Source organism: Bacteroides acidifaciens (genome assembly GCF_903181435.1).
Classification (GTDB): Bacteria; Bacteroidota; Bacteroidia; order Bacteroidales; family Bacteroidaceae; genus Bacteroides.
Genome location: NZ_CAEUHO010000001.1, coordinates 1,153,431 through 1,614,803 on the forward strand (window position 1 = coordinate 1,153,431; position 461,373 = coordinate 1,614,803).

The 461,373-nt window shown below is 41.4% G+C and carries 389 protein-coding genes, 15 tRNA genes, 7 pseudogenes and 1 riboswitch (1 of these 412 cut by a window edge); of the genes and pseudogenes, 258 read left to right on the forward strand and 153 right to left on the reverse strand.

The genetic code is table 11. The features are described from left to right. Positions 1-198 precede the first annotated feature (198 nt). From glmS to CLIN57ABFB40_RS04690, 5 genes are all read left to right on the forward strand, one after another. Positions 199-2,043, forward strand: coding sequence for a glutamine--fructose-6-phosphate transaminase (isomerizing) (gene glmS / locus CLIN57ABFB40_RS04670; protein WP_175629094.1), 1,845 nt, complete (start codon positions 199-201; stop codon positions 2,041-2,043). A gap of 40 nt (positions 2,044-2,083) precedes the next feature. After that, entirely contained in the window at positions 2,084-3,967 is a 1,884-nt protein-coding gene (locus CLIN57ABFB40_RS04675) for an amidophosphoribosyltransferase (RefSeq protein ID WP_175629095.1), read from the forward strand. Positions 3,968-3,994: 27 nt separating this feature from the next. Beyond that, positions 3,995-5,143, forward strand: a complete 1,149-nt coding sequence (carA, locus tag CLIN57ABFB40_RS04680) for a glutamine-hydrolyzing carbamoyl-phosphate synthase small subunit (protein ID WP_175629096.1) — start codon at positions 3,995-3,997, stop codon at positions 5,141-5,143. 9 nt (positions 5,144-5,152) lie between these two features. Next, on the forward strand, positions 5,153-8,380 hold the full coding sequence (gene carB / locus CLIN57ABFB40_RS04685; RefSeq protein ID WP_175629097.1) for a carbamoyl-phosphate synthase (glutamine-hydrolyzing) large subunit: 3,228 nt from the start codon (positions 5,153-5,155) through the stop codon (positions 8,378-8,380). A 481-nt stretch (positions 8,381-8,861) separates the two neighbouring features. Beyond that, positions 8,862-9,908: a mannose-1-phosphate guanylyltransferase gene (locus tag CLIN57ABFB40_RS04690; RefSeq protein ID WP_175629098.1), complete on the forward strand. Its 1,047-nt coding sequence runs from the start codon at positions 8,862-8,864 to the stop codon at positions 9,906-9,908. A gap of 184 nt (positions 9,909-10,092) precedes the next feature. On the opposite strand, the gene CLIN57ABFB40_RS04695 is transcribed toward CLIN57ABFB40_RS04690, so the two are convergent. Together CLIN57ABFB40_RS04695 and CLIN57ABFB40_RS20495 are read right to left on the reverse strand one after the other, a co-directional pair. Continuing rightward, positions 10,093-10,569, reverse strand: coding sequence for a hypothetical protein (locus CLIN57ABFB40_RS04695; RefSeq protein ID WP_175629099.1), 477 nt, complete (start codon positions 10,567-10,569; stop codon positions 10,093-10,095). Between the two features lie 9 nt (positions 10,570-10,578). Continuing rightward, a pseudogene (locus CLIN57ABFB40_RS20495) lies at positions 10,579-10,665 on the reverse strand (vancomycin high temperature exclusion protein); the annotation flags it as partial. Between the two features lie 323 nt (positions 10,666-10,988). Between CLIN57ABFB40_RS20495 and CLIN57ABFB40_RS04700 the strand changes: the two are divergent. Beyond that, positions 10,989-11,693, forward strand: coding sequence for an SGNH/GDSL hydrolase family protein (locus tag CLIN57ABFB40_RS04700; protein WP_175629100.1), 705 nt, complete (start codon positions 10,989-10,991; stop codon positions 11,691-11,693). 409 nt (positions 11,694-12,102) lie between these two features. On the opposite strand, the gene uvrB is transcribed toward CLIN57ABFB40_RS04700, so the two are convergent. Further along, positions 12,103-14,136, reverse strand: coding sequence for an excinuclease ABC subunit UvrB (gene uvrB / locus CLIN57ABFB40_RS04705; protein ID WP_175630336.1), 2,034 nt, complete (start codon positions 14,134-14,136; stop codon positions 12,103-12,105). A gap of 134 nt (positions 14,137-14,270) precedes the next feature. Here uvrB and CLIN57ABFB40_RS04710 point away from each other — a divergent pair, with 134 nt between their 5' ends. From CLIN57ABFB40_RS04710 to CLIN57ABFB40_RS04730, 5 genes are all read left to right on the forward strand, one after another. Next, the gene (locus CLIN57ABFB40_RS04710) at positions 14,271-15,569 is read left to right on the forward strand and encodes a phenylacetate--CoA ligase family protein (protein ID WP_175629101.1); all 1,299 of its coding nucleotides are present in this window, start codon (positions 14,271-14,273) and stop codon (positions 15,567-15,569) included. Positions 15,570-15,601: 32 nt separating this feature from the next. Beyond that, positions 15,602-16,027 carry an amino acid-binding protein gene (locus CLIN57ABFB40_RS04715; protein ID WP_175629102.1) on the forward strand — a complete coding sequence of 142 codons (426 nt, stop codon included), beginning with the start codon at positions 15,602-15,604 and terminating at the stop codon, positions 16,025-16,027. Positions 16,028-16,253: 226 nt separating this feature from the next. After that, entirely contained in the window at positions 16,254-17,057 is an 804-nt protein-coding gene (locus CLIN57ABFB40_RS04720) for an outer membrane protein assembly factor BamD (protein ID WP_175629103.1), read from the forward strand. Positions 17,058-17,071: 14 nt separating this feature from the next. After that, a complete protein-coding gene (locus CLIN57ABFB40_RS04725; protein ID WP_024986871.1) occupies positions 17,072-17,407 on the forward strand; it encodes a DNA-directed RNA polymerase subunit omega in 336 nt (111 codons plus the stop codon). A gap of 107 nt (positions 17,408-17,514) precedes the next feature. Further along, positions 17,515-17,958 (forward strand): DUF4293 domain-containing protein, encoded by a 444-nt coding sequence (locus CLIN57ABFB40_RS04730; RefSeq protein ID WP_175629104.1) that lies wholly within the window; start codon positions 17,515-17,517, stop codon positions 17,956-17,958. Between the two features lie 79 nt (positions 17,959-18,037). Here CLIN57ABFB40_RS04730 and CLIN57ABFB40_RS04735 read toward each other — a convergent pair whose 3' ends face one another. Both CLIN57ABFB40_RS04735 and CLIN57ABFB40_RS04740 read right to left on the reverse strand, forming a co-directional pair. After that, positions 18,038-18,760, reverse strand: a complete 723-nt coding sequence (locus CLIN57ABFB40_RS04735; RefSeq protein ID WP_175629105.1) for a porin family protein — start codon at positions 18,758-18,760, stop codon at positions 18,038-18,040. A gap of 7 nt (positions 18,761-18,767) precedes the next feature. Next, positions 18,768-20,534, reverse strand: a complete 1,767-nt coding sequence (locus CLIN57ABFB40_RS04740; RefSeq protein ID WP_175629106.1) for a LysM peptidoglycan-binding domain-containing protein — start codon at positions 20,532-20,534, stop codon at positions 18,768-18,770. A 157-nt stretch (positions 20,535-20,691) separates the two neighbouring features. On the opposite strand from CLIN57ABFB40_RS04740, the gene uvrA reads away from it, so the two are divergent. The 3 genes from uvrA (at position 20,692) to CLIN57ABFB40_RS04755 (ending at position 25,846) form a co-directional block, all read left to right on the forward strand. Further along, positions 20,692-23,517 (forward strand): excinuclease ABC subunit UvrA, encoded by a 2,826-nt coding sequence (gene uvrA, locus CLIN57ABFB40_RS04745; RefSeq protein WP_175630337.1) that lies wholly within the window; start codon positions 20,692-20,694, stop codon positions 23,515-23,517. Between the two features lie 77 nt (positions 23,518-23,594). Beyond that, positions 23,595-24,074 (forward strand): Cys-tRNA(Pro) deacylase, encoded by a 480-nt coding sequence (gene ybaK / locus CLIN57ABFB40_RS04750; RefSeq protein WP_175629107.1) that lies wholly within the window; start codon positions 23,595-23,597, stop codon positions 24,072-24,074. A 107-nt stretch (positions 24,075-24,181) separates the two neighbouring features. Next, the gene (locus tag CLIN57ABFB40_RS04755) at positions 24,182-25,846 is read left to right on the forward strand and encodes a peptide MFS transporter (RefSeq protein ID WP_175629108.1); all 1,665 of its coding nucleotides are present in this window, start codon (positions 24,182-24,184) and stop codon (positions 25,844-25,846) included. 75 nt (positions 25,847-25,921) lie between these two features. On the opposite strand, the gene CLIN57ABFB40_RS04760 is transcribed toward CLIN57ABFB40_RS04755, so the two are convergent. Then, positions 25,922-26,419 carry a GNAT family N-acetyltransferase gene (locus CLIN57ABFB40_RS04760; RefSeq protein WP_175629109.1) on the reverse strand — a complete coding sequence of 166 codons (498 nt, stop codon included), beginning with the start codon at positions 26,417-26,419 and terminating at the stop codon, positions 25,922-25,924. A gap of 164 nt (positions 26,420-26,583) precedes the next feature. Here CLIN57ABFB40_RS04760 and CLIN57ABFB40_RS04765 point away from each other — a divergent pair, with 164 nt between their 5' ends. The 4 genes from CLIN57ABFB40_RS04765 (at position 26,584) to CLIN57ABFB40_RS04780 (ending at position 29,713) form a co-directional block, all read left to right on the forward strand. Further along, entirely contained in the window at positions 26,584-26,910 is a 327-nt protein-coding gene (locus CLIN57ABFB40_RS04765; protein WP_024987641.1) for a PadR family transcriptional regulator, read from the forward strand. Positions 26,911-26,931: 21 nt separating this feature from the next. Beyond that, positions 26,932-28,032 (forward strand): PspC domain-containing protein, encoded by a 1,101-nt coding sequence (locus CLIN57ABFB40_RS04770; protein ID WP_175629110.1) that lies wholly within the window; start codon positions 26,932-26,934, stop codon positions 28,030-28,032. A gap of 153 nt (positions 28,033-28,185) precedes the next feature. Next, a complete protein-coding gene (locus CLIN57ABFB40_RS04775; RefSeq protein WP_175629111.1) occupies positions 28,186-29,184 on the forward strand; it encodes an MBL fold metallo-hydrolase in 999 nt (332 codons plus the stop codon). 22 nt (positions 29,185-29,206) lie between these two features. Then, a complete protein-coding gene (locus tag CLIN57ABFB40_RS04780) occupies positions 29,207-29,713 on the forward strand; it encodes a flavin reductase family protein (protein WP_175629112.1) in 507 nt (168 codons plus the stop codon). Positions 29,714-29,831: 118 nt separating this feature from the next. Here CLIN57ABFB40_RS04780 and CLIN57ABFB40_RS04785 read toward each other — a convergent pair whose 3' ends face one another. After that, on the reverse strand, positions 29,832-31,934 hold the full coding sequence (locus tag CLIN57ABFB40_RS04785; RefSeq protein WP_175629113.1) for an alpha/beta hydrolase family protein: 2,103 nt from the start codon (positions 31,932-31,934) through the stop codon (positions 29,832-29,834). 110 nt (positions 31,935-32,044) lie between these two features. On the opposite strand from CLIN57ABFB40_RS04785, the gene CLIN57ABFB40_RS04790 reads away from it, so the two are divergent. Further along, complete coding sequence (locus tag CLIN57ABFB40_RS04790) at positions 32,045-32,623, forward strand: hypothetical protein (RefSeq protein WP_175629114.1); 579 nt, start codon at positions 32,045-32,047, stop codon at positions 32,621-32,623. Beyond that, a complete protein-coding gene (locus CLIN57ABFB40_RS04795) occupies positions 32,616-33,767 on the forward strand; it encodes a serine/threonine protein kinase (protein ID WP_175629115.1) in 1,152 nt (383 codons plus the stop codon). Before CLIN57ABFB40_RS04790 ends, CLIN57ABFB40_RS04795 begins: the two co-directional genes overlap by 8 nt. A gap of 170 nt (positions 33,768-33,937) precedes the next feature. Here CLIN57ABFB40_RS04795 and CLIN57ABFB40_RS04800 read toward each other — a convergent pair whose 3' ends face one another. From CLIN57ABFB40_RS04800 to CLIN57ABFB40_RS04845, 10 genes are all read right to left on the reverse strand, one after another. Further along, complete coding sequence (locus tag CLIN57ABFB40_RS04800; protein ID WP_175629116.1) at positions 33,938-35,575, reverse strand: leucine-rich repeat protein; 1,638 nt, start codon at positions 35,573-35,575, stop codon at positions 33,938-33,940. Between the two features lie 53 nt (positions 35,576-35,628). Further along, positions 35,629-36,636, reverse strand: coding sequence for a hypothetical protein (locus CLIN57ABFB40_RS04805; RefSeq protein ID WP_175629117.1), 1,008 nt, complete (start codon positions 36,634-36,636; stop codon positions 35,629-35,631). A 44-nt stretch (positions 36,637-36,680) separates the two neighbouring features. Next, positions 36,681-38,537 carry a WG repeat-containing protein gene (locus tag CLIN57ABFB40_RS04810; protein ID WP_175629118.1) on the reverse strand — a complete coding sequence of 619 codons (1,857 nt, stop codon included), beginning with the start codon at positions 38,535-38,537 and terminating at the stop codon, positions 36,681-36,683. A gap of 200 nt (positions 38,538-38,737) precedes the next feature. Further along, positions 38,738-40,129 (reverse strand): IS4 family transposase, encoded by a 1,392-nt coding sequence (locus tag CLIN57ABFB40_RS04815; RefSeq protein ID WP_262886940.1) that lies wholly within the window; start codon positions 40,127-40,129, stop codon positions 38,738-38,740. Positions 40,130-40,289: 160 nt separating this feature from the next. Next, the gene (locus CLIN57ABFB40_RS04820; protein ID WP_175629119.1) at positions 40,290-41,258 is read right to left on the reverse strand and encodes a fimbrillin family protein; all 969 of its coding nucleotides are present in this window, start codon (positions 41,256-41,258) and stop codon (positions 40,290-40,292) included. A 66-nt stretch (positions 41,259-41,324) separates the two neighbouring features. Continuing rightward, positions 41,325-44,756, reverse strand: a complete 3,432-nt coding sequence (locus CLIN57ABFB40_RS04825) for a fimbrillin family protein (RefSeq protein WP_175629120.1) — start codon at positions 44,754-44,756, stop codon at positions 41,325-41,327. Between the two features lie 29 nt (positions 44,757-44,785). Continuing rightward, the gene (locus CLIN57ABFB40_RS04830) at positions 44,786-45,721 is read right to left on the reverse strand and encodes a fimbrillin family protein (protein WP_175629121.1); all 936 of its coding nucleotides are present in this window, start codon (positions 45,719-45,721) and stop codon (positions 44,786-44,788) included. Positions 45,722-45,944: 223 nt separating this feature from the next. Next, on the reverse strand, positions 45,945-47,276 hold the full coding sequence (gene bexA, locus CLIN57ABFB40_RS04835) for a multidrug efflux MATE transporter BexA (protein ID WP_175630338.1): 1,332 nt from the start codon (positions 47,274-47,276) through the stop codon (positions 45,945-45,947). Between the two features lie 82 nt (positions 47,277-47,358). Next, a complete protein-coding gene (gene yidC / locus CLIN57ABFB40_RS04840) occupies positions 47,359-49,215 on the reverse strand; it encodes a membrane protein insertase YidC (RefSeq protein WP_175629122.1) in 1,857 nt (618 codons plus the stop codon). A gap of 25 nt (positions 49,216-49,240) precedes the next feature. After that, complete coding sequence (locus CLIN57ABFB40_RS04845; RefSeq protein ID WP_175629123.1) at positions 49,241-50,851, reverse strand: CTP synthase; 1,611 nt, start codon at positions 50,849-50,851, stop codon at positions 49,241-49,243. A 189-nt stretch (positions 50,852-51,040) separates the two neighbouring features. On the opposite strand from CLIN57ABFB40_RS04845, the gene CLIN57ABFB40_RS04850 reads away from it, so the two are divergent. From CLIN57ABFB40_RS04850 to CLIN57ABFB40_RS04975, 26 genes are all read left to right on the forward strand, one after another. Next, the gene (locus CLIN57ABFB40_RS04850) at positions 51,041-52,549 is read left to right on the forward strand and encodes a DUF3078 domain-containing protein (protein WP_175629124.1); all 1,509 of its coding nucleotides are present in this window, start codon (positions 51,041-51,043) and stop codon (positions 52,547-52,549) included. Positions 52,550-52,802: 253 nt separating this feature from the next. After that, positions 52,803-53,393 (forward strand): UpxY family transcription antiterminator, encoded by a 591-nt coding sequence (locus CLIN57ABFB40_RS04855; RefSeq protein ID WP_175629125.1) that lies wholly within the window; start codon positions 52,803-52,805, stop codon positions 53,391-53,393. Between the two features lie 267 nt (positions 53,394-53,660). Continuing rightward, positions 53,661-55,589 carry a polysaccharide biosynthesis protein gene (locus CLIN57ABFB40_RS04860; RefSeq protein WP_175629126.1) on the forward strand — a complete coding sequence of 643 codons (1,929 nt, stop codon included), beginning with the start codon at positions 53,661-53,663 and terminating at the stop codon, positions 55,587-55,589. 16 nt (positions 55,590-55,605) lie between these two features. Beyond that, positions 55,606-56,448 carry a polysaccharide biosynthesis/export family protein gene (locus tag CLIN57ABFB40_RS04865; protein ID WP_175629127.1) on the forward strand — a complete coding sequence of 281 codons (843 nt, stop codon included), beginning with the start codon at positions 55,606-55,608 and terminating at the stop codon, positions 56,446-56,448. A 9-nt stretch (positions 56,449-56,457) separates the two neighbouring features. Then, positions 56,458-58,881, forward strand: a complete 2,424-nt coding sequence (locus CLIN57ABFB40_RS04870; RefSeq protein WP_175629128.1) for a GumC family protein — start codon at positions 56,458-56,460, stop codon at positions 58,879-58,881. A 313-nt stretch (positions 58,882-59,194) separates the two neighbouring features. Further along, positions 59,195-60,496 (forward strand): nucleotide sugar dehydrogenase, encoded by a 1,302-nt coding sequence (locus CLIN57ABFB40_RS04875; RefSeq protein WP_175629129.1) that lies wholly within the window; start codon positions 59,195-59,197, stop codon positions 60,494-60,496. An 11-nt stretch (positions 60,497-60,507) separates the two neighbouring features. After that, a complete protein-coding gene (locus tag CLIN57ABFB40_RS04880; RefSeq protein ID WP_175629130.1) occupies positions 60,508-61,548 on the forward strand; it encodes an NAD-dependent epimerase/dehydratase family protein in 1,041 nt (346 codons plus the stop codon). Between the two features lie 54 nt (positions 61,549-61,602). Beyond that, a complete protein-coding gene (locus tag CLIN57ABFB40_RS04885) occupies positions 61,603-63,156 on the forward strand; it encodes a lipopolysaccharide biosynthesis protein (protein ID WP_175629131.1) in 1,554 nt (517 codons plus the stop codon). After that, positions 63,140-64,363 (forward strand): hypothetical protein, encoded by a 1,224-nt coding sequence (locus tag CLIN57ABFB40_RS04890; protein WP_175629132.1) that lies wholly within the window; start codon positions 63,140-63,142, stop codon positions 64,361-64,363. The genes CLIN57ABFB40_RS04885 and CLIN57ABFB40_RS04890 overlap by 17 nt, the downstream gene beginning before the upstream one ends. Then, a complete protein-coding gene (locus tag CLIN57ABFB40_RS04895) occupies positions 64,360-65,400 on the forward strand; it encodes a glycosyltransferase (protein ID WP_175629133.1) in 1,041 nt (346 codons plus the stop codon). Before CLIN57ABFB40_RS04890 ends, CLIN57ABFB40_RS04895 begins: the two co-directional genes overlap by 4 nt. A gap of 93 nt (positions 65,401-65,493) precedes the next feature. Beyond that, positions 65,494-66,474, forward strand: coding sequence for a glycosyltransferase family 2 protein (locus CLIN57ABFB40_RS04900; RefSeq protein WP_175629134.1), 981 nt, complete (start codon positions 65,494-65,496; stop codon positions 66,472-66,474). A gap of 61 nt (positions 66,475-66,535) precedes the next feature. Then, complete coding sequence (locus CLIN57ABFB40_RS04905; RefSeq protein ID WP_175629135.1) at positions 66,536-67,441, forward strand: glycosyltransferase family A protein; 906 nt, start codon at positions 66,536-66,538, stop codon at positions 67,439-67,441. A 728-nt stretch (positions 67,442-68,169) separates the two neighbouring features. Further along, the gene (gene wecB, locus CLIN57ABFB40_RS04910) at positions 68,170-69,321 is read left to right on the forward strand and encodes a non-hydrolyzing UDP-N-acetylglucosamine 2-epimerase (RefSeq protein WP_175629136.1); all 1,152 of its coding nucleotides are present in this window, start codon (positions 68,170-68,172) and stop codon (positions 69,319-69,321) included. Between the two features lie 7 nt (positions 69,322-69,328). After that, complete coding sequence (locus CLIN57ABFB40_RS04915) at positions 69,329-70,042, forward strand: glycosyltransferase family 32 protein (RefSeq protein WP_175629137.1); 714 nt, start codon at positions 69,329-69,331, stop codon at positions 70,040-70,042. Continuing rightward, positions 70,039-71,004, forward strand: a complete 966-nt coding sequence (locus CLIN57ABFB40_RS04920) for an acyltransferase family protein (RefSeq protein WP_175629138.1) — start codon at positions 70,039-70,041, stop codon at positions 71,002-71,004. Before CLIN57ABFB40_RS04915 ends, CLIN57ABFB40_RS04920 begins: the two co-directional genes overlap by 4 nt. A 3-nt stretch (positions 71,005-71,007) precedes the next feature. Further along, complete coding sequence (locus CLIN57ABFB40_RS04925; RefSeq protein WP_175629139.1) at positions 71,008-71,964, forward strand: glycosyltransferase; 957 nt, start codon at positions 71,008-71,010, stop codon at positions 71,962-71,964. 1 nt (position 71,965) lies between these two features. Further along, positions 71,966-72,466, forward strand: coding sequence for an acyltransferase (locus CLIN57ABFB40_RS04930; protein WP_175629140.1), 501 nt, complete (start codon positions 71,966-71,968; stop codon positions 72,464-72,466). Next, positions 72,463-73,698, forward strand: a complete 1,236-nt coding sequence (locus CLIN57ABFB40_RS04935; protein ID WP_175629141.1) for an O-antigen ligase family protein — start codon at positions 72,463-72,465, stop codon at positions 73,696-73,698. Before CLIN57ABFB40_RS04930 ends, CLIN57ABFB40_RS04935 begins: the two co-directional genes overlap by 4 nt. 47 nt (positions 73,699-73,745) lie before the next feature. Beyond that, positions 73,746-74,879, forward strand: coding sequence for a glycosyltransferase (locus CLIN57ABFB40_RS04940; RefSeq protein WP_175629142.1), 1,134 nt, complete (start codon positions 73,746-73,748; stop codon positions 74,877-74,879). A gap of 30 nt (positions 74,880-74,909) precedes the next feature. Then, on the forward strand, positions 74,910-76,010 hold the full coding sequence (locus CLIN57ABFB40_RS04945) for a glycosyltransferase (RefSeq protein WP_175629143.1): 1,101 nt from the start codon (positions 74,910-74,912) through the stop codon (positions 76,008-76,010). 613 nt (positions 76,011-76,623) lie between these two features. Beyond that, the gene (locus CLIN57ABFB40_RS04950; protein ID WP_175629144.1) at positions 76,624-77,184 is read left to right on the forward strand and encodes a colanic acid biosynthesis acetyltransferase WcaF; all 561 of its coding nucleotides are present in this window, start codon (positions 76,624-76,626) and stop codon (positions 77,182-77,184) included. Further along, complete coding sequence (locus CLIN57ABFB40_RS04955; protein ID WP_167965581.1) at positions 77,177-78,091, forward strand: glycosyltransferase family 2 protein; 915 nt, start codon at positions 77,177-77,179, stop codon at positions 78,089-78,091. Before CLIN57ABFB40_RS04950 ends, CLIN57ABFB40_RS04955 begins: the two co-directional genes overlap by 8 nt. 32 nt (positions 78,092-78,123) lie before the next feature. Then, a complete protein-coding gene (locus CLIN57ABFB40_RS04960) occupies positions 78,124-78,891 on the forward strand; it encodes a glycosyltransferase family 2 protein (protein WP_175629145.1) in 768 nt (255 codons plus the stop codon). 1 nt (position 78,892) lies between these two features. Then, entirely contained in the window at positions 78,893-79,831 is a 939-nt protein-coding gene (locus tag CLIN57ABFB40_RS04965; protein ID WP_175629146.1) for an NAD-dependent epimerase/dehydratase family protein, read from the forward strand. 2 nt (positions 79,832-79,833) lie between these two features. Beyond that, positions 79,834-80,823, forward strand: coding sequence for an MraY family glycosyltransferase (locus tag CLIN57ABFB40_RS04970; protein WP_175629147.1), 990 nt, complete (start codon positions 79,834-79,836; stop codon positions 80,821-80,823). After that, positions 80,813-81,208 (forward strand): WbuC family cupin fold metalloprotein, encoded by a 396-nt coding sequence (locus tag CLIN57ABFB40_RS04975; protein ID WP_175630339.1) that lies wholly within the window; start codon positions 80,813-80,815, stop codon positions 81,206-81,208. The genes CLIN57ABFB40_RS04970 and CLIN57ABFB40_RS04975 overlap by 11 nt, the downstream gene beginning before the upstream one ends. 76 nt (positions 81,209-81,284) lie before the next feature. Here CLIN57ABFB40_RS04975 and CLIN57ABFB40_RS04980 read toward each other — a convergent pair whose 3' ends face one another. The 3 genes from CLIN57ABFB40_RS04980 to CLIN57ABFB40_RS04990 form a co-directional block, all read right to left on the reverse strand. Next, complete coding sequence (locus CLIN57ABFB40_RS04980) at positions 81,285-81,698, reverse strand: N-acetylmuramoyl-L-alanine amidase (protein ID WP_175629148.1); 414 nt, start codon at positions 81,696-81,698, stop codon at positions 81,285-81,287. Between the two features lie 4 nt (positions 81,699-81,702). Continuing rightward, entirely contained in the window at positions 81,703-81,810 is a 108-nt protein-coding gene (locus CLIN57ABFB40_RS04985) for a smalltalk protein (protein WP_005680790.1), read from the reverse strand. Positions 81,811-81,952: 142 nt separating this feature from the next. Next, positions 81,953-82,450 (reverse strand): DNA-binding protein, encoded by a 498-nt coding sequence (locus tag CLIN57ABFB40_RS04990; RefSeq protein WP_175629149.1) that lies wholly within the window; start codon positions 82,448-82,450, stop codon positions 81,953-81,955. A 220-nt stretch (positions 82,451-82,670) separates the two neighbouring features. On the opposite strand from CLIN57ABFB40_RS04990, the gene CLIN57ABFB40_RS04995 reads away from it, so the two are divergent. Then, positions 82,671-82,889, forward strand: a complete 219-nt coding sequence (locus CLIN57ABFB40_RS04995; RefSeq protein ID WP_022136899.1) for a DUF4248 domain-containing protein — start codon at positions 82,671-82,673, stop codon at positions 82,887-82,889. 156 nt (positions 82,890-83,045) lie between these two features. Here the strand turns inward: CLIN57ABFB40_RS04995 and CLIN57ABFB40_RS05000 are convergent, their stop codons facing one another. Both CLIN57ABFB40_RS05000 and CLIN57ABFB40_RS05005 read right to left on the reverse strand, forming a co-directional pair. Continuing rightward, on the reverse strand, positions 83,046-84,893 hold the full coding sequence (locus CLIN57ABFB40_RS05000) for a DUF3987 domain-containing protein (RefSeq protein ID WP_175629150.1): 1,848 nt from the start codon (positions 84,891-84,893) through the stop codon (positions 83,046-83,048). Between the two features lie 77 nt (positions 84,894-84,970). Then, positions 84,971-85,597, reverse strand: coding sequence for a BT4734/BF3469 family protein (locus tag CLIN57ABFB40_RS05005; RefSeq protein ID WP_175629151.1), 627 nt, complete (start codon positions 85,595-85,597; stop codon positions 84,971-84,973). 165 nt (positions 85,598-85,762) lie between these two features. Between CLIN57ABFB40_RS05005 and CLIN57ABFB40_RS05010 the strand changes: the two genes are divergently transcribed. The 12 genes from CLIN57ABFB40_RS05010 to CLIN57ABFB40_RS05065 all read left to right on the forward strand — a co-directional run bounded on the left by CLIN57ABFB40_RS05010 (position 85,763) and on the right by CLIN57ABFB40_RS05065 (position 95,892). Then, on the forward strand, positions 85,763-85,915 hold the full coding sequence (locus CLIN57ABFB40_RS05010; RefSeq protein ID WP_175629152.1) for a hypothetical protein: 153 nt from the start codon (positions 85,763-85,765) through the stop codon (positions 85,913-85,915). A 235-nt stretch (positions 85,916-86,150) separates the two neighbouring features. Next, the gene (locus tag CLIN57ABFB40_RS05015) at positions 86,151-87,719 is read left to right on the forward strand and encodes an ATP-binding protein (RefSeq protein ID WP_175629153.1); all 1,569 of its coding nucleotides are present in this window, start codon (positions 86,151-86,153) and stop codon (positions 87,717-87,719) included. Positions 87,720-87,883: 164 nt separating this feature from the next. Continuing rightward, positions 87,884-88,306: a SoxR reducing system RseC family protein gene (locus CLIN57ABFB40_RS05020; protein ID WP_175629154.1), complete on the forward strand. Its 423-nt coding sequence runs from the start codon at positions 87,884-87,886 to the stop codon at positions 88,304-88,306. Between the two features lie 7 nt (positions 88,307-88,313). Further along, positions 88,314-89,252 (forward strand): Fe-S cluster domain-containing protein, encoded by a 939-nt coding sequence (locus tag CLIN57ABFB40_RS05025; protein WP_175629155.1) that lies wholly within the window; start codon positions 88,314-88,316, stop codon positions 89,250-89,252. A 24-nt stretch (positions 89,253-89,276) separates the two neighbouring features. Further along, positions 89,277-90,614, forward strand: a complete 1,338-nt coding sequence (rsxC, locus tag CLIN57ABFB40_RS05030; RefSeq protein WP_175629156.1) for an electron transport complex subunit RsxC — start codon at positions 89,277-89,279, stop codon at positions 90,612-90,614. 5 nt (positions 90,615-90,619) lie between these two features. Beyond that, the gene (locus CLIN57ABFB40_RS05035; protein WP_175629157.1) at positions 90,620-91,612 is read left to right on the forward strand and encodes an RnfABCDGE type electron transport complex subunit D; all 993 of its coding nucleotides are present in this window, start codon (positions 90,620-90,622) and stop codon (positions 91,610-91,612) included. Then, positions 91,609-92,346: an RnfABCDGE type electron transport complex subunit G gene (locus CLIN57ABFB40_RS05040; protein WP_175629158.1), complete on the forward strand. Its 738-nt coding sequence runs from the start codon at positions 91,609-91,611 to the stop codon at positions 92,344-92,346. Before CLIN57ABFB40_RS05035 ends, CLIN57ABFB40_RS05040 begins: the two co-directional genes overlap by 4 nt. Before the next feature lie 14 nt (positions 92,347-92,360). Continuing rightward, complete coding sequence (locus tag CLIN57ABFB40_RS05045) at positions 92,361-92,948, forward strand: RnfABCDGE type electron transport complex subunit E (RefSeq protein ID WP_175629159.1); 588 nt, start codon at positions 92,361-92,363, stop codon at positions 92,946-92,948. Positions 92,949-93,011: 63 nt separating this feature from the next. After that, positions 93,012-93,584, forward strand: a complete 573-nt coding sequence (gene rsxA, locus CLIN57ABFB40_RS05050; protein WP_004303570.1) for an electron transport complex subunit RsxA — start codon at positions 93,012-93,014, stop codon at positions 93,582-93,584. A 228-nt stretch (positions 93,585-93,812) separates the two neighbouring features. Then, complete coding sequence (gene galE, locus CLIN57ABFB40_RS05055; protein WP_024987233.1) at positions 93,813-94,847, forward strand: UDP-glucose 4-epimerase GalE; 1,035 nt, start codon at positions 93,813-93,815, stop codon at positions 94,845-94,847. A 343-nt stretch (positions 94,848-95,190) separates the two neighbouring features. Further along, entirely contained in the window at positions 95,191-95,484 is a 294-nt protein-coding gene (locus tag CLIN57ABFB40_RS05060; RefSeq protein ID WP_175629160.1) for a type II toxin-antitoxin system HigB family toxin, read from the forward strand. Between the two features lie 42 nt (positions 95,485-95,526). After that, positions 95,527-95,892 (forward strand): type II toxin-antitoxin system HigA family antitoxin, encoded by a 366-nt coding sequence (locus CLIN57ABFB40_RS05065; protein WP_175629161.1) that lies wholly within the window; start codon positions 95,527-95,529, stop codon positions 95,890-95,892. A gap of 72 nt (positions 95,893-95,964) precedes the next feature. On the opposite strand, the gene ispE is transcribed toward CLIN57ABFB40_RS05065, so the two are convergent. Beyond that, entirely contained in the window at positions 95,965-96,789 is an 825-nt protein-coding gene (gene ispE / locus CLIN57ABFB40_RS05070) for a 4-(cytidine 5'-diphospho)-2-C-methyl-D-erythritol kinase (protein ID WP_175629162.1), read from the reverse strand. Between the two features lie 226 nt (positions 96,790-97,015). Between ispE and dnaB the strand changes: the two genes are divergently transcribed. The 10 genes from dnaB to nhaA all read left to right on the forward strand — a co-directional run bounded on the left by dnaB (position 97,016) and on the right by nhaA (position 109,240). Then, entirely contained in the window at positions 97,016-98,584 is a 1,569-nt protein-coding gene (gene dnaB, locus CLIN57ABFB40_RS05075; RefSeq protein ID WP_175629163.1) for a replicative DNA helicase, read from the forward strand. Between the two features lie 147 nt (positions 98,585-98,731). Continuing rightward, positions 98,732-101,194, forward strand: coding sequence for a phenylalanine--tRNA ligase subunit beta (pheT, locus tag CLIN57ABFB40_RS05080; RefSeq protein WP_175629164.1), 2,463 nt, complete (start codon positions 98,732-98,734; stop codon positions 101,192-101,194). Positions 101,195-101,234: 40 nt separating this feature from the next. After that, a complete protein-coding gene (locus tag CLIN57ABFB40_RS05085; protein ID WP_022136687.1) occupies positions 101,235-101,972 on the forward strand; it encodes a YebC/PmpR family DNA-binding transcriptional regulator in 738 nt (245 codons plus the stop codon). Between the two features lie 6 nt (positions 101,973-101,978). Beyond that, positions 101,979-102,224 (forward strand): TIGR03905 family TSCPD domain-containing protein, encoded by a 246-nt coding sequence (locus tag CLIN57ABFB40_RS05090; protein WP_022136686.1) that lies wholly within the window; start codon positions 101,979-101,981, stop codon positions 102,222-102,224. Positions 102,225-102,456: 232 nt separating this feature from the next. After that, positions 102,457-103,710 carry an Nramp family divalent metal transporter gene (locus tag CLIN57ABFB40_RS05095; RefSeq protein ID WP_175629165.1) on the forward strand — a complete coding sequence of 418 codons (1,254 nt, stop codon included), beginning with the start codon at positions 102,457-102,459 and terminating at the stop codon, positions 103,708-103,710. 118 nt (positions 103,711-103,828) lie between these two features. Then, entirely contained in the window at positions 103,829-104,287 is a 459-nt protein-coding gene (locus CLIN57ABFB40_RS05100) for a C-GCAxxG-C-C family protein (protein ID WP_175629166.1), read from the forward strand. Between the two features lie 155 nt (positions 104,288-104,442). After that, entirely contained in the window at positions 104,443-104,643 is a 201-nt protein-coding gene (locus CLIN57ABFB40_RS05105) for a winged helix-turn-helix domain-containing protein (RefSeq protein ID WP_175629167.1), read from the forward strand. Between the two features lie 129 nt (positions 104,644-104,772). Next, the gene (gene lepA / locus CLIN57ABFB40_RS05110) at positions 104,773-106,554 is read left to right on the forward strand and encodes a translation elongation factor 4 (protein ID WP_175629168.1); all 1,782 of its coding nucleotides are present in this window, start codon (positions 104,773-104,775) and stop codon (positions 106,552-106,554) included. 142 nt (positions 106,555-106,696) lie between these two features. Continuing rightward, positions 106,697-107,875, forward strand: a complete 1,179-nt coding sequence (locus tag CLIN57ABFB40_RS05115) for a sodium:proton antiporter (protein WP_175629169.1) — start codon at positions 106,697-106,699, stop codon at positions 107,873-107,875. 45 nt (positions 107,876-107,920) lie between these two features. Continuing rightward, entirely contained in the window at positions 107,921-109,240 is a 1,320-nt protein-coding gene (gene nhaA / locus CLIN57ABFB40_RS05120) for a Na+/H+ antiporter NhaA (protein ID WP_175629170.1), read from the forward strand. A 121-nt stretch (positions 109,241-109,361) separates the two neighbouring features. Here the strand turns inward: nhaA and CLIN57ABFB40_RS05125 are convergent, their stop codons facing one another. From CLIN57ABFB40_RS05125 to CLIN57ABFB40_RS05140, 4 genes are all read right to left on the reverse strand, one after another. Next, positions 109,362-110,600 carry a DNA recombination protein RmuC gene (locus CLIN57ABFB40_RS05125; RefSeq protein WP_175629171.1) on the reverse strand — a complete coding sequence of 413 codons (1,239 nt, stop codon included), beginning with the start codon at positions 110,598-110,600 and terminating at the stop codon, positions 109,362-109,364. Further along, the gene (gene map, locus CLIN57ABFB40_RS05130) at positions 110,600-111,454 is read right to left on the reverse strand and encodes a type I methionyl aminopeptidase (protein ID WP_175629172.1); all 855 of its coding nucleotides are present in this window, start codon (positions 111,452-111,454) and stop codon (positions 110,600-110,602) included. The genes CLIN57ABFB40_RS05125 and map overlap by 1 nt, the downstream gene beginning before the upstream one ends. A 206-nt stretch (positions 111,455-111,660) precedes the next feature. Beyond that, positions 111,661-112,287 carry a DUF4858 domain-containing protein gene (locus CLIN57ABFB40_RS05135; protein ID WP_175629173.1) on the reverse strand — a complete coding sequence of 209 codons (627 nt, stop codon included), beginning with the start codon at positions 112,285-112,287 and terminating at the stop codon, positions 111,661-111,663. Between the two features lie 149 nt (positions 112,288-112,436). Further along, positions 112,437-114,071 (reverse strand): B12-binding domain-containing radical SAM protein, encoded by a 1,635-nt coding sequence (locus tag CLIN57ABFB40_RS05140; protein ID WP_175629174.1) that lies wholly within the window; start codon positions 114,069-114,071, stop codon positions 112,437-112,439. A gap of 111 nt (positions 114,072-114,182) precedes the next feature. On the opposite strand from CLIN57ABFB40_RS05140, the gene CLIN57ABFB40_RS05145 reads away from it, so the two are divergent. Further along, positions 114,183-114,590: a hypothetical protein gene (locus CLIN57ABFB40_RS05145; RefSeq protein WP_175629175.1), complete on the forward strand. Its 408-nt coding sequence runs from the start codon at positions 114,183-114,185 to the stop codon at positions 114,588-114,590. 66 nt (positions 114,591-114,656) lie between these two features. On the opposite strand, the gene CLIN57ABFB40_RS05150 is transcribed toward CLIN57ABFB40_RS05145, so the two are convergent. Both CLIN57ABFB40_RS05150 and rlmD read right to left on the reverse strand, forming a co-directional pair. Further along, positions 114,657-115,577, reverse strand: coding sequence for an RluA family pseudouridine synthase (locus tag CLIN57ABFB40_RS05150; RefSeq protein ID WP_175629176.1), 921 nt, complete (start codon positions 115,575-115,577; stop codon positions 114,657-114,659). Between the two features lie 10 nt (positions 115,578-115,587). After that, positions 115,588-116,952 carry a 23S rRNA (uracil(1939)-C(5))-methyltransferase RlmD gene (gene rlmD, locus CLIN57ABFB40_RS05155; protein WP_175630340.1) on the reverse strand — a complete coding sequence of 455 codons (1,365 nt, stop codon included), beginning with the start codon at positions 116,950-116,952 and terminating at the stop codon, positions 115,588-115,590. 253 nt (positions 116,953-117,205) lie between these two features. On the opposite strand from rlmD, the gene ppdK reads away from it, so the two are divergent. The 3 genes from ppdK (at position 117,206) to CLIN57ABFB40_RS05170 (ending at position 121,546) form a co-directional block, all read left to right on the forward strand. Beyond that, a complete protein-coding gene (ppdK, locus tag CLIN57ABFB40_RS05160; protein ID WP_175629177.1) occupies positions 117,206-119,926 on the forward strand; it encodes a pyruvate, phosphate dikinase in 2,721 nt (906 codons plus the stop codon). Positions 119,927-120,145: 219 nt separating this feature from the next. Then, positions 120,146-120,658, forward strand: a complete 513-nt coding sequence (locus CLIN57ABFB40_RS05165) for an outer membrane beta-barrel protein (RefSeq protein WP_175629178.1) — start codon at positions 120,146-120,148, stop codon at positions 120,656-120,658. 189 nt (positions 120,659-120,847) lie between these two features. After that, positions 120,848-121,546 carry a porin family protein gene (locus CLIN57ABFB40_RS05170; protein WP_175629179.1) on the forward strand — a complete coding sequence of 233 codons (699 nt, stop codon included), beginning with the start codon at positions 120,848-120,850 and terminating at the stop codon, positions 121,544-121,546. 95 nt (positions 121,547-121,641) lie between these two features. Here the strand turns inward: CLIN57ABFB40_RS05170 and CLIN57ABFB40_RS05175 are convergent, their stop codons facing one another. The 9 genes from CLIN57ABFB40_RS05175 to CLIN57ABFB40_RS05215 all read right to left on the reverse strand — a co-directional run bounded on the left by CLIN57ABFB40_RS05175 (position 121,642) and on the right by CLIN57ABFB40_RS05215 (position 130,326). Continuing rightward, positions 121,642-122,250, reverse strand: coding sequence for a thiamine phosphate synthase (locus CLIN57ABFB40_RS05175; protein WP_175629180.1), 609 nt, complete (start codon positions 122,248-122,250; stop codon positions 121,642-121,644). A 61-nt stretch (positions 122,251-122,311) separates the two neighbouring features. Next, positions 122,312-123,004 (reverse strand): HesA/MoeB/ThiF family protein, encoded by a 693-nt coding sequence (locus CLIN57ABFB40_RS05180; RefSeq protein WP_175629181.1) that lies wholly within the window; start codon positions 123,002-123,004, stop codon positions 122,312-122,314. 4 nt (positions 123,005-123,008) lie between these two features. Beyond that, on the reverse strand, positions 123,009-124,133 hold the full coding sequence (gene thiH, locus CLIN57ABFB40_RS05185) for a 2-iminoacetate synthase ThiH (protein WP_175629182.1): 1,125 nt from the start codon (positions 124,131-124,133) through the stop codon (positions 123,009-123,011). Positions 124,134-124,208: 75 nt separating this feature from the next. Beyond that, positions 124,209-125,897 carry a phosphomethylpyrimidine synthase ThiC gene (gene thiC, locus CLIN57ABFB40_RS05190; RefSeq protein ID WP_175629183.1) on the reverse strand — a complete coding sequence of 563 codons (1,689 nt, stop codon included), beginning with the start codon at positions 125,895-125,897 and terminating at the stop codon, positions 124,209-124,211. Positions 125,898-125,931: 34 nt separating this feature from the next. Then, the gene (locus CLIN57ABFB40_RS05195) at positions 125,932-126,708 is read right to left on the reverse strand and encodes a thiazole synthase (protein WP_175629184.1); all 777 of its coding nucleotides are present in this window, start codon (positions 126,706-126,708) and stop codon (positions 125,932-125,934) included. A gap of 76 nt (positions 126,709-126,784) precedes the next feature. After that, a complete protein-coding gene (locus tag CLIN57ABFB40_RS05200; protein WP_175629185.1) occupies positions 126,785-127,402 on the reverse strand; it encodes a thiamine phosphate synthase in 618 nt (205 codons plus the stop codon). A 4-nt stretch (positions 127,403-127,406) separates the two neighbouring features. Next, on the reverse strand, positions 127,407-127,607 hold the full coding sequence (gene thiS, locus CLIN57ABFB40_RS05205; protein ID WP_175629186.1) for a sulfur carrier protein ThiS: 201 nt from the start codon (positions 127,605-127,607) through the stop codon (positions 127,407-127,409). Between the two features lie 60 nt (positions 127,608-127,667). Further along, positions 127,668-127,761, reverse strand: a riboswitch (TPP riboswitch). A 132-nt stretch (positions 127,762-127,893) separates the two neighbouring features. Next, entirely contained in the window at positions 127,894-128,511 is a 618-nt protein-coding gene (locus CLIN57ABFB40_RS05210) for a superoxide dismutase (RefSeq protein ID WP_175629187.1), read from the reverse strand. 75 nt (positions 128,512-128,586) lie between these two features. Further along, on the reverse strand, positions 128,587-130,326 hold the full coding sequence (locus tag CLIN57ABFB40_RS05215; protein ID WP_175629188.1) for an RHS repeat protein: 1,740 nt from the start codon (positions 130,324-130,326) through the stop codon (positions 128,587-128,589). A 147-nt stretch (positions 130,327-130,473) separates the two neighbouring features. Between CLIN57ABFB40_RS05215 and CLIN57ABFB40_RS05220 the strand changes: the two genes are divergently transcribed. The 19 genes and pseudogenes from CLIN57ABFB40_RS05220 (at position 130,474) to CLIN57ABFB40_RS05310 (ending at position 157,733) form a co-directional block, all read left to right on the forward strand. Continuing rightward, positions 130,474-132,849: an ATP-dependent helicase gene (locus CLIN57ABFB40_RS05220; RefSeq protein WP_175629189.1), complete on the forward strand. Its 2,376-nt coding sequence runs from the start codon at positions 130,474-130,476 to the stop codon at positions 132,847-132,849. Between the two features lie 27 nt (positions 132,850-132,876). Then, positions 132,877-133,572, forward strand: coding sequence for a glycine zipper family protein (locus CLIN57ABFB40_RS05225; protein ID WP_175629190.1), 696 nt, complete (start codon positions 132,877-132,879; stop codon positions 133,570-133,572). A 210-nt stretch (positions 133,573-133,782) separates the two neighbouring features. Further along, positions 133,783-134,274 (forward strand): annotated as a pseudogene (locus CLIN57ABFB40_RS05230) (PD-(D/E)XK nuclease domain-containing protein); the annotation flags it as partial. Positions 134,275-134,338: 64 nt separating this feature from the next. Beyond that, positions 134,339-135,298 (forward strand): Rpn family recombination-promoting nuclease/putative transposase, encoded by a 960-nt coding sequence (locus CLIN57ABFB40_RS05235; RefSeq protein ID WP_175629191.1) that lies wholly within the window; start codon positions 134,339-134,341, stop codon positions 135,296-135,298. 209 nt (positions 135,299-135,507) lie between these two features. Next, complete coding sequence (locus CLIN57ABFB40_RS05240; RefSeq protein ID WP_254871700.1) at positions 135,508-136,545, forward strand: winged helix-turn-helix domain-containing protein; 1,038 nt, start codon at positions 135,508-135,510, stop codon at positions 136,543-136,545. Positions 136,546-136,681: 136 nt separating this feature from the next. Continuing rightward, a complete protein-coding gene (locus CLIN57ABFB40_RS05245) occupies positions 136,682-136,915 on the forward strand; it encodes an NVEALA domain-containing protein (protein WP_175629192.1) in 234 nt (77 codons plus the stop codon). Further along, positions 136,884-137,966, forward strand: coding sequence for a BF3164 family lipoprotein (locus CLIN57ABFB40_RS05250; protein ID WP_175629193.1), 1,083 nt, complete (start codon positions 136,884-136,886; stop codon positions 137,964-137,966). Before CLIN57ABFB40_RS05245 ends, CLIN57ABFB40_RS05250 begins: the two co-directional genes overlap by 32 nt. Positions 137,967-138,178: 212 nt before the next feature. Further along, on the forward strand, positions 138,179-138,472 hold the full coding sequence (locus CLIN57ABFB40_RS05255) for an NVEALA domain-containing protein (RefSeq protein WP_175629194.1): 294 nt from the start codon (positions 138,179-138,181) through the stop codon (positions 138,470-138,472). 59 nt (positions 138,473-138,531) lie between these two features. Further along, on the forward strand, positions 138,532-139,701 hold the full coding sequence (locus tag CLIN57ABFB40_RS05260; protein WP_175629195.1) for a 6-bladed beta-propeller: 1,170 nt from the start codon (positions 138,532-138,534) through the stop codon (positions 139,699-139,701). After that, a complete protein-coding gene (locus tag CLIN57ABFB40_RS05265) occupies positions 139,701-140,579 on the forward strand; it encodes a DUF1573 domain-containing protein (RefSeq protein WP_175629196.1) in 879 nt (292 codons plus the stop codon). Before CLIN57ABFB40_RS05260 ends, CLIN57ABFB40_RS05265 begins: the two co-directional genes overlap by 1 nt. Positions 140,580-140,587: 8 nt before the next feature. Beyond that, positions 140,588-142,591, forward strand: coding sequence for a transglutaminase domain-containing protein (locus tag CLIN57ABFB40_RS05270; RefSeq protein WP_175629197.1), 2,004 nt, complete (start codon positions 140,588-140,590; stop codon positions 142,589-142,591). Continuing rightward, entirely contained in the window at positions 142,582-144,462 is a 1,881-nt protein-coding gene (locus CLIN57ABFB40_RS05275; RefSeq protein ID WP_175629198.1) for a glutaminase domain-containing protein, read from the forward strand. The genes CLIN57ABFB40_RS05270 and CLIN57ABFB40_RS05275 overlap by 10 nt, the downstream gene beginning before the upstream one ends. Beyond that, entirely contained in the window at positions 144,459-145,334 is an 876-nt protein-coding gene (lepB, locus tag CLIN57ABFB40_RS05280; RefSeq protein WP_175629199.1) for a signal peptidase I, read from the forward strand. Before CLIN57ABFB40_RS05275 ends, lepB begins: the two co-directional genes overlap by 4 nt. A gap of 30 nt (positions 145,335-145,364) precedes the next feature. Further along, positions 145,365-146,984, forward strand: a complete 1,620-nt coding sequence (locus tag CLIN57ABFB40_RS05285) for an O-antigen ligase family protein (RefSeq protein ID WP_410489587.1) — start codon at positions 145,365-145,367, stop codon at positions 146,982-146,984. A gap of 14 nt (positions 146,985-146,998) precedes the next feature. Beyond that, entirely contained in the window at positions 146,999-148,090 is a 1,092-nt protein-coding gene (locus CLIN57ABFB40_RS05290) for an efflux RND transporter periplasmic adaptor subunit (protein WP_175629201.1), read from the forward strand. Between the two features lie 22 nt (positions 148,091-148,112). Further along, positions 148,113-151,202, forward strand: coding sequence for an efflux RND transporter permease subunit (locus CLIN57ABFB40_RS05295; RefSeq protein WP_175629202.1), 3,090 nt, complete (start codon positions 148,113-148,115; stop codon positions 151,200-151,202). 181 nt (positions 151,203-151,383) lie between these two features. After that, positions 151,384-152,907 (forward strand): TolC family protein, encoded by a 1,524-nt coding sequence (locus CLIN57ABFB40_RS05300; RefSeq protein ID WP_254871701.1) that lies wholly within the window; start codon positions 151,384-151,386, stop codon positions 152,905-152,907. Between the two features lie 166 nt (positions 152,908-153,073). Continuing rightward, positions 153,074-156,370 carry an efflux RND transporter permease subunit gene (locus CLIN57ABFB40_RS05305; protein ID WP_410489588.1) on the forward strand — a complete coding sequence of 1,099 codons (3,297 nt, stop codon included), beginning with the start codon at positions 153,074-153,076 and terminating at the stop codon, positions 156,368-156,370. 202 nt (positions 156,371-156,572) lie between these two features. Then, positions 156,573-157,733, forward strand: a complete 1,161-nt coding sequence (locus tag CLIN57ABFB40_RS05310; protein WP_254871703.1) for a WG repeat-containing protein — start codon at positions 156,573-156,575, stop codon at positions 157,731-157,733. A gap of 119 nt (positions 157,734-157,852) precedes the next feature. Here CLIN57ABFB40_RS05310 and CLIN57ABFB40_RS05315 read toward each other — a convergent pair whose 3' ends face one another. Next, on the reverse strand, positions 157,853-158,410 hold the full coding sequence (locus tag CLIN57ABFB40_RS05315; protein ID WP_175629204.1) for an NAD(P)H-dependent oxidoreductase: 558 nt from the start codon (positions 158,408-158,410) through the stop codon (positions 157,853-157,855). Between the two features lie 176 nt (positions 158,411-158,586). Here CLIN57ABFB40_RS05315 and nspC point away from each other — a divergent pair, with 176 nt between their 5' ends. The 12 genes from nspC (at position 158,587) to CLIN57ABFB40_RS05375 (ending at position 168,750) form a co-directional block, all read left to right on the forward strand. Further along, positions 158,587-159,726, forward strand: a complete 1,140-nt coding sequence (gene nspC / locus CLIN57ABFB40_RS05320) for a carboxynorspermidine decarboxylase (RefSeq protein WP_175629205.1) — start codon at positions 158,587-158,589, stop codon at positions 159,724-159,726. A 118-nt stretch (positions 159,727-159,844) separates the two neighbouring features. After that, positions 159,845-159,917: transfer RNA gene (locus tag CLIN57ABFB40_RS05325), tRNA-Gly, on the forward strand. 34 nt (positions 159,918-159,951) lie between these two features. Beyond that, positions 159,952-160,033 (forward strand) — tRNA-Leu (locus CLIN57ABFB40_RS05330). Between the two features lie 23 nt (positions 160,034-160,056). After that, positions 160,057-160,140: transfer RNA gene (locus CLIN57ABFB40_RS05335), tRNA-Leu, on the forward strand. A 20-nt stretch (positions 160,141-160,160) separates the two neighbouring features. Then, a tRNA-Gly gene (locus CLIN57ABFB40_RS05340) sits at positions 160,161-160,233 on the forward strand. Positions 160,234-160,265: 32 nt separating this feature from the next. Continuing rightward, a tRNA-Leu gene (locus tag CLIN57ABFB40_RS05345) sits at positions 160,266-160,350 on the forward strand. 34 nt (positions 160,351-160,384) lie between these two features. Continuing rightward, positions 160,385-160,460: transfer RNA gene (locus CLIN57ABFB40_RS05350), tRNA-Gly, on the forward strand. Between the two features lie 192 nt (positions 160,461-160,652). Further along, positions 160,653-161,819 (forward strand): N-acetylglucosamine-6-phosphate deacetylase, encoded by a 1,167-nt coding sequence (gene nagA, locus CLIN57ABFB40_RS05355; RefSeq protein ID WP_175629206.1) that lies wholly within the window; start codon positions 160,653-160,655, stop codon positions 161,817-161,819. A gap of 20 nt (positions 161,820-161,839) precedes the next feature. Continuing rightward, positions 161,840-163,012 (forward strand): N-acetylglucosamine-6-phosphate deacetylase, encoded by a 1,173-nt coding sequence (gene nagA / locus CLIN57ABFB40_RS05360; protein ID WP_175629207.1) that lies wholly within the window; start codon positions 161,840-161,842, stop codon positions 163,010-163,012. Between the two features lie 215 nt (positions 163,013-163,227). Then, positions 163,228-164,493 (forward strand): TolC family protein, encoded by a 1,266-nt coding sequence (locus CLIN57ABFB40_RS05365; RefSeq protein ID WP_175629208.1) that lies wholly within the window; start codon positions 163,228-163,230, stop codon positions 164,491-164,493. Positions 164,494-164,515: 22 nt separating this feature from the next. After that, positions 164,516-165,610, forward strand: a complete 1,095-nt coding sequence (locus tag CLIN57ABFB40_RS05370) for an efflux RND transporter periplasmic adaptor subunit (RefSeq protein ID WP_175629209.1) — start codon at positions 164,516-164,518, stop codon at positions 165,608-165,610. A gap of 14 nt (positions 165,611-165,624) precedes the next feature. Beyond that, positions 165,625-168,750, forward strand: coding sequence for an efflux RND transporter permease subunit (locus tag CLIN57ABFB40_RS05375; protein WP_175629210.1), 3,126 nt, complete (start codon positions 165,625-165,627; stop codon positions 168,748-168,750). A gap of 95 nt (positions 168,751-168,845) precedes the next feature. Here the strand turns inward: CLIN57ABFB40_RS05375 and CLIN57ABFB40_RS05380 are convergent, their stop codons facing one another. Together CLIN57ABFB40_RS05380 and CLIN57ABFB40_RS05385 are read right to left on the reverse strand one after the other, a co-directional pair. Then, complete coding sequence (locus CLIN57ABFB40_RS05380) at positions 168,846-170,177, reverse strand: sensor histidine kinase (protein ID WP_175629211.1); 1,332 nt, start codon at positions 170,175-170,177, stop codon at positions 168,846-168,848. A gap of 23 nt (positions 170,178-170,200) precedes the next feature. Beyond that, positions 170,201-170,875 (reverse strand): response regulator transcription factor, encoded by a 675-nt coding sequence (locus CLIN57ABFB40_RS05385; RefSeq protein WP_175629212.1) that lies wholly within the window; start codon positions 170,873-170,875, stop codon positions 170,201-170,203. A gap of 117 nt (positions 170,876-170,992) precedes the next feature. Between CLIN57ABFB40_RS05385 and CLIN57ABFB40_RS05390 the strand changes: the two genes are divergently transcribed. Continuing rightward, positions 170,993-173,002 carry a glycoside hydrolase family 97 protein gene (locus CLIN57ABFB40_RS05390; RefSeq protein ID WP_175629213.1) on the forward strand — a complete coding sequence of 670 codons (2,010 nt, stop codon included), beginning with the start codon at positions 170,993-170,995 and terminating at the stop codon, positions 173,000-173,002. 194 nt (positions 173,003-173,196) lie between these two features. Here CLIN57ABFB40_RS05390 and CLIN57ABFB40_RS05395 read toward each other — a convergent pair whose 3' ends face one another. The 6 genes from CLIN57ABFB40_RS05395 to CLIN57ABFB40_RS05420 all read right to left on the reverse strand — a co-directional run bounded on the left by CLIN57ABFB40_RS05395 (position 173,197) and on the right by CLIN57ABFB40_RS05420 (position 181,149). Next, entirely contained in the window at positions 173,197-174,861 is a 1,665-nt protein-coding gene (locus CLIN57ABFB40_RS05395) for a long-chain fatty acid--CoA ligase (RefSeq protein ID WP_175629214.1), read from the reverse strand. Between the two features lie 260 nt (positions 174,862-175,121). Further along, complete coding sequence (locus tag CLIN57ABFB40_RS05400; RefSeq protein ID WP_175629215.1) at positions 175,122-176,582, reverse strand: potassium/proton antiporter; 1,461 nt, start codon at positions 176,580-176,582, stop codon at positions 175,122-175,124. A 205-nt stretch (positions 176,583-176,787) separates the two neighbouring features. After that, positions 176,788-178,101, reverse strand: a complete 1,314-nt coding sequence (locus tag CLIN57ABFB40_RS05405) for a sensor histidine kinase (RefSeq protein ID WP_175629216.1) — start codon at positions 178,099-178,101, stop codon at positions 176,788-176,790. Between the two features lie 13 nt (positions 178,102-178,114). Continuing rightward, positions 178,115-179,458, reverse strand: a complete 1,344-nt coding sequence (locus CLIN57ABFB40_RS05410; RefSeq protein WP_175629217.1) for a sigma-54-dependent transcriptional regulator — start codon at positions 179,456-179,458, stop codon at positions 178,115-178,117. Positions 179,459-179,561: 103 nt separating this feature from the next. Further along, a complete protein-coding gene (locus tag CLIN57ABFB40_RS05415) occupies positions 179,562-180,365 on the reverse strand; it encodes a hypothetical protein (protein WP_175629218.1) in 804 nt (267 codons plus the stop codon). Then, positions 180,346-181,149 (reverse strand): metallophosphoesterase family protein, encoded by an 804-nt coding sequence (locus CLIN57ABFB40_RS05420; RefSeq protein ID WP_175629219.1) that lies wholly within the window; start codon positions 181,147-181,149, stop codon positions 180,346-180,348. The genes CLIN57ABFB40_RS05415 and CLIN57ABFB40_RS05420 overlap by 20 nt, the downstream gene beginning before the upstream one ends. A 448-nt stretch (positions 181,150-181,597) precedes the next feature. On the opposite strand from CLIN57ABFB40_RS05420, the gene CLIN57ABFB40_RS05425 reads away from it, so the two are divergent. Together CLIN57ABFB40_RS05425 and CLIN57ABFB40_RS05430 are read left to right on the forward strand one after the other, a co-directional pair. Then, the gene (locus CLIN57ABFB40_RS05425; RefSeq protein WP_254871704.1) at positions 181,598-182,272 is read left to right on the forward strand and encodes an ABC transporter ATP-binding protein; all 675 of its coding nucleotides are present in this window, start codon (positions 181,598-181,600) and stop codon (positions 182,270-182,272) included. A gap of 14 nt (positions 182,273-182,286) precedes the next feature. Next, positions 182,287-184,605, forward strand: a complete 2,319-nt coding sequence (locus tag CLIN57ABFB40_RS05430; RefSeq protein ID WP_175629221.1) for an ABC transporter permease — start codon at positions 182,287-182,289, stop codon at positions 184,603-184,605. A gap of 38 nt (positions 184,606-184,643) precedes the next feature. Here the strand turns inward: CLIN57ABFB40_RS05430 and CLIN57ABFB40_RS05435 are convergent, their stop codons facing one another. After that, the gene (locus CLIN57ABFB40_RS05435) at positions 184,644-186,005 is read right to left on the reverse strand and encodes an MATE family efflux transporter (RefSeq protein ID WP_175629222.1); all 1,362 of its coding nucleotides are present in this window, start codon (positions 186,003-186,005) and stop codon (positions 184,644-184,646) included. A 169-nt stretch (positions 186,006-186,174) separates the two neighbouring features. Here CLIN57ABFB40_RS05435 and CLIN57ABFB40_RS05440 point away from each other — a divergent pair, with 169 nt between their 5' ends. From CLIN57ABFB40_RS05440 to CLIN57ABFB40_RS05450, 3 genes are all read left to right on the forward strand, one after another. Beyond that, complete coding sequence (locus tag CLIN57ABFB40_RS05440; protein ID WP_175629223.1) at positions 186,175-186,822, forward strand: HAD family hydrolase; 648 nt, start codon at positions 186,175-186,177, stop codon at positions 186,820-186,822. A gap of 198 nt (positions 186,823-187,020) precedes the next feature. Then, the gene (gene panB, locus CLIN57ABFB40_RS05445) at positions 187,021-187,842 is read left to right on the forward strand and encodes a 3-methyl-2-oxobutanoate hydroxymethyltransferase (protein WP_175629224.1); all 822 of its coding nucleotides are present in this window, start codon (positions 187,021-187,023) and stop codon (positions 187,840-187,842) included. Between the two features lie 8 nt (positions 187,843-187,850). Beyond that, positions 187,851-189,008: an MFS transporter gene (locus CLIN57ABFB40_RS05450; RefSeq protein ID WP_175629225.1), complete on the forward strand. Its 1,158-nt coding sequence runs from the start codon at positions 187,851-187,853 to the stop codon at positions 189,006-189,008. 123 nt (positions 189,009-189,131) lie between these two features. Here CLIN57ABFB40_RS05450 and CLIN57ABFB40_RS05455 read toward each other — a convergent pair whose 3' ends face one another. Continuing rightward, positions 189,132-191,348, reverse strand: a complete 2,217-nt coding sequence (locus tag CLIN57ABFB40_RS05455) for a RelA/SpoT family protein (protein WP_175629226.1) — start codon at positions 191,346-191,348, stop codon at positions 189,132-189,134. Positions 191,349-191,454: 106 nt separating this feature from the next. Between CLIN57ABFB40_RS05455 and CLIN57ABFB40_RS05460 the strand changes: the two genes are divergently transcribed. From CLIN57ABFB40_RS05460 to CLIN57ABFB40_RS05525, 14 genes and pseudogenes are all read left to right on the forward strand, one after another. Continuing rightward, complete coding sequence (locus CLIN57ABFB40_RS05460) at positions 191,455-192,972, forward strand: DUF4301 family protein (RefSeq protein ID WP_175629227.1); 1,518 nt, start codon at positions 191,455-191,457, stop codon at positions 192,970-192,972. 117 nt (positions 192,973-193,089) lie between these two features. Continuing rightward, positions 193,090-193,713: a chloramphenicol acetyltransferase gene (locus CLIN57ABFB40_RS05465; protein WP_175629228.1), complete on the forward strand. Its 624-nt coding sequence runs from the start codon at positions 193,090-193,092 to the stop codon at positions 193,711-193,713. Positions 193,714-193,743: 30 nt separating this feature from the next. Beyond that, positions 193,744-195,138: an acyloxyacyl hydrolase gene (locus CLIN57ABFB40_RS05470; RefSeq protein WP_175629229.1), complete on the forward strand. Its 1,395-nt coding sequence runs from the start codon at positions 193,744-193,746 to the stop codon at positions 195,136-195,138. A gap of 61 nt (positions 195,139-195,199) precedes the next feature. Beyond that, on the forward strand, positions 195,200-196,366 hold the full coding sequence (purT, locus tag CLIN57ABFB40_RS05475; RefSeq protein WP_175630343.1) for a formate-dependent phosphoribosylglycinamide formyltransferase: 1,167 nt from the start codon (positions 195,200-195,202) through the stop codon (positions 196,364-196,366). A 562-nt stretch (positions 196,367-196,928) separates the two neighbouring features. Then, positions 196,929-198,446, forward strand: coding sequence for a F0F1 ATP synthase subunit beta (gene atpD / locus CLIN57ABFB40_RS05480; protein WP_175629230.1), 1,518 nt, complete (start codon positions 196,929-196,931; stop codon positions 198,444-198,446). A 12-nt stretch (positions 198,447-198,458) separates the two neighbouring features. Next, complete coding sequence (atpC, locus tag CLIN57ABFB40_RS05485) at positions 198,459-198,704, forward strand: ATP synthase F1 subunit epsilon (RefSeq protein ID WP_175629231.1); 246 nt, start codon at positions 198,459-198,461, stop codon at positions 198,702-198,704. Positions 198,705-198,805: 101 nt separating this feature from the next. Next, a pseudogene (locus CLIN57ABFB40_RS05490) lies at positions 198,806-199,241 on the forward strand (hypothetical protein). Further along, entirely contained in the window at positions 199,225-200,364 is a 1,140-nt protein-coding gene (atpB, locus tag CLIN57ABFB40_RS05495) for a F0F1 ATP synthase subunit A (RefSeq protein WP_175629232.1), read from the forward strand. Before CLIN57ABFB40_RS05490 ends, atpB begins: the two are co-directional and overlap by 17 nt. 54 nt (positions 200,365-200,418) lie before the next feature. Next, positions 200,419-200,676: an ATP synthase F0 subunit C gene (atpE, locus tag CLIN57ABFB40_RS05500; RefSeq protein WP_024988623.1), complete on the forward strand. Its 258-nt coding sequence runs from the start codon at positions 200,419-200,421 to the stop codon at positions 200,674-200,676. A gap of 4 nt (positions 200,677-200,680) precedes the next feature. After that, positions 200,681-201,184: a F0F1 ATP synthase subunit B gene (gene atpF / locus CLIN57ABFB40_RS05505; RefSeq protein WP_136014544.1), complete on the forward strand. Its 504-nt coding sequence runs from the start codon at positions 200,681-200,683 to the stop codon at positions 201,182-201,184. Between the two features lie 5 nt (positions 201,185-201,189). Further along, positions 201,190-201,750: a F0F1 ATP synthase subunit delta gene (locus tag CLIN57ABFB40_RS05510; protein ID WP_175629233.1), complete on the forward strand. Its 561-nt coding sequence runs from the start codon at positions 201,190-201,192 to the stop codon at positions 201,748-201,750. Further along, positions 201,750-203,333: a F0F1 ATP synthase subunit alpha gene (atpA, locus tag CLIN57ABFB40_RS05515; RefSeq protein WP_175629234.1), complete on the forward strand. Its 1,584-nt coding sequence runs from the start codon at positions 201,750-201,752 to the stop codon at positions 203,331-203,333. The genes CLIN57ABFB40_RS05510 and atpA overlap by 1 nt, the downstream gene beginning before the upstream one ends. A gap of 125 nt (positions 203,334-203,458) precedes the next feature. Further along, positions 203,459-204,355: a F0F1 ATP synthase subunit gamma gene (locus tag CLIN57ABFB40_RS05520; protein WP_175629235.1), complete on the forward strand. Its 897-nt coding sequence runs from the start codon at positions 203,459-203,461 to the stop codon at positions 204,353-204,355. Positions 204,356-204,448: 93 nt separating this feature from the next. Then, positions 204,449-206,995 (forward strand): helix-turn-helix domain-containing protein, encoded by a 2,547-nt coding sequence (locus CLIN57ABFB40_RS05525; protein ID WP_175629236.1) that lies wholly within the window; start codon positions 204,449-204,451, stop codon positions 206,993-206,995. Positions 206,996-207,000: 5 nt separating this feature from the next. Here the strand turns inward: CLIN57ABFB40_RS05525 and CLIN57ABFB40_RS05530 are convergent, their stop codons facing one another. The 5 genes from CLIN57ABFB40_RS05530 to CLIN57ABFB40_RS05550 form a co-directional block, all read right to left on the reverse strand. Then, positions 207,001-207,621, reverse strand: coding sequence for a lysine exporter LysO family protein (locus CLIN57ABFB40_RS05530; RefSeq protein ID WP_175629237.1), 621 nt, complete (start codon positions 207,619-207,621; stop codon positions 207,001-207,003). Further along, on the reverse strand, positions 207,618-207,896 hold the full coding sequence (locus CLIN57ABFB40_RS05535; protein WP_175629238.1) for a LysO family transporter: 279 nt from the start codon (positions 207,894-207,896) through the stop codon (positions 207,618-207,620). The genes CLIN57ABFB40_RS05530 and CLIN57ABFB40_RS05535 overlap by 4 nt, the downstream gene beginning before the upstream one ends. A 416-nt stretch (positions 207,897-208,312) precedes the next feature. Next, entirely contained in the window at positions 208,313-209,230 is a 918-nt protein-coding gene (locus CLIN57ABFB40_RS05540; protein ID WP_175629239.1) for an SDR family oxidoreductase, read from the reverse strand. A gap of 352 nt (positions 209,231-209,582) precedes the next feature. Next, complete coding sequence (locus tag CLIN57ABFB40_RS05545) at positions 209,583-210,482, reverse strand: helix-turn-helix domain-containing protein (RefSeq protein ID WP_175629240.1); 900 nt, start codon at positions 210,480-210,482, stop codon at positions 209,583-209,585. Between the two features lie 36 nt (positions 210,483-210,518). Further along, entirely contained in the window at positions 210,519-211,421 is a 903-nt protein-coding gene (locus CLIN57ABFB40_RS05550; protein ID WP_175629241.1) for a helix-turn-helix domain-containing protein, read from the reverse strand. A gap of 167 nt (positions 211,422-211,588) precedes the next feature. Between CLIN57ABFB40_RS05550 and CLIN57ABFB40_RS05555 the strand changes: the two are divergent. Continuing rightward, positions 211,589-212,009, forward strand: a pseudogene (locus tag CLIN57ABFB40_RS05555) (NAD-dependent epimerase/dehydratase family protein); the annotation flags it as partial. A gap of 30 nt (positions 212,010-212,039) precedes the next feature. Here CLIN57ABFB40_RS05555 and CLIN57ABFB40_RS05560 read toward each other — a convergent pair. The 3 genes from CLIN57ABFB40_RS05560 to aspT form a co-directional block, all read right to left on the reverse strand. Beyond that, positions 212,040-212,573, reverse strand: coding sequence for an occludin (locus CLIN57ABFB40_RS05560; RefSeq protein WP_175629242.1), 534 nt, complete (start codon positions 212,571-212,573; stop codon positions 212,040-212,042). 115 nt (positions 212,574-212,688) lie between these two features. After that, positions 212,689-214,332, reverse strand: a complete 1,644-nt coding sequence (aspD, locus tag CLIN57ABFB40_RS05565) for an aspartate 4-decarboxylase (RefSeq protein ID WP_175629243.1) — start codon at positions 214,330-214,332, stop codon at positions 212,689-212,691. A 51-nt stretch (positions 214,333-214,383) separates the two neighbouring features. Then, positions 214,384-216,078: an aspartate-alanine antiporter gene (gene aspT / locus CLIN57ABFB40_RS05570; protein WP_175629244.1), complete on the reverse strand. Its 1,695-nt coding sequence runs from the start codon at positions 216,076-216,078 to the stop codon at positions 214,384-214,386. A gap of 116 nt (positions 216,079-216,194) precedes the next feature. Here aspT and CLIN57ABFB40_RS05575 point away from each other — a divergent pair, with 116 nt between their 5' ends. Next, the gene (locus CLIN57ABFB40_RS05575; protein WP_175629245.1) at positions 216,195-217,862 is read left to right on the forward strand and encodes a formate--tetrahydrofolate ligase; all 1,668 of its coding nucleotides are present in this window, start codon (positions 216,195-216,197) and stop codon (positions 217,860-217,862) included. 335 nt (positions 217,863-218,197) lie between these two features. On the opposite strand, the gene glyA is transcribed toward CLIN57ABFB40_RS05575, so the two are convergent. From glyA to CLIN57ABFB40_RS05615, 8 genes are all read right to left on the reverse strand, one after another. After that, positions 218,198-219,478, reverse strand: coding sequence for a serine hydroxymethyltransferase (glyA, locus tag CLIN57ABFB40_RS05580; protein WP_175629246.1), 1,281 nt, complete (start codon positions 219,476-219,478; stop codon positions 218,198-218,200). Positions 219,479-219,654: 176 nt separating this feature from the next. Beyond that, complete coding sequence (locus CLIN57ABFB40_RS05585; protein WP_410489601.1) at positions 219,655-220,392, reverse strand: porin family protein; 738 nt, start codon at positions 220,390-220,392, stop codon at positions 219,655-219,657. After that, the gene (locus CLIN57ABFB40_RS05590) at positions 220,393-220,959 is read right to left on the reverse strand and encodes a flavin reductase family protein (RefSeq protein WP_175629248.1); all 567 of its coding nucleotides are present in this window, start codon (positions 220,957-220,959) and stop codon (positions 220,393-220,395) included. It lies immediately after the preceding gene. Between the two features lie 29 nt (positions 220,960-220,988). Next, entirely contained in the window at positions 220,989-221,450 is a 462-nt protein-coding gene (pyrI, locus tag CLIN57ABFB40_RS05595) for an aspartate carbamoyltransferase regulatory subunit (protein ID WP_175629249.1), read from the reverse strand. Next, entirely contained in the window at positions 221,447-222,388 is a 942-nt protein-coding gene (pyrB, locus tag CLIN57ABFB40_RS05600; protein WP_044654187.1) for an aspartate carbamoyltransferase, read from the reverse strand. The genes pyrI and pyrB overlap by 4 nt, the downstream gene beginning before the upstream one ends. A 103-nt stretch (positions 222,389-222,491) precedes the next feature. Then, a complete protein-coding gene (locus tag CLIN57ABFB40_RS05605) occupies positions 222,492-223,280 on the reverse strand; it encodes a DUF4373 domain-containing protein (RefSeq protein ID WP_175629250.1) in 789 nt (262 codons plus the stop codon). Positions 223,281-223,303: 23 nt separating this feature from the next. Continuing rightward, on the reverse strand, positions 223,304-223,648 hold the full coding sequence (locus CLIN57ABFB40_RS05610) for an SH3 beta-barrel fold-containing protein (protein ID WP_175629251.1): 345 nt from the start codon (positions 223,646-223,648) through the stop codon (positions 223,304-223,306). A gap of 217 nt (positions 223,649-223,865) precedes the next feature. Beyond that, positions 223,866-224,276 (reverse strand): DUF4119 family protein, encoded by a 411-nt coding sequence (locus tag CLIN57ABFB40_RS05615; protein ID WP_175629252.1) that lies wholly within the window; start codon positions 224,274-224,276, stop codon positions 223,866-223,868. 130 nt (positions 224,277-224,406) lie between these two features. Here CLIN57ABFB40_RS05615 and CLIN57ABFB40_RS05620 point away from each other — a divergent pair, with 130 nt between their 5' ends. The 32 genes from CLIN57ABFB40_RS05620 to CLIN57ABFB40_RS05780 all read left to right on the forward strand — a co-directional run bounded on the left by CLIN57ABFB40_RS05620 (position 224,407) and on the right by CLIN57ABFB40_RS05780 (position 262,212). Next, positions 224,407-225,360: a tyrosine-type DNA invertase cluster 3b gene (locus CLIN57ABFB40_RS05620; protein WP_175629253.1), complete on the forward strand. Its 954-nt coding sequence runs from the start codon at positions 224,407-224,409 to the stop codon at positions 225,358-225,360. A gap of 343 nt (positions 225,361-225,703) precedes the next feature. Beyond that, the gene (locus CLIN57ABFB40_RS05625; RefSeq protein ID WP_175629254.1) at positions 225,704-226,276 is read left to right on the forward strand and encodes a UpxY family transcription antiterminator; all 573 of its coding nucleotides are present in this window, start codon (positions 225,704-225,706) and stop codon (positions 226,274-226,276) included. 52 nt (positions 226,277-226,328) lie between these two features. Continuing rightward, entirely contained in the window at positions 226,329-228,260 is a 1,932-nt protein-coding gene (locus CLIN57ABFB40_RS05630; protein ID WP_175629255.1) for a polysaccharide biosynthesis protein, read from the forward strand. A 13-nt stretch (positions 228,261-228,273) separates the two neighbouring features. Next, entirely contained in the window at positions 228,274-229,116 is an 843-nt protein-coding gene (locus CLIN57ABFB40_RS05635) for a polysaccharide biosynthesis/export family protein (protein WP_175629256.1), read from the forward strand. Between the two features lie 9 nt (positions 229,117-229,125). Further along, complete coding sequence (locus CLIN57ABFB40_RS05640; protein ID WP_175629257.1) at positions 229,126-231,546, forward strand: GumC family protein; 2,421 nt, start codon at positions 229,126-229,128, stop codon at positions 231,544-231,546. Between the two features lie 192 nt (positions 231,547-231,738). Next, a complete protein-coding gene (locus tag CLIN57ABFB40_RS05645) occupies positions 231,739-233,145 on the forward strand; it encodes a lipopolysaccharide biosynthesis protein (RefSeq protein WP_317167705.1) in 1,407 nt (468 codons plus the stop codon). Position 233,146: 1 nt separating this feature from the next. Then, positions 233,147-233,983: an SDR family NAD(P)-dependent oxidoreductase gene (locus CLIN57ABFB40_RS05650; RefSeq protein WP_073345593.1), complete on the forward strand. Its 837-nt coding sequence runs from the start codon at positions 233,147-233,149 to the stop codon at positions 233,981-233,983. Between the two features lie 10 nt (positions 233,984-233,993). Next, positions 233,994-235,751 (forward strand): thiamine pyrophosphate-binding protein, encoded by a 1,758-nt coding sequence (locus CLIN57ABFB40_RS05655; RefSeq protein ID WP_175629259.1) that lies wholly within the window; start codon positions 233,994-233,996, stop codon positions 235,749-235,751. A gap of 2 nt (positions 235,752-235,753) precedes the next feature. Continuing rightward, entirely contained in the window at positions 235,754-236,893 is a 1,140-nt protein-coding gene (locus CLIN57ABFB40_RS05660) for a polysaccharide pyruvyl transferase family protein (RefSeq protein WP_175629260.1), read from the forward strand. Continuing rightward, complete coding sequence (locus CLIN57ABFB40_RS05665) at positions 236,890-237,945, forward strand: acyltransferase family protein (protein ID WP_175629261.1); 1,056 nt, start codon at positions 236,890-236,892, stop codon at positions 237,943-237,945. The genes CLIN57ABFB40_RS05660 and CLIN57ABFB40_RS05665 overlap by 4 nt, the downstream gene beginning before the upstream one ends. Positions 237,946-238,107: 162 nt before the next feature. Beyond that, positions 238,108-238,842 (forward strand): glycosyltransferase family 2 protein, encoded by a 735-nt coding sequence (locus tag CLIN57ABFB40_RS05670; RefSeq protein ID WP_175629262.1) that lies wholly within the window; start codon positions 238,108-238,110, stop codon positions 238,840-238,842. Continuing rightward, entirely contained in the window at positions 238,839-239,402 is a 564-nt protein-coding gene (locus tag CLIN57ABFB40_RS05675; protein WP_175629263.1) for an HAD family hydrolase, read from the forward strand. The genes CLIN57ABFB40_RS05670 and CLIN57ABFB40_RS05675 overlap by 4 nt, the downstream gene beginning before the upstream one ends. Positions 239,403-239,714: 312 nt before the next feature. After that, on the forward strand, positions 239,715-241,349 hold the full coding sequence (locus CLIN57ABFB40_RS20200) for a phosphotransferase (RefSeq protein WP_254871705.1): 1,635 nt from the start codon (positions 239,715-239,717) through the stop codon (positions 241,347-241,349). Positions 241,350-241,436: 87 nt separating this feature from the next. After that, a complete protein-coding gene (locus CLIN57ABFB40_RS05690) occupies positions 241,437-242,405 on the forward strand; it encodes an acyltransferase family protein (RefSeq protein WP_175629264.1) in 969 nt (322 codons plus the stop codon). After that, positions 242,402-243,352 carry a glycosyltransferase family 2 protein gene (locus tag CLIN57ABFB40_RS05695; protein WP_024988599.1) on the forward strand — a complete coding sequence of 317 codons (951 nt, stop codon included), beginning with the start codon at positions 242,402-242,404 and terminating at the stop codon, positions 243,350-243,352. The genes CLIN57ABFB40_RS05690 and CLIN57ABFB40_RS05695 overlap by 4 nt, the downstream gene beginning before the upstream one ends. Continuing rightward, positions 243,349-244,083, forward strand: coding sequence for a glycosyltransferase family 32 protein (locus CLIN57ABFB40_RS05700; RefSeq protein WP_217703298.1), 735 nt, complete (start codon positions 243,349-243,351; stop codon positions 244,081-244,083). Before CLIN57ABFB40_RS05695 ends, CLIN57ABFB40_RS05700 begins: the two co-directional genes overlap by 4 nt. A 3-nt stretch (positions 244,084-244,086) precedes the next feature. Further along, a complete protein-coding gene (locus CLIN57ABFB40_RS05705; RefSeq protein WP_175629265.1) occupies positions 244,087-245,304 on the forward strand; it encodes a glycosyltransferase in 1,218 nt (405 codons plus the stop codon). 2 nt (positions 245,305-245,306) lie between these two features. Further along, positions 245,307-246,395: an EpsG family protein gene (locus tag CLIN57ABFB40_RS05710; protein ID WP_175629266.1), complete on the forward strand. Its 1,089-nt coding sequence runs from the start codon at positions 245,307-245,309 to the stop codon at positions 246,393-246,395. Between the two features lie 5 nt (positions 246,396-246,400). Beyond that, entirely contained in the window at positions 246,401-247,210 is an 810-nt protein-coding gene (locus CLIN57ABFB40_RS05715) for a glycosyltransferase (protein ID WP_175629267.1), read from the forward strand. A 1-nt stretch (position 247,211) separates the two neighbouring features. Further along, positions 247,212-248,186 carry a glycosyltransferase family 2 protein gene (locus tag CLIN57ABFB40_RS05720; protein ID WP_175629268.1) on the forward strand — a complete coding sequence of 325 codons (975 nt, stop codon included), beginning with the start codon at positions 247,212-247,214 and terminating at the stop codon, positions 248,184-248,186. Positions 248,187-249,291: 1,105 nt separating this feature from the next. Next, positions 249,292-250,455 (forward strand): glycosyltransferase family 4 protein, encoded by a 1,164-nt coding sequence (locus CLIN57ABFB40_RS05725; RefSeq protein ID WP_175629269.1) that lies wholly within the window; start codon positions 249,292-249,294, stop codon positions 250,453-250,455. 68 nt (positions 250,456-250,523) lie between these two features. After that, positions 250,524-251,408 (forward strand): NAD-dependent epimerase/dehydratase family protein, encoded by an 885-nt coding sequence (locus CLIN57ABFB40_RS05730; RefSeq protein ID WP_175629270.1) that lies wholly within the window; start codon positions 250,524-250,526, stop codon positions 251,406-251,408. 6 nt (positions 251,409-251,414) lie between these two features. Further along, positions 251,415-252,413, forward strand: coding sequence for an MraY family glycosyltransferase (locus tag CLIN57ABFB40_RS05735; protein ID WP_175629271.1), 999 nt, complete (start codon positions 251,415-251,417; stop codon positions 252,411-252,413). Positions 252,414-252,418: 5 nt separating this feature from the next. Beyond that, on the forward strand, positions 252,419-252,853 hold the full coding sequence (locus tag CLIN57ABFB40_RS05740) for a WbuC family cupin fold metalloprotein (protein WP_175629272.1): 435 nt from the start codon (positions 252,419-252,421) through the stop codon (positions 252,851-252,853). A gap of 80 nt (positions 252,854-252,933) precedes the next feature. Further along, a complete protein-coding gene (locus CLIN57ABFB40_RS05745) occupies positions 252,934-253,599 on the forward strand; it encodes a hypothetical protein (protein ID WP_175629273.1) in 666 nt (221 codons plus the stop codon). Continuing rightward, the gene (locus CLIN57ABFB40_RS05750; protein ID WP_175629274.1) at positions 253,596-256,529 is read left to right on the forward strand and encodes a hypothetical protein; all 2,934 of its coding nucleotides are present in this window, start codon (positions 253,596-253,598) and stop codon (positions 256,527-256,529) included. The genes CLIN57ABFB40_RS05745 and CLIN57ABFB40_RS05750 overlap by 4 nt, the downstream gene beginning before the upstream one ends. Positions 256,530-256,535: 6 nt before the next feature. Continuing rightward, a complete protein-coding gene (locus tag CLIN57ABFB40_RS05755) occupies positions 256,536-258,896 on the forward strand; it encodes a hypothetical protein (protein WP_175629275.1) in 2,361 nt (786 codons plus the stop codon). A 13-nt stretch (positions 258,897-258,909) separates the two neighbouring features. After that, complete coding sequence (locus CLIN57ABFB40_RS05760; RefSeq protein WP_175629276.1) at positions 258,910-259,248, forward strand: hypothetical protein; 339 nt, start codon at positions 258,910-258,912, stop codon at positions 259,246-259,248. Between the two features lie 52 nt (positions 259,249-259,300). Beyond that, on the forward strand, positions 259,301-259,873 hold the full coding sequence (locus tag CLIN57ABFB40_RS05765) for an N-acetylmuramoyl-L-alanine amidase (protein WP_175629277.1): 573 nt from the start codon (positions 259,301-259,303) through the stop codon (positions 259,871-259,873). Positions 259,874-260,177: 304 nt separating this feature from the next. Beyond that, positions 260,178-260,357 (forward strand): hypothetical protein, encoded by a 180-nt coding sequence (locus CLIN57ABFB40_RS05770; RefSeq protein WP_254871706.1) that lies wholly within the window; start codon positions 260,178-260,180, stop codon positions 260,355-260,357. Between the two features lie 185 nt (positions 260,358-260,542). Beyond that, the gene (locus tag CLIN57ABFB40_RS20205; RefSeq protein ID WP_254871707.1) at positions 260,543-260,686 is read left to right on the forward strand and encodes a PIN domain-containing protein; all 144 of its coding nucleotides are present in this window, start codon (positions 260,543-260,545) and stop codon (positions 260,684-260,686) included. 167 nt (positions 260,687-260,853) lie between these two features. Next, entirely contained in the window at positions 260,854-262,212 is a 1,359-nt protein-coding gene (locus tag CLIN57ABFB40_RS05780; protein WP_175629278.1) for a transposase, read from the forward strand. A 319-nt stretch (positions 262,213-262,531) separates the two neighbouring features. On the opposite strand, the gene CLIN57ABFB40_RS05785 is transcribed toward CLIN57ABFB40_RS05780, so the two are convergent. The 4 genes from CLIN57ABFB40_RS05785 to CLIN57ABFB40_RS05800 form a co-directional block, all read right to left on the reverse strand. Beyond that, positions 262,532-263,473, reverse strand: a complete 942-nt coding sequence (locus tag CLIN57ABFB40_RS05785; protein ID WP_175629279.1) for a HipA domain-containing protein — start codon at positions 263,471-263,473, stop codon at positions 262,532-262,534. After that, on the reverse strand, positions 263,466-263,804 hold the full coding sequence (locus CLIN57ABFB40_RS05790; RefSeq protein ID WP_175629280.1) for a HipA N-terminal domain-containing protein: 339 nt from the start codon (positions 263,802-263,804) through the stop codon (positions 263,466-263,468). The genes CLIN57ABFB40_RS05785 and CLIN57ABFB40_RS05790 overlap by 8 nt, the downstream gene beginning before the upstream one ends. After that, positions 263,801-264,007, reverse strand: a complete 207-nt coding sequence (locus tag CLIN57ABFB40_RS05795) for a helix-turn-helix transcriptional regulator (protein WP_175629281.1) — start codon at positions 264,005-264,007, stop codon at positions 263,801-263,803. The genes CLIN57ABFB40_RS05790 and CLIN57ABFB40_RS05795 overlap by 4 nt, the downstream gene beginning before the upstream one ends. Before the next feature lie 429 nt (positions 264,008-264,436). Further along, positions 264,437-264,634 (reverse strand): helix-turn-helix transcriptional regulator, encoded by a 198-nt coding sequence (locus CLIN57ABFB40_RS05800; protein ID WP_175629282.1) that lies wholly within the window; start codon positions 264,632-264,634, stop codon positions 264,437-264,439. A gap of 100 nt (positions 264,635-264,734) precedes the next feature. On the opposite strand from CLIN57ABFB40_RS05800, the gene CLIN57ABFB40_RS05805 reads away from it, so the two are divergent. From CLIN57ABFB40_RS05805 to CLIN57ABFB40_RS05840, 8 genes are all read left to right on the forward strand, one after another. Continuing rightward, positions 264,735-266,300, forward strand: coding sequence for an ATP-binding protein (locus CLIN57ABFB40_RS05805; RefSeq protein WP_175629283.1), 1,566 nt, complete (start codon positions 264,735-264,737; stop codon positions 266,298-266,300). A 161-nt stretch (positions 266,301-266,461) separates the two neighbouring features. After that, the gene (locus tag CLIN57ABFB40_RS05810) at positions 266,462-266,983 is read left to right on the forward strand and encodes an HU family DNA-binding protein (protein WP_175629284.1); all 522 of its coding nucleotides are present in this window, start codon (positions 266,462-266,464) and stop codon (positions 266,981-266,983) included. 67 nt (positions 266,984-267,050) lie between these two features. Beyond that, entirely contained in the window at positions 267,051-267,143 is a 93-nt protein-coding gene (locus CLIN57ABFB40_RS05815; protein WP_159102156.1) for a smalltalk protein, read from the forward strand. A 185-nt stretch (positions 267,144-267,328) separates the two neighbouring features. After that, positions 267,329-269,653 carry a transglycosylase domain-containing protein gene (locus CLIN57ABFB40_RS05820; RefSeq protein WP_175629285.1) on the forward strand — a complete coding sequence of 775 codons (2,325 nt, stop codon included), beginning with the start codon at positions 267,329-267,331 and terminating at the stop codon, positions 269,651-269,653. A 15-nt stretch (positions 269,654-269,668) separates the two neighbouring features. Further along, positions 269,669-270,037 carry a 2-amino-4-hydroxy-6-hydroxymethyldihydropteridine diphosphokinase gene (locus CLIN57ABFB40_RS05825; RefSeq protein ID WP_175629286.1) on the forward strand — a complete coding sequence of 123 codons (369 nt, stop codon included), beginning with the start codon at positions 269,669-269,671 and terminating at the stop codon, positions 270,035-270,037. Positions 270,038-270,045: 8 nt separating this feature from the next. Continuing rightward, positions 270,046-270,798 carry a 3-deoxy-manno-octulosonate cytidylyltransferase gene (gene kdsB, locus CLIN57ABFB40_RS05830; protein WP_175629287.1) on the forward strand — a complete coding sequence of 251 codons (753 nt, stop codon included), beginning with the start codon at positions 270,046-270,048 and terminating at the stop codon, positions 270,796-270,798. Between the two features lie 4 nt (positions 270,799-270,802). After that, a complete protein-coding gene (locus CLIN57ABFB40_RS05835) occupies positions 270,803-272,086 on the forward strand; it encodes a M16 family metallopeptidase (RefSeq protein WP_175629288.1) in 1,284 nt (427 codons plus the stop codon). Positions 272,087-272,171: 85 nt separating this feature from the next. After that, entirely contained in the window at positions 272,172-273,341 is a 1,170-nt protein-coding gene (locus CLIN57ABFB40_RS05840) for a phosphatidylinositol-4-phosphate 5-kinase (RefSeq protein ID WP_175629289.1), read from the forward strand. Between the two features lie 91 nt (positions 273,342-273,432). Here CLIN57ABFB40_RS05840 and CLIN57ABFB40_RS05845 read toward each other — a convergent pair whose 3' ends face one another. Continuing rightward, positions 273,433-274,371 (reverse strand): ribose-phosphate pyrophosphokinase, encoded by a 939-nt coding sequence (locus CLIN57ABFB40_RS05845; protein WP_175629290.1) that lies wholly within the window; start codon positions 274,369-274,371, stop codon positions 273,433-273,435. Between the two features lie 180 nt (positions 274,372-274,551). Between CLIN57ABFB40_RS05845 and CLIN57ABFB40_RS05850 the strand changes: the two genes are divergently transcribed. Genes CLIN57ABFB40_RS05850 through CLIN57ABFB40_RS05860 form a run of 3 tightly spaced genes read left to right on the forward strand, consistent with a single transcriptional unit; the run spans position 274,552 to position 281,125 of the window. After that, positions 274,552-278,871: a DUF5113 domain-containing protein gene (locus CLIN57ABFB40_RS05850; protein WP_175629291.1), complete on the forward strand. Its 4,320-nt coding sequence runs from the start codon at positions 274,552-274,554 to the stop codon at positions 278,869-278,871. A 33-nt stretch (positions 278,872-278,904) separates the two neighbouring features. Further along, positions 278,905-279,633, forward strand: coding sequence for a DUF5932 domain-containing protein (locus CLIN57ABFB40_RS05855; RefSeq protein ID WP_167965221.1), 729 nt, complete (start codon positions 278,905-278,907; stop codon positions 279,631-279,633). 37 nt (positions 279,634-279,670) lie between these two features. Then, complete coding sequence (locus tag CLIN57ABFB40_RS05860) at positions 279,671-281,125, forward strand: AbgT family transporter (RefSeq protein ID WP_175629292.1); 1,455 nt, start codon at positions 279,671-279,673, stop codon at positions 281,123-281,125. A 114-nt stretch (positions 281,126-281,239) separates the two neighbouring features. On the opposite strand, the gene CLIN57ABFB40_RS05865 is transcribed toward CLIN57ABFB40_RS05860, so the two are convergent. Beyond that, positions 281,240-281,313 (reverse strand) — tRNA-Arg (locus CLIN57ABFB40_RS05865). A gap of 286 nt (positions 281,314-281,599) precedes the next feature. Here CLIN57ABFB40_RS05865 and CLIN57ABFB40_RS05870 point away from each other — a divergent pair. The 6 genes from CLIN57ABFB40_RS05870 (at position 281,600) to CLIN57ABFB40_RS05895 (ending at position 287,508) form a co-directional block, all read left to right on the forward strand. Beyond that, positions 281,600-282,334, forward strand: a complete 735-nt coding sequence (locus CLIN57ABFB40_RS05870) for a tetratricopeptide repeat protein (protein WP_175629293.1) — start codon at positions 281,600-281,602, stop codon at positions 282,332-282,334. 124 nt (positions 282,335-282,458) lie between these two features. Next, the gene (locus CLIN57ABFB40_RS05875) at positions 282,459-283,466 is read left to right on the forward strand and encodes an aminodeoxychorismate synthase component I (RefSeq protein WP_175629294.1); all 1,008 of its coding nucleotides are present in this window, start codon (positions 282,459-282,461) and stop codon (positions 283,464-283,466) included. Further along, a complete protein-coding gene (locus tag CLIN57ABFB40_RS05880) occupies positions 283,450-284,046 on the forward strand; it encodes an aminotransferase class IV family protein (RefSeq protein ID WP_175629295.1) in 597 nt (198 codons plus the stop codon). Before CLIN57ABFB40_RS05875 ends, CLIN57ABFB40_RS05880 begins: the two co-directional genes overlap by 17 nt. A gap of 276 nt (positions 284,047-284,322) precedes the next feature. Then, on the forward strand, positions 284,323-284,997 hold the full coding sequence (locus tag CLIN57ABFB40_RS05885; RefSeq protein ID WP_175629296.1) for a DUF2461 domain-containing protein: 675 nt from the start codon (positions 284,323-284,325) through the stop codon (positions 284,995-284,997). 33 nt (positions 284,998-285,030) lie between these two features. Further along, positions 285,031-285,477 carry a YhcH/YjgK/YiaL family protein gene (locus tag CLIN57ABFB40_RS05890; protein ID WP_175629297.1) on the forward strand — a complete coding sequence of 149 codons (447 nt, stop codon included), beginning with the start codon at positions 285,031-285,033 and terminating at the stop codon, positions 285,475-285,477. A gap of 18 nt (positions 285,478-285,495) precedes the next feature. Beyond that, positions 285,496-287,508, forward strand: a complete 2,013-nt coding sequence (locus tag CLIN57ABFB40_RS05895; protein ID WP_175629298.1) for an alpha amylase C-terminal domain-containing protein — start codon at positions 285,496-285,498, stop codon at positions 287,506-287,508. An 83-nt stretch (positions 287,509-287,591) separates the two neighbouring features. Here the strand turns inward: CLIN57ABFB40_RS05895 and CLIN57ABFB40_RS05900 are convergent, their stop codons facing one another. The 7 genes and pseudogenes from CLIN57ABFB40_RS05900 to CLIN57ABFB40_RS05930 all read right to left on the reverse strand — a co-directional run bounded on the left by CLIN57ABFB40_RS05900 (position 287,592) and on the right by CLIN57ABFB40_RS05930 (position 293,468). Continuing rightward, complete coding sequence (locus CLIN57ABFB40_RS05900) at positions 287,592-288,080, reverse strand: PepSY-like domain-containing protein (RefSeq protein WP_175629299.1); 489 nt, start codon at positions 288,078-288,080, stop codon at positions 287,592-287,594. A 141-nt stretch (positions 288,081-288,221) separates the two neighbouring features. Then, a complete protein-coding gene (locus CLIN57ABFB40_RS05905) occupies positions 288,222-289,919 on the reverse strand; it encodes an alpha-amylase family protein (protein WP_175629300.1) in 1,698 nt (565 codons plus the stop codon). 51 nt (positions 289,920-289,970) lie between these two features. Next, entirely contained in the window at positions 289,971-290,777 is an 807-nt protein-coding gene (locus tag CLIN57ABFB40_RS05910) for a patatin-like phospholipase family protein (RefSeq protein ID WP_175629301.1), read from the reverse strand. A gap of 233 nt (positions 290,778-291,010) precedes the next feature. Continuing rightward, a pseudogene (locus CLIN57ABFB40_RS05915) lies at positions 291,011-291,169 on the reverse strand (tat (twin-arginine translocation) pathway signal sequence); the annotation flags it as partial. 5 nt (positions 291,170-291,174) lie between these two features. Beyond that, positions 291,175-291,684: an ECF transporter S component gene (locus CLIN57ABFB40_RS05920; protein ID WP_175629302.1), complete on the reverse strand. Its 510-nt coding sequence runs from the start codon at positions 291,682-291,684 to the stop codon at positions 291,175-291,177. A gap of 278 nt (positions 291,685-291,962) precedes the next feature. Beyond that, positions 291,963-292,850: a polyphosphate kinase 2 family protein gene (locus CLIN57ABFB40_RS05925; protein WP_175629303.1), complete on the reverse strand. Its 888-nt coding sequence runs from the start codon at positions 292,848-292,850 to the stop codon at positions 291,963-291,965. Between the two features lie 84 nt (positions 292,851-292,934). Further along, entirely contained in the window at positions 292,935-293,468 is a 534-nt protein-coding gene (locus tag CLIN57ABFB40_RS05930; protein WP_175629304.1) for a methylated-DNA--[protein]-cysteine S-methyltransferase, read from the reverse strand. Positions 293,469-293,634: 166 nt separating this feature from the next. On the opposite strand from CLIN57ABFB40_RS05930, the gene CLIN57ABFB40_RS05935 reads away from it, so the two are divergent. The 3 genes from CLIN57ABFB40_RS05935 to CLIN57ABFB40_RS05945 all read left to right on the forward strand — a co-directional run bounded on the left by CLIN57ABFB40_RS05935 (position 293,635) and on the right by CLIN57ABFB40_RS05945 (position 296,429). Next, a complete protein-coding gene (locus CLIN57ABFB40_RS05935; protein WP_175629305.1) occupies positions 293,635-295,137 on the forward strand; it encodes a glutamine synthetase family protein in 1,503 nt (500 codons plus the stop codon). A gap of 254 nt (positions 295,138-295,391) precedes the next feature. Beyond that, positions 295,392-295,709 (forward strand): hypothetical protein, encoded by a 318-nt coding sequence (locus tag CLIN57ABFB40_RS05940; protein ID WP_175629306.1) that lies wholly within the window; start codon positions 295,392-295,394, stop codon positions 295,707-295,709. A gap of 474 nt (positions 295,710-296,183) precedes the next feature. Further along, positions 296,184-296,429 carry an RNA recognition motif domain-containing protein gene (locus CLIN57ABFB40_RS05945; protein WP_007755457.1) on the forward strand — a complete coding sequence of 82 codons (246 nt, stop codon included), beginning with the start codon at positions 296,184-296,186 and terminating at the stop codon, positions 296,427-296,429. Positions 296,430-296,492: 63 nt separating this feature from the next. Here CLIN57ABFB40_RS05945 and fabD read toward each other — a convergent pair whose 3' ends face one another. Together fabD and thiD are read right to left on the reverse strand one after the other, a co-directional pair. Beyond that, the gene (gene fabD, locus CLIN57ABFB40_RS05950; protein ID WP_175629307.1) at positions 296,493-297,380 is read right to left on the reverse strand and encodes an ACP S-malonyltransferase; all 888 of its coding nucleotides are present in this window, start codon (positions 297,378-297,380) and stop codon (positions 296,493-296,495) included. A 50-nt stretch (positions 297,381-297,430) separates the two neighbouring features. After that, a complete protein-coding gene (gene thiD / locus CLIN57ABFB40_RS05955; protein WP_175629308.1) occupies positions 297,431-298,267 on the reverse strand; it encodes a bifunctional hydroxymethylpyrimidine kinase/phosphomethylpyrimidine kinase in 837 nt (278 codons plus the stop codon). Between the two features lie 341 nt (positions 298,268-298,608). Here thiD and CLIN57ABFB40_RS05960 point away from each other — a divergent pair, with 341 nt between their 5' ends. From CLIN57ABFB40_RS05960 to CLIN57ABFB40_RS05990, 7 genes are all read left to right on the forward strand, one after another. Continuing rightward, on the forward strand, positions 298,609-299,340 hold the full coding sequence (locus tag CLIN57ABFB40_RS05960; protein ID WP_175629309.1) for an NUDIX hydrolase: 732 nt from the start codon (positions 298,609-298,611) through the stop codon (positions 299,338-299,340). Positions 299,341-299,467: 127 nt separating this feature from the next. Then, positions 299,468-300,991, forward strand: coding sequence for a xylulokinase (locus tag CLIN57ABFB40_RS05965; RefSeq protein WP_175629310.1), 1,524 nt, complete (start codon positions 299,468-299,470; stop codon positions 300,989-300,991). A 43-nt stretch (positions 300,992-301,034) separates the two neighbouring features. Beyond that, a complete protein-coding gene (xylA, locus tag CLIN57ABFB40_RS05970; RefSeq protein WP_175629311.1) occupies positions 301,035-302,351 on the forward strand; it encodes a xylose isomerase in 1,317 nt (438 codons plus the stop codon). A 108-nt stretch (positions 302,352-302,459) separates the two neighbouring features. After that, positions 302,460-303,914, forward strand: a complete 1,455-nt coding sequence (gene xylE, locus CLIN57ABFB40_RS05975) for a D-xylose transporter XylE (protein WP_175629312.1) — start codon at positions 302,460-302,462, stop codon at positions 303,912-303,914. Between the two features lie 211 nt (positions 303,915-304,125). Then, on the forward strand, positions 304,126-305,019 hold the full coding sequence (locus CLIN57ABFB40_RS05980) for an agmatine deiminase family protein (protein WP_175629313.1): 894 nt from the start codon (positions 304,126-304,128) through the stop codon (positions 305,017-305,019). 51 nt (positions 305,020-305,070) lie between these two features. Next, positions 305,071-305,541, forward strand: a complete 471-nt coding sequence (locus tag CLIN57ABFB40_RS05985) for a 5' nucleotidase, NT5C type (protein WP_175629314.1) — start codon at positions 305,071-305,073, stop codon at positions 305,539-305,541. 84 nt (positions 305,542-305,625) lie between these two features. Beyond that, positions 305,626-306,366, forward strand: coding sequence for a hypothetical protein (locus CLIN57ABFB40_RS05990; protein ID WP_175629315.1), 741 nt, complete (start codon positions 305,626-305,628; stop codon positions 306,364-306,366). A 46-nt stretch (positions 306,367-306,412) separates the two neighbouring features. Here the strand turns inward: CLIN57ABFB40_RS05990 and CLIN57ABFB40_RS05995 are convergent, their stop codons facing one another. The 5 genes from CLIN57ABFB40_RS05995 to CLIN57ABFB40_RS06015 form a co-directional block, all read right to left on the reverse strand. Then, the gene (locus CLIN57ABFB40_RS05995; protein ID WP_254871708.1) at positions 306,413-307,243 is read right to left on the reverse strand and encodes a GyrI-like domain-containing protein; all 831 of its coding nucleotides are present in this window, start codon (positions 307,241-307,243) and stop codon (positions 306,413-306,415) included. Between the two features lie 141 nt (positions 307,244-307,384). After that, positions 307,385-307,633 (reverse strand): hypothetical protein, encoded by a 249-nt coding sequence (locus CLIN57ABFB40_RS06000; protein WP_024987510.1) that lies wholly within the window; start codon positions 307,631-307,633, stop codon positions 307,385-307,387. Continuing rightward, positions 307,608-308,099, reverse strand: a complete 492-nt coding sequence (locus tag CLIN57ABFB40_RS06005; protein ID WP_175629317.1) for a DUF3990 domain-containing protein — start codon at positions 308,097-308,099, stop codon at positions 307,608-307,610. The genes CLIN57ABFB40_RS06000 and CLIN57ABFB40_RS06005 overlap by 26 nt, the downstream gene beginning before the upstream one ends. Further along, on the reverse strand, positions 308,096-308,335 hold the full coding sequence (locus CLIN57ABFB40_RS06010; protein ID WP_135037685.1) for a DUF3791 domain-containing protein: 240 nt from the start codon (positions 308,333-308,335) through the stop codon (positions 308,096-308,098). Before CLIN57ABFB40_RS06010 ends, CLIN57ABFB40_RS06005 begins: the two co-directional genes overlap by 4 nt. A 316-nt stretch (positions 308,336-308,651) precedes the next feature. Then, a complete protein-coding gene (locus CLIN57ABFB40_RS06015) occupies positions 308,652-309,701 on the reverse strand; it encodes a DUF2776 domain-containing protein (protein WP_175629318.1) in 1,050 nt (349 codons plus the stop codon). Positions 309,702-309,913: 212 nt separating this feature from the next. Between CLIN57ABFB40_RS06015 and ileS the strand changes: the two genes are divergently transcribed. From ileS to CLIN57ABFB40_RS06040, 5 genes are all read left to right on the forward strand, one after another. Further along, positions 309,914-313,402: an isoleucine--tRNA ligase gene (ileS, locus tag CLIN57ABFB40_RS06020; RefSeq protein ID WP_175629319.1), complete on the forward strand. Its 3,489-nt coding sequence runs from the start codon at positions 309,914-309,916 to the stop codon at positions 313,400-313,402. Positions 313,403-313,437: 35 nt separating this feature from the next. Continuing rightward, entirely contained in the window at positions 313,438-313,818 is a 381-nt protein-coding gene (locus CLIN57ABFB40_RS06025) for a TraR/DksA family transcriptional regulator (protein ID WP_065538645.1), read from the forward strand. Between the two features lie 98 nt (positions 313,819-313,916). After that, positions 313,917-314,570: a lipoprotein signal peptidase gene (locus CLIN57ABFB40_RS06030; protein WP_175629320.1), complete on the forward strand. Its 654-nt coding sequence runs from the start codon at positions 313,917-313,919 to the stop codon at positions 314,568-314,570. Beyond that, positions 314,563-315,639, forward strand: a complete 1,077-nt coding sequence (locus tag CLIN57ABFB40_RS06035) for a DUF4296 domain-containing protein (RefSeq protein ID WP_175629321.1) — start codon at positions 314,563-314,565, stop codon at positions 315,637-315,639. Before CLIN57ABFB40_RS06030 ends, CLIN57ABFB40_RS06035 begins: the two co-directional genes overlap by 8 nt. A 5-nt stretch (positions 315,640-315,644) precedes the next feature. Next, positions 315,645-315,971: a hypothetical protein gene (locus CLIN57ABFB40_RS06040; protein ID WP_175629322.1), complete on the forward strand. Its 327-nt coding sequence runs from the start codon at positions 315,645-315,647 to the stop codon at positions 315,969-315,971. Here the strand turns inward: CLIN57ABFB40_RS06040 and CLIN57ABFB40_RS06045 are convergent. Further along, a complete protein-coding gene (locus CLIN57ABFB40_RS06045; protein WP_175629323.1) occupies positions 315,922-316,689 on the reverse strand; it encodes a TrmH family RNA methyltransferase in 768 nt (255 codons plus the stop codon). The genes CLIN57ABFB40_RS06040 and CLIN57ABFB40_RS06045 overlap by 50 nt on opposite strands. A gap of 143 nt (positions 316,690-316,832) precedes the next feature. Here CLIN57ABFB40_RS06045 and CLIN57ABFB40_RS06050 point away from each other — a divergent pair, with 143 nt between their 5' ends. Further along, positions 316,833-319,142: a BamA/TamA family outer membrane protein gene (locus CLIN57ABFB40_RS06050; protein ID WP_175629324.1), complete on the forward strand. Its 2,310-nt coding sequence runs from the start codon at positions 316,833-316,835 to the stop codon at positions 319,140-319,142. Here the strand turns inward: CLIN57ABFB40_RS06050 and CLIN57ABFB40_RS06055 are convergent. The 3 genes from CLIN57ABFB40_RS06055 to CLIN57ABFB40_RS06065 all read right to left on the reverse strand — a co-directional run bounded on the left by CLIN57ABFB40_RS06055 (position 319,096) and on the right by CLIN57ABFB40_RS06065 (position 320,739). Next, positions 319,096-319,548, reverse strand: coding sequence for a hypothetical protein (locus CLIN57ABFB40_RS06055; RefSeq protein ID WP_175629325.1), 453 nt, complete (start codon positions 319,546-319,548; stop codon positions 319,096-319,098). The genes CLIN57ABFB40_RS06050 and CLIN57ABFB40_RS06055 overlap by 47 nt on opposite strands. Positions 319,549-319,643: 95 nt before the next feature. Further along, positions 319,644-320,195 (reverse strand): DUF3332 domain-containing protein, encoded by a 552-nt coding sequence (locus CLIN57ABFB40_RS06060; RefSeq protein WP_175629326.1) that lies wholly within the window; start codon positions 320,193-320,195, stop codon positions 319,644-319,646. 94 nt (positions 320,196-320,289) lie between these two features. Further along, entirely contained in the window at positions 320,290-320,739 is a 450-nt protein-coding gene (locus CLIN57ABFB40_RS06065) for a DoxX family protein (RefSeq protein WP_175629327.1), read from the reverse strand. Positions 320,740-320,905: 166 nt separating this feature from the next. Here CLIN57ABFB40_RS06065 and CLIN57ABFB40_RS06070 point away from each other — a divergent pair, with 166 nt between their 5' ends. After that, complete coding sequence (locus CLIN57ABFB40_RS06070; protein ID WP_175629328.1) at positions 320,906-321,154, forward strand: DUF6965 family protein; 249 nt, start codon at positions 320,906-320,908, stop codon at positions 321,152-321,154. A 213-nt stretch (positions 321,155-321,367) separates the two neighbouring features. On the opposite strand, the gene CLIN57ABFB40_RS06075 is transcribed toward CLIN57ABFB40_RS06070, so the two are convergent. Beyond that, the gene (locus tag CLIN57ABFB40_RS06075) at positions 321,368-321,790 is read right to left on the reverse strand and encodes a BT0820 family HAD-type phosphatase (protein WP_175629329.1); all 423 of its coding nucleotides are present in this window, start codon (positions 321,788-321,790) and stop codon (positions 321,368-321,370) included. A gap of 100 nt (positions 321,791-321,890) precedes the next feature. Between CLIN57ABFB40_RS06075 and CLIN57ABFB40_RS06080 the strand changes: the two genes are divergently transcribed. The 4 genes from CLIN57ABFB40_RS06080 (at position 321,891) to CLIN57ABFB40_RS06095 (ending at position 324,434) form a co-directional block, all read left to right on the forward strand. Next, the gene (locus tag CLIN57ABFB40_RS06080; protein ID WP_175629330.1) at positions 321,891-323,279 is read left to right on the forward strand and encodes a peptide MFS transporter; all 1,389 of its coding nucleotides are present in this window, start codon (positions 321,891-321,893) and stop codon (positions 323,277-323,279) included. An 83-nt stretch (positions 323,280-323,362) separates the two neighbouring features. Then, positions 323,363-324,166: an MBL fold metallo-hydrolase gene (locus tag CLIN57ABFB40_RS06085; RefSeq protein ID WP_175629331.1), complete on the forward strand. Its 804-nt coding sequence runs from the start codon at positions 323,363-323,365 to the stop codon at positions 324,164-324,166. Positions 324,167-324,255: 89 nt separating this feature from the next. After that, positions 324,256-324,328, forward strand: a tRNA-Lys gene (locus tag CLIN57ABFB40_RS06090). Positions 324,329-324,361: 33 nt separating this feature from the next. Next, positions 324,362-324,434: transfer RNA gene (locus tag CLIN57ABFB40_RS06095), tRNA-Lys, on the forward strand. Between the two features lie 454 nt (positions 324,435-324,888). Here the strand turns inward: CLIN57ABFB40_RS06095 and tnpC are convergent. Together tnpC and tnpB are read right to left on the reverse strand one after the other, a co-directional pair. After that, positions 324,889-326,502, reverse strand: a complete 1,614-nt coding sequence (gene tnpC / locus CLIN57ABFB40_RS06100; RefSeq protein WP_175628387.1) for an IS66 family transposase — start codon at positions 326,500-326,502, stop codon at positions 324,889-324,891. 69 nt (positions 326,503-326,571) lie between these two features. Continuing rightward, positions 326,572-327,081 carry an IS66 family insertion sequence element accessory protein TnpB gene (gene tnpB, locus CLIN57ABFB40_RS06105; protein WP_175628388.1) on the reverse strand — a complete coding sequence of 170 codons (510 nt, stop codon included), beginning with the start codon at positions 327,079-327,081 and terminating at the stop codon, positions 326,572-326,574. 852 nt (positions 327,082-327,933) lie between these two features. Between tnpB and istA the strand changes: the two genes are divergently transcribed. Further along, the gene (gene istA / locus CLIN57ABFB40_RS06110) at positions 327,934-329,499 is read left to right on the forward strand and encodes an IS21 family transposase (protein ID WP_175628403.1); all 1,566 of its coding nucleotides are present in this window, start codon (positions 327,934-327,936) and stop codon (positions 329,497-329,499) included. Continuing rightward, positions 329,489-330,262 (forward strand): IS21-like element helper ATPase IstB, encoded by a 774-nt coding sequence (istB, locus tag CLIN57ABFB40_RS06115; protein WP_065539093.1) that lies wholly within the window; start codon positions 329,489-329,491, stop codon positions 330,260-330,262. Before istA ends, istB begins: the two co-directional genes overlap by 11 nt. 263 nt (positions 330,263-330,525) lie before the next feature. Here istB and CLIN57ABFB40_RS06120 read toward each other — a convergent pair whose 3' ends face one another. From CLIN57ABFB40_RS06120 to uxaC, 4 genes are all read right to left on the reverse strand, one after another. Then, complete coding sequence (locus tag CLIN57ABFB40_RS06120) at positions 330,526-331,683, reverse strand: fimbrillin family protein (RefSeq protein WP_175629332.1); 1,158 nt, start codon at positions 331,681-331,683, stop codon at positions 330,526-330,528. Between the two features lie 63 nt (positions 331,684-331,746). Then, entirely contained in the window at positions 331,747-332,715 is a 969-nt protein-coding gene (locus tag CLIN57ABFB40_RS06125; protein WP_175629333.1) for a DUF5119 domain-containing protein, read from the reverse strand. Continuing rightward, positions 332,712-333,323: a DUF3575 domain-containing protein gene (locus CLIN57ABFB40_RS20210; RefSeq protein WP_254871709.1), complete on the reverse strand. Its 612-nt coding sequence runs from the start codon at positions 333,321-333,323 to the stop codon at positions 332,712-332,714. The genes CLIN57ABFB40_RS06125 and CLIN57ABFB40_RS20210 overlap by 4 nt, the downstream gene beginning before the upstream one ends. Before the next feature lie 1,118 nt (positions 333,324-334,441). Next, a complete protein-coding gene (gene uxaC / locus CLIN57ABFB40_RS06135) occupies positions 334,442-335,848 on the reverse strand; it encodes a glucuronate isomerase (RefSeq protein ID WP_175629335.1) in 1,407 nt (468 codons plus the stop codon). A 198-nt stretch (positions 335,849-336,046) separates the two neighbouring features. Between uxaC and CLIN57ABFB40_RS06140 the strand changes: the two genes are divergently transcribed. From CLIN57ABFB40_RS06140 to CLIN57ABFB40_RS06180, 9 genes are all read left to right on the forward strand, one after another. Continuing rightward, positions 336,047-337,114 (forward strand): substrate-binding domain-containing protein, encoded by a 1,068-nt coding sequence (locus tag CLIN57ABFB40_RS06140; RefSeq protein ID WP_175629336.1) that lies wholly within the window; start codon positions 336,047-336,049, stop codon positions 337,112-337,114. Positions 337,115-337,140: 26 nt separating this feature from the next. Then, positions 337,141-338,580 (forward strand): tagaturonate reductase, encoded by a 1,440-nt coding sequence (locus CLIN57ABFB40_RS06145; RefSeq protein ID WP_175629337.1) that lies wholly within the window; start codon positions 337,141-337,143, stop codon positions 338,578-338,580. Positions 338,581-339,041: 461 nt separating this feature from the next. Further along, positions 339,042-339,536, forward strand: coding sequence for an HU family DNA-binding protein (locus CLIN57ABFB40_RS06150; RefSeq protein WP_175629338.1), 495 nt, complete (start codon positions 339,042-339,044; stop codon positions 339,534-339,536). Positions 339,537-340,165: 629 nt separating this feature from the next. After that, positions 340,166-341,569 (forward strand): hypothetical protein, encoded by a 1,404-nt coding sequence (locus CLIN57ABFB40_RS06155; protein WP_175629339.1) that lies wholly within the window; start codon positions 340,166-340,168, stop codon positions 341,567-341,569. A 48-nt stretch (positions 341,570-341,617) separates the two neighbouring features. Further along, positions 341,618-341,821, forward strand: a complete 204-nt coding sequence (locus tag CLIN57ABFB40_RS06160; protein WP_167830086.1) for a TM2 domain-containing protein — start codon at positions 341,618-341,620, stop codon at positions 341,819-341,821. A gap of 31 nt (positions 341,822-341,852) precedes the next feature. Then, complete coding sequence (locus tag CLIN57ABFB40_RS06165; protein ID WP_175629340.1) at positions 341,853-344,066, forward strand: tetratricopeptide repeat protein; 2,214 nt, start codon at positions 341,853-341,855, stop codon at positions 344,064-344,066. Next, positions 344,063-344,431, forward strand: a complete 369-nt coding sequence (locus CLIN57ABFB40_RS06170; protein WP_217703299.1) for a hypothetical protein — start codon at positions 344,063-344,065, stop codon at positions 344,429-344,431. The genes CLIN57ABFB40_RS06165 and CLIN57ABFB40_RS06170 overlap by 4 nt, the downstream gene beginning before the upstream one ends. 127 nt (positions 344,432-344,558) lie before the next feature. Continuing rightward, entirely contained in the window at positions 344,559-345,173 is a 615-nt protein-coding gene (locus CLIN57ABFB40_RS06175) for a hypothetical protein (RefSeq protein ID WP_175629341.1), read from the forward strand. 174 nt (positions 345,174-345,347) lie between these two features. After that, complete coding sequence (locus tag CLIN57ABFB40_RS06180; RefSeq protein WP_175629342.1) at positions 345,348-346,586, forward strand: hypothetical protein; 1,239 nt, start codon at positions 345,348-345,350, stop codon at positions 346,584-346,586. Positions 346,587-347,036: 450 nt separating this feature from the next. Here the strand turns inward: CLIN57ABFB40_RS06180 and CLIN57ABFB40_RS20550 are convergent, their stop codons facing one another. Genes CLIN57ABFB40_RS20550 through CLIN57ABFB40_RS06195 form a run of 3 tightly spaced genes read right to left on the reverse strand, consistent with a single transcriptional unit; the run spans position 347,037 to position 348,875 of the window. Beyond that, positions 347,037-347,282 carry a DUF3990 domain-containing protein gene (locus CLIN57ABFB40_RS20550; protein ID WP_175629343.1) on the reverse strand — a complete coding sequence of 82 codons (246 nt, stop codon included), beginning with the start codon at positions 347,280-347,282 and terminating at the stop codon, positions 347,037-347,039. Continuing rightward, a complete protein-coding gene (locus tag CLIN57ABFB40_RS06190) occupies positions 347,245-347,772 on the reverse strand; it encodes an FHA domain-containing protein (protein ID WP_175629344.1) in 528 nt (175 codons plus the stop codon). The genes CLIN57ABFB40_RS20550 and CLIN57ABFB40_RS06190 overlap by 38 nt, the downstream gene beginning before the upstream one ends. Before the next feature lie 17 nt (positions 347,773-347,789). Next, the gene (locus tag CLIN57ABFB40_RS06195) at positions 347,790-348,875 is read right to left on the reverse strand and encodes an SPOR domain-containing protein (RefSeq protein ID WP_175629345.1); all 1,086 of its coding nucleotides are present in this window, start codon (positions 348,873-348,875) and stop codon (positions 347,790-347,792) included. 90 nt (positions 348,876-348,965) lie between these two features. On the opposite strand from CLIN57ABFB40_RS06195, the gene rfbC reads away from it, so the two are divergent. Genes rfbC through CLIN57ABFB40_RS06210 form a run of 3 tightly spaced genes read left to right on the forward strand, consistent with a single transcriptional unit; the run spans position 348,966 to position 351,686 of the window. Next, positions 348,966-349,514, forward strand: coding sequence for a dTDP-4-dehydrorhamnose 3,5-epimerase (rfbC, locus tag CLIN57ABFB40_RS06200; protein ID WP_175629346.1), 549 nt, complete (start codon positions 348,966-348,968; stop codon positions 349,512-349,514). A gap of 25 nt (positions 349,515-349,539) precedes the next feature. Further along, on the forward strand, positions 349,540-350,853 hold the full coding sequence (locus CLIN57ABFB40_RS06205) for a UDP-glucose dehydrogenase family protein (RefSeq protein WP_175629347.1): 1,314 nt from the start codon (positions 349,540-349,542) through the stop codon (positions 350,851-350,853). Between the two features lie 35 nt (positions 350,854-350,888). Then, the gene (locus tag CLIN57ABFB40_RS06210) at positions 350,889-351,686 is read left to right on the forward strand and encodes a DUF4738 domain-containing protein (protein ID WP_175629348.1); all 798 of its coding nucleotides are present in this window, start codon (positions 350,889-350,891) and stop codon (positions 351,684-351,686) included. Between the two features lie 11 nt (positions 351,687-351,697). Here the strand turns inward: CLIN57ABFB40_RS06210 and CLIN57ABFB40_RS06215 are convergent, their stop codons facing one another. Continuing rightward, positions 351,698-352,957, reverse strand: a complete 1,260-nt coding sequence (locus CLIN57ABFB40_RS06215) for a DEAD/DEAH box helicase (RefSeq protein WP_175629349.1) — start codon at positions 352,955-352,957, stop codon at positions 351,698-351,700. Positions 352,958-353,002: 45 nt separating this feature from the next. Then, positions 353,003-354,232 (reverse strand): phosphoserine phosphatase SerB, encoded by a 1,230-nt coding sequence (gene serB, locus CLIN57ABFB40_RS06220; protein WP_175629350.1) that lies wholly within the window; start codon positions 354,230-354,232, stop codon positions 353,003-353,005. A gap of 266 nt (positions 354,233-354,498) precedes the next feature. Between serB and CLIN57ABFB40_RS06225 the strand changes: the two genes are divergently transcribed. Beyond that, positions 354,499-355,002 carry a thioredoxin-like domain-containing protein gene (locus CLIN57ABFB40_RS06225; protein WP_175629351.1) on the forward strand — a complete coding sequence of 168 codons (504 nt, stop codon included), beginning with the start codon at positions 354,499-354,501 and terminating at the stop codon, positions 355,000-355,002. Positions 355,003-355,165: 163 nt separating this feature from the next. On the opposite strand, the gene CLIN57ABFB40_RS06230 is transcribed toward CLIN57ABFB40_RS06225, so the two are convergent. Genes CLIN57ABFB40_RS06230 through lon form a run of 3 tightly spaced genes read right to left on the reverse strand, consistent with a single transcriptional unit; the run spans position 355,166 to position 359,862 of the window. Then, entirely contained in the window at positions 355,166-356,263 is a 1,098-nt protein-coding gene (locus CLIN57ABFB40_RS06230) for an LptF/LptG family permease (RefSeq protein WP_175629352.1), read from the reverse strand. 3 nt (positions 356,264-356,266) lie between these two features. Further along, the gene (gene tgt, locus CLIN57ABFB40_RS06235) at positions 356,267-357,397 is read right to left on the reverse strand and encodes a tRNA guanosine(34) transglycosylase Tgt (RefSeq protein WP_175629353.1); all 1,131 of its coding nucleotides are present in this window, start codon (positions 357,395-357,397) and stop codon (positions 356,267-356,269) included. Continuing rightward, entirely contained in the window at positions 357,394-359,862 is a 2,469-nt protein-coding gene (gene lon / locus CLIN57ABFB40_RS06240) for an endopeptidase La (protein WP_175629354.1), read from the reverse strand. Before lon ends, tgt begins: the two co-directional genes overlap by 4 nt. A gap of 216 nt (positions 359,863-360,078) precedes the next feature. Here lon and CLIN57ABFB40_RS06245 point away from each other — a divergent pair, with 216 nt between their 5' ends. After that, a complete protein-coding gene (locus CLIN57ABFB40_RS06245; protein ID WP_175629355.1) occupies positions 360,079-360,789 on the forward strand; it encodes a tRNA1(Val) (adenine(37)-N6)-methyltransferase in 711 nt (236 codons plus the stop codon). 23 nt (positions 360,790-360,812) lie between these two features. On the opposite strand, the gene CLIN57ABFB40_RS06250 is transcribed toward CLIN57ABFB40_RS06245, so the two are convergent. Next, positions 360,813-361,007 (reverse strand): hypothetical protein, encoded by a 195-nt coding sequence (locus CLIN57ABFB40_RS06250; protein WP_175629356.1) that lies wholly within the window; start codon positions 361,005-361,007, stop codon positions 360,813-360,815. 308 nt (positions 361,008-361,315) lie between these two features. Between CLIN57ABFB40_RS06250 and CLIN57ABFB40_RS06255 the strand changes: the two genes are divergently transcribed. Continuing rightward, positions 361,316-361,390 (forward strand) — tRNA-Pro (locus CLIN57ABFB40_RS06255). Between the two features lie 35 nt (positions 361,391-361,425). Continuing rightward, positions 361,426-361,500, forward strand: a tRNA-Pro gene (locus CLIN57ABFB40_RS06260). An 88-nt stretch (positions 361,501-361,588) separates the two neighbouring features. Here CLIN57ABFB40_RS06260 and CLIN57ABFB40_RS06265 read toward each other — a convergent pair. Together CLIN57ABFB40_RS06265 and CLIN57ABFB40_RS06270 are read right to left on the reverse strand one after the other, a co-directional pair. Beyond that, a complete protein-coding gene (locus CLIN57ABFB40_RS06265) occupies positions 361,589-362,878 on the reverse strand; it encodes a sensor histidine kinase (RefSeq protein ID WP_175629357.1) in 1,290 nt (429 codons plus the stop codon). Further along, positions 362,875-364,251 (reverse strand): sigma-54-dependent transcriptional regulator, encoded by a 1,377-nt coding sequence (locus tag CLIN57ABFB40_RS06270; protein ID WP_175629358.1) that lies wholly within the window; start codon positions 364,249-364,251, stop codon positions 362,875-362,877. Before CLIN57ABFB40_RS06270 ends, CLIN57ABFB40_RS06265 begins: the two co-directional genes overlap by 4 nt. 206 nt (positions 364,252-364,457) lie before the next feature. On the opposite strand from CLIN57ABFB40_RS06270, the gene CLIN57ABFB40_RS06275 reads away from it, so the two are divergent. The 6 genes from CLIN57ABFB40_RS06275 to CLIN57ABFB40_RS06300 all read left to right on the forward strand — a co-directional run bounded on the left by CLIN57ABFB40_RS06275 (position 364,458) and on the right by CLIN57ABFB40_RS06300 (position 371,525). Then, complete coding sequence (locus CLIN57ABFB40_RS06275; protein WP_175629359.1) at positions 364,458-365,930, forward strand: TolC family protein; 1,473 nt, start codon at positions 364,458-364,460, stop codon at positions 365,928-365,930. A gap of 51 nt (positions 365,931-365,981) precedes the next feature. Then, complete coding sequence (locus tag CLIN57ABFB40_RS06280) at positions 365,982-367,232, forward strand: efflux RND transporter periplasmic adaptor subunit (protein ID WP_175629360.1); 1,251 nt, start codon at positions 365,982-365,984, stop codon at positions 367,230-367,232. Positions 367,233-367,247: 15 nt separating this feature from the next. Then, positions 367,248-369,644 carry an ABC transporter permease gene (locus CLIN57ABFB40_RS06285; RefSeq protein WP_175629361.1) on the forward strand — a complete coding sequence of 799 codons (2,397 nt, stop codon included), beginning with the start codon at positions 367,248-367,250 and terminating at the stop codon, positions 369,642-369,644. A gap of 27 nt (positions 369,645-369,671) precedes the next feature. Further along, positions 369,672-370,346, forward strand: coding sequence for an ABC transporter ATP-binding protein (locus CLIN57ABFB40_RS06290; RefSeq protein ID WP_175629362.1), 675 nt, complete (start codon positions 369,672-369,674; stop codon positions 370,344-370,346). Positions 370,347-370,518: 172 nt separating this feature from the next. Beyond that, the gene (locus CLIN57ABFB40_RS06295) at positions 370,519-371,040 is read left to right on the forward strand and encodes an ABC transporter permease (protein ID WP_254871710.1); all 522 of its coding nucleotides are present in this window, start codon (positions 370,519-370,521) and stop codon (positions 371,038-371,040) included. Between the two features lie 113 nt (positions 371,041-371,153). Then, on the forward strand, positions 371,154-371,525 hold the full coding sequence (locus CLIN57ABFB40_RS06300) for a hypothetical protein (protein ID WP_175629363.1): 372 nt from the start codon (positions 371,154-371,156) through the stop codon (positions 371,523-371,525). 89 nt (positions 371,526-371,614) lie between these two features. On the opposite strand, the gene spt is transcribed toward CLIN57ABFB40_RS06300, so the two are convergent. Next, on the reverse strand, positions 371,615-372,799 hold the full coding sequence (spt, locus tag CLIN57ABFB40_RS06305; RefSeq protein WP_024987033.1) for a serine palmitoyltransferase: 1,185 nt from the start codon (positions 372,797-372,799) through the stop codon (positions 371,615-371,617). A gap of 219 nt (positions 372,800-373,018) precedes the next feature. Between spt and CLIN57ABFB40_RS06310 the strand changes: the two genes are divergently transcribed. From CLIN57ABFB40_RS06310 to CLIN57ABFB40_RS06320, 3 genes are all read left to right on the forward strand, one after another. Beyond that, positions 373,019-374,044, forward strand: a complete 1,026-nt coding sequence (locus CLIN57ABFB40_RS06310; RefSeq protein WP_175629364.1) for a diacylglycerol/lipid kinase family protein — start codon at positions 373,019-373,021, stop codon at positions 374,042-374,044. A gap of 109 nt (positions 374,045-374,153) precedes the next feature. Further along, entirely contained in the window at positions 374,154-375,917 is a 1,764-nt protein-coding gene (aspS, locus tag CLIN57ABFB40_RS06315; protein WP_175629365.1) for an aspartate--tRNA ligase, read from the forward strand. Further along, on the forward strand, positions 375,914-376,303 hold the full coding sequence (locus CLIN57ABFB40_RS06320) for a GtrA family protein (RefSeq protein WP_175629366.1): 390 nt from the start codon (positions 375,914-375,916) through the stop codon (positions 376,301-376,303). The genes aspS and CLIN57ABFB40_RS06320 overlap by 4 nt, the downstream gene beginning before the upstream one ends. Before the next feature lie 95 nt (positions 376,304-376,398). Here CLIN57ABFB40_RS06320 and CLIN57ABFB40_RS06325 read toward each other — a convergent pair whose 3' ends face one another. From CLIN57ABFB40_RS06325 to CLIN57ABFB40_RS06335, 3 genes are all read right to left on the reverse strand, one after another. Then, positions 376,399-377,283 (reverse strand): carbon-nitrogen hydrolase, encoded by an 885-nt coding sequence (locus CLIN57ABFB40_RS06325; protein ID WP_175629367.1) that lies wholly within the window; start codon positions 377,281-377,283, stop codon positions 376,399-376,401. Between the two features lie 28 nt (positions 377,284-377,311). Then, positions 377,312-378,427: an agmatine deiminase family protein gene (locus tag CLIN57ABFB40_RS06330; RefSeq protein ID WP_175629368.1), complete on the reverse strand. Its 1,116-nt coding sequence runs from the start codon at positions 378,425-378,427 to the stop codon at positions 377,312-377,314. A gap of 88 nt (positions 378,428-378,515) precedes the next feature. Beyond that, on the reverse strand, positions 378,516-379,058 hold the full coding sequence (locus CLIN57ABFB40_RS06335; protein ID WP_175629369.1) for a ferredoxin domain-containing protein: 543 nt from the start codon (positions 379,056-379,058) through the stop codon (positions 378,516-378,518). A gap of 825 nt (positions 379,059-379,883) precedes the next feature. Between CLIN57ABFB40_RS06335 and CLIN57ABFB40_RS06340 the strand changes: the two genes are divergently transcribed. The 10 genes from CLIN57ABFB40_RS06340 (at position 379,884) to CLIN57ABFB40_RS06385 (ending at position 387,585) form a co-directional block, all read left to right on the forward strand. Beyond that, positions 379,884-380,609, forward strand: coding sequence for a hypothetical protein (locus tag CLIN57ABFB40_RS06340; RefSeq protein ID WP_175629370.1), 726 nt, complete (start codon positions 379,884-379,886; stop codon positions 380,607-380,609). Then, positions 380,606-381,208 (forward strand): hypothetical protein, encoded by a 603-nt coding sequence (locus tag CLIN57ABFB40_RS06345; protein ID WP_175629371.1) that lies wholly within the window; start codon positions 380,606-380,608, stop codon positions 381,206-381,208. The genes CLIN57ABFB40_RS06340 and CLIN57ABFB40_RS06345 overlap by 4 nt, the downstream gene beginning before the upstream one ends. 5 nt (positions 381,209-381,213) lie before the next feature. Beyond that, positions 381,214-381,621, forward strand: a complete 408-nt coding sequence (locus CLIN57ABFB40_RS06350) for a hypothetical protein (RefSeq protein ID WP_175629372.1) — start codon at positions 381,214-381,216, stop codon at positions 381,619-381,621. Positions 381,622-381,662: 41 nt separating this feature from the next. Further along, positions 381,663-382,343 (forward strand): hypothetical protein, encoded by a 681-nt coding sequence (locus CLIN57ABFB40_RS06355; protein WP_175629373.1) that lies wholly within the window; start codon positions 381,663-381,665, stop codon positions 382,341-382,343. Between the two features lie 10 nt (positions 382,344-382,353). Further along, entirely contained in the window at positions 382,354-382,680 is a 327-nt protein-coding gene (locus CLIN57ABFB40_RS06360; RefSeq protein WP_175629374.1) for a hypothetical protein, read from the forward strand. After that, positions 382,677-383,135: a hypothetical protein gene (locus CLIN57ABFB40_RS06365; protein WP_175629375.1), complete on the forward strand. Its 459-nt coding sequence runs from the start codon at positions 382,677-382,679 to the stop codon at positions 383,133-383,135. The genes CLIN57ABFB40_RS06360 and CLIN57ABFB40_RS06365 overlap by 4 nt, the downstream gene beginning before the upstream one ends. A 359-nt stretch (positions 383,136-383,494) precedes the next feature. Further along, positions 383,495-385,045 carry an ATP-binding protein gene (locus CLIN57ABFB40_RS06370; RefSeq protein WP_175629376.1) on the forward strand — a complete coding sequence of 517 codons (1,551 nt, stop codon included), beginning with the start codon at positions 383,495-383,497 and terminating at the stop codon, positions 385,043-385,045. Between the two features lie 380 nt (positions 385,046-385,425). Then, the gene (locus tag CLIN57ABFB40_RS06375; protein WP_175629377.1) at positions 385,426-386,670 is read left to right on the forward strand and encodes an AAA family ATPase; all 1,245 of its coding nucleotides are present in this window, start codon (positions 385,426-385,428) and stop codon (positions 386,668-386,670) included. An 8-nt stretch (positions 386,671-386,678) separates the two neighbouring features. Then, positions 386,679-387,221 (forward strand): RloB family protein, encoded by a 543-nt coding sequence (locus CLIN57ABFB40_RS06380; RefSeq protein ID WP_175629378.1) that lies wholly within the window; start codon positions 386,679-386,681, stop codon positions 387,219-387,221. A 130-nt stretch (positions 387,222-387,351) separates the two neighbouring features. Further along, a complete protein-coding gene (locus tag CLIN57ABFB40_RS06385; protein ID WP_254871711.1) occupies positions 387,352-387,585 on the forward strand; it encodes a hypothetical protein in 234 nt (77 codons plus the stop codon). A gap of 141 nt (positions 387,586-387,726) precedes the next feature. Here CLIN57ABFB40_RS06385 and CLIN57ABFB40_RS06390 read toward each other — a convergent pair whose 3' ends face one another. The 5 genes from CLIN57ABFB40_RS06390 to CLIN57ABFB40_RS06410 all read right to left on the reverse strand — a co-directional run bounded on the left by CLIN57ABFB40_RS06390 (position 387,727) and on the right by CLIN57ABFB40_RS06410 (position 394,011). Then, positions 387,727-388,932: an IS256 family transposase gene (locus tag CLIN57ABFB40_RS06390; RefSeq protein ID WP_175628958.1), complete on the reverse strand. Its 1,206-nt coding sequence runs from the start codon at positions 388,930-388,932 to the stop codon at positions 387,727-387,729. 475 nt (positions 388,933-389,407) lie between these two features. Then, positions 389,408-390,313 (reverse strand): DUF6998 domain-containing protein, encoded by a 906-nt coding sequence (locus CLIN57ABFB40_RS06395; protein WP_175629379.1) that lies wholly within the window; start codon positions 390,311-390,313, stop codon positions 389,408-389,410. 34 nt (positions 390,314-390,347) lie between these two features. Beyond that, entirely contained in the window at positions 390,348-392,357 is a 2,010-nt protein-coding gene (locus tag CLIN57ABFB40_RS06400) for a hypothetical protein (protein WP_175629380.1), read from the reverse strand. 343 nt (positions 392,358-392,700) lie between these two features. After that, positions 392,701-393,075, reverse strand: coding sequence for a hypothetical protein (locus CLIN57ABFB40_RS06405; RefSeq protein WP_175629381.1), 375 nt, complete (start codon positions 393,073-393,075; stop codon positions 392,701-392,703). 24 nt (positions 393,076-393,099) lie between these two features. Beyond that, positions 393,100-394,011: a helix-turn-helix transcriptional regulator gene (locus CLIN57ABFB40_RS06410; protein WP_175629382.1), complete on the reverse strand. Its 912-nt coding sequence runs from the start codon at positions 394,009-394,011 to the stop codon at positions 393,100-393,102. A 165-nt stretch (positions 394,012-394,176) separates the two neighbouring features. On the opposite strand from CLIN57ABFB40_RS06410, the gene CLIN57ABFB40_RS06415 reads away from it, so the two are divergent. The 3 genes from CLIN57ABFB40_RS06415 to CLIN57ABFB40_RS06425 are packed head-to-tail and all read left to right on the forward strand — an operon-like array spanning position 394,177 to position 395,903. Then, entirely contained in the window at positions 394,177-394,797 is a 621-nt protein-coding gene (locus CLIN57ABFB40_RS06415) for an ATP-binding cassette domain-containing protein (RefSeq protein ID WP_175629383.1), read from the forward strand. Positions 394,798-394,830: 33 nt separating this feature from the next. Continuing rightward, entirely contained in the window at positions 394,831-395,625 is a 795-nt protein-coding gene (locus tag CLIN57ABFB40_RS06420) for an ABC transporter permease (RefSeq protein ID WP_175629384.1), read from the forward strand. Continuing rightward, positions 395,622-395,903: a hypothetical protein gene (locus tag CLIN57ABFB40_RS06425; protein WP_120469995.1), complete on the forward strand. Its 282-nt coding sequence runs from the start codon at positions 395,622-395,624 to the stop codon at positions 395,901-395,903. Before CLIN57ABFB40_RS06420 ends, CLIN57ABFB40_RS06425 begins: the two co-directional genes overlap by 4 nt. Before the next feature lie 317 nt (positions 395,904-396,220). Here CLIN57ABFB40_RS06425 and CLIN57ABFB40_RS06430 read toward each other — a convergent pair whose 3' ends face one another. After that, positions 396,221-396,634 carry a DUF4891 domain-containing protein gene (locus tag CLIN57ABFB40_RS06430; protein WP_175629385.1) on the reverse strand — a complete coding sequence of 138 codons (414 nt, stop codon included), beginning with the start codon at positions 396,632-396,634 and terminating at the stop codon, positions 396,221-396,223. 108 nt (positions 396,635-396,742) lie between these two features. On the opposite strand from CLIN57ABFB40_RS06430, the gene CLIN57ABFB40_RS06435 reads away from it, so the two are divergent. From CLIN57ABFB40_RS06435 to CLIN57ABFB40_RS06445, 3 genes and pseudogenes are all read left to right on the forward strand, one after another. After that, entirely contained in the window at positions 396,743-397,837 is a 1,095-nt protein-coding gene (locus tag CLIN57ABFB40_RS06435) for a Nif3-like dinuclear metal center hexameric protein (protein ID WP_175629386.1), read from the forward strand. A 5-nt stretch (positions 397,838-397,842) separates the two neighbouring features. Continuing rightward, positions 397,843-398,673: a zinc ribbon domain-containing protein gene (locus CLIN57ABFB40_RS06440; protein WP_175629387.1), complete on the forward strand. Its 831-nt coding sequence runs from the start codon at positions 397,843-397,845 to the stop codon at positions 398,671-398,673. Between the two features lie 140 nt (positions 398,674-398,813). Next, positions 398,814-398,949 (forward strand): annotated as a pseudogene (locus CLIN57ABFB40_RS06445) (efflux transporter periplasmic adaptor subunit); the annotation flags it as partial. A 199-nt stretch (positions 398,950-399,148) separates the two neighbouring features. On the opposite strand, the gene CLIN57ABFB40_RS06450 reads toward CLIN57ABFB40_RS06445, so the two are convergent. Then, positions 399,149-399,598, reverse strand: a complete 450-nt coding sequence (locus CLIN57ABFB40_RS06450; RefSeq protein ID WP_022137465.1) for a type I restriction enzyme HsdR N-terminal domain-containing protein — start codon at positions 399,596-399,598, stop codon at positions 399,149-399,151. A 62-nt stretch (positions 399,599-399,660) separates the two neighbouring features. Between CLIN57ABFB40_RS06450 and CLIN57ABFB40_RS06455 the strand changes: the two genes are divergently transcribed. From CLIN57ABFB40_RS06455 to CLIN57ABFB40_RS06475, 5 genes and pseudogenes are all read left to right on the forward strand, one after another. After that, positions 399,661-400,437, forward strand: a complete 777-nt coding sequence (locus tag CLIN57ABFB40_RS06455; RefSeq protein ID WP_175629388.1) for an AMP nucleosidase — start codon at positions 399,661-399,663, stop codon at positions 400,435-400,437. A 23-nt stretch (positions 400,438-400,460) separates the two neighbouring features. Further along, positions 400,461-401,480 carry a DNA polymerase III subunit delta gene (gene holA / locus CLIN57ABFB40_RS06460; RefSeq protein ID WP_175629389.1) on the forward strand — a complete coding sequence of 340 codons (1,020 nt, stop codon included), beginning with the start codon at positions 400,461-400,463 and terminating at the stop codon, positions 401,478-401,480. A gap of 1,219 nt (positions 401,481-402,699) precedes the next feature. After that, positions 402,700-403,170, forward strand: coding sequence for a helix-turn-helix domain-containing protein (locus tag CLIN57ABFB40_RS06465; RefSeq protein ID WP_175629390.1), 471 nt, complete (start codon positions 402,700-402,702; stop codon positions 403,168-403,170). 77 nt (positions 403,171-403,247) lie between these two features. Next, positions 403,248-404,013 (forward strand): annotated as a pseudogene (locus CLIN57ABFB40_RS06470) (dihydroorotate dehydrogenase electron transfer subunit). After that, positions 404,001-404,912, forward strand: coding sequence for a dihydroorotate dehydrogenase (locus CLIN57ABFB40_RS06475; RefSeq protein ID WP_175629391.1), 912 nt, complete (start codon positions 404,001-404,003; stop codon positions 404,910-404,912). Before CLIN57ABFB40_RS06470 ends, CLIN57ABFB40_RS06475 begins: the two are co-directional and overlap by 13 nt. Positions 404,913-405,129: 217 nt before the next feature. Here CLIN57ABFB40_RS06475 and trmD read toward each other — a convergent pair whose 3' ends face one another. Next, the gene (trmD, locus tag CLIN57ABFB40_RS06480; RefSeq protein ID WP_024988711.1) at positions 405,130-405,807 is read right to left on the reverse strand and encodes a tRNA (guanosine(37)-N1)-methyltransferase TrmD; all 678 of its coding nucleotides are present in this window, start codon (positions 405,805-405,807) and stop codon (positions 405,130-405,132) included. 74 nt (positions 405,808-405,881) lie between these two features. On the opposite strand from trmD, the gene ligA reads away from it, so the two are divergent. The 4 genes from ligA to CLIN57ABFB40_RS06500 all read left to right on the forward strand — a co-directional run bounded on the left by ligA (position 405,882) and on the right by CLIN57ABFB40_RS06500 (position 411,008). Beyond that, on the forward strand, positions 405,882-407,882 hold the full coding sequence (gene ligA, locus CLIN57ABFB40_RS06485; protein WP_175629392.1) for an NAD-dependent DNA ligase LigA: 2,001 nt from the start codon (positions 405,882-405,884) through the stop codon (positions 407,880-407,882). 59 nt (positions 407,883-407,941) lie between these two features. Next, entirely contained in the window at positions 407,942-408,835 is an 894-nt protein-coding gene (gene dapA / locus CLIN57ABFB40_RS06490) for a 4-hydroxy-tetrahydrodipicolinate synthase (protein ID WP_175629393.1), read from the forward strand. 807 nt (positions 408,836-409,642) lie between these two features. Then, the gene (locus CLIN57ABFB40_RS06495) at positions 409,643-409,993 is read left to right on the forward strand and encodes a transposase family protein (protein WP_175628820.1); all 351 of its coding nucleotides are present in this window, start codon (positions 409,643-409,645) and stop codon (positions 409,991-409,993) included. A gap of 10 nt (positions 409,994-410,003) precedes the next feature. After that, positions 410,004-411,008 carry a transposase gene (locus tag CLIN57ABFB40_RS06500; protein WP_175628819.1) on the forward strand — a complete coding sequence of 335 codons (1,005 nt, stop codon included), beginning with the start codon at positions 410,004-410,006 and terminating at the stop codon, positions 411,006-411,008. A gap of 110 nt (positions 411,009-411,118) precedes the next feature. On the opposite strand, the gene CLIN57ABFB40_RS06505 is transcribed toward CLIN57ABFB40_RS06500, so the two are convergent. The 6 genes from CLIN57ABFB40_RS06505 to CLIN57ABFB40_RS06530 form a co-directional block, all read right to left on the reverse strand. Next, positions 411,119-411,192 (reverse strand) — tRNA-Arg (locus CLIN57ABFB40_RS06505). 20 nt (positions 411,193-411,212) lie between these two features. Then, positions 411,213-411,286 (reverse strand) — tRNA-Arg (locus CLIN57ABFB40_RS06510). 20 nt (positions 411,287-411,306) lie between these two features. Then, positions 411,307-411,380 (reverse strand) — tRNA-Arg (locus CLIN57ABFB40_RS06515). 79 nt (positions 411,381-411,459) lie between these two features. Beyond that, the gene (locus CLIN57ABFB40_RS06520; protein ID WP_175629394.1) at positions 411,460-413,760 is read right to left on the reverse strand and encodes a patatin-like phospholipase family protein; all 2,301 of its coding nucleotides are present in this window, start codon (positions 413,758-413,760) and stop codon (positions 411,460-411,462) included. Positions 413,761-413,931: 171 nt separating this feature from the next. Then, a complete protein-coding gene (gene htpG / locus CLIN57ABFB40_RS06525) occupies positions 413,932-415,977 on the reverse strand; it encodes a molecular chaperone HtpG (protein WP_175629395.1) in 2,046 nt (681 codons plus the stop codon). A 134-nt stretch (positions 415,978-416,111) separates the two neighbouring features. Continuing rightward, complete coding sequence (locus CLIN57ABFB40_RS06530) at positions 416,112-418,640, reverse strand: ATP-dependent Clp protease ATP-binding subunit (RefSeq protein WP_175629396.1); 2,529 nt, start codon at positions 418,638-418,640, stop codon at positions 416,112-416,114. Between the two features lie 357 nt (positions 418,641-418,997). On the opposite strand from CLIN57ABFB40_RS06530, the gene gyrA reads away from it, so the two are divergent. After that, complete coding sequence (gene gyrA / locus CLIN57ABFB40_RS06535; protein WP_175629397.1) at positions 418,998-421,577, forward strand: DNA gyrase subunit A; 2,580 nt, start codon at positions 418,998-419,000, stop codon at positions 421,575-421,577. A 32-nt stretch (positions 421,578-421,609) separates the two neighbouring features. Beyond that, a complete protein-coding gene (locus CLIN57ABFB40_RS06540; RefSeq protein ID WP_175629398.1) occupies positions 421,610-422,824 on the forward strand; it encodes a tetratricopeptide repeat protein in 1,215 nt (404 codons plus the stop codon). A 191-nt stretch (positions 422,825-423,015) separates the two neighbouring features. Here CLIN57ABFB40_RS06540 and CLIN57ABFB40_RS06545 read toward each other — a convergent pair whose 3' ends face one another. From CLIN57ABFB40_RS06545 to tsaD, 19 genes are all read right to left on the reverse strand, one after another. Then, positions 423,016-424,137, reverse strand: coding sequence for a universal stress protein (locus tag CLIN57ABFB40_RS06545; protein WP_175629399.1), 1,122 nt, complete (start codon positions 424,135-424,137; stop codon positions 423,016-423,018). A 76-nt stretch (positions 424,138-424,213) separates the two neighbouring features. Beyond that, entirely contained in the window at positions 424,214-424,504 is a 291-nt protein-coding gene (locus tag CLIN57ABFB40_RS06550) for a hypothetical protein (RefSeq protein WP_004295969.1), read from the reverse strand. Positions 424,505-424,632: 128 nt separating this feature from the next. Continuing rightward, entirely contained in the window at positions 424,633-425,460 is an 828-nt protein-coding gene (locus CLIN57ABFB40_RS06555; protein WP_175629400.1) for a tetratricopeptide repeat protein, read from the reverse strand. A gap of 18 nt (positions 425,461-425,478) precedes the next feature. Continuing rightward, positions 425,479-427,311: a BatD family protein gene (locus CLIN57ABFB40_RS06560; RefSeq protein ID WP_175629401.1), complete on the reverse strand. Its 1,833-nt coding sequence runs from the start codon at positions 427,309-427,311 to the stop codon at positions 425,479-425,481. Between the two features lie 31 nt (positions 427,312-427,342). Continuing rightward, entirely contained in the window at positions 427,343-428,065 is a 723-nt protein-coding gene (locus CLIN57ABFB40_RS06565; protein ID WP_175629402.1) for a tetratricopeptide repeat protein, read from the reverse strand. 8 nt (positions 428,066-428,073) lie between these two features. Further along, a complete protein-coding gene (locus CLIN57ABFB40_RS06570; protein WP_175629403.1) occupies positions 428,074-429,102 on the reverse strand; it encodes a VWA domain-containing protein in 1,029 nt (342 codons plus the stop codon). A gap of 46 nt (positions 429,103-429,148) precedes the next feature. Next, positions 429,149-430,132: a vWA domain-containing protein gene (locus tag CLIN57ABFB40_RS06575; RefSeq protein WP_024987710.1), complete on the reverse strand. Its 984-nt coding sequence runs from the start codon at positions 430,130-430,132 to the stop codon at positions 429,149-429,151. A 50-nt stretch (positions 430,133-430,182) separates the two neighbouring features. Then, a complete protein-coding gene (locus CLIN57ABFB40_RS06580; RefSeq protein ID WP_175629404.1) occupies positions 430,183-431,271 on the reverse strand; it encodes a hypothetical protein in 1,089 nt (362 codons plus the stop codon). Beyond that, positions 431,271-432,140: a DUF58 domain-containing protein gene (locus CLIN57ABFB40_RS06585; protein ID WP_024987712.1), complete on the reverse strand. Its 870-nt coding sequence runs from the start codon at positions 432,138-432,140 to the stop codon at positions 431,271-431,273. Before CLIN57ABFB40_RS06585 ends, CLIN57ABFB40_RS06580 begins: the two co-directional genes overlap by 1 nt. A gap of 86 nt (positions 432,141-432,226) precedes the next feature. Continuing rightward, positions 432,227-433,222 carry an AAA family ATPase gene (locus CLIN57ABFB40_RS06590; protein ID WP_175629405.1) on the reverse strand — a complete coding sequence of 332 codons (996 nt, stop codon included), beginning with the start codon at positions 433,220-433,222 and terminating at the stop codon, positions 432,227-432,229. Positions 433,223-433,458: 236 nt separating this feature from the next. Then, the gene (locus tag CLIN57ABFB40_RS06595; RefSeq protein ID WP_175629406.1) at positions 433,459-434,886 is read right to left on the reverse strand and encodes an HU family DNA-binding protein; all 1,428 of its coding nucleotides are present in this window, start codon (positions 434,884-434,886) and stop codon (positions 433,459-433,461) included. A 12-nt stretch (positions 434,887-434,898) separates the two neighbouring features. Beyond that, positions 434,899-435,171: an HU family DNA-binding protein gene (locus CLIN57ABFB40_RS06600; protein ID WP_175629407.1), complete on the reverse strand. Its 273-nt coding sequence runs from the start codon at positions 435,169-435,171 to the stop codon at positions 434,899-434,901. Beyond that, the gene (gene rimO / locus CLIN57ABFB40_RS06605) at positions 435,164-436,474 is read right to left on the reverse strand and encodes a 30S ribosomal protein S12 methylthiotransferase RimO (RefSeq protein ID WP_175629408.1); all 1,311 of its coding nucleotides are present in this window, start codon (positions 436,472-436,474) and stop codon (positions 435,164-435,166) included. Before rimO ends, CLIN57ABFB40_RS06600 begins: the two co-directional genes overlap by 8 nt. Continuing rightward, positions 436,471-437,430, reverse strand: coding sequence for a signal recognition particle-docking protein FtsY (gene ftsY / locus CLIN57ABFB40_RS06610; protein WP_024987717.1), 960 nt, complete (start codon positions 437,428-437,430; stop codon positions 436,471-436,473). Before ftsY ends, rimO begins: the two co-directional genes overlap by 4 nt. A gap of 139 nt (positions 437,431-437,569) precedes the next feature. After that, positions 437,570-437,728, reverse strand: a complete 159-nt coding sequence (locus CLIN57ABFB40_RS06615) for a DUF4295 domain-containing protein (RefSeq protein WP_007758236.1) — start codon at positions 437,726-437,728, stop codon at positions 437,570-437,572. A 16-nt stretch (positions 437,729-437,744) separates the two neighbouring features. After that, on the reverse strand, positions 437,745-437,933 hold the full coding sequence (rpmG, locus tag CLIN57ABFB40_RS06620) for a 50S ribosomal protein L33 (RefSeq protein WP_002560155.1): 189 nt from the start codon (positions 437,931-437,933) through the stop codon (positions 437,745-437,747). A gap of 21 nt (positions 437,934-437,954) precedes the next feature. Next, positions 437,955-438,215 (reverse strand): 50S ribosomal protein L28, encoded by a 261-nt coding sequence (gene rpmB / locus CLIN57ABFB40_RS06625; protein ID WP_004295983.1) that lies wholly within the window; start codon positions 438,213-438,215, stop codon positions 437,955-437,957. Between the two features lie 122 nt (positions 438,216-438,337). Then, complete coding sequence (locus tag CLIN57ABFB40_RS06630) at positions 438,338-439,570, reverse strand: competence/damage-inducible protein A (RefSeq protein ID WP_175629409.1); 1,233 nt, start codon at positions 439,568-439,570, stop codon at positions 438,338-438,340. A gap of 51 nt (positions 439,571-439,621) precedes the next feature. Beyond that, positions 439,622-440,641 carry a tRNA (adenosine(37)-N6)-threonylcarbamoyltransferase complex transferase subunit TsaD gene (gene tsaD / locus CLIN57ABFB40_RS06635; protein ID WP_175629410.1) on the reverse strand — a complete coding sequence of 340 codons (1,020 nt, stop codon included), beginning with the start codon at positions 440,639-440,641 and terminating at the stop codon, positions 439,622-439,624. A 200-nt stretch (positions 440,642-440,841) separates the two neighbouring features. Here tsaD and CLIN57ABFB40_RS06640 point away from each other — a divergent pair, with 200 nt between their 5' ends. Both CLIN57ABFB40_RS06640 and CLIN57ABFB40_RS06645 read left to right on the forward strand, forming a co-directional pair. Beyond that, positions 440,842-445,239 (forward strand): translocation/assembly module TamB domain-containing protein, encoded by a 4,398-nt coding sequence (locus CLIN57ABFB40_RS06640; RefSeq protein WP_175629411.1) that lies wholly within the window; start codon positions 440,842-440,844, stop codon positions 445,237-445,239. Between the two features lie 91 nt (positions 445,240-445,330). Beyond that, the gene (locus CLIN57ABFB40_RS06645; RefSeq protein WP_175629412.1) at positions 445,331-445,789 is read left to right on the forward strand and encodes a hypothetical protein; all 459 of its coding nucleotides are present in this window, start codon (positions 445,331-445,333) and stop codon (positions 445,787-445,789) included. A gap of 53 nt (positions 445,790-445,842) precedes the next feature. On the opposite strand, the gene CLIN57ABFB40_RS06650 is transcribed toward CLIN57ABFB40_RS06645, so the two are convergent. From CLIN57ABFB40_RS06650 to CLIN57ABFB40_RS06665, 4 genes are read right to left on the reverse strand one after another with little or no spacing between them, the layout of a single operon-like run. Further along, positions 445,843-448,224, reverse strand: coding sequence for a CHAT domain-containing protein (locus CLIN57ABFB40_RS06650; protein ID WP_254871712.1), 2,382 nt, complete (start codon positions 448,222-448,224; stop codon positions 445,843-445,845). Then, entirely contained in the window at positions 448,215-448,949 is a 735-nt protein-coding gene (locus tag CLIN57ABFB40_RS06655; protein ID WP_175629413.1) for a hypothetical protein, read from the reverse strand. The genes CLIN57ABFB40_RS06650 and CLIN57ABFB40_RS06655 overlap by 10 nt, the downstream gene beginning before the upstream one ends. A 15-nt stretch (positions 448,950-448,964) precedes the next feature. Further along, a complete protein-coding gene (locus CLIN57ABFB40_RS06660) occupies positions 448,965-449,537 on the reverse strand; it encodes an RNA polymerase sigma factor (RefSeq protein ID WP_254871713.1) in 573 nt (190 codons plus the stop codon). A 2-nt stretch (positions 449,538-449,539) separates the two neighbouring features. Further along, positions 449,540-450,421 (reverse strand): caspase family protein, encoded by an 882-nt coding sequence (locus tag CLIN57ABFB40_RS06665; protein WP_254871714.1) that lies wholly within the window; start codon positions 450,419-450,421, stop codon positions 449,540-449,542. Between the two features lie 284 nt (positions 450,422-450,705). On the opposite strand from CLIN57ABFB40_RS06665, the gene CLIN57ABFB40_RS06670 reads away from it, so the two are divergent. Together CLIN57ABFB40_RS06670 and CLIN57ABFB40_RS06675 are read left to right on the forward strand one after the other, a co-directional pair. Continuing rightward, positions 450,706-451,305: a hypothetical protein gene (locus tag CLIN57ABFB40_RS06670; RefSeq protein WP_175629415.1), complete on the forward strand. Its 600-nt coding sequence runs from the start codon at positions 450,706-450,708 to the stop codon at positions 451,303-451,305. A 167-nt stretch (positions 451,306-451,472) separates the two neighbouring features. Then, positions 451,473-451,991 (forward strand): hypothetical protein, encoded by a 519-nt coding sequence (locus tag CLIN57ABFB40_RS06675; RefSeq protein WP_175629416.1) that lies wholly within the window; start codon positions 451,473-451,475, stop codon positions 451,989-451,991. Positions 451,992-452,067: 76 nt separating this feature from the next. On the opposite strand, the gene CLIN57ABFB40_RS06680 is transcribed toward CLIN57ABFB40_RS06675, so the two are convergent. The 5 genes from CLIN57ABFB40_RS06680 to CLIN57ABFB40_RS06700 all read right to left on the reverse strand — a co-directional run bounded on the left by CLIN57ABFB40_RS06680 (position 452,068) and on the right by CLIN57ABFB40_RS06700 (position 456,709). Continuing rightward, positions 452,068-452,505, reverse strand: coding sequence for a PepSY-like domain-containing protein (locus tag CLIN57ABFB40_RS06680; RefSeq protein ID WP_175629417.1), 438 nt, complete (start codon positions 452,503-452,505; stop codon positions 452,068-452,070). 325 nt (positions 452,506-452,830) lie between these two features. Further along, positions 452,831-454,108, reverse strand: coding sequence for a sensor histidine kinase (locus CLIN57ABFB40_RS06685; RefSeq protein WP_175629418.1), 1,278 nt, complete (start codon positions 454,106-454,108; stop codon positions 452,831-452,833). A gap of 21 nt (positions 454,109-454,129) precedes the next feature. Beyond that, entirely contained in the window at positions 454,130-454,807 is a 678-nt protein-coding gene (locus tag CLIN57ABFB40_RS06690; protein WP_175629419.1) for a response regulator transcription factor, read from the reverse strand. A 178-nt stretch (positions 454,808-454,985) separates the two neighbouring features. Then, positions 454,986-456,479: a proline--tRNA ligase gene (gene proS, locus CLIN57ABFB40_RS06695; protein WP_175629420.1), complete on the reverse strand. Its 1,494-nt coding sequence runs from the start codon at positions 456,477-456,479 to the stop codon at positions 454,986-454,988. 154 nt (positions 456,480-456,633) lie between these two features. Then, positions 456,634-456,709: transfer RNA gene (locus CLIN57ABFB40_RS06700), tRNA-Gly, on the reverse strand. 204 nt (positions 456,710-456,913) lie between these two features. Here CLIN57ABFB40_RS06700 and CLIN57ABFB40_RS06705 point away from each other — a divergent pair. The 4 genes in view from CLIN57ABFB40_RS06705 to CLIN57ABFB40_RS06720 are tightly spaced (at most 25 nt apart) and all read left to right on the forward strand, a layout consistent with a single transcriptional unit that may run on beyond the window. Next, positions 456,914-458,326 (forward strand): TolC family protein, encoded by a 1,413-nt coding sequence (locus CLIN57ABFB40_RS06705; RefSeq protein WP_175629421.1) that lies wholly within the window; start codon positions 456,914-456,916, stop codon positions 458,324-458,326. 6 nt (positions 458,327-458,332) lie between these two features. Next, entirely contained in the window at positions 458,333-459,319 is a 987-nt protein-coding gene (locus CLIN57ABFB40_RS06710) for an HlyD family secretion protein (RefSeq protein WP_175629422.1), read from the forward strand. A 25-nt stretch (positions 459,320-459,344) separates the two neighbouring features. After that, positions 459,345-460,529, forward strand: a complete 1,185-nt coding sequence (locus CLIN57ABFB40_RS06715) for an ABC transporter permease (protein WP_175629423.1) — start codon at positions 459,345-459,347, stop codon at positions 460,527-460,529. Continuing rightward, a protein-coding gene (locus CLIN57ABFB40_RS06720) for an ABC transporter permease (protein WP_175629424.1) crosses the window boundary here: on the forward strand, positions 460,513-461,373 show its 5' portion. It continues 321 nt past the right edge of the window; only the first 861 of its 1,182 coding nucleotides appear in the window; it begins with the start codon at positions 460,513-460,515; the stop codon falls past the right edge of the window. Before CLIN57ABFB40_RS06715 ends, CLIN57ABFB40_RS06720 begins: the two co-directional genes overlap by 17 nt.

Sequence of the window (461,373 nt, forward strand, 5' to 3'; positions counted from 1 at the left end):
CTTTTAATTTGTTATCCTGATATCTGTTATTTGAAACTGATTGTAATCTGTTTCTTTTTGAGCTAAAAAGATTATATTATTTAACTTTTTGATGTGTTTACAACTTTTTTGTGCGTTTCTGTCAAATAAATATCGAAATTGTTATCTTTATGTTATTTGGAATGTGTATATTTGCAGCCGAAATAAAAATATCATAATATGTGTGGAATAGTAGGCTATATTGGTAAAAGAAAAGCCTACCCCATCCTTATAAAAGGGCTGAAGCGATTAGAGTATCGTGGATATGACAGCGCAGGGGTAGCAATCATCAGTGACAACCAACAGTTGAATGTGTACAAGACGAAAGGAAAAGTCTCCGAACTCGAAAATTTCGTCACACAGAAAGATATTTCCGGTACAATCGGAATCGCCCATACTCGTTGGGCTACTCACGGGGAACCTTGTTCCGCTAACGCCCATCCTCATTACTCTTCTTCCGAAAAACTCGCTCTCATTCATAACGGTATCATTGAAAACTACGCCGTACTCAAAGAAAAACTCCAAGCTAAAGGCTACATCTTTAAAAGCAGTACAGATACCGAAGTTCTCGTTCAATTAATAGAATACATGAAAGTTACCAATCAGGTTAGTTTGCTGGCTGCCGTTCAGTTGGCGCTGGGAGAGGTGATTGGCGCTTATGCGATTGCGATTCTTGATAAAGAGCATCCGGATGAGATTATTGCGGCACGCAAAAGCAGCCCGCTGGTAGTGGGTATTGGCGAAGATGAATTCTTTCTGGCTTCGGACGCCACTCCGATTGTAGAATATACAGATAAGGTGGTCTACTTGGAAGACGGAGAGATTGCCGTAATAAACAGGGGTGAAGAGTTGAAGGTAGTCGATTTGAATAATGTCGAAATGACTCCCGAAGTGAAGAAAGTGGAATTGAAGCTCGGACAATTAGAAAAGGGCGGTTATCCGCACTTTATGTTGAAAGAGATTTTTGAACAGCCAGATTGCATCCATGATTGTATGCGCGGACGCATCAATGTAGATGCGGACAACGTAGTGCTTTCGGCAGTGATTGATAATAAGGAAAGGCTGCTGAGTGCCAAACGGTTTATTATCGTGGCTTGCGGAACTTCCTGGCATGCCGGACTTATCGGCAAACAACTGATTGAAAGTTTCTGCCGCATACCGGTAGAAGTGGAATATGCTTCTGAATTCCGTTACCGCGACCCTGTGATTAACGAGCAGGATGTAGTGATTGCCATCTCTCAGAGTGGCGAGACTGCCGATACATTGGCTGCCGTAGAATTGGCAAAGAGCCGTGGGGCATTTATATACGGAATTTGTAATGCCATCGGTTCGTCGATTCCCCGTGCCACTCACACCGGTTCGTATATCCACGTAGGCCCGGAAATCGGAGTTGCTTCTACCAAAGCATTTACGGGACAGGTCACTGTATTAGCGATGTTGGCATTGACACTTGCCAAAGAAAAGGGAACGATTGACGAACAGTATTATCTTTCGGTTGTGAGGGAGTTGAATCAAATTCCTGAGAAAATGAAAGAAGTGTTGAAATTGAATGATAAACTGGCGGAACTATCGAAAACTTTCACCTATGCACACAACTTTATTTATTTGGGACGCGGATATAGTTATCCCGTAGCTCTCGAAGGTGCGCTGAAATTGAAAGAAATTTCGTATATTCATGCCGAAGGTTATCCGGCTGCCGAGATGAAGCACGGCCCGATTGCCTTGATTGACGCAGAAATGCCGGTAGTGGTGATTGCCACCCAAAATGCCCTGTACGAAAAAGTGCTGAGCAACATTCAGGAAATCAAGGCGCGGAAAGGACGGGTGATTGCTTTTGTGACGAAAGGAGATACGGTTATCAGCCAGATTGCCGATTGCAGTATCGAGCTTCCTGAAACAATCGAATGTCTCAATCCGTTAATTACTACGGTACCTCTCCAATTGCTTGCATACCACATAGCAGTCTGCAAGGGAATGGATGTAGACCAGCCCAGGAATCTGGCTAAATCTGTAACTGTGGAGTAAATCTTGTAATATATATAACAGGTAATTTGGATTTGTATAAATGGAACAATTGAAACATGAATGTGGCGTTGCCATGATACGCCTGCTTAAACCGCTGGAGTATTACGAGAAGAAGTACGGAACGTGGATGTACGGCCTGAACAAGCTTTATCTGCTGATGGAAAAGCAGCACAACCGTGGACAGGAAGGTGCGGGACTGGCTTGCGTGAAACTGGAAGCCAATCCGGGTGAAGAATATATGTTCCGCGAACGTGCCCTGGGTTCCGGTGCCATTACCGAAATCTTTGAAAATGTGCAGAACAATTTCAAGGATTTGACTCCCGAACAACTGCATGATGCGGAGTATGCCAAACGTACTTTACCTTTTGTCGGTGAAGCATATATGGGGCATCTCCGTTATTCCACCACAGGGAAATCCGGCATCTCTTACGTACATCCGTTTTTGAGAAGAAACAACTGGCGTGCCAAGAACCTGGCTCTCTGCGGTAACTTCAATATGACGAACGTAGATGAAATATTTGCCCGTATTACGGCTATCGGTCAGCATCCGCGTAAATATGCCGATACATACATCATGTTGGAACAGGTGGGACACCGTCTCGACCGTGAAGTGGAACGTGTCTTTAATCTTGCCGAAGCAGACGGGCTCACAGGTATGGGCATCACCAATTATATAGAAGAGCATATCGACCTGTCTAATGTATTGCGTACTTCCAGCCGTGAGTGGGATGGGGGATATGTTATCTGCGGACTGACCGGAAGCGGTGAATCTTTCGCTATCCGCGACCCGTGGGGGATTCGTCCCGCATTTTGGTATCAGGATGACGAGATAGCCGTATTAGCTTCCGAACGTCCGGTCATCCAGACTGTCCTGAATGTTCCGTTTGAAGAAATTAAAGAGCTGCAACCGGGACAAGCGCTGCTTATCAGCAAGGAAGGCAAAATACGTACTTCGCAAATTATCAAACCTCATGAGAAGCACGCTTGCTCTTTTGAACGTATCTACTTCTCCCGTGGTAGTGACGTAGATATCTATAAGGAAAGAAAACTGCTGGGCGAAAAGTTAGTTCCGAAAATCCTGAAAGCTATCAATAACGACATCGACCATACCGTTTTCTCTTTTATTCCCAATACTGCCGAAGTCGCTTTCTACGGAATGCTGCAAGGATTGGACGATTATCTGAACGAAGAGAAAGTGCAGCAGATTGCCGCATTGGGGCATAACCCGAACATGGAAGAACTGGAAGTAATCCTTTCTCGCCGTATCCGTAGTGAAAAGGTGGCTATCAAGGATATCAAGCTCCGCACTTTCATTGCCGAAGGAAACAGCCGCAATGATTTGGCGGCTCACGTATATGACATTACATACGGAAGTCTCGTGCCCGGTGTCGATAACTTGGTGATAATTGACGACAGTATTGTGCGCGGTACAACGCTGAAACAAAGTATAATCGGTATTCTCGACCGTCTCAGCCCGAAGAAGATTGTCATCGTATCCTCTTCACCGCAAGTACGTTATCCTGATTATTACGGCATAGACATGGCGAAGATGAGCGAATTTATTGCTTTCAGGGCAGCTATCGAGCTTCTGAAAGAACGCGATATGAAAGATGTGATTGCTGCCGCTTACCGTAAATCCAAAGACCAGGTAGGACTGCCGAAAGAGCAGATGGTGAATTACGTAAAAGACATTTATGCTCCTTTCACCGATGAAGAAATCTCCGCCAAGATGGTGGAATTGTTGACACCGAAAGGGACGAGAGCGAAAGTCGAAATCGTCTACCAACCGTTGGAAGGACTTCACGAAGCTTGCCCGAACCATACGGGCGATTGGTACTTCAGCGGCAATTACCCTACACCGGGTGGTGTGAAAATGGTGAACCGGGCATTTATCGATTACATAGAGCAAATGTATCAATTTTAACAACCATACAACGATTCAATAATAAGAATGAGAAATGTGACATTAATCCTTGACGACGGGAGCCGGTTCTCTGGCAAGTCGTTTGGCTACGAGAAGCCGGTGGCGGGTGAAGTAGTTTTCAATACTGCCATGACCGGATATCCCGAGAGCCTTACTGACCCTTCGTATGCCGGACAGTTGATGACTCTTACCTATCCCTTGATAGGCAACTACGGAGTTCCTCCTTTTACAATCGAACCGAACGGGCTCGCCACTTTTATGGAGAGCGAGAAAATCCATGCGGAAGCGATTATCGTAAGTGACTATTCTTATGAATACAGCCACTGGAACGCAGTGGAAAGTCTCGGCGATTGGTTGAAACGTGAAAAAATTCCCGGTATCACAGGTATTGATACTCGTGAATTGACGAAAGTGCTCCGTGAACATGGTGTGATGATGGGAAAGATTGTCTTTGATGATGAGCCGGAGCATATTCCCGAAGCTGCTTATGCAGGCGTTAATTACGTAGACAAAGTAAGTTGCAAGGAAATAATCTCTTATCTTCCCGACGTAACTTCTCACTCTTTTCCTGTAAATACTCCCATTGCGCAACTTAATTCTCAACTATCAACTTTCAATTCTCAATTTAAAAAAGTGGTATTGGTAGATTGTGGAGTAAAGACCAACATCATCCGTTGCCTGCTGAAACGTGATGTCGAAGTGATTCGCGTGCCTTGGGATTATGATTTCAACGGACTCGAATTTGACGGATTATTTATTTCCAATGGCCCGGGCGACCCGGATACTTGCGATGCTGCGGTACAAAATATCCGTAAGGCAATGAAAAATGAGAAACTCCCTATCTTCGGAATCTGCATGGGTAACCAATTACTTTCGAAAGCAGGTGGCGCCAAAATATACAAACTGAAATACGGGCACCGTAGTCACAACCAACCTGTGCGTATGGTAGGCACGGAACGTTGTTTCATCACTTCTCAGAATCACGGTTATGCCGTAGACAATAATACGTTGGGCGCAGATTGGGAACCGCTTTTCATCAATATGAACGACGGTTCCAATGAAGGAATCAAGCATAAGACAAATCCTTGGTTCTCGGCGCAATTCCACCCGGAAGCTGCCAGCGGCCCTACGGATACGGAATTTTTGTTCGACGAATTTGTAAACCTGCTTAAATAACCGACAATCATGAAAGAAAATATAAAGAAAGTATTACTGTTGGGTTCCGGTGCCCTGAAAATCGGTGAGGCCGGTGAGTTTGATTATTCCGGTTCGCAGGCGCTCAAAGCCTTGAAAGAAGAGGGGATTGAAACGGTTCTTATCAACCCGAATATTGCTACGGTACAGACTTCCGAAGGGGTGGCCGACCAAATCTACTTCCTGCCGGTGACCCCGTACTTTGTAGAGAAAGTGATTCAGAAAGAGAAGCCCGAAGGCATTATGCTTGCATTCGGCGGGCAGACGGCCTTGAATTGCGGCGTAGCTTTATATAAGGAAGGAATCCTTGAAAAATATAATGTAAAGGTGCTCGGTACCCCGGTACAGGCTATTATGGATACCGAAGACCGTGAACTTTTCGTGCAGAAACTAAACGAAATTGACGTAAAGACTATCAAGAGTGAAGCCGTAGAAAATGCGGAAGACGCCCGTCGCGCAGCAAAAGAGCTGGGTTATCCGGTGATTGTCCGTGCTGCTTATGCGTTGGGTGGTCTGGGCTCCGGCTTTTGTGATAACGAGGAACAATTGGACGTCCTCGTAGAAAAGGCTTTTTCTTTCTCTCCGCAGGTGTTGGTGGAAAAATCACTCCGTGGCTGGAAAGAAGTGGAATACGAAGTGGTGCGCGACCGCTTTGACAACTGTATCACTGTTTGTAATATGGAAAACTTTGACCCACTAGGCATTCATACCGGTGAGTCTATTGTTATCGCTCCCTCTCAGACACTTACTAACAAAGAATATCATAAACTCCGTGAACTGGCTATCCGCATCATCCGTCATATCGGTATCGTCGGCGAATGTAACGTGCAATATGCTTTTGACCCGGAATCTGAAGACTATCGGGTGATTGAGGTAAATGCCCGTCTTTCTCGCTCATCGGCTTTGGCTTCCAAAGCAACCGGTTATCCGTTGGCTTTCGTTGCCGCCAAGTTAGGATTGGGTTACGGGCTTTTCGACCTGAAAAACTCTGTAACAAAAACGACTTCCGCCTTCTTTGAACCTGCTCTGGATTATGTAGTCTGTAAAATTCCCCGTTGGGACTTAGGTAAGTTCCACGGAGTAGATAAAGAACTGGGTTCTTCCATGAAATCAGTCGGTGAGGTAATGGCTATCGGTCGTACTTTTGAAGAAGCTATCCAAAAAGGGCTTCGCATGATAGGGCAGGGGATGCACGGATTTGTAGAAAACAAGGAACTGGTAATCTCCGATATCGACAAAGCGCTTCGTGAACCGACCGATAAACGTATTTTTGTCATCTCGAAAGCATTCCGTGCCGGATATACTATCGACCAGGTGCACGAACTGACAAAGATTGACAAATGGTTCCTTCAGAAGTTGATGAATATCATGGAAACTTCCGAAGAACTGCATAGCTGGGGAAATAACCACAAACAGATTGCCGACTTGCCGGACGAACTGCTTCGTAAAGCGAAAGTCCAGGGCTTCTCCGACTTTCAGATTGCCCGTGCCATTGGTTACGAAGGCGATATGGAAGACGGTATTCTTTATGTTCGCAATCATCGTAAGCATGTAGGTATTCTTCCGGTTGTGAAACAAATTGATACCTTGGCCGCCGAATATCCCGCGCAGACTAACTATCTGTATCTTACTTATAGCGGCGTAGCAAACGACGTTCATTATCTGGGTGACCATAAATCTATCGTCGTATTGGGTTCCGGTGCCTATCGTATCGGTTCCTCGGTAGAGTTCGACTGGTGTGGTGTGCAGGCCTTGAACACAATCCGCAAGGAAGGATGGTGCAGCGTCATGATTAACTATAACCCCGAAACCGTATCTACGGACTACGATATGTGCGACCGTCTCTACTTCGACGAACTGACTTTCGAGCGTGTAATGGATATTCTGGAGCTCGAAAATCCGCATGGTGTCATCGTATCTACCGGTGGGCAAATCCCGAATAACCTGGCATTGCGTCTGGACGCACAGAATATCAATATCCTCGGTACAAGTGCCAAGAGCATTGACAACGCCGAAGACCGCGAGAAGTTCTCTGCCATGCTCGACCGTATCGGTGTAGACCAGCCGCGTTGGCGCGAGTTGACTTCTATGGACGACATCAATGAGTTTGTTGACGAAGTAGGTTTCCCGGTACTTGTCCGTCCGTCATATGTACTTTCAGGTGCCGCGATGAATGTCTGCTCCAATCAGGAAGAACTTGAACGTTTCCTGAAACTGGCAGCTAATGTATCGAAGAAGCATCCGGTAGTGGTAAGCCAGTTTATCGAGCATGCCAAGGAAGTGGAAATGGATGCCGTAGCCCAGAATGGAGAAATCGTAGCATACGCTATCAGCGAACATATTGAGTTTGCGGGTGTGCACTCCGGTGACGCTACTATTCAATTCCCGCCACAAAAGCTATATGTAGAGACTGTCCGCCGTATCAAACGTATCAGCCGTGAGATTGCCAAGGCTTTGAACATCTCAGGCCCGTTCAATATCCAATATCTGGCAAAAGACAATGATATCAAAGTTATCGAATGTAACTTGCGTGCCAGCCGTTCTTTCCCGTTTGTCAGCAAAGTATTGAAGATAAACTTTATCGAACTGGCAACGAAAGTCATGCTTGGTCTGCCTGTCGAAAAACCGGAAAAGAATCTTTTCGAATTGGATTATGTCGGAATCAAGGCTTCCCAGTTCTCCTTCAACCGTTTGCAGAAAGCCGACCCTGTGTTGGGAGTAGATATGGCTTCTACCGGTGAAGTTGGTTGTATCGGCATGGATACTTCCTGTGCCGTACTGAAAGCAATGCTTGCCGTAGGCTATCGTATCCCCCAAAAGAATATCCTGCTTTCCACGGGAACAATGAAACAGAAAGCCGATATGATGGATGCAGCCCGTATGCTGGTGAATAAGGGATATAAACTCTTTGCGACCGGTGGCACGCACAAAGCGCTTGCTGAAAACGGTATTGAAAGTACCCATGTCTATTGGCCGAGCGAAGAGGGGCATCCGCAAGCATTGGAAATGCTCCATAATAAGGAAATTGATATGGTAGTCAACATTCCTAAGAACCTGACAGCCGGAGAGTTGGACAATGGATATAAGATTCGTCGTGCAGCTATTGACTTGAATATTCCGTTGATTACAAATGCCCGTCTGGCTAGTGCATTCATTAATGCTTTCTGTACGATGAGCATTGATGATATCGCTATCAAGAGTTGGGCAGAATATAAGTAATGTGCTGTCATTCTTTTGATAGTATGACAGCGTTTTGCTGAAATGAAAAAATGAAAAGGTCGTTCTTGTTATTCAGGAGCGGCCTTTTTGTCTACTTACTGATTAATGTGCCAATTTTGGTATTAATTTGTATAGGTTATTAAAAACTTCATATGAAAATCTTAGTAAACAGCCATCTTTATTGGAAATTCGTTCTATTTCTTGTAATATCATACTGATTTTATATCAACTATCTGCGAAGATCGTTGATATATTTTTTTATAGCAAGCAAAGGTGGAAAACGAAATACGAATAAGAGAAAAACATAAAGCGCTGCTTTACGAAGGCTAAAGCATAGCTTTACGACCTCTAAAGCTATGCTTTAAGACTAAGAAAGCACCATGTGTTACAAGTGTTTTAATTAGTTTCTTTTGTTTTCCTTGTAAATTTGGACATTTTGGAGTAACTTGCGCGATTATTTAAAAATTGGAGAATAACAGGTATGGATAATCATGTCGTAATAATGGCTGGTGGCATTGGCAGTCGTTTTTGGCCGATGAGTACACCGGAATGTCCAAAACAATTTATTGATGTAATGGGATGCGGACGGTCGCTGATTCAGTTGACAGCCGATCGTTTTGACGGTGTTTGCCCGAAGGAAAATATGTGGGTGGTTACTTCCGAGAAATATATAGATATTGTTCGGGAGCAGTTGCCCGAGATACCGGAGAGTAATATCTTGGCAGAGCCTTGTGCACGGAATACTGCGCCTTGTATAGCTTATGCTTGTTGGAAGATTAAAAAGAAACATCCGAATGCAAATATCGTAGTGACTCCTTCGGATGCACTGGTTATTGATACGGGGGAATTCCGCCGGGTGGTAGAGAAGGCGCTTCGTTTTACGAATGATAGCAGTGCTATTGTTACCCTAGGTATCAAACCGACCCGTCCGGAAACAGGATATGGATATATTGCTGCCGGAGATCAGATAATGACGGATAAGGAGATTTTTACGGTAGATGCATTCAAAGAAAAACCGGATAAAGAAACTGCTGAGAGGTACTTGGCAGAAGGAAATTACTTCTGGAATGCCGGAATCTTTGTGTGGAATGTACGTACCATAACCTCGGTGATGCGTGTATATGCTCCGGGGATTGCACAGATTTTCGACCGTATCTTCCCAGACTTCTATACGGAGAAAGAAAGCGAAACGATAAAGAAGCTGTTCCCGACTTGCGAAAGCATTTCTATTGACTACGCAGTGATGGAGAAAGCCCAGGAAATCTATGTACTGCCTGCTTCATTCGGTTGGTCGGATTTGGGTACATGGGGCGCTTTGCGCGGACTTTTGCCACAAGATAAATCTGGAAATGCTACGGTAGGAACGGATATTCGCCTGTATGACAGTAAGAACTGTATTGTACACACCAGCGAAGAAAAGCGGGTGGTGGTTCAAGGACTGGACGGATATATCATTGCCGAGAAAGATAATACATTGTTGATTTGCAAATTGGAAGAAGAACAGAGGATTAAGGAGTTCTCGAAATAAGAACTATTCCGGATTCTGATATTCACGTGGTGTTATCCCTGTCATCCGTTTTAGTATAATGGACTGGTTTATCCAGTCCATTACTGTTTGTTAGCTGGCTTGTCGGACGACCATTAGCCTGTTTAATGACAAAATGTATCTTGATTTTGGTTTATATAAGATAGATGTCAATTTGATAATATTCCTACTTTTTCTCAATTAACTTGAATCTTAATCTCAGCGTTTGTCGTTCTTCGTCATAATCATAGCTGATGATTTTGAAATTTCCTACTTCAGAAGTATTGGATACATGCGAACCGATGCAGGCACAGGCATCATAATCTCCAATGCGAATGATGCGAAGTGTTTCGCTGGCATCGGCAGGTAGTTTGCTCAAGTCTACAATGTCTTTAGCCTGCTCATGTGTCATAAACTCAATAGTCACTGGCAGATTCTGACTGATGACTTCGTTCACTTTATTTTCAATAGATTGTATCTGCTCTGTTGTCGGACAAGAGGAAAGAATATAATCACATTTACTTTTTTTTCTTTCTATGTGGGCATTGCGAGAGCGTGGGCAACCGAAAGTTTTTACCATAGTGGCATTTAATAAATGCTCCGCTGTATGCATGGGCGGGTACTCCTGTTTGTTGTGGTCGTTGAGTTGAGGCTGTTGTTCCATAAATTATTCTTATTTTCCAATTATAATTTTTTCTCCTAAGAAATGGGGCTGTTTATCTATTGCTAAGTCAATAAACATTTTTACTCTCGCAAATATAAAGCAATTTGCGTTTCATTTATTTTTTGTTTACAAAAATACCATTCTTTTTTAGGATTCCAAACGTATAGGCATAAAAAAAGGAGCAACGCCTTGCTCCAACCTTTGTTAACCTTAAATCTAATACTATGAAAAACACATTGCAAAGGTACGGACTTTTGCGACAATAGCAAATAATCCAAGAAAAACAACATGTTATATAACATAGATTAAGAAAATTGGGTTTGATGTTAACGCTTATTTGCTGATTGAGTAACAAGATACATGAGAATTCTGTATCTTTGCGTGTGATTAATATTTCACTAATACTTAAAAATATAAAGATGAAAGGAAAAAGGATAGGCGAGTGGGCATTATTGGCTGTTATTTGTTTGAGTTTCTCAATAGGAGAGACTTTTGCTCAGAAAAAAGATTTTGCAAACTTGGCTCGCTATGCAAAAGAAAATGTAGCGTTGCCGACACCGGCAAAAAAAGAGAAAAGGGTTGTGTTTATGGGAAACTCTATTACCGAGGGGTGGGTGCGGACTCATCCGGAGTTTTTTAAGACGAACGGATATATCGGTCGTGGTATTAGTGGGCAGACTTCCTATCAGTTCTTGCTGCGCTTCCGTGAAGATGTGATAAATCTTTCTCCAGCTTTGGTAGTCATTAATGCCGGAACCAATGATGTGGCGGAAAATACGAATCCTTATAATGAAGATTATACTTTTGGCAATATCGTTTCTATGGTCGAACTGGCTAAGGCAAATAAGATAAAGGTGATATTGACTTCCGTACTTCCTGCTGCGGCTTTTAAATGGAGAATGGAAATAAAAGATGCTCCACAGAAGATTCAAGCCTTGAATGCCCGTATAGAGGCTTATGCTAAGGCTAATAAAATTCCGTTCGTAAATTATTATAAGGCAATGGTGGCCGGCGATAGTCAAGCTTTGAATCCTCAATATACAAAAGATGGAGTTCATCCGACAGGTGAAGGATATGATATTATGGAACCATTGATTAAAGCTGCGATAGAGAAAGCGCTTTGAGGAATGTTGGCAGATTTTGATGCGGGCGACGGTCGTAAATAAGTAAACTTTCGTACTAGAAAATAGTGGATAAAAATGGCGTCACTATCCGGTTGGCATAGTGACGGTATGTGGCTATGATAGTGACGGTATCCCACCCGGATAGCGTCACTGTTTTTTGTGGTGTGTTCGAAATAAGAAAGACAGGATAAGTACGGGCATAAAAAAAGGAGCAACGCCTTGCTCCAACCTTTGTTAACCTTAAATCTAATACTATGAAAAACACAATGCAAAGATACGGACTTTCGTGATATTTGCAAATTATCAGTGAATGATTCGTGTTTTTATAACACTAGTTAGATATTTGGCTCCTGTATTATAGATTTGTTAAGATTCTCCATCTTCCGTGGTAGATGGAGAATGAAAAAACTTATCCCCATTTTTCTTTCATTAAATCTTCCAGTTTCAGTAATTCGTCACGATATTGGGCAGCTTCAATGAATTCCAATTTCTTGGCGGCTTCCTGCATAAGTTTGCGGGTACGCTCGATGCTCTTTTCCATTTGCGGTTTGCTCATATACTGTATTACCGGATCGGCTGCGATATTTGGCGTGGCAGGTTCGATATAAGCATGTTTCTCCTTCAATAATTCATTTGCTTCGGAGTTTGCATTGCCGAATAAGGTCAGATTTCTAGCCTTCTTGATTTGTTGTGGAGTAATACCGTTTGCTTCATTATATGCCAACTGTTTTTCACGACGACGGTTAGTCTCGTCAATGGTCAACTTCATGCTATCCGTCATTTTGTCGGCGTACATGATAACTTTTCCATTCACATTACGCGCGGCGCGTCCCGCGGTCTGTGTCAACGAACGGTGGGAGCGAAGGAATCCTTCCTTATCTGCGTCAAGAATAGCTACAAGAGATACTTCGGGAAGGTCCAACCCTTCACGAAGCAGATTCACTCCGATAAGTACATCGTAAATTCCTTGCCGGAGATCATCCATGATTTTAACACGTTCGAGCGTATCGACATCACTATGGATATAATTACATCTTACATTATTATTAAGAAGGTATTCCGTCAATTCTTCCGCCATTCGTTTGGTCAGCGTAGTGACAAGTACACGTTCTTCCTTTTCTATCCGCAATTGAATTTCTTCCATCAAGTCATCAATCTGATTTAGGCTCGGACGAACTTCAATAATCGGATCCAATAAACCGGTAGGACGGATTACCTGTTCCACAACAATACCTTCGGATTGAATTAATTCATAATCAGCCGGTGTTGCACTGACGTAAACCACTTGTTTGGCCATTTCCTGAAACTCTTCAAATTTCAGCGGACGGTTATCCATAGCGGCAGGCAGGCGGAATCCGTATTCCACAAGATTGACTTTACGTGCACGGTCTCCCCCGTACATGGCGCGGACTTGCGGTACGCTTACATGACTTTCATCAATAACGATGAGAAAATCCTCAGGGAAGAAGTCGAGCAGACAGTAGGGGCGGGTGCCGGCAGCACGACCGTCGAAATAACGGGAATAATTTTCAATGCCGGAACAATGGCCGAGTTCCCGAATCATTTCCATATCGTAAGTGACCCGCTCATAGAGTCGTTTTGCTTCATATTCCTTGCCGATGGACTCAAAGAAAGCCACTTGTTTGGTCAAATCATCCTCTATTTCGTGAATGGCGCGGAGAGTGGCTTCCTTGGTGGTCATAAATAAATTGGCCGGATAAATCTTATAAGCATCGAATGGAGCGATGGTGACACCTGTAATGGGATCGACCTCTTCTATGCCATCAATTTCATCTCCCCAGAAGGTGACGCGAAGCAGATTGTCTGTGTAAGCCAGATAAATATCTACCGTATCACCTTTCACGCGGAAATTGCCACGGTTAAGGTCAATATCGTTACGTACATACAGGCTGTCCACCAAACGGCGAAGAAATACGTTGCGGTCCATCATACGGCCCCGTTCTATATCAATCACATTCTTATAGAAATCCGAAGGGTTTCCCATACCATAAATGCAGGAAACGGAAGAAACCACTATCACGTCTTTTCGCCCGGAGAGTAGGGCGGAAGTAGCGGCAAGACGCAGCTTGTCAATTTCGTCATTGATAGCCAAGTCCTTTTCTATATATGTGTCACTGCCTGGCAGATAGGCTTCCGGCTGGTAATAATCGTAGTAAGAAACATAATACTCCACCGCATTATTGGGGAAGAATCCTTTAAATTCGCCATATAGCTGGGCAGCCAGTGTTTTATTATGACTCAAAATCAACGTCGGTTTGTTGATATTGGCAATTACGTTGGCGATGGTAAATGTTTTTCCCGAACCGGTGACTCCCAATAAAGTCTGTGCAGGAACTCCCTGAAGAATTCCTTCTGTCAGTTGTGCGATAGCTTCCGGTTGATCCCCCGTAGGCTTGTAAGCTGATGTTAGTTCAAAATTCATAGTTAATCCTAAAAAGTGGAGCAATATTCGGTAAAATAATCGAGATTACAAATCATTTTTCCAAATAAATCCTTTACTTTGCAACATATTAATATCAAAAAACAGATTCATACAACTAGTAATACCAGAAACACATGATTTGGAATGAGAGCATTGAGTGTATGGACCGCGAAAGTCTTCGCAAGATTCAAAGCATACGACTCAAGAAAATTGTAGATTACGTTTATCACAACACGCCCTTCTATCGGAAGAAGATGCAGGAAATGGGGATTACTCCCGACGATATCAATAGTATTGATGATATTGTAAAACTGCCGTTTACCACGAAACATGATTTAAGAGATAATTATCCGTTCGGACTTTGTGCCGTGCCGATGAGCCAGATTGTACGTATCCATGCATCTTCCGGTACTACCGGAAAGCCGACAGTTGTTGGATATACCCGTAAGGACTTGTCTTCGTGGGCGGAATGTATTTCACGTGCTTTTACTGCGTATGGGGCAAGCCGCTCTGACATATTCCAGGTATCTTATGGATACGGGCTTTTCACAGGTGGGCTGGGTGCGCATGCCGGAGCTGAAAATATTGGAGCTTCCGTTATTCCGATGTCGAGTGGTAACACGGAGAAACAGATTACTTTGATGCATGATTTTGGTTCGACAGTACTTTGTTGCACGCCTTCTTATGCACTTTATCTGGCGGATGCTATCAAAGATTCCGGTTTGCCGCGCGAAGAATTTAAGCTGAAGATGGGGGCTTTCGGTGCGGAACCCTGGACTGAAAATATGCGTCATGAAATTGAGGAAAAGCTTGGCATCAAGGCTTATGATATTTATGGTTTGAGTGAAATAGCCGGACCGGGTGTGGGTTATGAGTGTGAATGCCAGCGTGGTACGCACTTGAATGAAGACCATTACTTCCCCGAAATTATAGATCCGAATACTTTGCAACCGGTGGAATCCGGACAAACAGGCGAATTGGTATTTACCCACCTGACTAAGGAAGGTATGCCGTTGCTTCGTTATCGTACGCGCGACTTGACTGCTTTGCATTACGATAAATGTTCTTGTGGACGTACGTTGGTGCGCATGGATCGCATTCTGGGACGTAGTGACGATATGTTGATTATCCGTGGTGTAAACGTGTTCCCGACGCAAATCGAGTCCGTTATTCTCGAAATGGCGGAATTTGAACCTCACTATCTGTTGATAGTAGGTCGTGAAAACAATACCGATACGATGGAGCTTCAGGTAGAGGTACGCCCTGAATACTATTCGGACGAGATTAACAAAATGCTGGCCTTGAAGAAAAAACTGGCAGGACGTCTGCAAAGCGTAATTGGATTGGGAGTTAACGTGAAACTGGTAGAACCGCGCAGCATTGAGCGTAGCGTAGGCAAAGCGAAACGAGTGATTGATAACAGAAAAATATAATACCTGAACTTACAATATAATACTTTACGATCATGGTAGCAAAACAACTTTCTATCTTTTTGGAAAACAAGTCAGGCCGTTTGACGGAAGTGACTGAAGTGCTGGCGAAAGAGAATGTCAATCTTTCAGCCTTGTGCATCGCAGAAAATGCAGATTTTGGCATTTTGCGTGGAATAGTATCCGACCCGGATAGAGCATATAAAACTTTGAAAGATAATCATTTTGCAGTGAATGTGACTGATGTGGTTGGCATTAGCTGCCCGAACGTACCGGGGGCTTTGGCTAAAGTGCTGGGATTCTTATCGGACGAAGGGGTATTTATCGAATATATGTATTCGTTTGCTAATAACAATATCGCTAATGTGGTGATTCGTCCCAGCAATCTGGATAAATGTATTGAAGTGTTGAAAGAAAAGAAGGTCGATCTGCTGGCTGCGAGCGACCTGTATAAACTGTAAATGTCAAGATTGAAATGTAGACAGTAAATAATGAACAATAAACAATATGCGGTGGATGGGCTGTACTTTCAGTTAATGGTGCAGTTTATTCACCGCGTATTGTTTATGGTTCGACGTCATTTTCTCCCCTTTTGTCGATGTTTAACGCCTTTTATGTATTAAAAAACATAGATTAATTGCTAAATTCCCGGCGAATCAGTAACTTTGCGCATTATTTTTAAATAGGATGAAGAAAAATATCATTATAACTTTGCTTGCGGCAGCTACTCTTACTTCATGTGGAGAGTATAATAAATTGCTGAAAAGCACCGATTACGAATACAAGTACGAAGCCGCCAAAAACTATTTTGCGAAAGGACAGTATAACCGTTCGGCTACTTTGTTGAATGAGTTAATCACTATTCTTAAAGGTACGGACAAGGCGGAAGAGTCTTTGTATATGTTGGGAATGAGCTACTATAATCAGAAAGATTATCAGACAGCTGCCCAAACATTTATTACCTATTTCAATACATATCCCCGTGGTACTTTTACCGAACTGGCGCGTTTCCATGCAGGTAAGGCATTATTCCTGGATACGCCGGAGCCACGCTTGGATCAGTCAAGTACTTATCAGGCTATCCAGCAGTTGCAGATGTTCATGGAATATTTCCCGAACAGCACAAAGAAGCAGGAAGCACAAGATATGATTTTTGCTTTGCAGGATAAGTTGGTGCTGAAAGAACTTTATTCAGCCAGACTATATTATAATTTGGGTAATTATATGGGTAACAACTATGAGTCTTGTGTTATCACTGCTCAGAATGCTCTGAAGGATTATCCTTATACCGATTATCGCGAAGATCTTTCCATTTTGATTTTGCGTGCAAGACACGAAATGGCTATTTATAGTGTGGAAGACAAGAAGATGGACCGTTATCGTGAAACTATTGATGAATATTATGCCTTTAAGAATGAATTTCCTGAAAGCAAATACTTGAAAGAGGCTGAAAAAATATTCAATGAATCACAGAAAGTAATTAAAGACTAAATTTAAATAGATTTATGGACTACAAAAAAACGAATGCTCCTACTACAACGGTAACCCGTGACATGATGGAACTCTGTTCTGATACAGGGAATGTTTATGAAACTGTTGCCATTATTGGTAAGCGCGCTAATCAGATCAGTGTGGAAATCAAAAACGACTTATCCAAAAAGTTGGCTGAGTTTGCTTCTTATACAGATAATATGGAAGAAGTATTTGAAAATAGAGAGCAAATCGAAATTTCTCGCTATTATGAGAAATTGCCGAAACCGGATTTGATTGCTACGCAAGAATACGTCGAAGGGAAAATATATTATAGAAATCCTGCTAAGGAGAAAGAAAAACTTCAGTAATCTATTTTCTGACGAAAGGATTGATAGTCAAGTAGTAAGTGGGATACTAATCCCTGCTCCTTATTGCTTGGCTATTATTGTTTAACTTAACTACTATTAGAAAACTTATGATTCAACGGATTCAAACAGTTTATTTACTGATTGTTGCAGGATTGCTGATTACGGCGATGTGTTTGCCGATGGGCTACTTTATTGATACGATGGGAGAGCACCCCTTTAAAGCTTTAGGAATGGGCGTAAATGGCGCTTTCCAGTCTACATGGGGATTGTTTGGCATTTTAATGCTCAGCACCTTGGTGGCTGCTGCTACTATCTTCTTGTTTAAGAACCGTATGTTGCAGATTCGTATGACAATCTTCAATAGCTTGCTGTTGGTAGGTTATTACATCGCTTTCCTTGCTTTTTATTTTGCATTGAAAAATGACGCGAATATGTTCCGTATTGGTTGGGCACTGTGCTTGCCGCTTGTTTCTATTATCCTGAATATTTTGGCTGTTCGTGCTATCGGACGGGATGAAGTAATGGTAAAGGCTGCAGATAGATTGAGATAATTTGAGCATCCATATCTGATACAAAAAGCACCGCTTTAGTCACTCTAAAGCGGTGCTTTTTGGTCTCTAAAGCGATGCTTTATTTTTTCAAATCAAATAAGTAAGTGAGTTTTATGGTAATTGTCCCATGGGCCGCACGTGCAAAATAATCTTTCTTCGTAGTACTATAAAAATCGGATAGAGCAAAGTAGTAGCGTCCTTCTACAATGAAGTTGCCGGCTTTCTTTGTTCTGAGTTCCACACCACCGCCACCGGCAATTCCGTAATCGAATTTGTTTTGAATCTTGACGCCATATAGTGCTTTTTGGGTATCTGACAGTTTGTCCATGTCTACTCCTTCTATTTTCTCAGATTCACCGATTAAGAAACCGATTTGAGGACCTGCATGGATGAAGAATTGTAATCCTCTGTCTCGTCCGAAGGCAAGATGCGCAAGGAAGGGGATATCGATATAAGTCATTTTACGAGTATAAATTTGACTTGGGTCCTTTACAGGTTCTCCATTTTCTCCTGGTATTTCGAATAACTGATCCCAACCTCGTTGTGAGACATTCAATTCGACTTGTGCGCCGCAAATCATGGCAAAATACTTTTCAGAAATATAACGTGCCGTCAATCCACCGGTAATCCCCATCAAGCTGTTTTGTTTGATGGTGGGGGTGAAAGAAGCACTATTCAGATTAACACCGCCATTGATGCCCACAGATAAATTGCTTCGTGCTTCCCCGATTTGGGCAATAGCAGGAAGGGTAACACCTGTAAGCAGGAGTGTTGCGATCAAAAATGGTTTTATCTTTATCATTTTCGTATTATTCGAAGTCTAGTTTTACCAATTCAAAATTCTTAGTGAAACGTATGAAGAACACCTTCTTATTAATAAATCCGCCCCAGTTGTTCACACGCTGGAATTTAAATCCGGTCTGGATGGGAGTCAGATTCATTTTAGCTAGGTTGTTTTCAAGTTCTGAGCCATAACGTGATAATCCTTTCAGGAAGAAGAAACCGGTGTCAAATCCGAGCATTGCATAGTTGGGAAATTCGCTCACTAAATCTTTGCTGTACCATTTGTGGTAATTGTTGGTAAATTGTATGGCAGCTGGGAACAAAGTATTCGTATAGAACGAGGAATAGAAGTATGTATCCAGTTTAAAGAAACTTTCCAAATGATCCTTGGTATAGGTTTGCCATTCTGGATAACCGAATAGGTGAATATTTTGCTCTGGATTATCTCTGACTAACAAAGTTAGCTGTGGCAAGGCTTTGATTAGAAGAATCTTATTACTTGATGTCGGAATGAAGATGTTTTCTTTATCATGGCGAATTGCTGTCTTCAATACCTCTTTCGTGGCATTTTCTTTGACAGTTTGCATCGAAATCCCTTTGTTCTTCAATTCCTGCTTCAAGCCATTGATAAATTCCGTTTTCTCTTTATCAGCTATTGATGACTCGATAAAGATAACGTGCGCATTAGGGAATTGACGGGTAAAATGTTCGTAAACTTCCGAATATAAATAAGATTGTGGTGTATTAATTTGATAAATGGCAGGATTGTTGAATACCTCTTCGCCTTTCTTAGAGAAAGGAATCACCAGACGGATATCATTTTTTTCTGCAAAATCGGATAAAGGTTTAATTTGGTTTTGATACATCGGGCCAAAGATTACATCCATCTTCTTCATCTCGCTTTTGGCAAGAATCGTATTTAATGTAGAAATCTCTTTACCGCTATCATATACATATAAGTCGAGCGAAGTACCAGTGCGTTTCAGACTGTCTACTGCCATCAGGAAACCTTCGTAATATTCCACCATACGTTTGTCTTCCTGGAAAGGCAGTATTAATGCAGCTTTAATGGTAGACATCTTTTTAGGAGCCTCTTTGCTCTTGTGGAAAAGCTCGCTGTTGCTTGGTGGAATAGCATAAGGGTCTTCTTTTTGGGTAGGCTGCACGGTCGTTGTTGCCGGGTAGGGGATACAAAGGAATTGTCCCTTTTTCATTCCCTTTTTCAATTCGGGATTAGCGGCAATCAGTTCCTGCTCGCTGATTCCGTATTCGCGGCTCACACTGAAAATCGTTTCTTTGCGTTTCACCTTATGCATATCTTTACATCTAGGAACCACAGGACCTTGAATATTGCTTTGTTCGGTCGGAGCCTGAACAGTAGTAGTCTTTTCTTCTTCTTCTTTCTGCGGAATCAGGATAACCTGTCCGATGCGGAAGTTCTCGGCACTCAGACCGGGATTGGCTTCGCAAATATCTTTTGCGGATACATTATACATGGTTGTAAGTTTGTATAAAGTCTCTCCGGCTTGAATCGTATGGAATGTTTCTCCTTTTTGGCTTTCTTTTCCTTTGGGAATCTTAATTGTTTGTCCGGCGTAGATTTTCTCGTCGCAACCGGGGTTCAGACGGACAATATCCGATGTTGTGACATTGTACATCTTGGAAATAGAGTATAAACTTTGTCCTTTTTCGATGGTATGCAAGAAATAGGATTGGTTCTCCTGTGCATAACTGAAGGCGTATGAAACGCTTATAAAAAGCAGAAATAAGAATATTCGGTTTATCGGTTTCATCAAATTATAACTATTGGTTCTTGAAATCAAGGAGCAAAGGTACGAATAATGCCCTATATCTTCATAAGATTTGAGTTAAGAAAATAATATTGTGCTTTTTTAGGAGCATATTTCGGGCGGAAACATTAATTTTGCAGCATTTATGAAGGATATGAATATGCAGGAAACAGAATATATTAACGTGTACGGTGCGCGCGTGCACAATTTGAAGGATATCGATGCCGAAATCCCCCGCAATAGTCTGACGGTCATTACGGGACTGAGTGGTAGTGGCAAGTCTTCTTTGGCTTTCGATACCATTTTTGCTGAAGGACAACGTCGTTATATCGAAACCTTTTCAGCGTATGCCCGTAATTTCCTGGGCAACCTTGAACGTCCGGATGTAGATAAAATAACAGGCTTGAGCCCGGTTATCTCCATTGAACAGAAAACAACGAATAAAAATCCCCGTTCTACCGTAGGGACAACGACTGAGATATACGATTATCTCCGTTTGCTCTATGCCCGTGCGGGAGTAGCTTATTCGTACTTGTCCGGCGAGGAGATGGTGAAATATACCGAGGAACAGATTCTGGACTTAATCCTGAAAGATTATAAAGGAAAGAAAATATATCTGCTTGCTCCTATGGTTCGTGCCCGTAAGGGACATTACAGGGAACTGTTTGAGCAGGTACGCAAAAAAGGATACTTATATGTACGGGTGGATGGTGAAGTGCGTGAAATAACGCATGGTATGAAACTCGACAGATATAAAAATCATGACATCGAAGTCGTTATTGATAAATTAGTGGTAACGGAAAAGGACGACCGGCGCTTGAAACAGAGTGTGGCAACTGCCATGCGACAGGGAGACGGCTTGATGATGATTCTGGATGCCCAATCCGAAAGTATCCGTCATTATAGTAAGCGTCTTATGTGTCCGGTCACCGGACTGTCTTATCGTGAACCGGCTCCGCATAATTTCTCGTTCAACTCTCCGCAAGGAGCGTGTCCGAAATGTAAAGGATTGGGTGTAGTCAATCAGATTGATGTGGATAAGGTAATTCCCGAACGTGACCTTTCTATATATGAAGGCGCCATAGCCCCTTTGGGAAAATATAAGAATGCCATGATTTTCTGGCAGATAGGCGCGTTACTTGAGAAGTATGACGCGACATTGAAAACTCCAGTGAAGGAATTGCCCGACGATGCGATTGACGAGGTACTGTATGGTTCTGATGAACGGATTAAGATAAAGAGTTCGCTAATCGGCACTTCTTCCGACTATTTCGTCACTTATGAGGGAGTTGTGAAGTATATCCAAATGTTGCAGGAGAAAGATGCGTCCGCTACGGCTCAGAAATGGGCGGAACAATTTGCTAAAACTACTGTTTGTCCCGAATGTAAAGGGGCTCGCTTGAATAAGGAAGCATTGCATTTCCGAATCCATGACAAGAATATCAATGAACTGGCAAACATGGATATCAACGAGCTATATGACTGGTTGATGAAAGTGGACGAATTCCTTTCCGACAAACAGAAGAAAATCTCCGTAGAGATTCTGAAAGAGATTCGTACACGTTTGAAGTTCTTATTGGATGTTGGTTTGGATTATCTGGCCTTGAACCGTAGCTCCGTCAGCCTTTCTGGTGGGGAGAGCCAGCGTATCCGTTTGGCTACACAGATAGGCTCCCAGTTGGTGAATGTACTTTATATTCTTGATGAGCCGAGTATAGGGCTGCATCAACGCGATAATTTGCGTCTTATCAATTCATTGAAAGAACTTCGTGATATGGGAAATTCCGTAATCGTAGTGGAACATGACAAAGACATGATGTTGGCTGCCGATTACGTAATTGATATGGGTCCGAAAGCCGGTCGCTTGGGTGGGGAAGTGGTTTTTGCCGGAACTCCGCAGGAGATGTTGACGACTGAAACCATGACTTCTCAATACCTGAACGGGAAAATGAAGATAGAAGTTCCCGCCGAGCGTAGAAAAGGAAACGGAAAATCTATCTGGTTGAAAGGGGCGAAAGGTAATAACCTGAAGGATGTTACTGTCGAATTCCCGTTAGGAAAACTGATTTGTGTAACGGGAGTGTCGGGAAGTGGAAAGTCTACCTTAATTAATGAAACATTACAACCTATTCTTTCACAGAAATTCTATCGTTCCTTGCAGGATCCTTTAGAATACGATTCTATAGAGGGACTGGAGAATATAGACAAGGTGGTGAATGTCGACCAGTCCCCGTTGGGACGTACGCCACGTTCCAATCCGGCTACTTATACAGGTGTGTTCTCGGATATCCGTAACTTGTTTGTGGGATTGCCGGAAGCAAAGATTCGCGGTTATAAACCGGGACGCTTCTCCTTTAATGTTTCGGGCGGTCGCTGTGAAGCATGTACGGGAAATGGTTATAAGACTATTGAAATGAATTTTCTTCCTGATGTCTATGTGCCTTGTGAAGTCTGTCATGGCAAGCGTTATAACCGTGAAACGCTGGAAGTCCGTTTCAAAGGAAAATCTATTGCCGATGTACTTGACATGACTATCAACCGTGCCGTCGAATTTTTTGAGAACGTGCCGCAAATTCTGAATAAAATCAAAGTTTTGCAAGACGTCGGACTGGGATATATCAAGTTGGGACAATCTTCCACTACTCTTTCCGGTGGTGAGAGCCAACGTGTGAAACTGGCTACGGAACTGTCAAAAAGAGATACGGGTAAAACTCTTTATATCCTTGACGAACCGACTACCGGTCTTCATTTTGAAGATATACGGGTACTGATGGGGGTACTGAACAAACTTGTAGACAAGGGTAACACGGTTATTGTGATCGAACATAATCTGGACGTGATAAAAATGGCGGATTATATCATTGATATGGGGCCTGAAGGTGGTAAGGGCGGGGGAGAACTCCTTGGTTACGGAACACCTGAAGAAGTTGCGAAGAGCCATAAAGGATACACGCCAAAGTTTCTTCGCGAAGAATTGGGACTTTAATCTGAGTAATAAAGTGCCAACTTGTCGAACACTCTTCGATTGGGTTGGCACTTATCATATCTTTAAATACAACGAAAATGAAAATCAATAAAACGAATGCCGCACGGCTGTTGGACAAGGCTAAGGTCACCTACGAATTAATTCCCTATGAGGTAGATGAGAACGACTTGAGTGCTATCCATGTGGCAGCTAATTTAGGTGAGAACATAGAACAAGTATTCAAAACGCTCGTTTTGCATGGCGATAAAAGCGGATATTTTGTTTGCGTCATTCCGGGCGAACACGAAGTTGATTTGAAATTGGCAGCTAAGGCTTCCGGCAATAAAAAGTGTGACTTGATACCTGTGAAAGAGCTTCTACCACTTACCGGATATATCCGAGGTGGCTGTTCTCCTATCGGTATGAAGAAGCATTTCCCTACTTATATTCATGAGACTTGCCTGCAATTTCCGTATATTTATGTAAGCGCGGGTGTGAGGGGACTTCAGATAAAATTAGCTCCGGGAGATTTAATTCGTGAATCGAGAGCGGAAATTTGTCGTTTATTTGAGGACTAAATCCTGTTATTTATAGAGTAAATATGACTTCATATTCTTTGAATGAATTAAAAAAAGTATATATTTGCAGAAAATATCAATTTTATTAATCTAATATTCTTATTTATATGTTTGAAGGACAACCGAAAGGGCTATACGCTTTAGCCTTGGCTAACACGGGCGAACGTTTTGGCTACTACACGATGCTTGCTATCTTTACACTTTTCTTACAAGCGAAATTTGGTTACACGGCAGCAGAAACTTCTACGATTTTTGGTTCATTCTTGGCGGCGGTTTACTTTATGCCTCTTGTTGGTGGTATTTTGGCTGACAAGTGTGGTTATGGTAAGATGGTAACGACAGGTATCGTTGTCATGTTTATTGGTTATCTGCTTTTAGCGATTCCTACTGCGGCAGACCTCACTGGTAAGATGATGATGTTTGGTTCACTGTTTTTGATTGCTTGCGGAACTGGACTATTTAAAGGTAATTTGCAAGTAATGGTGGGTAACCTTTACGATTCTCCGGAATATAGTTCAAAGCGTGACACCGCTTTCAGCTTATTCTATATGGCAATCAATGTAGGTGCATTATTTGCTCCAACGGCTGCAACCAAGGTAACCAACTATATCTTAGGTGGTGCAGGATTTACTTATAACGCTCAAATACCTTCTTTGGCGCATCAATTCCTTGATGGAACTATTACTCCCGAAGGAAATGTTGCTCTTAGCGGTTTGCAGGCTGCCCAGGGCTTTGCCGGTGATACAGCCGCATTCTGTAGTTCTTATATAGAGAAACTGTCAGAAGCATATAACTATGGTTTTGCCGTAGCTTGTATTTCTTTGATTATTTCAATGGCAATCTACGTATGCTGCCGTCCTATGTTTAAACATGCGGATTATAATTCAAAACAGGCTAAGGCTGTAAATAATAATAACGAACCGAAACTTACTCCGGCACAAACAAAAGAACGTATCGTTGCTTTATTACTTGTCTTTTCTGTGGTTATCTTCTTCTGGATGGCATTCCATCAGAATGGTTTGACAATGACATTCTTTGCACGCGATTATACTACTCAATCCGTGACAGGACTTGACCGTATTGGATTCGATGTATGGAATCTGGTTCTTGTTATTATCGCTGTTTATGGTGCATTCTCCCTTTTCCAGTCAAAAAACGGCCGTGGGAAAGCGATTGGCGGTATTGCTGTATTAGCTTCCTTGGGTGTATTGTTTTGGAGTTATTCTTCTATGAATCCGACTGTAGAAATCCTTCCTCAAATATTCCAGCAGTTCAATCCGTTCTTTGTAGTGGCTCTGACTCCGGTATCTTTGGCAGTCTTTGGCTATTTGGCTAGAAAGAAAAAAGAACCGTCCGCACCACGCAAAATCGGTATCGGTATGGTGATTGCTGCGTGTGGTTTCTTGATTCTGGCGGTTGGTTCTATGGGGTTGCCTACTCCGAAAGAAGTGGAAACAGCGGGTATTAATCCGGATGTCCTGGTTTCTCCCAACTGGTTGATTTCCACTTATCTTGTGTTGACTTTTGCTGAGTTGTTGCTTTCTCCGATGGGTATTTCTTTTGTTTCGAAAGTGGCTCCGCCCAAGTATAAAGGTATGATGATGGGTGGCTGGTTTGTAGCTACTGCTATTGGTAACTATTTGGTCGCTATTATTGGTTATCTGTGGGGTGGCATGCAACTGTGGATGGTATGGAGCGTATTGATCGCCTGCTGTCTGTTATCAGCTCTGTTTATCTTCTCTATCATGAAGAAACTTGAAAAGGTAGCATAAATCAAGACGGGTATTTGCCCAGTAATATTATTTAATAAAAAAGGCTTGCAGATTGTGTTCTGCAAGCCTTTTTTATTAAATATCCAGTCCCATGATATAATCATTCATATAATATCCGTTTCCAATCGGAAAATCACCTTCCCTTAGTTTCCTCATCCCCATGTGTTCGTAAAACTGTAATGCCTTGTTGTTGCGATTTACATTTAGTTCCATCAGGCAAGGTTCCGGATGCACTTCCTTGATATACTTGACCGCTTCCTTAAACAAGAAACTCCCGCAGTGTGCGCCTTGAAAATGGGGGAGAACATAAATTTTCTGAAGATGGAAAACATTCTTTTCCTGTTGTTGCACAGAAACGTATCCGCATAACTCACTGTCTTTATAAGCGATAAAATAGACATGCCCTTCTTCTTCCATTTGCTTGAGAATATTCTGAGGCGCATACATCCAGTCCATCATATAATCCAGTTGTTCGGGAGATAAGATTTCCTTGTAAGTGGCGGGAAAAACTTCCTTTGCCATCCTATTGATAAGTTCGCAATCGGCAACCGTCGCTTTTCGAATACTAAACATACGTATTTTCTTTTTGTGGTTTAACGGGCACAAATATAACCATTATTTCTTTTTATAATAAGGTGTAATCTCCCTAATCTTTTAATTATTATTAATTTATAGTACTTTGTAATGCAAGGTACTGAAGTAATACATATATTTGTGCCATACAAAAGAAGAAAATAATGAAAGTAGACAATGTAAAATCCCAAATGAGAAAAGGCATGCTTGAATATTGCATCATGCTTTTGCTGCATAAGGAGCCTGCTTATGCTTCAGATATTATTCAGAAGCTGAAAGAGGCTCAACTGATTGTGGTAGAGGGTACTTTGTATCCTTTGCTGACACGTCTGAAGAATGACGACCTGCTAAGTTATGAATGGGTGGAATCTACACAAGGACCACCACGCAAATATTATAAACTCACAGAAAGTGGAGAAACCTTTTTGGGAGAACTTGAAATATCCTGGAAAGAATTGAATGAAACAGTGAACCATATTGCCAATAGATAATCCGAAAAAGAAAAAATTAAAATGAAAAAGACATTGACCATCAATTTAGGAGGAACTGTCTATCATATAGATGATGATGCCTACCGTCTGCTAGACAATTACCTGTCTAACCTGAAGCATTACTTTCGTAAACAGGAAGGTGCGGAAGAGATCGTAAACGATATTGAGATGCGTATCGCCGAACTGTTTGCCGAGAAAATAGCCGAGGGAAAACAAGTCATAACCGTTTCGGATGTAGAAGAAATTATAGCTCGTGTAGGGAAACCTGAAGACTTTGGAATTGCCGATGATGATACGGATTCTCAGAAAAAAACGGAACAGTCTACTTCTTCTGCCAGTCAGTCATATACGCGTACCGCTGCTCCGCGTCGTTTGTTCCGTGATCCGGACAATAAATTGCTGGGTGGTGTGGCATCAGGACTGGCAGCCTATTTCGGATGGGATATTACTTTGGTGCGTATCCTAATGATAATCTTCGTGTTTGTTCCTTATTGTCCGATGATTATACTTTATATTATTGGGTGGATTGTTATTCCTGAAGCCCATACTGCGGCAGAAAAGCTAAGTATGCGTGGTGAAGCGGTCACAATCGAGAATATTGGTAAAACGGTGACAGACGGTTTCGAACGCGTAGCGGACGGAGTCAATGATTATATGAATTCAGGAAAACCCCGTACGTTTCTTCAGAAGGTAGGAGATGTGTTTGTTTCCATTGCAGCCGTTCTTTTTAAAATATTTCTGGTAGCCTTGGTGATTATCTGTTGTCCTGTACTGTTTGTCCTTGCTGTTGTGCTGGTGGCTTTGGTATTTGCCGCTATTGCAGTAGCGGTCAGTGGTGGCGCTTTGCTTTATGAGATGCTGCCTGCCATCAGTTGGGCGCCGATAGCTTCCATATCGCCTATGATGACATTGCTGGGCACAATTGCCGGAGTCGCCTTGATTGGTATTCCATTGGGAGCTTTCCTTTATACTATCCTTCGTCAGTTGTTCCATTGGTCACCGATGGGTACAGGCTTGAAATGGTCATTGCTGATTCTATGGATATTGGGTGCTGCCATAATGATTATTAATCTTTCAGCCCTTGGCTGGCGACTGCCTTTATACGGCTTACACTGCTCTTAACTGACACTCATTCTATTAAAAAAGGATAATATTCATTCTTTTATAACTAAATGTACCCCGATAGTGTGTCCGGGGTACATTTTTTGTTTGTTCTTATTTATCGTAGAACGAGAATTTTTATTAAATTTGTAAAGACGTATTCAAGAAATAAAAATGGGTGAGCGTATATGTTTTAGGAGAAACGAACGTCTGGTCACCGTTAATCCATATTGGCGGGGAAATCCAATGGTTCGCGGACGTTTTTTTAATAGACAACACCGCTTCCGTCCGGGGATGGGAAGTGTGTTGAAATGGCGTCTCTCGCCCAATCCTCAACGCAAAGAAAAGAAGACGGTGAAGTGGAATCCGAAAGTTTGCTATCTTCGTTCTCTGGACGCTGTGGTAGGAGATTCCCTGGTATGGCTGGGACATAATTCTTTCTTTCTCCAATTGGCAGGTAAGAGAATCATGTTCGATCCGGTATTCGGAAGTATCCCTTTTGTAAAGCGTCAGAGTGAATTTCCCGCTAATCCTGACATCTTTACAGGGATTGACTATCTGCTCGTCAGCCACGACCATTTCGACCATTTGGATAAACAAAGTATTGCCCGCCTCTTGAAGAACAATCCGCAAATGAAACTCTTCTGCGGACTGGGAACAGGAGAATTAATCCAGAACTGGTTTCCTGAGATGAAGATAATTGAAGCCGGCTGGTATCAGCAGATGGAAGACGAAGGACTCAAAATAACCTTTCTTCCGGCACAGCATTGGAGCAAACGCTCCGTGCGCGACGGCGGACAACGATTGTGGGGAGCCTTTATGCTGCAAGGTGATGGCATCTCACTCTATTATAGCGGTGATACGGGATATTCGAGTCACTTCCGTGAAATTCCGGACTTGTTCGGTTCGCCGGATTATGCTTTGCTGGGAATCGGCGCATACAAACCCCGTTGGTTTATGCGCCCTAACCATATCTCGCCTTACGAATCGCTGACTGCTGCCGAAGAAATGTGTGCCGGGCTTACTATCCCGATGCATTATGGTACATTTGACCTGTCTGACGAACCTTTGCACGATCCCCCGAAAGTTTTTGCGGCGGAAGCGAAGAAAAGAAAGATTCCGGTAGAAATCCCTTGTTTGGGAGAAATTGTAAAACTGAATAAGAAGAAATAACTATAAACGAATGAATAAAGAGATGAAGAAATTAGAAATTAAAGACCTGAAAGAGAACTTTTTCGAAGCAATCGGAAAAGAATGGATGCTGGTTACAGCCGGCACAAAAGAGAAGTTTAATACAATGACAGCAAGCTGGGGTGGCATCGGTTGGTTGTGGAATAAGCCCGTAGCCTTTGTTTTTGTTCGCCCCGAACGCTATACATATGAATTTATAGAGAAGAGCGACTATCTGACGTTATCTTTCTTAGGAGAAGAAAACAAGAACATTCATGCAGTCTGTGGCTCCAAGTCGGGACGGAATATAGATAAAGTCAAAGAAACCGGATTGAAACCTATATTTACGGAAGAGGGAAATGTATTGTTCGAGCAAGCCCGTCTAAGCCTGGAATGTAAGAAACTCTATGCCGACGGCATCAAACCGGAATGTTTTCTGGATAAGGAATCATTGGAAAAATGGTATGATAATGCGCATGGCGGTTTTCATAAGATGTATATTGTAGAAATTAAAAATATATATTCGGAATAAATTTAGCGGATTTTTTTATGAATGCAATGGGGAAGCCCCTGAACTCAAGAGATTGAGAACAGGGGCTTCTTTTAGTTTACTATGTTTTATTCTACTGTGTAACTAATTTCTTGAAATCCTATTTGGATGAAGCTTTCTTTACCCATTTGTCCAGCCATTCAAAGAAAGTACGTTGCCACAACACCCCGTTTTGAGGTTTCAGTACCCAGTGGTTTTCATCCGGATAAATCAGTAACTCTGCAGGAATACCACGCATTACGGCAGCATCGAAGGCAGCCATTGCCTGATTGGCCAGGATACGATAGTCTTTCTCTCCATGGATACAGAGAATCGGAGTATCCCATTTTTCTACGAAGAGGTGAGGGGAGTTGGCGAAAGTACGTTGTGCCACCGGGTTCTGTTTTTCCCAGTATGCACCTCCCATATCCCAGTTGGCAAACCATTTCTCTTCAGTTTCCAGATATTGCATTTCCATATTGAAGATACCGTCATGAGCAATGAACGCTTTGAATCGTTTGTCATGATGTCCCGCCAACCAGTATACGGAGAATCCTCCGAAGCTGGCACCTACACATCCCAAGCGATCTTTGTCTACATACGGTTCTTTTGCCATTTCATCAATAGCAGTGAAATAATCTTTCATACACTGGCCACCGTAGTCACCACTGATCTGTTCATTCCATTCCACACCAAATCCCGGCAAGCCGCGACGATTCGGAGCAACAACAATATAATCATTGGCTGCCATAATCTGGAAGTTCCAGCGATAAGACCAGAACTGGCTTACCGGACTTTGCGGACCTCCTTCACAGAACAACAAAGTCGGATATTTCTTGTTCGGATCAAACTGCGGAGGATAGATCACCCATGTCAACATCTGTTTGCCATCTGTTGTCTTCATCCAGCGACCTTCCACTTTACCCATTTCCAACTGATCATAAATCTGCTTATTCTCCTGTGTCAGTTGAGTGGTTGTGCCATCCAATGTCACTGTATAAATCTCGTCACCCATGCTCATAGAATGACGCTTGGCAATCAGCTTATCACCCAAAAGAGCCACACCTTCGTAATCATACATTCCCGAAGTGACAGCCTTTACCGAATCAGTCGCCAAATCCAGCGCATAAATCTGCGATTCTCCGTGCCATACCCCTGTGAAATAGATAGTCTTGGCATCTGCACCCCATACAAAAGCATCCACATTCGATTCGAATGCCTTGCTGACAAAACGTTTCTCTCCGGTTTCCAGGTTCATGATGAACAGACGGTTCAGGTCGGCTTCGTAACCGTCACGTTCCATGCTCTGCCAGGCGATATACTTGCCGTCTGGAGAGTATTGCGGATTGGTATCATATCCCTTATTCTCTTCGGTAATGTTCTCTGTTTTCTTAGTATTCAGGTCATAGACATAAATATCCGAATTGGTAGAAACCGCATATTCCAATCCTGTCTTTTTACGGCAAGTGTAAGCCACTTTATCCGAAGTCGTATTCCAAGCAAGTTGCTCAATGCCCCCCCAAGGCTTCATCGGACTTTCATACGGTTCACCGTCTAAAATATCCACGATATTGGAAATGCCGTTACCGTCGAAGTCGGCAACAAAAGGATGTGGAGCTGTCGTCACCCATTCATCCCAATGTTTGTACATCAGGTCGGTCACGATGATACCTGTGGATTTCGGCAGGTCCGGATATTTATCGGCAGTGCTTTCTTTCGTCTTTACTTGTGAAATAAACAGTAGTTTTTTGCCATCCGGTGAGATTGAATATCCTTCGATGTCATCGTCATAGTTGGTCAACTGCTTGCGGTCGCTGCCATCGGGATTCATCTCGTAGAGCTGGCTGCTTCCGTTGTCATTACTTAAGAATGCGAGCTTGCTGCCTCCTTTAATCCATGTCACTTCATTTTCCTGATACGGGGTATGAGTGATTTGCAGATTTTCGCTTCCGTCTGCGTTCATCACGAAGACTTCGCGGTTACTCTTGTTTTCCGCTACACTGTAATACGCTACCGTATACGCAATTTTCTTTCCGTCGGGTGATACGGCGAATCCGCCGATACGTCCCATAGCCCAAAGTGCTTCGGGAGTCATGCGCTTCCCTTCGATCTTAATATCCGATTTCTCGATAAGCACCTGATCTGTCTTGCCTGCGTCTTTGGTTCCTCCGCAGGCAGCTAACAACATTGCTGCTGACATCATAAATAAATTAGCTTGTCTCATATTTTAAAATGATTGTTTAGTAATTTTTTTATTAGAATAGCCGGACAAATATACGATAATAAAACGATTTTACTTATCTTTGTTCATTATAAAATATTCAGTATTGAATCATGAATGTATATAAACCGGAAATAGCGGAACTTTTATTGCTGGTCGAAAAGAAATATGGAAAAGCTTTGCGGACAACTACCGATTTTGAGGAGTTTTCTTTTTATTTGCAGAGTCACTCATGGGGGAGAATTTCAACTTCTACACTGAAACGTTTGTGGGGATATGTAAATGATATGCATACACCACGTATGCAGACACTTGATCTATTATCTCGCTTCATCGGTTTTGATTTATTCAGTACTTTCTGTAGTTACTTGAAGAGTAGCAGTGCGTACAATTCTTCATTTTTCTCTGCCTGTCAGGTGATGGCAAGCGAGCTTGACCCCGGAGCGGAAGTTGAAATCGGATGGTCGCCCAATCGTTATCTACGTTTGCTTTATAAAGGAAAGGCTTTGTTCGAAGTGTGTGAGGCACGTCAGTCTAAGTTGCAAAAAGGAGACTGTTTCGAGACATCCGCTTTCTTGAAAGGGCAACCTTTGTTTTTGCCATACGTTTTACGTGATGGCGTTCGTACTTCGCCATTTATTGCGGGGCGGAACGGTGGTCTTACTTTATTGAATTGTATTGGTAATGAGTGACGATACTTTTACTTCCGGTTTTATAGGGCAAACAATGCCTCCTGTCGACGTGGCTTTTACGGATATTCAGGAAATATATACCTCCCATTCAGGATGGAATCGTTTGTTCCGTTGCCATCGGCATGGTAAGTTGCATGTGTTGAAAGCTTTGCAGCCGATGTATAAAGGAACGGCTTTTTACGAACAGGCTCTTAAAAAAGAATTCAATATCGGCTATCAATTAGAACATCCTCATATTTGTCGTACATTGGGGTGGGAGAATGTACCGTCTATAGGGTGCTGCATCCTGTTGGAATATGTGGACGGAGTCACTTTGAAGGAGTTTATGCAGCAAGGCAAACTGACTCGTCCGGTAGCGGTCAAGATCATCGACGAACTGTGTAGTGCCTTGCAATACATCCATAGCAAGCAGATTGTCCACCGTGATTTGAAGCCGGACAATATTCTGATTACGCACAACGGTAACAATGTGAAACTGATTGATTTCAGCCTTTCCGATTGTGATGATTACGATGTGCTGAAGCTTCCTGCCGGCACACGTTATTATCTTGCCCCCGAGATGTTGCAACCGGATGTGTCATTGGATTTGCGTGCTGATATTTATTCGCTTGGGGTAATTATTGGTGAGATGGCTACAGCATTAAAAGACAAACAGTTGGCATCTGTTTCGCGCAAGTGTACCCGTAGAAAGCGGGAAAAGCGTTATGCGTCCGTTGTGGAGGTGGCAAACGCCGTAACTGTGCCTCGCAGGAAAAGGCTTTATATGGGGATGGCTGCTGCAGTGTTAGCAGGAGTAGTCTGTGTAGGTGCTTATGCTGTTGCAGGTGATTTGTTGCCGGTCTCTTTCTCTTCTTCTCCCTCTTTTTATCCTGTCTACGGAAATCAGGTCTGTAGCGAAAGTTGTCTTCGCCTGCTTGCATCTGAACGGATGCGAATGATACATGCTGCCGATTCGTTGGCGGACGAACATTATTGGAAGGCAGATAGCCTGGAACTGATGCAGCAACTGAAAGCTACGCTGGATACTGAATATCCATTACCCGAGTTGCGGGAGTCTACAGCTTATAAGTGTCGGTGGGAAGGACTTCAACAAGAGGCGGAACGCCAGTTAAAGCAGGTTAAGTCGCTGGTCCGACAACGTTAAGCCCCCATACAAAAGAATGTTTCATGTGCGGGAAACAGTTGTTTCATCAGTAGGAAACTATAGTTCCATCGGCGTGAAACTGTTGTTCCATCGGTGTGAAACTTTTGTTCCATCAGCATGAAACTTTTGTTTCATCGGCATGAAACTGTTCTCCCAAGCAGGTGTGACACTTATTTACCTGTAGCTTCGATCATTTTAATGTGTTGAAACAGTTTCCATGTGGAGTGGTTTCTGTATATCGGCAGGCTCTCCGCAGGAACATGCAGAATACAGTCGGCAAAGATATTTTCCGTTCCGCTGAATGTGTTCGATTGGCAGACGGGAGGAATGACTGCTTTTACGTATATATGCTGGAGCGGGCATCCGTCAAAACAATAATCCGAGAGAGATTCACAGTCACTCCCCAGTGTGACAGTCGTGAGATTCTGGCATTGCTGGAATATCCCGAGCGGCACACTCCGCAATTCGTCCGGCAATACGATCGATTCTATTTCGGAAGCATAGAAAGCCAGCTTTCCGATACTTGTGACTGAACCGGGCAATAGGATAGACCGTATTTTGCATTTTTGTAATGCGTATTCTCCGATACTCTTCAGAGTGGGAGAGAGACGAAGTTCATCTTTCTCCATTCCTTCGGGAAACCATACAAGTGCTTCACCGTTTTTGCTGTACACCATCCCGTCTATGCTGCTATATTCAGAATTTCCTATAATCACGGACAGATGTTCGAGATGGTGGCATCCGCTGGAAGGAGTCAGTTTCTTTGTACTTCCCGGAATGGATAGTGCTGTCAGTGATGTGCAGTTGCGGAAGGCATTCTGTTCAATCACCAACGTATTTTCCGGAAGTTTGATTTCCGTCAGTATATCCAGTTCGCCGAACATTCCGTTGCCGATGGTATGCTCTGTTGTATATCGCGACTCATCGTAAGACAATCCGCCTGCGACGATGAGTGCGTCCGTCAAATCCAACTTCTGCAACTGTCCCTGTGTTTGGTTGCCACGTACGTCTTTTCCACACATTTCTCGGATGAATCGGAGATCCGTCCCGTTCAGCGGACCTGTGATACTCAGTTGTGTATAGTCGTTTTTGTCGTCCTCGCCGATAATCTCGGGCAGCATGCCTGCATTGATGAGGCTTACTGCATCACTGGTGTAAAAGCGGTACGGTTCGCTGTAAGTTCTTCCGTTTTTGTTTTCGGCGAAAGCCTTCACCGTATATTCGGTATACTTTTCCAATTGGTTGATATGCAGTCGCCATTGATTGTCGGTTGTAAGGGATGCGTTTGCTTCCAGCTCTTGTCCATCGGCGGAAATATAACGGAAGCCACAGGATGTCACAGGGTCGCCGCCGTCGTCTGTGACAGCGCATAATAGAATGATACTGATAGGACCTTGTCCTAAAAAGGTGATGGGTTCTATCCGGGGACGTTCGTTAGGAAAAGTGGTGAAATGATAGGTGGGACTTTGCCGCATATACATTTCGTTTCCTGCTTCCAGACAGTAATAATAGGTGGTTCCCGGTGTCAGGTTTTGTAGTTCGGTAGTGACAAGTCCGTTTGGCTGGGAATATTCTTCACCTTTTTCCATATCCGGTGAAGTACCATAGCGGAAACGGTAACGGTTGGTATGGCTATGGGGAGGGACATTCACAGTACCGGCGAGACGGGCGCTTGTGCGGGTGATGTCCTGTGCTTCGTGCAGGATGATTTCCGGTGCCGGATTATTAGGGTGGTTCTCGTCACTGCATCCTGTTGGGAGCAGACAACAAGCGAAGAGAGCCAGGAAACAAATGATTCTTGTATGCATAGTTCAATTTGTATGTCTTTGGTGCAATTCTACGTTCTTACTAAAGAAGGCAATCATAGGCGAATGCCCAGTCCGAGGTTCATCATCCAGTATTTCCCGCCTGTGGTGATGGCGCCGACGGAAAAGGCAAACCTTCGTAGTCGGAGCATGGCACCCGCTTCGGCGGTGAGCCCTTGGGATGAATAATCGCTGTTGCGCAGGTAAGTTCCTTCGTCCGTTTGCCAGACAACCGTGCGTGCTCCATAGCCGATGCCTTCGTAAAGGCAGAAGTTACCGACAATGCGATGTATCCCTCCTGCGGTGAGGGCGTAGTATGACTTTTCGCTTCTTCCGCTGTAATAGGGTGGCAGTGCGCTGCCTGGTAGTAGTCCGTTTTTGTCACATTCTTGTCCGTTGGTACTGGGGGTAGTGCGGAAGTCGCTCAATGCATGCAGGTATATTCCATGCCGCCGCATCCAGGCAAGACGTATACCGCCTGCCGCTTCCTGGCGATGAAGTCCGATGCTCGGCATAATCAACCATGCGGCTTTCTCTTTCGGTCGTCGGGGACGTCGCCATTCAGGTACGGGAAGCTGTTGAATGGTCAGTTCGTATGTGTGCGGATCACTGACGACAGTGTTCTCCATCGGAGGAATTTTTCTCCGGGGAATACTAACGGAAGGAGCACTTAGTACCAGTTCGTAGGTCAGGCGCGACTCTAAGGGAGAAGGGAAGCGATAATCACGGAGCACACCCCATTGCGGGTGCTTAATGGTAATTTGTGTAGTACCGCGCGGGACGTATATCCACGTCTCTCCGATGTCATTTTTCCTTTTCACTATTCCCAGAGGAGTGGAGAAGGCGAAATCACGGCTGCCTACTATTTTGATGAGTGCACAGGCTTCATCGTTCAAGTCTTTCACAGGCTGAATATAAGCACTGATGTCATTGGGCAGTTGCCGGAAATTTTGTACGGAAAACTGTTGTGCGTACATAGTTGAAAAGATAAGGAACATGACGGTTGTCAATATGTACCTTCTTGTATTTAGTATGCCCCTTTTTACATCCGGTAACCTTTTCATGCTCATCAGTTTTCTTCCTGTGTCAGGAGTTAATATAGAAATATTCATTGCAGATTGAAATTACGTATGTTGAAAATCTCTTCTTCCGGCAGTGGTGTCCGGTCATCTAGCATGCGGGGTTGCCACGTGCGTACATGAATCAGTGGGGTGGTTTCATCTCTGAAATCCCACAGCAGGAACAGGTAGCCGTCGTCCGAATAGAGGTCGGAACTGTATTTCTGGCGTAGCGTGACTCCGTACAACCCCTCTTGTGTGGGGTGTCGCATTATTTTAAAGTCACTGAACAGCAGATTGATTTCCTTGTTCTGTTTGAACAAAACTTTCAGGCGTTCCAGATAAGTACGTTTGCTCTTAATATTATATTCCACTTGGTGTTGCGGCAGGTATTTCCCGTCTGTTCGGGGAGTGCTGCGGATGACCTTGCCGACGATAATCAGTGCTTCTTCGCTGAATAGTTGCGTCAGGAAGTCGATATCCTTGGTGGTGTACGATGTGCGCAGATGTTCCACATAGTTGAGAATCACCTGTCTGTTTTCCGCATCCGTTTCGGCTAGTTTTCCGGATAGTATTTTCTTCGCTTCGTCATAGAACGGATTTTGTTTTCCGATGTTCTTCCATTCATCACTGCTGATGATACAGGTGGTGTGTGGTTTTCCTGCAGATGGCTGGGTGTTTTTTTCCGATGACGAAGCGGAAACTGTTCCCGTCTTTTCCGGTCTGTTCGTAGCATTGTTTTCTTCATCTTTTGTCTTTGTATTTTTTCGGACGAAGATTTGTGGAACAAGTTGCAATGCAGAAGGATCTTCAGCGATACAGTGGTATGTCCGGTTGTCGGCAGGCTTTCCTTGTCGGTCTATCCATCGGCATTGAGTTTCGGAACGGACGATGGCAAGTCCGGATGGATAGAAAGTAGATATCCGTTCGTGGCTCTTGTTTGTATCTCCTAAGCTGTTGCCTTCGAAGTCGGCGAGCTGCCATTCGTTGCCGGTACGCAAGCACACACGGTCGTTGTCGACAATGAATCCTTCTTTGTATGTGGGAGCAATTAGTAATTTCCCTTCGCGGTCGATGAGTCCTGCGCCGTGGTCGGTATGGACAATGGCAGCGTTGTGGCGGAAGCGGAAGGCTTCACGGATGCTGTCCGGGAGGAAGATTCCTTCCTTTCCTGTGGTGCTCAGATAGCAACATTGCCCGCTTTGGCAGTTATTGTATTTTATCAGTCCGCATGCAGGTTGTGAGTCGAGTAGGGCAGGCGTATCTTGAATTTGAATACGTACGTTTCCGGACAGGTCGATCAGCTGGTAGCTGGTCTCACCCTTGTCGTTCGTGTTGCCTGTCAGTGCCAAGCCTTCGTGGAAGTCATACGCTTGGTCATATATAGGCGGAATGAGGATGTTCCCTCGAGTGTCCATATAGCCATACTTCCCTTTTCGGGTGCAGAACAAAGCTCTGCCTTCGGCAAAGTTATGTGCTAATATGATGTCGTAATGCAGGCTTATTCCGATATTGTTGATACTTTGTCCTTTCCGGTCGATGACGAGGATAGGAGAGTCCGGAAACTCTTGTGCCAGTGTGACGTCTTCAAAAAAATGTCCGACTTGAGCAAAACGTCTTGCACTGGTAGGTTGTGTCGGATGTTTTAATTCGTAGAGTTGATAATATCCTTTTTCGTCCGGCAGACTGAACATTCCATTGACCACTGCTGACGGTTGGCGAGTGAAGCTTCCGGAAGGGATTTCAATCTTTCCGTTGGTGGAGATAAGTCCCCAGTTGTCTCCTTCGTTTTCTTGAAAAGGCAGTGCGTTGATTTCTAAACTGTCCGGTTTGCATCCGGTATATAACACTGCAAACAGGCTTGAGAGAAAGATAGAAGTGACAATATACTTCAGTTTGTCGTTCATTGATAGTTAACTTTTAAAACCCCCGTTGCAAATATAAACATATTACAAGGAAATTCACCACAGATTACACAGATTTCCACAGATTAATCTATTATACTATATGATTGGAGCGGAAAGTCAATAATAACTAAGAGGCTATCTAAAAAGTCGGTTCTATCTCAATTCTCCTCCTTCCTGAAGCTACCCTTTATACACAAGTCTTAGCTGATTAACTCATACAATTCAAACTGTGTATAAAATCTATCCAGTCCATTCTTAAAGGTTATATATCCTGGAATGGACTGGCTCTTGTATGCACTCCATGCTCCTAACCTTGCAATAATCCATGCCGCCCATGCCATTGATTCTTTTTTATATGGATTTTGCTGTATTTTTGTATTTCCCTCACTCTTTTTTCCTACTATATGTAATAATTCTATTTCTTTGCTTGTAAAGTAGATTTCTGAAGAGAGGTTTTCATCTTCTTTATCAAAAGAAAGTTTGAGTACCATCACCTGCAGGGCTGCCTGCAAGGAAATTAAGATTAGTTTTTGTAATGCCGAAACTGTTTCCAACTGTGCGTCCTCAATCATGAATCCCTTTCTTTTGAGTACTCTGAACAACTCTTCAATCAGCCATCTACAACGATACCAACCGATACATTCAATTGCTTGTTCTACAGTCTCCACCACATGTGTAGTTAGCAGTCTCCATTCAATAGGACTCTCATTTATCGGTGTACTGGAAGATTTTTCTTTAACATGTATGCAATAAAGACTAACAGGGGGACTGCCCTTTGCCGGACCGTTAACAGGAGCGCACAAAGTGACTCTTTCAAAGCGAAGTTCCATACACGCTATCCGTTTCTTACGTCCGCTTCCCGGGAGCACTTCAAAGCTATACTCTGCCCGTAGAACAGCCTGATCCATTAATGTATTCAGATGGACAGAACAGTCTGGATTATCCAACCGGCAATTCCTTTCATGAACAGAACGGATCAGCAAGTGAACATTATCAGCAGGGATACGGCTGAAAAGCTCGAAAATGTCCGCTTCACGGTCACCGATAATCGTTTTAACTGCATCCCGGGGCATTTGCTCACTGGCAGCCATGCCACTTTCTATCCAACGATATGACTCTTTTTCTTCTATAGGCTGATATCTGTAATTACGTTCTTCACGACTTAAAGCATCCGGTGAGCGATTCCACTGCTTGACCGAAGAAAAGCCTATAGGAATATGGCTGGAGGCATCCACTACCAAGACTGGATGCAAAAAAGTACCACATTGCTTTTGACCGACAATGCCGGGACTGACTGTTTTTTTCTTCATTCGCTCAACATGAGCCTCATAGTTTATCTCCGAGGTATCTTGAATACACAGTAAATGCTTACGACCGGAAGCATTCTTACAGCAAGTTTGTATCAGACCTGATAAGATAGCATCAGAACTGACTGAGGAATTGTTCAAAAATCTATAAGCACCCATCTTTTCTTTATGTTCCTTACTAAATTGATTCACTATAGCACTTTGATGGACAACCATCTGAGAGCAAATTAAGTTTAAACGTCGCAAAAGCCGAGGATCACGAATTTGATCTGTCTCTAATAACATCAAGCAAAGATAAAAAAATAATATATACTTGTGTATAAAGGGTAGCTTCCTGAAGAAGGAGGGGAATTTGAGTTACTAACGACTTTTTATACAGCCTTTTCCAACCTATAGAAAACTATTTAATCTGTGAAAATCCGTGTAATCTGTGGTGAAACTAAAATTATGATTCTTCTGTTGTTTCCCAATTTTCAATTTCTCCACCAATCTCAATCTTCACTTGTTCTGGATTTTTCGTGATAGTCAGTGAAACAATATGATGCATCCCCGGCTTAAAAACGAAAGCACTTTCCATCAGGTACGACACGCCTCTCATCACTACCTCCACCAGCGGACGGCGGTTAGTGATTCGTTGCGGAACGACGATAGCCGTGTATCTGTTGTTTCCTGCTGCCTTTGCTTTCAGTGTGGCTTCCGTGCCGTAGAGTGTTTTGGTGGCTATCCCTGCGGCAAGGTCGATGGTAGCATCGGGTACGGTGTTGTGAATAAACACTTCGGCATCCTGTGGCAGTTCGTCGCCGTCATAGTCTTCGCCTTTGATGAGCCGTACGGTAAGTTTGCTCATGCAATGCTTGAATTTCAGTGCCACGGCATCATTGCCGGCGGTCTGTTTCTTTGCCGATGCCCACAGGAAGTCGCTGGCTTCATAACCTCCCAATACGTCGGCTGTGCTTGTTGCGTTTGTGCCTGCTACGTTTGGGGCGGTTGTACTGCTTTGGTCCGCTGCCACGCTGAACTCCATTTCATCTGTCGACAGGACAGGAGAGGAGTAGGGGTAGTAGGCATACACGTCATAACTGCCGTCGTTCCAGTAAATAGGGCGGGCGGGAGTCCATGCCGTTCCGTTGTAGGTCAGTGAAGCATTGTTCACGTAGTTGCCTCCCACTTGCAGAGGTTCATTTTCTCCGCAGACAAACAGACCGATGCGGTCGTTTGTCTCGAAGTCTGTTTCCGTGGCGCGGCTGGCAGGAGCAGTTTGTTGTTGTGAAGGATGCGAAATCCGGAACTGCATCACGTTGTTCCGTTCTGTCTCCTTACTGCCTGCCGTTTCTTCCTGTCCGCAGCTTACCATCGCCATGCTGGAGAGCAGGCAGATGCAAGCCGTATAGATGGTATGAATCGTTGGTTTCATATTCTTTTTTTCTTTTTCCTTTTTGATTTCCTTGATTTCTATTCAGAGTGTATAGTCTCCTTCCGACTATTTCAGCGGGCTGCCTTTATGAATCCGTGGCGGATATTGATGTGTATGTACGCGGCTTCCTGCATACGGGGCATCCATAGCGCGTGTGATGGCTCCCGCATCTTTCTTGTCTTTTTGTACAAACTCTTCGAACGAATATGTCTCGCCTGCATACTTCTTGATACGTTTCACGATAGACTCGCGGCAGATGGTGCTGTAGTAGGGGATATTATTGTTCATGCAGCTGGTCTGTTCCGAACGGAATACCCCACGGCTGTGCATGAATCCGCCTTCGTAGATGTCCACCCGGTCGCTGTAGCGTTCGTCAAATATCAGGTGGCTCCAAGGTACTTCGTGCATTTTGCCCGTCAGTGAAAGATTGTCGTACCAACCATTGGCCTTGGCACCGTTGAATTCGGAGACGTGTTTGCAACACTGATTTCTATTACAATCACAGAAGGTAATGAACGAATTATGATAGATGTATTCGTCACCGAACTTGCCGAACCCATGTCCGCCGGCTTCATGCTGGATAATGCCGCGTGCGTCATACGGGTATGTATCGCTGCTTACCGGGCAGAAGGCGATGGCGGAACCATCGCTCCACATCTTACAGATGCCGCCATAGTCGGTCGTGTTCGGAGTCATGACAATCAGCGTCTGATTCAGGTTTGCCCGGGTCACAGACGGAATCCGCAAGGCATAGTTAAACACTGCATCATAGTCGCACTGCAATCCTACACCACCTCTGAATGTGGTTTCGAACTTGGTATAGCGAATGGTGTTGACTGTGCCGATGCCGCTTTCCAATGAGACGGGAATGGCGGTGTGCACATTGAAATAGTTGCGATAGGTGGTGTAAGGCTCGATGGCAAAGAAACGCTCCACCTGGTCCTCGATAGTTTTCAAGTAGTTGCCTTCGGCAATATCCTTGGCATTGTAGCCATCGCCCAAGAACACAAGATTGATGCCGCCATTGTTTCCTTGGGTTGCCTTTTGCAGGGTCACGATTTCGTCTTCACCATATTGGTAATCATACTGATTGACTGTGCATTTCGTGGTGTAATACTTATCTTTCAGTTTAAAAACAATCTCACCTGTACGTCCTTCGGTCGTACCCTTAGGCATTTCGTCGATAGTCAGTGTCAACTCCGTCTTCTTCGAGCCATTCGTTTGTGACAGGTTACACCAGTCGGGCATACTTGTCACTTCCCAATCGCCTTCTGCATTCAATATCAGATTACGTGTACAGCGGGTATTGAGGGCGTTGGCAATGGCAGGACGGCAGATTAGTTCGTGATGGGTGCCGATACGTTTGAATTCGTTCCAGCCTGGTGCTGTTTGGTAGTCGGTAACAGTGGATTCGGGAACTTCAACGATAAAATTATCTTTAGGCACTCCATCGAAGGCACCAGTGGATATGTAGGGCGGAATAGTGCTTTGGCATACGATGGAACCGATGCCGAAACAATTGTAGAATGCATTGTTTCCGATATTTTCTATACTTTTGGGAAAAATGATACCTTCTAATGATGTACAATCAGAGAAAGCGTTTGTACCGATGGCTATGACATTACTTGGTATTTCTAAAGTTCCCGAGATACGGTGATTTCCCCGAAATACATTTTCATGAATTATTTCTAATTTTGAGGGAAGTTTAAGCTCGCCGGAAAAATTACAACCCTCAAAAGCATTTCTTTCTAAAATGATTAACTCTTTAGGCAAAATTAATTCCCCTTTAAAGCGACAACAGCTGAATGCATTACCTTCGATTACTGTAATTCCATTATGCAAAGTCAGTGTACCATCGAATCCGCAATTACTAAATGTACTATTTTTAATTGTAGTAATAGTTGGGGGGATAGATAAAGAACCGGATAATGAATTGCAATGGTAAAATGCATATTCACCTAAGTAGGACAATTTGTCTGGTAGATAAAGTGCTCCATATAAATTATCACAACTATTGAAACTCCAATTCCCTATATGTTTTAAATGAGAGGGTAGTGAAAGTTCGCATGTGAAAGAACATCCCAAGAAAGCACCATCATATATTGCTTCTAACGTAGAGGGTAAATATAAAGATCCGGTTAGAGAGATGCAACCTCTGAAGGCATCAAAACCAATAGTGTTAACTCCTTCGGGTATGTATAAAGAACCGATTAAAGAATTACAACCGTAAAATGCACCATTATCTATAGCTTTAAGTTTATCAGGTAAGAGCAAATGCATAAGAGTCTTTTTTTCTTTCATTGCATTACCGGGAATTTCATCATTGCTATATTCTGTAATTCCTTTTATTCTCACCTCCTTTAGATTTAATGACTGCAACTTATTCATCTCATTTCTCATGAAAGAGAAATCTGTCGCATTAATCTCTCCCGTAATCTTCAAATTCTGCAACTTCGTATAATCCTTATTCGCCGCCGTGATACACTCCTTCAACGTCCCCGCCTCTTCCACATGAATCACAATATACTCTTTTGCGGTAGCTTCATGCGAAGCCATATCATTCTCCCATGCCGTAATAGATTCATCAATGAGTTTAAACTCATACTGTCCGCTTGCTTCCTTCTTATTCACCTGAATAGTGAAATTATGCATTTTCCCGGCTATGTACGTAAATGCTTCTTCCTTCTTAAACGTATAAGGCATTCCATCTACCGTAATACTGAAAAGCACTTTTCCTGCTTCTACAGTCTGTGGCACCACAATGGCGCGGAATTCATTGTCTTTGCGGAATGGGATAGTCCCTGTCTTGGCAACTTCGCCTGTAGCAGTCACATTACCTGTGGCGAGGTCAATCACCGAACTACGCTTGGTGTTCAGAACCAGTACTTGTTTCTCCAGTTCTATCCATGCTCCTTCAGCGAATCCCTCGCCCTCTTTCAAGGTAATGCGGGCATTACTCATCTTATGCCGCAATGGCAGCCGGATTATTCTATCCGTAGGTGCTACGTCCGCTGCCTTTCCCCAAAGGAAGTCACTTGCTTCGTAACTTCCCATTTCATCCCCATTATTTCTCGTTTGATCTTTCTGTACTTCAAATGCATATGCGTTTACATCCGTTGGCGAGGCATATGGATAATACCCATAGATGTCGACATGGGTGTGGTCGTCCTTCCAATAGATGTCGTAGGCAGAATTCCATTTATAGGCGGCTTCATCGAAAGTATGAGGAACGTTCGTTCCCCGATTGCCGTTGGTTGCCAATGTCCCCGGTGTGTTGCCATTATAGTCTACAACGTATACCCCCATAATGTCACCATCACAGAAACCATTGTCGTTGACACGGGTCACAGCCACTTGGTCTATCTCTCCCGACAGGGAGATGATGCGCGAGTCCTGTCCCTGCGAAACGCCTTCCAGCGCCTCGTTGTCGTTGCATGACGTGAGCATCAGTGCCGAAGCGACACCGAATGCCATATAATAATGCCATCGCTTTCTCATATGCATATGCTTTTTATGTGATTGTTTGCTTATTCGGCTATGCCGCCATTGTCGATATCATCGTCTTCCCAAGCACCGATTCCCACATTGATGCCGTTGCTGGTCTTGCTCACGGTCACGGAGAAGGTATGTCTTTTTCCTCCGACAAAAGTAAATTCCTTTTTGAGGTTGAAGTTTCTGTTGTCAATATTAACCGTAATAAAATTATTGCCCGAAACAGTTTGAGGGACAATCAGTGCCTTGTACGAGCGGTTGTTCCCGTTCTCGAGCGGAAGGATGGTGTGGGCATCCCCCGTAGCAGTGGCAGTTCCGTGGACGAGGTCGATGGCTGCTCCGGTCTTTATTCCGTTCATCTTTACGCTTATTGCCGATTGCGCCAAGGTCTCGTCTGTGAATCCGTTGCCTGCCTTGACATTGATAACCGCGCAACTAAACATGTGCTTGGTCGTGATGTTGACTGCTTCCGCTGTAGGTGCCACTCCCGAAGTCTTGCCGTAGAGGAATTCACTGGCTTTGTAGGCTGTTTCGGTAGACTGGTCTTCTTTCACGGAGAAGGCATAAGATGTGACATCGGCAGGCGTCCCATACGGGAAATAACAGTAGAAATCCGCTTTCGTGCTTTCATCTTTCCAATAGATTTCGTTGTCAGGTGTCCATGTTCCGTTATAAGTGAATCGCATGTTGTTCACGTGATTGCCGTTGTTCTGCAATGTTCCCGGTGTTGTGCCGTTGTAGTTCACCACATACAGTCCGATTTTGTCCTGGCTTTCATAACCCCAATCGGTGACGCGGGTGCCGGCATTTGCCATTTCGTTGGTGCTTGTTGTGCTTGCCACGCAATTCAATGTAATGGGAATTTGCTTCGTGGATGGTACTTCGGGTATCTTCGTCTGTTCCTCTTCCCCTGATGAACAGGCACTCAGCAGTGCTAAAAGACAACTTACCCCTAATAAATGTAGTTTCATAATGATTAGTTTTTTTGATATTCATTGCAAAAGTAAGCTGTTGTTTTATTCAAATCAAGTTCATAATGGTTCATAAAGAATAAATTTTGTGTGCGCTCGAACTTGAAAGGAGGGGAAAAACATCCGGATGTCTTATTGCTAAAACATCGCTTTCGGAGGGCTAAAGCTATGCTTTACGACTCATAAAGCTTAGCTTTAGCACCCGTAAAGCGATGCTTTAGTGCTAAATCTTCTTTTTCTGCCAGTTTCCTTTCTTCATATACATGTAGCAGAGTATCAATGTGAAAATGCCATATACAGACTCCGTTGTCCAGGCAAATGCGATGTCCATCCGCAGATATAGGATAAAGTACATTGAGTAAGCGATATAAATGGTCAGTACGCAGAGTTCCATAGCCAATGCTGTGCGGGTGTTTCCCGTACCTGATACCGACTGGAAATAAACATTGGCGGGGACTAGTACCAGATAAGCCGAACATAACACCCAAAGAGAGTGGACGGATGCTTCCCTTAATTCAGGCATGTCCGTATAGATACTCAGAATCAGGTCTGGGAACAGGCAGAAGAATACCAATATCGGTATTACGAGCATATATCCGATACGGATATGCTGTCTGATAGTCCCCCGTACGCAATCCTGTTCGCCTGCACCGATAAGGTTGCTGACTAGCGAACCGCAGGTAGAGGCGAAAGCCATTGCAATCATAAACGGAATTCCCGATACATTACGGATAATATTGGCTATTGCCAAAGAGCGTTCTCCCAAGTGTTCCACGAAGAGGAAGAACATAAACCAGGTCGATAGGGAAACGAAGTTCTGAATCATCGTCCAAACGGAAATGTTGAGAATCCGTTTCAACATCTGTACACGGAATTTTGGCAGGATATTCAGTGCATACTTCTTGCAGTCAATCCGTTTCCATGTATAGATGATGAAGAAAATCACCGAAACCATTTCGGCTAACGAAGAACCGATGGCGGCACCGGCAATACCCAGTTGTGGGAAACCGAATTTACCGAAGATCAGAATATAGTTGAATACTATATTCGAGACTACCATCACAATGGAGTTCAATGTCAGTGTCTTGGTCTGGGTGGTTCCTACGAAGAACGCACGGAACATGACGCCAACGAAAGAGAAGAAGAAACCGTAGACTCTCCAGTGTATATAACTTTCGGCTGCATCGTAAATGTGCGGAGAAGATATGATATTCTTCAATATATGCGGTGAGAATACAACGGATAGCGTGAATAAGATAGCTGCCACTATCAATAAGAAATAGACACCCTGATAGAAGATCGATCCTATCTCTTTGTAATTCCCTTCCCCGTTGCGACGGGCAATCAATATCTGGGCTCCGATGCTGAAGCCGAAAGCCAGCATAAAGATAGCAAGGTAATATACACCGGCAATGGCGGATGCTCCCAGTTCAATCTCGCCGACACGCCCGAGAAAAGCGGTGTCCGTCATGCCTATCAGTTGCTCCATAATCAAACTGATGAGGATGGGATAGGCGATAGTCCATATTTGTTTATAAGTATATTTAGTCTTCATCATACTTTGTTTTTTATAGAAAGAAAGCCGGGCAACCAAAATAGGATGTCCGGCTTTCTCAGAATATATAGGATTTTATTCCTTATTTCTTATTCTGTCTTTGCTGCTGCAATAGCTCCTGTTGCTTTTGCATCGCTTCCAAGCGGGCGGCAAATCCGGTCTTTTTCATTTGCTTCGGGTCTTTCTTGTTCGCTTCAAGGATAGCCAGTAATTTTGTTTCGTCAGTTGTTTTACGAAGCAGAATCATAGTACCTACGCTAATCAACGTCGACACGAAGTAGTAATAGTTCAAACCTGACGGATAATCGTTCAAGACAAACAAGAACATAACCGGCATCAGATACATCATCCATTTCATTGCCGCCATCTGCGGTTGTGCTCCGTTATCCTGCATAGACATCGAGTACTTCGTGTTCAAGATGTTTGTCAACGTCATCAGCAAGCAGAACAAACTGAGGTGGTTGCCAAGGAATGGGATATGGAACGGGAATGTGATGATAGCGTCATAAGTGGAAAGGTCGTCCGCCCACAAGAAACTCTGTTGGCGCAACTCAATAGCACTCGGCACGAACATAAACAAAGCCATCAGGATAGGGAACTGCAACAACATCGGCAGACAGCCGCCCATCGGACTTACCCCGTATTGGCTGTAAAGCCCCATCACTTCCTGCTGTTTCTTCATCGCATCTTCCTGCTTCGGGTACTTCTTGCTGATTTCGTCGATTTTCGGTTTCAACACGCGCATCTTGGCAGAAGACATATAAGTTTTCCAGGTAGCCGGGTAAACCACGACTTTCACCATGATAGTCAGAATTAACAGCACGATACCCATGCTCAAGCCCCAGCCGGACAACCAGTCAAATACGTTGATAGTAATGAATTGGTTAATCCAGCGGATCAACGGCCAGCCCAAGTATACCAGTCTGTGAAGTTCCCATTTTTCGGTACGACCCTTATCCAGTGCTTTCAGCGTCTTGAAGTGGTTCGGACCAAAATAGAAATACATCTCTGTCGATTCTTTACCTGTCGGATCGAAGAACGTGTTCATCTCAGCCGAGTAATCCTTGATGTATCCGCTGCCTTGCTGTTCCATTCTTGACTTTACAGAAACTTTTTCGAAATCCTGCTCAGCAATAAATACAGAAGAGAAGAACTGGTTCTTGAATGCTACCCAGTCGATACGGTTTTCCAACTTCTTGTCGTCATCCTTGGCAGCCGACAGGTTATCTACATTTTCCCCTGTGACCTTGTAAGTCAGTTCAGACAAACGGTTTTCGTAAGTGAATCCTTTTTCCAATTGGCGGGCACGTTGCGACCAGTCGATATCCACATATTTGGTGTTTGCCAGTTTGTCCGCCATACCCGTTGCCTTGATTTCAAAGTTCATCAGATAGCTGTCCGGTTTCAGAGTGTAGATGAAGTCGATATAACTATCTCTGTCTGCAGCCAGGCGCATAGTAACACTACTATCCGTTTTGTTCACAGCTTCAAAGAAACAATCCTTTGTCTGTATAGCGCCTTCCTTGTTGTAGAAGTTAAAGTTCATCGAAGCATCATCACCGTCGAACAGCATGACCGGAGTCTTTTTGTCTTGTGCCATGTAATCCTTCAGCATAGCTGAATATACACGTCCGCCTTTAGTCGTGAAAGTGATTTCCGCTACATTATTCTGGATGCTGACTTTGGAGTCAGTTCCATGCATGGCATTGAAAAATAGGGCAGAAGAATCGGCTGCCGATGCGGCAGTCTCTTGCTTGCTGTTAGCCAGTGCAGCTTCCGTTTTCGCCTTTAGCGCTTCCTCTTGCTGCTGTACTACGGCTATAGAGTCGTAGTATCTTTTTTGTGCAGCTATCTGTTCCTCGCTAGGACGGCTTAGATAACTGAATCCTACCAATAATATACCTATTAAAACGAGACCTGTGATGGTGTTTTTATCCATTCTTATTTTAATTACAAATTACTAATTATTTTTCGTTTTCGATAGCCGCTTTCACAAACGCTACGAATAACGGGTGTGGGTTCAGTACCGTACTGCTGTATTCCGGATGGAATTGCGTACCTACAAACCACTTCAATGCCGGGATTTCTACAATTTCCACCAAGTCCGATTCCGGGTTGATACCTACACATTTCATGCCGGCAGCCTCATATTTTTCTTTGTAGTCATTGTTGAACTCATAACGGTGACGGTGACGTTCCTGAATGTGTTCTTGCCCGTAAGCCTGGTAAGTCTTGGTATCTTTCTGCAACACACATTCGTAAGCACCCAAGCGCATAGTGCCACCCATATTGGTGATTGCTTTCTGCTCTTCCATGATGTCTATCACATTGTGTGGAGTCTTCTCATCCATTTCGCGTGAGTTGGCGTCAGCGTATCCCAGTACATTGCGTGCGAATTCAATAGCGATACATTGCATACCCAGGCAAATACCGAAAGTCGGAATGTCATGCGTACGCGTATATTTGATAGCGACAAACTTGCCGTCAATACCCCGTTGACCGAATCCCGGACCAATCATGACGCCTGCCATACCTTTCAAAGCTTCATCTACGTTCTCGTCTGTCAGCTTTTCGCTATTCACGAAATGAACTTCCACTTTGCGGTCGTTGTAAGTACCTGCCTGTGATAAAGCCTCACGGATAGACTTATAAGCATCCTGCAAATCGTACTTTCCTACCAATGCAATATTGACCGGTTCTTTAGTCTCTGCTGCGTGACGGCGTTCCAGGAATTTGCGCCATGGGCCGAGTCCCGGAGTTTCTCCTACCGGCAGTCCCATTTTTTCAAGAATAGTGCTGTCCAGTCCTTGTGCCTGCATCAGGATGGGTACTTCGTAGATTGTTTCCGCGTCGATGGACTGCACTACAGCTTTGTCATCCACATTACAGAATTGTGCAACCTTTCTGCGCAATCCGTCGCTTAACGGATGTTCGGCACGTAATACCAATACATCAGGTTGGATACCTACGCTCTGCAGTTCCTTTACCGAATGTTGTGTCGGTTTTGTTTTCAATTCTCCGGCAGCGGCAAGATAAGGAACATAAGTCAGGTGTACGCAAAGAGCGTTTTTGCCGAGTTCCCATTTCAACTGACGGATGCTTTCGAGGTAGGGGAGTGACTCGATGTCGCCTACCGTACCGCCGATTTCGGTGATAACAAAATCGAATTTGTATTTGTTACCCAACAGCTTCACATTCCGCTTGATCTCGTCCGTGATATGTGGAATCACTTGGATTGTCTTTCCCAAATAGTCTCCACGACGTTCCTTGTCGATGACGCTCTTGTAGATACGTCCCGTAGTAATGTTGTTCGCCTTTGTCGTTTGTATGCCCAGGAAACGCTCATAGTGTCCCAAGTCGAGGTCGGCTTCATGACCGTCTACGGTTACGTAGCACTCTCCGTGCTCATAAGGATTCAATGTTCCCGGGTCAATGTTGATGTACGGGTCAAACTTTTGGATGGTTACATTATAACCTCTTGCTTGCAGCAACTTACCGATGGATGATGAGATGATGCCTTTTCCTAATGAAGAGGCAACACCACCGGTGACGAAAATATACTTTGTTTCTCCCACAGCTATAACTGTTTTAAAAATTGTTTACTTAGTAGTATTCTTACGAACTTAAAAAGCGCAAAAATATAAAAAAAAGAGGAAGAATGCTGTCTTTCGTCTCTACAAATTTATTAAAAAATGCAATTTTAAAAGATTCCTATGATTTCTGAACAAAATAATGTAGCTTTGCAGCCTAAACCATAGACAAATATGATGAGAATTACTACTTTATGTTCAGCTTTTATCCTGTCATTATTATCGTTACCGCTTTCCGCGCAGGAGCCTGTCGGTGATTCCGTACTTCCGGTCGACTCGGTGCAACCTGCCCCTGAAGTGGTCAAACCTGCCAAGAAAGCCAAATCTTCAAAAGTGGTGGCAGAAGCCAATGTTGTGAAGGAAGATACGCTTTCAGCAGAGCTTCAGAAATATTTGATGCTCAAACTTAATATGTCGGGTCCGATACCTAAATTGGATACGGTCTCTTATTTATATAATAAGTATATCGCCCAGTTGGATTATCTGAATGATCTTTCCGTACCTGCGCGTTACATTCCGTCCGATCCCGACTACTTCCGCCTGTTTACTCCGTTGGCATATTATTATGCCCCGATGGAGCAATATTCAAAGCTGGAATGGAAACCGGCACAACCGGACACCACTCTCCAGCTAACAGCCGAACTTCTTCCTTATGACACATTGGCATTTACCAAAACCCAACGTGCCAATACAATAGTCAATAAGGTATTGATGGATCTTTATCTGCAAAAACCGCAACTGGTAGTCACTACAGAAGACCGTATCATGAGCCGTGATGTTTTTCGTCGCGATGTGAAGCCAAGGATATCTCCGAAAGCCAGCGTTGTACATCTCTTCCAGCCGGAAAATATGGATAGTAATGTAGGTAAGGCGGATATGAAAATCAGCCGTCCCAACTGGTGGGTGACCGGGGGTAACGGATCGCTGCAAATCAGCCAGAACCACCTCTCGGACAACTGGTACAAGGGGGGAGAAAGCAACTTCTCCGGTCTGGCGACTTTCCAAATCTTCGCGAACTACAACGACAATGAAAAAGTCCTGTTCGAGAATCAACTTGAAGCAAAAGTGGGCATGACTTCCACTCCTTCGGACGAACACCATAAGTATCTGTTTAATACCGACCAACTTCGTTTGTATAACAAACTAGGTTTGAGAGCTTTTAAAAACTGGTATTATACTATTTCTTCTGAATTCAAGACCCAGTTCTTCAACGGCTATAAAGCTAACAGTGAAGAATTGGTTTCAGCGTTCATGTCACCGGCAGATTTGGCGGTCAGTGTCGGTATGGACTATAAACTGAGTAAGAAGAAATTCAATCTTTCTGTCTTTATGGCACCATTGACTTACAACTTGCGTTATATCGGCAGCTCGGAAGTAGACGAAACCAAATTCGGCCTGGACGAAGGTAAGTGCTCTAAGAATGACTTTGGTTCCCAGTTGCAAGCGACACTCAACTGGACGATAATCTCCGCCGTAACCTTGGAATCCCGTTTCAATTATCTGACCAACTATCATTGGGCGCGTGTTGAATGGGAGAACACATTCAACTTCGTCCTGAACCGTTATCTTTCCACCAAGCTTTATGTGCATACCCGTTTTGATGATAGCTCCAAACCGACTGAAGGTGAGAGTTTCTTCCAGTTGAAAGAATTGCTCAGTTTCGGTATCAATTATAAATGGTAAGTAAGAAATACAAATCAGGCGCGGAATTTCCGCGCCTGATTTGTTTAGGGATGTTGTATAAAATATGGGTAGTAAAATAAAACCAATGTGATAGCGGATTTTTCACGTCCAAAATAGTTTTAACTGTATATTTCTATTTGTGTGTAAAAAAAGAAAGCGTTTTTTCTTGTTTACTATTTATAATTTTGCCTATATTTGCAACCAAATTCATTCCGTTACTCTATGAGTAGCGGAGAAATGAAGGCTAAATTACATGATCATTAACAAAAATGACGATCGAAAAACTCTGCCAACAAATGTGATTGGCAGCGGCGTAGCACGCTCAAAACGTTGGTTAGTGGCAATTGTACGCATCTGTCACGAGAAAAAAACGAGTGAGCGTCTCACAAAAATGGGGATTGAAAACTTCCTTCCGATTCAACAGGAAGTGCATCAATGGAGCGATCGCCGTAAAATTGTCGACCGGGTATTAATTCCGATGATGATTTTCGTTCATGTTGATCCACATGAACAAAAAGAAGTCCTGACCTTATCTTCAATCAGCCGTTACATGGTACTACGTGGGGAGAGTACTCCGGCTGTTATTCCCGACCAGCAAATGTTGCGATTCAAATTTATGCTCGACTATTCGGATGAGACGATTAGTATGAATACATCACCATTGGCACCGGGAGAAAAGATACGGGTAATCAAAGGACCATTAGCAGGACTGGAAGGGGAACTGGTAAATGTGAATGGGAAATCAAAGGTTGCTGTCCGATTGACAATGTTAGGGTGTGCATGCGTGGATATACCGGTTGGATGTGTAGAGCCGGTATCGGAAAAGGGGAAATTACACGATTAATCATCTTTTTATTTTATGGGGGTATGGGGATTCTACTACAAGAATGTAATGAAAGTTTGCGAAATCTAGCAGACAGTCTATCAGACATCGGTGATGAAAAATCAGATACATATACCGGTGACCTCTCGAATAAATAAAAATCCATGAAAGTATTGATAAATTGTATCTTTTGAAAGATGCAGTGTAGAAGAGTGCGTAACTATCAGAAGGTGATAATTATCGATCAAATAAATCAATTTGAAATATAATTTATTCGTTTATACTATAATGGAAAAAACATTAAGGGGTATAGCTCAATACGCTCGTAAGAACTATTTGAGTTATTGGATCATTTTGGGTATTGATACGGTGGTATCTGTTTTATGTTCATTGGTCGCTTATGCCGTTATTCATTATATGGCGCATGTTCCGATGAGTGACCGGGTGCTTTGTCTGTTGGTTGGCGTTTCTTTGGCGGCAAGTGTTGCCGGAGCCTTGTTGTTTCACACCTATCGCAATACTATCCGCTTTTCTCAGGCACGCGAGCTTTGGCGTATCATGTGCGCTGTATTATTCAAAATAGGATGTTTGTTTGTGATTTCTTTTTGGATCATATCCGACACACAACTGCTTGATAATTATAAAGTCTCCTACCTTCTGTTTGACGGTCTGTTGACACTGGCTGCGCTGACGGTCTTTCGTGTTTCGCTTATCATCACTTACGATCTTTTGTTGGATTGGGTAAATAAAAAGAATACACGTATCCTTATTTATGGCGTTGATGAGGAGAGTGTGGCTTTGAAGTTGCGTCTCCGTGACAGTGCGCATTATAAGGTCGCAGGTTTTTATGTTTATGGCAAAAACAACAGCCGTCGCCATTTGGCGGATCTTCCTATTTATTATTTTGAGAACGAAGCGGATGTTGACTATATAATACGCAAGCGTGGTATTAAGGGTATTCTGTTTGCCCGTTATGAGGATACCCGTCTGGAGGAGAACCGCCTTTTGGAGTATTGTAAAAGCAATAAGCTTAAAACTCTGATTGCTCCCACTATCAGTGAGGCGGATTCCGACGGTAATTTCCACCAGTGGATACGCCCCATTAAGATTGAAGACTTGTTGGGTCGTGCTGAAATAAACATCAATCTTCGTCAGGTCGCCGAAGAATTCCAGGGCAAGGTTGTGTTAGTAACCGGTGCTGCCGGTAGTATCGGCAGTGAACTTTGCCGTCAGCTTGTACAGATGGGCATTCAGAAACTCATCATGTTTGACTCTGCCGAGACTCCTTTGCATAATGTCCGTCTTGAATTCGAGAAGAATTATCCTGCCATAGATTTTATTCCTGTGATTGGTGATGTGCGTGTGAAAGAACGCGTACGTATGGTATTCGAGCTCTATCATCCACAAATTGTCTTTCATGCTGCCGCTTACAAACATGTACCTTTGATGGAGGAAAATCCTTGCGAAGCTGTTCTGGTGAATGTCACAGGTTCCCGTCAGGTAGCTGATATGGCAGTAGAATATGGTGCTGAAAAAATGATCATGGTCTCTACTGATAAAGCCGTTAATCCTACCAATGTGATGGGGTGTTCTAAACGTCTGGCGGAAATCTATGTACAGAGTCTGGGATGTGCCATCCGTGAGGGTAAGGTTAAGGGACATACGAAATTCATCACTACCCGTTTCGGTAATGTCTTGGGTAGTAACGGTTCTGTGATTCCCCGCTTTAGGGAACAGATAGAGAATGGAGGACCTGTTACAGTCACTCACCCTGATATCATCCGCTTCTTTATGACTATTCCTGAGGCTTGCCGTTTGGTAATGGAAGCCGCTACGATGGGAGAGGGTAATGAGATATTTGTCTTTGAGATGGGTAAGGCCGTTAAGATTGTCGACTTGGCTACCCGTATGATTGAACTGGCTGGTTATCGTCCGGGAGAGGATATCAAGATAGAATTCACAGGCTTGCGCCCTGGTGAGAAACTTTATGAAGAGGTATTGAGTGATAAGGAAAATACGCTTCCGACCGAGAACAAGAAAATTATGATAGCTAAAGTCCGTCGGTATGAGTATGCCGATATCCTTGATACGTACACAGAATTTGAGAGACTTTCCCGTGCGGTTAAGATCATGGATACGGTCAGACTGATGAAGAAAGTGGTTCCTGAATTCAAATCAAAGAATTCTCCACGGTTTGAGGTGCTGGATAAAGAATAATAAACTAGAATATATTATGAACAATTCATTTTGCATTGCTGCAAGTATGCGGAAAAAAGTCGGTGGAATACTTTCCTGCCTGTTTGTACTCTTTCTGCTTGCTTCCTGTCAGTCATACAAGAAAGTTCCCTATTTGCAGGACTCAGAAGCGGTGGGACAGGCTATCCAACAGGAAACTCTGTATGATGCTAGGATAATGCCTAAGGATCAGCTTACTATCATGGTGTCATGTACCAATCCAGAATTGGCAGCTCCTTTCAACCTGGGAGCGAGCGGTTCTGTCGGTTTGACTGCCGGAAACTCACAGGGTGCTTCCCAATCTTCCCCACAGACTTATCTGGTAGATAATGAGGGTAATATCAATTTTCCTGTATTGGGAATCTTGAAAGTGGGTGGACTGACCAAAAAGGAGGTGGAGCAAATGATCGTGGAGAAACTGAAACCTTACATCAAAGAAACACCGATTGTTACCGCCCGTATGGTCAATTATAAAATTTCTGTCTTGGGTGAAGTTGCCGCTCCAGGTACATTCACTATCAGCAATGAAAAAGTGAATCTGTTGGAGGCCCTAGCTATGGCGGGTGACATGACTATTTATGGAATTCGTGACAATGTAAAATTGATTCGTGAAGGTGTCGACGGTAAACAGCAGATCATAACATTGGATTTGAATAAGGCTGAAACTCTTCTTTCCCCTTACTATTGGTTGCAGCAGAATGATATTATATATGTGACTCCTAACAAAGCGAAGGCCCGTAATTCAGATATCAGTAATAGCACAGGCCTTTGGTTATCTGCTACTTCTGTTTTAGTATCATTGGCAAGTATATTAGTAACAATCTTCAAAATCAAAAAGTAGCATTGTAATATGATTGAGGAAAGAAAAGAAAGAACGGGGGCACACTCTGAAGAACAAATCAATATTCAGGAAATCCTTTTCCGTTATCTGATTCATTGGCCGTGGTTCGTAGCTTCGGTAATAGTCTGTATTGCTGTTGCATGGGGGTATTTACGTCTGACAACACCTATATATAATATTTCCGCCACAGTCCTGATCAAAGATGAGAAGAAAGGCGGTGGTGCGAATATGTCTTCCGAATTGGAAAAGATGGGGATGAACGGTTTTGTCTCTTCATCAAGTAATATAGAGAATGAAATTGAGGTTTTGACTTCCAGGACATTGGCAAGGGAAGTGGTCAGTTCTTTGGGATTGTTTGTGACTTATATAGACGAGGACAGGTTTCCCAAAAAGGAGTTGTATCGTACTTCTCCGGTTTTGGTAAGCCTGACTCCACAGGAAGCGGACAAGCTTCCACAGACAATGGAAGTGGGTATGTACTTGCAGCCTTCCGGTGTGATGGATGTACAGATTAAAGTGGGAGAGAAAGAGTACCGGAAACGTTTTGAGAAATTGCCTGCCGTATTTCCTACTAATGAAGGTACAATTGCTTTTTTTGCGAATAACGATACTCTGTCACCAATCCGTCCGGAAAGTGTAACAAAAGAACGTCATATTACTGCTTATATTAACAGACCTTTTTCTGTAGCGAAAGGCTACGCCGGTTCCCTGTCGATAACTCCTACTTCGAAGGCTACTTCCGTAGTGACCGTTTCACTAAAGAACTCCAATACCCAACGTGGTAAGGACTATATAGACAAGCTGCTTGAGATGTATAATATCAATGCTAATAATGATAAGAATGAGGTGGCTCAGAGGACGGCAGAGTTTATTGACGAACGTATAGGTATCATTTCAAAAGAACTGGGCAGCACGGAACGCGATTTGGAAAATTTCAAGCGTAGTGCGGGTATCACAGATTTGACAAGTGAAGCCCAGATTGCTTTGACGGGTAATGCTGAATATGAGAAGAAACGTGTGGAGAATCAGACTCAGATAAATCTTGTCATGGATTTGCAAAGATATCTGCAGGGTACTGAATATGAAGTACTACCTTCAAATGTCGGTTTGCAGGATGCTGGTGTAGCGGGAGCAATTGACAGGTATAATGAAATGGTGGCTGAACGTAACCGTCTGTTGCGTACATCCACGGAAAGCAACCCGGCAATTGTAAATCTAAATGCCAGCATCCGTGCGATGCGTGGTAATATACAGACCACTTTGGATGCAACGTTGAAAGGTTTGGAGATTACTAGAGCGGATTTGGTCCGTGAGGCGAGTCGTTATTCTCGTCGTATCAGTGATGCGCCCACTCAGGAACGACAGTTTGTTAGTATTGCCCGCCAACAGGAAATCAAGTCCGGCTTGTACTTGATGCTGCTTCAGAAGCGTGAGGAGAATGCTATTGTGCTAGCTGCCATAGCCAATAATGCCAAGATTATTGACGAGGCACAGGCAGACGGTGCTCCGATTTCCCCGAAGCGGAGCACGATTTACTTGACGGCTCTGGTATTTGGAATAGGTATTCCGGTAGGTATCATCTATCTGATTGGGCTGACCAAGTTCAAGGTAGAAGGTCGTGCAGATATTGAAAAACTGACTTCGCTCCCTGTTATCGGTGATATTCCATTGGCAGATGAAAAGACGGGTTCTATTGCCGTATTTGAGAACCAGAACAATCTTATGAGCGAGACTTTCCGTAATGTCCGTACCAATCTTCAGTTCATGCTTGAAAATGGTAAGAATGTAATTTTGGTTACTTCTACCATTAGTGGTGAGGGTAAGTCCTTTATATCCGCCAATTTGGCTATCAGTCTTTCCTTATTAGGGAAGAAAGTTGTGATAGTTGGTCTTGATATCCGTAAACCGGGCTTGAACAAGGTCTTCAACATACCTAAGAAAGATCATGGTATTACTCAATTTCTGACTAATCCTGCTATAAATCTGATGGATTTGGTACAGTCTTCTGATATAAACAAGAACTTATATATTCTTCCCGGTGGTACAGTACCTCCCAATCCGACCGAGTTGTTGGCTCGTGACGGGTTGGAGAAGGCTGTTGAAACACTGAAGAAGAATTTTGATTATGTGATACTGGATACTGCTCCTATAGGTATGGTGACAGATACTTTGCTCATAGGACGTGTAGCGGACTTATCTGTTTATGTATGTCGTGCTGATTACACCCGTAAGGCTGAGTTTACTTTAATCAACGAACTTGCCGAGAATAATAAATTGCCAAATCTTTGTATCGCCATCAATGGTTTGGACCTTCAGAAAAAGAAATATGGTTATTATTATGGTTATGGTAAATACGGTAAGTACTATGGTTATGGAAAACGTTATGGATACGGCTATGGGTATGGGGAACATAAGGTAAAAAGACCAGACTAATTAAAAAAATAATATCAAATATATGTCTGTGTTTAAAGACAAATCCCCTGTTAATTAATGGTATGGAGAAAGAGGACGTTACATAATTTTGCATTATTATAAATGAAAAAAACGATAATCGGAATACCAATTAATAATTGTAAAAAGAATCTTGTTTTTGATGAATTTTATGAGAAGGAACTTAAAGTTTTTTTAAATACCATATATGTCAAAATTGGATGCTTACAAAGAGAAACTGAACAGTATTCGATGTCTTGACCTTAAGAAATATCGAAAGAAATGTTTGGAATAATATTAAAAAAATATCTATAAAATGAAAATTGCAGTAGCAGGGACAGGTTATGTTGGTCTTAGCATAGCCACGCTTTTGGCGCAACATCATCAAGTGATAGCTGTTGATGTCATTCCTGAGAAAGTGGATATGTTGAATCGTAAACAGTCACCTATTCAAGATGAATATATCGAGAAATATTTGGCAGAGAAGCCTTTGAATCTAACTGCAACTCTTGATGGTGCGAAAGCCTATCAAGATGCGGAGTTTGTAGTGATTGCGGCACCTACTAATTACGATCCGGTGAAAAATTATTTCGATACGCACCATATCGAAGATGTAGTTGATCTTGTTCTAAGTGTGAACCCAAATGCCATCATGGTAATCAAATCGACAATTCCAGTTGGATATTGCCGGAACTTGTATGTAAAATATGCAAGAAGAGGAGTTCGAAAGTTCAATCTTCTTTTTTCTCCAGAGTTCCTTCGTGAGAGCAAAGCCCTTTACGACAATCTTTATCCAAGTCGCATAATTGTAGGTTATCCTAAAATTATTGAGAATAAGCAGTTTAGTGAAGAAAATGAAGCGATTAAAGCCATAGCCGACATACCGGCTTTGGAAAATGCTGCTCATATCTTTGCAACCCTTTTGAAAGAAGGAGCTATAAAAGAAGAAGTTCCTATGCTTTTCATGGGAATGAAAGAAGCCGAAGCAGTAAAGTTGTTTGCCAATACCTATTTGGCTTTACGGGTTAGCTATTTTAATGAATTGGATACATACGCTGAGGTAAAGGGCTTGGATGCACAAGCTATCATTCAAGGTGTCGGTTTAGATCCCCGTATCGGTACGCACTACAATAACCCTAGCTTCGGTTATGGTGGTTATTGTTTGCCTAAGGACACCAAACAACTTTTGGCGAACTATCAGGATGTACCCCAAAACATGATGACTGCCATTGTGGAGAGTAACCGTACTCGTAAGGATTTTATTGCCGACCGTGTACTGGAGATTGCTGGGGCATACGAAAGCAATAGTTCATACGATGTCAGTAGGGAAAAGGAAGTGACCATTGGTGTGTATCGCCTCACCATGAAGTCAAACTCAGATAACTTCCGTCAAAGTTCCATTCAAGGGGTGATGAAGCGCATCAAGGCCAAAGGTGCCAATGTGATTATCTACGAGCCTGCACTCGAAGATGGCACTACCTTTTTTGGAAGCAAGGTGGTAAACGATCTTAAAGTGTTTAAGACACAAAGTCAAGCAATTGTAGCCAATCGTTATGATACAAGTTTGGATGATGTAAAAGGTAAAGTTTATACACGGGATATTTTTAAAAGAGACTAAAAACGTAGGGAATGAATATACTAATAACTGGTGCGGCCGGTTTTATCGGTTCAAATTTGGTAAAACGTCTTTTGGACGATAGAGAAGACGTTACAGTAATTGGTTTAGATAGTGTGAATGATTACTATGATGTAAGCCTCAAAGAATGGAGATTGAAACAGGTGGCTTCAAATCCTCGCTTCGTTTTTATTAAGGGAAATATTGCAGATAGGCGACTCATTGATGATACCTTTGCCAAGTATACTCCTGAAGTCGTTGTAAACTTAGCAGCTCAAGCTGGTGTACGTTATAGTATCAGTAATCCCGATGCTTATATCGAATCTAATATCATCGGTTTTTATAACATCCTTGAAGCTTGTCGCCATTCTTATGATGGTGGAAAATTGGGGGTACAGCACTTAGTGTATGCAAGTAGTTCAAGTGTTTATGGTAGCAACAAGAAAGTACCGTATTCAACAGATGATAAGGTGGATAACCCTGTTAGCTTGTACGCTGCTACCAAGAAAAGTAATGAGTTGATGGCGCATGCATATTCTAAACTCTATAATATTCCAAGTACTGGTTTGCGTTTCTTTACAGTTTATGGTCCTGCGGGACGTCCAGATATGGCATATTTTGGTTTTACCAATAAGTTAATAAAAGGTGAATCAATTAAGATTTTCAATTATGGAAACTGTGAACGTGATTTTACTTATGTAGATGATATAGTTGAAGGCGTGCTTCGCGTAATGGAAAAAGCTCCTAAACGCCAAAAAGGTGAAGATGGATTGCCTATTCCTCCTTATAAGGTATATAATATAGGTAACAGTCAGCCTGAAAATTTACTCGACTTCGTTCAAATTCTTCAAGAAGAATTGATTCGTGCTGGAGTGTTACCGACTGATTACGATTTTGAGTCGCACAAGGAACTTGTGCCTATGCAACCGGGTGATGTTTCCGTAACCTATGCGGATACTACACCTATAGAAAATGATTTGGGTTTTAAGCCTAATACATCATTAAGAGAAGGATTGCATAAGTTTGCAGTGTGGTATAAGGAGTTTTATATGTAACTCCGTGTATAAGTCAGATAGTATTCATATGTAAAATAGCATCGAAAGTAATATATGAACGCAAATAAAAGAGTAGCGATAAATGCAATGGCAACATACGGACGTACGTTGCTTGGAATGGCATTAGGTTTATTTTCTAGTAGATGGGTACTACAATCTTTAGGTGACGTTGACTATGGATTGATGGGAGTTGTCGGCAGTCTAATTATATTTATAACCTTCTTAAATTCTGTGGTAACTGGAGCATGTTCTCGTTTTTTTGCTTATTCCATTGGGAAAGAAGATAATGATGATTTAGTGAGATGGTTTAATGTTGCTGTATGTGTGCACACTTTCCTTGCAGTTTTATTAGTAATTATTGGAGCACCCATAGGTGAGTGGGTTATCGATAATTTCCTTAATATACCAGCGGATAGATTAGTTACAGCACACTGGGTATTTCGTTTTTCATTGTTTGCTGCTTTTTGGATAATGTTTAATACTCCATATATAGCTATGTTTACTGCTACTCAGAATATTGCTGAAGCATCCCTTTGGGATATAGCTCGTATTCTTGCAAATTTTGGATTTGTTTATTGGTTAACTACCTATACAGGAGATGCATGGTTTGTGTATTCTGGTTTTACAGTAATCTTGGCTGTTTCATTAAGTATCGGACAAGCTCTAAGAGCACGATATGCATTTGCGGGGTGTAAAATCAATCTTTCCTATTGGGGGGATCGCGACAGAATAAAGAAGGTGTTTTCGTTCTCTGGATGGTCCTTGTTTGGTAGTTTGGGGTATTTGGCAAGAACCCAACTTCCAGCTATCCTTCTAAATAAGTATTATCCACCTATGAAATATACTTATGTTAATTCTTCATATCAAGTAGGAGGTGCTTTAGCAAGTTATACTCAAAATTTGTCCAGTGCACTGATGGGTGCTTTTCAACCTCAAATTACCACTTTAGCAGGAGCTGATGACAAGGAGGGGATGTTGAAAACTGTCATGAGAGCTTCTAAGTTTGGCTCTTTTTTAATGGCTATCATGGCAATCCCACTTGCTCTAGAGGCAGACTATTTGTTAGTTCTTTGGTTAAAAAATCCTCCATTATTGGCAAGTACATTCTGTCGACTAGTGCTTTTGCAGATGATTCTTGATAATTTAACTTTTGGACATATGTCTGGTATTATGGCAAGTGGTAAGATTAAATGGTATCAGATTATTACGGGAAGTCTTTGTATTTTAAGTGTGCCTATTGCATGGCTTGTTTTGGAGTTAGGAGGTGATGCTATCAGTGTAAGTTGGGTTATTGCTGGATGTATGGCTGCTTGCTCAGTCACAAGACTCTTTTTTGGACGCTCTCTATTAAACATCCGAATTTCAGAATGGGCAAAAATGGTTCTATTTCCAATTCTTGGTGTATCATTGGTTTCTTTTGTAGCAGGGTTGGGAATTGTCTATGCAATTAAAGAGCCTTCATTCCTACGATTAATAATAACGAGTGCTGTTTCGTGCGTAGCGATGATAGTAGCATCGTGGTTTTTACTGTTTGACCAAAGTGAAAAGAATATCCTTGGCAGAATAATCGTGAAATTGAAACTAAAAAAAAATGAACACTATCGGTAATTTAAAAACACGGGCAAAAAAAATATTGATGTCGAAGTTACATGCAGTATATGCGCAAGATTATGATGTTGTTAATGCTATAGCTTCAAAAGGTATTAAAGGGTTTACTGAACTGGAGTATCAGACACTAAAATCGGATATACTAGCATATATGGATAGTGTAAAAATTGCTCCATATACTTACAAGTATGCTAACAGCTGCTCACAACCATGCCTTTATGCAAGTATCTATGCAGTAATGTTAGAAGGTCTTTTAGGAGTTCTTGATAAACGAAGTAAGGATGACTTGAATGCTTGGGCAGAATATCTTAACTCTTTTCAATCTCCAGAGGATGGATTATATTACGATCCTAATCTATCTTGTCCTGCCTATGAACATCAAGGCGAATGGAATGAAGGTTGGGGTAAACATCATCTAATGGGTCATATGATAATTGCTTTAGCAAGATTGAATATTCTCCCTAGGTATCCACTTAGATATTTGGAAAAATATTATAATTTGGATTATTTGAACAAATGGATGAATCATTTTGATTTTGCAGATGATGTATGGACTGTTAGCAATTATTTTATGAATCTCTATACCGTCTTGGAATATGTTCGTGACTATATGCATGAAGACCGTGCAGATGCAGCCATACAATCCATGGCACAGTGGCTGTTAAGTAAACAAAATTCGTCTACAGGCATGTGGCATTCACTACCAATTTCCGAATTAAGTCATAGTGAACGATATCGAGTAGTTCGTGCTGCTTATCACTTTTATCCACTATTTGAATACGAAGGTATGGATGTTCCTTTTAAAAGACAGATAGAAGAATTTATTTATCCACTTCAAAATTCTTGGGGAGGATGGACTGTTGACGGTGGAAATGCTGGTGCATGTGAAGATATTGATGCCATCGATCCTCTTTTGCGTTATGCTACTACTAGCAATACAAGATTGATAAAACCGTTGATAGAAAGAGCTATGATTTGGCAGTTGTCCAGTCGTAATTCAGATGGAGGCTTTTCCTTCTATGTTCGGTCAAGGCAAGAGTATGGGGGACATTCTTTAACAACAAGTCAACGCGATGAAAGTTCGATGTTTGCAACTTGGTTTCGTATTTTGTGTTTAGCTTACGAAATGAATTTTTTAGGAATGCCTAATGGTTTTGATATAGGTCGTTTTCCTGGTTACGAAATCCCGATAAAAAACCGTTTATGAATACAAATCCCCGAATAACAGTTTTAATGAGTGTGTATAATGGAGAAAAATTCCTTCGTGAAGCCATTGATAGCATACTCAATCAGACATATAAGGATTTTGAATTTGTCATTTATGACGATTGTTCAACGGATAGTACATCTGAAATTATCAAGAGTTATCATGATTTGCGTATAGTATATCGTCCCAATGTGAAAAATCAAGGATTGACTTGGAATCTTGCAGATGGGGTGTTACGCTCAAAATCTGATTATATTGCCCGAATGGACGCTGATGATATAGCATATCAAGACAGACTTCAAAAGCAAATAGAGTGGATGGATACTCACAAAGACATAACAATACTTGGTACATCTGTTTCTTATTTTGCTCATAAACCGGGTGATGGAAGCTTAGCCAAACAACCTGAAGGTGATGAGATAATAAAGGCTACTCTTTTTATTAGCTTTACATTGATGCATCCTAGCATTATGATTCGAAGAGCTGACTTGGAAAATCATCACCTTAATTATAATCCTGATTATCGTTGTTCTCAGGATCATGCATTATATCTTGATTGTATTTGTGAAGGTTTAAAATTTGCCAACATGAGTGAGCCGTTGCTTTATATGCGGGCTCATGCAGAAAGCATATCAAAAGCCAAACATGGATTTCAGCAAGAATGTTCTCAAAGAGCACGATTAAACTTCTTGAAAAAGACAGAGCTAAATGATGGATGTACAGATTTTGAGGTAGAGACGTATAATACCTTCGCTTCTGGCTATTATCCTGATACTATAAAAAAAGTTAGAGCTTATGAAAATTTTGCTTTAAAGGTTACTCAAAATCCTAAAACCTCAGAATATTTCAATGGAGAAATACTTAAAAGATTGATGGCTGAAAAACTCTGTAATGGCGCATATCATGTTATAGAAGATAAAAAATACCGAAGAAGTTCGCTTATAGCAATAAACTCTAAGTTGAAGACTTATATTTCGCAGTGGTCTTTGAAACAAAAAATAAAATTCTATATTAAATTACTCAAATCATATATTTAATTGGTTGTAAGATTATACGATAATTCATTTCTATAATTCTAATTAATAATTGCTTAATTTTGAGTATGAAATATAATTAAAACAAGATGTGATATGACTAAGGTTTCAATTATTGTTCCTATATATAATGTAGAGAGTTTTCTTGATGAGTGTATTCAGTCTGTTTTAAATCAGACATATAAGGATTTGGAAATTATTTTAGTAGATGATGGATCGCCGGATAGATGCCCTGTTATGTGTGATGAATATGCAAAATATGATTCTCGTATTAAGGTGATTCATCAAATGAATGGTGGTCTTTCTGCTGCTCGTAACAGTGGAATGAAGATTGCTACGGGTGAATATCTTTATTTTCTCGATTCGGACGATAAAATATACCCATATACTATAGAAACCATGGTTGATAGGATTATTGAAAACCCCAATGTGGATGTTGTAGTAGCTTCGGTTATTAATCAAAATGGAAGTCCATTGTGCTATTATGACAATAAATCGTATCCTATCTATAGTGATAATAAAGAATGGATTCATGAGAAATTTTGCAAATGGGAAATTGGTTTAACTGCTTGGAATAAATTGTATAGAAGAGTTTGGTTAGAGAATAATCATATTTCCTTTCCAGAGGGATATATTCATGAAGATGTGTATTGGTCTTTTTATGTACAAAAGCATATTAATTCTATTGCTTTTGTGGAAAAAAATTGCTATTGGTATAGATTAAGTAATGATAAATCTATTACAAATGAAATAGATAGGACTAAATCTTGTATTGCTCATTTGCATATAATAGAGCTGATTGAGAGGAATATTATTGATGACTTGGAAGTTGAGTTCCTCAAACCAATTTCGTCCTATAAATTTTGGTCTGTCTATTATCCTTTGAGTAAAAATAAGAAACTCGTAAAAGACACATGTAGGAGCATATATAAGAATATTAAGCACCGTAACCCATCGTCATTGTTTTTAAAAGAATTTTCTATAATAACAGCACCTCACTGGATGGTTTCAAATTGGTGCTTTTATTTATATCGTGCGTATAAGAAGCTTTTGAAAATACTTATGATTACTAAATAATTATTTATAATAGGTGTCTAAATGGTATCACTTAAAGTTGTAAGTCTTTTTTTTGTATGATATGAAAGGATTGACTATTTTTACTCCTACATATAATAGAGTGTATATATTACCTCAACTTTATGGTAGTTTGTGCAGGCAAACCTCTAAGAATTTTGTTTGGCTTATCGTAGATGATGGTTCAACTGATAATACAGAGGTTTTAGTTAATAGTTGGATTTCTGAGTCAAAAATAGCTATTGAATATTATAAGCAAGCGAATGGAGGTAAAATGCGGGCCCATAATTGGGGTGTTCAATTGTGCAAAACACCTCTATTTACTTGTGTGGATAGTGATGACTATTTGACTGACGATGCTGTTGAGCATATTATATGTTTCTGGGAAAATAATAATTGTGAAGGTGAACATCTTGCAGGTTTTATAGGATATAAATCTATGGTTTTTCAGTCCAATGATGAGCCTAAAATAACATGTAGATTTCCTTCTATCAGACGAGGTAAATCGAGAGAGCTTTATCGGAAATATGGATTCGTAGGAGATACCGCAATGATATTTGATACTGATGTAATCAAAAAATATCCATTCCCTGTGGTTGATGGGGAGAAGTTTATCACAGAAGCTGCTGCTTATGTACTGATTGATAGTCATTATGATTTTCTTTATTGTGATGAAAGTTTTCAAATATGTGAGTATCAGCAAGATGGTTATACTGTTAATTCAGGATCGTTGTATTTGAAATATCCTAAAGGTTGGGCTATGTATTATAATATTTTGTGTGGTCTTGGAAAGTCAGAATATTCGTTGAAGGAGCAATTGCGTAATCTTACATATTATATCGTGTTTTCAAAAATAGGAAATCTAAAAGATGTTTTTCGTCATTCGAACGATAAGTCGCTTAAATATCTTATAGCATGGTGTCTGGTACCCTATTATAAATATAAACTATTAAAAAAGCTCAGAAAGTGATGAAAGAAAGAGTTGCCAGGATAGATTGGGCAAAAGCAATCGGAGTCTAGCTAATAGTGTTGGAAAATTTTAATCTGCAAAATCCTGATATTAATAGTTACACCTAATATGTTTCATATGTCATTATTCTTTTTTTCTTTCTGGATATTTGTTCGATTGTAGAAATAGTTTAACTTTTTCGCCGTCATGGTTTGGAATTTTTATTTTTGCACCTTTTCACCTTAAATATTTAACGCTATCTATTGTACCCCATAGCATTTATTTAGGTACTGGGGTATTTCTTGAAGAGATACATGAATATTATCGCAGCGTATCTGAATTTTCATAATTTAGTTATAGTTATTTATTACTATTTGCTTTTGTAATTGTAGGTATTGTGTATTGGTAATATGGATATGGCTAAAGGGGAAATCACAATTGTTCCTTTGTTTTTGCTTTAGACTGTATACTTTGGGATTTATGGAATATGTACTTTACTACCTAGTGTCAAAGCTATATCGGCTGTAGCAACTTCAAGGTTGCTAATAATTTGTACTTATGCTCTTGTATTCTGGTTCGTGCATCTTCATTTCTTTGATATATTCTCAATATTTTCATATCAGTAGTAGTTGTTACTATTATTGTTATGTTGACTTTAGTAAATCCATTAATAAATTAGATATTGCCCTGTTTTGCTTGGGGCTAAAAAATCAGTTTAAGATGTAAATTCATAATAAAACTATCATAACATGAAGAAAGTAATGTTAGTCTTCGGAACTCGTCCCGAAGCAATCAAGATGGCTCCACTTGTAAAGGAGTTCCAAAAGGATGTTGATAATTTCAAAACAATAGTTTGCGTAACAGGACAACATCGTGAAATGCTTGATCAAGTGCTTCAAATCTTTGGTATTAAGCCTAACTATGATTTAAACATTATGAAGCAGGGACAAGACCTCTATGATGTCACTACTCGTGTACTTGTAGGTATGCGTGATGTATTGAAAGAATGTCAGCCTGATGTTGTGTTAGTACATGGTGACACTACAACGTCTACAGCTGCCGCCCTTGCTGCATTTTACCAACAGATTCCTGTTGGGCATGTTGAGGCTGGACTGCGCACTTATAATATTTATAGCCCATGGCCCGAAGAGATGAATCGGCAAATAACGGGTCGAATTGCAACTTTCAATTTTTCACCAACACCATTATCAAAGGAAAACTTATTGAAGGAAGGAGTTTCTGAAGATAAAATAACTGTAACAGGCAACACTGTTATCGATGCACTTTATTGGGTGGTTGACAAAATTAAAAATGATGAAACCCTTAATTCTGATCTAGCGAGTACTTTGGAAAAAGCAGGTTACGACACAGGAAGACTTACTAATGGAAAGAAACTTGTGTTAGTGACTGGGCATAGAAGGGAAAATTTTGGGGATGGTTTTATACATATGTGTGAAGCTATCAAGGAGCTAACTCTCAAATATCCTAATGTGGACTTTGTTTATCCTATGCATCTTAATCCTAATGTTCGTAGGTCTATTCACGAAGTGTTCGGAGAGGAACTTTGCAATCTTGGAAATATGTTCTTCATAGAACCATTGGAGTATTTGAGTTTTGTATACTTGATGGAAAAGGCGAATATCGTATTGACAGATAGCGGTGGTATACAAGAAGAAGCCCCAAGTCTTGGCAAGCCTGTTTTAGTAATGCGAGATACAACAGAACGTCCAGAAGCACTTGAGAATGGAACAGTACATCTTGTTGGAACAAACTATAATAAAATTGTGCAGGAAGTATCAACTCTTCTTGATGATGCTGTCGCTTATGAAAAGATGAGTAAAGCTGTCAATCCTTATGGTGATGGATTGGCTTGTAAGAGAATATGTAATGCTTTAAAATAAATATTATATGATACCTAAAGTAATTCATTATTGTTGGTTTGGTCGTAATCCATTGCCAGCTGATGCTAAGGTTTATATCGAATCGTGGAAAAAATATTGCCCAGACTATGTGATTAAAGAATGGAACGAGGATAATTTTGATTTGGATTTGTTCCCATATGCAAGAGAGGCCTATGATAATCGTCGATTTGCGTTTGTTACAGATATTGTCCGACTGTATGCGCTTTACAACGAAGGTGGAATCTACATGGACACAGATGTTGAAGTACTAAAATCTCTGGACCCTTATCTTTCTCATCATGCATTTTCCGGTTTTGAAAATGAAACTCGTGTTCCGACAGGTATAATGGCAAGTGAAAAAGGTGGCCAATGGGTAAAAGATAATCTCGATTATTACAAAAATCGACATTTCGTATGCAAAGATGGTTCTTTGGATTTGACTACAAATGTAGAGACGATAACAAGTATTATGTTACAGCATGGTTTGGTTCTAAACAATAAGTATCAAAATATACCTGATTACTTTACGATCTACCCGAATGATTATTTTTGTCCAAAGTCTTTGGAAGATGGAAAAATTTATTTAACTAACAATAGTACAACCATACATCATTTTGCTGGAAGTTGGTTAACTCCTTATGAAAAATTTAAAGAACGCATGGCGAAAATGATGGGAAGTAAGTTAAGAACTATAATTCTATCTATTAAACATCGTTTATGAAGGATAGAGTAGTATGGGTAGATTGGGCTAAAGCCTTAGGTATATACTTTGTTGTGTTAGGACATTATATTTTGCCCAATGCTGAAGTAAGAGGGTATATCTATATGTTTCATATGCCTTTGTTTTTCTTTCTCAGTGGACTCCTAACTAGTGATAAGTCGTTGAACATGTCATTTGGTGGATTCGTTAAGATAAAGGCTAAAAGATTAATTGTACCTTATTATTTATTTTCAGTCTTGTGCTTCGTTTGGTATATTATTAAATTGAAAGCGGGTGGTGGTTTAGATATATTTAATACTACCGTCCCCATTTTTGTTAATTCTTTTCTTTGTGGTGATTCTCCTATGTCTTGTGGACCAGCATGGTTTTTGTGGTCGCTTTTTTTCTGCAATATTTGTGTATATGCCTATAAAAGGTATCCTGTAGTTATGTTGATTCTGTTATCTACATTGGGCGTGATTAACTTACCTATTTATTTGGCTTTACACACAGTGCCTTGCGCTCTATTGTTCTTTGCGGTGGGCTTTATAGGAAAAGATAAAATTATAAATGCTGCGGATTACATTGTAAGCAAGAAGGTGATTGCTTTTATAGTCTCTGTAGTATGTTTAGTGCTGGTGTTGGTGGGCTACCGACTTATAGGTAATATGGATATGGTAGCTGATCAGTATACTAGTTATCCAGTATTCAGTTTGATATTTGCTTTTATTGGTATCTTTGGTGTGATTTCTTTATGTATCTTGATTGCAAAACAAAGCTCGTTTATTGAGAGTATTTCGCGTTCAACTTTAGTGATTATGTGTTTGCATACTGAATTGTTATGGTTTATTCAATTGCATGTTTATAATATATTCTCTAATTGGTTTGTTGTTTTGATATCAGCATTTGCTATTGTTGTAGTATTAACAGCTATAACACCTTTCATTAGAAAATATGTTCCTATATTGATGGGAGGAAGATAATATATGAAAATAGAGTTAAGTATAATCGTACCTGTTTACAATGTTGAGCAATATTTATTACGATGCTTGGAGTCATTATTTGTCCAGGGAATGGATGAGAGTGAATTCGAGGTCGTAGTCATAAATGACGGTAGTCTTGATAATTCACTGAATATAGCTGAGAATTTTGCAGGTCAGCATACAAATGTCAAGGTAATAACTAGAACGAATGGGGGGTTGAGTGCTGCACGTAATACTGGTTTAGAACATTCTGAAGGACAATATATTTGGTTTGTAGATAGTGATGATTTCATTGAACCCAATACAGTCAAGCCTCTCTTAGATTATGCCATTGCTAACGAATTGGATGCATTATGCTTTAATCTACAATTATATTTTGATGAAGGAAGGATAGAAGCTTATAATAATCCTTCTACAATTGACGGTAAAATATTGAGTGGTGAGCAATATCTTGTATCACAGCCAATGCCGCCAGCTGCTGTTTTGGCATTTTATAAACGTGAACAACTAATTAAGTATGATTTACGATTTAAGGTTGGTATTTTGCATGAGGATCAAGAGTTCACTCCCAGAGCTTATTGCTTGTCTCAAAGAATATCTTATGTAGATAAGGCTATTTACAATTACTATCAACGAGAAGGTTCTATTATGAAATCGGGTAGGAATGATAAAAGAGTGACTAGTTTTCTTACTATTTGTGATTCATTATACGATTTTTGTTTGGCCAATGTGGGTGATAATTCCGTTGCTTACAACTATTTTATGAAACAAATTGCTTTTGTCTATTCACAGGCTTTGGCTTTTTGGGATATTAATTCAGTTGTTACTTTAGATGAACTAAAATCTAAACCGTATTATCCATTGACAAAGGCATCAGGTTTAAATATGAAGGAATTATTTAAGATTAGTCTGATGAATCTTTCAATACTCTTATATAAATCTATCACTAAATTTATTTGATATGAGTAGTTTTAAACTTTATTTGGTTCACTTTATCTTTGTTCTTTTGCCAGAAACTAGGTGCTTTGGCTTAAAACGTGTGTTACTCCGTTTTTGTGGGGCTAAAATCGGGCGAAATGTGCGTATTAACTCTAGTGCGGTATTTTCAGGTTCTGGCACATTAGAAATTGGTGATAACACTTGGATTGGCCCTAAATGTTTTATTTATACCTCTTCCAATATTAAGATAGGTTCAGATGTAAATATGGCTCCTTGTTGTGTTGTATTAAATGGAAGTCATATTATTGATTTTGATGGTCCATCTATTGCTGGAGATGGCATAACAGAAGATGTTGTTATAGCTGATGGTTGTTGGATTTGTACGGGAGCTACTCTGTTGGGTTCTTCAGTTATAGGACGTAAGTCTATTGTCGCTGCATGCAGTTGCACTAAAGGGGAATATCCAGATTATAGCTTAATTAAAGGGTTGGTTGCCAAAGCTATACCATTGAGCAGAAAATGAGTAAGTACCTGTCTTTTTTGACACATTTGCCTGTGTTTTCGGAAGTGAATGCTCCTAAAAGTTGTAGCTATTTGGCATGGTTATTCGCGGTAGTAGCTGTAAGTACTGTTTCTGGCTTCTTATTTTTCCCCACAAGTATGCTATATTTTGCTACTTGTACGTTATGTCTTCTCTATATATTGAAGGAAGGGCGAATTCAATGTAATAGTAATTTTATTTTGTTATATGTGGCTTTTGGAATTAGTGCTTTGATGGCGAGCACTCCCTTGTTTAACTCTCAAATACGATTTGGATTGTTTGTAATGATTACATTAGTGTGTTCACCATGCATTCAATCCGATATTGCAGTTAAGTTTAGGACTTTAGCTTGTAGAAATTTATTAATTTTATTTGGAATAATGTCCATAGCCTCTTTCTTTTGCTATTTTTTAGGAATCAATTTTATGCCTTTGCATATTAGTAGAGCTGACCTTGTCAATGTTGTGGATGGACAAGCTGGTACTTTTAGTGGACTGTTTGTCCATTCCATGTTGATGGGACCTTTGGCCGCATTGACATCGTTGCTTTTTTTTCATGCATATCTATATAATAAAAAACTAATATATATTATTCTCTTTTTGATAGGAGCTTTGGCTACTTTCCTTTCTGCCAGTCGCGGGGCTGTGATGTCTTTGGTTCTTCCTATTGTCTATTCTTTGTTGTTTTCAAATAAAGCAAGGGGAAAAGTAACTTGGCTTTTAATCGTTTCTTCTATATTGGCTATACCTGTTGCTGACAGAGTAACTACAGGACTCATTGAAAAACAGCAGGGAAATTTAAATGCTGGCAGTACATTTAGTAGTCGTCAAAGTAAGTGGGATAATCGTTGGGATGAGTTCAATTCCTATCCTCTCTTGGGAGTAGGCTTTGGTGCTGTAGACCCTAAATATACAGATGATTACAATGAAAATGGCGGTATAGAACCAGGTTCTTCTCATCTTTCAGTTTTGTCTATGACTGGATTATTAGGCTTTATCCCATACTTATTGATTATTTTGTCTGCATATAATGTAATAAGGAGAAAAAAAAGAGATGTTGTCGCTGGTTTTAGATTATCGATGTTGCTGTCTTGTATGTTATACGCTATTGTAGAAGGTCATGCTTTATTTGCTGGTGGTTTCTTGTTTCTTATGTTTTGGATATCTATAGCTCAATGTAGTGACTATGTGTATCTGTTGAAGAGGTGTTGTTAACGCTAAATACATAAATAATTTTCAATCAAAGTAAACAGTTTATTTTTATGACTATAGCATTTGCCACAGTCGCATTAAATATTCATCAAGTTGGAGTGGCTGATCAACTCTATAAATTATCTAATGGGCAGTTTTGGTTCATTGAGACTAATGTTCCTAATGAAGAAAATAATAAGGGGGGGGATGCGGATTATTCTAAGCGACCTTATCTAATAAAGTCTTATGAGAGTAAAGAAAATTATCATAAAGCGTTACAGATAATACATGATGCTGATGTATTTGTTTATGGTTCTTGTCCTATAAAATATTTTAAAGAGCGGGTAAAAACGGGTAAACTAACATTTTTATATAGTGAACGTTGGTTTAAGCGCGGTTGGGTAAATGTGTTCTCTCCTCGTTTAATCAAACAAATGTTGTTTTATCATCTGCATTGTCATAGAAAACCGGTATATTTATTGGGATCAGGAGGCTATGCGGCTAATGATTTCCATAAGATGTTGGCTTTTCGTGGTATGAGTTATAAGTGGGGATACTTTACAACTGTGCCAGATTTAGACATTGAATCAGTTATGCAGCAGAAGCGTAATCAGATTACGAAGATTTTGTGGGTGGCTCGTTTTATTCCTTTAAAGCATGCTGAACGTATGGTTGAATTGGCAGCTAAACTTAAAGTAGCAGGTGCGAAATTCAGTATTACTATGATTGGTACGGGACCTGAAGAAGAAAGTATAAAGCAGATGGCGATTCATCAAGGTCTGTCTGACTGTATGACTTTCTTAGGAGCATTACCTAATAGTGAAGTAATGATAATTATGAAAAATCATCATATTTTTTGTTTTACGAGCAATAGACTTGAAGGGTGGGGGGCTGTAGTGAATGAATCGATGGGATGTGGGTGCTGTCCCGTGATATCTATTGATACAGGTGCTGCGCCTTATTTAATTAAAGAAGGAGTGAATGGCTTTACTTTTGATTTGTCAAAGGAAGATGATCTGTTTGATAAAGTTTATTGGTTATTACAGCATCCTAATGATCGTGAGCAAATGAGTATTAATGCCTATCGAACCATTCATGATGTGTGGAGCCCCGCTAATGCTGCAGCTAATTTTTGTAAGCTCGCTCAATCGCTTTTGGCAGATAAGACCATTCAAATTAGCGATGGTCCTGGGTCTATTGCATAATTATTATAGATCATTTAATTTGGAATAAATATGAATATATTAGTAATGGCTTCAACTATTAAGATGGGGGGAGCAAAGACTATTTATAACCAATTTATGAGTCATTTGCCTGAATATATCGGCTCTGATAAATATTTGGTGTATGTAAGTGAAACGTTGGATAAACCTGAAATTCCCAATGTAGAATATGTAGTAAATCATATTACTAGAGGCTACAAATTGTTGCAATATGAACGGATTCATTTGAGTGAAGACTTAGCAAAAAAAGGATTTAAACCAGATTTGATTATCTCACTTCAAAACAATGGATATAAGTATATTAAGGATTGTAAGCAAATTGTTTATTATCATCAGGCTATTCCCTTGTATGCTGGATTTTATAATCCGTTCTGCCATTTTGAGCGAATCTTGTTCTATTATAAATTTGTCTATCCTTATGTGATGAAGAGTACATGGGCGAATGATACTATTTTTGCCGTTCAGACACCGGTTGTTAAGGAACGATTTGCAAAAACATTTGGTATTAGTCAGGATAGAATTAATACATTCTTTCCTGATATGGAAAAAATAAATAGCTTGAATGTTGAATCTTATGATTGGGGTGATAACAATTTTCATTTCATTTTTGTTGGAGAAGGAATGAAGTATAGAAATGAGATTACATTGGTTAGGGCTGTCAAAGAATTGTATACTGTCGATAAATCTATTGCTAATCGAGTTCGTATTCATGTGCTAAGTTCCAAACATAAAAATAAAAATGTAGTTCCTACAATAGAAAAATTAGGCTTGAAAAAGAATTTTATTTTTGAAGGAATAGTGGAACACTCAAAATTGTTAGAGTATTACAAATCAGCTACAGCTTTATTGTTTACAAGTGTTATTGAGACAGTAGGATTACCCTTGATGGAAGCTGCTGCATTTGGAATTCCTGTATTATCTTCTAATATAGATTTTGCTCGTTATGTAATCGGAGGGTATGAAGGAGCTATATTTATTGAACCTTATGATGTTAGACTTTGGGTCAAAGAGATTGAGAAAGTCTGTATTGAAAAGAAACAATATCCTTTATTCAATCCTAGTCAAAAAAGTGATTGGATAAATTTCTTTAATCTTATTTCGAATATTAAGTAATTATATCTGTTGTACTTTTTTACGATGGTTAATTACGAGTACTGTATTTAATCCAGTACAAACAACTCCTTATAGTTTGCAGTATAAAATAAAATCTAGGGTTGGGAATGTTATCAATTCAACTATATTCCGTTGGACTTTATTTTTTTACAGAAAAACATGAGTTGCTATTTTTTATTGTTTGGGCAAAGGTTGATTGAACTTGCTCTATTGGTGGAGATGCCGAAATTGTTGTTCCATGGAATCTTACAATTGGTGCATATTCAAGTATTGATAAGGATTGTTGCATTAGATGTGTAGAGGAACCGTTGTTATTGGAATCAAATGTTGCATTTTAAGAAGCGTTGATTATTTGGCTCTCCTAATATTTCGTCTCCCAATTTTGAATTGATAGATGCTCCTATAATGATTAAGACAACGCTTAGATTATCGCCAAGGCTATGGTTGGTAAGGGCGTAATTATTGGTGAAGTTTCAGCTGTTGTTTCAATGGCTAATGTAGTAAATTTTGTTGTATTATTGTTGGTGTTTTTTGTAATATATTGAAAGATAGGATATTAATGGTTAGTGAAGGGATGTCTTCGTCTTATTTTAGGTGCGAAAGGGGGGATAAGATGCTCTCTCTTTTTAATCCAATACAAACAAATGGCTTGAGCCGTAATGAAAAAATTAAGAATTTATTGTGGATGACAGTAAATAGTACCATATTTCGTTGGAGCCCCTCTCGGTTGGGAATTTTTCGGAGATATCGTGTGTGGTTAACTCGTCTTTTTGGGAGTAAAATAGATTATACTTGTAGTTTACATCCGTCCTGTAAGATTGAATATCCGTGGAATGTAACAATGGGATGCCTTTCTTCGTTAGGTGAAAAATCTTGGGTATATGCAATGGCTCCTATTACAATTGGTGAAAAGTCTTGTATAGGAAAGGATGTTTATCTTCTTACAGGTTCACACGATGTTAATAGCCCATATTTTGCATTGATTACACGTAGAATTACGATTGGTAGTGCTGTATGGCTTGCTACAGGTTGTAGGGTGCTTCCAGGAATATGTATTGGTGATGGTGTAGTGGCTTCTGCAGCATCTTTAATCTGTAAGGATGTGGAAAGATGGGCTATAGTAGGAGGGAATCCTGCAAAATTTATTAAGAAGAGAGAACTGAAAAATGAATAAACTTGATTTGACAACTATCATCCTTACATACAATGAGGAATTGCATATTCGCAGATGCTTGGAGAATGTGTGCCCAATCTCTAAAAAGGTGATTGTGGTGGATAGTCCATCAACAGACAGCACTGTAGAGATTTGCAAGGAATTTGAAAATGTGGAAGTTGTTGTTCACAAATATCCGGGTAATCAAGCGGAACAGTTTAATTGGGCACTTGATAATGTAGAGATATCGACAGAATGGGTGCTGCGTATTGATGCAGATGAGTACCTTCTGCCAGAATTGATGGAAGAAATTGAAGCGAAGTTGCCTACTTTGCCCAAGGAGGTGACTGGTATAGAGTTGAAGCGTCGTCACATCTTTATGGATAGGTGGGTAAAGCATGGCGTATATCCTGTGTTGATTATGCGTATGTTTCGCAAAGGTATGGGCAGATATGACGATGCTCGCTTGATGGATGAGCACATTGCGCTGAAAGAGGGGCGTTCAATAGTGTTGAATAATGATTTCTGTGATCATTCTTTAATTGATTTGGGTGACTATTGTCGCAAACACATCAACTATGCACAGCGTGAAGCTTGCGAAGTGTTGAATGATGAGTTCAACCTTTCAGGGGGTAATGATAGAGACAAAAATGGGGGACTTGGCAAACAAGCAAAAGAGAAACATTACCGCAAGAATGATTATAACAAGCTCCCGTTGTTCTGGCGTAGCTTTGCCTATTTTTGCTACCGTTACATTATGAGAGGCGGTTTCCTTGATGGCAAGGAGGGCTTTTTGTTTGCATTCATCCAAGGATGGTGGTATCGTGCTATGGTGGACGGTAATATCCTAGCCTGCAAGAAGGCTTGTGGCGAGGATAAGGAGAAAATGAAGGTATTTATTAAAAATCGTTGGAATATTTCGCTGTAGGGCTGTATGGTTTAATGACTAATGATAAATATATGAGGATTTCTATAGTAACTGTTACTTGGAATAGCGCTGCAACGCTACGTGATACCATTGAAAGTGTCCTGAAACAAGACTACAAGAATTTGGAATACATCATTGCCGACGGCTTGTCTAAGGATGAAACTGTGAGCATAATCAAGGAATATGAGCCTAAATTCAATGGCCGCATGAAATGGTTCTCAGAGAAAGACAAGGGGATGTATGATGCCATGAATAAAGGTATCAAAATGGCTACCGGTGACGTAGTGGGCATCATCAATTCGGATGACTTCTTTCATCGCACGGATGTGATTTCAAAGGTGGCAGAGGCTTTTGAACAAAATAAATCCATCGAGGCTGTGTATGGTGATGTCCGTTTTGTGAATGATAGTGATTTGGATAAGACGGTACGCTATTATTCATCGAAAAACTTTGCACCTTGGCGTTTCCGCTTTGGCTTTATGCCTGCACATCCTTCGTTTTATACATATAAGCACAATTTTGAGAAATATGGCTATTACCAGTATGACTACAAGATTGCAGCTGATTACGAGTTACTGACCCGTTTTCTTTATTCAAATAAATTAAAGTCGAAGTATTTGCATTTGGATTTCATGAAGATGCGAACAGGAGGTAAGAGTACCGCTAACTTGAAGAGTAACTGGATATTGAATAAGGAAATTGTCCGTGCGTGTCGTGAAAATGGAATATGGACATGTATGCCGTTGCTTGGATTGAAATACTTTGTGAAAGTTTTTGAGTTGATTTTTACAAAAGAATAATATGAAGATACTTATAACCGGAATCCACGGCTTTGTCGGAAGTAATATTGTAAAAGCCATGGGACGGAATCATGAGATTTACGGTCTCGACATTGTTGCTCCGGAAAAGGAGGGTGTGGTCAAGACCTTTTCCTGGAACGACCTTGATGAAAATAAGATTCCACAGGTAGATGCTGTCATCCATCTTGCCGGCAAGGCACACGATTTGAAGAAAATATCGGGACCAGAGATTTATTTCAAGATTAATACCGGATTGACACAGAAAATCTATGACTGGTTCCTTCAGTCATCGGCCGGAAAGTTTATCTTCTTCTCGTCTGTAAAGGCTGCTGCCGATTTTGTTCCGGGTGATATTCTCACTGAGGATATTGTCCCTAATCCTGTGGGACCTTACGGTGAGTCCAAGATTAAGGCTGAAGAGTATATCTTGTCTCATCCTGCAACCGGTAAGCAAGTGTATATCCTGCGTCCCTGTATGATACATGGGCCCGGTAACAAAGGAAATCTCAATCTGCTTTATGGTGTGGTGAAAAAAGGGATACCTTGGCCGTTGGGAGCGTTTGAGAACCGACGCTGTTTTACTTCCATTGGCAATCTTTGCTTTGCCATCGAGGGTTTGCTTACCAAAGATATCGCTTCGGGTATCTACAATATGGGAGATGACGAGTCTTTGTCAACCAACGAGCTTATTGCAGTCATTTGCAATGCGCTGGGGAAGAGGGCACACATCTGGTATCTACCCAAGGGACTGATGAACGGCATGGCAAAAGTGGGAGACGTTTTGCACCTGCCGCTGAACTCGGAGCGTTTGACGAAACTTACCGAAAACTATGTGGTGAGCAATGCCAAAATAAAAAGGGCACTGGGAGTAGATAAAATGCCCATACGTGCCGAAGAAGGACTGACACAAACCGTTAAATCATTTGCAAATACAAAATAAGTATGGTCGTATATCTGTTGATAGCAGTATTATTGCTTGTTCTTGAATTGGCATATTTCAAGGTTGCCGATAAGTGTAACATTATAGATAAACCTAATTTACGTTCGTCGCACAGTTCTATAGTGCTGCGTGGCGGTGGTATTATTTTCTTGTTTGGCGCCTGGCTTTATGCCGCCTTTTATGGTTTCACATGTCCGTGGTTCCTGTTGGGGCTCACCATGTTGGGTGGCATCAGCTTTGCCGATGATATTCATTCGGTACCCAATAAATTTCGACTGATTGTACATTTCGCTGCTATGACACTCATGTTTTATCAGTGGGGAATTTTACTGCCTGAGTATTGGTGGGTGGTTATCATTGCACTTATAGTATGCACCGGCATTATCAATGCGTATAACTTCATGGACGGTATAAATGGTATCACCGGTGGTTATTCATTGGCGGTATTGATTCCCTTGTTGCTCTTGAATATGCAGGACGAATACACCGATAATAATTTCATTATTGTGACTTTGTTGAGTGTATTGGTGTTCTGCCTGTTCAACTTCCGTACCAAGGCAAAATGCTTTGCCGGTGATGTGGGTAGTGTCTCCATCGCATTTATTTTGCTCTATTTCCTGGGCTCTTATATTTTGCAGAGTGGAAACTATTGGGCTATAATGCTGTTGATGGTATATGGCGTGGACAGTGTGCTTACTATCTGTCACCGCATCATGCTACATGAGAATATTGGTAAACCCCATCGCAAGCATGCTTATCAACTGATGGCTAATGAACTGCATATTAAGCATGTGACAGTGTCCACCATTTACATGGCTTTGCAGTTGGTAATTTCTTTGGGTGCCATCTATCTGCCGGTGAACAAGTATCTGTATCTTGTAGTGGTATTGGCATTGCTTTGTGTAGCCTATATATTGTTCAAAAAGAAGTATTATCATTTGCACGAAGAGTATCTTCGTGCTAAAGCTAACGAAAGGAATGATGGAAATTAATGACCAATTACTTGATGAGTTGTTGTCTCAGGCTGAGACCAATGAGAGACGTCGTGTCAATCTTGATTTGCGTAATGGCGATGGAGACACTTCCCAACGTATGCTCAATGCCTTGCAACCGGGAACGCATGTTCCCATTCATCGTCACACAACGACTAGTGAAACTGTAATTCTGCTTAGAGGGCATGTCACCGAACTTTTCTATAACGACAAAGGGGTTGAATGCGGTCGTTATGATTTGAATCCCGCGAAAGGTGTTTATGGTGTTCAAGTCCCCGTTGGAATGTGGCATACTCTTGTTGTGCATGAACCTTCTGTTATCATAGAGATGAAAGATGGTGCCTATGTGCCCATTACCATGGATGATATTTGGCAATACGAATAAATTCCGGTTTATTATTGAGAAGATAAAACGAATGGCTGACAATAGAATCTACTGTCAACCATTCGTTTTTATTGGCTCATACTTGTGAATACTCCTTCACACACTCAAAGCACGGGCATCCCTTCATCGGATTCAAATCACGATGCCCCACAATCAACGCTTTCGGAAACTGTCGCCGCAATTCCCTCAACAAAGCAAGCAACGAGCCCTTTTGTTCCAAGGTACGCGTATCCTTCGGCTTTCCTTCCGCATCCAGCCCGCCTTCATAGCAAATGCCAACCGAATGGGCATTATGATTCCGGCAATGTGCCCCAACCTTTTCCAGCGACCGGCCCCGATGGATTTCCCCGTCACGTGTGATATAGAAATGATAACCGATGTCACGAAATCCACGATGGTGGATATGGTCTGAACGACAGGCTTCCGCCGAGAGGGATTTTCCCTCTGGCGTAGCGCTGCAATGAATGATAATTAGTGTAATGGTCCTCATTAGTTTACATACAGCTTTGCACTCCTAACACACCGCCGATGGCAGTGGCTACAGTGATGATAATTTTGAGAACTAAGCTCCATACGGAGCGGCGTGATGATGAATTACTCATAAGTCGATTTTTTTTTAGATTATTCAAGTTTCGCAAGTCGGTATATTCCGCATGGCTTCCTTCCAAGAAGGAGGAGAATTTAATAGAACCGACTTTTTAGACAGCCTCACAGAAGATGGGAGATAGGTGATAGAGGCAAGAGTTAAGCTGCCGGATCCGGATCAGGAGTCTCTCCGTCACCATCCGGGTTCGGGTCAGGCGTATTGCCGGAACCGGAACCGTTGCCACCGGAAGTGGTAGGCTTCTGATACTCCGCCTGTTGTCTCAGTTGGCTGTCGAGCTTCAGTTTGGTCGTCGACAGATTGCCTGTGGCACGTGCCTTGAGCCTCATACCGGTGATATTCTTCTCCAGCGAGAACTCTTCCAACGTTTCAGCAGCCTTGCTGCGGATACCTACACCGAAAATGGCAAGGTCGTCAATTTTCACACATTTGCCGTCGAGCAGCAGCTCCTTGATGCAGTCCACCATATCGGTGAGCACACCCTTGATGACACCGCCGGAATACGGTGAATTGTGCTTCGCCATATGTTCGGCAAGCTTGGCCAAATCATACGTCTCGTCGCTTACCGCACGGGCGAACCACTTGCCCGCATTCAAGCCTTTCTGCTGCTGGTTCTGATAAATTTTGTAACGAATCATAAAACAATAAATTAAAGGGTTATACATTGTGTCTCCGGGATTCTTTCCCCTTTTGACGATACAAATATACAACCCCGGAATCCCGGAAAATCGGTTGTGGGCCGTTAGGCTCATACCTTGTCGGTTATATGCAATTAGGGTCGGTTATTCAATGCAAAAGCGTTGGCTATGTGGATATATTTTGTTACTTTTGTGACAGTAAATCAGAAACTTATCCATCATGAAAGAATTCAGAATACGTGCCTATGGACGCATGGAGCTGGCACAACTCTATTCTCCCGAACTTACCAGTATTGCCGCTTACCGGAAAATGAAAAAATGGATCCTACGGTGTCCCGGACTTTTACAACGCTTGTATGATTTGGGTTATCAACCGGAACATCGCTCTTTCACACCGTTGGAAGTGCGGGTGATTGTCGATGCGTTGGGTGAACCTTAGAGAGCATTTCTTAACACTCTCTAAAGCTACGCTTTGCACTCTCTAAAGCTATGCTTTAGCACTCGTAAAGCACCGCTTTAGCATCCGTAAAGCTATGCTTTAGATTTTGCAAAACAATAAGTTGCTTTCAGATGCAATAGATGCAATAAATGCACTTTATTCAGGGGCTCCTTCACACGCACACACGCGTGCGCGTTCATAATTTCCTTTTCCGTCAACATTGACGAGCAGACCGCGTTTCAGCAGGCGCTGCAACCAACTGGTTGCCGTGTTGGGGTTGATTCCCATGGCGTCAGCCTGTTCAAGCAATTGTGCACGGGTGAATTTCATACCCAGACTCTCGAAGAAAGAATCGCGGTCGGCATTCGTCCTGTGACTTATCTCCGTAGATGGCAGGAAAGACAGGATATGTGTGGCATGGCAATAAAGAGGCTTCACAAGGTTGAGCACAGCGTGAAAGTCTTCGGAAGATATCCTCACATCCCAACGGGTGATGATGCCGTCGGCGATATTGTCGGCTGGTATTCCCTTGTCGGGAGTCAGGTTATGAGTAGGGGAGGTCTTGAACTCATACGGCTGGGGATTTTCGAGAATACGTAATACGGCTACTACGGACATCATGCGGCATATGTTGACAGCCAGTCGGGCAACAGAACTGTACATTTCCTTTTCGTTGGCTATGCCCGAACGTAAGAATATGCTGGAAAAGAGTGTGTTGAATTCCTGTTTCTGTTCGTCGGTGAGGCGAAGTGTGTGGATTCCGTGCTTTTTCAGCAGGTCGAGTTTCTTTTTCCATTCCAGCCCCATGGCGGTGAAAACGGCTTCCAAATCTTCCTCGCAGTTGTCGAACTGGTTTACCCATTTACATATACCGGGCATATAATAGAATATTTGTCGGGCGAAAAGTCCGTTTTCACTTGACGGTATGAGGGCTTTCACTTGTCCGGGAGTCCCGGAAATGAGGACCGCGAGATAGGTTTTCTTGGTTTCCTTGTATTCTTCGTTCGTGCGTCGGTTGTAGGATAGCCGGTCATGGTCGAACGCTTTGCGGAGTGTGTCGCTCCAGTTTCCGTAATCTGAACCTATGGCGGTGGAGATGGTATCCGCTTCGGTTTCGAGGATTAGCCCTGTGCCGTCGGAATCCATTATATTTTGCAGAATACCGGTTCCGGTGTTGTTGCCTGAAATCAAGAACATTTTGTTGACAGGCTTTTCCGGAGCTTCCGCTTTTGCGCGTTCTTTCCCCATCGCATCGTAGGCTGCCTTTTCTTTCTTGTAAACTTTCATCTTTTCGCTAAACTGCAGGCGGAGCTCATCGTGGATGGGCATTATCAGCAGACGAACGTAGGAAAGAACTCTCTTACCCGAAGTAGAGGGGGCTATGGTGAACTCTTGCATGCAAGGATATTGGTATTGCCCTCCGTAAGGACATCTCACATATCGTTCCATACTGGCTCCTAAGACGGTCATCGCTCCGAGGAGGAGGACGTCACGTTGCGCTTTGCTTGTTCCGTGACTAATGATGCGTATCAGAAGCTCCGGCCAGTCGGCTTCCAGAAAAGTAGGTAACGGGTGGAGCGGTTCGCTGCCTTTCAGCAGTTCTTCGGAATCGGCAGACTCGTCCTCGTGTACATTATTACGCGCGTGCGTGTGTGTGGAGCTTTTGCGCGGTGCATGTGCTGCATTTTTTGCATTTTTTCTGCTGTTGACGACGTTTTCATAGGTGAGGGCGACTCCTGCGGCTTCGGCGAGGTGGAACACTGTGCCCAGATGCACGTCGCCATGTTTCGTGGTGAGTGCGTTGGAGAATATCCGTTCAGCGTGTTCGCGCTGATACTTGGCGGACAGGCGGCAGATACGGTGGAAATAGTCGCGTCCGGCTTCGCCGCAATCTGTCGCGATGGCGAAGGCCAGTTTTATATACTCGATATAAGTAGGGGCAATATCTGTTCCTGCCGTTTCAACTGTCTCGGTGAGACGGCGTAGTGATTCAATGTCATTCATTTTTTTTGGGGGGGTGAAAATTATATAATTAAGAAATATAAATTCGTATATGGCCAATCGATGACTTATAAGTCATATCAGATGTTTCTGAATAAGGCTTCGGGGTCGTGGCTGAGGAAGCAGGCTCTTACGAGGTCTTTCCCCGAACCGTCTACGCCTTTTGCTGTTGTCCGGGCAGCGATGTCCGTTGCCGGGGTGTAGGCCATTTCGACATATTGCATGGCTCTGCGGATGCTTTCTGTGACATTCTGTATCTCGTCTGCCGGGAATGGCGTGCCGGTCGGGACGAATGCTTTCACGCCCCGGCCGCTGGGGCTGATATACGTAAGTACGGGGCGGAGGAAGGGATCGTCGAACAAGGTGCGGCGCATTCCGGCGGCTTCTTCGTAGGAGTCGAGGTGGTCTACGTCTATCACTATCAGCCGCGAGGGGGACAGGAAGTATTTGCTGTTGCGGCGGGTGAAGGTGCCGCAGGGAGTCACGTAAGGCAGGAGCGTGGTTTTTGCCGTCCGCATGTCCGGAGCGTTGCGTACTTGTTCGGTCAGGAGCCTGAGGTCTTCGTTGCAGGTAATCATCTGGAAAACTTGTTCCACGGAGATTTCGCAGGAGGGGAGAAGGGTGGCGGGGGTGACAATTCGTCCTTCTTCATTCCTGACGGGGGCGATGGGCGGCATAAAATAGGACATTCGGTAATTGTTTGGCATAATATTTTGCTGTAATGAGTTAAAATCTTTACTTTTGCGGAAAAACACAAATGTGCTTCAGAACACGGTGTAAAATTAGCAAAGACAAAATAAACATCATCCCGACATACGGGATGAAAGTTAAAATAATTAATTACTATAGTTTGTTTTTAACAATTAATAAGAATGAAAAAAGAAAAAGCCTGTTATGAGAGCTTGGGCGCTTGCATTTTAGAGTTGCAAAAGCGTTTGGGCCTGAAGAATGTTGCAGTGTATAAGGCGGTAAACATCGGCCATTCTACCTACAATAATGTAAAAAAGGGATGGATGGCAGATTGAGTCATTACGTAGAAGTTGTCGATTTCCTTTTTGACTCCTTTAGCGAGGAGGAAATCGAGGAGTATTTGGACAAATGGAAGTTGCTGTATTTGGAGCACAGGAAGAGAAGAGAGGAGGAGCGGGGAGAATAGTGAAAAAACAGATAAAGTAAATAAGGTGGCAGGCGGGAAACTTTTTCCCGCCTGCGGTCTTTATGAATGGATTTTTTTGTAGCTTTGTGAAAAATATGATTGATATGGAAGATTTGCAAAGATTATACCCTGTTGGGATACAGACATTCTCGAAGATACGGGAAGGTAATTATCTTTATATTGATAAGACGGAATATGTGTACCGACTGACACATTCGGCTTCCAGCTATTTGTTTTTGAGCCGTCCGCGACGTTTCGGGAAATCTTTGCTTACCAGTACCATTCATTGTTATTTCGAGGGGCGGAAAGAGTTGTTTGAAGGATTGGCAATGGAGGCATTGGAGAAGGAATGGATACAACATCCGGTGTTGCACTTCGACATGAGTACCGCTAAACATGTGGACAAGGAACAACTGAACGCGGAACTTGAATTGAAACTCATAGCATATGAGGAGATTTATGGACGTGTAGAAGAAGAACTGTATGTCAATCAGCGTTTGGAGGGGCTTATTAAACGTGCTTACAAACAGACCGGCAAGAAAGTGGTGGTCTTGATAGACGAATATGACGCTCCTCTGCTCGATGTGGTTCATGAAGAGAAGAACCTGCCGCAGTTACGTAATGTGATGCGTAATTTTTATAGTCCGTTGAAGGCGTGTGACCCTTATTTGCGCTTTGTCTTTCTTACGGGGATAACTAAGTTTTCGCAACTCAGCGTGTTCAGTGAACTTAATAATATCACCAATGTGAGTATGCTGCCTGATTATGCTGCCATTTGCGGTATCACTGCCGAAGAACTCCGTACTCAAATGGCTCCCGATGTAAAGCATCTGGCTACCCGGTTGGGAATCACTGCAGAGGAGATGTTGGACAGACTGAAGGAAAATTATGACGGTTATCATTTCGCATGGCCGTCACCCGATGTTTTCAATCCTTTCAGTCTGCTTAAGGCGATGGCTTTGGGAGAGATTGGCTCTTATTGGTTTGAGAGCGGCACACCCACTTACATCATAGAGATGCTGCGCAAATATGCTGTATTACCGTCAGAGATAGGCGGGGAGGAGGCATCACCCAGTGACTTTAACGTGCCTCTGGAGCTGGCTACCAATTATATGCCGTTGCTTTATCAGGCAGGCTATCTTACGATAAAGGGGGCGGATTTGGAATTTGACGCTTATATGCTTGATATTCCTAATAAGGAGGTACGGGTCGGTCTGATGAAAAGCCTGATACCGTCTTATGTGATGGGCGACACGCACGAGGTGAACAGCGTGGTGCGTAATTTGGCGCGTAACATTGTGAGGGGAGATATGGAAGGCGCCTTGAAGTTGCTTCAGACTTTCCTTTCTACTGTGCCTTATTGCGACAACACTGATTATGAGGGGCATTATCAACAGATGCTTTATGTGATATTCTCATTACTGGGTATTTATACGGATGTGGAGGTGCATACGCATAAAGGCCGGGTGGACATGGTGCTTCGTACCAGGACTGCTCTCTATCTGGTAGAACTGAAACTGAATCAAAGCGCCGAGGCTGCCATGAAGCAAATTGACTTGCAGCAATATTCCGACCGTTTCGCTCTCTGCGGGCTTCCGGTGGTGAAGGTTGCGATAAATTTCAGTGCGGAGACCCGGACGATTGCAGATTGGGAGATTTCAATTAAAGATTGACGTAACGAATACATTATTATATCAAATAGTAGCCATATCTTTTCCCGTGTGCGATAACGAAAACAGGAGAAACAACAATTTATTATGTAAAAAATATGGGGAATGCTTCGTAGTTCACAAATAATGATTAAATTTGCCGCGATTTGTAATGTTGAGTTTGCAAAATGACGAATAATACTATAAAGCATCTAGGTATTGTGGAAAACATACAGGGTTCTCATCTGTCGGTGAGAATCGTCCAGACATCGGCTTGCGCGGCTTGTAGCGCAAAGGGGCACTGTACCTCGGCGGATAGTAAGGACAAAATCATAGATATAATTGATACTGCGGCTTCCTGGCAAGTGGGGGACAAAGTGATGGTAGTCGGCGAAATGTCGATGGGCATGATGGCAGTGGTATTGGCATTCGTACTTCCTTTCGTACTTCTGATATTTTCCCTATTCCTTTTTATGGCGTTGATGGAGAATGAACTGTATGCGGCTCTTCTTTCTCTGGCCGTTCTCGTGCCTTATTATTTCATTTTGTGGCTCAATAAAACGCGACTGAAACAAAAATTTTCATTTACTATAAAACCAATAAATAACTAAAAACATTATGAATTTGATTCTGATTGCAGTGATTTCATTGGGAGCGATAGCGCTCGTGCTTGCCGCTATTCTTTATGTGGCTTCCAAGAAATTTGCCGTGTATGAAGACCCGCGGATTGCCCAGGTGGGGGAAGTTTTGCCCCAGGCCAATTGTGGTGGATGTGGCTACCCTGGTTGTAGCGGATTTGCCGACGCTTGTGTCAAAGCCGGCTCACTGGATGGCAAGTTCTGTCCCGTAGGCGGACAACCTGTCATGGCAAAGATTGCTGATATCCTCGGACTGGCAGCCGGCGAGGCTGAACCGATGGTAGCAGTAGTGAGATGTAACGGAACTTGCGCCAACCGCCCGCGTACCAACCAGTACGACGGTGCGAAGAGTTGTGCTATCGCCGCTTCACTGTATGGTGGAGAAACCGGTTGCAGCTACGGCTGTCTGGGGTGTGGCGACTGTGTGGCTGCCTGCCAGTTCGACGCTATCCACATGAATCCCGAAACGGGGCTTCCGGAAGTGGACGAAGCGAAGTGTACGGCTTGTGGAGCTTGTGCGAAGGCTTGTCCGAAAGCGATTATCGAGATTCGCCCGCAAGGCAAGAAGTCGCGCCGTGTGTACGTCTCTTGTGTGAATAAGGACAAGGGTGCTGTGGCACGCAAGGCTTGTACCGTCAGCTGTATCGGCTGTGGCAAGTGTGTGAAGACTTGTCCGTTCGAAGCTATCACGCTGGAGAACAACCTGGCTTACATCGACCCGAACAAGTGCAAATCTTGCCGCAAATGTGAGGAAGTTTGTCCGCAGGGAAGCATTGTCGCACTGAATTTCCCGCCGCGCAAACCGAAGACGGAAGAGGCTACGGTTGCTCCGAAAGCTCCTGCGACTCCAAAGGAAACAGTTGCTCCGAATCCGGCTGCTCCGAAAGAAACGGCTGAAGCTCCGAAAGTAACAGAATAATAACAGAATAAAATACAGAATTGTATGTTAAAGACATTTTCAATTGGTGGAGTTCATCCACACGAAAATAAATTGTCGGCACATCAACCTATTATCACGGCGGAAGTTCCTGCAAAGGCAGTTATTCTGCTGGGGCAGCACATTGGTGCGCCTGCAAAACCGATTGTTGCGAAAGGTGATGTGGTAAAGGTGGGCACTAAGATTGCCGAACCTGCCGGCTTTGTTTCGGCAGCAATTCACTCTTCAGTCAGTGGTAAAGTGGCGAAGATTGATACGATAGTCGATGCCAGCGGTTATGCGAAACCTGCCATCTTTATTGATGTGGAAGGTGACGAATGGGAAGAGACAATCGACCGCAGCAAGACGTTGGTGAAGGAATGTGAACTTCCGGCAGAAGAGATTGTGAAGAAGATTGCCGACGCGGGAATCGTAGGTCTGGGTGGTGCCTGTTTTCCTACACAGGTGAAATTGTGCCCGCCGCCGTCTTTCAAGGCCGAATGTGTGATTATCAATGCGGTAGAGTGCGAACCGTACCTGACTGCCGACCATCAGTTGATGCTGGAACACGCGGAAGAAATCATGGTGGGTGTCTCTATCCTGATGAAAGCCGTGAAGGTGAACAAAGCATTTATCGGAATCGAAAATAACAAGCCGGATGCCATCGAACTGATGACGAAAGTGGCTGCAAGCTATGCAGGTATCGAGGTGGTGCCCTTGAAGGTGAAATATCCGCAAGGGGGTGAAAAGCAACTGATTGACGCGATTACCAAACGCCAGGTGGCGAGCGGCGCACTGCCTATCTCTACGGGAGCGGTAGTGCAGAACGTGGGTACGGCGTTTGCTGTTTATGAAGCTGTACAGAAGAATAAACCGTTGTTTGAACGTGTGATTACCGTGACGGGAAAGTCGGTGGCGAAGCCGTCCAACTTCCTCGCCCGTATCGGTACGCCGATGAAGCAGTTGATTGACGCTTGCGGTGGTTTGCCCGAAGATACGGGAAAAGTAATCGGCGGCGGTCCGATGATGGGTAAGGCGCTGGTGAATATCGAAGTTCCTACTGCGAAGGGCAGTTCCGGTATCCTGATTATGAATCAGAAGGAAGCCAAGCGTGGTGAGGCGCAGACTTGTATCCGTTGTGCGAAGTGCGTGAGCGCTTGCCCGATGGGACTGGAACCCTACTTGCTCGGAGCTTTGTCCGAAAACGGAGATTTTGAAACAATGGAAAAAGAGAGAATCATGGATTGTATCGAGTGCGGCTCCTGTCAGTTCACTTGTCCTGCCAACCGTCCGCTGCTCGACTATTGTCGTCTGGGTAAAGGTAAGGTAGGAGCTATGATTCGCGCACGTCAAGCTAAAAAATAACGAATATGGAAAATAAATTAATCGTATCACTATCACCCCACGTTCATGGCGGAGACAGCGTGCAGAAGAATATGTACGGCGTGCTGATTGCACTGGTTCCGGCTTTTCTGGTGTCTCTCTATTTCTTCGGACTGGGTGCTCTGATTGTTACAGCTACTTCCGTTGCGGCTTGTTTGTTCTTCGAATGGGCGATCGGAAAATATTTACTGAAGAAACCGACCACGACCATCTGTGACGGCTCTGCCATCATTACAGGTGTGTTGCTGGCATTCAACTTACCTTCCAACCTGCCGGTTTGGATTATTATCCTGGGCGCGTTGTTCGCTATCGGTGTGGGCAAGATGTCTTTCGGCGGACTGGGTTGCAACCCTTTCAACCCGGCATTGGCGGGACGTGTGTTCCTGTTGCTCTCATTCCCGGTGCAGATGACCAGTTGGCCCGTAGTCGGACAGTTGACGGCGTATACGGATGCTACAACAGGCGCTACTCCGCTGGCGTTGATGAAGCAGGCGATTCATGGCGACAGCTCTGCGCTGAGCCAGATACCGGATGCTTTGAACCTGTTGTTCGGGCAGAACGGCGGATGCTTGGGCGAGGTGAGTGCATTGGCTCTGTTGATTGGGCTGGCTTATATGCTTTGGAAGAAGATTATCACTTGGCATATCCCTGTATCTATCCTGGCGACGGTATTTGTGTTTGCCGGCATCATGCATCTGGTGGATCCTGAGAAATACGTTTCTCCGCTGTTGCAGTTACTCTCCGGTGGTCTGATGCTGGGAGCTGTCTTTATGGCAACGGACTACGTGACTTCTCCGATGAGCAAGAAAGGAATGTTGATTTATGGTGTTTGTATCGGTCTGCTGACGGTGGTTATCCGTCTGTTCGGCGCATATCCCGAAGGTATGTCGTTCGCCATCCTGATTATGAATGCGTTCACTCCGCTGATTAACACCTATTGTAAACCTAAACGCTTTGGGGAGGTAGCGAAGAAGAAATGAAAAAGTTACAATCATCTTTAAAGAATATGTTGCTGGTGCTTACGGGTGTGACGGCTGTCTCCGTAGCGTTGCTGGCTTATGTGAATGAACTGACGAAAGGCCCTATCGCCGAAGCGAACGCAAAGACGCTGAACGAGGCTTTGAAGAAGGTTCTTCCCGAATTTACGAACAATCCGGTAGCGGAAAGCGATACTATTTTCGGTGAGAAAGACGGAAAGAAGTTCGTTGACTTTATCGTCTATCCGGCAAAGAACGGCGAAGAGCTGGTCGGTACGGCTGTTGAAGCCAAGTCGATGGGATTTGGTGGTGAACTGAAAGTGCTGGTAGGCTTTAATGCCGAAGGCAAAATCTATAATTACTCTCTGCTGGCTCATGCGGAAACTCCGGGGCTGGGCTCGAAAGCCGACAAATGGTTTGGCGCTTATGACCCTGCCAAAGGCGAGCAGGCGGTGTCGCACGAAGAAAGTGCGAAGTCTATCCTGGGCATGAATCCGGGTGAAACTCCGCTGACTGTCAGCAAGGACGGCGGACAGGTGGATGCCATCACTGCTTCTACCATCACTTCGCGTGCTTTCCTGAATGCTGTAAACGCGGCTTATCAGGCTTACAAGGCAGAAGGTGGGGAAGTGAACGGTGTTTCCGGTGCTTCTCAAAAGGCTGACGGTGAGAACACGGATGCTGCTACGGGCGCTACGATTAAAGTTGAACTTACTGATTCTATCAGTGCTAAATAAGAAAGGAGACAAGTATGAATAACTTTAAAGTAATGATGAACGGGATTATCAAAGAGAATCCTACGTTTGTGCTCCTGCTTGGTATGTGTCCTACGTTGGGTACGACCTCATCAGCCATCAACGGTATGGGCATGGGGCTGGCTACGATGTTCGTATTGATTTGCTCGAACGTGGTGATTTCCCTGATTAAGAATCTGATTCCGGATATGGTACGTATCCCTTCATTTATCGTGGTGATTGCGTCTTTCGTGACGTTGCTTCAGATGGTGATGCAGGCTTATGTGCCGGGACTGTATGCTACGCTCGGTCTTTTCATTCCGTTGATTGTGGTAAACTGTATTGTGTTGGGACGTGCCGAGGCTTTTGCCGCAAAGAATAACGCGGTTGCTTCCATGTTCGACGGCATCGGTATGGGACTTGGTTTTACCATTGCACTGACTTTGCTGGGCGCTGTCCGCGAGTTCCTGGGAACAGGCAAGATTTTCGACTTCGCCATCATACCCGAAGAATACGGTATGTTGGTGTTCGTGCTGGCTCCGGGTGCGTTCATCGCTTTGGGATACCTCATTGCATTGATTAATAAATTGAGAATTGAAAATTGAGAATTTCACTTTCACATTCTCTGATTTTTTAATTTTTAATTCTCAATTTTCAATTTAATAATTATGGAATATATATTGATATTTATTTCGGCAATCTTTGTAAACAACATCGTGTTGTCGCAGTTCCTGGGTATCTGTCCGTTCCTGGGCGTATCCAAGAAAGTGGAAACTGCGATGGGTATGAGCGCTGCGGTTGCTTTCGTGTTGACCATCGCTACCATCGTTACCTTCCTGATTCAGAAGTTTGTACTGGATGTTTTCGGACTGGGATATTTGCAGACGATTACGTTCATTCTGGTGATTGCCGGACTGGTGCAGATGGTGGAAATCATCCTGAAGAAGGTTTCTCCTGCCTTGTATCAGGCGTTGGGCGTGTTCCTGCCGCTGATTACGACAAACTGTTGTATCCTTGGTGTGGCTATCCTGGTGATTCAGAAAGACTATGACCTGCTGACGGGTGTTGTATATGCATTCTCTACGGCTATCGGCTTCGGGCTGGCATTGGTGCTCTTTGCCGGACTGCGCGAGCAGATGAGCCTGGTGAAAGTCCCGAAAGGAATGCAAGGCACTCCGATCGCCTTGATTACCGCCGGTTTGCTTGCTATGGCATTCATGGGATTCTCCGGTGTAGTGTAAAGACTTACAGTTGATAATTGATTGATAGGAATTGGAAACTCCGCAGTGTGGCGACATGCAGACTGCGGGTTTCCAATTCTTTTTTTTTAATACCCGATTTCCGTCAAATCGTTCTTTAATTACCTTTTATTGAAATAAATGGTCATAGATTATTGGATTTCCATTTTATTTCCATAAATTTGTAGCTCAAACGACAAAAAGCCGAAAAACTAACCATTTATAAAGAATATGAAAGAAAGAATTTTAGTAACGGGCGGGACAGGATATATCGGTTCTCACACCGTGGTGGAACTACAAAACAGTGGATATGAAGTAATCATCATCGATAATTTATCAAATTCAAGTGCCGACGTTGTTGACAATATAGAGAAAGTATCCGGTATTCGTCCGGTGTTCGAGAAATTGGATTGTCTGGATTTTGCAGGACTGGATGCCGTATTTACAAAATATAAAGGAATTAAGGCTATTATTCACTTTGCAGCGAGCAAAGCCGTAGGAGAGTCGGTAGAGAAACCGTTGCTTTATTATCGCAATAACCTGGTCTCTTTGATTAATCTTCTCGAATTAATGCCTAAACATGGAGTGGAAGGTATCGTATTCTCTTCTTCTTGTACAGTGTACGGTCAGCCGGACGAACTGCCGGTGACAGAGAAAGCTCCGATTAAGAAAGCGGAATCGCCTTACGGAAATACCAAACAGATTAATGAAGAGATTATTCGCGATACAGTAGCTTCCGGTGCTCCGATCAATGCTATCATGTTGCGTTATTTCAATCCGATTGGCGCGCATCCTACCGCATTGCTGGGTGAACTGCCGAATGGCGTTCCTCAAAACCTGATTCCTTATCTGACTCAGACTGCTATGGGTATCCGTGAGAAACTTAGCGTGTTTGGTGATGATTATGATACGCCCGACGGCTCTTGTATCCGTGACTTTATCAATGTAGTCGATTTGGCTAAAGCACACGTGATTGCTATCCGCCGTATCTTGGAAAAAGGACAGAAAGAAAAAGTGGAAGTATTCAATATCGGTACGGGACGCGGTGTTTCCGTATTGGAATTAATCAATGGCTTTGAAAAAGCTACCGGCGTGAAGTTGAATTATCAGATTGTCGGACGTCGTGCCGGTGATATTGAGAAAGTTTGGGCGAACCCCGATTTCGCAAATAATGAATTGGGTTGGAAAGCCGTAGAAACTTTGGAAGATACTTTACGCTCTGCCTGGAACTGGCAGCTGAAACTTCGTGAGAGAGGTATTCAGTAAAAAGGAAATATGTTTCTTTTACATAAAAGTTTAAACAAATCGTGCATGCGATTTGTTTAATTGATGCTAATCGACCTGAAGCTGGTTATGAGTATGTGAATATACATAAGCAGTACTTATACCTCCCGGTATAGACAGGAGATTGCATAGTAGTTTTGTCGTGTTTTATTTTGTGTTTGTGTTGTGACGGTACTACGACGTGAGTCGTGGTACCGTTTTTTTGTTTGCCCGCAAAGCGGATAAACTGTTTTGAAGGTTTGGTTTTAATCATTTCTGAATATTGGAAAAATGTTTTGTTTTTCAGAAAAGAACCGCTATCTTTGTTTCAAATTAGAAATAAGATATGAGAATAATATCATTTGCGGCTATAAGAAACTGCATCTTGAAACACGCTGACTCTGAGATGTCTTTGCGTGATTGGTATAAAAAGACAGAGAAGGCAGACTGGTCGTGTTTGGCTGATATAAAACAAACTTTCAATAGTGTAGACTATGTGGGTAATGACAGATATGTCTTTAATATTAAAGGTAATGATTATAGATTGGTCGCAATGATATTGTTTCCCGCCAGGAAAGTTTTTATTCGTTGGATTGGTACTCATAAAGAGTATGATAATAAAGATTGTTCTTCTGTATAAAAATATAAATTAGTGAGACACACTTAAAAACTGTAGGTTGATATGGTAAAGATAAAAACAGAAAAGCAGTACGAGGCAGCTTGTGCAAGGATTGAGGAATTGCTGAAGGTAGTAAATAATAATACTCCGACTGATGATAAGAACTTCCTTGAATTGGATTTGATTTCTGACTTGGTTGCTGATTATGAAGAAGAGCATTTTCCTATTAAAGCACCATCCTTGGTGGATGTCATAAAATTGCGGATGTACGAGATGGGAATAAACCAAACTAAGTTATCGGAACTGCTTGGCGTAAGTCCTTCTCGTATCAGTGACTATCTCACGGGAAGATGTGAACCAACATTGAAAGTCGCTCGTGAAATGAGCCGGAAATTAAATATTGATGCGGATATTGTGTTGGGAGTATGAATTTTGAAATCTATAAAAAGGCGTGATTGTTTTGGCTCTCACGCCTTTTTTATCCTAATATGCCCATCTCGTTTACAGTTTTCCTTTAAAGCAGAAGGTATCGGGCTTCCAAGCAATTTCCGGCAGCGCAGCATCCGGTGCGAACAGCCCGAACACGGAAGAACCGGAACCGCTCATGGAAGCATAGATTGCCCCCTGGTTATAGAGTTCTTGCTTGATTTCTCCGATAACGGGATGCTGCGGAAAGACACTTGCCTCGAAGTCGTTGATTAATGTATCCTTCCATTCTGCCACCGGACGACGGATTACCTCTTTGACCGGATATTCGGGATGATGGGGATGAATGTTCGCGAAGGCTTCGCGGGTGGAAACAAAGACGTCCGGCTTCACAATCATAATCTGATAACCTTTTAATGAAAGTTCGATTGGCGAGAAGATGTTGCCGATGCCTTCGGCGTAGACTGGTTTGTTCTTGATAAAGAAAGCACAGTCCGCTCCTAAGGTGGCGGCGTATATTTCCAGTTGTTCTTCAGATAAATTCAAATGAAACTGCTCGTTGAGTAACTTCAGCATAAAAGCGGCATCTGACGAACCGCCGCCAAGTCCGGCTCCCGAAGGGATATGTTTGTACAAATGAATCTCGACAGGGGGAAGGTGGAACTCCTTGTCCAGCAGTGAATAAGCCTTTGCTACCAGGTTGTCTTCCGGGTTGCCGGCTATCTCCATTCCATACTGGTGGAGAGTGATTTTCTTTTCTGTTTGGGAAGAAGTGCGGATTTCCAAAGCGTCTTCCAGGCTTACCGGATAGAAGACCGTTTCGAGATTGTGATAACCGTCCGGACGTTTCTCGGTGATGGAGAGTCCCAGGTTTATTTTAATATTTGGGAAAGTGATCATAAGGTTATTTACTGTTTTACTATTTACGATTTGTAGTGTTACACATCACAATTAATCGTGGCTAAATGTGATTCGGGAGCAAAGTTAGTAAAATCTTCATTTTTCCTTATCCATTCTTCATGATTATATTTTATCTTTGTCGTCCCGATTGGAAGGACGCTGTTATTGAAGGAGCGTATCCAATCATAAATAGTAAATCGTAAATTGTAAAATAGTAAATATCTCCATGGCTGAACAGAGAAAAAATACCCGCAATACAAAGTCTGCAAAAGTACAACCGGTAAATGATTATGGTCGTATCCAGCCTCAGGCGCCTGAGCTGGAAGAAGCTGTGTTGGGAGCTTTGATGATTGAGAAGGATGCCTACTCGCTAGTGAGCGAGATTCTTCGTCCCGAATCTTTTTATGAGCACCGTCACCAGTTGATTTATGCAGCTATTACCGACCTTGCCGTCAACCAGAAACCGGTGGATATTCTGACGGTAAAGGAACAGCTTAGCAAGCGGGGAGATTTGGAAGAGGTCGGGGGACCGTTCTATATTACTCAGTTGAGCAGCAAGGTCGCCTCTTCGGCGCATATTGAGTATCATGCACGTATCATTGCGCAGAAGTCGCTGGCACGTGAGCTGATTACGTTTACGAGCAATATCCAGAGCAAGGCTTTTGATGAGACGCTGGATGTGGACGACTTGATGCAGGAAGCGGAAGGCAAGCTTTTCGAGATTTCGCAGCAGAACATGAAGAAAGACTATACGCAGATTAATCCGGTGATTGATGAAGCCTATAAGCTGATTCAGAAAGCTGCGGCACGAACCGACGGTTTGAGCGGTCTTGAAAGTGGTTTCACGAAACTGGACAAGATGACTTCCGGCTGGCAGAATTCCGACCTTATTATTATTGCTGCCCGTCCTGCCATGGGTAAGACAGCTTTCGTGCTTTCTATGGCGAAGAATATAGCTGTTGATTATCGGAATCCGGTGGCGTTGTTCTCGCTTGAAATGAGTAACGTCCAGTTGGTGAACCGTCTGATTACGAATGTCTGCGAGATTCCGAGTGAGAAAATCAAGAGCGGGCAGTTGGCGAATTACGAATGGCAGCAATTGGATTACAAGCTGAAGGACTTACTGGACGCACCGCTCTATGTGGATGATACTCCGTCTTTGTCAGTTTTCGAACTTCGTACAAAAGCGCGCCGTCTGGTACGTGAGCATGGGGTGAAAGTCATTATTATTGACTACCTTCAGTTGATGAATGCGAGCGGTATGGCGTTCGGAAGCCGTCAGGAAGAGGTGAGTACCATTTCACGTTCGTTGAAGGGATTGGCGAAGGAGTTGAATATTCCGATTATCGCGCTGTCACAGTTGAACCGTGGTGTGGAAAGCCGTGAAGGTATCGACGGCAAGCGTCCGCAGTTGAGTGACCTTCGTGAATCGGGAGCCATCGAGCAGGATGCCGACATGGTGTGCTTTATCCACCGTCCGGAATATTACAAGATTTATCAGGATGACCGGGGAAATGACTTGCGCGGTATGGCGGAGATTGTGATAGCCAAGCACCGTAATGGTGCGGTAGGTGAGGTGCTGCTCCGGTTTAAGGGTGAGTTTACACGATTCTCGAATCCCGAGGATGATATGGTCATCCCGATGCCGGGTGAGCCTGCCGGAGCTATGCTGGGTTCTAAAATGAATACAGGGGCAGCCGGTTCCGTACCACCGCCGCCGGCACCTGACTTTGCTCCGCAGACAAGTAACCCGTTTGCCGCACCGATAGGTGGGGATGGGCCGTTGCCGTTTTAGTTGAAGAAGTTGAGAGTTACCATTTTCCAATTCTTAACTCTCAATTTTCAACTCTCAACTCTCAACTTTTTTAAGAACCTTTTCGGTCAACCGAAAAAACTTATTAACTTTGCGAATCTTTTTGAGAAACAATAAAAAATTAATAATATGAATATCTCTTATAACTGGCTGAAAGAGTATGTCAACTTCGATTTGACGCCTGATGAAACGGCTGCCGCGTTGACTTCTATCGGCTTGGAAACAGGCGGTGTGGAAGAAGTGCAAACTATTAAAGGTGGTTTGGAAGGTCTTGTGATCGGCGAAGTGCTGACTTGCGTGGAACACCCGAATTCCGACCATTTGCACATTACTACTGTCAATCTGGGAGAAGGCGAACCGGTACAGATCGTTTGCGGCGCTCCGAACGTGGCTGCCGGACAGAAAGTGGTGGTAGCTACCTTGGGTACGAAACTCTATGACGGTGACGAATGTTTTACCATCAAGAAATCAAAAATCCGCGGTGTGGAATCTACCGGCATGATTTGTGCTGAAGATGAAATTGGTATCGGTACGGATCATGCAGGCATCATTGTATTGCCGGAAGATGCTGTTCCGGGTACGCTTGCCAAGGATTATTATAATATCAAGAGCGACTATGTGCTTGAAGTGGACATCACGCCCAACCGTGCGGATGCCTGCTCTCATTACGGCGTGGCCCGCGACCTGTACGCTTATCTGATTCAGAACGGCAGACAGGCTACTCTGCAACGTCCCTCGGTAGATGACTTCAAAGTTGAAAACCGGGACTTGAATATTGAGGTGAAGGTTGAAAACACGGAGGCTTGCCCGCATTATGCCGGTGTGACCGTGAAAGGTGTGACCGTGAAGGAAAGCCCGGAATGGTTGCAGAACAAATTGCGCCTGATCGGTTTGCGTCCTATTAATAATGTAGTGGATATTACCAATTACATCGTTCATGCTTTCGGCCAGCCTTTGCACTGTTTCGATGCTGCCAAGATTAAAGGCAATGAGGTGATTGTAAAGACCATGCCCGAAGGGACTCCGTTCGTTACGCTGGATGAAGTGGAACGCAAGCTGAGCGACCGCGACCTGATGATTTGCAATCAGGAAGAGGCGATGTGTATTGCCGGTGTATTCGGCGGACTGGATTCCGGCTCTACCGAAGCTACGACAGATGTTTTCATTGAAAGTGCTTACTTCCATCCCACATGGGTGCGCAAGACTGCACGCCGCCATGGACTGAATACGGATGCTTCTTTCCGTTTCGAGCGTGGTATCGACCCGAACAGCGTGATTTATTGCTTGAAACTGGCTGCCATGATGGTGAAAGAACTGGCTGGAGGTACGATTTCTTCTGATATTAAAGATGTATATACTACTCCTGCGCAGGATTTCATCGTAGATTTGGCTTATGCTAAAGTAAATTCACTGATAGGCAAAGTGATTCCGGTAGAGACAATCAAGAGCATTGTGACCAGCCTGGAGATGAAGATTACGAATGAGACGGCAGAAGGGCTGACGTTGGCTGTTCCGCCTTATCGGGTGGATGTGCAGCGTGATTGCGACGTGATTGAGGATATTCTCCGCATCTACGGATATAATAATGTTGAAATCCCGTCTACTCTGAAGTCTAGTCTGACAACAAAGGGGGAACATGATAAGTCCAATAAATTACAGAATCTGGTGGCAGAACAGTTGGTGGGCTGCGGATTCAATGAAATACTGAATAACTCATTGACCCGTGCCGCATACTATGACGGTTTGGAAGCTTATCCGTCCAACCGCCTGGTGATGTTGCTGAACCCGTTGAGCGCGGATTTGAACGCTATGCGTCAGACTTTGTTGTTCGGTGGACTGGAAAGCATCGCTCACAACGCGAACCGTAAGAATGCCGACCTGAAATTCTTCGAATTCGGTAACTGCTATTATTTCGACGGAGACAAGAAGAATGAGGAAAAGGTATTGGCTCCTTATTCGGAAGATTATCACCTGGGATTGTGGGTAACCGGCAAGAAGGTTTCCAACTCGTGGGCGCATGCAGACGAAAACAGTTCTGTTTATGAATTGAAGGCTTATGTCGAGAATATATTGAAACGTCTGGGACTGGATTTGCATAATCTGGTTGTAGGTAACTTGACCGATGATGTTTTTGCTGCCGCACTTTCTGTAAATACCAAGGGTGGTAAACGACTGGCATCTTTCGGTGTGGTGACTAAGAAATTGCTGAAGGCATTCGATATCGACAATGAAGTTTATTTCGCTGACTTGAACTGGAAGGAGCTTATGAAGGCTATCCGTTCGGTGAAGATCAGCTACAAGGAAATATCCAAGTTCCCGGCTGTGAAACGTGACCTTGCCTTGCTGCTTGACAAGAATGTGCAGTTTGCCGAAATCGAGAAGATTGCTTACGATACGGAGAAGAAGTTGCTGAAAGAAGTGGAACTTTTTGACGTGTACGAAGGCAAGAACCTGGAAGCTGGCAAGAAATCTTATGCAGTGAGCTTCTTGCTTCAGGATGAGAACCAGACATTGAACGACAAGATGATTGACAAGATTATGTCGAAACTGGTGAAGAACCTGGAAGATAAACTGGGCGCCAAACTAAGATAATCAGATAAACTTAAAATTGTTATTATAAAAATATAAACCAATGGGAAGAGCATTTGAATATAGAAAGGCCGCTAAACTGAAAAGATGGGGCCACATGGCTAAAACTTTTACAAGATTGGGCAAGCAGATCGCTATCGCTGTGAAGGCGGGCGGACCGGAACCGGAGAATAACCCGACCCTGCGTTCGGTTATCGCTACTTGTAAGCGTGAGAATATGCCGAAGGACAATATCGAACGTGCCATCAAGAACGCTATGGGTAAAGACCAGAGCGACTACAAGAGCATGACTTACGAAGGATACGGCCCTCACGGAATTGCTGTCTTTGTGGATACGTTGACGGACAACACGACTCGTACGGTGGCTGACGTCCGTTCGGTATTTAACAAGTTCGGCGGAAACCTGGGTACAATGGGGTCGCTGGCATTCCTTTTCGACCACAAATGTATGTTTACTTTCAAGAAGAAAGACGGACTGGATATGGAAGAGCTGATTCTTGACCTGATCGACTATGATGTGGAAGATGAATATGACGAGGATGAAGAAGAAGGGACAATCACTATCTACGGTGACCCGAAGAGTTACGCGGCTATTCAGAAGCACCTGGAAGAATGTGGCTTTGAAGATGTCGGCGGAGACTTTACTTATATCCCCAACGATATGAAGGATGTGACTCCCGAACAACGCGAGACACTGGACAAGATGATTGAACGTCTGGAAGAGTTTGACGACGTGCAGACTGTTTATACGAACATGAAACCTGAAGAAAGCGAAGAATAAGCCGGTATGGAGTATGTTTATAAAACCAAAGGCACTTGCAGCACGAACATCGAACTGAATGTGGAAGATGGAGTTGTGAAGGAAGTTGCTTTTTGGGGCGGATGCAACGGCAACCTGCAAGGTATTTCGCGTCTGGTAAAAGGCATGAAAGTGGAAGAGGTGATTACCAAGCTTGAGGGTGTACGTTGTGGTGGCAGACCGACGTCTTGTCCCGACCAGTTATGTCGTGCATTGCATGAGATGGGATATTAACGGACAACGTTTCCTTTTTTTATAGTTATATCAGAAGGGGGCAAAAAACTCCCTTTTGATTTTTGTTCAGGCACGGATTACACGGATAACACGGTTTTATTGATTTTGAACCGTGACTCCTGCGTAATCCGTGCCTGTTTTCATATACTTACTTGTCGGTATTTTGAACCAAACTCGAACTCCAGTCGTTATTTATAAGTATATTTGTACTGGATAAACTATTATGCAAGAAATGAAGAATATTTTTCAAGATTTAAAACGCAAAGATCATAAACGCTATTTGGGCGGGCTGGATGTGTTCAGATATATCGGCCCGGGGCTTTTGGTGACGGTAGGATTTATTGATCCGGGAAACTGGGCGTCTAATTTCGCTGCCGGTTCCGAGTTCGGGTATTCGCTGCTTTGGGTAGTCACCCTGTCCACTATCATGTTGATTGTGCTTCAACACAACGTTGCCCACTTGGGGATTGTTACCGGGCTTTGCCTTTCGGAAGCGGCCACTAAATATACTCCCAAATGGGTGTCCCGTCCCATACTTGGCACGGCGGTACTGGCTTCTATCTCTACCTCGCTGGCGGAGATTCTGGGTGGCGCCATTGCGCTCGAAATGCTGTTGGATATTCCTATCATATGGGGGGCTGTATTGACAACGCTTTTTGTCTCTATCATGCTTTTCACCAATTCTTATAAGAAGATAGAACGTGCTATCATCGCGTTCGTTTCCGTTATCGGACTTTCTTTTATTTATGAGCTGTTCCTGGTGGAAATAGACTGGCCGGCTGCGACGATAGGATGGGTGACTCCGTCATTCCCGAAAGGAAGCATGCTGATTATCATGAGTGTGCTGGGGGCGGTGGTGATGCCTCATAACCTGTTTCTCCATTCGGAAGTGATACAGAGCCACGAGTATAATAAGAAAGACGATGCGTCGATAAAGAAGGTATTGAAGTATGAGTTGTTTGATACGCTGTTTTCGATGATTGTCGGCTGGGCGATTAACAGTGCGATGATCCTGCTGGCTGCCGCTACTTTTTTCAAAAGCGGTATTCAGGTGGAGGAATTGCAGCAAGCCAAATCGCTGCTCGAACCGTTGCTGGGAAGTAATGCCGCAATCGTATTCGCGTTGGCTCTGCTGATGGCGGGCATTTCGTCGACTATCACGAGCGGGATGGCGGCAGGTTCTATCTTTGCGGGTATCTTTGGCGAATCCTATCATATTAAAGACAGTCACTCGCAGGTAGGGGTACTTTTGTCTTTGGGCATTGCCTTGCTGCTGATTTTCTTTATCGGTGATCCTTTTAAGGGATTGATTATCTCACAGATGATACTTAGTATCCAGTTGCCCTTTACGGTCTTTTTGCAGGTGGGGCTGACCTCTTCCCGGAAGGTGATGGGGGATTATGTGAATAGCCGCTGGAGCACGTTTGTACTGTATGCGATTGCGATTATCGTATCGGCGCTGAATATCATGCTGCTGTTTTCCTGAATGGCTGGACAGGAGAAGCGCACGTATTTTCGATATTTAGATTTTTAAATTGGTGTGATTTCCGCTAACATAGATACTTTTTCTTATTTTTGCATGAAAATAAAAAGCGGAAAATAGTATGGAAGATAGAATACAAAAAGCGGTGGAGCTTTTTAAGAGCGGATATAACTGTTCGCAGTCTGTTGTGGCTGCCTTTGCGGATATGTATGGATTCACACAGGAACAGGCCTTGCGCATGAGCGCTTCCTTCGGTGGGGGGATAGGCAGGATGCGTGAGACTTGTGGAGCTGCCTGTGGAATGTTTCTCGTTGCAGGACTGGAAACGGGGGCGACGGAAGCGGCAGACCGGGAAGGCAAAGCTGCCAACTATGCGGTGGTGCAGGAACTGGCGGCTGAGTTTAAAAAACGCAACGGTTCGCTGATTTGCGGAGAATTGTTGGGATTGAAGAAAAAAGAACCGGTTTCTACCGTGCCGGAAGAGCGTACTGCTCAATATTATAGCAAGCGCCCTTGCGCGAAAATGGTGGAAGAAGCAGCAAGAATTTGGTGTGAATACCTCGAAAAGCATCCGAAATGAACGGAAAAATGCTTTTTTTATTACAAAATCAGTAAAAAAGCATTCAATAAAGTGTTATATAACATAAAAATAACTATCTTTGTCCTCGAAATAAAATCTGAAAGTCTTTATGGCACGGATGATTTTAAGCATGTATAACTAAAATTTCAAAGCAAATGTTGAAAGAAAAAGCAGGTGTAATCGCAGGAAAAATCTGGAATGCACTGAATGAAACAGAAGGAATGACTGCCAAGCAACTGAAGAAAGCAACTAAGTTGGTTGACAAAGACCTGTTCCTCGGACTTGGCTGGTTATTGAGAGAAGACAAAGTCTCTGTGGAAGAAGTTGAAGGTGAACTCTTCATCAAATTGATCTAAGCGAGTAACTCACTTAAGCAATAAAAAAAATGCGTTGGTACATTGTCAGAATGTTATCAACGCATTTTTTTTTATTCCGCCATTTACGTATCTTTGCACACCAAAAAGATAAAATAACAAGAATTCAGAATGAAGAATATACGCAATTTTTGTATTATTGCTCATATTGACCACGGTAAATCGACTTTGGCCGACCGCCTGCTGGAATATACCAAGACTATTCAGGTTACTTCGGGGCAGATGCTTGATAATATGGACCTGGAGAAAGAAAGAGGAATCACGATCAAGAGCCATGCTATCCAGATGGAATATACCTATAAGGGTGAGAAGTATGTCCTTAACTTGATTGACACTCCGGGACACGTGGACTTCTCGTATGAGGTGTCCCGTTCGATTGCCGCTTGCGAGGGTGCGTTGCTGATTGTCGATGCGTCGCAGGGGGTACAGGCACAGACTATTTCCAACTTGTATATGGCGATTGAGCACGATCTCGAAATTATCCCGGTTATCAATAAATGTGATATGGCAAGCGCCAATCCCGAAGAGGTGGAAGATGAGATTGTGGAACTGCTGGGTTGCAAACGCGAAGAGGTAATCCGTGCGTCGGGCAAGACGGGTATGGGCGTGGAAGAGATACTTGCCGCCGTTATCGAACGCATCCCTCATCCCGAAGGAGACGAGGATGCTCCGTTGCAGGCGTTGATTTTCGACTCTGTGTTCAACTCTTTCCGTGGGATTATCGCTTATTTCAAGATTGAGAACGGTATAATCCGCAAGGGTGATAAGGTGAAATTCTTCAATACGGGAAAAGAGTATGACGCTGATGAGGTGGGGGTGCTTAAAATGGATATGGTTCCCCGCAACGAGCTTCGTACGGGAGATGTAGGATATATTATTTCGGGTATCAAGACTTCCAAAGAGGTGAAGGTGGGAGATACCATTACGCATATCGCCCGTCCGTGCGACAAGGCTATTGCCGGTTTTGAGGAAGTGAAGCCGATGGTGTTTGCCGGAGTTTATCCGATTGAGGCGGAAGACTTTGAAGATCTTCGTGCGTCTTTGGAGAAATTGCAGTTGAATGATGCTTCTCTGACCTTCCAGCCGGAATCTTCGTTGGCTTTGGGATTTGGTTTCCGTTGTGGTTTCCTCGGATTGCTCCATATGGAGATTGTACAGGAACGGTTGGATCGTGAGTTTGACATGAATGTGATTACTACCGTGCCGAACGTATCCTACCATATCTATGATAAGCAAGGTAATATGAAGGAAGTGCACAACCCTGGAGGTATGCCCGACCCGACTATGATAGACCATATCGAGGAGCCGTATATCAAGGCTTCTATCATTACGACGACCGATTATATCGGCCCTATCATGACGCTTTGCCTGGGCAAACGCGGCGAGCTTCTCAAGCAGGAGTATATTTCCGGAAATCGTGTGGAGATCTATTATAATATGCCTTTGGGAGAGATTGTTATCGACTTTTATGATAAGCTGAAGAGCATTTCCAAGGGATATGCTTCGTTTGATTATCATCCCAACGGTTTCCGTACGTCCAAGCTGGTGAAACTGGATATTCTGCTGAACGGTGAGCCGGTGGACGCGCTTTCTACATTGACGCATATCGACAATGCGTATGATATGGGCAGGCGGATGTGCGAGAAGTTGAAGGAGCTTATTCCGCGCCAGCAGTTTGATATTGCCATCCAGGCGGCTATCGGGGCGAAGATTATTTCGCGCGAAACGATTAAGGCGGTCCGTAAGGATGTGACGGCGAAGTGTTACGGCGGTGACGTGAGCCGTAAGCGTAAACTGCTTGAAAAGCAGAAAAGAGGTAAAAAACGAATGAAACAAATCGGTAACGTGGAAGTGCCTCAAAAAGCCTTCCTTGCTGTACTGAAACTGGATTAAGAATATCACCGCAAGCAGTTTTTTCAGAGTATTTTCTGAACAAATTGACTTGCGGTTAGTTTTTTTAATACACCAGGGTGACTGCCTTCTGTCTGCAGAGCTTTCCTTGGCAATCACTTTTAAAAAACGAACGACTATAAATATGAGAAAAGTTCTGTCTTTTTCGGGCTTCCTGATGTTGGGGCTCGTCATTTCACAGTTCCTGCCGGTTATGGCGGGGCAAAGTTATGGGGCTGTCAAGTCCGTTTCGAATGTACTGCTTTATGTATGTCTTAGTTTTATAATGATTAATGTGGGTCGGGAATTTGTTCTCGACAAGGTTCGGTGGAAGAGCTATGCAGAAGATTATTTCATAGCGATGGCGACGGCAGCTCTGCCGTGGTTTATGATTGCCATTTATTACGTGTTTGTATTGCTGCCGCCCGATTACTGGAATAGTTGGGAAGCGTGGAAGGAGAATTTATTGTTGAGCCGTTTCGCGGCTCCTACGTCGGCCGGTATCTTGTTTACAATGCTGGCAGCTATCGGGCTGAAGTCCAGTTGGATTTATAAAAAGATTCAGGTGTTGGCTATTTTTGATGATTTGGATACGATTATTCTGATGATTCCTCTTCAAATAATGATGATTGGCTTGCGCTGGCAGTTGATTATTGTGGTGGTAATTGTATTTATGTTGTTGGCTGTCGGCTGGCAGCGGTTGAATAAGTATGATTGGCGTCAGGATTGGAAGGCTATCCTCTTTTATTCGTTTATTATATTCCTGGCTACTCAGATTCTTTATCTGGGCAGTAAAGAGTTGTATGGCGAAGAGGGGAGTATTCATATTGAGGTGCTGTTGCCGGCGTTTGTTCTCGGAATGATTATGAAGCATAGGGAGCATGATACTGCTGTGGAACGGAAAGTGTCTACCGGAATTTCTTTCCTGTTCATGTTTCTGGTGGGTATGAGCATGCCTCATTTTATCGGGGTGAACTTTGCGGAAACTCATGCGGGCACGCATTCCGTGACGGGGTCGCAGGAGATGATGTCGTGGGGCATGATTATGTTTCATGTGGTGATTGTTTCTTTGTTGTCGAATGTAGGAAAGCTTTGTCCGATGTTCTTCTATCGTGACCGGAAATTAAGTGAGCGGCTGGCTCTTTCTATCGGTATGTTTACCCGTGGCGAGGTAGGAGCCGGGATTATTTTCATTGCGTTGGGATATAACTTGGGCGGTCCGGCATTGGTGATTTCCGTCCTTACCTTGGTGCTGAACCTGATTTTGACAGGCATTTTTGTTTTATGGGTGAAAAACCTTGCTTTAAGAAGCTATATTAATTAGAAAAATCCGTATATTGCGAGTCTAATATTATAAATACATTTCGTTATGACTATTTTGCGGACTATGCGGAATTTCTCATCCATGAATATCACAGCGAGTATTCTTCTATTTCTGGCTGCTATTTCGGCAGCCATCATTGCGAACTCTTCTGTGGCTCCGGTGTATCAGGCGTTCTTATCGCATGAACTTCATTTGCGGATTGGTAGTTTTAATTTACTTTCGCACGGTGGGGAGAATCTACGGATGATTGAGTTTATCAATGATGGCTTGATGACGATTTTCTTTTTGCTGGTGGGGCTGGAAATCAAGCGGGAATTGCTGGTGGGCGAGCTTTCTTCTTTCCGCAAGGCGGCGTTGCCTTTTATCGCTGCTTGTGGTGGCATGCTGGTTCCCGTAATTATATATATGATGATTTGCCCGCCGGGCAGTGTCGGCGGACAAGGGCTTGCCATCCCGATGGCAACGGATATTGCTTTTTCATTGGGTGTGTTGAGTTTGCTAGGGAATCGTGTTCCGCTGAGTCTGAAAATCTTTCTGACGGCTTTTGCGGTTGTCGATGATATTGGCGGTATTCTGGTGATTGCCATTTTTTATAGTTCACATGTCTCTTACGGTTATCTTCTGGTGGCTGCGTTGCTTTATGTTTTGCTTTACTTTATTGGAAAATGGGGGGCGACAAATAAGATTTTCTTTTTAGTGATTGGGGTCGTTATTTGGTATTTATTTTTGCAATCGGGTATTCATAGTACAATCTCCGGGGTTATCCTGGCTTTTGTTATTCCCGCAAAGCCTCGTTTGAACGTAGGAAAGTATATTGAAGATATCCGCCGTATAATAGCCGGCTTCCCGACAATGGAGTCAGGAAGTATTGTGTTGACTAATGAGCAGATTGCCAAACTGAAAGAGGTGGAGTCGGCTTCCGACCGTGTGATTAGTCCGTTGCAATCATTGGAAGACAATCTGCATGGGGCGGTCAATTACCTGATTCTTCCGCTTTTTGCTTTTGTCAATGCCGGCGTTGTGTTTAGCGGGGGCGGCGAGTTGGTCGGCAACGTGGGTATTGCGGTGGCAGCCGGATTGTTGTTTGGAAAATTCATCGGTATTTATTCGTTCACTTGGTTGGCTATCAGAACAGGACTGACTCCCAGACCATTGGGAATGAACTGGATGAATCTTACCGGAGTTGCATTGTTAGGCGGCATCGGTTTTACCGTATCGCTTTTCATTGCCAACCTTTCTTTCGGAGCTGATTATCCGGTCTTGTTGAACCAGGCTAAGTTTGGAGTGTTGTCGGGTTCCATACTTTCCGGATTATTGGGTTATATTGTGCTCCGGGTGGTGCTTGCAAAGGGGCAGGGGCGTTGATAAAATATAATAATCCCGCCATTCTACCTTTACCTGTCAAGGGGATAAAGCTTGAATGGCGGGATTATTAGTTTAAAATATGAAATTCTTGTAATAGTATGCAGAGTTATTTTTAATTATTCTATTCATCTGTAAGTTCATCATCTATTCCGTCAATCGGCAGAATCTTCCGACTTTCTTCATGTGGTAACTGCTCTACTTGCCGCAGTTTCCGTTCGATGGCGCGTGTCCGTTTTCCCATTACTTCTTCCAGTTGGTCACCGGCACTTTGCAGGTTCTTCTGTACTTTCTCAAGCAATCCGCCGAACTTGCCGAATTCCGTTTTGACGGCTCCTAATACAGTCCAAACTTCGCCGGTACGCTTTTGGATGGCTAGTGTGCGGAATCCCATTTGAAGGCTGTTCAAGATAGCTCCTAGTGTCGTCGGTCCGGTCACTACGATCTTATATTCTTTCTGAAGTGTCTCTACAAGACTTGTTCTTCGGATTACCTCAGCGTAAATGCTTTCGAAAGGTAAGAACATGATGGCGAAATCGGTAGTAAAAGGGGGATCCACATATTTATCGTGAATATCCTTGGCCATCTTTTTAATCGTGCTTTCCAACTGCTTGCCGGATGATTCCATCAACGCGGCATCTCCTGCTTCGAAAGCATCGTAATATTGCTCGTATATGTCTTTCGGAAATTTAGCGTCAATCGGAAGGTAAACGGTGCTGTTGGCATCGTCCTTTCCCGGAAGTTTGATGGCAAATTCGACAAATTCGGTTCCGCTCTTTTTCGTCTTGACGTTTGCGTCATACTGTTCAGGGCTCATCATTTGTTCGAGTAATGCTCCGAGTTGTACTTCACCGAATGTTCCCCGCATTTTTACATTGCTCAATACTTTTTTCAGTCCGCCGACATCCTGTGCCAGGGATTTCATTTCTCCGAGTCCCTTTTGTACATTTTCGAGCTGCGAACGGACGATTTCAAACGACTGTCCGATTCGTTCGTTCAGTGTCTTTTGTAACTTTTCTTCTACCATCAGGCGCATGTCGTCCAGACGTTTCTCGGTCGATTTAATCAGAACTTCCTGCTGGCGTGCCATTGTGTCGAATTTCTGGCGTTGCAACTCTCCGCTGGTCATCATGTTCTTGTGCAGGACATCCTGGAGTTGCTGCATATTCTGGTTGAGCGTTTGCGTCATCTCCATGCGAAGTTCCCGGATGCTGCGGTTCAGTTCTTCCCGGTTCTCCTGCATTTGTTGGCGCAAAGCTATCTGTAATTGTTCCGCTTGAGTTTGGTTGTTGCCTTTTGTCAGTGATAATACCAGTAGGACTGTCACTAATACGGCAATTACAATAAGTAGAATCAGTTCCATTAATATGTCAGAATTTCGTTTCCGGTTTCAGTAATCAGTATCATGTTTTCCCATTGGGCTGAGGGTAGCCCGTCGTCGGTGCAGACTGTCCATCCGTCAGCTTCGTCTACAAATACTTCGTAGGTTCCCATGTTTATCATCGGTTCGATGGTGAAGGTCATCCCCGGTACAATCATCATACCTGTGCCACGACGTCCGAAGTGTTCCACATCCGGTTCTTCATGGAATTTCATTCCCACGCCATGCCCGCAAAGGTCACGGACAACGCTGAATCCGTTCTTTTCTGCATGCTCCTGGATGGCTGCGCCTACATCGCCCAGTTGTTTCCAGGGCTGTGCGGCGGCAATGCCTATTTCCATACATTCTTTGGTCACCTGAACGAGTTTGCGCATTTCGGGACTTACATCGCCAATCATAAACATGCGGGATGCATCGGAGAAGTATCCATTGTAAATAGTGGATACATCCACATTGATAATATCTCCGCTTTTCAGAATTTCATTCTTATTGGGTATCCCATGACATACCACATCATTGATACTCGTACAAACGCTTTTCGGAAATCCTTCGTAATTGAGTGGGGCAGGGATGGCTCCATGTCCGGTTGTGAAGTCATAAACCATCACATCAATCTCTTCGGTGGACATTCCTTCACGGATATTTTCTGAGATATAATCCAACAATGCCGTATTGATTTTGGCACTTTCACGAATTCCTTCCAGTTGTTCGGGGGTGCGGAGTACTTTACGTGGTGGAAGCTTATATCCTTGTTTTCTATATTTCTGTATTTTCTCTTCTACTGCTGCCGGATAATTGGAGGGGGTAAACCGGAATCCCTTGATAAAGTTCTTCATTATTATAGGATGTTTTTTTAATCGTTCTACAAAGGTAGAGAATAAAATGGAAGATACGTTTGCTTGGCTTCTAAAACTTTTCTGTCTTTACGGGAAGATGAGATATTATTGATTTTGTATTATACGATTTGTATAATACGAATAGAATAATTGCATTTGTTTATCCGTATTCTTTTTCTTGTATGATTATAACGACTTTGTATTATTTACCATTCATATGAAACACTGGCTTGTGGTATCCATTCCCATCTTTTTCGTAGGGTATTGTATTGATATTGCATACCGGTCTTGATTTTCCAGTTTTTATTTATTCTCAAAACAATGTCGCTTCCTAGTTGGGTTGGCTCTACTTCGGAAGGCAACCCCCGGTGCTTTCGGGTATCGAGATTTTGCGTACCATATATATTGAGTGACCATTTCTTGGAGAACTTATATTCAATAAGAGTCTGGATATGGAAGTTGGTTGTTTTTTCTGAAAAGTTGCTTTTACTATGTAGAATAAGATTCTTGTTTATTCTCAACCAGAAGTAAGTGGGTAAAAAGGTAGAGGCAGATGGCTTGCAGGGTATGTTATTGGTGTTAATGGATGGCTTTGAAAAGATTGTAGAAGGTTTTATAGTTGGCAATGTTAAATCAAAATCAGTAAACGGTTTTGGAGAATACGTACCTTGTTCTGTTGCTTCAATGAGTTCTCTGTTTATTTTTATTTCTTGCTCAGAGTTTAATATTTGCAGTAGTTTCAATGAATCCTGTTTACTCCATTCTTGTCCTGCGACAGATAAAGAGAGCAATGATAGGCAAAGAATCATTAACTGATATTTTTGAATGTCCATACAGTGTTGTGCTAGTAAAGTTTATTGTATGGACGATGGAGAATAGGAAATGTTGCTACAAATAATAAATGAATAGCGGTTATTTCACAAAATATGGGAATCCTTTTCTTTTTTTATTTGGACAGTTTTCTGGTTACGGAGGACTTTTGTTAAGTTGTAGCTTTGAAAACCGGTTGTATCTTCTGAATCTCCGATTCAAAACCGAACCAGTATCCATGCCCTTCTTCGTCAACGGGAAGAAAACATAAACGTAGATTCTCACGATACGAGCCATATTCCACTTCCCAATTTTCAGGGGGAACTTGTCTTTTTGTCCTTACTCTTTCTGCCGGAGCTTTTTTAAGCGACATACCTGCTTCTATCCATGCGATGCTGACTTGCGTCAGGTAATCCGGATAATGGTTTTTACAGAAATCATATAAGATAAGTCCTCTTTTTTCCAGACTTAAAGGAGTGTCGATGACATCGGTTTGCACTAAATGGTTGAGGAATTCATGTAAGAAAGAAGGATTTTCCAGAATTAGTGTCCGGGTAATCTTTTGCCAAGTAGAAGTATTGTAGAATCCGTCTAACATACGGGATAGGTAATGGGCCGTTTGCAGTTCGTCTACTGATATTTCACGGGTTTGTAATACTTCATAGGGTGGTAGCGGTGAGTATTGGATACCTAATTCTTCTGCTCTTCTTCGCATTTCTGTGCCGGGGAGCAGCTTTAGGGATTCCAGTTGGATTTCTCCTGCGCCATATTCCGCTAAGGTGCGGACATCTTCGAATATCTCTGATAAGTGATAGAGTGGGAGTCCCGCTATTAAGTCGGCGTGTGTTTCCATATTTTTCAGGGAGCAGAGGTATTTTAATCCTTCAAGAGCGTCGGATAACTTTCCGATGCGTCGGCTTTGTTGTAGAACAGGTTCTTTTAAGCTTTGAATTCCGGCTTCCAAATGCAATAGACCTTTCGGTAGGGCGGATAACTCCTGCTTTAATTCTTTGGAAAGGAGAGCCGGATGGATTTCAAGATGGAAACAGATGTCCGGATAGTTACGGAATAAGTCGAGTAATTCTTTTGCCCGCTTATTGTTGTAATTAAAGGTACGGTCGAGGACACGTACATTCTTGATTCCATGCTGGTGAATGTCATTCAGACGTCCACGGATAGCTTCCAAAGGAATGGTGCGGACAGGCTTTTCACCGCCACTGACGCAAAAAGCGCATGTGTTGAAACATCCCCGGGTTGTTTCAAGTTGGACAAAGGGCTTGCTCCAATTGAAAAAACGGCTCTTTTCAGGAGATATAAGTTGTGAGAAATTCATGACGCGGGCGATGCCGTTGTCTTGATATTGATTGTTTTCATCAAGATAACAGAGGCCTGTTATTGATTTCCACTCTTCTTTTGAGTGATTCCACACTTTTAGCCATAAAGGGAATACTTCTTCGCCTTCTCCGCGGAACACTCCGCTTACAAATTTGTTCTTATATAAGAAAGCTGCGTTATCTCCTAAAAACTCGGGGCCGCCGAGTATGATACAGCAATGAGGTAATAATGCTTTTGCACGTGAAACGATGTGTAATAGTTGCTCGTGATTAAATAGCCAGTTGGTGGCTGCAATGATATCCGGTTGGTGATGGTAGATTTGATTGACAACGCTACCGGTATTTTCATTAATCGTGGCAGAGACTACGCACCATTCAATAGTGGTATCGTCTGCTATTTGAGCATGGAGTGCAGGGAGTGCCAATGAGGAGTGTGCATAGGAGCTATTTAAATCGAGCCAAAGAAGTTTCATGTAATTTTTTTAATATTATCGGGGCAAAGGTACAAAAAACTTATGGCTTGAAGTGTATAGTAAAATAAAAACGCTAAATTTGTATTTATAAACGCAATAAACTGGAAGATTATGAAAATGGTTAAGAGATATGCAGGTATCTTAATGATGCTGACTTTATTGGTTGGCTTTACTTCGTGTGAGGACGATGAAGACTTAGAAGAGCAGATGTTCGGCAGGATATGGGCAGGAGATGTCGGCATGAGTGCTGCCAATGGAAGGTATATATATAGTGAGTTTACTTTTGACCCGGATGGCTTTGGTGAAGAATATCAATATTATCGTAACGGTGAACCATATGGCCATTTTCGTTTTCAGTGGTATTGGGAGGATCGTTACAGTAATAACCTTGTTTTGGATTATGGTAGAAATGGAATCTCCTACATGGATGATGTGAACATACGTCGTGGATTAATGACTGGAATTTTTTATTTGACAGGAGATTCAGAGGGTTTCCCTTTTACATTGGAAATGCAATAGAAGATGAATATTTTAATATAAATTAAAAGCGGAAGTCTCTTTTTTAAAGAGTTCCGCTTTTATTTTTTATTTCTTCAGAAACAGCTTCTTGAAATCTGCCGGATAAGGTGTCTCAAACTCCATCAAATCTCCCGTTACCGGATGATAAAAACAAAGCTTGAAAGCGTGAAGTGCCAAGCGTCCGATAGGATTCGAATAGTTTTCTCCGCCATATCTTCCATCACCGACAATCGGATGACCTAAATCCTGCATATGCACACGAATTTGGTTCTTGCGTCCTGTCTCCAAATCCAGTTCTACAAGAGAATACCCGTTTGCACGTTTGATGGTTCTATAATGTGTGATTGATTTTGAACCACCGTCATCATATTCACTGGAACTTACATAAAGTGTTTTATCAGTCAGCCAGGAAACGACCGTATCATAGTCTTTTTCCATACTACCTTCCACTACGGCTACATATCGGCGGTCGGTCACTATCTCATGCCAGTTGTCGCGTAGCGTCCGCTGTGTTTTTTCGTCTTTGGCAAACATCATCAAGCCGGAAGTGTCCCTGTCCAGGCGATGAACAATATACACACGAAACTGACGTCCCGAACGCTGTACATATTCATTGAGTATTGTATAAGCAGTACGCTCTTTCTGACGCTCCGTATTGACGGACAAGAGTCCTTGCATTTTTTCAACAACAATGATATAAGCGTCCTCATATACGATTTTCAGCAATCTGTTATTAAACTCTTTCTTTCCCTTTTGCTTGCTGATTTGCACTTTCATTCCCGGTTGAAGAGGGAAGTTGAATTGTGTAGTGATCACATTGTCAACAAATACCACCCGCTTGCTTAACAAAGATTTCAGCTTTGTGCGGCTTGCGTCCGGCATTTTGGCAGCGAGGAAATCCATGAGTTCCATCGGTTCCCTGACTGCATAGTTTGTATATTGGGCACGTGCTCTTTCAGCAGGTGTCTTTCTAGGTCTTTTTTCCATTTTTTTTCTTTTATCGAAGTTCTAGTAATACTACATTCTCCACATGATGAGTGTGAGGGAACATATCTACCGGCTGCACAGCTTTCACCTTGTATTTACCATCCAGTAACTGCAAATCGCGTGCCTGAGTAGCTGGATTACAACTTACATAAACAATCCGTTTGGGTTCGGCAAACAAAATGACGTCAACCACATCTTGATGCATACCTGCACGAGGGGGGTCTGTTATGATAACGTCCGGGCGTCCATGCTGATTGATGAAGTCCTGAGTCAACATATCCTTCATGTCGCCGGCATAGAACAAGGTATTCTTAATATCATTGATTTCCGCATTCACCTTTGCGTCTTCAATAGCTTCCGGCACATATTCGATACCGATTACTTGGCGCGCCTGGCGTGAGACAAAGTTGGCAATCGTGCCTGTTCCAGTATAAAGGTCGTACACCAGTTCATTTCCGGTTAGTCCGGCAAAGTCACGGGCTATCTTATATAGATTATAAGCCTGTTCCGAATTAGTCTGATAGAATGATTTCGGACCTACCTTGAAACGCAGGCCTTCCATTTCCTCAAAGATATGATCTTTACCTTTAAATACGTGCACATCCAAATCATTGATGGTGTCGTTGCACTTATTATTAATAATGTATAGCAAAGATGTAATTTCCGGGAAAGAATCAGCGACAAACTGAAGCAGTTGCTTGAACAGTGCCATTTCGTGCTCTTCCGTAATCTTGCAAATCACGATTACCATCAATTCGCCCGTTGAGGAAGTACGGACAATCATATTCCGCAGCATACCTTCTTGTGTACGCAGATTGATGAATGAATAATCATGTTCGTAAGCATAATCGCGTATCGCATTCCGGATACGGTTGGATATATCGTCCTGCAACCAACATTTTTCGATAGCCAGCACCTTGTCGAACGCTCCCGGAATATGGAAACCAACAGCATTCATCTGGTCATACTTCACATCCTGGCGAACTTCCTCGTTGGTCAGCCAACGTTTATTGGAAAATGTGAACTCCAGTTTGTTTCTGTACCACTCCGTTTTAGCCGAACCGAGAATTGGGGAAATCTCGGGAAGTTCGATTTTTCCGATACGTCTCAGATTATCTTCCACTTGCTTCTGTTTGTATCTGATTTGCTCCGGATAGGGGAGCACCTGCCACTTGCAACCGCCGCATACGCCATAGTGTTGGCAGAAAGGAACGGCACGATTGGGCGATAGTTCATGAAACTTCACCGCTTCCGCTTCGGCATATTTATTTTTCTTACGCTTGATCTGAAGGTCTACGACATCGCCCGGCACTACGTAGGGAACAAAAATTACCAAGTCGTTTACTTTTGCGATGGCTTTTCCTTCGGCAGCCACATCCATGATTGTTACCTTCTCCAATAAGGGAAGTTCTTTTTTCTTTCTTGCCACTTTTACACCATTCTAATAATTACTTTGCAAAAGTAGGTATTTTTTTTGGAAAACTTTCGTGTCTGGAGAAATAATCCAGATTGTAATGTCGAAATTGCATTTTGATAGAAAGTTTTTTCGCAAAAAGTTTTCTGATTTGCGAAATATCCTTAGATTTGCGAACAGAAAAAAGTCATAATGTAACTTTAAACACAATATTATGGATAAAAAAAGAGTTTATACCTTTGGAAATGGTCAGGCAGAAGGAAAAGCCGACATGAAGAATTTGTTAGGTGGTAAAGGTGCAAACCTTGCCGAAATGAATTTAATTGGAATTCCAGTCCCTCCCGGATTCACAATAACTACAGATGTTTGTACGGAATACAACACGTTAGGACGTGATAAAGTGGTTGAGTTGCTGAAAGATGAAGTCGTTAAAGCCATCTCTAATGTAGAGGGGCTGATGAAATCCAAATTTGGTGACATTGAAAATCCTTTGTTGGTGTCTGTACGTTCCGGTGCCCGCGCATCCATGCCGGGTATGATGGATACTATTCTGAACCTTGGTCTGAATGATGAAGTGGTGGAAGGAATTATCCGCAAAACTGGTAATGCACGCTTTGCATGGGATTCTTACCGTCGTTTTGTACAGATGTACGGTGACGTGGTTTTGGGAATGAAACCTACTAATAAGGAAGATATTGACCCGTTCGAAGCAATCATCGAAGAGGTGAAAGAAGCGAAAGGTGTGAAACTTGATAACGAACTGGAAGTGGAAGACCTGAAAGAACTCGTGAAGAAATTTAAAGCTGCCGTAAAAGAACAGACAGGAAGAGATTTTCCGACTTGTGCATACGAACAGCTTTGGGGTGCCATCTGTGCAGTATTCGATTCATGGATGAATGAACGTGCTATCCTTTACCGTAAGATGGAAAGTATTCCTGACGAATGGGGAACAGCCGTAAACGTACAGGCAATGGTATTCGGTAATATGGGAGATACTTCCGCAACCGGCGTTTGTTTCTCACGTGACGCAGCTACAGGTGAAGACCTTTTCAATGGTGAATACCTGATTAATGCGCAAGGTGAAGACGTAGTAGCCGGTATCCGTACTCCGCAACAGATTACTAAGATCGGTTCTCAACGTTGGGCTCAACTGGCGGGTGTAAGCGAAGAAGAACGTGCTGCAAAATATCCTTCTATGGAAGAAGCTATGCCAGAAATCTATAAAGAACTGGATGCGCTTCAGACAAAATTGGAAAATCATTATAAAGATATGCAGGACATGGAGTTCACCGTTCAAGAAGGTAAGCTCTGGTTCCTTCAGACACGTAACGGCAAACGTACGGGTGCTGCCATGGTGAAGATTGCTATGGATTTGCTCCGTCAGGGTATGATTGACGAAAAGACAGCCTTGATGCGCGTTGAACCGAATAAGCTGGATGAATTGCTCCACCCTGTATTTGACAAGGATGCTTTGAAAAAAGCAAAAATCCTGACTCGTGGTCTTCCGGCTTCTCCGGGTGCTGCAACCGGTCAGATTGTATTCTTCGCTGATGACGCTGCTGAATGGCATGCTGCCGGCAAACGTGTGGTGATGGTTCGTATCGAGACCTCTCCTGAGGACTTGGCGGGTATGGCTGTCGCCGAAGGTATCCTGACTGCCCGTGGCGGTATGACTTCTCACGCTGCTGTGGTGGCTCGTGGTATGGGTAAATGCTGTGTGTCGGGTGCTGGTGCATTGAATATTGACTATAAGGCACGTACGGTGGAAATTGACGGTGTGGTGCTGAAAGAAGGCGATTACATCTCTCTGAACGGAAGTACGGGTGTAGTATATAATGGTAAGGTAGAGACGAAAGCTGCCGAGCTTTCCGGTGACTTTGCAGAATTGATGACACTGGCTGATAAATATACCCGTTTGCAGGTACGTACCAATGCGGACACTCCTCATGATGCGGAAGTTGCACGTAACTTTGGTGCGGTAGGTATCGGTCTTTGCCGTACAGAACACATGTTCTTTGAAGGTGAAAAGATTAAGGCAATGCGTGAAATGATTCTGGCAGAAGATGCTGAAGGACGTCGCAAGGCATTGGCTAAGATTCTTCCGTATCAACAGGCGGACTTTAAGGGTATCTTTAAAGCAATGGCGGGCTGTCCGGTGACTGTACGTCTGCTCGATCCTCCTTTGCATGAGTTCGTTCCTCACGATTTGAAGGGACAACAGGAGATGGCGGATACAATGGGCGTAAGTTTGCAGTATATCCAGCAACGTGTAGAATCATTGTGTGAACACAACCCGATGTTGGGTCACCGTGGTTGCCGTCTGGGAAATACATATCCTGAAATTACTCAGATGCAGACACGCGCTATCTTGGGTGCTGCATTGGAATTGAAGAAAGAAGGAGTGGAGACTCATCCGGAAATTATGGTTCCGCTGACTGGTATCTTGTATGAATTCAAGGAACAGGAAAACGTGATTCGTACAGAGGCAGCGAAGTTGTTCGAAGAACTGGGAGACAGCATTGACTTCAAAGTAGGTACAATGATTGAAATCCCGCGCGCAGCTTTGACAGCCGACCGTATTGCTTCTTCTGCTGAATTCTTCTCATTCGGTACAAATGACTTGACGCAGATGACCTTCGGTTATTCTCGTGACGATATTGCTTCTTTCCTTCCTGTTTATCTGGAAAAGAAGATTTTGAAAGTAGACCCGTTCCAGGTTCTCGACCAGAATGGTGTGGGACAATTGGTTCGTATGGCAACAGAAAAAGGCCGTGCTATCCGTCCGGATTTGAAATGTGGTATTTGCGGTGAACATGGTGGCGAACCTTCTTCAGTGAAGTTCTGCCACAGAGTAGGACTAAACTACGTTAGTTGTTCTCCATTCCGCGTGCCTATCGCAAGACTGGCTGCGGCGCAGGCAGCTATTGAGGGATAGTTGAATACACTGGTTAGGTACTTAACTATCTGATAAATAGGCTGTAAATACTTGTAAAGGTATTTGCAGTCTATTTTTTTATGTAAACTAAAACTGTGTATTTTATAAAAAACTAACTAAAAAGTTGTTTTATCAAGAAAAGGGTTATACTTTTGCACCCCGGAAAATAAGGTATTTCGGGGAGTCACCCCGTAGTGTTTAATTAAAAACAACGATAAAATGAAAAAGATTGTAATTTTGTTTTTTGTGGTAATGGTAGCATTGTCTGCTAAAGCTCAGTTCTATGTAGGTGGTAATGTTGCATTGTGGCATAATGATGATGCTGATAATACTTCTTTTTTGATAGAGCCGGAGCTTGGATATAATTTGAGTGAGCAATGGGCAGTCGGAGCTACATTGGGATTTGCACATAACAGCGAAGAGACAGTTGGCTTTAAAAATGCTTTCAGTTTTGCTCCTTACGTTCGCTACTCTTATTATGAAAATAAAGTGGTACGTCTGTTTTTAGACGGTGGTATCGGAGTTTCCTCTGTAAAATGGAAAGGAGATTCTGAAGGCGGTTTTGAATTAGGTATTAAACCGGGACTTGCTATAAAATTGAACGACCATTTCAGTCTGGTGACTAAATGTGGTTTTCTAGGATATAGGGATGATTATGTTTATGGCACTAACGGTTACGGATTTTCATTTGGTAGCGAAGACTTGTCTTTTGGCTTTCACTACGAATTCTGATAAAAAACGAACAAGAAATAGGAAAGGGAGTTCTCTAAAATAGGGAATTCCCTTTTTTTATATATAAACTCTATAATTTACGCATTTGTTAACGAAAAAGTTGTTTAATACGAATTGCAATTATACATTTGCATTGTTAAGCAATAAGGAAAATAAAATCCTTGAGTATTAATTTAAAACTTTAAAATTATGAAGAAGAGTGTATTATTTGTTTTATTTGCACTGATTTCAGTAACAGGTTTTTCTCAGATTACAGGTTGGAATGCCAAGGTTGGTATGAATGTCAGTAACTGGACGACGGATGACATGAAAGCGAAAGTTGGTTTCAGAGTTGGGGTTGGAACAGAGTATGCATTCAATGATATGTGGTCATTGCAGCCTTCTTTGTTCTTTTCTACTAAAGGAACAAAAGTTGATAGTGGAGAATTTATGGGAGCTAGTGCTAAAGTGACTGTGAAGCAAATGTATCTGGAATTACCTGTAATGGCTGCTGCTCGTTTTAATGTGGCTGATAATACAAATTTGGTTGTTAGTGCAGGTCCCTATTTGGCTTATGGTGTAGGTGGTAAAACGAAGGCTACTGTTAAAATGCAGGGAGATGAAGCTAAGGTAAAGTTTAATACTTTTGGAGATATAGACAAAGTAACTCTTGAATATAATGGACAAAGTACTGATGTTTCTATTAAAGATCTTGAAGATGAAACTGGTGAAGACTTGTCAGGAGCGAAAGGACTGAATCGTTTTGATTTTGGTTTAGGTGTTGGAGTGGCATTGGAATATAATAAATTTATTGTTGGGCTGGACGGACAGTTCGGATTGACTAAATTACAAACCGGTGGTGGCAAAAATATGAATTTTGCAATCAGCGTGGGATATAAATTCTGGTAAATATCTATAGAAAAAAGAAAGCCGTTGCAGAAGATGATTCGCAACGGCTTTTTTATTATTGAGTGAATAAGATTAATAAATATAAGTTTTTCTCTTTAATCCGACAACTTCTTCAACTTCTTGAAATGTTCAATCACAGCTAGGTAATTCTGGTCCGAGCAAGCATCAAACCTATTCCAAAGGTCACCCAGTACGGCAGCTCCGCCAAAACCGAAATCTTTGATTTCAAGTAGGTTATCTTCATTGATACCGCCCAATGCCATTACTTTAGAATCAATGATTTTAGCTTTCTGGGCCTCACGCAATTCTTCGGCTGTATATGTGGAATAGTGGTTCACTTTAGAGATACTGTCATAGATAGGACTCATGAAAACATAATCATAGAAATGCTTTTTATTTTTTACTTCTTCGACAGAATGACAGGAGCAACTGACGTGTCCCGCATAGTCATGCGGCTCTTTCGGGTTACGTGCATTCAGATGGATTCCCATCAGGTTGAATTCCTCTTTCAGGTAAAAGTGCTCGTGTGTGACAATGCGACGGTGATATTTTTCCGGGATAAGTGTCAGTAATCGTTCTGAATACATAGCCGGAGTTTCCGGTTTCCTAAGATGTAGAATGTCCAGACCCTCTTCGAAAAGAGCGGTAATAATCTTATCTTCTTCAACGAAGAAAGTGGGGGTGGTGACTACAATTAATTTCATTTCCTTTGTTAACTTGGATTGTTTAGCAAAGTTAGCAATTAACTATATCACAAACCAACGTTTATAGTGAAAATTTGTTAGATTGCAATGTCCGCAAGTCAATAGTCCATAGTTCACCCGCTAAAACGTTGCCAAAACCACAAATTATTTTCAGGACTTCCGTAGCTTCAATGCTTCCTACGACGGCGGGAGTTATTCCCATCACCCCTTTAGGTGGTGGCGGCATACGCTTCATTTCCTCTTCGTCAGGATAAAGGTCACGGTAACTTTTCTTCCGGTTGCCGTAATTGAATACTGAAACTTGTCCTTCGAAACCACAGATAGCACCGTATATGTACGGCTTTCCCTGCTCGATGCAAATATCATTAATCAGGTAACGTGTAGCGAAGTTGTCGCAGCCATCCACAACCATGTCATATTTCCGGATAATATCACGGGCATTATTCTCTGTCAGCCGGGTAGGGTAGTGTGCTACCTTGATTTCACTGTTGAGGGCAGAGAGCCGTTCCGCTGCACAAACTGCCTTAGGCTTGCCCAACTCTTTCTCGGAATAAAGCACTTGCCGCTGCAGATTACTGATACTTACCACGTCATCATCTACCAGTCCGATGTACCCCACACCGGCACCCGCCAAGTAAAGGGCGATGGGAGAGCCCAGCCCTCCCACACCTACAATAAGTACTTTTGCTTTCTGCAGTTTTCTCTGACCTTCCTCTCTGATTTCGGGAAGAATTATTTGCCTGTCGTATCGCATCCGCTTATCTTTTAAAATCGAAAGACTGGTCCCAATCCTTCCAAATCGGTTCACGCCCCAACTTCTTCAAATCACGTTCCACTTCAACCGCTTTCCGTTCATCGCTGACATGGAACTGCTCCAATGTCTGGGGATAACTGTAATATCCCCCCGGCTCTGTCTTACTTTCCGCACTCATGGTTGTTACGCCCAGTGTTGCCATGTTATTCCGGATTTCTGCGCTTTCGCGGGTAGAATAGGAGATGTCCACATCATGGTCGAAGATACGCATGGCGAATGTCAGTTGTGCCAGCTCACGGTCGTTCATGATAACGTTCGGTTGGAAACCGCCATTTTCCGATGGGCGCATACGTGGGAAGTTTACGCTGTATTTGGTTTTCCAATAATGTTTTTGCAGATAGCGCAGATGATATGCCATCATCGTTACATCTGTCCGCCATTCTTCCAGACCGATAAGGACACCCATGCCAATCTTATGTACACCTGCCTGTCCCATGCGGTCAAAACCGTTGACACGCCATTCAAATTTAGACTTCATGCCTCTTGGATGATACGTCTTGTAGTTTGCTTTGTTATAAGTTTCCTGGAAACAGATTACACCGTTCAGTCCATGTTTTGTCAGTTCCTTATACTCTTCCGCTTTAAGCGGCATTACCTCAATTTGTAGATTGCTGAAATAAGGCTTTGCCAAATCCAGCGCACGGGCGATATACGGAACTCCGGCTGCCGCAGGGTTCTCACCCGTCACGAGCAGGAGATTCTCAAAAGGAGCCAACCGCTTGATGGCTTTGTATTCATTGATAATCTCTTCCTCTGTCAGTATCGTCCTCTTCATCGGATTGCTGATGTGGAAGCCGCAATAGACACAGGAGTTAGTACATGAATTGGTCAGATAGAGCGGGACAAACATGGAGATTGTTTTGCCGAACCGTTCCATCGTGTATTTTTGGCTGAGGCGTGCCATCACTTCCAGATAAGGAGTGGCAGCGGGTGAAATCAGCGCCATAAAGTCGTTGACGTCCAAATGCTCTTTCTTGCCTAGCGCACGGCGTACGTCGGCATCTGTTTTGGAATAGATGGCTTTTGTCGTCTCTTCCCAGGATATTTTTTCTAATTCGTCTGAGAACATTCTTATTAAATTAAAAATTAAAAATTGAGAATTGAAAAATGAGGTTGAGAGGTTGTCAGAACCTTTTCCCTCTTTTTACTTCTTACTCTTTTTTAAGTCACGTGATAACCGCATCGCACAGAAGTTCGGGCCGCACATCGTGCAATATTCTCCGTCGATATGATGTCCTGCACGGAAATATGTCTGTGCCCGTTCTGGGTCGAGGGACAAGTCGAACTGGTCTTTCCAGCGGAATTCATAACGCGCTTTGCTCAGTGCATTGTCCCGTACCTGTGCGCCCGGATGCCCTTTGGCAAGGTCTGCGGCGTGAGCGGCAATTTTATAGGTGATGACTCCTACGCGTACATCCTCTTTATCCGGCAAGGCAAGGTGTTCTTTCGGAGTTACATAACAAAGCATTGCCGTACCCAACCAGCCTATCTGTGCTGCACCGATAGCAGAAGTGATATGGTCGTATCCCGGAGCAATATCCGTCACCAACGGGCCGAGCGTATAGAATGGCGCATCGTGGCACTTCTCAATCTGGCGTTCCATATTCTCCTTAATCTTGTGCATCGGCACATGACCGGGTCCTTCGATAAATGCCTGCACATTCTTGTCCCAGGCGCGGAGCACGAGTTCTCCCATCGTGTCCAGTTCTGCAAATTGGGCTTCATCATTGGCATCATAGATGGAACCCGGACGCAGTCCGTCACCTAAGGATACCGCTACATCATATTCTGCCAGAATATCACAAATATCGTCAAAGTGCTCGTACAAGAAACTTTCCCGGTCGTGAACCAGACACCATTTGCTCATAATACTTCCCCCACGGCTGACAATGCCGCACAACCGCTTGTCGGCAAGGTGCACATTATGGCGACGGATACCCGCATGAATCGTAAAATAATCCACTCCCTGCTCACATTGCTCAATCAAAGTGTCCCGGTAGATTTCCCAAGTCAGGTCTTCCACTACACCGTTTACCTTTTCGAGTGCCTGATAGATAGGAACCGTGCCGACCGGAACGGGACAGTTGCGGATAATCCACTCGCGTGTCTCGTGGATGTTCTCTCCTGTGGAGAGGTCCATCAGAGTGTCACCGCCCCATTTGCAGCTCCACAATGCTTTTTCCACCTCTTCATCAATGCTCGAAGTAGTAGCCGAGTTTCCGATATTCGTATTGATTTTTACCAGGAAGTTACGTCCGATAATCATCGGTTCCGCTTCCGGATGGTTGATGTTGGCAGGCAGTACGGCACGACCTTCAGCTATTTCCTTGCGGACAAATTCGGGAGTGATATGCGTCTTGATTCCCAATTCCTCGCAATTCATATTTTCGCGGATGGCTACGTATTCCATTTCGGGGGTAATGATGCCTCTTTTCGCATATGCCATTTGAGTGATAGCTTCTCCCTTTTTCGCGCGATAGGGCAGGGAGATATGTTCAAAACGCAGGTGGTCGAGACTTTTATCATCCCGTCTCATCCGTCCGTATTCAGAGGTGATTTCAGGAAGCTGTTCCACATCACCGCGACCGACAATCCATTCTTCGCGCATTCGCGGCAACCCTTTTTTAAGGTCGATATTCATCTCTGTATCACTGAACGGTCCGCTGGTGTCATATACATATACCTCGGGGTTCGGTGTCGCTATCTTTTCTTCGCCTTCAAAACTGACACTGGGCACTTGTTCCACTTTCCGCATAGCCACACGGATATTCGGAAAAAGTTTGCCGGGTAAATATACTTTTTGAGAGCGGGGGAATTTTATTCTTTGTTCCATAATTGTTGTTTTATTGTCAACTACTTATTCATGATTATTTATTCAGAAAAGCAGTCAGAGGTGAGCTTGCTTCCGCTATGAAATTATCGGCTTGCAGCCCTAATACCGCTTCGTAAGCCTGTCTTCCGGCTTCGGTGGCAACTTTGAAAGCCCTTGCCATCTCTACCGGGTTTCCGGCAACGGCGATTGCCGTGTTCACCAATACGGCAGAAGCTCCCAGCTCCATCGCTTCGGCAGCATGGCTTGGCGCGCCGATACCGGCATCCACTACAACGGGGATACCCGCTTGTTCGATAATGATTTGCAGGAATTCTTTGGTTTGCAGACCTTTATTTGTGCCAATCGGAGCACCGAGCGGCATAACGGTCGCTGCGCCGGCTTCTTCCAGACGCTTGCAGAGCACAGGGTCGGCCTGGCAATAAGGCAATACGACAAAGCCTAGTTTCACCAGCTCTTCCGTAGCTTTCAATGTCTCGATAGAGTCGGGAAGCAGATAACGGGGGTCGGGATGGATTTCCAGTTTCAGCCAGTTTGTTCCAAAGGCTTCACGGGCCAGTTGTGCGGCGAATATAGCTTCTTCCGCATCGCGCACGCCGGAAGTATTGGGCAATAACTGGATATTCGGATGGATAATATGTTTCAGCATGTCGTCCTCTTTGTTGTCCATGTCGATACGTTTCATGGCAACCGTAACCATCTCTGTGCCCGAAGCCAGGATGGACTGTTCCATTACTTCATTGGAATTGAATTTCCCTGTTCCCAGGAAAAGGCGGGAGTTAAACTCGCGTCCTGCAATTACTAACTTTTCCATTTTGTGTATTTTAGTTGATTATTCAAATTTTGTTCTTCTGTCTGAATTAAAATCCCATTTATCATCTGACAAATTATTAATCACTATCAATGATTCTCCGTGTTTCCTCTACCGGATTCTCCGCCCGGAGAATCGTGCCGGACATGGCAATCCCGTTGACTCCTGTACGGAGAATGGCGGGAATATCCTCAGCGGTAATTCCACCGATAGCCACGACAGGCAGTTCGATGTTCGCTTCTTTCATCTGCGACATGATAGCGACATATCCTTCCAAACCCAGTACAGGGCTCAGATTCTTTTTGGTAGTAGTAAACCGGAAGGGACCGATGCCGAGATAATCGGCTCCGGCACGGTAATGCTGTATGACATCTTCGAATGTATTCGCCGTACCACCGATGATAAAGGCTTCTCCGAGTATCTGTCGTGCCTGGTCGATAGGCATATCTTTCTTACCCAGATGCACTCCATCCACTTCGAGCTTCTTGGCCAGTTCGACGTGGTCGTCGAGAATTAACATAGCTTCATGCTCTTTGCAAAGCGGTTTCAGTTGCAGAGCTACTGCTTCCACCTCTTCGAGAGAAACTTCCTTCATGCGTAATTGAATCCATTTGCATCCGCCTTCGAGAGCCATGCGTGCCGATTCGAGGTACGAATACCGTTCGGTCTGATGCGTGATAAATTGTAGACTGACCATTCCGTTATCCCCCGCAAGCCGCTTTGATAATAACCAGGTTGTCGTTCTCATGAAGCGTGAAACGTTTCCACTCGGTGCGTGGAATCATTTTGTTGTTTACGGCGATAGCGATGCCCTGAACCGGAAGTTCGAGTTGCGCTGTCAGTTGTGTAAGGGTAGAGTCGGGAATCATTTCCACCTCTTTGTTGTTCACTTGTACTTTCATTGTCCTATCAGAATAAATAAGTTGAAAGTAAATACAAAGAGCGTGCTTTTATAGAAAGGCGATAAGAAGAAACACAATCCCTACGTCAGTACTAACTGCATCAGGTTCCTAGGGTATAATCTCAGCCCCTCATGGGGCACCCCTTTGTCTTTACGGAGGCAAAGTAAGCGAAAAAGAAACAGAAAAACACTAAATCATCAGATTTTTTTCATTATTGTCGTAAAAAAAGGCCGCTGTGATTTTCACAGCGACCTTTTCATTAGTATAGTTTAGTTAATAAATCCAGTTACATTCTTTTTTCAACCACATTCCAGTCGATAATGTCCCACAAGGCGTTGATGTGGTCGGCACGGCGGTTTTGGTAATCCAGATAATAAGAGTGTTCCCACACATCGAATCCGAGAAGCGGCTTCAATCCGGCACGAACAGGGTTGCTGCCGTTTCCTTCTTTGGTGATGTGCAGTTTGCCGTTCTTGTCAACGGACAACCACGCCCATCCCGAGCCGAACAATCCTACTGCTGCTGCGTTGAATTCTTTCTTGAAGTTTTCAAAGCTGCCGAAGTCTCGTTTGATAGCTTCTCCCAGTTTGCCTGCCGGTTCCTTCTTTGTTGGTTTCGGGGCAAATTGCAGGAAATACAGGTTGTGGTTCAATACTTGTCCGGCGTTATTGAATATAGCTCCATCCGGTGCTGTGGCAACGATTTCTTCCACCGTTTTACCTTCATATTCTGTTCCCGGAACGAGGCTGTTCAGATTATTTACATACGTTTGTAGATGTTTTCCGTAATGGAAATCTATTGTTTGCTGACTGATTACAGGTTCCAACGCATTGTTTGCGTAAGGAAGTTTAGGCATTTCGTAAGTCATGGTCATTATAATTAAAGACATTAATATACTATTCATAATGTTACAAGTTTTAATTGGCTTGATATACTATAATAACAGAAGCCTTCCGCAAAATGTTCACAGTATCTTGTTTTATTTATAAATATACTGTATACGTTCCACTTCGTTCGGGTTGTCCCGGTTCGTACGGTAAATCCATTGTCCCGTATTGTCATATTCGTAGTAAGAATTTCCATCAATCCGGTTCCCGTATTTATCGTACAGGCAGGTCAGGCAGCCGGACGTTTTCTGGTTGTTGCCCATAATCCGCTGGTAGACAATCTGCGTCAGGTAACCGTATTTATCATACTCATAAGCATCCTTTTGCGAGATAACCTGGTCGGGGGAATTGGCGAAAAGCAGGTTCTGGTGTTGTGATGCGACCAGTCTGCCCTTATCATCATATTTATTCGCGGTGTATGCCTGGAGTTCACCGTTCTTATTGTATTCCTTGGCTTCGGTCAGCAGTCCTTGCTTGTTATAAGTGCTGATAATGAGCTTTCCGTCCGTATATTTAAGTGAATCGCTCTCGATGCTTCCATCGGCACCGATGCGGCATGTCCGCCGGTAAATGTCCGTCTTGGTTTTCGGATTCGTCTGTACTTCAAAGATGCAGCGACCTTGTGGGTCATATAGCCTGTTCGTTTGTACTTCATTGCTTGCCTGCCCGTTTTTCATGGTCAGTGAAAGAGTAGAGACGAGTTGCCCTTTATCGTCATACGAATAAGTGGTCGAGATATTTCCTGTGCTGTCGTTTTCGGCAGACTTTATCAGTCGTCCCGCATTATAATATTTCACGGAAGTAGGAGTGGAGATGATGGCTTGCAGGATAAACGGTGTCCGTAACGCATTGGCTTGGTCGCGAAACTCTTTGTATTTATGCGTACTCAGAAATTCCTGCAACAGTCCCAGAGATTCAGAACTGACAATAGCCGGCTTCAAAAGCTCAAAATCGGCTTTCTCGCTGAGATACTCAAGGTCACCCAAGTGTGTACGTGCCGTGGTGTTCAGGTAAGGAGTATGTTTATAGTCGTCGATAATTTGCCGGATAGCGGTCGCGTTTCCCCCTTCCCGCAGGCTGTCGATGCTGTGGAACAGATAATTGTCATATAACGCTTGGGCTTCAGCCAGAAACGGACGGGTATCCTTGTCCGTGAAGAACTTCTGCATGGCGGGATTATCAAAGAAAGCCTTGAAATTCTCCTGTGTCGGATTGCTTTTCACAATCTGATAGAGCCGCTTGTTCTCGGCAGCGTTGACCTGGGAGGCGAATTTCCCGTTCGGGTATTCCGCCATATATGTCTGATAAATACTGGGTGCGGGTGCTTTCAGTATGCTTTCCAGTAATGCCATTTCGCGGATATCCCGTATCTTCTGCATCAGTGCGGAGTCTGCCGGATAACCGCTTGAATGGATACTGTCCATCAATGTCCGGCTGAACGGAATCCGGTCTTTCGAAGCCTCTAATATGTAGATAATAGATTGCTCCGCTTTGTCCTGTACGTTGGAAATCTGAATTTTCTCCTCTTCGCAGATGTTGGGGAAGTAGGCTTTTGCTGCCTTCTCGTAGCAACCGAAATAATTGGTGGCAGCCTGTTCGCTCTGGTTGTTCCACAGTTCGTTGAGGACATCCAGCAGTTCCAGTTCCTCGGCATAATATGCCTGCGTTTCATCGTCTACCTTTTCTCGGTTTTTCTGCCATTTGTCAGCGTCGTTGTCATTCAGATACCTGAGCAGTTTTTCCATGCGGCTCTGCTTCTGTGCCATGGCCTGTGGAATATAGGCGACCAGGGCTAAACTCAAAATAATCGATAAAAATATACCTCTTTTCATTGCTTTTGGGGGGTTAGGTTAAAATAGTTAGTGATGAAAAATCGTAAAAATACCTTCATTCTCGAATGAATGTTATACTTTTGTATTGAGAACAAAATTGAACGCCGAGGGTTTGTTAAAAAACCTCATTGTTTTTATAATGCTGTTATGAATACCAATTATATAGAGGAACTGAATGAGAGTCAGTGTGCAGCAGTGACTTACAACGACGGTCCTTCACTGGTGATAGCCGGTGCGGGTTCGGGGAAGACGCGCGTGTTGACTTATAAAATTGCCTATTTGCTGGAGAACGGTTACAATCCGTGGAACATCCTCGCACTGACCTTTACCAATAAGGCAGCGCGTGAGATGAAAGAGCGTATTGCCCGCCAGGTGGGTATGGAGCGGGCGCGTTATTTGTGGATGGGGACTTTCCATTCCATTTTCTCCCGTATCCTTCGTGCCGAAGCACAGTATATCGGATTTACTTCCCAGTTTACCATTTATGATACTGCCGATAGTAAGAGCCTGCTCCGTTCCATCATCAAAGAAATGGGGCTTGACGAAAAGACCTATAAGCCAGGGACTGTGCAATCCCGCATCTCCAACGCCAAGAATCATCTGGTCACTCCTACGGGATATGCTGCCAATAAGGAAGCGTACGAAGGCGATATGGCAGCCAAGATGCCCGCTATCCGCGACATCTATACCCGTTATTGGGAAAGATGCCGCCAGGCGGGAGCCATGGACTTTGACGACCTGTTGGTATATACCTATATCTTGTTCCGTGACTTCCCGGAAGTCCTGGCCCGCTATCGGGAGCAGTTCCGCTATGTGCTCGTAGACGAGTATCAGGATACCAACTATGCCCAACATAGCATCGTCCTGCAACTCACCAAAGAGAACCAGCGTGTCTGTGTCGTAGGGGATGACGCACAAAGCATCTATTCTTTCCGTGGAGCGGATATTGACAATATCCTTTATTTTACGAAAATCTATCCTGATACGAAAGTCTTTAAACTGGAACAGAATTATCGTTCTACGCAAACCATTGTCTGTGCTGCCAACAGCCTGATTGAGAAGAACGAGCGCCAAATACGGAAAGCCGTATTCTCCGAGAAAGAGAAAGGGGAAGCTATCGGTGTGTTCCAAGCATACAGCGATGTGGAAGAGGGGGATATTGTGGCGAATAAGATAGCCGAACTGCGCCGCGAACATTCCTACGGCTATGCGGATTTTGCTATCTTGTATCGTACGAATGCGCAAAGCCGTATTTTTGAGGAAGCTCTTCGGAAGCGGACGATGCCTTATAAGATTTACGGCGGACTTTCATTCTACCAACGAAAGGAGATAAAAGACGTTATCGCTTATTTCCGTCTGGTGGTGAATCCGAATGACGAAGAAGCGTTCAAGCGTATCATCAATTATCCTGCCCGTGGCATTGGAGATACTACCGTCGGCAAGATAATATCGGCAGCCACCGATAATGGAGTCAGCCTGTGGGCAGCGCTTTGCGAACCGTTGAGCTATGGCTTGAATATCAACAAAGGGACACATGCGAAACTTCAAGGTTTCCGTGAGTTGATAGAAGGCTTTATTACCGACCAGGCAGATAAGAACGCATACGAGATTGGAACGGATATTATCCGTCAATCCGGCATTATCAATGATGTTTGCCAGGACACTTCTCCTGAGAATCTGAGCCGTAAGGAAAACATAGAAGAGTTGGTAAACGGTATGAATGATTTCTGTGCTTTACGGCAGGAAGAAGGCAATCTGAATATATCCCTAACTGATTTCCTTTCGGAGATTGCGTTACTTACCGACCAGGATTCCGATAAGGCGGATGACGGGGAGAAGATAACTTTGATGACCGTCCATTCCGCCAAGGGATTGGAATTTAAGAACGTGTTTGTAGTCGGTCTGGAAGAAAACCTGTTCCCTAGCGGTATGGTAGGAGATTCGCCACGTGCGTTGGAAGAGGAACGCCGCTTGTTCTATGTAGCCATTACCCGTGCGGAAGAACATTGTTATCTGTCGTTTGCCAAAACCCGTTTCCGTTATGGAAAGATGGAGTTTGGAAGTCCCAGCCGTTTCTTGCGGGATATTGATATTGACTATTTACGGATGCCGCACGAAGCAGGAGTCAGCCGTTTGGTTGATGAAGGTGCGGGACGCTTCCGCAGAGAGATAGAAGGCGGATTTACCCGTTCTGCTTCTCCATCGCGTGCACCTTTCGGAAGTACCTCTTCTTTTGGACAGCGTGAACGGCCGAAGGTGCAGATAATAGCTCCCAGTGTGCCGAGAAACTTGAAGAAGGTAAGTGCGGTAGTCAGCAGTGGGGGAGCTCAGGTGTCGTCTTCCGGTTCTGCATCGGCGGCAGGAGTGCAAGCCGGACAAATGATAGAGCACGAACGTTTCGGATTGGGAGAAGTGATGAAAGTAGAAGGAACGGGAGATAACGCAAAAGCCACCATTCATTTTAAAAATGCGGGTGACAAGCAACTATTATTGCGTTTCGCTCGTTTTAAGGTGGTAGAATAAGAGAAGTAACACTAAATAGAGAGGTTCATGAAGAAACAACTAACAGTAATTTTGCTTTCCGCCTTGATTTTGAGCGGATGTGCGTCGGGGCGTATGGGTAATCCGGGAGCTATCGTAGCAGGTGCTTCTATCGGTGGTAGTCTGGGAAGTTCGATAGGCGGGCTTATCGGGGATAATAATCGTGGCTGGCGCGGCGGTTACCGTGGTTCTGCCATCGGAAATATTGTAGGAACTATTGCCGGAGCAGCTATCGGAGGCGCGTTGACTGCACCTAAACAAGCTCCGATAGAAGATGACGCTTATGTTCCTGAGATGCGTGAAGTCCGTGTTCAGAAATACAAGAAGCAGCCGCAGCAGGTTCAGCGCCCGCTTGCCCAACTGAAATTGCGCAGGATTCGTTTTATTGATGATAACCGCAGTCATGTGATTGATGCAGGGGAGAACAGTAAGATAATCTTTGAAATTATGAACGAAGGCCGGAAGCCTGTATATAATGTGGTTCCTGTCGTAGAAACGGTCGGAAAGGTGAAGCATCTCGGCATCTCTCCTTCGGTGATGATAGAGGAAATCCTTCCGAGCGAAGGCATCCGTTACACTGCCTCGATTCATGCGGGCGAGAAACTGAAAGACGGTGAAGTGACTTTCCGTGTAGCAGTGGCGGACGAGAACGGAATGATTTGCGATTCGCAGGAATTTACCCTGCCTACACAGCGCGGAAACTAAGGAAACAGCCGGAAATATCCGGTTTGAATATAGTGACGGTATGTGCCTGGGATAGTGACGCTATCCTGAGCACATACCGTCACTATGTTGGTGGGATAGCGTCACTATTTTAAAACGACAATAATATGGGGCAAATCTCAAATTCGGCTCATATTTATACAAGGTATGCGTAAAAACGTTATCTTTGTTTATGTTTCAACAAAAGCATTAACATTAGGCTATTCGAACGAAGAAGTTAAAATAGGCTTTATTGAGACGCTGATTCCTTCCTATCTCAACCAGCCAACCCGTGAAAGTAATTTCTATGTAGTTTCTTTCGTAAGAGACTTGATGAAAGGTGACATTGAGTAATGTCTTCTTCGTACTCGTTCTTTCTTCTCTTCTATACCTTATGATTTGGAAAACAATCAGGAAAAACACTATCAAACCATATTTTATTTGTTATTCCGTTTGATGGGGCAATATGTGGATGTAGAAGTCAAGAATGCCATTGGCAGGGCTGACGTAGTGATAAAGATGCCTGATGCGATTTATGTGCTTGAGTTTAAGGTAGACGGAACTCCCGAAGAAGCGTTTGCACAAATCAATAGTAAACAATATGCCATTCCTTATGAGATAGATCATCGTAAGGTTGTAAAAGTTGGAGCGAATTTCGATAGCGCAACGCGGACTTTGGGAGAGTGGGAGATAGAATATTCTTAGACAGAAATAAATAATTGAATCATATATACTTGAAATCAAACATTTTCTGCTTATCTTTGTTAGCATGAAAAAAGAAAACGGTAAAGGAGACGAACTTATGGCAAGTAATTATATTCGTTTCGATTGGGCAATGAAACGCTTGTTGCGTAATAAAGCCAATTTTGCAGTTCTCGAGGGCTTTCTAACCACTCTTCTAAATGAAAAGATAGTCATTCAGAAACTGTTGGAAAGTGAAAGTAATCAAGAGGACGAGTTTGACAAGTATAATCGGGTGGATATGCTTGCGGAAAACTCAAAGGGTGAACTCATTTTAATTGAAGTTCAAAACAATAATGAGTATGCGTATTTTCAACGTATGTTATTCGGCACTTCTAAATTGGTGACCGAATACATAAACCGCGGGGAAGGGTATGACAAAGTAAGGAAAGTATATAGTGTCAATATTGTATATTTCTCTTTAGGGAGTGGAAAGGATATCGTATATCATGGAAAAACTGAATTCCGCGGAATCCATCAGGGAGATGTTTTGGAATTGACTCCTTTCCAGAAACAGACATTCAAAGTAGATAGTGTGAGTCAGCTTTATCCCGAATATTATATTCTGAAGGTCAATGATTTCAATCAAGTGGCCCGGAGTCCGTTGGAAGAATGGATTTATTATATGAATACTGGTGATATACCTGATGGTGCGACAGCACCGGGGTTGGATGAGGCTCGTCAACGCCTGAAACTGGATAAGATGACTAAAGAAGAATTAAGTGCTTATTATCGTCATTTGGATAATATAGTAATTCTACGTGACAATATATATACCGAACGTGCGGAAGGTCGTGCTGAGGGCCGTGCAGAAGGTCGTGCTGAAGGTCATGCAGAAGGTCGTGCTGAGGGCCGTGCCGAGGGACTTATGGAAGGTCGTATGGAAGAAAAAAGAGAAATGGTACATAATATGAAATCTTTGAATATTCCACTTGATACCATTTCGCAAGTTACAGGACTATCCATTGAAGAAATAAAAAGTTTGTAGAAGGATTGCCCCCGAAAAATGTGAATTTTAAAATGATAAAGACAACGCTTCCATTTGTACTGGGAGCGTTTTTTTTATTCATAAAATAGGATACTCTGCTGAAACTGCGAGAATATTGTTTCTCGCACTATAGATATTGTTACGGTTTATTCGCGAATTAATTAAATAATGTTACCTTTGTGCTTGAAAAATATATAAAAAGAAATACTATGAGAACTATTTGTAGTAATTTGTTATTTGTGCGAATTGTGGATCCAGACAGACGAATGGCTTTGCTATTTTTCATTTTAATGATAATTCTTGTTGTTACATTAGAACGAATGCTTTATGCTTCAGGAGAAGTTGCACTTGCAAATAAGACTAGAATAACTTTATTGGAAACAATAGAAGATGGATTCAATGCACAATATAAGGCACTGGGACTATATGAGGCTGGTTATAAAATGGAACCAAATAGGAACTTTGAGCATTGTACTATAACTAGTTCTAAAGGTAAAAAAGTAAAAGATATTGTGGTTGAAGAAAACAAGGTCGTAGTGAGTTCGGATATTGATACTAGAATAAGTCATACCGTTTTAGCAGAAGAGGGAATAGATGCCGATGCTTGTTTATCTTTGTGGAGTAAGAAACTGTCTGCGGCTAATATTGTTTCTTGTCATGCATTACGAATACATATTCATACAGATAGTGCCTATGTACTTGCTTGTGGAGATTCTACGTTATTTTTACCAGAGTATAAAAAGATTGGTAGTTTTTACTCCGGACTTTCCAATGAAATTGAAGTAGAGCCTTTTATTCGGTATTCTTGGTTGACAGTTCTTAAAAACACTTCAATAACGATGGTGGTTATTGTAGAATTAATTATCCTTGTTCTTTTATTTGTTTGTTTTATCTATTATCTAAGAAAAAGAATAAAAAAGAGCATTCCTTCAGTAACAGATATCTCCCAATTAAATATAAAAATAGCGAATCTGCGTTATGTTTACAGTTCGCATGAATTTTATACAGATGATAATCGAAAGATCCGGATTACTAGCCAACCTGCATCTTTACTTTTGCTGCTTTTGAAAGCTCCCAATCATACGATGACAAAAGAAGAGATTATTTCATGTTTTTGGAGGTCGGAAGATAGAGGCGTAGAAGGTAGGTTGCGTCGTGTAGTGAGTGATTTAAGGTGTATACTTCGGGAAGAATCAGTGAATATATCTATTAAATCATCAGGAAATAGCTATTCTTTGATTGTTTAAAAAGTGCCATTTCATCGATGAAAATTTGTTGTGAGAAATTTCTCACAATAGTTCTCACGATTTTTCACATCAATAAGTTGTCGTGTTCGAATAGGATGCCTACTTTCGGGCAAAATTAATCAATTTATATCATATTATGAAAAAGTATTTAAAGCTTGGAGTTTTTTCTTTTGTCGTATTGGTTTCTATTTTCTTTTGTAGAAAAGCTGAGCACACCCCACTGCAAAATGTTATTTTATTAAATAATGTGGAAGCATTGGCTGCCGGTGAGAATCCTACGGCTAGATGTATAGGTACCGGTTCTGTAGATTGTCCTTTAAACCATGAAAAAGTAAAGTATGTTTTCGAACCATTTAAATTGGATTGGTAAGCTTCTGCTACTGATATTGGTGGTTGGAATATTATCCTCGTGTTCACAATCCCCAAAAACTTTTTTGGGGATTAAATATTTAGATTTTCCAGAAGAGAAACATCTGTCGGCACAGGTAATAGAGCTTGATACAGCCTTGTTTCGTTATCCTTTTCGGATACGGATAGAAGGAGATAAAGCCATTGTGATGGATTTACATGGTTCCGATTATTATGGGCACTTATTTCAATACCCAAGTTTCCAGTATCTATCCTCTTTTGGCAGGCGAGGCGATTCTCCAACGGAAATGTTGTCGATGGAAAACTTCCGTTTGTATAACCATGAATTATGGACTTTGGATGCTAACAAAAGCGAATTAACTAGGTTAGATTTTTCTTCATCCGGTGATTCACTGCTTCGTGAGGAAACGGTAACATTGGATGAAGATATACTTCGACCGCTTGATTTTGCTGTATATGATGAAACAACATTTGTCATTCCTGACTATTCAGGTGAGAGCCGTTTTTTGAAGGTTAATTGCAAAGGTAAACTTATAGAGAAGATAGGAGCTATACCTACAGCGAATGAGAAAGCTTTGCAAGAAGCCCGTCCGGCATTAGCGCAGGCATGGCGTAGCTTTTTAGATTATAATCCCCATAATGGCGTTTTAGCTGCTGTCACTCAACTGGGAGAGGTGGTTGAAATCTATAATTTGAAAGACAGTACTCATGTTGTTCGTATCGGTGAGCACGACGAACCTGAATTCAAAGTATCTGATGGATATGGTATACCGATGGGTATTATGGGATTCAGTGATGTTCAAGTAACAGTTAGTGCCATTTATGCGGTGTTTCATGGAACATCTTTTAAGGAGATAGCGAAACAAAGCGGAAAGCTTCCTGACGGAGGAAAATACATTTATGTATTTAGTTTGAAAGGAGAACCGATGTGTAAATATGTACTCGACCATTATATATATGGTATTTGGGTAGATGAAGCTACTAAAACGATAATGGCGACAGATGTAAATAGCGATCAGCCAATAGTAAAGTTTAGCTTTGGTAGCGTATGAGAGAATTAACTTGATTAAAAGGAGCAGAATGATGCGTTTGTTCATCTTGGCGGATTTGCTTACATATCATCTGCTCCTTAACCCCTAAAAAAGAAAGGAGATTATTCAGATACAAACATAAGAATAAAAAATTAATGTAGCAAACTATTGCTATTCTGTTGAAATGATAGATACAGAAAAAAAACGAAAAGTACAAATTAAAAAACTACAAAATGAAAAAGAAAATAATGGGGCTTATAGCTATTGTTGCTATTGCTGCTACGGGATATAACGTATACACTTCGCAGAATAATGTGAAGTTATCTGCTTTGGCTTTAGCAAACGTTGAGGCATTGGCGAGATATGAATATCCTGATGTAGAAATTACTTGTAATCAATCTAAACATGATTCTCCTGGTAGATGTTGGCATATGTATGGTGAATGTTCTATGGGATGGTTTATCCGTTATGATGATTGTAGATTCAGTGGAAGTACATATGACTCATGTGTGACGCCTTGTGATTGATGTTTTATTCGTTTAGAGGTTGTAATATAATACAACCTCTAATATTAAAAATAAGTATAATGAAGAAAATAAGTATAATAATTTTATTGTTTGTTGCTTATGCTTGTACTGATAGTCATAAAAAACTATCGGAAGAAATTGAAATAATACCGGTTGATGTACATGAGACTATACGGGATGCTTCATCTTTCTTGGAGAAAATAGAACTTGTTCCTCTTGAAACGAATGATTCGTCTTTATTTTATAGAACCAACAAAGTTATTTATGATAAAGATACTGATATGTTCGCAATTTATACCAGTGATCAGATTGTTTATACTTTTACAGGAAAGGGGCGATATATTGATAATTCAAAAAGAATGAAAGGACAAGGACCTAAAGATTACATTATGGTTTTAGATATAAGTTTTAATCCATATTTGAAAGGTATTGATCTACTAAATCCATACGGAACAATATATACTTATAGTCCGACATTTGAACTTATATCTAGAAGGCAATTTAAACCGGAATTTCCAGTAGATTATTCGATGGCTTTAGATTCAAACAATTATATTTTTAACCATCCTTTTGTCTGGACTGATCAGGAACTTTCGTTCGTTAATTTGGATACGAAACAAGTAGTAAATGCAAATTATGAAGGAACTATTTCCGGAAATAATATGTCTCATCATTGTTTTTATCATATTGATGATAATTTTTACTATGTACCTTTTGGATTGAACTATTATTTTTATCGGATAGATAAAGAAAACAAAAAGTTAGAACCGATGATGTATCTTGACTTGGGAGATGCGGAAGTCAAACTGGAAGGATTGCCCGGATGCGGTCATGGGAAACGAACAGATTCTGACGAAGAGAGAAGAAGAGTTACGCAGGATGCGACTGAAAGATATCAATTTTTGAAAAAGTCGGAGAGTATATTACCTTTAATCAAGTTTTTCAATAATGATTATGTTTATGTCTATTTGGCAAAAACAGATAGAGGTTATGGTAGCCATTTTATTTATAACAGAAAACAAAGGGAAGGTTATTTATGTAAAGAAGGAGAACCTTTTATCATGTATCCTTGCTTTGGTATAGTAGATAATGTTTTGCTCTCTATTTGTCAGCCGGATTTAGTTAGTAAAGTTGTAGAACGCAATCTTATGTCATCTGAAGAAATTCATAAAATGGAGGCATTAAAAGAAGATGATAATCCTGTAATCTTGAAATACTATTTGAAATAATGACACGTTTAGTTACTTTGATATTTATTGCTATATTGTTATTGTCTTGTAAAGAGTCAGAACAAGATAGAATAATCCGTTTTGTTAATGAATGGAATGGGAAGATTATTCAATTTCCTGATAGTATATGTTTAACGTCTTATACAAGTGATACTGTTATGACAAAGTATACAAGAGAACAGTCCTCTTATACTATATTGAACTATGTTGATACAATAGGTTGTGTCAGTTGTAGGTTGCAATTACCAAGATGGAAAGTGATGATGGAAGAATTAGATTCTCTATATCCAAACAAAGTGAATTGTTTAATGGTTTTTAACCCAAAAGGAAAAAGGAAACTGATTAAACATTTAAGAAATAATCAATTTAATTATTTTGTTTACATTGACGAAAAGGATACTTTAAATAAGATGAATGATTTTCTGAATGAGGAGAATTTTACTACATTTCTTTTAGATAAAAAGGATAAGATCATAGCAATCGGGAATCCAGTCCTTAAACCGAAAATAAGAGATTTGTATTTTGATATAATTTCAGGGAAAACAGTTGCGTCATCTGTAGACAAAGTAGCTTTAACTGTTGTTTCTTTATCAAAAGATAAAGTCGATTTAGGAGATTTCTCTTGGAATAAAGAGAGAGAGGCTGAATTTGTGGTTTCAAATGTAGGGAAATTGCCATTAGTGATAAATGATGTAATTACTTCTTGTGGGTGTACTAAAGTAGATTATACAAAGAAACCAGTTTTACCGGGTGAAAATGTTATTTTGAAAATAAAATATAAGGCAGAACAACCTGAACATTTTAATAAAACAATTACAGTCTATTGTAATGCAGAAAATGCTCCATTTAAATTGAATATTAGTGGAAATGCAAAATGAATAGGAATATGATAAAGCACTTACAATATATCCAACTCATAATTATTATTTTATTAGGCTGGTATCTTATCGATAAAGTAGTATTTAGAGAAGAATCAATGACTTCTCTAGAAACTGTATTACAAGTTGCGAAAGATAATAGGATGGAGTTGGAAAAAGTGCTTTATTGTTATCAAAAAGACCCTACTGATAGTTTAAAATATAAAGCAGTTTGTTTTCTGATAGAAAATATGCCTTTTTATACTTATTCTGTTGGAGAGCAATTGGATAATTATAAGTCTTATTATGCATGGTTGAAAAAAAGTAGAGGGAAGACATCACAACAGGTTGCTGATTCGGTTAAAAATGTGTATGGGGCTATAAAGGAAGAACTAGAGAAGAAATGTGATATTATGGAGATGGATTCTGCTTATCTATGCCATAACATTGATTGGGCATTCAAAGTCTGGCAGGAACAACCGTGGGGAAAGAATATCTCGTTTGAAACATTTTGTGAGTATTTATTGCCTTACCGGATAGGGGATGAACCATTATCTTATTGGCGTGAAACGTACTATGAAAAATACAACTCATTGTTGGATTCATTGCGCATGTCTGATTCATTAGATATTGAAGACCCTGTTGTTGCCGCTAATTATCTAATAGATAAATTACCTGATAAGAGCCATTATTATACTTCTGTAACGCCATATCCATTTGGACATATAGGACCGGAATATGTACAATACTTATCCGGTACATGTAGGGAAGTAACCGATTTTGCTGTGTATCTATTCCGTGCTTTGGGTATTCCTTGTGCCATAGATTTTGTTCCTGTACGAAGTTATATAAATGCCGGGCATTTTTGGTTGACAACATGGAATAAGGATGGAGAGGAATATATGACTGATTTCCCACAAAAATTGCGACCTGTACGTAAGAATTGGTGGTATCGGTGGGACGATAGTTCCAAAGTGTATAGATATACTTTTAGTGTGAATAGAGACCTGTATGAGCAAATGGCAAAGTATGGTGAAGAAGTATATCCTTTCTGGCGTTTGCCGAAATTTACAGACGTAACTTATGGATATGGCTATAATTTTAAGAAAGAATTGGTTATCCCTTTAGAAAAACAGTATAAAACGAAACGGAGCGGGAAAATAGCTTATCTATGTGTCAGTGACAGGAATCGTTGGACTCCTGTCGACTGGACTGCATATGATGCGGGGCATCTGGTGTTTCAGTATGTACGGAATGGTTCGTTTATGAGAGTGGCTACTTATGAGAATGGTACATTATGCTTTCTGACCGATCCTTTTTATGTTGATAAACAGAGTAATGAGATCTGCTATTATCCCACAGGAAAGGAGAAGGAAGATGTGGTATTATATGCCAAGTGTGATATCGGGAGAGAAAATATGTTCAGAGACCGGATGATAGGAGGTGTTTTTGAAGGGAGCAACCATCCTGATTTTTCGGAAAAAGACACTTTGTTCATAATACAAGGCAAACCTAATCGTTTGAATACAACTGTAAAGAGTTGGTCTGATAAAAAATATCGTTATCTAAGATATTTTGGTCCGCCCAGAAGCGCATGTAATATTTCAGAAGTCGCTTTTTATGAGAAGAATGATACCACTGCTCTGTCAGGGACGATCATAGGGACTCCCGGATGTTATCAACATGACGGAACACATGAATATACCAATGTGTTTGACGGGAAAACATGGACTTCTTTCGACTATTTTAAGCCTACCGGAGGATGGGCGGGACTTGATTTAGGTAGAAAAGTCCGTGTAGACCGGATTGTCTATACTCCGCGCAATCGGGATAATTATGTTCGTCCTGATGATGTATATGAGCTGTTTTATTGTGACCAGGATTGGAAGTCTGCCGGAAAAATAAAAGCAACTGCCGATTCACTGGTATTTCGGGATATTCCTGTAAATACGCTTTTACTGCTGAGAAATCATACGCGCGGACTGGATGAAAGAATTTTTATTTATGAAAACGGAACTCAACTATGGAAATAAGAACTCATATCAGGTTTGTCGTGGCATGGAGAATAATTATAATCTCGGGTATTATTCCTCTGATATATGCTTGTTCTTATTCGAAGGAGAAGATTTCGCATCTTTCCGGTATTGATCCTGTTGAGCATACATTATTGGCGATTATTCCCGATGTTAGTATCAAAGTAATAGGCGATTCGCTAAACAAAAGTTACCCGCAGTTGAGAACCGGGAACGTATTCCCGATAACAGGTCTTTTGCGTGTAGACGGTAAAGCTTATCGTTTCATGGGAGGTGATTCTTTACGTATATCTCCTTTAGCTCCTCTTTCGGAGGATACTGTCGGATGGACGGGGAAATATTCGTTTTTGTATCCGGGAAAAGGATGGGAATTGAGAGAATATGATGATTCTTTGTGGAGTGAAGGTAACGGAGCTTTTGGTCCGACAAAGGGATATTACTATCCGGCTCATACGCTGTGGGGAGCGGAAAATATTTATGTCCGCAGGCGTATCAAGGTGGACAATAAAGAGGTTTTGAAGAATCATAAAGTGTATGCCCGTTATGTATGTGACGATCAGATAAAGCTTTTTTGTAATGGGGGATTTCTGTTAGAGAATGGATTTACGCATCTAACGAAATGTCAACGCTTGACTGATGAAGCTGTTAGTCAAATAGTTGATGGAGATAATATTCTGGCTGCATACTGTCGTAATACGGGAGGTGCTGCTTTGTTGGATTTCGGCTTGTATATAGAAAATAAAACTTATGCTGATGCAGAACCGGCAACTTTGAAAAAGATGGAAGTGCAAGCTACGCAGACTCAATTTATTTTCCAATGTGGAGAGGTGGAGCTTCAGGTTGATTTTGTTTCCCCTTCCTTATCGGAAAAGTGGGATATGGCAGGCTGGCCTGTCGGTTTTCTTACCTGTCAGGTCCGTACGGAAAGCGAAAAGGAACATACGGTGGAAGTTTTGTTCGACGTGGACACGGAATGGATGTTTGGCAAAAGGAAAATTGATCGTTGGGTCGATAAGGATTGGTGTTTTGTGAAGTCCGACAGTTTGTATTTGGCTATGGCAGCAGATGAAACAACCTTTTCGTATGAAGATAATCATGTTATTCTATCTCAAAAATTGTGTGTCGGAAATGAAAATAGGGGGGTATTGCTTCTCGGATATGAAGAAGGGAAAACTTTCCAGTATAGTGGTGAGAGTTTACGTCCACTTTGGAATAAGGATGGAACAAGAGAAATAAAAGAATTGATGATGTCTGTAGGAAACAGGTATCAGGAGTTGAAAGCAGAATGTAGTAAATTGGATTATCGGTGGAATATCAAGGCGTTTCAAGCAGGGAATAAAGCTTTTGCCGAACAAATGCTTCCTGCTTATCGTAATTTTATATTTTCTCATAGATTTATATCATCTTCGGATAATAAGCTTTTTTGTTTGGGTGATACTTTGGGTAATGTCAGGGAAGCTTATGAAAATTTTCCAACGTTGTTGTTTTTTAACCGTACTGACTGGATGAAAGGTTTGTTGAATCCTGTATTTGCATATTGTGAAGATATTCATTGGGTAAAGAAGTATCCACCTTACGATATAGGTTTGTATCCTATTGCCAGCAAACAAGTGAAACTGGAAGACTGTGCCGTGGAAGCGGCTGCCAATATGTTGATGATGACAACTGCTATTGTAGAAGCGGAACAGGACTTTGGTTACGCTGATATGCATTGGAAACAGTTGTGCTTGTGGGCGGATTATTTGCAGGAAAGAATGAAGAAAATGACTTTTCCATCTGTTGGATTATTAGATAATGATGATGAACGTGTGAAATGTGTGTTAGGACTGATGGCTTATCACAAATTGGTTCAATTAAAGGGAAACTTATGAGTAAAGTAAAGAGAATTTGGGCGATACTGGAGAATTTAGCATTCTTCATATTCTGTATGGTAGTAGTTCTATTCTTGATGCAACTGTTCTGCTTTACTTCATTCAGGATACCTTCGGATTCTATGGAACCGGCGTTGAAGGATGGCGACCGGATATTAGTTAATAAGATGATAAAGGGGGCTCGTTTGTTCGATGTGTTTGCAGCCTTGGATAATGAGGATGTCACTATCCACCGGATGCCCGGATGGGGGAGTTTCAAGAGAAATGATATACTGGTTTTCAATTTCCCTTATCAAATGAATCGTTGGGATAGTGTACGGATGGATGTAATGCAGTATTATGTAAAGCGGTGTGTCGCCCTGCCGGGGGATACATTAGAGATTCGTGGGGGATTTTATAAAGTACGTGGTTGTGACGAACAGTTGGGAAACTACGATGCCCAGCAATATCTGGCGAATCTGAAGCATTTGGAACAGCATGGCATTGTGGTAGGTACATTTCCTTATGACAAACAACTGGGCTGGACCATCCGTGAGTTCGGACCTTTGCCGATTCCCAAGAAAGGCCAGATAGTAATGATGAACCGTACGAACTGCCTTTTGTACAGGCAGTTGATAGGTTGGGAACAGAAGAAGAAACTACGTATAAAAGACGGACAGATAGTATTGGGGGACAGCGTTATTACCCAGTATCGCTTTAAAAAGAACTATTATTTTGTCTCCGGTGATAATATGGCTAATTCGCAGGACTCGAGATATTGGGGGATGTTGCCGGAAGAATACATTGTAGGTAAAGCTTCCCGTATATGGTATTCGGAAGATAAATTTACGGAGAAACCTCGTTGGGACAGAATTATGAAGAAAATCAAATAAAGAACGAAAATAAAGTTGGAATTGATGCGGATGATACAGAAGAATATGGCGGATGTGATAATTCTTACAGGAGTTGCGGCAATCTTGAGCGTAGCAGTTTTTGCTACTTCGAATGATATTCCTGTCGGTGAAATGGCATATCAAAAACTATGGTTGGGACGCATGCTTTTTGTTTTCGTCGTTTGCTGTCTATTATCCTTTTGTCTGAATAGAAAAAACTATTTGTCTTTTCCAACCATTGTGACGTGGGTATTGATTGTCTTGGGTGGAATGGAAGCTATCTGGGGATTGAGGCAGATATACGGCTTGGCTGTTTCCAATCACTCTTTATATGCACTTACAGGCTCTTTCTATAATCCGGGACCTTATTCGGGATATTTGGCGATGATATTCCCGCTTTGCCTGTATGAATGGCTGAACTTGAAAGAAAAAACAGGACGTACATGGGCGGAACAGGGAAAGTATTACATTGCATTAGGAGTTATGCTGTTGATTCTTTGTGTACTGCCTGCCGGAATGAGCCGTTCGGCTTGGATTGCTGCCGCAATATCTGGTACATGGGTATATGGGATGTACGCTTCGTGGGGAAGCAAATTAAAGGAATTTGGGCGAAAATATAAGAAAAGGGTGGTACTGGCTTGTATTGTAGGCAGCGTTATAATCATAGTGGCAGGTTATGCTCTTTTTCAACTGAAAGCGACTTCTGCCAACGGACGCTTGTTCATGTGGAAAATTAGTAGTATGGCTATTGCCGAAAGTCCTGTTATAGGACATGGAACAGAAAGTTTTGTCTCGGCCTATGGCAGAGCGCAGGAGGATTATTTCGCCAACGGAGAATATTCGGAAACTGAAGAATTGGTGGCAGGAAGTCCGGAATATGCTTTTAATGAATATCTGCAAGTGGCGGTGGAATACGGGATTCCTTTCTTATTGGTTATCTCGTTGGTAATTGCATTTTGTCTTTGGAAGGGGAGTAGCGAAGGGAGAATAGGTATTTGTGGAGGAGTAATTTCATTTTTGCTATTTTCTTTTTCTTCTTATCCGATGCAGATTCCCGGATTTGCAGTGACATTTTATTTGCTGTTGGCGGCTTGTGTTATCGGGCGCTCTAAAGTAATATTATTCCTTTTTATTTCGATGATGGCTCTATTGGGAACATATTATTGGAAAAACAATCAATATGCTGCATGTAAGGAGTGGTATCGTACTAAGATGCTCTATAATATAGGGGCTTATCAGTCTGCTAAAGAAGACTACGGGAAGCTATACCCGGAATTAGCGAATCGTGGAGCATTTCTCTTTGAATACGGATATTCTCTTCATAAATTAAAAGAATATGATAACTCGACAAGGATATTGGAGGGAGCAATGGCGTATAGTAGTGATCCTATGATTCTGAATATCATCGGCAAGAATTATCAAGCGTTAGGAGATTATGAGAAAGCGGAAGAATACCTGATTCGCTCTACACACCGGCTTCCGGGGCGGATTTATCCGTATTATTTGTTGGTGAAACTTTATGCGAAGCCCCAATATCTGCAACCTGAAAAATTAAAATATGCTGCTGAGATAGTGTTGACGAAAGAACCAAAAGTGCAATCTACGGCAGTCAGAGAAATGAGAGAGGAAGTAAAGAAAATATTGAAATAAAAGAACCAATAAATATGAAGAAATACGAATGTATATGGTTACTGTTATGTTTGGCATTAGGAGTAAACACCTCTTGCTCTGATAAGAAAAATAGTGCTGATGAACAGGAGAAAAGAGTGACCACCGTTCTTCCTGACACAAAGAATGAAGTTACCACCCAGATTCTGAAGAAGCGTAATTTTGACCATGAACTGGTAAGCAACGGCAAGGTGAACGCCCGCAGTAAAGCCGACCTACGCTTTGAAACGGGTGAAGTCATTGCCCGTATTTATGTGAAGAATGGCGACCGTGTACATAAAGGACAGAAACTGGCTGAACTGGACAAATTCCGTCTGGAGCAGAAACTGTCCCAGGCGGAAGACGCTCTGTTGAAAGCTGAGCTAGAATTGAAAGATGTGCTCATCGGGCAGGGATATACACCGGATGATTTCAGCAAGGTTCCTGTGGAGACAATGAAGATTGCAAAAGTGAAGAGTGGTTACGAGCAGTCGAAATCCCAGTACGAACTGACAAAAAGGGAGACGGAACATGCGACACTTACCGCGCCTTTTGACGGTGTAGTGGCTAATCTTTTCTCAAAACCTTATAACCCGGCTAATACCTCGGAAATATTCTGCACTATCCTTGACACCAGAGGGATGGAAGCTGAATTTACCGTATTGGAGAATGAACTTGCCTTTATTAAAAAAGGTGATAAGGTGACGGTCATTCCTTATGCCGGGGGAAGCTCGTTTGAGGGTAGGGTATCTGAAGTCAATCCGTTGGTGGATACCAATGGAATGGTGAAGGTGAAGGCTGATGTGAACGGTGAAGGCAAGCTGTTCAGCGGTATGAATGTGAGGGTCAGTGTCAGGCGGAATCTGGGTGAACAGTTGGTGATTCCCAAGACGGCTGTGGTACTGCGCTCCGGCAAGCAGGTGGTGTTCACATTGAAAGAAGGCAAGGCTATGTGGAACTATGTGCATACGGGACTGGAGAACGCAACGGAATACATTGTTTCTGATAAATCCCGGAAAGGTGTTGAAGACGGTTTATTGGAAGGAGACACGGTTATTGTGACCGGAAACCTGAATCTGGCGCATGAAGCGGAAGTAAATGTAAGATAATCCGTCCCAAAATCAAGTAAGCATGATAAAATTTTTAATCCAGCGTCCTATCGCCGTGTTAATGGCTTTCACCGCCAGTTTTATAATCGGCCTGGTGACTTATTCCACACTGCCGATATCGCTGCTTCCGAATATCGCCATTCCGGAGATTACCGTACAAGTGTCTGCCGCGAATACATCCGCCCGCGAACTGGAAAACACGATTGTGAAACCTTTGCGCAGCCAACTGATTCAGGTTTCCACTTTGAAAGACATTCATAGCGAATCAAGGGACGGGGCGGGTATCATCCGCCTGTCTTTTGAGTTCGGCACGAATACGGATCTTGCTTTTATCGAGGTCAATGAGAAGATAGATGCTGCGATGAACTATCTCCCCAAGGAAACGGAACGTCCGAAAGTAATCAAGGCGAGCGCAACGGATATTCCCGTGTTCTACCTGAATCTGACCTTGAAGAATGACAGTGCTTATAGTACTACTACCACGGGACAGCAATCCTTTCTTGACTTGTGTGAATTTGCCGAATCGGTTATCAAGCGAAGGATAGAGCAGCTTGAAGAAGTGGCTATGGTGGACGTGACCGGACTGGTGGAACGCCAGGTGCAGATTGTGCCCGATGAGGACAAGCTTGCCATGATGGGGCTTGCCATCGGGGATATTGAGTCCGCCCTGTCGTCCAACAATGTAGAACCGGGCAGCATGACGGTACGTGACGGGTACTACGAATATAATATCAAATTCTCGACATTGCTGCGTACGGCGGAAGATGTGGAAAATATCTATCTGCGTAAGGACGACCGCATTGTGCAGTTGAAGGATTTCTGCAAGGTCAATATCGTGCCCGTGAAGGAAAAGGGCGTGTCCTTGTCGAACGGAAAGCGTGCGGTGACACTGGCTGTCATCAAGCAGGCGGATGAGAATATGGACAAGATGAAGGAGTCGCTGGTAGGCACGATGGAGTATTTCCAGCAGGTCTATCCGGACATTGATTTCAGTATCAGCCGCAATCAGACGGAACTGCTTGACTACACGATTTCCAATCTGCAGCAGAACCTTTCTTTAGGGTTCCTCTTTATCTGCCTGGTAGCGGTCCTGTTCCTGGGTGACGTGAAATCCCCGTTAGTCATCGGGCTCAGCATGGTGGTTTCCATCGTCATCAGTTTCGTGTTCTTCTACCTTTGTAATATGTCACTGAATATCATTTCCCTTGCAGGATTGATTCTGGCTTTGGGAATGATGATTGACAGCTCGATTATCGTGACCGAGAATATTTCGCAATACCGCGAACGGGGATATTCACTGCGTCGTGCCTGTATCACAGGAACAAGTGAAGTGGTGACCCCCATGTTGAGTTCTTCGCTGACCACCATCGCCGTATTCGCTCCCCTGATTTTTATGAGCGGTATTGCCGGAGCCATCTTCTACGACCAGGCTTTCTCCGTCACGGTAGGGCTGATGGTGTCTTATTTTACAGGTATCATGCTGCTTCCCGTCCTTTATCTGCTGGTCTACCGTGCAGGTATCCACACCCGGAAATGGAAGTGGCTCTCCTTTAAATTCAATAACCCGGTAAAAGACCATACATTGGACCGTTTCTATGACGCCGGAGTAGACTGGGTATTCCGTCATAAAACGTTCAGTGTATTGTTTTGCGCCATTTCCATTCCGCTCTGCGTATTCTTCTTTTTCTTTATAGACAAAGAGCGGATGCCCGATATCGAAGAAAACGAACTGATTGTCCGCATAGAATGGAATGAGAATATCCACGTGGATGAAAACAGGAAGCGTGTGGATGCACTTTTTAAGGAACTGGACGGTCGCTCTCTGGAACAGACGGCTTCTGTCGGCAGGCAGGATTTTATCCTGAACCGGGAGAGGGAGCTTTCCTCTTCCGAAGCGGAACTTTATTTCCGGACGGAAACTTCCAGTGAAATTGCCCCTTTAGAACAGGAGATATACCGGAGATTGAAAGAACGTTATCCGCTTTCTGTCATTTCTTTCTCTCCACCGGAAACGGTATTTGAGAAGCTCTTTGTAACGGGTGAGCCGGATATCGTAGCCGAATTTTATGCCCGGAACAGGGCACAGGCTCCTGTTGCGGAAACGATTCGCAAACTGGAGCATGAACTGGCAGAAGAAACCGGAACCAATCCTACGGGCATCGCTTTTGAGAACCAGTTGGACCTGAGCATCAGCAAGGAAAAACTGCTGCTTTACCGTGTCTCCTATAATGAACTTTACCGTGTCCTGAAAACGGCTTTCCGTGAAAACAGCGTGACTATGCTGCATTCCTACCAGCAGTATCTTCCGATTAATATTGCGGGGAATGAAAAGACCGTGAACAGGGTCTTGCAGGAGACATTGGTACAGACACAGCCGGATAACCGTGGCAATATAGAATATATCCCGCTCCGGGAACTGGTAAAGGTGGCTCCTGCCGAAGACCTGAAAAGTATTGCTGCCGGGCGTAACGGGGAATTTGTGCCCTTCGATTTTTATGGAGTGCTCGATGCGGACAAGCTGATAAAAGACGTGAAGCAGGTAGCCGGGAATACGGGGGAGTGGGATGCCGGCTTTTCCGGCAGCTTCTTCTCGAACCGGGAAATGCTGGACGAACTGGTAGTGATACTCCTGATTTCCCTGTTGCTGATGTATTTCATCCTTGCGGCACAGTTCGAGAGCTTTCTGCAACCCCTGCTTGTCTTGGCGGAAATCCCGATAGACGTGGCATTTGCGCTTTTGCTGCTTTGGATTTGCGGGCATACGCTGAATCTGATGTCAGCCATCGGGCTTATCGTCACTTGCGGTATCGTCATCAATGACTCCATCCTGAAGCTGGACGCCATCAATGAACTGCGCAAGTCAGGCGTCCCTTTGCTGGAAGCCATCCATGAAGCCGGACGCAGGCGCCTGCGTCCCATTATCATGACCTCGCTGACTACGGTTTTCGCCATGGTCCCGCTCTTGTTCTCTTCGGATATGGGTTCGGAACTGCAAAAGCCGTTGTCCATTGCCATGATAGGAACGATGTCGGTAGGCACGGCAGTGAGCCTGTTCATCATACCGTTGCTTTACTGGTTCATTTACCGCCGTAAGGCAGCGCCTCCGGCTTGACACTCCGGTTCCCATAGCCTGGCACAACAGTTCCCATAGCCTGGCACAACAGTTTTCATAGCTTGGCACGGTTGTTTCATATAGCTTGGCACAACAGTTCCCATAGTTTGGCACTATCGTATTCATTACTTGGCACAACCATGCCTCTTGTTTGTAACATTGACAACTCTTATATAAAAAGATGATAACCATGACCCATCCATCCCGTCTCATTCATAACAGCCTGATTGCCGGGTTGTTTTTCTCCTGCACCGGCTTGCAAGGGCTGCATGCGCAGCAGCGCCTTGTGCTCGACCTGGAGCGTACGATCGCTCTTGCCAACGACAGCTCCCTGGAGTCGTTCCGCACGCAGAACATGTACCTTTCCGGCTACTGGGAATACCGGACGTACAAGGCGAACCGCCTTCCCAGCCTGACGCTGGACCTGACCCCGGCACAATATAACCGGGATATAACGAAGCGTTACGATTCGGGCTCCAACCTCGACGTGTACCGCACGCAGCAGTCTTTTTACGCCTACGGCGGTCTGAGTGTGCGTCAGAACCTCGACCTGACCGGAGGTACATTCTACCTGGAATCGAACCTTGCCTATATGCGCAGCTTCGGGGATAACAGCGCGACACAACTCACCAGTGTCCCTATAAGGCTCGGATATTCGCAGAACCTGGTAGGATACAATCCTTTCAAGTGGGAGCGCCGAATCGAACCGTTGAAATATGAGCGTGTGAAGAAGGAGTTTCTTTATAATGTGGAGAAAGTCTCGGAAACAGCCACGAACTATTTCTTTTCCCTTGCCATGGCACAGGCTGAATATAAACTGGCAAAGGACAACTTGGCTTCCACCGATACGCTTTACCGTATCGGGCAGCAACGCCACCGGATAGCCGCCATCTCACAAGCCGACCTGCTGACATTGAAACTGGACCGTGTCAACGCGCAGAACACCCTTCAGAACAAGGCAAGCGACCTGAAACGGGCGATGTTCTCCTTAGCGTCTTTTCTTAATCTGGATAAGAATACGCAAATCGAACTGCAACTCCCTTCCCGTCCGGGCATGATAGAGATTCCGGTGGATGAGGCTTTGAGCTGGGGGAGAAGCAACAACCCCCAATTGCTGGAATTGAAGCAGAATATACTGGAAGCGCAGCGGAATGTGGACAAGACAAAGAAAGAATCCCGTTTCAACGCCAGTGTGAATGCGAGCGTCGGTTTCAACCAGGTGGCGGATAATTTCGGGGATGTGTATCATAAACCGATGCAGCAGGACCTGGTGGCGGTCAGTGTTTCTATCCCGTTACTGGATTGGGGCGTCCGCAAAGGCAAGTATAATATGGCGCGCAATAATCTGAACGTGGTGAAGATTTCAGCACGCCAGGATGAGATTAGCATCGAAGAGGAAGTGATTATGACAGTGAGCGATTTCAATATCCAGCAGCAGTTGATAGCAAGTGCGGAAGAGGCGCTGGATCTGTCTGTACTTGCTTATAATGAGACGAAACAGCGTTTTATCATCGGCAAGGCGGATATAAACAGCCTGACACTTTCACTCAACAGGCAGCAGCAGGCACAGCGGAATTATATTTCAGCCTTGCAGAACTACTGGCTGAATTATTACAAGATACGTCGGCTTACCCTGTTCGATTTCGCTGCGAAGCTTTCTCTTTCGGACAGGTTCGATTTCAATGGGGGGAAGTTGGTTAAATGAGTTCACCACGGAGGACACAGAGTCCTTACCGTTCTCTTTCCGCAAGTAAAATAGAGCGATAAATACGTGAGGCTCTGTGTTGCTCTATAGTGAATAAAAAAGACTAAACCTCTGTGTCCTCCGTGTCCTCTGTGGTGAAATATAATGAATGATGATAATACAAACTATGGAATCTGAAATAAATAAATCCCCGAAGGCTTCCGCCTTTACGCTGATTGTGGCTTTTGTCTGTGTGGCGTTGGTCGGGCTGGCGCTTGTTCCCCTGTTGCCTGTCAAACTGAACCCGTCACGGACGCTGCCCGGCTTCACGGTACGTTTCAGCATGCCCGGCACTTCGGCGCGTGTGGTGGAGATGACGGCTACCAGCAAACTGGAGGCGATGCTTGCCCGCGTGAAAGGGATTCGGGGAATTTACTCCACTTCGGGAAACGGGTGGGGAAGTATCAGCGTGAATTTGGATAAGCATGTGGATGCGGCAGTCGCCCGCTTTGAGGCTTCTACCATTATCCGCCAGACGTGGCCGGAATTGCCGGACGGGGTGAGCTACCCGTATATTCAGATGCAGAGCCCGGGACAGAGCAGCCAGTCTCCTTTCATGACGTTTACAATTAATGCGCCCGCTACGCCTGTATTGATTCAGCAGTACGCGGAAGAACATATAAAAACACGCTTGGCACAGCTTTCGGGGATTTATAAGATTAACCTTAGCGGTGCTACCCCGATGGAGTGGCGGTTGGAGTATGATTCCGAACAGTTGCGTGCGCTTGGGATAAGTACGGATGATATCCGCGAGGCGGTCCGGTTGCATTATCAGAAAGAGTTCATGGGTACTTATGATGTGGAGCAGGGCGCTTCGGACAGGCAGTGGATACGTCTGGCACTGGTTCCCGAATCTGAAAACAAAGACTTCGAACCGGAAAGCCGGGATTTTGATGCGGGACGCATACAGGTAAAGATGAAAGACGGGAGAATTATCGGCCTGAATGAGCTGGTGAAGGTGTCCCGTGTGGAAGAGCAGCCGCAGAGCTATTACCGGATTAACGGGCTGAATTCGATTTACCTGTCTGTCGTGGCGGAAGAAACGGCTAACCAGTTGGCATTGAGCAAGGAAGTGAAAGCGTATATGGATGGTATCCGGCCGCTGCTTCCGGCGGGGTATGAGATTCACACCAGTTATGACGCGACGGAGTTTATTCAGGAAGAACTGAACAAGATTTATCTGCGTACGGGAGTGACGGTAGCCATTCTGCTTCTGTTTGTATTGCTGATTACTTTCAGTCCCAAATATCTGTTTTTGATTGTAGTCAGCCTGTCCGTCAATATAGCGATAGCCGTTATTTTTTATTATGCGTTCGGATTGGAGATGCAATTATACTCTTTGGCAGGCATCACCGTCTCTTTGAATCTTGTGATTGACAATACCATTGTGATGAGCGACCACTATCTGAGGCGCGGGAACCGGAAGGTGTTCATGTCCGTGCTGGCAGCTACGTTGACAACGATAGGGGCACTGGCTATCATCTTCTTCCTGGATGAGAAGATACGTCTTAATTTGCAGGACTTTGCCGCTGTGGTGATTATCAATCTGGGAGTTTCATTATTGGTCGCCCTGTTGTTTGTCCCTTCCCTGATTGACAAAATCGGACTGGAACGGTGGAAGAAGACATCTCTTTCAAAACTCGGAAGGCGGATGGGCAGCGTGCGTCCCTTTGTGTGGATGCGTTCGAAAATGCGGCGTGTTCCGGTTTATTTCAGCCGTTTTTACGGGTGGCTGATAAGGATTCTCTGCCGTTGGCGGATGGCGGTCTGCATACTGTTATTGCTGGCTTTCGGATTGCCGGTATTCCTGTTGCCGGAAAAGATGAAAGGGGATGACAAGTGGGCGGAAGCTTATAATAAGACGCTGGGTACTTCCACTTATAAGGAAAAGGTGAAACCGATAGTGGACAAGGCATTGGGCGGAACGTTAAGGCTGTTTGTGCAAAAGGTATATGAGGGGAGTTACTTTACCCGCAATGAAGAGGTGGTGCTCCATGCCAATGCCAATCTGCCGAATGGCAGCACACTGGAACAGATGAATACACTGGTTAAGAAGATGGAAACCTATCTGAGCGGATTTAAGGAAATCAGGCAGTTTCAGACGTCTGTGGAAAGTGCCCGCAGGGCATCCATCCATATTTATTTCACGAAAGAACACCAGAAAAGCGGTTTCCCTTATACGCTGAAGGCCAATATGATTGGCAAGGCGCTCCAACTGGGTGGCGGTGACTGGAGCATCTACGGATTGCAGGACCAGGGATTCAGTAATAATGTACGTGAGAATGCAGGCTCTTTCCGGGTGAAGATGTACGGGTACAATTATGATGAGTTGTATGCACAGGCGGAAAAGTTGAAAGAAAAGCTGTTGTCCCACCGCCGTATCCGGGAAGTGACCATCGGTTCCGATTTCTCCTGGTGGAAGGATGATTATATGGAATTCTATTTCAATCTGGACAAACGGCGGATGGCAGAGGAAGGGATTGGAGCCGGGAGACTGTTTTCCGCTATCCGTCCGGTATATGGGCGGAATATGGAAATCGGTTCGGTGGTGACGGAAGAGGGTACGGAAAAGATAAAACTTTCTTCGCGGCAGTCGGAAGAGAGGGATGTATGGGCGATGCAGCATTACCCTTTCGAGGCGGGCGGTAAGGAGTATAAGCTTTCGGAACTGGCAACCGTGGAAAAAGGACAGATGCCGCAGGAAGTGGCGAAGGAGAACCAGCAGTACCGGCTATGCCTGCAATATGAGTATATCGGCTCTTCGGAACAGGGAAACAAACTGTTGAAGAAAGACCTGGAAGAGTTTAACGGGCTTCTTCCGATGGGATATACCGCCAAATCGGAAGAAAACAACTGGGCATGGGGTGGAAAGGGCAACAAGCAGTATCGTCTGCTCCTGATAGTAATTGCCATCATCTTCTTTATCACGAGTATCCTGTTCAATTCTCTGAAACAGCCGTTGGCGATTATCTTTGTGATTCCGGTATCTTATATCGGCGTGTTCCTTACATTCTACTGGTTTAAACTGAACTTCGACCAGGGCGGTTTTGCCTCCTTTGTCCTGCTTTGCGGCATTACGGTAAATGCGAGTATTTATATCCTGAATGAATATAATTCTATCCGCAAGCGTTTTCCGTGTCTTTCGCCGCTCCGGGCTTATGTGAAAGCCTGGAACACAAAAGTAATTCCTATTTTCCTGACAGTGGCTTCCACTATCCTGGGCTTTATCCCTTTCATGGTGGGAGCGGAGAAAGAAGGGTTCTGGTTTCCGTTGGCGGCAGGCACTATCGGGGGATTGATAATGTCCGTAATCGGGGTATTTATTTTTCTGCCAGTGCTGACGTTGAAGAAAAGACACAAGAAAATGAAAAACAATTCGTTCAATAATCAAGATGATGCATGTATGCCAATTAAAAAACACTAAGTTAATCTCTTATTTTTTAAATATTGATTCTTTTCGAGCTTTTTCTTATTTTTATTGACTTAATTTGTATCGAATTTTATTTGAATATTGGTTTATGAAACACATTCTTCTATGCCTTATCTTTGTCTTGCAAACGTCACTTTTGTTTGCGACAGGTCTTTTATGTGATTACATATATATTAATGGTGAAAAATGGTTTCTAATGGATAAACCATTGGAAAGAGATTCGACCGTGTATGCCAATCTGAAAAAGTATCTGCCTGAAGGACGGATTATGTCTACTGCTAATTGGGATGGTTACACGGGGCATTGGATAGTAATAGATGGAAAAATATACTTGCAGAAGATAGATGTCGATATGTATTCATCAAAAGGTGGAGAGGACTATACGCTTACATACACTACGGATTCTTTAAAAAAAGTGTTTACTTCTTATTCTGATGAGAAAGGCATCTGTGCTAAGTGGTTGAATGGTACAATAAGAAGCGGACAGGGAAAAATAATTCGATATGTACACTCGGGTTTCAATCGGAATATGGAGAAAGAGCATGTAATGTACATACGTAATGGCGTCATCGTAGAGCAAGAACTTTACCATAACTGGAAGACAGAAGGAATAGCTTTGCTAAACGCCAGATGGGAACTGGAAAAAAGATTTCCTTTTGAACGGTTCCCAGAAATGGTAGGGAAAAGGATTGTCTTTATTATTAGAGACTTGGAGATGTTTCCTGATGGCCATTTTCGCGATTGCCGTATTGATGTTAGGCTACCCGATACGGAGAATTATGTAAATGACCAGCAGCATCCGGTTATCAAAGCTTTTAAAGCGGTCATGAAAGATATTTATCCGTGGGAGGTTTTATATCTCAATGGGAAATATACAATGGATTGTATTAGTTATGGAATACCTTTACAATATCCCATATTGACAGCGCATACCACAGAAGAGTATCGAGAACCGGGTGTACCTGTTTGCTACTTGAATACACGAAAAGATACTATTATACCATTTGGAAAGTATAAATACTTCAATAGCGATACAATTCGGCATATCGGCTTTGTTGTGGACAAAGAGATTGTCTGTATAGATAATAAAGGAAATGAATTGTTTGATGTGTTTTGTTTCGATAATAGCGTCGACCCGGTGAAAGAGGGTTTGTTTCGTATTAAAGACAAGACGGGAAAGATTGGATTTGCTGATACATTGGGTAATATAATTATTAAACCTCAATTTGCTTTTGCTTATCCTTTTGAGAACGGTAAGGCAAAAGTAACTTATTCTGGTAAGAAATCTTTTATAGATAAACAGAAAGAACATTGGAAATGGGAAAGCGACTCTTGGTTCTATATCGACCGGAATTAAGTCTTTATTTTCCTGCTGGTGCTGACGTTGAAGAAGCATAGCTTTGCGGCATCTAAAGCTATGCTTTAAGGATGCTAAAGCGTAGCTTTATCCGGTCTAAAGCTACGCTTTTCATTATCTTACCAATTGTTCCCAGCATTACTGCTATTGATAAGCATTTCCACCCGTTGTTTGTACAGATTCGCTCCTTCGGCAATATTCTTTCCCGCATCTGCGGTTCCCATTCCGTAAACGACAATGGGTGTCTGCCATGCCATACCCGAATGAATCGCGCTGCCCTGATACGGGCGTAGAAGTTCGTCGGTTGTGAAGCGGTTTCGCCCGCCACTACGGTAAGCGTCATATTCGGAGCCGGTAGTTGTTACCACCATCAATGGCTTGCCTGCGACAGCCGGAGTCTTGGACAAGTAAGTGAACACTTCGTCCTGCCATTTTTTTAGTAATGACGGGGCAGCCATCCAATAGAAAGGAAACTGGTAGATGACAGCCGAAGCGTCGGAGATGATTTTGCTCCATTCGTCCACATTGAAAGCGATTTCCTCGGACAGTTCGTAAAGGTTGAAAACCGCCACTCCTTCAATGTCACTGACAGCATCGATTAATGCTTTGTTTGCCTGTGATTCTTTGATGTTTGGGTGAGCCAGCAGAATCACGACTTTTCTTAAATCTTTATTCATATTCAATCAGGTATTTAGGATGATACAACTACTTATATAATATAAAGGTCTAAAAATAAGAAAAAGTTCTCGAAAAGCAATATCTTAATTAAAAATAAAACAATCCCTCTTTACTTTTGAATTTGTATTTTTGCATCCATGTTCGTAAAACGTTACTTTAGATAATAATAGTAGATATGATAGATTTTACCCGGTTTCCTTCTCCCTGCTACATTATGGAAGAAGAACTTTTAAGAAAGAACCTGAGTTTGATAAAAAGCGTAGCCGACAGGGCGGGAGTGGAGATTATCCTGGCTTTCAAGTCGTTTGCCATGTGGCGCTCTTTTCCTATATTCCGCGAATATATCAATCATTCAACGGCCAGTTCGGTATATGAAGCCCGCCTGGCATTGGAAGAATTCGGCAGTAAGGCGCATACCTATTCTCCTGCCTATACAGAACAGGATTTTCCGGAAATCATGCGTTGCAGCAGCCATATCACATTCAACTCAATGGCGCAGTTCGAACGCTTCTATCCGATGACGGTAGCCGAAGGAAGCGGAATTTCTTGTGGTATCCGTGTGAATCCCGAATATTCGGAGGTGGAAACGGAACTTTATAATCCGTGTGCGCCCGGTACCCGCTTCGGGATAACGGCTGATTTGTTGCCGGAGACACTGCCGCAAGGGATTGAGGGTTTTCATTGCCATTGCCATTGCGAATCTTCTTCCTTTGAGTTGGAACGTACATTGGAACATCTGGAAGAGAAGTTTGCCCGTTGGTTCCCGCAGATTAAATGGTTGAATCTTGGCGGCGGGCATCTGATGACCCGCAAAGATTATGATACGGAGCATCTGATAAAACTGCTACAAGGATTGAGAGCACGCTATCCGCATTTGCAGATTATCCTGGAACCCGGTTCGGCTTTTACCTGGCAGACGGGTGTCCTGACTTCCGAGGTAGTGGATATTGTGGAGAGCCGTGGAATCAAGACTGCCATCCTGAATGTCAGCTTCACCTGCCATATGCCTGATTGCCTGGAGATGCCTTATCAGCCTGCCGTTCGGGGTGCGGAAATGGGGAATGAAGGAAAATACATTTACCGTCTTGGAGGAAATTCCTGTCTGAGCGGTGACTATATGGGATTGTGGAGTTTCGACCATGAGTTGCAAATCGGTGAGCGGATAGTGTTCGAAGACATGATTCACTATACGATGGTAAAGACAAATATGTTTAACGGAATTCATCATCCTGCCATCGCTTTATGGACAAAAGAGGGGAAGGCTGAAATTTACAAGCAATTTTCTTATGAGGATTATCGTGACCGAATGAGTTGATAATCAAAAAGATTGTTTTGCGGCGGGGGCAAAGTGTGCGGATTTCTTAAAAAAAAGTGTGCAGAATGTTTGCAGGTTTACGGAAAATCCCTACCTTTGCAACCGCAAACGAAAAAATGCGGAAATAGCTCAGTTGGTAGAGCATAACCTTGCCAAGGTTAGGGTCGCGAGTTCGAGTCTCGTTTTCCGCTCATGTTTCTTTGAAATGCTGGAACAATAATCTTTGCCCAGGTGGCGGAATTGGTAGACGCGCACGTTTCAGGTGCGTGTGTCGAGAGGCATGCAGGTTCGAGTCCTGTTCTGGGCACAGAGATTAGCTTTTAGAATAATGGAGAGGTGGCGGAATTGGTAGACGCGCTACTTTGAGGGGGTAGTGACAGTTATGTCGTGGGAGTTCGAGTCTCCTTCTCTTCACAGTTCATTGAAGTTTATTTGCGGAAATAGCTCAGTTGGTAGAGCATAACCTTGCCAAGGTTAGGGTCGCGAGTTCGAGTCTCGTTTTCCGCTCTTGTTTCTTTGAAATGATGGAACTAAGTTTTGCCCAGGTGGCGGAATTGGTAGACGCGCACGTTTCAGGTGCGTGTGTCGAGAGGCATGCAGGTTCGAGTCCTGTTCTGGGCACCAATCTTTCAGTTTTCTGAATGACGAAATTTAGTTTGCGGAAATAGCTCAGTTGGTAGAGCATAACCTTGCCAAGGTTAGGGTCGCGAGTTCGAGTCTCGTTTTCCGCTCCACATAGATACGAGGTTGTCAGTCGATAAGATTGGCAACCTCTTTTTTGTATTATATCGGAAGTTTGCCGGACGATTTTATCAATAGATTGAATAGAAAAGCGTAATTTTGCAACTGAAAAAATCAATGTACTCCCCCCAAAAAAGAGCGTCATTGATTTACACAGACCTATAATTAATTTAATAACAAATGATATGTTAACACAAATCATTAATGCACGCATCCTGACCCCGCAAGGCTGGCTCAAGGATGGGTCGGTACTTATCCGCGACAATAAAATTCTGGAAGTAACTAACTGTGACCTTGCCATTATCGGAGCCAAACTGATTGATGCCAAAGGAATGTACATTGTTCCCGGCGGAGTAGAAATACATGCTCATGGCGGTGGCGGAAGAGATTTTATGGAAGGTACGGAAGAGGCTTTCCGGACAGCTGTCAAAGCTCATATGCAACACGGTACTACCAGTATTTTCCCCACTCTTTCTTCTTCAACCATTCCTATGATTCGTGCGGCTGCGGAGACTACCGAGAAAATGATGGCGGAACCCGATAGCCCGGTACTCGGACTTCATCTGGAAGGACATTATTTCAATATGGAAATGGCAGGCGGGCAGATTCCTGAAAATATCAAGAATCCCGACCCTGAAGAATATATCCCGTTGCTCGAAGAAACGCATTGTATCAAGCGTTGGGACGCTGCGCCAGAGCTTCCGGGAGCCATGCAGTTCGGCAAGTATATCACGGCGAAAGGCGTATTAGCTTCAGTAGGACATACACAAGCGGAATTTGAGGATATACAGACCGCTTATGAGGCAGGATATACCCATGCTACCCATTTCTACAACGCTATGCCGGGATTTCATAAGCGGAAAGAGTATAAATATGAAGGTACGGTAGAAAGTATTTATCTGATTGACGATATGACGGTGGAAGTTGTGGCGGACGGTATCCATGTGCCTCCGACGATTCTGCGTCTTGTCTATAAAATAAAAGGAGTGGAGCGTACCTGTTTGATAACGGATGCGTTGGCTTGTGCGGCGAGTGACAGTCAGACGGCTTTCGACCCGCGTGTGATTATAGAGGATGGCGTTTGTAAACTGGCAGACCGTTCCGCTTTGGCGGGAAGTGTGGCGACAATGGACCGCCTCATTCGTACGATGGTGCAGAAAGCGGAGATTCCTTTGGCAGATGTGATAAGGATGATTTCCGAAACGCCTGCCCGCATCATGGGAGTGCTGGAACGCAAAGGTACGCTCGAACGTGGTAAGGATGCCGATATCATTGCTTTGGACAGAGACTTGAATGTAAGGGCTGTATGGGCAATGGGACAATTGGTGGAAGGCACCAACAAACTGTTTTAAATCTAATAAAAAGGAAGACTATGTTAACTCAGATAATTAACGGAAGAATACTTACCCCGCAAGGTTGGCTGAAGGATGGTTCCGTATTGGTTTGTGATGGAAAAATATTAGAGGTGACCAACAGCGACCTGGCGGTTATCGGCGCAACGGTGATTGATGCCCGCGGGATGACAATCGTGCCGGGATTTGTAAGCATGCACGCACACGGTGGTGGCGGGCACGACTTTACCGAAGCGACGGAAGAGGCTTTCCGTACGGCAACCACCGCTCATTTGAAGCATGGCGCCACTACCATGTTTCCTACTTTATCGTCTACTTCTTTCGAAAGGCTTTATCAGGCAGTCGATGTTTGCGAGAGTATGATGCAGGAGAAAGATTCTCCGATTCTCGGCTTGCACATCGAAGGGCCTTACCTGAATCCGAAGATGGCAGGTACGCAGTATGACGGTTTCCTCAAAACACCGGATGAGAATGAATATATTCCTTTATTGGAGCATACCTCTTGCATCAAGCGTTGGGACATCAGCCCTGAATTGCCCGGTGCGCATGATTTTGCGAAGTACACCCGTTCAAAAGGAATCATGACGGCCGTGACGCATACAGAAGCCGAATATGATGAGATTAAGGCTGCATACGCAGTAGGATTTACTCATGCGGCGCATTTCTATAATGCAATGCCGGGTTTTCACAAACGTCGTGAATACAAGTATGAGGGTACGGTGGAAAGCGTATATCTGACGGACGGAATGACGGTGGAAGTGATTGCAGACGGTATTCATTTGCCGGCTACCATATTGAAATTGGTGTATAAGCTGAAAGGGGTGGAAAATACCTGTCTCGTGACGGATGCCCTGGCCTATGCCGCTTCTGACGGGACTGTACCGGTTGACCCTCATTATATTATTGAAGGCGGAGTGTGCAAGATGGCAGACCATTCTGCGTTGGCGGGCAGCTTGGCTACTATGGATATACTGGTGTGTACGATGGTTAAGAAAGCGAATATACCTTTGGAAGATGCTGTGCGTATGGCTTCCGAGACTCCTGCCCGTTTGATTGGTGTAAGCGACCGGAAAGGGGCGCTGGCTAAAGGAAAAGATGCCGATATTGTGATTCTTGACAAGGAATTGAATGTGCGTTGTGTGTGGTCGATGGGAAAGATTGTCCCGGGAACTGATATCCTGTTGCACAAATAACGGTTGAAATAATACGAAAAAAGATAGCCCTGATTCTGAATGTAGATTTGGAATCGGGGCTTATTTTTTTATGATATATGAATGGTGCAGACAGCCTTTTCTAATCAAATTCTAATCTGAAATGAGAGCCTTATAATGGCTTTTTCCCCTCTCTCCGGTTGCGGATTTGTAATTTTGTCGCGAAAACTACGATAAGGTAACAAAGATTAAACGCAATGAACAGAGTATTTCTAATTTTCTTCCTTCTTCTGTTGACGAGAGGGGTGGTATGTGCCCGGCAGATTCCGGGCACGTTGACATTGAAGGATGCGGAACAACGCTTCCTGGAACGTAACTTGTCATTGATAGCCGAACGCTATAACATCGACATGGCACAAGCCCGGGTGCTGCAAGCCCGATTGTTTGAGAATCCGGTGATATCATTGGAACAGAATGTCTATAACCGGCTCAACGGAAAGTATTTCGATTTTGGCAACGAGGGCGAAACGGTTGTAGAGATTGAACAGGTGATTCGTCTTGCCGGACAACGTAACAAACAGGTGAAACTGGAGAAAATCAATAAGGAGATAGCCGGATACCAGTTTGAAGAAGTGCTGCGGACGCTTCGCCGGGAACTGAATGAGAAGTTTGTACAGGTTTATTTCCTTTCCAAATCTCTTTCTATCTATGAGCAAGAAGTAAATTCCCTGCAAGCGTTGCTTGCCGGAATGAAGTTACAGCAGGAGAAAGGGAATGTTTCATTGATGGAAATGTCCCGCCTGGAGTCTATGCTCTTTTCTTTGAAGAAAGAGAAGAATGAACGGGAGAGCGAGCTGTTGTCTCTCAGAGGGGAGTTTAATATGCTGCTCAATCTTCCGGCAGATGCCCGGATTCCATTGTCATTGGATGAGGAAGTACTGAAACAACTTGATTTATCCCGGCTGTCGTTTGCCGATTTGAAAGCAATGATAAATGAACGTCCGGATTTGAAAATCGCCCGGAGTACGGTAAGTGCTTCCCGCGCCAACCTGAAGTTGCAGAAGTCGATGGCTTTCCCAGAGTTTTCGGTGAAAGGTAATTACGACCGTGCCGGAAACTATATCAATAATTATTTTGCAGTGGGAGTAAGCCTGTCCGTACCTATTTTCAACCGTAACCAGGGAAATATAAAGGCTGCCCGGTTCAGCATCGAGCAGGCGGGAGTGCAGCAGGAAGATGCCGCCAACCGTGCGGATATGGAACTTTATACCGCCTATACCTCATTGGAGAAGGCCTTACAACTTTATCAATCTACCAATATGGATTTGGAACGCAACTTCGAGAAACTGATAACAGGGGTAAACGAGAACTTCAGCAAACGCAATATCAGTCTGCTTGAGTTTATCGATTACTACGACAGTTATAAAGCAACTTGTATTCAACTGCATGAGATAAAGAAAGATGTGTTTCTCGCCATCGAAAACCTGAATACAACTATCGGGCAAAATATATTGAACTACTAATATTTATAAATTATCAAAGACTATGAACTGGAATAAATACCTTCCTTGCATATTGCTCACCACCTTGTTGGGAGCATGCTCCGGCAAAGGAGAACAACCGAATGTCGAACCTGCTGCCTTATGCCTGACGGACAGTTTGCTGAAAGTCGTATCCGTCGATACGGTTCACGTTCAGGAAGTGATAGATGAACTGACATTGAACGGACGGGTAGCTTTCAACGAAAATCAAGTGGCACATGTATATCCTCTGTTTGGCGGCACGGTGACGGAATTGAAGGCCGAGATTGGAGATTTTGTGCGTAAGGGAGAAGTGCTTGCAGTCATCCGTAGCGGGGAAGTGGCGGAATATGAAAAGCAACTGAAAGACGCGGAACAGCAATTGCTGTTAGCCCGCAGAAATATGCATGCCGCACAGGATATGTATTCGTCCGGAATGTCTTCCGACAAAGACGTGCTCCAGGCAAAACAGGAGTTGGCAAGTGCCGAAGCGGAAGAAAGAAGGATAAAGGAAATTTTCTCTATCTATAACTTCTCGGGAAATGCCTATTATCAGTTGAAGTCGCCCGTATCGGGCTTTATCGTTGAGAAGCAAATCAGCAGGGATATGCAGTTGCGCCCTGACCAAAGCGAAGAGCTGTTTACGATTTCCGGACTTTCCGATGTATGGGTGATGGCAGATGTGTATGAGAGCGATATCAGCAAAGTTTCCGAAGGAGCTTCGGTACGTATTTCCGCATTGGCATATCCCGATAAGACGTTTGCCGGAACGATTGACAAGGTATACCATCTGCTGAATAATGAAAGTAAAACGATGAGTGTACGTATCAAACTCAAGAATGAAGATTATCTGTTGAAGCCGGGAATGTTTGCGAACGTAAGCGTGAAATGCCGGGCGGACGGGACTTCCATGCCCCGCATAGATTCTCATGCACTGGCATTTGAAGGAGGCAAGAACTATGTAGTCGTAGTGGAACCGGACCAGCGCCTGCAAGTGAAGGAAGTAGACGTCTACAAGCAGTTGGGCAAGGAATGTTATATCCGTTTCGGGCTTTCCGAAGGAGACAGGGTGTTGAATAATAATGTATTGCTGGTGTATAATGCATTGAATGCAGATTAAAAACGAAGAATAGTATGCATAAATTCATAGACAATATAGTGGCTTTCTCGTTGAAGAATAAATTCTTTATTTTCTTCTGTACGGCGATTGCCGTTATAGCCGGGGTTGTCTCTTTCAAGCACACTCCGATAGATGCTTTCCCGGATGTGACAAATACGAAAGTGACGATTATCACGCAGTGGGCGGGACGCAGCGCGGAAGAAGTGGAGAAGTTCATCACGATTCCTATTGAAATAGCCATGAATCCGGTTCAAAAGAAAACGGATATCCGTTCGACTACGCTTTTCGGGCTTTCAGTCATTAATGTTATGTTCGAAGACCGGGTAGATGATTTTACAGCCCGCCAGCAAGTATATAATTTGCTTAACGATGCCGATTTGCCGGATGGAGTGACACCGGAAGTGCAACCTTTGTATGGCCCCACGGGTGAGATTTTCCGCTATACGTTGCGCAGTGACAAACGCAGCGTACGGGACTTGAAAACCATTCAGGATTGGGTGATTGAGCGTAATCTCCGTTCGGTGTCCGGTGTGGCGGATATTGTGAGTTTCGGCGGCGAGGTGAAAACTTTCGAGGTGAGCGTGAATCCTCACCAGTTGATTAATTACGGCATAACTTCTCTCGAACTTTATGACGCGATAGCCAAGAGCAATATCAACGTAGGGGGAGACGTGATTACCAAAAGCTCGCAAGCCTATGTGGTCCGCGGCATCGGTTTGATTAACGACTTGGATGAACTGCGGAATATTGTGGTGAAGAACATCAACGGCACCCCGATTTTGGTAAAGAATCTTGCCGATGTGCACGAATCATGCCTGCCCCGTCTCGGACAGGTGGGACGGATGGATGAGGATGATGTCGTTCAAGGCATCGTAGTGATGCGGAAAGGGGAGAACCCGGGCGAGGTTATCGCCGGTTTGAAAGACAAGATAGAAGAATTGAATCAGAATGTGCTTCCGAAGGATGTGGAAATAGTCCCGTTCTATGACCGTGAGGATTTGGTCGACCTGGCTGTAAAGACGGTGACGCATAATTTGATTGAAGGAATATTATTGGTGACCTTTATTGTTTTAATTTTCATGGCAGATTGGCGGACCACTGTGATTGTTGCTGTTGTCATCCCATTGGCTTTATTATTCGCATTCATCTGTTTACGTGCAATGGGGATGTCCGCCAATCTGCTTTCTATGGGAGCCATCGACTTCGGTATCATTATTGACGGGGCTGTGGTGATGGTGGAGGGAGTATTTGTCGCCTTGGACAAGAAAGCCAGACAGGTGGGAATGCCTGCTTTCAACGTGATGTCGAAAATGGGATTAATCCGTCATACGGCAAAGGACAAGGCGAAAGCGGTATTTTTCTCCAAACTGATTATCATTACAGCCCTGATTCCTATCTTCTCTTTTCAGAAAGTGGAAGGAAAGATGTTCTCGCCATTGGCGTACACGCTGGGCTTTGCTCTGTTGGGAGCCCTTATTTTTACGCTTACGTTAGTGCCGGTCATGTCTTCCATGTTGCTGAAGAAAAATGTTCGTGAGAAAAACAATCGTTTTGTCCATTTTATCAATACAAGATGTTCGGCTCTTTTTGATACATTCTATGCGCACAGAAAGCTGGCTATCGGACTGGCTACGGTGGTAGCGGGCATCGGCTTGTGGCTTTTCTCTTTCCTGGGGACGGAATTCCTTCCGCAGTTGAACGAAGGCTCTATCTATATCCGCGCCACTTTACCGCAAAGTATTTCATTGGATGAATCGGTGGCACTTGCCAATAAAATGAGGAGTAAGCTGCTGACATTCCCCGAAGTGCGGCAAGTATTGTCGCAGACCGGGCGACCGAATGACGGCACGGATGCTACCGGATTCTATAATATAGAATTTCATGTCGACATCTATCCCGAAAAGGAGTGGGATAGCAAGCTGACCAAGTTGCAGTTGATTGACAAGATGCAGGACGATTTATCTATTTATCCCGGCATTGACTTTAACTTTTCCCAGCCGATTACGGATAATGTGGAAGAGGCTGCTTCCGGTGTGAAAGGTTCTATTGCTGTGAAGGTCTTCGGTAAAGACTTGTACGAGTCGGAAAAGTATGCGGTTCAGATTGAGAAGATTCTTGCTACGGTGCAGGGAATTGAGGATTTGGGAGTGATTCGGAATATCGGTCAGCCGGAACTTCGTATCGAATTGAATGAACGGCAGTTGGCACGCTACGGGGTAGCCAAGGAAGATGTGCAGTCGATTATCGAGATGGCTATCGGCGGCAAATCAGCTTCACTGCTCTATGAAGATGAACGGAAATTCAACATCATGGTGAGATATAGCGAACAGTTCCGGCAGAATGAAGAAGAGATAGGCAAGATACTGGTTCCGGCAATGGACGGGACGATGGTGCCTGTCAAGGAACTGGCGGATATAACGACCATTACAGGGCCGTTATTGATTTTCCGTGATAACCATGCACGCTTCTGCGCGGTGAAGTTCTCGGTGAGAGGGCGGGATATGGGTACGGCAGTTGCCGAGGCTCAGAAAAAGGTGGACACATCCGTACATCTGCCTGCAGGATATTCCTTGAAATGGACGGGTGATTTTGAAAACCAGCAACGGGCCACGAAGCGGCTGGCGCATGTAGTGCCTGTCAGTATCGCCATTATCTTTATCATTCTGTTTATCCTCTTCTCTAATGCGAGAGATGCCGGACTGGTGTTGCTGAATGTACCGTTTGCGGCTGTCGGTGGGATTGTAGCTCTTCTGCTCACACGGTTCAACTTCTCCATTTCGGCGGGTATCGGCTTCATAGCCTTGTTTGGTATCTGTATCCAGAACGGGGTGATTATGATATCCGATATTAAAGCGAATCTGAAACTGGGCTTCCCGTTGCAGGAAGCCACCAAAGAGGGAGTGCGTTCGCGTATCCGTCCTGTGATAATGACGGCGGCGATGGCAGCCATCGGTTTGATGCCCGCAGCCATGAGCCATGGTATTGGTTCGGAATCACAACGTCCGCTCGCGATTGTCATTATCGGCGGATTGATAGGAGCCACTTTTTTTGCATTGTTTATTTTTCCTCTCATTGTAGAGGTGGTCTATGAACGGATGTTGTACGATAAAAACGGTAAGTTATTGCAAAGACGTATATAAATAATTTCATTATCTATTCTATGAAAAAAACTCTCATAGATTAAATTGTATGTTTTCAGTAGGTAGAAGTGAGAAAGGGATAAAAGAGGGTGAAATTAAAAAATCACCCGTACTTTTGTCCCTTTTTCTATTTCGGAAGATATCTCCAGTTTGCCGTTGTAGGCGGATATAATCTTCATTGTCAGGCTAAGTCCGATTCCTTGTCCTGTATAGTCGTGCGTGTTGCTGCCCCGGTAGAAGGACTGGAAGATATGCTCTATTTCTTCCTGTGGAATCCCGATTCCCCGGTCTTCTATTTCAACTATGGTTTGCTGGTTGGTACGGGAAAGGGTAATATTCACTTCTTTTTCTGAATACTTGCAGGCATTATCTATGATATTCTTCAACGCTATTTTCAGCAGATAGGGATTGGCTTTTGCGGTGGCTTGTGCACCGGATTCCCGGATATGAAGCCGGATTCTGTCACAGTCTTCTGCCAAGTCAGTCAGTATATCCTGCAGAGGGATTTCTTCCATATTATTTTTCAGCAGTTCCTCGTCCTGTCGGGAAAGGAAAAGAAGATGGCGTATCAGATTGGAAAGCCGTTTGCTTTCCGATGAAATCCGTTGCAGGGCTTCCACATATTCTCCGGTACTTCTTTCTTTGAGCAAACTGATTTCACACTCTCCCTGAATGGCGGTTATCGGGTTGTTCAACTCATGTGACGCATGGCTCACAAAGGATTTTTCCGCTTTAAAAGCGCTGTCCAGCCGGTCGAGCATACTGTTCAGAGTGACAATGATTTCTTCCAGTTCGTCATTGTTGCCTGTTTTTTTCAACCGCCGGTTGAGGCTGTTGGCACGTATCTTTTTCAGTTCTCTCAATATATGTTGCAGGGGAACCAGGATACGCCCCGAATATACCTTGCCTATAAAATATATCAGTACGGAACTGAACAACACCAGGAATATGGAAAGCAGCAGCAGATGTTCTTGAATCTCTGCTCCGTAAGCATTGCGGGACATGACAAGAACGATGAAGTTTCCTTCGTTGTCGGGATAATAGAGGGCTGCCCCCAACTGGTCTTTGTATTTGAAAGAGACGGGAGTACTTTCTTTACCGGCTAGAAGAGATGTCTGTTGCTGCCGGGTGAGATACTTGTTCAGCGTGTCGCGTACTTCGGAGAGGCTGTCCATGTTCAGGAGAATTTCATGGGCTTCGGGCAACAGCTCGTCATATTTGCGTTGGATAAGCTGGTAGCTCTGTTCGTCCACTTCGTCTTTCTCCCAATGTTTCTGCGCGGTCAGGTAGGCTTTTTCGCAAAGATAGGAAGTATAGAGCCGGTTAATATACTGTGTGCTGAAAATATAGAATACAGCAATAATGATAACAGTGGTCAGCACGCTGACTAATGTATAGAAAAGAGCTATTTTAGAACCTACTTTCATATTTCTGCCGATGGGTGACTCGTTTAAGTATTCATGATATATCCCAATCCTACTACCGTATGAATCAGCTTCTTATCGAAATCACGGTCTATCTTTACCCGGAGATAGTTTACGTAGACATCCACGATATTGGTATTCGTATCGAAGTTCTTGTCCCACACATCTTTGAGCAGGGTGATGCGTGAGAGAGCCACTCCTTGATGAGTCATGAAATATTCGAGCAGGCGGTATTCCTTGACGGTAAGTTCGATGTCTATATCACCTCTTTTGGCTTTGCGGGTATTACAATCCAATATCAGGTCGCCACAAACCAGTTGGTTGGCAGTAATCTCTTTGCCGCGTCGCAGCAGTGCCTTGATACGTGCTTCCAGTTCCTGAAAGCTGAAAGGCTTGACAAGGTAATCGTCCGCTCCCGCATCCAGTCCTTTGACAATGTCTTCCGTTGTGCCCAGGGCTGTCAGCATAATGACGGGAGTCTGATAGCCGAACATCTGACGGTAGAGATGGCAGAGTTCCAGCCCGTTTATCTTCGGCATAATGATGTCCAGTATTAAAAGGTCGAAAGGCTCTTCCTGAAGGATTTTCCAACCGGTGTTGCCATCGTGACAGACGCTTACCGTATGTCCGAACTCTTTCAGCCCCCGTTCAATAAAGGAGGCGATATTTATTTCATCTTCAACCAATAGTATCTTTGCCATAATCGTACACTGTTTCGTGCAAAGATACTTTTTCTTTGCATTTGGCGAAAGAAATCCGCCTGACATTTAAGTGTTTCTTATTTCTGAATTGTATTATCTATAAACAATAGATATGCTATGAAAATAAATCATTTAGTCGGAGCTTTTCTGTGTATGCTGGGTTGTTATGCGTGTAGCAGTCCGAAAACAGAGGTCAAATCACCGGACGGTCATATTAAAATGTCCTTTACAGTAGACGAAAGCGGCAGACCACTCTATAACGTTTCAGTAGGTGACTCATTATTCATTGAAAATTCAGCGATGGGCTTCACGGAAGCCAACGGAGTATCCCTGGCAGACGGTTTCCAAATAAAAAGTACGACTTTTGACAGCAAGGACGAGACTTGGACACAGCCTTGGGGAGAGAATAAGACAAATCGGAACCATTATAATGAAATGGCAGTTAACCTGACTAACGGAAGCCGGGTGGAACTGACCCTTCGTTTCCGTGTATTCGATGATGGAGTGGGATTCCGCTATGAATATAGCGTCCCCACAACAGATTCGTTGATGATAACCGATGAACTGACTACTTTCCGTTTCCGTCAGGATGGCACTTCCTGGTCGATTCCCGCCAGTGCGGAAACCTATGAGTTGCTTTATAAGCAGCAACCTGTTTCCGAGGTAGAAACAGCAAATACTCCTTTTACTTTCAAAACGGCAGACGGCGTGTATGGCAGTATTCATGAAGCAGCTTTGTATGATTTCTCCGAAATGACTTTGAAGCAGATGGGAAATTATACATTGAAAGCGGAACTTGCTCCATGGCCTGACGGCATCAAGGTGCGCAAAGGGAACCAGTTTACTACTTCCTGGCGTACCATTCAGATTGCTTCCGAAGCTGTGGGGCTAATCAACTCTTCACTGATTCTGAATCTGAACGAGCCTTGCGTACTGGAGACTACCGACTGGATTCGTCCGTTGAAATATGTCGGTGTATGGTGGGGAATGCATCTCGGCGTAGAAACTTGGAAGATGGACGAACGCCACGGTGCCACCACTGCCAACGCTAAGAAATATATCGACTTCGCAGCCGCCAACAACATCGAAGGCGTTCTGTTCGAAGGTTGGAACGAAGGTTGGGAGAGCTGGGGCGGTATGCAGAACTTCGATTTTACAAAACCCTATGCTGATTTTGATATTGACGAGATAGTCCGTTATGCCAAGGAGAAAGGCATTGAAATCATCGGGCATCATGAGACAGGCGGAAATATTCCGAATTATGAGAGTCAGATGGATAATGCCATGCAATGGTACACCGACCACGGTATTTCTATACTGAAAACCGGTTATGCGGGAGCTTTCCCGAACGGACTTTCACACCATGGACAGTATGGAGTCAACCACTATCAGAAAGTGGTGGAAACGGCTGCCCGTCACAAAATGACACTGGATGCGCACGAACCGATTAAGGATACCGGTATCCGTCGTACATGGCCCAATATGATGACTCGTGAAGGCGCCCGGGGGATGGAATGGAACGCATGGAGTGAGGGCAACCCACCGTCTCATCATGTGATGCTTCCTTTTACCCGCCTGTTGTCAGGTCCGATGGATTATACGCCGGGCACTTTTGATATCCTGTTCTTGCAGACCAAAGATTCTCCCCGCCGTCAGAAATGGAATGACCAGGATAAGGGAAACAGCCGTGTGAATACCACTTTGGCAAAACAGATAGCCAACTGGGTGATTCTGTATTCTCCCCTGCAAATGGCTTCTGATATGATTGAACATTATGAAGGGCATCCTGCTTTTCAGTTCTTCCGTGACTTTGACCCGGATTGTGACGAGTCGAAAGCATTGGCGGGTGAACCGGGAGAATTCGTAGTAGTTGTGCGTAAAGCAAAAGGCAACTATTTCCTGGGAGCAGCTACCGATGAGAAGCCGCGCACACTGGAAATAAGACTGGATTTCCTGGAACCGGGCAAGCAGTACAAAGCCACCATCTATGCCGACGGGGAAAAGGCGGATTGGAAAACGAATCCTACGGATTATCAGATAACGGAGCAAACGGTGACTTCTGAAAATGTATTGACGGTACGGATGGCTGCCGGCGGTGGACAGGCTGTTTCATTCATGCCGCTTTGATTCGGAACAAATAGAATATTAGATTAGGTCAATAATAATGGAGATAGGTTTAGTTTTGAGGTAAGAAGATTGTTTGGAAGATAAACAGATATAAATAAAGTTGGTTAAGAGGTTAGGAAAAACGGTGGACAGCACTTGTGGCTGTTCACCGTTTTGGTTTTTAACTTAATCTTATGGTTTATGATATCACTGCATTATCCTTTCGCTTCCTGATACATAAAGCGTTTGATAGACTTTTTCGCAGTCTTTTCAAATTCTTCGAAATGGATTTTTATTTTGCTTATCTGCGAGTAGTTGGGAAGTTGCTGGTTCAGTTCGATACGGTTCTGTTCCATCACCTTCTGAATGTCTTCCTGTTGCAATCCATGGGCGAAAGCATCGTCAAAGTCCGGGTAGATGAGAGCCACCAGTTTCTCCTGCTGCAAGACGATGACTGATTCCGATATGTACGGCAGGTTGTTCAGCTTGCTTTCAATCTCTTCGGGGTAGATATTTTGTCCGCTCGAAGTAAGGAGCAGGTTCTTGCTGCGGCCACGGACGGTTATATATCCTTCTTCGTCCATTGTGCCGAGGTCGCCTGTATGCAACCAGCCGTGTACATCAATGATTTGTGAGGTAGCTTCAGGATTTTTATAGTATCCCAGCATCATATTCATTCCTCTGCAAATGATTTCTCCGGCATGTGTTTGGGGATTCGGCGAATCAATCTTTACTTCCATGCGTGTCGTTGCCTTTCCGCAGGAAGCGAGTTTCAGCGTCTCCCAACGGCTGGAGCAGATAATCGGACCGCATTCGGTCATACCGTATGCGATGGTATAGGGGAATCCAATCTTTTTGAGGAAAGCTTCCACCTCGGCGTTGAAAGGAGCACCGCCGACAATGATTTCGTCAAAGTTTCCGCCGAAGATTTCCATAGCCGCCTGGCGTGCCAAAGACTTAATCTTATCATTGACGATAGGTACTTTAAGCAACAGCTTGCCAATCTTGCTGTCTACTTTGGGCAGGATATCCTTCTTGATAATCTTCTCTACAATCAAGGGTACACAAGAGATAACTCTCGGCTTAATCTCTGCGAACGATTGGGCAATAATTTTCGGAGACGGCATACGTGTCAGGAAGTAGATATGTGCACCTGCCGAGAATCCGTACAGGAAGTCGTACACCATACCGAACACATGTCCCATGGGAAGCATGGAAACGATATTGTCTCCCGGTTTGACGGGAAGCATTTCGAAACAATAAGTCACGTTCGACCAGATACTACGGTAGGGGAGCATGACTCCTTTTGAATAGCCCGTAGTGCCCGAAGTGTAATTGATGATAGCCAGTTCTTCCGGTTTGTCTTTCCGGTAACAGATATGTTCCGGTCGGAAATTCTTGGGATACCGCTGGCCGTAAATGGCGTTCCGGTGTTCGAAAGCATAGGTGAGCTTTTCATTGCGTGATACCAGGGCGGAGAAGTCGGTCAATAGAGCGATGCCTTCCAGTAAGGGCATGGCATCCTCGTTCAGGTTTTCCCATGCCTGGTCGCCTACAAAAAGTAATTTAGCTTCGGAATGGTTGACGATATTATGAATGTTGTCCGCTTTGAATTCGTGCAGGATAGGCACAATGACAGCTCCATAGGTAATAGTTGCCAGAAAAGTAACCGCCCAATGGGCACTGTTTCGTCCGCAGACTGCTATCTTATCTCCAGGCTGGATTCCTGCGCTTTCCAGGACGATGTGAAATTTGGCGATTTTACGCGCTACGTCTTTATATTGAAGGGTGATTCCTTTATAGTCAGTTAAGGCATCTCTATCCCAGTTTTTGATGATGCTTTGCTCAATATAATCAATGAACTGATATTCTTGTTCCATTCGATTCTTGCACATTTAGTTTAAAACTGCGCAAATTTAATATTTCATAACTGTAACCCGAATTTTAAATTTAAGTTTTACGGTTAATTAACGGAGGTTGTCTGAACAATATTTTCCATTGATAGACGGGCTTTTTTGGTTTCTTCCTTCTAACTCATTCATTGATACGGCTGAAGCGTTAAGGGGGTATCGTTCACGTAATCCGTGCCTAAATATTAAGTTATATAAAGAGTTCCGGCAAATCTTTTCAGAGAGTATGCCTATTCTGTTTCTTCATTCTTGGATTTTTCGGAGATAAGCAGGAGTTTGTCCCCTTCATGCAACTTCAGTGTTCCGTTGGGAATCAGGAACTCATCTCCACGTTTCACAATCATTACCAGTGTGCCTTTGGGAAGATTCATATCCTTTAATGTATCAGCCTCTTCCAACATTTCACGAGTGACCGTCATATCACTAAGGTCGGAACCAATTTCTTCCGGCAGTTCGACGCCGAAGTCGTTGCCTGTCTTCTCCAAAGGTTCGGAGAGATGTAATAAACGTGCCACGAAAGAAATGGTCGTACCCTGTATGACCAGTGAAACAATCGTAATGAAGAACACTATATTAAAGATGATATTCGAGCCTTCTACTCCCGCAACCACCGGATAGGTGGCAAAGATGATAGGAACCGCTCCGCGTAATCCTACCCACGACACGAAAAAACGTGACTTCATCGTGATTTTCCGGAAGGGGAGCAAGCAGAGGAACACACTTAACGGGCGACCGATAACAATCATGAATACACCGATAAGTAAGGCTACGACTGCCACTTCCAGCATTTCGTGCGGATTGACAAGCAATCCGAGACAGAGGAACATAATGATTTGGAACAGCCAGGTCAGTCCGTCCATGAATGTATAGATTTCCTTGCGATGCATGATTTTGTTGTTTCCTACCATCATACCGGCGATATATACAGCCAGGTATCCGTTGCCTTTCAGCAAGTCGGTGATGGAGAAGGTAAAGAAGACGAAAGCCAATAATAAAATAGGATATAATGCCTGGTTGTCAATATTGAGTTTGTTCAACATTAGGATAGCCAGTTTGCCGAGTATGTATCCGGCGGCGGCACCTACAATAAACTGGATGAGAAAAGACGCTACGATAGCACCGACTCCCATACCTGCCGACTGGATAAACTGTATCAGGACAATGGTAAGCATATACGCCATCGGGTCGTTACTTCCACTTTCCAACTCCAGCATGGGGCGGAGATTGTGCTTTAAGTTCATCTTCTGCGAACGGAGAATGGCGAATACCGAAGCCGAATCCGTAGACGACATGGTAGCAGCCAATAGCAGGGAAGTGGTGATAGGTAAATAAATGTTCGTCCAACTCATGCCGGACAACCACCAGATAAAGAGTCCGGTGAAAAGAGCTGTAAGCAAAACTCCGACAGTGGAAAGCACGATACCGGGTCCCAGAATGGGTTTTATCTCTCTGAATTTCGTGTCCATACCACCCGAAAACAGGATGATGCTTAAAGCGACCATACCGATGAATTGAGCCTCTTTGGCGTTATGGAACTGGAGTCCTAAACCGTCGCTTCCGAATATCATTCCCACTACAAGGAATAGTAATAAGGTGGGTACTCCAAAGCGGTATCCGGTCTTTCCAACGACTATGCTGACGAAAAGTAAGATAGAACCGATAAGTAAAGTGTTTTCTGCTGTAAATATCATAGGAATATATTATAAAGTTATAAAATTGTCGTATTGGTTTTCACTGTGCGAAGTTACACATTATTAACAACAAATAAAAACCCTATTTGGATGTATTTTTGTCAAAAAAGGTAGTTAAATTGTCTAAAAGGGTTAATGGAAGCACCGGTAAGAAACTGATAGCTGTATAAACCGGCTCAAACGATACTGTTTATACAGGTTGTTGTTATTTGAATTTTAAAACAAATTTGGTTTCCTTGTCCGGTAGTAACGTAAGACTTCCGCCCGATAGGCGCATAATCTGACGCGAAATGCTCAGTCCGATTCCGCTGCCGCCTTCCTTGGTGGTAAAGAAAGGGATAAATATATGTTCGCCTATCTCTGGCGGGATTTGGGGACCATTATTCTTTATTTCAATTAGTATCTCTTCCGCATCATTGCAATAAGCCAGAATTTCAATTTTTCCGTCCGGCTGATTGCCGATAGCTTGAATGGCATTCTTCAAAAGATTGATGACAACTTGGGAAATCAGGTTCTCGTCTGCATATACTATCAAATCCGCAGGTGAAATATCCATGTGGAAGAAGATATTTTCGCATGGGTTCTGATGGCGGGCAAGTTCGACCATTCTCTCTATGAATGCCTTTACGTAGAATAAAGAGGGTTCGGGAGTCGGTATGCGCGTGAATTGCCGGTAAGATTCTACAAAAGAAAGCAGTCCTTTTCCGGTAGCGCTGATTGTTTGCAATCCATGATATATCTCTTCGTCTTTCTCTTCCGATATGGAAAGGAGAGTGTCGCAAAGTGAAGTGATGGGAGTTACTGAGTTCATTATTTCATGGGTAAGTACACGTGTCAGGCGAATCCATGAATCGATTTCTTTTTCGTCCAGTTCGGTATTGATGTCATTCAAGGCGAGGATGCGCAGATGCTCTTTGCGCACGTTAATTTCTGAAACACGTATGGAGAGGTTGACTGTTCCCCGTTCGTTGTGGAAAGTTACCTGCAACTTTTCTCCGGGACGGCAATTCTCTATCTTGCCCATCAATACGGCATCTACTTTACTCAATTGGCGGACATGCGTAAATATGTTCAGTCCGAGAAGCCGCAGGGCTTCTTTGTTTTTCTGATACACGGCTCCGTTGTCATTGAGCACTAACAGTCCGGTGCTGACAAAATCCAGAATCAGTTCATAGTATTTCTCCTGTTGTGCCGTTTCCGCTTTTACATTATATAAGATATGTCCCACCCGGTTGAGTGCCATATTGATTTGCCTGCTTTCCGCTGTTCCGTCTTCTTCGGGAAACCGGAAAGCGTTATCGTTATTTTCCAAAGCGTCAATCATAAAAAGCACTTGCTTGACATGATGACGATATAGCCGGATTTGCCATAAGATACTTAGAGCTAGCAGAATCGTACTGATGCCGAGCCCTGTATAATCTTTTTGAAAGCCCAACCAGGCAGTCAGTAGACAAGCACAGGCGCTTAATGCTATTCTGAACCAATATCGGTAGGTAAGTTGCCGGAAGAACTTTCTCATAATCTGATTTTTATCATAATCCGAACTTTTTCATCTTGTTATAGAGAGTCTGCCTTGTTATTCCCAGTTGGCTGGCAACAGCCGACAGGTTTCCAGCACAAGCGTCCAAGGCTTTTCGTATCATTTGTATTTCCATCTCTTCGAGCGTAGAAATGTTTTTCTCTTGAATCCCTGTGCGGGATGGTACTGATAATTGAAACAATTCGGCAGGAATCAACGGATTGTCATTGATGATGACGACTTTTTCAATTACGTGTTCCAGTTCGCGGATATTGCCATACCAGGGATGTGCTGTCAGTTTCTCTTTAGCTTCGGGTGTAAACTTCATCAAAGCCTTGTCATATTGCTTGCAGAAACGTACGATAAATCTTTCTGCAAGTGGGATAATATCCTCTTTCCGTTCCCGTAAGGGTGGTATTTCTACATGAATGGTATTGATGCGATAGAGTAAATCTTCCCGGAATTCACCTTTACCCACCATCTCTTGCAAGTCCCGGTTTGTAGCGCATATCAGCCGGATATCAATAGGGATAGGAGTATTGCTTCCTACACGTACGATGCTTCGGCGTTGGATGGCAGTCAACAGTTTGGCTTGCAGATGATAAGGCAAATTTCCTATTTCATCCAAAAACAGGGTGCTTTTGTCGGCAGACTCGAATTTGCCTGTGCGGTCGGCATGTGCATCCGTGAAAGAGCCTTTTACGTGTCCGAAAAGTTCACTTTCGAATAAGGATTCCGTGATAGTTCCCATATCGACGGCAATCATTTCTTTATGTCTACGGTTGGATAGGGAATGAATTTCACGTGCCAGCATTTCTTTTCCCGTTCCGTTCTCACCGGTTATCAGGATATTGGCATCGGTAACTGCAACCTTTTCAATTAGCATACGGAGTTGCTGCATCACTTTGCTTTCTCCCCAGTACATAGCCGGGTGGCCAGGTTCTTCTTTTATACTCGTTTTCTTTCCGCGGGGTGTAGATGCGGCTGCGGCTTGTAGGGTGTCCACTAACTTTTGGTTATCCCAAGGCTTCACGATAAAGTCAGTAGCTCCTTCCTTAATCCCCCGGATAGCCAGTTCAATATCTGCGTAAGCTGTAAAAAGTACGACCGGCAGTTCCGGGCGTACTTTCTTTATTTCATGCAACCAGAACAGCCCTTCATTGCCGGTATTAATGCCCGATGTGAAATTCATATCCAGCAATATTACTTCCGGTTTCTCTTCCCGTATGGCACTTGCCAGTGTGACGGGAGAGGGGAGTGTGATAACTTTTGAGAAATAGCTTTTCAGAAGGATTTGTACAGCTGTCAGCACTCCCTTATTATCGTCTACAATGATGATTGTTCCTGCTTTACTCATTTTCGTGTAAGTTTAAAACGCAAACTTACGAAAAAAGTAGTTTAGATTTCAATATTTGGATTTCAAAAAAATGAATTTCAAAATTTGTAACTCAAAAATGAAATTACAGCCATTGGAACTTTAATCCGAAGGATAGGCTGAGATAATCACGGGGACGTAGATAGCTATTAGGTACGGCGCTGACCAAGTAAAGGTCGCAAGTACTTATCTCATAGAAGAAAGTCACAGACTTTGCCAGAAATCTGCGTTGCGGGTCAATATCATAAGTCAGCCGCTGCCCCATGAAAACATGGAAACGTACCTTGCTTGAGAAACCGTAGTAACCTTTCGGATAACGGTCGGGTTCATTTACCCAAAACCGGTCTCCGAATACCGTGTTCATATAAAGACCGCAGGTGAGCGGTTCCGTAGAGAATCCTTTTCCTATGTTGATGCTCCAAGGCATATAATTCTGCTTGAGCGTCATCGTCACTTTGGCTTTCTTTGAAGAGTATTTCGGAATAAATCCTAGCAATAAGTCTGTTTCCCATTGATTCCGCTTTCCATAATCCCATCCTGTGCCGAAAGAGAGCAATCCCATGTTTCCGGCATATTGTATTTTAGAATGAGTGGGGATAATCCTTTCCCAGTTTCTACGGAAACGGTGCACCCGGTTATCGTAACGGGTACGCTTCACTTCCTTGGGCGTGGCAGGCAATATGGAATCCGCTTTGATAATTGTAAATACGGAATCACCTGTATGGAAAGCAATGATTGAATCCGACTTGATGATAAAGCGGAGTGAGTCTGCCTTGTATGTGTCTATGACGGTATCTGTCTTACAAGTGGCTGAAATCAGACCTGGGAACAGGAGAAGTATCGACAGCACTCCTGCCCGCAAGATATATTTAGTATTTAACCAGTTCATATTCGTACTTTTCCGGAGTTATGGTAAATACCAGATAACTGCGGCAATCCATGCAGTCACTGGTGATATAATGTATTCCATCATCAAAAATCACATCATCCCGATGGTGGTGAGTATGGGCGGCCGTGCAGAATTGTATTCCCGGATATTTGGTGACATAACGGTGAAACACTTTGGCTACATTGTCATTGAACACGTCCGTATAGGGTCGCGCGTGCATACTAATTACCGTCTTTTCAAACTCGTCCCTTCTGTCCTTTATCTCTTGCTCCATAAAGGTGAAATTCGGAACGGGTTCGGAATAATCATATTCCAGTGCATTGGTATTCAGGCAGACAAACTTCACATTGCCCGCAATGAAAGAGAAATTGGTAGGGCCGAATACGGCTTTGTATGTTTCTTCCCCTGTGCCGAGGCAGTCATGATTTCCAATTAGGACCACATAAGGTACTTTAAGTCCATTCATAATATCTCGCTGCCAAAGAAACTCTTTCGTCACTCCGAAGTCACTCATGTCTCCGCCATGAATGACGAAATCAATATCATCCCGTTTATTAATCTCTTTCACAAACTCTTCCGTTTCGTCATACCAACGTTGTGAATCACCCATGGTTACAAAACATAGTTTAGTCTTACCTTTGCAATTCGCTTCTATCTTTTCGATGTTGTGTGCATTGACATTTGTTTCGCCGCTGATTCGGACATCGTACGGATGATAATCTATCATACTGCATCCGGAAAGTAACAGACACGACAAGAGCGCATATAAACTTTTTCTCATCATAATTATAATAATATAGTTTAGAAAACTTTTAGCGAAGATATAGTTTTCGAATGAAACAACGATGGTCTAGTATGGAAAATAGGAAAAAAAGAACAATAAAGAAGTGTAAATATCAATTTATAGCTCTTTATGAGAGAGAACAGAACTATTGTACTTTGTCTAATTATTAGACACTACTGTCTAATAATTAGACAAATAATGTCTTATGGAGAAAAATGTAACTGGCTGATAACTAAAAGAAAAAGACTTTGGCATGTTTTCTGTTTTTCTATGTACGAATATAACAAAATAAAAAAATGATGAGGCACTTTTATTATACCGTTCAACTATTTCGCTTTTGTAGAAAAGAGATAGCTATTCGTAAAGTGAATGGTGCGGATACTTTCGGTATATAGTATTGCAAATGAATAACTGTGATATATTGAAATATAATAAAAATAAAGAGATTATGATTAAGATTGAAAACGTCAGTAAAGTATTCCGTACTTCCGAAGTGGAGACGGTCGCGTTGAATCATGTCAATGTTGAAGTGAAAGAAGGAGAATTTGTAGCCATTATGGGACCTTCGGGGTGTGGCAAATCCACCTTGTTGAATATCCTCGGACTGTTGGATAATCCTACCGAAGGCTCGTATCTGTTGATGGGGCAGGAAGTTGCCGGACTGAAAGAAAAGGAACGTACCCATGTGCGCAAGGGTAAATTAGGCTTCGTATTCCAGAGTTTCAACCTGATAGACGAACTGAATGTCTATGAGAATGTGGAACTTCCGCTCACTTACCTGGGGCTTAAAGCGTCAGAACGTCGGCGAATGGTAGAAGATATTCTGAAACGAATGAGTCTCAGCCACCGTGCCAAACACTTTCCGCAGCAGCTTTCCGGTGGTCAGCAACAGCGTGTTGCCATTGCCCGTGCTGTTGTCACTAACCCTAAATTAATTCTTGCCGATGAGCCTACGGGTAATCTTGACTCCAAGAACGGTGCGGAAGTAATGAATCTGTTGACTGAACTGAATAAGGAAGGAACTACCATTATTATGGTGACCCACTCACAACACGATGCAAGCTTTGCTCATCGTACTGTGCATTTATTCGACGGAAGTATCGTAGCAAGTGTAACGGCATAAACAATGCATCAGCAATGAGACAAATCTACTATACTATACGCACATTATTGCGTGAGCGCGGGTCGAATATCATAAGGGTAATCTCCCTTTCTTTAGGGCTTACCATTGGTATTCTGCTTTTCTCGCAGATAGCTTTCGAGCTAAATTATGAGCAATGCTATCCGGACGCGGAACGCTTGGCACTCGTACGTTGTCAGGTAACCAACTCCAGCACAGGTGAGACAGCGGGTGATGAGGGTGGAACCAGTTATGACTATACCGTCTTTGATGTGACAGCCGCTACTCTGGCACAGGATATGCCGAAAGAAATCGAAATGGCCAGTTGCGTCCTTCCTTTTGGTGGCGCTAATATCTATAAGGAAGACAAACTTTTGTCCGACATAAATTACATCTATGCAGATACCTGTTTCTTTCAGACTTTCGGCATCCCCGTACTGAAAGGAAATCCGAAAGACATGATTATGCCCGGAAGTGTTTTTGTGTCAGAGCATTTTGCCCGTGAGACGTTCGGAGATGAAAATCCTGTTGGAAAAATGCTTTCTATTCAGAAACAAGAAGAACTGACCATCCGCGGCATATACAAGGACGTACCGGAAAACACAATGCTTACTCATGACTTCGTAATTTCCATCCATCAGAATGGGGGGTATCACGCGGGAGCCGGCTGGGGTGGAAATGATGTTTTTTACGCTTTCCTTCGCTTGCGCGATGCTTCGGATATTGATAAGGTGAACGCAAATATCCAGCGGGTGATTGGGAAATATACTTCTTTAGAATTTGATGGTTGGAAAGTTGAATTTAGTGCCATTCCGTTAGTGAAACGTCATTTGGATTCTCCCGATGTGCAGAAACGGCTGGTTATTTACGGATTCCTAGGCTTTGCTATCTTTTTTGTGGCTATTATGAATTATATGCTTATATCCATTGCCACATTGAGCCGTCGTGCGAAAGGGGTAGGAGTGCATAAGTGCAATGGAGCCAGTTCGGCAAATATCTTCAATATGTTTTTGGCAGAGACGGGAATACTTATTATCATTTCCATATTGCTTAGTTTCTTGCTGATAATTAATACACGTGGCTTGATTGAAGATTTGCTTTCCGTACGTCTTTCCTCACTTTTTACTTGGGAAACGTTGTGGGTGCCGCTACTTACTGTCTTCGTGCTTTTCATTTTGGCAGGTGGCATACCGGGACGATTATTCTCACGTATTCCCGTCACACAAGTGTTCCGTCGTTATACTGACGGGAAGAAAGGATGGAAACGTTCGTTGTTGTTTGTGCAATTTACAGGGGTTTCTTTTGTCTTGGGGTTGCTGTTAGTCACCTTATTGCAGTATAGTCATTTGATGAACCGGGACATAGGAATTGTCGTGCCCGGATTGGCCCAGGCACAGACATGGATTCCCAAAGAATCGGTGGAGCATATCAAAGACGAGTTTCGCCGCCAGCCGATGGTGGAAGGAGTGACGGTTGCCATAAATGGCGTGCTTGGCGAGTATTGGACGCGAGGACTGATAGGGAATGACGGCAAACGCATTGCTACACTGAATTATAATTCTTGCCATTATAATTATCCCGAAGTAATGGGAATCAAGATAATTGAAGGAACTACGATAAAGAAGCAGGATGATTTGCTGGTAAATGAGGAATTGGTGCGTCTGATGAAATGGACGGACGGGGCAGTAGGTAAAAAGTTGAATGATGTTCGGGGAACGATTGTGGGTGTTTTTCGTGACATTCGTAACACCAGCTTTTATGCATCTCAATCTCCTATTGTCTTGATAGGAGATGAGAATGCAAATCATGTGTTTGATGTCCGTCTGAAAGAACCTTATGACGAAAACTTGAAACGTCTGAATGAATTTGTGGAAAGTACCTTTCCGAATGTATCCTTACACTTTGTCTTAGTGGACAACATGGTGAAAGACGTATATAAGAATGTGTACCGTTTCCGTAATTCCGTCTGGATTACTTCCGGCTTTATTTTGTTGATTGTCATCATGGGACTGATAGGCTACGTGAACGATGAAACCCAACGTCGCAGCAAGGAGATAGCTATTCGGAAAGTGAACGGTGCTGAGGCTTCCCACGTCTTGCGGCTACTGACACATGACATTTTATATGTTTCTGTAGTTTCTATCCTGATAGGTACGGTTGTCTCTTATTTTGCGGGACAGGCGTGGCTCGACCAGTTTGCCGAGCAGATTGACTTGAATCCGTTGCTTTTTGTAGGCACAGCCCTCTCTGTTCAATTATTGATTGTAATTTGTGTTGTTCTGAAAGCATGGCATATTGCCAATGAGAATCCGGTAAATAGTATCAAAGTGGAATAGAAATCAAAGGACAAAAGCAGAATAGGGCAGGAATAGCCTTATTCTGCTATCACATTCTGTTGTTTGGATACCTTTTTGATATAGATTATCAAACTGATTACCGCCGTAATAAATGCAAATCCATCCGATACCGGCATACTAATCCAAACCCCTTTCAATCCCCACCAATTAGGGAACAGCAACAGGCATGGCAGCAAATAAAGCAACTGCCGTGTCAACGACAGGAAAATACTGATTTTCGCCTTCCCGATACTTTGGAAGAAGTTACCGATAACAATCTGTGCTCCTACGAATGGGAACATCAACACCGTCAAGCGAAGCCCTTCTACGGCAAGTCCGATTAGTTCATCATTATCCGTAAAGAGCGCGGACACTGCATGCGGGAAAAACTCACAAATCAGGAAACCGCTGCTCGTGATAACCACTCCCGAGATAATCCCCAGTTTCAACGTCTGCTTCACCCGGTCTATCTTCTGTGCCCCGAAGTTATAACCGACAATCGGCTGCATACCCATCGTCAATCCCAATACAATCATGACATAAAGCGTCAGCAACCGGTTGATGATACCATATGCACCGATAGCCATATCGCCCCCGTATTCCTGCAAACTGTTATTGATAATAATAACAATAGCACACGCACAAACATTCATCAGAAACGGCGACATACCGATAGCGAAAATACTCTCCACGATTCTCCGCTTCATCTTCCATACCTTTCCTTCAAAATGCACCGTACTGTCTTTCTTCATAAAATGGCTCACTACCCACACCATACCAATCAACTGTGAAATGACCGTTGCCGTAGCCGCTCCGCGCATTCCCCATTCAAAGTGGAAGATAAAGATAGGAGCGAGGATGATATTAGCCACCACCGTCACCATAGAAGTAAGCATCGCTTTCTTCGGATAGCCGGTAGCACGCATCACGTTGTTCAATCCTATCATCGTGTAAGTGATTGGAGTTCCTAACAAGATTACTTGCATAAAGCTACGTGCATAAGGCAACGTATCAGGACTCGCCCCGAAAAAAGTCAATATATCATCCAAAAAGATAAAAGACAATATCCCGAAGAAGAAAGAATTCGTGATACAGAGCATCAGCGTATGTGACAGAATCTCCGTAGCCCCCTTCATATCCTTTTGCCCCAACCGGATAGAAGCAAGCGTAGAACCGCCTGCCGACACCAACGTACAGAAAGCCACCACAAGATTCATCAGCGGAAAACTGATAGCCAATCCTGCAATAGCCATCGGGCCGACCCCATGCCCGATAAAAATACTATCAATAATATTATAGATAGAAGTAATCGTCATTCCTATAATAGCAGGAATGGAATATTGTAACAGCAGTTTGCCGATACTCTCTTTTCCTAAGATATGTGGGTCGTTCTTACTCATGCGTCAGTCGATTTATTGGATAAACCAGTAGAATTGTTGGATAAAAACGTATGTTACGTTTTTTTTAGCTTTGCAAAGGTACGAATAATTTGTCTGATTCGATGATTATTCGGAACTTTGCACCGACTGATACACAAGGTTTAACGTTTTAGGTAAAAAGAAAGTTTATATGAATACAACGAAAACGATTGCGGCGCTGTTCGACTTCGACGGTGTCATTATGGATACAGAGACACAGTACACCGTCTTTTGGAACGAACAAGGACTGAAATATCTGAACGAAGAAGATTTCGGACGCCGTATCAAAGGACAGACTCTGACGCAGATTTACGAGAAATACTTCCCGGCTCTCCCTGAAGCGCAACGGGAAATCACAGCCAAACTTAATGTTTTTGAAAAGCAAATGTCCTACGAATATATTCCCGGAGTGGAAGCCTTTATAGCCGACCTGCACCGTCACGGTGTGAAGATAGCCGTAGTCACCAGTTCCAACGAAGAAAAGATGCAAAACGTCTACAACGCTCATCCCGAATTTAAGGGAATGGTAGACCGTATCCTCACCGGCGAAATGTTCGCCCGCTCCAAACCCGCTCCCGACTGTTTCCTTCTTGGAATGGAAATATTCAGCGTCATCCCCGAAAATACCTATGTTTTTGAAGACTCTTTTCACGGTCTGCAAGCCGGAATGACTTCGGGCGCGACCGTTATCGGACTTGCCACCACCAATTCTGCCGAAGCCATCGCCGGAAAAGCCCATTATATCATGAATGACTTTACCGCAATGACCTGCGATAAATTGTTGACGTTGCACCGCTGATTCCGCTCTGTATAACGTCTTCTTCATCCTCTCAACCATCTGTCGGCTATCCCGGACAAAGGGTTGAGAGGATTTTTTTGCATTTCCTTCTCTGTTATGAATTAAATGTTATAACTTTGCCCCGATTTTTTTGCCGGTGTTCAAGAACATCGCTCGAAACACATAATAATTAATTTATAATTCAAAATTTAAAAAGACATGGCTGGTTATATATCAGATGATACAAGAAAGGTGACTACTCATCGCTTGGTTGAAATGAAACAGAGAGGCGAAAAGATTTCTATGCTTACTTCCTATGATTACACAATGGCACAGATTGTAGACGGTGCAGGAATGGACGTAATCCTTGTAGGCGACTCCGCTTCCAATGTAATGGCAGGAAATGTGACTACATTGCCTATTACGCTCGACCAGATGATTTATCATGCTAAATCCGTAGTACGTGGCGTGAAGCGTGCGATGGTAGTAGTAGATATGCCTTTCGGTTCTTATCAGGGAAACGAAATGGAAGGTCTTGCTTCTGCTATCCGTATCATGAAAGAAAGTCACGCTGATGCTTTGAAACTGGAAGGTGGAGAAGAAATCATTGGTTCTGTGAAACGCATAATCAGTGCGGGCATTCCGGTGATGGGACATCTCGGACTAATGCCGCAGTCTATTAATAAATATGGTACTTATACCGTACGTGCCAAAGACGATGCCGAAGCGGAAAAACTGATTCGCGATGCTCATCTGCTCGAAGAGGCAGGCTGTTTCGCCATTGTGCTCGAAAAGATTCCGGCAACCCTTGCCGAACGCGTAGCTTCCGAACTGACCATACCTATCATCGGTATCGGTGCAGGCGGTCATGTAGATGGTCAAGTATTGGTTGTTCAGGACATGCTTGGTATGAACAACGGCTTCCGTCCCCGTTTCTTACGTCGTTATGCTGACCTGTACACGGTGATGACTGATGCAATCAGCCGCTATGTATCCGACGTGAAGAATTGCTACTTCCCCAACGAGAAGGAACAATATTAAAATAGTATATGGCAGTAAAATTGTGGACAGTACATTTTATGCGGATATGTATAGCTAATTTGCTGTTGTTTATATCCTTGTATGTGTTATTTCCAGTACTTTCCATTGAGATGGCGGACCGTCTCGGAGTGCCGGTGGCGCAGACAGGAGTAGTTTTTCTATTTTTCACGCTGGGAATGTTCCTTATCGGTCCTTTCCATGCCTATCTTGTGGATGCATACAAACGTAAGACGGTGTGTGTATTCTCTTTTGCCCTTATGGTAGCGGCAACGGTAGGTTATGCTTTTGTGACCAACATAACGGAACTTATCCTGCTGAGCACCGTGCAGGGATTGGCTTTTGGCATAGCGACAACCGCAGGCATCACCCTGGCAATCGACATCACCAATTCTACACTGCGCAGTGCGGGCAATGTCGGTTTCTCATGGATGGCGCGTTTGGGAATGATTCTAGGTATCATCCTCGGAGTATGGCTTTATAAAAGTTACTCCTTTCAGAATTTGTTGTCTGTCTCTGTTATCATCGGAGCAGCGGGAATCCTGGTAGCGTCCGGTGTCTATGTGCCTTTCCGTGCACCGATTGTCACCAAACTCTATTCTTTCGACCGCTTTTTGCTGTTGCGTGGATGGGTTCCTGCCATTAATATGATTCTGATTACGTTCGTACCGGGATTGTTGATTCCGCTTGTCCATCCTTTCCTTAATGACTCCGTACTTGGAAATATGGGAATACCTGTACCTTTCTTTGTAGGAGTGGGAATTGGATATTTGGTATCCCTGCTTTTGGCTCGCCTGTTCTTTATGAAAGAGAAAACACTGAGATTGGTCATTATAGGAATCGGACTGGAAATGCTCGCGATGTCTCTGTTGGATGCGACCGGCTCAATATCTGCTCCTTCTGTACTTTTGGGGTTTGGATTGGGACTTGTCATGCCGGAATTTCTGGTCATGTTTGTGAAGTTGTCCCATCACTGCCAGCGTGGAACGGCAAACACCACCCATCTTTTGGCAAGCGAGTTCGGAATTTCCTTAGGTATCGCTACCGCGTGTTACCTGGATTTGGATACCGACAAGATGCTTCATATCGGACAGATAGTAGCTTCGGTGGCTTTGGTGTTTTTCGTCATTGCGACGTATCCTTATTATATAAGAAAGAAAGTGAGATAAGGGTGCTAAAATCCCTCTTGAAAATGGCGTCACTATACCGTCCGGATAGTGACGCCATACTATAAAAATAGTGACGCTATCACATGCGGATAGCGTCACTATTTTTATAGTATGAATTTGTTGTTAATTCCGGCTTACCTGTTTCACTCCTTTCACCGTCCTCAGCTTCTTGATAAGCGCTTCCAGCCTTCCCGTATCACCGACCATAATCGTCAGTGTTCCTGAGAATAATCCGTCATGCGAATCAATACCAATAGAGCGAAGAGTAATTCCATTCTCCTTTGATATAATCGAAGTAATATTCGTCACAATACCGATATCATCGTGTCCCACAACGCGCAACGTGATAGGATACTGCGTGCCTTCCGACTTGCCCGCCCATCGGGCCTTTACAATCCGGTAACCGAAGCGTTCGTGCATCTGATTCGCATTGGGGCAGTCTCTCCTGTGAATCTTGATTCCTCCGCTTACCGTCACGAAGCCGAATACATCATCGCCATAAATAGGATTACAACATTTGGCAAGCTTGAATTCCAGCCCTTTCAGGTTTTGGTCAATCACAAGCACATCTTCTTTGGATGTCGTCTCTTCCTGTGGCACCTGCATGTTGTATCCCTCGGCGCTGCGGTACACAATCTCGTCATGCGTATCATTATCGCGTTTCTGCTGCTCGATGTATTTGTCCAGAACCTCATTGACATCTAGTGCTTCATCAGCTATTTTCTGATAAAACTCCGTCACGTTCTTGAATCCCAAACGCTTGATAAGGCGCATCATTGTCGCTTCGTCATACTCCAGCTTGCGGTTCTTGAACTTCCGTTCTAATGTCTCCTTTGCAAAATCGTGCTGACGCGCCACCATCTCCTTGAGTGCCTGCCGAATCTTCGTACGGGCTTTGGAAGTAGTCACGATATTCAGCCAGTCCTGTTTCGGAGTTTGGGTGTTTGAAGTCATAATCTCCACCTGGTCGCCGCTGTTCAACTTCTGTTTGAGTTGGACATTCTTGCCGTTCACCTTGGCACCGATACATTTGCATCCCAGTTTGCTATGGATATGGAAAGCGAAATCGAGCACCGTAGCGCCTTTCGCCAGTTTGAACAAATCCCCTTTGGGAGTAAATACGAAAACCTCATCTTCGTAAAGGTCCATTTTGAACTGGTCCATCACTTTCATTGAGTCGTTGTCCGCATTTTCCAATGCTTCGCGAACCGAAGTCAGCCATTCGTCCAAACCAGTTTCGCCTTTGATACCTTTGTATCTCCAGTGAGCAGCCAGTCCGCGTTCGGCGATTTCGTCCATGCGGCGGGTACGTATCTGTACTTCCACCCATTTTCCTTCCGGTCCCATCACGGTGATGTGCAATGACTCGTAACCGTTGCTTTTCGGGATAGAAAGCCAGTCACGCAGACGCTTCGGGTTAGGCTGATACATATCGGTCACAATAGAATATACTTGCCAACATTCCTGCTTCTCCTTTGCCGGTTCCGGTTCCGAATCCAAAATAATACGGATGGCAAACAAGTCGTAAATACCTTCGAACGGTGTTTTCTGTTTCTGAATCTTGTTCCATATCGAATGTATGGACTTGGTACGTCCCTTGATGTCGAATTTCAGTCCCGCAGCCGCCACCTTTTTCTGTATGGGTTCAATAAACGCAGCGATATACTTGTCGCGTGACGCCTTCGTTTCGTTCAACTTATCCTTTATATAATAGTAAGTTTCCCGCTGCGTATATTTCAGCGACAAGTCCTCAAGTTCCGATTTCAACTTATAGAGTCCCAGCTTATGCGCTAATGGGGCATATAGATAAGCGGCTTCGTTCGCCACCTTGTTCCGGTCTTCCTCATTGCCCGTATCCTTGATTTGGCGCATCACGTTCACGCGGTCGGCAATCATAATCAGTATGACACGCATATCCTCGGCAAACGAGAGCAGGAGATTACGGAAATTCTCCGATTCTATCGCCGGGCTCTTCGCATACAGCTCGTTTGTTTTTACCAATCCCTTGATGATGCTTGCCACATCTTCTCCGTATTCGGTATTTACTTCTTCGATAGACAGTATATGCGCCTTTACAATTTCGTGCAGCATGATACCGATGAGGCACGAGCCTTTCATACCGATTTCTTCGGCTACGATGACTGCCGTTTGTAAATCTCTGATGACGGGATTCATCCCGAAGTTATTGCGTTGCAACCCGTTACACTGGGCTGCTTTGATTAGATGTTTTTTTAATTTTTGGCAATCCTGCCAGAAAATGCTGTCTCCGGCAGATTTCATCAAATGCCGGTAGAGTGAAAAAAGCTCCTTTTTTTCCTCTGATGTAAAAAAGTCGTCCATATTCAATCTTGTTAATTCGATGTAAAATTACTTTTTTTCTTGGTTATTCGGCAAGAAGTAAATAACATTTTGTATTTTTGGGCATCAATTAATAAAATTAGATATTATGATAACGACACAGGACAAAGAGTTGCTTGCCAAGAAAGGCATCACGGAAGCGCAAATAGCAGAGCAACTAGCTTGCTTCCAAACTGGTTTTCCTTTTTTGAAACTGGACGCGGCCGCTTCCATCGAAAAAGGTATATTGGCTCCCAATGCCGAGGAGCAGAAAGCATATCTGGCAGCGTGGGACGCATATACAAACACGGATAAGACCATTGTGAAGTTTGTACCGGCTTCGGGCGCTGCAAGCCGTATGTTCAAGAACCTGTTCGAGTTTCTATCTGCCGACTATGATAAACCGACTACAAAATTCGAACTGGCATTTTTTGACGGTATCAAGGATTTTGCTTTCTATGACGACCTCAATGTAGCTTGCCAGCGTACAGCCGGAAAGGACATTCCCGGATTAATCGAAGAAGGCAACTATAAAGCTGTAGTATCGGCATTGCTCGAAACTGCCGGGCTGAATTATGGCGCACTGCCGAAAGGTCTGCTCAAATTCCATAAATATCCCGAAGGTGCACGTACTCCGTTGGAAGAACATCTTGCAGAAGGAGCCATGTATGCAGCTGGAAAGAGCGGCAAAGTCAACGTACACTTCACCGTATCTACCGAACATCGCGAACTCTTCAAGAAACTGGTGGACGAAAAAGCCGGCGAATTTGCCAAACGTTACGGTGTCGATTATTACATCACTTTCTCCGAACAGAAGCCGAGCACTGACACCATTGCCGCTGACATGGACAACCAACCGTTCCGCGACAACGGCAAACTGCTGTTCCGTCCGGGTGGACACGGCGCACTGATTGAGAACCTGAATGACCTTGATGCCGATATTATCTTTATCAAGAATATCGACAACGTAGTTCCTGACAAATTGAAAGAGGATACTGTTACTTATAAGAAACTGATTGCCGGCGTACTTGTCTCCCTGCAAAAACAAGCATTTGAATATCTCGAACTACTTGACAGCGGCAAATATACGCATGACCAAATGATGGAAATGCTCCAGTTCCTGCAAAAGAAACTTTTCTGCAAGAATCCGGAAACGAAAGACCTCGAAGATTCCGTACTCGCCATTTATCTGAAGAACAAACTGAACCGTCCGATGCGTGTCTGTGGAATGGTGAAGAACGTAGGCGAACCGGGTGGTGGTCCGTTTCTTGCATACAACAGCGACGGAACTATCTCCCTGCAAATCCTCGAAAGCTCGCAAATCGATATGAACGACCCCGAAAAGAAGGAAATGTTCGAGAACGGTACACACTTCAACCCGGTAGACTTGATATGTGCAGTACGTGACTATAAAGGTCATAAGTTCGATTTGGTGAAGTACGTGGATAAGGCAACAGGTTTCATTTCCTACAAATCAAAGAACGGCAAAGACCTGAAAGCTCTCGAACTTCCCGGTTTGTGGAACGGTGCAATGAGCGACTGGAATACCGTATTTGTAGAAGTTCCCCTTTCTACCTTCAATCCAGTGAAGACAGTGAACGACCTGCTGCGCGAGCAACATCAATAATTGTTTTTTTACCACAGATTACACAGATTATTGAATTGATACAGATTGTTTATACGAACAATTATATCTTATTCAATCTGTGTAATCTGTGGTGAACTTTAAAAAAGAGTGTTTAGAATGAATCAGATTGAGAAAATCATTGATATTGCTACCTGGAACAGAAAAGAACATTTCGAGCACTTCAGTGCTTTTGACGATCCGTTTTTCGGAGTGACGGTCAACGTAGACTGTACCCGTGCGTATCAGGAAGCCAAAGACAAAAGTGTGTCTTTCTCCCTCTTGGTCTTGCACCGGATTGTCACCGCTGCCGCCAAAGTCGAAGAGTTCCGTTATCGTATCGAAGGAGACAGGGTAGTGTGTTATGACAGTCTTCTGCCCGAAGCCACCGTAGGTCGTGCCGACCATACTTTTTCTTTCGCAGCCTTCGAATATGACCCGGACGAACTTGTCTTCATCCGTAAAGCGAAAGCAGAAATGGAACGTCTGCAAGCTACTACCGGACTGAACAAGGGTGGGACATTCCATCCCAACGCTATCCATTATTCGGCTGTTCCGTGGCTCACTTTCACAGATATGAAGCACCCCACCAATATACGTTCGGGTGATAGCGTCCCCAAAATTTCTACCGGAAAGTACTTCCGCGAAGGAGAGAAGTTGCTGCTGCCTGTTTCCGTCACTTGCCATCATGGGCTGATGGATGGTTATCACGTCGCCAAGTTTATTGAAATCCTCGATTTATAAACTTCGTTCTAAAAAGACAAACTAGACTATATGAGATTAAAAGTATCAAGATGGAAAGTCATCGCCTTCTGTTCGGTATTACTTTTTCCGGAGACTTTCTTATATGCACAAGATGTTCGACAAGACACATTGGAAGATGTCCGGCAGGAAGTGAAACAGCTTCAGCGTGATGTTCTTGAGCTCCGTCGGGAAGTCCGGAAGTTGCAAGAAGAGGTCCGGGGATTTCGGCAGGGATATTTCCCGGAATATGGGGAATATGGATTCGATACCGTTTCGACATACACTCCCCATCGCTTCATCCATCGCCTGGGGATAGAAGCCCGCCCGCAATACGTTTTTCCCACTAATCCTTTCCTGCGTGGGGAGAATGAACGGTGGAAACCAATTCAGACATCTTTCGCAGCCCATCTGAAATATTCGTTCAAATTCCGTCCCAATACCTGTGCCGACCGTATCTATGGCGGTGCATATCAAGGGTTCGGTTTGGCGGTCACTACCTTTGGAGACAAAAAACAACTCGGCGACCCTGTCACTTTCTACTTGTTTCAAGGTGCCCGTATCGCACGTTTCAATCCGCGCCTTTCGCTTAATTACGAGTGGAATTTCGGTCTTTCCACCGGATGGCAGCCATATGACAATGATTATAATTCCTACAACGGAGCCGTCGGTTCCCGCATGAATGCTTACCTCAATGCCGGTATCTATCTGAACTGGGCATTCTCCCGTTATTTTGACTTGATTATCGGTGGAGATGTTACACATTTCTCCAATGGAAACACGAAGTTTCCCAATGCGGGTGTGAATACTACCGGAGCTAAAATCGGACTGGTCTACAACTTCAACCGTGAGGAATCCGATTTGACCAAATCTTTGGTGACTCCACTTATTCCCCGTTTCCCGCGTCACATCAGTTATGACCTTGTCATGTTCGGTTCATGGCGCCGGAAAGGAGTATATGTAGACAGTGGAAAACAGATTGCTTCCCCCGGTAGCTATCCTGTGGCGGGATTCAACTTTGCCCCGATGTACAATCTCGGTTATAAATTCCGTTTCGGAGTTTCGTTGGACGGTGTCTATGACGGCAGTGCCAATGTTTATATCGAAGATGTCATTTCAGAATATGGAGACAGCAGCGGCTCACGCCGTTTCTGTAGGCCGGGAATCCAGCACCAGTTAGCCTTGGGCGTTTCGGGGCGTGCGGAATACGTGATGCCTTATTTCACTATTGGCGTTGGGCTTGGTTCGAATGTATTGGGGCGTGGAGATTTGCGAGGGTTATACCAAGTATTTGCTTTGAAGATGAATATCACCCGGAGTTCATTCCTTCATATCGGCTACAATCTTCAGAATTTCCAGACCCCTAATTACCTGATGCTTGGACTTGGTTTCCGTTTTCATAATAAATATCCGAAAGTACGTCACTAAAAAAGCCGTATTTCATCGAAATATACTAATTTTGCGTCACTAATATAAAACACTCAAAATGATGAAGAAAATACTGTTACTCGGTTCAGGAGAACTTGGAAAAGAGTTTGTAATCTCAGCCCAACGTAAAGGTCAGCATATTATTGCTTGTGACTCTTATGCAGGAGCTCCGGCTATGCAAGTAGCCGATGAATTTGAAGTATTCGACATGCTGAACGGCGAAGAGCTGGAACGTGTCGTAAAGAAACATCAGCCGGACATCATCGTGCCGGAAATTGAAGCTATCCGCACAGAACGTCTGTACGACTTCGAGAAAGAAGGAATCCAGGTTGTGCCCAGTGCCCGAGCCGTCAACTTCACGATGAATCGCAAGGCCATCCGTGACCTTGCAGCCAAAGAACTCGGACTAAAAACTGCTAAATATTTCTACGCCAAGACACTGGAAGAACTGAAAGATGCTGCCGCTAAAATAGGTTTTCCTTGTGTGGTGAAACCTTTAATGTCCTCATCCGGTAAAGGACAGTCTCTCGTAAAGAGTGCCGATGAACTCGAACATGCCTGGGAATACGGATGCAGCGGTAGCCGCGGGGATATTCGTGAGCTTATCATCGAAGAGTTTATCAAATTCGACAGCGAAATCACTTTGCTGACCGTTACCCAAAAGGACGGTCCTACCTTGTTCTGCCCGCCTATCGGACATGTACAGAAAGGTGGCGACTACCGTGAAAGTTTCCAACCCGCACATATCGACCCTGCTCACTTGAAAGAAGCGGAAGAGATGGCGGAAAAAGTAACCCGTGCCCTGACAGGCGCAGGATTGTGGGGAGTGGAATTTTTCTTGAGTCACGAAAACGGAGTTTATTTCTCCGAACTTTCTCCACGTCCGCATGATACGGGTATGGTGACACTGGCTGGAACACAAAACCTGAACGAATTTGAGCTTCATCTTCGTGCGGTACTTGGTCTGCCTATTCCGGGTATCAAGCAGGAGCGGATAGGGGCAAGTGCCGTTATTCTATCTCCGATTGCCAGTCAGGAACGTCCTCAATACCGTGGACTGGAAGAGGTGACAAAGGAAGAAGATACCTATCTCCGCATATTCGGTAAACCGTTTACTCGTGTCAACCGTCGTATGGGAGTAGTGCTCTGCTACGCTCCGTCGAATTCCGACCTCGACGCGTTGCGTGATAAGGCCAAGAAAATCGCTGAAAAAGTAGAAGTGTACTAAAAGATACATTTATAAGGAATGATATGAATCCTGTACGGAAAACTTTCGTGCAGGATTTTGTGTTTTCATTAAAACACATTTAATCTTTATTAAACTATGAAGAGAATTAGGAATATAGTATTGTGCTCGAACACAAAACTAGTTGTTGTTGCTACTATTTTAGACCTTTGTTAATGCGCTGATTTTAAATGGAGATATAGAAAACTATAAGCAATTATTTAGTTTATTGTTATTTTGTTATTGTAAACTGTTTCTTTTAGTTTATTTGTAACTAAAATATTTCGAAATTGTTCTTTTTGTAGTATTTATTGGGCTAATAAGTGTTATCGAACGACAAATAATGACAAAGGAAGAACAACCTCACGGATTTGTTTCTACATTTGTGCGGTTGTTTATTTAACTATTTCTTTTGATGATAATTTGTTAGAAATAGAAAATAGATGAACAAAAGCTGAACTTAGCTGTTTATTATAATAGTAAAACAGGTAAAACGCGCAACGTTCCTTGCCATACTATTTTTCAATAGGAATAGAGAAAGAATAATATAAATAAAAGATTGCTTATGTCACAGATTATCGGACATATCTCTCAGGTTATCGGCCCAGTGGTCGATGTGTACTTTGAAGGTACGGATGCAGAACTGGTACTACCGAGTATCCATGATGCATTGGAGATAAAAAGGCCAAACGGCAAAATACTGGTTGTAGAAGTGCAGCAACACATCGGTGAGAATACGGTACGTACCGTAGCAATGGACAGCACCGACGGACTTCAACGCGGTATGAAGGTGTATCCCACAGGTGGTCCCATCACAATGCCCATCGGCGAACAGATTAAAGGCAGGTTGATGAACGTAGTCGGTGATTCTATCGACGGTATGAAAGACCTGAACCGTAAAGGCGCATATTCCATCCACCGCGATCCCCCTAAATTTGAAGACTTGACAACTGTGCAGGAGGTACTCTTCACAGGTATCAAAGTTATCGACCTGCTCGAACCGTATGCCAAAGGTGGTAAAATCGGTTTGTTCGGTGGTGCCGGAGTGGGAAAGACTGTGCTAATTCAGGAACTTATCAACAATATTGCCAAGAAACATAACGGATTCTCCGTATTTGCCGGAGTAGGTGAGCGTACTCGTGAAGGTAACGACTTGCTGCGTGAAATGATTGAATCGGGCGTTATCCGTTACGGTGAAGCATTCAAGGAAGGTATGGAGAAAGGACACTGGGACCTTTCGAAAGTAGATTATAACGAACTTGAGAAATCGCAAGTATCACTGATATTCGGTCAGATGAACGAACCCCCGGGTGCACGTGCTTCCGTAGCATTATCCGGTCTGACGGTAGCGGAATCTTTCCGTGACGCCGGAAGCGAAGGCGAGAAGCGTGATATTCTGTTCTTTATTGATAATATTTTCCGTTTTACACAGGCAGGTTCGGAAGTGTCCGCACTTTTGGGGCGTATGCCTTCCGCTGTTGGTTACCAACCGACACTGGCTACGGAAATGGGTGCGATGCAGGAACGCATCACATCTACCCGCAAAGGTTCCATCACCTCTGTACAGGCAGTATATGTGCCTGCCGATGACTTGACGGACCCGGCTCCTGCAACAACTTTCAGCCACTTGGACGCTACTACCGTGCTTGACCGTAAGATTACAGAACTCGGTATCTATCCGGCTGTAGACCCCTTGGCTTCTACTTCCCGTATTCTCGACCCGCACATCGTAGGCCAGGAACATTATGACGTAGCGCAAAGGGTGAAACAGATTTTGCAACGCAACAAGGAATTGCAGGATATTATTTCCATTCTTGGTATGGAAGAACTTTCAGAAGAAGACAAGACGGTAGTGAACCGCGCCCGTCGTGTGCAGCGTTTTCTTTCGCAGCCGTTTGCCGTAGCCGAACAGTTTACGGGTGTACCGGGTGTGATGGTGTCTATTGAAGATACGATTAAGGGATTCAAGAGGATTCTGGATGGTGAAGTGGATTATCTCCCCGAACAGGCTTTCTTGAATGTCGGAACAATCGAAGAAGCGATAGAGAAAGGTAAGAAATTGCTGGAACAGGCAAAGAAATAAAAACATAGAGTGATGAAAGAACTGCATTTGAGTATAGTATCGCCCGAGAAGAGCATATTCGACGGAGATGTGAAGATTGTCACATTGCCGGGCAGGATTGGTTCGTTTTCCATTCTTCCGGGGCATGCGCCTATCGTCTCGTCATTGAAAGCGGGAACGCTGAGTTACACGACGATGGAAGGAGAGGAGCATACAATGGATATTCAGGGTGGTTTTGTCGAACTGAGTGACGGGACGGTTTCCGCTTGCATTTCCTAATGTAAACGAAACGGAAGTCTCTCCAAATGAAGGAAGGCAGACATCACACAGGATTTGGAAAAAACGAGATTTAATAAGTACAGTAAGAAAAACACAGTGACATGGTGAACATTACTAAAACGAAACGGAATTTTATCGGTTTGCATACTTTGTTTGCAATCTTAAGCGCGGCGCTTGGAGCGGTTATTTTACACTTTGCTCTGCCGGGGCATTATTTTGGAGGATATCCGTTCATTCCGGTTTATTTCTATTTATTCGGGTTGTTTAGTATCTATATGTTCGACGCGTGCCGGCTGCATGCCCCGCAGAAATTGTTACTGTTGTATCTGGCGATAAAGATGGTAAAGATGATTCTTTCTATTATTCTGGTCTTGATTTATTGCCTTGCCGTACGTGAAGAAGCCAAGGCATTTTTGCTGACGTTTATCTCGTTCTATTTGGTATATCTGATATTCGAAACCTGGTTTTTTTTCTCATTTGAAGTGAACCGGAAACTGAAGAAGAAAAAATAAGAAGAAAAATGAAACAGTTGCATAACATAGTAGCTCCGTTGGTTCTGTTCTGTCTGATGATGGCAGTCGGCCTGCCGGTTCTTGCACAGGAACAGACAGGGGAAGTGCTTTCACAGACGCAGGATGCGATTACTCCCCAAGAGGAGGAAGAGAATACGGTGGACGTGAAGGAAATCGTGTTCGGACATATCGGCGACTCATATGAATGGCACATTACGACATGGGGCAAAACGCACATTACTATACCATTACCTATCATCGTTTATAGTGGTAGTACAGGTTGGCATGTGTTCCTTTCTTCACGTCTTGAAGAGAATGGCGGCACGTATGAAGGGCTCTCCATCGCTCCCGAAGGAAGTAAGTATGAAGGCAAATTGGTAGAATATAACGCGGCAGGCGAGCAGGTTCGCCCCTGGGATATTTCTATTACGAAAGTGACATTCGCTTTGTTATTCAACAGCGTATTGCTGCTGGTTATTGTGTTGAGCGTAGCGCATTGGTACAGGAAACGTCCACAAGGAGCTAAGGCGCCGGGGGGATTTGTCGGATTCATGGAAATGTTCATCATGATGGTGAACGACGACATCATCAAGAGTTGTGTCGGACCGAACTACCGGAAGTTTGCCCCGTATCTGCTGACGGCATTTTTCTTTATCTTTATCAATAATATGATGGGGTTGATTCCATTTTTCCCCGGTGGTGCGAACGTGACAGGAAATATTGCCATCACAATGGTGCTTGCAATATGCACTTTCCTGGCAGTCAATATCTTCGGAACAAAGCATTATTGGAAAGATATTTTCTGGCCGGATGTCCCCTGGTGGTTGAAAGTGCCTGTGCCGATGATGCCGTTCATCGAGTTCTTCGGAATCTTTACGAAACCGTTTGCCTTGATGATTCGTCTTTTCGCCAATATGCTGGCGGGACACATGGCGATGCTGGTACTCACTTGTCTGATATTCATCTCGGCAAGCATGGGACCCGCGCTGAATGGCACGCTGACAGTGGCTTCCGTATTATTCAATATCTTTATGAATGCGCTTGAACTGTTGGTCGCTTTCATCCAGGCTTATGTATTCACCATGCTTTCGGCTGTGTTTATCGGACTGGCACAGGAAGGAGCCAAGGTAAAGGCGGAAGACAAATAGAGAAATAAAAAGAGAGCAAATAAAAAATATAAACCATTTTTAAAACTGAAAATTATGATACTATCAGTATTGTTACAAGCCACTGCAGCAGCAGTAGGAGTAAGTAAATTAGGTGCAGCTATCGGTGCAGGTCTTGCAGTAATCGGAGCTGGTTTGGGTATTGGTAAAATTGGTGGTTCGGCTATGGAAGCTATTGCGCGCCAGCCGGAAGCATCAGGTGACATTCGTATGAATATGATTATCGCAGCCGCTTTGATTGAAGGTGTGGCATTATTGGCGGTAGTAGTTTGTCTGTTGGTATTCTTCCTCTAAGCCTATGTCATTATTATTACCTGATAGTGGCCTGTTGTTCTGGATGTTCCTCTCATTCGGGATTGTGTTCGTGATATTGGCGAAGTACGGTTTTCCCGTCATCATCAAGATGGTGGAAGGCCGTAAGACCTATATCGACCAGTCTTTGGAGGTGGCGAGGGAAGCCAACGCTCAGTTGTCCAAACTGAAAGAGGAAGGCGAGGCGTTGGTGGCTGCCGCCAACAAGGAACAGGGACGCATCTTGAGGGAGGCAATGGAAGAACGTGACAAGATTGTTCACGAGGCCCGTAAGCAAGCCGAGATAGCCGCACAGAAAGAACTGGATGCGGTGAAACAACAAATTCAGATTGAAAAGGACGAAGCTATCCGCGACATTCGTCGCCAGGTGGCTGTTCTTTCGGTCGACATCGCCGAGAAGGTACTCCGCAAGAATCTTGCGGATAAAGAGGCTCAGATGGGCATGATTGACCGGATGCTGGATGAAGTATTAACCCCGAATAAGAACTAAAGAAGATGGAAGTTGGAATACTCTCAATGCGTTATGCGAAAGCGATGATTGAATACGCGCAGGAAAAAGGTGTGGAAGACAGGGTATATCAGGAATTCCTGATGTTGTCTTACAGTTTCTGTGCCCAGCCCGGTCTGCGCGAAGCACTTGAAAATCCTGTCATCACAACGAAGGAGAAATTGGCACTGGCCTGTACGGCTGCCGATGGTGACGGTAAGTCGACGAGGGAGTTTGTCCGTTTCATCACTTTGGTACTGAGAAACAGGCGTGAGGGCTATCTGCAGTTTATCTGCCTGATGTATCTGGACCTTTACCGGAAACTGAAACATATCGGAACCGGCAAGTTGATTACCGCTGTGCCTGTCGATAAGGAGACGGAAGACCGGATTCGTTCCGCAGCTGCGCATATCCTGCATGCTGAAATGGAACTGGAAACGGTGGTAGACCCGTCTATCGAAGGCGGATTTATCTTCGATATTAACGACTACCGGCTGGATGCAAGTGTTGCCACGCAGTTGAAGCGAGTGAAACAACAATTTATTGATAAGAATAGGAGAATTGTATAATGTCTGAAAATATAAGAGTAAGTGAAGTATCCGATATATTGCGCAAGCAGCTCGAAGGAATCAATGCCAATGTGCAACTTGACGAAATCGGTACGGTGCTCCAGGTGAGCGACGGCGTTGTCCGTATCTACGGCTTACGGAATGCCGAAGCGAATGAATTGCTGGAGTTTGACAATGGTATCAAAGCAATCGTGATGAACCTCGAAGAGGACAATGTGGGTGCTGTGTTGCTGGGTCCGACGGACAGAATCAAAGAGGGATTTATCGTGAAGCGTACCAATCGTATCGCCTCTATCCGTGTGGGAGAGGGGATGCTGGGACGTGTCATCGATCCGCTGGGAGAACCGCTGGACGGCAAGGGACTGGTCGGTGGCGACTTGTATGATATGCCGTTGGAACGGAAAGCTCCGGGAGTTATCTTCCGTCAGCCGGTTAACCAACCGCTGCAGACCGGATTGAAGGCTGTTGATGCCATGATTCCTATTGGTCGCGGACAGCGTGAGTTGATTATCGGTGACCGTCAGACGGGAAAGACTTCCATTGCGATTGATACGATTATCAACCAGCGTAGTAATTTTCTGGCAGGCGACCCTGTATATTGTATCTATGTGGCTATTGGTCAGAAGGGTTCTACCGTTGCTTCTATTGTAAATACGCTTCGTGAGTACGGGGCGCTGGAATATACGATTGTAGTAGCCGCTACGGCGGGTGATCCCGCTGCATTGCAATATTATGCGCCGTTCGCAGGGGCTGCTATTGGTGAGTACTTCCGTGATACCGGTCGTCATGCATTGGTTGTTTATGATGACCTTTCCAAGCAGGCAGTGGCTTATCGTGAGGTTTCCCTGATTCTTCGCCGTCCGTCGGGACGTGAAGCATACCCGGGTGATATTTTCTATCTGCACTCCCGTCTGTTGGAGCGTGCGGCAAAGATTATCAGCCAGGAAGAAGTGGCACGCGAAATGAACGACCTGCCAGACAGTCTGAAAGACATCGTCAAAGGTGGTGGTTCTCTAACCGCACTGCCTATCATCGAAACACAAGCGGGTGACGTTTCGGCTTATATCCCTACGAATGTGATTTCCATCACGGACGGACAGATATTCCTCGAAACGGACTTGTTCAACCAAGGTGTCCGTCCTGCTATTAATGTCGGTATATCCGTATCACGTGTAGGTGGTAACGCTCAGATTAAGGCGATGAAGAAAGTTGCCGGAACGCTGAAGATTGACCAGGCGCAGTATCGCGAACTGGAAGCTTTCTCCAAGTTCAGTAGTGACATGGATTCGATTACGGCTTTGACCATTGACAAGGGACGTAAGAATGCCCAACTGTTGATTCAGCCTCAATACAGCCCGATGCCCGTAGAGCAGCAGATTGCTATTCTCTATTGTGGTACGCACGGTCTTCTTCATGATGTTCCCTTGGATAAAGTGCAGGACTTTGAACGTAGCTTCATCGAATCTCTGCAACTGAACCACCAAGAGGATGTATTGGATGTATTGAGAACCGGTGTTATTGATGATAACGTGACTAAAGCTATCGAAGAGACTGCCGCTATGGTCGCCAAACAATACTTGTAGAAAATTGAAAATTGAAAATTGAGAATTAAAAAATAAATGCTCATAATAATTCGTGAGGCAGTTGACATAATTCTCTTTATTCTTCATTTTCCTGTGTTTAATTTATAATTTTTAAAATAAAAAATATGGCTTCACTGAAAGAAGTAAAAACCAGAATAAATTCGGTAAAAAGTACCCGAAAAATCACTTCAGCAATGAAGATGGTGGCTTCTGCCAAATTACACAAGGCACAAGGAGCCATCGAGAATATGCTTCCTTATCAGAGGAAGCTGAATAAGATTCTAACCAACTTCCTGAGCGCAGACCTTCCTGTTGAGTCTCCTTACGTGAAGGTACGTGAGGTGAAGCGTGTAGCAATCGTCGCCTTCTCTTCGAACACCTCTCTTTGTGGTGCTTTCAATGCCAACGTCATCAAGATGCTACTACAAACGATTGGCGAATACCGCACCTTGGGACAGGACAATATCTTGATTTTTCCGGTAGGTAAGAAAGTGGATGAGGCCGTAAAGCGTATGGGATTCCAACCGCAAGAAACTGCTCCCACGCTTTCCGACAAACCGACTTATCAGGAAGCTTCCGACTTAGCGCATCGTTTGATGGAAATGTATGTGTCCGGTGAAATAGATCGCGTAGAAATCATCTATCACCACTTCAAATCAATGGGCTTACAGATTCTTCTTCGTGAAACGTACCTTCCTATCGACCTGACGCATGTCATAGATGAAGAGGAACTAAAAGACAAAGAGGAGGTGGAAGAGCATGAAATAGCCAATGACTATATCATCGAACCTAACGCTGAAGAATTGATTGCTAACCTGATTCCAACAGTATTGAGCCAGAAATTGTTTACCGCAGCCGTTGATTCGAATACTTCTGAACATGCTGCGCGTACATTGGCGATGCAGGTAGCTACTGACAATGCAAATGAGCTGATTCAGGATTTGACAAAGCAATATAACAAGAGTCGTCAGCAGGCGATTACGAATGAGTTGTTGGATATAGTGGGTGGTTCTATGAAGTAATGTGATGTTCTTTCTTTTTGGTTCTTTTTCTTTCGTCTTGATACGAAAGAAAAAGAATATTTTCAGTATCTTTGCCGAAAATAACAAACTTTCATGAAAAATAATCCTGAACTGCAACTTGCTTGGCAGTTCATTGAAAATACAGGTACACACCTGTTTCTAACCGGGAAAGCCGGAACCGGAAAAACGACATTTCTAAGACGATTGAGAGAGCATACCCCCAAACGCATGGTCGTATTGGCTCCTACGGGAATTGCGGCTATTAATGCTGGAGGAGTGACAATCCATTCTTTTTTCCAGTTATCTTTTGCACCGTTCGTGCCGGATACTACTCTTAACTCGGCACAGATACACTACCGTATTAACAAAGAGAAACGTAACATCATTCGGAGCATGGATTTGCTTGTGATTGATGAAATCAGTATGGTACGTGCGGATTTGTTGGATGCGGTGGACGCTACTTTGCGGCGTTATCGTGACCGTGAGAAACCATTCGGCGGCGTACAGTTGCTGATGATTGGAGATTTGCAGCAGTTAGCCCCCGTTGTGAAAGACAGCGAGTGGGAGATGCTGCGGCATTATTATGAAACGCCCTATTTCTTTGCCAGCCGTGCGCTGAGGGAAACCACCTATATGACAATTGAACTGGAAAAGGTGTATCGTCAGAGCGATACTTTTTTTCTCTCCCTGTTGAATAAGATACGGGAGAATAAAGCGGATGATGAAGTCTTGAATGAATTGAACAAACGGTATCAGCGAGATTTTCAGCCCCCAAAAGAAGAAGGCTATATCCGTCTGACGACACATAATAATCAAGCACAGCGGATTAATGACCGTGAATTGGCATCTTTGCCCGGGAAGGCTTATAGTTTCCGTGCTGAGGTAAAAGACGAATTCCCCGAATATTCCTATCCTGCGGATGAAGTTCTCACTGTCAAGGAGGGGGCGCAAATCATGTTCCTCAAGAATGATGTTTCTTCGGAAAAACGGTATTATAACGGTATGATTGGAGAAGTGGTGACTGTCAACGAAACAGGTATGTTTGTACGTGGCAAGGATAGTGAACATGAGTTTCAACTGTTGCAGGAAGAATGGGGAAATTATAAATACGTATTGAATGAAGAGACGAAAGAAATAACAGAGCAGATAGCGGGAGTATTCCGCCAGTATCCCATTCGACTGGCTTGGGCTATTACAATTCATAAGAGCCAGGGATTGACGTTTGAACGTGCTATTATTGATGCACGTAGTTCTTTTGCACATGGGCAGACATACGTAGCTTTGAGCCGATGCAAGACTTTGGAAGGAATGGTATTAGAATCTCCTTTGCGCCAGGAAGCTATCATTAGCGATAGTGTTGTCGATAACTTCACGAAGGCAGTGGAACAGAATAAACCGGGAAGCAAGCAGTTGAATGATATGCAGAAGGCCTATTTCTTTGATTTGTTGAGTGATTTGTTTAATTTCTATTCTATCGACCAGGCTTATAAACGTCTGCTTCGCATGATAGATGAAGACCTTTACAGGCTTTTCCCGAAGCAACTTGCCGATTACAAGGCATTGGAACCCCATATCAAGGAAAAGATAGTGGAAGTTGCCCATCGCTTTCGCAACCAATATACCCGGCTGATAAATGAAAGTGAAGATTATGCCGGAAATCAGGAGTTGCAGGAACGTATCTGTTCCGGTGCTCAATATTTTCGTAAAGAGTTGGAACCGGTTCGTTTGTTGTTTGATAAGACAAATATGCCTCTTGACAATAGGGAATTAAGGAAGCAACTGAATGAACGTCTGCAAACACTGGATGATGCGTTGTGGATTAAAGAATCTTTATTGGACATTATATGTACGTCAAGTTTCACCGTTTCGGACTATCTGAAGCAGAAAGCGAAAGTCATGTTGAGTCTCGAAGGAGATTCTTCAACTTCTGCTTCGTCTTCCAAGGCTCCGAGAGAGAGAAAAGAACAGAAAGAACGTGCGGCAAGCAGTCGTTTCGGGAAGGTGGAAGTGGCTGTTCCTACGGATGTTATGCATCCCGAGCTTTATCGTGCTTTGGCGGAATGGAGAGCAGAAAAGACACGTGAAGCTAATGTTCCTGCTTATATCATTATGCAGCAGAAGGCATTGATGGGAATTGTGAACTTATTGCCGGATACTCCGCAGGCATTAGAAGCTGTTCCTTATTTCGGAGCGAAAGGTGTGGAGAAATACGGACTTGAAATTTTGGGGATTGTTCGTAAGTATATGAAAGAAAATCAAGTGGAACGACCTGAAACCAAGAAGATGTTTATTTTGGAGAAGAAACGTAAGAAAAAGGAAGAGAAAAAAGAACCGAAGAAAGAAACGAAACTGGTCAGTTATGAAATGTTCTGCCAGGGGATGAGCATAGAGGAAATAGCTAAGGCGCGTGATTTGGTGACAGGAACGATTGCCACACATTTGGAGCACTATGTCCGTGATGGAAAGATAAAGTTGGAGCAAGTGGTGTCGGCAGAAAAGGTAGAAAAAATAGAGAAGATTCGCCGGAAGCAGCAAAAGTCCGGACACTCCGGAGTAGTGGATGTGAAAGTGGCATTAGGAGACGAGGTCTCCTATGCCGATATAAAGTTTGTATTCGCAGCCAACGGTGTTCAATGTTGATTCCTTTAGAGATTACAGAAGAAAGAAACGAATACTGGGACGCTCATATCAATGAGGATGCCATGCAAGATGGCGATAGGAATCATTTCTTTTCCCGAATATCTGCTAATAGAAGGCAATAGTACATCCATGGAATTGACTCCCGCCGCAGAGATGGGAGCCAATTTCCCGAAATACTTCTTGATGAGCGGAGTTCCGAGAAGTGCCATCATTTCACGGAAGATATTAGTCAGCAAGGCGATTGTTCCCAGTTCAGTAGCCAGTTGCAAGCCGATAGACGGCTCTTTGAACTGGGTGATGAGGATAGAGGAAAGCGAGTAATACGCAAATCCGCTTCCCACTGCCATGCAGTCGAATACACTCCATTGGCTTAACAATATGCTTGCCAGGGCAGAGAACAACAATGTACCGATAATAGTTCCCAACGGAATCAGCAACATCTTGGGATGCAGATGTGAGATAATAGCTTTCAGATTCTTGTTGGAACCGATACTGATACCTACTTGTAGCATCAACGCGTACAATATGTACATGGAAATGGTGTGTGTATCAAATTGGAATTTGTTAAAAGCCCCCATGATACAGCCTACGCAGAAGAATACTATTACAATCAGACTTCCTTTCATTGTTCGCCCCCTTTCTTGAAAAATAGTTGTAAAACCAGCCGGGCAGCAATCAAGCTTCCCAGTACGCCCGATACGGCAAGAATAATTGCTTGTTTGCCGAATTTACCGAGATTGTTCACTATCAGACTGTTAGAACCGATAGATACACCGAGTATGAAGAGTAAAAGGAATATTGTAAGAGAAATTGTCTTTTCTGTCTTTTGCAGAATAGTCCAGTTACGCAATACATAACCGATGCCGATTCCTAAAAACATGGTAGATATAATAGAAAACATATTGATATATTTTGGTTAGGTTAAACAATTGAATAAGTCACACAGATGATTCTCCAAAAAGATAATTCATCTTATTGAAAATCAGTAGTAATACTACTTGTGAATAATAGAATAAATCAACAGGTAGTTCCTATAATAGAAGAAAGTGAATTTAGATGAATCCGCTGAACCAATGTACATGCACGCAACATGACTTACAGAAATTAGGAATTTCCGCAAGAAATTTGGAAGCGTTATGTATTTGTAATATTTGATTCATCATTGGTCTTTTTAATTTCGGTGCAAAGATAAGAATTTATTGCATATTTTCAAAATAAATATGCAATAAAACTATATTGCCAAGTTCTGGGCAGACCTGGCAATATGTTGTAAAAAGTTGGTAGTGTACTTTTTATCTTATATACAATGTAGGATAATTATATGTTTTCCCAACCAATAAGTACTTCTTTTAATTTTCGTGGATTATATCCTAGTATTGTCCGTGCTTTCTCTGTGCTCATTCCACTGAAACGGGGACGGGGAGTGGTTTCCTGCATCTCTTCCGTAGTAGCGGGATGAATGAGCGAACGGTCTAGTTTCATATGGTCTGCCACTTGGAAGGCAATCTCTGCAATAGTCAGACATTCGTTGCCACAAATATGAAAGATTCCGTTGGCTGCGTTTTCTATCAGTAGTTCTATTCCGTTTGATACATCTCCAACGTAAGTCGGAGTCCGCCATTGGTTGGACACAACACGGATTTCCTGTCCGGCTTTCAAACGATTCATTACTAATTGGACGATATTTCCATGTTGTCCAGGTAGTGCTTTTCCATATACAATTTCTACACGGGCAATGGCGTAGTTGCTGCAAATCCCGGCAACCTTTTCTTCTCCTTTCCATTTGGTAAAGCCATAATAGTTTACGGGAGCAGGAGCATCTTCTTCCGTATATAATTGCCCTGCACTTTCATCTATCTTGCCATCAAAAACGAAATCGGTAGATAAATGGATGAAACGGCTCTTATATTCTTCACACAAATATGCCAGTTGCTCTACTGCCGTAACATTAGTAAGATAAGCCTCTTCATGGTGCGTTTCACAATAGTCGGGGACGGATAAAGCGGAGCAGTTGATAACTACTTCGGGGCGTACCTCTTTAAAAAGGTCTTTGGCATCTACTTCATTCCGTATATCAGCTTCAATGAAATGATAACTTTCTGACTTCTCCGAGGTTGGAAGAATATCCGGGTGCAGTGAGCATCCGGTCACGTTATATTGTTTGTGAATGGATAAGTCGTTCAGTAACTGGCGTCCGGTGAATCCGTTGGCACCGATGATTAGTATATTTTTCATAAATTCTTTTATTCTGCTAGTTCTCTGTTATTTTAATGAGTAGCTGCATACCAGGCCGTCTCTGCCTCTACTCATTGAATAGTAGTATTCCGTTTTCTTTTGTATTAGGCATAAAAAAAGGAGCAACGCCTTGCTCCAACCTTTGTTAACCTTAAATCTAATACTATGAAAAACACATTGCAAAGGTACGGACTTTTGCGATATTAGCAAATAATCCAAGAAAAAAAGTATGTTTCATAACATAGATTAAGAATTTGATATTTCAATTCAAATTTTATTAAGACTTTTTCTCGTTTCGCAATGCTTTAATAATATTTTATTGGGGATGGGAATCCCCGTTTGATAAACATCATCAATTGGGTATTCTGAATTCATTGGGCGAACAGCCTGTGATTTTTTTGAACAGACGGCTGAAATAATGTGAATTAGAGAATCCCAGTTCCTCTGCAATCTGATTAAGTGGTTTATCGGTATTCTGCAACCAGTCTTTTGCAATCTCGAAACGCTTGAACTGGATATACTCATTGAACGATTTCCCTGTTTCATATATCAGCAGGTCATTGAGATATGCAGGTGATAAATGAAGGAATTTAGCGCAATATTCATAGGAAAGCATACCGGTTGACTGAACTGCTTTCGTACTGATATGAGTGTCTAGCAGACGACTAAGTCCTTTGACAATTTTCTTATTAGCCTCATTACGTGTGATGAACTGCCGTTCGTAAAAACGGGTGCAATAATCCAACAGCAACTCGATATACTTTGAAATGATTTTCTTGCTATGCCGGTCGATGCAGCGTTGGAGTTCCTGATTAATCTTTTCCAGAAACTCCAGGATAATCTGTTTTTCACGTTGCGAGATATGCAGCGCTTCTTCGGGGAGATAAGAGAAAAAGGTATAATTGTGTATATTAAGCCCCAGGGGAGTGCCGCAAATCAGGTCGGGATGAAAAGCCAGTATCCATCCTTTGGAAGGTAACCTCTTGTTTTTCGCTTTCATGCTGATTGATTCTCCCGGAGTCAGGCATACAAGAGTTCCGTCCGAGAAATCATAGCACTGATGCCCATATGCATAAGCCTCACATTTACATTCACTTAACAGAAGTGTATAAAATCCGAATTTAATATCCGTATGAGGAGACAAGTCCGCCTTTGAGAGGTCAATGACACTGACCAGCGGGTGCAGTGTCTTGCTTCCCAGACAACAATTACATTGATGCACGGTTCCTATCTTGAGTATTTTATCTCCCATGCCGCTAACGTTCTCCTTTATTTCTATTATTACGTCTTAATTTAATTGCTTATATTCATTCGGAGTATGTCCGACGTGTTTCTTAAAGAGCCGGCTGAAATGTTGGGGATACTGGAATCCCAGTTCATAGGCTATCTGGCTGACCGTTTGCGTACCTTCTAATATCCGCTCTTTGGCAAGTTCAATGATTCGGCACTGGATATACTCTTGTGCAGTCTTGCCCGTCTCTTTTTTTATCAGGTCACCAAAGTAATTGGGAGAAAGACATACCTTGTCCGCAAAGTATTTTACGGAAGGCAGCCCTTCATTCATCGCCACCTGTCCTTGGAAATATTCATCCAGCAAATGCTCGAACCTTACAATAATATCTTTATTTGCCTGGTTGCGGGTGATAAACTGCCGTTCGTAGAAACGCATACAGTAATCGAGCAGCAGTTCGATGTTGCGCACGATAAGCTGCTTGCTATGTTTGTCAATAGCATGTTCCAGTTCGATTTGAATCTTATGTATGCAGTCAGTTACGATTTCCTTTTCCTGGTCGGACAAGTGTAAGGCTTCACTTACCTCATAGGAAAAGAAAGAATAATTCTTGATATTCTGTCCCAGTGAAGTTCCCCGTATTAAGTCAGGATGGAACAGGACACCGATAGATTGGGTACGAACCGGCGCCTGATTCCGGTTATCTATTCCGATAACTTGTCCCGGAGCCATACAAACCACTGTCCCTTCCTGATAATCATAATATTTGCGACCATATTTTAGGTCTCCACATTTTGCGTCTTTCAGAAACAGGGAGTAGAATCCGATGTTCATGTGATAGTATTCCACTGTTTTTGTTGCTTTTGAAAAGTCAATCACATTGACCAAAGGGTGCAAAGTCTCCAGTCCGAACAGTTGGTCGTATTGGTCAATCGTTTCAATTCTAGTAATTTCATCCATACGGTTTACAGTTTTATCTGTAGGCAAAGATAAGACATTTCAGAACATCTTTCTTATATCCCATTTGCAAATCAGTAATATAGGTACAAGAATCAGTAATTTATATACAACCTTAGCTGTGAATGGCAGAATTTAATATCTTTGTTCCAAGAATTTAAATACTTGTTTTTATGAAAGCATTAGTCCGTCCCAGCCACACTTATAACGGCACGAAACCGCCTGTCTGCGTGCATGGAAGCAAAGGCAACTGGCAGATTTTGAAACGTATCCTCGACGGGAAGCCTGTGATTATTCCCGGTGACGGGACATCACTGTGGACATTGACACACTCCAAGGACTTTGCCAAAGGATATGTAGGATTGATGGCGAATCCTCACGCCATAGGAAATGCCTTTCATATCACTACCGATGAAAGCATGACTTGGAATCAGATTTACCAAACGATTGCCGATGCCTTGGGAAAACCTTTGAATGCATTGCATGTCCCTTCCGATTTCCTTGCCTGACCCGGAATTTGATATATGGTGTGATAGAATAGCGGCTGCAATGCATGCAGCGGATGAAGCCTTTTTAAACAATCCGCGTTGATTTCAGCGTCAAATTAGTATCAGTAGCAGTTTAGTAGGGGACATTGTGCCCTTGCTGCACCTCAATGCGTATCCCGAAATTGCCATTAGCGGATTTGAGCTCGAATGCTCCCCGGAAATTATTCTTTTCCCACGGCATAGCACTCCGGTTGGGCACTCTCCAACCGTCTTTATCATAATCTCCGTACGTATTGATTCTCATTCCGTTTTTCAACTTGAAAGACCCCATCTGCATGAACTGCGGAGAAGACGACAGCCCCCAACCATATCCGAAACCGGAAAAATAAGAGGAAGAAAAAGCATCCGTAAATCCTTGTGAATATGTGGCATCCGTATTCAAACGGAATATCTGGTTGTAATCTTTGCTCATATCCGGCATGCTCAAATCAAACTTAGGCAGTTGCGGGGCAGTGACATTCATTAATCCCATATCCAGCAAAAAGCCGCCAAACTCCTTGATATTAGCCGAAGGAGCACGACGGATACTATCGGAAGGAATTTCTGACTGTGCGGATGCAAAACCGACCGACAATATCAACGAAAGAAATAGAATCAGTTTTTTCATCTTCGTAAAGGTTGATTTACGGCAAAGATAGAAAATTTTAGTCTGACTATCTGTTTTCGTTATATTTTCTTAGAAAAAAACGGGAAGAAATTGATACTTCCCGTTTCAAATAAACTTATGATATGGATGCCTTCCACACCTCGGCATACTCTTCCAGTACCCGCTTGATGCTCTGCCCGATTTTTACATAATCGGCTTCATTCAAATTGGCAAGCGATACGCGGACACTCCATTTCGGGCCGGCGAAACCGCCGCCGTTTAATAGCACGAGTGAAGTCTCATTGGCGAGGCGGAACACTACATCCAACGGATTGTATGTCTTTTCCAAGTAGGCAACGAAGTCATCTCCATAAAATTTCCTTGCCCATACCAGCATGTCTATTTCAGAATAATATCCGGCACGCAGCGGGTCTTCCACCAGTGTGAAACCGGTATTATCCCATAGTGCATGCAGGCGGCGATGGATAATTTCCTGCATCTTTGCTTTATATCGGTCTTCCTTATCAAGCAGCGAGAAGATTGCGAACAAACTCATCTGCATCTGTTGGGGCAGCGAAAGTCCGGCGGTATGATTCAGTGCAATTTGCCGGCTGTCAGCCACCATGCGGTCGATGAACTTCATCTTTTCCGGCTGCAAACTCAGACTGGAATAACGCTTGTTCAAGATTGTTTTCTGCTCCGCCGACAGGCGGGCAATCATTTTGTCGTAGATGTTGTCTTCGTGTAGAGCAATAACTGCGTCTCTCCATCCCGTAGCTCCGAAATATTTGGAGAAAGAATAAACGCAAAGCGTATTATGCGGTAGTTCCGCCATCAGCGAACGGAAGTGCGGGATAAATGTCCCATACACGTCATCCGTAATAATCATCAGGTTCGGATTGTCATTCTTTACGATGTTGACAATACGGGCGGCAGTCTCCGCGCTGAGCGCATAACTGGGCGGATTACTCGGATTAGTGATAAACAGTGCCTTGATTCGCGTATCTTTCAGCTTGTCGATATCCTCATCCTTATATTGCCACGTATGCAACCCGTCGGCTGTCATCTGGTCGGCAGATATTTCAGTGACATCGAATTGGTAACGCCGCAGTTGCGGAATCTCGATATAAGGCGTGAAAACCGGGACCATCAAGGCGATGGCATCCCCTTGGTTCAGCAGGAAATTCTCTTGCAGCGAATCAAACAGGTAACATATGGCAGCCGTCCCCCCTTCGGTAGCGAAAAGGTCGAAAGTCCCTTTCGGCGGACGGCGGTCGCACATTTCCTGGGCCAAATAATCCTGTACGATGATTTCTGTAAAATGCAAGATACGGTCGGGCACGGGATATTGGTCACCGATAACGGATTCCGCCCATTCATGCACCAGTGTGTCCGGGTCGGCAGCGTGTTCCATCAACATATAGTTGTATCCCTCTTTCAGCAAATTGGCTCCCGCCGCCTTTTCGTTCTCTTTCAGGAAAGCCTCGAAGCGTGCGGCAATCCCTGCTTTTTGCGGAATACCGGCGATTCCTTCTTCCAGTGAGAACGCCCGGCGACACTCGCAAAGCCCGAATTGTCCCAGCAGGAAAAATGCTTCACGTGGTTCGGTGGCAATCCAGTTCGGATTACCTCGTCCGGCATTCAGCATGGTGTGTGCTATCTTCTTAATACTTTCATCCGCCATATCGATAAGCTTGTTCTTAAGCTCGAACGGACTGATGGACTCCATTTTCCTGGCATAATTTTTGGTAATGGCAGGGTCATTTGTTTTCTTTTCCATAATGATATTATTTATATATTCTCGAAATAATTGAGTTGATTGAACGGGACGTTACATAAGCAGCACGATGACCACTCCCCAAATAATCAGCAATGTGTTGCCGACAGCATACGTCACAGTATATCCCAGGGCAGGCGTGTCACTTTCCACCGCATCCTGAATGGCGCCTAGTGCGGCAGTTGTGGTACGTGCCCCCGCCGTGCATCCCAAAGACAGGGCAGGATGGAACTTGAACAGATACCTTGCCATCAGCAACCCTGCAAGAAGGGGAATGGCTGTTGCCAGCGCGCCGACGATGAACAGGCTAACCCCCACTTCCTTGAATCCGGCTATAAAACTGGGACCTGCGGCAATGCCGACTACCGCGATAAACATGTTCAATCCTACATTGTTCAGTACCCATAAAGATGGTTCGGGGATACCACCGAATGTAGGATGCTTGCTGCGCAGCCAACCGAATAGAAGTCCGGCAATCAATGCTCCGCCACTCGTCGAAAGGCTGATGGGAACACCGCCCAGATGAATGGCAAGCGCACCGAAAAGTCCGCCGAGCAGAATACCCAGCCCGACAAAAATCATATCCGTCTGATTGGTCGGACGGTCTACATATCCCATCTGTTTGGCGGCGGCTTCCACCTCGTGCTTCATTCCCGTCAGTTCGAGAACGTCTCCCGAATCTACCACTGTCTGCGCAAGTACGGGAACATTGATACCCGCACGTTTGATACTGCGGATACTGACGCCGTGCATAAACTTCTGTGCCCGAATAGTCGCGACCTTTTCACCGGCGAAAGTCCGGTGTGTAACCATTACCGGAAGAGTCTCCGCCGGAAAATCGAGCAACTGGGCATCAATCACTTCCGGGCCAATCCAGTCCTCTTCGCCGATAACGAATTCCCTTCGTCCGCTTAGTACGACTTCATCTCCCGATTGGAGAATCATGTCAGGACTGACTTCCTTCACAACTCCTTGCTGGCGAACCCGCTCCACAAATAAACGTTTGTCTTTCTCGTTCAGATAAGTTTCCAGTTCGCTGACTTTTTTCCCTTTGCCAAACCACTTGTTCGTTATTTTGTAGGCACGGAACACCACCGGACGAAGGGCGGGAGAGAAGCCCGGTTCGTCGGCTTCCGAAGTCCCCATCTGTGCTTCCAGTTCCCTGCAGTCAGCTTTCACCTTTTCCAGTCCGCCGAGCATCTTGGGACCGAGGGAAGCCAGAATCCATGCGGAGCCTGCCGTACCGAAAATATAAGTTACGGCATAAGCCACCGGAATGGCATTGATATATGTAGCTTTCTGTGCTTCGCTGATACCCAACTGGTTAATCGTGTCACTAGCCACACCGATAACCGCTGAAATAGTCTGTGACCCTGCCAGCAAACCGGCAGCTTCGCCCACATGATACCCCATGATTTTAGCAAGAATCCACGGTGCCACCAAGCTCACGACACACATCAGCACGGCGAATCCTACCTGAGGCAGCCCATCCTTTTTCAGCCCGCGAAAGAACTGCGGTCCTACCTTATAGCCGACGGCAAACAAAAAGAGTAGAAAAAATACGGCCTTCATCGGGCCGTCCACGGTAATGTTCAATTGTCCCACCAATACTCCTACAAGAAGTACGCTGGTCACCGTTCCTAAAGAAAACTTCCCTATCTTGAGCCTGCCCAACCAGAATCCCGCAAAGAGAGTGAGAAAAATGGCAAGCTCAGGGTGTACCCTTAGTTGATTAATAATCCATTCCATAATTAAGTTGTTGTTTAGGTTTATGTTACTTACAACAGTATTGTGCGGAAAGAGTTTGTTACTCGACGTAGATTTGTTACTTTTGCATTTTCAAAATAAAACTAACCATATTCTGTATGAAATCAGACATAGAAATAGCTCGCAGCATTGAGCTGAAGAAAGTAAAGCAGGTTGCCGAAAGTATCGGAATTCCTCGCGAGGAAGTGGAAAATTATGGTCGCTATATCGCAAAGATTCCCGAACAACTGATTGATGAAGAGAAAGTAAAGAAAAGTAATCTCATCCTGGTGACTGCCATTACGGCCACAAAAGCGGGTATCGGTAAAACTACAGTATCTATCGGTCTTGCCTTAGGCCTCAATAAAATAGGAAAGAAGGCGATTGTTGCACTTCGCGAACCTTCTCTCGGGCCATGCTTCGGCATGAAGGGCGGAGCAGCCGGCGGCGGATACGCCCAAGTACTCCCGATGGACAAAATCAATCTCCACTTCACCGGAGACTTTCATGCCATTACCTCTGCGCACAACATGATTTCCGCCCTGTTGGATAATTATCTTTATCAAAACCAGGCAAAAGGGTTCGGGCTGAAAGAAATCCTCTGGCGTCGTGTGCTCGACGTGAACGACCGTTCATTGCGTAGCATCGTTGTCGGGTTGGGACCGAAGTCGAACGGCATCACACAAGAGTCCGGTTTCGACATTACACCCGCCTCGGAGATTATGGCAATTCTTTGTCTCTCCAAAGACGTGAACGACTTGCGCCGCCGTATTGAAAATATCCTGCTCGGATTCACTTACGATGACAAGCCTTTCACAGTCAAAGACCTGGGAGTGGCAGGAGCCATCACCGTATTGCTGAAAGATGCTATCCACCCCAATCTCGTTCAGACCACTGAAGGCACTGCCGCTTTCGTACACGGCGGACCGTTTGCCAATATCGCCCACGGTTGCAACTCCATCCTGGCTACCAAACTGGCAATGTCTTTCGGCGACTACGTAATCACAGAAGCCGGATTCGGTGCCGACCTCGGTGCGGAAAAGTTTTATAATATCAAATGTCGTAAAAGCGGGCTTCAACCACGCCTGACAGTAATCGTCGCTACTGCGCAAGGACTGAAAATGCATGGCGGCGTCAGTCTCGACCGCATCAAGGAACCGAACATGGAAGGGTTGAAAGAAGGATTGCGCAACCTCGACAAGCATGTCCGCAATCTACGTTCTTTCGGTCAGACAGTGATTGTTGCTTTCAATAAGTTCGCTACCGATACGGATGAAGAAATGGAACTTCTTCGCCAACATTGCGAACAACTGGGTGTAGGCTTTGCCATCAACAACGCATTCTGTGAAGGCGGAGAGGGAGCAGTAGACATGGCACGCCTGGTAGTGGATACTATCGAAAATAAACCGTCCGCCCCCCTGCGCTATACATACAAAGAAGAAGACAGCATTGAGCAGAAGATTGAAAAGGTGGCTACCAATATCTACGGTGCAAGTGTCATCACTTACAGCAGCATTGCCCGCAACCGTATCAAGCTGATTGAGAAAATGGGAATCACCCATTATCCCGTCTGCATCGCCAAGACGCAATACTCATTCTCTGCCGACCCTAAAATTTATGGTGCAGTGAACAATTTCGAATTCCACATCAAGGATATTGTTATCAATAACGGTGCGGAAATGATTGTGGCGATAGCGGGAGAAATTCTCCGTATGCCGGGACTTCCGAAAGAACCGCAGGCATTGCATATCGACATTGTGGATGGAGAAATTGAAGGGCTGAGTTAACAACAGTTGAACCGCAAGGAAACCTTGCTCCAACGCTACGTTGGTAAATCCCCGTCTTTCCTTATAAATCAATAGGGAAAGACGGGGATGCTTGTATATAGAGTCCGGTACGCCTTTTTTATATCTCTTCCGGCATACCGTACGATTGGATTCATTTTGTTGAAGAGATATTTTATATCCTTTTTGTAATATGGAAAACGAAATTCCTGACAGATAGTTCGGAGAGCGGAGTTAATAAATACAAAAAAAGTCTGTCCTTTTCACAAAGAACAGACCCATGAAAATTCACAAATCAAATTTTGATAACCCAAACAGCTATCAAATAGAAAATATTTTTAGTAAGCAAAAAGAGGATATTTCTTCATTGTCTCATTGACACGTGCACGCACCTGTGCAATAACCTCTTCATTTTCTACGTTAGACAATACAGTCTCAATCATTTCAGCGATTTCGAGCATTAAGTCTTCCTTAGCTCCACGAGTCGTGATGGCAGGAGTACCCAGACGGATACCGGAAGTCTGGAAAGCCGAACGGCTGTCAAACGGAACCATATTCTTGTTTACGGTAATATCAGCAGAAACCAATGCTTTTTCCGCTACCTTACCTGTCAAATCAGGATATTTGCTACGCAGGTCTACCAGCATGGAGTGGTTGTCGGTACCACCGGAAACGATGGTAAAGCCACGGTCTACGAGAGCCTGTGCAAGTACAGCTGCATTTTTCTGTACCTGTTTAGCATATTCCTTGAATTCAGGTTGCAGGATTTCGCCGAAAGCTACTGCTTTGGCAGCAATTACGTGTTCCAGCGGTCCGCCTTGGATACCGGGGAATACGGCAGAATCCAACAATTGAGACATCATTTTGATTTCACCCTTCGGAGTTTTCTTACCCCATGGATTGGGGAAGTCCTTACCCATCATGATGACACCACCACGAGGTCCGCGAAGTGTTTTATGTGTAGTAGAAGTGACGATATGTGCATATTTTACCGGGTTTTCGAGTACTCCGGCAGCAATCAGGCCGGCAGGGTGAGCCATGTCAATCATCAGGATGGCGCCTACCTTGTCAGCGATTTCGCGCATACGTTTGTAATCCCATTCGCGGGAGTAAGCAGAACCGCCACCGATAATCATTTTCGGTTTCTCACGCAGAGCGACTTCTTCCATCTGGTCGTAGTCAACGCGTCCTGTTTCCTGATTCAGGTTATATTCGCAAGGAGTATAGATGATGCCCGAAGTGTTCACCAATGAACCGTGGGAAAGGTGTCCGCCGTGTGCAAGGTTCAATCCCATGAATTTGTCGCCCGGATTCAGGACAGCCAGGAAAACCGCTGCGTTAGCTTGCGCTCCTGAGTGCGGCTGTACGTTTGCCCATTCGGCTCCGAAGATTTCTTTCAGGCGGTCGATAGCGATTTGTTCGCTTTGGTCTACAACCTCACAACCACCATAGTAGCGTTTGCCCGGATAACCTTCTGCGTACTTGTTGGTCAGGCAAGAACCCATTGCCTGCATTACCTGGTCACTCACGAAGTTTTCTGATGCAATCAGCTCGATACCTTTCAGCTGACGTTGATGCTCTTTTTCGATGATGTCGAAAATTAAGTCGTCTCTTTTCATTCTTTTATAAGTAAGATTAAAATTCTAATTCGAGATACCTATTTTTAAGCGCACAAAGTTAATGAAATCAAAGAATAATTGACAATTGCCCCTTGACAATTGACAATCTTTAAATATTCATCCCTTTGAACCGCTACTCTTTATTTTTCAATTCTCAATTTTCAACTCTCAATTTATCAAAGGAAGAATCCCAGTGAAAAACTTAACGCGCTGTCGCGACGGTGGAAAGTGATATGGCTGACTCCCGTACTACCGTCGGAATTGATATTGTCATACACAATGGATTTGGAAATATTTCCCACTCCTTGTTCATAGCGGAAATCGAAGAAGATACGGGAAATATTGACGCCCACGCCAATCACCGCACTGACATTGAACGGATACAACTTCTCATGAATACCTTTCTGGTCGAAGTTCCTGAAAGTGATTTCGTTCTGCTTTCCCCATAAATAGCGGAGTTTCGGTCCTGCAAAGATAGACATTCCATACGGCCCCTTCTTCACCACATTGTACCCGTACAAGACAGGGAAGTCAATGCTGTGCAGTACAGATTGCACCGAGGCATAATCCGGCTCGATGGCGGGATGCTGCGAGCCCAGCTTGTCGAAAGTAATTTCACATTTGGTTACATTGTACGATACTTCCGGCTGTATGAAATGCTTCTTCATATTGATGCGCATGAAGAGGGCACCGAAATAGCCGATTTTATAGTTATTCTGCACCTCGTCAATCGTCACGTCCTTAATCTTCAACTCGGATACCATGAACATGGAAGAGTTGAATCCCGCCTTGATGCCGAAATTGATTTTCTTGGTATTGGGGCGATCCACTCTGTCTGAGTTGTAATTCTGTCCAAAAGCCATGCAGGCTACGGCCAGCGAACCGAGAAGAAGGATTTTGCGTAACATACTGATTTATTTTTTCTTTTCTACACTCCAGCCGAACTTGCCGATTTTCTCTCCCAAATCATAATATCCGCCATGCACGTATACCAGCGGATTAGCTTCCGCCAGTTCGAACTTTCCGGTTTCGGGATTCAGGTTCCGCTCGTCCGCACGCACATTCACTACATCCGCGATAAACATATCATGCGAGCCGAGAGAAACAATTTCCTTCACACGGCATTCGATGCAAAGGGGAGACTCTTCAATCAACGGCGCGTTCACTACGCTACATCGCCCCGGAGTGAGCTTCATCTCTTCAAACTTATGATAATCACGTCCCGAACGGACTCCGCACCAGTCGGTGGCAAAAGCCATGTCTTTCGTTGTCAGGTTAATGACAAACTCCATGTTCCGCTTGATAATCCCATATGAATGCCGTTCCGGACGTACGGATATATAACACATGGGCGGATTCGTGCAAATCGTACCCGTCCATGCTACAGTGATAATATTATATTCACTTTCTTCCTTTCCGCAACTGACCAGTACAGCCGGAAGCGGATAAATCATTGTTCCTGGTTTCCAGTCTTGTTTCACTTCTTTAATAGAAAATTGCAAGTTGAAAATTAAATGATTGTGATTTCCTCACGTTTCTGTTCTTTCTCGCAATAATGGCATTTCACGATACAGTTGTCCTTGTCTATCACATGGAATAGCGTAGACATTGGTTCATTGTTCGTGATGCATTTCGGATTGGCACATTTCACGATTCCACGAAGTTCATCCGGCATTCTCACTTCCTTCTTTTCCACCACCTCATAGTTGCGGATAATGTTCAACTTCACGTTCGGGGCGACTACCGAAATACGGTTAATCTCCTCATCGCAGAAAAACTTGTCCGCAATCTTGATGATGCCTTTCTTGCCCAGCTTCTTGCTTTCGAGATTGAACCCGATAGTGATATTGCTTTTCATTTGTTCCACGCCGAGCAGTTGCACTACGGTGAAGAGCTTCTCAGACGGGATATGGTCAATCACCGTCCCGTTTTCCAGGGCGGCCACTTGCAGTTCTTGTTTATTTTCGCTCATAATAAAATATCGTTTTTAACGTCATCTAAAGTGATACCTAACACATCGCAAAGAATCGCTTCGCGGGCATACAGACCGTTTTGTGCCTGTTGGAAGTAATATGCTTTCGGATTATCGTCCACGTCGTAAGCAATCTCGTTGACACGTGGCAGCGGGTGCAATATACGCAGGTTCGGACGGGTATTTTCCAGCATCTTGTTGCGGAGAATATACACGTTCTTCACCCGTTCATATTCCATCAGGTCGGTGAAACGTTCGCGTTGCACACGGGTCATATACAGAATATCGGCATCAGCGATAATCTCTTCGGAGAAGTCCGTATGTTCAACGTATTTTATTTGGTGAGTCTTGCAATAGAGCTTGTATTCTTCCGGCATTTTCAACTCTTCGGGAGCGATAAAGTGGAAAGTGGGATTAAAGTGGCGCATTGCCATCAATAGTGAATGTACGGTACGTCCGTATTTTAAATCGCCTACCAGAAAAATATTCAGGTTCTCCAACGTACCTTGCGTCTTGTAGATAGAGTAGAGGTCGAGCATGGTCTGCGACGGGTGCTGGTTGGCTCCGTCTCCTGCATTGACGATAGGCACCGGAGCCACTTCACTGGCATATCGTGCCGCTCCTTCGAGATAATGGCGCATGACGATAATGTCCGCATAGTTGCTCACCATCATAATCGTGTCTTTGAGTGTTTCCCCCTTCGAAGAGCTGGTTGCTTTGGGGTCAGTGAATCCGATAACCCGTGCACCGAGACGGTTGGCAGCTGTTTCAAAACTCAGGCGGGTGCGGGTAGAAGGCTCGAAGAACAGGGTTGCTACAACCTTTCCTTGTAATAACCGGCGGTTGGGGTTCATTTCAAACTGCTTCGCCATTTCGAGCATGTAGAGGATTTTTTCTTTAGAATGTTCGGCAATGGTTACTAAACTTCTGTTTTCCATTTTGTTATATTTTATGTGGATAGAACTTGTTTTACCGGAGTGTAAAGGTACGAAGAATTTGTGAGAAGCACAGATTTTTCGTACCTTTTTTATCACCTTTTTATCAGCCGGCTTGTTTCCGTCCGCCGGCTAACACCGCAATGATGTATTTCCCCGGTGCTCCGATTTTATTCCAGGACGTATTGGAAAGCAGTTTCCACACCTGCGTGCCTTTCCTGCCATAATCCGACAGCCGGAGAATCGTCTGCCTCTCTTTCGGGTTTGTCACTTTGTGGCATTCCAGGCTTTCTATCAGCCCGGCTATGTTGTGCGTAGCCTGATTGTAAGCATACCCCGGAATCTCAAACGAAGCATCGCTTATTTCTTCTTCCTCAAGATTTTGTTTAGTTTGTTTTAGTTTAGTTTGTCCGGAAATGTCCTCATTTTCCGGGTTCACGTCCTCTTGAGTCGAAGAAATGTTTGCATTTTCATTGTTCATCACCTCCTTTTGTTTCCCTTTTCTCCTTTTTGTCTCTAATATATAAGGTAATTGGGAAAAGTCAATTTTCCGCCGTGTAGTCGCTTCGAACCATACTTCCTGAATCCGTTCCGAGGTCAGTACACCATATTGCTCGTAAGTCTCCTTATGGAAAAATCCCTTTTCCAATAGCAGTCCCATAATTTTTACCATCATTTCCTCATTAATCCCGCCACCCACTTTACGGACGAAAATCAGGCTTTGTTCTTTTCCCCAAGAGATGTAATATCCCTCTTTATAGATTTTGCAAAGCAATCGCAGAACGACATAAGAGGCTAAAACGCCAAATTTTGCTTCCAGCAATTCCATAACTTCTTCATCGAAAAAGTTGGCCGGTGTAGGGAAATAGGAGATTCCTTTGTTTATCATACTCATAATTCAATATGTTTTACTGAAAATTAAACGATTGCTTTCCATTCCATCAGGTTGCTGATTCTGAATCTTCTCCATCCTTGTTGTTCCTCACTCCAGTAGACAACAGACTCCTGCTTTACTGTTAACTTGAACTCCCGATGAAAGAATTTTTCGTATCCTACCAATGTACCTTTTTCCAGGCAGAATGTTCCGTCCTGTTTCTGAAAAGCTATCATTACATTTCCATATAGCATGCGTTTTACCAATTCCATACACTTCAGTACGATTCTTTCCGCACATATTTCCGAAATTCCTTTTTCGGCGGCAATACGTTTTTTCCATATTGACATGTAGTCTTCAGACTTTTTTTTCTTACAATATTTTCTCATTATGTAATTTTTATTTAAAATTGATCACTCGTGTTTATTGCATAAACTTCCCCCTATCGGGATAGTGACGGTATGCTGCAGATATAGCGTCACTATCCTCGTCTCATAGTGACGCCATCGCGACTGGATAGCGTCACTATTTTTTTAGTAGAAGTTTACTGTTTTTCAGCCGGCGGAAAACGGCGGCAAAAGTAGAGCTTGTATCTCAACTGCACAATTATTTTTGTAAAAACTTATTAGAGCCCTTCTCTTTAGCCTGTCTTTCCTTCTCTTTCTGTTGCTCCCGGAGAACTCCTCTGATTACGGATAGCTTGGTTTTTATGCTGCTGATTTCCATTAACTTATACCCACCTTGCTTGGAGACGTACAAGTGCTCTTTTTTATGGATTTGTTTGGCTAAATCTTTTAGCTTTTTTGAGTGCTCCATATGAACGTTTCCCTCCTCAAATTTTTGGAGATATACTGTGAGAAGTGCCGTTTCATCTCCGGTCAGTCCGCCTCTTTTTTCCAGTTCTTCTTCACTGATGATTTCCGCTTTCTTATATCTGCTGCCACTCTTTTCCCGATTTTGGGCATTGTTTTTTACTCGAGTTTTCGCTTCTCTTTTGGGTGTCTTTTTACTAGCCATAATTTGCTAATTTTTACTTTAGTTAAAAATATTAAATATTAAAATATACTTTGGCAAGTGTGCGATAAAGCTGCGAAAAGATTTGTTTTTTTGCCGCTTGCCAAATGGTATATATATAAAATAACTAGTGATGCAAATGACAAGTAAAAATGGATTTAGCCGGTGTGGAGAGCTCTACATCGGTCGTTTGCGAGAGGAGGGTCGCCATTCCACGGCGCATGTTTATAAAAACGCCCTCTTTTCTTTCAGCAAATTCTGCGGCATATCCAATGTGTCGTTCAGACAAGTCACCCGTGGACGTTTACGATGCTACGGGCAGTATCTTTATGAGTGTGGCTTGAAGCCCAATACGATTTCTACGTATATGCGTATGCTCCGTAGTATTTACAATCGGGGAGTGGAAGCAGGGAATACCCCTTACGTGCCGCGATTGTTCGGTGATGTCTATACGGGGGTCGATGTCCGTCAGAAAAAAGCTTTGCCAATTGACGAATTGCACAAGCTTCTGTATGAAGACCCGAAGTCGGAGCGTTTACGTCGTACGCAAGCCATTGCCACCCTGATGTTTCAGTTTTGCGGAATGTCGTTCGCCGACTTGGCTCATCTGGAGAAATCGTCTTTGGAAAGCAATGTTCTGCGTTATAACCGTGTCAAGACCAAAACTCCCATGAGTGTGGAGGTGTTGGACAGCGCAAGGGAGATGATTGAGCAACTACGGAACAAGCAGGATTCTTTGCCCGGTTGTCCGGATTATCTGTTTGATATTCTCCGTGGTGACAAGAGACGGAAAGACGAACGTGCTTACCGTGAATATCAGTCCGCTCTCCGCCGGTTTAATAGTAATTTAAAGGATTTGGCAAGGGCGTTGCATCTGAAATCTTCGGTTTCTTCCTATACGCTTCGTCATTCCTGGGCTACTACCGCCAAATACCGGGGAGTCTCAATTGAGATGATTAGCGAATCATTGGGGCACAAATCTATAAAAACCACACAAATCTACTTGAAAGGCTTCGGGCTTAGAGAACGTACAGAGGTAAATAAAGGGAATTTATCTTACGTTAGGAACTACTGCGCTAGCAGATAATTATAGTGTAATATATTGGTAATCAGTGATAATAATCACCCGTTACTTCTTAGGTAACGGATTTAAATTTGAGGCAAAGATAGACAAAAACATAGATAGCATACAAATATTTCTTCACTTTTTTTAGTTTTATCTGAAACATAGGGCAAAAAACTATCTGAACATGAAATCGTGGATTTTTCATGTTCAATCATTTTTATTGCCTAATCCGAAGAGGCTTCTCGTTGATTATAAGGCAATTTCATCTTTTCTCCCCTGTCTATGTGTGTAATTTCCTTTTTCATTGTTGTATGTGACTTATCCGTTACCTAAGAAGTAACGGACAAATATGGGGTAAAAAAACATGATTTTAACAAAGAGAAAATCAGTAATTGCTGGGCCTAGTAATGGGACAGGGGAAGGCGTAGCACACTCTAAACGTTGGTATGTAGCTTTGGTTCGCATGCATCACGAAAAGAAAGTCTCGGAACATTTATCTAAGATGGGGATTGAGAATTTTGTTCCGGTTCAACAAGAGGTTCACCAGTGGAGTGACCGTCGTAAAGTAGTCGAATCAGTCTTGCTTCCAATGATGGTGTTTGTACACGCTGATGTAAAAGAACGCAAAGAAGTCCTTTCCTTTTCTACAGTTAGTCGGTATATGGTAATGCGTGGTGAGAGCAGTCCGACTGTCATTCCTGATGAGCAGATGGCTCGTTTCCGTTTTATGCTTGATTATTCCGAAGATGTCATTTCCATGAACAGTGCTCCTTTGGCACGTGGTGAAAAGGTTCGCGTCATCAAAGGTCCTTTGACGGGGCTTGTGGGTGAACTTGTCAATGTTGACGGCAAGAGTAAGATTGCCGTCCGGTTAAATATGCTTGGATGTGCTTGTGCTGACATGCCAATGGGGTATGTAGAACCGGTGAGGTCTTGATTTTAATTTCTGATTGCATCTCTGATACACAATTTTATTCGTTTATACTACAATGGAAAAAACATTAAGGGGTATAGCTCAATACGCTCGTAAGAATTATTTGAGTTATTGGATCATTTTGGGTATTGATACGGTGGTATCTGTTTTATGTTCATTGGTCGCTTATGCCGTTATTCATTATATGGCGCATGTTCCGATGAGTGACCGGGTGCTTTGTCTGTTGGTTGGCGTTTCTTTGGCGGCAAGTGTTGCCGGAGCCTTGTTGTTTCATACCTATCGCAATACTATCCGCTTTTCTCAGGCACGCGAGCTTTGGCGTATCATGTGCGCTGTATTATTCAAGATAGGATGTTTGTTCGTGATTTCTTTTTGGATCATATCCGACACACAACTGCTTGATAATTATAAAGTCTCCTACCTTCTGTTTGACGGTCTGTTGACACTGGTTGCGCTGACGGTCTTTCGTGTTTCGCTTATCATCACTTACGATCTTTTGTTGGATTGGGTAAATAAAAAGAATACACGTATCCTTATTTATGGTGTTGACGAAGAGAGTGTGGCCTTGAAGTTACGTCTCCGTGACAGTGCGCATTATAAGGTCGCAGGCTTTTATGTTTATGGCAAAAACAACAGCCGTCGCCACTTGGCGGATCTTCCTATTTATTATTTTGAGAACGAAGCGGATGTTGACTATATAATACGCAAGCGTGGTATTAAGGGTATTCTGTTTGCCCGTTATGAGGATACCCGTCTGGAGGAGAACCGCCTTTTGGAGTATTGTAAAAGCAATAAGCTTAAAACTCTGATTGCTCCCACTATCAGTGAGGCGGATTCCGACGGTAATTTCCACCAGTGGATACGCCCCATTAAGATTGAAGACTTGTTGGGTCGTGCTGAAATAAACATCAATCTTCGTCAGGTCGCCGAAGAATTCCAGGGCAAGGTTGTGTTAGTAACCGGTGCTGCCGGTAGTATCGGCAGTGAACTTTGCCGTCAGCTTGTACAGATGGGCATTCAGAAACTCATCATGTTTGACTCTGCCGAGACTCCTTTGCATAATGTCCGTCTTGAATTCGAGAAGAATTATCCTGCCATAGATTTTATTCCTGTGATTGGTGATGTGCGTGTGAAAGAACGCGTACGTATGGTATTCGAGCTCTATCATCCACAAATTGTCTTTCATGCTGCCGCTTACAAACATGTACCTTTGATGGAGGAAAATCCTTGCGAAGCTGTTCTGGTGAATGTCACAGGTTCCCGTCAGGTAGCTGATATGGCAGTAGAATATGGTGCTGAAAAAATGATCATGGTCTCTACTGATAAAGCCGTTAATCCTACCAATGTGATGGGGTGTTCTAAACGTCTGGCGGAAATCTATGTACAGAGTCTGGGATGTGCCATCCGTGAGGGTAAGGTTAAGGGACATACGAAATTCATCACTACCCGTTTCGGTAATGTCTTGGGTAGTAACGGTTCTGTGATTCCCCGCTTTAGGGAACAGATAGAGAATGGAGGACCTGTTACAGTCACTCACCCTGATATCATCCGCTTCTTTATGACTATTCCTGAGGCTTGCCGTTTGGTAATGGAAGCCGCTACGATGGGAGAGGGTAATGAGATATTTGTCTTTGAGATGGGTAAGGCCGTTAAGATTGTGGACTTGGCTACCCGTATGATTGAACTGGCTGGTTATCGTCCGGGAGAGGATATCAAGATAGAATTCACCGGCTTGCGCCCTGGTGAGAAACTTTATGAAGAAGTATTGAGTGATAAGGAAAATACAATTCCGACCGAGAATAAAAAGATTATGATAGCTAAAGTCCGTCGGTATGAGTATGCCGATATCCTTGATACGTACACAGAGTTTGAGAGACTTTCCCGTGCGGTTAAGATTATGGATACGGTCAGACTGATGAAGATAGTGGTTCCTGAATTCAAATCAAAGAATTCTCCGCGATTTGAGGTATTGGATAAAGAACAATAAACTAGAATATATTATGAACAATTCATTTTGCATTGCTGTGAGTATGCGGAAAAAAGCCGGAGGGATACTTTCCTGCCTGTTTGTACTCCTTCTGCTTGCTTCCTGCCAGTCATACAAGAAAGTCCCCTATCTGCAGGACTCAGAAGTTGTGGGACAGGCTGTTCAACAGGAAACTCTGTATGATGCCAGGATAATGCCTAAGGATCAGCTTACTATCATGGTGTCATGTACCAACCCTGAATTGGCAGCTCCTTTCAACCTGGGAGCGAGCGGTTCCGCCGGTATGATTGCCGGAAACTCACAGGGTGCTTCCCAATCTTCCCCACAGACTTATCTGGTGGATAATGAGGGTAATATCAATTTTCCTGTATTGGGGATATTGAAAGTAGGGGGACTGACCAAGAAAGAGGTGGAGCAAATGATAGTGGAGAAACTTAAACCTTATATCAAAGAAACTCCGATTGTTACTGCCCGTATGGTCAACTATAAAATCTCTGTGTTAGGAGAGGTCGCTAGTCCTGGTACATTCACTATCAGCAATGAGAAAGTGAATCTGTTGGAGGCCTTGGCCATGGCGGGTGATATGACCATTTATGGCATGCGTGACAATGTAAAATTGATTCGTGAAGGTGCCGACGGTAAGCAGCAGATTATAACGTTGGATTTGAATAAGGCTGAAACTATCCTTTCCCCTTACTATTGGTTGCAGCAGAACGATATTATATATGTAACTCCTAACAAAGCGAAGGCACGTAATTCAGATATCAGTAATAGCACAAGTCTTTGGTTCTCTGCTACTGCTATTTTGGTGTCATTAGCGAATATATTAGTAACAATCTTCAAAATCAAAAAGTAGCATTGTAATATGGTTGAGGAAAGAAAAGAAAGAACAGGGGCACAATCCGAGGAACAGATCAACATTCAGGAAATCCTTTTCTGTTATCTGATTCACTGGCCGTGGTTCGTGGTTTCGGTAATAGTCTGTATTGCTGTTGCATGGGGATATTTGCGTCTGACAACACCTATATATAATATTTCCGCTACTGTTCTGATCAAGGATGAGAAGAAAGGTGGTGGTGCGAATATGTCTTCCGAACTGGAAAAAATGGGGCTAAATGGTTTTGTCTCTTCATCAAGTAATATAGAGAATGAAATTGAGGTTTTGACTTCCAGGACATTGGCAAGGGAGGTGGTCAGTTCTTTGGGATTGTTTGTGACTTATATGGACGAGGACAGGTTTCCTAAAAGGGAATTGTATCGCACTTCCCCAGTTCTGGTAAGCCTGACTCCACAGGAAGCGGACAAGCTTCCGCAGACAATGGAGGTGGGTATGGTTCTGCAACCTTCCGGTGCGACGGATGTACAGATTAGGGTTGGAAAAAAGGAGTACCAGAAACGTTTTGAGAAATTGCCTGCCGTATTTCCGACCGATGAAGGTACGGTTGCTTTTTTTGCGAATAACGATACCTTGTCACCTATCCGTTCGGAAAGTGTAACAAAAGAACGTCATATTACTGCTTATATTAGCAGGCCTTTTTCTGTAGCGAAAGAATATGCAGATTTCCTGTCAATAGCTCCTACCTCAAAGGCGACTTCCGTAGTGACTGTTTCACTCAAAAACTCGAATACTCAACGCGGTAAGGACTATATAGACAAGCTGCTTGAGATGTATAATATCAATGCCAACAATGACAAGAATGAGGTTGCTCAGAAAACGGCCGAGTTTATTGACGAACGTATAGGTATCATTTCAAAAGAATTGGGCAGTACGGAACAGGATTTGGAGAATTTCAAGCGTAGTGCGGGTATTACGGATTTGAGTAGTGAGGCCCAGATAGCTTTGGCTGGTAATGCCGAATATGAGAAGAAACGTGTGGAGAATCAGACACAGATAAATCTTGTCATGGATTTGCAAAGATATTTGCAGGGTACCGAATATGAAGTGTTGCCTTCGAATGTCGGTTTACAGGATGCTAGTGTAGCGGGTGCAATTGACCGGTATAATGAAATGGTGTCCGAACGTAACCGTTTGTTGCGTACATCCACGGAAAGCAACCCGGCAATTGTAAATCTAAATGCCAGCATCCGTGCGATGCGCGGCAACATACAGACCACTTTGGATGCAACGCTGAAAGGCCTGGAGATCACTAAGGCTGATTTGGCCCGTGAAGCAGGCCGTTATTCCCGTCGTATCAGTGACGCACCCACTCAGGAGCGTCAGTTTGTGAGCATTGCCCGGCAGCAGGAAATCAAGTCTGGTCTATATCTGATGTTGCTCCAGAAACGTGAAGAGAATGCCATTGTCTTGGCCGCTATAGCCAATAACGCCAAGATTATAGACGAGGCACAGGCGGACGGTGCTCCGATTTCTCCGAAGCGTATGATGATTTATTTGGCGGCTTTGGTATTCGGAATAGGTATTCCGGTAGGTATCATTTATCTGATAGGTCTGACCAAGTTCAAGATAGAAGGTCGTGCAGATATTGAAAAATTGACTTCGCTTCCTGTTATTGGTGATATTCCATTGGCAGATGAAAAGACTGGTTCTATTGCAGTATTTGAGAACCAGAACAATCTTATGAGCGAGACTTTCCGCAATGTCCGTACCAATCTTCAGTTCATGCTTGAAAATGGTAAGAATGTGATTTTGGTGACTTCTACCATTAGTGGTGAAGGTAAGTCTTTTATATCCGCCAATTTGGCTATCAGTCTTTCCTTATTAGGGAAGAAAGTTGTGATAGTTGGTCTTGATATCCGTAAACCGGGCTTGAACAAGGTCTTCAACATACCTAAGAAAGATCATGGTATTACTCAATTTCTGACTAATCCTGCTATAAATCTGATGGATTTGGTACAGTCTTCTGATATAAACAAGAACTTATATATTCTTCCCGGTGGTACAGTACCTCCCAATCCGACTGAGTTGTTGGCTCGTGATGGCTTGGAGAAAGCTATTGAAACCTTGAAGCAGAATTTTGACTATGTGATATTGGATACTGCTCCTATAGGTATGGTGACAGATACTTTGCTTATAGGACGTGTGGCGGACTTATCCGTCTATGTATGCCGTGCTGATTATACTCGTAAGGCAGAGTTTACTTTGATTAATGAACTCTCTGAAAATAATAAATTACCTAATCTCTGTATTGCTATCAATGGGTTGGATCTTCAGAAAAAGAAGTATGGTTATTATTATGGTTATGGTAAATATGGCAAGTATTATGGCTATGGTAAACGCTATGGCTACGGCTACGGCTATGGAGAACATAAGTCAAGTAAAAAGTAAATATCTCATTTTTTAATAATCTGCTAGAGAAGATAATTAGTCTTTTTGCAATATATGTCAGAACTACAAATAAGTAATTCGCAATCAAACAATAGGCGGATAGCAAAGAATACTGTTTTACTTTATTTTCGTACACTTTTTATCATGATGATTACGTTATACACAAGTCGTGTCATCTTGAATCAACTCGGAGTGGAAGACTATGGTATATATAATGTTGTAGGTGGTGTAGTTGCAATGTTTTCAGTAATATCTGCTGCTCTCTCTTCTGCTATTAGTCGTTTTATTACTTTTGAATTAGGCAGAGGTGATACATATAGGTTGAGCACTATCTTTTCTACGAGCATCAATATTCAGGTGGGAATATCCCTTATCGTTTTGCTCCTTGGCGAAATTATAGGTGTATATTTTCTTAATTGTAAGATGTCCATTCCTCTTGAACGAATTAGTGCAGCTAATTGGGTCTTTCAATGCTCGCTTATCACCTTTTGTATTAATTTGGTTAGTGTTCCTTATAATGCTTGTATTATTGCTCATGAGCGGATGTCTGCGTTTGCTTATATCAGCATTCTTGAAGCAGCTTTGAAACTAGTTATTTGCTACATGCTTATTATTTCGCCATGGGATAAGCTTATCTTCTATTCAGTTCTGATAGTTGCGGTATCTGTCATTATTCGTTTTACTTATAGCATTTATTGTAATATCTATTTTGAAGAGAGTCATTACAAATGGAAGTATGATAAGGCAATTTTACGAGAAATGACAAGTTTTGCTGGTTGGAATTTCTTTACGAATGTAGCATATGTTTTTAACACTCAAGGTGTCAGCCTTCTTATAAATATTTTTTTTGGTGTTACACTAAATGCCACTCGAGGAATAGCTTCGCAAGTTGAAAGTGCAGTAATGCAGTTTGTTAACAACTTCACCACTGCTATTAATCCACAGATTACCAAGTGTTATGCAGCTGGTGAGAAAGAACAGATGTTTACCCTCATTTGCCGTGGAGCTAAGTTTTCATATTTGCTCCTTCTAATATTTGCACTTCCTCTTATGATTGAGACTGAATACATTCTTACTTTATGGCTTAAGATTGTGCCAGAACTGACTGTCATTTTCGTTCGTCTTACACTGATAAGCGTAATGGTTAATATACTTGGGAATAGTTGCTATACTGCTTGTATGGCAACAGGGAATATCAAACGATATGTGATATGGGTTACATTTGTGGGTTTACTTGTTTTTCCTTTTACTTGGATTGCTTATGCTTGTGATTTATCAGCGGAGAGTGCTTATATTATTTATATCTTGGTTTATGTGGGTGTGGATATTACTCGTCTTTACATCATGAAAGGGTTGCTTCATTTTCCAATAATAATATTTGTAAAGAATGTCTTGTATCCTATTACTTTTACTACAGTTATCGGAGTTATTCTCCCTGTGCTTGTGGTAATGCATATGCAATCGTCATTCTTTCGTATGATTGTCTCTTGTTTGGTTAGTTTTATTTCTGTAGGATTAGCTGCTTGTTATATAGGTTTAACCAAACATGAGCGTGAAATGACATTTGGGAAAGTCTGGGCAAAAATAAAAAAAGGATAATATGTCAGTAGTAAATAAATTGAAGTACATGGTTTCTTTTCTTCTCCATGGTAACCCCAAAAAGACTATAGCCAACATCAGCTATCTTCACCCTAATCACCAGTTGCAAGGTAAGAAGATTATTATTACTGGTGGTGGCAGGGGACTTGGTTTTGCTATGGCAAAGAAGTTCAAGGCCGAGGGGGCAGTGGTGCTGATTGCAGGAAGAAACGAAGGTATATTAAAGGCAAGTGCCGAAGAAATTGGTTGCAAATATCTTTATCTTGATGTGCAAAATGTCGATTCATTCAAATCTTTCATAGATGAAGCGGACAAACAGCTTGGTGGTGTCAATTGTATCGTAAATAATGCAGGAATTTCTCTTCATGAAAATGGTTTCCTTGATGTTTCTTTAAAACAGTTTGACTCTCAGTTTGACACAAATCTTAAAGGAGCTTTTTTCTTGACTCAATGCTTTATCAATAAATCAAGGGAAAATAAAACAGAAGGTACCAAAAATATACTTTTCACTTCTTCAGAGACTAGTATTACAGTTGATGAACGTCCGTACGGATTAACAAAAGCTGCGCTTAATAGTCTTGTCCAAGGACTTGCTTATCGTTATGTGAATGAAGGTTATCGTATTAATGCTGTTGCTCCTGGAGTTACAGTATCTGATATGGTGGGAGCTGGAACTGATGGAAATCTCACCTGTAATTATAACATTACAGACCGTTACTACTTGCCTGAAGAAGTGGCAGAAGTTGCTTGTTTTCTTCTCAGTGATGCTTCTAATTGTCTCAATGGGCAGATACTTGTTTGTAATGAAGGAAAAACGCTTAATGCTCGATGGAAATAATGATATAATAATGAAAAAGAAATACTATACCAACGAACGGAATGTGCAGATAGTCATAGCATTACTTAAAGCTTACAACATTCGAAAAGTGATTGCGTCTCCAGGTACTACCAACATGACATTTATCGGTAGTATTCAGAATGATCCCTTCTTTGAAATTTATTCATCAGTTGATGAACGTAGTGCTGCTTATATCGCTTGTGGACTTGCAGCAGAAAGTGGTGAACCTGTAGTAATTAGTTGTACAGGGGCAACCGCATCCCGAAACTATATGCCGGGACTTACAGAGGCTTATTATCGCAAGTTGCCCATATTAGCTATCACTTCGCACCGTGGGGATGCTTCCATTGGACATCTGGTAGATCAGCAGATTGACCGCCGCAACATACCTAATGATATTGCGATGACTAGTGTAACAGTTCCTCTTGTTAAAGAAATAGCTGATGGATGTTATTGTATGAATGAGGCTATCAAAGCTATTCTTGCCCTTCGTCAGCACGGTGGTGGACCTGCTCATATAAATATGCATACGGGGTATTCACTGGATTTTTCAGTTAAAGAATTACCAATTGTACGTAAAATTGAACTACATACTGCTTTTGATAAACTTCCCGAGCTTCAGGAAGGTAAGCGTGTGGCTATTTTTATTGGTGCTCATAAACCTTTTACTGTAGAAGAGACAAATGCCATTGACCACTTTTGTGAAGCGCACGATGCAGTTGTTTTTTGTGATCATACTAGTGGCTATCGTGGTAGGTTCGAGACTCATTTCTCTCTCTTTTTCACACAGGATAATTATCGTTCGCCTTTTTTGAGTGCGGATATCCTAATTCATCTTGGTGAAGTTTCAGGAGATTTGGCACGCATGAGTATCGGTGGGGTATGGCGAGTTAGTGAGGATGGAATTCTTCGCAATACTTTCGGTTGTCTTACTCATATTTTTGAGATGCCAGAGAGTTATTTCTTCGAGGTATATACTCCAGAGAATTACACACCTTGTACAAATTTTTATGATGCATGTCAGCAGGAACTTAAGGGAGCATTAGCTAAACTTCCTGAACTCCCTTTTAGTAATGTATGGATGGCTCAACAGATTCATGACGGATTACCGGAGAATAGTTATTTTCATATGGGGATTTACAATTCTCTTCGTAGTTACAACTTTTTCTCTCTTCCAAAGTCGGTTATATCTTCATGTAATGTTGGGGGATTCGGTATTGACGGTGGTGTGTCAACCCTTGTGGGGGCTTCTTTAGCCCATCCTGACAAGTTACATATCGGTATTTTTGGTGATCTTGCTTTTTTCTATGATATGAATGTTTGTGGCAATCGTCATGTAGGTAATAATGTTCGTATTTTACTTGTCAATAATGGTAAGGGTAACGAGTTTAGAAATTATGGTCATTATTGTTCCATTTTGGGAGAAGATGCCGATAAATATGTAGCGGCCGCTGGGCATTATGGACAGAAATCGTCAGTTCTTGTTAAGCATTATGCAGAAGATTTGGGTTATGAGTATTATCAGGCAAGTACCAAAGAGGAGTTCCTTCTAAATGTCGATAAGTTCTTGAATCCAATTATTGGTGACAAGCCAGTCATTTTTGAAGTATTTACTACTACCGAGGGTGAGAGTAATGCTATCCAGATTATGCGCACTTATCTCAATGATTATAAGATAATCATCAAGAATAAGATTATAGGAACTGTACGTATGGTTCTTGGAAAAAATGGAATAGAGACAGTCAGAAAATTGTTAGGTAAATATTGAATATGAGAATAGGGATCCTTACTCAGCCACTCTATTGTAACTATGGTGGTCTTCTCCAATGTTATGCGCTTCAGCATACTTTGCAACGTATGGGGCATGAAGCTATTGTTGTACGGCGTGAATGGAACAGGCAGTATAGTTTTAAAGGGGCTTGCATCTATTACGTTAAGCATATAGTGAAGATGCTGATGGGTAAACGTGAGTCTTGGCATTATTATGTGGCTCAGGAGAAGCGTGATTATATAGCTCAGAATACATATAAGTTTATAAATAAGCATATAATTCCTTACTCTAATTATTGTTATTCTACGGAAGAATTGAGAAACGAGGTAGAACGGCTGCAGTTGGATGCTATCATTGTAGGTAGTGACCAAGTATGGCGTCCTCATTACTCTCCTTGTCAGCCTAATTATTTCCTAGATTTTCTCCCTCTGGATAGCCGTATTAAGCGTATCAGTTATGCTGCTTCTTTTGGTGGTGATGATTGGTTGTTTTCTCCAGAACTGACTGCTCAATGTAGCAAACTTCTTAAACGTTTTGATGCTGTTTCCGTACGTGAGCAGTCAGCCATAGGGCTTTGTAAAAAGTATTTTAATGTGGATGCTGTACAAGTTCTCGATCCTACAATGTTGCTTGAATCAGTGGACTATAAGGTAATTATAGGTTCATGCTCAAAAGACAGAGGTAGTCTCTTTTGTTATATATTAGACAGAACAGACGAAAAAAATAATATAATTAAGAAAATAGCGGAAAGGGTAGGGAAGAAACCATTTGAATCAATGCCTGAGTTATCGGATGAGGTTTATAATCTCTATGGCAAGATAGATAAATGTATTTATCCTCCTGTTGAGGATTGGGTATCAGCTTTCATGGAGGCTGATATGGTTGTTACTGATTCATTTCATGGGACTGTTTTTAGTATCATTTTCAATAAACCTTTTTGGGTAGTAGGTAACGAAAGTCGTGGAATGGCACGTTTTCAGAGTCTTTTGTCTATGTATGGATTGGAAGATAGATTGATTACTGCCAAATCATTGCAGGAGATTGACTTTAATACAGCCATTAAATGGGACAGTGTCAATGAGAAGAGAAGAATGTTACAGGTGAAATCAAAAGAGTTTATCACAAAAGCATTATTATGAATACGATAACTTTCGGTCGTGATAAGACACAAATACTTAAAGGTATTGCTCTGTTATTGATGCTTATTCACCATACGAGTAATCCTTCGTATTGGTCGGAGAGAGGGACGTCATTGTATTCTTATTTTGAACATCAAGTAGCATCGACAAAAATGTGTGTGTATATTTTTGCTTTTCTTGTTGGCTATGGTTTCTTTTGTTCAAAGAACAAGACATTGAAATATAGTCTCAAGCGCATACTCCTGTTGATAGTACCCTTTTGGACGATGCTATTTTGTATGTTTATTCCTGCTGCATACGCATCTGGTGAATTTTATGATGTATTGGACTGTAATGCAATAGGGAGTAAAAATGGTATTGTAGAGTTGTTCTACAATATGTTTGGTTTCGTGGAGACACTCAATTGGTATAGCTGGTTCGTTGGCTTCTATTGCTTTAGCATGCTGCTTATGCCTGCACTACATAAGTTTTTTCAGAAGTTCCAGTGTTTTGGATGGTTGATTGCTATTATAGGTTTCTACATACTTGCTGTAGGCATTCACTCCATTCGTGATTGGGATACTATGCCTATCGTTCACATGATGTTCATAACTTGTACGCTCATACCTCTGATTATAGTGGGCTATATGTGTGCGATGTGGAATGTGCAAGGCAAGATCCCTACATGGTTTGAGGGTAGGGAGCATATACCATTGGCATTGCTTACTATTGCAGCAGTATTGGTAATAAATGCTTTCAGGATCTATACTGCAGGCTTCTGCATACAGGCATTCTATACTCCACTGCTCATCTTTGCTATTGTTGGCATTTTTAATAGTATCAATGTGAAGTGGTTGAGCAAGGGATTGATGCAAGTTGGCGACATCTCGATGTATATGTGGTTTTTCCATGCCATCTTCTTTACTGAGTCGGTTAATCTCTATACTAAACGATTAGTCTTCAGTCCTATACATAGTTACTTATACACTCTCTTCATGACCTTTGTACTAACCTATATCGGTTCGTGGATAATTAAGAAAATTATTTCACCTATATTGAATGTGATTAAATGAAATTTAATATTGTATTCTCGTTTCCTGTACATGAGAAGTTTTAGGTAATTATAGATTGATTGTTAGATATTACTACTTCTAATCAGAATTGTGCAGTTATTTAACTCATTCAGGTGAAATGATAAAGATATTCAAAGACAAATTTGGTAAATAATAAACAATATGAGACGTCTACACATTGTTATGCCTATGGCTGGCGAGGGCTCTCGTTTTGCCAATGCGGGCTGGACCACTCCGAAACCCCTCATCGAGCTTAACGGTCAGCCTCTGTTTAAACGTGCTATCAGTAGTGTGGTTGCTGAGGGTATTGAGATGAAGTATAGCTTCATCGTGCGTCAAGAACACATCAATAAGTATGGTATCGATGCAGGTATCAAATTATTCCTGCCTGAGGCTAATATCTTCTCAGTAATGAAGACTACCCGTGGAGCTGTTGAGAGCTGTCTGATTGCAGAGAGTGCTATTGCAGATGATGATGCCGTCATCGTGATGGATTGTGATTTGGAGTTCAGGAGTGTGAAGTTCATCGAGATCATTAAACAGATCCTTTCTCTGTCGATGGAGGAAGCTAACGGTGGTGCTCTTGTCAGTTTCGAGTCCGAGCAGCCTAAGTACAGTTATGCAGAGGTCGGTGAGGACGGTTGCGTAATACGTACAGCCGAGAAAGAGGTCATCTCCAATCACGCCCTTTGTGGTGCTTACCTCTTTTCTACAGGTAAGCGTTTCAAGGAGATCGCACATCAGTTGCTTAATGAAGCTGAGTTCAAAAAAACCGAGTACTACGTGAGCCTGCTATATAACTATATGCTGGCAGCAGGGGAACGCGTTCGGCTCGCACCTATGGAAGAATACTACTCATACGGAACCCCCGAAGAACTGCAAAGATATTTGTTATGATTAAGGCAATAATTACAGATTTTGATGGCACACTGGTCGATACTTTTGAGGCTAATCTTCGCGCTTATCAAGAAGCGTTTGCTAGTATAGGCGAAACGCTTACTCCAGAGCGCTATCGTGAGTGTTTCGGATATCGCTTTGAGCACTTTATGTTAGAAATTGGTATCAATGATGTAGCAAAAGTAAATGCAATCAAAAAGGCGAAGAAAGAAGCTTATCCTAAGTATTTTGACAGTCTTCGTCCTAATAAGGCGCTAATCTCATTGATCGAGACTTTCAAAGTAATGGGAGCAAAGACGGCAATAGCCTCAACAGCTCGGAAGGAGAATCTCATGAATGCAGCTACATTCCTTGGAGTTGATAAACATTTTGATTTGATTTTTGCAGGAGTGGATGTAAAGGAAGGTAAACCATCACCAGAGATTTATCTTAAAGCGATGGAAACTCTTGGTGTCAAACCTGAAGAAACTTTGATATTTGAAGACAGTCAAGTTGGTATTGATGCAGCAAAGGGTTCAGGAGCGCAATGTATGGTAGTCTCGGAGAAACAGTTTTTGTGATTTGAAATATTTTAAGAAATGATAATAAGTATTTTAAAAGACAAGACAACTGTTTTGAAGGGGATAGCAATTGTTTTCATGATACTCCATCATTGTTTGATTAAGGAGTTTTATGCTGAACCGCCAGTTCATCCATTGCATATTTTTTAGTGTTGCTACTAGAGGCGTTTTCCAAGATATGCCAATATGGATTAACTCAGTACCTATAGTTTTCGTTATTGTAACGTTGATTTCTTACGTTATTGCAGCAATGTTGATAAAATCAGAAAAGTTATTGATTAAGTTAAAAGTAACGTCTTTTAAAAGAAGAGTATGAAGATAGAAGTTAAAGGACATAGTGGATGCCAGATTGATGTGGTCAATGAGGGCAATGAGATTTATGTGTATAAATCCACGGCAGATCCAAAGTACATTAAGCGCCTTGTTTTGCAGGCAGAGAAACAACGTGCAGCAGCAGAGATAGAACATCAGCATATCCGTGTGCCTAAAATTTACGATATTGAGAAAACTGATGAGACCGTTGTGGTCAAGATGCAATATGTGTACTCTAAAAACTTCATCGAGTTCTTCGAGCAGGCAGGCTTTGAGCAAGTGGATTACCTGATTGGTGCATTGGAGTACTTTGTGGAACATGAGATCAGCAAAAGCAAGCTGCAGACTGTATCTTCTAAGATATTTCAAGATAAGTTTTCCGAAATCAAATGCAAGTGCGAGCACAATCCACTCTATCAGGATGACGAGCGTATTGCTTCCATTCTTAGCCGCTCTGAACAGGTCTTTACTAATCTCAAGGACATGCTTATTCCCGTAGGACTTTGCCATGGTGACCTCACCTTTAGCAACATCCTGTTCAATGGTAACAACTACTATCTCATAGACTTCCTCGATAGCTTTCTCGAGACCCCCTTGCAGGACATTGTCAAGCTTCGTCAGGATACCCGCTATCGTTGGTCACAACTGATGTACACCAAGCGATATGATGCTGTCCGTCTGCATATTGTGCTCGATAAGATAGACCGCGAGATTGATTCCTACTTCAGCAATAAGTATGAGTGGTATCGTACTAACTATCCTGTTATGCAGCTCATGAACATCCTCCGCATTCTGCCGTATGCGCATGAGGAGAAGGTCCTCTGTTTTCTCAAGGAGACTCTTGAGTCGCTACTTGATGGTTTAGATGGTAAGAGATATGTGGAGAATGTAGGAGACTGTGGAGAAGGTACTCCTTCTCAAACTTTCTCAAATCCTCTCAATACTCGCAAGAGCTTGCTTGTTCCCGTAGCCGCCGACAAACCAGAGTATGAAAATGGGCTTCCATATGTCTTTGGTTTGGACAAGGATGGCGTGATCATTTGTATAAAGAGCATCATGGGGTTGGAGCTCGAGAAGTTCGATAATATCTATTTTACTGTCCTTCGCAAGCATAATGAGCGCTTCTTTGTGGCTGACTCACTGAAACTTCAGTTCAAACGTCTCGGCATCAAGAACGCTAAGGTAGTGGTGCTCGATGAACCCACGCAGGATCAAGCTGAGACTATTTATCGCACCATCATGCTGGAACGGATAGAGGATAGTATCTTCATCAAGGATGCCGACTGTTTCTTTCACACCGACCTTACCGATGGGAATGCTGTAGCCATCTTCCCTATTGAGCAGTTGGAGGTTTTGTCACCTAAAGACAAGAGTTATGCAGCTGTTGATGATATGTACTATCTTACCAACATCATCGAGAAGACTGTGGTGGGTCGCTACATCAGTGCTGGCGGTTACGCTATCAAGCGAGTGGAGACCTTCCTATACTACTATAACTGTCTTCGTCAGTATGGTCGTCTCTACCTCTCCCACATAATCTATGCTATGCTTCTCGACAAGAAGCCTTTCCGCCCGATGATGGTGGAAGAGTATAAGGACTGGGGAACACAACGTGATTTGATGAGATACGAGTAAGTATGTTTAATAAGTCCCGAATCATCAAATTAGAAGATTAGCGAACAACAGTTCTCACATTCGCTAATTCGTGATAAGAAGAATCCAATGATTAATGTACAACGGAATCATACAATAGACTCACTGAAGCTGCTGTGCGCGACACTCGTAGTGTTCATACATTGCGAGTATCCATATAAAGTTAATGTGTTGCCTGTCACCGAGGTGGCTGTACCTCTGTTCTTTGCCCTCTCTGGCTACTTCATCTTTGGTGCAAAGCGTAAGTGGGAACGCATAGGTCGTATAGCCAAGATCTTTGCTTGGAGTGCAGCACTCTATCTACTCAAGACCGAAATGGTTCAGCTGCTGACTATTCATCGGCCTTGGATGCCTACATGGAAGAATATCACCGATCTGATCCTTTTCAACGATGTGACATTCAGCATACACCTTTGGTATCTGCCTGCCTACATCTACGTGTTGGTTATAGTCTTCCTTATAGATATGTACAATGTGTGGCGATGGGCGTTCTGGTCGATACTGCCTCTGCTGCTGACAGGCGTATTCGTCAAGTATAATATAGCTGATGTATGCCCTGAGGATATTCAGTATTTTCGCAATGCCTATTTCAATGGTCTACCGTACTTCCTTTTGGGAGCTTGTGTTAAAATTACCCTCCCCCATTTTGGAGGTAAGTGCTTGAAAAAAAGTGGATTGCAACTATTGCTTGCGTTAGTAATAGCCGGATTGTTTTTAGCCCGTTACTATTTAACAGGAAAGGATTTAGGTATGCTTGCGCTTAAGGAGATAAATCTGATGCTACTCACATACGGCATTGCTCTCCTTGCAATGCTAACCATACAAACAAAGGATAATATCATATCGACCTTGGGGCGCAACTATTCGCTCTACATCTACATCTTCCATATACTCATTATGCAAGTGTGCGAAGTCGTAGCGATGCGACTTCCCGAGTCGATAGAAAATATATATATGTATTTCAACCCGCTGGTGGTGGTTCTGCTCAGTATAGAATTTACCTACCTGCTGGGGAAACTTAGAATAATAAAAGTATGAATAATACTCCTTTGGTGTCTATCCTCTTACCAAGTTACAATGTAGAGAAGTTTCTACCTAAATGTCTTGATTCCATTATCCATCAGACCTACAGCAATTTGCAGATCGTGCTGATAGACGATGGTAGTGAAGATAATACTTGGAGCGTGATGCAAGAATTTGCAGCCAAGGACAAACGTATTGAGATATACCACCAGAACAACTGTGGTGTGGCCATCACACGCAACCATCTGTTGGACAAGGTGAGGGGTGACTATGTGCTTTTTGTGGATTCCGATGACTGGATTGAGCTGGACATGGTGGAGCTCTTAATACAAAAAGCACTTACTACAAACTCGTCCATCGTGACATGTGGTATGGTCAAAAATGATAATTCGTTCGACAAAAACACCCAAAACGAGGTAGGTTGGGAACAATCTGAAGTAGTTTTCGAATTTCTTCGTCATGTGCGTTTTAACGGTTCATTGTGGAATAAACTTGTTGCGACGAGTTTATTCCACAATGTGCGATTCCATTGTGGAATCTCCTACGGAGAGGATGCGCTATTTGTATGGGGATTATTACAGAATGCGGATAAGGTAGTACTGATTGACAAGATACTGTATCATTACAGAATGAATGATAGCAGTATCTCTCATGCATCTTGGACACCAGAGAAGAAGGGATCGAATCATCAGGTCTGGAAACTGATAACTGAAGATGTAGCCAAACTATGGCCGCAATATCTTGATGTAGTCAAAGTGAGAGCAGCCCTCGAAGACATGTGGGCTTTGTATTATGCATCGACTACATCATATGGATATGATGAGCATATCTATATGCGTCAGCAAAATGTGAGATGCAACTTGATGTTGATACTCAAGTCAGATATCCCAACAGCCAAAATGAAGTTGTATGCTATTGCGGCATCCATATCGTTTAGTTTATTAAAATATATACACAAATGATACCAAAGATTATTCATTATGTTTGGTTTGGAAACAACCCATTCCCATCCAAAATACAGAAGTGCATAGATAGCTGGAAAAAGTATCTGCCGGATTACGAGTTCAAACTTTGGAACGAAGAGACTTTTGATGTCAACTCGTGCCAGTTTGCAAAGGAAGCCTTTGAACTGAAGAAATGGGCTTTTGTATCAGACTATGCCCGCATCGAAGCTATCTATAAATATGGCGGCTGGTATCTTGATACTGACATCGAGATACTCAAGCCTATTGCACCGTTGGAAGTTCATCGCGTAGTATTGGGCACCGATGAGGATGGAGCCATTACCGCCATGTATGGTACAGAACCGAGACACCCCTATTGGAAGAAGGTGCTTGACTACTACAGAACTATGTCTTTTGTTAAGCCAGATGGTTCACTCAATATGGCAGTTGTAAACGAACACCTGCAAGAGGTGCTTGTAGAATATGGCTATGTACATAAGAACAAGTATCAGGAATTGAAGGAGGGGATTATTCTCTATCCCGACGACTATTTTCATGTGGTGAGTTTGGAGCGAGGAACCAAACATCAAACTGAAAATTCATATGCCATCCATTGGCAGACGATGACATGGACCTCCAAGACCAGCCACTTTGTGCGCTTCATTCGAAAGAAACTCCTCATACCTATCTTTGGAGAAGGCTTTTTGGACTTCTATAACAAATTACGTAAACTGAGAAAAAGAAAATAAGATATGCAAAGAATCATTTTCATCAATCTGCATACCAGCTGGATGCTTGTGCGTAACTCGCAGGTCATCTATTTCAGGACTTCGGCAGCTCTGAAACATAGATATATTCTTGATTATCTGCTTGATAGTGGAAAGTATGAGGTGTGCAACTACATCACTGAGCATGGGTTCTCACTCGTTCCTAATGATGGTGGCGCCTTGAATAAGTTCCATTGTCTCAGGTTCTGGGAGAATAAGAATATTCTGAAGAAGAACGGCATCGATCCTAAGAAGGTAACCATTCTGACAAAGGCAAGTGACATCCGACTTGATGACATCGTCATCCTCTATAATATCATGGGTAAGAGCAACTATGAGGTGGCTGGTGATATCAAGGCATTCAAGGCTCTAAGCATGCTTCATTTCCATGGTCGCAAGACCGAGAATGCATGCATGGAGAAGGCCGACTTCCAGTGTTATTTCAACGAAGTGGATCTGAGTAAGTCTTCTGAACTCTTCCGCAAATATTATCACGTAGAGCGTCCATGGGTGATTATACCTTTTGTGTTTGCTGAGCGCTTTAGGAACATGAAGCCCTTTAAGGAGCGTCAGAACAAGTGCTTTTCCACAGGTACTATCACCTATAAGGAGCATGAAGAGTTTGTGTCTGTCTATGGTGACCCTTGCGACCAACCTGCTCGTAAGTTCGTGAAGGATTATCCGGACTTCTTCAAGGACACAGTAGATTGCTACAGTAGCGACTATATGGAGGACAACGTAGGTAAGAAATATGTAGATGGCGAGAACTATTTTGTGCGTATGTACAAGAAGTTCTATAACCTCACCCATGTTGGTCAGCAGAAGAAATACTTCAGTTTCAATATGGTGGAGAAGTTTAACAATTACAAGATGCATCTCCTTGGTGAGGAGATCCTCGGTGTTCCTGGTATCGGCTATGTAGAGGGCATGGCATGTGGTAGCGCTTATATTGGTCTCGACTCGCCTATATATCGTGATCTTGGTCTTATTCCCGGAATACATTACATTGCTTACGATGGTACTAAAGAAGGTCTCCGTAAGACGATAGAGTTCTGGCAGAAGTCTGAAAATCAAGACGAACTAGAGAAGATTGCCAAGAGGGGATGTGAATTTGTGCGTATGAATTTCTGTGGTGAAAAGGTAGCTAAAGAATTGATGGCAACTCTTGTTAGCCAAAAGAATAATTGGCTAAAGGAGAATTAACGATGATTCCAGGATCATATTATTTATTTATCTACTTGTTCATAGTAACGATTGCCACCTTTTCAGTGTACAATCGGTATAGGATGAGCAGTAGTGGAGTGTTAGTCAAAGACAGTTCTAGCAACACACTTATTCTTGCATTGCTTTGTACAATCTTTATTGGACTGCGCCCGAATGATCCGGTATTTGTTGATACGGTAGGTTATGTTGCAGGATACTATTATCATTTGCATGAACCTTTTGTACTATCAGCAGATGTGGAGAATTTGCTGTTCGAAAACATTTATTGCTTCTTTGCATCATACGATCTTGGCTGGCATACTTTGTTCTTATTTATGGCAAGCATATATTTTATAGGAACGTATCTTGCCTGCAAAAAGTTCTTCCCTGATAACACGCTGATTGCATTTGTTGTGTTTTTAGGGGCTTTTTCCACTTTTTCATATTCTGTAAATGGTGTGAAAGCAGGAGTTGCTGCAGCTTTGTTCCTATGTGCTTTAGCTTACAGGTCTGATAAGCCAGTTATTGCTTCCATTCTGGCTGTTGCTTCATGGGGGTTCCATCATTCTATGACCCCTTGTGTATTGTCTTTCTTTATTGTATGGTTCTACAGCAAGCCTAAAGGGTATTTCTTGTTCTGGGTACTGTGTCTTGCGTTGTCGGCTGCTCATGTAACTTTCTTCCAGACATTGTTTATGTCCTATTCTGATGCTAAAGGTGCCTCATATCTTGATGCTGAGAATATGGCAGGTTGGGAAGGTAAGACGGGCTTTCGCTTAGACTTTGTGGTATATAGCGCAATGCCGGTTTTAGTTGGTTATTGGGCAATATTCAAGAAAAAGATAGATAACTTGAAGTACAATAGAGTTCTTTGTACCTATCTCTTAATGAATGGTATTTGGCTCTTGTGTATGTACGCAGGTTTCACCAATCGTATTGCATACCTCAGTTGGTTTATGTACCCTATTGTATTGGTCTATCCGCTACTGGATGAAGAATGTGTCTGGGGCAGTTCGAGGTTTAAGACTGTAGCCCTTTTTGCTGGTCTTCACCTTGGCTTTACTTTGTTTATGAACATTATTTATCTGTAATATGTATGAAATATAGAATTTCTGTTATAATGGGCATATACAATTGTGCTCCAACATTGCGTGAGGCCTTTGACTCAATACTTGCGCAAACATATAAAGGCTTTAAAGTCATTATGTGCGATGATGGGTCGAAGGATGATACATACGCTATTGCTAAAGAGTATGCTAATAAGTATGAGAACTTCATTGTAATCAAAAATAAGTATAATATGAAGTTAGCAGCTACCTTAAATCATTGCATTGAGTATGTTGATACTGAATTTATAGCTCGTATGGATGGTGATGATATCAGTGTGCCGAACCGCTTGGAGACGCTTATTAACTTTTTGGACGCTCATCCCGAGTATGCTTTCGTTAGTAGTGCCATGACACACTTCGATGAGAGCGGTGATTGGAAGGTGACACGCAAGGAACCGGAACCAACAATCAACTCATTTAAGCGAACTTCACCTTTCTGTCATGCTCCTGTGTTGATGCGTACAGAGGCTCTTCGTGCTATTGGCAACTATACGGCAGAACCGAAGGTGGAGCGAATGGAGGATTATTACCTTTGGCATAAGTTCTATTGTGCAGGTTATAAGGGATATAATCTTCAAACCCCTCTCTATAAGATGCGCGATGATAAGAATGCAACTATTAGAAGACATGGAATATCATCTAACTTCCGAGGTTACAAAACAGATATGGAGATTTTGAAGAATCTTGGCATTAAAAACTATTGGTTGGTGCCTACAATGAGGTTCCTTAGAACGCTCCTCATCCCCAACTTCATGATGCATAGACTAAGAAAGATTAAAGCTAAATTCCAAAAGTAATATGTCAAAGGTTTCCGTGATTGTTCCTGTCTATAAGACGGAGAAATATATTGAGAAGTGTGCCGTCAGCCTTTTTGAACAGACTTTGGAGGATATTGAGTTTATCTTTGTAAATGATGGTTCTCCAGATAATAGCATAGTTCTTCTTAAAGAAGTTATTAGTCGATACCCTAAGCGTGAGAGTTCTGTTATAATCCTAAATAAGGAGAATGGTGGTCTCGCTTCTGCAAGAATCCATGGTCTTCAGCATGCTACTGGAGACTACATCATCCATTGTGATGGCGATGACTGGGTGGATACCAATCTTTATGAGTCGTTGTATAGGAAAGCTATTGAGACTGGGGCTGAGGTGGTGATGTATCCTGTTACTGAGGAATGGGGGAACCATTCTTTTGTGAGAGAATTAGGGGATTTAGGTGATAGCTGTCAGGATGTATTGAAGAATTGGTACAAGAACTGTGTGCAAATGTACACAGTTAATAAGCTTGTGAAGGCGAACGTATATAAGGATAATAACCTTCTTCCATACGAAGGTATAAATATGTGGGAAGACAACGGCTTGATGCTTCGAGTATTTTACTATGCTAAGGGGCTTGCTCAAATAGATAATGCTACATATCATTACTTTAGAGGCAATGAGCAAGCACTTACACATAACTATGGCCGAAAGGCTGTTGATCAGATGATCAAGTGTGCTGGTTATTTGTACGATTTTTATGAGGAAAAAACAGACTTCAAGGAATACGAGAAGACTGCTTTAGCTATAAAGTTCTTTGCAAGAATAAACCTCATCACCACCACTTTCGGTGGTTTACGTGAATATTACCAATTGTTCCCTGAGAGTGATGCTGTCATTCCTTTCATCAGTGATAATGCTTTCTCGTCAAAGGGTATTATACGTTTCAAATTTGTTAAGTATAATTTGGCATGGCTTTTTGTACTTCTATTTAAAGTTTCATTATGGGTGAAAAAGTAAGACAATCCAACTTTGAACTACTTCGCATTCTATGCATGTTTGTAGTATTGACATCACATTCTTTGATGGCAATGTATGATCTGTAAACATGCGCTGATACTTTTTGCTACATCCGTATTGACATTTTGGTTGTTTGCAAATCTGAAAATCCAAAATAAGGCTATCAATTGGGTATCAAATTCTGTTCTGGCAGTTTATTTGATATCTTCATTGCCGTTTTTTGGACTATGTTATTATAGGTGGCTCGTGCAAGTGAATGAAGCATATACTGGTGTAATTGCTTTACTCTTAGTTGTGGGAATAATGGTACTATTCTATATTGCTTGCATATTAGTCGAACATCTAAGAAAATAGATTATGCATTCACTTGGGGATAAAATTATATCCTTTCTCGAAAGAAGGCTTATTTTGACGTTTTAATATAGTTATGTGTCTTGGGAGCTATTCGTATTTCTCTCTCACATTGATCTGCTATGGTGGTTGAAGCCTTAGGGACGACAGGGATTCAAAAAAACAAGAAGATTTGAATGGGTTCAATCGCTTGGTTTGTATTATTTATATTTGGATTATAGTTTGCATCTTCCTGGTACTGTGGTTCACAGTATTGGGAGGTTAGGGGCATAGTTTATGACCATTGGCTTTAGGGTATTGGTGAGCATTCATATTGAGATTCTACAGTTGGGGATAGGAACTAGTATGTGCGAGATGTATGATGTCTTATGTAATAACATTTTAAACAAGGTAAGTAAGAAAAACTTTTATGTAGCGCTTATATTAATTATTGTTATCATTTTCCTTCTGTATAAACTATGTGCTAATGCAGGAAGTGCGTAATAATGTGATAGTGGGTCGGTAGACTGGTTAGGCGTAGGGAATAATGCAGGTGGTATTGTGATGGCATTTCTCTTTGGATTTTTCATTTTGCGCATGTGCTCAATTGTACAATACAGGAGAATCGACAAAAAATGAGACTCTCCGTTCATACAATTATAAGCAACAGTTAAGGCATGATATACATAATAAACTTGAAACTATGATTTTAGAAGAAGCTTGTATCCTTTTAGGTTATTGCGCTTCGTTCTTCTTTAATTAATCTTTTAAGAATATGAAAAAAGCATTAGTCTTGGCGTCGGTGGCGTCAATGATAGATCAGTTTAATATGCCGAATATCCGGTTGATGATAGAACTGGGTTATAAGGTGGATGTGGCATGCAACTTTGTGGAGGGTAGCACGTGTAGCGATGAGAAGGTGGCGGCACTAAAGTGTACCTTGGCGAAGATGGGGGTGGAGTGTCATCAAGTGGACTTTGCCCGTAATGTGCTAAAGGTGGGGCAAAACCTGAGGGCGTACCGTCAGACGCGTCATCTAGTGAAGGAGAACGATTATGACCTGATACATAGTCATTCACCCATAGGTGGCTTGCTGTCGCGTATTGCAGCCCGTGATATGCGGGGCAAGGGTACGAAGGTGATCTACACCGCCCATGGTTTTCATTTCTTCAAGGGTGCTTCATTGCAGAATTGGCTGATATTCTATCCTATTGAGAAGTTCAGCAGCCGATGGACTGATGTACTAGTGACTATCACTTACGAGGACTATAAGTTGGCGCAGGAGAAGATGTACGCTAAAGAGGTGGTGTATGTGCCTGGAGTGGGTATTAATACCAAGGCTTTCAATCCAGCGGCAGATTATGCTGAGGTGCGTGCTGCTAAGCGTAAGGAATTGGGTATTGGCGATGGCGATATCTTGATGCTGAGTGTGGGTGAATTAAACAGGAATAAGAATCATGAGGTGGTACTACATGCGATGGCTTCCTTGGGTGACAAGCGCCTGAAGTATGTGATAGCTGGACGTGGGGTACTGAAGGAACATTTGGAGCAGTTGGCGACAGAGCTAGGTATCAACGAACAGTTACAGTTGTTGGGGTTTCGCACGGATGTTCGTGAGTTGTTCAAGGCTGCAGATGTGTTTGCGCATCCGTCGTACAGAGAGGGATTGTCGGTGGCTGTGATGGAGGCTATGGCGAGTGGGTTACCGGTGCTTTGCTCTCGTATTAGGGGTAATACGGATCTGATAGATGAGGGTGAAGGGGGATTTATGTTCTCTCCTGCCAAGAGCGATGAGGTGACTATCGCTCTAAGTAAGATTATGGTTGCCAAAGACTTGAAGACCGGGGGGGCGTACAACATTGAAAAGGCCAAGAGCCTGGACGTTGGGGCTGTGATGGAAATTATGAGGGAGTTGTATAATCCTGTCAATGTGCTTTAGACTCCTATTGGGGTACTAAGGACATTGATGTGGAGGAGAATGAGTTTAATAAAAATAACAACATATAAATGAAGAAAATTCTTATTACCGGTGCGGGTTCATACGTGGGTGAGAGTGTGCGTCAGTATATTTTAGCAAGTGCTCCCGGAGAGTATCTGTTTGATGCGGTGGATACCATGGAGGATAATTGGAAGAAGGTTGACTATAGCAGGTACGATGTAGTGTTCCATGTAGCAGGTATCGCACATGTGAATGCGGATCCGAAGATGGAGCAGCTGTACTACAAAGTGAATCGTGATTTAGCCATTGAGGTGGCGAAGCACGCGAAGGTGAATGGCGTGAAGCAGTTCATCTTCATGAGCTCGCAGATTGTATTCCACGAGAGTCGGAGTTTGAAGAGGGAGGTACTGACAGCTCATAGCAAGCCGAATCCTAATGGATTCTATGGCGACTCGAAGTTGCAGGCGGAGAATGGTCTGAAGGCCTTGGTGCAGAATAATTCTGAAGATATGAAGATATGCATTTTACGTCCATGCATGATCTATGGTGCTAACGCGAAGGGCAATTTTTCACGTCTGGTGAAGTTGGCTTGCAAAATTCCTGTCTTCCCGGAGTGGCATAACAAGCGTTCTATGCTCTATATCGATAACCTTGCGGAGTTCGTAAAGCAGGCTATTGAGCATCAGCTAGCAGGCACGTTCTATCCTCAGAACAGAGAATTGGCTGATACTGTTGAGATTATCCGCTTTTTTGCCAAGGCGAGGGGGCATAAAATTTGGATCACTCGTCTATTTAATCCTTGCGTTTGGTTGGGTAGTTTCATACTACAGCCAATCAACAAGATGTTTTCCACCTATTATTACGACCCTCAGATGTCGAAGATGGACTTTGACTATCAGTTAGTTTCTTTTGAGGAAAGTTTGAAACGTGTGGCACAATCGTTAAAGAAATAGTAGTATATGAATGTGGTTGTAACTTACGGAATCATCTTTATGATTCTTCTTGTATTGGAGTTGGCGTATTTCAAGATCGCTGACAGGTTTAATATCATCGATAAACCGAATGAGCGTTCGAGCCACTCAACGAGCGTGCTGAGGGGGGGAGGAATCATCTTCCTGCTAAGTCTATGGATTTGGTCTGTCTTTTATGGCTTTCAGTATCCATTCTTCCTCTTGGCAGTTACCCTCATTGCCGGAGTGAGCTTCATTGATGACATCCGTTCGTTGCCAGATAGTGTGCGGTTGGTGGCTCAGATTGTTGCCATGACGATGATGTTTGGACAGTTGAATATCCTACACTGGGATATGTGGTGGATTGTGATCATTGCGCTTATAGTGTGTGTGGGCGCATCGAACGTGGTCAATTTCATGGATGGTGTGAACGGTATAACTGGGGTGTATGCAATGGCATCACTTGTACCTCTTGCTTTGTTAAATAACACGATTTACTTTGTTAATCAGTCGCTCATTTATGTGGTGTTGATTGCAGATGTGATATTCTGCTTGTTCAACTTCCGCCCGAAGGGTAAGGCAAAGTGCTTTGCGGGTGACGTCGGTTCTATTGGCGTAGCTTATATCTTGTTGTTTATGATAGGTTTGTTAGTCTTAACAACAGGAGATGTGACTTATCTCATTTTCCTTCTCGTCTATGGTGTGGATGGCTGTCTGACTATCTGTCATCGCATCTTGCTACACGAGAATCTAGGGGAAGCTCATCGTAAGCATGCCTATCAGATTATGGCTAACGAACTGAAGATCGGGCATGTGAAGGTGGCATCTCTGTATATGGTGGTGCAACTGGTGCTCTCTCTCGGATTTATCTATCTCTGCCCTGATACAATATTCGCTCATTGGGTATATTTGATCAGTACATTGATTGTATTAGCTATTGCTTATGTATTGTTCATGAAAAAGTACTATCATTTGCATGAAGAATATCTCGCATCATTGAAAAAATAATAATTATGGAATTTGATAAAGATTTTTTAGATACGCTTTTTGAACAAGCTGTGACCAATCCTCGTTTACGTCAGAACTTCGATTTGCGTACTTCGCCTGCCGATACGAGTCAGCGCATGCTCAATGCATTGCTGCCGGGGACGGTTGTGCCTATTCATCGACATGAGTATACTGCCGAAACGGTAATCTGTTTGTGTGGAAAGTTGGATGAGGTAATCTATGAGGAAGTAGTTTCGTATGAGAATGGTACGGAAGAACTTCCACAAGGTATGGATGCACAGGATGTAGCCCGTAAGGTGAAATATCGAGAGATACAACGTGTCCACCTCAATCCTGCAGAATCCAAGTATGGTTGCCAAATTCCTAAAGGTGCATGGCATACGGTAGAAGTAATTGAGCCTTCGGTGATATTTGAGGCCAAGGACGGAGCGTATAAATGAAGCTACGTGACTATATCTGTATTGAAATACTTAAAGAAATTACGATACGTTCAAATTGAACACTAACTAGGATAATAAATATGCTTAATTTTCAAAAAATAATAGATACTATCTCTGAAGCATTTAGTATTCTTGATCTTTCTTATATCATTTCTGGAACTTTGACCTTTTTAATCATTCTCTTGAATTTACATATACACGACATTCATTTGGAACTGATAAATAATTCTGTAATGATTTGTTGTTGTATTTTTCTTGCATATATTGCTGGAATATTCTCATGGATAGTAGGAAAAGCTATACGATGGAGTATTCAAAGGGGGATTAATGATGATTTTGAAAAAATATATAATGAAACAATAAATGCTTTGGGGGCAAACATAGATGTGGATACCTTTACTCCTGTTTCAAAGAAAAAAGATGCGTATACATACATGTGGATTGAACTGCAAAAAAACGAGAATGCGAAAGATAGGGTCAATTTCATTCATCGTTTCTGGGTAATGCAGGCTATGTTTGAGGGATTAATGACTTCTTGTTTGGTGGCATTTGCTGCGGTGTTAGAACTGAAATATAGTTTTGGCGAAAAGTTTGCTTGGGGCTATTTTGTACTTTTAATAGCATTGTGCCTTATTTTGTTTTGGCGATGTATGATAGCTGCCAAAGAAAATGCGGAAGTTCAAATACGTGAAATTATATTAAGTTACTATAGCTATATTAAATCGAATCAAATTTGGATACTATGAACAATACTAAAGTCCTTTTAGATCTTTCAAAAATGAATTATTCGGATGCCGCGGCATGCGAAAACAATAATTTAATTCATCAGTCAAAGATGGCTCAAATTATGAGTATATGGGATGGATTATATAAAAAGGCATTGGGAGCGCTTGATTATAGTAATGAACAAAATCAGGAGATACATCGACATCATAATGCCATTTCTATTTTTGCCAGCAGAGGAGCCGGAAAAACAACATTCTTGTTATCCGTATTAGCTAGAATAAAAAATGAATACGAAAATGTATTGTGTTTGAAACCTTTGGATCCTTCATTGATTGAAATGAAGCAGCATCCTTTTATCAACATCATTGCTGGTATTCAGGAATTGGTGGAACAAAAATATGATAAGGAAGAACGATATGATACAAGGAGAGAAGAATTTGAATATAAAAAGGAATTTGATAATAACTATAAAAAAATGTTGAGAGCTCTCCCCTTTATAGATGGAGTTGGCAAAAAAGGGGTTTATGAGGAGTGGGATGATGAGGAATTTATTTCTATCTTGGGAATGGAGAAGGCTGAAGCTTCTAATAATTTGGAGAAATCGTTTCATGATTATGTAAGGATGGCTTTAAAACTTCTGAAAAAGAAGTGTCTGGTCATTTCTTTTGATGATATTGATACAGAATTTAAAAGGGGATATGAGATTTTAGAAGTAATAAGGAAATACTTGACTTCTGCTCAGATTGTGACGATAATTACCGGTGATTTGGAATTGTACGGTAAGTTGGTGAGAAAGGCTTCTTGGAAATGCTTTGATTTGGCTTTTTTGAGAAAGGAAGTTCAATATGGGAAGAGAAAAAAAGAAGAATTTTCGTTGATGGTGGATCAATTGGAAAACCAATATTTGGTGAAGATATTGAAACCGGAAAATAGGGTTTTGTTAAAAACTATCAGAGAATATCTGGAGGAGGAAAATTATTCTCTTGAAGTGCTTTTTTCTTCTCAAAGAGAAATGGAAATTGATGAATGCTATAGTCTCATAATAGAACTTCTTGGGTTGGAAAAGAATAATTTGAAAGTAAGTGAAGAGATTATTCGTTTTTTAGAGGGATTGTCATTACGGGTACAGATCCGTATTCTTACTTTATTGAATAATTTATTAATAGCGCAGGGACGTTATGATAAAAGAAAGATGCTTGCTAAACCGGAACTATCTACCGGATTATTAGATATATTTTGGAATGATATCAATCAGAAATCTCATAATGCGAAGGCTTTGATTAAAGCAGGACCTATCTATACGATAGATATGTTGAATTTTCTAGTGAATACTAATGCTTTGTATATTGGAGCAAACTTTTTGCCTGAAACGAATGATGAAATTCTGAATAAAGCCTTATTTGCTATCGGGGCAAGATTTAATGAATTGGTGAATAGAAATCATTTCTTGATTTTTGATTACTGGATGCGTATTTCGTATGTGCGTGCAGTAAGTGAGAAAATGGGGGGGAAAAAAGACAACGAAATTCTTAATAATTTTTTAGGATTTACTCTTTTGGATGCAGATGCCGGATTGAATAAGAGTGTTGGACTGGCTCATGCATTTTGTAATTCTGTATTGAATAACTCTTTTAATGATGAGATAGATGTGTTGCCAGGGACTATTTTCATAGGAAATAAATCGCCGCTGCAATTATTGGAGTATAATTATATATTATCATTACTTCCAATGCTTGGTACGATGGATGCGATGAAAAAAGAAAGTGTATTTGTTTCAATATATAAGTTATTATCTATCATCAGAGATGCTTTGTTTATTTTTAATGAAACAGATAAGAATAAAACAGATGAAAATAAAGTTGCTAAGTTGGTTTTATTTTTGAATAAGCTGGGGCAGTATAGAAATTATTTGGAGCCGAATGATGGATTACATCCGCAAATATCTTCTGAAAAGAAAGAAGAAGAGCAATGGGGAGTTTTACAGATGAAGGAGCAGGGAGATATGGAATCTTTGAAAGGGCTGTTGGTGGGCTTTATGAGGTGGTCGTCTATGAAGGTTACAGTGTCTTGTCAATTATTGGATCGTATTTTTACACGTTTTTATTTTACTTTGGTGCATATTGACCAAAATAAAGCGTATTATAGTAATGTGGGTGAGAAACTTAATCTTTATGTCATAGCATTGTTAAATGCAGCTCTTGTTGAGGATGGAGCTGATAAAGGTTGGGAAGGATTAAATTTTAATAATGTAGGTGATATAGAACGAATCTATATTGAAAATGTACAAATAAAGAACTGTACATATAAAAAAAAGAGGCAAGTGAATGAACGAATATGTTTGTACGATTGGTTGGTTCAATGTCCACTGTTGACTTTGTTCTTGAACCCTTTTGTGGTTAGTTTAATAGAGCGAAAAACCGATGTGGAAAGAGTTATGTTGAGTGAGCTGTTGAAGTGTAATCGTAATTTCATATCTTTGGATTCATTGAAAACTATAAGGGGAAAATTAGAGCAGGGTATAGAAAAATGCCGTAATAATATTGATTGGTTAGATAACTTTTATAAATTGGAAGAATTGGAAGAGGAAATAGCTTTTATCCAAAAATATATAGATTCTGGAATGGATTTATGGGAAAGGAGGGAAAGACTGAAAAGAGAAAGGGATAAAATAAAGAAAAAAATAAATGGACCACTTGAGTTGGAAAGCGGAAAGATTATTACATACAGAACTAATAAGTCTTTGGTCAATGAACAGTATACGAATGAACAGCAGAACATGAAATCTTTGGTAACTAAGCTGGAAAATGTGAATAGTGAAATTATAAGTCTGAGTAAACGACAAGAGGGGATAGCAAGTTGGATTAAAGAGGAATATAATAAGGGGATGGAATATAAACAGAATTCAGGGAAGTCCGTTTATAATATATTAAATTCCATTCCTGTAAAATAAATGGGTATGTTGCCGATATTGTCTCAATTTCTGTGCGATAATGAAAGTTTATTTGAGTATGAACGTTGTCTGGATGGAAAGCATATTGTAGATTTTAGGCATATTTGTCGTAGACTTATTGCGGTAGAAAGACAGGCTAATCCCTTTAAAAGTGATATATATTATGAAAGTTTGGGGGATATGTATCTGACGAATTATGAGAACTTTGATGATTTTATATGGAGGATGCCTTGTGAATTGGCTGAGGAGTATTTATTTCGATCAAGAGATTCTTTATATGTAAAAGCGGAGCGTTTTGACGGATGGATGAATTTGATAACTCAAGTTCCACCTTCATTAATTATTGCAGCTAATTTTCTTGATGATTTTTCTATGTGTCTACTTCAGCCTAATGATATATTCTCTTTTGCAAAAAGAAAGCTGTCTATTTTTAAGTATACTGCACAATTGCTACCTTTTCTTCCGGATTTGAATTATTTGGTTCAAGAAGCGGGGGGATTAAATGATTTGCATATACATCTGAATGGAACAACAGAAACAGATGTTTTATGGAATTATATGCTACAGAATCCATGTCTTGTAGCTAAAGATTATTTGGAGGTTTATAATAGCAGATTGGCTGTGAGGAAATTATCAGAGCAGATTATAGCCGATTTTACCCCTATGACATTGTTGAAAAGACTTGAGGATGCTCGGGAAATTAGGAGGAAGATGGTTGTAATAATCGCTTCGGGGAATGATATATTCAAGCAGGGAACTGTAGATCGGCTAAAAGACTCTTTGATTCTCAGAAATCTGTGGGGAGAAGTTCGTGATGATAGTTCATTGGGGATATTGGTAGAAGAATTGTTGTTGTATTTGTTAGTAATGTATGAAATCAAACGAACGCGCAATATGGAATTGGTAGGATGGTTTCATCATTATTTGTTAATAAAGGGATTAGTACATAGATTTATAGTAATGCAACAAACACAAACGGGATTTTCACAGTTCCAGTTACTGACAGAGAATTCTTTTCGATATAGAGTAGAAAAACTATATAAAAATAGGTTTCTGCAATTATCCGGTTGTGGTGGACAAGTGTATTTAGGAACTTTGGAAGGACGTTTCTCACCCAAAGAATCATTGATTGAGAATAGCCGTTTAGTTGCAAGTATTATGAAAGGATATGAAAAAGCAAAAGAAGAGTCTGGACTGCTTGGAAAATCTAATCTATTATTAGTAGCTCATTTTATTAAAGAACCTGAATCAAAAAAAGTCAAAAAACTAGCGATTCGCCATCGTTTGCTACGGAAAAAATTGCAGAAAAAGGCGTTGGCGCTTGATGGCTTTTTACATAGGAGCAAATATAGTTCTAAGATTGTTGGTATTGATGCGGCTGCAAATGAATTGGATGCAGGACCGGAAGTTTTTTCTCAGATCTTTCGTTTTTTGAGAAAGAGAGGAATTGAGCATGTAACTTTTCATGTAGGAGAGGATTTTAGACATTTGTTGAGCGGGTTGAGAAGTATTTGGGAAGCTATTGATTTTCTGGAGTTGCGTTCGGGAGATAGATTGGGGCATTGTACTGCTGTCGGAATTTCTCCTGAATTATGGAGGACGCGAATAGGAAATATATGTTTTGTTTCACAAGGAGAGTGGCTGGATGATTTAGTTTTTGTCTGGGAATTAACGAAAGAATCTCATCATATAAAGTTGCAGAAGGTCATTTTGGAATTGGAAAGTAAAATTCATGAACTTGCATATAAAATATATGGAGATTTTTATCCACCTTATCTTTTATGTTTGGCATGGAAACTTAGAAAATATGATCCTTTTTTGTATTTAGAAAAAAAATATTCAAAGATTGCAGAATGGGACTTTGTGGAATCTTATAAGGAATACAAAAAGGTAATTGATATGTTGAAAAATGAGAAGGTGAGAAATTTGATGAATATGTATCATGCTCCTTTGTTAGGTAGAGGAAGTCGGGCTGAATACGATAAATTAATTCAAATAGAGACGACAGGGGTGATATCGGTGGATATCTTGGAGTTGCTTCAATGTATCATGTTAGAAAAAATGGCCAAGAAAGGAATTGCTGTTGAAGCTTTGCCAAGTAGTAATCTACGGATTAGTTATTATAGAGAATTGGGAGAGTATCATTTGAAAAAATGGTTGGAAGTGCAAGAAACGGATTGCTTGCTTCCACCTGTTGTACTGGGTACGGATGACCCAGGAATATTTATGACTAATATTTATAATGAGTATGCTAGAGCGTATTTACATTTGGAAAGTTGTGGATTTTCACCAATAAAAAGGATGAATGTAATTACTGATTTACAGAGGTCTTGCAATATTTATAAATTTATGGAAAATGGACAATGATAAGAGGGCTTGTATGGCATATATATGTGGAGTGGTATTAAATGTTAGTTCTTCATATAGTTCTGTTTATGATTTTGTGAGAGGAGAACATTATTACTATCAGAAACGTACCTTAGTGTCGGGAAATAGGATTCAAATATATGATTACAAGCGAAGAGGCTATATACAAGGGAAACTTCCTAATTTCTATGATTATGTTTCAGGATTTTATATATTGATAAAAGTAGAACGTGGAAAATTTAAAGGGTATGACTATGAGTCTGGTGCCTATTGTATGGGAGAAGTGCGTGGAAATGAGATTCGCATTTATGATTATGAAAAATCGGATTATTTTAGATATAAAATTTATTGAACTATATGTATGAAGAATTGTAAAACTAATATAGGAAGTATATATTTAACACATGAAAATATTGATAGATAACGGACACGGCAAGGAAACTCCCGGCAAATGTTCGCCTGACGGTCGTTTGAAAGAGTATGCATATACTCGTGAAATCGCAGACCGATTGGTAACCGGATTACAAAATGAAGGCATTGATGCTATGCGTATTGTGCCGGGAGAAAATGATGTGGCGTTATTTGAGCGTGTGAGGCGTATCAATGCAATCGGCAAAGATGCTATATTGGTATCAATCCATTGCAATGCGATGGGGAGTGGTGCTGAATGGATGTCCGCAAACGGATGGAGCGTATTTGTTGGTAACAATGCTTCAATGAATAGCAAACGGCTTGCCCGGCAATTGGCGCAAGCTGCCTTGAATCGGAAGGTGAAAGTACGTCGTCCGTCTCCGCAAAAGTTGTATTGGACTGCCAATTTTTATATCTGTCAGCAAACGAATTGTCCGGCAGTGCTGGTCGAGAATTTCTTTCAGGATAATAAGGAGGATGTTGAATTCCTTCTCTCGGAAGAAGGGAAGCAGTGCGTCACGAATATATTGCTGGAAGGTATTACGAACTATCTAAAGGAATATTAAAGAAATATGTAGGTCCCTGAACTCATGATATATTCATGAATTCCCTGCATTATACGAGTTGGGAAGGATACAGCGGTATATTCCTGATTTATCCCTCATATTGGCGTAAAAGCTGATATGTGTTTGTATGTATGATATATCAACTGTCTGTGAAGATGGTTGATATATCTATTTTAGGGGGTATGTTGATTAACGTTTTATTTTTATCGGATAGATCGTTGAAAAATGGTATAAATAAAGACGGAGTTTATGTGCAAGGAATGAATAATAATGCTATATTTGCAATATATATAAAAAGAAGAAAATGGCAACAGCATCCTTGAAAATACGTTTGGGCTATAATCAGGTCTTAGACTTGATACGTCAGTTGTCTGATGAAGATAAAATGAAGTTAAGCCGTGAATTAAAAGCAGAAACACGAAAGATTAAGTTGCAACATTTGTTGGAAGTATTCAAGAACGATGAGATTTCATTGTTGATATAGATGCTGAAATAGAATCGGTCAGTAAGGCAAGATATGAAAATAGATAATGAATCTCTATGGATTAGCTTTTTGATAGGTCGGAAACTTTCGTATCTCCTAAGCTTGTTATCACATCCAATTTTGAATTGGTCGTTTCCTAAGAACTCTTGGACGAAATACGGGAAGTTAGTTCACGACCAAAATTGATGAAGTATTTCTCTCAAGAACAAATTGCTTTGCTATTGGATTTTATGAGTGAAGACACTCAATTGTATCAATTAGAAAATATAATGCCCCGTTGTCGTGATCCAAAAGATGATTATCTTTTGGAGTTGGTTAATTGTTTATAAGCATCCGATAAAGTACACTGTCTTATTTTACAAATAGGGATATTCCTAAAGTAATAAAATTTAAGGCAACTAATTCATTGCGAGTTAGTTGCCTTTTTTGTATCTTTAAGCATTCCCCCAAAAAACGGTTTGACGGCCAAAACGGGGGTAATTAAAAATGAAAACACATGGTAAAGATACAAAAAATCTCAGAAATCGAACCTTGTTTAGGTTTTACCGAGTTCGATATGCTTAAAAAATATCGTCAAAGTTTTGCAACGAGTGAATTAGGTCGACTCCATTCTCTATTCCCTTTCTCGGAACTGGTCCGACAAATGCATTTGAAGTCCTCTCCTTTGGGGCGTAAAAGTTATTTTTCTCCCGAAGGTAAAATAGCCTTGATGGTCTTGAAGTCCTATGCCAACTTTTCCGATGCACAACTGATTGGGCATTTAAACGGTAATATTCATTACCAGTTATTTTGTGGTGTTCAGATTGATCCGCTTCATCCACTAACCAATCCTAAAATCGTTAGTGCAATTCGTCAGGAACTAGCGAATCGCCTTGACGTTGACTCCCTCCAGCTCATTCTTGCCGAGTATTGGAAACCTTATCTTGAGAACCTTCATGTCTGTATGACCGATGCCACCTGTTATGAAAGTCATCTGCGTTTTCCTACTGATACCAAACTCTTATGGGAAGGTATTGTATGGCTTCATCGTCATCTGTGCAAACATTGCCAGACCTTGCATATACAACGTCCCCGTAACAAGTATCTTGATGTACGCCGTGCCTATCTTGCTTATAGCAAACTGCGTAAACGCAAGAAATCACAGACTCGTATGATTACACGCAGGTTACTTCAGTTATTGGAAAAGTTACTTGACCAGCTGGAGCAGCTTCATTCATCCTACAGGAACAGGCTTACATTATCCTCTGATTACCAAAGACGTTTCTCGGTCATACAGACGGTCCTTGAGCAAGGGAAGAATTTATTTGCAGGCAAAAAAGTGTCCAACCGTATCGTGAGTATCGACCGGCATTACCTTCGCCCCATTATCAGAGGCAAGGAAACCAAATCCGTTGAATTCGGAGCCAAAGTCAACAATATACAGATAGACGGAATCTCCTTTATAGAACATATCTCCTTTAAGGCTTTTAACGAAGGAGTACGTTTGAAAGACTGTATTCATCTGCAACAACAACTGACCGGGGTTAGGGTTAAGGCGCTTGCGGCGGATTCAATCTATGCCAATAATGCCAACCGGAAATTTTGTACAAAATATCATATAAGTACTTCCTTTAAGCGTAAGGGCAGAGCTGCCAAAGATGAGCCGCTTCGGAAAATCTTACGGTCGGAACTCAGCCGTGAAAGAGCTACCCGCCTGGAAGGAAGTTTTGGAACGCAGAAACAACATTACTCACTGGCCAGGATAAAAGCTAGAAACAGGAAAACGGAAGTACTTTGGATTTTCTTTGGGATACATACAGCCAATGCGGTATGTATGATAGAAAAGGTTGAAAAGAAAAAAAGAAAGGCAGCATAATCGGATCAAAATAAGAGGAAAAACAGGAGAGGTTTTAACTTCCCCTAAATAAGACATGTACATAATGCATGGGTGGGAAGGAAAAAACAAGAATATGTAAACAATATTCTACAAAAAAGATAGAAGACTGGGAGAGTTGAACGAAAAAATCAAGAGAAAAGCTCACGTAAAGCAAAGCTTTTCTCTTGATTTTTTAGAAAGAGGAACATTTACTGAATATCCCTAATTAACAAAACTCGATTTAGGGCACTGAAAAGTGCCCTTTCAAAGGGGGATGCCCTAAATTGTGTGCTTACTTCCATATAGCCAAGAAGCTAACTTACAATCCCTGTGAAAGCCTCGCAAGCCGTTCCTTCAACAATTCGCCATACATTTCTTTTAATTCAGCACTTAGAAAAGAGTTTTGAATGACAGTCTCAAACTTGGGCAATAGTTTGATATACTTATTTATCAATCGTTCTACAATTACATTCTCTATACCCAGCGTGGATGCTGACCTAATAAAATCCTCTCTTTGAAGCTTTTTCTTCCGACCATTCAAGGTTAATGCCAACTCTTCGTCATCCTTGGGATTGATGATAACCGCATTTAGCAAATCGTAAGCAGGGGTCAACCGTATCATATCTGCCACCTCATACAAAGAGAAGTTCTTTAAGTGCATATCGTTATTCCCTGTCAACCAAGAGAAAAATACCAACTCGAAGAAATTGGTAACATCCATTTTAGGTAAAGACGAGTATTTCAAAACAGCCTTGCCGATACGTTCATAACTACTTTTGTATTTATGCTCTGTTTGCCTTTCTGTCAGTTGGCACATATCTTCCATCGCAATCTTCTCTCCAGTAGAAGTTCTGTCAATCCGGCGGGTAAGATAGCATAGCGTATCATCCGCCATCCGCATCAGTGTATGAGGGACTACCTCAATACGTGCCACCTCTGCAAGGTGCATGGTTAAATCCTCGACCTCAGGCATCATTTCATATTGCGAGGTTTGTGGTTTACAAATATAACCGCCCCATAGCCCGACAATGGTCAATCGTTTGTTGCCCTCATGCTCTTTCAAATGCAAGGACAGCTTCGGCTGAACACCGGTCAAAGAGGTTTGGTCTTGAATGATTTGCAAAGCAAGCTGATCAAGTTGTTCTGTCGTATAATCAAGAACTGGCAATGTTGTTGTTCCGAAGAACTTCTTTATGCAAGCCGTGTGCATGTCCTTTTCCCCTTTTAAGAGCGGACGATAACAATATAAGCAATTACACATGGTTTCCCTCCTTTTCTTCCAAAGGAATAACGCTTACTGCTCCGATACAATCTTTGCAGCATGTCAGCAACAACGCCATCCGGTCAAGAATACTGATGTCTGTATTCCGCAATGCAACATCCAACAGCCATCCTTCAGGAATCAAACCATCGAAAAATGGAAACAGCACAGGACTTGTATATGCTTCCTCCTGTAAAGGCAATGTCAGGCTAATAGCCTTTGCCGTTTCCGAAGAGAGATATTCCGGCAAATAGCAGAACTCATACCCGGCATCGTTTTCTGTCAGAATCCCAGCCAATTGGTCTTTGTAAAATATATGGGCTTGTCTCATTGATTATCTGTTTTAGAAGTGGCAACCATTTCATAATTGAAAAAGTCAAGGAGTTGATTCACCTTATCAAGGCGCAATGTTTCCTTTCCTTGTTCAAGGTCTCGCACAAAGCGCAATCCTACTCCCGACTTCAATGAGAGTTCTTCTTGCGTCAGGTTATACTGCTTTCGCAACATCTTGACCGTAGTAGAAAGACTATTCATAGTATCATACTTTATACCTTTTCAGGTACAAAGTTAACACAAATATTCGATATTATATCAGTATGGGTATAATTTATTGTTTTGCCACTGCAATTATATCAGATAGGGTATAATTTAAAGAAGATTGAGGCATTAATATTAAGGCTAAAACAAGTACAACACATCACAAAAGGGCTGAAAAGAGACGGTACAACACGTATATACAACGCGATGAAATACAGGGATTTGCATTTATCCCTACATTCTGTGTATTTGTCAAAACAGAGGTTGTACCGATTAAAATGAATGGTCACTGATAATCAGTGATGTAAATATCTATGTATTTGTATCAGTGTCATTCTTTCTGTATTTCTTTCCATTTGTGCGGTATCATCAGTACATTCATCAAACAATTTATAAAACAAATTGCTTAATGTACTACACATATACTCATGCAGGACGTAGCTCCACAGTCATTCCCATGGCAGAAGCTATTTTATATAATGTAGCAACGCTAGGAACAGTTAACCCGCGTTCAACCCTTGAAATATATCCTTTGTCAGCCCCAATGCGCTTAGCAAGTTCTGACTGCGTAAGACGTGCATTTTTTCGGGCTTCGAGGAGTATTTGGGCATTATGTGTTTGCATGATATATCAACTGTCTGTGAAGATGGTTGATATATTTTTTATAGAGCAACGAATGGTGTGATGAATAATTTTTAGTAGCTTTGTGAAAAATATGATTGATATGGAAGACTTGCAAAGATTATATCCTATCGGGATTCAGACATTTTCGAAAATACGTGAGGGTAATTACCTTTATATTGATAAGACGGAGTATGTTTACCAGATGACTCATTCAGCTTCTAGTTATATGTTCTTGAGCCGTCCGCGGCGTTTTGGTAAATCATTGCTCACTTCTACGTTGCATAGTTATTTCTCCGGTCGTAAGGAACTTTTTAATGGGCTGGCTATAGAAAATTTGGAGAAAGAATGGATAGAGTTTCCGGTACTGCATTTTGATATGAGCACTGCCAAGCATGCGGATAAGGAGCAACTGTTGCAAGAATTAAATCTGAAACTGTTTGAATATGAGCAGATTTACGGACGGTTGGATGAGGAAGTTAATCCCAATCAACGTTTGATGGGGTTGATAAAACGTGCTTACGAGCAGACAGGCAAAAAAGTGGTTGTACTCATTGACGAATATGATGCACCTCTACTAGACGTGGTACACGAACGGGAAAATCTTGATGCATTGCGTAATATAATGCGCAATTTCTATAGTCCATTGAAAGCTTGTGATCCTTATTTGCGATATGTGTTTCTGACTGGTATAACCAAATTCTCTCAACTTAGTATTTTTAGTGAACTGAACAATCTTGAGAATATCAGTATGGATGAGCCTTATGCTGCCATTTGTGGGATTAGCGAGGATGAGATATATTCTCAAATGAAAGAGGATGTGGATGAGTTGGCGAAGAATTTGGAGGTTACACCAGAGGTGGCCTTGATGAAGTTGAAAGAAAATTATGATGGGTATCATTTTACTTATCCGTCACCGGATATGTACAATCCATTCAGTTTGCTTACAGCTATGGAAAAAGGTAAGATTGGTTCTTATTGGTTTGGTAGCGGAACGCCTACATATTTGGTAAAGATGCTGGATAAATATGGTGTAGGACCTTCCGAAATTGGGATAAAAATGGTTGCGGTTGAGGATTTTGACGCACCAACGGAAAGGATGACAAGTATTATCCCGTTATTATATCAAAGTGGCTATATCACAATAAAGGATTTTGATAAGGAATTGGACTTATACACATTGGATATCCCCAATAAGGAAGTGAGAATAGGCTTGATGAAAAGTCTTCTTCCGCATTATGTCGGCAGTAAAGCTCCGGAAACCACGACTATGGTGGCTTATCTCTCCCGTGATATTCGTAATGGTGATATGGATGCTGCTTTACGTCGTTTGCAAACATTCTTGTCTACGATACCTCAGTGTGATAACACAAAATATGAGGGGCATTATCAGCAGATGTTTTATATTATATTCAGCTTAATAGGTTATTATGTAGACGTGGAAGTTCGTACTCCTCGTGGGCGGGTGGATATGGTGCTACGTACAAAGACTACGCTATATGTTATGGAGTTGAAGTTGGATAAGGATGCGGATATGGCAATGGAACAGATTGACTTGAAGAATTATCCGGAACGTTTTGCTTTGTGCGGATTACCTATTGTGAAGGTGGCTGTCAACTTTGATAGTGAACGTTGTACAATAGGAGATTGGAAGATTTTAAATGTCTGATTATATTACTGATTAATAATCTATTATGCACTTGATCGAATAAAAAGAGCTCCGCAAGGGGCTTTTTTCTTTTCTATGTGAGATAAAAGCCGCACCTTTGCACCGTTGATCAACGAAATGTGAATAAATAACTTGAATTTGAATCTTTAAAAAAACGTAGCATGAGTGTAATTTACAAAGTCATTACGCGACCGACAGATCCGCGTGTCCCTAATTCTCCCAAGAGATTTTATCCGCATCTGATTACTTTAGGTCAGTCTGTCAATTTGAGATATCTTGCAGAGAAGATGAAGGATCGTTCTTCTCTTTCTGTCGGTGATATCAAGAGTGTGATTCAGAACTTCGTGGATAAGATGAAGGAGCAGTTGCTGGAAGGTAAATCGGTGAATATCGAAGGTTTAGGAGTGTTTATGTTGGCTGCCCGTTCGAAAGGTGCGGAGCAGGCGAAGGATATCACTGCTAAAAGTGTGGAGAGTGTTCGTATCTTTTTCCAGGCGAACAAGGAGCTGCGTGTCACAAAAACTGCAACGCGGGCAGATGAGAAGTTGGACCTGATCAGTCTGGATGAATATCTAAAGAAAATCAGTGTTACTGTAGCACCGGAAGGTCCGGATGACGGTGGTGATGAAGGTGGCGGCGACGATGGGGGAGATGACGGAGAAACGCCTGACCCGGCCGCTTGATTAATTGACAGCTCAGAATTGGCTGTCTGGTAGTTTGTTTATGTTTAATTTTAAAAGTAGAATGTCTATGAAAAGAACTTGGAGTATGATTTTGAAAGTGATTATTGCTGTTGCTGGTGCGATTGCCGGAGTGATTGGTGTACAGGCGGCAGCGATGTAGTGGGTATCTTGTAGTTAAGATATATTTAGGTATGAATGGACAGGCGGGAAAAATCCCGCCTGTTTTGCGTTTTAGAGGGATGTGGTATTTAACAAATCTGAAATAATAATCAAACTCGTTGGCTGAATACTGGATTTTATCTACCTTTGCGTATTAATTTAATGCGTTTTTAAGTTAGAAAAAACATGATTCGAAAAATAATAAAAGCTCTTTGGATTTTATTGGCAATTGGAGTAGTGGCTGTGGTCGCTATATTTGTTTCCATCTCGAAAGGTTGGATAGGATATATGCCGCCTGTCGAGGAGTTGGAGAATCCGAGTTATAAGTTTGCGACAGAGATTTTCTCTGAGGATGACAAAGTGCTGGGGACTTGGTCGTACAGTAAGGAAAATCGCGTATATACTGCTTATAAGGAACTGTCGCCCAATATAATTAATGCATTGATTGCTACGGAAGATGTTCGTTTTGTCGAACATTCGGGCATTGATGCCAAAGCATTGTTCCGTGCATTTGTAAAACGTGGTTTGATGTTCCAGAAAAATGCGGGTGGGGGTAGTACGCTGTCTCAACAGCTTGCCAAGCAGTTGTTTACGGAAAATGTTGCCAGAAACACTCTACAGCGTCTTTTCCAGAAACCGATTGAATGGGTGATTGCTGTGAAGCTTGAACGCTACTACACTAAAGAGGAAATTCTGAGTATGTATCTCAATAAGTTTGATTTCCTGAATAATGCTGTCGGTATCAAGACGGCTGCACACACTTACTTTGGTTGCGAACCGAAGGATTTGAAACTGGAAGAGGCGGCAACTTTGGTAGGCATGTGCAAAAATCCGTCGCTATATAATCCGGTGCGCTTCAACGAACGTTCTCGCGGACGTCGTAATGTGGTGCTCGAACAGATGCGCAAAGCTGGATATATCACGGAAGCTGAACGTGATTCCTTACAGGCTTTTCCGTTGAAGTTGACTTATAACCGTGTAGACCATAAAGAGGGTTTGGCTACTTACTTCCGCGAATATCTCCGTGGTGTAATGACTGCCCCGAAGCCGGTGAAGAGTGATTATCGCGGTTGGCAAATGCAGAAATACTACGAGGATTCTCTTTCTTGGGAAACGAATCCGCTGTACGGCTGGTGTGCGAAAAACAAGAAGAAAGACGGAACGAATTATAATATCTACACTGACGGTCTGAAGATTTATACTACCATAAATTCACGTATGCAGCAGTATGCTGAGGATGCTGTAAAAGAGCATTTGGGGGATTATCTGCAACCGGTATTCTTCAAGGAAAAAGAGGGAAGCAAGAATGCTCCTTATGCAAGGTCATTGTCGGAGAAACGGGTGGAAGAGTTGCTGACTAAGGCAATGAAGCAGACTGAGCGTTACCGTTTGATGAAAGAAGCGGGAGCTTCGGAACAAGAGATCCGGAAAGCATTCGACAAGCCGGAAGAAATGACTGTCTTTTCATGGAAAGGGGATAAGGATACGATTATGAGCCCGATGGATTCTATCCGTTATTATAAGTCTTTCCTGCGTACAGGATTCATGTCGATGGATCCGATGAACGGACATGTGAAGGCTTATGTGGGCGGACCGAATTATGTGTATTTCCAATATGACATGGCTATGGTAGGACGCCGCCAGGTGGGATCTACTATCAAACCATACTTGTACACGCTGGCTATGGAAAATAATTTCTCTCCTTGCGACCAAGTACGCCACGTTGAGCAGACGCTGATTACAGAGACGGGAGAACCATGGTCACCACGTAATGCCAGCAACAAGCGTTATGGAGAAATGGTAACTTTGAAATGGGGGTTGGCTAACTCCGACAACTGGATTTCCGCTTATCTGATGGGCAAACTGAATCCATATAATTTGGTGAAATTGATTCATAGTTTCGGTGTACGCAATAAGGCTATCGACCCGGTTGTTTCACTTTGTCTGGGACCTTGTGAAATTTCTGTCGGCGAAATGGTGAGTGCTTATACTGCTTTCGCTAATAAGGGTATTCGTGTAGCTCCGTTATTTGTGACTCGTATCGAAGACAGTGACGGTAATGTGATTTCTACATTTGCACCGCAGATGGAAGAGGTAATCAGTGTTTCGAGTACATATAAAATGCTTGTTATGCTTCGTGCCGTTATCAATGAAGGAACGGGTGGACGTGTGCGCCGTTACGGTATCACTGCTGATATGGGTGGAAAGACAGGTACGACCAATGAAAACTCCGATGCTTGGTTTATGGGATTCACACCTTCGTTGGTATCCGGTTGCTGGGTAGGAGGTGACGAACGCGACATTCACTTCGGTAGAATGACATATGGTCAGGGAGCTGCTGCCGCATTGCCTATCTGGGCAATCTATATGAAGAAAGTATATGATGACCCGACTTTGGGATACGACCAACAAGAAAGATTTAAACTTCCTGAGGGATTTGACCCTTGCGCCGGTTCGGAAACACCGGATGGAGAAGTGGAAGAGATAGGGTTGGACGATTTGTTTAACTAATCTTCCTCTCCAACCATGCATAAGTGTGTCATCTGCATTGGAAGTAATTACAACCGGAAGGAGAATTTGTTTTTTGCCCGGCAGAAGTTGGCGGATTTGTTTCCTTCTATCCGTTTCACGTCGGAACAGGAAACACAACCTTTGTTTTTCAGAAGTCCGGCATTATTTTCCAATCAGGTAGCACAGTTCTTTTCTGAAGCAGAGGAAGAGAAAGTAAGGAAGGAGTTGAAAGCCATCGAACAGTCTGCCGGCCGTCGTCCGGGAGACAAGAAAGAAGAAAAAATTTGCCTGGATATTGATTTGCTTACTTTTGACGACCGGGTGTTGAAGCCTGAAGACTTGAAAAGGGAGTATATCATGAAGGGGTTAGAAGAATTAAAATAGATTCAGATATGAAATTTCTCGGAATAATACCTGCCCGTTATGCATCCACGCGTTTCCCTGCGAAACCGTTGGCTATCCTGGGCGGAAAGACTGTGATACAACGTGTATATGAACAAGTAGCGGGTGTCTTGGATGACGCCTATGTAGCTACCGATGACGAACGGATTGAAGCGGCTGTCAAGGCTTTCGGGGGGAAGGTGGTAATGACTTCTGTTCATCATAAAAGTGGTACGGACCGTTGTTATGAAGCTTGTACCAAGATTGGCGGTGATTTCGATGTCGTTGTTAATATACAGGGTGACGAGCCTTTTATCCAACCTTCGCAATTGAATGCTGTAAAGGCTTGTTTTGAAGATCCGACTACGCAAATAGCTACACTGGTGAAACCTTTCACTGCTGACGAGCCGTTTGCGGTACTTGAGAATGTAAATTCTCCGAAAGTGGTAGTCAATACAAACTGGAACGCGCTTTACTTCAGCCGTTCTATTATCCCTTTTCAGCGTAATGCCGAAAAACAGGATTGGTTGAAAGGGCATACCTATTATAAACATATCGGCTTGTATGCTTATCGTACGGAAGTGCTGAAAGAGATTACCGCTCTTCCGCAATCTTCTCTTGAAGTGGCCGAATCGTTGGAACAGCTTCGTTGGCTGGAAAACGGATATAAGATAAAAGTAGGTATCAGCGAAGTGGAAACGATTGGGATTGACACCCCTCAGGACTTGGAACGTGCAGAGGAATTTTTGAAGAGTAGAGGATAATCTTATGGACCGCACGATACAACCTGAAATACAAACCCTGAAAAACTTTCAGATACTTGCTCCTGTCCGGACTACTTTGCCGAATGGTATTCCGCTGACTGTCATCAATGCCGGTGAGCAGGATGTGGTACGTATGGATATACTTTTTGCCGGGGGGCGATGGCAGCAGTCGCAGAAGCTGCAAGCCTTGTTTGCCAACCGGATGCTTCGCGAGGGTACTGCGAAATATACAGCGGCTACCATTGCTGAAAATTTGGATTATTATGGTTCGTGGCTTGAACTGTCCAGTGCTTCGGAATATGCTTATATCACTGTCTATTCGCTGAATAAGTATTTGGCGAAGACATTAGAGGTGGTGGAGTCTATGATTAAAGAACCGCTTTTCCCGGAAAAAGAACTGCGGACTATCCTGGATACGAATATCCAACAATATCTGGTCAATACTTCCAAAGTTGACTTCCTTGCGAATCGGAGTCTGCTGAAGTCTCTTTACGGGGAACAGCATCCATGCGGAAAGATAGTAATGGAAGAAGATTACCATGCCATCACCCCGGATGTGCTTCGCGATTTCTATGAGCGGCATTACCATTCGGGCAATTGCTCTATATTCTTGTCTGGCAAGGTAACGGAAGATACTATCCGGCGAGTGGCGGATACTTTCGGAGTGCCCTTCGGACAACATCAATTACAGATGCCGAAAGTAAGTTTTCCTTTTGCTGCCGTTTCTGAAAAGAGGATTTTTACGGAACGTGAGGATGCTATGCAGAGTGCCGTAAAAATGGGATGTACCACCATCACTCGTGAACATCCGGATTATCCGAAGTTGCGGGTATTGATGACTTTGTTCGGTGGCTATTTCGGTAGCCGCCTGATGTCTAATATCCGCGAAGAAAAAGGATATACCTATGGAATTTCGGCAGGTATCATGTTCTATCCTGATAGTGGTGTGCTGGTTGTTTCGACGGAAACGGATAATGAATATGTGGAGCCGTTGATACAGGAAGTGTATCACGAAATAGACCGGTTGCATCATGAACTTGTGTCGGTTGAGGAATTGACGATGGTACGCAATTATATGCTAGGTGAGATGTGCCGTAGCTACGAGTCGCCTTTCTCTCTTTCGGATGCATGGATCTTTATTGCTACTTCCGGTTTGACGGACGACTATTTCTCGCGTTCCCTGCATGCTGTGAATGAGGTTACACCTGCGGAGATACAGGATTTGGCACAGCGTTATTTGTGCAAAGAGACATTAAAAGAGGTCATCGCAGGTAAAAAGTTGGCATAATTTGTTTTCCGGTAGGGGAATTTATAAGAGAGAAATTGTATCTTTGTCCAAATTGTAAATCTAAAAAGAGTAACTACTAAAATAAATGAGGAAATATCTATATACTACACTTTTATTGGCTCTCCTTTCACAAGCGGGAGCAATGGCACAAGAAAATGAAGGAAAAAAAGGCGGATTTTTCGGAAAAATCAAAGATACATTCTCTACTGAAATAAAGATTGGTAACTATACTTTTAAGGATGGTAGCGTCTATACAGGTGAAATGAAGGGACGTAAACCGAATGGAAAAGGAAAGACGGTCTTTAAAAACGGTGATGTCTACGAAGGAGAATACGTGAAGGGGAAACGTGAAGGATACGGTATTTATATGTTTCCCGATGGAGAAAAGTATGAAGGGCAATGGTTTCAAGACCAGCAGCATGGAAAAGGTATTTATTATTTTATGAATAATAACCGTTATGACGGTATGTGGTTTCAGGACTATCAACATGGTGAAGGGACAATGTATTATCACAACGGCGACTTGTATGTAGGCAACTGGGTGAATGACAAGCGTGAAGGCAAAGGTACTTATACCTGGGCGAACGGCGCTAAATATAACGGTCACTGGAAGAACGACAAGAAAAACGGCAAAGGTACCATGAACTGGGATGATGGCTGTAAGTATGACGGTGACTGGAAGGATGATGTACGCCACGGCAAAGGGGTATTTGAATATACCAACGGTGATAAATATGAAGGAGACTGGGCGGATGATATTCAACATGGTAAAGGTACCTACTTCTTCCACACGGGCGACCGCTATGAAGGTTCTTATCTCTTGGGCGAACGTACCGGCGCAGGTGTTTACTATCATGCTAATGGTGATAAATATGTAGGAAACTTCAAAGATGGCATGCAAGATGGTAGAGGTACTTTTACTTGGTCGAATGGTGCTGTGTATGAAGGTGACTGGAAGAATAATAAACGTGACGGAAAGGGTGTCTACAAATGGAGCAATGGTGACGTTTACGAAGGTGATTGGAAAGATAACCGTCCGAACGGGCAAGGTACTTTGAAGACTGTTGCGGGGATGCAATATAAAGGTGGCTTCGTTGATGGACTGGAAGAAGGGCAGGGTGTGCAAATCGACAAAGATGGCAACCGTTTCGAGGGCTTCTTCAAACAAGGAAAAAAGAATGGTCCTTTCGTGGAAACTGATAAGGACGGAAAGGTTATCAAGAAAGGAACCTATAAATTTGGAAGACTTCAATAAATTGAGAAATTGAGAATTAAAAATTGAAAAATTCTATGCAACGCCATGGCGTTAGCTCTTATTTCTCAATTTTTAATTCTCAATTTTTAATTTAGATTATGTATTGTGAACTGATAGATTCGTTATTCATAACGCGTTTGATAGTTTCTGCAAACATATCAGCAATACTCAACTGTTTTACTTTCGCGCATTTCTTGGTGTAAGGGATACTGTCGGTAAACACCATTTCAGTCAGACCGGACTCCTGTACACGGAAAGATGCCGGGTCGGACATCACACAGTGACTGGCAATGGCACGTACGGATGCTGCACCTGCTTCCATCATGATGTTGGCAGCTTTGGTGATTGTTCCTGCGGTGTCTACAATATCGTCAACCAAGACAACGTTTTTACCTTTCACATCACCAATGATTTGCATGGAAGCGACTTCATTAGCTTTTTCACGTGACTTGTTGCAAAGTACCAATGGAACACCAAGGTATTTGGAGAAAGTGCTGGCACGTTTTGAACCGCCTACGTCTGGTGTAGCAATCACCAGGTCTTCCAGTTGCAATGACTGGATGTAGGGGAGGAATACGGCTGATGCATACAAGTGGTCTACCGGGATATTGAAGAATCCCTGAATCTGGTCTGCATGCAAGTCCATGGTAATCAGTCGGTCGATACCTGCAACAGAAAGCAGGTCGGCTACCAACTTAGCTCCGATAGATACACGGGGTTTGTCTTTTCTGTCCTGACGGGCCCATCCGAAATAAGGGATTACGGCTACAACGCTCTTTGCAGATGCGCGCTTTGCAGCGTCAATCATCAGGAGAAGTTCCATTAAGTTGTCTGAGTTAGGGAAAGTGGATTGAACCAGGAATACGTGTGCGCCACGAATGGACTCTTCATATGAAACCGCAAATTCACCATCGGCAAAATGGGTAATGTTCATATTTCCCAGAGGGCAATCCAGGCTTGCGCAGATTTTTTCTGCAAGATATCTCGAGTTCGTTCCCGAGAATACCATAAAGGGTGCTTTTTCGCTCATTTTGTAATAGATGTTTTACCTATTTGTTAATTTGCCTGCAAAGGTAGGAATTTCTCTTATTATTTAGAAGGACTTATTGTATAAAAAATATTTTTCTCTCCAACTTATCGGAAATATTTGTAGATTTGCAATAAATAATGGAGTATATCCATTATCCGTTGTTAATTATCCAATGATAAAATGAGTTCACGCTTTCCTTTATATATAATAAGTGTAGTGCTGTTCGCCTCTTTCTTCTCGTGCACTGATATGGTGCCGACCAAAGAGGTGCGTCTGATTGACTCACTGAACGGGAAAGCATATGCTTTTCGTTACCGGAATCTTGATTCTTCTTATAAATATGCCGAGCAGGCTTATCGTCAAGTAAGCTTATATAAGTCGGGGAAAGCCGAAGCTTCAAATAACCTGGGATTCTGGGCTTACATGAACATGAATTTCGACCGTGCCGAAGCTTTGCACAAAGAGGTGTACAAACTGACCAAGAATGAACTCGAACTCTTGATTGCGGACATCGGGCTGATGAAAATCTGCCAGCGGACGGCAATGAACAAAGAATTTTATGACTACCGGAATAGTGCGCTGAAACGTATGAAGCGTATTCGTGAAGAGAGTGACTTGTTTGCCGACCGGCATGAGAAGCTCCGTCTGGATTATGCTTTCACGGAATTCTTCATTGTTTCTTCCATTTATTACTATTATCTCCAGCAACGGCAGGAAGCGATTGCCTCACTCAATCAGATTCCGGAAGATGAAGCACTGGCGGACACTAATCAGTTGCTCTATTATCATTATCTCAAAGGTTCGGCTTCTTTGGTGGAAGCTGATAAACCGGAGGATAGAAAGCTCCGTGAGTTCGACCATCTTTATTATACCTGGCGGATGGCTGTTCAGAGTAATCATTCTTATTTTGAAGGAAATGGTTTGCAAGGGCTTGCGAACCTGATGATTTCTTCTAATAACTTCGATTTTTTTCTGGCGAGGAGAGGACATGCATTAGACCAGTTTGACTTGCCGATAGATTCGCTTTTACCTTTGCGGCTGGCACAGCTTGCACTTGAAAAGTTCCGTGAATATGATGACTTATATCAGATTGCCGGAGCGTATGTGTCTATCGGCAAATATCTGAATACGCATGGGCGATATTCGGAAGCGCTGGATACATTGACGAAAGCATTGGATTGCGTGAACCGGCATCATATGCTTTATTATCATAACGAAACGGATACATTGGATAAGCTATATACGTTTGCAGAAGGGGATACGACTTATACCGGGGTGCCTTGGATTACGCAGGAGAACGTAAAGACTGTTCCCGAATGGATTTCAAGAATCCGGGAACAACTGAGCGTGTCGTATGCAGGGCTGGGGATGAAGTATGCATCTGACTACAATCGGAATATATATCTGGATATTCTGAACTTTACGCGTCAGGACAAGGAGTTGGAGAGCCGTTATGTTTCATTGGAAGCCGGTTCGCGGCAGATGACGCTTGTACTTTCTTTGGTGATTGCCGGATTGGTGCTGGTGGTTATTCTTTGGTGGTTCTTCAATAAGCGTTCCAAGATAAAGAATCAGATTGACGTAGAACGCCTGCAACAGATTCTCGGGCTTTGCCGCGATATTACTTCTTCTATTCCGATGAATGTTCCGTTGATTCAACAAGGGATAGACCAGTTGTTCGGGAAAGGCAGGATGAGACTGGAGATTCCTGAAGACGAAGAGGGGAAAGCGGCGCTTGTCCCTATGCATCGGCTGAATCGGGATGAAAAGGCTTTGGTGCATGTGTTGGAGCCTTATATTATTTGGGCAGTTGACAACGAGCAGATGGTGGAAGCATTGAGCGACGAACGGATGCAGTTGGAAAAGCAGCGGTATATCTACGAACAGCATATTGCGGGAAATAAGCGTCAGAATCTGATAAAGAAAGCTTGTATGGCTATTGTAAATGGCATCAATCCTTATATCGACCGTATTTTGAATGAAGTGCATAAACTTACGGAAAAAGGATATATTGATGATGAAAAGATAAAGAAAGAGAAGTATCAGTATATTGACGAACTGGTAACTACGATTAATGAATATAACGATATTCTGGCTCTGTGGATTAAGATGAAGCAAGGAACGTTGAGCCTGAATATTGAAACGTTCAGTCTTGACGAGTTGTTTGAACTGCTGGGGAAAGGACGGCGTGCCTTTGAAATGAAAAAGCAGACGTTGGAGATTGAACCGGCTGCCGTCATGGTGAAAGCAGACCGGGCGTTGACTTTGTTTATGATTAATACGCTGGCGGAGAATGCCCGTAAGTATACTCCGGAAGGAGGAAAGATTAAAGTTTATGCACATACTACGGATACATATGTCGAGATTTCCGTGGAAGATAACGGAAGGGGCATTTCGGAAGAAGATGTGGCGTGTATCATTGGTGAGAAAGTATATGATTCGCGTGTGATTGGAATAAAGAATGCGGAAGACCCTGAAGAATTGAAAGAAAACAAAGGCAGTGGTTTCGGGTTGATGAACTGTAAGGGAATCATTGAGAAATATAAGAAAACGAATGAACTGTTCCGGGTGTGCACCTTTGATGTGGAAAGTGAATTGGGGAAGGGAAGCCGTTTTTATTTCCGTTTGCCTTTGGGGGTACGTAAGGTGGTTGGTGTTTTGCTTTGCCTGTTGCTTCCTATGGGAATGGTATCCTGTCTGCATGGGCCGGTTCAGCCCATGTCGCAGGATGGAGATTCGATAGTGGTAGCCACTGATTCTACTTATGAGGATTTGTTGGATGCTGCCTCGGACTATGCCAATGCGGCGTATTTTGCCAATGTGGATGAAAATTACGGGCTTGCTTTACAATATGTGGACTCTGCCATGTTGTTGCTGAATGAGCATTATGAGAAATATGCGCGTCCTGGACGTTCGCATCGCTATATGAAACTCGTTGGTACGGGAATACCGGCTGAAGTCAGTTGGTGGAACGAAATGTTTGATTCGGATTATCATGTGATTCTAGATATAAGAAATGAAGCGGCGGTTGCCTTTCTGGCTTTGAAACAATTGGATGCATACAGTTATAATAATTCGGCTTTTACGGATTTATATAAGTTGCAGGGAGAAGACCAGACGCTGGAAGCATATTGCAGGCAGTTGGAGCGTTCGAATACCAATAAGACGGTAGGGATTATCCTATGTTTTGTCTTGTTGATTATTTCTTTGGTCGGGTATTATTTTCTGTATATGCGGAAGCGTTTGCAGAACCGGTTGAATCTTGAACAGGTGCTTGAAATTAATCAGAAAGTATTCGCGGCATCTTTAGTCAGGCCGCAGGAACAGGAGTATACGGAAGCGTTGCAACGGGAGGAAAGTACGCTCAAAGAAATTCCGCAGCGTATCGTGGATGAAGCGTTCGGTTCTGTGAATGAATTGCTGACGATTGACCGGATGGGAATCGCAGTATACAATGAAACGACGCATCGGTTGGAATATGCTTCGCGTCCCGGGCAGGAAATGCCGGAAATGGTACAACTGTGTTTTGATTCCGGTGAGTATCTCGTTGAACAATATCTTTTGGCTATCCCATTGAAAGTGGAAGTTGGAGGGGAACATCAATGTGTCGGCGTATTGTTTCTGGAGCGCCGGGAAGGTTCGGAACAGGAAACTGACCGTTTGCTCTTTGAGCTGGTTGCGCGTTATGTGGCTATTGTGGTATTTAACGCGGTAGTGAAACTGGCTACGAAATACAGGGATATTGAGTCGGCACACGAAGAGACGCGTCGGGCTTCCTGGGAAGATAGTATGTTGCATGTGCAGAATATGGTGCTTGACAACTGTCTGTCTACGATTAAACATGAAACGATTTATTATCCGAATAAAATCAAGCAGATTGTAGGACGACTGAATACGCTGAGTCTTTCAGAAAAGGAAGAGCGCGAAGCAGTGGAGACTATGACCGAACTGATTGAATATTATAAGGGCATATTTACTATCTTGAGTTCGTGCGCTTCCCGTCAGTTGGAAGAGGTTACTTTCCGGCGTACGGTGATTCCGGTGCAGGAACTTTTTGATGCTGCCGGGAAATATTTCAGGAAGGTAATGAAGAACCGGACGGAGAGGATAGAACTGGAGATGGAACCGATAGAAGCGAAGGTGATAGGAGACGTGAACCAGTTGCGTTTTCTATTAGAAAATCTGATTGACGAAGCGTTGACGGTTCGTCAAGATGGCGTATTGCGTTTGCAGGTTCGCAAGGATGATGGATATATTCGTTTCCTCTTTACGGATACGAGACGTGAAAAGAGTGTAGAGGAATTGAATCAGTTGTTCTACCCGAATTTGGCACGCATGACTTCCGGTGAGAAAGGGGAATTGTGGGGTACGGAATATTTGGTATGCAAGCAGATTATCCGTGACCATGACGAATTTGCGGGACGCAGAGGATGCCGTATTAATGCCGAGCCTGCTGCGGGTGGAGGATTTACGGTTTATTTCACTGTTCCGTGCAGATAAAAAGAAAACACATAAAAGTTATTAGATAAGGAAATGGAAGAACAGAAGTTTAAAGTTATTATTGTAGAGGATGTAAAACTGGAGTTGAAAGGTACGGAAGAGATATTCCGTCACGAAATACCGAATGCGGAAGTGATCGGCACTGCCATGACCGAGAGTGAATTTTGGCCGTTGATGGAGGCACAGCTTCCTGACTTGGTATTGCTGGATTTGGGACTGGGTGGTTCTACTACTATCGGGGTGGATATTTGCCGGAATATATTCAAACGTTATAAGGATGTCCACGTACTGATTTTCACTGGTGAAATATTGAATGAAAAGTTATGGGTGGATGTACTGAATGCCGGTGCCGACGGAATTATCCTCAAGACGGGAGAATTACTGACCAAAACAGATGTACAGGCTGTGATGGACGGTAAGAAACTGGTTTTCAACTATCCGATTTTGGAAAAGATTGTAGAGCGTTTCAAAAAGTCAGTTGCCAATGATGCGAAGCGTCAGGAAGCGGTAATCAGCTATGATATCGACGAATATGACGAGCGTTTTCTCCGCCATCTGGCATTGGGATACACGAAAGAGATGATTGCGAACCTGAAAGGTATGCCTTTTGGTGTGAAATCATTGGAAAAAAGGCAAAACGACCTTATCGGACGTCTCTTTCCAAATGGAGAAAGAGTAGGAGTGAATGCTACCCGATTGGCTGTTCGTGCTTTGGAATTGCGCATTATTGATTTGGATAATTTGGAAGCCGACGAGGAATAGACAAAGGGAAACTGACGAAGAACAAATCTGAAAAGCGATGAAGACAAAATGGCGCATGCCCCATCCTGCAACGATGTTCATGCTACTGACAATGGCAGTGGTCTTTCTTTCATGGATATGTGATATCTATGGATTGAAGGTGACATTGCCACAGACCGGTGAAGATATTCGTGTACAAAGCCTGCTGAGTCCGGAAGGAATCCGCTGGTGGTTGAGGAACGCTATCAAGAACTTTACAGGGTTTGCTCCGTTGGGCATGGTGATTATTGCCATGTTCGGATTGGGAGTTGCCCAACACTCCGGTTTTATTGATGCATGTATCCGTATGGGGGTGGGCAACCGCAAGGAGAAGAGGAAAATTATCTTGTGGGTGATTGTTCTAGGATTATTGTCGAATGCTATTGGTGACGGTGGATATATTATCTTATTGCCTATTGCCGCTATGCTGTTTCAGTGGGTGGGACTTCATCCGATTGCGGGGATTGTGACGGCTTATGTCTCCGTTGCCTGCGGGTATAGTGCCAATATTGTGTTGAGTACGATGGACCCGTTGCTGGCTCATACCACACAGGAGGCAGCGTTGGCACAAACGGGCTATCAGGGGAATACGGAACCTCTTTGCAATTACTTCTTCATGAGTGCTTCTACGATAGTAATTACTGCCATTGTTTACTGGGTGACTCAAAAATGGCTTCTTCCCAGATTGGGTAAATATGAAGGAAGTGTGAAGGTGGAAGCCTATCGTCCCCTGTCCCGTAAAGAGAGACGTGCCATTATGATTTCTATCATCATAGCGGCTATTTATGTAGCTCTTGTTTTATGGCTTACTTTTTCCTCTTACGGAATTCTGCGGGGTGTGAATGGAGGTTTGATGCATTCGCCGTTCATTGCCGGTATTTTGTTTCTTCTCTCTTTGGGAGCAGGTATCACGGGTATGGCGTATGGTTTCAGTTCTGGTCGCTATCGCACAGACAATGATGTGATTGAAGGGTTGACGCAGCCCATGAAACTTCTAGGCGTCTATTTCGTAATTGCTTTCTTTGCCGCTCAAATGTTCGCCTGTTTCGAGTATTCTCATTTGGACAAATGTCTTGCCATAATGGGTGCTGAGTTGCTTTCTTCCTTTGAACCGGCTCCATTGGTAGCTTTGGTCCTATTTATCCTGTTTACGGCATTTATCAATCTGATTATGGTATCTGCCACTTCCAAATGGGCTTTCATGTCTTTCATCTTTATTCCGATGTTTTCGCAGATGGGAATCTCGCCGGACGTAGCACAATGTGCTTTCCGTATTGGAGATAGCTCGACAAATGCCATTACTCCTTTCTTATTTTATATGCCTTTGGTGCTGACTTATATGCGGCAGTATGATAAGCAGATTACGTATGGCACATTACTTAAATATACCTGGAGATATTCATTGGCTATCTTGTTTGCCTGGACGTTACTGTTTATCGTTTGGTATTTGCTGAAAATACCGGTGGGTTTATAATACAAAGAGAGATTGCAAAGTTCCGGTTTTATCAGCCGGAATTTTTAAAACGTTTAATATCAGCTATTTAAAAGAAAAATCCGGTAACATATGAATGTTACCGGATGTTAACTGTGATTCCGAAGCGATTCGAACGCTTGACCCACGCCTTAGAAGGGCGTTGCTCTATCCAGCTGAGCTACGGAACCATCCTTATTTGCGGATGCAAAGGTAGTGCTTTTTATGAAATTTCAAAAACTTTTCGTCACTTTTTTATTTATATTTTTCTTTGTGGCTATGAATCAGTAATTTATGCAGGGATAATATTTCATCTGTTTATGCATTATAAGATGTATGGATAGCGAATCATTGTTTTTACGAAGAATAACGAACGTTATATTGCTTTCAAAAAGCTCAAAAAACTTAAATAGGGTTGTGTTTTTGTATTATAAGGTTTACTTTTGAACAATAAACAACTAAAAACACATATAAGTTATGAAGAAATTTATTTTTTTATTTGCATTTTGTATTACTGTAACTAACCTTTTTGCGCAAACCGATCCTATTCAAATTAAGAAAGAAGGAAATGATGCATTTAATGCAAAGAATTATCCCGTAGCGTATGCCAAATTCAGTGAATATTTGAAGCAGACTAATAATCAAGATTCAGCAACGGCTTATTATTGTGGTATGGCTGCTGATGAAATAAAGAAGTATGCTGAAGCGGTTACATATTTTGATATAGCCATCGAAAAGAAGTTCAATATAGGAAACGCATATGCTCGTAAGGCGGCGGCTTTAGATGCATTGAAGAAGACTGATGAATATGTAGCTACATTGGAAGAAGGATTGAAAGTTGATCCGAACAATAAGGTAATGATAAAGAATTATGGCCTTCATTTCTTGAAAGCAGGACTTGCTGCCCAGAAAGCAGGTAAGGCTGAGGAAGCAGAAGAGAACTTTAAAAAAGTAATCCCTTTGAATCATAAGTCTTATAAGACGAATGCTCTTTACAGCTTGGGAGTTCTTTGCTACAATGACGGAGCTAATATTTTGAAAAAGGCCGCTCCTTTGGCAAATTCGGATGCTGATAAATATGCAGCAGAAAAAGAAAAAGCTGATGCCAGATTTAAAGAAGCAGTAGATTATTTGGAAGAAGCTGCCAAAGTATCACCGGAAAACGAAAACGTGAAGAAAATGCTTCCGCAAGTGAAAGCTGCCATGAAGTAATTAGATTTTTATAAAGAAGTATGAAGGGTTGCCGATAGACACATTTGGCAACCCTTTTTTATTGCATTTTTTCTAATCCATACTTTTTTGTGTACTTTTGCCGTTCCTAACACAGAAGGATTTTATGCATTTATATACCAAGAAACAGGCTGTCAAGCAGATGAATGAGCTGGGAGTATCTCGTCGCCCTTTTATCTTTATTATAAATTACCTACAAGACGCTTCTTACGTAGAAGATGTTTCGTCCGTAGATTCTGCAGAATTGCTTTATAATCTGAATGGATTTACCAATCAACCGGTATCAGATAAAAGCTATGAGGATTCTTTTCCCAATAATAAGGAAAAACATATTCGTTGGAAATCGTTGCCCGAATCTTTTGACGCTTATAGGCATTCATTTCATATCGTTCAAAGAAATATTTTTGCAGGAAACAGCTTTCTCACAAACTTGACTTGTCGCACTCCGATAGAAACCAACCTCACTCTGAAAGATATTTATTCCCGTTCGAAAGCTACCTATAAGTTATGGTTAAAAGATTCGTTTACGGTATTTTCTCCTGAAATATTTGTCAGAATCCATCAAGGAAGAATTTGCTCTTTCCCAATGAAAGGAACTATCGACGCTTCAATTCCTGATGCCGCCCAATTCCTGATAAATGATCCGAAAGAAGCGGCAGAACATGCCACTATTGTAGACTTGATACGGAATGATCTAAGCATGGTTGCCAATCAAGTATCAGTATCCCGCTACCGATATATTGATACTTTACGGACTAACCAAGGCTCTATCCTTCAGACAAGTTCGGAAATTCAGGGAACTCTGCCGAATGATTATCAGGCGCACTTAGGTGATATTATTTTTAAGTTATTGCCCGCAGGGTCTATAACAGGGGCTCCGAAGAAAAAAACAATGCAGATAATTCAGGAAGCAGAAACCTATGACAGGGGATTTTATACAGGCATTATGGGATATTTTGACGGTGAAAATCTGGATAGTGCTGTTATGATACGTTTCGTAGAGCAGGAAGGGGAAAAGATGTATTTCAAAAGCGGCGGTGGAATTACCTGCCAAAGTGATGCGGAAAGCGAATATAATGAAATGAAACAAAAAGTATATGTGCCTATTTATTGAAACCATCCGGATAGAGGATGGAAAGGTTTATAATCTTGACTATCATATAGAACGTTTTGATAGAACGCGTGCGACCTTTTGGAAAGGCAGCGCTCCAATTGATTTGCGGACGTTAGTTTCTCCGCAATCGTTGGAAGGAATATACAAATGCAGAGTTGTATATGGCAGAGAAATAGAAGAAATCACCTATGTGCCTTATCAGATGCGGGACGTTTCTTCTTTGCGCTTGGTGGTAGCTGACTCTGTCGACTATACGTATAAAAGCACGAACCGGGAAAATTTGAATGCCTTGTATGCCCAAAGGAAAATGGCGGATGATGTTTTAATAGTGAAAGACGGTTGTTTGACAGACACCTCTATTGCTAACGTGGCGCTCTATGACGGGAAGATGTGGTGCACTCCTTTTCGCCCGTTGCTTCGGGGAACAAAACGCGCCGAGCTGTTGGACAAGAAGATTATTGTAGAGAAAGATATTCCACAGGCACATTTGGGAGAATATTCTAAAATCATGTTATTCAATGCAATGATTGACTGGGGACGTATCATACTGCCTGTTGATGATAAACATTTAATTCTATAAACTATTATTAACTGAAATATACAGATAAGTGCAGAACAAAAGCCCCTTTTGTACTGTTATATTTATGTGTTTTTCATAGTATTAGATATAAGATTAATTAAAGAGATTGTACTCCACTTGTGAAAGCTAAAGTACGTCAGAGACAGAAGAGTCTGTTTTTTTGATAAATGTGTTAGAGCATCGGTTTACCAGGCCGATGCTTTTTTTATGCCCTTTTGTTCCCTTTTGTAGTTTATATGAAATAAAATTTGTACGTTTGTAGGATAATAATAGAAAATGATAAAGATGAACATACCCGTTATCTTTCAGTTTTTAAAAGATCTTTCCGCGAACAATAATCGTGAGTGGTTTAATGAGCATAAGGCAGAATATGAGGTAGCCCGTGCTGAGTTCGACAATTTTTTGGCAACAGTGATTGCGCGTATTTCTCTGTTTGATGAAACAGTCCGGGGAATCCAACCCAAAGACTGTACCTATCGTATTTACCGGGATACCCGTTTCTCTACGGATAAAACACCCTATAAGATACATTTCGGCGGTTATATCAATGCGAAGGGCAAGAAGTCCGACCATTGCGGATACTATGTGCATCTGCAACCGGACGGTTCGATGCTTGCCGGAGGAAGCCTCTGTTTGCCTTCCAATATATTGAAAGCTGTCCGCCAATCTATTTATGATAATATCGAGGAGTTTGTTTCCATTGTAGAAGACCCGGAATTTAAGAAATATTTTCCAGTGATTGGAGAAGACTTCCTGAAAACAGCTCCTAAAGGTTTCCCGAAGGATTTCAAGTACATTGATTATCTGAAATGCAAGGAATATGTCTGTTCCTATAATGTCCCCGATAACTTCTTTACCCAACCGGATGTATTGGAGCAGATAGATAAGGTGTTCCGCCAATTCAAGCGGTTTGCTGATTTTATTAATTACACGATTGATGATTTTGAATAATACCTAATATATAAACTTTAAAATTGAACTTATATGGTAGTAGATACTTTAGAAAATCTGGAGAAATATGCGTCTTTAAATCCTTTATTTGCACAGGCTATTGAATTTCTGAAATCTCATGACCTTCAAGCCATGGAAATCGGTAAGACAGAATTGAAAGGAAAAGATCTGCTGGTGAATATTGCACAAACCAAGCCAAAGACCAGAGAAGAAGCCAAATTGGAAACACATAATGAGTTTATAGATATTCAGATTCCATTGTCAGGAACAGAAATTATGGGTTATACTGCTGCTAAGGACTGTGTTCCCGCAGATGCTCCTTATAATGTGGAAAAGGATATTACTTTTTTTGAAGGATTAGCCGAAACTTACGTTGCCGTGAAACCGGGAATGTTTGCTATCTTCTTTCCTCAGGACGGACATGCTCCCGGCATTACCCCGGATGGTGTGAAGAAAGTAATCGTAAAAGTAAAAGCATAATCTAAATTCAATTCTGATATGGAAAAGACACTTAATCTTATCAAAAATGACCCTTGGCTGGAACCTTTTGCCGATGCTATTACAGGTCGCCGTCAGTTTGTGCTGGACAAGGAAGCCGAACTGACTAACAAAGGCAAACAGACTCTTTCGGACTTTGCGTCAGGTTATCTTTATTTCGGATTGCACCGTACCGATAAGGGATGGACTTTCCGCGAATGGGCACCGAACGCTACGCATATATACATGGTAGGTACATTCAATAACTGGGAAGAAAAAGCTGCCTATAAGTTGAAAAAACTAAAGAATGGCAATTGGGAAATTAACTTGCCAGCCGATGCTATCCATCATGGAGACTTGTATAAACTGAATATATATTGGGATGGCGGTCAAGGTGAGCGTATTCCTGCTTGGGCTACACGTGTAGTTCAGGATGAACAGACCAAGATATTCAGCGCCCAAGTATGGACACCGGAGAAATCCTATAAATTCAAGAAGAAAACGTTTAAGCCCAGTACGAATCCTTTGCTGATTTATGAATGCCATATCGGAATGGCGCAGCAAGAGGAAAAAGTCGGGACCTATAACGAATTCCGCGAAAAGATACTCCCGCGTATCGCTAAAGAAGGATATAACTGCATCCAGATTATGGCTATCCAGGAGCATCCTTATTATGGAAGTTTCGGATACCACGTATCCAGTTTCTTCGCCGCCTCCTCCCGTTTCGGGACTCCCGATGAGTTGAAGGCATTGATTGACGCTGCTCATGGGTTGGGGATTGCTGTGATTATGGACATCGTTCATTCACACGCTGTAAAGAACGAAGTGGAAGGATTGGGAAACTTTGCCGGTGATCCCAACCAATATTTCTATCCGGGCGGTCGTCGCGAACATCCGGCTTGGGATTCTCTTTGTTTTGACTATGGTAAGAACGAAGTGATTCATTTCCTGTTGTCCAACTGCAAATATTGGTTGGAAGAATATAAGTTTGACGGATTCCGTTTTGATGGAGTGACATCAATGTTGTATTATAGCCATGGATTGGGTGAAGCTTTCTGTAATTATGGAGATTACTTTAACGGTCATCAGGATGATAATGCAATTTGTTATCTGACATTGGCCAATGAGCTGATTCATCAAGTGAATCCGAAAGCAATAACAATTGCAGAAGAAGTTTCCGGTATGCCGGGATTGGCTGCGAAAGTGGAAGACGGCGGCTACGGATTCGATTACCGCATGGCTATGAACATTCCTGATTATTGGATTAAGACAATCAAGGAAAAGATTGATGAGGACTGGAAACCTTCCAGCATGTTCTGGGAAGTAACCAATCGTCGTCAGGATGAAAAGACCATCTCTTATGCAGAGAGTCACGATCAGGCATTGGTGGGAGACAAGACAATTATTTTCCGTCTGATTGACGCTGATATGTATTGGCATATGCAAAAGGGAGATGAAAATTACATTGTCAACCGGGGCATTGCTTTGCACAAAATGATACGTTTGCTGACATCTACTACCATTAATGGCGGTTATCTGAACTTTATGGGAAATGAATTTGGTCATCCTGAATGGATTGATTTCCCGCGCGAAGGAAATGGATGGTCTTGCAAATATGCCCGTCGCCAGTGGGATTTGGTAGACAACCAGAATCTGACTTATCATTATATGGGCGACTTTGATGCGGAGATGTTGAAAGTAATCAAGAGCGTGAAAAACTTCCAGGCAACGCCTATTCAGGAAATATGGCATAATGACGGTGACCAAGTATTGGCATATGGACGTAAAGATTTGATATTCGTCTTCAACTTCAATCCGAAACAGTCATTTGTTGATTATGGTTTCCTGGTAGAGCCGGGAGCATATGAAGTAATACTGAATACAGACAATGTAGTATTTGGCGGAAATGGCTTGGCAGATGACTCTGTTGTTCATTTTACGATTACCGACCCATTGTACAAACGGGAAAAGAAAGAATGGTTGAAACTCTATATTCCTGCGCGTAGTGCCGTAGTGCTTAGAAAGAAGAAATAATTATTTGTTCTAGAATAAAGAACCCTCGCAGATATTCAATGATTTGCGAGGGTTTTCTTTATATATATTATCCGGCAGTTTCCCTAGTTGATAAAGAATGTACTTGGACCAAGAATATCATGCATATAACTGACATTGCGTGTTTTCAGCAGTATTCCTTTCGGAGTATAAAATAACTGGTATTTAACGTCAACATTATCTTGCCCTACTTTGATTACAAGGATTGCCTGCCATTTAGGAAATTCTACCATAGTTACATCTTCCACCACCCAACTCGCATAAGAACTGAATGTAAAGGCATTATAGACTATAGGTGTCAGTCGGTCGAGACTGACAAGGTCGGTCTGTGTCATTGCCCATTGTCCCTGTGTATCGAACCATACATTTTTAGTAAATCCATTCATTACAAAGTTCGCGCAATAATATCCATCGTCCTGCGACCAAGCTATGTCATTTGCTTTCGGATACATTTTTCTGAAAGTCACTTGCACATTGTCGGGAGGGGTGCCTGCGAAAGCAGATATGGATAACAGCAAAAGCAGCAAGAATACTCCAATATTAATTTTCTTCATAAGCTTTGAGTTTAGAGGGTTATTTATTTACCTAAAACAGCCTTTGAGAACATTTGTTTTGATATACATAAAATAACCCGGTCATTATGAGTGACCGGGTTGCAATGAACTTATAAATCTTAACTTTTACTTACCTTTCACTTAAAAAGTAATTTTCAGTATCTTTCCATTGTAGGCTCCGACCGATACATCTGTCGGTTTATATGGCAATAAGCAGATTTCTTCTTTTGCGCCACTTATCAGGTCTATAGCTTGATAAGACTCCATCTGAGGAATCTGCAAAAAGTCGAAAGCATGTGAAGGTACATTGATTGCCACATCTACCAGTTGACTGTCGAAATTGACAATGAAAAACAATAATTCATTTTTGTATTTCCGCATAAAGGTGTATTGCTTACGTTCGTTGAAGCGCCAGCCGTTTATGTTGGCATACATCAAGTCAAAGAATACTCCTTTGCTGATTGCCGGTTCCTCATTACAAAGTGTCAGTATTCTCTGATAGATATCATAGAGCCGTTTGTGGTCTTCAGTAAGCATCTTACCGTCAAATTTACCACCATTGCGCCAGCGGCGGATTGTGTCTACGCTCCAATAGTCAAATATGGTAGTCCTTCCGTCTCTTCCACTGAATCCTTCACTGTCCATTCCCATTTCTCCGAATTCCTGACCGAAATAAATCATCATAGGATTCGTATTCATGCATGCCGAAACAATAAGTGCAGGAATTCCTTTGCGCGGATTGCCGGCAAAGAAGTCGGAAGCAATACGTTGCTCATCGTGATTCTCGAGGAAGTTAAGCATTCTCTTCTCTATTCCGTTCAGGCTTTGCCAGCAATGCGTGATGGCAGCAGCGGATTCATATCCGCATGCTACATTGCGCAACGTGTCATATAAGCCTACCTTATCATACAAATAGTCAAATTTGCCACGCATCAGATAGTTGCGGTATTCATTCGGATTGTAGACTTCAGCGATGAACAGAATTTCAGGATAAGCCTCTTTTACTTGCGGAATAGCCCATTCCCAGAACTCAACGGGGACCATTTCGGCCATATCGCAACGGAAGCCATCGATATCTTTAGACGCCCAGAAGAGAAGGATGTCCAACATCTTTATCCATGTGTCCGGAATCGGGGAGAAATGGCAGGTGCCACCATTCTGATAATCCACCCCATAATTCAGTTTGATGGTTTCATACCAGTCGGTGATATTAGGAGTGGCGTCAAAACGATTATTGCCTGTTGCTTTAGCAGGGAATTCGTGATAAGGTTCTGTGGCGCCGTCTTTCATGTCAAACTGTGCATGAAGTTCTGCTTGCGGAATATAATAAAAATTATTATAAGGGCTGAAAGAGAGGCTTGAGTCATCGTTGGCGCCCAGTTCCGTAGTGCCATCCGGTTGCGCGTCCGAATGATATTGGCGGGCTACATGGTTGGGGACAAAGTCTATGATAACTTTCAGTCCCACACGATGTGTTCGGTGCACCAAGTTCTCAAATTCCTTCATACGTCCCGGCACGTCGTTTGCCAGATCCGGGTCAACATCATAATAATCTTTGATAGCATAAGGCGAACCGGCTTTGCCCTTCACGATAGCGGGATGATCCGGGCTGATGTTGTATCGGCGATAATCTGTCTGGGTAGCATGTTCGATAATTCCTGTGTACCAAATATGCGTACTGCCCAGTTTCTTGATTTCTCCAAGTGCTTTGAGAGTAAAGTCTGCCATTTTACCGCAGCCGTTGGTGGCTATATCCCCGTTGTAAACGCAATGGTTATTATTATTGCCGAACAGGCGGGTGAACACTTGATAGATAATTATTTTATTCTCGTCATTCATATAGAGTAGATTTTAATATTCGTATTCATTGTTCTTCTCGGAAAATAGGGGCTATTTCCATATTTTCCCCTTTTTTTCCAGTAATTGATTCAGTACTCCGTTGGCTGTATTATATCCTTGCTCAAATATTTCTTCCGCTTTTTCCAATTCCGTATTACTGTATCCGTAGAGGTTGTAAGGTTCAATCAGTAAATCGCATTTATCCCTTTCGGGGAAGGTGTTGGCACGGAACATAAAGTGGAATGAGCGCATGGCGATGCTGACAATATTCATTTTATAATCTTGTGCCATGATTGGACTTACATTGACTGCTACCACTTTGTTGCATACTCTGCGGAGGGTAGAAACCGGAAGGTTCATCATCAATCCGCCGTCTACGTAGTTCGTTCCTTCAATGTTGACCGGAGCGAACATGACAGGCATACAACACGAAGCGGCTACCCGTTCGGCAATTGAACCACGGTGAAAGTGAACCATACGTCCGTGGTCAAGGTCAGTTGCTGTAATGATTAAGGGAATCTGAAGGTCTTCCAGATTCTTTGCTTTTACATTGGTACGGAGAAAATCAATAAATTCGCAAAGGTCGAATAATCCTTTCTTGGGGATTACCAGTTTGGTCAGATCCTGAAATTTGTGCCCGGAAAAGTAGTCCAGCACTTGGTGAGGTTCATTACCGTCTGCGTAGAAGACTCCCGCAAGAGCTCCGGCGCTAACTCCGGAGATAATATCCGGTTTGATATCATGCTCTAAGAGAGCCTGCATTACGCCCAAATGAGCGAATCCTTTAATAAATCCTCCACTTAGAGCATAACCTATCTGATATTTCCGGTTCGGCCAATTGTTTGTATATACCTCCATGAGTTTTTTTCTTTCTTTAATTCGCTACGAATTTAGTGAATTTATTGAAAGTAGAAGGAATATAACAGATAGTTTTTACTATGCCGGATGGAAACTTTCCTCTAATGCTACGCTGGTCAGAACCCGAAATCGTCTATTTCAACCTTGTGCTCTTCGCTTTCTTTGAATGGTTTCGCTTCTTTTTGTACCGGATTGCCTTCAATATAGATAGCGCGGAACGGACGGGCAGGACAAACATATTCCCAACCAATATTAGGCTTTACGACCACCTTCTGTCCCGGTTTGACGAATTGCTTCATACCACCCAGTTCGCTAATGGCACGACGAAACATGGCTTCCGGCTCTCTACCCATGACGGCTACCAAGTCAGGGTTGGCTCCGCTATTTCTATTTTAGTTTAGAGTTTTGCAATCGCTTTTAACAGGGCATAGCCACCAAACCACTGGATCAACATTCCCGGAATACCGATACGGAAATCTTGTACCGCTGCATGGAAGTTACCGAGAATCGCCCATTCAAAAGCAGTTCCTATGATCTGATAGGAGAGTACGACACCAAGAACGCCCAATAAAGAGACAGATTTCAGTGTTCGTGCGGCGAGAGCGGAAGCTCCGGCGAGCAAAGTGGATTTTATCAGTATAACCGGAAGTGCGGCTTCTGAAGGCATGGCAAACAACAGATGGTTAATAACAGGAGAAAGAATCGCAGTCAGTAGTCCTACGCGGAATCCATACTTATAGCCTGCAACCAATGTGAAAAAATAGATAGGCAGTAGGGTAGGACCACCGTAAGGTGTAAGATGACATAGTTGTGGAAGTACAATGTTGCCTGCAATAAACAGCAGAGCGAACAAGTAAGTTTTTACATTGCTGTAATTCAGCGAGTAGAGCTTGGCAGATGTTTCCATTTTCGTTGATAACTTTTGTATTTAATAGAACGATAATATCTTAAAAATTAGACTTTCTTCTATTAAAAAGGTTTAATCTGGGAAAAGAACTATTTGCTTATTTTCTTAAAAATAGGACAGAAAAGTTTCAAACCCATTTGAAACTTTTTGTTTCTCGGCGTGAAACACTTTGTTTCCCAGTGTGAAACGAATGGTTTCTCGGTGTGAAACAAAGTGTTTCAAGGCATGAACGTAGTTGCTCTACAAAGTTAGAATAAAAAAGGATAAGTACAAGTGAATCAGAAGTTAATATCGGATACACTTTTCTTACATTCTTCCAGCTTCCTTAATCCTTCTTCGGATAGTTTGGGGTAATGCAAGTCCAGTTGTTTCATCCGGTCGCAGATAATCCGCCCTACTGCGTAGCGCATGAACCATTTATTGTCGGCGGGGATTACGTACCACGGAGCCAGTTCGGTAGATGTTTCGGTCAGTACATCTGCATAGGCTTTCATATACTCATCCCAAAACTGGCGTTCCTTGACATCTGCGGAAGAGAATTTCCAGTTTTTGGCTTTGTCATCCAATCTTTCCATAAAGCGCTTTTTCTGTTCGGCTTTTGATACATTCAGGAAGAATTTCAGGACAACAGTTCCGTTTTCCGTCAGATAACGTTCGAAATCATTGATTTGCCGGTAACGGCGTTTCCAGAAGTCAGGGACAATGTCTTTGACGGTTTCTATACCCGGCAATTTGCCGGACAGTATAATTTCGGGATGCACTTTGGCGATAAGCACGTCTTCATAGTGAGAACGGTTGAAGATTCCGATTCGTCCTCTTTCCGGCAGGCAACGGTTGATACGCCAGAGATAATCGTGATCCAGTTCTTCGGCAGAAGGCTGTTTGAACGAAAACACTTGGCATCCTTGCGGGTTGATGCCGGACATGACGTGTTTGATTGTTCCGTCTTTTCCGGCCGCGTCCATGGCCTGAAAGATAATAAGAATTGAGTAGCGATCCTGTGCGTAGAGCATGCTTTGCAGTTCGGAAAGTTTCTCTATGTCCTGTGCCAATTGGTCTTTGGCATCCTGTTTGGATAGTTTGCCAGTGAATGACGGATCAAAATCGGAAACGGAATGTTGCTTTCCGGGTTTGGCAAGCAGGTCTTTTAAAATGTCCTTTTTCATGGGATTGTAATTTGAATGTTTCTACTGAAAATAAAACAGCCGGGGCAGTCAATTAGTTTTTCGCGCAAAGGACATTTTTCGGATTTATAGTGCCGTCCCTTTCTTTGGTACGAACAGGTTTGTCATATCCGCCTGTTCGAGAGTGAGCAACTCTATCTTTTTAGAAATACCGCCTGCATATCCTGTCAGGCTGCCGTTGCAACTTACAACCCGGTGGCAGGGTATGATAATGCTAACCGGATTGTGTCCCACCGCATTGCCTACCGCTTGCGTTGACATGGACGGCAGTCCGTTCCGGCGGGCTATTTCTTTGGCAATATCCTTGTACGTAATGACTTTGCCGTAAGGGATTTCTTTTAATATTTTCCATACGGAGAGACGGAAAGGAGTGCCTTCCAAGTGTATGTCAGGCATGAAGCCGGGATTCTTTCCGCTGAAATAGCAATCGAGCCATTCTTTGGCTTGCTCAAATACAGGCAATGCTTTTTCTTCATGTTCAGGAGACAACGAAGCGGCAAAATATTTCTGCCCGTCAAACCACAAACCTGTCAAGAAATTACCGTCACTTGCGATTGTTATTCCGCCGATAGGGGACTGATATTTGTAAATGTATTGCATAACGTTATATATAAGGTGGTGTCTTTTACAAAAGTAGCATTTCATTTTTAAATGAAAGGTAGTAAGGAAATAATTAAATCTTTTTTATTTGTTTTTCTATCTTTTCGTTATCTTTGGCGATTAACAAACCGTTTTTTAATCATACAACAACGAAAAACAACCGATCATGAATCAAGAGTTATCAATGAATGCCAATAAATTGGTGGCATTTCTCAAGAAGCCGACTTCTGAATTTACCAAAGCCGACATCATTTCATTTATCCAACAAAACGACATCCGCATGGTTAATTTCATGTATCCCGCGGGAGACGGTCGTCTGAAAACTTTAAATTTTGTCATCAACAATCAAGCTTATCTGGAAGCTATCCTTACTTGTGGAGAACGGGTAGACGGTTCGAGCCTTTTCTCTTTCATCGAAGCGGGAAGTAGCGACCTATATGTTATTCCTCGGTTCCGCACGGCATTTGTCGATCCGTTTGCTGAAATACCTACGCTGTCTATCCTTTGTTCTTTCTTCAATAAGGACGGAGAACCGTTGGAAAGCTCGCCGGAATATACGCTTCATAAAGCCAGTAAAGCATTTACGGACGTGACGGGAATGGAATTTCAGGCAATGGGTGAGTTAGAATATTATGTGATAGCACCGGATACGGGTATGTTTGAGGCAACCGACCAGCGTGGTTATCATGAATCGGGGCCTTATGCCAAATTCAATGAGTTCCGTACACAATGTATGTCTTATATCTCACAGACTGGCGGGCAAATTAAGTATGGACACTCTGAAGTGGGTAACTTTACTTTAGAAGGCTATATCTATGAGCAGAATGAGATTGAGTTTTTGCCGGTTCCTGTTGAACAGGCAGCCGACCAGTTGATGATTGCCAAATGGGTAATCCGTAACTTGGGATTCAAATATGGATATAATGTCACATTTGCTCCTAAGATAACAGCAGGTAAAGCGGGTTCCGGTTTACACGTCCATATGCGTATCATGCAGGACGGAAAGAATCAGATGTTGAAAGACGGCATTTTGTCGGAAACAGCCCGGAAGGCTATTGCCGGAATGATGGAGCTTGCACCTTCAATCACAGCCTTCGGAAACACGAATCCCACTTCATACTTCCGTCTTGTTCCGCATCAGGAAGCGCCGACGAATGTTTGTTGGGGTGACCGCAACCGTTCCGTATTAGTACGTGTACCTTTGGGATGGGCTGCAAAGAAGGATATGTGTACATTAGCGAACCCGTTAGAAACGGAAAGCCATTTTGATACCACTCAGAAGCAGACAGTGGAAATGCGCTCACCGGACGGTTCGGCAGATTTGTATCAACTGCTTGCCGGACTGGCTGTTGCCTGTCGCCATGGTTTTGAAATAGAGAATGCTCTGGAACTGGCTGAAAAAACGTATGTGAATGTGAATATTCACCAGAAAGAAAACGAAGATAAGTTGCAGACATTGGCTCAATTACCGGATAGCTGCGTTGCGTCTGCCGATTGTCTGGAACAACAACGGGCTATTTTCGAACAATACAATGTATTTAGTCCGGCAATGATTGACGGCATTATCCGTAAACTCCGTAGCTATGAAGATAAGACACTGCGTGCGGAATTGGACGGAAAACCGCAGGAGATGCTTGATTTGGTACATAAGTATTTCCACTGCGGATAATGTAGTATAACTGATATATAAATAAAAGCCTGTCTTCCCGAAGCAAGACAGGCTTTTATTTTCCACAATTACACTCCTCACTTTCCACACAATTCCACACTAATTCTACAATTTAATATATCTGTCTATTTTGTATTTGTTTGATTTATAGTGTTATATGCGTTTGTTTGATATCTGGCATCCGCTTTGCGATATGATAAGTGTAGAGATAATAAATAATGGTTTTTATAATTCACACTTAAAAAATTACGATTATGAAAAAGGTATTAGTAGCAGTAGCATTGGTAATGGGATTGGGTAGTTCTGTAGCATTTGCACAGGAAGTGATTAAAACTACATCTGTAGAAATGCAGGCTCAAGCTCCACAGGACGAGTTTACAAAGATTGACCCTAAAGATCTGCCGGAAGCAGTGACACAAGCTTTGGCAAAGAATTACGAAGGTGCCAGTATCAAAGAGGCTTATGTAGCGGAGAGAGAGAATGGTAAGATTTACAAAGTAGTTCTTACTACGGAAGATGTTCAGGAACTGACAATCCTGATGAATGAAAAGGGCGAAGAAGTGAAAGAATAAAGCAATACTTCGAATGTAGTAATAACTCATTTATAAAATTCCTGGTTCGTGATGAATCGGGAATTTTTTCAGGCATGCAGGATAGTCATCTACATATTCTCCGGCAAAAGAATAGTTTTGTCTACCGGATAATGTCCCAGTAAGCAATTGTCAATATCTCCCGAATTGGCTCTTTCGATACGAATGATGTTTTTATCAAGTCATATGAGAAGGGAAAATCTCCGGTAATAGAGGGAAATAGCGTTAAGTATTGGACTATTTTCATAAAAAAGATGTTTTACGAAAAGAAAAAGGAGAGAATATAGTGCAATATCTATAAATAATGCTTTCCTTTGCAACCAACAACAATAAAGAGGTTTATTGCGATTTGATTATTTTACATGAATCTTCTCATTTATTTGAGCATATCCATCTCTAATTTAGATCTTCCCAAAACTTTCTTATTGAATTATTAATTTTTTATATTTGTATTTTATGAATTTGTACATTGGAAATCTTAGCTATAATGTTAAGGAATCAGACTTGAGAAATGTAATGGAAGAGTATGGAACAGTTGCTTCAGTAAAGTTAATCACAGACCGTGAAACTAGAAGATCAAAAGGTTTTGCGTTTATCGAAATGCCGGATGATACAGAAGCTAACAATGCTATCAAACAATTGAACGGTGCTGAATATGTAGGTCGTTCAATGGTAGTAAAAGAAGCATTGCCAAGAAACTAAGACTGGAATATATAGCCAATTATAAAGAAGGGCGTGTCAGGTAAACTGGCACGCCCTTCTTCTTTATGCAATGCCATGAGCACTGACAGTGCCGTCTATCTTCTTAATCAGACCTTGGAGTACTGCACCCGGTCCACATTCTGTGAAATCAGTAGCACCGTCGGCAACCATGTTTTTCACCGATTGAGTCCAACGTACGGACGCTGTCAACTGGGCAACCAGGTTCTTCTTGATTTCTGCAGGGTCGGTATGAGGAAGAGCATCTACATTCTGATATACCGGACATTTGGGAGTATGAATTTCTGTTGCCTTGATGGCAGCTTCCAATTCTACTTTAGCAGGATCCATCAACGGAGAGTGGAAAGCACCGCCCACTTTCAACGGAAGGGCACGTTTTGCTCCGGCAGCCTTCATCAGTTCGCAAGCCTTTTCGATACCCGGTATGGAACCTGAGATAACGATTTGTCCCGGACAGTTGTAGTTGGCAGGTACACAAACTTCACCTTCTGCATTTACAGAAGCACAGATTTCTTCTACTTTTTCGTCCGGCAATGCGATGATGGCAGCCATTGTGGAAGGAGTCGCTTCACAAGCTTTCTGCATAGCCATTGCACGTGCGTAAACAAGTTTCAATCCATCTTCAAAACTCAAGGCTCCGGCAGCTACCAAAGCGGAGAATTCGCCGAGTGAGTGTCCTGCTGTCATTTCCGGCTGGAAGTCGTCGCCCATGCAAAGGGCAGAGATAACGGAATGAAGGAATACGGCAGGTTGAGTCACTTTTGTCTGACGAAGGTCTTCGTCTGTGCCGTTGAACATGATATCTGTAATGCGATATCCAAGGATATCATTTGCTTTTTCAAACAATTCTTTTGCTAAAGCTGAGTTTTCATACAGGTCTTTACCCATTCCCACGAATTGGGCGCCTTGACCGGGAAATACAAATGCTTTCATATTTTTATTATTTAATTGATTTTTAATTGCGGGTGCAAAGTTACGTATTTTTATGATACGACCGCACAAAATGTACACATTTGTGCAATGGGGGCGGGAAAATGCCATAACGGACCGTTGCCGTGACCGATATGCAAATCCTTTCCTGCAATGATAGCCTGAGTGATATAATTCTTGGCATGCTGGATGGATTCGCGCATAGGGTAACCTTTTGCCAGACAGGTAGCAATGGCGGAGGAGAGGGTACAGCCCGTTCCGTGCAGATTATTGCTTTCTACCTTTTTCTCTTTATATATATGGTATATGGAGTCGGCAGTATGTAGGAGGTCGAACATGTCGTCTCCTTCCAAGTGGCCGCCTTTTATTAAAATGCCGGTATGGAAATTATCCGTCAATATTTCGGCTGCTTCCTGCATTTGCCGGATATTATGGATACTTTTACCCGTGAGCACGGTGGCTTCGTCTATATTAGGCGTAATTAAGGTGGCAAGTGGCAGCAACTCTTTCTTTATCTCTTCGATGGTTTCGTCCGTCATTAGCTTTCGCCCGCTGGTGGATACCATTACCGGGTCGTACACGACATATTTCGGTCTGTACTTTTTCAGACAATCAGAAATGACATGGACAATCTGAATATCATGTACCATGCCTATCTTTATTGCGACAGGTTGGAGGTCTTCCATCACAGCCTCTATCTGCCCGCGGACAATTTCAGGAGACATAGCTTGCACGGCGCGTACTCCCAATGTGTTTTGTACGGTGACTGCGGTGATAGCCGATGCCGCATATCCGCCTAAAGCCGAGATTGTTTTTATATCTGCCTGAATGCCTGCACCACCCGAACAATCGGAACCGGCAATGGATAAAATGACTGGATGACGTTCCATTTTAGTTTTTTTAATATTTACTCTACAAAGATAGAATAAAAAACGATAAGGTACAAAATGACATATCGTTTAAAGTACAATAAGTACCTTTGTTGCCGTTCAGTGGAATCTATATGAAAAGTACTGATAATAAAGCGCAAATCCAGTTTTTGTACTTTATACAATTACTAATCTCCGAAAGAACTAAAATACATATTGTAAATCATAAGATAACACTAACTATTCATATTGTATGATGTATGATATGTATTACAATGAAAAACAATGTTTTATAGCATATTTGTTAATCTTGTTTTGATGATATTTCCCCTCTATATTTGCATCGTCTTAAAGAAAAAGATATGCAGAATATACAGAAAAATACACCTTTGGCAAACAATCACATATCAGTAGACTGTGTGGTGATTGGTTTTGACGGAGAACAACTGAAAGTGTTGCTCGTAAAACGTGCAGGTGAAGATAATGGTGAGGTATATCACGATATGAAACTTCCCGGAAGCCTTATATATATGGACGAAGATTTGGACGAAGCTGCGCAACGCGTGTTGTTTGAACTGACAGGACTTAAAAATGTGAACCTGATACAGTTCAAAGCATTCGGTTCTAAAAACAGAACCAGCAATCCCAAAGATGTGCGTTGGCTGGAACGTGCCATGCAGTCGAGGGTGGAACGTATTGTGACTATCGCTTATTTGTCGATGGTGAAGATTGACCGCGCGTTGGATAAGAATCTGGATGAGCATCAGGCTTGTTGGATTGCCCTGAAAGATGTCAAAACATTGGCTTTCGACCATAATTTGATTATCCGGGAAGCGATGACTTATATTCGCCAATTCGTGGAGTTCAATCCTTCTATGTTGTTTGAACTGCTTCCACGTAAATTTACGGCTGCACAATTGAGAACTCTTTTTGAGTTGGTATATGACAAAGCAGTAGATGTGCGTAATTTCCATAAGAAAATAGCCATGATGGAATATGTAGTTCCTTTGGAAGAAAAACAACAGGGAGTGGCTCACCGTGCCGCCCGTTATTACAAGTTCGATAAGAAAATATATAATAAAGTGAGACGGTGATAATTTAGTGATTAACGATTAGTGATTAATGCCATGCGGATACCAATTATCAATCATTAACTACTAACTATTAATCATTATCATATCATTGTTAACCATTAATCACTAACCATTAATCACTAAAATCATGTTTTTATTAGGTTATGACATAGGTAGCTCGTCTGTAAAAGCGAGCTTGGTAAATGCTGAAACAGGCAAATGTGTATCGTCTGCGTTTTTCCCGAAGACGGAAGCGAATATTATCGCAGTGAATCCCGGATGGGCGGAACAAGACCCGGAGAGTTGGTGGGAAAATCTGAAGCTGGCCACTCAAGCTATTATGGCTGAATCGGGCGTAAGTGCTGCCGAGATTAAAGCCATCGGTATCTCTTATCAGATGCATGGATTGGTATGTGTTGATAAGGATCAGCGTGTGTTGCGTCCTGCTATTATTTGGTGTGACTCTCGTGCTGTGCCTTATGGACAGAAAGCATTCGAGACAATCGGAGAGGAGAAATGCCTTTCTCACCTGTTGAACTCGCCGGGTAACTTTACAGCTTCCAAATTGGCATGGATTAAAGCAAACGAACCAGCCATCTATGAGCAGATTTACAAAATAATGCTGCCGGGTGATTATATCGCCATGAAACTGAGCGGTGAAATCTGTACGACAGTTTCCGGACTTTCGGAAGGTATGTTCTGGGATTTCAAGAACAACCGGGTAGCTGATTTCTTAATGGATTACTACGGATTCGATTCGTCTTTGATTGCGGATATTAAACCTACTTTTGCAGAGCAGGGTCGTGTCAACGCTGCGACAGCCAAAGAATTAGGCTTGAAAGAAGGCACTCCGATTACATACCGTGCCGGTGACCAACCTAATAATGCCCTTTCTCTGAATGTATTCAATCCGGGTGAGATAGCTTCTACGGCAGGAACATCGGGAGTAGTTTATGGAGTAAACGGCGAAGTGAATTATGACCCTCAATCACGTGTCAATACCTTTGCGCATGTCAATCATTCAACAGAACAGACTCGCTTGGGTGTACTGCTTTGCATCAACGGAACAGGTATTCTTAATTCATGGGTGAAGCGTACGATTGCTCCCGAAGGAATATCTTATAATGAAATGAACGTCCTGGCTTCCAAGGCGCCTATCGGCAGCGCGGGAATCAGTATCCTTCCCTTCGGCAACGGTGCCGAACGTATGCTGAATAATAAGGAAATCGGTTGTAGCATTCGCGGGTTGGATTTCAATGCACATGGCAAGCATCATATTATTCGTGCTGCCCAGGAAGGTATCGTGTTCTCCTTTAAATATGGTATTGATATTATGGAGCAGATGGGTATTCCTGTGAAGATGATTCATGCCGGACACGCCAATATGTTCCTGAGTTCGATATTCCGTGATACTCTGGCAGGAGTGACGGGAGCCACTATCGAACTTTATGATACGGACGGTTCGGTAGGCGCAGCGAAAGGTGCGGGCATCGGCGCAGGTATCTACAAAGATAATAACGAGGCGTTTGTCACACTCGACAAACTGGACGTGATTGAGCCTAATGTAGCTAAACGCCAGGAATATGCAGACGCATATGCCAAATGGAAATATCGCCTTGAAAAATCAATGGCAAGCAAAATACCGGCTCCGGTTCTTTCTTCAGATAAGTAATTGACAATATAAATAATAACCATTTAAAAAATAAAAAAGAATTATGGCAACAAAAGAATTTTTCCCGGGAATTGAAAAGATTAAGTTCGAAGGTAAAGATAGTAAAAACCCGATGGCATTCCGTTACTACGATGCTGAAAAGGTAATCAACGGTAAAAAGATGAAAGATTGGTTGAGATTCGCTATGGCATGGTGGCATACATTGTGCGCAGAAGGCGGTGACCAGTTCGGTGGCGGAACAAAACAATTCCCTTGGAATGGTAATGCAGACGCAGTTCAGGCTGCAAAAGACAAAATGGACGCAGGTTTCGAATTCATGCAGAAAATAGGTATCGAATACTACTGTTTCCATGATGTAGACTTGGTATCCGAAGGCGCAAGCATCGAAGAATACGAAGCTAACCTGAAAGAAATCGTAGCATACGCAAAGCAGAAACAAGCTGAAACAGGCATCAAACTGTTGTGGGGTACTGCCAACGTATTCGGTCATGCCCGCTATATGAACGGTGCTGCTACTAATCCTGATTTTGACGTTGTAGCCCGTGCTGCCGTTCAGATTAAGAATGCTATTGACGCTACTATCGAACTTGGCGGTCAGAACTATGTATTCTGGGGTGGACGTGAAGGTTATATGTCTCTTCTGAACACTGACCAGAAACGTGAAAAAGAACATCTCGCTCAAATGTTGACTATCGCTCGCGACTATGCCCGTGCCCGTGGCTTCAAAGGTACTTTCCTGATTGAACCGAAACCGATGGAACCGACTAAGCATCAGTATGACGTAGATACGGAAACTGTAATCGGATTCTTGAAGGCTCATGGCTTGGATAAAGACTTTAAAGTAAACATTGAAGTAAACCATGCAACTTTGGCAGGTCATACTTTCGAACACGAACTTGCAGTAGCAGTAGATAATGGCATGTTGGGTTCTATCGATGCTAACCGTGGTGACTATCAGAATGGTTGGGATACAGACCAATTCCCGATTGACAACTACGAACTGACTCAGGCTATGATGCAGATTATCCGCAACGGTGGCTTGGGCAATGGCGGAACAAACTTCGACGCTAAGACTCGTCGTAATTCTACCGACCTGGAAGATATCTTCATCGCTCACATTGCAGGTATGGACGCTATGGCGCGTGCATTGGAAAGTGCGGCAGCTTTGCTGAACGAATCTCCATACAAGAAAATGTTGTCCGACCGTTACGCTTCATTTGACAGTGGTAAAGGTAAAGAATTTGAAGACGGTAAATTGTCTTTGGAAGACGTGGTTGCTTATGCTAAAGCAAACGGCGAACCGAAGCAGACTAGCGGCAAGCAAGAACTTTATGAAGCAATCCTGAATATGTATTGCTAATTAAAATCTAATACTAAGGTGATAAAGCAGCAGTTCAACCACTGCTTTATCACCTTCTTTTATATCTAATCCAACTACTACACACTACTTATCCAATTTATACAAACTATGAACAATACAACGAACGAAGGAAGCAAACTCTATTTGTATTCCATCACATCCGTTGCTATCCTGGGCGGACTGCTTTTCGGTTATGACACGGCAGTTATCTCCGGAGCGGAAAAAGGCTTGGAAGCTTTTTTTCTTTCAGCCTCTGATTTCCAATATAACAAAGTAATGCATGGAATCACTTCTTCCAGTGCATTGATAGGTTGCGTACTTGGTGGTGCGCTCTCCGGCATATTCGCTTCCCGTCTGGGACGCCGTAATTCGTTGAGGCTCGCTGCCGTACTCTTTTTCCTTTCAGCATTAGGTTCTTATTATCCGGAATTCCTGTTTTTCGAATACGGAAAACCGAATATGGACTTGCTGATTACGTTTAATCTTTATCGTATCTTAGGTGGTATCGGCGTTGGACTGGCATCTGCCGTTTGTCCGATGTATATCGCGGAAATAGCCCCTTCCAACATTCGCGGAACTCTTGTTTCGTGCAACCAGTTTGCCATTATCTTCGGTATGCTGGTGGTGTACTTTGTGAATTACCTGATTATGGGCGACCATCAGAATCCTATTATTCTGAAAGATGCTGCCGGAGTCTTATCAGTAAGTTCTGAGTCTGATATGTGGACTGTACAAGAAGGATGGCGCTATATGTTTGGTTCGGAAGCTTTTCCTGCTGCATTTTTTGGTTTGTTATTGTTCTTCGTGCCGAAAACTCCCCGTTATTTGGTATTGGTACAACAGGAAGAAAAAGCCTTTTCTATTTTGGAAAAAATTAATGGTAAAGCAAAAGCACAGGAAATCCTTAATGATATCAAAGCTACCGCCCACGAAAAGACAGAAAAACTCTTTACTTATGGAGTGGCAGTAATTGTTATCGGTATTCTTCTTTCTGTATTCCAACAGGCTATCGGCATTAATGCGGTACTTTACTATGCTCCGCGCATTTTTGAAAATGCAGGCGCAGAAGGTGTCGGTATGATGCAAACGGTTATTATGGGTATCGTAAACATCATCTTCACATTGGTTGCTATCTTTACAGTAGACCGCTTCGGACGTAAACCGCTATTGATTATCGGTTCTATCGGTATGGCAGTAGGGGCATTTGCAGTAGCAATGTGTGATAGTATGGCTATAAAGGGAATCTTTCCGGTAGTTTCGGTTATCGTATATGCCGCATTCTTTATGATGTCATGGGGACCAATTTGCTGGGTATTGATTTCGGAAATCTTCCCGAATACAATCCGTGGCAAGGCAGTTGCCATCGCTGTAGCTTTCCAATGGATATTTAATTATATTATATCTTCCACTTTCCCGGCATTGTACGATTTTAGTCCGATGTTCGCATACAGCCTTTATGGAATTATCTGTGTAGCTGCCGCAATCTTCGTTTGGCGTTGGGTGCCCGAAACGAAAGGCAAGACACTGGAAGATATGAGCAAGCTTTGGAAGAAAAACAAGTAAATTAGGTTAGTGTAATTTCATCAAGATTATGACATCATGCCAATGGTATGGTGTCATAATTATTTATATGCATATCTTTCAGTGAATCAATAACTTATTTTGTATGATTGATGTAATAACCAACAGTTTTGCATTTTTGAGTAAATACATAGTCTGACAATGCGCTTATCTTTGCATTGTAAAATTTGAAAAGTCACATTATTGAAAGATTATGATAACAGAGCAACATAAAGATACCGTTTATTTTTCAAACCTTTTTGCAAGGCACTATCCTGAAATTTATAAAGAACTATCCGATATTCTTTCTCGTCATCATGTAGCACATGGCGCGTTGATGCACACTAAAGATTATTGGTGCCGGGATTACATGCCAATACAATGGGGCTACAAAACTTATATTCAATTCCGCTATGAACCAGATTATTTAACTGACAAGCCACAGTATAAAACTAATATTGAGCCTGTATTGAAGGCTATGAGGAACAGGATGAATATTACGCAATCTCCACTTATAATTGATGGTGGAAATGTGGTTGTGTGTGAAGTAAAAGAACCATATATGAAAGATTGGAGACCAATTATTGTTATGACAGAAAAGTTATTTCAGGAAAATTCTCAGATTGAAAGGGAAGAAGTGCTCGCAATCTTAAAGGAGAATTTTTATGGGGCGGAAATTGTATTTCTTCCATGGGATAAATCTGATGTTTGTGGTCATACAGATGGGATTATTCATAATGTTGGTGATGGCAAAGTTTTGGTTAATCTGAATGTCTATCCCCTGAAAATAGCACGAGAGATGAGACGTAGATTGAGTAAATGTTTTGTGGTTGTAGATTTAAAACTGAGTAAGTATCATCATAATAGTTGGGCATATATAAATATGCTTCAGACACGTGACGTAATCATTGTTCCCGGACTTGGACTACCGACAGACAGAGAAGCTTTAGAACAGATAAAAGAATTGCATCCTTCCTATGAAGGTCGAATCTATCAAGTAAATATCGCTCCGATTGTAGAGAAATGGGGAGGCGCATTGAATTGTTTGTCCTGGACTATGAGTGAATATGTATCTGGCTTAGAGTGGTTGCTTGAATATGATGAATAAGTCATGGCTATCACTATAAGATAATTCATAAATTTAAAATCTAAAAATTATATGATATCAGCATTACCGATTTCTAAACCTATACTTTATATTGATATGGATAATGTTCTGGTTGATTTTCAATCAGGTATAAATAAATTGAGTGAATATGAAAAAAGAAAATACGAGGGACGATATGATGAAGTACCTGATATTTTTGCAAAAATGTGTCCGTATGAAGGAGCAATTAATGCTTACTATCATTTAGTACGTTTTTATGATGTGTATATTCTTTCTACAGCACCATGGGATAATCCTTCAGCTTGGTCGGATAAACTTGTATGGGTGAAAAAATGGTTAGGTGGCTATGGATATAAACGGTTGATTCTTAGTCATCATAAAAATTTAAACAAAGGAGACTTCTTGATCGATGATCGTCTCAAAAATGGCGCGGAGAATTTTAGTGGTGAATTGATCTTATTTGGTTCGGAACAGTATCCGAATTGGGATTCTGTTGTTGACTATTTGATATCATCTAAGTGAAAAATAAGAAAGTTGATATATTTAACACAACTCTATACTAAAAAGATTATCTTTACCCAAGAAAATATTAATATTATAATAGTTATGGATACTTTAAAAAAAGAAATTGCAATATTAAGGCAATGTAGTGACTTTAAGGAAATAGAGAAACAACTTCAAGTAATTAATAAGTTAATAGTCACAAACTATATGTTTGAACTGAGTAATGGGTTACGGATTTATCCAATTGAAGTAGAAGCTTATTTTAAAGATTCAAAGTTTAATGATGAGTTTGTGCATGGAAATGAACTACAAAGGGATAATTATGGAAGATTTTATGTTCATCGCATAGGTATAACGGAGAATTCAAAAATTAAAGGTGGAACAAGAGGAGGCATTGATATTTGTTTATCTGATGATGTTAATGTATATTATGGTATTCTAATAAGAAGCGCAAAGTTTGACGATGGTACAACTAAATTTGGCCCGAATAATATTTTAAAATTTATTATTGAGGATAAGAACGTAGATTATAAAACTTTGGAGAAAGAATTTGTTTTAAAAGAAGCTACTGAAGATTGTCGTGATAGAGAAAATAAATCAATTATCTTACATTCGACACGCGTCGGCTTGGGTAGAAAGCAAAGTGATGATTTCAAAGATTTGCAATTACGGACAATAGTGGGGGTACTGCTCTCGTCTTATCCATATAAAGAAAAGGAGAATGTATTCAGGAACTATATCGTTAATGAAAATATATCAAAAGAAGAAGCTGAAAAGATCTCTATTGACATTCTTGGATATTGTCCTAAGTCTTTGATAAAAAGCATATATGAGGTATTATAGCTATTAATTCTATAAGGGTGATGTGTATTTATTGCCCTTATATGAATTATTGAACAATTGGAATCCAAACTTCAGTAAGGAGCTCTTTCACCTCTGTGTCAGTGGGGGAATTCAGGTAATGTTCTAAAATTGGAGTTTCTCCTAAGCAATAAGATTGTGGTAATTGTTTCAGTATTGTCTCATAAAAAGCATCTAATAATGCATAATCTCCTTGATGGGTATAAACTGCATATGTGCTTTGGGGTAACTCCATATACTTTATTTGACTGGTAAGAGAAGGACTGAATCCTGTTCCTCTTTGAATAGTCATACAAGTATAAAAACGGCATTTTTCTGATGAGGTAATATCCGTATCGTCGTAAGCTATCCCCCAATAATCTTCCTTATTTGGCAATAAAGAGTTTTCTTTTGCATATTCATACAGGTAATCCCAAGTATATGCCTCAAAAGCAACTGAACTACAGGTATTATAATCGCCGGTATAAGATAAAAATAAAATAGGTATTGTTTCGGATTCCACTATACGGCAAAGAGGAATAGGTGAAGGATAAACATGTGTTGTTTCCAATAATTTCTTTTGTAATTCTCGAGGAGTGAGATTATACTTTTTCTGAAGTGCATTATTTAAAGCTGATTGGTTAGCAAATCCAATATATTCACATATTTCAGTAATACTCATATTCTTGTCTTTGAGCAACTGCTGAGCATATTCCATACGTGTGCGAATGATATATTGATGTAATGTTTCGCTTGTATAAGCTTTAAACATCAACTGAAGGTTACGAACAGACATACATGCAATTTTAGCTAATTCAGGTATGGATAACAAATGATTGAATTCATCTGCCGTTTTACCTGTCCAATTCTTTTGTATCATGGAATCTAGATAGTGAAGAATTGTTTCAATTTGACCTTGGTAGGAGAATTTGTGAATCTGCATGAAAATTGTGTGGTGCTAAAGTGCAATAGCTGTTTCGGAATACATATTGTTATGGCAAATTGCAATTATATAGAGCTCTTATTTGTATTCATGTTCTCTTATAAATTCATCAGCTATATAGAGATTGCCATACAAATAGAGACCAGTATTTTTATTATGTAAGTCTGCGCAGGTTTTACTTTCATAAAATAATTCCAATGCTCTTTCGGGAGCAATATTCAGCCGTTTTGCCAGTTCGGCTGATATGCAGCCAATCCGGTTACTTAATATCATTTCTTGGATAACAGGGGATTTTACGGGGTCATTCTGCAGATTCTGTTCCATCATAACTAAGGTATTTATCAATTAATTCTTGGTTTAACAGGCAAATTTGATTGTTCGGCTGGTGCATAGCGAGACGTTGTAAAGCTACATCTGCATTCATTAATCCTGCCATATATAAATTTATGGTATCAATAACACGGTCGTTAGCTACACCACCTTCGATATAATCGTAATTAGCTGCCGGATTCAATCCTTTTCGGCTGTTTACTATAAATTCCAGCCATTCGGCATCGTAGGCTTTAAATATTTTGCAGCGTCCTTCTTTCAGAATTGTATCACGGTCTAATTGATAGATGTTAATTAATGCTTTAGCCTGTCTCTTGGTCGATATAGCTATAGCCCATTTGGAAGCTTGCTCTTTAATGTTTGTAACATAGAATCCCTGTCCGAAATCAAGGTTTTTGCGTCCGAAGCCACAGATTGGATTAACGACTACTTCTGTTCCGCCGTGATATACAGTTATTTTCATTTTTTACTCTCCCATGTAGTTAAACACTCTATCATATTATCTGTCACATGTTCACGACTTTCGGTATGAAGTACCTCATAATTAGGTAGAATATAATTTGCTATCATCCCTACGGACTTCATTCGAGCGTATATTTCTTGATAGGATTTGCCGAGCCGACGTGCAGTCCCTTCAATGCAAGAAGCAACGAAAGCTAATTTAATTTCAGTAGGTGATAATTCTATAAGTTGTTCCATATTGTTACCATTTATACAAATTCTACTTTATTTTGTTTACGTATTCCTATGCTTGGTATAAGTTCTATGCATACACAAATATAGAAGTATTACTTCATAAAACAAAAAAAATGGCAGATTATCCAATATAGGTAGGTCTGTTTTTTCTATGTGATTCTATATTTAAGTATAATGCTTTTTTATTTTGAAGACTGCTGGAACGATGTCTACGAGGTCAGATTGAAGAAATAAAAATAGTGACGCTATCCTGTCACGATGGCGTCACTATATGCTTAGGATAGCGTCACTATCCGGGGCACATAGTGACGCTATATTTTTACCTCGAAGAAGTTCCGCTTTCCAATATGCTAACGATAGAAAACAGGGTGAAACAGATTGCTCCTAATCCTGTTAAAACACGTGCCGGAATAAAATAATCAGCATGTACCGTTGCAAGTTCAAACACGAAAGCAGCTAGAAACAAGCAGGCTAATGCCGTCAATATCGGAATCATGGGGATACGGTTGGCCAGTTTAAATTCCTGTCTCCATATTTTGGCTAACAGGATTACTTTGCTGGAAATGCTGTAACAAACCAGACCGAGACCAAGCATAATATATCCCGTGGTACCATTTGCGCTACCTGAATCTGCGAGAATTACAAATATTCCCCATATAAAAGAGATTGAGCCCATTAGTAGCACCAGTTTCGGCCATTTGCTTCGTTCTTTTTCCTGATATTCATTACGTATTTGACGTGCGATAGTAGCTACCAACGCAATCAGACTGGTGCAAATACATGCAAGACCTACCATTACATGACCTGCTACAAAATAAGTGGGATGGGAATGGCTGTTGCCTAATAAGATAAAAGCCCATATCCATGCGATAAGGGAAATAATGGTTGCAATAATTACTAATATCCGTCTTTGCCCTACAGAGAACGCTCCCTGTGGAACTTCATATCCTGTCGCTTTTGAATTGCCCGGAATCAGAGAAAAACGGGTGGAAGAAGTGGCGGCAGTAGCTACACAAGTAGTGATAAACCCTACCCCTGTAATCACATGACCTGCGACGAAGGCAGAAGTGGAAGTGGCATTACTGAAAATACAGATACCACTGATAATGGTAATTGTAGCTGCCAAGTATCCTATGATGGGCAAAACATATTTTGCCGTCTGGTTATAAGTATGTATGATTTGCCGGATAATAGTGGCTGCCGTACAAAACAGCGCAATACATATCATACCTAGTGAGAATACGACAGGGCCTGCTATAACACGATTTGCAGCATCTCCGTAACCGTAAATAAATGCTCCGTATCCGAAGCAAAAAAGCGCCATCGCCAAAGGGATTGCTCTGAATAAAATACTAATACCGTAATTCATAAGTTAAGTGTTTTTAGGTTTTCCACTACAACAAGGATATATCCGTTTTGTTTAGGGCACAAGCCGTTTATAATCATTAACTTCACATGATTCTGATTAAAAGTCATTGCTTTTTGCTCAACTAAACAAATGTTTTTGTAAATTTGCACCCTTAAAAACGGGGATACCCCTCAAAGTGTAAATTGTAATATAGTAAAATCGTAGATACAGCTATGAGTAAGAGATTTACTGAGTATTCGCAGTTTGACCTTTCACAGGTGAACAAAGATGTGCTGAAGAAATGGGACGAGAACCTGGTTTTCGCCAAGAGTATGACAGAACGTGATGGCTGCCCTTCATTTGTATTTTTCGAAGGACCGCCCTCGGCTAACGGTATGCCGGGGATTCACCATGTAATGGCTCGTACGATTAAGGATATTTTCTGCCGTTACAAAACGATGAAAGGTTATCAGGTAAAGCGTAAAGCCGGATGGGATACGCACGGACTGCCTGTGGAACTGAGTGTGGAAAAAGCATTAGGTATCACAAAGGAAGATATTGGTAAGAAAATCTCTGTTGCCGATTATAATGCTGCTTGTCGCAAAGATGTGATGAAATATACCAAAGAGTGGGAAGACCTGACTCATCGGATGGGATATTGGGTGGATATGAAGCACCCTTATATCACATATGACAACCGCTATATTGAAACATTATGGTGGTTGCTGAAACAATTGCACAAAAAAGGACTATTATATAAAGGATATACTATTCAACCGTACTCTCCGGCTGCCGGAACAGGGTTGAGCTCGCACGAACTGAACCAGCCGGGTTGTTATCGTGATGTAAAAGATACAACTGCTGTTGCCCAATTTAAGATGAAGAACCCCAAGCCGGAAATGGCAGAGTGGGGAACTCCTTATTTTATAGCATGGACAACTACTCCGTGGACATTACCTTCAAATACGGCTCTTTGTGTAGGACCAAAAATTGACTATGTTGCCGTACAATCTTACAATGCTTATACCGGAGAACCTATTACGGTTGTTCTGGCAAAGGCTTTATTGAACGTACATTTCAATGCAAAAGCGGCAGACTTGAATTTGGAAGATTACAAGGCTGGAGATAAGCTTGTGCCATTCAAGGTTATTGCCGAATATAAGGGTGCCGACCTGATTGGCATGGAATACGAGCAACTGATTCCCTGGGTGAAACCGGTTGAAGTGTCCGAAGACGGTACTTGGAAAGCCAGTGATAAAGCCTTCCGTGTAATACCGGGTGATTATGTGACTACGGAAGATGGTACGGGTATCGTTCATATCGCACCGACATTTGGTGCGGACGACGCGAATGTGGCACGTGCTGCCGGCATCCCGTCATTATTCATGATTAATAAGAAAGGTGAAACTCGCCCGATGGTAGACCTGACAGGTAAATTCTATCTGTTGGACGAACTGGATGAGACTTTCGTAAAAGAATGTGTGGATGTAGACAAATATAAAGACTACCAGGGCGCATGGGTGAAGAACGCCTATGACCCTCAGTTTATGGTAGATGGCAAATACGATGAAAAAGCTGCGCAGGCTGCCGAATCTCTGGATATTGTGATTGCCATGATGATGAAAGCGGACAATAAGGCTTTCAAAATAGAGAAACATGTCCACAACTATCCGCATTGTTGGCGTACAGACAAACCGGTGCTTTATTATCCGCTGGATAGCTGGTTTATCCGTTCTACGGCTTGCAAGGAACGTATGATGGAACTGAATAAGACCATCAACTGGAAACCGGAGTCTACCGGAACAGGCCGTTTCGGCAAGTGGCTGGAAAATCTGAATGACTGGAACCTGAGCCGTTCCCGTTATTGGGGTACTCCGTTGCCAATCTGGCGCACGGAAGATAATACAGATGAAAAGTGTATCGAGTCTGTAGAAGAACTTTATAATGAAATAGAAAAATCGGTAGCTGCCGGATTTATGAAATCCAACCCGTACAAGGATAAAGGTTTCGTTCCGGGCGAATATACTGAAGAGAACTATGATAAGATTGACCTTCACCGTCCGTATGTAGACGATATTATATTGGTATCGAAAGACGGTCAGCCGATGAAGCGTGAATCTGATTTGATTGATGTTTGGTTCGATTCGGGTGCTATGCCTTATGCGCAGATTCATTATCCGTTCGAAAATAAGGAATTGCTGGACAACCGTAAGGTATATCCGGCTGACTTTATCGCAGAAGGAGTAGACCAGACACGTGGATGGTTCTTTACGCTGCATGCTATCGCTACGATGGTATTCGACAGCGTGTCATACAAGGCTGTTATTTCTAACGGACTGGTACTTGACAAGAATGGTAACAAGATGTCCAAACGCTTGAACAATGCTGTCGATCCGTTCACTACGATTGAAAAGTACGGTTCCGACCCGTTGCGCTGGTATATGATCACCAACTCTTCTCCGTGGGATAACTTGAAGTTCGACGTGGAAGGAGTGGAAGAAGTTCGCCGTAAGTTCTTCGGTACTTTATACAATACCTATTCGTTCTTCGCGCTTTATGCCAACGTAGACGGATTTGAATATAAGGAAGCCGACGTGCCGATGGCGGAACGTCCGGAAATCGACCGTTGGATATTGTCCGTATTGAACACATTGATTAAAGAGGTAGATACTTGCTATAATGAATATGAGCCGACCAAGGCAGGTCGTTTGATTTCCGACTTTGTGAATGATAATTTGTCTAACTGGTATGTTCGCTTGAACCGTAAACGTTTCTGGGGCGGTGAATTTACACAGGATAAATTGTCTGCATACCAAACGCTGTACACTTGTCTTGAAACAGTTGCCAAATTAATGTCTCCTATATCACCGTTCTACGCAGACCGCTTATATACAGACTTGATTACTGCAACAGGACGTGACAATGTGGTTTCCGTCCATCTGGCTAAATTCCCGGAATGTCAGGAAGAGATTATAGACAAGGAATTGGAAGCCCGTATGCAAATGGCACAGGATGTAACGTCTATGGTACTGGCATTGCGGCGTAAAGTGAATATCAAGGTTCGCCAACCGTTACAGTGTATCATGGTTCCGGTGGTAGATGAAGAGCAGAAAGCTCATATCGAAGCCGTGAAGAATCTGATTATGAACGAAGTAAATATCAAGGAAGTCAAGTTTGTTGACGGTGCTGCCGGTGTATTGGTGAAGAAAGTGAAATGTGACTTTAAGAAACTCGGCCCGAAATTTGGAAAACAGATGAAGGCAGTAGCTGCTGCTGTTGCTGAAATGTCACAGGAAGCCATCGCTGAATTGGAAAAGAACGGGAAATATGCATTGAACCTGGATGGGGCGGAAGCTATCATCGAAGCGACAGATGTAGAAATCATCAGCGAAGATATTCCTGGATGGCTGGTGGCCAACGAAGGTAAGCTGACTGTGGCGCTTGAAGTGACTGTTACCGAAGAGTTGCGTCGTGAGGGTATTGCCCGCGAATTGGTGAACCGTATTCAAAATATACGTAAATCGAGCGGTTTCGAGATTACAGACAAAATAAAAATAACAATCTCGAAAAATACGCAAACAGATGATGCGGTAAAAGAATATAATACTTATATTTGTAACCAGGTTTTAGGCACATCTTTAGAACTTGTTGATGAAGTGGAAAACGGTACAGAGCTTAACTTTGATGATTTCTCACTGTTCGTGAATGTGATAAAAGACTAATACTATATTGATTAACATTTTTAAATTGTAAGATTATGGCAGAAAAGACTAGATACTCGGATGCGGAACTCGAAGAATTCCGTGCCATCATTATGGAGAAACTGGAATTGGCCCAACGTGACTATGAACAGTTGAAGAAGAGTCTGATGGGATTGGACGGTAATGATACTGATGACACATCGCCTACATATAAAGTGTTGGAAGAAGGAGCTAATACGCTTTCCAAGGAAGAAACAACCCGTCTGGCACAACGCCAGTTGAAGTTTATCCAGGGATTGCAAGCTGCTTTGATACGTATTGAGAATAAGACGTACGGCATTTGCCGTGAAACCGGAAAATTGATTCCGGCAGAGCGTCTGCGTGCTGTTCCTCATGCAACTTTGAGTATTGAGGCCAAAAACAGTGGTAAAAAATAATAGATAGCTACACAAGCTACGAGTGACGAGCTACAAGTAGCTGCGCAAAGTTTACGCACGGCACTTGTAGCTCGTTATGTTTAATTTATAATGAACACATGAAGAAACTATTCACGAAGGGGAGAATTGCTCTTCTCGTTATCTTTTCCGTATTAATTATCGACCAGGTCATTAAAATCTGGATTAAGACTCACATGTACTGGCATCAAAGCAATCGTGTGACGGATTGGTTTTATATTTATTTCACCGAAAACAACGGTATGGCTTTCGGTATGGAAATCTTTGGAAAGTTATTCCTGACAACATTCCGTATCGTTGCTGTGGCATTGATAGGCTGGTATCTTTATAAAATAGTGAAGAGAGGCTTTAAAACCGGATATATTGTTTGTGTTGCCTTGATTCTGACCGGTGCATTGGGTAATATTATTGATAGTGTATTCTATGGAGTGATTTTCAACGAAAGCACACATTCCCAGATTGCAACGTTTATGCCTGAGGGCGGGGGATACTCTACCTGGTTCTACGGTAAAGTAGTGGATATGTTTTACTTCCCAATCATAGATACGAACTGGCCTACGTGGATGCCGTTTGTAGGTGGGGAACATTTTATATTCTTCAGCCCGATCTTTAATTTTGCGGATGCCGCCATCAGTTGTGGTATCATTGCTTTGTTGCTCTTTTATAGTAAATATCTGAATGAATCTTATCATTCGCTGGATAAAGATAAAAAGGAAAGTGCGAATCATGAATAATAAATTTCGGTTTCATCTGTGTCTTATCTGCATGCTTGCGTTTGCGGTAACCGGGTGTAAAGTGAAAAGACCCAATGATGTAATTTCGGAGTCGAAGATGGAGAATCTGCTGTATGATTATCATTTGGCAAGATCCATGGGAGACAATCTGCCTTATAGTGAAAATTATAAGAAAGCATTGTACATAGATGCTGTTTTTAAGAAGTACGGGACTACACAGGCTGCGTTTGATTCATCTATGGTATGGTACACACGTAACACAGAAGTGCTATCGAAAATTTATGATAAGGTGCGGAAGCGTTTGAAAGACGAACAGGAACTTGTCAGTGACCTGATTGCCAAACGTGACAAGAAGCCGAAAATGACAAAAACCGGTGACAGTATCGACGTTTGGCCATGGCAGCGCATGGTGCGCCTGACCGGTGAAAGGATGAATAATCAGTATGTATTTGCTTTGCCGACCGATTCTAATTATAAAGACCGCGATACTTTGGTGTGGGAAGTGAACTATCGTTTTCTTGAACCGATGCTTGCCGATTCTTTGAGAGCCGTTACTATGGCAATGCAGGTAATATACGAGAAAGATACAATCAATCATTGGGAGACTGTGACCGAACCGGGTATTCAGCAGATACGTTTGTTTGCAGATACATTGGGGCAGATGAAGGAGGTAAGAGGCTTCATTTATTATCCGGTAGAAAATCCAAAGAAGGCAGGAGCGTTATTGGCAGACCGCTTTACGATGACCCGTTATCATTGTACGGATACACTTGCTTTTGCAGTTCGTGATTCATTGAATAAGATAGAAGCTTTGCGGGTGGATTCATTGAAGAAACTTTCTGATAAAGAGAAAACCGATTCTTTGCATAAGGTAGTAGAAGAAAATAAAGATGAATTGCAACGTCTGACACCGGAAGAGATGAACCGTCGCCGTACGGGAACACATCGTGAAAAGAAGCCGGAACAGATTGAAGTAGAACAACATATCCAGCAAGAAAGGCTGGAGCAAAGAAGAGAACGGCAGATGAACCAACGTAAAAGACAACAGCAAAGAAACCAACCCCGTTAATTATTATGAAACGATTTGCATCTCATTATTTACTGATACCTGACATTGGATTTATAAAACAGCAGGTGGTGGAGATAAATGATGAAGGAGTTGTCCAAAATATATTCCCATTGACTGAAGAAATAGAGTCTGTCGAATGGATGCCGGGAGTTATAGTTTTGTTTCCTGTGAGTCGGATGGAAGAAATTGCTGCCAATCAACCTTCCCATTGTTTGGGGAAGGTTGATGAGTACCAAAGGCAAGGAGAAGCCTTGCTCCCTTATTTATTCTATCCCTTTGATTTTATTTCCATGCAGCCTGTCGACGGAACTCGGCACAGATTACTGCGGTAGCAATGGCTACATTAAGTGATTCGGAAGTTTCCTGACCTTGCGGATAATTGGGTATGTATAGTTTCCGGTTGATTAATGTTTCCACTTCTTGCCCTATACCGTTTCCTTCATTTCCCATAACAATCAGTCCGGTAGTGGATAGTGGCTGCTCGTACATGTTTTTCCCGTCTAGAAAAGTACCGAACACAGGAGTATCATCTCCGAGTGAACGGATAAAATCCGGAAGAGAAGTATAATGTACCTTTACCCGTGCGATTCCGCCCATGGTTGCCTGCACTGTTTTGGGATTATACACGTCTACCGTATTTTGTGAGCAAATGATATGCTCGATACCGAACCAATCAGCCAACCGGATAATGGTACCCAAATTTCCGGGATCCTGAACATCATCCAATGCCAGGCAAAGGGAGTGGCGGGCTACTTCCGGATTGAGAGTATAATGGGGTTGCTCAAAAATAGCAAGTACCTGTTGGGGAGTTTTCAGTAGGCTGGCTCGTGAAAGTTCTTCCTGAGAAACTTCCACAAGTTCGTTTGCATGAATGTCCGTGTGCTTTTGAAGCCATAATGAAGTGGCAGCCAAAAAACGACAAGGAAAATGCTCAAGCAAATCACCTACCAGTTTGGGACCTTCGGCAAGAAAAACTCGTTCTTCCTTACGTATTTTCTTCTGTTCCAGCGAGTGGATATACTTTATTTTGTTTTTACTCAGTGATGCCATAAATTTGATATTCTTTTGCAAAGCTATAAAGATATTTCCAATCTATCCTTACTTTCTCCTCTTTTTCTTAATTTATTTTCCCCATCGGAAAATATAATTTATCTTTGTAGTCGTATTTTTTATACTATCGACGTAAAAACCGTATGAGGAGAAATTTCCTTTTTTTGATTGCTTCCGCTGCTGTCCTGTCACTTGCTTCGTGCACTGCCACTAAGTTTGTGCCGGATGGTTCTTATTTGTTGGACGAAGTCAAGATTCGTACGGACCAGAAAAACATCCGCCCTTCTTCTTTGCGCATGTATGTGCGTCAGAATCCTAACGCCAAGTGGTTCAGTTTGATAAAGACGCAGCTTTATGTCTATAACCTTTCGGGACGCGACTCTACCAAATGGGGGAATAAATTCTTGAGAAGAATAGGGGATGCCCCTGTGATATACAGTGAGGAAGAAGCGCTACGTTCTGAGGAAGAGATTACCAAAGCTGTGCATAATATGGGATATATGGCGGCAACGGTGAAACGTTCGACGAAGATAAAAAAGAAAAAGATAAAATTGTATTATGACGTGACAGCGGGAAAACCATACGTTGTCCGATCTATTAAATATGACATAGCCGACCCTAAGATAGCCGGTATCCTGAAAAGGGATTCTGCCAGAAGCCTGCTGAAAGAGGGAATGGATTTTGATGTCAATATATTGGATGCGGACAGGCAGCGTATCACGGACAGACTGCTGCGGAATGGTTACTATAAATTCAATAAAGACTATATTGGTTATACTGCTGATACAGTACGCAATACTTACAATGTGGATTTAACCCAATCTTTGCGACCATATAAGCCCCATGCCAGTGATTCTGCAAGAGCGCACCAGCAATATTGGATAAACAAAATTAATTTCATTACAGATTATGATGTGTTGCAGTCTTCGGCAATGAGTAGTGTGGAAATCAATGATTCTGTTCATTATAAAGGATATCCGATTTATTATAAAGATAAGCTGTATCTGCGCCCTAAAGTGCTTACGGATAATTTACGTTTTAGCTCCGGAGATTTGTATAATGAACGGAGCGTACAACAGACGTATTCCAGTTTCGGACGTTTACCTGCATTGAAATATACTAATATCCGTTTTGTTGAAACTCAGATAGGCGATTCGGCGAAACTTGATTGTTATGTGCTGTTGACTAAAAGCAAGCATAAATCCGTAGCTTTCGAGGTTGAGGGAACTAACTCTGCCGGTGATTTGGGGGCGGCGGCTTCCGTCTCTTTCCAGAACCGGAACCTTTTCCGTGGTTCGGAGACTTTTATGATAAAGTTCCGTGGAGCGTATGAAGTGATTTCCGGTCTGCAGGCAGGTTATTCGAATAATAACTATACTGAATATGGGGTAGAGACAAGCATTAATTTCCCTAACTTCCTGTTTCCTTTCCTTTCTTCGGACTTTAAGCGGAAAATCCGCGCTACTACGGAGTTTGGATTACAGTATAATTATCAGTTGCGACCTGAATTTCTGCGCACGATGGCTTCTGCCAACTGGAGCTATAAATGGAGTCAACGTCAGAGAATACAACATCGTATCGATTTGATTAACATTGGTTTCCTCTACTTGCCGCGTATTTCCGAAAAGTTTAGGGAGGATTATATAAATAAGGGGCAGAATCAGGTTTTCCAATATAATTATCAAGACCGATTGATTATAAATATGGGATATAGCTATAATTATAATAGTGTAGGTGGTTCTATCGTAAATAATACAATTGCTGCTAACTCATATTCTATTCGTTTTAATTTCGAATCAGCCGGAAATATAATGTATGCCTTGTCAAAAGCAACGAGTATTCGTAAGAATGATAATGGCGAGTATGCAATACTGGGGATTCCTTATGCACAATATCTCAAAGGCGAATTCGATTTTGCTAAAAACATAAGAATAGACCGTCGTAATTCATTTGCATTTCATGCAGGTGTAGGAATTGCGGTTCCTTACGGAAATGCAAAAACAATCCCGTTTGAGAAGCAATATTTCTCGGGTGGAGCTAACAGTGTCCGTGGTTGGTCTGTACGGGATTTGGGACCGGGTTCTTTTGCGGGAAATGGGAATTTGTTGGATCAATCCGGTGATATTAAGCTGGACGCCAGTATCGAGTATCGGAGTAAATTGTTCTGGAAGTTCCAAGGAGCGGTATTTGTAGATGTCGGTAATATCTGGACTATAAGAAGCTATGCGAATCAGCCGGGTGGTGTTTTCGAGTTTGATAAGTTCTATAAGCAGATAGCGGTGGCTTACGGATTAGGGCTGCGGCTCGATTTGGATTTCTTCATCCTTCGTTTCGACGGTGGTATGAAGGCGGTTAATCCGGCTTTTGAGACAAAGAAAGAACATTTCCCTATTGTCCATCCTAAATTTAGTCGTGATTTTGCTTTCCATTTCGCAGTGGGATATCCTTTCTAATCAGCCATTTATCATATTCCCTTGTTAGTTTGAGCGTATCTTGCAGGGTATTTATCTGCTTCGTTTCTCCATTAACCGGATTTATGATAAGCACGTTCTTTATCTGGCAGACAACTGTGGCTCTTTCGGAGTTGGCATCTATTTCGCTTGAAATAACTGTGGCTTTAGCAGCTCCTTGTGTTTTTAATTGATTCAAGTGGGCTTGCCGGACATTAGATGCCAAAAAACTAAGGTAGGATAGGGAAGAAGGAGTACTCAACTCTTGGGCTACCGGATAATTGAAGTTATAGAAGGCTTCACAGAAATCTATAGCCGTTTGTTCTATTTGAGTTTTGGGTGTTTGTTGCTGGCATGATAAACATGTGAATAATAAGGATGAAAGGATAATTATGTATAACTTATTCATAACATGAAAGAAATTTGTAGGATAGAATGATAATGAAAAAGGAGATGAAACTCACCTGGACAGGTTTCATCTCCTTGATATTTGTCTTTTGTTTATTAACGGGCTGCAAACATCAAGTTGCTTGTTGTAGCCTGGCGAGCTGCCATCATACCTTGGGCATCCAAGGTTACATTCATTTTTTCACCGTTTGGTAAGAACAAGTCGGCAGTGCCGTCATTGTTCATCTTTATCAGTTCCGTGCTTTCACCGTTTGCTACAACATTCCAAGTATTGGCTTCTTTGTTGTAAATCAGATCCATGGAAGCAGTTTCACCTTCTTTTGTGATAGAATAACCATTCTCTAGCGTTTTTACCATGTAGTTGCCGTTTTCTCCTTTTACTTTCTTCACGTCACCTACATTAGCCATCGGATTAGAGCCACTCCAGAATTCAATAGAGTTGATTACTAGAGCATCTGCCACATAAGCTACTCCGTAAACCGGAATGATGTTGAAAGCCAAAAATACAAGTTCGTTTACAAATTTGTTTCCAACAGACTGGTTCCAGGAAGACAAGCGGTTGAATAAACCAAATGAACCTACGCAAGAACTGAATAATAGGCTGCCGCTAAGTACTACTGCGACTAAAGACAGTTTCCCTCTTTTCATGTCAAAATGTTTTTGATTAGTAAAAAAATGTTTATATATTCTCTTTTAGATGTATGCAAATATAGTATTTTTTTATTAATCAACGTTATTATTCCTATTTTTTGTATGATCTGGATTTTCGCCGTTGTAATTCATTCCCGATAATATGGTCGATTGAGAATTTACCGGGACCGGCAATATACATGATTATAAATACGACCAAATAAATGAAGGTCATTTCTTTAACTGCAAATGCATCATTCGCATGAACGATAAAGAAAGCCACGATCATTGTGAAAATCATCGGAATCATAGCCAACCGGTACAGGAAGCCGACGATAAATGCCATTGAACACACAAGCTCGCCAAAAATAGCCAGTCCGAGAGATATCGGACTTCCTATTCCCAAAGGATCAGGAAAGACCGCCGATAATTCCTGAAAATTGCTCCATTTCTGAATGCCATGGTTCATTAATAATATTCCGAAGATTATCCGGACTGCCAGCAGCAACAAAGAAACTTTTGTTGTATTGGGCTTTGTGGGAAATAAAAAATTGTAAATCATAAGTTGTCTTATTTTTAAATTCATCTCTATTTACAATAAACGTAAAATATCTTTGGTTTGTTCTATACTGATAGTAAAAAACAGAAAGGGCTGATGTTGAAAAGAAAGTAATAACTTTATTCATGAATAAATAAACTTTGTATCTTTGTCGAAAAAAAGAATAGATATGGCGCAACATACTTATGACAATGAATCAGTTCAGGAACTGCTGAACTGGGCGAAAAAAATGCTTGAGACTAAAAATTATCCGACTGAAAAATATCAGCTTAACAAGTGTACTACTATTATTGATGGTAAACAGTATTTGGAATCTTTAATCGCGATGATTGACAGAAACTGGGAAAATTCAACTTTTCATCCCATTATTGAACAGTTATGGGAATTTAGGGAGAAATGGGAGAATAAAGAAGCATAATAGAACATACGAATGGTATTGCCTATAAATATATGCGCACTCTAATCACGCTTGACGAGAGTGCACATTTTTCAAAATAAACATATAATGCTCGTGACTTTAATAAGGGCACGAGAAATAAGGGTGTGCAAATATACACCAAATAGTCGCAAAAATCGACTGTTTAGTCACATTTTTAATCAAAATAGGCAAAATTTACATTTGTTTGAGCGTCTAAAAAGGTAGCCATCTTCTTTTCTTTTTCAAAGATGTTTTTTTCTCTTCTCCATTTTGACTGTATATATCTGCGAATGTCTTTTTTTCTTTTATCATTTCATAGATAACTCCCCAGTCCGGCAGTCCGCCCAAATTGCGGTCGTCTATAAACATGTCGGCTTTCAGCTTTCGGGAGAAGCCTTGGTGGTCTTTTTGTTCTTCAGGATAATCCTTGTTGACTGCATAAAATTCCAAGCCTCTGGCTTTGCACCATTCGACAGCTTCGTCCAAAAGTGAACCTTCGCGCACACTCCACAATATCAAACGGTGCTTTTCTTGTTGCAACAACTTCAGTGTATCTACTGCGAATGGAATTTCTTCACCAATACGCGGGTAACGATGCTCTACAATCGTTCCGTCAAAATCAACAGCTATAATCATAGTTCTTTTTTAATACCTAATTTTAGACAAAGATACGGACAGTAAGCCAAAAAAACGTATCTTTGTTCCGAATTAACATTTTAATAAAAATTATCACTACATGAACAATTCCCCTCAGCGTGCTTCCAAAGGCTTTACGAGAGCATTTTGGGTCAGCAACACAGTCGAACTGTTTGAACGTATGGCGTATTATGCCGTTTTTATCGTTCTCACTATTTATTTATCTTCTATTTTAGGTTTTAATGATTTTGAAGCAAGTATGATTTCCGGTCTTTTCTCCGGCGGGTTATATCTGCTTCCTATTTTCTCCGGTGCTTATGCCGATAAGATCGGTTTCCGAAAATCAATGATTATAGCGTTCTCCTTATTATCTATCGGATATTTGGGGTTAGGAGTTTTGCCTACTTTATTAGAGACGGCCGGATTAGTAAGTTATGGCGCGACGACCCAGTTTAACGGTTTGCCTGATAGCTATTCCCGTTGGATGATTGTGCCTGTCTTGTTTATTCTTATGGTGGGTGGCTCTTTCATTAAATCCATTATTTCAGCTTCCGTGGCTAAGGAGACAACGGAGGCTACCCGTGCCCGCGGTTATTCCATTTTTTATATGATGGTGAATATAGGTGCTTTCACCGGAAAGACGATTGTTGATCCTTTGCGGAATGTGATTGGCGAGCAGGCATATATCTATATCAATTATTTTTCCGGAACGATGACTATTATTGCTTTGCTTGCTGTTGTTCTTCTTTATAAATCCACTCATACGGCAGGAGAAGGAAAGAGCCTTCATGAGATTGGGCAGGGATTCATGAGAATTATAACGAACTGGCGCTTGTTGATTCTTATACTGATTGTCACAGGATTCTGGATGGTGCAACAGCAACTTTATGCCACGATGCCGAAGTATGTGATTCGTATGGCTGGCGAAACGGCAAAGCCGGGTTGGATTGCCAATGTGAATCCTTTTGTGGTGGTATGTTGTGTTAGTTTTATCACACGTCTGATGGCAAAGCGTAGCGCTATCACTTCAATGAATGTGGGAATGTTTTTGATTCCTGTTTCAGCTTTGTTGATGGCATGTGGGAACCTGCTCGGCAATGACTTGCTTTCCGGGATAAGCAATATTACGTTGATGATGGTGGCAGGTATCGTTGTGCAGGCACTTGCCGAATGTTTCATATCGCCACGCTATTTGGAATATTTCTCTTTGCAGGCTCCTAAAGGGGAAGAAGGGATGTATTTAGGATTCAGCCATCTGCATTCTTTCCTTTCGTCTATTTTCGGTTTCGGATTGGCGGGAATCTTGTTGACCAAATATTGTCCGGATCCAGCATTGTTCGAGACACGTGCAGCGTGGGAAGCTGCTAGCGTAAATGCACATTATATATGGTATTACTTCGCTGCAATTGGTCTGATTGCTGCTATAGCGTTACTATTATTTGCAAAAATCACCGAATTCATCGACAAAAAGAAGAAAGCTAATCAGTAAATCTCTCCTTTTTTACGTATATTTGCCGTCACTTTGCTGTAAAAGTTGACGGCATTTTTATTTTTTAATAAAGAAGATAAAACATGAAAGTAAAATTTATAAGCTTAGCGAGTGGCAGTAGTGGGAACTGTTATTATCTGGGCACTGAAACCTATGGGATACTGATAGATGCTGGAATTGGTATTCGTACTATAAAAAAGACACTGAAGGATTTCAATATCTTGATGGATAGTATCCGTGCCGTATTTATTACGCATGATCATGCGGATCATATCAAGGCTGTAGGCCATTTGGGTGAGAAGTTAAATATTCCGGTTTACACAACGGCACGTATTCATGCAGGAATCAATCGCAGTTATTGTATGACGGAGAAGCTTAGTTCGTCAGTTCGTTATTTGGAAAAACAGGAACCTATGGTTTTAGAGGATTTCCGCATTGAATCTTTTGAGGTTCCGCATGATGGTACGGATAATGTGGGGTACTGCATCGAAATAGATGGCAAAGTATTTTCTTTTTTAACTGACCTTGGGGAGATTACTTCTACAGCAGCTCATTATATTGGCAAGGCACATTATCTGATTCTGGAAGCTAACTATGATGAAGAAATGCTCAAAATGGGTCCTTATCCTCAATATCTGAAAGAACGGATCACAAGTAAGACCGGACACATGAGTAACTCGGATACTGCTGAGTTTTTAGCGGAAAATATCACGGAACACTTGCGATATATCTGGTTATGCCACTTGAGTAAAGACAATAATCATCCGGAGTTAGCTTTTAAAACTGTAGAATGGAAATTAAAGAACAAAGGTGTTATTGTTGGCAAAGACGTGCAACTGCTTGCTTTAAAGCGAAATACGCCTTCCGAGCTTTATGTGTTCGAATAAAAGCGAAAAAAATATAGTAAAAAAGCTGCATTATTGTTTGGTCAAATAAAATAAAAGACCTACTTTTGCAACCGCAAACGAGGAAATAAGCACTCTTAGCTCAGTTGGTAGAGCAACTGACTCTTAATCAGTGGGTCCAGGGTTCGAGTCCCTGAGGGTGTACAAATTCCGAAGTTGCAACGTAAATTTAATGTTGCACTCTTAGCTCAGTTGGTAGAGCAACTGACTCTTAATCAGTGGGTCCAGGGTTCGAGTCCCTGAGGGTGTACAAAAAGGAGGTAACTAAAGTCATCTCCTTTTTTGTTATATAGATGTATAGGGGGGCAGTCCGGCTCAGTTGTAAAAACATCTATCATACTTGTATTGCAAAAAACATCTATCTATCATGTCTATACTTTGTCTATTTTAGTGTAGTATTAGGTGAGATTAGCCATTTAAAAGCATAAGAATGCACGTTTTATAGGACGACAACCTGTATTTGTCAGCTTAATAATCTATTGGGAGCGGTGATGTTTCTATAGCCCACGTATGCAGGCTATATAGCCCGCATCTGTAGGCTGTACGGTTTACGTATGTAGGCTGTATAGCCTACATACGTGGGCTATAAACTTATCGCCGCTAAAGGTAAGCATTCGGCCTCGCCCGTATTTCTCTCCAAGCTATAATAAAGTCAAAAGCCAGACATGCTTTGTCTGGCTTTTGACTTTATCTATCTTTCTTGTTTATCCTTTCCAATTAAATGGCAGTAAATCAGCGTAGTCGTTTTTCTTTTCTCTTTCATTCTCCTGTACCCTAATCAACACGTCCTGCATCCATAGTTTTGGGTTCACCTTATTTTCTCTGCAACATCCCATCAGTGAAAAGAATATTGCCGCTGCATGTGCCGCTTCATGTGAACCGGAGAAAAGAGTGTTTTTTCTGTTCAAAGTCAATGGCCTTATAGAGCGCTCCACCGGATTATTGTCAATGCAGAACTGTGCATCGTTGACATATCCAGACAGTTGTTCAAAACGTGTGTACATATAGAATATGGCCTTTGCAATAGGCGATTTCTCAACCGTATGTTCATACTCCTGCCTGCACCATTTTTCCAGTCCTTTGATAATAGGGTACGATTCTTCCCGGCGAAGCCTTACTACAGCCCCGCCTTCCAGATGTCCTATCCTGATTTTCTCCTCCACAGCATACAGTCTGCCTATTTGTTCAAGTGCATGCCTTGCTCTGGGAGGGTCATTTCCTTCCGCTTCCACAAACTTGCGCCTGACGTGTGCCCAGCAGCACAGGTGCAACTTTCCGGGTAGTGTGTCGAACTCGTCATATACTGCAAAGCCGTCACTCTGTACCACCCGAACCTGTCCTGCCAGCAGCGTGTCTATTCCGCTGCTGCCACGTCCCTTGTGATATTCAAAGAATGGGGTATGGAACCGGGGCAGATAGAAGTTCCACATATACCCGCGGTGAAGAGCACCGGGCCGGTCGCTTTCAAGTACGGGATGGGGCGTCTCATCGGCCATGACGTAATAGCTGTCCTTGACCAGTTCACGAAGTTCATTATAGATTGGCTCCAGACGCTGTGCGGCAGCCATCATCCAGTTACTTACAGTGGAAGGACTCAGATGGATGCCTTCACGCTCAAAGATGTCCAGTTGTCTGTACAGAGGCAGGTGGTCGTAATATTTGGCGGTAGCAATGTGTGACAGTACACTTTCCGACGCATTGCTGTGGGGATGTGCCATTACGGGCATGGGAGCAGTTATGATACGACCGTCGGCGAGCCGGTATTTAGGGCGGATGATGCGTCTCACATAGAATCGGGCGGGACTGACGGCATATTGTTCGCTCACTTCCTCTCCCAGCTTCGCCGCTCCCTCCAACGAAAGGCCCTCCGGCATGGGAATGATAATCTCTTCACGGGGAAGGGACGGGGCGATGGGCTTACGGGCGTGGGGGGTAATCTTTTTGGTGAAGCTCTTACGGAAACGGTTGTAGCCATTCTCCGATTTGGCAGATTTCTCAGCTGTTTTCTGTTCTTCCGCTACCGGGTCATTGACATCGGACGGAGACTCAAAACAGATGCTCAACTGGCCAGCATCTTCGGGAAGATGGCGTTTTTCACTGGATTTACCCCATAAACGGCGTGTCAAGTCAGCCAATTTCCATCTCAGGTCGGCAATGACGGCTGTACAGGCTGAGATTTCTTCGACCTGGCGGGAATACTCCCGCAAAGAGGATTCGTATTTTCTCTGAAGTTCTGCATGTTCCTTTTCAAGGCGTTCACGTTCCTTGCGCAGCTCTTCGTACTCTTCCAAAGTAAGGGTAATGACCGGTTCTTTCACTGTATATCCACTTTTTTATTATGTGACAAAGTTATGAAAATAAAGCAGAACGGCTTGTAGGACGGGAGATTACTTTTCAACTGTTTTCCGATACTTTTTAACAGTAAGCAGCTCATTCAGGCGATTCCAGGAAATTTGAAGAAAATCCCTCTTCCGTTCGTCCTTTTTCAAGAAAAAAGAGCCGCGATTCAGACGACGGTATTCCAAACGGTATTCGTCGTCGCACCGATAAAGGATATGCAACCTGCTACGGGAGCGGTCAAGAAAAACATGGCAACTCTGCTCTGACACGCAAGAGCCCGTGTGCCGGATGACCTCGCCACAAAGACCGTCAATGCCTTTATGGAAATTACAACCTTGGGGATAAAGGTAATAGGCCCAGAAAGGACTGCTACGGAAAAGACCAAGGCCTAAAGGGAGAAGTAGGTCCTGAGGGGAATGGATACCAAGGCTGGAAGCCGAAACTTTATAACGACGACCACCATCAAATATGAAAAGAACCGAATCAAAATGGTTAGACTCGGACAAAAGACTACGTAGTTTATCACTTTCGCTAGAAAATACTAATACAGAACACATATATGGATTAAGATTGTAATGAAGACACAAAGGTAGGAAGGAAAAGAAGGGAAACAAACACGCACGAGGCCGAATGCTTACCGCTAAAGTTGGATTATTAAGCCATGATCATCGGATTTATACGGGTTCATTGTAACAAAAACAAGCTATCTTATCTATATAGGGTCTTTATTCGGCTATTTTGTTAATGATAGATAACCTATTTTTGCTGATATAAGTATGATAGATACCTTTTTAAAAAGCTATCTATCATACTTATTCTTTTGATAATAAGACAATTATCAAAAGATATGATACTTATGATAGATGTTTTTTCACTATGTAGTATTTAATTCAAATCTGTACCAGAATGAATCTTTTTTAAGGATGTGATTGCCCAGAATCAAATCCCCCAAGTTTTCAGACTGAGCCGTCAGTCCGAAACCCCTGTGGCATAATATTTTGAGAAAATTCCAATATTGCAATGTAAGAATACAGGCTCTTTTAAGGCCTTATAAATTAAGTATGTCAGACAACCGCTTGATTGGGTACCAGTATTATAACTCATCGTTTATGCTTAATCACCCACAGGATTTTCGGATTGATTCGGTATATCTTCGACTCCCCTGGAATGTGCTCTGAATGTTTTAATTTTTGCCTTGAATGATTCTGCAAATGCATTCGTTTCCCTGGAAAATTTAAAGTCGATTGACCCACTATTATAAAAGTCTTCTGACCCACCTTTATAACCGAAACTGATCCGCTGTGATTATAATAAAAATTGCCCCTGTATAATTACCATATTTCAGTCTTGTTTTCGTACTTTACAAAGCATTTTAACCCGGTATTATTAACTGAATAAAATTTTAAAGAATGAAAATAAGAATCAAGCACATACTGCGGTGTTATCAGTCAGGAATGAGTATCCGCGGTATCAGTTCTTCTCTCCTTGTTTCACGTAATACAGTCAAACGTTATATCCGTATATACGAAGATATGGGTATAGAACTTGAGCGTCTGTTGAAAATGGACGAGCAGCATCTGCATGAGCTTTTCGGTACGGAGACTGACAAAGAATCGTCTGGCTCTGCAGAGTATAAGTATCTTCAAGAACGTATACCTGATTACATGAAACGACTTAAGGTCCGTGGGACAACAAGAAGGTCTTTGTATGAGGAATATCTTAAAAATCGTCCACAAGGTTACAGCTACTGTTCTTTTTGTTTATATATCAGACGAGAAAGGGAAGTAAAGATTCCTGTTGGACGCATAGATCATATAGCCGGTGATCAGATGTATGTGGATTTTGCCGGCGACAAACTTTATCTCTCATACGAAAAAACAGGCAATAAGGTTCCCGTAGAAGTATTTGCCGCTATACTTCCATGCAGCCAGATTACTTATTACGAGGCTGTACCATCACAAAAGAAAGAACACCTTATCCAGGCATGTGAAAATGCTTTCCATTATTTTGGAGGTGTCCCCAATGCCATAGTTCCAGACAACCTGAAATCAGCCGTAACAAAGCCTGGAGGTGTTGAACCTGTAATCAATGACGACTTTGCTGCATTTGCAGACCATTATGGATGTGTTGTCTTCCCGGCAAGAGTACGAAAGCCTAAAGACAAAGCTCTGGTTGAGAATGCTGTAAGACTGCTCTACAGGGAGGTGTATTCAAAGATGACGGGATTGAAATTCAATGATCTTGAAGCCTTGAACATAGAAATAATGAAGCATACGGATGCGTTGAACAGCCGAAAGATGTACAATCGCAACTACAGCCGTCGGGAACGTTTCCTCGAAGTCGAGAAAGACAGGCTGCATACATTGCCGGCAACAAAATTTATATCAAAAAGCCGGAAAACGGCAACTGTCATGAGAAACAGTTATGTATCGCTTAACAATCACTATTACAGTGTTCCTAAAGAGTATATCGGCGATACTGTAGAATTACTGTATGATGGGGACACAGTGGAGATATATCATAAGTTCAGACACATAACGACACATCGCAGGGATGATACACCTTTCACTTATTCAGAAAAACCGTCCCACAAACTTTCGGGAGTGCTACATGAATACAGAATCAGAATGGATGATATATACCGCAAGGCATGTGAAATTGATCCGGTATTGGAAGAGTACATAAAGCGTGTGGCCGTTGCCAAGAAATATCCGGTCCAGGCCGTACGTTCAGCCGATGGTATATTAAGTCTTGTGGAGCGTTTCGGACATGACAGGGTGGTTCTTTCATGCCAGGTGGCAATGGAATTCGGTATGTTCGGGTACAACGAACTTGAAAGTATTCTGGTAAACAGGGAAGATGAGAAGTATCATGTACAGATGGAGGGACAGGCTCCCGAACTTACCCCCAAACACAGAAATCTCAGAGGCAAGGATTATTTTAACTCTAAAAACATGGATAAAAATGACAAGTAATAATAAAACAAGCAGAACTGTCGGAAAAAATATGGACAGAATAATGGAACTACTCTCCAAGTTACGTTTTTACGGCATGCTTGAAACATATAGAAATGACTGCAGGACCACATCCTCTGATGGTATGACAAACGATGAGTTTCTTAAATGGCTTCTTGAAAGCGAATATGATTACAGACGCAATGTAAGCATTGAGAGACTGATAAAGTCTGCAAACTTCAGATATAAGGCATATATGGAAAAAATAGACTATACCATAAAACGTAACCTTGACCGTAACCAGCTTGAGAGACTTGCATCTCTTGATTTTATAAGAGACGGACAGAATGTTTTCATCACGGGAAGCTCCGGTACAGGTAAAAGCTATATAGCTTCAGCCATAGGATATGAGGCATGTAAGAATGGAATAAAGACTTTGTATTCAAATGCGTCAAAGCTTATGGGACAGCTTAAAATTGCCAAAAACAAGGGCACTATAGAATCTGAGATGAAAAAAATAGAAAAGTGTCAACTGCTGATTCTTGACGATCTGTTTCTTATAGGACTGGATGCCAGGGAAAGGTCAATCCTTATGGAAATAATAGAAGACAGACACGGATTAAAATCAATCATAATAACATCACAACTTCCTGTCGAAAGCTGGTATGATGCAATTGGTGATCCTACAGTAGCTGACGCAATCCTGGACAGAATTGTACATACAGCACACAAGATTGAACTTACCGGGGATTCTGTAAGAAAGATTAATGCTAAAAAGAAATAGTATATATTGTAGATTATTATAATTGAAAATGACCCGGGTTAAAATGCATTTTTCTTTATTTAAATCTAATATTTTTTTGATGGGTCAATTTAGAGTATAATAGTGGGTCAATCGACTTTAAATTTTCCATTTCCCTATTAACGAAATAAAACCCGACTACTGAAAAAGCAGTAGCCGGGTTGTTGTGTTATTGTGTTTGATTTTTATCAAACAATAAGAATTGGTTTTGTGACTATTTTTTTGTTATAGCAAGATGGGATATCTTATTCGTCACCAAATGGGTCTTCTGTATCGTTTTCATCGGGATTTTCTACATCTGGTATATCTCCGTTTTCCATATCACCTGGGAACTCACGTGATTCCCATCCTGTCACTTCTACATCAAACTTAACTTCTCCATCTAAAATCGGTTCTCCTTGATTGCTGCCTTCTTCAGGATCTACATAACCAGCTCCATTGGCAAAGTTTAATCTATAAACATATTTTTTCCCCGCTTCCCACTTTGTACCAACCGGAATAGCAGCCCAAGCATATGTTTTGTTTTCTTCACTTTCACCTTTAGCTTCAGCGTCTTCTTTAAACGGGTATACCAAAGCACCATCTTTTGTAGTGATTCTCAAAAGGAGTGAAATATACGCTCCCTTGCTTGTGTTTTCTTTATCATTGACTACATCCCATGCGGTTAGTTGTTGTGGAATCAGCATTGCACCACCACATTCATCCATAAGTATAGTTTGTTCAGTCATGGGTATTGCTTGGTCAAATTCATATTTATAATTTGTCTTGTCCGTTATGTCTGTTGGCAATGTCCATTCTTCATTTTTAAAATCAAAGTTACCTTTTGAAATAGCTTGAGCAATGCGTACTCCTTTTATTTCAAAATTATAGACTTTGTTATCCTGCTGTATAGCCTGAATTTCAATCTGTGAAAGACGGTGTTCGAAAATTAAATGTACACTTTCTTTTTCGTTATTCTTGTTGCCTGTGGCATTTGCAGTAATAAAGTCTACTTGATCAGGAATCGAATCAGCAGGTGAAAAATCTTTAAGAGTAAGATTTTTGTTTGTATTGTCAATCTCTATGGAGTCAGTTCCTAAACCTGTTGCAGAAGGAGCATAAGCGTAGAAAGTCAAATCTGTGCCATCACCAGGATAGTAATATTTATCCTCTGATACAAAAAAACTTCCTTCTTTTTTGAATTTCAAGTCTTTGAAATACGGTAAATCAATTATGTTCTCGTTAAACGCTGTAACGTAGAAACTGTCGAGGGTGGCAATTGTTGTTTCTGCGGCACGTGTCGCCATTGCAGTACGGAAGTCAATAGCTTGGCGAGTACCGGTGTTGATTTCCAAAGTTTCGTCGTTTGAACACGATGTCATGGCAATTGCTGCCATAGCTGCTAAAAATAATTTCTGTTTCATAAATAAAAAATAAAAATTTAATTAGAAATAAAAATTTAGTTGTGTGAATTAATTATGATTTGTTTACATCTCGATGTCTACTTCTATATCCTCCCATTCGTCAACTGAGGGGTCGAAACCACCGCCATTAACGATCGGCTTCGGAATTGGTAATTTTTCCAACAGGATATGCACATGCTGCGGGTCCGGAGCTGTATGGAACTGTTCGGTCACATCATATGTGTAGTACCATTTGCTACCATCCGCCAACACAGCGTAAATAACCAACTTATGGCTGTTCTGAGTGGACGGGCAATGGCCGAAGCTCTGTATTCCACCTGTTATGGTTGTCTTGTCGGCCGACATGGAGACTCCGAAGGGGATTGTGACCCGCTCTTCGGACAACGCGTTCGGTCCTATGCCCGGCAACATGCCGCCTGCCATGGTTGAGATAGAGGCGCTGACGCCCGATACATATTTCAAGTTTTCAGCATTTCGGATTTCGATGGTACATGTGTGTATCGATATTTCCGGATAAAACGTAAGCGATTGACCGTCGGTAGCTTTTTTCAGTTGTATGTTTTCCGTATGGTCGCTCCACACACGGTCCGGTGCCAATGCCACACGTTCGTTTTTCGTCCCTTCGGCACGGGGCGCATTTTGAGAGGGCACACCCAATGAAGAAAGACGTGACAGGAGTGTTGTCGTGCGCGTCGTCACTTCGAAAGTTGTTCTTTTATCTGTGTTGCGGTAGTAGATGCCTTCTGTGTCGCTGTTCAGGCACAATGCGTCGTACTGTCCCGCCGGTACTCGGATTTTACCGCCTTTATGCCCTGCGAACTCGTAACGTAGCGCCTTGCCGCCGTCCTGTGGAAACAGGTAGAGCGACATGGATTTGGGAGACGCATCGGGGGCTTTTGCCCAGTCGAAGACAACCTGTAGTTGCGTCGTGTGCGGATGGTCGTAGCATAATTCTTTGTGCTCACATCCGGTCGACAACATGGCCATTGTGATATAAAGCATTGGAGTGGAGAAACAATGTGTCTTTTTCATCGTTTATCTCCTTTCCCGTTGCAACTATTGCGTCCGACGAACCACACCAACGATATTTCCGCTTTCGTTGGGCCAAACCAGCGACGCTGTTTGGTACTTTGCCACACATTACACCCATCAAGAGGCAGGTATTCATGATATTGCCCCGTCATGTAACCTGCACCAAGCGTAAAGTCGATGTTAAGTTTTCGGTTGATAGGTAGTGAATAACCGTACTCCAATCCTACAGCATAATTAGCTTTATCTAACAGTGTGCCGCCTGGTGTTCCTGCCATATAGCCACGACCGCCGGTTTCGAAATCATAAGTCAATATTTGGCTGTAGATGCCAAGGTGATGCCCGGTGAGTGGATTTTTGCTTGCACGACGACCAATATATTTACGGATGCCCAATTCACCTCCGTATATACGCCAATAATTATGGCGCGTGTCGTTTTTCCACCATGAGTACATCCAGTTGCAGCCGACAGACCATCCTCGCCCGATGTGCAATTCCGCACCTAGGTTGGGAATAAGAAGTGCATCATAGAGCATATTGGTTTTCAGAACCATACAGAAAGGCTTGCGTGGTGCCGGCACCGGAGCTGTGTGTGTGCTCTCTAAACTCATAGGTAGAGTCTCAACTTTTAGAGCAGAGTGATTGACTATAGCAATAGGTAGCTCCAATTTTGGCAAGCGCTCGAATTCGCAGTATATATTAACATCCGCACTTCGTAACTCAGGAAAGAAGTGTCTATACATATATCTATATGGCTGTCCACCGTGTAACGTTTTCAACTGCTGCTTGCATTCGTCCTCGATTCCGCTGTTACATAACACCAGTTTTGGCATGGTGTGTAAAATCTCAAGAACCTCGTCTTTATAAGACATATCCGATGCTGAGACCAGCTTTTTCAACCCTTCCCAGTTTATACCATGCGAATTAAATTTCATTAGTGAATCGGGGAGTGATGTGTGATTGTGCAAGTAATCCATAATTTGGATTGCCCGCTTATCCGAAAGACGCCTGTTAAGACTACTGCTTCCTTCCGGTGAAGTACCGACATCTATATGAATGTATCGCAGACGAATAGTCTGGTCTGCCTGTAACGCACGTAACTGTGCGGCAAACATCTCCAAACGTGTACCATTATTTCGATATGCAGATTCCAAAATTGAATAACCTTGCCGGAAATAAACGCGTACACTGATCGTATCTTTGTTTAACGTACCTTCTGCCATGATCGTGCTGGTGAAAAGCATCGACACTATCAACAGTAGAATTCTGTATTCCATTTATAAATTAATCCCAATTATAGAATTTCCCTTTGGTTTGCTCGCTTGTCAAACCTATACATTTTTTATTTCGCAACTTCTTCCCCTAAAAAGAATTGCGGTGCAAAATTAAAAATAATTTAGCGGATTTTCTAAACTTATATTAGTTAAAAAAAAATAATGAATATTTTATGGATGTATGAAATTATTCTATTTGATAAAAGAAATATTGCAGCTGTCGTTGTAATCCAATACTGTTTAAACAATTGAATTAAAAGTTTTTATTCACTAGATAGATATAATAAAGTTGCTAAGACAAAGTAATAATTGTAGGACTAAAAAATGGAGTAAAATATTCCTCCTTATTTATATAAATATTTACGCTATTACTTGTTTTTTTGGGGGGAGCTAAAAATACCGCTGCTTGAATTTGAATTCAAACAGCGGTTTTGTTTATATTTCTATTCTGATGGTTAGAACTTGAAGAAGTTCTTAGCGTTATTGTAGCTAATATCTTCAATCATCTGGTTGACACGTTCCATTTCAGATGCCGGGATTTCTCCGTTCTCTACATCACGCCCTACAAGATTACATAATGTGCGGCGGAAGTATTCATGACGAGGATAGGAGAGGAATGAGCGCGAGTCTGTCAACATACCTACAAAGCGGCTTAAAAGACCGAGAACGGATAAGGCGTTCATCTGTTTTTCCATACCGTCTTTCTGATCCAGGAACCACCATCCTGAACCGAATTGGATTTTTCCTGCTACAGAACCATCCTGGAAGTTACCTAACATAGTAGCGATAACTTCGTTTGCGCACGGATTCAGATTGTAAAGGATTGTTTTGGTCAGTTTGCCATTCGTATTCAGCCGGTCGAGGAATTTAGCCATTGCTTTAGCGGTTGTAAATTCACCGATAGAATCAAAACCGGTGTCAGGGCCTAACAGTTTAAACATTTTGGTGTTGTTGTTGCGGATAGCGCCATAGTGGAACTGCTGAGTCCATCCTTTTTCCCAATCCATTTCTCCGAAAATGACAAGCATTGCAGATTTAAATTTCAGAATTTCTTCTTTAGTCAATTCTGTACCGCCATATACCTTATTAAATATAGCCTTAATTTCTGCATCTGTATAATCTTCTGCATAGAACTCTTCGATGCCATGGTCAGACAGGCGGCATCCCTGTTCTGCGAAGAAATCATGGCGTTTGCGTAAAGCGGCAATCATATCATCGAAGTTGGTGATAGTAACACCGCTTACTTCTGCTAATTTTTCTACATAAGCACGGAAATCAGCAGGCACTTCTACAGCCATCGCCTTGTCAGGACGCCAAGTAGGCAACATCTTTACTTCAAATCCGCTTTCGCGTGTTTTGATATGGTATTCTAGTGAATCGATAGGATCATCCGTAGTACATACGGTTTCTACGTGATAACGACGCATCATTCCACGAGCTGAATATTCAGGTTGAGCCAACTTCTCGTTACATTCGTCATAAATTTCACGTGCAGTTTGCGGGTTCAAGATCTTGTTGATGCCGAATGCTGTCTTTAGTTCAAGGTGAGTCCAGTGATACAACGGGTTGCGGAATGTATAAGGAACGGTTTCCGCCCATTTCTCGAACTTTTCCCAGTCTGTGGTATCTTTTCCTGTGCAGAAACGTTCGTCTACGCCATTGGTACGCATTGCACGCCATTTATAGTGGTCTCCGCCTAACCAGATTTCAGTCAGTGATTTAAACTTGTAGTCGTCAGCTACCATTTGAGGGATTAAGTGGCAGTGATAGTCGATGATCGGCATTTTAGCCGCATGCTCGTGATACAACTTTTGTGCAGTTTCTGTTTGCAACAAGAAGTTTTCGTCCATGAAGTTCTTCATTATTACTGTGTTTTAAGTATATAAAATTATTACTTTCTGTATTTATACCTATATAGTATTGATATTAAAGCTAATAGGTGTAAATTTCGTTTTAGTTTTATTAACCGTTATCGAACACAAAAATAGAAAATTTACTTGGAGTAACAAAATAATTCGTATATTTGCAGCGATTATTTATAATATTTAAGTTTTAGCACTATGGAGAACCAGAACTATACCATTAAAGACATAGCCCGCATGGCGGGTGTTTCCGCCGGAACAGTTGACAGGGTGTTGCACAATCGCGGCGACGTGTCTCCCAAAAGCAAAGCTAAAGTACAAAAGGTATTGGATGAAATTCATTATCAACCGAATGTATTTGCTATCGGATTGGCTGCTAAAAAGAAATATTCTTTCATTTGTCTGATTCCTTATTATATAGAACATGATTACTGGCATTCGGTAGTGGGCGGCATTGAACGTGCACGGCAGGAATTGCGTCCTTTCAATGTGAGTGTGGATTATCTATGCTATCATCATGGTGATGAGGAAAGTTATCGAGAGGCTTGCCGTGCTATTAAGGATAGCAATGTGGATGCCGTTTTGATTGCTCCGAATTTCCGGGAAGAAACATTGTCATTGACAGCCTATCTGCAAGAGAATAAGATAGCTTATGCCTTTGTCGATTTTAATATGGAAGAGGTGGATGCGTTGGCATATATCGGGCAAGATTCATACAAAAGTGGATATATTGCGGCTAAAATATTGATGCGTAATTATTCGGTAGGAGAAGGGCAGGAGCTGGTTCTGTTTTTGAGCAATAATAAGGATAATCCAGCTGAAATACAGATGCAGCGCCGTTTGAAAGGTTTCATGAGCTATATAACTGAAGAGTACAATAATCTGACGATTCATGAAGTGGTGCTCAATAAATCCAACCAGGAAAACAATCGGCAGACATTGGATGAATTCTTTCAGGCGCATCCGAAAGCTGTGCTCGGTGTTGTCTTTAATTCCAGAGTCTATCAGTTAGGGGAGTATCTTCGCCATGCAGGACGTAGTATGAAGGGATTGATAGGATATGACCTTCTGAAAGCAAATGTAGATCTTTTGAAATCGGGTGATGTGCATTATCTGATAGGGCAGCGTCCGGGATTGCAAGGATATTGCGGAGTGAAAGCCTTGTGTGACCACGTAGTATTTAAAAAGACAGTCGATTCTGTAAAATATATGCCTATCGACATATTGATTAAAGAGAATATTGATTTCTATTTTGAATTTGTATAATATCAACTTTATAAATTACAACTAACATGAAAGCATTAAACAAAGAAACTGCTCCTAAAACACAACGTCCGGAGCGTATTATCCAATTTGGTGAAGGTAATTTCTTACGCGCATTCGTAGATTGGATTATTTATAACATGAACCAGAAAACAGACTTTAACAGTAGTGTGGTAGTGGTTCAGCCGATTGATAAAGGTATGGTCGACATGCTGAATGCGCAGGATGACCTTTACCATGTCAATCTTCAGGGATTGGATAAAGGAGAAGCGGTTAACAGCTTGACAATGATTGATGTAATCAGCCGTGCATTGAACCCTTATTCTCAGAATGACGAGTTTATGAAATTGGCTGAGCAACCGGAAATGCGTTTCGTTATTTCGAATACTACAGAAGCCGGAATCGCTTTTGACCCGGCTTGCAAACTTGAAGACGCACCAGCTTCTTCTTATCCGGGCAAATTGACTCAATTGCTGTATCATCGTTTTAAGACATTCAACGGTGATAAAACGAAAGGTTTGATTATCTTCCCTTGTGAACTTATTTTCTTGAACGGTCACAAACTGAAAGAGACTATTTATCAGTATATTGATTTGTGGAATCTGGGCAGTGAATTCAAAACTTGGTTTGAAGAAGCTTGTGGCGTGTATGCCACACTGGTAGACCGTATCGTTCCGGGATTCCCGCGCAAGGATATTGCTGCTATCAAAGAAAAATTGCAATATGATGATAACTTGGTTGTTCAGGCTGAAATTTTCCATCTGTGGGTAATCGAAGCTCCGCAGGAAGTGGCTAAAGAATTCCCAGCTGACAAGGCAGGTTTGAATGTATTGTTCGTTCCTTCGGAAGCTCCTTACCATGAACGTAAAGTTACTCTGTTGAATGGCCCTCATACGGTTCTTTCTCCGGTAGCTTACCTTTCCGGTGTGAATATCGTTCGTGATGCTTGTCAGCATGAAGTGATTGGCAAATATATCCATAAAGTGATGTTTGATGAACTGATGGAAACATTGAACTTGCCGAAAGATGAATTGGAGAAATTTGCTAATGATGTATTGGAACGTTTCAACAACCCGTTTGTAGACCATGCAGTAACAAGCATTATGCTGAACTCGTTCCCGAAATTCGAAACTCGTGACCTGCCGGGATTGAAAACTTACTTGGAGCGCAAAGGTGAGCTTCCGAAAGGATTGGTACTTGGTTTGGCTGCTATCATTACTTATTATAAAGGTGGTGTACGCGCCGACGGTGCTGAAATTGTACCGAACGACGCTCCTGAAATTATGAATTTGCTGAAAGACCTTTGGGCTACTGGCTGCACAAAGAAAGTAACTGAAGGTGTTCTGGGTGCAGAATTCATCTGGGGTGAAGACCTGAATAAGATTCCGGGATTGGCAGAAGCCGTGAAAGCGGATTTGGATTCAATTCAGGAAAAAGGTATGATGGAAACTGTGAAAGGTATCCTGTAATAGATAAGAGACGACGAAAGTCGAACATGAATATAAGGGGCGTTTTGATAGGGAATATAACTATCAAAACGCTCTTTTTGTTTGCTTATTTGAAATGGTTGGTTAATGATTCTTAAAAGTGAAAATTCTCTGTTTCTGCATTTTTTATTTTTCTCATTCTTAATTTTCTTACTTTCCGCGTTTTTGAAAGCTTCAAATCCTTAGTAGGTCGTCTAATTTTTAGTTGTCGCCTATTTTCTTTTAAATTTTTAATTTAATATATTAGTTATCAATTGTATATATTGTTTTGTTGACTTGAATTTACTTTTTACGTACTGCACTTTATAGTTGTAAATAAACTAAGAATAAAACAGCCTTTTTCCATAATTTCCCCGTTAGGAAATCTCAAATGATACTGATACCTTTGTTGTGAAGTCAATAGAGTGACTTCTTATTATTGTAAAATTTAATTTTAGAAAATTATGGCTATACGCTATAAAAAGAAGCAGATCACTTTATGCTTCGACAAAGAAAATAAAGTGGAAAAGTACGTTGCAGCAAACGTATTAGTGGGAAGTATCAGCTATAGCAAGCTGTGTGACGAGGTAAACCAACGAACGGGGATTCATCGTGCTATGGTGGATGTAGTGCTGAAAGGAGTGCAGGATACGATGGTATCCTTTGTAGAAGAGGGATTTTCTGTGAAGCTAGGAGAGTTCGGTTCATTTCGTCCGGCTATTAATGCGGAAAGCCAAGACAATTTAGAAGATGTGAATGCCAATACTATTGTTAGGAGAAAGATAGTCTTTACTCCGGGAAGTGCGTTCAAGGAAATGCTTGGCTCTGCGAGCATAGAGTTGTTTGGCGGTAATGTGGCAGATGCGAATGGTGGCAACAGTGGGAATCCCGGTGCAGGTGGTGGTTCCGGTGGAGATTCCGGATCCGGCAGCCTAGTTTTTACTAAAAATTGCTTTTGATAGGGAAAGTTCTTTCGGGAACTTTCCCTATTTTTTTGACATTTCGGGTGGATGTGGCTTAAATCGCCGTTGGGCAACGGTGAATTCATGGTTGCCCAACGACGATTTCACCGTTGCCCAACGGTGATTTGGCGGAAAAGCGAGAATTATAATAATATTTTCGAACATTATTTTTATGAGAATAATAAATATACTGATATATTTCTATTATTACATTTATTTTGCATATATTTGCTGCGTTTTCCACGCCGATACCTCAAATTGTGAGGTAAGGGTGGTGTGGGAAATATATTTATATAAAGAAAGACGTTTACTTGACGTTTTGTCTTTGGCTATTCGAAACTTCGCAACTTTTGAACCACGGTCAAAAACAAAGCAACGGTAGGTGTCTGCGGGATATGTTTATACCCCTGAGTGTACTTTGAGATAAAAAGTATACTTAGATTGTTATACATATCGGCGTGGGCTTCTGCGTTGCTCGTTCAGACTGTGGTGGGCAATGCGAAGGCCTCGAATAGCGGGACGAGTGACAGGTACAGATTCCCGCGCTTTTTTTTATATAGAAGTTAACTTTTCTAATCAATGAACCGTCCGGTTCTGGGGAATCTACTGGGGGAAAATAAAAAGCGATGAGACAAATTTGTCCGAGATGTAATAATTGGGTAGCAGGTACCCCCCATATTTCCATGCAAGATAAATTGGGAAAAGCGGCTATAAGGAAAGGTAGCGCGCAAATGGTAGGTGGAGCAGTGGGGCTTGTGTTTGGGCCGTTGGGTTCATTTGCAGGTAGCGTTGTTGGTAGTGTGATAGCTGATAGTTATTCAGGGAAAATCATTCAAACGAAAGAATATGATTTTATCTGTCCCAAATGTGGGCATCAATGGGTGGCGGAAGACGACAAAGCAGCCGAACAATTGTTGGATGGAAACCTAGAAATCACAAGATGTAAATGTTGTCATTCGATAAATGCAAAAGATGCAAAAATATGTGTGTCATGTGGAATGCCTATCATAAAAGATGGTATATATACGTTGTCAGATATAATTGGGATACTGAATGAGAAATCGAATACAGTATCAGAGCAAACTCAAAGTCTTGTTATATGCCAATTGTTGGTGATTGGATTTATGCAAGAAAATACTTCGGACAGCCTTGAATCCGGTTACGTAAAGCAATTCTTTTCTTCTGTTACAAAAGCACTATCTGTGTGCGATAGAATGGATTTTGAATCATGTAAACATATACTAAATCGAATGTTGCAGACTATGGTAACAGCTAAGTATGCTAAAATGTTGTACCAGAAAAAGAAAGAAAGAATTCCATCCGATATAAATGAAAGTTTGCAACTGCTGAAAGAGACTGTTGCATTTGTTTTTCAAGTCATAGAAAAAGAGACAGGTGAGAAAATCAATTGGGTCGATAAGGAGTTGAAATCGGTATATAGTACAATGCAGATGGGGCATGAATTGTTGTTTGGTCCTAATCCGTTCCATCGTTCGGACGAGTATAATCCATCTTCTCAAAAAGCCATTACTTTAATGGAGAAATTTCTGTTATCGTTAAGACAACCAATGAAAGAATGTGGATTATCTTTGGAACAATATAGGGAACGATATTTTACAATATTATATCAGGTACAGGAGCGAAGCTTGCCGATAGCTCCTAAACAGAAAATACCTAATAAGCAGCGTGATGTTGGTCTGCTTTGTTTTTCTATATTAGCTTCACCTCTTTGGCTTTATTGTGCTTTATGGGCGTTGCATATACTAGCTTATGTGATTCATTATATGACTTTTACACTTTTTGGTCCTCAGTATGTGACAGGAGTCTGGATTGATACCTTTTCGGATTATTGGTTCGTTTTATCTTTTTTATTAGCTGGAATAGGCGGTACTATCTTGTATGCAAGATGGAATAAAATGAAAAAGAAGAATGTGGAGATTCAACAGAAATATAATCAAGAAGTTATAGCAATAAATAGTTATAATGATGAGTTAAAGAAAAGAATTCAAGAACAAATGGATAGTTTTTAATTGTAATAGAGCAATACATAAAATAGTAACATATAAAAACGAATAATTATGAAAAGTAGAATTTTAGCGGCTGTGTTGGCAATCTTTTTAGGTGGATTGGGTATTCACAAGTTTTACATGGGGAAAATAGGGTGGGGTGTTGTCTATCTGCTCTTTTGTTGGACGGGAGTTCCTGCTATTGTAGCTTTAGTGGAAGGAATTATCTATTTATTCTCTGATGACACTACATTTAACAGTAAGTATTGCGAATAGAATATTTTTTATTGGTAATATTATAACAACCATGATAAAAAAGAAGATTATTGCCACATTGCTGATATTTTGTAGTATAGTGGCTGGATGTGGTAAAAAGGCTAATCCGGAATTGCAAATAGAAAACTACCAACCAGTAGAGGAATTTCAGTCAGCTTATGAAGCTTTAAAAGAACAGAAAGCGGATATAAATAAAGAATATGATATTGAAGAAACAGTTCGTATTTTGAATGGGTTGGAAATGGCACAAGTAAAATCGGATGATTTCTATAGTTTTTTAGAATATATGGCGAAGCAGGATTATAGCATGGTTGCTTCCGATGTCATTGATGCCAAAATGAAGTTTCTTCCTCTTTTACAACAAATGTTTAAGTTGCAAAAGCAGCATAAGGAGTTTTCGACTATATGGATGCTGGCTCGTAGTGCAGCAGCAGGAGCAAAGACATTAGCGAAAGAGTCAAGTTCCACAGGAGCAGGTATGGCTGCAATGAAAGCAATGGCGGGGGAGGGACCTTTAGCCATTGTCGATATGTCTGAAAATTTAGGCATTGATGCAGCTAAGAATGCGGCATTTGATCATTATGAGGAAGAGATGGATTTAAAATCAAAATTAGAAGATGAAATCGAAGAACTCAAAATGGCTTATATTGACTATTTGTCAGGTTTTGTATCTGTCTATACAAAATACATGAAAGAATGGGACAGGCTTTGCATTAATAAGGATAAGGCTTATTTTGATGTTTATTTAGGTAGAATGGTAGATGCTTATAACTCAACTTCTAAAATCTTGCGACAATATCCTCGAAACCGGGAAGCCTTGCTATTGAAATCTTTGTCGCTGATTAATATTGGCTCGGGAGAAATGAATACTATGCCTGATAGCCCGGAAGTGCTTTCTATCGTTAAGGAAATGCAATTACCGGATTCTGTGAAGCATGAGTGGAACAATTTTTTTGTAGAAGCTGACCTAACTTTAGATAATTATATTGAGTTGTATCCTGAACGTTCGGCTCCTGCTTTAGTGCTGAAAGGATTGTTGCATTATCGGGTTGGAAAGGAACAGCAGGCTTTGTCCTATTTGGATCAGGCTGCTATGGAGTATCCTCGCCAGGCAGAGGCATTGACGGATCTTTTGGATTCATATAGAAGTCGTACTTATTTGAACAAAACACCGGAAGGACAGTATCTACTTCGACTTTATCGTTCTACAATGGAAGGATATGGTATGTTTAGCCCCAATTTTCTAAAATCTAAGTATTATGCGCAGAAAGGAATGATGGAGGAAAGTAAAAATGAAATCTTTAATCATTTTTTCCGTAGGGGAAATCAGGGTATTTATGACTGTTTACTGTCGGATATGCAATTTTGTGAAGATTATTTATACAGCAGTTTTAAGCAGCTGCTAATGGAACATTCTTTTATTGATGTGGCGATTACTCCTGCTACTGATTGGAAATTCTCAGATAAAGATGACGAGATTCAAGTCTCGATTAACAATCGTTCGGATATTGATTTGGAAAATGTCCGTATCTTCCTTTGTATTCACTATACGGATATGTATAAGGATGAATATGATGTAGTGAAAGTACCTACAACGAAAAACATTATCAAACATCATGAAATGGCTGATTTGGGGACGATGAAAATAGCATATGCTGATAAGAAATATCAGGATATCACCCGTGTGCGTGCCATTGCAATGACTGATGATAAAATTTGTTGGATTGATAAGGCAGATTATAAGGAAAGTCATGCTTCTGCTTTGCTGAATACCAATCAGTATGGGAAAGAGGCTTTGTTGGATAAGATAAAGAAACATTTCTTGGCAGATTACTCTTTGGATGCTAATGTATTGCAGAAACTTCTTCAGACGGAGATAAGTGTTAATGGTGGGGCTACTATACAAAAACGGGAAAACAGTACTTGGCTTTCATGGGGAAAAGTTAAAGAAATATCTTCTACGGTTACTGAATTGTGGAATAAGCCGGATAAGAAGTTGAAAATCCCAAGAGTTTTGACTTTAATTGATCCTGTATTTTCTATTTATCAGTTGCAAGACAAAGATAAAGTAATGTTACCTCAAGAAAACTTCTTAGCGGGTTCCAGCATTAGGTTAAAATTCGACTACGAACTTAAAGATGGTGATTTGTTACCATTATATATTTATAGTGACTTTGTCAATTTTAGAGTCGATATAGAATATAAAGAAGGAAAAAGTGAAGTTAAAAATGTAGCTTTGATATGATGACGAAATTAGTATTTGCAATTTTTATTATCTTCTTGACTAGCTGTTGGGGGGATACTTCAACGGTTGACTCAAGTAACGATAACTACTCAAGTCGTGAAATAAAAGGAAGCGATGTAGAGAATGAAACATACTTTTGCGAGTATTGTGGAAAGAAATTTCATTCAGTTAAAGATTTGGCTGCCAATTTGTGTAAACGACATCCTGACGGAGCTCATGGCGGAAAGCATAAACTTTATGAAGGTCGTGTCAGAAAGACTTATGAGTGTGTTTATTGTGGGAAAGAGGCAAAGAGTATTGCTGATTTGACCGCTAATAAGTGTAAACATTCTCCTATGGGAGGAAATCATAGACCAAGGTTATGAAAAAAGTATTGATTTGGCTTTTCTATCTATTATTTGCTATTGTAGCGATTTGGGTTTTCTATTATTTGATAGTAAATAGTTCTTTTGTGGCTTCGATAAAGAATTTAATTCATCAAATCACGATGTTATGGGAGTAGAAGATATTACACAAAAAGAGTATGCTAATCGTTTCCGTAATGTAGGTTTACTTTCGTTAGGTGGAGTTGTTCTATTTTATTTAATATTTAATAGTTCAGAAAGTTCCTTTGCGTCTTTGATAGGTGGTATTCTGTTGTTGCCTTTGATTGTGATATTGATGATAGTTGCTATTGTCATGTTTATAAAATGGCGTCATTTTTTATTAATGGGAATTCTTGATTGGAATGAATATGCTCGGACTCGTAGAGCTTTCTTAAGTAAGGCGGTTTATATTCATCCGGTGACAGGAAATATACAAACAGTGCGACGTGGATTTTCAATTCCGGTGTTTTTGTTGGGTTGGATATATCCATTAATAAAAGGACAATGGGAAATGGCGATTAAATTTTTTGTCATTATTGAAGTTTGTTTCTGGTTGGGCTCAATAATTCCTGTAATTGGAAATTTTATTTTAAGACAAGTTGGGACTTTTCCTTTAGCCCGTAGGTATAATTCATATTATGAAGATTGGTTGATAAAACAAGGATATGTATTGCAGAGCACCGAACGCTTCAAAGAGACTGTAAACAAAACCAATAATTCTGTACAAAGACTTTTAAAATAGAACAAAGATGGATGTTTTTTTTATTTTGTTGGGCGGTATTCATCTCTTGATAGAGAGGATAACATCGTAAATAGGATATTGCTGAACACGATGACAAGAGTGTCCAAGAATTCTAAATTGAAAATCAACTGGGATTAAGCGATCATCAATGTATTAATTTAAACAGTTATGAATATGAAAAAGAAAAGTATGTATAGCTTTTTGCTATTATTTTTAGTTCTGGCTTTGGCTTCTTGCAATAAAGAAGCTATAGAAGGGGGATGGATTGGTAAAATAGTTCGTAGTAACGACAATGTATGTTTAGGGAAGGTGGGACTTCGTTTAAAAAAAGATTCTTTATTTGTGTATTCAAATGTAATATTCGGTTCTAGATATATTTGCTTTTTACCTGATAAAAAGGAGAAAAATGTATATAATTATGTATCTTTAAATGAACCTGTAATTTCTATATGTTTGAGAGCTTATGAAGATAGTTTGAATATTCAAGGAAGTGATTTTTTTATTACTGCCACAAAGAATGAAGAAGAAACGGCTTTGTATATAGAAAAAGAATATAAAGGTCAGATCGTACCGCAGCCTTCTGCTTCGTATATTTGGGGTACGTGGGAGGGAGATTTATTTCGTGTTTCAGATAATAAGAAACTATCTCGTATTGTGCTAGAATCTTTTTTAGATTCTGTAAAAGTATATTCCAATGCTATATATGGCAGAAACAATGTACTCTCTTATTTAGTGAAGTATGATGAAATAGCAGAGGCTTTTAGTTATAATTCTTCTCTGTTTAATTGGTTGTTATCTGAAAAAGAGGGTAAAATATTTATTCAGGGTAAGGGATATTATGCATTATTGAATTCAGTGGATAGTATTAATAAAGATTTTTATCGTAATAAAGAAGTGTCTCAAGATCCCAATTTGTATTTAGCAGGTAATATCTATAGAGGGGAATTATCTCCTAAAGGTCAATATGCATTATACTCAACAATGGTGAAATCTCTTTTTCAGATAGAAATTCTTGATGATGAGAGACTGCGATGTTCTGCTTGGACGAAAATATCAAACTCACAGATGGGGTTATTCGCATTGTTTGGAGGAGTGAAAGATGGAGAAAAAATAATAGATGAAGTTCATACTTATTCAATTGAAAATGGATTCTTACGGTTTGGAAAAGAAAAATGGCAAATAAAAGAGAATGGTAATACACTGTATATTGATCAAGAGAAATATGAAACTACTCTTCGTAAAGGAACATCATATACAAAAAATGTACGAAAAAAAAGTGGTTTTAAATATAAAGAATGTTGGAATTGTGGTGGGGCAGGAAGTAAATATCATTTTAGTGCAGCGCAACAGAAGAGAATATATGGTAAGTGTTCTGTTTGCAATGGTTCAGGTAAAGTTGTTGTGTATGAATAGAGTCTGTTAATGATAGTAGTGAAATAGAAAAAGAAACTGTACGATTATAAAAGTATCTCTATTAATGTGAAATCTTAGGAAAGGCACTGCTCACAATATTGGGTAGTGCTTTAATAATCTCTATATTGCTGCTGAATTTATATGAGAATAACAAGGATAGGAATATCATCATCGTGGCGCAAATTCATATTCTTTCCTATCTACTCGAGTTGTTAATACCTCTTTTTTCAATAATTCAAATATATTTACCTGTAGTTAGTTCTTTTTTGAGAAACAAATAAACATACTTGGGGCTTTGAGTATATAGCTCTATTTCAGGATCATCTAACTTAAGAAAAAGTTCTGAATGATAAATGGCTTTTAAAGCTGTTTGCATATCCCAATGAAAATCATTCATCAGATAGATTGTCATCTGACTGACGATGCTTTACACTAAATATTCTTTCGTATTCATAATCTTCTCAGTAATTTGATAGCCTTAGGTGTTCCAAAATAATATTGATTATTCAGTTTCCTATATTTTAATGTCTCTGCCAATGTAGCCAAGTTAATATATCCATCTTTAAAAAGTCCGATTTGTAGGGCAACACCATCATCCGCTATAGGCCCTATAACTGCATCGTAATTATGAATAATATTTTTGCTAAAAAAGGAGAATTTATTCAGCAGCGTGCAAAATAAACGTAGTAGCCCCAATAGTCACAATAGCACCATCCTCGATACGTACCCGATCCTTATCCCTCAGAATTTCATTCATCAGAAATGTACCTGTCAGGCTGGGAGCGTCGCGTAGTGTATAAACAATTTTTCCTTGTTTGTTGCGTTTTATATTGATGATGCAGTGGCGGCGATCCATGCTCATATCACCACTTTCGATAGGAGTATTAATATTGGTTCCTACGCAACGTCGTCCTATGACATTATCTCCTTCTTGTAATGGGAGTATTTGTTTGAATCCAAAAACATTCTCGATTACTGTGATATATCCGAATTCTTCCTTATGCGCTTCGGCTTCCTCTTCTAGATTCTCTTCTTTTCTAAGGGCTTTTACCTTGCTTTTACCAAGTCGGATGCTGAATTGTTTGCCACAATGTTCGCAAACAAATACTAGCGATTGACCTTCTTCATACTTGGTTTCATCAAAATAAAGGTAATTCTCACATTTGGGACAAAGAACTCGTTTCATGCTTTTAAAAAGGGATTTTATTTAGCCAATAACCAGGCATTCTTGTAGTTTTCATTTTTTCTAAGCTCCAATAGCTGTTTGGTAGCTTCTTCGCGGTTTTCGAATGAATGGATGCTGACACGTACTTTACCATCAGTATTCAGAACTTTTGCTTCTGCAAATCCTTTTGCATTCAATTGATTTGCCATGGCTTCCGCATCTTTAAAACTGATTCCGCCTGCTACTATAATATGGTAAGGATGATTATTCACGTTTGCTTGCGGTTTAACAGATGTACGGGTAGGAGTCGCTTCCTGTTTGGTAACTTTTACCTCTTTTACAGCAATAGGCCTTGATGTTCGTACTTTATTAGCTATTAGCTTTGGAGTAGACGAAGCCTTGCCTGAAGCAGAAGACTTTTTAGTTTGTTGTGCAACAGCAATATCATTTTTTACAAGAACCGGAGTTACTGCAACCGATTGCTTCTCGATCTGCTCAAAAAGCTCACCAGGCAATAACTGTGCATAATTGTTCTTCTGAACATCGGTATTCTCTACCGGAGTTGAAAAGGCAAAAAACAATATGATAGCGGCAATCATGGCTGCGGCATTACGAAGGAATACACGGTTAATGCTAATCTCATATGTTTTCTTCTCTTTCTCCAGATTGGCAGGTACTAATACCTTTTCTCTCTGTTGCAGAGCGGAAAGTTCGTGTATCTCAAAAGAATCCAAACCATACAACGAAGGAGTCGTTATCTTAAAGTCATAAGGAACGAACTCATAATTCCCGTAAATGTTATAATGAATCTCGCCGATATTTTCCAGATGCGCTTTACCCTCTTCGTGGAGAAGTTCGATAAGTTCGCTCACTTCTTTTTCCACAATACGGTTGGCATCAGCGAAACTCGTGTCGTACGCAGACATATAGGATTGTACTAATACTCCGTCGTTCAACTTTAATTGAGGATTAAAGCCGATAGTACGGGTAGGGGGTAAAAAAAGATTCTCTTCTTTTACATGAGTTGCAGGAGCGTAATGTGCTACAAATCCACCAAATCCCGGAACGATAACGCAGTCGTTTTCCAGTAATAAAATCTCTATATGTTGTGCCAATTCAATCATGTGTGCAAAATTAAGAGATAAATTGAATATATCCCAGAAAACTACGAAAAATTCACTACTTTTGCATCGTTTTATTTATTACTATTAACAATGAACTATATACAGACGGAAATAGACGGAGTGTGGCTGATAGAGCCGAAAGTATTCTCCGACGAACGTGGCTATTTTATGGAAGCTTTCAAGAAAGAAGAGTTTGAAGCTAATATCGGACCTATAAATTTTGTACAGGATAATGAATCGAAATCTTCTTTTGGCGTATTACGCGGATTGCATTATCAGAAAGGTGAATATAGCCAGGCTAAATTGGTTCGTGTACTTAAAGGAGAGGTGTTGGACGTTGCTGTGGATTTGCGCAAGTCATCACCTACGTTCGGAAAACATGTGTCCGTATTGCTCAATGAGGAGAATAAAAGACAGTTCTTTATTCCCCGCGGTTTTGCGCATGGTTTTGCTGTATTGAGTGAAGAAGCCGTTTTTATGTATAAGGTAGACAATAAGTATGCCCCACAAGCGGAAGTTTCGATATTATATAATGATGAAACATTGAAAATAGACTGGCCGTTGGCTGAGTCGCAAATGATATTGTCGGCCAAAGATAAAAAGGGGACTGCCTTTAAAGATGCTGTATATTTTGAATAATATCTAAGTAAACAATAGATTAAATATGAAAATTGCGATTGTAGGAACCGGATATGTAGGTTTGGTGACCGGTACATGTTTCGCTGAAATTGGTGTGAATGTAACTTGTGTAGATACTAACAGTGAGAAAATAGAGTTTCTACAGAAGGGTATCATTCCAATTTATGAAAATGGATTGGAAGAGATGGTACTCCGTAATATGAAAGCAAAACGATTGAAGTTTACTACATCATTAGAGAGCTGCCTGGATGATGTGGAGGTTATATTCAGCGCTGTTGGCACACCACCGGATGAAGATGGTAGCGCCGACTTGAAATATGTTTTGGAAGTAGCCCGTACTATTGGTCGCAATATGAAACAATATAAACTGGTCGTAACCAAGAGTACAGTTCCGGTAGGTACTGCCAGCAAAGTTCGTGCAGTCATTCAGGAAGAACTGGATAAAAGAGGGGTGAAGGTAGATTTTGATGTTGCTTCCAACCCGGAATTCCTGAAAGAAGGAAACGCAATCAGCGATTTTATGAGCCCGGACCGTGTAGTAGTAGGAGTAGAGTCGGCACGTGCGGAGAAACTTATGTCCAAATTATATAAACCGTTTTTATTGAACAACTTCCGAGTGATTTTCATGGATATTCCATCTGCGGAAATGACTAAATATGCAGCAAATTCAATGTTGGCAACCCGTATCAGCTTTATGAATGATATAGCAAATCTTTGTGAGATAGTCGGGGCTGATGTGAATATGGTACGTAGCGGAATTGGTTCGGATACGCGCATCGGACGTAAATTCTTATATCCGGGCATCGGATATGGCGGTTCTTGTTTTCCTAAAGATGTGAAAGCTCTCATTAAAACCGCAGAACAGAATGGATATGCAATGCGGGTGCTTAGCGCTGTGGAAGAAGTGAACGAACGGCAGAAGAGTGTTTTGTTCGAAAAGCTAATGAAGCATTTTAACGGTGATTTGAAAGGTAAGACAATTGCTCTTTGGGGATTGGCATTTAAACCGGAAACGGATGATATGCGTGAAGCTCCGGCATTGGTCTTGATTGATAAACTATTAAAAGCCGGTTGCCAGGTACGTGCATACGATCCGGCAGCAGTGCAGGAATGTAAACGCCGGATTGGGGATAGCATTTATTATGCTTGTGATATGTACGATGCGGTGCTTGATGCTGATGCTTTAATGCTGGTGACCGAATGGAAAGAATTCCGTTTGCCTTCATGGGCTGTGATAAAAAAGACAATGGCTCAGCAGATTGTATTGGATGGACGTAATATATACGAGAAAAAAGAGATGGAAGAGCTCGGATTCACTTACCTTTGTATTGGTAAATGAAAAAATAAGAGTATCTTTAGGCAAAACTAAGACAGATGATGAAATATGTTGCTATATCGTTAATAGTATTTTTTTCTGCGGCATGTAGTGGCAATAAGAATCTATATTTCTTGGAACAGGGAAAAGAGGATACGAATGCTAAGGAACTATTGCAGGGAATCTGGCTGGACGATGAGACTGAGAGCCCGTTGATGCGCGTGGAAGGGGATACTATATACTATGCCGACGCGCAGAGTGCTCCGATTGCGTTTAAAATTATACGGGATACTCTTTATACTTATGGCAATGATACGACTTATTACAAGATTGATAAGCAGGCGGAACATATATTCTGGTTTCATTCCATAACAGATAACATTATCAAGCTGCACAAATCAGAGGATCTGAATGATTCATTGTCATTTGTTCGCCAGGAACTGGTGACTCCAACTTATACCGAAGTAACTCGACGCGATAGTGTAGTGACCTATAATGGCACTCGCTATCGTGCTTATGTTTATATTAACCCTTCTAAAATGAGAGTTATCAAAACAACCTATTCTGAAGACGGGATTAGTATGGATAATGTGTATTACGATAATGTGATGCACATCTGTGTCTACGAGGGCAAAAAGAGTTTATTTGCCAGCGATATTACTAAACAGATGTTTGACCAGGTAGTTCCTGAAGACTTTTTGACGCAAGCTATTTTGTCGGATACGAAGTTTGTAAAAGTAGACCGGAATGGTTTTCATTATCAAGCTGTTTTAGCCATTCCGGAAAGTTCAATATATAGCATTGCAGATATGGAAGTAAGTTTTGAGGGAAACTTGGCGATAACTTCCACCAAATAACGAATTTAGTTTTAATTCTGTCTGGGCGAGGGACGGTTGTTTCCTTTTCCACCATTATTCTTTCCCCGGAAATTCCTTCTTTTAGAGCTATTACCATACTTGCTCTTGTTAAAAGAACGCGGTTTGTACTCCGGCGCTTCTCCCAATTCTGCAGGAATAGGAATCTTGTAGATCTCTTTCTCAAGGAAATTCTCAATGTTTTTGAAGCTACTCTGCTCTTTTTCGTTGACAAACGTGAGTGCTACTCCGTCATTGTTGGCACGCGCCGTGCGTCCGATACGGTGTACATAGTCTTCGCTGTCATGAGGAACATCAAAGTTGATAACCAAACGAATATCATCAATATCAATGCCGCGGGCAACGATGTCTGTGGCGACTAATATATTGATCCGTCCGGCTTTAAATTCATGCATCACCGCTTCCCGTTGAGCTTGCTCGAGATCCGAATGCATTTCTCCTACATTCAACTTCATTGACTTCAGAGCTTTGGCTACTTCCTTGACTTTTATTTTAGAAGATGCGAAGACGATGACACGTTCGGGGACTTCGTCAATAAAGAGACTGCGTATGATACCCAACTTTTGATTTTCATGGCAAACATAGGCGGCTTGGATAATCTTATCAGCAGGTTTTGAAACGGCTAGCTTTATTTCTGCCGGATTATTCAGGATCGTATTTGCCAGTTGTTGTATCTTGGCAGGCATAGTTGCAGAAAACATGATGGTCTGCCGCTCTTTCGGCAAATACTTTACTATTTGCATAATATCCTCATAGAATCCCATGTCGAGCATCCGGTCTGCCTCGTCCAGTATAAAATAAGAAACCTTGGAAAGGTCTACATATCCAAGGCTTAAATGGGCAAGGAGGCGTCCGGGAGTGGCAATAACAACATCAGCTCCCAAAGTAAGCCCTTTCTTCTGCTGTTCAAACAAAATGCCGTCATTTCCGCCATATACGGCAACACTCGATGCCGGCATAAAATAGGAGAATCCTTCCATTTGCTGGTCTATCTGTTGCGCCAATTCGCGGGTAGGAGACATGATGACACAGTTGATCGCATCTTCAGGATGTTTTTCTTCGGATAGTTTATTCAATATAGGAAGCAGGAATGCTGCCGTTTTACCCGTACCAGTCTGTGCTACTGCTATCAAATCTTTTCCCTCAAGTATGATTGGAATTGCTTGCTCCTGAATAGGCGTGCACTCGTCAAAGCGCATGGCATCAAGCGCCTCAAGTACATTTGCGTTTAATTGTAGTTCGGAAAACTTCATTCTTTTATTAATTTGTCAGCAAAGATAATTTTTTTTTCGGTCTAATTACATATTCAAATAAGAATCTTTGAATCCGAGGAAATAGAGCACTCCGTCGAGCCCGATGGTATTGATAGATTGCTTGGCATTTGCCACTACCTTGGGCTTGGCATGAAAAGCAATTCCCAGGCCGGCAACTCCCAGCATCGGGAGATCGTTGGCACCGTCACCTACAGCAATGGTCTGTGCAATATCGACTTTTTCCACTTGTGCGATCAAGCGTAGTAGTTCGGCTTTTCGTTTGCCGTCTACAACATCTCCCAAGTAACGTCCGGTCAATTTTCCGTCGATGATTTCCAGCTCGTTGGCATATACATAATCTATTCCATATTTCTTTTGCAAATGCTGACCGAAATAAGTAAATCCACCGGAAAGGATAGCGATTTTGTAACCATATTTTTTCAGTACGTACATTAATCTGTCCACTCCCTCTGTAATGGGCAAATTTTCTGCTATTTCTTGCATAACAGACTCGTCCAACCCTTTTAGTAGGGCTACACGACGGGTAAAGCTTTCCGTAAAGTCTATTTCGCCACGCATTGCGCTTTCTGTGATGGCTTTTACCTCGTCACCGACACCGGCACGGATGGCCAGTTCATCAATCACTTCTGTCTCAATCAATGTAGAGTCCATATCGAAACAAATCAAGCGACGCATGCGGCGGTACATGTTATCTTGTTGAAAAGAGAAGTCCATTTCCAATTCGCTGGCTAACCTCATCAAACTTTCCTGCATGGCAATACGGTCTTTGGGAGTACCTCTTACTGAGAACTCAATGCAAGCACGTGTGCGCGCATCTGTTTGGCATTCGTCCAGGGGAATACGACCTGTCAGACGTTTGATTGCGTCGATATTCATGCCTTGTTCGGCTAATACGCTGGTTGCTGCCGATATCTGACGAGCGGAAAGTTTACGCCCAAGTACGGTCAGGATATAACGGTTCTTTCCTTGCATACTCACCCAATTCTCGTATTTTTCTGTAGTAATCGGCTCGAACCGGATGGTAACTCCCAGCGAAGAAGCTTTGAACAACAATTCCTTCATAATAAAACCGGAATGTCTTTCTTCGCTCTTGAAAAGAATACCTAATGACAATGTATTATGAATATCCGCCTGACCGATGTCAAGGATAGTAGCATCGTATTTGGCTAGTATTTCAGTCACGGAAGAGGTCAGCCCCGGGCGATCTTCGCCGGTAACTCGAATCAGAATCAATTCAGTATTTGATGGTTGCATATGAAATAGACTTTTATCTTGCAAAAGTAGAGAAAAAAGTTCGTTTTTATGCTAAATAACATAAAAAGTTATACCCGAAAAGTGAGATTTTTGCTTATTTGCTTGGAAGTTAATTTAATAATTACTTACCTTTGCACCCGGTTTCAAAAATAAAGGCTCTGATAATCAGCGGATTCCTCTTCGCCTGATGCCTGAAAAGACAACGTTTCGGGAAGAAACCACTGTTTAAGGACAGTCCCGGATAGTATTAACTAAAACCGAATTACATGAAGTATGTAAAGTGGATTTTTGTTGTATTACTAATTTGTTCCTTGACCGCTTTCGTTGAGAAAGACAAACCTACCGGAGGTTTGAGTGAGGGTGATGTGGCCCCGGATTTTAAAATCGAATCTACATCAGAAAAGCAACCATCCTTTAAATTGGGAAATCTGAAAGGGAAGTATGTGTTGCTGAGTTTTTGGGCAAGTTATGACGCGCAATCCCGGATGCAAAACGTAAGTTTGAGCAATGCGCTTCGTTCTTCTCATAATGTGGAAATGGTTTCTATCTCATTTGACGAATATCAGTCAATTTTTAAGGAAACCGTTCGTAAGGATCAAATAGTTACGCCCACTTGTTTCGTGGAAACAGAAGGCGAGGATTCCGGGTTATTTAAGAAATACCGTTTGAATCGGGGATTCACTAACTATTTATTGGATGGAAATGGTGTAATTATAGCCAAAAACATCTCTGCTGCAGATCTTTCTGCTTATGTGGAAAAGATTGGTTGACAATCTTAAAGATGTAAGGAGAAAGAAGTATTTTCCGAATCGCAATTTGGTGACTGACGGAGAATAGACAAAAGAGGAAATGGATACAACAAAAAAGTTCCGCCTATACTTGCTTAAAGCAAGAATAGACGGAATTTCTATTTTATATATATCCTTTTTTTTCTTATTTAGGTGCTTTTTGGTATAAGAAGAAAGCAATGCCTGCATAGAGGATGTTCGGAATCCAGACTGCAATAGCAGGAGGTACATTCCCATTAACGGCAAAGGTTGAGGTGATGGTCTGGAACAGGATATAAGAGAAACTTAACCCTAATCCGATTCCTAAGTGAAGTCCCATACCGCCTTTCGTTTTTCGTGACGAAAGGGATACTCCGATGATTGTCAGGATGAAAGAGGCGAATGACATGGCAATCCGCTTATGATATTCAATCTCAAATTCTTTGATATTGGCAAATCCTCTTCGTTTCTGTTTTTCAATATAATCACTTAACTGGGGACTGGTCAACATTTCCTGTTGATTCTTCATAATGAGGAAGTCGGAAGGCTCCATATTGATTATAGAGTCAATTTTATCCCCCTTGGTGATTTTCTCCTTTAGTCCGTCCAGTTCGCGTATCATATAATCATGAATAGTCCATTTATGAACGGTAGTCGTGTCATAAGTAATGCGGCGTGCGGTTAAGTGGGAAACGAGTTTCTTGTCGACAAATTTATCCAGGGAAAAGCGGTTTCCTGTTTTCATAGCATTGTTATAGTTGTCTATATAGGCTATGACTCCATTGTCAACTTCCAACTGCACGTTGCGCGCTGTATTTTGTTTTTTAGGCTTGATATACCTGTCTTCAAAATTCAGACGCGTCACGCTTCCTTTAGGAATTACGTATGAGCTTAACATAAAGGTTGTTAATGCAATGATGGCGGCAGAAATCATGTATGGGCGCATCATTCTCTTGAAGCTCATACCGGTAGAGAACATAGCAATAATTTCAGAGTTCTCTGCAAGTTTGGAAGTAAAGAAAATGACAGCAATGAATACAAACAACGGACTGAACAGGTTGGAGAAATAAGGAATAAAGTTCATGTAGTATTCAAGAATGATTTTACTCCACGGAGCTTCGTGTTCCATCAGTTTATCCATCTTCTCGTTGAAGTCGAATACCACTGCGATAGAAATGATTAATGCAATAGCAAATACGTATGTCCCCAAGAATTTCTTGATGATATACCAATCCAGTCGTTTTATAAATCGATTGCTTTTCATTCTTTATAATCTAGTTGATACTCTTTTGACCATCATCGGTTTCCAGGTCGAGAAATCTCCTGCAATGATATGCTTGCGTGCTTCACCTACCAGCCACAAATAGAAGGCAAGATTGTGTATAGAGGCGATTTGCATAGCCAATAGTTCTTGTGCGTGGAAAAGATGGCGTAAATAGGCTTTAGTGTATAATGTGTCTACACTGGAAGCTCCGTCCGCTTCAATAGGAGAGAAGTCCATTTCCCATTTCTTGTTTCGCATATTGATAATGCCGTCCTTGGTGAACAACATGCCATTTCGTCCGTTTCGTGTCGGCATAACGCAGTCGAACATATCCACTCCGCGCTCGATACCTTCAAGAATATTGACGGGAGTACCGACTCCCATCAGATAACGAGGCTTGTCTTTGGGAAGAATCTCATTGACGACCTCTATCATTTCATACATCTTGTCGACCGGTTCGCCTACCGCCAAACCGCCGATAGCATTTCCGTCGGCTCCTTTAGAGGCGACAAACTCAGCCGATTGCTTTCGCAAATCAGTATAGACGCACCCTTGAACAATAGGGAAGAGGGACTGGTTGTAGCCATATTTAGGTTCAGTCTCATTGAAACGTTTGATACAGCGATCAAGCCATCTGTGCGTCAACCCCAATGACTTTTTGGCATATGCATAATCCGAATCTCCCGGAGGACATTCGTCGAAAGCCATCATGATATCAGCACCAATCGTACGTTCTATATCCATCACTTTTTCCGGAGTAAAAATGTGCTTACTGCCATCAATGTGTGAACGGAACTCGGCACCTTCTTCTCGGAGTTTTCGGATTCCAGCTAATGAGAATACCTGGAAACCACCACTGTCGGTCAGCATGGGGCGGTCGAAGCCGTTAAAGCGATGCAGTCCGCCTGCTTTCTCAATCACTTCCAGTCCCGGGCGCAAATAGAGATGATAGGTATTGCCCAGAATAATCTGTGCCTGAATATCTTCTTTAAGTTCCGTTTGATGTACTCCCTTGACAGTGCCCAATGTGCCTACTGGCATGAAAATCGGTGTCTGTATCTGCCCGTGGTCTGTTGTTATCAGACCAGCACGGGCATTACTTTTAGTGTCTGTATATTGTAAGTTAAATGTCATTCTTGGCTAGCTTTCTTTACAGATAAATCAATGGCGTCCGCAACTTTTTCATTTGTCAGCGCGATGGCGAATACTTCTTTTATGTCGTTTACATAGTGGAAAGTCAATCCCTTCAAATAGAGATCTTGAATTTCGTCTATGTTCTTTTTGTTTTCGGCACTCATGATGATTTCTTTGATTCCGGCACGTTTGGCAGCCAGAATCTTTTCCTTGATGCCACCGACCGGAAGTACTTTGCCGCGAAGGGTGATTTCTCCTGTCATGGCAAGATTTGCTTTCACTTTTCGTTGCGTCAAGGCAGATGCCAAAGAAGTAGCCATAGTGATACCTGCGGATGGACCGTCTTTGGGGATTGCCCCTTCGGGTACGTGGATATGAATATTCCAGTTGTCAAAAATCTCTTCATCCAAATTCAAGATAGAAGCATGGGCTTTGATGTATTCGAGCGCCAGCATAGCAGATTCTTTCATTACATCTCCCAGGTTACCGGTCAAGGTAAGGCGTCCGCCTTTGCCACGGCTTAGGCTGGTTTCGACAAAAAGGATTTCACCGCCTACAGCTGTCCACGCCAATCCGGTAACTACGCCGGCATATTCATTTCCCTGATACTTGTCACGTGTATATTCCGGTGCTCCCAGGAAATCGTACAAATCGGCAGGCTTGATTTCTGTCTTGGCAAAATAACCGTCGGTTGCGTATTGACGGGCTGATTTGCGGAGAATCTTGCCGATTTTCTTTTCCAGTTCACGAACGCCACTTTCGCGGGTGTATGATTCGATAATAGCTTCCAATGTATCTTTGGGAAGTTTAATATCTGTCTTTTTAAGCCCGTTGGCTTCAAGTTCTTTGGGAACTAAATGTTTGCGGGCAATCTCAATCTTCTCTTCTGTAATATATCCGCTTACTTCAATCAATTCCATACGGTCGAGCAATGGACCGGGGATTGTATTCAGATTATTGGCTGTTGCGATAAACAATATCTTTGAAAGGTCATAATCCACATCCAAAAAGTTATCATGGAAAGAGGTATTCTGTTCCGGGTCAAGCACTTCCAATAATGCAGAAGAAGGATCTCCTTGGCGGTCTGCGCTGACCTTGTCTATTTCGTCCAAGATAAACACCGGATTGGAGGCACCTGCTTTTATCAAGCTCTTGATGATTCGTCCCGGCATAGCGCCTATATATGTTTTGCGATGACCACGGATTTCTGCCTCATCATGTACACCGCCTAAAGACATACGTACATATTTGCGTTTGAGTGCAGACGCGATAGATTTTCCAAGAGATGTTTTACCAACTCCCGGAGGACCGTATAGGCAGATAATCGGTGATTTCATGTCATCCTTTAATTTCAATACCGCCAAATGCTCCAAAATGCGTTCTTTTACTTTCTCCAATCCGTAGTGGTCTTTATTCAACGTCTTTTCTGCATTTTTGAGATTCAAGTTATCAGTTGTATAAACGCCCCACGGGAGGTTAAGCATTGTTTGCAGATAATTCAGTTGTACGCTGTAATCCGGTGATTGCGGATGAGTACGTTCCAGTTTCGCCAGCTCCTTCATGAAAGTCTCTCTGACTTCTGCGTTCCAGTGCATTTTTTCTGCTTTCTGGCGCATTTCTTCTATTTCCTGCTCCTGACCACCGCCACCTAATTCGTCCTGGATAGTTTTAATTTGTTGCTGCAGGAAGTATTCACGTTGTTGCTGATCGATGTCTTCACGTGCCCGCATTTGGATGGATGCCTTGATTTCAGCCAACTGTACTTCGCGGTTCAAGATTTCCAATAAACGATAAGTACGTTCACGTAAAGAATTGATGCTCAGTAAATCAATTTTCTCATCTTTCTTGAATGGCAGATTTGAGCAGATAAAGTTAACCAGAAACATCGAGTTGTTGATATTCTTAATTGCAAATGCCGAGTCTTGGTGCATTGTATCCGATGATTTGATATAACGCATCGTCAAATCCTTACACGTTTCTACCAAGGCTTGGAATTCCTTGTCATTGTTGCTCGGTATTTCCTCTTCCAAGAGTTCTATTTCGCCTTTCAAATATGGATGGGTATCGGTAATGCTTTTCAGACTTAACCGTTTCATTCCCTGGATAATGACGGTGGTTGTCTGATCGGGCATTTCCAATACACGCACAATACGTCCTACAGTACCAATGTTGTGTAAATCTTCCAGTTTAGGGTCTTCCGTATGTGCTGACCTCTGACATACTACCGCGATATCCTTATGTTTTTTCTCGGCATCATGTATGAGTTTCAGAGAAGATTTGCGACCTACCGTAATAGGCAGGAATACTCCGGGAAACAACACCATATTACGAAGGGGAAGAACCGGAAGAATTTCACCAGATTTAATATTTACATTGAATGCGTTCTCATCGCTACCATCATAATCAGTAATTAACGAGAAACCGTTGTTATCGCTTACATCTTCCAATAAGTATCTTTCTTTCATCTTTTCGTTTTAATTTAGCTTATGTCATACAAATATGCATAAATCGTTTGCAAAGTTAATTGATTCTCTCTAATAATAAAGCACTGCTTGGAATAAAAACACAAAAACAATGCCAAAATATGAGGCTATTGAATAAGTATTCCATAATAATTATTTATTTTTGGCGGTTTTCAATAAAATAGTAGAATAAAACAGGTTTAAAAATAAGCGGATAAAATGTCAAATCCTTATTTTCAGTTTAAGCAGTTTACGGTGTGGCACGATAAGTGTGCTATGAAAGTGGGTACGGATGGGGTACTTTTGGGAGCATGGGCTTCTGTTCAGAATGCACATAAAATTTTGGATGTCGGGACGGGGACAGGATTGGTTGCTTTAATGTTGGCTCAACGCAGTTTGCCGGATGCGGATATTATAGCATTAGAAATAGATGAAGCCGCTGCCGGACAGGCTAGGGAAAACGTAACTCGTTCTCCTTGGAAGGAGCGGGTAGAGGTAGTGCAGACTGATTTCAGGTACTATCAATCTTCCGACAAATTTGACGTGATTGTTTCTAATCCCCCGTATTTTGTTGATTCATTAGAGTGTCCGGATCAACAGAGAAATGCAGCCCGACATAATGATTCTCTGGCCTACGAGGAATTGTTGGAAGGGGTAGCCGGATTATTGGCGGAAGATGGAGCTTTTACGATTGTGATTCCGGCGGATGTAGCTGATAGGGTGAAAATGATAGCTGCAACGAAGAATTTGTATGCAGTCCGGCAGCTAAATGTGATAACTAAGCCCGGTGGTATTCCCAAACGCACCTTGATTACTTTTACTTTTTCTAATCAGGAGTGTGTAATTGAAGAATTATTGACGGAATTAGCCCGTCATCAATATAGCGAGAAATATATAGCTTTGACGCGAGAGTATTATTTGAATATGTAAATATAAAGTAGTAGAGGATGAATTCATCCTCTACTACCCAAGCTGTTTATATCAGGATTCAATTCCCTTACAGCCTCTTTTACTTCTTTTTTAGTTGGATTATGACAAGCTTCTACCTGTTGTACTGGTACACTCTCATTCACCATTCTTTCATATCCTTTTTGTTCTAACCAATGAACTTCTTTTTCATTGGTTTCTTTTTGCTTTTTTGTTTTCATATGACTTTTATTTTTTAGTTTCTACTTTACTTTGAAAACAGAAAACAGTGAAAGTTGGTTCATTCTACCAAAATATATTTTCAGTTAATTCATCTCAATAAACGTCATAGCATCTATACTTTAATTTGTAGACTGGTATTTTGCAGAAGGGCTTCTGATTTCTGTCAGGAAAAAAGTTGAGATGCAAACGTATGAAATTCAGGTTATTGGAAAATAATAAATAAAAAACATCCGTTTGGCTATTGTTAATTAAAAAATACTCCCTATCTTTGCACCGCTTTTGAAAAGAACAACCCTTCAAAAAGTAGCGGGGTGTAGCGCAGTCCGGTTAGCGCACCTGCTTTGGGAGCAGGGGGTCGTGGGTTCGAATCCCGCTACCCCGACTACAAAGAAAGAGGGAGTTTAGTTAAAAGTTTTTCGGGGTGTAGCGCAGTCCGGTTAGCGCACCTGCTTTGGGAGCAGGGGGTCGTGGGTTCGAATCCCGCTACCCCGACGAAAAAATCAAATGAAGAAAAATGAATAGTGATAAGCTGATACAGTTTGTATCAGCTTTTTTGTTTGTGTAAAATTGCAATGAGTATTTAGGGATTAACGTATTTAGGAAAAGTGAGAATGAATCTACTTCCTTTGCCTAATTCTGATTTTACATTGATACTTCCTTCGTGCAAAGTCATAATTTGCTTACATAAACTGAGTCCGATACCCGAACCTGTAGTTTTAGTGGTAAAGAAAGGCACGAATATCTTATCCAAAACATCTGGTAGAATACCCTCTCCATTGTCGGATACTGTCAGAATCTTATTGCCGGCAGGGGAAATGGCTATTTCTACTTGAATGTATTTATCTGATTGCTTTCCACATGCCTCGCGGGCATTTTTTAGTAAATTAATGAGGACTTGTTCTATTTGTGCCCGATCTATATAGAGGTTCATTTCTGATGAAGGGATCTCAAAATGAATGTATTCTTCCGGGAATAACTTTTGCAAGTCCATACACAGTTCAGCGATAGAAACTTTGGTGCGGACAGGAGCGGGGATTCGTGTCAGGCGACGGTAGTTTTCTACAAATTCTAATAACCCTTTGCTTCTTCTGTGAATAGTTTGCATGGCTTGCAGGATGATGGAGTATTCTTTTTCTCCAAGCTGTTTGGGTATTCCTCTCTCGCTAAGTGTTTCGGATAGAGAAATAATCGGTGTGATGGAATTCATGATTTCATGAGTCAGTACACGTATCAGTTTTTGCCAGGCTTCCATTTCATTTCGTTCCAGTACGGAATGGATGTTTTTCAAGCTGATTATTTGTTGTTCTTTTTCTTGTGCCGCAAACTTGGTGTACGAAATAGCCATTTCCAGAACAGTGCTATTTTGTTCGATACGGATAATGGGAATATCATTAGCCGCAGAAGCATTCAGTAATACTTCCGGTAATTGTGAGATTTGCCCTAAATGGGTGATGGCTGCCTGATTCATCCATTCTATATGTCCGGCTCTGTCGGCAACAAGTACGGCTGTGTCTACCTTGTTCAATAAGTTTTCGTAATATTGATGCTTGATTTCCTCTGCCAGCAGTTTTCCCCGGAAGTCTTTCAGGCTTTCCGAAAGCTCTTCTGCCCACTCATTCATTATTTTATTTTTGAAAGGTGGGTGGAAGGTTTGCATCATGTCATTATATCGTAGTCCGTCTGTCAGCCGTCGTAACAAATTAATTTGTTTAAACTGCATACGATAGAGGTGTACACCGGTAGTTATCAACAGTAGGATGCAGATAGTGGTGCTGAACCATAACTGTTTTTGAAACAGCAGACAGCTTCCGAACGAAAGCAGCATTATAAATAAGATATGTAAAATCACTCTGATTGCAAATCGTTTCATAAGCCTAGTTTTTCAAGTTTACGATATAGGGCAAAACGGGTTATGCCCAGGTATTCGGCGGCACGAGAAATATTTCCCTCACTAAGTTTCATTGCTTTCTCAATGGTTTGGCGTTCCAGTTGTTCCAAATTTAATGTGGTTTCTTCTTCCTTCCTTTGTTTGGGAGCAGCATGGAAAAGAAAGTTTTCAGGTTTTAATAAAGAGCTGTCTCCTAATATCACAGCGCGTTCTATTGTATGCTGCAATTCACGCACATTTCCGGGCCAGGCATACTTTAATAGTTTATTTTTGGCTTCCCGGGTCAGACCGCGCATATCCTTTTTGTATTTACGTGCATACCGTTGCAGGAAATACTCAGCTAGCAGAATAATATCATTTCCACGTTCACGGAGTGGTGGAATATGTATCTCGATAGTATTGATGCGATAGAGCAAATCCTGCCGGAAGTTTCCTTCATCCACTAATTGGCGAATATCCGCATTTGTGGCGCAAATCAGGCGGACGTCAATAGGGACGGCTTGTGTGCTGCCTAAACGGTTGATTTGTCGCTTTTCGATAGCAGTCAATAACTTCGATTGCATGGGAAGTGAAAGATTGCCGATTTCATCCAAAAACAGAGTTCCGTTGGTAGCAACTTCCATTCGTCCGGCTTTTGACTTTTTTGCATCGGTGAAAGCCCCTTTTTCAAATCCGAATAGTTCGCTTTCGAACAATTGTTCGGGGATACTTCCCAAGTCAATGGTGACAAAAGGTTTGCCGTACCGGGGGGAGCAGCGATATAAGAAGTGGGCAATCACATCTTTTCCTGTTCCGTTTTCCCCTAAAATCAGAATATTGGCATCCGTACAACTTAGTTTATTTATTGTAGTGAAAACTTCCTGCATAGCAGGAGATTCTCCGATGATGACTCCTTCCGAAGTGCTTTGACCGCTAAGTACTTCTACTTGCTCTTTTAAGATGTTCACTTCCCGCTGTGACTGGCGCAGTCGCATTCCGGAAGTGAGTGTGGCCAGTAGTTTTTCTTTTTCCCATGGCTTGGGAATAAAATCTGTTGCGCCGGCCTTGATAGCCCGCACTGCTTTGTTTGTGTCTGCATAGGCGGTCATAAAGATAACAATAGCCTGAGGGTCGATTTGCAGTATTTGTTCCAAACTCTCAAATCCTTCCTGGCCACTAATAGCATCACGACTAAAATTCATATCCAATAAGATAAGATCGGGTTGAAAGGTGGTCATGAAATGTTCGATGCGGTCAGGGGTGGTGGCTACCTTTATTTTCTCCGCATAAGGTTCCAATAAAAGGTTTAGAGCGAAAAGGACATCTTCGTTATCGTCTACTATGAGTATTTTCCCCAATTTGCTTGCTTCTTCCATTTCTTTTGCTGATTAGATTTATTACTTTCCTTTATTACATCGGCAAAGATATAGATAATAATCATGTGTTGTATGTGCGATTTCGCACTAGTTTTGTGCGTATTTGCACGCTGATAACAAAAGAGGATTATATATATCTGTTTGGAATATAGGGCTTTACGTAAATGGCACAGGTTTTGAATAATTAATAATAAATAAAACGAAGAATGAACCTGAAAATAATCTGTATAAGCATTGGAATCCTGTCGGCGGAATTATCGTCTGCTCAAAATCAGACGATGGAGCTGTCACTGGAACAAACCGTGAAAATAGCGCGTTTGGAATCTCCCGACGCGCAAACGGCACGTCATAGTTTTCGTTCTGCTTATTGGAATTATAAATATTATCGTGCCAACTATTTACCGACTTTGAGTTTGACATCCGATCCTAATTTGAACCGTGCCATTAATAAGATAACAATGGGTGACGGTTCGGTTAAGTTTGTCGAACAGAACTTATTGAATACTGACCTGACCTTGAATCTTTCACAAAATGTATCTTGGACAGGCGGTTCATTGTTTCTTGAAACATCCGCCCAACGCATGGACTTGTTCAGCGAACATAAATATTCATGGCAGACTTCACCAATCATGATAGGTTATCGCCAGTCACTTTTCGGCTACAATAATCTGAAGTGGGATAAGTGGATAGAGCCCGTACGTTTTCAGGAGGCAAAGAAAAGTTATGTGGAGACATTGGAGCTTGTTTCTGCCAACGCGATTAATAAATTCTTTGCTTTAGCTACCGCCCAAAGCAATTATGACATAGCGTCGTTTAATTATGCGAATGCAGATACGCTTTATCATTATGCCCAAGGACGCTATAATATAGGTACAATAACAGAAAATGAGATGTTGCAATTGGAACTTAATCGTCTGACGGAAGAAACGAACCGTATGAATGCCCGTATTGAGATGGATAATTGTATGCAGGAGCTTCGTTCGTACCTGGGTATTCAGGAAGACAGGGAGATTCGTGTACGTGTCAGCCCCCGAGTGCCGGATTTCAGCATTAATCTGAATGAGGCGTTGGCATTGGCATATGAGAACAGTCCTGACATACAGACGATGAAACGACGAAAGCTGGAAAGTGAAAGTGCTGTTGCGAGAGCCCGTGCCAATGCCGGTTTGAAGGCGGATATTTATCTCCGTTTCGGACTGACACAGACAGCGGATAAATTGCCGGAAGCATATCGAAACCTTTTAGACCAGCAATATGTAAGTTTAAGCATCTCTCTGCCTATTTTAGATTGGGGACGGGGAAAAGGGCAGGTACGTGTAGCCCGTTCTAACCGTGATCTGGTCTATACGCAAGTGGAACAAAGCAGGACGGATTTTGAACTGAATGTCCGCAAACTGGTGAAACAGTTTAATCTGCAAACGCAACGTGTCCGCATCGCTGCCCGTACAGATGAAACCGCACAACGGAGGAATGAAGTTGCCCGTAAACTTTATATATTGGGAAAATCCACCATTCTTGATTTAAACGCTTCTATTTCAGAAAAAGATAGCGCACGCCGTAATTACGTATCGGCTTTATATAACTATTGGAGCTTGTATTACACACTTCGTAGTATGACACTTTATGATTTTGAGAGAAATAAACTACTGACAGAAGACTATAATCTTCTCGTCGAATAGGATAGAATGACTTTCTTATGATTGATATAAATATAAAAACTATATAACCTCATGGATATAAAATTAGAAAAGAAGCCGTGGTACATTCGTTATAGATATTATCTGATAGGAGGACTTTTGTTTCTCTCCTTTCTGATTTATGTAATCATTCTTTCACTAGGTCCCAGCAAACTGCGTGTTGATGCCGAGAATATTCAGATAGCGGAAGTGAAAGATGCTAACTTTATGGAATATGTAGATGTAGAAGGATTGATTCAACCTATATTGACTATTAAGGTCAATACCCGCGAAACGGGAAGTGTAGAAAAGATAGTGGGGGAAGAAGGCAGTCTGCTTCAGCAAGGTGATACGATTCTTGTTCTTTCCAATCCAGACTTGCTTCGTAACATCGAAGACCAGCGTGACGAATGGGAAAAGCAAATGATTACTTATCAGGAGCAGGAGATTGAAATGGAACAAAAGAGTCTGAATCTGAAACAACAGGCTCTGACGAATAATTATGAGCTTGAACGTTTGAAAAAAAGCATTGCCCTTGACCGTGAAGAGTATCAGATGGGAGTAAAAAGCAAAGCTCAACTACAAGTAGCTGAAGATGAGTATAATTACAAACAGAAGAATGCAGCTTTGCAACAGGAGAGTTTACGACATGACTCTGCTGTAACAATGATTCGTAAAGAGTTGATTCGTAACGACCGGGAAAGGGAACGGAAGAAATATGAACGTGCTCATGAACGCTTGAATAATTTGGTGGTAACAGCTCCGATAAAAGGACAGCTTAGCTTTGTAAAGGTTACTTCCGGGCAACAAGTCTCTTCCGGTGAAAGTATTGCTGAAATAAAGGTGCTTGACCAATATAAGATCCATACTTCGCTCAGTGAATATTATATTGACCGGATTACCACCGGATTGCCTGCTACTATCAATTATCAGGGAAAGAAATATCCATTGAAAATAACGAAAGTTGTGCCCGAAGTGAAAGACCGTATGTTTGATGTCGATCTTGTTTTTACAGGTGATATGCCTGATAATGTAAGAGTAGGCAAGAGTTTTCGTGTACAGATAGAATTGGGACAACCGGAACAGGCGCTTATTATCCCCCGCGGTAATTTCTATCAGGCTACGGGAGGACAATGGATTTATAAAGTGAATTCCACAAAGACAAAAGCTGTTCGCGTTCCTTTATCTATCGGTCGCCAAAATCCGCATCAGTATGAAATTACAGAAGGTTTACAGCCCGGAGATTGGGTAATTACGACGGGATATGATACCTTTGGCGATGCGGAAGAATTAATTTTAAAATAAAGAATCATTAATACTATGGTACGACATTACTTTAAAGTTGCATTCAGGAATTTACTGAAATACAAGACACAAAATATAATCTCTATCATCGGTCTTGCGGTAGGATTGCTATGTTTCTGCATATGTATGTATTGCAGTCGTTTTGTTGAAACGACCAACCATTGTTTCAGTAATTACACCCGCATTGCAGAATTAAACCTTTATGATGACCAGACAGGGACCTATTTTTCCGGTACACAAGTGGCTTTATCCGAAGAACTCCGTGCATGGGCAATGGGAGAGGTGGAAGCAATTTCTTGTATGACATATTTGCGTGAACGTTCTTACCTTATTGAAATTTCAGAGGGAAAATCATTGCCATACGAACTCAGAACGATAGAAATAGATACTTTATACAATAAGGTATTCACCCCACAAATAGTAGCCGGAAATTGGAAGACGGCTAGCCGGACGTCGAATGCAGTTATTTTAAGTGAGTCTACTGCCATAAAGATATTCGGTAAAATAGAAACGGCTATCGGTAAGCATCTGACTTTGGCGAAGCGACTCCATACTTCGCCTGAAAGTACTCCGAAGACAGGAGGTATTGTTTATACGGTACAGGCAGTAATGAAAGATATTCCGCTAAACAATGGTTTTAATTTTATGACGCATATCGATGCAATGGCTTTGAATGATAGTGAAGGGCTTTTCCAAAGTACAAAACGTCACGATATGACAGGAGCCAGAACGTATGTCTTGCTTTCTCCCAATACGAGTATAGCGGAATTGGAACAACAATTCTCAAAGCGTAATTATAGTTATGCCATGTATAATCAGCCTTATTCGGTTGTAGCTAGTTATATTGGCAACATGGCACAGAAGAAAGGTGCTTTTGTGTTGGGATGGACGACAGGAATAGTTGGTGCGTTGATATTGCTCGTCGGACTAATCAATTTCTTTCATTTTCTTATCGGTTCTTTTTTTAATCGTACTAAAGAATACAGTATTATGAAAATGGCAGGGTGTAATTGGAAGCAACAATTCTGCCTGTTGTTTGTACAATCATTGATTGTCGTGGTTATATCTTCCTTTTTAGTAATATGGGGAATAGAGTTGATTGGCAACCGGATGGATTTTTCTCTGCTGGGCATTACGATGACTTTTCCGCCCGATATTCTTTTGAAACATGCTTTACAATATATCATTCTTCTTATATTACTTTGTGCTGCAATTTGTTTCTTCGTATCCATTCGTATTCGCAGGATTTCGATACAAACAGGTGTACATGGAGCAAACAAACGTCGAGGTAAGCAGTGGGGACGTAACCTTATGCTGGGAATTCAGTTCTTTATCTGCTGGATATTTGTATCATTCACTGTCGCCCTGTTTTTACAGTCCGAGAAGACAACCAAAACATTGTTTCATACGCTTAGTCAAAAGGAAAAAGAAGCGATTCTCAGTATTCCACTGGATTATTCGTTTATGAAAAATGAAGAGAAGTTGAGTATGGTGGAACGTTTTCGGCAACATGCAGGGGTGAAAGACATCTTATTATCAGATATTGCTTATACGCAGGGAGTGTCCGGAAACCTGTTGATGACCGAGAAGGGGAACGACAACTCCTGGACTGATATTGATATTATGTGTGTTCCGCTAAATTTCTTTGCTTTTATGAATATTCCGATAGAGGAAGGTAGAACTATCCGGACAAAAAATGACCTTGTTATGGATAAAGTTTGGCAAAGCAAACAAAAGAAGAATGTGATTGGAATGAACTTTTATGACCAAAACAATGATTATACCGTATGTGGGGTTTGTACTCCTTTCCAGACTGATGTCCATAATCATAGTGGCGGCTATGCTTTTATGCTCTATGATCCCTCCAGATATGTTGGGCATTGTTATGTGAAATGCTATCCTGAACAACAAAAGGAAGTTGTAAAGTGGATTGAGAGAATCCGTCGTGAACTGCTTCCGGAGAATATATCGTATAAGGTTCGTACGTTTCAGGACGACTTGTATGAAATGCAGGCTATGGAGTATATTCTGAAAGATATTATCCTGCTTTTCGCAATCGTCAGTATCATCATTACCTTGTTGGGTGTATATTCCAGTATTACCCTCGATACGGAACGCAGGCAGAAAGAAATGGCTATCCGCAAAGTAAATGGAGCCGGAATGTTGCACATTGTCTGGTTGTTTGCCCGTTTGTATATAACTTTGTTGGTGATTACGGCTACTTTATCCTTTCCGTTAGTATACGTAGTGTTACAATTATGGAAGCAAATATATACGGTATTCTTTAACTGTGGATTGTGGTTCTGGGCGGGAATCTTTATAGCTGTTGCTATGATAACGGCACTAACGGTTTGGTTCCGTATCTTGAAAATAGCCAAAGCTAATCCGGTGGAATCCATCAAGAATGAATAAATTCAATAATTATTAAATAATACAATTATGATTAAGACAATTAACTTACAGAAGATTTTCAAAACTGAAGAAGTGGAAACTTGGGCCTTAAATAATGTCAGCATTGAAGTGAAACAGGGTGAGTTTGTTGCTATCATGGGACCTTCCGGTTGTGGAAAGTCAACATTGCTTAATATTCTGGGACTGTTGGATAATCCAACGGGAGGGGAGTATTATCTGAATGGCATGGAAGTTTCGAAGTACACGGAGTCGCAGCGTACAAACCTTCGTAAAGGAGTCATTGGTTTTGTATTTCAGAGTTTCAATCTGATAGATGAACTGAACGTATATGAAAACATTGAATTACCTCTGCTCTATATGGGTATTTCGGCTTCCGAACGTAAGAAAAGAGTAGAGACTGCCATGGAACGAATGGCTATTACTCATCGTAGCAAACATTTCCCTCAACAATTGTCAGGTGGTCAGCAACAGCGTGTCGCTATTGCCCGTGCAGTAGTTGCCAACCCTAAATTGATTCTTGCCGATGAGCCTACCGGTAATCTGGACTCGAAGAATGGTAAAGAAGTAATGGGATTATTGAGTGAGTTGAATAAGGAAGGGACAACGATTGTAATGGTAACACACTCCCAACATGACGCCGGTTGCGCTGATCGTGTCATCAATCTGTTCGACGGACAGGTGGTGACTGAAGTTAGTATGTAAGGCAGACATCTATTGAGGTATGGATATATGTAGCCGTATTTGGAGTTACAGGACTTTTTATTCTGCTATGTATAGGTTGTCGGATATGGAAAGCTGCCCGGCAGAATCCGGCGGAAGTGATTAAAAGCGATATTTAGTGTTAATCCGGCATTGGATAATGAAAAATGAATAAATGATGGAAAACCTCATACTATTGAAACTGATATTTAGAAATTGGTGGCGTAATAAACTCTTTGCGGTTATATCTTTGGTGAGTCTTGTTATTGGAATTTCCTGTACCAATCTTCTGATTTCGTTCGTCATCCATGAATATACGATTGAGGGAGGAAATCCCAATAAAGACCGGATTTTGCGTTTGACTCAACAATTGCCGTTTATGCAAGACAGACAGGGGACGTTTGTTTATGGAGGAGCTGTTCAGGATATTGTTGCCCCGTTCCCGGAGATAGAATCATATCTCCGGTTTAATGAGAAATGGGCAACTCATATAGAAGTCGACGGACAGCAATTTCTGGAACAGGTCGTTGTAGAAGTAGACAGCTCATTTTATGATTTTTTTCCATATCAGATAGTCTCCGGTAATATAAAAGAAGCCTTGGTAAAGCTGGGCTGTATTGCGCTGAATGAAAAGAAAGCCTTGCAACTAACAGGGACACGTGATTGTATAGGTCGGGCAATCCCTCAGAAACAATAAAAACTGAATGAGTCTATAAAATAATACAATGATTTCACCGTTTTTACTTTAAAAGACAATTGAAAAAATTACCTTTGCACTATTCCAACTTTATTTCAAATAAGAGAATGTATATGAATAGAATGAAAGTTTTTTTATCGTTGGCTGTCGTGATTGGCTTTAGTGCGTGCCAATCGAGGAATAAGCAGAATACAGAACAGGAAATAGAAGCTGATAGTTCGGTTATTGCTGCTCCGACTGAAGAGGTGAAAACATTGACAGGAGTGGTAGGAGATGCTTCAATGCATAACTTTATGCTGGTCACCTCAAAAGGAGATACTATTTTTATCAGTACGATGGATCAGGAGCCTAGCGAAGTGGGTAACTTTGAATTGGGTGATACAGTGAAAGTCGATTATATAGAAGAGGAAGAAGAGCCCGGAACCAGTAATATCCCTACTGCTCAAAAGGTAACTGTGATAGGAAAAGGAAATCGTCATAAATAAAGAGGCAAACAGATTATAAAAGAAAAAGCTACTCGCCCATTCTGTATTTTGGCGAGTAGCTTTACTTATTTTATTGCAGTGTGTATCTTCTATAAGATATCCAAAGCCTTGAATGCCTTAACCAACTTTTCTACAGCACGGTCAATCTGTTCTTTTGTATGAGTAGCCATCAATGCCACACGTACCAGTGTATCTTGTGGAGCACATGCCGGCGGAATAACCGGATTAATGAATACCCCTTCGTCGAAAGCCAGTTTCGTAACCATGAAAGTCTTTTCCGTATCACGAACATAAAGAGGAATGATAGGCGATTCGGTAGCACCGATTTCAAATCCGGCCTCACGGAAACGCTTCAATGCATAGTTAGTAGCTTCCCATAATGCTTCAAGTCTTTCCGGTTCGTTCTGGATGATATGGAGAGCTTCCAATGCGGATGCAGTAGCAGCCGGAGTATTGGATGCGCTGAATATATAAGTACGCGCATTGTGACGCAGCCAGTTGATGATTGAAGAATCAGCAGCGATAAAACCACCGATAGAAGCCAGTGATTTGCTGAAAGTACCCATAATCAAGTCAACCTCGTGAGTCAAACCGAAATGGTCACAAACACCGCGTCCTTGTTTTCCGAATACACCCAAACCATGAGCTTCGTCTACCATGATAGTAGCATTGTATTTATGTTTCAAGCGTACGATTTCGGGCAAGTTTGCCAAATCACCTTCCATAGAGAACACACCGTCCACTATGATTAGCTTTACTGAATCCGGGTTGCACTTTTGAAGTTGCTTTTCCAGATCAGCCATGTCGTTGTGCTTATATTTTAATTGCTGGGAAAAGGAGAGACGACGACCGTCTACAATGGATGCGTGGTCGCGGTCATCACAGATGATATAATCATTGCGGTCTGTCAGGGCAGGAATGACACCTGAATTTACTGTAAAACCAGTAGAGAAACAAAGAGCTTCATCTTTACCAACGAAAGCAGCTAATTCTTTTTCCAGTTGAACATGCAGGTCAAGCGTACCATTCAAGAAACGCGACCCTGCGCATCCGGAACCATATTTATGCATGGCTTGAACACCAGCTTCAATAACTCTTTCATCTCCCGTAAGGCCAGTGTATGCATTGGAACCGAACATCAACACTTCGTGTCCGCCCATTTCTACCTCTGTACCCTGTTTCCCTTCTATCTCACGGAAATATGGGTAAACGCCCTGTGCCATAAACTTTTGTGGCAGGTCGTACTTAGCTAACTTATCTTGTAATAATCCCATGAATTATAATTTATAATACTCATACTCAGACCATTCGCTGACGGTCTAATATCCTTTTGTCTTAACAAGTGTTTAAAACAGGGGGCAAAGATAACAAAATTTGCTTTCAAGTGTTCTTTTTAAGAGAAAAAAGTTGCTAGCTTGAGATTAGAAACCTCTAATAGATTAAAATTTAAGATATTTATATTACTTTTGTCGTCTACAATCGACAAGAATAGCATGAACGAAAGTATGAGAAAAATAAAATTCGTCGTCAATCCTATTTCAGGGACACAAAGTAAAGAATTGATTCTTAGCTTGCTGGATGAGAAAATAGACAAGACGAAATACTCTTGGGAAGTAGTATATACAGAAAGAGCCGGTCATGCAGTAGAGATAGCTGCCCAAGCTGCGGAAGAAAAAACGGACGTAGTGGTGGCTATTGGTGGAGACGGGACAATCAATGAAATAGCTCGTTCGCTGGTGCATACTGATACTGCTTTAGGGATTATACCTTGCGGGTCGGGTAATGGGCTGGCGCGACATCTGCATATACCTATGGAACCGAAAAAAGCATTGGAGGTGCTTAATGAGGGATGTACGGATATAATAGATTATGGTAAGATTAACGGAACAGATTTCTTCTGCACTTGCGGAGTGGGATTTGACGCTTTTGTCAGTCTGAAGTTTGCGCATGCCGGCAAACGCGGATTGTTGACTTACCTGGAAAAAACATTGCAGGAAAGCCTTAAATATCAGCCGGAGACTTACGAACTGGAGACTGAAAACGGAGTGTCCAAGTACAAGGCTTTTCTTATTGCCTGCGGAAACGCATCACAATATGGAAATAATGCCTATATTGCCCCGCAAGCCACTCTGACAGATGGTTTGTTGGATGTCACCATATTAGAACCGTTCACCGTTTTGGACGTACCTTCACTTGCCTTTCAGCTATTTAATAAGACAATCGACCAGAATAGCCGTATCAAGACTTTCCGTTGCAAGAAGTTGTGTATTCGCCGGAATACTCCGGGAGTGGTGCATTTCGACGGTGACCCCATGGAGACAGACGCAGATGTAAATATTGAATTAATCCAAAGCGGATTACGTGTAGTAGTGCCGCGTGCGGCAGAAAAAGATGCAGCCAATGTGCTTCAAAGAGCGCAAGAATATATGAATGGCATTAAATTGATGAATGAAGCCATCGTTGACAATATAACAGACAAAAACAAGAAAATATTGCAAAAGCTGACAAAGAAAGTCTGAGAAAATTACGGGTAACTAATCACGAATTACAAATTATTACGTACTTTTGCAAAGTTTTGGTTCAGCCAAAAAGAAAACGCGAGTGATAATCGTTTAAATAAGAAAATATATGTTCAGAACACACACATGTGGAGAACTGAGAATCTCTGATGCAAATAAGCAAGTAACGCTGTCCGGCTGGGTACAGCGTAGCCGTAAAATGGGAGGTATGACCTTCATCGACCTTCGCGACCGTTACGGAATTACTCAATTAGTCTTTAACGAAGAAATCAATGCTGAACTTTGTGAGCGTGCCAATAAATTGGGACGTGAGTTCGTCATTCAAATCACAGGAACTGTGAACGAGCGTTTCAGTAAGAATGCCAACATTCCTACCGGAGACATTGAAATCATTGTTTCCGAATTGAACGTGCTGAACACTGCCATGACTCCGCCGTTCACCATTGAAGACAATACGGATGGCGGTGATGATATCCGTATGAAATACCGCTACCTGGATTTGCGCCGTAACGCTGTTCGCTCTAACTTGGAACTGCGTCACAAAATGACAATCGAAGTGCGCAAATATCTCGATAGCCTTGGTTTTATCGAAGTAGAAACACCGGTTCTGATCGGTTCTACTCCGGAAGGTGCACGCGACTTTGTCGTACCGTCACGTATGAATCCGGGACAGTTCTATGCACTTCCACAATCACCGCAGACTTTAAAGCAATTATTGATGGTTTCCGGTTTCGACCGTTACTTCCAGATTGCTAAATGTTTCCGTGACGAGGACTTGCGTGCCGACCGCCAGCCTGAGTTTACACAGATTGACTGTGAAATGAGTTTCGTAGAACAGGAAGATATTATCACTACTTTCGAAGGGATGGCTAAACATCTGTTCAAGACCCTTCGCGGTGTAGAACTGACCGAACCGTTCCAGCGTATGGCTTGGGCTGATGCCATGAAATATTATGGTAGCGACAAACCGGACTTACGTTTCGATATGAAGTTCGTGGAATTGATGGATATCATGAAAGGACACGGATTCTCTGTATTTGATAATGCTGCTTATATCGGTGGTATCTGCGCAGAAGGTGCTGCAACTTATACCCGTAAGCAACTGGATGCGTTGACTGAGTTCGTGAAGAAACCTCAGATTGGTGCCAAAGGTATGGTTTATGCTCGTGTGGAAGCAGATGGTACAGTAAAATCAAGCGTAGATAAGTTCTACACACAAGAAGTTCTTCAGCAGATGAAGGAAGCATTTGGTGCCAAACCGGGTGACTTGATTCTGATTCTGTCTGGCGATGATGTGATGAAAACACGTAAACAGCTTTGTGAACTTCGTTTGGAAATGGGGGCTCAATTAGGCTTGCGTGATAAGAATAAGTTTGTTTGCCTTTGGGTTATCGACTTCCCGATGTTTGAATGGAGCGAAGAAGAAGGTCGTCTGATGGCTATGCACCATCCATTTACGCATCCGAAGGAAGAAGATATTCCATTGTTGGATACTGATCCGGCAGCAGTGCGCGCTGATGCTTACGATATGGTTGTCAACGGTGTTGAAGTAGGTGGTGGTTCTATCCGTATCCACGATGCACAGTTGCAAGCAAAGATGTTCGAGATTTTAGGATTTACTCCTGAAAAGGCAGAAGCACAGTTCGGCTTCCTGATGAATGCATTTAAGTACGGTGCACCGCCTCATGGTGGGTTGGCATACGGGCTTGACCGTTGGGTGTCTTTGTTTGCCGGTTTGGATTCTATCCGCGACTGTATCGCATTCCCGAAGAATAACTCCGGTCGTGACGTGATGTTGGATGCACCGTCTGCAATTGACCAGACTCAACTTGACGAACTTAACCTGATTGTTGATATCAAAGAAGGCGAGTGAAAGAATCTGTACGCATATTCCGTTTTATAGTAATCGGTACGATGAATGCCATCATTATGGCATTGGTCGTATGGTTGATGATGAAAGAAATATCATTCAACGGTGACTATATGGTGGCTAATATAACAGCGTACCTGATAGCTCAGATTCATAACTTTATCTGGTGCAAATATTGGATATTCCCTGTAGAAAATAAAAAGAACAGTCTTTGGAAACAGATACTACTCTTTTGTTCTGCTTTCGGGTTGGCGTATACAGCACAATTCTTATTCCTTATCTTATTAGTGGAAGGATTGGATGTAAATGAATATCTGGCACAGTTCCTGGGTTTATTTGTCTATGGTGGTGCCAATTTTCTGGCTAATAAGAAACTGACGTTTCAATAAGAAAGAATATATAAAGTTTATAGAAAGGGCACAGAGTGTAAATTTATAGTTTACTCTGTGCCCTTTCTGTTATTTATATCTGCACGCTTTTCAGCTTAATCTAAAAAGCGTTTGGTCAGTCCATCATATTCGTCAATGCGACGGTCGCGTAGGAATGGCCACCAACGGCGTACGTTTTCCGAGCGTTCCATATCAATCTCCACCACTATATTTTCCGGACGGTTGTTTCCCGCTTGCGCCAGGAATTCTCCTTGCGGACCTGCTACGAAACTATTTCCCCAGAATAAAATACCGTTGGTTTGCCCTGATGGGTCAGGTTCGTGTCCTACACGGTTGACCGAGATAACAGGAAGCCCATTTGCGACAGCGTGGGCGCGTTGTGAGATAATCCAGGCATTGAGCTGGCGTGCTTTCTCATCGTCCGTATCGCTGCTTTCCCAACCGATGGCGGTAGGGTAGATTAATAGTTCCGCACCTTTTAGTGCCATTAAGCGAGCAGCTTCCGGATACCATTGATCCCAGCATACCAGTACGCCCAGCTTTCCTAAAGAGGTCTGAATAGGTTCGAAGCCTATATCTCCGGGAGTGAAATAGAACTTCTCGTAATATGCGGGATCATCAGGAATATGCATCTTCCGGTATTTACCGGCAATACTTCCATCACGGTCGAAAACAACGGCAGTGTTATGATAAAGTCCCGGTGCACGTTTCTCAAAAAGAGAGGTCACAAGAACTACTTTATTGGTTGCCGCCAGTTCTGAATAAAATCCGGTGGAAGGGCCGGGGATGGGTTCGGCAAGATCGAACAAGTTCGTGTTTTCAGTCTGGCAGAAATAAAGCGAGTTGTGTAATTCTTGAAGCACAATCAGTTGTGCGCCATGCGCGGCACACGCTTCAATGCTTTTTGCCAGGTTCATCAGGTTTACCCGAATATCAGAAGTGTTGGATTGCTGGATAAGTCCGACTTTTATCTTTCTCATGATGACTATTTTATTTTAATATACCAAATTATTTTAGAACTCCCATCGGATATTGCATGGTAACACAATGCAAAGAACCATGTTGCTTGATTAAGGCACGGCAATCTATTCCGATGATTTGATGCTTTGGAAATGCTTGCTGCAAAACTTTTCCGGCTTTCCGGTCATTCTCCGGCTGATTGTATGTCGGGTAAAGGACAGCCTCATTCAGAATCAGGAAATTGGCGTATGTGGCAGGCAGTCGCTCGCCGTCTTCTTCTATCTTGTCCGCCATGGGTAAAGCCAATAGCCGGTAAGGCTCTCCTGCCGATGTTCGGAATGTTTTCAATTGCTCTTCCATGGCAAACAGCGCTTCGTAATGTTCGTCTGCTTCATCCGTACATTTCACATATGCAATGGTATCGGTAGAGCAGAAGCGTGCTAAAGTGTCAATATGGCTGTCTGTATCATCCCCTGCGAGATAACCATGATCCAACCAAAGCACCTTTTGCAGATGGAAGGTCGATTTCAGATATTCTTCTATCTCTACCTGGTTCAGTCTTTCATTTCGCTTGGGAGAAAGCAGACATTCGGAAGTGGTAAGTAAAGTACCCATTCCGTCACTTTCTATGGAGCCGCCTTCAAGAACAAAGTCCAGACAGTCTATGTAGTGCCCTTTCAAGGCTCCGGCTTCTACGGCTTGTTTTGTGATTTTGTTATCAAGTTCTGCGGCAAATTTCAACCCCCAGCCGTTGAATGTAAAATCAAGCAGTGAAGGATTGCCCATATCTATCATGGTGATAGCCCCATGGTCGCGTGCCCACGTGTCATTGGTAGCGCATTTCAGAAAGCGGACGTTATCCATGTTGACAACAGCACTTATCTGTTTCTTTACTTCTTCAGGTTCGGGAGTGACTATTAATAATAACTCGCGTTCCGCTATCTCTTTGGCTATTTTGACAAAGCATTCTTGTACTTCTGCCAGCATGTACGCCCAGTCTGTACCGGCGTGTGGCCATGTCAACTGTATACCACTCTGCGTATGCCATTCGGCGGGTAAATGAGGTGCTCTCATTTCTACCTGCACGGTCATGTTTTTGCCGAAATTCAACTGCAAATCTTTCTCCGAGCCACTTGGGCTGGGAAGTCCAACCATGATTCCCATTAGACTATTTATCTATTTAGTTATTTATAAAATCAGTTTATTGTCTGCGTCAGTCGTCAGTGTGCCTGTTACGCATCATTACGTATTATTATGCATTCGTTTCTTGCTTTGGCTTCCGGTCAAAGAACGGATTCTTGGAGGATGCGCTTACCGGAATTGCCATTACCATCTTGCAGTCTTTCAGCCAGTTCAGGCGTTGTGCTGCCAGTCCGGCGGAGAACATCACACGTGTGTCTACACGCAAATCGGCTGCCGTAGCACAAGCGGAACCTATGGCGATACCTACGTCTATGCTGTTCAATGCGCAGGGAACTCCTTCGGTACGTTCGGCGCAGGTAGTGAAACCGCAATGACCGCAGTTTAAGCCTTGTGTCTGCTCGCGTGTTCCTATCAATACAACACATTCGGCACTTAAGATGTTGTCGGCATCACGAAGGAAAAATTTCATTCCGTGTTCTTCTACCATAGCTATCATAGTGTCCGATAGTTGTTTAATCTCTTCATCCGTGATTAGTGCCACTTCAATAATATCAATTCCTTTTCCTTTCGGAGCAGTACGCGCAGCCGTCATCATCTGGCGGGCTACTTGTAGTACATGCTCATGACGGGCATCTCTTTCGTTCAGTATCATAACTTTTCTTGAATTAATTAGTGAGACAAAGATAAATCAAAATTGGTAAAACGGAGCGAAATGATGAAAGAAATAGGGATATTGGTGGTAAACTTTGTCGACTTAGTGATAGTAAAGTTAGTGCTGTTGGTAATGGGAAAAGCCTAAACGCTTCTCCCATTATTTTTGACTTTATGTTTGAATTGTGAGAAATCACCATTGCCTGATGGTAAATTTGTCGTTGGGAGACGGTGATTTCATCATTGCCTAATGGCGAAATAGTATGCAACAGTTAATAAAGAAGACGAATATTTACAAGTAAAATCTAATAAATCCCATTTTAATTACTTGGAAATTGATAAAAATATGTCTTTAAAAGTAGGTTGAGTTATACTTTTTCATATCTTTGCAATATTTCTCACGCCGATGCCTCAATTCGTGAGGTTAGGGTGGTGTGGGAAATATATTATTTAAAGAAAGACGTTTACTTGACGTTTTGTCTTTGGCTGTTTGAAACTTCGCAAATTTTAAATCGTAGTCAAAACAAAGCAACAGTAGGTGTCTACGGGATGTGTTTATGTCTCTTGTTATATCCTTGTAGGGGTATAATGAGTTGTTATACATATCGGCGTGGGCTTCTGCGTTGCTCGTTCAACTACGATGGGCAATGCGAAGGCCTCAAACAGCGGGACGAGTAACAGGTACAGATTCCCGCGCTTTTTTCTTTTTATGATATATACTTTTCTAATATATGAACCGTTCGGTTCGGGAATCTATCGGACAAAAAAATGAAGTTGTATGCAATATTATTCATTACAAGGACATATTTTGGATTCTAAAAGAATTATGGAACCTGTTAAAATGTTTTGGATATTTGAAAAGGAAAATATATATCCAAAAGAAATTAGAGCTTTAAGATTGCTTCTTATGTATTATTGGGACAAAATAGCACATTATCCCAATGTTGAGGATTTAAGATTATTGGATACTGAACCTATGAGTTATTATTATACAGTACAACATAGTCTAGATTGTAAAGAAAATGCTTTTTTAAATGATATATATCATATGTGGCGTGTAATAAGGATAAGTGTTCTAAATTCAAAGTTTAGTTCTCATGAAGTTGATGTCGAAGATGCATGTAAAGTTTACGATCTCATGATGTCTCAGTTGAGGAGCGTTATATATAATCAAGAAATAGAAATATTTGATTGGTATTATCGTGATGATTTTTATGAAGAAGCAAATAAAGTCATTGATATTGTAATAAATATGCGATATGATAATAATTCCTGTTTAAGGAAATGGCCATATATAGGTGCGATAGCTTATTATTGGGATCTAGTATTTAAAAGACCAATGGAATTAAAAGAATATAAGGAAAAAGATTCTGAATATAAGGCGTTTAAACAACGATATGAGGGCTGGAGTGATACTCAATTTATAGATTTCCAACTTACGAATGTAAATCAGAATTATTCTAATATAGAAATGAATATGATGCCTCGTGAAATAGAGTTCATCAAAGACGTACTTTACGCTTTAAGAGATATAAAACTCTATGGGTTATGATGTATATGACAAATTTATCTGATTTACTATTTTCAAATAAAGAGCTAACTTCTGGTATGATAGTTGGATCGAGATTGGTAAAAGAGCTTGAAATTTATGGGTTCATTCCATATACAGAAAATGCGAATTCTATACCACTGGATATAAGATTAGGAATAATTACATCGGATCGTTTTGTGTATTCAGCAGTACAGTCATCTTCATTATTAGATGAGCCTCCTAAAAAACAACATGTGGTTTTTCCTATTTATAGGAAATTGTTATGTGATAATATGGAACATGATCTATTATTAGAAAATTTGTATGTTTGTTCTTTGAAGGCTAATTATTATTATAAAGAATTTAGAAATAAAAAACAGGTTCATTTTCAGCATTTAAAAAAGGCATCTCCCCAAATATCTGTAGATGATTCCTTGCAAATTCATTATAAAACATTGCCTAAAGAAATATTGATGTATAAAAAAATATCATATTCAATAGATTGTGTATCTGCAGTAGCTCCTTGTTTTTTAGTTGTATGTCGTTTTATAAATTCAGTGACTGGAGGAATTTCGTATACTATATATCCTCCTGAAGATTTATTTCCCTTATCTAAATAAAAAGAATGGCATATTTTCAACATATAGATGATGAGTTTGACTTTGGAAAATACAAAGGTCTGTCATTAAGTGATGTAATGGATATCAATCCTGAATACATAATATGGTGTATGATGAATATTTCTAATAACCAATATTGCAGTTTTATTATTACAGATGAAGCTATGCAAGAATTGAGATCTGTGTATCCAGAATTTCTAATAACTCTAGATTTTGAGGATATGCGAAAAAAACAGTTGTTTAATGATAGTAATGATTCTGAAGGATGTGATGATTATGATTTTCGTGATGACGAACAGGCTACTTTTGAGTGCTATAATGGATCTTATGCCCAAGATGAGATGGGATATAGTGATGATGATATAGATACTATTTTTGATGGAGAACCTAATGCCTATTGGAATATAGACTAATGATTTTTAAGTATTTGGATGATTATTAATTTAATATTATTATGGATAAAATTTCAATTATAGCTAATAATGCCATTCGCTTTTATGAACAGCGTGATATATATAATTGTATGAACTTGTTGGGAGAACTGTATAATGTAACAGCGCGTATAGGTAGTATAGCATTAATTCAGACAGAAGATAAATTTAAAGTTGGTAAATCTTTTTCTTTATTTGCAGTTATGGCTAATGTTTCAGATAAGGACATATTGAGTACTGCTGCTGAAAATTCTTTTTATTGTTTATATACAGTATGTAGAGACAATGCGGATTTAAGAGCAGTTGCTGCATATTATATTTGGGCCATTCTAAAATATGCTCCTGAAACATTGCAGGATAAAATAGAAGAGACGTACATAGCAAATTATTCAAATCATGTAATGCATAATTTTAGACCAGGATTTGGATTTATTAATCCATATGGCAATAAATCTACAATTGATAGTGCTATGCAATATGTGGCGTTTTTGAAATCATATTATATAACTCTATTCTATAATCCTAGTAATCAGCAATTACTATTTAAGGAAAAAGGAATAGTAATGGATGAAGTTTTATATAGCATAAAATCAGAATATAATATGTCACTTATTGAAAAACAAAGTATAGGAAGTCTTTTCTCTCAACAGCTATTTAATGAAATAGAAGACACTTTGTATAAGGATTATTCATCTCAATATTAATATTAAAATAATGAACATCTTTGATTATTTATTTGGGAAAGAAGGAAGTAAGGACAAAAGTGATAAAGTTCAATTTCAAAGTGATCAGTTTGAAAAGTCGCTAGAATATTCAGCTCCTGTAGAACAGTGTGTTGTAGAAAGTGTTTCTGATCTAAAGAAGAAAGGAGGCTTAATAGAGACAAAAACATTAGAAGCGGAAGCTATTTATTTAGCTGCATTTCTGTATATGAAAAATGATCATGATATTGATTTTGATGTTGACTATTTTTCTGTAGGCTTATTGGATGGTATACCTAGCAAAAACTATCAAGTAGCAGATAAAGTTTTTTATATATGAATCGACATTATCCATCCATTTATGGAATAAGTGAGAAAGAGTATGGGATGCAAGGTTATAAAATGAATATCCAATTGGCTTCTAATTACAGCTCCTATATTAAAAATTATTTTGTTCATGCTCATAAAATCAGTTTGGCAAAAGATTATATTTTGTTTTCCTCACCGAAAAACTGTTTGTGGAAAGATGGAGTGAAATCTATTGATAGTTCAACTCAGAGAGACATTTATTATAAAATGGATGATACGAAATTTGAATTAATGATTCCTCCTTTTAATCCTTTGGTACAAGGTATTATCATTTCTAAAACAGATACTTCAATTAAGTGTCAGTCTAATGATGGTAAGCGTATTTTTATTTTTAAATACAAAGAAAAAATTGTTTCTGAAAACCTTCTTGAAATAGATATGTATCGTAATGAAAAAGGAGATATGGTTTCATATCATAAAAAATAATAGAAGAATTTAGAGCTAATAATTAGAATAAAGATTACCGAATTATTGGAATATATTGATGTGTACAAACCATCCGAAATACTTGGTATGTTCCAAAGTAATTTGACTAGCAAAATACACAAGTGCAAAGGTCATATTTTTGAAAGATCGCTATAGTTGTTATTATTGGATTTTTTGTAGAATATGTATTTGATAGAATTCTTTTATTTGCTAACACGGCTTAAATTACATTCTCTAAAAAATAATTGATTTGTCTGTTTACTTTAAGTCCGATACGAAAAAACTTTCATATCGAACTTTGTGTTATTGGGTGGAAAAGTCTATCTTTGTATCTGTCAACTCCTAAATAATATGAGTATATGAGTAACAAAATTTATCCTATTGGCATACAGAACTTTGAAAAAATACGCAAAGGTGGTTATTGCTATATAGATAAAACTGCCTTGATTTATCAGATGGTGAAAACGGGCAGTTACTATTTTCTAAGTCGTCCACGTCGCTTTGGGAAAAGTCTGTTACTATCTACTTTGGAAGCCTATTTTCAAGGGAAAAAAGAACTTTTCGAAGGATTGGCGATGGAGAAGCTGGAAAAGGAGTGGATTAAATATCCCATTTTGCATTTAGATCTGAATGCGGAGAAATATACGACTCCCGAAGCGATCGACCAAGTTTTAGAAAGTGCTTTACGTGGTTGGGAAGCTCTCTATGGCGCACAGGATTACGAGAAAACATTCGCTTCTCGCTTTCAAGGTGTGATTCAGCGTGCTTGTGAGCAGACGGGACAGAGTGTCGTTATTTTGGTGGATGAGTATGATAAGCCTATGTTGCAGGCAATCGGCAATGATGAACTTCAGAAGAGTTTTCGTGATACATTGAAGGCCTTTTATGGAGCTTTAAAAAGCAAGGATGGCTACATTAAATTTGGTATGCTTACGGGAGTGACAAAATTCGGAAAGGTGAGCGTGTTTAGTGACCTGAACAACCTGGAGGATATATCCATGCGTCAGCAATACATTGAAATCTGTGGAATCAGTGATCATGAGTTGCATGAGAACTTTGAAACAGAATTGCATGAATTTGCTGATGCGCAGAATTTGGCGTATGATAAAATTTGTACTGAAATGCGTGAAAGATATGATGGTTATCATTTTACTCATGATTCTGTAGGTATGTATAATCCGTTTAGCTTACTTAATACACTTAAATACAATACGTTTGGTAACTACTGGTTTGAAACGGGGACACCTACTTATTTGGTCGAATTACTAAAAAAACATCATTACGATCTTCACCGGATGGCTCATGAAGAAACCAGTGCTGATGTACTGAATAGTATTGATTCAACTTCCGACAATCCTATCCCTGTGATTTATCAGAGCGGTTATCTTACTATAAAAGGCTACGATCGTGAATTTGAAACTTATCGTTTGGGATTTCCCAATCGTGAAGTAGAGGAAGGGTTTATAAAATATCTGATGCCTTTCTATACGAATGCCGATGCTGTTGAATCCTCCTTTGAAATTCAGAAGTTTGTCCGTGAAGTCCGTTCTGGAGATTATGATTCTTTTTTCCGTCGTCTTCAGAGTTTTTTTGCAGATACTCCTTATGAGATGGTTCGCGATTTGGAATTGCATTATCAGAATGTTCTCTTTATCGTGTTCAAATTAGTCGGTTTTTATGTAAAAGTAGAATATCACACAAGTCGGGGACGTATCGATCTTGTTTTGCAGACTGATAAATTTATCTATGTCATGGAATTCAAACTGGAGGGTATGGCTGAAGAGGCTTTGCGACAGATTAATGAGAAACATTATGCGAAACCTTTTGAGAGTGACGAGCGCCGACTGTTCAAAATAGGGGTGAATTTCAGCGCTGAGACAAGAAACATTGAAAAGTGGGTGGCAGAGTAAGGTTTGAATCATAGGCAATTTCAATAGACATAATTTAGGCGAAAATCTCAAGATAACAAATATATCAATGATAACTATCCTTGACTTTTCTAAGTGGCAGTTGGTCTATTACTACTATCACAAATGGGGTTCCTAATTGGATTTTGACTTGTTGTTAGAGAGATTACAAGGCATATACATGTGAAACGTAGAAAGCATGGAACCCGATGTAGGAATTATGGACAGTCAAAGCCAATGTGCATGGCATTATTGATAAAAGAAATTTAAACAGGCACTAAATGAAAGAGCTGTGCTTTTAATCCATAAGAAAGTTGTCTAAATTATGAATTTGTCATTTAATTTGCTATATTTGCAAAGGAATTACAAATTTGAAGAATAAAATGGTACTTGAAATTCGTTTGAGCAACTTCTTCTCAATTAAAGATGAGGTTGTGCTGGATATGCAGGCAGCAAGCATCCAAACTAAAAAGGCAAAGGAACTTGAAGAAAATACATTTGTATGCGGTGATGAGCGATTGCTTAAGACTGTTGCCATTTATGGTGCAAATGCCTCAGGAAAGAGCAGCCTTATCAAGGCTATTCGCGCTTGTGTGGGAATGATATTCTCATCTCACAATTACAACGAAAATACGATATTTGCCTTTACTCCGTTCAAATTTGGAGGCATTGGCAAGCCAAGTACATTCTTCATTCGCTTCCTTCTTGAGGGTGTCGAATATGAATATTCTTTTGAACTCAATAAAGTTGAGATACTGAAAGAGGCACTGTACTATTATCCGAATGGCCGTCGCTCACTGATATTTTCTCGTGATGAGACAAAGGGACCCGACAAAAAGGATATCTATGAATTCCGTTCGGTGATTCGCCGCCCTATGGATGTTGCTGCTAATACGTCCAAGAAAACGCTTTTTGTGTCGCGTGCCAGTCAGATGGATCGTGATGTTGCAAAAGATGTTTTTCGATATTTCAATGAGCGTTTTATTCTGAATTATTTCGGATATAATTCTTTCTCTGTCGAGCGCTTGTTGAATGAGAACAAAGAGCAGTTCCTTAATGTGCTGCGAATTGCCGACAGCGACATTGTTAAAATCGACAGTCGCCATGAGAATAAAGTCCTGTCTACCGCAGTGATTGACCCTACTGACAATCAAATATTGTCAGTAGAAGATATTCAGAAACCACAGCTGGTTATTACGACCTATCACAGGAATAACCCAGATGTTCCTTTCAATTTTTTTGCAGAAGAATCTGATGGAACACAGCGTTTATTCAGTATGATGCTGACGATTCTGGATATCGTCAAGAATAATAAAATCTTGTTGATAGATGAAATCGAGACGCAGTTGCATATAAAATTGGTAGAGTATATTATCGGTTTGTTCAATAAAAGCGAATCGTCGCAGCTGATATATACTACGCACAATACATATCTGCTTAATACCAATAAGTTGCGCAAGGATCAGATATATTTTGTCAATAAACGGTATGACGGATCCTCGGATTTGTATTCGCTGTATGATTACAAAGATTTCCGTGATGGCCTGGATACAGAGAAGGCATATTTACAAGGTCGTTTCGATGCCATCCCGTATATTGACGAACAGACGGATAGTTTTATAAAATAGAAACTGATATGGGACGACAAATAAGAAAATCCAAAGGCAAAACAATGAAGCCAAATTTCTTTGTTTTCTGTGAAGGGGAGTCTGAGGTTGCCTATGTCAGTCACCTTCGTTCACAATACCGTGTGCCTATTCAGATTATTCCAAGAAAGAGCGATTCGAACATATCCGTTCGATATATAGAGAATTGCAAGCGGGAATATATTGTGACCAAAAATGATAAAACATTTCTAATGTATGACCTTGATGTGGACGGGATGTTAGTACACCTGCAAAGTATTCCAGATGCCGTATTGCTGGTGTCAAATCCATGTATTGAGTTATGGTATTTGCTACACTTTGAGGATTGTCATGCCGAACTAACTCAAAACGCCTGCATCAAGAAACTGAAAAGACATCTTGAACACTATGCAAAGGGAATTTTGGCATTGAATGAGAAACAGCAACTGTCCGGAAAAATATCAGAAGCAACGTCAAGAGCCAAGGTGTTGGAGACATATAATAATCCGTCAACTACCATCTATAAAATGATAGAACTGCTGGAAAGTTTGTAATTTGAAGATCATGGAGAATAGGGAAATAACATTAGCCGATACCTTTTTTGACGTTTTGTCAAAATCACAAGGTAAAGGTGTTAAACTAATGGCAGAGTGAATAAAGGCAGCTATTAAATCGCCAAAGATATTGGAACTGGTAAACATATGTGTTATAAATACATTGGGATATAAATCCAAAATCAGCAGTAAAACTGTAGATGATGCAATTGATGGTATTGTCAGTTTTGTACATTCTGAAATTGACAGTAGTTCTTTATCGGATGATAATAAAGAGAAAGAAAAGAATTCATATAAACATTTTGCAAAAAGTCTCGGTAAAATATTAAAAGAGAATTTACGGGTGGTGCAACAGCTAATATAGAAGAAGTAATCACGTTTTAAAATTTACGTAAAACTATGAAATACTTTTATCGCTATGTTTCTATTGGTCAATGAGATATTTATAAATTTATATGGCACTGTCCACAATTTTGTGTAAATAGAAAACTTCAGGATTCGGGTTTTATACTTGAATCCTGTTTTCAAATATAGTAATAAATTGGTTAAATATCAATGCCCAATTCCAAATAGGTTGGTACCATTTCTTTTCAATTTCGTTAATGGCCAAATAGACAGATTTTTTCAGTGCATCATCATTTGGAAATGATAGCTTATTTTTGGTGTACTTTCTAATTTTCCCATTTAGATTTTCAATAAGATTAGTGGTATAGATAATCTTTCTAATCTCGACGGGGAAATCAAAGAACACGGTCAGTTCTTCCCAATTATTTCTCCATGAGCGTATCGCATATGGATATTTAGCACCCCATTTTTGCTCAAAGTTATCCAACTCCATCTCAGCTGCTTCTTTAGTAGGTGCATTATAGATGTTCTTTAAATCGGCAGTGAATTCCTTTTTTTCTTTCCAGACGACATAGCGACAGGAGTTTCTAATTTGGTGTACCACACATATTTGAGTAGTAGAGGCAGGAAATACACTCTTGATGGTTTCCGTAAATCCATTCAGGTTATCAGTAACTGTAATCAGAATGTCTTCTACACCACGGGCTTTGAGATCCGTTAAAACGCCCATCCAGAAAGCGGCACTCTCATTTTTGCCAATCCACATACCCAATACTTCTTTCAAACCTTCCTTATTCAGACCTACACATAGGTAAACAGTCTTGTTGATCACTTTGCCGTTTTCTCTGACTTTGAATACGATACCATCCATCCAGACAATCATATATAAACTGTCCAAAGGACGATTCTGCCACTCTGTTGCAGCCTGGCTAACTTTATTGGTGATAATGGAGATAGCGGAGGTGGAAAGGTTAATGCCGTATATTTCCTGCATTTCCGACTCAATATCAGCGACGCTCATACCTTTGGCATAAAGAGAGATGACAAGACGCTCGATTGATAAGCCGCGGGATTGATGCTTGGGAACAACAATAGGCTCAAATTCTCCTTTCCGATCACGAGGAACCTGAATAACAGATTTACCCATCTCGGTTTGAATCTGCTTCCTATAACTACCATTGCGGGAGTTGCCACTATGATCGCCTTGATTGGAGTGTTTTTCATAACCTAAATGGTTATCCATCTCTGCTTCCAGCATTTGTTCATAAACACGAGTATGAAGCTCTTTCATGAAAGCAGTCACATCTTCGCCTGTCTTAAACTGGGACAGAAACTCTTTACTTAAAAATTCTTTAGGAATGTCCATAAAATCTGATTTTTACAAAGTTAATACATAAATAAAAAAACTATGAGAAAAATCCCGTAGTTTTCTATTTACACAATTAGATGGATAGTCCCATTTATATCAAACTCACGTTATTTAGGGAACCCTATTTATTGCTACAACTTCTAATCTACATTAACAAATCTTGTAACCAAAGGTGAAAACTATCTACTTCAGCATATTGTCCGATCATATCTATATAATTAATCGCATAATATAGATCGACTTCATAACCATAAAAATCTATCAAATCTTGAATAAGTTCCTCTGGAGTTATCATGATATTATTTCTTATAAAAAAACAAACTAAATGTAACAAAATCAATGATTATAATACAATTGGATACATTCTCTTGTATCCTTCAGTGCACTTACATTACAAGAGTTTATATTCTCTAATTGAAAATTGGTGCTCAGATTTATTATACTTGTTATTTCCTATTGAAAAATAGACTTTTTAGTTCATATTATTGAAGGATATAAACTTCTCACCAGTCGCCAACCAACTAACTTGACTTGGTACTAAATTTCTTATACCTACAGTCGTATTTATAATTTTAAGATTAGCAGATTTAAGATTGATTATATTCTTCATTGGCATTATCCACATCCCTGAACATTCAAAGGCATGATCTAAAGTTACTACAATTAAATAATCTGCGCTTTTACCCATAAGATTATTTATTCTTCTAGTTTCAGATATTCGTCTTCCGCTATCATATACTCGTCTTGTTTTTATTTCAAAAGTCAACCCGTCTTTTTGACTTATCGCATCTAAACCTTTTTCATTCCTATTGTTACATAGTTTTAAATTCAGACGTTTACAAGCATAGTATTCGCCAATGTCTCCTACGACCCTGCGACTTCTAACAATACCAGTTTCTTGTAGTTCCAAATAACTCTGAGCGAATTTTTTAATAGAAAGTTGCTCCTTTTTCGATAATTTTAACTGAGTTAAATCTTGAGAAAAGTTAAACACTACAGAAGCGTTAATGCGATACTTTTCTGCATTTATTTGGCAAGATGGGATTTTTAAAATAGCTAAAGGGGTATAATATTTATCGAAATATACAACAATAAGATAATCAAAATCCTGACATTTCAAACCAGATATGTGATAATGAAAATCATTATTGGATATTACTTTTGATTTGATCTGATATTTGTATCCTTGAGAACATTCTGCATCATATCCTTTTGTTGATCTATTAGCTAAATTAAGATTAAAATATCTAGAAGCAATAAATTCACCTATTTCTCCTGTAAAACTATCTGTACGCATTATTCCTAAAGTGAAAAGTTCATCACTACAACAAGCGAACTCCTTTAACAAAATCTTTTTTACTAGTTCTAATTGTTCCATAAATCGTATTTTATTTCAATATAAATTTCATTTTTTATATTTTAGCGCCACACTTTTTTAATGTTAAAATATCTTTTGCATAATAGATATTGGTGATATTTTTGCCTAAAGGCATTGGCGAACTATAAACTATCCGCTGAGGAATCATTTCTTTATTTTCATTAGGTATTAAATAAAAATCAGTTTCGTCAACAACAGAATCAACGACTTGATTTCCTTTTAAACTTAATGATGTATGCTGGGATATGTTTTCCGTCGAATACAATTTTACATATTTTTCCTTTTGATATAAAGATAAAATAAGAATAAAACATTCTGATTTAATAGTATACACCTCCTTCAATCGGGTATGTTGATGATAACCATTAATGTATTTAAAATTTTTCTTTTTCTTTTCTAGTAATGTTCTGATAGGAATTTTATTTATATTACCTTTATTATAACATAATAACAGGAATCCATTTTTACAACTTTCCAACAGAGTTACAGATTTTAACAGCCCTTCTTGACTACTAGGTGTTTCGGAAATAACATACGAACCGTCTTTATACAAATTCCAATAAGCTAGCACCTTCTCATTTGTCATTTTTGAAGGAAACATTAGTTGTTTATCTAAAGCAATATCTTCAATCTCAACCATATTATTTCCCTGTTCAGGACAACACTCTAGGATCTCTTCAGATATTGTTGATAAATGGATCTTTTTAATATTATTCCATGTGAAGGAATCATTTCCATCCATCATTTCTAATAATGAATAAATATATTGGTTGGTTTCTTTTTTTTGTACAGATAAGAACATACATTTTAAATGATGAAATGCTGCTTTATAATATTGAAAGAGTTTCTCATATTCTATCTTTTCCATTAAAAAGATAATGAGCATTCCTAATACAGTTAATGTTTTTAGTAATATTGAAGAATCTATTTGAAACCTCTCGGTCTGTTCTCCGATTACAGATTGTTGAAATTTCGATATTTCTATATTTAATCGATAAGATAAAATGCCAATAAATACTTCTATATATTTAAGATAAATAACTGATTTGTTTTTATGGAATAGTTCACCAATCTGTATATATTGAGCTGTCCTACTTTGAAATAATAACGAATCTATTTCTATAGAACTTAATATTACATTTACTTTTTTCATGGCTTCCCCCATAATTCCCTCCACATTTACCGTTTGAATGAATTCATTCAGAAAGTCCTGTAGTTGATCATTCTGCAAAAGTAAAATTGCTTTAGAGAGTCCCTCATATTTAGTGGATTTAGGCATTTTCTTCCAAGATCTATAATTTGATTTAGACCAATTTGTAAGACAAACCATTAGCTGTGAAAACTCGTGAATTTTTACCAAGTTTCCCTGTTGTATAACGTTATATTTTAATTTTCGATCTAAAAAACGTATATACAGCCTAATCCATTTATTATTGTGCTGTTTTATTAACAATTCAATATTGTGCCATTGTGTAATTGTTTTTCTATCTTTTATTCCATATAAGACATTATAAAAATATTCCTTAATAAGTTCTTCTTTATTGATATCCCTAAAAAGTAAATCGGCATCTATCCATAAAGGAGATTGTTTGGAAATAGGGCATAGCTTTAAAGACAAGATTTTCTGTGTCTTTTCAATAGATATTATTTGGCATGTAATGGGAGTGTGTGTGTGCTTTTGTTCTAGTGATAACTCTTCATATAAAAAATGAGTCAGTCCATAATTATCACTTAAAACCACACATTTATTTCCAAACATATCAATACCATCCTTTATATAATAAAATGTATAGATATTATTTATTGTATACAGTTCATACAATACCGACAATCTATCCTCTACAAAAATATGGGAACCATAAGAATCTCTTCCTCTATATTCACACCGTATAATATTTTTAGATGGATTTTGATAGATTTCAAATGGCTGCATTTTCACCCAACATTCTCTGTTCTCAACTTTTATTACATAATAATGGTTTTGCTTGGCCTCTGCAATTCTTTCTACCATAAAATTATAGCTTAGTCCCTTTTCTAACATCATAATATTATTATTTTAACTCAAATAAAAAAGAAAGTGTGGAGTCATCTGCTTATCTATCGGGAGGCTCTGGTAAACCTAAGGAACAAATAAACAATACCCCACACTTGTATAGATATGCACATGACAGCGCATAATGGAATACAAGTGACGAGTGTTATTGTTATCCCTGTTCCTTTTGAAATTTACCAGATTTCCCGAATAAGGATAAAAGCAAAACACTTTCATCTATTAATTATATGTAAAGTTGCACAACTACTTGTGACAACGTTGCAAATATAGACAATCTTTTGCAATATAACACTTCAAGGGCATTGTTTTTTGTTTTTAGCGTATAAATTATTCGCTAATAATCAATCTCATTTTCTATCAGTTCATCATCGCATTCATCTATTTGTGTATCGAAAACTTCCGATGGAAAAGTCATCTCATCTTCCGGATCGGCAAGAAAATCATCCAAACGTTCGTTGAAATCATCTTCTGGGCAATAAGTATTGGAGTCATTTTCCTTCTTTTCTGTTTTCAGAAGAAGTTCATCTTCGTTGGTTGGTGAAGAAGAGGTGTATGAACAATTGTCGGAATCAGGATGAATAGACGAAGCATTCCTGTCAAGACTTCTCATTAACTCTTTCTGTGCCAGCTGGTCTTGATAGACAAAATAGCTAAAGACAACAACAAGGGCTGAGATACCTACGGTTCTGAATATCTTTTTTATTTTCATATTTAGGAAATTGAAGTTCTATTTTTATGTATTCCTCTGTAATGCTTCCTCATATACTTTTCGGATACGTTCCCGAAGATGTAACGGCTTGATTACCGTAAGTGAGCTACTACGTGCGAGTAATGCCATGACAAAATCATTGGTAATACGGAGGTGCAATGTAATCCGGAATTCTGTTTCGTTGTCTGCAATGATTTGCTGCGAATGGTGTAGAGGAACAGATTTTAAGAACCTGCCATCTAGTGCACTGTAACTCAATTCAATATCTTCTACGGGAATATCCGGTTGGTTCCAGATACCATAACTGTCCTTAAATAAGTCGTTTGCATCAATATCCATATCTCTCTTGAAGGTTTCTTCATAATAAATCCGGAGGTTACGGATACAGTCTACGTTGAATGTTTTCAGCACGTTATTATCGTAGGCGAGGAGATACCAGCGTTGCTGATCTTCTTTCAGATAATGGGGGAGAACTTTCTTTTCGCGCCTTCTGCCTTCTTCGCGTACATATATATAATCGAATGCTACCGGATGAGAGAATTTGATGGCCTTTATCAATGCCGGAAGGCATTCGGTGTCAGACGGACGGTGATGTTCGGCAAGGACATAAGTATGCAGATTGGATGTTTTATCCAAAGCATTCAGTAAATCGAAGTTCAGCAACAGGCGTTCGTATTGCTCGTTAATCAGACTGTCCTCTTCATTGATATAATAGCCGCTCCATTTTTTGTCAAAGCGGATGCAAATGCCGAACAAATCTTCTATATCTTTAAAATCACGTTGTATGGTCCGGATATCAACAGGCGTCGCGTCACGCTCTTCCATGCGAAGCCGCACATATTCCTCCAGCTCTTCACGCGGAACATAACGTTGCCTTTCTTTCAATTTGTTGATAATAACCAGCATTCGTTGTATACCTTCCAATTTCTTTCCCATAGTCTGCTTTCTTTTGGATTTCTACCGGCAAAGATAATGAGCCATGGCGACAAAACATGTCGTTCTGTCGAATTTATACAAAACCTCCCGCTTTTGTTTCCCATCGATATCCGAAAAGTCTTGTTTTTTGTGTACTTTTGGCGAGAATTTCAAGAGAACAAATAAATGTTACATATCAATAACGCCTGCATAACCTTTGGGACAGAAGTGCTTTTCTCCGGTTTTAACCTGAAACTGGAACGGGGAGAAACAGCCTGTATCGTAGGACAATCCGGTTGCGGAAAAACATCGTTGCTGAATGCAGTGATGGGATTCGTCCCATTGAAAGAAGGGACTATTCGAGTGGGGGAAATATTTCTTGATATATCCACTATTGATAGTGTCCGGCGTCAGATTGCATGGATTCCGCAAGAGTTAGCGTTACCATTTGAATGGGTGAAAGAAATGGTCGCCCTGCCGTTCGAGTTGAAAGTGAACCGCTCGGTTCCTTTTTCAGAAGAAAGGCTTTTCGCTTGCTTTGACGAATTGGGATTGGAGCACGAATTATATACAAAGAGAGTGAATGAAGTTTCGGGCGGACAACGGCAACGTATTATGCTTGCAGTGGCTGCGATGCTTGATAAACCTCTCATTATTATAGATGAACCAACTTCTGCTTTGGATTCTGGATCGACTGATAAAGTGCTTTCTTTTTTCCGGCGACAGGCGGAAAAAGGAGCGGCTGTACTTGCTGTGTCTCACGACAAGGACTTTGCATCGGGGTGTCATTATGTAATAGAACTATAATCCAAATCGAATAAAACAGTAAGAATATATACCGTGGGAACGATTGACATATCATATTATAACTTAGCCATAGGCTTGCTTCTGCTTGCCATTCCGTTCTTTTATCTATGGAAATTCAAGACGGGATTATTGAAACCTGCCGTGATCGGTACAGTACGGATGATTATCCAACTGTTCTTCATAGGCATGTATTTGAAATATCTTTTTATATGGAATAATCCCTGGATTAATTTCCTTTGGGTGATTATTATGATATTCGTAGCCGGACAAACCGCATTGGTACGTACCCAGTTGAAACGCAGTATTTTGCTGATTCCGATTTCAGTCGGGTTTCTTTGCAGTGTCGTGTTGGTAGGGTTGTATTTCATAGGTATTGTTCTTCAATTGGATAATATTTTCAGTGCTCAATACTTTATTCCGATATTCGGTATTCTGATGGGAAATATGCTTTCGAGCAATGTTATCGCCTTGAATACTTATTATAGCGGATTGAAACGTGAACAACAATTATATAGATATTTATTGGGCAACGGGGCTACCAGACAGGAAGCGCAGGCTCCGTTTATTCGGCAGGCGATTATTAAATCATTCAGCCCGTTGATTGCGAATATTGCTGTAATGGGATTGGTAGCTTTCCCGGGGACAATGATTGGACAGATTTTAGGCGGAAGTACTCCAAACGTTGCCATTAAATATCAGATGATGATAATGGTAATCACATTCGCTGCATCCATGCTGTCGTTGATGATAACCATTTCATTGGCTTCGCGAAAGTCATTTGATGCATATGGGAAGCTTCTGGAAGTATCGAAAGAAACTAAGAAATGACAATAACCGACCATATATTTCAGAAAGTCGCCGAAATATCCATACCGCATTTCTTTGTTACAGTGGAATTTGCAGCAATGGGTAGTGGGATGCCCCAAGGTATTGAAACCTTTTTGCAGGAAAAGCATAAGGCAATTCTTCGAGGCGCGAACGGTCGTAAATTCATCTATCGGGAAGGAGAGTGGCGATTGATTTTTACTTTTTTCCCTACGGATAGAGTAGTCGATGAACGCTATGCCCTCAAGAATAAAACCTCTCTCCATATATATAAAAAATAAAACTTGCTGTCATCTGTCACATTTTGGTACTTAAAGGATTGATTAGTGCGAGGTTAGAGTGTGACAGCACGGTGTGACAACAGTGTGATGGCAAATGTTGCTGTCACAAGAAGCAAGTTCCAAGTTGTTTCCTTTATTGACGTTATTTAAAATTTTAGTTTCAAGCAATGGAAACTAGAGTTTCATCGGTAAGAAACATTAGTTTCAACGGTATGAAACTAAAGTTTCACGCAGATGGAACTACAGTTTCAAAGCATGAAACATTTAGTTTCATTCCTTGAAACAAATAGTTCTCCTATATGAAAAAAATCAGCTCCTTATTTCCCCTTGAGTTTTTCATATAAGCAACGAAGTTGAACAAACTGTTCTCCCGGTTGCACATATCCGTTTTCAAACATTTTTTCTGAGACTTGAAATTTAGAGAGATGGTGGCGTATATACTTCTCTGCGTCCGGCGATTGCTTTTTGACGAAAGCTTTTAAGGCAACCTTTCCGTTTTCATAGATGAAAACTTTAGCTTTAATTGTACGGAAACCCCATTCTTTACAGTGTTTCGTCTCCGCCTTATCTATCCAGAAGATGGCAGTAGCTTTTATTGTATCTGCAATACATTCTTCTGTACCACCATTACTCATATCTTTGGTAACAGACTTTTCAGAGTTCTCGTTTGGCTTCAATTGACAGGAAACAGTCAAAATAACTAATAGAAAATAGGATAGAATTGTTTTCATCGTATTCAATTATTATAGTATATGCAACAAAATTACTAAAAAAAGCGGGGCAATGAGCAGTTGTTCCCTTTTATTTTCTTATCTTTGCAACCAAATTTTCTACCAATAATGAAAATTAAGGAAATAGTAAGCGCCCTTGAACGATTCGCGCCTCTGCCATTGCAAGACGGATTTGATAATGCCGGCCTGCAAATCGGATTGACAGAAGCGGAAGCAACAGGGGCTTTGTTGTGTCTTGACGTTACCGAAGCTGTGTTGGATGAAGCTATCGCGCTAGGGTACAACCTCGTTATATCGCATCATCCACTCATTTTTAAAGGCTATAAATCCATCACAGGCAAGGATTACGTGGAACGCTGCATATTGAAAGCAATAAAGAATGATATTGTGATCTATTCGGCGCATACCAACCTCGATAATGCCCAGGGTGGAGTCAACTATAAGATAGCTGAGAAAATAGGATTGAAGAACTTGAAAGTCCTCGAACCGAAAGAGAATAGTTTGGTTAAGTTGGTGACTTTTGTTCCTAATGCACAGGCTGATGCTGTACGCGAAGCATTGTTTGCCGCCGGATGTGGAAATATAGGCGACTATGATTCATGCAGTTACAATCTGAGAGGAGAGGGAACTTTCCGTGCAAAAGAGGGAACGCATCCTTTTTGTGGAACAATCGGAGAACTGCACCACGAAGAGGAGGTGAGGATTGAAACGATTCTTCCTGCCTTTAAGAAGGCGGAAAGCATCAAGGCATTATTGGCTGCCCATCCTTATGAGGAACCGGCATTCGACATTTATCCGTTATTGAACAACTGGTCGCAGGCGGGGTCGGGAATTGTCGGTGAATTGGATGAATCGGAAACAGAAATTGAATTTTTGAAGCGTATCAAGAAGACATTCGAAGTAGGGGGGCTGCGTCATAACAAGCTGATGGGAAGAGAGATACAGAAAGTAGCATTGTGCGGTGGTGCAGGTGCATTTTTGCTTCCACAGGCAATCCGGTCGGGAGCGGATGTTTTTATTACTGGCGAGATTAAATATCATGATTATTTCGGTCATGAAGAAGATATTCTGATGGCAGAGATAGGTCATTACGAAAGCGAACAATATACAAAAGAAATTTTTTATTCCATAATCCGGGATTTATTTCCTAATTTTGCACTCCAATTGAGTAAAATAAATACGAATCCCATAAAATATTTATAAGTAAAATGGCTAGAGAAGCAAAAAAAGATCCGAATGAGTTGACGGTAGAACAGAAACTGAAAACACTGTTCCAACTACAAACAATGTTGTCTAAGATTGATGAAATCAAGACATTGAGAGGTGAACTTCCGTTGGAAGTGCAAGACCTTGAAGACGAAATTGCTGGTTTGAGTACCCGTATCGACAAGATCAAAGCTGAAGTGGATGAACTGAAATCTGCTATTGCCGGCAAGAGAGTAGAAATTGAAACAGCAAAGGCTTCAGTAGAAAAATATAAGTCACAACAAGATAATGTTCGCAACAACCGTGAATATGACTTCTTGACGAAGGAAATTGAATTCCAGACATTGGAAATCGAACTTTGCGAGAAGAGAATCAAAGAATACTCTGCAGATAGAGAGGAGAAAGAGGCTGAAGTAGTGAAGAACGAACAGAGCTTGAACGAAAGACAAAAAGACCTCGAACAGAAGAAGAGCGAACTGGATGAAATTATCTCTGAAACCAAGCAGGAAGAAGAGAAACTGAGAGACAAAGCCAAAGATTTGGAAACTAAAATCGAGCCGCGTCTGTTGCAGTCATTCAAACGTATCCGCAAGAACTCACGTAACGGACTGGGTATCGTGTATGTGCAACGTGATGCTTGTGGCGGTTGTTTTAACAAGATTCCGCCTCAGAGACAACTGGATATCCGTTCTCGTAAGAAAGTTATCGTTTGCGAATATTGCGGACGTATCATGATTGACCCGGAATTGGCTGGTGTACAACTCGAACACAAAGTGGAAGAGGCTCCGGCACCAACTACAAAAAGAGCAATCAGAAGAAAAACAGCAGAATAAGAGTTCGTATTATCGCTATATTTTTCAAAGCTCCGCATTATGGCGGGGCTTTTTTTATACCCCTTTCTTAACATTTCCGAAATAAACAAAGCAAACCTTTAGTTGTTATCATATCATTTTAATAAAATCTGAACTGATATTTGTATAAGGATAAGGTGGAACAAGCGAAAGCGGATTTGCAGACTGCCCAAGCGCAACTGGAGTACGCACGCAGTAATTATAGCCGTATGAAAGAAGCTATAAAAAGGTGATGCGGTAAGTCAGATACAGTTGATCATAATGGGAAGAAGGGCGTCCGGATGCAGGAGTAAAAGTGCTCTGAGGACTATCTGGAGCAACGATTGACATAGTGACGCCATCCGTTCGGGATGGCGTCACTATAATGGGCAAATAGCGTCACCATCTTGAGCGGATAGTGACGCTATTTTTATTTTGTAGATAAGGGTGTGTTTTGAGGCGGATGAAGCTTATAATTTTATAGAGAATTGTAATCTGGAATATCTTTCAGAAAGGCATAACTCTGATTTTCATAGTCCATCCGGCAGCAATAATGTTGCATCCCGTTGCTGACAATCAGATAATCTACTTTCAGCACCATATTATATCGGGTAATCTGATCGAAAACCGCTTGTGTGATTTCAATATGGGGGGCTTTGTATTCCACAATCATCCGGGCGGATAAGTCTCTCCGGTAGAGGACTGTATCGCATCTTTTGGTAGTACCGTTCAACTTAACCATCACTTCATTGGCTAAGAGTGCGGAAGGGTATCCTTTATGTGCAATAAGAAAGTGAACGAAGTGTTGCCGTACCCATTCTTCGGGGGTAAGGGCGACATATCGCTTGCGAATCACGTCGAAAATTACATTTTTTCCGTTTCGTACGTTTATTTTAGTGTCGAATACTGGTAGGTTTAACGATAACATTTATTATTTTTGTAAGTTAAATAACGGGTTCCTTTATTTGGAACCACAAATTTAATGAAATTATGAAAACAAAAGAAGAAATCGTCGCTAATTGGCTGCCGCGTTACACAAAACGTAACCTGGAAGATTTTGGGGAGTATATTCTGTTGACTAACTTCAACAAGTACGTAGAAATTTTCGCCAATCAATTTGATGTTCCGATATTGGGCAGGGACGCTAATATGATCTCTGCTACTGCCGAAGGCATTACAATGATTAATTTTGGTATGGGAAGTCCTAACGCCGCCATTATTATGGATTTGCTGGGGGCCATTCATCCGAAGGCTTGCTTGTTCCTTGGCAAATGCGGGGGAATTGACAAAAAGAACCAGCTCGGTGATTTGATTCTTCCTATTGCCGCTATCCGTGGTGAGGGAACTTCCAACGACTATTTTCCGCCTGAAGTTCCGGCGTTACCCGCGTTTATGTTACAGCGTGCCGTTTCTTCATCTATCCGTGACAAAGGGCGTGACTACTGGACGGGGACCGTATATACTACCAACCGCCGTATTTGGGAGCATGACGAAACATTCAAGGAATATCTGAAAAAGACCCGTGCAATGGCGGTCGATATGGAAACGGCCACTTTGTTCAGTTGTGGTTTTGCCAATCATATTCCTACAGGTGCGTTACTATTGGTTTCTGACCAGCCGATGACTCCTGACGGAGTGAAAACGGATAAAAGTGACAACCTGGTCACTAGGAATTACGTAGAAGAGCATGTGGAGATAGGTATTGCTTCTTTGCGTATGATTATTGATGAAAAGAAAACTGTAAAACACTTGAAATTTGACTGGTAACTCCCAGCTTTGAAAATATATATATGGCAAAACAAGAACTGACATGTGATGACATTCTTAAAGAGTTGAGGGCAAAGCAGTATCGCCCTATCTATTATCTGATGGGGGAAGAATCGTACTATATCGACTTGATCGCAGATTATATTACGGATAATGTGTTGAACGAAACGGAAAAGGAGTTCAACTTGACCGTCGTGTATGGCGCTGATGTAGATGTAGCTACTATTATAAATGCTGCAAAACGTTATCCGATGATGTCTGAACATCAAGTGGTGGTGGTAAAGGAAGCACAGGCAATCCGCAATATGGAGGAATTGTCCTACTATCTCCAGAAGCCGCTACTCTCTACTATTTTGGTGATATGCCATAAACATGGTACGTTAGACCGCAGGAAAAAGTTAGCTGCCGAAATAGATAAAGTGGGTGTATTATTCGAGTCGAAGAAGATAAAGGATGCGCAGCTACCGGCTTTTATTTCTTCTTATATGAAACGTAAGGGAGTGGATATGGAACCTAAAGCAACGGCTATGTTGGCTGATTTTGTAGGCTCTGATTTAAGCCGCCTGACTGGGGAACTGGAGAAGTTGATTATCACTTTGCCCGCTGGTCAGAGGCGTGTAACCCCCGAACAAATAGAAAAGAATATTGGTATAAGCAAGGATTATAATAACTTTGAACTGCGGAGTGCGCTTGTAGAAAAGGACATTCTTAAAGCAAATAAGATAATAAAATATTTTGAGGAAAACCCGAAAACGAATCCGATACAGATGACGTTATCTTTGTTGTTCAGCTTTTATTCCAACTTAATGCTGGCATATTATGCACCTGATAAATCGGAGCAGGGAATAGCCAATATGCTGGGACTAAAGACGCCTTGGCAGGCTAAAGATTACTTGGCTGCTATGAGAAAATACAGTGGTGTAAAGACCATGCAAATCGTAGGTGAAATACGATATGCCGATGCAAAGTCAAAAGGAGTAAAGAACAGCTCGATGTCGGATGGGGATATTCTTCGCGAATTAGTGTTTAATATTTTGCATTAGAAAGAGCAAGTTCCCAATATTATTAAAGGGCATATACTTTTACTATGAATAGAATAAAGTATATGCCTTTTTTATATTCATGTGATTCCCTGTTTTATCTGAAGTATGTGTTTGCCTTTTGGGTAAAAAATCAAACAATAAATTTGCTGTATTTGGTTCCTTGTCTTTCTTTATTCTTCTCTAATAGCTTCTCTCCGGTGAACTTGATTTTTCCTAAATAATATCCATTTAGCTGTTTCCAATATTATTCTTCAATTGGGGGAATTCGCTTTTTTTCATTGAAAAATTCGGATTCTTTATTGAAAGATTGGTAGAGTCAGATAAATAGATATTGTACTTATTTGATAGTGATAATATGGAAAACTCCATTTCTAGTGGTAATCTCAAAATATCATTTTGATAATTTGATAATTAATAGAAGAGTATTAGCGCTATTTTTCTATTTCAACTAAATAGCATAATTGAAAAATGTACGATATTTCGTTGTATTACAGTTTGTTATGCTTAAAATGACCCTTCTAGAATTGAAAAAAAATAGCGAATCGGGTAAATGGTCGGAAATATTGCAAGGATTCCTAGTTTTATAGTGAAATGTAAAAGATGATTTGATAAAATCTTAAAATACATTCGTAAATAATAGAGTTTATCCTTTATTTTATTGCAACTGCAACTTCTTGTATTTACGTTTGTGTATTTGTGTTTATATGTTTGTGATTAGTATTAATGTGAATATATAACATATGTAATCCAATCTATATATTTACATGTGTATAGCAATGAGTTTACAAAAATAAATATCACTGTATAAATGTAGTAGGAGGGTGTTTAACATTCAATTTATCACATGTTATTATAATGAATATCAGATATATATACTATTTATTTGATTCTTAGCTGTAAATCAATGGCTTTGTATATTCAATACTTTTGTAAATCTCCTCATTTTAAAGTGAAATATTAATATTAACCTATTTATTATCAGATATATAAATACATTTTGTTAAACATAGAATATTATCATATAATATGAGGTTTTGTTCATTACACAAACGTGATATTAGAATAGTGAATATTTTGATATTTTTGTAATATGTGTATTTTTATATATGTAATTTGCTTTTGTGAAATGTAATATATATCTTTGTAAAGTGATTATATTCATATATATTTTTGTGAAATCACTATTTAGTGCATACAATTGTAACTCAATAAAGGTGGTATGGAAATAAAAGACAGAATCAGAATGATTATGGAGAGGGAAAAAGTCCCCCCCCGGGTTTTTGCTGAAACAATAGGAGTTCAGCAGTCTACTCTTTCTCATATTTTAAATGATAGGAATAAGCCAAGTCTGGAAGTGGTGATGAAAGTACATCAGACTTATAACTACGTAAATCTTGAATGGTTGCTATATGGAAGAGGTGAAATGTTGGCTTCTGCTGGAGAATCTTCATTGACTTCATCTAATGGTGATTATCAACCTTCTTTGTTTGATGAGAATCCTGTAAATCCGTCCAAAGAGGCGATTGCTTTGGAAAATCGCAAGGAAATCGCATTAAGAAGTACTGAAAATGCTCCTAAAGAGATTGTAAAACAGGAGATTAGGTATATAGAAAAGCCTGCCAGAAAAATTACTGAAATAAGAATTTTCTTCGATGATAATACCTATGAAACGTTTAGACCTGAAAAATAAGTGGTAAAATCGCAGGTTTGAGCAAATTCCTGTATCTTTGCACTTGGAATACGAATTTATACTTTTTATATCCATACATGAAGAAATTTATTTTAGATTTGACGGTTACTGAGAATATCAGACTGCATGCCAATTATGTATTGCTGAAACTGACCTCTCAATCGTTACTGCCCGAAATGTTACCAGGGCAGTTTGCTGAACTCCGGGTGGACGGTTCGCTTACCACATTCCTGCGTCGCCCTATTTCTATTAATTTTGTCGATAAACAACGAAATGAAGTATGGTTCCTGATCCAATTGGTTGGAGACGGAACAAGGCGCTTGGCAGAGATAAACCCAGAATACCATACTTCCATTGGGAAATGGCTACACGATGCCTCAGATGCCTTCTGATAAGCTTTTGTTAGTTGGTGGTGGTGTCGGTACGGCTCCTATGTTATATTTGGGTGAACAATTAGTCAAAAATGGTCATAAACCTACATTCCTTTTAGGGGCACGTAGCGATAAGGACTTGTTGCAACTGGAGGAGTTTGCTAAATATGGTGAAGTGTACACAACTACGGAAGACGGTAGTCATGGAGAAAAAGGATATGTCACCCAACATTCTATACTAAATAAGGTACGATTCGAGCAGATTTACACATGTGGTCCTAAGCCTATGATGATGGCGGTGGCAAAATATGCCAAAAGTAATCAAATAGAATGTGAAGTCTCTTTGGAAAACACAATGGCTTGTGGTATCGGAGCGTGCTTATGTTGTGTGGAAAATACGACAGAAGGTCACTTGTGTGTGTGTAAAGAAGGCCCTGTTTTTAATATAAATAAACTACTATGGCAGATTTAAGTGTAAATATTGGTGAATTACAAATGAAGAATCCGGTGATGACAGCATCCGGTACATTTGGATATGGCGAAGAGTTCTCAGATTTCATTGACATAGCGCGAATAGGCGGTATTATTGTAAAAGGGACTACTCTTCACAAACGTGAAGGAAACCCTTATCCGCGTATGGCCGAAACTCCTTCGGGTATGCTAAACGCTGTAGGACTGCAAAATAAGGGTGTTGACTACTTCGTAGAACATATATATCCCCGCATAAAAGACATACAAACGAATATGATTGTAAACGTTTCGGGCTCTGCTATCGAGGATTATGTGAAAACAGCCGAAATTATTAATGAACTTGACAAAATTCCTGCCATAGAATTAAACATCTCTTGTCCTAATGTGAAGCAAGGTGGTATGGCTTTTGGTGTGTCAGCAAAAGGTGCGTCAGAAGTAGTGAAAGCGGTGCGTGCTGCTTACAAAAAGACACTTATCGTAAAACTCTCTCCGAATGTCACTGATATCACTGAAATAGCGCGCGCAGCGGAAGAAAGTGGTGCAGATAGTGTGTCATTAATCAATACATTGCTGGGAATGGCTATTGATGCGGAGCGTAGACGTCCTATTTTGTCGACTGTAACAGGCGGAATGTCCGGAGCTGCCGTCAAACCTATCGCGTTACGTATGGTATGGCAAGTTGCTAAATCGGTAAATATTCCTGTCATTGGTTTGGGTGGTATCATGAACTGGAAAGATGCGGTTGAGTTCATGCTTGCAGGTGCATCTGCTATCCAGATTGGTACGGCAAATTTCATAGATCCGGCTGTTACTGCCAAAGTTGAAGATGGTATAAATAATTACTTGGATAGACACGGATATAAGTCAGTGAAGGATATTATTGGTGCGCTTGAGGTATAATGATAAACTTACAATAACCATTCGCATGGGATTAACTAGAAAAATGCTATTTTCTCTCTGAATATCGAAGGACAGAATCAGACCAAAGATAATGGTTGAAAAGAAATTTTCGTTTAGGGGAAAGAGTGGCAAGTGGAGTTTTCAAGCGATGGACATAATAAAAACGACGGTGAGAAATAAGCAAATTCTCACCGTCGTTTTTATTTACATTCTGTTTTTATTCATCTAATAAGTCAGGGCGAAGTTTTCTGGTGCGTTCCAAAGACTGTTGCAACTCCCATTCTTTAATCTTTGCTTCATGACCGGACAATAGAATATCGGGAACTTTCCAGCCTTTATAATCAGCAGGGCGGGTATATACCGGTGCTGCCAGCAAGTTGTCCTGGAAAGAATCGGAAAGTGCGGATTGTTCGTCAGAGATAACTCCGGGAATGATACGTACGATAGCATCAGCCATGACCGCTGCGGCTAGTTCGCCACCTGTCAAGACGTAATCTCCAATGCTTATTTCTTTGGTGATTAGATGTTCGCGGATGCGATAGTCAATCCCCTTGAAATGTCCGCAAAGGATAATAAGGTTCTGCGCTAAGGAAAGGCTGTTGGCCATTGGTTGGTTGAATTGTTCTCCGTCGGGGGTTGTGAAGATTACTTCGTCATATTCCCGTTCTGCCTTAAGAGTGTTGATGCAACGCTCGATGGGTTCTATTTTCATAACCATTCCGGCGAAACCACCAAAGGGGTAATCGTCGACACGACGGTATTTATCTTCGGTATAGTCGCGCAGATTGTGAATATGTATTTCTGCAAGTCCTTTATTCTGAGCCCGTTTCATAATAGAACAATTGAAGAAACCTTCAATCATCTCGGGCAAAACTGTTATAATATCAATACGCATAATCTTTAATTTTTCGCAAAAGTACAAATATTCAAAGATAAACCTGTATTTTTGCCTTAAACAATCGAAGAAATATGGATATAAAGGAAAAAATAGAGGAATTGCGTGCCGAACTTCACCGGCATAATTATAATTATTATGTGTTGAATGCTCCCGAAATATCGGATAAGGAGTTTGATGACAAGATGCGTGAACTTCAGGATTTGGAACAGGCACATCCGGAATATAAAGACGAAAACTCGCCTACTATGCGTGTGGGGAGTGACTTGAATAAGAATTTTACGCAGGTGGCGCATAAATATCCGATGCTGTCATTGGCAAATACATATTCGGAGGCGGAAGTGACGGACTTTTATGAGCGCGTCCGTAAGGCGCTCAATGAGGATTTTGAAATTTGCTGTGAAATGAAATATGACGGTACTTCAATTTCTTTGACTTATGAAGATGGTAAGTTGGTTCGTGCCGTTACTCGTGGCGATGGTGAGAAAGGAGATGATGTGACGGATAATGTAAAAACAATCCGTTCTATCCCGCTTGTACTTCATGGTAATAATTATCCTGCCGTTTTTGAAATTCGTGGGGAAATTCTCATGCCATGGGAAGTGTTTGAAGAATTGAACCGTGAGAAAGAAGCGCGCGAAGAGCCGCTTTTTGCTAATCCGAGAAACGCGGCTTCCGGCACATTGAAATTGCAGAACTCTTCCATTGTGGCTTCCCGTAAGCTGGATGCGTATTTGTATTATCTGCTGGGAGATAATCTGCCTTGTGACGGACATTATGAAAATCTTCAGGAAGCCGCGAAATGGGGCTTTAAAATATCTGATTTGACGCGTAAATGCCAGACATTGGAAGAAGTTTTTGAGTTTATCAACTACTGGGATGTAGAACGTAAGAATCTGCCGGTTGCTACAGACGGAATTGTTTTAAAGGTAAATAGTCTGCGGCAACAGAAAAATCTGGGATTTACGGCTAAATCTCCTCGATGGGCTATTGCATATAAGTTTCAAGCCGAACGTGCTTTGACGCGCTTGAATAAAGTGACTTATCAAGTGGGTAGAACTGGTACTGTCACTCCTGTGGCGAATTTGGATCCTGTGCAGCTTTCAGGAACAGTTGTGAAACGTGCGTCTTTACATAATGCAGATATTATCGAAGGACTCGATTTGCATATTGGGGACATGGTTTATGTGGAAAAAGGGGGCGAAATTATTCCCAAAATCACAGGTGTGGATAAGGACGCACGCAGTTTTATGCTTGGCGAGAAAGTCCGGTTTATCACTAATTGTCCCGAATGTGGCAGTAAATTAGTCAGGTATGAGGGAGAAGCCGCCCATTATTGTCCGAATGAAACGGCATGTCCCCCTCAGATTAAAGGTAAAATAGAGCATTTTATCAGCCGTAAGGCTATGAATATTGACGGGTTAGGCCCGGAAACAGTAGATATGTTTTATCGTTTGGGGTTAATCAAGAATACAGCCGATTTGTATAATCTCACAACTGACGATATTAAGGGATTGGAGCGTATGGGAGAAAAATCGGCGGAGAATATTATAACAGGAATTGCTCAAAGCAAGACAGTTCCTTTTGAGCGTGTGATCTTTGCTTTAGGAATTCGCTTTGTTGGTGAAACTGTGGCGAAGAAGATTGCAAAGTCGTTTGAAAATATAGATGAATTGCAGCAGGCGGATCTTGAAAAGTTGATTAGTATCGATGAAATCGGAGAAAAAATAGCGCAGAGCATCCTTTTGTATTTTGCGAATGAGTCTAATCGTGAGTTAGTCGGGCGATTGAAAGATGCCGGATTACAGCTTTATCGTACTGAGGAAGATTTAAGTGGATATACGGATAAGTTGGCAGGCAAGTCTATCGTTATCAGTGGTGTATTCACTCATTATTCTCGTGACGAATATAAGGAGCTTATCGAGAAAAACGGTGGCAAAAACGTAGGAAGTATTTCTGCAAAAACAAGTTTCATCCTTGCTGGAGATAATATGGGGCCTGCGAAACTGGAAAAAGCGAAAAAACTTGGAATAACCATACTAAGCGAAGACGAATTTCTGAAACTTATATCGTAAGATAAGAAAAATATTCGTACTTTTGCGGCTAAATAAATTAGAGATTATAATTAAAACTCATGATACAGACTAAATTGAAAGGAATGGGGGTAGCACTGATTACTCCTTTCAAAGAGGATGAGAGCGTTGACTATGACGCATTGATGCGCATGGTGGACTATCTATTACAGAATAATGCGGATTTCTTGTGTGTGCTGGGAACTACAGCCGAAACACCGACTCTTACCGAGGAAGAAAAGAAAACCATAAAAAAGATGGTGATTGACCGTGTTAATGGAAGGGTTCCTATTCTGTTGGGTGTAGGTGGCAATAATACCCGTGCTGTTGTAGAAACATTGAAAAACGATGATTTCACGGGAGTTGATGCCATATTGTCTGTTGTACCGTATTATAACAAGCCTTCACAGGAGGGTATTTACCAGCATTATAAGGCTATCGCTGAAGCAACGGAGCTTCCTATCGTGCTGTATAATGTTCCGGGGCGTACGGGCGTAAATATGACTGCTGAGACTACTTTGCGTATTGCGCGTGATTTCGGTAATGTAATTGCTATAAAAGAGGCATCCGGTAACATCACGCAAATGGATGATATCATCAAAAATAAGCCGGAAAACTTCAATGTAATCTCTGGTGATGATGGTATTACTTTCCCTCTTATAACTTTGGGGGCTGTTGGTGTTATTTCGGTTATCGGTAATGCTTTTCCCCGTGAATTTAGTCGTATGACTCGTCTGGCGCTTCAAGGAGATTTTGCTAATGCACTGACTATTCATCACAGATTCACTGAATTATTCAATCTGTTATTTGTAGATGGAAATCCTGCGGGAGTGAAATCAATGTTGAACGCTATGGGAATGATTGAAAATAAACTTCGATTACCGCTGGTTCCTACCCGTATTACTACATTTGAAGCAATACGTAAGGTTTTGAATGAATTGAATATAAAATGCTGATTTAAATATTAGTCCTTGGCGAATTAAACGTATTTTTTTATTTCTTTTAATAAGGGAAGCCTTTGAGCTTCCCTTATTTTTTTCGGCATGATTCGGGCTGACCCACTATTCCGGCTCAGTTGTAATTCTTGGGGGATTTGGTTCAGGACACAGTCATATCCCTAAGAATTTATTCATTCCTGCACCTATTTGAATTAAATACTACATGGTGAAAAACATCTATCATACTTGTATTGCAAAAAACATCTATCTATCATGTCTATACTTTGTCTATTTTAGTGTAGTATTAGGTGAGATTAGCCATTTAAAAGCATAAGAATGCACGTTTTATAGGACGACAACTTGTATTTGGCAACTTAAGCGGTGATGTTTCTATAGCCTACGTGTGCAGGCTATACAGCCCGCATCTGTAGGCTGTACGGTTTACGTATGTAGGCTTTATAGCCTACATACGTGGGCTATAAACTTATCGCCGCTAAAGTTGGATTATTAAGCCATGATCATCGGATTTATACGGGTTCATTGTAACAAAAACAAGCTATCTTATCTATATAGGGTCCTTTATTCGGCTATTTTGTTAATGATAGATAACCTATTTTTGCTGATAAAAGTATGATAGATACCTTTTTAAAAAGCTATCTATCATACTTATTATTTTGATAATAAGATAATTATCAAAAGACATGATACTTATGATAGATGTTTTTTCATTATGTAGTATTTTCAGACTGAGCCACTATTCCGGGCTCAGCGGAAATTTCTGGTTGGTAAGTTTTAAAATTATCTATCTTTACTTACCTTTGTTTTATGAAACCCGAACAACTCCTTCGTGCCATCCTTCCGGATGTGCTTATAGACAACTTTGATATTGTCAATTTCGACAAGAGTGCTGACCGTTTTGATATTTATCTTGATGAAAAAAAAGTTCAGCTAAAAGAAGATAAGACCAATCCGGATATCATATCCTATGGTTTTGGTAAGTATCGTACAATCCAAGACTATCCTATTCGTGGTCGCGCCACTTATCTCCATGTTCGTAAACGTAAATGGCTTGACAAGTCTTCCTATGAAATCTTCAGTTATGACTGGGATTTATCCGAATTTGACGGTACACGGCTCAATTCTGAGTTCGTCTCTTTTTTAAAAGAAGGAGATTGAATCTACTCCTGTGAGCATCTGTGTGCTTGTGGAACGTTATGGCGTAAAAGGGCAGACTCTTCGTAAACAATACAAGGAGAAAATCAGTGATTACCGGAACTGGGACCAACTCGAACATGCGCATGACTACCTCCTTTATCCTGAAAACATTGGAGAAAACCTTTCTTTGGATGAAACTTGCCTGAGCAATGGAGATGTTTATACGATTCTGACCAATAAAGCAGCTAAAGGCCGTAAAGGGGCTTTAGTTGCAATGGTTCGTGGAGTGGCCACAGATGCGGTAAGCGGAATCTTGCGCAGGCTTCCGCATCGGAAACGGCTGTCTGTCAAGACTGTCACTACAGATTTATCTTCAGCCATGATGCTGACGGTCAGAAAGGTGTTTCCTGCCGCAAAGCTGATCAATGACCGTTTTCATGTACAGCAGCTCATGTCTGAAGCTGTTGACCAGTTAAGAATACGCTATCGGTGGAAAGTACTTGATACGGAAAATCAGGCTATCAGGGAGCATCGCCAAAAGAAGAAAGAAACAAAGAGTAAGGCGGAAAGGGAGAGAATAGGGAAATGGGAACCTGAAAGAATGGAGAACGGAGAAACCCTGCCACAGATAGTAAGCAGAAGCAAGCATATTATACTGAAACACTGGAGCAAATGGAGTGAACAGCAAAAGACCAGGGCTGCCATTCTCTTTGATAAATTCCCCAAGCTTCTGGAAGGATACAGCCTTAGCATGAAACTGACAGACATCTTCAACAAGAAGTCAGGTCCCGATGAAGCAAGGCTAAATCTCGCAAGATGGTACAATGAAGTGGAAAAGTTTGACTATATGGAGTTCAACAAGGTACTTGATACCTTTTCAAACCATAGTACGACCATCATAAATTATTTTGAAGAACGATTGACAAATGCTTCAGCGGAGTCGTTCAATGCTAAAATCAAAGCTTTTCGAAGCCAGTTAAGAGGGGTGGCTGATGTGAAATTCTTCATGTTCAGACTGGCTAGGCTATACGCTTAAAAGAAAGCTTGCCAACCGGGAAAATCCGCTGACCCCCTATTCCGAGCTGAATTCTTCGATGAAATGGGGGATAAAAAGAAATCCTCTACAAATAAATGCAGAGGATTTTGTGATCGCGACAGGATTCAAACCTGTAACCGGCTGATCCGTAGTCAGCTACTCTATTCAGTTGAGCTACGCGACCCAATAATGTATTTTCTTCAGTGACCGCGACAGGATTCAAACCTGTAACCGGCTGATCCGTAGTCAGCTACTCTATTCAGTTGAGCTACGCGGCCATTTTGTTAAACCAAGTATGTGATCGCGACAGGATTCAAACCTGTAACCGGCTGATCCGTAGTCAGCTACTCTATTCAGTTGAGCTACGCGACCGTTATTTTGTTTTAACGGGTGCAAAGATACGGACTTTTCCCGAAATAGCAAGCATTTCAACGTTTTTTTTGTAGAAAAATTATTCTATGAACCGATAATTGAATAGTTGCCAACCTATGCTTAATCCGACATTCCACTCTCTTTTCGGTGAGCTATAATGATTTACATATGCGGTAATGTCTCCAAACGGCAATTGACATACAACAGAAATTTCTCCTAAATATTCGAATTTAGAGAAAGCTTTTCCATAGTATGCTTTATTCAGCGAATTTCTTTCAATCGGATATATAGGCATAAAGCCATAAAATTCTCCCCGCAGATGGAACATTTGGTTTAAACGATAAACAGGGCGAATTCCGGCGCTTACGAATTGATTGGCGCGGAATGCTTCATTATAGGTCATTTTACTGTGCAGCGTAGGAGAAAATTCTCCGGCTTGCATCATTGTTGCTGTATAGTTCTCTGAGAAGTTCTTAGACGCATACAATGCCTTTAAGTACCATCCCAGTACCCAATGTTCACTCATATTATGATATTTCTCTTTCATGTAGGATAATTGCAACCAGGAATGATGTTCTTTATTGTTTCCCTCGGCAGTACTCCTTTCACCTGGATAGAAACGCTCTCTTCCTACAAAAATTTGAGCAACAAGAGCCTCTCTGTATCCACGTGTTGGATATTGTCGGGAGTTCAGTGTGCTTCCGTTAAAACTGATTGAACCACCAAATAAATCATAACGGCTTTTGTCGAATTTGTCATTTCCAAAGTCAATAATGCTTTTCTGGAAATACTTATCCTCTATTTTAGCGATTCCTATTCCAAATTCAGCTCGCTTACTCGAAAGAAAAGGCAGACTTACCTGTAATTTCAAAAATCGTTCGTCTTTTTGATTGAAGGCAGGTTTATCATTTCTTGAGAAGAGCTTGTCTTTTTTAAAATAGTCGAAAGTACTTATTGAACCTATAAGACGATACGATGTAGGAATAGCCGTGGCAAAGTCTATCTTTGCCATAAATTGGACATTGTTGTACACCTTCCCAAGTTGTCCATCAAGAATAAACTCCTTGGCATAGTAGTTTAAGTCCTGGTAGCTCAGCCCTAAATAAATTTGATTGGAATTGGAAGTGGATATATTGCCACCCAGTCTTACAGCGAAGTTATTCTCTAGTTTAACTTTTAAATGAAGGTCGTAAGTGTCATCTTCGGGATTGTAAATAGCATGAGGAATGATTTCAGAAATCATTTTATCCGAAAGTAATCTGAAATATCCCTGTTTTAAATCCTCATAGGTGAATTCTTTGTTATCTGATTTATGAAATTCTTTTTTGATATAAGCTTGTTGTTGGGGATTAGCTCCTTCAATAATGATATTATTGAAGCGTAACTCGGGAAAATTACTTCGGTACACCATTCTTCTTAAGCGTATATTGTCAAAGTTGACGCGTCGATGGATGCGACTCTTGATGGAGTCCATCATGCTGATGGTGCGATTGTATCCTATATCATGCAGTTCATCAATACGTTGAAAATCCATAAGATTAACATTGTCGTATTTGAACGTCATTGAAATCCCCACTGAATCAGGAATAGAATAATCGGTTTTTTGCATCACCATATTTTCTATTTGGCTCATAAGGTCATCTTCTTTGGGCTTGGTAGGGTTGGTTGAGACGACACTTCCTATAATAATGTCCGGATGAAAATCGTCTCTCATGACATCTGTGGGGAAATTATTATAAATTCCACCATCATAGGCTAATACATTGTCTATCTCAATAGGTTTAAACATGAATGGGAAACTCATTGAAGCTCTGACTGCATCTCCCAAGTCTCCATTTTTCATTATTAATTGCTTCTTATTGTACACATCGGATGCAATACATCGAAAAGGTACGAAAAGTTTATCAAAATCTCCTTTACAAGCAGCTGTGGCGCGTGCATACAGATCTACAAAAACAAGATTCATCTGGAGCGGATTTACCACACTGGTGGGCAGAAACTGAGATTTCAGGTTTTTTAGCGAATCCTTGAATGAAAAACGTATATTGAAAAACTCAGGAGTGGGGAGATTTTTTTTGAAATGATATACGTATTTTTCTTCCACTTCTCCGGAATACCATCGTTTGAAATCTTCGGATTTTAGGAGTTCCACCATATCATCAGGAGAATACCCCATGGCGTATAGGGAGCCGACGATGGCACCCATAGAAGTCCCCGCGATGTAGTCAATGGGGATATTGTTTTCTTCCAAAGCGCGAATAATACCGATATGCGTCAATCCTTTTGCGCCGCCGCCGCTTAATACAAGTCCCACTTTTTGAGCGTGGATAGCTGGGATGGCCAACCATAAAGTAATTAACACTAAAAGAATTTTTCTCATAACCCGAATCAAGCAATTGGTATTTCTGTCTATTAAGTGTTCAAATATATACAATACTTTTCAATTTATCGATATTTTGTCGGTCGTTTTAAATTGAAAAAGAGCATTGCAGCGTGTATTTAACGTTGAATGCTCTTTTTGAGTTATGTAATGTATTTAAAGGGGCGATATTTAAATCAGTTCAATACTGCGTTTTACAAAGTTGTTCAATGCTTCACCTCTCAACATATTATTTTGCAATAAGGCCAAATCAATGAGTTGACGTATTACTTTGTTGTTGCTGGCATAGCCGATGAAGATAGCTTCTTTCTTACTCTTCAAATCATCCCATTTCTTGTCCAACTCATTTAGTTCATCTTTTTCAGCTGTTGGGATATCTTCATCTTTTTTGTCCTTTTGCTTATCTTTCAGCTCATTACGTTTCTTATTAACACTGTCCATCTCGGATTGTATCGGAGCTACCTCAGCATGACAAGCACTTTCTTCTTCGCTTAACACTTGTTTTATCAACTTGTGGTCTGAATTCAGTATCAAATTGAACATATCAGGCATTTCGCCATAGAAACTCATTCCCGCCTGAATATTTGCCATCTCTTTCATACGGCGCATATATTCGCTTTGAGTAATCATTACCGGAGCGGAATTTTCTCCTAATGCTTGCGTCATGACATTGAACTCGACTTTATCCATTTTAGGAAGCTGGCTCTTGAAGGCTGTTGTGATAGCATCCTGCTTATCGGCTTCTAATACTTCTCCTTTCTTGTCTTCTTTAACGATAAGGTTATCAACAACATCACTATCGACACGGGTAAAGCGGGATTTTTCCAGCTTTTGCTCCAGCATGCTTACCATAGCTACATCCAATTGCCCGTCCATAAGCAAAACATTATATCCTTTGTTAGTAGCGGCTTCAATGTAACTATATTGTTCGTCCTTATTATTTGCATACAGATAGATGAGGTTGCCATCTTTGTCTGTCTGATTATCTTTAATAAGAGTCTGGTATTCCTCAAATGTGTAATGTTTGTTATTTGTATCGGTGAAAAGGGCGAATTTTTGTACTTTATCATAGAAATCCTCTTGCGTGAGCATTCCATAATTGATAAATATTTTCAAATCATTCCACTTCTCTTCAAACTGCTTACGGTCATTTTTGAAGATGGATTGCAGGCGGTCGGAAACTTTCTTCGTTATGTAAGTTGAAATCTTTTTCACGTTCGAATCGCTCTGCAAATATGAACGGGAAACATTCAACGGAATATCTGGTGAGTCGATTACTCCATGTAACAAAGTCAGGAAATCCGGCACAATGCCTTCAACTGAATCTGTAACATATACTTGATTGCAATATAATTGAATCTTATTTTTATTTAATTCAATATTGCTCTTAACTTTAGGGAAGTAGAGGATACCAGTCAAGTGGAACGGGTAATCTACATTTAGATGAATCCAAAAGAGTGGTTCATCAGACATTGGATACAATTTGCTATAGAATGATTTGTAATCCTCATCTGACAGCTCGCTAGGTTTACGAGTCCACAGAGGAGTTGTATCATTGATGATATTGTCTTCGGCTGTTTCTACTTGTTTGCCATCTTTCCACTCTTTCTTTTTTCCAAATGCAATAGGAACAGGAAGGAAGCTGCAATATTTCTTCAAGAGTCCGGAAATGCGTGCTTCTTCAAGGAATTCCTTGCAATCATCATCAATGTATAAGATGATATCCGAACCACGATCTGCTTTTTCAACTTCTTCAATCGTGAATTCAGGACTGCCGTCACAAGTCCATTTTACAGCTTGCGCACCATCTCTGTATGATTTAGTGATTATTTCTACTTTCTTCGCAACCATAAAGGCGGAATAGAAGCCAAGTCCGAAGTGTCCAATAATGGCATTCGCGTCATTTTTGTACTTTTCAAGGAAGTCATTAGCTCCAGAGAACGCAATCTGATTGATGTACTTCTCAATTTCTTCTGCTGTCAGACCGATACCACGGTCAGAAATGGTAATAGTGTCTTTGCCTAACTCAACATGAACAGTCAAATCACCTAGTTCACCTTTAAACTCGCCAATGGAAGCCAGTGTATTCAGCTTCTGGGTAGCGTCTACTGCATTGGACACTAACTCACGAAGAAAAATTTCATGATCACTGTACAAAAACTTCTTGATGATAGGGAAAATGTTTTCCGTTGTAACCCCAATATTACCTTTTTGCATAATACGTATATTTTTAGTTTATCTATTTGATTAATTTTAATTCATATTTGTTCAGATAGAGACAAAAAAAATGCCAGACCCGAAGGTCTGACATTATGGCATATTTAAAATTTGCCCTTATTTTGAGAATAATTCTATTCTACGGTAACAACTTTCATTTCCAATTCATTTTTGTCTTCATTAAGGGAGACATAAATGCTATCTCCTTCTTTTAAAGAGGAAGAAATGATAAGTTCGGACAGTCCATCTTCCAAATAAGTCTGAATGGCTCGTTTTAAAGGACGGGCGCCATATTGTACATCATATCCTTTGCTTGCGATGAATTCTTTTGCCTTATCTTCAATAACGAGCTTATATCCAATAGATTCAATTCTGTTATACAACCCTTTCAACTCTATATCTATAATCTTTGTTATAGCTTCCAGGGAGAGTTGGTCAAAGGTTATTATTTCGTCTACACGATTAATGAATTCAGGCGCGAATGATTTATTTAAAGCTTTTTGTATTACACTTCGCGAGAACTCTTTGTCATCCAAACGGCTTTGTGTCGCGAATCCTACACCTCGTCCAAAGTCTTTCAACTGGCGGGTTCCAATATTGGAAGTCATGATAATAACAGTATTCTTGAAGTCTACCATTCTGCCATAACTGTCAGTCAAACGACCTTCGTCCATCACTTGAAGCAGGATATTGAATACATCCGGATGCGCTTTTTCTATTTCATCGAGCAATACGATAGAGTATGGTTTACGATGAACTTTTTCTGTCAACTGTCCACCTTCTTCATATCCTACATATCCCGGAGGCGCTCCGACCAACCGTGAAACGGTGAATTTCTCCATATATTCACTCATATCTATACGGATCAGTGCATCAGCAGAGCCAAACATGTATTTAGCCAACTCTTTTGCCAAATGAGTTTTACCAACTCCAGTGGGACCTAAGAACATAAATGTGCCAATCGGTTTATTAGGATCTTTCAGTCCTACACGACTTCGCAAAATGGCTTTAACCAGTTTCTCTATGGCTGTGTCTTGTGCAATGACTTTAGATTGCAAGTCTTCTTTCATGCCTGCCAGCTTTATGCCCTCGGCTTGCGCCATACGTTGCACTGGGATGCCTGACATCATTGATATGACATTAGCGATTTCTTCTGCATCAACAGTCTGCCTGTTTTCCTTCAGGCTAGTTTCCCATTCTTTCTTCATTTCATCCAATTGGAGAGAGAGCTCTTTTTCCTTATCCCGGAAACTGGCTGCAAGTTCGAAGTTCTGTGATTTTACAGCTTCATTTTTCTTGTTTTTAGCTTCTTCGATCAGTTTTTCCTGCTCTTCTATCTCTTTAGGGACGTTGACATTAGTCAGATGTACACGTGAACCGGCTTCGTCCAAAGCATCAATGGCCTTATCAGGAAAATTACGGTCTGTGATATAGCGATCTGTCAGCTTGACACATGCTTCCAATGCTTCATCTGTATAATATACGTTATGATGATCTTCGTATTTATCTTTAATATTACGCAGAATCTGAAGAGTTTCTTCAGCAGTAGTGGGTTCCACTATCACTTTTTGGAAACGACGTTCCAAAGCGCCATCCTTCTCTATATTCTTACGGTACTCATCCAGGGTAGTGGCACCAATACATTGTATTTCCCCTCTTGCCAATGCCGGTTTCAGCATGTTGGCGGCATCCATAGAGCCTGCTGCGGAACCTGCACCTACAATCGTATGAATTTCGTCAATGAACAAAATTACATTCGGATTCTTCTGTAACTCATTGAGTATGGAACGAATACGCTCTTCAAATTGCCCGCGGTATTTAGTTCCTGCTACAACAGCCGTCATATCAAGGGCTACTACTCGTTTGTCAAACAGAATCCGTGATACCTTTTTCTGAATGATTCGCAAGGCAAGTCCTTCGACAATAGCTGATTTTCCGACACCTGGTTCGCCAATCAAAATCGGATTATTCTTTTTACGACGACTCAGGATTTGAGCCAAGCGTTCGATTTCTTTTTCTCTGCCGACTACAGGATCCAATCTGCCTTCTTCTGCCGCTTTTGTCATATCCGTACCGAAATTATCGAGTACCGGTGTGTCATTAGACGGCTTTTTTGAAGCGGTTTGTGCCTGTTGACGATCTTCGGAACTGCCTCTGCCAGAACGGGGAGTAGACATTTCTTCGTCTTCATCATCGTCTTCCGTAAATCCCATACCTGAATTTATATCAGGTTGTAACGTAGCCTGCTCCAGTACTTTTGTGTAATTTATATCATTTGCTTCAAGTACGGAAGCTGCCATATTGTTTTTTTCTCTTAAAATTGCTAACAGAACATGTTCTGTATCAGCGATGTTACTTTTCATTCCACGCGCTTCTAAAATACACATTTTTAATATTTTCGCCGCATCATTAGACAACGGTACCTCGGCATCAGGCAGTAACATATCGTCAGCTTCTGCCTTCAGTTGAGCTTCAATCTGCTGCTTGATTATAGCCAGATTGGTGTTGAGTTTAGACAATATCTCGATAGCTTTTCCTTCACCGTCACGGAGCATTCCCAGAAGCAGGTGTTCGGGGCCTATATACCTACTTCTCAACCGGTTTGCTTCTTCCTTGCTATAGACGATAATGTCGGAAACTCTTTGTGAGAATTGATTATTCATACTTCTTCCTTTTCTTCTAAGGGTTATTCACTGGCAAATATACGCATTAAATCAAGTTTGTATTGCAATATTTGCTTTATTTCTTATATCTACAAATGGCGTGCCATAAAAACGGTGTATTTGCATTATATATATAAGGTATAACAAACATACAGGTCTTTTTTACTGATGTTATACTATTTTTATATCTTATATTTATTGTTTTTCTCCTTTTGTTTTCGTATTTTAAAGCTTAGTCAGTCATCGTTCTGTCCTTAATAAAACTTTCTTCTTAAAAACTTTCGTATATCCGGGAAAAGTAGTACTTTAGCGTGGTTTTTCACAAACCATAGAATGTATAATTAATAATCATTTTAAATGCTTGAACAAGACAGAATTATAAAGATTAATATCGAGGAGGAAATGAAGTCATCGTACATTGACTACTCCATGTCGGTCATAGTTTCACGTGCCCTTCCTGATGTTAGAGATGGATTTAAGCCCGTTCACCGTAGAATTTTATACGGAATGATGGAATTGGGTAATACTTCAGATAAACCTTATAAGAAATCTGCCAGAATTGTTGGTGAGGTGCTTGGTAAGTACCATCCACATGGGGATTCTTCTGTTTATCTTGCAATGGTACGTATGGCTCAGGAATGGGCAATGCGTTATCCTTTGGTAGATGGACAGGGTAACTTTGGTTCAGTAGACGGCGATAGTCCTGCTGCCATGCGTTATACTGAGGCTCGTCTTAATAAGTTGGGTGAAGCAATGATGGATGACCTGTATAAGGAAACTGTTGACTTTGAACCTAACTTTGATAATACCTTGGTTGAGCCTAAAGTAATGCCAACCCGTATTCCAAATCTTTTGGTAAATGGTGCGTCCGGTATTGCTGTCGGTATGGCAACCAATATGCCGCCTCATAATCTTTCTGAAGTGATCGATGCTTGTGACGCGTATATTGATAATCCGGAAATTACAGTTGAAGAGCTGATGGAATTTGTTAAAGCTCCGGATTTTCCTACTGGTGGATATATATATGGCGTAAGCGGTGTACGTGAAGCATATCTGACAGGTCGTGGACGTGTGGTTATGCGTGCGAAAGCAGAAATAGAAACCGGACAGACACATGATAAAATTGTAGTAACAGAGATTCCGTATAATGTGAATAAGGCAGAATTGATTAAATACATTGCTGACCTTGTGAATGATAAAAAAATAGAGGGTATCTCAAATGCGAATGATGAGTCTGACCGTGACGGTATGCGTATTGTTATTGATGTGAAACGTGATGCAAATGCCAGTGTAGTGTTGAATAAGCTCTATAAGATGACAGCTTTGCAGACATCTTTCGGTGTAAACAACGTTGCTCTGGTTCATGGACGTCCGAAGACTTTGAACCTGAGAGATTTAATTAAATATTTCATCGAACATAGGCACGAGGTTGTTATTCGTCGCACTCAGTTTGAGCTCCGCAAGGCGAAAGAACGTGCACACATTCTTGAAGGTTTGATTATTGCCTCGGATAATATTGATGAGGTAATCCGTATTATTCGTGCTGCAAAAACACCTAATGATGCCATAGCAGGCTTGATAGAGCGTTTCAACCTGACGGAAATTCAGTCTCGCGCTATTGTAGAAATGCGTTTGCGCCAATTGACAGGTCTGATGCAGGATCAGCTTCATGCAGAATACGAAGAAATAATGAAGCAGATTGCTTATTTGGAAAGTATCCTGGCAGATGATGAAGTATGCCGCAAAGTAATGAAAGATGAATTACTGGAAGTAAAAGCGAAATATGGGGACGAACGTCGTTCGGAAATTGTTTATTCTTCAGAAGAATTTAATCCGGAAGACTTCTACGCTGACGATCAAATGATTATCACTATTTCTCATATGGGATATATTAAACGTACGCCATTGACTGAATTCCGTGCGCAAAATCGCGGTGGAGTAGGTTCTAAGGGTACAGAAACTCGTGATGAGGACTTTGTAGAGCATATTTATCCGGCTACCATGCACAATACTATGATGTTCTTTACTCAAAAAGGTAAGTGCTATTGGCTAAAAGTATATGAAATACCTGAAGGAACGAAGAATTCTAAGGGGCGCGCTATCCAAAACCTGCTGAATATTGATTCTGATGATAATGTAACAGCATATTTGCGTGTGAAGAGCTTGGAAGATTCTGAATTTATTAATAGCCATTATGTATTGTTCTGTACAAAGAGAGGTGTGATAAAGAAAACACTGCTTGAACAGTATTCTCGTCCCCGTCAGAACGGTGTGAATGCTATTACTATTCGTGAGGATGATAGTGTAATCGAAGTTCGTATGACGAATGGAAACAATGAGATTATCATTGCTAATCGTAATGGACGTGCGATTCGTTTCCATGAGGCAGCAGTCCGTGTAATGGGACGTACTGCAACAGGTGTACGTGGTATTACATTGGATAACGATGGTCAGGATGAAGTCGTTGGAATGATTTGTATTAAAGATCTGGAAACAGAATCTGTAATGGTTGTTTCTGAACAGGGATATGGCAAACGTTCTGAAATCGAAGACTACCGTAAGACTAACCGTGGCGGTAAGGGTGTTAAGACCATGAATATCACTGAAAAAACTGGTAAACTGGTTACAATAAAGTCTGTAACAGACGAGAACGACTTGATGATTATCAACAAGTCTGGTATTACTATTCGTTTGAAAGTGGAAGATGTCCGTATCATGGGACGTGCTACTCAAGGTGTTCGTCTGATTAATCTAGAAAAACGTAACGACCAGATTGGTTCGGTATGTAAGGTTATGACTGAGAGTCTTGAAGATGAAATTCCGGCAGAAGAAGCAGAAGGTACTATTGTAAGTGACCCAAATGCTGATTCTCCTGATACTGATATTGAAGATTCAGTGGACGTTAATGAAAACGAAAGCAATAAAATTGAGGAATAGACATAATATTAATAATTAATCAAACAACAATCATGAAAAGAGTATTATTTTCAATGGTTTTATTGATGGCTGTTAGCTTCTCATTCGCTCAGATGAAGAATGTGAAAGAAGCAAAAAGTATTGCCAATGACGTAAAACCTAATTTTAAACAGGCTGAACAGCTTATTAAGGAAGCTATGAAGAATCCTGAAACGAAGGATCTTGCTGACACATGGGACGTTGCTGGATTTATTCAGAAGCGTATCAACGAAGAGCAGATGAAAAATGCTTTTTTGAGAAAACCGTATGATACATTGAAAGTCTACAATAGTATTCTGAAAATGTATGAGTACTATACAAAATGTGATGATTTGGCACAAGTTCCCAATGAAAAGGGTAAAATCAAAAACAAATATCGTAAAGCAAACGCTTCTAGCATGTTGGCCGAACGTCCTAACTTGATTAATGGTGGTATCCAATATTTCAATTTGGATAAGAATAAGGAAGCTCTGAAATTCTTCGCAACATATGTAGAATCAGCGTCTTATCCGATGTTGGCTGATAAAGAAATTGCTAAAACCGACACTCTGCTTCCGCAAATTGCTTATTATGCAACATTGGCTGCTGATAGAGTAGGTGATAAAGATGCAATCATTAAATATGCCCCCGCAGCTTTGGCTGATAAAGATGGTGGTAAATTTGCAATGCAGTTAATGGCTGATGCTTATAAGGCTAAGGGTGATACTGCAGCATGGATTAAGTCTTTGGAAGAAGGTATCCTTAAATTCCCAGGAAACGATTATTTCTTTGCAAACTTGGTTGACTATTATAATAGTTCTAATCAAGCCTCTAAAGCAATGGAATTTGCTGATAGAATGTTATCCAATGATCCTAATAATAAGCTGTATTTGTATGTAAAAGCATATCTTTATCATAATATGAAAGAGTATGATAATGCTATCGAATACTACAAGAAAGCTATTGCTGCTGATCCTGAGTATGCAGAAGCATATTCAAACGTAGGTTTAGTATATTTGATGAAAGCACAGGATTATGCTGATAAAGCTACAACAGATATCAATGATCCTAAGTATGCCGAAGCACAAGCTGTAGTGAAGAAATTCTATGAAGAAGCTAAACCTTTCTATGAAAAAGCTAGAGCTTTAAAACCGGATCAACAAGACCTTTGGTTGCAAGGTCTTTACCGAGTTTATTATAACTTGAATATGGGACCAGAATTTGAAGAAATTGATAAGTTGATGAAATAATCATTTTCTCAAAATTAAAATAAAAAGAAGGTTACTTGCGAGTAGCCTTCTTTTTATTTTATAAAGGTTGTGGTTAGATTAGAATGGTAAATAAAAAGAAAAGGAGCAAAGTTTTAATTTACTCCTTCTATCTATTAAACATAATAATGATTATTCCCTAATCGTGAATGCCTTTTTTATGTCTCATTTGATCATCCGTTAATAACAAGTAATGGCGTATCAGAATGAAATATCATCTTTCTGGCAATACTTGGATTAAATAAGCGAGCAAATATATTTCTTTTATATGAAGTCAGTGTAATTATATCTATTTGATTATCTTTGATATATTGATCAAGTCCTTTTAATAAATTGTCACTCATTACGACATCATAGTGAATTTCAAGCCCTGGATATTGTTTATGGAAATATTCTTTTATCCCTGCAAGCTTTATTTCATTCCAGGTATCTTTGGACTCAGTAAGATGTATCAAAGATACTGAAAAATGAAATGATTTCCAAGTATTGAAGAATGCTTCAAATGCAATTAAGTCCCTTTGATCGAAATTGGTTATAAAAGCAATATGTTTGACCTCACTGAACTGTTTGAATGGTGTATTCTCAGGAATAGCCAACACTGTAGTACGGCTTCTATCAATAACTTCGGCAGTTACACTACCAATCAAATCGATATCTTTTTGATTCTTTCCTCGAGTTCCCATAATAATCACAATGGGACGCTGTTCCTTGGCATATCTAAGAATTTCTTCTTCAGGAATACCTTCTCGTAAGATACAGCTATATTTGACATCTGGAAATTCTCCAGAGGCGACTTTTTCTTTTATTTTAGCCGAAAGGTTATTGAGGTCAGAATGCACCTTATGAATAATAGTTTTCACAGTCTCTTCATCTCTAATCTGATAATTGAAAACATCTCCATATGGCAATGACGATGCATATATAGGCGTGAAATAAACGTGCAATAAGATAACTTCTGCATTCTCTGTTTTTGCTAAATTAAAAGCAAATTCACATGCTTTCATCGAATAATTGGAGAAGTCGACAGGGATTAAAATTTTATTTGATTTATTCTCAACTTTAGGTTCCTTCTCTCCCACTATACTTTCAGATAACCATGTAGAACTTTCTGTTATTTTTAGTGCACGTGGTAAATCACTTTCTTTAATTCGCAAACGGACACCTGAAGAAACAACAGGTTGTATTTGGTTTACGTTATGAATGTATGTTTCTATACCTTCATTTTCAAGGACATTCTTTAATATCTGAGCTTTGGTATATGTCAGAATGGCTAGGGTTACTAATTTGTCTTCCATAAGTGTACATTTTTGTAAGGTGAACAAATAAGAAATCCCAATTGTTTGCTCAATTGGGATTCGGTTTAGCTATATTTTAAACTTGCACAGATTCGGTAGCCTGTTCTTTTTGCATACTCATGTTCAATTCATCTAATATCTTTAAAGCCCGATCAAGAACGGTCGTATCATCCAGCATTACCAGTCCACCGTCTGGACCAGGCTCAAGATGTATTCCGACGCTTTTTCCCTCCTTGAAATTATGACCACCGAAGAAGTTTCGCACAGTGTCTACGTGCAAACCAAGTTCGTCTGCTATTCTATGCATGCTACCGCTAGGCAATGAATCTTTAATCTTACGAAGTTCATTAAATGTTATTGTTCTCATGTCTCGTAAATTTAATGGTTAATACTATGTGATTTTTTTATCACGCTATAAACTTAAGCAAAAAAAAAGATAAAACAAATTATTTGCTTATCTTTTTTTCTTGAATTTATAAAATCTATTATTAAGCTTTATATCACCTCAATAGCGGAAGCGGGTATCCATCCTACTTTTCCGTCCTCTAAGCGGATTTCTTTCCATTCTTTCATTGAGTTATCCTTGATGCTTACTTTTCTTCCTTCATGGAGAATAAATAGACTAGTACCACTTTCACTCGGAGTGCTTCTGACTGTGATACTAGGACTCATTATTATCGCTTCATTCCGGTTTATTAAATGTTCTTTTTGTTCTGAAGCAAAAAGATTGGCGCATATGGTAATAATCAAAAGAATGATTCCTGATATGAAACCTGCTTTCTTCCATGCAATCTGTTTTGAGAATATGAAGAAATAGAGAACGACAATTAATAAAATAAAGGAAATAATTCCCCACGTCGCCCATGCATCTACGCTCATGCTATTTATCAAAGACTTAGTCCAGGAGACAAAGAATACTTCTGGAATAGGTTCTACTTTATCTATTGTTTTAGTATGTGCTACTTCAAGGTTAGCTCGAATGTCATTATTGCCTGGTTGTAATAGTAAGGCACGTTCATAGTTGAGTACTGCTTTTGCTATTTCTCCAATTTTATAATAACTATTTCCTAAGTTATAATAAACGTCAGCAGCTTCTCCATTCTTTAGTAGGACCTCGTATACCTGAATGGCTGCAGCATAATCCTCTTTTATATATGCGGAGTCCCCTTCAGCTTTTGTAACATCTCCTGATGCATTATTGGAGAATATGGTAGAACCTGCATGGATAGAATCGTTTACTTGTATAGAATCAATGTTTTGTGAATCCTGTCCAAAACAAGTCATTGACATTGATATTAATATAAGAAATAATATTTTTTTCATAACAAAATCTCTTCTGGGTTAATGTTTTATTGAATTCTCCATTTTGCTTATCACTTCTATTGAAGATGAATAAACCTTGTCCATAGCTTGATTTTCATCACCAGGAGCAAAACGTGCAAACTCACAGTCATTCAGTGCATTTAGGAATTCTTTGATAAGTTCCTCATTCACTCCATGATTTCTCAGTTTTTCTTCAATATTATCCTTTGATAAACGAGATACCGGAATATTTAACTTATCGCTAATATATCCCCATAATGCCTTTAACACTTCATCATAGAAAGCATCTTTCTTGTTTTCTGAAAGTAGTTTACCAGCTAATTTCATTCGCTTGGTAGCAACTTTATTGGCTTTCTTTGTCCGTACTTTAGCAACATTGGCATTTTCCGCAGCTTGCTTGCGATAGATGATAAAGAAGACAACAAATGCAAGAGCCGGAATAATGTAGAATAACCAATAGGTTGTCGAACCATAGAAAAAGCTTCCTCTAGGTTGAAGAGATACCTCATTCTGCTTGATATAACGTATATCTTCTCCCAATACCTTCAAATCTTCTTTATTGGTAAAGTTTGCGATTACTTGATCAGCATTTCCTGCACCTTTCTCAACGTTCACTACATACTCTTCCGTTTTCAAAGTTTTGTATGATTTGGAACGAATGTCGAAGTAACTGAAAGAAACTCCCGGAATCTTATATGTTCCGGCATGTCTGGGGATTGCCAAGTATTCAATAACTTTATTACCGGTAAGTCCTTCCCGGGTCAATCTAACTTGATTATCTACTTTAGGATCGTATACTTCGAAGTCATCCGGGAATTTTATTTCTGGGTTGGAAATCAATTTCAAGTTTCCCGTACCGGAAATAACCAGTTTAATTGTTATAGCATCATTAGTTTTCAACTCTTTGCTATTGATAGAGGATGAAATAGTAAACTCTCCCACTCCTCCTGAAAAGTCTGCTGGTTTTCTGGCTGGAAGTGGATTGACGTTTATCGCTATTTTAGGGGTAGCGATAGATTTCTTTATCTCAATTACACTGCTCCCGCCATTAAAAAATGCATCAAAAGGATCGGCCGATTGTACTGGTTTTCCTACTGTCATCTGAAATTGAGCTGGGTCTATATAAAGTTTACCTGATTGCTGTGGAAAAAGAACAAATTGACGGTAAACTGTTGTATAGTAGTTACGCCCCTGGTAATGTTCTGGAGTCCATTTGGCATTTGTTGTCATTTCAATTTCCTGTGAATGGAAACCTTTGAAATCGGGGAGTTTGGCATTGTTAAGCTGCAAATTAGATTCTCTGGTATATATTTTATATGTCAGGACAAATGCTTCCTGCTCAAATACATTGGTCTTGCTGGCACTTGCTGTGATAAACAAGTCCTGATTAGAAACACTTGTACTAGACGAGGAATGCGCAGAAGAATTGTTATTACCACTATTTTGTGCACTATTGTTGCTTTGATCCTGCGGTAATACTTTAATCCTCACAGAGTTTGATACCATTTGATTGCCATCTGCTACAATAGAAGCACCACCAATTGTATAATCACCGGCAGTGTTTGCCATCAATATATATGTAAATGTGATGCTGCTGGTAGATGTAACACTACCATTTATAATTTGAGTACTACTTTGCTGTGACCGACTTGGTCCCATTAGTACGTCGAATCCCTTAATCGACGGAGCCTGAAAATCTTTTACTTTCTGTGTGGTTACGGTATAAGACAGTCTAAATTGATCGCCTACCACCACTGCGTCAGGAGCAGAAGCGGTAAAAGACACCTTGTCGGCCAATGCCTGAGTGCTATATGCTATCAATGCCATCAATATAATAATCAGTTTTCTCATTGCTTATGAAATTTATATCATCAACTTTATATTACCAATCTTTTTCTAAACGACCACCTTGCATAACTTTCTGTTGCTTTTTAACTTTATCCTGCACGTCTTTTTCATCCTGCATCACAGAATTCAGTAATTGTTCAGCATTTTCCTTCGACATCTGGTTATTTTGTTTTTCAGATTTTGGCGGTTGTTGCTGATCTTTCTTTTCATCTTGCTTCTGATCGTTCTGTTTATCTTTATTTTGGTCTTGTTTTTGTTCTTGCTTTTGTTGATCTTTATTTTGATCTTGGTTTTGGTCTTGATTCTGTTGGTTCTGCTGCTGGTCTTTCAGCATTTTTTGTGCAAGAGCCAGGTTGTATCGTGTTTCATCATCCGTAGGGTTATTGCGTAACGACATTTTATACGCATCTACAGCTTTGGCATAATCTTTACCAGCCTGGAGAAGCACTCCCATATTGTGGTAAATATGAGCTAGTTTCATTTTATCTTTTTCGATATTGCTAGCCGAGACATACTGCTCCATAGCATCCTGAAATTTTTGCTGTTGTGAAAGCGTATTTCCTAAATTATACATGGATACTGTAGATTTGGGATTTATTTCCAAGGCTTTTCGATAGTTCACCTCTGCATCTACAAATATGCTGTCATTAAACAGCCGATTCCCTTTACGGATATAATCGCGTTCTGCTTTCTGAGCTGAAACAGCGACTGTTGACAACAGAAACACAACGAATAGAATATATTTACTTTTTAACATGCGCATAACTATTTCTTATTAGAAAACAGATGAACGTTCTTAAATAAAGGATTTTTGCGATCTAAAATTAATATTTCTACTAAAAGCAATAACAGAATAATCCAGGCTATTGCTTGGAATTGTTCGTTAAACTCTGTGTAGACTTTTGACTCTACATCAGATTTTGCCATTTTGTTTACTTCCTGATTAATAGCTTTCTGTGCCGAATTAGAATTATCAACTCGTACATATATGCCTTTTCCCTCTTTGGCAATCTCCTGGCACATCGCTTCATTTAAACGGGTAACAATAACATTACCTTCCCGGTCACGTCGATAATCATTTGTACCTTCAGCTGGTATGGGGGATCCTTCAGGCATACCTACTCCTAATACATTTACTTGGATACCTTTTTCTGCAGCAGCTTTAGCAGCTTCTACTGCACCGCCTTCATGATTCTCACCATCAGTAATGACAATAATGGCACGCCCTACTCCTTCTTGGGGAGTGAAACTACGAGTCGCCAAATTAATAGCTTCCCCAATCGCTGTTCCTTGTTTAGATATTAATGAAGGGTTTATAGATTCCAAAAACATCTTAGCAGAAATATAATCACTGGTAATTGGCAGTTGGGTAAAGGCATCACCAGCGAAAACTATCATGCCGACTTTATCATTATCAAGTTCATCTACCAATCTGGATATCAGTCTTTTTGCTTTTTCCAAGCGACTTGGTTGTACATCTTGGGCAAGCATAGAGTTTGAAATGTCTAATGCGATGATCACTTCCACTCCTTTACGCTTCACCGTTTCTAGTTTAGAACCAAATTGAGGACGTGCTAATAGTACAGAGAATAAGCCGATGGCAGCGAAAAGTATCCAGAATTTAATATCCGGACGATATTTGGAAACGTCAGGCATTAACTGAGCCAACAAAGCCGGGTCTCCAAAACGGCGAATATTCTTCCTTCTTTTGTAATTAGAATACAGGTAGAAAGCTGCTAAAAATGGTAATAGCAGCAATAAATATAAATATGTAGGTTCTCCAAATCGAAACATCTTCTTTACTATTTTACGATTGACAAATTACAATTGACAAACCACCTTATGGAATTTTCTTGAGTATCGAATTACGTAGCAATACTTCCAGCAAAACGCAGAGGAAAGCAGCCAATGCAAACCAATGGTACTCTTCATCTCGCTTACTATACTCTTTTACATTCAGTTTGGTTTTCTCCAGTTTATCAATTTCCTCATACACTTCTTTCAGTTTCGAATTACTCGTAGCTCGGAAGTAGTTACCATCTGTAGTACCAGCGATTTGCGTCAATGTTTTTTCATCGATTTCTACCGGCATACTGACATATTGTATAGTATTTCCGACCGGATAAGGATAAGGTGCCATTCCATTAGTTCCTACTCCGATGGTATATACACGAATACCGAAGCTTTTAGCAATTTCTGCTGCTGTCATTGGAGAAATATCCCCTTTATTGTTGGTACCATCCGTTAGTAAAATGATAACTTTTGATTTCGCTTTGCTATCTTTCAAACGGGTTACAGCATTCGCTATTCCCATCCCCACTGCAGTACCATCTTCGATAAGACCACATTTGATATTATGAATCATATCCAATAATACAGCATGATCTACAGTCAATGGGCATTGAGTGAAAGTTTCACCGGCAAATAATGTAATACCGATATTATCATTTGGACGTCCATTAATAAACTCTGCTGCCACATCTTTGGCAGCTTCCAACCTGTTAGGTTTCAAGTCTTCGGCCAGCATACTAGTGGAGACGTCGATAGCCAGCATAATATCAATGCCTTCTATCTCGCTGTTTTGCCACTTATTAGTCGTTTGTGGGCGTGCAAGAACCAAAATAACCAATACCAACGCTATGATGCGTAGTAGAAATGGAGCATGCAACAAATAGTTCTTATAACTTTTCGGCGTATGTGCATATACTCTGGCATCCGAAATTTGAAGAGTGGCTTCACTTTTTCTTTGCTTCAGAATATACCATACAATATAAGGTATAAGTAATAATAGCAAAAACAGATATTCAATATTGGCAAAAACCATTTTATTTATGATTTAACAGTTTACTATTTAGTATTCAAGTAACACATTCTTTATACAAAAAGATTGTATATCTGCATACCTATATATATAAAAGTACCAATCAATGCTACTGCTAAAAGCGTAATTCCGCAAATCAGCATTACTTTAACACGTAAAGAGCGTTTTTCAATGATGGTAATTTCTGTTGGCTGCGGTTTCTGATTTTCCTCTTCCGGTTGCTTAGTCTCGTTGATAAAGTCAATAGCATTAATTAAATTTGCGTCATTTTCATTCATTTGAGGATCATGTTTGGCAAATTTCACTAAATCGGCAGTCTGAAAGAGGTCCTTCAAATCGGATATAGCCTCTTTATCATTCATTTCCAGTAGTTTATCAATAATCTCAGAAGAAGTCATTTCTAATGCATTAAATCCGAAACGATCCTTGATATATGTACGAAGAGTATCAGTTAGCTCTGTGTAATATTCCTTCGGCTGTCCTTTCTGCCATACCTTTTCGGTTTTGATGCGCTCTATCTCTTTCATAGCGGCCTGATGTGGCGGCAACTTAGGTTCAACTTTTATCTTACGGATAATTGGTTTATTATCACGGATGCGGACAATAAGATAAATCAGCAAACCTAGCAGAGGTAACGCTAAAAATGAACAAGCAATCAAACCATACCAATCTTCCCATGCAAAAGGTGCTTTCATTACAGTTTTCTGCCCAAAGAATTGGTCAGGATGCAATGTATCGACTGGCATGGAATATACTTTCAGTGCCAAAGCTTTAGATCTGTACTCTTTACCATCTACAGTAACAGGCATCGGTGGCAGATAATATAAAGCCGAGTCAAAAGAAGTGATAACATATTCTTGAGTAATCAACATTCGTTGACGATCATTCAAGAATTGAGTATCTGGTTTGACTGTTTCTATAATTTCCACCCCCCTTACTAAAGTATCGGTATAAGCTGGAAAAATAGCACGCTGCTTGGCGTCCATGGCTACTTGCAATTGTACTTTCGCTTGTTCACCAATCAGTATTTGCAATGAATCTATCTTTGCTTCCACTGTGACAGATTGTGCAGTTACTTTGCCGATAGATAGTAAACCTAATAATGCTATCAGAATAATATTTCTATTCATATTTGATTTCATTAATTTCGTTTGGCAAATAAGTTCAACAATGCCTTTACGTAATCCTGGTCAGTTCTGACAGACACAGAATCTACATTACTTTTGGTAAATGTATCATTCAGTTCAGCTTGCTTCTGTATCCACCAGTCGTGATGCGCACGGCGTACAGCTTTAGAAGAAGTATCGATCCATTGTTCATGACCGGTTTCTGCGTCTTTTATCCGCATTAATCCCACAGGCGGAAGATCACTAACTCTCCGGTCGTAAACTTGTAATGCTACTACATCATGCTTCCGGTTAGCTATAGTCAATGCATTTTTAAAACTTTCCTGGTCAATGAAATCTGATAGAATGAACGCGGTACAACGCCTTTTCATTACATTAGTCAAGTACTCCAATGCAAGGCGTATATTGGTACGACGACTTTCCGGTTGAAAATCAATCAGTTCACGGATGATATATAAAATATGTTTACGTCCCTTTTTGGGAGGAATAAACTTCTCTATCCGGTCTGAAAAGAAAATCACACCGATCTTGTCATTATTCTGTATGGCAGAAAAAGCGAGTGTAGCAGCAATTTCCGTTACCATATCCTTCTTTAGCTGTTTGACAGTACCAAATTCCAAACTTCCGGAAACATCAACCATCAACATAACTGTCAACTCCCGTTCCTCTTCAAACACTTTTACATAGGGTTTGTTAAAACGCGCAGTCACATTCCAGTCTATGTCACGTATATCATCGCCAAACTGATATTCCCGGACTTCCGAGAATGACATACCCCTACCCTTAAAAGCCGAGTGATACTGGCCTGCAAAGATATTATTAGACAATCCTCGTGTCTTGATTTCAATCTGACGAACTTTTTTTAGTATTTCACTTGTTTCCATTTATACAGTAGTTAAGTAGTAAGTAGCTAAGTAGTCAAGTATATTATAATACCATGATTACTTATTGACTGTATTATAACTACAAATTAGGGTACTTCAACCTTATTCAAAATTTTGCTGATAATTTCGTCCGAAGTCATATTGTTAGCTTCCGCTTCGTATGTCAATCCGATGCGATGACGAAGAACATCATGCGCAACGGCACGTACATCTTCTGGGATTACATAACCGCGACGTTTGATAAAAGCATATGTACGGGCAGCTAGAGCCAAATTGATAGAAGCACGAGGCGAACCACCAAATCCGATCATATTTTTTAATTCTTTGAGGTCATATTTTTCCGGGAAACGAGTCGCAAATACAATATCTACTATATAGCGCTCAATTTTCTCATCCAAATATACCTGACGAACCACCTTGCGTGCTTCAATAATTTCATCAGCTTTCAGAATAGGTTTCACATTGAATTTTTCTCCATTGATATTCTGGCGAATAATCAATTTTTCCTCTTCCAACTTCGGATAGTCGATAACAACTTTCAGCATGAAACGGTCGACCTGTGCTTCTGGAAGCGGATAAGTACCTTCTTGTTCAATAGGGTTTTGGGTTGCTAATACAAGGAAAGGTTCTGGTAACACAAATGTTTCCTTACCAATAGTAACCTGACGCTCTTGCATAGCTTCCAGCAAAGCACTCTGTACCTTAGCCGGAGCACGGTTTATTTCATCAGCTAATACAAAGTTAGCGAAAATAGGTCCTCTTTGTACTTTGAAAGATTCATCTTTCTGACTGTAAACCATTGTACCGATAACATCGGCAGGCAATAAGTCTGGTGTGAACTGGATACGGCTATATTTCGCATCAATCAGAGAAGCGAGTGTTTTGATTGCCAAAGTTTTTGCCAAACCTGGTACACCTTCCAAAAGAACGTGACCATCGGAAAGTAATCCGATAAGTAGTGATTCAACCAAATGTTTCTGACCAACAATGATTTGGTCCATACCTGTCGTAAGATTGGTAACGAAAGCACTTTGTCTTTCAATCCGCTCATTTAGCTCGCGGATATCAATTGATTCAGCCATAAATACTTAATATTTTAATATTTAATTCCCATTATTTAATGTAAGCCTCACCTGTATTATAAGGCTTTTTATTTTGCTCCCAAAAGTACGCCATATAATTAACGATTGCAACTAATTTTTATTAAAAAACAATGCGAAATCTTTAGATTAAGGTACTTTCATATGCTTTTGCACATCCATAACATTTCACCCGGCCAATACTGGATTTGCATGACCGGGTGAATGAATTTTTATACTTATTCTTTAGTAAGTTCTGGTATCTGAATTGTTGTACCGTATGGTACATTATTAGGATTCTTGATAACGCTCGGGTTATGTTTCACGATGTACGGCCACATCGCTTTTGTACCATAAAAGCGCAAAGAGACTCTTGTTAAAGTTTCACCCTCTTTGATTGTGTATTTGGTTTTGGTTCCTGTTATCTTATAGGATGCCGAATCCGAATAAACAGAAACTGAAGGTTGTTGCACAACTTTATTTTCTGTTTTAACTGGGGTAGTCACCTCTTCTTTTTTTGCAACAGGTTGTGGAGTTACAACAGTTTTAGATATATCGGGCGTTACTTCTTTAATTGTATCTTTATGCTCGATTGTATCAGAAAGTTGTGCTTCCGGTTGGACCGGTTGAGTTGTTACAGGTGGCATGTCAAAAGCATTCTTATCGGATGAAGAAGAGAATAAATCCGGATAATAAATGAATAGGATAACGCCACCACATAGCAACAAAACAAGGATGATAACAGTAATCAAGTAGGGTACAGGTGATTTTTCCTTCGTTTCCTTTGCAGGAGTCTTCTTCTTAGAGTTTGGGGCAACAGCTTGTGCCGGCTTAACAGGAATTGTATTCTCCTCTTTAGGCAGTACTATAGGTATTTCAGGTTTCAGATTTGCTTTCAGAAGTTCCTGTTCAATTATCTGTTCAGCCGTAATTGTTTCTTTCTCTTTTACCGGTTGTTCCGGCTGTTGATATTGCTTAACAATAGGAGTCTCTTCATTATCAAATTCCTCTTGCTCCACTTTTTCTTCATTGTTCGTTTCAGGCAACAGCTGTTCTTCCAATTGCTGTTCAACCGTTTCTTCTGTGGTTGTAGTTTCAGCAACAATCGGTTCTTTAACCACAACTTCTGCTTCAACAAACTGTTCTGTTGTTTGCTTTTCCTGGACTATATTTGCTTCTTTGGAAGAATCTCCTTCGTTGGCACCCGGAGTTTCTTCTATAATAAGATTAGGAGTATTTTTTTGAATCTCCTCTTTATTGTTATCTTCCACTACTGGGATCAGGATTTCCTCGCTTGCTTCTTCCTCTTCCGTTTCTTCTATCGGGGTATCCTCTAGTATTGTATTTTCATTCAATACAACAGTCTCAAAATGCGCAAAAGGTTTGTTTATTGTATCCCTCAGATTCGCGTCCGGAGAAAACGACACCTTTGTATGTCCTTTTATCTGAAAACGTTCACCGGTGTTGACATTGACACTTTCCCGACTATCTACATCAATAAGTTTGAAAGTTCCCAATCCTTTGATTTTGACACTCTTCTCGCTCTCCAAGGCTTGTTCTATCAGGAGAAAGAACTCTTTTACGAACGCCTCGGCATCCTTCTTGGTCATGCTATGTTTGGCAGCCAATAAGTCGGTAAGGTCTTGAATTGTTAGTCTTTCATTCATAACGGGAGATATTTATTTAAACTTATCTTTCAGTGTATTGCTAGGTTTGTAAGACAACACCAACTTGGGCGGCACCAACATGCGTTGCTTACTTGCCGGATTGATTGAAATACGTTCCGCTTTCTTTTTTACTTCAAAAGAGCCGAATCCCTGTATGGCAATCATATTACCTTCTTCCAGTTCTTGTGTCATGTCTGACAACAAAGAACCTATTAATTCGGTAGTATCTTTAATGGTGTACCCCAATCTCTCTGCTAGTTCAGATGTAAATTCCTTATTATTCATAGTCATTTATTATCTTTGCGTACAAATCGAAATCGTCTGCGTCTGTCACTTCTACTTGATAAAACTTTCCGATTTCAAGCTCTTTCCCAGACCGATTAATCAAAACTTCCGGGTCTACTTCCGGAGAATCGAATTCAGTTCTTCCGATATAATAATCCCCTTCCAGACGGTCGATGATGATTTTCATCTGTTTGCCGATTTTTTTTGCACTCAACTCTGCTGAAATCCCCTGCTGGATATCCATTAATTCATCAAGTCGGGCTTGTTTCACTTCTTGTGGAATAGTATCCTTGTAGGCTTCTGCGGCGTAAGTACCTTCTTCCTCGGAATAAGCAAAAGCTCCCATTCTGTCGAAATGCACTTTACGCACAAATTCCTTCAATTCCTCAAAATCTTCCTCTGTTTCCCCAGGGTGTCCTACCATTAAAGTCGTTCGCAGGTGGATACCCGGTACTTCTTTGCGAAATTGCTCAATCAGCTTGTAAGTATCTTCTTTAGTAACTTGCCGACGCATCAATTTCAACATATTATCGCTGATATGCTGAAGAGCGATGTCCATATATTTACATACATTATTGCGCTCGCGCATTACTCGGAACAAATCCGTGGGGAAGTGTGCCGGATATGCATAATGCAGGCGAATCCACTCCACTCCCGGTATATCCGAAATGCGTTCTATCAGTTCGGGAAGCATTTGTTTCTTATAGCGGTCAATGCCATAATAAGTCAATTCTTGGGCAATCACTTGAAACTCTTTCACGCCTTGTGATACCAAATATCGAACCTCTTCCAGAATTTCTTCCATAGGTTTGGAAATATGACGTCCCGTAATAATCGGAATAGCACAATAAGAGCATTTGCGGTCGCACCCTTCTGAGATTTTCAGATAAGCATAATGCTTGGGCGTAGTCAGCGTCCTCTCAATATACAATTCATCATGGTATGTTTTTCCTAAATCCAGCAATAACTCTTTCCAGTTGAATTTGCCATAGAATTTATCCACCTGAGGTATTTCAATCGCCAATTCTTTAAGATAACGTTCGGAAAGGCATCCCATGACAAACAGCTTCTTCAATTCACCTTCCTCTTTCCTTTCGGCAAATTCCAAAATCATATTGATAGACTCCTCTTTGGCATCACCTATAAAGCCACATGTATTGATAACGGCTATTTCTCCTTGGGGATTTTCTGTGTCATGGGTTACGCTGTATCCCACTTCCTCCAACTGGCGCATCAATTGTTCTGAATCTACCAGATTTTTGGAACATCCTAAAGTGATTATATCAATTTTTTTTCTTTTCATGCATTCTCTCCAAACAAGGAATCTACAAATTCGTTTTTACGGAATACCTGCAAGTCCTCCATACCTTCGCCTAGTCCAATGTATTTGACGGGGATTTTGAACTGATCGGAAATACCAATCACAACACCGCCTTTTGCTGTGCCGTCTAGCTTTGTGATAGCCATTGCGGTCACTTCTGTTGCCAAAGTAAATTGCTTTGCCTGTTCGAAAGCATTCTGGCCGGTAGATCCATCCAATACCAGCAGAACTTCATCCGGTGCATCGGGGACTACTTTTTTCATTACATTCTTTATCTTTGTCAACTCGTTCATTAATCCAACTTTATTATGAAGTCGTCCGGCTGTATCAATGATAACAATATCAGCATTGTTGGCAACAGCGGAACTGAGTGTGTCATATGCTACGGATGCAGGATCAGCCCCCATTTTCTGTTTGATAACTGGCACTCCTACCCGTTCTCCCCAAATCATAAGCTGCTCTACTGCAGCTGCACGGAAAGTATCGGCAGCCCCCAAATAAACGGATTTACCTGCCTTTTTAAACTGATAAGCCAATTTGCCGATTGTCGTAGTCTTACCTACTCCATTCACTCCCACTACCATAATCACATAAGGCTTTCTTTGGATGGGTACGTCGAAGTCGGCTACATCATCTGAATTATTTTCGGTCAATAGGGCTGCTATTTCGTCACGCAATATATGATTCAGTTCTTGGGTATTCACATATTTGTCATTAGCAGCACGTTTCTCTATGCGCTTGATTATGTTCAGAGTGGTTTCTACACCTACGTCAGATGTGATCAGCACTTCTTCGAGATTATCCAATACTTCGTCATCTACCTTTGACTTACCAGCCACGGCACGAGCTATTTTACTAAATACGCTCTCTTTGGTTTTAGATAATCCTTTATCTAAAGTTTCCTTCTTTTCCTTTGAAAAAAAACTAAAAAATCCCATATTTACGGTTGTTTGTATAATACATTATGCTACAAAGATATAACAAAGGATTGAAAAAGTAAAAAAAAGAAGCAATAAAAAATCCTCCCACTGATAACAATGAGAGGATTTTGGATTTATAGCGTGTATGCTATTTCGATTATTTTTTGAAAAAGTCTTGTACTTTTTCGTTCGGAACCATTTGCTCATCAAAAACGTATGCTCCAGTTTTCGGAGATTTTACCATTTTGATAACCTTGGTATAAGCACGACCTTCTTTAGAACCATCGTGCAAACTTGCTACTGTTTTCTTTGCCATGGGTTATACTTCTTTATTATTTAATTTCCTTGTGTACTGTAACTCTCTTCAGAATCGGGTTGTATTTCTTCAACTCAAGTCTTTCTGTAGTATTCTTTCTGTTCTTAGTTGTGATATAACGAGATGTTCCCGGCATTCCACTGTCTTTGTGTTCTGTACATTCCAGAATCACCTGTACTCTGTTACCTTTTGCTTTCTTTGCCATTGTAAGTTTTCTCCTCTACGTTTAGCCGATTACTTTAATGCTTTTCCAATCACAATAACCTTTAGCCACAGCTTCGGTCAGCGCAGCATCCAGTCCCTTTTTGTTGATAATACGCAGCCCATTAGCGCAAATACTAAGGCTGATCCAACAATCCTGTTCTACATAATAGAACTTTTTGTTAAACAAGTTCAAATCAAAGGTTCTTTTAGTTCTTCTCTTTGAGTGTGAAACATTGTTGCCAATCATGGCTTTCTTTCCGGTAATTTGACAAATCTTCGACATTTCTATCTTATTTTTATAGTTTTATATCTATACTTATTTCAAACAGGACGCAAAGTAAGCACTTTTATCCGTATAAAACAAGGATTTCTTAAAATAATTCACTTATAAGCAGCTATTTTTCTTTATTTGAGTAAATCCCGAAGCATTAGTAGTGCATTATTGCACGCTCTTTCAATATTCATGGCTCTTCCGCGATTCGTTTCTTGCTTGTAAGTACGAATTTCGTTTTTATAACCAGCAGCTATCCAAACAGTCCCCACAGGTTTCTCCGGAGTGCCGCCACCCGGACCGGCTATTCCCGATGTCGCGACAGCACAGTCAGTTTTTAATGCTTTCATCGCGCCTTTTACCATTTCAATCACAGTCTTTTCACTTACAGCACCATAACGTTCTAATGTTTCGGGAGCCACGTGTAGAAGTCTCGTTTTTACATCATTAGAGTAAGCTACCACACTGCCATTAAAATATTCCGAGCTTCCGGCGATGGACGTTAATCGTGCGGCAATGCTTCCACCGGTACAACTTTCTGCGGTGGAAACGGTCAATTTCTTCTTTTTCAAAAGTTCGCCTACGATAATCTCCAACGGTGTATCTTCCTCGCAAAAAATGTCTTCACCCAATATTTCCTCTAGTTTTACTTTTTCACGGTCAAGAAGAGTTTTTATTTCTTCTCTTTTTTGTCCGCGTCCGGTCAGTCTCAAGCGAATGATCCCAAGTTTGGGCAGATATGCCAACTTAATACATTCCGGCAAAGCATTTTCCCAAGGCTCTAATTTTTCCGCCAGCACTGATTCCGGATAATTCTGCACAAGGACAGTTTGGTGGATGATTACGTCTGTGTGAAATCTTTCGTGCAACTTAGGCAATACGCTTTCAGTCATAACGACAGTCATTTCCTGCGGGACTCCCGGCATGGAAACAAGTACCTTTCCATCCCTTTCAAACCAACTGACAGAGGCACTTCCTACAGGATTGTTGATTACCGTGCAGTCTTTAGGAACCATCGCTTGGCTTTTATTGAGTGCGTTCATTGGAATTTTTCCCGCCAATACTCGTTTTACATTTTCGAATACTTCTTTACTGAATATCAGTTCCGTATGAAAGAACTTGCAAAGAGTTTGTTTGGTTATATCATCCTTAGTAGGGCCAAGTCCTCCGGTCACTAAAACGATATTTACCCTTTTCATCGCATTATCAATCGCTTCCAGAATCTCTTCCTCCCGGTCGCGGACTGAAACGACACGAAGAACTTCAATACCTATTTTGTTCAATTCCTGCCCCATCCAGGCGGAATTAGTATCGACGACCTGCCCAATCAACAGTTCATCACCAATGGTTATAATCTCAGCAAACATATTTTCCTGCTCTATTTTAATAATATATTATAATAGGTATGCGAAAACAACTTATAATGTAACGCGAGAATAAGCCGGAAGATCAATGGAGCAGAAATCCTTATCCAAATATTTGAAATATCCAGTAATGGCAATCATAGCTGCATTGTCAGTCGTGTAGCTGAATTTGGGGATAAATATGTTCCAACCATATTTATCAGCATGTTCCCGGAACGAATTACGCAATCCATTGTTTGCAGAAACTCCTCCTGCTACTGCCACTTCTTTAATTTTATATTCTTTAGCTGCTTTCCTCAACTTATCCATCAGAATGTCCACAACCGTTGCTTCCAGCGATGCCGCCAAATCTACTTTATGGTGTTCGATGAAATCAGGATCCTCTTTCATCCAATCGCGCAATGAATACAGAAATGAAGTTTTCAACCCGCTAAAACTATAATCCAAGCCTGGAATATGTGGTTTGCTGAATGTGAAAGCTTTCGGATTTCCTTGACGTGCCAACTTATCAATAATTGGACCGCCCGGATAGCCTAGTCCCATAACTTTCGAACATTTATCAATCGCCTCACCTGCAGCATCATCAATCGTCTGACCAAGAATTTCCATGTCATTATATGCTTTTACCAATATAATTTGTGAATTTCCACCGGATACCAACAGGCAAAGGAACGGGAATTGGGGTTGCTTATTCTCCTCTCCTTCCGCTTTAATAAAATGCGCTAAAACATGACCTGTCAGATGATTAACATCAATCAAAGGAATGTTTAAGGAACGTGCGAATCCTTTAGCAAAAGAGACACCGACAAGCAAAGAGCCCATTAAACCCGGTCCGCGGGTGAAAGCTACAGCGCTCAATTCTTCTTTGGTAATGCCGGCACGTTTTAATGCTTCGTGTACTACCGGTACAATGTTTTGTTGATGTGCCCGTGAAGCCAGTTCGGGTACTACTCCACCGTATGCTTCGTGTACGGCTTGACTTGATACCACATTTGACAGCAGATAACCATCCTTGATAACGGCTGCCGACGTATCATCACAAGAGGATTCAATTCCTAATATTATTGCACTCATAAGTATTTAAACTATTAAACGGTGCAAAAGTAATCATAAAACTACGATTCATAACGAACTATTTTATATTTTTGTTCGCAAAATAAAAGTAATCGCTTATCAGAACGCTGAAAAAGACTGTACGCTGGGTAGTCGGTATTGTACTGGGAGTATATATAGGGGCTATTATCTTGCTGAATATACCAAATATTCAGCAAGCAATGAGTTCATTTGTAGCAAAAGAACTTTCTGAAGTTTTGGGAACAAAAGTCATGATCGGCAGAATTAATATCGGATTGCTGAACCGTATTATCATTGACGATGTGTTGCTTGACGATCAAAGCGGACAGGAAATGCTCAAAGTCACCCGTCTGTCTGCCAAATTTGATATAATGCCTTTCTTTAAAGGAAAGATTTCCATCAGCAGTGTCCAGCTTTTCGGATTCAATATCAGTCTTCAAAAAGATATGCCGGATTCTCCGCCTAATTTTAAGTTTGTCCTGGATGCTTTTGCGTCTAAGGATACTGTGAAGAAAGAGAGCTCACTTGATTTGCGTATCAATTCGATTTTAATTCGTCGTGGACGGATGACCTATCATGTGCTTTCAGAAGAGGAAACACCGGGAAAGTTTAATGCTAAACATGTCCAGCTTCAAAATATCATTGCTAATATTTCTTTGAAAGCATTGAGCAAGGACTCCATGAATTTAGGAATCAAACGATTGAGCCTTGACGAGAAGGGATCGGGATTCTCTTTAAAGAAATTGAGCCTGAAATTGGTTGCCAACAGTAAACATACCAATATTGACAATTTTGTTATCGAACTGCCTGAGACTTCCTTAAAGATGGATACCATACATTTGGTATATGATAGCCTGCAAGCTTTTAATCACTTTGCGGAGCAGGTTCGTTTTTCTTTCCGCACACTACCGTCGCAAGTTACGTTAAAAGATATTTCGGCATTTGTACCCGTTTTGTCGCATTTTAAGGAATCGGTAACTTTGGATATGGAAGTGAAAGGTACGGTTGACCAGTTGACTTGCTCGCATTTGGAAATTACAGCAGACGACCGCCAGTTTCGCCTTAGGGGAGATGTGTCGCTTCAAGATTTGTCGCACCCACAGGATGCATATGTATATGGCACTCTTTCCGAACTTTCAGCCAATACTCGTGGCGTCGGCTTTTTGGTACGTAATTTGAACCAAAATTATAATGGAGTTCCTCCTATCCTTGAACGTTTGGGTGATGTTAGCTTCCGGGGGGAAATCTCCGGGTATTTCACAGATCTGGTCACATATGGACAATTGCGTACTAGCTTGGGAAATGTAAAGACTGACTTGAAGTTAAGTACGGATAAGAGCAAAGGACTATTTGCTTACTCCGGTGCAGTGAAAACAGAAGATTTTAAACTTGGGGAGCTATTGGCTAATGAGCAGTTGGGAGAAATCACATTCAATCTCGATGTGCATGGCCGGCACATTACAGACCAGCTTCCGGTTGTTGAATTAAAAGGATTGATTGCCTCTATAGATTATAGTAGATATAGATATGAGAATATAACGCTGGATGGCGAATATAAACGAGGCGGATTTAATGGTAAGATTGCATTGGATGACCCGAATGGCTCCATTTATTTGAATGGAGACGTTAATGTCGCTTCCAAAGTTCCGACCTTTAATTTTCTTGCGGTAATTGACAAGGTGCGGCCAAATGACCTTAATCTTACTACCAAATATCCGGATTCGGAATTTTCCCTGAAATTGAAAACCAATTTTACGGGTGGGTCTGTGGGTGAGATGATCGGAGAAATTAATGTAGACAGTTTGAGGTTTACAGCTCCGGATAAAGAGTATTTCATGAAAAATATGAATATCCGGGCAAAAAGGCAAAATAACGAGAATCAACTACGGCTGACTTCCGAGTTTCTGACAGCAAGCGTAGAAGGAAAATTCCAATACCACACGCTGCCTGCCAGTATTCTGAATATCATGAGGAAGTATGTTCCTTCTCTGATATTGCCCCCAAAAAAGCCGATTGAAACACACAATAATTTCCTGTTTGATATACATATATATAATACAGATATCTTATCTACTATTTTTGATATTCCACTGACAGTATATACTCATTCTACTTTGAAGGGGTATTTTAATGATCCTATGCAGCGTTTGCGCGTGGAAGGATATTTCCCGCGTTTGCAATATAAGAATAACTATATAGAGTCTGGTATGATTCTATGTGAAAATCCGGCAGATCATATTCGTGCGCAGGTTCGTTTAACCAGTTTGAAAAAGAAGGGAGCAGTGAATTTTTCACTGGATGCGCAAGCGAAAGACGATAATGTCAGTACGACTTTGAATTGGGGAAACAGTGCGGCAGTAACATATAGCGGACAATTGGCCACCGTAGCCAAATTCTTGCGTACCGAAGGAGAAAAGCCGCTGTTGAAAGCAATGGTGGATGTGAAGCCAACAGATATTATTTTAAATGATACCCTTTGGAAGGTTCATCCCTCGCAAGTGGTAGTAGACTCAGGAAAGGTTGATGTGAATAATTTCTATTTTAGTCACCAAGATCGTTATGTGCGTATCAACGGGCGTCTCTCCGATAATCCCCAAGACACGGTTAAAGTCAATTTGAAGGACATTAACATGGGATATGTTTTTGATATTGCGAGTATCTCTGATGATGTAAACTTTGAAGGTGACGCTACGGGAACAGCTTACGCAAGCGGTGTGCTAAAAAAGCCCGTAATGAATACTCGCTTATTCGTGAAGAATTTCTCTCTTAACGAAGGACGTTTGGGCGACCTGGATATATATGGTGAATGGGATAATGAAAATAGAGGTATTCGCCTGGATGCATCTATTCAAGACATAACTCCTGCCCCATCACGTGTCACCGGTATTATTTATCCGTTAAAACCTGAGAGTGGACTTGACTTGAATATTGAAGCAAATGGATTGAACTTGAAGTTTCTTGAATATTATATGAAGTCTATTGCTACCGATATAAAAGGTCGGGGAACTGGAAAGGTACATTTCTATGGAAAATTCAAGGGATTGAATTTGGATGGCGCAGTCATGACGGACGCTTCCATGAAATTTGATATATTGAATACCCATTTTGCTGTTAAGGATACGATTCACCTAGCTCCTACCGGATTGACATTTAATAATATGTATATCTCTGATATGGAAGGGCATACCGGAAGAATAAATGGATATTTGCATTTTCAGCATTTTAAGAACTTGAATTATCGTTTTGAGATACAAGCTAATAATATGCTTGTGATGAATACGAAGGAATCTCCCGATATGCCTTTCTATGGTACGGTATATGGTACGGGCAATGTATTGCTTTCCGGAAATGCTGTTCAAGGATTGGAAGTAAATGCTGCCATGACTACCAACCGGAATACAGTCTTCACCTATATAAATGGTAGTGTAGCGTCGGCTACCAGCAACCAGTTTATTAAGTTTGTGGATAAAACTCCCCGTCGCACAATTCAAGATTCTGTTCAAATCATCTCTTACTATGATCAGATACAGCAGAAACGCCAGGCGGAGACAGAGGAACAAAAGACGGATATTCGTTTGAATATCCTGGTGGATGCAACACCCGATGCTACTATGCGAATTATCATGGACCCGGTTGCCGGAGATTATATCAGTGGAAAGGGTACAGGAAATATCCGGACTGAATTCTATAATAAAGGCGATGTGAAGATGTTCGGTAATTATAGAATTACTCAAGGAGTATATAAGTTTAGTTTGCAAGAAGTCATTCGCAAGGATTTTGTGATCAAAGATGGAAGTACGATAACTTTCAATGGCGCTCCTTTGGATGCTAATATGGATATCCAAGCCTCATACACTGTAAACTCCGCTTCTTTGAATGATTTGATGCCCGATGCTTCGGTTATTATACAACAACCTAATGTACGGGTAAATTGTATTATGAATCTAAGTGGAATATTGGTACGCCCGACTATCAAACTGGGTATCGAACTTCCGAATGAAAGAGATGAGGTGCAGACATTGGTACGCAATTATATCAGTACGGAAGAACAGATGAACATGCAGATTCTTTATTTGTTAGGTATCGGTAAGTTCTACACAGAAGATGCCCGGAATAATAATCAAAATTCCAATGTGATGTCATCGGTACTCTCTTCTACCCTTTCCGGTCAGCTAAACAACGCCTTATCACAGATTTTTGAAACAAATAATTGGAATATTGGAACAAACTTGAGTACAGGGGATAAAGGTTGGACGGATATGGAAGTGGAAGGTATTTTGTCCGGTCAACTATTGAATAACAGATTGTTGATTAATGGAAACTTCGGCTATCGGGACAATCCTATGGCGAATACGAATTTTGTTGGGGACTTTGAAGCGGAATGGCTGATTAACCGCTCGGGAGACATTCGTTTAAAAGCGTATAATGAAACGAATGATCGTTACTATACGAAAACGAACTTGACTACACAAGGTGTAGGTATTATGTATAAGAAAGATTTCAATAAATGGAGCGATTTGTTCTTTTGGAATAAATGGAAGCTACGCAATAAACGGAAACAGGAAGAAGCTGAAAAGGTGAAGGGGAAAACAAGATAAAACTTTTCGGAGAACAACCTTGTAGCAAACAGTCGCAAATTCTTTTTTGATTTATATTTGCTTCATAATAAATTATTAAAAAAGATTTTTTATGAAAACAAGTAATCGAAACATCTACAATTTTTTAATCGTTTTTGCTTTATTGTTTTCTTTCTATGGATGCTCATCGGATGAAGATGAACAACAAGAAAGCCAACTCCCGACTTTTAAATCATTTCAAGGAACATTTAGTCCGATAAGTGGCAATGGAGAATATGTAGATGGTGTATGGCATAGTGAAGTGGTATGTTCTGCTATTATATTAGATAACGGTGGATCTCCTATTATTGAATACGGCTTTTGTTGGGTAAAGAATACGACAGACACGCCTTCCTTAGAAAATGGAGAGAAAATCGTAGTAGGAACCGATAACTTTATAGGAAGCTATAGTGCAAAATTACTGGTCGAGTTGTATAAAAATTATAATGTACGAGCTTATGCCATTAATTCATCAGGAGTAAGTTACGATGATATGAAGCTTGCTCGTGGCGGCTCAATAAGTCCAAGATAAAGCAGTTCTGCAGCTTGAATAGATTCCTATTAAAAAAACAGTTACATAGGAATCTATTCGATAAATATAAATGATGCCCACTTATTAGGCTCATTTGGATATTTGTTTTTCATATTGCGTTGAGCCATAATGAATGCATTTTGTTTATTTATCCCCTCCTGCCAATAGTGATAAAAATCTACCATCAATTCTTTAGTTTCTTTATCTGGTATATTCTGAAAAGAAATAATCAACGATTTTACCCCGGCTTGACGAAAAGCACGTTGTAGGCTGAAACAACCTTCTCCATAACGCACATCTCCTTTTCCTGTGCCACAACCTGATAACACAACCAACTCTGTACCGGATAAGTTCATTGATGCAATCTCATATGCAGTAAGAATTCCGTCATTTGTTCCCAAAGGCTGCAAACCATTCCAGACAGAGTTGGCGCCGGAAAATGCAAGTCCCGTATGCAATAAATGATTCTTATGTCCGCTAAATCCATCCAGTTGAAGGACATCACTTTGAATTTTAGGATTATATAAAATATGGAAACCATGAGTAGAGATATGTATGACTGCAGAATTTAGTGATTGGCCGGATAAATTTCTGAATGCAGTTTCTGTTGCGTCTTTACCCATATATTTGTGAATATTCCACTGACTTGAAAGAAGTTTTTCTATGCTTTCAATCTCGTCAACTGTTCCTTGCAAATATTGAAATCCTTGTATCGCAGTTTGGGAAGATGGAGTATAGTTAAACCTAGCCCCTCCAAAAAAGAATATGTCCTTTTGCGAAACAGAAGTGATATGTGTCCGTTCTGATTTTATACGAGGAATATCATTGCTGGAGAATAAATAATGAAAGTTATAATTATCAATAATATATTCATCTTCATTATGAATAGATGCAAATGAAAGATATTTCAACGTCTCTTCTGAAGAGATATAAAGATGAGTACACTCTCCTATCACTTCTTTGATCGGAATCCAAATCTTGTCATATAGTGTTTCGTTTTTTTTAGTCATTAACACAGTTTCAGGAGGTAACGTTATCAGATGAGGAGATTTGTTTTTGGTAAAGACAATGGCTGCATAGCCATTATTTACCACATCGTAAGGTAAACTGAAAATCTCTATTACAGCCTCATTGGAATTTAGTGAAGCGGCAATCTCATTCCAAGGTTTTATTTCCAAAAAATGAGATGGTACACTTTTTTTTACATAGTTGATTAATGCTCTTTCCTGTTCCCTGCGTATGACCTGATTTTGTAGCCATTTAGTCCTACTTTCGGGAGATTGAGCCTTAAATGAGTTTCTATCTAAAGCAATTGAATCTATAAGCGATTGCATCTTTAAAATGGATTTACTGTCAGTGTCGGTTAAATAACGGTGATATTGAAAAGATGGTTTAGCAAATAGCTCTTTCATTAGTAGAATGTTTTCATATAGAAAAGGTATCATTCCTTCAAGATTGTGGTTTTCATAGGCAAAAATTTGCATTTCCTCAAAATAAGGCTTCATTATTTCGCAAAGTTCGTGCTGTTCAGATGGTAACAGGAAAGAACAATCATCATCTATTGTCTTTTTTATTAACCGCTCAATCAATCTATATATTTTTAATGCATATAGAGGTTCTTGGCTACTCACACAAGTTCGTGCAGCTTCCCGATACATAGAAAAATATTCGGGCATTTTTTGTTCATATAAGATATCCTTGACCGAAACTGGATAATACATGCTTTTAGCGATTCTCAAGCATTCACCTAAAGTGGCAAGAGATAAAGAAGGCAATAGACAGGCATTTTCCAACCGTCTATGTAAAATTCTCCGTTCATAATCGGCAAGAGTTTCCCATGACGTTTTTTTTTGCGCCTTATTGATTTCTTTTATAATTCGTTCTGTATTGCCTGTCTCCCAATAATATCTGGTAATGGTATTCAAATGTTCCAATCGTGGAAACTCCAACTGCTCATGAATGGAATGAAGCTTATCTTGGGAATTTCCTTCACGTAACCAGTCACATATCGTATATCCGGCTATTGCCAAAGTAGATGCCTCTGAAATTATATGAAGCAGGGACAGATCCAGATACTGGTCTCCTCTACTTGTCAATAGGTCTAAAAGGAATATGTTAATATCCAAATTTTGTTCATACAATATAAAGTCATCTTTACTTTCGGGAGTCTTATTATTCAACACTTGTGACAGTATTTTACTGGCTTTAGTACCCGCGATTCTGCTTTCTTCATACATGCCTAATTCACGGCAATATCGGGCTATAGAATATAGCTCATTTGCATATTGGGCACTGTCATGTGCTTGTTCCAGCCTCTGAAAATGTTCCACTCCTTTATTAAATGAATGCTCGTTTATTTGAGCATACACATTATCAGTGATACATAAAAGTAGAATACAGCCGAATAATAACAGTATTTCTTTTTTTAGAACCATTTCTTTTCTTTTAAAAGCTGCTCTATAAAAGTTGTTTTTTGCATATATATTCCATTGTTATCCTTTATTCTTTCAACCATTTGCAATGCTTTATTCCTGTCGTTTGTTTTCATATAGCAACAAAGCAACAGCCATTCAGCTTCTTCCTTATATTGAGTATCAATCAAGGATAGTAATAATGGAATAGCTTCCTGCTCTTTTTTTTGCTCCATGAAGGCTATACTTATATAGAGTTGTGTAGATACAGGAAAAGTATCAAGCATATCAAAAAGATTTTTCTTCTGATATAATTCAGCAATAACTTTATATTGTTGTTTTTCATAGGCATTTATAATTTGCTGGTTATATAAAGCTATTTCATCAGCCAATCCTTCACCACGTGCTCGTTCAATAATAGGTACTTCATAATATGCAGCATAGATTTCTTGTGGGGTATAACGATATGAATTTCCCACATATAAACCGATGCCCACAAGTACAAATACAACACAAGCTACAGTTGTTATCCATGGACGAATATACCCTCCTTTAGATGCTTCCATTGCTGTCCTAGCCTCTTTTTCCGCACGAATTAGTTCTCCTTCAATTAGTAACATACGGAGTTTGACTTGCTGCTTCAGATTTTTATCAGTTTCAAGTTTCTGACTAAAATCCCGTCGTTCGGCAGGAGACATTTCATTATTGATGAATTGGTCTATTTGTTGTTCAAGTTGTTGTTTATCCATTATCTTGCATTTTTATTATCCTAATATGATACCGGCAGACTCCAGTCTTTTTTTTAACTCAAATGATAACCTGCGCAAACAGGAACTTTTCTTATTTTTGGCTACCTGCTCTGTCTTATAATTCATATATTGAGCTATATCTTCCATTTTCCGATGTTCCCAGTAATAAAGAGTAAGTACCTTATTACAATCCGTATCAGCTTCTTCCAGTAACTTTGATACAATGTTTTGTGCTTCGTTCCATTCTTCTACAGGATATTGTTGCGCACCCCACTCGGATGCTAATGTCTGAAGCATACCCATTTTCTTCTGCTCCTGGTTCAGGTGTTTGAAAATGTGGTGCTTTCCTATTTCAAACAGATATGTTTTCAGGGATATATTCCGTTCTGTGTATTTTCCATTCCTGATATTCTGATACATGGCAGTAAAACTTTCCTGGTAAATATCTGCTGCTGTATCTTCATTTACAAAATAATATTTTGCGGCGAACTGAATAAAAGGGGATTTATATAGCTCATACAAGGTTTCGATCTCTTTGTTCATCTCCCTTGAATGACTTTTCTTTCCTATGTAACTGAATATTTTCATAATTATTTTCTTTGTCCTATATAAAAAAGAACCGTTTCATCAGAACATTCCATATAAGGTATTTGTAACCGGAGGTTTGAATGCTTTAGAGAAAGCATGTCTTTTAAAAGTTTTTGAAAAAAAGCTTTTGTTGTACATGGAAATTTCATCTCTTTTATCTGTCGACAAAAAACATAAGTTAATTTGCCAACATACATAGAACGTTGTTTGTCATAATATTCATAGTTTGTAAACTCAGGTAAACATGCGCTGAATACAGCAATGTCAGCCAGCCCTTTTTGTTTTTTCAGTCGCAAACTTAATTCTTGATGTTTACCAGGTAACGGCACATATCCTTCCGGCGCAAAGATAGCAGTCGTTCCTCGGATATATTCTTTATAGCTTCTAATATATTCTTCTCCATCCCGGTTTGCAGTACCACTATGACAAGCATCTAATGTGACAATAACTCTTCCCGCTTCACCTGCTTTTCGACGAAGTTTGTCAAGCCATATACCTAACTCATCATCTCGCAAATGATTTTCTCCTTCATATTGCTGCGGAACATACTTATGTTTTGCATCATACAATACCAGACTTTCGTCCAATCCGTCTTCTTCGTCTCCGTTATCATCCATCATTTGCTGCCCGTGACAAGAGAAATGTAAAAAGACAGCGTCTCCCGGTTCTGTGTCATTACAGAGCTTTTCCAATGCACTTGAGACATTTACTCTGATAGCTTGTTCGTCAGACAAGATAGTAATATGGGCAGGCTGAAACTTCTTTAATGATAAAATTTCCAAGATATATTTTTTATCATTGTCGGCATGAATACTTTCCCATCCGCTATTTAGAGGATAGTTGGCTATTGCAACGATAAGTGCTCTATTGGTTTGTGCAGACATATAAATATTTATCAGACATCCAATTAGAATAAAAAAATATTTTATAAAGTTCCATTTATTCATGATATCGGCAAAAATAAATCATTTTTTTTAATTCTCCCCTGTTACCTTTTCCCTTTTTCTTGTATAAAGAGAAAAAAACAAACCTTGTTTTGACGAGGTGCGTAATTAATAATTGTGATGATGTTCCAAAACAAGGTTCATTGTTTTTCACCAACAACCTTGTGCCGGATAGTGCACAACTGTTATTTAACTTATTTTTGTCCAACATAAGTACATAAAACATGAATGATAAACTAAGTATATCTTATCATACAGCAAAAAGAATTTTATTGGAGCTATTGGAAAACAATGATTTTTCAACAGATGAAGATATTTTGAAGATATTAGGTTCGGTAGTACAAAAAGAGAGCGATAATGAAACAAACAATGATAAGGAAGAGATGAGCCGGATTGTCATAGACAAGAACGGGCGCATATTTTTGCCTGACTATACTTCCATGGAAGTGAAGATGCCATATCTGCCTAAAACGGTATTCCTTTTTTTCTTAATACATAAGGAAGGTATAGAATTCAAAAGTATGTACAACTATATGCACGAGTTGTATGAAATCTATCAAATAGTAGCGTTAGAGAAAAATACGGAAGCTAGCAAGATAAGACGCAGCCTTGACAATTTGGTGGAACCTGTCAATAATAGAATTTACGAAACATGCTCTATTATCCGTCGATGTCTTGCGAACGTAGTTCCTGAAGCATTGATAAAAATGTATTGCGTTACGGGGAAACGAGGGGGAAAGCATTGGATTGGAATTGATTCCTCATTAATAGAAATAGAAAACATAAAACTGAAAGAAATATTTGACCAAAGGCATAATCACTAAAACTTTATAAATAATGAATGTGTCGATTGTTGAGTTTATTAAATCAATTTTTTAAATATTATACTTATGAGAAAATTAAAGAGCATCAGTAAAAGTCAAGGGATATAATTATAAAGATGCTAATAACCCTTTTGAATAAAATGTGTAACTTATAAAATCATAGAATTATGGAACTTAAATTTTTGAACAAATTGGACACTGCTATTTTCAAACACCTTAATCCTACACATCAAGCGGTAACAGGTACAACAGCAGTACATGCATTTATTGGTGGAGCTATCATATCACTAATCGTTTTTATCATGCAAATGTGCACAAATAATGACGCATTGATTGAAGTAGTTGCAGGAATCGGGTTGCTTGCCTTAGCAGGTTGGGTAATTAATTATTCTCTTCTCACTTTAAAGGCATTTCCAGGATGGGGAGGACGTATAGCTTATGGAGCATATGTACTGTTTCTAGCCTACCTTGCTTTTATGGTAGCCATGTGGGCAATAATGATTGCTTTGCTAGGACTATTTTTGTATGGTATCTTTAAGATATTTTTTAGCAACGGTTCTAAAAAAAGCAAGGCACGTTTTGTTTATGAGGATGGTACGGAAGTAGAAGCCAAAGAAGTGGGAAGAGGAATTTGTGGCGAGAGATATTTTGAAGGAGAAAATGGTGAGAGAGGAACAATTCCTTAATTTTTTATTAGTAATAAACGACGACATTATTCTAAACGAATGATGTCATCGTTTATTGTATAATTTTTAGAGGTTTTTAGTTATCAATATCAATCAAGTTGAATTGCAAGTCGAATTTTAATTCCACGCGGTTGGAAAGTTTCACTTCATACTCTTTTTTATCTCGCTCTATTTTAAGCACTTTTACATCAGGATAATTTGCTGTCACATATTTCTGAATGGCTGCGGGGATGATGGCTGCGGGTACAGAAGAAAATTTGCAATTCACCTCTTCCCAATTCCCCTTCTTGTCAAATTCTACTTTATTACCATTCGTAAAAATCACTTCATAGCTTTTATAGAAGAAATCACTTTCCATCTTTGCCAAAGCTACTTTGCTGTCAGCGAAATGTTGCTTAATGAACTGTTGTGCTGGTTGTGGCATTTGAGAAACCTGAATTGGTTTGTCGTCATCTGCATAAGCGACTGTTTGCAAAGTAAATAAGCACACTAATAAGAATACTAACTTTTTCATAAACGTTGTTTTTTTAATTGGTTTTACTATTATCATTTTATACAGCAAAGATGAGGGGAGAATCTGAAAAGATTTGGGAATTTTGAGAATTTTCGAATAAATAATTCGCATGAAAATATAGTGACGCTATGAGGATGGGATGGCGTCACTATATCTATAAGATACCGTCACTATCCCATGAGGATAGCGTCACTATAATTTTGCCATCGAATTAGAAATTTTAGAATTCTTTTAAAACTACTAATAAACACATCGTTTGCTTTTGCAAGCACAAATTTGACAGTATTCATATTAAACAACTATAAGAACTTTTGGACTTTGCTTTTTATTTCTGTCTGGAAATCTCGAAACAATGTTCACCTTGTTGGAAGTAATAACGTATGTTCAAATGCTGCAAACGGCAAATCGAATCAGCTATTGCCAGTCCTAATCCCGTAGAACCTTCTTTTTTGTTTCCTTGATAGAAACGTTCAAAAATATGTTCCTTATCCAATGGATGTTCTACTCCGGTATTCTGGAAAGTGATGCTATCTTTTGCGACAATAATCCGGATATGTCCTTCGTCCATATTATGCACGAATGCATTTTTCAGGAGATTCGTTAATAGGGCGACAGCTAAAGACTCATTCATCGTGACATGAAAAGTATCTTGTTCTGCAACATTTACCTCTATATTACGATAATCATAAACCTCTTTATAATCTTCCAAATATTGCTTGAGAAGCACATTCAAATCCAAAGTTTTCGTATCGGCAAACTGCCCGTTGTCTATCTTTGTGAGTAACAACAAAGATTTATTCAGTTTGGTAATGTACTCCAATGTCTGATGCGTTTTCATTAACTCCTCAAGTTGGTTTTCTGATAATGAATCGTCTTCCATCAACATTTCCAACCGGTTGCGGCAGATGGCCAGTGGTGTTTGTATCTCATGCGAGGCGTTTCCGATAAATTGTTTTTGTTGCTCGAACATTTGTTCCATACGTTCGGTGTACCGGGTAGCTGCATCGTTCAGTTTCCGGAATTCTGTGATTTGAGTGTCATTCTTCAATGGTTGGTTCTTCTTTCCCGTTTGATAACTGTCCATCCAATGAAGAAGTACATACAATGGACGCATGTTTCGATAGAACACCCATACGGATATAATAATGATACAGAGTAGCAGAGCTATATACAGGAAGATTATCCATACTTGAATAGCACCTTTCAAATCATCTTTTTCGATGCTGGGAGTGGATACGGTCAGTTCATAATAGCGTCCTTCGTCATTCTTGAAGATAGTGGTCAGAATACGTGCGGGCTCTGTCTCTTCCTTTTCTACAATATAGACCATAGAGTCTTTATACTGGATGTCGTCATGGCTTTCAGCATATTCTTTAGAAACTTCGGTCAGGTAGTACTGATTATTTGAGCCATTGTTTTCAGAAGGCAGCTCCTCTCCTGCCAATGCCCGGATAATAATTGTCTCCGAATAGTCTTCGAGCGAATCATCTACTTCATCATTCACTTCATCAATCATCGTCACATAAAAAAAGACCGCCCAGACTGTCAGTATAAGTGTCAGAGCTAACGTGATGCGAAGAATGATGTAATATATCAATTTCATGAATGATTCTTTTTGTTTCTGTTATTCCACTATCATTTTGTAACCGAATCCGTAAACAGCTTTAATCTCAAGTTCGGCTCTCGCATCTTTCAGTTTCTTGCGAAGATTCTTGATTTGGGCATAAATAAAATCGAAGTTATCTACTTGGTCAATATGATCGCCCCATACAGACTCTGCCAATGTGTTTTTATTAACCAAGCGTCCGGGACGATTTATGAAATAGATTAAAATATCATATTCTTTTCTATTCAGCTCTAATTCCTGGTCATTGACAAAGACACGATATTTATCCGGTTCTATCCGTACATTTCCCTGACGGATATCCATTTCTCCATTATGTAGATTACGACGGATTACGCTTTTTATCCGGGCATTTAACTCTGCCAGATGAAAAGGCTTCGGCAAATAATCATCTGCGCCTAACTCTAATCCGAGAATCTTGTCTTCCAAAGAATCTTTGGCAGAAATAATAATCACATTCTCCCGTTTATGTAGAGCTTTCAGCCTTTCGAGAAGATCGAGCCCGCTTCCGTCCGGCAACATAATATCCAGCAAGACACAATCATAATCATAATCTTCAATCTTGCACAAGGCAGAGTTGAAGTCTCCCGCCGTTTCCACGACATAACGTTCTTTCTCCAAAGAACGCTGGATAAGTTCTCTCAAAGAAGGTTCGTCTTCTACAATTAATATCTTCATACAATCTTCTCCTTTCTTTTTTGCATGATACAAAGAAAGGGGATATTTCTGAAAAAAAACTGAAATGGACAAAAAAAGAGTCCGAAATTTCTGATTGAATTTCGGACTCTCTTATGAAAAATCATTATCTTATATCGAATAATAGACTTTTTTCTCAGCAGCTTAACCGTTGCTGATTTTAATAAGAACGTGCAAATATTACACGGCAAGCTGACGGTTTGCCTGTAACCATACATTTGCCTGGTTCTTTATCACCCAGTGCGAATGAGTCGAACGGGATACAGCGAATCGTAGCTTTTGTCTCTTCTTTAATCTTCTCTTCCGTTTCAGTCGTTCCGTCCCAGTGAGCGAGGATAAAGCCGCCTTCTTCGATTTTTTCTTTAAATTCTTCGTAGGTATCTACTGTTGTAATCTTAGAATTGCGGTAGTCTAATGCCTTTTTGTAAATATTAGCCTGCATTTCTTCAAGCAGATTCTGAACATATGTCTCGATGCCATCGCAAGTGATCGTTTCTTTTTCCAATGTATCGCGGCGCATCACTTCCATCGTGTTGTTTTCAAGGTCACGACCGCCCATCACCAAACGGACAGGAACACCCTTCAACTCATAATCTGCGAATTTGAAGCCCGGACGTTTGTTGTCTGCATTATCATATTTCACAGAAATGCCTAATGCTTTCAACTTGGCAACAATACCTTCTACTTTAGCATCAATTAGTTTCAGTTGCTCGTCATTCTTATAGATAGGAACGATTACTACCTGAATCGGTGCTAAATGTGGTGGCAATACCAAACCGTTGTCGTCAGAATGAGTCATAATCAATGCACCCATCAAACGAGTAGAAACACCCCATGAAGTAGCCCAAACATATTCCAACTTGTTTTCTTTGTTCACAAACTGAACATCGAACGCTTTTGCAAAGTTTTGTCCCAAGAAGTGAGAAGTACCACTTTGCAATGCCTTTCCATCCTGCATCATAGCTTCGATGGTGTAAGTGTCAAGTGCGCCGGCAAAACGTTCGTTAGCTGATTTTACACCTTTTACTACCGGAACGGCCATATATTTCTCAGCAAAATCGGCATATACATTCAACATTCTGACAGCTTCTTCTTCAGCTTCTTCTCGAGTAGCATGGGCGGTATGCCCTTCCTGCCACAAGAATTCAGCAGTACGCAGGAACAAGCGGGTACGCATCTCCCAACGGAAAACGTTTGCCCATTGATTGCAAAGGATAGGCAGGTCACGATAGGATTGAATCCAATTCTTATATGTATTCCAGATAATAGTCTCTGATGTCGGACGGATAATCAATTCTTCTTCCAATTTAGCGGCAGGGTCTACTACTACGCCCGAACCGTCTTCAGCATTTTTCAAACGATAATGCGTTACTACGGCACATTCTTTTGCGAAGCCTTCTACGTGTTCAGCTTCACGGCTTAGGAATGATTTGGGGATTAATAACGGGAAGTATGCATTCACGTGTCCTGTCTCTTTAAACATATCGTCCAATTGACGTTGCATTTTTTCCCAGATTGCGTATCCGTAAGGCTTAATCACCATACATCCGCGTACGGCAGACTGTTCTGCCAAATCAGCTTTTACCACCAAATCGTTATACCATTGCGAGTAGTTTTCGCTACGTTTGGTAAGGTCTTTCAGTTCTTTTGCCATTATATTTTTTTATTTAAAGTTTCCGTAAATGTCAAAACAGGGTGCAAAAATACGAAAAATGCACGAACTGCCCTATTCTTCATGCATTATTTTCGTTGTCGTTTGTTTAAACAGAAATCAGGTAGTCATTTTAAGATGACTACCTGATTATCAGTGGAGCGGTAAGCGAGACTCGAACTCGTGACCCTTAGCTTGGGAAGCTAATGCTCTACCAACTGAGCTACTACCGCATTTTTACCAATTCAAAGGACTTTCCTTCAAATTGTATTGCAAAGGTAAATATAATTTTTATATCTCAAATAAAAATCCTGTTTTTTTAATTGAGAAAATATAACATTATAATCATTCTTGTGCTTTATTCTTATCTGTAGAAATGAACAAACCTGCTCTTTCATCTGTTAGAAAGTCTCAATTTTAGATTTAACCTAACCGACATGCAAAAAAATAAATCACTTTTTATGTTATTTGCTTTGTGTTTCCTGTCTCTTTGGGCGGATGCACAAACTCCATTGAGCTTTGAGGAATCACTGCGGCTACTTCGACAAGAGAATCAGAGTTTGAAAATGGCAGATAAAGGAATAGAGATAGCTAAAGCGGAGCGTGACAAACTGAATGCATTCTGGTATCCTAGTATTCAATCTACAGGTGCATTTGTACATATGTCAGAGAAGATTGAGGTAAAACAGCCATTATCGCAATTTACAGACCCGGCAAAGGATTTTGTACATTCCATTATTCCGGACGATCAGGTTATTTCATCGATTTTGGATCAGATAGGGGCAAATACTTTGGTTTTTCCTCTTACTCCACGTAATCTGACTACTGTCGATTTATCCGCAGAATGGGTACTATTCTCCGGTGGAAAGCGGTTTCGTGCAACTCATATAGGAAGAACAATGGTAGACCTGGCTCGCGAAAGCCGTGCGCAGATTGCCGCTACCCAACAAAACCTATTGGCGGAAAGTTATTATGGTTTACGCTTGGCACAACAAATCGTAGCCGTTCGAGAGGAAACTTACAAAGGACTGCAAAAGCATTATGAGAACGCTCTGAAACTGGAAGCAGTCGGAATGATAGATAAAGCGGGACGACTTTTTGCCCAAGTAAATATGGATGAAGCCAAACGTACACTGGAAGCAGCACGGAAAGATGAAACTGTGGTGCAAAGCGCACTGAAAGTATTATTGAATAAAAAGGATACGGATGAGAATATAATCCCAACCTCTCCCCTTTTCATGAACGATTCCTTGCCACCGAAAATGCTTTTCGACCTATCCGTCAGTAGTGGTAACTATACACTTAACCAGTTACAACTGCAAGAACATATTGCCAAACAAGAAGTACGGATTGCTCAAAGCGGTTATCTGCCGAATATAGCCCTTTTCGGGAAACAAACGTTGTATTCGCACGGTATTCAGAGTAATCTATTGCCGCGCACTATGATAGGCATCGGTTTTACATGGAATCTTTTCGACGGGTTAGACCGTGAGAAGAGGATACGGCAGTCGAAGTTAACCCAACAGACGTTAGCCTTGGGACAGATGAAAGCCCGTGACGACCTTGCCGTCGGAGTGGACAAGCTCTATACGCAATTGCAAAAAGCGCAGGACAATGTAAAGGCATTGAACGCTACGATTGCTTTAAGTGAAGAGCTTGTACGGATTCGAAAGAAGTCATTTACTGAAGGAATGGCAACCTCTACCGAAGTTATTGATGCTGAAACGATGCTTGCCAATGTAAAAGTGGCTTGCTTGGCGGCATACTACGAATATGATGTGGCGCTAATGAACTTGCTTTCACTTTGTGGCACACCGGAACAATTTGCAAACTATCAACCTAAACCGTAACAAACAATGAAACTAGCCAGTAGAACCCTTTCATGGGCTTTCGTGATTATAATGTTGGCTGTGGGTATCTTCACAGCCCTTGGAGTCATATTGATGCATAAACAACCGATGGTCCTTCAAGGACAAGCGGAAGCAACAGAAGTCCGTATTAGCGGAAAACTTCCCGGACGTATAGATACGTTTCTCGTTCAGGAAGGTGATTGGGTGTGTCAGGGAGATACGCTTGTCGTAATCAATAGCCCTGAGGTGCATGCCAAATATCAACAAGTGAATGCTTTGGAACAGGTTGCCGTACAACAAAACAAGAAAATAGATGCGGGAACCCGCCGTCAGATTGTGGCTACCGCACTACAACTATGGAACAAAACAAAAAGTGACCTCAGCCTCGCCAAAACAACCTACGACCGTATTCTTACCTTATATAAAGATAGCGTGGTCACTTCACAGAGAAAAGATGAAGTGGAAGCGATGTACAAAGCGGCTGTCGCTGCCGAGCGTGCAGCCTATGAACAATACCAGATGGCTGTAGATGGCGCACAGCAGGAAGATAAAGCATCTGCTGCCAGTATGGTGGATGCTGCCCGAAGTACGGTAGACGAAATCTCCGCTTTATTGGTTGATGCCCGGCTGACAGCCCCCGAAGACGGGCAAATAGCAACTATCTTTCCCAAACGCGGAGAATTGGTTGCACCGGGAACTCCGATTATGAACTTGGTGGTGATGGATGATGTGCATGTAGTCCTCAATGTGCGTGAAGACCTGATGCCACAATTTAAGATGGGAGAAACATTTGTCGCAGATGTACCTGCCATCGGCAAAAAGAATATTGAATTTAAAATCTATTATATCAGTCCATTGGGCAGCTTTGCTACCTGGAAGTCGACCAAACAGACCGGAAGCTATGACTTACGTACTTTCGAGATTCATGCCCGCCCTACCCAAAAGGTGGACGATTTGCGTCCGGGAATGTCTGTGTTATTGACACTTAATTAATAGGGCCAGCAAAATCAATCATAGAATGGATTCATCACACACATATTCACCTTTTCGTTCCGTACTGCTTAGAGAATGGCGGCGAATGACTTCACGACGTCTTTATTTTGGCGTCTGTGTCATTCTACCGTTGTTTACCCTCTTCTTTATGGCTACCATCTTTGGCAACGGGCAGATGGAGAATATTCCTATCGGCATTGTCGATCAGGACAATACCGCCACTTCCCGGTCTATTGTCCGGAATATTTCTGCTGTACCCACTTTTAAGGTGACGAAACATTACGAGAATGAGGCAGCTGCCCGCGAAGCGGTGCAAAGGAAAGAAATATATGGATACCTTTCCATTCCCCCGGAATTTGAGCAGGATGCTATTACCGGAAAGAATGCTACCCTATCTTATTATTATCATTACGCTTTGTTATCGGTAGGCGGTGAATTGATGGCAGCGTTCGAAACATCATTGGCTCCCGTATCCCTTTCGCCCATCGTGATGGAAGCAGTGTCTTTAGGAGTAGACCAACAGCAGATTACCACATTTCTATTACCGGTACAAGCCAATAACCATCCGATATACAATCCCAGTCTGGATTATTCGGTTTATCTGAGTCAACCTTTTTTCTTTGTCCTATTTCAGGTTTTGATTCTGCTTACCACCGTATATGCAGCTGGTATTGAAATCAAATTCCGCACAGCGACCGACTGGCTGGCTACCGCCAAAGGTGATATGACGACAGCTATTCTGGGTAAATTACTCCCCTATACCATTATATATATTCTGATAGGATGGCTTGCCAATTATGTTATGTTCGGCATCCTGCATATTCCGTTTCAAGGGAGTTGGTGGTTTTTGAATATGATAACTGCTCTCTTTGTTATCGCGACGCAGGCGCTCGGATTATTTTTATTTTCCTTGTTTCCGGCAGTATCATTGGTTATCAGTGTCGTTTCCATGGTAGGTTCTTTAGGAGCTACCTTATCAGGAGTAACTTTTCCGGTTTCCAATATGTATCCGCTCGTAAGAAACGCCTCTTATCTTTTTCCAGTCCGCCACTTCACGGAAATAATGCAAACAATACTCTATGGGGGTGGCGGGTTCGCTCATCTTTGGCAGTCGGCCGTGATACTTTGTATTTTCCCGTTGCTGGCTTTGTCGTTGCTTCCCCATTTAAAACGAGCTATAGAAAGTCATAAATATGAAAACATTAAATAGAATCCAACAGTTGTCGTTCATTATTCGCCGTGAATTTCTCGCCATCAGCACCAGTTATGCCGTTCTTCTAGTGCTGATGGGTGGAATTTTCATGTACGGATTACTTTATAATTACATGTATGCTCCCAATATTGTGACAGATGTGCCTGTTGCGGTAGTGGATAATTCGCACAGTGAATTGAGCCGTAATTTTGTTCGTTGGCTGGATGCTACCCCACAAGCGGAAATATATGACCAGGCAATAGATTATCATGAAGCAAAAGAATGGATGAAAGAAGGCAAAGTACAAGGAATAATCTATCTGCCACACGATTTTGAGGAACGGGTATTTCGCGGAGATGAAGCTGTATTTTCCTTATACGCGACGACCGATGCTTTTCTGTATTTCGAAGCTCTGCAGGGAGCTTCCTCACGTGTCATGTTGGCCATCAACGACAAATACCGTCCGGATGGTGCAGTATTCCTTCCACCGCAAGGATTATTGGCCGTAGCTATGGCCAAACCTGTGAACGTGGCAGGAACTGCACTCTATAATTATACGGAAGGATATGGCTCCTATCTGATTCCGGCAGTGATGATGATTATCATTTTCCAGACTTTATTGATGGTTATAGGCATGGTGACCGGGGATGAGCATACCGATAGAGGGATTCGTGCTTACACTCCCTTTGGACATGGATGGGGAGTTGCTATTCGCATTGTAGTAGGGAAAACGTTTGTGTATTGTGCCCTTTATGCTGTCTTTTCTTTCTTTCTGCTGGGACTGCTCCCCTATTTCTTTAGTATTCCCAATATCGGAAACGGATTCTATATTGTATTATTATTAACCCCTTATCTGATGGCT

Bases quoted from the DNA above. Each gene is read 5' to 3' on its own strand.
- CLIN57ABFB40_RS04950 (WP_175629144.1), top strand. From the start codon at position 76,624: ATGCTCTCTCTTTTTAATCCAATACAAACAAATGGCTTGAGCCGTAAT.
- CLIN57ABFB40_RS04675 (WP_175629095.1), top strand. From the start codon at position 2,084: ATGGAACAATTGAAACATGAATGTGGCGTTGCCATGATACGCCTGCTT.
- CLIN57ABFB40_RS04690 (WP_175629098.1), top strand. From the start codon at position 8,862: ATGGATAATCATGTCGTAATAATGGCTGGTGGCATTGGCAGTCGTTTT.
- CLIN57ABFB40_RS06640 (WP_175629411.1), top strand. From the start codon at position 440,842: ATGAGTTCATTTGTAGCAAAAGAACTTTCTGAAGTTTTGGGAACAAAA.
- CLIN57ABFB40_RS04830 (WP_175629121.1), bottom strand. From the start codon at position 45,721: ATGAAACTACATTTATTAGGGGTAAGTTGTCTTTTAGCACTGCTGAGT.
- ppdK (WP_175629177.1), top strand. From the start codon at position 117,206: ATGGATAAAAAAAGAGTTTATACCTTTGGAAATGGTCAGGCAGAAGGA.
- aspS (WP_175629365.1), top strand. From the start codon at position 374,154: ATGTTCAGAACACACACATGTGGAGAACTGAGAATCTCTGATGCAAAT.
- CLIN57ABFB40_RS05640 (WP_175629257.1), top strand. From the start codon at position 229,126: ATGGTTGAGGAAAGAAAAGAAAGAACAGGGGCACAATCCGAGGAACAG.
- CLIN57ABFB40_RS04885 (WP_175629131.1), top strand. From the start codon at position 61,603: ATGAACGCAAATAAAAGAGTAGCGATAAATGCAATGGCAACATACGGA.
- CLIN57ABFB40_RS05100 (WP_175629166.1), top strand. From the start codon at position 103,829: ATGGAAGATAGAATACAAAAAGCGGTGGAGCTTTTTAAGAGCGGATAT.
- CLIN57ABFB40_RS05115 (WP_175629169.1), top strand. From the start codon at position 106,697: ATGAGAAAAGTTCTGTCTTTTTCGGGCTTCCTGATGTTGGGGCTCGTC.
- CLIN57ABFB40_RS06040 (WP_175629322.1), top strand. From the start codon at position 315,645: ATGAAACGATTTGCATCTCATTATTTACTGATACCTGACATTGGATTT.
- CLIN57ABFB40_RS05175 (WP_175629180.1), bottom strand. From the start codon at position 122,250: ATGAAATTAATTGTAGTCACCACCCCCACTTTCTTCGTTGAAGAAGAT.
- CLIN57ABFB40_RS05715 (WP_175629267.1), top strand. From the start codon at position 246,401: ATGAAATATAGAATTTCTGTTATAATGGGCATATACAATTGTGCTCCA.
- rsxA (WP_004303570.1), top strand. From the start codon at position 93,012: ATGGAATATATATTGATATTTATTTCGGCAATCTTTGTAAACAACATC.
- CLIN57ABFB40_RS05790 (WP_175629280.1), bottom strand. From the start codon at position 263,804: ATGAGACAAGCCCATATATTTTACAAAGACCAATTGGCTGGGATTCTG.
- CLIN57ABFB40_RS05770 (WP_254871706.1), top strand. From the start codon at position 260,178: ATGGCAACAGCATCCTTGAAAATACGTTTGGGCTATAATCAGGTCTTA.
- CLIN57ABFB40_RS06155 (WP_175629339.1), top strand. From the start codon at position 340,166: ATGAGACAAATTTGTCCGAGATGTAATAATTGGGTAGCAGGTACCCCC.
- yidC (WP_175629122.1), bottom strand. From the start codon at position 49,215: ATGGATAAAAACACCATCACAGGTCTCGTTTTAATAGGTATATTATTG.
- CLIN57ABFB40_RS06215 (WP_175629349.1), bottom strand. From the start codon at position 352,957: ATGAAGTTTTCCGAACTACAATTAAACGCAAATGTACTTGAGGCGCTT.
- CLIN57ABFB40_RS06600 (WP_175629407.1), bottom strand. From the start codon at position 435,171: ATGAATAATAAGGAATTTACATCTGAACTAGCAGAGAGATTGGGGTAC.
- CLIN57ABFB40_RS06070 (WP_175629328.1), top strand. From the start codon at position 320,906: ATGGCGCAACATACTTATGACAATGAATCAGTTCAGGAACTGCTGAAC.
- CLIN57ABFB40_RS06275 (WP_175629359.1), top strand. From the start codon at position 364,458: ATGAACCTGAAAATAATCTGTATAAGCATTGGAATCCTGTCGGCGGAA.
- atpA (WP_175629234.1), top strand. From the start codon at position 201,750: ATGTCTGAAAATATAAGAGTAAGTGAAGTATCCGATATATTGCGCAAG.
- nhaA (WP_175629170.1), top strand. From the start codon at position 107,921: ATGACTATTTTGCGGACTATGCGGAATTTCTCATCCATGAATATCACA.
- CLIN57ABFB40_RS04870 (WP_175629128.1), top strand. From the start codon at position 56,458: ATGATTGAGGAAAGAAAAGAAAGAACGGGGGCACACTCTGAAGAACAA.
- CLIN57ABFB40_RS06475 (WP_175629391.1), top strand. From the start codon at position 404,001: ATGGCAGATTTAAGTGTAAATATTGGTGAATTACAAATGAAGAATCCG.
- CLIN57ABFB40_RS04895 (WP_175629133.1), top strand. From the start codon at position 64,360: ATGAATACAAATCCCCGAATAACAGTTTTAATGAGTGTGTATAATGGA.
- CLIN57ABFB40_RS06520 (WP_175629394.1), bottom strand. From the start codon at position 413,760: ATGAGAAAAATTCTTTTAGTGTTAATTACTTTATGGTTGGCCATCCCA.
- CLIN57ABFB40_RS05025 (WP_175629155.1), top strand. From the start codon at position 88,314: ATGAATTTGATTCTGATTGCAGTGATTTCATTGGGAGCGATAGCGCTC.
- thiC (WP_175629183.1), bottom strand. From the start codon at position 125,897: ATGGAACAAAGAATAAAATTCCCCCGCTCTCAAAAAGTATATTTACCC.
- CLIN57ABFB40_RS05845 (WP_175629290.1), bottom strand. From the start codon at position 274,371: ATGAGCGAAAAAGCACCCTTTATGGTATTCTCGGGAACGAACTCGAGA.
- CLIN57ABFB40_RS06225 (WP_175629351.1), top strand. From the start codon at position 354,499: ATGAAGTATGTAAAGTGGATTTTTGTTGTATTACTAATTTGTTCCTTG.
- CLIN57ABFB40_RS04780 (WP_175629112.1), top strand. From the start codon at position 29,207: ATGAAGAAATTAGAAATTAAAGACCTGAAAGAGAACTTTTTCGAAGCA.
- ybaK (WP_175629107.1), top strand. From the start codon at position 23,595: ATGAAAATCAATAAAACGAATGCCGCACGGCTGTTGGACAAGGCTAAG.
- CLIN57ABFB40_RS04820 (WP_175629119.1), bottom strand. From the start codon at position 41,258: ATGAAACCAACGATTCATACCATCTATACGGCTTGCATCTGCCTGCTC.
- CLIN57ABFB40_RS04940 (WP_175629142.1), top strand. From the start codon at position 73,746: ATGACTATAGCATTTGCCACAGTCGCATTAAATATTCATCAAGTTGGA.
- CLIN57ABFB40_RS06405 (WP_175629381.1), bottom strand. From the start codon at position 393,075: ATGAAAATAAAAAAGATATTCAGAACCGTAGGTATCTCAGCCCTTGTT.
- CLIN57ABFB40_RS06035 (WP_175629321.1), top strand. From the start codon at position 314,563: ATGAATAATAAATTTCGGTTTCATCTGTGTCTTATCTGCATGCTTGCG.
- CLIN57ABFB40_RS05525 (WP_175629236.1), top strand. From the start codon at position 204,449: ATGAAAAATAATCCTGAACTGCAACTTGCTTGGCAGTTCATTGAAAAT.
- nagA (WP_175629206.1), top strand. From the start codon at position 160,653: ATGTTAACACAAATCATTAATGCACGCATCCTGACCCCGCAAGGCTGG.
- CLIN57ABFB40_RS04805 (WP_175629117.1), bottom strand. From the start codon at position 36,636: ATGAAAAGGTTACCGGATGTAAAAAGGGGCATACTAAATACAAGAAGG.
- lepA (WP_175629168.1), top strand. From the start codon at position 104,773: ATGAAGAATATACGCAATTTTTGTATTATTGCTCATATTGACCACGGT.
- CLIN57ABFB40_RS05125 (WP_175629171.1), bottom strand. From the start codon at position 110,600: ATGGAACTGATTCTACTTATTGTAATTGCCGTATTAGTGACAGTCCTA.
- CLIN57ABFB40_RS06150 (WP_175629338.1), top strand. From the start codon at position 339,042: ATGGCTATACGCTATAAAAAGAAGCAGATCACTTTATGCTTCGACAAA.
- CLIN57ABFB40_RS06560 (WP_175629401.1), bottom strand. From the start codon at position 427,311: ATGAGAAAACTGATTATTATATTGATGGCATTGATAGCATATAGCACT.
- CLIN57ABFB40_RS05935 (WP_175629305.1), top strand. From the start codon at position 293,635: ATGAATCAAGAGTTATCAATGAATGCCAATAAATTGGTGGCATTTCTC.
- istA (WP_175628403.1), top strand. From the start codon at position 327,934: ATGAAAATAAGAATCAAGCACATACTGCGGTGTTATCAGTCAGGAATG.
- CLIN57ABFB40_RS05900 (WP_175629299.1), bottom strand. From the start codon at position 288,080: ATGAAGAAAATTAATATTGGAGTATTCTTGCTGCTTTTGCTGTTATCC.
- CLIN57ABFB40_RS05270 (WP_175629197.1), top strand. From the start codon at position 140,588: ATGATAAAGCACTTACAATATATCCAACTCATAATTATTATTTTATTA.
- CLIN57ABFB40_RS05655 (WP_175629259.1), top strand. From the start codon at position 233,994: ATGAAAAAGAAATACTATACCAACGAACGGAATGTGCAGATAGTCATA.
- CLIN57ABFB40_RS05960 (WP_175629309.1), top strand. From the start codon at position 298,609: ATGCAGAATATACAGAAAAATACACCTTTGGCAAACAATCACATATCA.
- CLIN57ABFB40_RS06685 (WP_175629418.1), bottom strand. From the start codon at position 454,108: ATGAAATTGATATATTACATCATTCTTCGCATCACGTTAGCTCTGACA.
- uvrB (WP_175630336.1), bottom strand. From the start codon at position 14,136: ATGAATTTTGAACTAACATCAGCTTACAAGCCTACGGGGGATCAACCG.
- CLIN57ABFB40_RS05290 (WP_175629201.1), top strand. From the start codon at position 146,999: ATGAAGAAATACGAATGTATATGGTTACTGTTATGTTTGGCATTAGGA.
- CLIN57ABFB40_RS20200 (WP_254871705.1), top strand. From the start codon at position 239,715: ATGAAGATAGAAGTTAAAGGACATAGTGGATGCCAGATTGATGTGGTC.
- ftsY (WP_024987717.1), bottom strand. From the start codon at position 437,430: ATGGGATTTTTTAGTTTTTTTTCAAAGGAAAAGAAGGAAACTTTAGAT.
- CLIN57ABFB40_RS05430 (WP_175629221.1), top strand. From the start codon at position 182,287: ATGAGACAAATCTACTATACTATACGCACATTATTGCGTGAGCGCGGG.
- CLIN57ABFB40_RS06660 (WP_254871713.1), bottom strand. From the start codon at position 449,537: ATGAAAATATTCAGTTACATAGGAAAGAAAAGTCATTCAAGGGAGATG.
- CLIN57ABFB40_RS05410 (WP_175629217.1), bottom strand. From the start codon at position 179,458: ATGAGTAAAGCAGGAACAATCATCATTGTAGACGATAATAAGGGAGTG.
- CLIN57ABFB40_RS06650 (WP_254871712.1), bottom strand. From the start codon at position 448,224: ATGGTTCTAAAAAAAGAAATACTGTTATTATTCGGCTGTATTCTACTT.
- CLIN57ABFB40_RS04915 (WP_175629137.1), top strand. From the start codon at position 69,329: ATGATACCTAAAGTAATTCATTATTGTTGGTTTGGTCGTAATCCATTG.
- CLIN57ABFB40_RS05065 (WP_175629161.1), top strand. From the start codon at position 95,527: ATGGTAAAGATAAAAACAGAAAAGCAGTACGAGGCAGCTTGTGCAAGG.
- CLIN57ABFB40_RS05550 (WP_175629241.1), bottom strand. From the start codon at position 211,421: ATGGATGAAATTACTAGAATTGAAACGATTGACCAATACGACCAACTG.
- CLIN57ABFB40_RS06145 (WP_175629337.1), top strand. From the start codon at position 337,141: ATGAAAGCATTAAACAAAGAAACTGCTCCTAAAACACAACGTCCGGAG.
- CLIN57ABFB40_RS04920 (WP_175629138.1), top strand. From the start codon at position 70,039: ATGAAGGATAGAGTAGTATGGGTAGATTGGGCTAAAGCCTTAGGTATA.
- carB (WP_175629097.1), top strand. From the start codon at position 5,153: ATGAAAGAAAATATAAAGAAAGTATTACTGTTGGGTTCCGGTGCCCTG.
- CLIN57ABFB40_RS05000 (WP_175629150.1), bottom strand. From the start codon at position 84,893: ATGAATGACATTGAATCACTACGCCGTCTCACCGAGACAGTTGAAACG.
- CLIN57ABFB40_RS06245 (WP_175629355.1), top strand. From the start codon at position 360,079: ATGTCAAATCCTTATTTTCAGTTTAAGCAGTTTACGGTGTGGCACGAT.
- CLIN57ABFB40_RS04760 (WP_175629109.1), bottom strand. From the start codon at position 26,419: ATGTTTAGTATTCGAAAAGCGACGGTTGCCGATTGCGAACTTATCAAT.
- CLIN57ABFB40_RS04725 (WP_024986871.1), top strand. From the start codon at position 17,072: ATGGACTACAAAAAAACGAATGCTCCTACTACAACGGTAACCCGTGAC.
- CLIN57ABFB40_RS05460 (WP_175629227.1), top strand. From the start codon at position 191,455: ATGATAACGACACAGGACAAAGAGTTGCTTGCCAAGAAAGGCATCACG.
- xylE (WP_175629312.1), top strand. From the start codon at position 302,460: ATGAACAATACAACGAACGAAGGAAGCAAACTCTATTTGTATTCCATC.
- dnaB (WP_175629163.1), top strand. From the start codon at position 97,016: ATGGCTGAACAGAGAAAAAATACCCGCAATACAAAGTCTGCAAAAGTA.
- fabD (WP_175629307.1), bottom strand. From the start codon at position 297,380: ATGAAAGCATTTGTATTTCCCGGTCAAGGCGCCCAATTCGTGGGAATG.
- CLIN57ABFB40_RS05435 (WP_175629222.1), bottom strand. From the start codon at position 186,005: ATGAGTAAGAACGACCCACATATCTTAGGAAAAGAGAGTATCGGCAAA.
- CLIN57ABFB40_RS05925 (WP_175629303.1), bottom strand. From the start codon at position 292,850: ATGAAAAAGGACATTTTAAAAGACCTGCTTGCCAAACCCGGAAAGCAA.
- CLIN57ABFB40_RS05850 (WP_175629291.1), top strand. From the start codon at position 274,552: ATGAGTTCACGCTTTCCTTTATATATAATAAGTGTAGTGCTGTTCGCC.
- CLIN57ABFB40_RS05315 (WP_175629204.1), bottom strand. From the start codon at position 158,410: ATGAATAAAGATTTAAGAAAAGTCGTGATTCTGCTGGCTCACCCAAAC.
- CLIN57ABFB40_RS05370 (WP_175629209.1), top strand. From the start codon at position 164,516: ATGAACTGGAATAAATACCTTCCTTGCATATTGCTCACCACCTTGTTG.
- CLIN57ABFB40_RS06025 (WP_065538645.1), top strand. From the start codon at position 313,438: ATGGCAGAAAAGACTAGATACTCGGATGCGGAACTCGAAGAATTCCGT.
- CLIN57ABFB40_RS04775 (WP_175629111.1), top strand. From the start codon at position 28,186: ATGGGTGAGCGTATATGTTTTAGGAGAAACGAACGTCTGGTCACCGTT.
- CLIN57ABFB40_RS05705 (WP_175629265.1), top strand. From the start codon at position 244,087: ATGCAAAGAATCATTTTCATCAATCTGCATACCAGCTGGATGCTTGTG.
- ispE (WP_175629162.1), bottom strand. From the start codon at position 96,789: ATGATCACTTTCCCAAATATTAAAATAAACCTGGGACTCTCCATCACC.
- atpE (WP_024988623.1), top strand. From the start codon at position 200,419: ATGATACTATCAGTATTGTTACAAGCCACTGCAGCAGCAGTAGGAGTA.
- CLIN57ABFB40_RS04890 (WP_175629132.1), top strand. From the start codon at position 63,140: ATGAACACTATCGGTAATTTAAAAACACGGGCAAAAAAAATATTGATG.
- CLIN57ABFB40_RS05440 (WP_175629223.1), top strand. From the start codon at position 186,175: ATGAATACAACGAAAACGATTGCGGCGCTGTTCGACTTCGACGGTGTC.
- atpD (WP_175629230.1), top strand. From the start codon at position 196,929: ATGTCACAGATTATCGGACATATCTCTCAGGTTATCGGCCCAGTGGTC.
- CLIN57ABFB40_RS05905 (WP_175629300.1), bottom strand. From the start codon at position 289,919: ATGAATGACGAGAATAAAATAATTATCTATCAAGTGTTCACCCGCCTG.
- thiD (WP_175629308.1), bottom strand. From the start codon at position 298,267: ATGGAACGTCATCCAGTCATTTTATCCATTGCCGGTTCCGATTGTTCG.
- CLIN57ABFB40_RS05390 (WP_175629213.1), top strand. From the start codon at position 170,993: ATGAAAATAAATCATTTAGTCGGAGCTTTTCTGTGTATGCTGGGTTGT.
- serB (WP_175629350.1), bottom strand. From the start codon at position 354,232: ATGCAACCATCAAATACTGAATTGATTCTGATTCGAGTTACCGGCGAA.
- CLIN57ABFB40_RS05985 (WP_175629314.1), top strand. From the start codon at position 305,071: ATGATATCAGCATTACCGATTTCTAAACCTATACTTTATATTGATATG.
- thiS (WP_175629186.1), bottom strand. From the start codon at position 127,607: ATGAAAGTACAAGTGAACAACAAAGAGGTGGAAATGATTCCCGACTCT.
- CLIN57ABFB40_RS04865 (WP_175629127.1), top strand. From the start codon at position 55,606: ATGAACAATTCATTTTGCATTGCTGCAAGTATGCGGAAAAAAGTCGGT.
- CLIN57ABFB40_RS06365 (WP_175629375.1), top strand. From the start codon at position 382,677: ATGAATCGACATTATCCATCCATTTATGGAATAAGTGAGAAAGAGTAT.
- CLIN57ABFB40_RS05035 (WP_175629157.1), top strand. From the start codon at position 90,620: ATGGAAAATAAATTAATCGTATCACTATCACCCCACGTTCATGGCGGA.
- CLIN57ABFB40_RS06715 (WP_175629423.1), top strand. From the start codon at position 459,345: ATGGATTCATCACACACATATTCACCTTTTCGTTCCGTACTGCTTAGA.
- purT (WP_175630343.1), top strand. From the start codon at position 195,200: ATGAAGAAAATACTGTTACTCGGTTCAGGAGAACTTGGAAAAGAGTTT.
- CLIN57ABFB40_RS05145 (WP_175629175.1), top strand. From the start codon at position 114,183: ATGAAAATGGTTAAGAGATATGCAGGTATCTTAATGATGCTGACTTTA.
- CLIN57ABFB40_RS05730 (WP_175629270.1), top strand. From the start codon at position 250,524: ATGAAGAAAATTCTTATTACCGGTGCGGGTTCATACGTGGGTGAGAGT.
- CLIN57ABFB40_RS05625 (WP_175629254.1), top strand. From the start codon at position 225,704: ATGATTTTAACAAAGAGAAAATCAGTAATTGCTGGGCCTAGTAATGGG.
- lepB (WP_175629199.1), top strand. From the start codon at position 144,459: ATGAGTAAAGTAAAGAGAATTTGGGCGATACTGGAGAATTTAGCATTC.
- CLIN57ABFB40_RS20205 (WP_254871707.1), top strand. From the start codon at position 260,543: ATGAAGTATTTCTCTCAAGAACAAATTGCTTTGCTATTGGATTTTATG.
- CLIN57ABFB40_RS06250 (WP_175629356.1), bottom strand. From the start codon at position 361,007: ATGAAAACAAAAAAGCAAAAAGAAACCAATGAAAAAGAAGTTCATTGG.
- CLIN57ABFB40_RS06710 (WP_175629422.1), top strand. From the start codon at position 458,333: ATGAAACTAGCCAGTAGAACCCTTTCATGGGCTTTCGTGATTATAATG.
- CLIN57ABFB40_RS06395 (WP_175629379.1), bottom strand. From the start codon at position 390,313: ATGGAACAATTAGAACTAGTAAAAAAGATTTTGTTAAAGGAGTTCGCT.
- ileS (WP_175629319.1), top strand. From the start codon at position 309,914: ATGAGTAAGAGATTTACTGAGTATTCGCAGTTTGACCTTTCACAGGTG.
- CLIN57ABFB40_RS06175 (WP_175629341.1), top strand. From the start codon at position 344,559: ATGGGAGTAGAAGATATTACACAAAAAGAGTATGCTAATCGTTTCCGT.
- CLIN57ABFB40_RS05710 (WP_175629266.1), top strand. From the start codon at position 245,307: ATGATTCCAGGATCATATTATTTATTTATCTACTTGTTCATAGTAACG.
- CLIN57ABFB40_RS20210 (WP_254871709.1), bottom strand. From the start codon at position 333,323: ATGAGTTTAGAGAGCACACACACAGCTCCGGTGCCGGCACCACGCAAG.
- CLIN57ABFB40_RS06370 (WP_175629376.1), top strand. From the start codon at position 383,495: ATGAGTAACAAAATTTATCCTATTGGCATACAGAACTTTGAAAAAATA.
- CLIN57ABFB40_RS06165 (WP_175629340.1), top strand. From the start codon at position 341,853: ATGATAAAAAAGAAGATTATTGCCACATTGCTGATATTTTGTAGTATA.
- CLIN57ABFB40_RS06555 (WP_175629400.1), bottom strand. From the start codon at position 425,460: ATGAAAAAAATATTATTTCTTATATTAATATCAATGTCAATGACTTGT.
- CLIN57ABFB40_RS06335 (WP_175629369.1), bottom strand. From the start codon at position 379,058: ATGATACTGAACGAAAGAGATGCCCGTCATGAGCATGTACTACAAGTA.
- map (WP_175629172.1), bottom strand. From the start codon at position 111,454: ATGAAGAACTTTATCAAGGGATTCCGGTTTACCCCCTCCAATTATCCG.
- nspC (WP_175629205.1), top strand. From the start codon at position 158,587: ATGATAGATTTTACCCGGTTTCCTTCTCCCTGCTACATTATGGAAGAA.
- CLIN57ABFB40_RS04755 (WP_175629108.1), top strand. From the start codon at position 24,182: ATGTTTGAAGGACAACCGAAAGGGCTATACGCTTTAGCCTTGGCTAAC.
- CLIN57ABFB40_RS05220 (WP_175629189.1), top strand. From the start codon at position 130,474: ATGAATACCAATTATATAGAGGAACTGAATGAGAGTCAGTGTGCAGCA.
- pyrB (WP_044654187.1), bottom strand. From the start codon at position 222,388: ATGGAAAACAGAAGTTTAGTAACCATTGCCGAACATTCTAAAGAAAAA.
- CLIN57ABFB40_RS04965 (WP_175629146.1), top strand. From the start codon at position 78,893: ATGAAGATACTTATAACCGGAATCCACGGCTTTGTCGGAAGTAATATT.
- CLIN57ABFB40_RS05425 (WP_254871704.1), top strand. From the start codon at position 181,598: ATGATTAAGATTGAAAACGTCAGTAAAGTATTCCGTACTTCCGAAGTG.
- CLIN57ABFB40_RS05630 (WP_175629255.1), top strand. From the start codon at position 226,329: ATGGAAAAAACATTAAGGGGTATAGCTCAATACGCTCGTAAGAATTAT.
- CLIN57ABFB40_RS05450 (WP_175629225.1), top strand. From the start codon at position 187,851: ATGGCAGTAAAATTGTGGACAGTACATTTTATGCGGATATGTATAGCT.
- CLIN57ABFB40_RS05530 (WP_175629237.1), bottom strand. From the start codon at position 207,621: ATGAAAGGAAGTCTGATTGTAATAGTATTCTTCTGCGTAGGCTGTATC.
- CLIN57ABFB40_RS05210 (WP_175629187.1), bottom strand. From the start codon at position 128,511: ATGAATAGTATATTAATGTCTTTAATTATAATGACCATGACTTACGAA.
- CLIN57ABFB40_RS04815 (WP_262886940.1), bottom strand. From the start codon at position 40,129: ATGTTATTAGAGACAGATCAAATTCGTGATCCTCGGCTTTTGCGACGT.
- CLIN57ABFB40_RS05045 (WP_175629159.1), top strand. From the start codon at position 92,361: ATGAATAACTTTAAAGTAATGATGAACGGGATTATCAAAGAGAATCCT.
- atpF (WP_136014544.1), top strand. From the start codon at position 200,681: ATGTCATTATTATTACCTGATAGTGGCCTGTTGTTCTGGATGTTCCTC.
- CLIN57ABFB40_RS04985 (WP_005680790.1), bottom strand. From the start codon at position 81,810: ATGAGTAATTCATCATCACGCCGCTCCGTATGGAGCTTAGTTCTCAAA.
- CLIN57ABFB40_RS06530 (WP_175629396.1), bottom strand. From the start codon at position 418,640: ATGAATAATCAATTCTCACAAAGAGTTTCCGACATTATCGTCTATAGC.
- CLIN57ABFB40_RS05400 (WP_175629215.1), bottom strand. From the start codon at position 176,582: ATGATATTTACAGCAGAAAACACTTTACTTATCGGTTCTATCTTACTT.
- CLIN57ABFB40_RS05740 (WP_175629272.1), top strand. From the start codon at position 252,419: ATGGAATTTGATAAAGATTTTTTAGATACGCTTTTTGAACAAGCTGTG.
- CLIN57ABFB40_RS05415 (WP_175629218.1), bottom strand. From the start codon at position 180,365: ATGAACTGGTTAAATACTAAATATATCTTGCGGGCAGGAGTGCTGTCG.
- CLIN57ABFB40_RS05840 (WP_175629289.1), top strand. From the start codon at position 272,172: ATGAGGAAATATCTATATACTACACTTTTATTGGCTCTCCTTTCACAA.
- istB (WP_065539093.1), top strand. From the start codon at position 329,489: ATGACAAGTAATAATAAAACAAGCAGAACTGTCGGAAAAAATATGGAC.
- CLIN57ABFB40_RS06295 (WP_254871710.1), top strand. From the start codon at position 370,519: ATGATGGAAAACCTCATACTATTGAAACTGATATTTAGAAATTGGTGG.
- CLIN57ABFB40_RS05470 (WP_175629229.1), top strand. From the start codon at position 193,744: ATGAGATTAAAAGTATCAAGATGGAAAGTCATCGCCTTCTGTTCGGTA.
- CLIN57ABFB40_RS05245 (WP_175629192.1), top strand. From the start codon at position 136,682: ATGAAAAAGTATTTAAAGCTTGGAGTTTTTTCTTTTGTCGTATTGGTT.
- CLIN57ABFB40_RS05395 (WP_175629214.1), bottom strand. From the start codon at position 174,861: ATGGAACAAGAATATCAGTTCATTGATTATATTGAGCAAAGCATCATC.
- CLIN57ABFB40_RS06415 (WP_175629383.1), top strand. From the start codon at position 394,177: ATGTTACATATCAATAACGCCTGCATAACCTTTGGGACAGAAGTGCTT.
- CLIN57ABFB40_RS05010 (WP_175629152.1), top strand. From the start codon at position 85,763: ATGAAAAAAGAAAAAGCCTGTTATGAGAGCTTGGGCGCTTGCATTTTA.
- CLIN57ABFB40_RS05760 (WP_175629276.1), top strand. From the start codon at position 258,910: ATGGCATATATATGTGGAGTGGTATTAAATGTTAGTTCTTCATATAGT.
- kdsB (WP_175629287.1), top strand. From the start codon at position 270,046: ATGAAATTTCTCGGAATAATACCTGCCCGTTATGCATCCACGCGTTTC.
- CLIN57ABFB40_RS06310 (WP_175629364.1), top strand. From the start codon at position 373,019: ATGAACGAAAGTATGAGAAAAATAAAATTCGTCGTCAATCCTATTTCA.
- CLIN57ABFB40_RS05910 (WP_175629301.1), bottom strand. From the start codon at position 290,777: ATGGAGGTATATACAAACAATTGGCCGAACCGGAAATATCAGATAGGT.
- CLIN57ABFB40_RS04740 (WP_175629106.1), bottom strand. From the start codon at position 20,534: ATGAAACCGATAAACCGAATATTCTTATTTCTGCTTTTTATAAGCGTT.
- CLIN57ABFB40_RS04860 (WP_175629126.1), top strand. From the start codon at position 53,661: ATGGAAAAAACATTAAGGGGTATAGCTCAATACGCTCGTAAGAACTAT.
- tgt (WP_175629353.1), bottom strand. From the start codon at position 357,397: ATGACATTTAACTTACAATATACAGACACTAAAAGTAATGCCCGTGCT.
- CLIN57ABFB40_RS06075 (WP_175629329.1), bottom strand. From the start codon at position 321,790: ATGATTATAGCTGTTGATTTTGACGGAACGATTGTAGAGCATCGTTAC.
- CLIN57ABFB40_RS06675 (WP_175629416.1), top strand. From the start codon at position 451,473: ATGGAACTTAAATTTTTGAACAAATTGGACACTGCTATTTTCAAACAC.
- CLIN57ABFB40_RS06360 (WP_175629374.1), top strand. From the start codon at position 382,354: ATGAACATCTTTGATTATTTATTTGGGAAAGAAGGAAGTAAGGACAAA.
- CLIN57ABFB40_RS05610 (WP_175629251.1), bottom strand. From the start codon at position 223,648: ATGAGAAAATATTGTAAGAAAAAAAAGTCTGAAGACTACATGTCAATA.
- CLIN57ABFB40_RS06265 (WP_175629357.1), bottom strand. From the start codon at position 362,878: ATGAAACGATTTGCAATCAGAGTGATTTTACATATCTTATTTATAATG.
- CLIN57ABFB40_RS06350 (WP_175629372.1), top strand. From the start codon at position 381,214: ATGGCATATTTTCAACATATAGATGATGAGTTTGACTTTGGAAAATAC.
- CLIN57ABFB40_RS05745 (WP_175629273.1), top strand. From the start codon at position 252,934: ATGCTTAATTTTCAAAAAATAATAGATACTATCTCTGAAGCATTTAGT.
- CLIN57ABFB40_RS06580 (WP_175629404.1), bottom strand. From the start codon at position 431,271: ATGAAATCAAATATGAATAGAAATATTATTCTGATAGCATTATTAGGT.
- CLIN57ABFB40_RS06565 (WP_175629402.1), bottom strand. From the start codon at position 428,065: ATGTTAAAAAGTAAATATATTCTATTCGTTGTGTTTCTGTTGTCAACA.
- CLIN57ABFB40_RS05265 (WP_175629196.1), top strand. From the start codon at position 139,701: ATGACACGTTTAGTTACTTTGATATTTATTGCTATATTGTTATTGTCT.
- CLIN57ABFB40_RS05805 (WP_175629283.1), top strand. From the start codon at position 264,735: ATGGAAGACTTGCAAAGATTATATCCTATCGGGATTCAGACATTTTCG.
- CLIN57ABFB40_RS06590 (WP_175629405.1), bottom strand. From the start codon at position 433,222: ATGGCTGAATCAATTGATATCCGCGAGCTAAATGAGCGGATTGAAAGA.
- CLIN57ABFB40_RS05990 (WP_175629315.1), top strand. From the start codon at position 305,626: ATGGATACTTTAAAAAAAGAAATTGCAATATTAAGGCAATGTAGTGAC.
- CLIN57ABFB40_RS06390 (WP_175628958.1), bottom strand. From the start codon at position 388,932: ATGGACATTCCTAAAGAATTTTTAAGTAAAGAGTTTCTGTCCCAGTTT.
- CLIN57ABFB40_RS04900 (WP_175629134.1), top strand. From the start codon at position 65,494: ATGACTAAGGTTTCAATTATTGTTCCTATATATAATGTAGAGAGTTTT.
- CLIN57ABFB40_RS05305 (WP_410489588.1), top strand. From the start codon at position 153,074: ATGGAATCTGAAATAAATAAATCCCCGAAGGCTTCCGCCTTTACGCTG.
- CLIN57ABFB40_RS05965 (WP_175629310.1), top strand. From the start codon at position 299,468: ATGTTTTTATTAGGTTATGACATAGGTAGCTCGTCTGTAAAAGCGAGC.
- CLIN57ABFB40_RS06005 (WP_175629317.1), bottom strand. From the start codon at position 308,099: ATGAAAATAACTGTATATCACGGCGGAACAGAAGTAGTCGTTAATCCA.
- CLIN57ABFB40_RS06000 (WP_024987510.1), bottom strand. From the start codon at position 307,633: ATGATGGAACAGAATCTGCAGAATGACCCCGTAAAATCCCCTGTTATC.
- dapA (WP_175629393.1), top strand. From the start codon at position 407,942: ATGATACAGACTAAATTGAAAGGAATGGGGGTAGCACTGATTACTCCT.
- tnpB (WP_175628388.1), bottom strand. From the start codon at position 327,081: ATGTGTTCTGTATTAGTATTTTCTAGCGAAAGTGATAAACTACGTAGT.
- CLIN57ABFB40_RS06210 (WP_175629348.1), top strand. From the start codon at position 350,889: ATGATGAAATATGTTGCTATATCGTTAATAGTATTTTTTTCTGCGGCA.
- CLIN57ABFB40_RS04880 (WP_175629130.1), top strand. From the start codon at position 60,508: ATGAATATACTAATAACTGGTGCGGCCGGTTTTATCGGTTCAAATTTG.
- CLIN57ABFB40_RS05545 (WP_175629240.1), bottom strand. From the start codon at position 210,482: ATGGGAGATAAAATACTCAAGATAGGAACCGTGCATCAATGTAATTGT.
- CLIN57ABFB40_RS06195 (WP_175629345.1), bottom strand. From the start codon at position 348,875: ATGATTGAATTGGCACAACATATAGAGATTTTATTACTGGAAAACGAC.
- CLIN57ABFB40_RS06690 (WP_175629419.1), bottom strand. From the start codon at position 454,807: ATGAAGATATTAATTGTAGAAGACGAACCTTCTTTGAGAGAACTTATC.
- CLIN57ABFB40_RS04930 (WP_175629140.1), top strand. From the start codon at position 71,966: ATGAGTAGTTTTAAACTTTATTTGGTTCACTTTATCTTTGTTCTTTTG.
- CLIN57ABFB40_RS05615 (WP_175629252.1), bottom strand. From the start codon at position 224,276: ATGGCTAGTAAAAAGACACCCAAAAGAGAAGCGAAAACTCGAGTAAAA.
- CLIN57ABFB40_RS05780 (WP_175629278.1), top strand. From the start codon at position 260,854: ATGGTAAAGATACAAAAAATCTCAGAAATCGAACCTTGTTTAGGTTTT.
- CLIN57ABFB40_RS05240 (WP_254871700.1), top strand. From the start codon at position 135,508: ATGAGAACTATTTGTAGTAATTTGTTATTTGTGCGAATTGTGGATCCA.
- rimO (WP_175629408.1), bottom strand. From the start codon at position 436,474: ATGAAAAGAAAAAAAATTGATATAATCACTTTAGGATGTTCCAAAAAT.
- CLIN57ABFB40_RS06055 (WP_175629325.1), bottom strand. From the start codon at position 319,548: ATGAATAAGTTATACATAATTATCCTTTCATCCTTATTATTCACATGT.
- CLIN57ABFB40_RS04990 (WP_175629149.1), bottom strand. From the start codon at position 82,450: ATGATTCGTTACAAAATTTATCAGAACCAGCAGCAGAAAGGCTTGAAT.
- CLIN57ABFB40_RS06140 (WP_175629336.1), top strand. From the start codon at position 336,047: ATGGAGAACCAGAACTATACCATTAAAGACATAGCCCGCATGGCGGGT.
- CLIN57ABFB40_RS06045 (WP_175629323.1), bottom strand. From the start codon at position 316,689: ATGGCATCACTGAGTAAAAACAAAATAAAGTATATCCACTCGCTGGAA.
- CLIN57ABFB40_RS06595 (WP_175629406.1), bottom strand. From the start codon at position 434,886: ATGAATGAAAGACTAACAATTCAAGACCTTACCGACTTATTGGCTGCC.
- ligA (WP_175629392.1), top strand. From the start codon at position 405,882: ATGGATATAAAGGAAAAAATAGAGGAATTGCGTGCCGAACTTCACCGG.
- CLIN57ABFB40_RS06060 (WP_175629326.1), bottom strand. From the start codon at position 320,195: ATGAAAAGAGGGAAACTGTCTTTAGTCGCAGTAGTACTTAGCGGCAGC.
- CLIN57ABFB40_RS05405 (WP_175629216.1), bottom strand. From the start codon at position 178,101: ATGAGAAAGTTCTTCCGGCAACTTACCTACCGATATTGGTTCAGAATA.
- atpC (WP_175629231.1), top strand. From the start codon at position 198,459: ATGAAAGAACTGCATTTGAGTATAGTATCGCCCGAGAAGAGCATATTC.
- CLIN57ABFB40_RS06120 (WP_175629332.1), bottom strand. From the start codon at position 331,683: ATGAAACAGAAATTATTTTTAGCAGCTATGGCAGCAATTGCCATGACA.
- CLIN57ABFB40_RS05860 (WP_175629292.1), top strand. From the start codon at position 279,671: ATGAAGACAAAATGGCGCATGCCCCATCCTGCAACGATGTTCATGCTA.
- nagA (WP_175629207.1), top strand. From the start codon at position 161,840: ATGTTAACTCAGATAATTAACGGAAGAATACTTACCCCGCAAGGTTGG.
- CLIN57ABFB40_RS05695 (WP_024988599.1), top strand. From the start codon at position 242,402: ATGAATAATACTCCTTTGGTGTCTATCCTCTTACCAAGTTACAATGTA.
- CLIN57ABFB40_RS05560 (WP_175629242.1), bottom strand. From the start codon at position 212,573: ATGAAAAAACTGATTCTATTTCTTTCGTTGATATTGTCGGTCGGTTTT.
- CLIN57ABFB40_RS05800 (WP_175629282.1), bottom strand. From the start codon at position 264,634: ATGCAAACACATAATGCCCAAATACTCCTCGAAGCCCGAAAAAATGCA.
- gyrA (WP_175629397.1), top strand. From the start codon at position 418,998: ATGCTTGAACAAGACAGAATTATAAAGATTAATATCGAGGAGGAAATG.
- CLIN57ABFB40_RS06205 (WP_175629347.1), top strand. From the start codon at position 349,540: ATGAAAATTGCGATTGTAGGAACCGGATATGTAGGTTTGGTGACCGGT.
- CLIN57ABFB40_RS05665 (WP_175629261.1), top strand. From the start codon at position 236,890: ATGAATACGATAACTTTCGGTCGTGATAAGACACAAATACTTAAAGGT.
- CLIN57ABFB40_RS04955 (WP_167965581.1), top strand. From the start codon at position 77,177: ATGAATAAACTTGATTTGACAACTATCATCCTTACATACAATGAGGAA.
- CLIN57ABFB40_RS06015 (WP_175629318.1), bottom strand. From the start codon at position 309,701: ATGAATTACGGTATTAGTATTTTATTCAGAGCAATCCCTTTGGCGATG.
- CLIN57ABFB40_RS05260 (WP_175629195.1), top strand. From the start codon at position 138,532: ATGAAGAAAATAAGTATAATAATTTTATTGTTTGTTGCTTATGCTTGT.
- CLIN57ABFB40_RS06050 (WP_175629324.1), top strand. From the start codon at position 316,833: ATGAGGAGAAATTTCCTTTTTTTGATTGCTTCCGCTGCTGTCCTGTCA.
- CLIN57ABFB40_RS05285 (WP_410489587.1), top strand. From the start codon at position 145,365: ATGATACAGAAGAATATGGCGGATGTGATAATTCTTACAGGAGTTGCG.
- CLIN57ABFB40_RS06430 (WP_175629385.1), bottom strand. From the start codon at position 396,634: ATGAAAACAATTCTATCCTATTTTCTATTAGTTATTTTGACTGTTTCC.
- thiH (WP_175629182.1), bottom strand. From the start codon at position 124,133: ATGTTCTCAGACGAATTAGAAAAAATATCCTGGGAAGAGACGACAAAA.
- CLIN57ABFB40_RS06160 (WP_167830086.1), top strand. From the start codon at position 341,618: ATGAAAAGTAGAATTTTAGCGGCTGTGTTGGCAATCTTTTTAGGTGGA.
- CLIN57ABFB40_RS06285 (WP_175629361.1), top strand. From the start codon at position 367,248: ATGGTACGACATTACTTTAAAGTTGCATTCAGGAATTTACTGAAATAC.
- CLIN57ABFB40_RS06380 (WP_175629378.1), top strand. From the start codon at position 386,679: ATGGGACGACAAATAAGAAAATCCAAAGGCAAAACAATGAAGCCAAAT.
- CLIN57ABFB40_RS04980 (WP_175629148.1), bottom strand. From the start codon at position 81,698: ATGAGGACCATTACACTAATTATCATTCATTGCAGCGCTACGCCAGAG.
- CLIN57ABFB40_RS06030 (WP_175629320.1), top strand. From the start codon at position 313,917: ATGAAGAAACTATTCACGAAGGGGAGAATTGCTCTTCTCGTTATCTTT.
- CLIN57ABFB40_RS05090 (WP_022136686.1), top strand. From the start codon at position 101,979: ATGGAGTATGTTTATAAAACCAAAGGCACTTGCAGCACGAACATCGAA.
- CLIN57ABFB40_RS05385 (WP_175629212.1), bottom strand. From the start codon at position 170,875: ATGGCAAAGATACTATTGGTTGAAGATGAAATAAATATCGCCTCCTTT.
- CLIN57ABFB40_RS06670 (WP_175629415.1), top strand. From the start codon at position 450,706: ATGAATGATAAACTAAGTATATCTTATCATACAGCAAAAAGAATTTTA.
- CLIN57ABFB40_RS05420 (WP_175629219.1), bottom strand. From the start codon at position 181,149: ATGATGAGAAAAAGTTTATATGCGCTCTTGTCGTGTCTGTTACTTTCC.
- CLIN57ABFB40_RS06345 (WP_175629371.1), top strand. From the start codon at position 380,606: ATGATGTATATGACAAATTTATCTGATTTACTATTTTCAAATAAAGAG.
- CLIN57ABFB40_RS05215 (WP_175629188.1), bottom strand. From the start codon at position 130,326: ATGAAAAGAGGTATATTTTTATCGATTATTTTGAGTTTAGCCCTGGTC.
- CLIN57ABFB40_RS05980 (WP_175629313.1), top strand. From the start codon at position 304,126: ATGATAACAGAGCAACATAAAGATACCGTTTATTTTTCAAACCTTTTT.
- CLIN57ABFB40_RS06280 (WP_175629360.1), top strand. From the start codon at position 365,982: ATGGATATAAAATTAGAAAAGAAGCCGTGGTACATTCGTTATAGATAT.
- CLIN57ABFB40_RS05700 (WP_217703298.1), top strand. From the start codon at position 243,349: ATGATACCAAAGATTATTCATTATGTTTGGTTTGGAAACAACCCATTC.
- CLIN57ABFB40_RS05140 (WP_175629174.1), bottom strand. From the start codon at position 114,071: ATGAAACTTCTTTGGCTCGATTTAAATAGCTCCTATGCACACTCCTCA.
- wecB (WP_175629136.1), top strand. From the start codon at position 68,170: ATGAAGAAAGTAATGTTAGTCTTCGGAACTCGTCCCGAAGCAATCAAG.
- CLIN57ABFB40_RS06540 (WP_175629398.1), top strand. From the start codon at position 421,610: ATGAAAAGAGTATTATTTTCAATGGTTTTATTGATGGCTGTTAGCTTC.
- CLIN57ABFB40_RS06575 (WP_024987710.1), bottom strand. From the start codon at position 430,132: ATGGTTTTTGCCAATATTGAATATCTGTTTTTGCTATTATTACTTATA.
- spt (WP_024987033.1), bottom strand. From the start codon at position 372,799: ATGGGATTATTACAAGATAAGTTAGCTAAGTACGACCTGCCACAAAAG.
- CLIN57ABFB40_RS06355 (WP_175629373.1), top strand. From the start codon at position 381,663: ATGGATAAAATTTCAATTATAGCTAATAATGCCATTCGCTTTTATGAA.
- CLIN57ABFB40_RS04925 (WP_175629139.1), top strand. From the start codon at position 71,008: ATGAAAATAGAGTTAAGTATAATCGTACCTGTTTACAATGTTGAGCAA.
- CLIN57ABFB40_RS05465 (WP_175629228.1), top strand. From the start codon at position 193,090: ATGAATCAGATTGAGAAAATCATTGATATTGCTACCTGGAACAGAAAA.
- CLIN57ABFB40_RS06300 (WP_175629363.1), top strand. From the start codon at position 371,154: ATGAATAGAATGAAAGTTTTTTTATCGTTGGCTGTCGTGATTGGCTTT.
- CLIN57ABFB40_RS04905 (WP_175629135.1), top strand. From the start codon at position 66,536: ATGAAAGGATTGACTATTTTTACTCCTACATATAATAGAGTGTATATA.
- galE (WP_024987233.1), top strand. From the start codon at position 93,813: ATGAAAGAAAGAATTTTAGTAACGGGCGGGACAGGATATATCGGTTCT.
- CLIN57ABFB40_RS05020 (WP_175629154.1), top strand. From the start codon at position 87,884: ATGACGAATAATACTATAAAGCATCTAGGTATTGTGGAAAACATACAG.
- CLIN57ABFB40_RS06440 (WP_175629387.1), top strand. From the start codon at position 397,843: ATGGCTAGAGAAGCAAAAAAAGATCCGAATGAGTTGACGGTAGAACAG.
- CLIN57ABFB40_RS04735 (WP_175629105.1), bottom strand. From the start codon at position 18,760: ATGATAAAGATAAAACCATTTTTGATCGCAACACTCCTGCTTACAGGT.
- CLIN57ABFB40_RS05105 (WP_175629167.1), top strand. From the start codon at position 104,443: ATGTTGAAAGAAAAAGCAGGTGTAATCGCAGGAAAAATCTGGAATGCA.
- CLIN57ABFB40_RS05300 (WP_254871701.1), top strand. From the start codon at position 151,384: ATGATAACCATGACCCATCCATCCCGTCTCATTCATAACAGCCTGATT.
- CLIN57ABFB40_RS06230 (WP_175629352.1), bottom strand. From the start codon at position 356,263: ATGAAAAGCAATCGATTTATAAAACGACTGGATTGGTATATCATCAAG.
- CLIN57ABFB40_RS06065 (WP_175629327.1), bottom strand. From the start codon at position 320,739: ATGATTTACAATTTTTTATTTCCCACAAAGCCCAATACAACAAAAGTT.
- CLIN57ABFB40_RS04800 (WP_175629116.1), bottom strand. From the start codon at position 35,575: ATGCATACAAGAATCATTTGTTTCCTGGCTCTCTTCGCTTGTTGTCTG.
- glyA (WP_175629246.1), bottom strand. From the start codon at position 219,478: ATGAAAAGAGACGACTTAATTTTCGACATCATCGAAAAAGAGCATCAA.
- CLIN57ABFB40_RS05195 (WP_175629184.1), bottom strand. From the start codon at position 126,708: ATGGAAAAGTTAGTAATTGCAGGACGCGAGTTTAACTCCCGCCTTTTC.
- CLIN57ABFB40_RS06680 (WP_175629417.1), bottom strand. From the start codon at position 452,505: ATGAAAAAGTTAGTATTCTTATTAGTGTGCTTATTTACTTTGCAAACA.
- CLIN57ABFB40_RS05895 (WP_175629298.1), top strand. From the start codon at position 285,496: ATGGAAAAGACACTTAATCTTATCAAAAATGACCCTTGGCTGGAACCT.
- CLIN57ABFB40_RS06425 (WP_120469995.1), top strand. From the start codon at position 395,622: ATGACAATAACCGACCATATATTTCAGAAAGTCGCCGAAATATCCATA.
- CLIN57ABFB40_RS04960 (WP_175629145.1), top strand. From the start codon at position 78,124: ATGAGGATTTCTATAGTAACTGTTACTTGGAATAGCGCTGCAACGCTA.
- CLIN57ABFB40_RS05725 (WP_175629269.1), top strand. From the start codon at position 249,292: ATGAAAAAAGCATTAGTCTTGGCGTCGGTGGCGTCAATGATAGATCAG.
- CLIN57ABFB40_RS06080 (WP_175629330.1), top strand. From the start codon at position 321,891: ATGAACAATTCCCCTCAGCGTGCTTCCAAAGGCTTTACGAGAGCATTT.
- CLIN57ABFB40_RS04730 (WP_175629104.1), top strand. From the start codon at position 17,515: ATGATTCAACGGATTCAAACAGTTTATTTACTGATTGTTGCAGGATTG.
- CLIN57ABFB40_RS04995 (WP_022136899.1), top strand. From the start codon at position 82,671: ATGAAAGAATTCAGAATACGTGCCTATGGACGCATGGAGCTGGCACAA.
- CLIN57ABFB40_RS05605 (WP_175629250.1), bottom strand. From the start codon at position 223,280: ATGAGTATGATAAACAAAGGAATCTCCTATTTCCCTACACCGGCCAAC.
- CLIN57ABFB40_RS06665 (WP_254871714.1), bottom strand. From the start codon at position 450,421: ATGTCTGCACAAACCAATAGAGCACTTATCGTTGCAATAGCCAACTAT.
- CLIN57ABFB40_RS04765 (WP_024987641.1), top strand. From the start codon at position 26,584: ATGAAAGTAGACAATGTAAAATCCCAAATGAGAAAAGGCATGCTTGAA.
- CLIN57ABFB40_RS05200 (WP_175629185.1), bottom strand. From the start codon at position 127,402: ATGGTCAGTCTACAATTTATCACGCATCAGACCGAACGGTATTCGTAC.
- CLIN57ABFB40_RS05005 (WP_175629151.1), bottom strand. From the start codon at position 85,597: ATGCCAAACAATTACCGAATGTCCTATTTTATGCCGCCCATCGCCCCC.
- CLIN57ABFB40_RS05835 (WP_175629288.1), top strand. From the start codon at position 270,803: ATGGACCGCACGATACAACCTGAAATACAAACCCTGAAAAACTTTCAG.
- CLIN57ABFB40_RS06655 (WP_175629413.1), bottom strand. From the start codon at position 448,949: ATGGATAAACAACAACTTGAACAACAAATAGACCAATTCATCAATAAT.
- aspT (WP_175629244.1), bottom strand. From the start codon at position 216,078: ATGGAATGGATTATTAATCAACTAAGGGTACACCCTGAGCTTGCCATT.
- CLIN57ABFB40_RS04795 (WP_175629115.1), top strand. From the start codon at position 32,616: ATGAGTGACGATACTTTTACTTCCGGTTTTATAGGGCAAACAATGCCT.
- rpmB (WP_004295983.1), bottom strand. From the start codon at position 438,215: ATGTCGAAGATTTGTCAAATTACCGGAAAGAAAGCCATGATTGGCAAC.
- CLIN57ABFB40_RS05855 (WP_167965221.1), top strand. From the start codon at position 278,905: ATGGAAGAACAGAAGTTTAAAGTTATTATTGTAGAGGATGTAAAACTG.
- CLIN57ABFB40_RS05890 (WP_175629297.1), top strand. From the start codon at position 285,031: ATGGTAGTAGATACTTTAGAAAATCTGGAGAAATATGCGTCTTTAAAT.
- CLIN57ABFB40_RS06330 (WP_175629368.1), bottom strand. From the start codon at position 378,427: ATGGGAATCATGGTTGGACTTCCCAGCCCAAGTGGCTCGGAGAAAGAT.
- CLIN57ABFB40_RS04770 (WP_175629110.1), top strand. From the start codon at position 26,932: ATGAAAAAGACATTGACCATCAATTTAGGAGGAACTGTCTATCATATA.
- CLIN57ABFB40_RS06085 (WP_175629331.1), top strand. From the start codon at position 323,363: ATGAAAGTAAAATTTATAAGCTTAGCGAGTGGCAGTAGTGGGAACTGT.
- CLIN57ABFB40_RS05015 (WP_175629153.1), top strand. From the start codon at position 86,151: ATGGAAGATTTGCAAAGATTATACCCTGTTGGGATACAGACATTCTCG.
- CLIN57ABFB40_RS05635 (WP_175629256.1), top strand. From the start codon at position 228,274: ATGAACAATTCATTTTGCATTGCTGTGAGTATGCGGAAAAAAGCCGGA.
- bexA (WP_175630338.1), bottom strand. From the start codon at position 47,276: ATGAAGACTAAATATACTTATAAACAAATATGGACTATCGCCTATCCC.
- CLIN57ABFB40_RS04710 (WP_175629101.1), top strand. From the start codon at position 14,271: ATGATTTGGAATGAGAGCATTGAGTGTATGGACCGCGAAAGTCTTCGC.
- CLIN57ABFB40_RS06325 (WP_175629367.1), bottom strand. From the start codon at position 377,283: ATGAGAAAGATAAAAGTCGGACTTATCCAGCAATCCAACACTTCTGAT.
- CLIN57ABFB40_RS06190 (WP_175629344.1), bottom strand. From the start codon at position 347,772: ATGAAACGAGTTCTTTGTCCCAAATGTGAGAATTACCTTTATTTTGAT.
- htpG (WP_175629395.1), bottom strand. From the start codon at position 415,977: ATGCAAAAAGGTAATATTGGGGTTACAACGGAAAACATTTTCCCTATC.
- CLIN57ABFB40_RS05690 (WP_175629264.1), top strand. From the start codon at position 241,437: ATGATTAATGTACAACGGAATCATACAATAGACTCACTGAAGCTGCTG.
- CLIN57ABFB40_RS05180 (WP_175629181.1), bottom strand. From the start codon at position 123,004: ATGCGATACGACAGGCAAATAATTCTTCCCGAAATCAGAGAGGAAGGT.
- CLIN57ABFB40_RS05170 (WP_175629179.1), top strand. From the start codon at position 120,848: ATGAAGAAGAGTGTATTATTTGTTTTATTTGCACTGATTTCAGTAACA.
- CLIN57ABFB40_RS06465 (WP_175629390.1), top strand. From the start codon at position 402,700: ATGGAAATAAAAGACAGAATCAGAATGATTATGGAGAGGGAAAAAGTC.
- CLIN57ABFB40_RS05040 (WP_175629158.1), top strand. From the start codon at position 91,609: ATGAAAAAGTTACAATCATCTTTAAAGAATATGTTGCTGGTGCTTACG.
- glmS (WP_175629094.1), top strand. From the start codon at position 199: ATGTGTGGAATAGTAGGCTATATTGGTAAAAGAAAAGCCTACCCCATC.
- CLIN57ABFB40_RS05650 (WP_073345593.1), top strand. From the start codon at position 233,147: ATGTCAGTAGTAAATAAATTGAAGTACATGGTTTCTTTTCTTCTCCAT.
- CLIN57ABFB40_RS05995 (WP_254871708.1), bottom strand. From the start codon at position 307,243: ATGATACAAAAGAATTGGACAGGTAAAACGGCAGATGAATTCAATCAT.
- CLIN57ABFB40_RS05255 (WP_175629194.1), top strand. From the start codon at position 138,179: ATGAAAAAGAAAATAATGGGGCTTATAGCTATTGTTGCTATTGCTGCT.
- CLIN57ABFB40_RS04720 (WP_175629103.1), top strand. From the start codon at position 16,254: ATGAAGAAAAATATCATTATAACTTTGCTTGCGGCAGCTACTCTTACT.
- CLIN57ABFB40_RS04935 (WP_175629141.1), top strand. From the start codon at position 72,463: ATGAGTAAGTACCTGTCTTTTTTGACACATTTGCCTGTGTTTTCGGAA.
- CLIN57ABFB40_RS06435 (WP_175629386.1), top strand. From the start codon at position 396,743: ATGAAAATTAAGGAAATAGTAAGCGCCCTTGAACGATTCGCGCCTCTG.
- CLIN57ABFB40_RS06455 (WP_175629388.1), top strand. From the start codon at position 399,661: ATGAAAACAAAAGAAGAAATCGTCGCTAATTGGCTGCCGCGTTACACA.
- pyrI (WP_175629249.1), bottom strand. From the start codon at position 221,450: ATGAGCGAAAATAAACAAGAACTGCAAGTGGCCGCCCTGGAAAACGGG.
- CLIN57ABFB40_RS06180 (WP_175629342.1), top strand. From the start codon at position 345,348: ATGAAAAAGAAAAGTATGTATAGCTTTTTGCTATTATTTTTAGTTCTG.
- trmD (WP_024988711.1), bottom strand. From the start codon at position 405,807: ATGCGTATTGATATTATAACAGTTTTGCCCGAGATGATTGAAGGTTTC.
- CLIN57ABFB40_RS06495 (WP_175628820.1), top strand. From the start codon at position 409,643: ATGAAACCCGAACAACTCCTTCGTGCCATCCTTCCGGATGTGCTTATA.
- CLIN57ABFB40_RS06615 (WP_007758236.1), bottom strand. From the start codon at position 437,728: ATGGCAAAGAAAACAGTAGCAAGTTTGCACGATGGTTCTAAAGAAGGT.
- CLIN57ABFB40_RS06705 (WP_175629421.1), top strand. From the start codon at position 456,914: ATGCAAAAAAATAAATCACTTTTTATGTTATTTGCTTTGTGTTTCCTG.
- CLIN57ABFB40_RS05295 (WP_175629202.1), top strand. From the start codon at position 148,113: ATGATAAAATTTTTAATCCAGCGTCCTATCGCCGTGTTAATGGCTTTC.
- CLIN57ABFB40_RS05510 (WP_175629233.1), top strand. From the start codon at position 201,190: ATGGAAGTTGGAATACTCTCAATGCGTTATGCGAAAGCGATGATTGAA.
- CLIN57ABFB40_RS06340 (WP_175629370.1), top strand. From the start codon at position 379,884: ATGGAACCTGTTAAAATGTTTTGGATATTTGAAAAGGAAAATATATAT.
- CLIN57ABFB40_RS04715 (WP_175629102.1), top strand. From the start codon at position 15,602: ATGGTAGCAAAACAACTTTCTATCTTTTTGGAAAACAAGTCAGGCCGT.
- CLIN57ABFB40_RS05575 (WP_175629245.1), top strand. From the start codon at position 216,195: ATGAAATCAGACATAGAAATAGCTCGCAGCATTGAGCTGAAGAAAGTA.
- CLIN57ABFB40_RS05380 (WP_175629211.1), bottom strand. From the start codon at position 170,177: ATGAAAGTAGGTTCTAAAATAGCTCTTTTCTATACATTAGTCAGCGTG.
- CLIN57ABFB40_RS04975 (WP_175630339.1), top strand. From the start codon at position 80,813: ATGGAAATTAATGACCAATTACTTGATGAGTTGTTGTCTCAGGCTGAG.
- CLIN57ABFB40_RS05225 (WP_175629190.1), top strand. From the start codon at position 132,877: ATGAAGAAACAACTAACAGTAATTTTGCTTTCCGCCTTGATTTTGAGC.
- pheT (WP_175629164.1), top strand. From the start codon at position 98,732: ATGAATATCTCTTATAACTGGCTGAAAGAGTATGTCAACTTCGATTTG.
- CLIN57ABFB40_RS05675 (WP_175629263.1), top strand. From the start codon at position 238,839: ATGATTAAGGCAATAATTACAGATTTTGATGGCACACTGGTCGATACT.
- holA (WP_175629389.1), top strand. From the start codon at position 400,461: ATGGCAAAACAAGAACTGACATGTGATGACATTCTTAAAGAGTTGAGG.
- rpmG (WP_002560155.1), bottom strand. From the start codon at position 437,933: ATGGCAAAGAAAGCAAAAGGTAACAGAGTACAGGTGATTCTGGAATGT.
- CLIN57ABFB40_RS04855 (WP_175629125.1), top strand. From the start codon at position 52,803: ATGATCATTAACAAAAATGACGATCGAAAAACTCTGCCAACAAATGTG.
- CLIN57ABFB40_RS05250 (WP_175629193.1), top strand. From the start codon at position 136,884: ATGTTTTCGAACCATTTAAATTGGATTGGTAAGCTTCTGCTACTGATA.
- rsxC (WP_175629156.1), top strand. From the start codon at position 89,277: ATGTTAAAGACATTTTCAATTGGTGGAGTTCATCCACACGAAAATAAA.
- CLIN57ABFB40_RS05150 (WP_175629176.1), bottom strand. From the start codon at position 115,577: ATGGAAAAAAGACCTAGAAAGACACCTGCTGAAAGAGCACGTGCCCAA.
- CLIN57ABFB40_RS05085 (WP_022136687.1), top strand. From the start codon at position 101,235: ATGGGAAGAGCATTTGAATATAGAAAGGCCGCTAAACTGAAAAGATGG.
- CLIN57ABFB40_RS05660 (WP_175629260.1), top strand. From the start codon at position 235,754: ATGAGAATAGGGATCCTTACTCAGCCACTCTATTGTAACTATGGTGGT.
- CLIN57ABFB40_RS05870 (WP_175629293.1), top strand. From the start codon at position 281,600: ATGAAGAAATTTATTTTTTTATTTGCATTTTGTATTACTGTAACTAAC.
- CLIN57ABFB40_RS04875 (WP_175629129.1), top strand. From the start codon at position 59,195: ATGAAAATTGCAGTAGCAGGGACAGGTTATGTTGGTCTTAGCATAGCC.
- CLIN57ABFB40_RS06400 (WP_175629380.1), bottom strand. From the start codon at position 392,357: ATGATGTTAGAAAAGGGACTAAGCTATAATTTTATGGTAGAAAGAATT.
- CLIN57ABFB40_RS06410 (WP_175629382.1), bottom strand. From the start codon at position 394,011: ATGGGAAAGAAATTGGAAGGTATACAACGAATGCTGGTTATTATCAAC.
- CLIN57ABFB40_RS04700 (WP_175629100.1), top strand. From the start codon at position 10,989: ATGAAAGGAAAAAGGATAGGCGAGTGGGCATTATTGGCTGTTATTTGT.
- CLIN57ABFB40_RS05825 (WP_175629286.1), top strand. From the start codon at position 269,669: ATGCATAAGTGTGTCATCTGCATTGGAAGTAATTACAACCGGAAGGAG.
- CLIN57ABFB40_RS05810 (WP_175629284.1), top strand. From the start codon at position 266,462: ATGAGTGTAATTTACAAAGTCATTACGCGACCGACAGATCCGCGTGTC.
- CLIN57ABFB40_RS05165 (WP_175629178.1), top strand. From the start codon at position 120,146: ATGAAAAAGATTGTAATTTTGTTTTTTGTGGTAATGGTAGCATTGTCT.
- CLIN57ABFB40_RS06450 (WP_022137465.1), bottom strand. From the start codon at position 399,598: ATGTTATCGTTAAACCTACCAGTATTCGACACTAAAATAAACGTACGA.
- CLIN57ABFB40_RS04810 (WP_175629118.1), bottom strand. From the start codon at position 38,537: ATGAACGACAAACTGAAGTATATTGTCACTTCTATCTTTCTCTCAAGC.
- CLIN57ABFB40_RS05765 (WP_175629277.1), top strand. From the start codon at position 259,301: ATGAAAATATTGATAGATAACGGACACGGCAAGGAAACTCCCGGCAAA.
- xylA (WP_175629311.1), top strand. From the start codon at position 301,035: ATGGCAACAAAAGAATTTTTCCCGGGAATTGAAAAGATTAAGTTCGAA.
- CLIN57ABFB40_RS05750 (WP_175629274.1), top strand. From the start codon at position 253,596: ATGAACAATACTAAAGTCCTTTTAGATCTTTCAAAAATGAATTATTCG.
- CLIN57ABFB40_RS05920 (WP_175629302.1), bottom strand. From the start codon at position 291,684: ATGGAAACATCTGCCAAGCTCTACTCGCTGAATTACAGCAATGTAAAA.
- CLIN57ABFB40_RS06125 (WP_175629333.1), bottom strand. From the start codon at position 332,715: ATGAAAAAGACACATTGTTTCTCCACTCCAATGCTTTATATCACAATG.
- CLIN57ABFB40_RS04790 (WP_175629114.1), top strand. From the start codon at position 32,045: ATGAATGTATATAAACCGGAAATAGCGGAACTTTTATTGCTGGTCGAA.
- CLIN57ABFB40_RS05060 (WP_175629160.1), top strand. From the start codon at position 95,191: ATGAGAATAATATCATTTGCGGCTATAAGAAACTGCATCTTGAAACAC.
- CLIN57ABFB40_RS05535 (WP_175629238.1), bottom strand. From the start codon at position 207,896: ATGTTTTCTATTATATCTACCATGTTTTTAGGAATCGGCATCGGTTAT.
- CLIN57ABFB40_RS06010 (WP_135037685.1), bottom strand. From the start codon at position 308,335: ATGGAACAACTTATAGAATTATCACCTACTGAAATTAAATTAGCTTTC.
- CLIN57ABFB40_RS04785 (WP_175629113.1), bottom strand. From the start codon at position 31,934: ATGAGACAAGCTAATTTATTTATGATGTCAGCAGCAATGTTGTTAGCT.
- CLIN57ABFB40_RS04970 (WP_175629147.1), top strand. From the start codon at position 79,834: ATGGTCGTATATCTGTTGATAGCAGTATTATTGCTTGTTCTTGAATTG.
- CLIN57ABFB40_RS06270 (WP_175629358.1), bottom strand. From the start codon at position 364,251: ATGGAAGAAGCAAGCAAATTGGGGAAAATACTCATAGTAGACGATAAC.
- CLIN57ABFB40_RS05375 (WP_175629210.1), top strand. From the start codon at position 165,625: ATGCATAAATTCATAGACAATATAGTGGCTTTCTCGTTGAAGAATAAA.
- CLIN57ABFB40_RS05930 (WP_175629304.1), bottom strand. From the start codon at position 293,468: ATGCAATACATTTACAAATATCAGTCCCCTATCGGCGGAATAACAATC.
- rfbC (WP_175629346.1), top strand. From the start codon at position 348,966: ATGAACTATATACAGACGGAAATAGACGGAGTGTGGCTGATAGAGCCG.
- CLIN57ABFB40_RS05275 (WP_175629198.1), top strand. From the start codon at position 142,582: ATGGAAATAAGAACTCATATCAGGTTTGTCGTGGCATGGAGAATAATT.
- CLIN57ABFB40_RS06290 (WP_175629362.1), top strand. From the start codon at position 369,672: ATGATTAAGACAATTAACTTACAGAAGATTTTCAAAACTGAAGAAGTG.
- carA (WP_175629096.1), top strand. From the start codon at position 3,995: ATGAGAAATGTGACATTAATCCTTGACGACGGGAGCCGGTTCTCTGGC.
- CLIN57ABFB40_RS06585 (WP_024987712.1), bottom strand. From the start codon at position 432,140: ATGGAAACAAGTGAAATACTAAAAAAAGTTCGTCAGATTGAAATCAAG.
- uvrA (WP_175630337.1), top strand. From the start codon at position 20,692: ATGCAGGAAACAGAATATATTAACGTGTACGGTGCGCGCGTGCACAAT.
- CLIN57ABFB40_RS05095 (WP_175629165.1), top strand. From the start codon at position 102,457: ATGAAGAATATTTTTCAAGATTTAAAACGCAAAGATCATAAACGCTAT.
- CLIN57ABFB40_RS05940 (WP_175629306.1), top strand. From the start codon at position 295,392: ATGAAAAAGGTATTAGTAGCAGTAGCATTGGTAATGGGATTGGGTAGT.
- CLIN57ABFB40_RS05820 (WP_175629285.1), top strand. From the start codon at position 267,329: ATGATTCGAAAAATAATAAAAGCTCTTTGGATTTTATTGGCAATTGGA.
- uxaC (WP_175629335.1), bottom strand. From the start codon at position 335,848: ATGAAGAACTTCATGGACGAAAACTTCTTGTTGCAAACAGAAACTGCA.
- CLIN57ABFB40_RS06645 (WP_175629412.1), top strand. From the start codon at position 445,331: ATGAAAACAAGTAATCGAAACATCTACAATTTTTTAATCGTTTTTGCT.
- CLIN57ABFB40_RS06375 (WP_175629377.1), top strand. From the start codon at position 385,426: ATGGTACTTGAAATTCGTTTGAGCAACTTCTTCTCAATTAAAGATGAG.
- CLIN57ABFB40_RS04695 (WP_175629099.1), bottom strand. From the start codon at position 10,569: ATGGAACAACAGCCTCAACTCAACGACCACAACAAACAGGAGTACCCG.
- CLIN57ABFB40_RS06570 (WP_175629403.1), bottom strand. From the start codon at position 429,102: ATGTTTCGATTTGGAGAACCTACATATTTATATTTATTGCTGCTATTA.
- CLIN57ABFB40_RS05815 (WP_159102156.1), top strand. From the start codon at position 267,051: ATGAAAAGAACTTGGAGTATGATTTTGAAAGTGATTATTGCTGTTGCT.
- CLIN57ABFB40_RS06545 (WP_175629399.1), bottom strand. From the start codon at position 424,137: ATGGAAGACAAATTAGTAACCCTAGCCATTCTGACATATACCAAAGCT.
- CLIN57ABFB40_RS05945 (WP_007755457.1), top strand. From the start codon at position 296,184: ATGAATTTGTACATTGGAAATCTTAGCTATAATGTTAAGGAATCAGAC.
- CLIN57ABFB40_RS06630 (WP_175629409.1), bottom strand. From the start codon at position 439,570: ATGTTTGCTGAGATTATAACCATTGGTGATGAACTGTTGATTGGGCAG.
- CLIN57ABFB40_RS05520 (WP_175629235.1), top strand. From the start codon at position 203,459: ATGGCTTCACTGAAAGAAGTAAAAACCAGAATAAATTCGGTAAAAAGT.
- CLIN57ABFB40_RS05785 (WP_175629279.1), bottom strand. From the start codon at position 263,473: ATGTGTAATTGCTTATATTGTTATCGTCCGCTCTTAAAAGGGGAAAAG.
- CLIN57ABFB40_RS06550 (WP_004295969.1), bottom strand. From the start codon at position 424,504: ATGAGAACAATAACATTTAATGAACTTCGTAAGATTAAAGATTCATTG.
- CLIN57ABFB40_RS06170 (WP_217703299.1), top strand. From the start codon at position 344,063: ATGATGACGAAATTAGTATTTGCAATTTTTATTATCTTCTTGACTAGC.
- CLIN57ABFB40_RS05720 (WP_175629268.1), top strand. From the start codon at position 247,212: ATGTCAAAGGTTTCCGTGATTGTTCCTGTCTATAAGACGGAGAAATAT.
- CLIN57ABFB40_RS04825 (WP_175629120.1), bottom strand. From the start codon at position 44,756: ATGAGAAAGCGATGGCATTATTATATGGCATTCGGTGTCGCTTCGGCA.
- CLIN57ABFB40_RS05735 (WP_175629271.1), top strand. From the start codon at position 251,415: ATGAATGTGGTTGTAACTTACGGAATCATCTTTATGATTCTTCTTGTA.
- CLIN57ABFB40_RS05235 (WP_175629191.1), top strand. From the start codon at position 134,339: ATGAAAAAAGAAAACGGTAAAGGAGACGAACTTATGGCAAGTAATTAT.
- CLIN57ABFB40_RS05885 (WP_175629296.1), top strand. From the start codon at position 284,323: ATGATAAAGATGAACATACCCGTTATCTTTCAGTTTTTAAAAGATCTT.
- panB (WP_175629224.1), top strand. From the start codon at position 187,021: ATGGCTGGTTATATATCAGATGATACAAGAAAGGTGACTACTCATCGC.
- CLIN57ABFB40_RS05875 (WP_175629294.1), top strand. From the start codon at position 282,459: ATGCATTTATATACCAAGAAACAGGCTGTCAAGCAGATGAATGAGCTG.
- CLIN57ABFB40_RS05880 (WP_175629295.1), top strand. From the start codon at position 283,450: ATGTGCCTATTTATTGAAACCATCCGGATAGAGGATGGAAAGGTTTAT.
- proS (WP_175629420.1), bottom strand. From the start codon at position 456,479: ATGGCAAAAGAACTGAAAGACCTTACCAAACGTAGCGAAAACTACTCG.
- CLIN57ABFB40_RS05455 (WP_175629226.1), bottom strand. From the start codon at position 191,348: ATGGACGACTTTTTTACATCAGAGGAAAAAAAGGAGCTTTTTTCACTC.
- atpB (WP_175629232.1), top strand. From the start codon at position 199,225: ATGAAACAGTTGCATAACATAGTAGCTCCGTTGGTTCTGTTCTGTCTG.
- CLIN57ABFB40_RS05310 (WP_254871703.1), top strand. From the start codon at position 156,573: ATGGATAAACCATTGGAAAGAGATTCGACCGTGTATGCCAATCTGAAA.
- CLIN57ABFB40_RS05135 (WP_175629173.1), bottom strand. From the start codon at position 112,287: ATGGACATTCAAAAATATCAGTTAATGATTCTTTGCCTATCATTGCTC.
- CLIN57ABFB40_RS05755 (WP_175629275.1), top strand. From the start codon at position 256,536: ATGTTGCCGATATTGTCTCAATTTCTGTGCGATAATGAAAGTTTATTT.
- CLIN57ABFB40_RS05540 (WP_175629239.1), bottom strand. From the start codon at position 209,230: ATGAAAAATATACTAATCATCGGTGCCAACGGATTCACCGGACGCCAG.
- aspD (WP_175629243.1), bottom strand. From the start codon at position 214,332: ATGGAAAAGAAAACAAATGACCCTGCCATTACCAAAAATTATGCCAGG.
- CLIN57ABFB40_RS05365 (WP_175629208.1), top strand. From the start codon at position 163,228: ATGAACAGAGTATTTCTAATTTTCTTCCTTCTTCTGTTGACGAGAGGG.
- CLIN57ABFB40_RS04945 (WP_175629143.1), top strand. From the start codon at position 74,910: ATGAATATATTAGTAATGGCTTCAACTATTAAGATGGGGGGAGCAAAG.
- tsaD (WP_175629410.1), bottom strand. From the start codon at position 440,641: ATGAGTGCAATAATATTAGGAATTGAATCCTCTTGTGATGATACGTCG.
- CLIN57ABFB40_RS05620 (WP_175629253.1), top strand. From the start codon at position 224,407: ATGCAAATGACAAGTAAAAATGGATTTAGCCGGTGTGGAGAGCTCTAC.
- CLIN57ABFB40_RS04850 (WP_175629124.1), top strand. From the start codon at position 51,041: ATGATGAGAATTACTACTTTATGTTCAGCTTTTATCCTGTCATTATTA.
- CLIN57ABFB40_RS05795 (WP_175629281.1), bottom strand. From the start codon at position 264,007: ATGAATAGTCTTTCTACTACGGTCAAGATGTTGCGAAAGCAGTATAAC.
- lon (WP_175629354.1), bottom strand. From the start codon at position 359,862: ATGAAAGAAAGATACTTATTGGAAGATGTAAGCGATAACAACGGTTTC.
- CLIN57ABFB40_RS05670 (WP_175629262.1), top strand. From the start codon at position 238,108: ATGAGACGTCTACACATTGTTATGCCTATGGCTGGCGAGGGCTCTCGT.